This window comes from Nocardioides alcanivorans (genome assembly GCF_021555175.1).
GTDB classification, from domain to species: Bacteria; Actinomycetota; Actinomycetes; order Propionibacteriales; family Nocardioidaceae; genus Nocardioides; species Nocardioides alcanivorans.
In genome coordinates, this window is the sequence record NZ_JAKGRW010000019.1 from 57,408 (window position 1) to 478,224 (window position 420,817).

A 420,817-nucleotide genomic window follows, 5' to 3' on the forward strand; every position below is an offset into this window, starting at 1 on the left:
CCATGCCGTTGCCGGCGCCCCGCGCCCCCGGGTGCTGGTGCTGGAATGGACCGACCCGCCGTACGCACCGGGACACTGGATCCCCGAGATGGTCGAACTGGCCGGCGGCATCGCCGTCCTCGGCGCCACGGGTGAGAAGTCCGTCCGCGTCAGCTGGGATCAGGTGACCGCGTCCCGCCCCGACGTGGTGGTCTGCGCCCCGTGCGGCTATGACCTCGACAACGCGACCGAGTTGGCCAGGCAGGCCGCACCCCGGTTCCCGGGCATCCCGGTGTGGGCCGTCGACTCCAACGCTTCCTTCGCTCGCCCCGGCCCGCGCATCGTCGACGGGGTCGAGACCCTGGCAGCACTCCTGCATCCGGACCGCTTCACCCCAGCGACGGCCCTCGCCGCAACTGCGGTGCACGCATGAGCGGCATCGACTGGTCCTACGTGCTCACGTGGACCGTCGTGGCCCTCCAGATCATCCTTCGCATCGTGGCGTTGGGCGTGATCCCCGGCAACCGCAAACCTTCCTCCGGGATGGCATGGCTCCTGCTGATCCTGATCGAGCCCTTCATCGGTTTCACCATCTTCCTGTTGCTCGGACGCACCAACCTCGGACGCAAGCGGCACGCCCGCCAAGTACGGGCGAAGCAGCAGGTCGCGGAGCAGCTGGGCGAGTTCACCGATCCAGCCGCAGACACGGCAGCGCTGGCGGGCGCACCGACGTACGTGTCCAGTGTCGTCGAGCTCAACCACACCCTGGGGGCGCTCCCCCTGAAGCTCGGGAACGGCGTCGAGCTGATGGCCGACTACCGCGGCACGATCACCGCGATGGCGCAGGAGGTGGACCGGGCCGAGGCCTTCGTGCACGTGGAGTTCTACATCTCGGCCTGGGACGAGGTCACTGATCCGCTCTTCGCGGCGATGGCGCGCGCCGCCGAGCGGGGCGTGGAGGTGCGGCTGCTCTTCGACCACCTCGGCTCGCGCGGGTTGCCGGTCTACAAGGAGTTCACGCATCGGTTGGCCGAGACCGGGATCGAGTGGTACCCGATGCTTCCGATCATGCCGTTGAAGGGTCGGTGGCGACGTCCCGACCTGCGCAACCACCGCAAGCTTCTCGTCGTCGACGGACGGGTGGCCTTCACCGGTTCGCTCAATCTCACCGAGCCCGGCTACAACAAGCCGAAGAACCACAAGCTCAGCCGGGAGTGGGTGGAGCTGATGGTGCGTCTGGAGGGTCCGATCGTGGCCTCGGTCGATGCGGTCTTCGCCGCCGACTGGTACACCGAGACTGGCGAGAAGCCGAACTCCGAGCAGGCCGATGCATGGCGGCCCGTACTCACCGATCCGGTCCCACCGACTCGACGGGAGTCGAGCACGGTGGGCGACGTCGCCTGCCAGCTCGTGCCCAGCGGTCCGGGCTATGTCGCGGAGAACAACCTGCGGATGTTCACCACCTTGATCTACAACGCGTCACACCGCATCTCGCTGACCAGCCCCTACTTCGTCCCCGACGAGTCGCTCCTCTACGCGGTGACGACCGCGGCACAACGAGGGGTCGACGTGGAGTTGTTCGTGAGCGAGCTGTCCGACCAGTTCATGGTCGGGCACGCCCAGGCGTCCTACTACCGGGCGCTGCTCGAAGCGGGAGTGAAGATCCACCAGTACCCCGCGCCGTACATCCTCCACTCGAAGCACTTCACCATCGACGACGACGTGGCCGTGGTGGGTTCGAGCAACATGGACATGCGCTCGTTCGCCCTCAACTACGAGGTCTCGCTCATGATGCTCGGCCGCGACATCGTCTCCAGCATGCGACAGGTGGAGGACCGCTACCGCGAGATCAGCAAGCCACTGACCCTCGACGAGTGGGACCAACGCTCCCCGCCCTCAAGTACGTCGACAACGTGATGCGGCTGACCGCGGCGCTGCAGTGACAGCCGCATCACGTCAGGCGAGCCCCAACAGTCCCAGGCTCAACGCCATGGTGCCGGCGCCAGCCGTTGACGACATCGCCGCCGTGCGGACGGTGGCCAACCGACAGGCACTCGGGAGCAGCTCGGTGACCGCGATGTGCAGCATCACGCCGGCGACCAGGCCGAACACCAGCGCATGGGCGGCCGCGGGAAGCAGTGCGATCAGCAGCAGGTAGCCGAGCACCGCGCCCACCGGCTCGGCCAGCCCCGAGAGTGCGGCAGCCGCGACGGCCCTGCCTCGGCCGACCCCGGCGCCGTGGAGAGGTGCGGCCACCGCGATGCCCTCGGGCACGTTGTGCAGTGCGATGGCGAGGGCGACCGTCGCACCGGCTGCGGGGTCGTCGACCGTCGCGACGAAGGTCGCCAGGCCCTCCGGCAGGTTGTGGGCGCTGACCGCGAGTGCCACCACCACCCCGCTGCGCAGCAGCCGCTGCCGCTCCGCGCCAGGACCGTGGGCGTGCGTCTCTCCCCGCTGCCGACCACCGGCCCACCGTTGCAGCCCCGCCGTGATCCCGGAACCGGCCGCGACCAGGAGCAGGGTCGTCCCCCAGGCCGATCTCGATCCGAACGCAGACGCGAGTCCGTCGGCTCCCTTGGGGATGATCTCGACAGCCGACACGAGCAGCATCGCTCCAGCAGCGAATCCCAGTGCTGCCGCCAACCCGGCATCGCTGCGCAACCGGTGGTGCACGGCGGCCAACCCGCCGAGCGCCGTCGCCGCGCCAGCCAACGCCGTGAAGGCGAAGGCGATCAGCACCGCCAGCCCTCCGCCCAGGTCACCACAGCGCGGACGCCGGGGTCAGGGTCCGTGGCGAGCGTGACCAGCAGGTCATCGGGAACCGTCGGATTGGCCGCCACCCACCCCCGAACCAGCGGGTCGGGGTCGCGGGACAGCTTCCGGAGCACGGGCGCCGGGGTGTGTTCGTTGCGGGCCACGCACCTGCGCACGCCGACCTCGGCGTCATCGGCCAACACCTCCAGCACCTCGCGCGGAGCGTGGTGGGCGAGGGCCGCGCTCTCGCGGATCACCGCCTTCGGCGACGCCGCCAACGCATGCACCCGTCGTACCTTGCCCTCGCTTGCCGGGGGTGAGGCGAAGCTGGACAGCGGCGGCCCGGCGGCGGTGGAAGCCGCCAGGGCCGCGCGTTGCCCCGGGGTGAGGAAACCCATGCAGGACATGGCCTCAGCCCTGCTTCGCGTTCACCTCGTAGGAGGTGTTGATCGACTCGAAGAAGTTGACCAACTGCAAGGTGTCGTTGGCCGTCGCCATCCACTTGGCCGGGTTCGCCACCTGGTAGTGAGCCTCGAAGCCGAGTTCCTCCAGCCGGCGGTCGGCCAGGTACTTCACGTACTGGTTGATGTAGTCGGCGTTGAGCCCGAGGATCCCACCGGGCAACAGGTCCCGGTTGTAGGCCTCCTCCATCTCCACTGCGTCGAGGACCATCTGGCGGATCTCGTCAGCGAACTCGGGCGTGGCGATGTCGGGGTTCTCCTCGAGCACCGTCAGCACCAGGTTGATGCCGAACTTCAGGTGGAGTGACTCGTCGCGCACGATCCACTCGATGAGCGAGCCGAAGTTGCGCAACAGGTTTCGCTGCCGGAAGCTCAGCGCCACCATGAAACCGGAGTAGAACCAGATCCCTTCGAGGATCACGTTGTAGGCGATCAGGTTGCGGACGAAGTCCTGCTTGCCCGCGGTGGTCGTGATGTCGAGTGTCTGCTCGGTCATCCGCTTGATGAAGCGGACCTGGAACTCCTCCTTCGCCGCCATCGACGGCACCGTCACGTGCGAGGCGTACGCCGCCTCTCGATCGATCGGGAACGTCTCCAGCACGTACTCGAAGCTCATGCAGTGGTTGGCCTCCTCCCACATCTGCTTGGCGAGATACAGGTGTGCCTCCGCCGCGTTGACGTAGGGGTAGACGCCGAAGGCCAGGGCCTTGTTGACGAGCAACTCGTTGGGGTTGAAGTAGCTCATCAAGAAGGTGAGCGCGCGACGTTCGTCGTCACTCATCCGCTCGAAGTCACCCAGGTCCTCCCCCAGCTGGATCTCGTTGGGGAACCAGGTGTTGGCGACCGCCTGGTCATACAGCTCCATCGCCCACGGGTAGGTGACGGGCTTGAGGAGGAGACCCTCCTCGATTCCGGTGCCGAGAATCGGCATGTCAGTTCACGTCCTTCCTTCTGATGTCGTCATCGTTCGTAGGGCAGCCCACCCCGGAGGTCGAGCCCACCCCGGAGGTCGAGCCCACCCGAGGTCGAGCCCACCCCGGAGGTCGAGCCCACCCGGAGGTCGAGCCTGTCGAGACCACCTTCTGCAGCCGGTCTCGACAAGCTCGACCGTCGGGTCTCGCCATCGGGTCAGGAGCGGGTCACTGGCAGGAGTCGCACTGCAATCGCTCCATGGGGTCGATCGGACACTGCACGTCTTCGACGACGTCCAGCTCCTGCACGCCCGCGGGCACTACTGGTTCGGCAAGGCTGGTCTCGACAGGCTCGACCACCGCAGACAGTGGCTCGACCACCGGCGAGACAGGCTCGGCCACCGGCGAGGCGGCCGCGAAGCCGCGCTTGGCTGCGCCGAAGCCGCGACGCGTACCGCCGGTCGTGGCGTCGGCGGACCGCAACTGCTCGGCCTTGTTGACCTTCACCGTCGACTGCTCAGCAGTGTGTCGCGGCATCATGTGCAGGTAGTAGGTGGTCTTGACGCCGAGCCGCCACGCCTCGGCGTACAGGTCAACCATGTTGGCCACCGACCGGTCGGCGAGATAGATGTTGCGACTGATCGCCTGGTCGATCCACTTCTGGGCGCGGGCCGCGACCTCGAGGTAGGCACGGCCGGGCAGCTGGAAGGAGGTCTGGTAGATCTCCACGAGCTCCGCCGGCACGTCGTCGCGCTCAGCGGCCACCTTGGCGAGGTCCCCTTGGTGACGCAGCAGATCCTCGCGAACGTCATCCCAGGTCCCCGCGGCGCGCAGATCCGTCACGAGGTTGCGGTTGACCTCGAGGAACTTGCCGGAACTGGTGGAGCGGCTGAAGATCTGGCTGAACTGCGGGTCCAGGCCGGGGGTGGTGCCGGCGACCAGACCGATGGACGCGGTGGGTGCGATCGCGAGCAGGGTGGAGTTCCGGATGCCGCCCTTCACCTTCGCACGAAGGCTGTCCCAGTCCAGACGGGTACGCCGGTCGACGGTCACCTTCTCGCCGCGGTCCTTCTCCAACAGGTCAAGGGTGTCCACCGGCACCAGCCCTCGGCTCCAGCCGGAACCGTCGAAGTTGGGATAGACGCCGCGCTCGCGAGCGAGGTCGGCGGAGGCGTCGATCGCGTGCCACGACACGAACTCGACCAACCGGTCGATGAGGTCGTAGGCCTCCGGCGACGCGTAGGAGTATCCGAACCGCTCCACGATGTCGGTGAAGCCCATGACGCCCAGCCCGAGCGCGCGGTTGAGTTCGTTGGAGTGCTCCGACTCCGGCACCGAGCTGATGGTGATGTCGATCAGGTTGTCGAGTTGACGCACCGCCGACCGGGTCGACTCCGCCAGCCGGTCCCAGTCGACCTTCGCATGCTGGCGACGGCCGGTCATGTGCCGGGAGAGATTGATCGACGCGAGGTTGCACACGGCGACGTTCTCCCGGTCCTGCGGCAGCGTGATCTCGGTGCACAGGTTGGAGAGGTGGATGGTTCCGGTGTTGTCGTTGAGCGCCCGAGTGTTGATGGTGTCCTTCCAGGTCAGCCACGGGTGCGACGTCGACTGGAGCGTGGCGAGGATCGACTTGAACTGCTCGCGGGCACCGATCTTCTTGTGCCGCAGCATCCCGGCCTCCGCAGCGGCGACGTACTCCGCGTAACGCTCGGAGAAGGCGCGGCCGGTGAGTTCGACCAGGTCGGGCACCTCGGCGGGGTCGAAGAGATACCAGGCATCGTCTCGATCGACCCGCAACATGAACTCGTCCGAGATCCACACCGCGGTGTTGGCGGTGCGGGTGCGTCGGTAGGGGTCGCCGGAGTTCTGGCGCAGGTCGAGGAACGCCGGGAAGTCGAGGTGCCAGTTCTCCATGTAGAAGCAGAGCGCCCCGAACTTCTTGCCACCGCGACTGACCGCGCGCAGCGTCGAGTCGATCGTGTGCATGAACGGGATCGGTCCGGTCGAGGAGGTGTTGTTGGACTTGATCGGCGAACCCTCGGAGCGCAGCTTGGTCACGGAGAGGCCGATCCCGCCGGTGCCCTTGGTCAGCCACATGACATCGCGCACCGACTTGGCGATGTGCTCGATGTCGTCCTCCATCTGCATCACGAAGCAGTTGGAGAGCTGGGCGTACGACGTACCGGCGTTGACCAGGGTCGAACCGGCGGCGAGGTACTCCAGCCGCGACATCCGATCGTAGAAGCCGAGTGCGGCAGCGGTCGGGTCCTCCTCGTTGAGGGAAAGGCCCATCGCCACTCGCATCCAGAAGAACTGTGGCATCTCCATCGGCCGACCGTCGGGGGCCGACAGCATGTAACGCGTGCGCATCGTCTGCACGCCGATGTAACGCAGCAGATCGTCGCGGTCGGGGTCGAGCGTCGCCCCGAGCCGCTGCAGGTCGAAGAGTTCGGTGAGCCGGGAGTCGAGCAGCCCGATCTCGACGCCACGGACGACGTACGCCACGAATGCCTCGGCGTGGAAGGCATAGACCTCGTCGCGGGTGACGCCCTCGCCGAAGATCGACTTGTAGAAGCTCTTCACCAGGAGCCGCGAGGCGATGGTGTCGTAGGCCGGGTCGTCCTTCACGTTCTGCAGCGCCACCTGCACGACGGCCTCGTCGAGCTGCTCGCTGGTGATGCCGTCGAAGAGCGTGATCTCCAGCTCGGAGCGGAGCTGGGTCGCGCGGGCGACCTCGTGGTCGAGGCCCGCTGCGGCCTCCTCGATCGATCGGGCGATCTCATAGCCGTCGTACGGCGCCCTGGTGCCGTCCCGCTTGACGACGGTGATGCTGGTGCTGGCCTCGGTGCTCATTGGTCCACCCCTCGTGAATCCGCTGCTGTCCGCTGTCCGCGGACGCCGAGAGGATGCAGGGGTACGACGCAGGGTCGGCAGGGAACTCTGCCGTGCGTTTCGATCCCCTGACCTTCCCTCGAGGTCGCGGACCTCCACCGATGGCGGTGGAGCACTGGCAGGTCTTCGGACTCATGGGCGCATCTCACGAACTCGGCTTCGAATTCGTCCTCACCCGGTCACCGAACTTTCGATCGGTGATCGAGCTTGTCCACTCGGTGATCGAGCTTGTCCACTCGGTGATCGAGCTTGTCGAGATCCCTACTGTCCGCCGCTTCCCAGGACCGTGTTCGTTGGTCCCAGTGCTGATGACGGAGGTCGTTCCCATTTACCGCTGCGGGGCAGTCCCGGATTCTCACCGGGTTCCCTCTTGAGAGCTCTCGCTCCCTCGGCGACCCCTCTGGCTGAGAGGCCGAACCAGCTGCGACAACCACTATATACACGAATCACGACGTTGTAACTACCTAGATGTAGTGGTCGGCGACACGGCGCCAATAGACCGGACAGCCTGCCGAGGGGACGTAGCAGACGCCAGAACGCTGCCGGTTCGTGGTGTCGGTGCTGTTCGGGGGCTGGGGTCCGGTGCGCGGGTACGGGTTGTCGTCCCCGGCCGGGGGCGGCGGTGTCGGGGGTCCTTGCCCACCTGACTTCACCAGCCCAGCCACCCGGCCCCGGGGGTTCGACAAGACCACAGTGTCGGAGCCTCCTGAAACACTGACCACACCACGCCAACCACCCCGTCGGAACAGGTGAGGAGCAGCGAAGATGACCGGCATCTCAGCAGACACCCCAGCAGTCGACCTGCTGCAGGCTGCCGCCGAAACACTGCACCGACGCCGGCTCGAAGAAGTCGCCGAACTCGAAGTGCTCGCAGCCTGGGCTGACGTCCACTCCGCCGACGGCCCCGGATCCGGTCCGTTGATCCACCCCGGCGGGCAAGGAACACCCGGGGTGCAAGACCACGCCATGGGCGAGATCGCCCTGGCCCGCCACACCGGCGTGATGGCCACCATCAACGCCACCGCCGACGTCCTCGACCTACGCCACCGACTCCCGTCGACCTGGGCCAAAACCAAGGCTGGTGTCGTGGACGTGTGGGTGGTCCGCAAGATCGCCCGCCTCACCCGCCACCTCCCCCACACAGCAGTCGCACTGGTCGACACCGCCATCGCCCCCATCCTGGACCGAGAAGGCACCGGACGGATCCTCGACATCACCGCCGCCAAGATCATCGAAGCCGACCCCGACCTCCACAACACCCGCGTCGAAACCGAGAAGCAACGCCGCTACGTCAACCTCGGCCAAACCGACGAACACGGACTACGCACCCTCATCGCCCGACTCGAGGCCGGGGACGCCACCTATGTGGAAGCCACCGTCACCCGAGTCGCCGACATCCTCAAAACCCGCCACGACAACCACACCCCCGACGAACTACGAGCCAAAGCACTCGGCTACCTCGCCCGCCCCGCCGAACTCCTCGCACTACTGACCGCGAACACCGACCCCCACGGCAACCTCGACCCCCACCTCCCCCACGACCCCTGGAACCCCACCCCACCCACCGGACCCGAACCCACCGGGCCCAAGAACGAGGAAGCATCGGCCGGCTCCGAGGACACCGGCCAAGAACACTCGTTGAACAAGGCGATCGCGTTTCCCACCGACCTCCTCGACCGACTCACCGACGTCGACTGGGCCGTGCTCAAACCGAAGCACACCCTCTACGCCCACCTCCACGAAACAGCCCTGCACGGCACCCCCGGCGTCGCAAGGGTCGAAGGCCTCGGCGCGATGACCCTGGCCCAACTCCACGGCCTCCTCGCCGGAGCAACCGTGGTGGTCAAACCAGTGATCGACCTCCACGACAAGATCCGCGCCACCGCCTACGAACACCCCGAGTCGTTGAAGGAGCGAGTGCACCTCACCACCGGCGGCGACTACTGGCCCTGGGCCAACTCCACCAACAGACACCTCGACTACGACCACGTCCACCCCTACCAACCCGAAGGGGGTGACGGGCAGACCGGCAGCCACAACTCCGGCCCCCTCGGCAGGCGCCACCACCGCTACAAAACCCACGCCGGCTACCGGGCCACACAGACCGGACCCGGGGAATACGTATGGACCACACCCCACCACCAGGCATTCCTCGTCAACCACACCGGATCACGGCAGATCGACCCCGAGGTCGCTGAGGCACTCATCAACCGACCCCGATGGCACGAGCAGACACCCCAGCCGACACTGCATCCACCGCCACCCGACAACGCACCACCCGACCCCCTCAACCCCTTCAACCACGCCGCCTGACCGGGCCACCGGAGGCGGGTCTCGACAAGCTCGACCAACGACAGCGGGCTCGAGCAACAGCGCACGGCGGGGTCTCGACAGGCTCGACCAACGGCAGGGCGACCTGGTCTCGACAAGCTCGGCCAACGGCGAGGGCGGGCTCGACCGGCGGGGGCGGGCTGGACCTGCGGGGGTGTGGACCGCTCGGGTTCACCCGATGCGATTGCCCGTGGCGTCCCAGTGCTCGGCGACCTTCTTCGACGGCTGCACCCGTGGTGGCTCTCCCGGCATCTCCGGATAGTCGGGCGGATAGTTGAGCTCGACCGGGTGCGCATCCCAGAGTTCCAGCAACGGAGCGAGCGAATGCGCGACGTCATCGATCTCGGCCCATGCATCGGGACGTTCGGCCAGCAGCTCGGGCACCGTGAAGAGGTTGAAGCGCGCGGGGCCCTCGACCTCGGCGAGCTCTTCCCAGGTCAGGGGCATGGAGACCGGAGCCCCTTGCAGTGGCCGGAGTGAGTACGCGGAGGCGATCGTGCGGTCGCGACTGTTCTGATTGAAGGCACCTAAACAAACACCTTCACGCTTCGCAACACCTTCCACCAGAACCCCGTCAGTCGTCTGCGGCGACGATCAGGTGGAGCACGGAAGTCCCACGGTCGATGACGACGAACTCGTGGTAACCAGTGCCACCGACAATGCCGCCGTACTCATTGAACGCACTGTCGGGCGGCTGGAACTCGAACGCGTCACCGTCGGCGAACAGAGCAAGACGTTGTCCCGCAAGTTGCTGCAGGTCTCGTCGCTCGGTCCCTCGTAGCCGTTGACCCAGTCTTGGTCCTCGGACCACGCACGAACTGTCTCCACCGCGTCGTCTGCTGCGACCCTCTCGAACATGGAAGACGAGAGGCGGTCGAGCCACCAGTTGGCATGAAGGGCAGGACCGAGGTCGTCCATGTTGGCAGGGTCGAAGGGTGAGCAGTAGTTGTGCTTGTACGCAGGCGTCGCCATCAGGGCAGCCAGCAGTTCTTCGTCGGGACGGCCCTGGATGATGTCGAAAGCCTTCAGGTCCACCCACATGAAGGTGTCAGGGTCCATGTGCACGAGTGAGAAGTCTTTGAGTCTCAGCACGGCGCCCCCTCGTCTTCGAGTCCATCCACTACCTCGAGGTCGGCCTCCGCAACGTCATGGACCAGGCCGTGTCCGCCGCGTTCGGAGCCGCGTGGCTGAGTACTGCTCATCATGAACCGATCCACACGCGGGATCTCGAAGCGGACCTTGTCGGCGCGGCCCTTGGACTTCACATCGCAGCGACGTCTCGCGTCCCGAAGGTTCTTGAGAGCAAGAAGCATCCGTAGCGCTACGTGTCGATCCGGTTGCCGTCTGCATCCCAGTGCTCGGCAACCTTCTTGGAAGGCTGCACGCGCGGAGGCTCCCCGGGCATCTTCGGATGATCCGGTGGGAAGTTCAGCTCCCCTCCCGGCAGGGTCTCCCACAACTGCAGCAGAGGATCGAGTGAGTGCGCGACCTCGTCGATCTCGGACCAGGGGTCACCGTCCGAGAGAAACTCGGGGACTGAGAACAGGTTGAACTCCCGAGCATCCTTGACCTCGGCCAACTGCTCCCACGTCACCGGCGTGCTGACTGGGGCGCCCGGCTTCGGCCTCAACGACCAAGCACCCGCCACTGTCCTGTCTCGCAGGTTCTGATTGAAGTCCAGGAAGACTGACCCCGCGGGGCGTTCCTCCTTCCACCACTTCGTCGTGGCACCGATGTCCCGCCGTTCGAGCTCTCTTCCGAGCCCGATGGCTGCATGGCGGACCTCTTCGAACCCGTAGCGCCGCTCGATCCGAACGTAGATGTGGATTCCTCGGTTGCCGCTGGTCTTGGCAAAGCCGCGTAGACCGAGTTCCTCAAGCAGTTCGCGTGTCGCCTCAGCGACGCGCTGCGCGTCCTTGAAGGTCGCGCCTTCCTGAGGATCCAGATCAACGCGGAACTCGTCGGGATGCTCGACGTCAGACGCTCGAACGGCCCAGGGGTGAAAGGTCAGGGTTCCCATGTGCGCTGCCCACACTGCTGCAGCCGGTTCGCTGAGGCGCAACTCGTCGATGGGACGACCATTGGGCGTGGTGACGCGACAGGTTTCGATCCACTCGGGGGCTCCCTTGGGCAGCCGCTTTGAGTAGAAGCCATCTCCCTGCTGTTGGCCCATGGGGCCGACCGACAGGGTCATGCCTTCTCGCCACCCGCCAGGCCACCTCTCCAGCGCCACAGGACGGTTCCCGTTGGCAAGCATGAAGGCATCAGCGACCTCGGCGAAGTACTCGCAGACCTGGAGCTTCGTGACTTCCGCTGTGCGGTCCGTGGCCTCATAGACAATGCGGTCAGGGCTTGAGACGCGAACCTCCCGCTCTCCTACAACGACGTGCGCGGCGGGCATCTTGACCATGATCCCAACCTATCGTTCGCAAGCGCCGCGCAGCGCGACTCAGCCGATGTGTTCATGTCGCCAGCGCCTGCTCGCCACCGCCGGAGGTCTCTTGATGCCGGGCTTGATGGCGTGCCAGGGTCATCCCCTCGCGTACGCCGCTGGGCCACCTCTCGAGCGCCGTCGGACGATCCCGCAACGCACGCATCAGGCCGTCACCAACGGAGGCGAAGTACTCGGCGACCATCAACTTGGTCACCGTCCCCGTGGAAGCCGTCGCCTCGTAGATCACCCGGTCGGGACTGGAGACCCTGACTTCGCGTCCCGCCGCATCGACCATCGCTGCCGGTGTCGTCGCCATGGGCCCACGCTACTGGTCGCCAGGACGCCCGGGCCGCACTCGGAGGTCGCGCTAGTCTAGGGCGCATGGCCTACAACGTGGAGAAGAGCGACCAGGAGTGGCGCGACCAGCTGACCTCCGAGGAGTACGCCGTCCTTCGTCAGGCCGGCACCGAGCGCGCGTTCACCGGTGAATACACCGACACCGAGACTCCGGGCACCTACCACTGCCGGGCCTGCCAGGCGGAACTGTTCACCAGCGACACCAAGTTCCACTCCGGGTGCGGTTGGCCGTCGTTCTACCAGCCGATCAGTGACACGATCGAATACCTGGAGGACAACACGCTGGGCATGCGCCGGGTCGAGGTTCGCTGCGCCAACTGCGGCTCCCACCTGGGCCACGTGTTCCCCGACGGTCACGGCACCCCGACCGGCGACCGCTACTGCATCAACTCGATCTCACTCTCGCTCGCACCACCGTCTGGTGCCACCGGCCCGGCCGACTGATCGCCTGCCTGCCCTCGGACGCCACGTGAGGCTGTCCGGAATCTGTTCGGACTCACCCGGCACGCCCGGACGCGCCCCTTTTCAGGCACGGCGGGGCCGATACTCGAGACTGTGGGGAGCCCCGTACGGGGGTTGGGGCTCCCCACCCACCCCTCCCGGCAGGTGTCGAGCCCGCGCGGCACAATGAGGCCATGACCTCCACCTCGAACGCTGCGCGTACCCGCGAACTCAACGAGACCATCCGCTACACGATGTGGTCCGTCTTCAAGCTCCGCGATGTGCTGGGCGACGCCGACCGCGACGGTGAGGCGACCGAGATCCAAGCGCTGATCGACACCCTCGCCGGCGAGGACGTCGTGGTCCGTGGCATCTACGACGTCTCGGGCCTGCGTGCCGACGCCGACCTCATGGTCTGGTGGCACGCCCCGGCGTCCGAGCAGCTGCAGTCGGCCTACAACCGTTTCCGCCGCACCGCTTTCGGTCGCCGCCTCGACCCGGTGTGGTCGCAGTTGGCCCTGCACCGCCCGGCCGAGTTCAACAAGAGCCACATCCCGGCGTTCCTCGCCGATGAGGAGCCCCGCGCCCACATCTGTGTCTACCCGTTCGTCCGCTCCTACGAGTGGTACCTCCTGGAAGACTCCGAGCGTCGTCGCATGCTGGCCGAGCACGGCAAGATGGCCCGCGACTATGCCGACGTGCGCGCCAACACCGTGGCCAGCTTCGCGCTGGGCGACTACGAGTGGATGCTCGCCTTCGAGGCCGACGAGCTCGACCGCATCGTCGACCTCATGCGCCACCTGCGTGCCTCCGACGCCCGCAAGCACGTGCGCGAGGAGGTGCCATTCTACACCGGCTCCCGCGCCACCGCGTCCGAGCTGCTCAACCGCCTGCCCTGAGATCCGCTACGGCGCGGTGGGCCGAGGCGATGCACGCCGGCACGCCCACCCCGTCATAGCTGGCGCCACACACCGCCAGCCCCGGCACGCTCGCGATCTCTGCCCGCACCGCGGCGATCCTGTCGAGGTGGCCGACGGCGTACTGCGGCAGTCCGCCGCCCCACCGCTGCACATGGCTGGCGACCGGCGCCGCGGTGAGCCCCGTGGCCAGGCCCAGGTCGTGGCGCGACCACGCCACCAGCTCCTCGTCGCTGGCCCGGACCGCTGCCTCCTGCCGGTGCCGGCCCAGCGACAGCCGCAGGTGGACGACGTCACCCCCACCGGCGTCGCGGACCCACTCCCACTTCGCGAAGGAGAAGGTACCGGCCTTGATCCGGCGGCCTTCCGACGGCGGCACGAGGAATCCGGAGAGACTCCCGTCCAGATTGTCGTTGCCCACGAGGTCGGACGCCCGGAAGGCCAGGGTGACCACCACGACCGACGCCGTCTCGATGCCGCTGAGCAGCGCAGACGCCCGGGGCGCCAGCTCGGCGAGCAACCGCGAGGCCGGAGCCGCAGGGACCGCCAGCACGACCGCGTCGGCCCTCATCCTGCGCGCAGCGACTGTCGGCCCCACCGTCAGCACGAAGCCGGTCCGGTCACGGCGCAGCTCACGCACCATCGCATCACGTCGCACCTCGAATCCACCGGCTGCCTCGAGCAGGCCCGGCAGGGTCCCCATCCCCCGCGCACCCCAGCAAACACGGGCACGTCGGAGCTCGGGAGCGCCGTCGTCTGCTCGAGCAACGATCCGCGCCCGAGCATCGCGACGAGCTGCGGCACTGCCGCACGCACCGAGATCTCACCCGCGTGGCCGGCATAGACCCCGCCGAGGAGCGGCTCCACGAGGCGGTCGACGACCTCGGACCCGAACCGGCTCCCCACCACGTCGGCGACAGAGGCATCCCCCACCAGCGGTGCGGCGGGGAGCCCAGGCTCAGCAACGACGACCCGCATCGCCTCAGCCGAGAGCAACCCCGACTCCGCCAAGGACGCGAGGTCCATGGGGACACCCATCAGGCTGCGCGGCAGCGGGTGCAGCCTGCCACCGACCCAGATCCGCGACGTGGCAGCCGTCGGATGTGCCACCTCGGCTCCGACCTCCCGCGCCAACGTGACGCCCTCGGGACGCCTGTTGAGCATCGCCTCACACCCCACGTCGACGCCGACCCCGGCGATCTCCACGGTGCGCAGCTTGCCTCCGGTGCGGGGTGACCCCTCGAGCACCAGCACCTCCGCACCCGGCTCCGTGGCCAGGGCCCTGGCTGCCGCCAAGCCCGATATCCCGCCACCGACCACCACCACGCGTGTCATGCCCGCAAGGCTATTCGTTCACGACCAGAGGGAACCGGTCGCCCGAACGCCGCGTCCCACGGACATGAACATCCACCGTCACCCCCAGACCCGCAACCAGAAGATCCGCCGACTCGCCATCGCGCTCGCCGCCCTCGGCCTGATCGCGGGCGCCACGGCCTGCTCCAGCGACTCGAGCAGCTCCGGAGCCTCGTCCGCCGACCGGTTGCCGTCGCTCAGCTCGCAGCTCGACGAACGCGGCGAATTGCCGGCCGACGAGCCCAGCGCCAGACCCACGGAGGCCGCGCCCGACCAGGACGAGGGTCGGCCGGGTCGTCCGATGACTCCGCCGCCCCGGAACGCAACCAGTCGCCGCCCAACGAGAGGCGACGTACGGCGCCCAGCGAACGTTCGGTGATCCAGACCGGCAACGTCTCACTCGCCAGCGACGACGTCGGCGCCACCCGCTTCGACGCCAAGCAGTTGGTCGACCAGCACTCGGGGGACATCTCCGAGGAGGAGACCGGCACCTCCGACGGCGAGGTGAGCCGCGTGCGCATGGAGATCCGAGTACCTGCCGACTCGTTCGACGAGTTGATGACCGCCCTCTCCGACCTCGGCGAACTCCGCTCGGCGACCCGCAGCGCGGAGGACGTCAGCACCCAGGTGATCGATGCCCGCACGCGGCTCAAGAGCCAGGAACGCAGCATCGCACGCATCCAGAGCCTGCTGGCCTCCGCCAAGGATCTCAACCAGATCATCTCGATCGAATCCCAGCTGGCCACCCGTCAGGCCGACCTCGAGTCGCAGAAGGCCCAGCTGGCATGGCTCGAGGACCAGAGCTCGCTGTCCACCATCACCTTGTCCCTGGCTCCCACCGAAGAAGTCGCCGAGGCAGAGGAGAAGGACGACGAGAGCGGCTTCCTGGCAGGCTTCAGCCGCGGCTGGGACGGCCTGGTCGACGTGGCCACGAGCCTCGCCACCGGAATCGGCACCGCCCTCCCCTTCTCCGTCGTCCTGGCGGTGATCCTCGGCGCCTTCTGGGCACTCCTCCGCCGCCGCCCTGCACGGCAGGAGCGCCCGACCGACCAGATGCCCGCCTGACAGCCGGCCTACGTCACGTCGACAACCGAGAGCGGCACCCGCCAGCAGAGGCGGGTGCCGCCGTCGTTCCCGCTGCTGATCGTCGTCGCGCCGCCCAGCTCCTGGGCCCGCATCCGCACATTGCTCAAACCGCTCTCGATCCGACGCCGGTCGACGCCGCGACCGTCGTCCTCGACCACGAGCGTCGCTGCCTCTCCGTCGGTGTCGACGTGCACCCGGCAGGAGGAGGCGTCCGCGTGCTGGGCCACGTTGGAGAGAGCCTCCTCAGCACTGCCAGCATCTGGTTGGCGACACCGTCCGGGACCAAGGTGTCCACCGGGCCCGAGGTCCGCAGCTTCGGGGTGAAGCCCAGGATCGGGGTGTAGCCGACCACGAGATCCGCGAGTTCACCCCGCAGGCTTCCCCGGCGACGCTGGTTGAGCTCGAAGATGCTGGTGCGGATGTCGCGGATCGTGTGGTCGAGGTCGGCCACCGCGTCGGTGAGCCGACTCCGCACGTCGACGTCTGCCACCCGACCACGCAGACCCTGCAACTGCAGGCCGGTGGCGAAGATCCGCTGGATCACCACGTCATGGAGATCCCGAGCGATCCGCTCGCGCTCCGCGACGAGCAGGAACTCCTGTCGGTCGGTCACCGACTGTGCCCGGTCGAAGGCCATCGACGCCTGATCTGCGAAGACCTGGACCAGCTCCGCCGTGTCCTCGTCGACGACACCTCGACCGCCCGGCAACTGAATCACCAGCACCCCGCGCCGCGCGATCATCGTGCGGATCCACACCAGCACCACCGTCGAGGTGCCCGCACCCTGGCGCACCATCAGCGGGGTCCCGTCGCCGAGCAGTGGGATGTCGCTGGCCCACGGGGTCAGCCACTCGGTGACGTCCACGTCCTCGACGGCGTCGACAGCCAGCACCTCGGGACGGCCCTCCGGTGTGGGCACCACGAGGACCGCCATGGTCGCGTCGCACGCGACCCGGGCGCCGGACACCGCTGCCCGGACGGCGGCGCGTACGTCGCCCGCCTGCAACCACTCGGTGACCTGCGCCGAGGCGCGCACCCACTTGCGACGCATCTCGGAGAGCGCGAAGGCGCGAGCGTTGTCGATGACATAGCCGGCCGCACCCGCCAGCGCTTCCACACGCGCCTCGTCGGCGGCCGTGAACAGCTTGCCGCCCTTCTTCTCAGTCAGGTAGAGGTTGCCGAAGACCTGGCCGCGGATCCGCACCGGCGCGCCGAGAAAGGTCTGCATGTCCGGATGGTTCTGCGGAAAGCCTGCGGCGAGCGGATGCGCCGGAACCGAGTCGATCCGCACCGGCCGCTCGGCGTGGGTGATCTCCCCGAGCAGGCCCACCGCTTGGGGCAGCCCCGCGATGTGCCGGGCGATCTCCTCGGACATGCCTTGGGTGACGTGATCGGTGATCCGTCCGTCGTCCCCCAGCACGGCCAGGAAGCCGTACTTGGCCTCGGTGATCGCACACGCCGTGTCGATGATCCGCCGCAGCACGCAGTTGAGGTCAAGGTCTGAGCCGATCGCGACCACTGCGTCGAGCAGCAGCGCGGCGTCGTCAGGTGTCGGGGTCTCGGCGGTCACCCGTCGAGGGTAGTCACGCCCGACCGCACCGTCCGCAGCTTTCGACGAAGTCTGACCGATCGGGTCAAGGTGCCAACCGGACGACTCGCCATCCGTCGCCATCGGGCAGGTAGCAGAGCCGGTCGTGCAGTCGGTTGGGCCGGCCCTGCCAGAACTCCCAACGCTGTGGCCGCACGAGATAACCGCCCCACTCGTCGGGAACGGGCACCTCATCCGGGTGGGCCGTCTCCGCAGCGGTGAAGGCGTCGGCGAGAGCATCCGCCGTCGTCGGCCGCGACTGGCGCGAGGCCCACGCCCCGATCTGGGCTCCCCGCGGCCGCGACGAGAAGTACGTCGCCACATCGGCTCGCGACAACGGTTCCGCCACGCCCTCGATGCGGATCTGGCGCTCAATCGGGTGCCACGGGAAGAGGAGTGCGCAGTGCGGGTTGGCCTCCAGGTCGTTGCCCTTCCGGGAACCGTGGTTGGTGAAGAAGCGGGCTCCCTCATGGTCGAGACCCTTCAGCAGCACCGTCCGCACCGACGGATGACCCTCGGCAGAGACGGTGGCCACCACCATCGCGTTGGGCTCCGGCAGGCCGACGGCGTCGTCGTACCAGCGCCGGAACATCTGCACGGGATCCGGCTCGAGGTCGGCCTCGACCAGACCGCTCCGGGAGTAGTCGGTGCGACGGGCTGCCCACGGGTTGTCGGAATCGCTCACACCCCGACCCTATTGCCCTGGACGCCCACGGGGCAGAATGCGAGATGCCCGACCGGACGGGTCGGGACCGAAGCAAACGGAGCAGAGGAGTCACCCCGAATGACTGAGGTGCACGAGGGCCTGGAAGGCGTCATCGCGTTCAAGACCGAGATCGCTGAACCCGACAAGGAAGGGTCGGCGCTCCGGTACCGCGGTGTCGACATCGAGGACATCGTCGGCAGGGTGCCGTTCGAGAACGTCTGGGGTCTACTGATCGACGGCAGCTACGCGCCCGGCCTGCCGCCGGCCGAGCCCTTCAACCTCCCCGTGCACACCGGCGACGTCCGCGTCGACGTGCAGGCCGCCGTCGCCATGTTGGCTCCGGCCTTCGGCTTCGGTCAGACCTACGACATCAGTGACGAGCAGGCCCGCGACGACCTCGCCCGGGTCGCCGTCATGGTGCTCTCCTACGCCGCCCAGTCCGCGCGCGGCCTCCACAAGCCGGTCGTCTCCCAGAGCACCGTCGACGAGGGCAAGACCCTGGCCGAGAAGTTCCTCATCCGTTGGAAGGGCGAGGCCGACCCCAAGCACGTCAAGGCGATCGACGCCTACTGGAGCTCCGCGGCCGAGCACGGAATGAATGCCTCCACGTTCACCGCACGCGTGATCACCTCGACGGGTGCCGACGTTGCGGCCGCCTTCTCCGGTGCCATCGGGGCGATGTCGGGTCCGCTGCACGGTGGCGCACCCTCGCGGGTTCTCGGCATGATCCGCGACGTCGAGGAGCGCGGGGACGCGGGCGCCTACGTCAAGGACCTGCTCGACTCCGGTGAGCGCCTCATGGGCTTCGGCCACCGCGTCTACCGTGCCGAGGACCCGCGGGCGCGGGTGCTGCGCCGTACGGCCAAGGAACTCGACGCGCCGCGCTACGAGGTCGCCGAGGCCTTGGAGAAGGCCGCGTTGGCGGAGCTCCGCGAGCGTCGTCCCGACCGGGTGCTCGAGACCAACGTGGAGTTCTGGGCGGCGATCGTGCTCGACTTCGCCGAGGTCCCGGCCAACATGTTCACTTCGATGTTCACCTGTGCCCGCACCGGCGGGTGGTCGGCCCACATCCTGGAGCAGAAGAAGACCGGCCGCCTGATCCGTCCGTCCGCGCTCTACGCCGGTCCCGGCCCGCGTCCTGCCGAGACCGTCGAGGGCTGGAACGCCGACTGGGCCGTTTGAGCCACCCGGTCATCAACCACACTCGGTGGTCGAGCCTGTCGAGACCACGATCTCGACAGGCTCGATCAACCGCGCGGTGGTTCGAGTCCCGACTCGATCGCGAAGACGACCAGCTGCGCACGGTCGCGGGCCGCGAGCTTCACCATGGCCCGGGACACGTGTGTGCGCACGGTGTCGGGACTGACGACCAACCGTTCGGCGATCTCCTGGTTCGACAGGCCGGTCGCCACCCACGCCACCATCTCGCGCTCCCGCTCGGTCAGCCGACCGATCTCCGGATGTGGCGAGCGTCGTGGAGTCCCGGCACCGAAGTGTTCGATCACCCGTCGGGTCACGGACGGTGCGAGCAACGAGCCTCCCGCAGCGACCACCCGGACGGCCTCGAGCAGCGTGGCCGGCTCGGCGTCCTTGAGCAGGAACCCGCTGGCTCCCAGCCGCAGCGCCTCGAAGACGTATTCGTCGAGTTCGAACGTGGTCAGCATGACCAATCGGACATCGACCAGCTCAGCGTCCTGACCGACCGAACGCAACAGTTCGAGACCGTCCGTGCCGGGCATGCGGATGTCGCACAGGACCACGTCGGGGCGCTCACGACGGATCGTCATCAGGCCGCTCCTGCCGTCTTCCGCCTCCCCCACCACGTCGAGGTCGTTCTCGCTGCCGAGCAGGGTGCGCAACCCCATCCGCACCAGCGCCTGGTCGTCGACCAGGACGACCCTGATCGGGCCCGCAGTCATGAGCCGAGCGGGAGGACCGCCCGCACCCGGAAACCGCCGCCAACGGCCGTCTCGGCGGACAACGTGCCGCCCAACGCGGTGACTCGTGATCGCATGCCCGACAACCCCATGCCCTCATCGTGCACCACTGCTCCGACACCGTCATCCGTGACGACGACGACCAACGACGTCTGCTGCTCCTGCAGGTCCACCGACACGGTGCGTGCCCGCGCATGGCGCAACACGTTGGTCAGCGACTCCTGGACCACGCCGTAGGCAACCGCGTCGGCCGCACCGCTCACCTGCACCGGCGTGCCGGTGACCCGCACGTCCACCCCCGCAGCCTGCACCCGCTCCACGAGCACGTCGAGGTCGGCGAGCCCGCGGCGCGGCGCACGTGGTGCCGCGTCCCCGGTGATCTGGGAGAGCTCGCTGCGCAACGCCTCCAGTGACTCCCGACTGGTGTCACGGATCGCGGTCAGCGCAGCCCGGACCGCTTCGGTGTCTCGTTCGAGCAGGTGCAACCCGACTCCCGCCTGCATCGCGATCACGGCGAGTCCGTGGCCGACACCGTCATGCAGGTCCTGCGCCATCCGCAACTGTTCCTCGGTCGCGATCCTCGATGCCCGGTCCTGGTCCGCGCTCCGCCCGTGCCGGATCGTCGTCCCGATCGCAGTGGCAGCAGCGACCAATGCCCCGACACCGATCGACTGCCACGTCCCGATCACGACCTCGTCCCAACGCAGGCCGCGGATCAGCAGGCCCAACCAGAGCAGGGCCGACGCCCCGAGAAGCACCGGGAGCCAGACCCCGAAGGGCCGTCGCAACGCGAGCAGGAAGGAGGCGACGACCAGCACGAAGAAGATCGGGCCGTTCTCGCCGCCGGCCGCGAAGTAGCCACCGCTCAGGGCCCCCGACGCCAGGAGGACGGCGGGCTGCCGGTCGATCGCAAAGAGGGTGGTGGCGGCGGCGAGTGCAAGCGCCACCACCGCGACCCGGGCACCGAGACCGGCGTCGTACTCTCCGTCCCGCGCGAGGTTGGCACCGACGGAGCCGCCACTGATGACCACCGCCACCGGGATCAGCCACCAACGTCTCTTGAGCCACACATTCCTCTCCATGGCACCGACGCTATGCCCGAGCCGGCCCGAGGACGTACGACCGGGGAGGCAGCCCCGTACGCACTCCTGCGTAGGACGGAGCCGCTCTCCCGCTGACGCGCGGGAGGCCGATCCGCGGCAACCTCGACACATGTTCGACAACGTGGTCCAGACACATGAGTTGACCAAGCGGTACGGCGACCGGGTGGCCGTCGACCGGGTCGACCTCACCGTCCGGCGTGGTGAGGTCTATGGCTTCCTCGGTCCCAACGGCGCCGGCAAGACAACCACCCTGCGGATGGTGCTCGGCCTGATCGAGGCGACGTCGGGCAGCGCCCAGGTGCTCGGCCAGCCGACCGGCCGTCCCGAGGTCACTGCCCGCGTCGGTGCCCTCATCGAGGGCCCCGGCTTCTATCCCTACCTGTCGGGACGCGACAACCTGAAGGTGCTTGCCCGTTACCGCCGGCTGCCCGACACCGAGGTCGCGGCAGCCCTGGCTCGCGTCAGCCTCACCGAGCGGGGCGATGACCGGTTCTCGTCGTACTCGCTCGGCATGAAGCAACGTCTCGGCGTTGCCGCCGCCCTGATGGGGGCGCCGGAACTGATCGTGCTCGACGAGCCCACCAACGGGCTCGATCCCGCCGGCATGGCCGACATGCGGTCGTTGATCGTGGAGCTGGCCCGGGGCGGGCAGACGGTGCTGCTCTCCAGCCACCTGCTCGACGAGGTCGAGGAGATCTGTGACCGGGTCGGAGTCATCGACAGGGGCCGGCTGCTGCGGGAAGCACGCGTGAGCGAGCTGCGCGGCGAGTCCCGGCTCACCATCGTCGGGACGCCCCTCGACGCGGCGCTCGCCGTCGCGATGCGTGTCGCGGGTGATGACGGCGTCCACGTCGACGGGGACCGGGTCGAGGTCGACCGCCCCACCGCCGCTGCCCCCGAGCTGGTCCGCGCAATGGTCGCCGCCGGTGTCGACGTGCACGAGGTCCGGAGCAGCGAGCGCAGCCTGGAGGACGTCTTCTTCGAACTCACCGGCCCCGAGCACCGAAATGACGACCACCAGAGGGAGAAGAAGTCATGAGCACGCTGATCGCCTGCACGCGCGCCGAACTGCTCCGGCTGCGGAAGTGGCCGGCAGTCTGGGTGACCCTCGGCGCCTGGCTGGCGCTGAGTCTGATGTTCGGCTACCTGTTCAACTACCTCGCCTACACCAGCGGCGACACGAGCTTCTCCAACGAAGGCAGCACCCGGGAGTCCCTGCTGGCGGAGATGATGCCGGCCAGCGTCCCGGACGTCTTCGTGCAGGGAATGCCGATGTTCGGCGGTGCCCTGATGATGGTGCTCGGCGCGATCGTCGCCGGCAACGGCTACGGCTGGGGCACCTGGAAGACCGTCTTCACCCAGGGTCCGTCGCGTACGACGGTCGTGGGCGGGTCGATCGCGGCACTCACCCTCTTCGTGATGGGGATCCTGGTCGTCTCGTTCGGCTTCGACCTGGGCTGCTCGCTGGTGATCGCGGCCACGGAGTCGCAACCGGTGGTCTGGCCGTCACTGGGCTCGGTCGCCGCCTCGTTCGGAGCCGGATTCCTGGTGCTTCAGATGTGGACCATGGCCGGTTACCTGCTCGGCACCCTCGCTCGCGGACCGGCACTTTCGGTCGGGCTCGGTCTGGTGTGGGCGCTGGTCGTGGAGAACCTGCTGCGCGGGGTGGGCAACCTGCTGAGCCCGGTGGAGGCGATCACCTCCGTCCTCCCGGGGACGGCTGCCGGCTCGCTGGTCGGATCGCTGATCGGGGTCGGCGGCAGCGACGGCACCCCCGGCGTGCTCGACGCGATCTCCGGCACCCGGGCCGGCTGGACCCTGCTCGCCTACGTGATCCTGCTGCCGGTCGTGGCCACCTGGTTGGTACGCCGCCGCGACGTCGCCTGAACCGCACGGGCCAGGGGCATCAGAGTCGTTCAACGGTCTCCTTCGCCTCTCTCAGGCCGACCCCGGTCAGCTCGCGGTAGACCTTGATCGCGTGGATCAGCTTGCCCTGCTGCTTCAGCGCCATCACCTCGGTGAGGTCCGGTCCAGCAAGACCGGCTGCCGACGCCGCTTCGCCGCTGGGCGCCGCAGCACCCTGCTGCAGACTCAGCGCCGCCAGGGTTCGCTCCAACTGCTCGACCCGCCTGCTCAGCCGCTCGAACTCGTCGCGGGAGACCTCACCGCCACTGAAAATTCCCATGCGGCGACCCTAGACGCTCCTGCGTGCCCGTTCGGGTCTGCAACGTCGACGCGGGAGCCGGTGCTGATCCCTCACCCCTTGGCCGGCCCGGGCTGCGGCATGCGGACTCCTTCGGGGCACCTGCGTGGCGGGTGCGAGAATGGGGCCGTCAGGGGCCAGCACGTGCACCACGCCAGGTGCCGCACCACCGCTGGACCCCATCCCCCAGCGTCCTCACCGGAAAGGTTGTCGTCGTGACCGACGTCCAGATCCCTGCCAGCCTCAAGCCCGCCGACGGCCGGTTCGGCGCCGGTCCCTCGAAGATCCAGACCTCTCACCTGGACGCGCTCGCCGCGACCGGGGACCGCCTCCTCGGCACCTCCCACCGCCAGGCTCCGGTGAAGGACACCGTCGGCCGCGTGCGCGACGGCCTGGCCTCGCTCTTCAACCTGCCCGAGGGCTACGAGATCGTCCTCGGCAACGGTGGCGCCACCGCCTTCTGGGACATCGCTGCGTTCGGCCTGATCCGCAACAAGAGCCAGCACCTGACCTTCGGCGAGTTCTCGTCCAAGTTCGCCACCTCCACCAAGAAGGCGCCGTGGCTCGCCGAGCCGTCGGTGATCTCGTCCGACCCGGGTTCACGTCCCGACCCGGTCGCCGAGGACGGCGTCGACGCCTACGCGTGGGCCCACAACGAGACCTCCACCGCCGTCATGGCACCCGTGGTGCGTCCCGCCGGCATCGCCGACGACGCGCTCGTGTTGGTCGACGCCACCTCCGGCGCCGGCGGCCTGCCGGTCGACCTCAACGAGGTCGACGCCTACTACTTCGCCCCGCAGAAGTGCTTCGCCTCCGACGGTGGCCTCTGGATCGCTGCCATGTCGCCGCGGGCCCTCGCGCGCGCCGAGGAGATCGCGGCGACCGACCGCTACGTCCCGCCGTTCTTCAGCCTGCCGACCGCGATCGACAACTCGAAGAAGAACCAGACCTACAACACCCCGTCGGTCGCCACCCTCTTCCTCATGGCCGAGCAGCTCGACTGGATGAACGCCCAGGGCGGTCTCGCCGGCATGGTCGCACGCACCACCGCCTCCTCCGAGGCGCTCTACGGCTGGGCCGAGAAGACCTCCTACACGACGCCGTACGTCACCAACCCCGACCACCGCTCGCTGGTGATCGGCACGGTCGACTTCGACGACGACATCGACGCCGCACAGGTCGCCAAGGTGCTGCGCGCCAACGGCATCGTCGACACCGAGCCCTACCGCAAGCTCGGCCGCAACCAGCTGCGGATCGCGATGTACCCGGCCGTGGACCCGACCGACGTCGAGGCGCTCACCGCCTGCATCGACCACGTGGTCTCCGCGCTCTCCTGATCCGCCTCAGCGTGGGCGCAGTGACCTGATCAGCACCACGAGGGCGATCACGCCCACACCGGTGCCGACCAGCCACGGCCAGCGTTCCGGTTCATCGCCGACGGACGTCCCCTCGGGGGCGTCCGTCGTCGTTCCGGCACCCTCGTCGGATGCGGAGGCGTCATCCTCCGCATCGGCCGAGCCCGCGAGAGCGGCAGCCAGCTCGTCCGGCAGCAGGATCCTCAGCACGTCGGAGTCGACGCCTTCCGAACTCACGAAGATCTCGCCGGTCGGGTCGACGGCCAGCCCTTCACCCTGCTGCTGAGCCGGCAGGATCATCCGCCCGGCCTCCTCGAAGCCGGGCGCCGCGAGCGCCACCAACTGCCCGTAGTTGCGCACCAACAGTCGGGTCCCGTCCGGGGTCCACGCCGCGTCGGTGACCAGTCCCGGGGCCTCGGCCACGGCTTCCAGCTCATTGGGCCCCTCCGCGTCGAGGTGCTTCGGCGCTCGATAGACGGTGCCTCCGAACACCCCCTTGCTGACCAGGTGCAGCCGCCCGGTGCCGGGATCGACCGCGAGCGCCTCGGCATCACGCGGTCCGTCGGGATACACGAACTCGTAGGCCTCGCCGATGACACTCCGGTCTCCGCGGCCGAACGGCACTCGGGTCACCGTGATCGAGTCACGACTCCCCGGTTGTCGCCGATGTCGCCGACCCACACCTCGTCGGGACCGGCCGGTGCGAGTGCCTCGATGTCGCGGGCCTGGCCCGCCCACCTCGTCACCCCCACCGTCTTCCCGGTGCCGCGGTCGACGGTGAAGATCCGGGCCGAGTCACCGGAGTCGTTGACCGTCACGGCCAGGTCGTCGGTCATGACCAGGCCGCTGGACTCCACGATCTCCGGGTCACGGAAGGTGAACTCGACCTCGGAATCAGGGGCGGTCGGCCCGGCGAGGAGCGCGATCGCCAACGGCACCGTCAGCAGTGCTGCACCGACTGCCACCTCACACCTCATCGAGCAGCACGGCCAGGTGCGGCCGGATCGCCCACGCCTCCACCAGCTCGGAGTATTCCTTCCGGGCGCCGCCGCCGGTGACCTTCTTACCCGTCCGTACGGATCGGAGCATCGTGTTGCGGGGCGTGTGCTGGCTCTCGACGAACTCCACGACGTCGACACGGTAGCCGTGCAGGCGCAGCAGCGCCGCGCGCAGCGCGTCCGTCAGGGTGTCGGCGAAGCGCTCTCGCAAGATGCCGTGTCGCGTCACCATCGCGTAGGGCGACGGCGTGGGGGTACGACGCATCTGCGCGGCGATGTCGTGGTGGCAGCAGGGGGCGGCCAGCACCAGCGAAGCCTCCCAGTCGACCGCCCGGGCGAGTGCGTCGTCGGTCGCGGTGTCGCAGGCGTGGAGCGCCAACACGACCTCCGGCGTACGTTCGAGGACGACGTCGCCGATGCCACCGACGACGAAGTCGGTCTGCTCGGAGATGCCCAGTCCCGCCGCCACGTCACTGTTGTGGCGGGCCGACTGCTCCTTCACGTCGACGCCTGTGAGATGCACCGGCAGTTCCCGCACGTGGGAGAGGAAGCGGTGCGCGGCGAAGGTCAGGTAGGCATTGCCACAGCCGAGGTCGACCACCCGCAGCGGGTCGCCAGCGGTCGGCTTGCGGAGATGCCCCGACTTGATGGCGTCGGTGATGCCGGTGTCGAGCAGCCGGAGGAACTCCTCGACCTGGCGATACTTCGCTTGCCGGGTCGGTTTGATCCGGCCGTCCTTGTCGGAGATCCCCAGCGCCACCAAGACGGGGTCGTCCTCGGGGAGCAACCGCTGCTTGGCCATGTCGTGCTCGCGCGTCGGCTCGACCTGCTCCTCGCGCGCAGCGGTGTGGAGGAAGGCCTCCTGCTTGCGCGTCACCTTGACCTGGTGCTGCTCGGTGGTGGTCTCGACGTGCCAGTTGGCGAACGGCTCGTCGAGCAGGTCGTCGACGGCGTCGCGGGCCTCGTCGCCGATCGGGTGATTGCTGGTGAAGGCCTGCGTGTCGTCGTACGCCGTCACCTGCAGGCTGCGGCCACCCTTGAGGTCGACCCAACGCAACTCCACCCGTCGCCACTTCGTCTGCTGGCCGCGGATCCGCCCGGAGCCCACCGCGCGCACGAGCACGGTGTCGTCGAGGATCAGGCTGCGCATCCGGGAGAGGACCCGCAGGACCGGCTCGGCAGCCATCAGAGCACCGCGGCGATGATGACGACGATGAGCAGGGCGGCCAACGCCAACGGGATGACCAGACGGCGGTGACGGGGATTCATGCCCGTCAGACTACCGGCGCGTCAGCGCGTGCCGGACCACGTCGAGCACCGGCACCGCACCCGAGGTGATGTCGGCCACCGACACCCACTCCACCCGGTCGGTGGTGCCGCCCACCTCGACCACGTGCGGCTCGGCGTCGGCGGCGATGCTGCCCTCGAAGACGAGGTGGATGCCGTGGAAGTCCTCCTGGCGACCGCTCGGCGCGGTGCCCTCGAAGTGCACGTCGTGCACGGTGAGCAACCTGCCCACCTCGACCGGCGTCCCGCACTCCTCCGCGAACTCCCGCACGAGCGCGTCGGCAGGGGTCTCGCCGTGTTCCACTCCGCCCCCGGGCAACGTCCAGCTCCCGCTGTGGTGGCCCCGCGCGGAGATGCGGGTCAACAGCACCCGATCGTCACGACGTACGAGGGCGTAGGCGGCGAGCCGCTGCATCCGACGCCGGACGTGGTCGGCCAACGCGTCGTGGACGAGCGCGGTCGCCGGGACCGTGCCGTCGAGCACCGCCGACAAGGGGTGCCACGCCGCCTCCACGGTCGAGCCGTCGACCTCGACGACCCGCGGCTCGGGTGCGTCCTTGGGGACCCACCCTTCGTAGACGATGCGCAGCGCATGGTAGTCGGAACGGCCGCCTCGCCCCGGCTCCGCGGGACCGGCCTTGGGGTTGTGCATGGAGTAGACGCGGGCCTCGTCGCCGATCTCCGCCTCGAGACCGGTCTCCTCCTCGATCTCACGCAGTACCGCGGTCCGTGGGTCCTCGCCGTGGTCGAGGCCGCCGCCGGGCAGTGTCCACAACGGCGAGCGGGAGATGCGTGGTGCCAGTCGGGACAGCAGGATCTCGTCGTCGCGGATGATGACGGCGTACGCCGCCACCCGCTGTCGTTTCGGAACCCTGGCCACACGTCGATCCTAGTGGGCTCCGGATGCGACTTGTGGGGCTGGTGGGACCGGCAGGTCGGGGATGCGGGCCTCCACCTCGAACCCACCGCCCTGATCCTCCCGCAGCGGCCCGGCACGGAAGACGCCGCCGCACGCGTTCACCGACTCCGCCAAGCCGCGCAGACCGAACCCCGTGCCGACACCCGAACCGACGTCGACCGTCCCGTGATTGCGCACACGCACCACCAGGTCGTCGCCGTCGTGTTCCAGATCGACCCGGACCCTGGCGCCCGGGGCATGCTTGAGCACGTTGGTGAGCGCCTCGTTGACCACCCGCCAGGCGGTCTCGGCGCCGGCCGGGTCCCGTGCCTCGTCCACGAGGCGGGCCGTGACCAGAGCACCACCGCTGCGGGCGCGCTCACACAGGACCTCCAACTCCGGCCGCAGACTTCCGGCGGCCGCCTGCAGGCTCCGTTCCAGCGCGGTGACTCCGTCGAGTGCTTCCTCCCCGACGCTCACCACGGTGGCCAGAGCCCGTCGTGCCGTCTCCGGGTCACGCACGCAGGTGGCCTCGGCCGCGGTGGCCTGCATCAACATCACCCCGACCGCGTGGCTGGCGGCGTCGTGCAGGTCCCGGGCCACCGCTATCCGCTCCTCGGCGACTGCGGCCTCGACGGCGGTCCGCAGAAGGCGTTCGTACGCCTCCGCCCGTCGCCGCACCATCACCTGCTTCTCGTCGAGGGCCTGCCGCCCACGGGCACCCAGACCCGCCAGAACCACCACGGCAACGAACACCACCGCATTGCTCCCGCCCTGCGGTATCGCCGCCACCACCCCGCCGAGGACGAGCAAGCCCAGGGCGCCGGCGGCCGCACCTGCCGGCGCAAGCGCTGCGCGCCATGCCGACAACCAGACCGCGAGCGCGGCCGTCGGGCCGACCACGAGCCCGACGCCCGCAACGCCTTGCAGGACCAGTGCGACCGCCGCCACGCCACAGGCCACCACCGGCGTCCTCCGGGCCACGGCCAGGGAAGCCCCCACCAGCAACAGGCCAAGCGGCAGCGGGGCGGAACCCGCTTGGAACAACCACTCCGCGAAAGCGAGCAGCACGACCCCCGCAGCGATGAGGACGTCGTGTCGGCGGCGGGCTGCCCACGGCACCGGCCGCGCCGGGCCGGACTCTGCCGCGGACGCCGGGGAACGCAGCATGTCCAACAGGCTCCGAAGCTCCGTCACCGCCGCTGTGCCGCGGCGACGCACCCGGCCGACCGACTGCGGGTCCAGCAGCACCAGGGCCTCCTGGGCGAACTCCCGCATCTCGCGGGTCGCCGTCGCGAGCAGCGCCGCCGCCCTCCTCGCCGACCGCTGGCGCTCAGCAGCGACGATCCGGCGTGCCCGGACCGCTACCTCCTCCGCCTCAAGACGCTCCAGCTCATCCTCGGCCTCACGGACCAGTTCCGTCCGCCTGCTCAGTTCGCCTCCGAGTGCGAAGACAGCCGCGAAGAGAGCCAGCCCCGCCACCTGGCGCGGCGGTCTCAGGTCGGTGCTCACGATGATCGCCCAGGCGAGGAGCAGCGGCAGCAGCGCTTGGGGCAACCGCGCTCGCCGCCCCACCAAGAACATCGCGCCCAGGCCGGCGACCATCCCGGAGGCGTTGTCGTGCGGCGCCCCAAGGAGGAGGCCGATTCCCTGACCTGCTCCGATCAACAGCGCACCAGCGATCGGCGCCACCCGCATCAGGAGGGCACCGGCAGCGAAGAACGCCGGCACGACGAACACGACCGGCGTCTGCGGCGCCAGGAGCAGAGCCGCCCACGCAGCGCCGGCGATCGCAAGCCACGACGTACCACGGGTTCCGGCCCTGCGCATGGGGTCGATGCTAGGGCTTGTCGACGGCATCCGGGCCCGATCCGAGGCCCCTTGGGATGAGCACCCAGCGCGCTACGGTGGGCTGACATGGCTCGAGATCCCTGGTTGGACAACGCGAAATTCGCGCTCGTCACGCTCGTCGTCTTCGGGCACATCCTGGGACTGGTGCTCGTCGATGAGCGCAACGTGCAGGTCTACACGTGGATCTACTTCTTCCACATGCCGGCGTTCGTGCTGATCTCCGGCTACCTGTCGCGGAGCTTCCGATCGGACCGGGACCACCTGATCTCACTCGCCTCCACGCTGCTGCTTCCCTACCTGATCTTCGACGCGGCGATGTACCAGTGGCGTGAGCACCTGGGTCAGGCACAGACCGGCGCCGTCTGGCTCGAACCGCACTACGCGATGTGGTACCTCATCGTGCTCGCGATGTGGCGTCTGGCCACTCCGCTGCTGCGCAAACACTGGCTGGTGATCCCGCTGTCGGTGCCGTTGAGCCTGTGGGCCGGCACTCTCGACTTCACCCTGCTCGGCATCCCCAAGGCATTCGCGATGCTCCCCTTCTTCGTGATCGGCCTGCACGCGCGGAGCAGTTGGTTGGCCCACCTCACCACGTGGTGGGTGCGGATCCCGGCGGTCGGTGCGCTGGTGTGGCTGTGGCACTCCGCTGCCGACATCCAGGACTGGGCACGCGTCGCCTTCCTGTGGTGGGACCGCAGCTATGAGGTGCTGGGCTACGGGGCCGAGGAGTCCTACGAGATCCGGGCGCGTCTGCTCGCCATGAGCTTGGTGGGGGCGTTGGCCGCCCTCGCCTTGGTCCCGCGCCGGACCACCTTCTTCACCGGCCTCGGCTCCGCCTCTCTCGTGGTCTACCTCGGCCACGCCTTCGCAGTGCGGTGGGCACAGAGCGCGGAACTCTTCGACTGGGCTCCCGACCACCCCACTGCCGCCCTGTGGACTGCCGCCGGGGCAGCTGTGGCACTGGCCCTGTCCCTGGCCTGCCCGCCGGTCTCACGGCGCCTGGTCTGGGTGGTCGACCCGATCGGTTCCATCCGGCGGCACCGGAGCAGGCAAGTGGTGTCGCCGGAGGCGCCACGGGCGGAGTCGCTGAGGGATGAGCCCGAGACGGATCGCCCGGTGCCCGGACCGTCCGATCCCATCCGTTAGCGTGCTCCGGTGCGGGATCCATGGCTCGACAATGTGAAGTATGTGCTCGTGACCTTCGTGGTCATGGGCCACGCCCTCCCCCTGGCGCACCTCGACACCACCTTGGATGCCCAGCTCTACGACTTCATCTACTCCTGGCACATCCCGGCCTTCGTGCTGATCACCGGCTACTTCTCCCGTGGCTTCCGCTGGTCACGACGGCATCTGAGCGCGCTCGTCACCGGCCTGCTGATCCCCTACCTGATCTTCGAGTCGGTGATGCGCCAGGCCAACATCCACTGGAGCGACCAGCAGGTGCAGGGTCCCTACCTGCTCAATCCCGGCTGGCCGATGTGGTACCTCGTCGCCACCATGCTCTGGCGCTTGGCCAGCCCCGTGCTCCGGAAGCACTGGCTGATGCTGCCGGCGAGCATCGTCGCAAGCCTCGGTTTCGGCATGATCGATGCCGATTGGACCGACTGGTTCGACCTCTCGCGGGTCGTCGGGCTGCTGCCCTTCTTCGTCTTCGGGCTGCTGGTCAAGCCGGAGCACCTCGCCCTGCTCAAGCGGCCTTGGGCGCCAGCGGTGGGTGTCGTCGTACTGCTGCTGACCTGGACTCTCGCCGGCCGCACCGATGACTGGATCAGCACCCGCTGGCTCTGGTATGCCTTCCCCTACTCGATGCTGCGCGCCGACGGGGTCCAGGTCGACAACCTGACCGGCGCGATGCTCCGTCTCGGCGTCATGGCCGTCGGCTTCGTCGCCGCGCTTGCCGTCCTCTCGCTGGTGCCACGCAAACAGCACTGGTTCACCCCGCTCGGTGCGGCGACCCTCGTGGTCTACCTCTTCCACGGCTTCGTGATCCGCGTTGCTTGGGCGCTCGACTTCCCGCAGTGGGCCCAGTCCCAGGGCGGCTGGGTCCTCGCCTTGGTGCTCCTCGCCGCCATCGGCGTCTCCACGGTCCTCGCCGCTCCCCCCATCGCCTCCCGCCTCAGCTGGCTCATCGACCCCGTCACCGAGCTACGCCGCCGCAGGGAGCGCCGTACCCGCAACGCCGAGCCGCCCTCCGCCGCCTCCCTCCGGGGATAGTCCCGGACGAATTTGTCGTTGCCGGGCAGGTTTTCCTACAAGTTCGTCAGGGACTACCGGGATTTGGCCCGGCAAATGGGGCCGGCCCCGACCTCCGGGAGGAGGTCGGGGCCGGGATCCGACTGGGTGGCTCAGATCAGTTCTGGTAGCTGCCGAAGTCGAAGTCGTCGAGGGCAACGGCCTGACCGGTGCCTCCGAACCCGTAGTCGTAGGAGTCGTAGCCGGTGACCGAGTAGGCCGCGGCACGTGCTTCCTCGGTCGGCTCCACCCGGATGTTGCGGTACCGCTCGAGGCCGGTACCAGCCGGGATCAGCTTTCCGATGATCACGTTCTCCTTCAGACCGAGCAACGAGTCGCTACGGCCGTTGATGGCGGCGTCGGTGAGCACCCGGGTGGTCTCCTGGAAGGAGGCCGCCGACAGCCACGACTCGGTCGCGAGCGACGCCTTGGTGATGCCCATGAGCTCCGGACGACCCGAGGCCGGCTTGCCGCCCTCTGCCAGGACCCGCTTGTTCTCCTGCTCGAAGCGGGTGCGGTCGACCAGGTCGGAGGGCAGCAGGTTGGTGTCGCCCGACTCGATGACCGTGATCCGGCGCAGCATCTGCCGCACGATGATCTCGATGTGCTTGTCGTGGATGGCCACACCCTGGCTGCGGTAGACCGACTGGACCTCGTCGACGAGGTGCTGCTGCGCCCGGCGGACACCGAGGATGCGCAGGACCTCCTTGGGGTCCTCCGTTCCCTGGGTGAACCGGTCGCCGACCTCGACGTGGTCACCGTCCTGGACCAGCAGGCGCGAACGCCGGCTGACCGGGTACTCGACGACCTCGGAACCGTCGTCGGGGGTGACCAGTACGACGCGGGCCTTGTCGCCCTCCTCGATCTGCACCCGACCTGCGGCCTCGGAGATCGGGGCCAGACCCTTGGGGGTCCGGGCCTCGAAGAGCTCCACGACGCGGGGCAGACCCTGCGTGATGTCGTCGGCCGACGCCACACCACCGGTGTGGAAGGTACGCATGGTCAGCTGCGTACCGGGCTCACCGATGGACTGGGCGGCGATGATGCCGACGGCCTCACCGATGTCGACCAGCTTGCCGGTGGCCAACGAGCGGCCGTAGCACTTGGCGCAGGTTCCGGTGGTCGCCTCGCAGGTGAGCACCGAGCGCACCTTGACCTCGGCCACGCCGGCTTCGATGAGCTCGGCGATCTTGACGTCACCGAGGTCCTCGCCTGCAGCGGCCAGCAGCTCACCCGTCTCCGGGTGCGCCACGTCGACCGCGGAGGTGCGGGCGTAGGCAGCGGTCTCGGCGTTCTCGTCCTTGCGCACCACGCCGTCGGGGCCGGCGACGCCGATCACCTTGGGCAGACCGCGCTCGGTGCCACAGTCGTCCTCGCGGATGATGACGTCCTGCGAGACGTCCACCAGACGACGGGTCAGGTAACCCGAGTCGGCGGTACGCAGCGCGGTGTCGGCAAGACCCTTGCGGGCACCGTGCGTGGCGATGAAGTACTCGAGAACGGTCAGGCCCTCACGGAAGTTGGACTTGATCGGCCGGGGGATGATCTCGCCCTTGGGGTTGGCCACCAGACCACGCATGGCCGCAACCTGCCGGATCTGGTTCATGTTTCCGGAGGCACCCGAGTCGACCATCATGTAGATCGGGTTGGCCCGGTCGAAGTTGGTCTCCATGGCCTTGCCGACCTCGGCAGCCGCCTGGGTCCAGATCTCGATGAGCTCCTGACGGCGCTCGTCGTCGGTGACCAGACCGCGCTCGAACTGCTTCTGGATCTTGGCAGCCTTCTCCTCGAACCCGGAGAGGATCTCCTTCTTCGCGTCGGGCGTGGTCACGTCGTCGATCGAGACCGTGACACCCGAACGAGTCGCCCAGTGGAAGCCGGTGTCCTTCAACGCGTCCAGCGACGCAGCGACCTCGACCTTGGTGTAGCGCTCGGCCAGGTCGTTGACGATGGCACCCAGCTGCTTCTTGCCGACCTCGTAGTTCACGAACTCGTAGTCAGCGGGCAGGGTGTCGTTGAAGTAGGTCCGACCCAGCGTGGTCTCGCGGAGCTCGCCGTTGACGCGCAACTTGATCCTGCTCTGCAGCGTGATCTCGCCACGGTCGAAGGCCATGATCGCCTCGGCCTGGGTGCCGAAGGCACGACCCTCGCCCGGCTCACCCTCACGGTCAGTGGTGAGGAAGAACAGACCGATGATCATGTCCTGCGACGGCATGGTCACCGGACGACCGTCGGACGGCTTCAAGATGTTGTTGGTCGACAGCATCAGGATGCGCGCCTCGGCCTGGGCCTCCGCGGACAACGGCAGGTGCACGGCCATCTGGTCACCGTCGAAGTCGGCGTTGAACGCGCCGCACACGAGCGGGTGGAGCTGGATGGCCTTGCCCTCGATGAGCTGCGGCTCGAACGCCTGGATGCCCAGACGGTGCAGGGTGGGTGCACGGTTGAGCAGCACGGGGTGCTCGGTGATGACCTCTTCGAGGACGTCCCAGACCTCCGCACGCACCGCACGCTCCACCATCCGCTTGGCGGACTTGATGTTCTGAGCGTGGGAGAGGTCGACCAACCGCTTCATCACGAAGGGCTTGAAGAGCTCCAGCGCCATCTGCTTGGGCAGACCACACTGGTGCAGCTTCAGGGTCGGGCCCGAGACGATGACCGAACGACCCGAGTAGTCGACGCGCTTGCCGAGCAGGTTCTGACGGAAGCGACCCTGCTTGCCCTTGAGCATGTCGGAGAGGGACTTCAGCGGCCGGTTGCCCGGACCGGTGACCGGACGGCCACGGCGACCGTTGTCGAACAGCGAGTCGACGGCCTCCTGGAGCATCCGCTTCTCGTTGTTGACGATGATCTCCGGCGCGCCGAGGTCCAACAGCCGCTTGAGACGGTTGTTGCGGTTGATCACCCGGCGGTAGAGGTCATTGAGGTCGGAGGTCGCGAAGCGGCCACCGTCGAGTTGCACCATCGGGCGCAGGTCCGGCGGGATCACCGGGACGGCGTCCAGCACCATGCCCAGCGGGCTGTTGCCGGTCTTGCGGAACGCGTCGACGACCTTGAGCCGCTTGAGGGCGCGGACCTTGCGCTGCCCCTTGCCCGTGGCAATGGTCTCGCGCAGGGACTCGACCTCGGCCTCGATGTCGAAGGTCTCGAGCCGCTTCTGGATCGCCGTGGCGCCCATGTGACCCTCGAAGTACTTGCCGAACCAGGCCTGCATCTCGCGGTAGAGCATCTCGTCGCCCATCAGGTCCTGGACCTTCAGGCTCTTGAACGTGTCCCAGACCTCTTCGAGGCGGGCCAGTTCGGCGTCGGAGCGCTTGCGCAGCTGCGCCATCTCACGCTCGGCGCCGTCCTTCACCTTGCGACGGGCGTCGGCCTTGGCACCCTCGGCCTCGAGGGTGGCAAGGTCTTCCTCGAGCTTGCGGGCGCGGTCCTCGATCGCGGAGTCACGCCGGCCCTCGAGCCGCTTGCGCTCCAGGTCGATCTTGCCCTCGAGCGAGGTGAGGTCGCGGTGGCGCGCGTCGTCGTCGACCTTCGTGATCATGTAGGCCGCGAAGTAGATGACCTTCTCGAGGTCCTTCGGCGCCAGGTCGAGCAGGTAGCCGAGCCGGCTGGGCACACCCTTGAAGTACCAGATGTGGGTGACCGGGGCGGCGAGCTCGATGTGGCCCATCCGCTCACGGCGAACCTTGGACCGGGTCACCTCGACGCCGCAGCGCTCGCAGATGATGCCCTTGAAGCGCACCCGCTTGTACTTTCCGCAGTAGCACTCCCAGTCCCGGGTGGGACCGAAGATCTTCTCGCAGAAGAGGCCGTCACGCTCGGGCTTGAGCGTGCGGTAGTTGATGGTTTCCGGCTTCTTGACCTCGCCGTGGCTCCACGTGCGGATGTCGTCCGCAGTGGCCAGGCCGATCCGAAGCTGGTCGAAGAAGTTCACGTCGAGCACGTTGGCTGATGTCCTTCGTTAGTTCTGGAATGAAAGATCTGTGTGGACTGAGTCTCGACAGGCTCGACCACCGGAGCGGTAGCGACCACCGGAGCGGTGACGACCACCGGAGCCGGTGATCGAGCCTGTCGAGATCATCAGACTTCTTCGACCGAGCTGGGCTCGCGCCGCGACAGGTCGATGCCGAGTTCCTCAGCAGCACGGAAGACGTCTTCCTCCGCGTCGCGGAGTTCGATCTGCGAACCGTCCTGGCTGAGCACCTCGACGTTGAGGCAGAGGGACTGCATTTCCTTCACGAGCACCTTGAACGACTCGGGGATACCGGAGTCGGGGATGTTCTCGCCCTTGACGATGGCCTCGTAGACCTTCACACGGCCGGGAACGTCATCGGACTTGATCGTGAGCAGCTCCTGCAGGGCGTAGGCGGCGCCGTACGCCTCCATCGCCCAGACCTCCATCTCACCGAACCGCTGGCCACCGAACTGGGCCTTACCGCCCAGCGGCTGCTGCGTGATCATCGAGTAGGGACCCGTGCTGCGCGCGTGGATCTTGTCGTCCACGAGGTGGTGCAGCTTCAGGATGTACATGTAGCCGACCGCGACCGGGTCCGGGAACGGCTCGCCGGAGCGACCGTCGAACAGGCTCGCCTTGCCGTTGGTGCCGATCAGGCGCTTGCCGTCACGGTTGGGCAGGGTCGCGCCGAGCAGACCGGTGATCTCGTCCTCGCGCGCTCCGTCGAACACCGGGGTGGCGACCTTGGAGTTGGCCGGGGCCTCTTCCGCGTGGATGTCGATCAGGCGCTGCTTCCACTCGCCCTCGTCGTCGGACAGGTTGATGTCCCAGCCCTGCTTGGCGAGCCAACCGAGGTGGAGCTCGAGGATCTGGCCGATGTTCATACGACGCGGCACACCCAGCGGGTTGAGCACGACGTCGACGGGGGTGCCGTCCTCCATGAAGGGCATGTCCTCGATCGGGAGGATCTTGGCGATGACGCCCTTGTTGCCGTGACGGCCGGCGAGCTTGTCGCCGACGGAGATCTTGCGCTTCTGGGCAACGTAGACACGGACCAGCTGGTTGACGCCCGGGGAAGCTCGTCGCCCTCCTCGCGGTCGAACACCCGAACGCCGATGACCGTGCCGGACTCACCGTGAGGAACCTTCATCGAGGTGTCGCGCACCTCGCGCGCCTTCTCACCGAAGATCGCGCGGAGCAGGCGCTCCTCGGGGGTCAGCTCGGTCTCACCCTTGGGGGTCACCTTGCCGACCAGGATGTCACCGGTGGTGACCTCGGCGCCGATCCGGATGATGCCGCGCTCGTCGAGGTCGGCCAGGTTCTCGTCGGAGACGTTCGGGATGTCCCGGGTGATCTCCTCGGGGCCCAGCTTGGTGTCACGCGCGTCGACCTCGTGCTCCTCGATGTGGATCGAGGTGAGCATGTCTTCCTGGACGAGGCGCTGGCTGAGGATGATCGCGTCCTCGTAGTTGTGCCCCTGCCACGGCATGAACGCAACCAGGAGGTTGGCGCCCAACGCCATCTCGGCGTCGTCGGTGCACGGACCGTCGGCGATCGGCGAGCCGACCTCGACCCGGTCACCTTCGGCAACCAGCGGGCGCTGGTTGATGCAGGTGCCCTGGTTGGAGCGGCGGAACTTCGACAGCCGGTACGACGAGTAGGTGCCGTCGTCGTTCATCGTCTCGATCTGATCGGCCGAGACCGACTTCACGACACCGGCGGTGTCGGAGGTGACCACGTCCCCGGCGTCGACCGCTGCGCGGAGCTCCATGCCGGTGCCGACGAGCGGCGAGTCGCTGCGGATCAGCGGAACGGCCTGACGCTGCATGTTGGCGCCCATGAGCGCACGGTTGGCATCGTCGTGCTCGAGGAACGGGATCAGCGCGGTGGCGACCGACACCATCTGCCGCGGCGAGACGTCGATGTAGTCGACCTCGGCCGCGAGGATCTCGGAGACCTCACCACGACGCTGGCGGACCAGGACGCGCTCCTCGACGAAGCGGCCGTCGGCGTCGACGGCGGCGTTTGCCTGCGCGATGACGTACTTGTCCTCGTCGTCAGCGGTCAGGTAGTCGATCTGGTCGGTGACCTGACCGTCGATGACCTTGCGGTAGGGCGTCTCGACGAAGCCGAACGGGTTGATCCGTCCGTAGGAGGCCAACGAACCGATCAGACCGATGTTGGGGCCTTCCGGCGTCTCGATCGGGCACATGCGGCCGTAGTGCGACGGGTGGACGTCACGGACCTCCATGCCGGCGCGGTCGCGCGAGAGACCACCCGGGCCGAGCGCCGAGAGGCGACGCTTGTGGGTCAGACCGGCGATCGGGTTGGTCTGGTCCATGAACTGCGAGAGCTGCGAGGTACCGAAGAACTCCTTCAGCGCCGCGACGACCGGACGGATGTTGATCAGCGACTGCGGCGTGATGGCCTCGACGTCCTGCGTCGTCATCCGCTCGCGGACCACGCGCTCCATGCGGGCAAGACCCGTGCGGAGCTGGTTCTGGATCAACTCACCCACGGTGCGCATCCGGCGGTTGCCGAAGTGGTCGATGTCGTCGGCGAGCACCTCGAGCGGCTTGCCGTCGGGGTCCACCAGCTCGGTGCCCTCACCGTCGACCATCACGGCGTCACCGTTGTGGAGGCGGACGACGTAGCGGATGGTCGCGACGATGTCGGCGATGGTGAGGGTCTGGTGGTCGAACGCCTCGTGCTGGCCGAGCTTCTTGTTGATCTTGTAGCGGCCGACCTTGGCCAGGTCGTAGCGCTTGGTGTTGAAGTAGTAGTTCTTCAGCAGCGTGAGCGCGGCCTCGCGCGTCGGGGGCTCACCCGGGCGCAGCTTGCGGTAGATGTCGAGCAGCGCGTCGTCAGGACCCTGGGTGTTGTCCTTCTCCAGGGTGAGCTGGATCGACTCGTACTGGCGCAGCTCCTCCATCGTGGCCTCGTAGTCGTAGTCCTCGCCGATCTCCTCGGCGACGGCGACGAGGGCCTTGAGCAGCACGGTGACGTTCTGCTTGCGCTTGCGGTCGAGGCGGACGCCGACCAGGTCACGCTTGTCGACCTCGAACTCGAGCCAGGCACCGCGCGACGGGATCACCTTGGAGGTGAAGATGTCCTTGTCGGAGGTCTTGTCGGCGTTGCGCTCGAAGTAGACGCCCGGGGAGCGGACCAGCTGGGAGACGACGACACGCTCGGTGCCGTTGATGACGAAGGTGCCCTTCTCGGTCATCAGCGGGAACTCGCCCATGAAGACCGTCTGACCCTTGATCTCACCGGTGTCGTTGTTGGTGAACTCCGCCGACACGTAGAGGGGCGCGGAGTAGGTGAAGTCCTTCTCCTTGCACTCGTCGACCGTGTACTTCGGGTCGTAGAACAGAGGGTTCTCGAACGAGAGCGACATCGTCTCGGAGAAGTCCTCGATGGGTGAGATCTCCTCGAAGATCTCGGTCAGCCCCGACTTCTGCGAGACGTCCTCGCCGAGGTCGAGCCGACGCTGAACGTCCTGCTGCCACCGCTCATTGCCGATCAGCCAGTCGAAGCTGTCGGTCTGGAGGGCCAGGAGCTTCGGCACCTCGAGCGGCTCGTTGATCTTCGCAAAGGAAATGCGACGGGGGTTGTTGCTGGCTTGTGCGCGCGCGGCCAAGAGTTGTCCTTAGAAGAGGTTCGCTCTGGGTAAGGCGCCCACCCACCACAAACCGGCCACCGGACAGGCAGGAAGCATTTGAGGGCAGGCGCAAGGGTCGAGCCTACACGGGCACAAGGGGTCCACGCAAGGCCGAGGACCGAAGGAGTTCGGATGCCTCGCCACCCACACCCGGAATGATGAACCTCCTTCCGGGTCAGGTCAAGCAGCGGCCCGGCGCGCCCCTCACTCCGAGGGAGATCCGGAGGGGCCTTCGGAGTCGCACGGATCACCGCCGGCGGCGCCGTCGCCACCCTCCAGGCCGTCGACCTCGTCGACCAGCCAGGCGCCGTCGTCCTCGACCATCGTGACGCCCAGGAGCAGGGTGCCGACGCCCTGGTCGCCGCCCTTGTTGGCCACCTCGTTGCGGATCAGCGCTACCAGTTTGACCCGGTCCCCCTCGTCGCTCACCGCGGACACACCGCTGCGTACGACGGTGGTCGTCACCACCGGCTTCACCTGTTGCGCCTGCTGCTCGACCAGGCTCCACACCTTGTCGAACTCGCACCGGTAACGCGGCGTCAGCAGCGCGACCGCCCGTTGGTGGGCCGCCTCCAGGTCGTCCCAGCTGTAGGTGAGCAGGTTGCCGAAACTCTGTTCCAGCACGGTCTGTGCCTCGCGGACCGAAGCGGAGTCCGCGGGTGCGTCGTCCCCGTCGTCCGACAGGTGGAGGAAGCCGGCGATCCCGGCCACCACCAGCACCGCCAGTGCCAGTCCCGCCAGGAGCCAAGCCGGTACGCCGGCCCTAGGCTCGGGCTCGGGCTCGGGCGCGCCGGTCAGGGCGGTCGCGGGCTCGGGCGGCACGGACAGTTCCTCGTCGAGATCGGGGGCGGCGAGCTCTTCGTCGACGTCGGGCTGGGCGAACTCCGCGTCGTAGCCCGCCCGAGCCTCCGCATCGAGCAGCACCTTGGCAGCGCTGTTGTAGAGGTCGAAGCGACGATCGGTGGGCTCGAGGTCGGAGGTCGCTGCCTTCCAGGCAGCACGGATCTCGGCTTCCGTCGCGTCGGGGGCCACACCGAGCACGTCGTACCAGCTGGCGCTCACTGCTGTCCCTCCTTCGGCCTCTTCGATCCCTCATCACTGGGCGCGGCCGACGGGTCCCCGGGGGTCTCCACCTCGGCCGGTGCCTCCGTGACGGCGGTGCACTCCGGGTCCTGGGCCACGTTGCACGGAGCCCGGTCGACCAACCAGGTGCCGCCGCTCTTCACGAGCCAGATCTCCAGCGTGTAGCCGGTCGGCTCCTCCGTCTTGTCCGCGAGGCTGCGAGCCGTCTCGCCACCCACCAGCACCTTCGCCCGGTCGTCACTGATCTCCACGACCCCGGCCCGGTCGACGGTCGTGCTGGTGCCGAAGCCCTGCACGGCGAGTGGGGTCACGTTGGCGAGTTGCTGTTCGAACTGCTCCTTGTAGGAGGTGGAGACGAGGGGACTCACCCGGTCGCGGTAGGCAGTGAGCAGGTTCTGCTCGTCGAGGTCCTTCGGCCCGAAGTTGGAGGCGGCCTCGATGTAGCCCCGCGCCGCGATCATCGCCGCATCACGGTCGCTGACGGTGACGCCGTCAGCGGAGTCTCGGTCTCGCACCTCGTGGACGAGCCAGAAGAGCGACGCCACCAGCGCCACGGCGAGCACCCCCGCCAGGACGCTCCTCAGCAGCTGGGACCGGGGAAGGTCTCGAGCACGGATCCGAACAAGCTCACTCCGTCGTCGTCGTGGACTGGCGCAGCAGCAGCCACTCCAGGGTGGGGGTCCCACCGGGCGCGGCCACGTTACCCGCTGCGTCCCCACCGACGCGGCCGTCCACGCCAGTCGCCCAGACCAGCTCGTCGTCCGCCGGGTCGAGCGTGGCGATCACCGGAGCACGCTTGAGCACGTTCTGCGCGCCACGCGGGTTGGACTTGGTGGCCGGCTCGGTGCATCCCACGTCAGGGAGCTCGGCGTTGGCGCCGTTGGCCGGGTTGCGTTGGTCAGTCGCCTCGTAGCCGTTGTGACACAGCTGGTGGGGGTGAGAACCAGACCGAAGTGGGCGTCGTACAGACCGCTGTCGGGGTCCTTCGCGACCACGGTGAAGCCGCCCTCAACCGCGTAGGGATAGATGGCCAACAGGTGCTCCACACCGTCGAGGTTGTCGACGATCACCTCACTGGTGGTGCGCAGGTTGTTGAGCAGCGACGTGATGTCTACGTCGTTCTCCTCGATGAACCGGCGCACCGTGTTGGCGGCCGACGAGCCGTTGTCGATGACGGTGCGCAGGTCTGCGTCGGCTCCGGCGAGGGTGGTGGAGAACAGGCTCAGGTCACGGGTGAAGCTGCGGATCGAGCTCGCGAGGTCGACCTGGGAGGTCAGCACCGTGTTGCTCGACCGGATGAGGGCGGTGGTGAGGTCGAAGTTGGCATCGGCGGTCTCGATGAACGAGGTGGTCGTGTCGATGATCTGACCGAGGTCCTCACCGGTGTCCTCGAAAGCCGCACCGAACTCCTGGACCACGGTGCGCAGGGCGTCGCGGTCCACTCCCCGACCGTGGTGGCGAGATCGCCGATGAGCTTGGAGGTGGAGATGGGAATGTCGGTGTTGGCCTGGGCGATCTCCGAGGACTCCTTGAGATAGGGCCCCTCGTCGACCAGCGGCTGGAGGTCGACGAACTGCTCGCCGACGGCCGATCGGTTGGCGACGATGGCCAACGTGTCGGCCGGGATCTTGTCCCAGCCGTTCTCGATGTCGAGGATGACGTCGACGCCCTCGGCGGTCAGCTTCATCTCCCCGACCCTGCCGATCGTCGTGCCACGATAGGTGACCTCTGCCCCCTCGAACACGCCGCCGGAGTCCGGGAAGTGAGCGACGACCGTGTAGGTGTCGTCGAACAGGAGCCGGTCGAGCCGGGCGTACTTCGCGCCCACGAACGTGACACCCAAGAGGGTGATGACGACGAAGATCGCCAGCTGGATCTTGGTACGACGGGTGATCACTGGGCCACTCCCCTCAGCAGCAGACCGGCCAACGTCGGGTCGATCTCCTCCATCACCGCGGTCAGCGGCACGTCGATCTCGCCGGGAGCGGCCCGGTTGCGGCCGGTCGCGCTCCCGGTGTCGTCGGTGGCGCCCGTGGTGCGCGGATTGGGCAGCAGGCCGCCACCGCTGAGCAGGGCGCAGACGAGGTTCTGCTGGTTCGCCCCGTCGCGACAGTAGGTGAGCAGGTCCGCCGGGTTGTCCACGTTGGGCAGGATCTCGGGCAAGGACCCCTGCCCCGGCTCCCCCAGGAGCCGCAGGTCGAGCTTGATCGCGAGGTTGACGTAGTCACCCATGTTGAGGTTGCGCGCCACCTGCGGGTCGCGGCCCACCGACTCGTCGACGAACGGGTAGGTCAGGAAGACGCTGAAGGCATTGGCGAAGTCGTCACCGGTCTCGGCGAGGCTGAACAGCACCGGCTGCAGCTGTTCGAGAGCATCGATGGTGACCGTCTTGGTCGACTTGATCACCCGGGTGCCCACGTTGCCCAGCTCGTTGAGCGCCTCGAGCATCTTCACCAGGTCGTCACGTTGCTGGTCGATCGAGGTGAGGGCAGCCGGCAACTCGTCGAGTGCGCTGGTGATCGCGTCACGCTGCTCGTTGATGCTGATCGACAGGGAGTTGAGCTTCTCGATGGCAGTGACGATGTCGTCCTTGTTGTCGTCGAGCTCGCCCATGAAGGTCTGCAGCTGGCTGAGCACCGACTTCGCGGCGCCCTCGCGGCCCTTGAAGGTCTTGTTGAGTTCCTGGGTGATCGTGCGGATCTTGTCGATGCCACCACCGTTGAGCACCAGGCTCAGGGCGCTGAGCACCTCCTCGACCTCAGGATTGCGATTGGTGCGCTCCACGGCGATCTGGTCGTCGTCCGCCAAGGGCTCGGCAGACGGATCGGAGGGTGCGCTCAGCGAGACGAACTTCTCGCCGAGCAGGCTGGTCTGACGAATCGACGCCTGGGCGTTGGCCGGCAACGAGACGTCGTTGCGAAGCTCCAGGGTGACCTTGGCCTGGTTGTCGACCAGCTCGATGCCGGTCACCTTGCCGACGCTGATGTCGTTGACCTTGACCGTCGACTGCGGCACGAGGTCAAGGACGTCGGGGAACGTCACCGTGACCGTCATCGGGTCGTCCCCGGTGTCCGTGCCCCCGGGCAGCGGCATGTCGTAGATGGAGAAGCCGCACGACGAGACGAGCAGTGCGGTGCCGGCGGCAAGGGCGGCGCGAAGCGACCTCCTCATCGGTTCACCCCCAACACGGCGGCGAGCGAGGGCTGTTGCCCGGGCACCGCTCCGACGGCCGCCCGGTTCTTCCCGAGCAGGCCCTCGATCAGGGCGCAGACGACGCCCGTGGGGTCGGCGGTGCCGACGACGCCGCAGAGCAACAGCGCGGGGTTGTTGACCAGCACGTGGGCGGCGTTCTCCAGGTTGGCCGAGACGTCGAGCGTGCCGGACTGCGGGTTGTAGGTGAGAGCCAGGTTGTTCATCGCCACCGGCCCTGCCGTGAGGATCTCGTCAAGTTCGGCGCGGCGTTTGACCAGCACCTTGGCGACCTTGTCGAGGCCCTTGATGTTCTTGCCTAGCAGCTCTTCGTTGTCCTTCACGAAGTCACGCACCGAGACGAGCGCACCACCCAGGTTCTCGAGCGAGGTCGCCAGCTCCTCCCGCTCCCCGGCGAGCAGCTCCGACACCTGCGCGATCGACTTGTTGAAGTCACGCACCAACGTGTCGTTGTCGGCCAGCGTCGAGATGAAGTTCTCGAGCTCCTCCGCCGCGCCGAAGAGATCGTCCTTGTTGTTCTCCAGCGTGCCGGTGAAGCGGCCGAGGTCCTTCAGGGTCTGGTTGAGCTGTTCTCCCTGCCCCTCGAAGTTGTCGGCACCCACCTGCAGCAACTCCGACAACGCGCCTTCGCTGTTGGCCCCGTCGGGCCCCAGCGCGACCGTGAGCTGGTCGATGCTCTCGTAGATCTGGTCGAGCTCCATCGGCGTGGCGGTGTCCTCCAACGCGATCTCGGCGTTGTCGGCCAGCTGGTCTCCCCCGGTGAAGACCGGCGTCAACTGCACGAAGCGGTCGCCCACCACGGCGGGCGTGACGATGACGGCCTGTACGTCGGCCGGCAGTGTGACGTCCCCGTCGTACGACAGCCGCACCTTCACCGACGTGCCGGCCGGCTCGACCGATTCGACCTCGCCGACACGGACCCCGAGGATCCGGACCTCCGAACCCTCGTAGATCGCGACGGTGCGGTCGAAGCTCGCGGTGACGTACTTGCGGTCCTCCGGGCGGAACATCGTGTAGGCGGCAGCCGCGAGCAGGGCCACGATGAGGCCCGGGACGATGAACTTCTTCATGTCAGCGCCCACCTCCCAGCTGTGGTGGCGGCGGCAGGTTGACGATCCAGGTGTCGAACCACGGGCCGTTGCCCAAGGTGCTGGCGAAGAGTCGGTAGAAGGGGGCCATCAGCCGGAGCGACTCATCGAGGTTGTCCTGGTTCTTCAGCAACGTCTTGACCACCGTGTCGAGCTGGGTCAGCGCCGGCGCCAGGTCGGCCTTGGTGTCACGCACCAGCGCCTGCAGCTCCTGCGACATGGTCGTGGTGGAGACCAACAGGTCGTGGATCGCCTCGCGGCGACCGGTCAGGGCAGTGAAGAGGATGTCGGCCTGCTTCATCAGCTTCACGATGTCCTGGTCCCGATCGCCCAGCACGCTCGAGACCTTGCGCAGGTTGACGAGCAGCGTGTTGATCTCCTCGTCGCGTGCCGCCAGGTTGCGCGACAGCTGCGAAACCCCTTGAGCGCCGCCTGGAACTCCTCCGGCGTGTTGCGGGTGAGCTCCGTGAGGGTACGGAACGACTCGGCGAGTTGATCGGTGTCGATCTCTCCGGAGCGCTCGGCCAACCCGGTGAAGGCGTCCACCACGTCGTACGGCGAGCTGGTGCGCTCGACCGGGATCTCGGTGCCCTCCTTCATCTGCCCCGAGCCCACGGGCTCGATGGCGAGGAACATGGCGCCCAGCAACGTCTTGACCTTGATCTCGGCGCGTGACTCGGGACCGAAATCGGCTCCCGCATCGATCTTGAACGTGACCTTGACGTGGTCGCCGTCGAGCGCGACCTCCTCCACCTTGCCGACCCGGACACCGGCGATGCGGACCTCGTCGCCCGACTTGAGGCCACCGGCCTCGGCGAAGGCCGCGTGGTAGGTGTCGCCGCCACCGATCAACGGGAGGTCGTCGGCGCGGAAGGCCATCAGGATCGCTGCCGCGATCACGGCGAGGCCGATCGCTCCGATGACGACGGGGTTGCGCTCACGGAAGGGCTTGCTCATGACAGGAAACACCTCTTCGGTGTCGTGTTCTCCGTCAGCGGATAGGTCACCGAGAGGGGAGGCAACGGGCCCACCTTCACCTGGCCGGTGAACGAGCACAGGAAGAAGTTGAAGTAGGAACCGTAGGTGGCGGTGCGCCCGATCTTGTTGAGCTTGATCGGCAGCACCTGCAGTGCCCTGTCGATCTCCCCACGGTTCCTGGCGAGGTTGGTGGCCACCTTGCGCAGGCCCTTGACGTCGTTGACCAGGGGGCGCGGATGCCCTTCGCGAGGCCGGCAGTCTCGACGGCGAGCTCCGAGATGTCGTCGAGCGAGTCCAGGATCGCGTCCTTGTCCTTCACCAGGCCGGTCACGAGGGTGCGCAGGTTCTGGATGAGGGCGCTGAGCTCCTCGTCGCGGTCACCCACGGTCACCAACACCTCGTTGAGGTTGGTGATGAGGTCACCGATCACGGCATCCCGCTCAGCCAGGGTCGAGGTGATCGAGGCGGTGTGGCCGAGGAGTCCCTCCACCGTGCCACCCTCGTTCTGGAAGACTTGGATGATCTCGTAGGAGAGCTGGTCGAGGTCTTGGGGTGAGAGCGCCTGGAAGAGGGGCTTGAATCCGTTGAACAGCACCGTCAGGTCGAGGGCCGGATCGGTCCGCTCGGGTGGGATCACCTTGTTGGTCGGCTGCGCGCCCGAGCTCTCCCCGGACTCGCTGAGCGCGAGATAGCGCTGCCCGACGAGGTTGCGGTAGCGGATGGCGACGGTGGTGGCGTCGGTGACCTTCGCCTTCTCGGCCACGCTGAAGGTGACGCGGGCGCGGGTGCGGTTGACGATCTCGACGTCCTTGACGCTGCCGACCTTGACGCCCGCGACGCGGACGTCGTCGCCCTTCACCACACCAGTGGCGTCTTCGAAGTCGGCCCGGAACTCACGGCTGGCTCCGGTCGTGATGTTGCCGATGACCATCACCAGGGCGCTGGTGAAGATCGCGGTGATCACCATGAACACCACCAGCTTGACGAGATCGGCGCCGGTGCGCTTGTCGAGGAAGCTCACTGGACACTCACCTCCGTGCCGCGGAGCATCGGAGCGTAGAGGAGCACACCGAGGTCGGAGACGTCGTCGGCGTCCTGGCCGAGCTGCGCACCCACGAGCCCGCGCGCAAGATCGGTCTCCTCGGAGGAACCGGCGCTGCTGCTCATCTCGAAACCGGGAGCGGTGCGCATGGTGCCCTTGCCGGTGCCACGGTTGACACCGTCGTCGAAGTTCGGCGGGTTCTGGAAACGGTTGCCCTGGTTGTAGGACGGGTTGGGCAACTGGCCGCAGTGCGGGCCGTTCTTCGCGTTGAGCACGGGGCGGTCCGACTGGTCGTAGGCACGGGGCTGGTTGGGGATGACCTCGAGGTTGATGTGCAGCTGGAAGCCCCGGAATGCCTCGGCCTGTGCCTTCCCGGCGTTGACGACGCCGGAGACCAGGCAGGGGAAGCCGGGCGCATACTTGCCCAACACCTTGAGCTGCTGGGAGCTCAGTTGTGCCACCCGGACGAGGTTCTGCTCGTTCTTGTCGAGGAAGGCCCCGGTCACCGCGGAGAAGCGGGCGACGTCCTTGAAGAGCTTGTTGAGGTCGTCCTCGCGTTCCAGCAGCGTGTTGGCGGTGGTGACGGTGCCGCGCAGGATGTCGGCGATCTCGGGCATCACGTCTTCGTAGACACCAGCGACCTCGCTGGTCAGCTTGATGTCCTCGACCAGTTCGGGAAGCTGCGGGTTCATCTTGCGCAGGTAACGATCGAGCGTCTCCAGGCTGCGCCCCAGCCCCTCGCCGCGACCTTCGAGAGCGCTGGCGACGGCGTTGAGGGTGTGGGCGAGATCTTGGGGTTGCACCGTCCGCAGCAGCGGATAGAGGTCGTTGAGCGCAGCCTCCACCTCGGTGGCGACCACGGTCTGGGTGATCCGGTCGCCGGCCCTGATCGAGCCGTCGGGCGCGTCGGGCACCTGGAGCGCGACGTACTTCTCCCCAAAGAGCGTCTTGGGTTCGATGCGCGCGGTGACGTTGCGCGGAATGGTGCTGGTCCTGTCGGGATAGAGCCCCAGGACCAGCTCCGCTCCGTCCTTGGTGACCTTGGTGTCGAGCACCTCTCCCACCAGCACGCCACGGATCTTGACGTCGGCGCGCGAGGGCAGGGACAGCCCGACCGTGGACGATTCCAAGGTGACCTTGTCGTAGTCGGTGAACTTCTTGGTGAAGATCGCGCCGGTCAACCAGACACCCCCGGCGAGCAGCGCCAGGAAGACCAGGCCGACCAGCTTGTGGCTGGTGAAGATCTTGCGCACGCCGTCAACCTGCCAATCTGACGGTCGTCGAGGTGCCCCAGATCGCCATCGACAAGAAGAGGTCGACCACGTTGATCGCGACGATCGAGGTGCGCACCGCCCGACCGACCGCGACGCCCACGCCGGCGGGACCACCGCTGGCGTTGTAGCCGTGGTAGCAGTGGATGAGGATCACCGTGACCGCGAAGACCATCACCTTGCCGAAGGACCACAGCACGTCACCCGGTGGCAGGAACTGCTGGAAGTAGTGGTCGTAGGTGCCCGTGCTCTGACCGAAGAACATGGTGACGGTGAGGCGCGTGGCGAAGTAGGAGGAGAGCAGGCCGACCACGTAGAGCGGAATGACCGCGATCAGGCCCCCGATGATCCGGGTCGTCACCAGGAACGGCAGCGAGGGGATCGCCATGACCTCGAGCGCGTCGATCTCCTCGGAGATCCGCATCGCCCCGAGCTGGGCGGTGAAGCCGCAGCCGACCGTGGCGGCCAGGGCGATGCCGGCCACCAGCGGGGCGATCTCACGGGTGTTGAAGTAGGCGGAGACGAACCCGGAGAACGCGGCGGTTCCGATCTGGTTGAGGGCGGCATAGCCCTGCAGGCCCACCTCGGTGCCGGTGAAGAAGCACATCGCCGTGATCACGCCGACGGTGCCGCCGATGACGGCAAGCGAACCCGAGCCGAGGGTGACCTCGGCGAGGATGCGCATGACCTCCTTCTTGTAGCGGCGGATCGTGCGTGGCGTCCAGGCCAGTGCCCGGATGAAGAAGACGAGCTGCTCACCCATCGTGTCGAGCAGCTTGGCGGGGCGGTCGATGACCGCACGCAGGTTGGCCATCGCCCTCACCCTGTCTTCGGTGGCACGAGCTGGAAGTAGATCGCGCTCATGACGAAGTTGACGATGAACAGGAGCAGGAACGAGATCACGACCGACTCGTTGACGGCGTCACCGACACCCTTCGGACCACCACCGGCGTTCATCCCCTTGTAGCAGGCGACGATGGCGGCGATGAGCCCGAAGACGAGGGCCTTGAGCATGCCCTGCCACAGGTCGGCGAGCTGAGCGAGCGCCGTGAAGCTCGACAGGTAGGCCCCTGGTGTGCCGTCCTGCAGGACCACGTTGAAGACGTAGCCGCCGGAGACACCCACGACCGAGACAAGTCCGTTGAGGAAGACCGCGACGAGCATGCACGCCAGCACCCTGGGCACGACCAACCGCTGGATCGGGTCGATGCCCAGCACCATCATGGCGTCGAGCTCCTCCCTGATCTTGCGGGCGCCCAGGTCGGCTGCGATGGCCGAGCCGGCCGCTCCTGCGATCAGCAGCGACGTGGCGATGGGCCCTGCTTCGCGCACCACGGCGAGCACCGAGGCCGAGCCCGTGAACGACTCCGCGCCGAACTGCTTGATCAGGCCACCCACCTGCAGCGCGATGACTGCGCCGAAGGGGATGGCCACCAAGGCCGTGGGGATGATCGTCACCGACGCGATGAACCAGGCCTGCTGGATGAACTCTCGCAGTTGGAACGGTCGGCGGAAGAGGCCACGACCCACGTCGAGAGCGAAGGCAAAGAGGTTGCCTGCTGTCCCGACGGGGCGCAACACCCGTGCTGAGGTGATCGCCATGTGTGTCTTGCTGGCTCAGGAACCCGGCGCGAGGCCAGCGTTGGCGGACTGGAACGACCCCGGGGGCGGGACCACCCCGTTGAGGCGGCACCACTCGCCAGCAGGCCGCTGCCGCTTGCGTGCGATACCGCTCGACGGCTCGAGTTGCAGCGGGATCGGCGGCAGCGGCGGCATCTCGATGTCCTTCTCGGCAGCGAGCTCGTCGGCGTCCTTCTCCTCCGACATGCCGATGGGGCCGACGGTCTGGGCGTTGAGGAACTGGCGCACGACCGGTTCCTCGGAGCTCAGCAGCATCTCGCGGGGCCCGAACATCGCCAGGTGCTTGTGATAGAGCAGACCGATGTTGTCGGGCACCGTCCGGGTGCTGTTGATGTCGTGGGTCACGATCAGGAACGTCGCGTCGATCTGCGCGTTCAGGTCGATGAAGAGCTGGTTGATGAACGACGTACGCACCGGGTCGAGGCCGGAGTCGGGCTCATCGATGAGGAGGATCTCCGGGTCGAGGACCAGCGCGCGGGCCAAGCCGGCACGCTTGCGCATGCCTCCGGAGATCTCGCCGGGCAGCTTGTCCTCGGCGCCGATGAGACCGACGAGGTCCATCTTCTCCATGACGATGCTGCGGATCTCGGACTCGTTCTTCTTCGTGTGCTCACGCAACGGGAAGGCCACGTTGTCGAAGAGATTCATGGAGCCGAACATCGCGCCGTCCTGGAACAGCACGCCGAAGAGCTTCCGGATCTCGTAGAGCTCCTTCTCGGAGCAGGAAGCGATGTCGGTCCCCTCGATGAGGATGGAGCCCTTGTCGGGCTTGATCAGCCCGATCAGCGCCTTCAGGAACACCGACTTGCCGGTTCCGGACGGCCCCAGCATGACCGAGACCTCCCCGGCCGGGATCGTCAGTGAGACGTCACCCCAGATGAGCTGCTTGCCGAACGACTTCGTCAGTTCGTCAATCTTGATCTCAACGCCCATGGGGTCCTCTCCCTCGTGCTCACGCCAAACTTGCTCTGCCGGGGATGGCCCCGCTCGCAGGCAACTTCTCAGTAACAACGCGCCTGCCGGGCCAGAGGTTACGGGTTTTTGCGGTGTAGGTCACGCCCGTCCTGAGGAATGAGTCACCTGGCCAGCAAGGGGTCCGGCAGGGACACGAAGGGCGGCCCTCCCCTGAGGGAGGACCGCCCGTCGGCGTTGGCTCCGGTCCGCGGACCGGAGCCGGAGATCACTTGACCGAGACAGCGGCGCCGGCGCCTTCGAGGGCTTCCTTCGCCTTGTCGGCCGCAGCCTTGTCGACACCCTCGAGGATGGCCTTGGGGGCGCTCTCGACGAGCTCCTTGGCCTCCTTCAGACCGAGGGAGGTCAGGGCGCGCACCTCCTTGATGACGTTGATCTTCTTGTCACCGGCGGCGTCGAGGATGACGTCGAAGCTGTCCTTCTCCTCAGCGGCAGCGGCGTCGCCGCCACCAGCGGCCGGGGCAGCAGCAACGGCGACCGGCGCAGCGGCGGTCACGCCGAAGGTCTCCTCGAACTGCTTCACGAACTCGGAGAGCTCGATGAGGGTCATTTCCTTGAACGCGTCGAGCAGCTCGTCGGTGGTGAGCTTCGCCATGATGGCGTTTCCTTCCGTTGGTGGCCCCCGTCGGTTCGGCGAGGGCCAGGGTTACAGGTGGTACGTCGGCCTGGGTCAGGCTTCGGTGGACTCGGCAGCCTCGTCGGCAGCCGGGGTGACCTCGGCGGTGTCTTCGACCGGAGCGGGAGCACCGGCACCACCTGCGAGGATCGAGGGGTCCTGCTGGGCCTTGGCCTCCAGGGCGCCGGCGAGCCGGGCAGCCTGGGAGATCGGGGCGTTGAGCAGGTAGACGGCCTGGGAGAGCGAAGCCAGCATTGCGCCGGCCAGCTTGCCCAGGAGGACCTCGCGCGACTCGAGGTCTGCCAGCTTGGCGACCTCCGACGCGTCGAGGAAGTTGCCGTCCAGGACGCCGCCCTTGATGACGAGGGCGGGGTTGGCCTTGGCAAAGTCACGCAGGCCCTTGGCAGCCTCGACCACGTCACCGCTGATGAAGGCGATGGCGGTCGGACCGACCAGGAGCTCGTCGAAGCCGTCGATTCCCGCTTCCTTGGCGGCAATCTTGGCGAGCGTGTTCTTGACCACGGCATAGTTGGCGTTCTCGCCGAGGGAGCGCCGCAACTGCTGCAGCTCCCCAACGGTGAGACCGCGGTACTCGGTCAGCACAGCACCGGCGGAAGCGTTGAACGACTCAACGACCTCGGCCACAGCTGCTGCCTTGTCTGGCCGCGCCATGGGTCTCCTTCCGAACTACTTCGTCGTCGAGACCCCCATGGCTCTCGCATCTCGGTTGAAATGCGAAACGCCCCGGCGCAGGGCCAGGGCGATCGTCCTCGGAAGGACTTGCTCTGTCACCTGCGCTGGCCGCCCCTCAGGGAGGGGACCTTCGGCGCCCTGCTTGCGCAGCACGTCGACCGGCGGTCTCTGGTTTCAGATGTGAACTATAGGTGGCCGCAGGTCACCCGGCAAAATCGCCGGTCACCAGCCGCGCTGGACCGGCCTCCTACTGCGCTTCGGGACTCTCCGCGGCCTTCATCGCCGGCGGGCGGCGGTCGGTGACGTCCTTCTTCGCCGGCGCGACGAGGCCGAAGTCCTTGCCGTACTCGGAGTAGAAGAGCGTGCTCCGGTAGTCGTCGCCGCCGCTGGTGATCAGGCTGTTGACCTGCACCGGCCGGTTCTCTGCATCCACCCAGATGTCGAGGTACTGCATGTCCTCGGTGACGCCTTGGGCTCCCATGGCGGCCGACGGGTCGACCGTGAGCTTGTAGTGGACTGCTCGTACGACGTCGTCGTCCAGCTCCTGCACGTCCTCGATTCCGACGACCTCGTACTCGCTCGGCTCGCCGAGCTTCATGAGGTTGGAGGCCGTCGCCCCCTGGAGCATCGACTCGAACGAGGCCAGGAGCTGGTCGTCGTTGGGCAGCTGGTACCAGGCCTGGTCCCACTTCTTCGGATTGAAGCCCTTGAGATAGAAGGTCTCGTCGACGTACAGGCCCTCGACGACGCTCTCCGTGGCCAGATCGTTGGTGACGGCCATCTGGATCCGGAACGTGGCGCCGGTGTCGGTGAACTGGATCTCCTGCAGCGCCTGCGGGGTGGGAGTGCCAGCAGACTCACCGTCCAGCGTCACCGTCCAGCTCTTGGCGTTCTGCTGCGCCTCGGCGATGGTCGGGAGAAGCTCCGCCGCCGGGATCGCGGTGAAGCCCTCCTCGAGCTCCGGCAGTTCCTCGGGCTCGGTCCGGTCCCCCGGCTCGTCGCTCGTCGCCGAGTTCTCGCTGCCCTTCGCCCCGGCATCCTCATCGTCGCCACCAATGGCTCCCCAACCGAGCAGGGCAGCAAGGACGACGGCACCGGTCAGGCCGGCAACAACAGCGGTGGAGCGTGGGAATTGACGCGACATGGACCGAAGTCAAGCACGCCCACCTGAGAGGAACCTGTCAGGGCGTCCGAGATGTGGCCCTCAGTTGCTCGCAATGCAGGACACCCCGGTCACCACTGGGGTGACCGGGGTGTCGCAGGTTGCGCGAGGCTCAGGCCTCTTCGTCGCTCGCCACGTTGCGGGTGCGGTTGGGGTCAACCTGGACACCCGGGCCCATCGTGGTGGAGACGGTGACCTTCTTGATGTAGCGGCCCTTGGAGCTGGCCGGCTTCAGACGAAGGACCTCTTCGAGTGCTGCGGCGTAGTTCTCCGCGAGCTGGGCCTCGGTGAAGGAGGCCTTGCCGATGATGAAGTGCAGGTTCGAGTGGCGGTCGACGCGGAACTCGATCTTGCCGCCCTTGATGTCGGTGACGGCCTTGGCGACGTCAGGCGTGACGGTGCCGGTCTTCGGGTTCGGCATGAGCGAACGGGGGCCGAGCACGCGGCCGAGACGACCGACCTTGCCCATCATGTCGGGGGTGGCGACGACGGCGTCGAAGTCGAGCCAGCCGCCGTTCACCTTCTCGATCAGCTCGTCGCCACCGACGAAGTCGGCGCCAGCCTCACGGGCGGCCTCCGCCTTGTCGGCGTTGGCGAAGACCAGGACCCGAGCGGTCTTGCCGGTGCCGTGCGGGAGGTTGACGGTGCCGCGGACCATCTGGTCGGCCTTGCGCGGGTCGACGCCCAGGCGCATGACGACGTCGACGGTCTCGTCGAACTTCTTCTTGCTGGAGCCCTTGGCGAGGTTGATCGCGGCGACGGGCGAGTAGAGAGTGTCCTTGTCGAACTTCTCTGCCGCCGCGCGGTAGGTCTTGCTGCGCTGCATGGTGTTTCCTAACTCATCGGAACGTGTGGTGCGGGCCAGCGCGGCCCTTCCACGGTGGATCAGGCTGGGATCGACGGGTCCTGCGGCTGCAGGCTCGTCGTGGCTCAGACCGTCAGTCGGTCGTGACGCCCATCGAGCGGGCAGTGCCCTCCACGATCTTCATCGCGGCGTCGATGTCATTGGCGTTCAGGTCGGGGAGCTTGGTCTGGGCGATCTCGCGGACCTGGTCCTTGGTCAGCTTGCCGACCTTGTCCTTCTGCGGCACGCCGGAGCCCTTCTTCACGCCGGCAGCCTTCTTGATCAGCTCAGCCGCCGGAGGCGTCTTGGTGATGAAGGTGAAGGAACGGTCTTCGTAGATCGTGATCTCGACCGGGATCACGTTGCCACGCATGGACTCGGTCTGCGCGTTGTAGGCCTTGCAGAAGTCCATGATGTTGACACCGTGGGGACCGAGCGCGGTACCCACCGGCGGAGCCGGAGTGGCGGAGCCAGCCTGCAGCTGCACCTTGACCAGGGCAGCAATCTTCTTCTTGGGAGGCATTGTCTAATCGGGTCCTTTTGACTTGCGGTTTCGTGGTCCTGTCGAGGGTCGGCGTGCCACCCTCTGCCACCTGTTTGTTGCTGGTGAGCCTCAGACCCGCTGGATCTGGTTGAAGCTCAGCTCGACCGGGGTCTCCCGGCCGAAGATCTCGACGAGGGCCTTGACCCTCTGCGACTCGGCGTTGATCTCGGTGATCGTCGCGTGCAGCGTGGCGAACGGGCCGTCGACCACCATGACCGAGTCGGACACGTCGAAGTCGGCGACCTCGACGGGCTTGCGAGCAGGCTGGGCGGTGGTGGTCTCGCCACCGGCGGCGGTCTCGCTCTCCACCTCGACCTCGATGGTCGGGGCGAGCCAGTTCTCCACCTCAGCCAGGCTGAGCGGCATCGGCTGGTGGGCGTTGCCCACGAAGCCGGTCACCGACGGGGTGTGACGCACTGCGGCCCACGACTCGTCGGTGAGGTCCATGCGGACCAGGACGTATCCGGGGAAACGGGTGCGGTTGACGGTCTTGCGCTGACCGTTCTTGATCTCTGCGACGTCCTCGGTGGGGACCACGACCTCGTGGATGTAGTCCTCCATGTTGAGCGAGATCGCGCGGTTCTCGAGGTTGGCCTTGACCCGCTTCTCCATGCCGGAGTAGGTGTGAACGACGTACCAGTCACCCGGCTTGGCCCACAGCTCGTTGCGCCAGGCCTCGAGCGGGTCGACAGCTTCGACGACCTCGGCGGCCTCCTCGGTCGCCGAGTCCTCGACTGCCGACTCCTCGGCGTCGAGGTCAGCCTCGGGCGCGACAGACTCCTCGGCCTGCTCCAGCGCCTCGTCAGCTGCTGCTTCGTCGTAGTGCTCCGACACGTAACGCTCCGTCATGGTTGAAAATAGGTGTCACATGGACCCGTGGCCCAAGGGGATGGTGTGGCTATTCGACGCCGGCTTTTCCGAAGATCTGGAAGACCAACTTGCCGAAGCCCAGGTCGAGCAGGGCCACGAAGCTCATCAAGATGACCACGAAGACCATCACCACGATGAAGTAGGTGACCAGCTGCTCCTGCGTCGGCCACACGACCTTCCGCAGTTCAGCGATGGACTGCTTGGTGAAGGTCACCGGGCCGGTGCGCGGGGACTTCTCTCCGGACACCGCGTCGCTCTGGGACACGTCCTCCACCTTCCACTCACTTCATGTGTGTTGGCCGCGCCACCAGCGATCGGCCGGCGGCACGACCTGTTTCCACCTTGCAGGGCACGAGGGACTTGAACCCCCAACCTTCGGTTTTGGAGACCGATGCTCTGCCAGTTGAGCTAGTGCCCTTCGATGTCTCGATCCCGTCCGCACCCTCTGGCGAGGGCGTGGCCGATCCTGGCGGGAGACACCAAGAAGTGAGTCTATGCGCAAGCCCAAGGTTGAGTCCAAATGAGGTCTGCCCCAGCGGCGTGCGGGGAACCACATGGCAGTCCGACCCGTGCCCGTGGAAACATGACCCCCGTGAGCGCGCCCGAGAACACCACGCCCCTTGCTGATCGCTCCCCCGCGGAGCTCGCCGCCTTCCTTGACGCCCAGCGTCAGGCCTACTCCGAGCTCACCTCGCGCGGGCTGGCCCTGGACCTGACTCGGGGCAAGCCTGCGCCGACCCAGCTCGACCTCTCCAACGGTCTGCTGACGTTGCCCGACGGCTTCAAGGACGCGGCGGGGGTCGACGTACGCAACTACGGCGGTCTCGACGGCATCGCCGAACTGCGCGAGATGTTCGCCGACCTGTTGTGGGTCGAGCCCGAGCAGGTCATCGCCGGTGGCAACTCCAGCCTGGTGATGATGCGCCAGGTGCTGGTGGACCTCTGGCTCAAGGGCGCCGTCGACGGCGACCGCCCGTGGGGCGCCGAGGAGAAGGTCCGCTTCCTGTGCCCCGTGCCGGGCTACGACCGCCACTTCACCCTGCTCGAGTGGTTCGGCATCGAGATGGTGACCGTGCCGATGAACGACGACGGCCCCGACGCCGATGCCGTGGAGGCGCTCGTCGCCGAGGATGCCAGCATCAAGGGCATCTGGATCGTGCCGACCTATGCGAACCCGAGCGGATCGATCGTCTCCGACGAGGTGGCCCGTCGCCTGGCCTCGATGAGGACTGCGGCGCCGGACTTCAAGATCCTGTGGGACAACGCCTACGCCTTCCACCACCTCACCGAGGACGAGGCCAAGAGCGCCGACATCCTCACGCTGGCTGCCGAGGCGGGGCATCCCCACCGGGCGATCATGTTCGCCTCGACGTCCAAGATCACGTTCGCCGGCGCCGGGGTGGCCTTCCTGGCTGGCTCGGTCGAGACGGTGAAGTGGTACGTCGGTCACCTCGGCAAGGGTGAGATCGGCCCCGACAAGATCAACCAGCTGCGGCACTCACAGTTCTTCGGCTCGGCCCAAGGCGTGCGTGACCACATGCAGAAGCACCGCGACATCATCGCGCCGAAGTTCGCCGAGGTGGAGCGCGTGCTCAGCAGTCAGCTGGGCGGACTCGGGGTGGCCGAGTGGACGAAGCCCACCGGGGGTTACTTCGTGAGCCTCGACGTGCTCGACGGCACCGCGTCGCGGGTCGTCCAACTGGCCAAGGAGGCAGGCATCGCGCTCACCCCGGCCGGCTCGTCCTTCCCCTACGGCGACGACCCCAACGACCGCAACATCCGGCTCGCACCCACCTTCCCCACACCTGAGGCGGTGGTCGAGGCCATGGAGGCCGTGACGACATGCGTGCTGCTGGCGGCCGCGGAGAAGCTCGCCGGCTGACCACCGTGACGGGTCTGCGGCGCGACCTCGCCAGCCTGCCGAAGGCGCATCTGCACCTGCACTTCACGGGGTCGATGCGCCACACGACCCTGGTCGAGCTCGCGCTGCGTGACGGCATCCACCTCCCCGATGCACTGGTGGAGGACTGGCCGCCGCAGCTCTCGGCCGCCGACGAGAAGGGCTGGTTCCGCTTCCAACGGCTCTACGACGTGGCCCGTTCGGTGCTGCGCACCCCCGACGACGTACGCCGCCTGGTGTTCGAGGCTGCCGAGGACGACGTCCGCGAGGGCGGCCGGTGGCTGGAGATCCAGGTCGACCCGAGCGGCTACGCCAACCTCTTCGGCGGGATCACTGCCTTCACCGACCTGGTGCTCGACTGCGTGCGCGACGCCTCCGAGCGCACCGGGCTGGGGATGGCCGTGGTGATCGCGGCCAACCGCACTCGTCACCCCCTCGATGCCCGCATCCTCGCCCGACTGGCAGCCCAGTACGCCGGGCGCGGCGTGGTCGGCTTCGGGCTCTCCAACGACGAACGGCGCGGCTCCACGGCCGACTTCGCGCACGCCTTCTCGATCGCGGAACGGGCGGGCCTGATGCTGGCGCCGCACGGCGGTGAACTGCGCGGCCCCGATCACGTGCGACTCTGCCTGGACCACCTGCATGCCGACCGCCTCGGGCACGGAGTGCGCTCGGCCGAGGACCCGGCGCTGTTGGAGCGCATCGCGGCCGCAGGCGTCGCGCTGGAGGTCTGCCCGGTCTCCAACGTCGCCCTGGGCGTCTACTCGGACCTGACGTCGGTGCCGTTGCCCCAACTCCTGGAGGCAGGGGCCACCGTGGCACTCGGCGCCGACGACCCGCTGCTCTTCGGCTCCCGGCTCGAGGGCCAGTACGCCACCATGCGTGCCGCCCACGGGCTCAGCGACGCCCAGCTCGCCGAACTCGCCCGGATGTCGTTCCGCGCCTCCCGGGCTCCCTCCGACCTCGTCGCCCGGGCCCTCGCCGACATCGACACGTGGCTGGCCACTCCGGCGTCCTACTGACCCTCCGCCGCGCCCCGGTCATTTCCTTGACTTCGTCAACCATCGGGGTCGTCCCTAACAGATTTGTAGTTTTCGGGCCAGAAATCTACAAATCTGTTAGGGACGATCCCGCGTTCACAGGGAGCAGTTGACCAGGACGGGTTCGTTGACGAGGCGGATGCCGAAGGCTGACTCCACCCCGTCGCGGACGTGGCGGGCGAGGGCGAGGAGGTCGGCGGCGGTGGCGGCGCCGCGGTTGGTCAGGGCCAGCGTGTGCTTCGTGGAGAGGCTGGCTGGGGCACCGGGTGCGAGGGAGAAGCCCTTGCCAAAGCCGGCGTGGTCGATGAGCCAGGCTGCACTGGTCTTCACGGTGCCGTCGGGCTGGTCGAACCGGGGGCACCGGCAGGCAGCGCGGCGGCCTCCGTCACGGTGAGCACCGGGTTGGTGAAGAACGAGCCGGCGCTCCAGGTGTCGTGGTCAGCGGCGTCGAGCACCATGCCCTTGCCCGCGCGCAGAGCCAGGACCGAGGCTCGTACGGCGGCCAGTGGGGCCCGCTCCCCGGCTCGACTCCCAGCGTGCGCGCCAGCTCGGCGTAGCGGACCGGCTGTCCCAGTGGGTCGACGGCGAGACGGAAGGTCACGGCGAGCACCACGAACCGGTCCGGATCCGCCTTGAACCTGCTGTGCCGGTAGCCGAAGGAGCACTCATGACCGGCGAAGCGTCGTACCCCCGAAGACGGCGGTCCCAGACGGTGACCTCGGCGACGGTGGCGGAGACCTCCTGACCGTAGGCTCCGACGTTCTGGATCGGGGTGGCCCCGACCGCGCCGGGGATCCCGGAGAGCGCCTCGATGCCGCTCCAGCCCTCCGTGACGGCGCGGGCGACGAAGTCGTCCCAGCCCACGCCCGCCTGGGCCGTCACGAGCACCTCAGGGCCCTCCTGCGCCACCTCGACGCCCTCGGTGGCCACCCGGACGACCGTCCCCGCGAAACCCTCGTCCGCCACCAGCAGGTTGCTGCCGCCGGCGACGAGCAGCACCGGCTCCGCCACGGCATCGGCGGCGGCGACGGCGTCGGTCAACTCGGCCAGGGTGGTGGCATGCACCAGACGGCCTGCGGGGCCGCCGACACGCAGGGTGGTGAGTTCGGCGAGGCGCGCCTCAGGCACGCACGACCGCCTTCATCGCACCCAGCACCGACACCTCGCCGCTGGTGACGGAGACCGCGAGGGTGCGCGTGCCCTCCCCTCGGCGCTGACCTTGCCGCTGACGGTGACGGTGACGCCGGCGTCGTCGTCAGGGACCACGACAGGCTTGGTGAACTTGGCCCCGAACTCGACGATCCGGTCGGGGCCCCGGCCCATTCCTCCACCGCGCGGGTGGCCAGGGCCAGGGTCAGCATGCCGTGGGCGATCACGCCGGGCAGCCCGACAGAGGTCGCCACGCGCTCGGACCAGTGGATCGGGTTGAAGTCACCGCTGGCCCCCGCATAGCGGACCAGGTCGGCCCGGGTGACGGTGAACTCCCGGGGAGTGAGCTCGGTCATCTCAGGCCTCCGACCGGTGGATCAGCGTGGACTTGGTGCGGCACACGACGGAGCCGTCGGCGGCCTTGATGAGGCTGGTGGTGCCGATGATGTCGTTGCCGCCGATCTGGCGCAGCGTGTCGACCACGAGGGTCGCGGTGAGCACGTCGCCCACCTGCACCGGCCGCTCGTAGGCGAAGCGCTGCTCGCCGTGCACGATGCGGAAGAGGTCGGCCTCGACGTCTGCCAGGAAGTCGTTCATCGCGGCAAAGGCGACCACGATCGGGAAGGTCGGCGGCACGACGCCGTCGACCGGACTGGTCCCGATCGCCTCCGCGAACTCGCGGACCTTGACCTGGGTGACCTCGTAGGGCGTGGTCGGCGGGAACTCCCTGCCCACCAGGGCGGCGTCGATCGGCATGTCGCGAACGCTACCAACGCCCGTCCGCGGACGCTCCGCCGCGTTCCGCCGGGTACGTCGCCCCGCGAGCCGTGCGCTCGGCGTACCCCTGCTCGAGCCCCAACTGAAGGTTCGCCGCCCCCAACTGAAGGTTCGCCGTGCCTGACTGAAGGTTCGCGCTGCAAATGGCGTCGAGGGCGACACCCCAAGAGCTGGGGTGTCGCCCTCGACGGACGATTGAGCGAACCGCGTCAGCGGGTCTCGCGGTGCACGGTGTGCGTGCGGCAACGCGGGCAGAACTTCTTCAGGTCGAGCCGGTCGGGGTCGTTCCGACGGTTCTTCTTGGTGATGTAGTTCCGCTCCTTGCAGTCCACGCACGCGAGCGTGATCTTCGGACGAACGTCAGAGCTCTTGCTGGCCACGGGGATCCTTCTCCACAGTTGTTGCACCGGATGGTGCGCGTTGCGTCGTATTGAGTAGCGAGGGCCGGACTCGAACCGGCGACACCACGATTATGAGTCGTGTGCTCTAACCACCTGAGCTACCCCGCCACCGGGACGGGGCTCCCGGCCGGATCTCTCCGGCCGGGTTCCCTACCCAGAGCCCCTTTACGGAATCGAACCGTAGACCTTCTCCTTACCATGGAGACGCTCTGCCGACTGAGCTAAAGGGGCGCAGCGACGAGAACGATACACAGACATGGGCGAGCACCAAAATCGAATGCCCACCGCACCTCAGGAGCGATCGATCCTGGCGAACGGGCGCGCTTCCTCCAGCTCGAACGCGAGCTCCAGGAGCGTCGCTTCCTGCCCCCTGGCAGCGGCGAACATCTGGCCCTGCGGGAGGCCCGAAGCAGTGGTCGCCAAGGGCAGCGAGATCGCCGGCTCCCCGGTGGCGTTCTGCAGCGGCGTGAAGGCCACCCAGTCGAGCAGGCGGTCCATGATCACGTCGAACTCCTGGGTCGGATCGAGGTGTCCGACGAGCGGGGTCTCGTGTCCCAAGGTGGGCGTGAGGACCACGTCGTGGTCTCGGAAGAAGCGCTGCGAGACCTTGCCCGACGCAGCCAACCGAGCAGTCGCCAGCGGCACCTTGTGCAGGTTGCGCTTGAAGTGCGAGAAGAGCCCGAGGGTCAGGTTGTCGAGCCGGCTGCGGTCCCAGGTGCGGTTGAACGACCGCTTGCCGTTCAGCACGATGAACGAGGCCAGCAGGGCCCAGTAGAGCTGGAAGTCCTCCGGGAAGGAGCCCGGCACCGGAGGCTCGACCTCGGTGACGCAGTGCCCCAGGTCCTCCAGCAGCCGCCCGGTCTCGCGGGTGAGTTCCGCCACTTCCGGGGTGGCTGCACGACCCACGGAGGTGGTGACCAACGCCACCTTCAGGCGACGTCGTCCCGGCCGCTGGATGTCGCCGACCGGGGAAGCTTGAGGTTGCGGTGCACCTTCTCGGCCTCCCTGAGGAAGGCCGCGGTGTCCCGCACGGAGCGGGTGACCACGCCGTCCGCGACGATCCGCACCGGCATGTCGCGGTTCATCTTGTCCTGGGCGATGCGGTCGCGGGTCGGCTTGAAGCCGACGAGGCCGTTGACCGACGCGGGGATCCGGATGGAGCCGCCACCGTCGTTGGCATGGGCGATCGGGAGGGCACCGGAGGCCACCAGCGCGGCCGCCCCGGACGAGGAGGCTCCAGCCGTGCGGTCGAGGTCCCAGGGGTTGCGCACCGGACCGATCCGGGGATGCTCTGCCACCGCACTGAAACCGAACTCGGACAGCTGGGACTTGCCCAGGACGAGCATGCCCGTGGCGCGATACATCGCCGCGAAGTCACCGTCCGCGTGGGCGGGGCCGGCGACGAAGGCGTCGCATCCCTGGCGAGTCGGCATGCCGGCGACGTCGGAGTTGTCCTTCACCAGGGTCGGGATGCCGGAGAAGAAGCCCGAACGCGGCGCCCGGGCCTCGCTGCGGGCCCGTTCCCAGTCGCGGTGGGCCACGGCGCCCAGCTGCGGATCGACGGCGTCGATGCGAGCGATGGCGGCGTCGACGAGCTCTGGCGACGAGACCTCGCCACGCTCCAACAGGTCGACCAGGGCAACAGTGTCGTGGTCACCGAGGGCGTCGTCGGTGAACGCATGGATGCGGCTCATGGCCGCAGGCTACCGCCGAGTAGCCGGGGCCGACGTGACACCCGTCACGTGAGCAGGTGCACCGCCACGGGCACCACGAGACTGGTGACCAGCGCGGTCAAGCCCATCGAGAGACCGGCGAAGGCACCTTCGGTCGGGTGTTCGTGCAAGGACCGCGAGGTCCCGACGCCGTGCGAGACGGCGCCCATCGCCAGACCGCGGGCGCGCCGGTCCCGGATGCGCAGCAGGTCCATGAGTGCGGGGGCGAAGACGGCGCCGAGCACGCCCGCCGCGATCGTGAACGCCGCCACGAGCGCCCCGATGCCACCCGCGTGCTCCGTGATCTGGATGGCGATGGGGGTGGTCGCCGACTTCGGGGCCATCGTCAGCTCCAGGGCCTCACTCCCGCCGAGCAGGCGCACCAGCACCATCCCCGTCACCACCGAGACGATCGCCCCGACGGGGATCGCCACCAGCATCGGCAGCAGCACCGCCCGCACGTGGCGCACCTGGCGATACAGGGGTACGGCGAGCGCCACCGTCGCGGGTCCGAGGAAGAAGGCGACGATCGAGGCGCCGGAGAGGTATTCGTCGTAGTCGACGTCGAGCAGCCACAGCAGTGGTCCGACGACGATCACGGCGATCAGCACCGGCTGGGCAAGGGCGTGGTTGCCCGACCACCGCTTGATCTCGACTCCGATGCGGTAGCCGACCAACGTGAGCAACACGCCCGTCAGTGGGGACGTGCGGAGCATCTCGTGCACCTCGCTCATGCCGGCTCCCCCGACGCTTCCTCGTGGCCTCGCTTGCCCCGCAGCAGGAGGGTCACGAGCAGGCCGGTGGCAGCGAGGCCGAGCAGCCACGAGAGCACCAGGCCGCCCGCAATCGGGAGCCAGTCATCGCGGAGCACCGCGAAGTAGGTGATGATCCCGACCGCGGGCGGGATGAAGAAGAGCTGCAGGTGGCGCAGCATCGCATCGGAGGCTCGGAGCACACCGGCGTCCGCAGGCGGTTTGCGCAGCAGCAACGCCACCACGAGCAGCAGCATGCCGATCACCGGCCCCGGCACGGGCAGGTGCAGCACCCTGGCCAGGAACTCACCGATGAATTGGAAGACGAGCAGCCACATCACCCCGTTCAGCACGGCAGGCCCTCGGCGTTCCACAGTCCGCTGGTGCCGCGCCGGTGGCACCCGACGAGATGGGTGTCGACCAGGCCGACGGCCTCCATCAACGCATGCATGGTGGTGGGGCCGACGAAGCTGAAGCCGCGCTTCTTGAGCGCCTTGCTGAGCGCCGTGCTCTCGGGCGAGACCGTCGGCACCTCGGTGAGGAACCGCGGGGTCGGCGTACGCGCGGGGCGGAAGGAGCCGACGAATGCCTCGAGCCCCTCCTGCTCACGCAGGGCGAGGATCGCACGGGCGTTGACCAGGCAGGCCTCGATCTTGCGACGGTTGCGAACGATCGACGCGTCCTGCATCAGGTCGTCGACGCGCGGCGGGTCGAACTCGGCGACCGCATCGGCGTCGAAACCAGCGAACGCGCGGCGGAAACCTTCGCGCTTGTCGAGGATGATCCGCCAGGAGAGACCGGACTGGAAGGCCTCGAGCGTGATCCGCTCGAAGAGGGCGGACTCGCCGTGGACGGGCAGGCCCCACTCCGTGTCGTGGTAGTCGCGCATGGTGCCGGGGGTGCCGGCCCACGGACAGCGCGCAACGCCGTCGTCCCCGATCACTGCGTCACTCACGTGAACATCATGCCCCGAGCCCGGCCGGGCCCCTCTTCGCCCGGCTGCCGTCAGCGAGGTCGCGTGAGCCGGACCACGTCGGGTGGCAGGCCCCACTCGTCGCCGCCGAGTCGCGAGACCGGCGCGAGTCCGGCCATGGTCGGGCGTCCGTCACGCATCACTTCGGAGCGCACCGCGAACGCGATCACCTCACCGATCACCTGCACACATCCACCGAGTTCGACGGTCGTGTGCAGCCGACACTCCAGCGCTGCCGGTGCCCGGACCACCCGAGGCGGGCGGACGACGTACGACGGCTCGGTGGCGATCCCCACCTCGACGGCCTCGTCGACCTCGGGCGCGAGACGGGCACTGGTCGCGTTGACCGCCTGGATCTGGGACAGGCCGGCGACGTTGACCACGAACTCACCCGTGGCGCGGATGTTGGTGAGTGTGTCCTTCACCCCCACGGAGGTGAATGCGACCATCGGCGGGCGGTGACACACGACGGTGAAGAACGAGTGCGGCGCCAGATTGCCGACCCCGTCCGCGGAGACGGTGGAGACCCAGGCAATGGGTCGCGGCACCACCAGAGCGGTCAGCAGGGCGTAGGCATTGACGCCGGGATCTGCCGCATCGATGCGGATCCGCTCACTCATGCTCCTGCGCTTCCTCAGCGTCAACGCCGTTCGCGCAGCCGAGCGTTCGGCATCGGCGGCGCCGGGATCGGCGGGAGCGGTTGGTCGGGCAACGTGCCGAAGAGGCCGTCTGCCACGTCGAGACCCGAGGTGACGACCGCGCCATCCCGGACGATCTGTTCCTGCCACTGCCGGCGGGACTCGACGATCTCCTCATGGCTGCGGCCGACGAAGTTCCACCACATGATGATCGACTCGCCGAAGGGCGGGCCGCCCAACAGGATGAGCCGGGAGTCGACCTGAGCAGTGATGCCGAGTGTCGTACGCCCCGGCGCGAGATAGCCGAGGTCGGCCGCCGCGACGGGGCAGCCCTCCACCTCGATCCCGCCCTCGTCGAGGAGCACCCCGTGCTCGAAGTGCTCGGCGACGTCGAGCGTGAGCGTCGCACCGGCATCGAGGAGGATCTCCGCACCGAGCAACTCGGTGTGGGTCCGCACCGGTGAGGAGTCACCGAGCAGGTCGCCGAGGAAGACCCGGGCAGTGAAGCCATCGCCGGTCACGGCCTCGGGCGCGTAGTGCTCGAAGGCAGGTGCGACGTGCCGGGTGGCGTCGGGCAGCGCCACCCAGAGTTGGACCCCGTGCAGCGTGGCGGTGTCGGGAGTGGAGACCTCGGAGTGGCTGATGCCACGTCCGGAGGTCATCAGGTTGACCTCCCCGGGCGCACCATGGCGACGGTGCCGACGCTGTCGCGGTGCTCGATCTCACCGGTGAAGAGCCAGCTGACCGTGGCCAGACCGGTGTGCGGATGGGCGGCGACCGACATGCCACCGGACTCCGAGACGAGGTCGGGGCCGTAGTGGTCGACGAAGCACCAGGCACCGATCAGGGAGCGCTGGCGCGACGGGAGCGTCCGGCGCACCAACATCGCCCGCGGCCCGCCCAAGGGGACCTCACGCGGAGCGATGATCTCCACGCCGGGCACCGCCTCGCCCTCCGCGCAGACGAGTTCGTCGGGACGCATCTCCTGGTTGCTCATGCCTCCAGTGTGCACCGCTCGGCTCGAACGCGAGGTCAGCGCGCGCGACTCTGCTCCGAGCCCGTCGGGAAGGGGTTGAAGCGACATCCCTGCAGACCCTTGGACTGCTGCTGCATCACTGGCGCGGCTGCACCGCTGCGGGGGCAGCTGGCGTGGCCGAAGCCGAGCCAGTGACCGGTCTCGTGGTTGACCACCATGTGCCGGTAGCCGCGCAGCGATCCGCCGGCGGCGTTCCAGGCCGGCGAAGCGTGCTGCCAACGCGTCTGGTTGATCACGACGTAACGGCCCACGCGGCAGCTCCACTGGACGCTGCACACCGGCGAGAAACGCGGCAGCCAGGAGGCCTCCGCGAGCACGAGGGTGAAGTTGCCGCCACTCCCGACCCGACGGAACTTGACGCCACCACCGCGCCAGCCGCGGGCATCGTCATAGGTCTGCTGGGCCAGTTTCTTGAACTTCGGCAGCGAGGCGGAGACCTTGCCCCGGGTCTCGACGGAGTAGGTGACGACGCGGCGTACGCCGACCTTGTGCTTGCCGGTTACCTTCTTGGACGTGACCTGACGCTTCTTCCAGCCGTCGCGCCCGGCCGTCCAGCGCACCTGGATCCGGTGACCGACATCGGAGGCGGCGACCTTGAACTTCTTGCCCTTCGCACCCTTGACGGGCTTCCCGTCGCGCAGCCACTGGCGCCTCAGCTTCTGCGGCGCCTTGTCGAACTTCGGCTTCGTGGAGGTGAGCGTCCTGCCGATGCGCGCCGTGCCCTTGATCGTGGGCTTGCGCTTCACCGCGAAGACGGCCTTGCGGATGGTGAGCGGTGCGGTGAGGACCACGGTGGTGCCGTCGGCGTTGGTCGCCGAGACACGCGCCGAGAGCTGCCGGCCGAGGTCGGACCTGGTGGCGGTGCGGGAGCGTGCGGTCGCGCCGCTGATCGGGGATCCGTCACGCAGCCACTGCACGCTCAGGCTGTCGGGGACCGGCGTCCAGGCGCCCGTGTCGACGGTGAGCACCCCACGCACGACGGCCTTGCCGCTGATGCTCGGCGCGGTGGTCGCAACCGGAGCCGCGGCCGAAGCGGGCGCCGCACCGAGAGTGAGGAGCGCCGCCACGAGGCCAAGGGTGGACAGCGCTGAGAAGAATCGCACCTGATCCATGCTACCGAGCACCTGCGAGCGAACGTCTGCAGTCATGACAGCGGCGGATTGGTGCCACGGAGCGACACCTACCTGCCGCCATCTTCGTCTCCCGGCTCGCGCGACCAGCTCCACGCGTAGTCGGGGTCCTCGACGGCGAGTCCCGCCTCACCCAACTCGAGTGCGGCGAAGGTGTCGACCATGACGGCCGTCTCCTCGAAACGCTCGGCCCCCAGGGACGCCTCGACCGCGCTGGGCTGGGGTCCGTGAGGATGGCCTCCGGGGTGCAGGGAGATCGAGCCGACGCCGATACCGGAGCCCTTGCGGGCCTCGTAGTCACCGGCGACATAGAACATGACCTCGTCGGAGTCGACGTTGGAGTGGTAGTAGGGCACCGGCACGGCGAGCGGGTGGTAGTCGACCTTGCGGGGCAAGAAGTTGCACACCACGAAGTTGTGCCCCTCCAGCACTTGGTGGACCGGCGGTGGTTGGTGCACCTTGCCGGTGATCGGCATGTAGTCCTCGATGTTGAGCGTCCACGGATAGAGGCAGCCGTCCCAGCCGACCACGTCGAACGGATGCGTGGCCGCGGTCATCACCGTGCCGCCGATGCCTCCCGGCGCCGCACGCACGCGATGCTTCACCAGGACGGGTACGTCGACCTCGTGTGCGTGCGCGGCGGTGAGTGCCTCGAGGTCACGTGGTCCGTGCTGGTCCCGCTCGCAGTAGGGAGCATGCTCGAGCAGCTGACCGTAGCGGGAGAGGTAGCGCCGCGGCGGGGCGATGTGGCTGGCGGCCTCGATGCAGTAGAGCCGGCTCGGCTCGGCAGGCAACCAGCGATGGGTGGTCGCGCGTGGGATCACGACGTAGTCACCGGCGCGGTAGTCGAGGACTCCGAAGACGGTCTCGACCGTGCCGTGTCCGGTCTCGACGAAGACGCATTCGTCGCCGACCGCGTTGCGGGAGAGGGGCGACGGCGCCACCGCGAGGACATGGCTGATCCGCACGTCGGCATTGCCGAGCAGGAGGCGACGGTGCTCGACGGCGTTGGCGTCGTCCGGGTGGACGAGCTGGTGGAGCAACAGGTGCCGGGGCTTCAAGGGATGGTTGGGCGTGAGCCCCTGGGCCGGGGGTGACCAGCTCTCCGCCGCGACGATCGCCGACGGCACGCCGCGGTGGTGGAGCAGGGACGAGTCGGAGGAGAAGCCCTCTTCGCCCATCAGCTCTTCGAACAGGAGCCGACCATCGGCGTCCCGGTGCTGGGTGTGCCGCTGGCGGGGCAGGCTGCCGACGGCGCGGTAGTGGACCATGAGCACTCCTCGCGACGTTCGTTAATCGAACGTTTACGTCCTGTATTCGAATCTCTAGAGTAGGAGCGTGAGCACCACGACGCCAGCCCCCGACAGCTCCTCGGCTCCGACCTGGTCCGCCCTGGTCGATGACGCCGCCACCTTCCCTCCCGGCGATGCCGCGCTCGCCGACGCGGTCGAGGACCACCTGGCCAGGCGGTCACTCCCCTGGGCCGACCTGGTCGGCCGCTTCGTCGTGAAGGACACCGACCTGCCGAAGGTGCGCGACTTCACCGGTGCGCTGAGCGTGGTGATCACCGGCGGCGCCGGTCAGCTCGCCGGACCGTTGGAGTTCGCCTCACGCCACGACCTTCCGGTGGCTGCGGTCGAGATCGCACTGCGCGATCTCGACGACCTGGCCGGCAACGCCCGCCGGGTGACCGCGGCACTCGACGCGATCGGGATCGATGACGACCTCCAGGTGTATGTCGAGCTCCCCACCACCCGCCCCTTCGGCCAGTGGTTGGCCGCTGCGGACGAGATCGCCGCCCTCGAGCACCGGTTGAAGTTCCGCACCGGCGGGCTCGACGCCGCCGACGTCCCCACTGCCCCTGACCTCGCCGCCTGCATCGACGCCGCCCTCGACAGGGAGATGCCCTTCAAGTGCACGGCCGGCCTGCACCGGGCGGTGCGGCACGAGGACCCCGACGGCGGGGTGCAGCACGGTTTCCTCAACGTGCTCCTCGCGACAGCAGCGGCATGGGAGGGTGCTGACGTCCAGACGGTCACGGGAATGCTGGCCGAACGCGATGTCGACGCACTCCTGGGAATCTGCCACGAACTCGGCGACGACCTCTCTCGCGCCCGACGCTGGTTCACCTCGTTCGGCTGCTGCGACGTGACCGACCCCCACGACGACCTGGTGAAGCTCGGACTACTGGAGGTGTGATGGACAGTTGGGTGCCCGGAGCCGCTGGCTCGCTGTGGGACGTGGACAACCTGCCCTACGGCATCTTCAGCCGGCCCGGCGGTCGGCGCCAGGTGGGCGTGCGGGTGTCCGACCACGTGCTCGACCTGACCGGGCTCGCCAGCCGTCAGCACCTCGACCTCGCCGATGCCCTCGATGCCCCGGTGCTCAACCCGCTGATGGCCTGCAGTCGTGACCAGCACTCCGGACTGCGCAGCTGGTTGCGGCGCGCCCTGGTCGACCCGGCCTGGCAGACGGAGGTGGCGCCGTACCTCCTGCCGTTGGAGGAACTGGAGCTGCACCTGCCGTTCGACGTCGCCGACTACGTCGACTTCTATGCCTCCGAGCACCATGCAACCAACGTCGGTCGGCTCTTCCGCCCCGACCAGCCGCCCCTGCTGCCCAACTGGAAGCACCTGCCGGTGGCCTACCACGGCCGAGCCGGCACGATCGTGCCCAGCGGCACCGGGATCCGGCGCCCGTCCGGACAGCGCCGAGGTGAGGGCGCACCCGACTTCGGGCCGTCCACCCGCCTCGACATCGAGGCCGAGCTCGGCTTCGTCGTGGGGGCTCCCAGCCGAGCCGGGGCACCGGTGCCGATGCGCGACTTCCACGCCCACGCCTTCGGGGTCGTCGGGGTCAACGACTGGTCGGCGCGCGACATCCAGGCATGGGAGTACGTGCCGCTCGGGCCGTTTCTCGGCAAGTCGTTCGCCACCTCGATCTCCCACTGGGTGACGCCGCTGGCAGCGCTCGAGGCCGCATGGGTGCCGATGCCGCGTCAGGACCCCCGACCGCTCCCCTACCTGGAGCCCGACTCGGCCCTGGCGTTGGACATCGCGATCGAGGTGGAGCTCAACGGCCACGTGGTGTCGCGGCCGCCCTACCGCTCCATGTATTGGAGCCCCGCGCAGATGCTCGCCCACCTCACCGTCAACGGCGCCTCGGTGCGCACCGGTGATCTCTTCGCCTCCGGCACCGTCTCCGGTGCCGCTCCCGGCGAGGAGGGTTCGTTTCTGGAGCTCAGTCGCGGCTGGACCGAGCCCTTCGGCCCTGAGTCTCGACTCTCCCTGGAGGACGGCGACACCGTCGTGCTGCGCTACACCGCCCCCGGCGTCGAAGGCGGCCGGATCGCCCTCGGTGAGGTCGCGGGGACGGTGTTGCCGGCACTGGAGCGGCCGGTGTGATCGGGCTCCCTCACCGCGGCGAGGCCGGGCTGGTCCGGTAGCTCAGGCCAGATCGCGCAGGCTCCACCTGCCCGAAGCTATGCGGTGTGCAGCGTCGAGCAGTCCAACAGCCGCATGATGCAGGCGTTCGCCGGTCGATCGATCTGCCTTGCCCGCGAGACACCGAGCCCACGTCCCATCGAGAAGAATTCCGAGCTTGAAGCCAGCCATCGCCACATACCAGTCGATCGCACTCAGATCTCGCCCGGAAGCCTCGCCGTAGGCAGCGATCAGCTCGCTTCGCGTCGCCAGGTCCTTGCTTCCGGCGAGGCTTCCGGGAACCTGCTCGATCGGCTCTGGATCACCACCCGGCCAACAGACGAGAAGCCAGCCCAGGTCGAGCAGTGGGTCCCCGACCGTCGCCATCTCCCAGTCGATGATCGCCGCCACCTCGGGTCGGTCGTGGTGCAGCAGCACGTTCGCGAGCTGATAGTCGCCGTGGAGGATGGCCGGTGACACCTCCTCGGGGCGATGGGCTTGCAACCACCTGCCCACCTCGGCGAGATGGGGCAACTCGTCAGCCCGGTAGCCCACGACGGCCTGATACCCCTCGGCAACTGCCGTCCACTGCGGGACCTGCCGCGCCAGGAACCCCGGTCTCCCCAGCGACCCGAGTCCTGTGGCCTCGGCGTCGACTCGAGCGAGGCGGCCGAGTGCGGCGGCGACCGCGAGGCCCATCGACCGCTGCCGGGCAGGATCGCCGATGTAGGCAGCGCTGGACTCGACACTCGGGTTGAAGCCGTCGACGAGCTCCATGAGGTAGAAGACGTCGCCACCGAGGATCTCCGGATCAGGACATGCCCACAACAGCTTGGGATGAGGGACATCGCTCCCGGCCAGTGCCGCCAGCACCGTCATCTCCCGCTGGAGCGCCCGGTTGCTCGTCGGCCGCGGATGGACCGGCGGACGACGCAGCACGACTTCGCGGCCCTGGAACTGCACCGCGACGACTACGTTCTGGGAGCCTCCCGCCAGGAGTCTGGCCGGCCCCAGGCCAACGGTGACACCCTGGGCCCGGAGCCAGCTCTCGATGCGGGCTCGATCCGCCTCTGGCAATGCATCCGCGTCGAGTGCATTCATGCGGGCGCCCAGGTCAGACCACCGTCGATCTTCAGGATCGCCCCCGTGGTGTAGCTCGCCGCGTCACTCGTCAGATGCAGGGCCGCCGCGACGATCTCCTCCTGCCTGCCGATGCGCCCCAGCGGGAGACCTGAGTCGGACAGCTCGGCGAGCTGCTCCTCAGACCAACCATCGGTGATGTCACTCTCGAAGACGCCGGGCATGATGGCATTGACCCGGACCTCCGGGCCCAGAGCGTGCGCCAGTCCCACCGTCAGTGTGTTGAGGCCCGCCTTGGCGACGGCGTACGGCAGCTCCCGCGCCGATGGCTGCACCGCCGCCGCACTGGTGATGTTGAGGATCACGCCAGCTCCGCGCGCCCTCTGGTGCTCACCGGCGAGCACGCTCAGCCGCCAGGCACCCTTGAGGTTCACGTGCATCACCTTGTCGAAGAGCTCCTCGCTGACGTCGACGAAGGAGGGGTAGAGCGGCGACATGCCAGCGTTGTTGACCAACACGTCGATTCGCCCGAACTCCGCGATCACCCGCTCGACCAGTCGGTCGCACTCCCCCAATGTCCGACATGACAGGCGACCGCCAGTGCCGCGGTGCCATGGTTGGCGGCGATCTCCGCGACCACCGCATCGCAGGCCTCCTGCCTTCGGCTCGCCACGACCACGGTGGCTCCCGCCGCCGCATAGGCGAGCGCCAAGGCCCGACCCAAGCCACGACTCCCACCCGTGACGACCACGATCCGGCCCGTGAAGTCGTTCATCCGACAGCCCCTGCGGGCTCGCACTGCGCGATCACGTCGGCGTACTTCTCCCGCGCCGCGGCCCGAACCGCAGGTAGGTGGCCGCTCGGGAAGAGTTCGGGATTCGCCTCGACCGTGCGCATGAGCTGCTTCGCGACCTGCACCTTGTGCACCTCGGTGGCTCCGTCGGCCAGCCCCATGTGGAAACTCTCCATCACCCACCGACCGAACGGCATCTCGGTGGAGATGCCCAAGGAGCCGTGGACCTGGATCGCCCGCCCCGCGACGTCGGCCAGCACCTTCGGCATGGCAGCCTTCACGGCGGAGATGTCGGCGATCACGCGCTTGTAGTCGTTGTAGCGGTCGATCTTCCATGCCGTCTGCAGCACCAGGAGCCGGAACTGCTGGAGCTGGATCCACGAGTCGGCGATCATCTCCTGGACGAGCTGGAGATCACCGAGGCGACCACCCCGTGTCTGCCGGGAGACGGCGCGTTCGAGCATCATGTCCAGGCTCGCCCCGACCAGGCCCACCGTGCGCATCGCATGGTGGATCCGGCCCCGCCGAGCCGCGTCTGGGCGACGGCGAAGCCGCGTCCCCGCTCGCCGAGCAGGTGGTCCCGCGGAATGCGGACGGACCGGAAGCGCACATAGGCGTGGGACGCCTGCTCCTCGTCATGTCCCCACACGTTGACGTCGCGGACGATCTCGATCCCGGGCGCGTCCGCAGGGACGACGAACATCGAGGTCCGTTCGTGAGGCGCCGCCTGCGGGTCGGTGACCGCGAGCACGATCTGGAACGACGCGAAGCTCGCGTGCGAGGAGAACCACTTCTCACCATCGATCACCCACTCGTCGCCGTCGAGGACCGCGCGGGTCATGATCGCGGTGGGATCGCTCCCGCCCTGCGGCTCGGTCATCGAGTACGCCGACACGATCTCCCCCGACAGCAACGGGGCAAGGTAGCGCTCCTTGAGTTCCGGAGTTCCGTAGTGCGCCAGGATCTCGCTGTTTCCCGAATCCGGGGCCTGAGCTCCGAAGACCACCTGTCCGCAGTGGGTGCGGCCGAGGATCTCGTTGAGCAGCGCCAGCTTGACCTGCCCGTACCCCTGCCCGCCCAGCTCCGGCCCAAGATGGCATGCCCAGAGGCCACGGTCCCGCACCTGCTGCTGCAACGGCTTGATCAGGGCATTGCGTACCGGGTCCCGCACGTCCCAGGCATGGCGGACGAGGTGGTCCAGCGGCTCCACCTCCTCGCGCACGAACCGATCGACCCAGTCGAGTTCCGCCTGGAACTCCGATGGCGTCTCGAAGTCCCAGCTCACCGGATCACCTCGAGAGTGGGCACCGGCAGCTCGCCCGACTGGTCGTGCTGGATGTACCTGATGAGCACGATGCCCTCCAGATGACCGCAGGGATCGAGCCAATTGCCCTCCTGCTGCTCGACGCTGATGCGCACGGTGATGCTGCCGTCAGCGTTCGGCACCAGGTACGCATCGTTGAGGTGCACCTGGCGATCGCGGGCCTCGAGCGACTCGAACCAGCGGTTGTAGAGGTCGATGCCCACATACTCCGCCGGCGGTGGCTTCAGCGTGATCTCGATCGCCTTGGCCTCGTCGAGGTCATACCAAGCGGCGATGTAGTGATTGGTCGGGGTGCCGTAGAAGAAGCTGAAGGCCGGGTCGTCCGCACCCCACCGGTGGTCGAGCTGGTTCGGGGTGGCGCGCAGCTTCTCGACCAGTGCATCCAGCCACTTCCTACTCAGCCGGAGCGCCTTGGCGCTGAGCGCGACGCGGTGCGCGAGCGTGGCTTCGGTCAACTCGGGCCGGGGCCCGACCGGGGCACCGAGGCGTTCGATCTCGATCGTGGGCCGCTGCTCGTCATCACCCACCTTGCCGTAGTCGCGCAGGAGCAGCTCGCCACAGTGGTCGTCCAGGACCATCCCGGGCCGCCCGTTCAGGTCCTGCGCCAGATAGAACTCGTAGTCGCCATCGGCCGTACACATGTCGGGGGTGATGACCATCGTCTCGGCCACCCGCGCTCCACCGCGGTTGCGATGCAGCTGCGCGGAGAAGAACGGCGTCGTGCCACGTCGGCCGTACACCCGGTACTCCTCGGTTCCGGAGATCTTCGCCATGTAGTAGTTGCAGTCGACGGCGTCTCCGAAGAACTTCCGGATGGGGGTCTGCACCAGCAGCACCTCGGGTCGCATCGGGTCGTTGCGCTCGATGAGGGACTCGGTCAGGTGGCCGAGGTATCTCAGCGCATGCCGGACGCCTTCAGCACGGTCGAGCTCGCTGTCGCAGTCCAGCGCCCAGTCTCCGAAGTCCATGAGGCTCTCGCCCAGTTGCGACCATGCCTCCCGGAGGTCCGTTCGGGTGGGCGAGGTTGCCGACGCGCTGGTCGACGTACGGGGGTCCACTGTCATGTCGTGGCCTTCCTGTGGTTTCTGGCGGGTGTGGTCAACGGGAGCCGTGAGCGATCGGACGCCCGCGGCTCGCCTCTGCTCGGATCTCGGCATCGTTCTCGCCTGCCTCGGGCACCGGGCCCGGGGTTCGCCAGAGCGGCGGATCCGCGCGATAGGGAAGCGAGGGCACGACGTACTCCTCCCCCGCTGCCGTCCGCGCCGAGGTGAAGACGCCGTTGGCGATGACGTCCTCGGCACGAAGGACCTGGTCATAGCTACGTACGACGGCGGCAACGACCCCGGCTGCTGCCAACTGGTCCACCGTCTCGGCAGCAGAACGGCCTTGTAGCGCCTCACTCAGCGTGCTCATGAGCTCGGCACGGTTCGCGACCCGACTCGGGTTGTCGGCGAAGCGCGGGTCGTCGACGAGCTCGGGCCGTCCGGCCGCCTCGCACAGCCGGGCCCAGGCGTGGTCCTGGTAGCCACTCACCACGATCGGACCGTCTGCGGCGTGGATGACGTCTGCTGCCGGCGCAGCGCTCGGCTGACCGTTCCCGCAACGCGACATCATCTGCCCGGTGATCTGCTGCTCGGTCCAGTTGCACGTCTGCAGGTGGATCGCGACATCGAGCAGGGGCACCCGCACCTCCGTCCCGACACCGAAGCGAGCGCGCCGCAGCAATGCGGCGAGCACTGCCTGGGTGACGAGATATGTGGTGGTGTGGTCGATGATCGGAGCACCGACCCGCTGCGGATCGCGGTCGGCCTCGCCGGTCACCGACATCAGGCCGCTCTCGGCCTGCGCAGCGATGTCCAAGCCGGGCCTGGTCGCGGAGGGGCCTTCCGGACCGAAGCCGCTGACCGAGACCGAGATGATGTCCGGGCGGATCTCGGTGAGTTGCTGGTGTTCGAACCCGAGCCGTTCCAGGGTGCCTGGTCGCATGTTGTGCAGCACCACGTCGCACGTGGCCACCAGGTCCCGGGCGACCTGGTGGTCGTCTGGGTCCTTGAGGTCGAGTTGCACCGACCTCTTGCCACGGTTGTAGCTGCGCAGGATCGCCACGGCATAGGCGGCGTCGGTCCTGCGTGCCACCTCACCGCCGGGCGGCTCCAGCTTGATCACGTCGGCACCGAGTTCGACCAGCTGCTGGCCGGCTCCAGGGATCGCCAGGAGCTGGCCGATCTCAAGCACCCTGACGCCTTCGAGTGGAAGCATGTCCACGGTCGTCATCTCCTTGACCTCTCGATTGTCGATCGCCTCATTCGCAGGCGCTCGTGGGCGCGACGTCCTTGCCGTCGGAGTCGGTGCTGCTGTTGACCCACGCGACGTTGTCCTTCCACTCCTCGTCGCTCACCTCGGTGCGCCAGAGCTCTTGTGCCTCGTCCGTCCACAGTTGGGCAGCGTGCTCCTCCGGGACACCGGTGATCTCGGCAAGCAGCTTGGCGCCCTCCTCGGCGTTGGCCGGGTCGGCGATCCACGCCTGGATGTCCTTGAAGGCTGCGCAGACCTTGCTCATCCGGCCCGCCTGCTTGCCGTTGGTCACCCACAGTGACCCGACGCCGTACTCCGCCACCTGGCCCGCCGTCCCGTCCCTCGGGTCGGCGATGGTGACCAGGTCGATGCCTTCGCTCTCGAAGACCGCCTGGCTGGTGTAGCCGAGTACGACCGCGTCGGCATCGCCCTTTCGCAACAGCGGGATCTGGTTGGCCAGCGGACCCGCCGCGACGTACTCGACATCGGAAGGGTCGAGTCCGTTCTCGCGCAACAGTTCGTGGACGAACATCTCCCCTGCACCGCCGCGTGCGGTGATGGAGATCTTCTTCCCGAGGAGGCTCTCGAGGTCAGTGATGCCACTGCCCGGAGTCGCCGCGATCGTCATGTCGATCCCCGCGAAGAGCGGGATCGACCGCACGTCCTGCCCCTGCTGAAGTGCGGAGATCAGGACTGAACCGGCCATCACCGCGACGTCGGTGCTTCCGCCGATCAACGCGCTGAGGATCTCGGGCCCCGACTTGCCCTCGACGAAGGAGACGTCGACGCCGTGCTTGTCGAAGAGGCCCTCCCGATCGCCGATGTAGGCGGGCAGGGAGAGCACGCTGCCGGGGAAGACGCCGATCGACACGGAGTCGAGCGGCTCGGAGGATTCGTCGTCACCGGATCCACAGGCCGTCAGGGCCAGTGCGGCGGTCGTGAGGAGGGAAGCGATTCGGAGGACGCTCTTCTTCATGTCAGTTCTCTTCTTCTCGGGTGGGCGCAGCGGGGTCGTGAGTATCGGGGAGCTGGTTGAGTCGCCGCTGCAGGCGGTCGTAGAGCTCGGTGAACCGGTGATCGACGCGCAGACTCTCCAAGTCGCGCGGTCGCGGGATGTCGACCATGACGTCATCGAGGATCCGGCCGTCGCCGAGCAGGACGACTCGATCCGCCAAGCTGATTGCCTCGGTGATGTCGTGGGTCACGAAGACGACGGTGCTCGCCTGCTCCTGCCACAGGTTGAGGAACTCCAGCTGTACGGAGACGCGTGTGTGCGCATCCAGAGCGGCGAACGGCTCGTCCATCAAGATGATCTCGGGATCGAGCGCCCAGGTCCGGGCCAGGGCCACGCGTTGCCGCATCCCCTGCGACAGCTGCCATGGCCACATCCGCTCGGCGTGGGCCATGTGGACCGCATCGAGCCAGCGCGTCGCGATCTCACGGCGCTGCCGACGCGACACCCCGCGCAGCTCCAGGCCGTACTCGACGTTCTTGCGCGCGCTGCGCCAGGGCAGCAGCGCGTCGCGCGCCATCATGAACCCGATGTGCTTGCGGGCCTTGACGGGCGGGCCACTCAGGACCTGGGCCTCACCCGACGTCGGCGACACAAGGCCGGCGACCATGTTGAGGAGGGTCGTCTTGCCGCAACCGCTGCGACCGATCAGGGCGACGAACTGGCCTCGCGGAACGCTCAGATCGAGCTTCTCGATGATCGTGTTGGTGTCGCCCTGAGGCGTATCGAACTCGACGCGTACGCCGTGCAGCGCTATGGCGTGCTCACGGACAGGACTGTTCATGGTGCTGGTCATTTGTTGTCTCCTTCTCAACGCTGGGACGGCGCCTGCCACCGAAGCAGATAGCGCTCGACGAGGGACATCACCTGGTTCAGGATCACGGCGAGGACGGCCAGCAGGATCAAGATCGCGTAGACCCGCTCCATACGGAACTGCGCCGAGTAGAGCGCGATCAACTGCCCGAGCCCGTCCGTGGCGGCGATCAGTTCCGAGCCGACGACACCGAGCAGCGAATAGATCAGGCCGAGGCGGAGACCGGCAAAGATCCCCGGCACCGCTACGGGAAGCAGGATTCGCCAGAAGACCTGGATCTTGCTGGCATCCATCACCGTGGCCAACCGCAGCCACTCGTCATCGGTCGACTTCACCCCGGCTCTGGCGCTCGAGCAGACGACGAAGAAGACCAAGGTGACCGCGAGCGCGACCTTCGCGGCCGTGCTGACACCGAAGGCAACGATGAACAGCGGCGCGAGCGCGAGTCGAGGCATCGCATTGGCGGCGTCGAAGTACGGCGCCACGATCCGCTCGATCGTCGGCAACAGTCCCAGGGCGACACCCACCAGAACGCCAGCGCCTCCGGCCAGCACCCAGGCGATCAGCACCGCGGTCATGGTGGCCCTGGTGTTGCTCCAGAGCTCACCTGACTCCCAGGCGAGGCGGAGGTAGTCCCACGACTGCTCGGGCGACTTGGCAAGGACCGGTTCCACCCATTGCTTGGTCGCGGCAAGGTGCCAGATGCCGAGCAGCACCAGGCCGACCAGGAGTTGGGCACCGAGCACGACCCACCGTCGAGGACCGCGTCGCCGCGCTCGGGACCTTCTCTTCGCTCGAGACTCCAGCCCGGCACTGGTCTCCATGGGACTCACCTCCGCAGTTCGTCGATCCGTCGGCGGCACGCCGGTCGCTGTAGTGGACATCTGTTCTCGCTCCATTTGTGAACTGTCATGCGTGTGATGAAGGCAACTTTGGCATCGTTGTTGCGCGTAAGTCAAGGCATATGTCACAGTAAAAGTGAACGACGGTGCGTATCGAAGTTCCGTCGGAATCGAAGGAAGGAAGCGACGCCATGCGACGCGTCTACGTCAGCGGAGTGGGGATGGTCCCCTTCGCGACCCCCAGCCGAGCCGAGCCCTACGACGCGATGGCCGGGAGTGCCGTCAGGGCCGCGCTCAGCGATGCGGGGATTGATGTCAACCAGATTCAGCAGGCATACGCAGGATTCGTCTACGGCGACTCGACCAGCGGCCAGCGTGCCCTCTACGGGGTCGGCATGACCGGGATCCCGGTGGTGAACGTCAACAACAACTGCTCCACTGGCTCGTCGGCCCTCTGGTTGGCACGTCAGGCCGTGGCCAGCGGCGCCGCCGACTGCGTGTTGGCCTTCGGCTTCGAGCAAATGGAGCGCGGCGCGCTCACCGTGAAGTGGCCGGATCGCCCGAGCCCATTCGCCGACTTCCTCGAGTTGGCCGCCGCCCAGCAGGGACCGAGCGATGCCCCGTTCGCCGCGCAGCTCTTCGGGGGCGCCGGCGCCGAGTACGCCACGACGTACGGCATGGATCCGGAGGTCTTCGCCATGGTCTCGGTGAAGGCCCGACAGCACGCACGGCACAACCCGTTCGCGGTCTTCCGTGATCCGGTCACCCTCGAGGAGGTCCTGGCGTCTCCGAGCATCTTCGGCCCGCTGACCCGGCTGCAGTGCTGCCCCCCGACCTGCGGCGCAGCTGCCGCGATCGTCGTCAGCGAAGAGTTCGCCCGGCGACACGGAATGCGGACCGACGTGGCGATCTCTGGGCAGGCAATGACCACGGACCAGAGCGACACCTTCACCGACATGATCAGCCTGGTCGGCTACGGCATGAGCAGGCGCGCTGCCGACGCCGTCTACGAGCAAGCGGGAGTCAGCCCGGAGGAGATCGACGTCGTCGAACTGCACGACTGCTTCAGCACCAACGAGGTGCTCAGCTATGAGGCGCTCCGGCTGACGCCTGAGGGCACCGCGGAGAAGTTCGTACGGGAGGGCGACAACACCTACGGCGGCCGGGTCGTGACCAACCCCTCGGGGGGACTCCTCTCCAAGGGACACCCACTCGGGGCCACCGGACTCGCACAGTGCGCAGAGCTGACCTGGCAACTCCGCGGAGAGGCCGACAAGCGCCAGGTCGAGGGCGCGCGCCTGGCGCTGCAGCACAACATCGGCATCGGTGGCGCCGCCGTCGTCACCCTGTACGAGCGGGTGAGCTGATGGCGATCGACCTCGAACGTGCTCGCGCGCTCGACCTCCCCACCTTCGAGGTGACCGTCGAACGCGGGCGCTTGCGGGCGTTCGCGGCTGCCATCGGCGAGAGTGACCCGATCTACACGGATGTGGAACGTGCCAGGTCCGCAGGCCACCCCGATCTTCCGGTCCCTCCGACCTTCTTCTTCAGCCTGTCGTTGGAGGCGCCGGAGCCGTTCGGCTACCTGACGCGACTCGGCATCGACCTGAGCAGGATCCTGCACGGAGAACAGCGGTTCGACTACCACGCGATGGCCCACGCCGGTGACACGCTGCGGCTCACGGAGCGGATCACCGACGTGGTGAGCAAGCGAGGCGGTGCGATGGAACTCCTGACCAGGAGGTCCGAGATCACGCGCGGCAACGAGCCGATCGCGACCGTGGCCGGCACGGTCGTCATACAGAATCCGGTGGCGGCATGAGCATCCAGCTGAGTCCAGCCGACGTACGCATCGGCACCGCTCTGCCCGCGCTCGTGGTCCCGCCGATCACGCGTACGACACTGGCCCTGTTCGCCGGTGCCAGTGGAGACCACAACCCGATCCACATCGACCTCGACTTCGCGCGCGCAGCTGGCTTCGACGACGTGTTCGCGCACGGCATGCTCAACATGGCCTACCTCGGCCGACTGCTGACCCAGTGGGTCCCCCAGCAGCAGATCAGGTCGTTCGAGGTCCGATTCGCCGCCATCACCCCAGTCCTCGCGGAGCCGACGTGCACCGGCACGGTCACGGCACGGGACGACGAGTCGGCAACCCTCGAGATCACGGTCCAGCTCCCCGACGGGACCGTCACCCTGCGCGGCCAGGCCGTCGTCACCCTTCCCAGCAACGAGAAAACGGAGCAATGAAGATGCCCAACCTCAGCGGCAAGTCCGCCATCGTCAGCGGCTCGGGTCGAGGGATCGGCCGCGAGATCGCCATGAAGCTCGCGGCCAACGGGGCTTCCGTCGTCGTCAACGACCTCGACCCCGAGCCAGCGCAGCAGACCGTCGATGCCATCCGTTCGGCCGGCGGGACCGCCGTCGCCGTGCCGGGCAACGTCACCGACGCCGCCTTCGCCGACCGCTTCGTCCAAGCAGCCGTGGACAACTTCGGTGGCCTCGACATCATCGTCAACAACGCCGGCTACACCTGGGACTCGGTGATCCAGAAGATGACCGACGATCAATGGGACGCGATCCTCGACGTCCATCTGCGTGCTCCGTTCCGCATCCTTCGGGCAGCCCAGCCGGTCATCTCCACGGCGGTCAAGACAGCACGGGCGGCCGGTGATCCGATCCCCTGTCGCAAGGTCGTCAACATCTCCTCCATCGCCGGTCTCAGCGGCAACGCCGGTCAAGCCAACTATGCGGCCGCCAAGGCGGGCGTCACCGGTCTCACCAAGGCACTGGCCAAGGAGTGGGGACGGATGAACGTGACGGTCAACACCGTGGCTTTCGGGCTGATCAGGACCCGGCTCACGGAGGCACCGGCCGACGGTGACGCCACGATCGATATCGAGGGCAGGGAACTGCACGTCGGCGTCAACCCCGACCTGCTCGACGCGATGGCCCGCCAGATTCCGCTGGGTCGCGCGGGCACACCCGCCGAGGCAGCCGGTGCGGTCTATCTGCTCTGCCTCCCCGAGTCCGACTACGTCTCCGCACAGACCTTGGTCTGCAGCGGTGGGTTCACGGCGTGAGGTGGAGGATGGAACGGACCATCTTCGAGTCTGAGCACGAGGCCTATCGAGAGAGCGTCAGGGAGTTCATCGGACGCAGGGTCAGCCCGTTCTACTCCGAGTGGGAGAAGAACCGGATCGTCCCGCGGGAGCTGTTCTCCCAAGCGGGCGACCTCGGCGCCTTCGCCGCCGTGCCCGCGGAGTTCGACGGAGCCGGTGTCAGCGACTACCGCTACAACGCGATCCTCGTGGAGGAAGCGGCGTACGCCGGTGTGGCACCCGCCCTGATCGGGCTCTCGCTCCAGGCGGACGTGGCGCTGCCCTATCTGATCGATCTGACCACCGACGAGCAGCGTGCCCGCTGGCTTCCCGGAGTCGCGTCGGGGACGACGATCGCCGCCATTGCGATGACCGAGCCGGGAACCGGCTCGGACCTTGCCGGGATCAGCACCAGAGCCGCACGCGACGGTGACCATTACGTCATCAGGGGCACCAAGACGTTCATCACCAACGGTATCAACGCGGACTTGGTGATCGTGGCGGCGCGCACCGGCGACGACCCGCACCGAGGTCTGAGCCTGATCGTGGTCGAACGCGGCACCCCCGGCTTCGAACGCGGCCGCGCATTGGAGAAGGTCGGCCAGCATGCGCAGGACACTGCCGAACTGGTCTTCGACGACGCGAGGGTCCCCGTCGCGAACCGGCTCGGGGACGAGGGCTCGGGCTTCTTCAGCCTCACCCGCAACCTTCCGCAGGAACGGCTGGCTCTGGCGGTGGGCGGCGTCGCCGGCGCGGTGGCCGCGCTCGGTTGGACCATCGACTACGTCAAGACCCGGACCGTCTTCAAGAAGCCGGTCATGGACTTCCAGGCGACGCGCTTCCGGCTGGCCGAACTGTTGACCGAGGTGGAGATCACCCAGACATACGTCGACCGCTGCATCATCGAGCACAACGCCGGAAGACTGTCCGCCGTGGACGCCGCGAAGGCGAAGTACTGGGCGACGGACCTCCAAGGGCGCGCCGTCGACGCATGCGTGCAACTGCACGGTGGGTATGGCTTCATGGCCGAGTACCCGATCGCGCGAGCCTTCATCGACTCACGCGCATCGCGCATCTACGGAGGGACCAATGAAATAATGAAGGAGATCATCTCCAGAGAAATCTGATCGCGAGCCCGTTTTCCGGCGATCGCTCCTGAACGCCGAGGAACCCGATGAGAATCAGTTCCAACAGAGAAGGAAAGCAATGACATCCGTGCGTACAAGACCGCGCAACCGTCGCGAACTTATCCTGGCGGCCGCGCGCGAGCGCTTCTCCAAGCATGGTTTCGAAAACGTCATGATGGGAGATATCGCTGCGGATGTCGGCATCGGGGCCTCGGCTCTTTATCGGCACTTCGCTGGAAAGTCAGAGCTTCTCTGTGCGGTGATCGAATCCGAGCTCGCCAAGCTCGACACTGCCATCGACGCAGTGGCCGGCGCGGAGTCGGTTGATCACGGGCTCGCCGCGATCGCCGAGTTCGCGGTCAGCAACAGGGAGGCTCCGCTGCTGTGGGAGCGAGAGGCACGGCACCTCACACCGGAGGAGTTCCAGCCTTTCGCCTCCCACTTGCAGGCGACCCGACGTCGGTTCGCCGCCGCCATCCCGTCCGGTGAGTCCGACCTGATCAGCGAGCTCCGGGCGGGTGCCGCACTCAGCGCTCTGCTGAGCCCGGCGTTCCACGGTGTGAACCCACCTCCCGAGGCCTTCCGTGCCACGCTCGAAGGTCTCGCGCGACGGATCCTGGACGTGCCGCTGCCCCCGGCCGTCGAAGCTCAACCGCGGCCGGTGGGCCGGGGCCTGAAGCCGAGCTCCAAGCGGGAGCTGATCATCCAGGCAGCCCTGCAGATCTTCCGGGAACAGACGTATGCCGGCACCCGACTGGAGGACATCGCCGCGAGCGTCGGGCTCTCCACCTCAAGCCTGTACAACCACATCGACAGCAAGGCCGACATCCTCGAGACGGTCCTGCTGCGGGGCAACGGTTACCTGCACATGACGATGGATGACATCCTCGCCAGTGCCACCGACGAACGCGGAGCACTGCAGGAACTCTTGAGGGTCTTCGCCGACTTCGCCATCCGGCGATCCGATGTCGCCGACACGTTGGTCACCGAGATCCGGAACCTCGGTGAGACCACCGAGCAGCTCATGCGCGGCCAGCGTGAGTACGTGCGGGAGTGGGTGCACCTCTTCATGATCTTGCATCCGGACCGAGGACATCAAGAAGCCCAAGCAGAAGTTCAGGGTTGCATCATGATGATGATCGATGTCGCCCGCGAAAGAAAATATCAGGGCATCGCCAATATCGCGGAGATACTGGCAGCGCTCGCGATCGCCGCATTGATCTATTGAACGAATCAGCGTAATTCCGCATTCGACCGGCAACCGCTCTGGCAACCGCCAAGGAAGGAACCATGTCTACCGCACGATCAATCGATGACCGCACGACCGAGCACCTCATGTCGTCCTGGGACGAACTCTTGAGCAGCCTCGCCGGGTTCGGGAGGTGGGTCGCACGCAGCGACCACTCCGTCGACCGGGCCGAGGGGATCCGGCACGGCCTGCGATATCTCGGCCACCTGTCGGAGTACCTGATCGAGTACAACGACCCCTACCGCCCCGAGGTGACCTTGGCGAACACCCCGGTCCGCACGCTCTACGGGAACTCGGCGGACTGCCGCTACTACATGACGCGGATCGCGCCTGAGCGCGAGTACCGCGTCTGGCCTGACTTGCACAGGTCGGGGCTGATTTCGGGGTCTGCGTTGTGTTTGTGCTGGTCAGCGGCTCGGGTGCGGGTGAAGTGACACACTAAGCGGCGTGTTTGTGCGGAAGGTGAAGACGGGTTCTGGGGCGATAGCGGTCCAGATCGCTCGTCGGGAGAACCGCCGCGATGTCGTGGTTGAGCATCTTGGCTCGGCGCACACTGATGCCGAGGTGGCCGCGTTGATGGTGATCGGGCGCGCGAAGATCGAGGAGGGCCAAGGGACCCTGGACCTGGGTCTGGAGCCGACTACGCCCCGCCCAGCGGGGCCGGCGATCGTGCATTCCAAGCGCTCGCAATTGCTGGTCGACACGCTCCAGGCTGGGTGGCGCACGCTGGGTTTCGACGTCATCGCTGACGAGGCGTTCTTCCATCTTGTCGTGGCGCGACTCGTCGAGCCGACCTCGCTGAGCGACGCCGCTCGCGTCATCGGTGAGTTGGGCCTGACCCCGGCCCACCGCAACACCTACGCCGCCACGCTCAAGCGCTGCGGTGAACGCGGTTACCGTGACCAGATCGCGACCGCGTGCTTCGCTCACGCGGCGACCCACGGTGATGTGTCGCTGGTGCTCTACGACGTCACCACGCTGTATTTCGAGGCCGAGAAGGAAGACGACCTCCGCAAGGTCGGCTACTCCAAGGAACGACGTGTCGATCCCCAGATCGTGGTCGGGCTACTGGTCGACCGCAACGGGTTCCCCCTCGAGATCGGCTGCTACGAGGGGAACAAGGCCGAGACGGCCACGATCATCCCGATCGTGAAGCAGTTCCAAGACCGTCACGGGTTGGCGGACATGGTCGTCGTGGCGGATGCGGGGATGTTGTCCGCGTCGAATCTGCGCGACCTGGACGAGGCAGGCTTGAGGTTCATCGTGGGATCGCGGGTGACGAAGGCGCCGAAGGATCTGGAGTCCCACTTCCGTTGGCACGGTGACTCGTTCGCCGATGGGCAGGTCATCGACACCCTGACCCCACGCAGCGGGCATCACAAGGACGCCGCGAGCAACCCGATGATCAAGGCCGAACCCGTGTGGGACCGCACACAACACTGCGGGTCGTGGCGTGCGGTGTGGGCCTACTCGCAGAAGCGGGCCGTGCGCGACAACCGGACCCTGACGTTGCAAGAAGAACGCGCGAAGGCCGTCGTGGCCGGCGAGAAGACCGCCCGGACGCCACGGTTCGTCAAGACCCGCAACGGTGCTGCTGAACTCGACGAGACCCCCTGGCCCGGGCCCGCAGGCTGGTGGGGTTGAAGGGATACGTCACCAACATCCCCGCCGACCTCATGGCGTCGGGTGAGATGATCGGCAGCTACCACGCGCTGTGGCAGGTCGAGCAGTCGTTCCGGATGTCCAAGACCGACCTACGAGCGCGGCCGATGTTCGTGCGCACTCGCGACGCGATCGAGGCCCACTTGACAGTCGTATTCACCGCCCTGGCCATGGCCCGTCACCTGCAACAACGCAGCGGGGTCAGCATCAAGAAGATCGTCCAGACGCTACGCCCGCTGCAAGAGATCACCATCGACATCGCTGGACAGCACCTCGTCGCTCAACCCCAGATCCCCGCCGACGCCCAGCAGATCATCGACAAAGTGACACACTAAATCTGTGCAACTCAGGCGCGAGTACCGCGTCTGGGGCCGCCGCGGCGACGCTCCGCTGGTCTCTGCACAGGTGCACCGCTACACCGAGGCGAAGGTGGCCGGAACCCTGGTCGTGACCGACGAGATGTGCGACGCGGAAGGGAACTACGAGTTCTTCCTCGCTGGCGATCTCCGAGGCCGGCCCGGGCTCACCCTGGACCCGGATTGCGGCGAGGTCTACTTCCGCCACTACAGCTACCAGCCCGAGCAGGAGGTATCACCCACCTTCTTCGTGGAGCTCCTGGGCGAGTCCGTGCCTCCTCGACCGGCGGTGGACGAGAAGACCATCGCCCGACGCGTTGCCCTCGTAGCACGCGGCATCGAGCTCGTGCAGCCCCGCATCGACGCGCTGGTCGACGCACTTCGCATGCATCCCAACCAGATCACCGAAGCTTGGCTTCCGGACGATCCGTCGTTCGACTTCTTCTACGGCGCGACGACGCAGACCTACCTTGGCGGTTGGTGGGACCTTCGGGAGGCCAGCGCCCTCGAGGTCACCTTCCAGCCACCTCCCGCAGCCTATGTTTCGATCCAGCTACAGAACCGCTGGTTCGAGGCGCTGGAGTATCGCGATCACGTCACCAATCTCAACGCCGCTCAGTTGCAGCCCAACGAAGACGGCAGTTTCACCGTGCGAATCGGTGGCGAACCCCAGCCGTTCAACTGGCTCGACCCCTACGGTCACCAGGAGGGAATCGTCATGATCCGCTACATCCTTCGCGAGGACCCACCGGGCAGCCCGACCCTTCCCGCGGCGGTCCGCGTCCTCACCTGAGGAATCGGCCGCCGGGGTGTGTCGGATTCGGGCAAATCCTGCGGGCGTATCGACGACGGTCAGCGGCGATCCACTGCCGCTCGAGCAAGCATGACCGGCCCTTGTGCCGCAACGTCGCTCAGAGAGCTGTGCGGACGGCGTAGAGCTCCGGGAAGAAGGTCAGCTCAAGGGCCCGGCGCAGGAACGGGACGCCGCTCGAGCCACCGGTGCCGGGCTTCATGCCGATGATCCGTTCGACCGTCTTGAGGTGCCGGAAGCGCCACAGCTGGAAGTTGTCCTCCAGGTCGACGAGCTCCTCGCAGGTCTCGTACGCCGACCAGTGGGTCTGCGCGTCGGCATAGATCGCGGTGAACACCGGCACCAGGCTCTCGCGGAAGGTCCACGCCCGGGTGACGTCACGGGTCAGGATCTCGTCGGGCACCGCATGACCGTGCCGGGCGAGGTGGTGGAGGAACTCGTCATAGAGCGACGGCGCCTCCAGGGCCTGACGCACCAGCTGTTGCGCCTCGGGGTCTGCCTCGAACACCTTCACCATGGCGGCGTTCTTGTTGCCGAGGGTGAACTCGACGGCGCGGTACTGCCACGACTGGAACCCGCTCGAATTGCCCAGCACGCCACGGAACTCGACGTATTCACTCGGGGTCAATGTGGCCAGCACCGACCACTGCTCCGCCAGCGTCCTCTGCACGTGCTTCACGCGAGCGATGCACTTCAGCGCGTGGCCGAGTTCATCGTGACGCAACCACTGGCAGGCGGCGGTGAGCTCATGCAGCACCAGCTTGAGCCACAGCTCGGTGGTCTGGTGCTGCACGATGAAGAGGAGTTCGTCGTGGTGCTCGGGGTCGCTCAACGGCCGCTGCGCGGAGAGCAACGTGGCCAGGTCGAGATAGCCGCCATAGCTCATCCGGTCGGAGAAGTCGGTGACGACCGAGGCCTCCAGGTCACGCGTGTTGTCGTGCACACCCATGCGCCGACACTACGCGCGCACCACCCTCCAGTTGCAGTGGCACCGCAAGGATGCAAAACTGATTCTATATTCAGTTTCTTGAGAAGGAGTCCCTGTGGACCTGACTGCGGCACACCTGGACCTCGGCATCGCCGTCACCGACATGGACGCCGCGCTGGGTTTCTATCGCGACACGCTCGGCCTCGAGGAGGTCTCCGACCGGCAGATGCGCGGGATCGGACGGATGGTCAAGCTCGGTGTCGGCGTCAGCACCCTCAAGCTGATCGCCCCCGACACCCCCGCCACCGGATCTGCGGCCCCCGGCGGCATCCAGGCCGGCGTCCCCGGGCTGCGCTACCTGACCTTCACGATCAGTGACCTCGACGAGACCGTCGCCACCTGCGCCGCGGCAGGTCGCACCGTCGCCCTCGGCCCGCTCGACCTCGGACCCGACGTGCGGCTCGCCATGGTGGAGGACCCTGACGGCAACTGGGTGGAGCTGGTGCAGGTCGGCTCCTGACGACGGCTCGGTCCGGTGGATCCGGGCTCAGAGCAGGCGCGCGGAGATCAACGGCGTGCGCAGGACGACGTCGGCACCGGGCGCCGGCAACGACCCAGCCACCGCGATCGGGTCGCTTGCGCAGAAGTGCAGCGCCACCTGGAACGTGCCGGCTGCAGGCTTCTCCGGCTCTCCACCCGTGAGCATCGTGAGGTCCCGGCTGGCGAACGTCCACGTGCCCGCGACACCCTCGTGACGGCGTACGGCGGGCAGCACCTCCGTGTGCCAGTGGCGGGCCTGCTCGTCGGCAACCGCGCTTCCGGGAGTGTCGACCCGGAGCACCTCGAGCACCACACCGGCATGACGGCGGTAGGGCAGTGCCTCGGCGGTGACCGTGACCCCGTCGGCGACTACGCCGCCGAGTGGGCGGAAGAAGCCCGTCACCGGACGCTCCGTCCACGCCAACTCCGGGCGACGACCCTGCTCACCGGTGGTGCGGCCGAGCTCGTACCATTCACGCAACGACTCCCGCACCGGGTCGGCGAACCAATACATCGCCACGTGGTCGGCCTTCGTCAGGGCCGGATCGGAGTCGACGGCCGCAGCCGCCCGACACTCGGGCGTCCGCACCCACCGGTCGCCGTGGAGCACCCCGGGGAGAGCAAGGTTCTGCGGCTGGTGGTCGAGCAGGTGCCAGCGGTGGTAGTCGTCCCAGCGAGCCGGGTCGGTGACGTGCGGGAACGAGAAGAAGACCCGACGACAGTCCTGGAGGCTCGGCACGCGTTCAGGCCAACCGCTGCCAGGGCTGGGCTGCTTCGAGCTGGCCTGCCAGGGAGAGCAGCAGCGCCTCTTGACCCAGGTCGGCCGCGAACTGGACGCCGACCGGGAGCCCGAGCTCGTCGGTGCCCAGCGGCAACGAGATCGCCGGCATTCCGGTGGCGTTGAAGACCGCGGTCCAGCCGGCGTACTTGCCGGCCGTGGTGTACATGACCTCGGGGTTGGTGGTGTCCAGCAGGCCCAGCTCCGGCGGCGAGAGGGCGAGGGTCGGCGTGAGCAACACGTCGTACTTCGTGAAGAGCGCCCCCACCTCCCAGCCGACCCGCTGGGAAGCTGCCAACGCAGCGGCGAGGGTGGTCGCCGGCAGCGCGGCGTAGTGCTCGAAGAGGATCCTGCTGAACGGCTCGAGATCGTCGTCTGCGATCTCCCTGCCGAGTGCCGTCAATCGCTCCTCCACCGAGACGGCGAAGGAGACGCCCATCAAGGGCGCCGCCTCGGCGGCCAGCGCTGCTGCGTCGTAGGGAGCAGCCACGGGTACGACGGTGTGGCCGAGCGACTCGCACAGCTTGGCCGTCGCCTCGACGACGCCCAGGATGTCGGCCTGGGTTGCCACGTTCCCCTCACCCAGGCTGGTGATCAAACCGATCCGGAGCGGACGCGGCGCCGTCGCCGCGCTGGCGGCGAACGACACGCCCGGCTCGGGTACGCCGATCACGGTGCCGGGCACGCGCACCGACGAGATGTCGAGCATGAGGGCGCTGTCGCGCACCGACGTGGCCACCACGTGGTGCACCGACGCCGGACCGCTGAGCGTCGAAGGACGGGGGTAGGGCGTGACCCGACCCCGGCTGGGCTTGAGACCGACGAGCCCGTTCATCGCGGCGGGGATGCGGATCGACCCGCCACCGTCACTGGCGTGGGCCACGGGCACCATGCCGGAAGCAACGGCAGCGGCGGAGCCACCACTCGAACCTCCGGTAGAGCGGTCGACGTTTCGCGGGTTGCGTGACGGACCGTGCAGCAGCGGCTCGGTGCTGGGGCTCAACCCGAACTCGGGGCTGTTCGTCATGCCGAGCACGACCATGCCAGCCCGCTTGTAGCGCGCGACCAGCTCGGCGTCCCGCTCGGCAACGTTGTCGGCGAAGAGGCGGGAGCCGTTGGTGTTGGGCAGGCCCCCGACCTGCATGCTGAGGTCCTTGATCAGGACCGGCACTCCTGTGAGCGGGCCGTCGGGAAGCCCGGCATCGACCTCGGCCAGCGCCTCCTCGAAGCGGGTCGCGATCACGGCGTTGAGACGCGGGTTCTCCTCCTCGATCCGCGCGATCGAGGTCTCCACCAGCTCGCGCGCGCTCACCTCGCCGTTCCGGACCAGTTCGGCCATCCCGACCGCATCGGTGTCGGGCAGGGTCGTGCGTGCGTCACTCATGGTGCGGGTCCTCCTCGGCAGGGTTCGACGCCGGTCAGGCTAGGCGTGACCGGCGCCACTCCCCGATTGGATCCCGGAGACCGGAAGGGCCCGAACATGAACGGTCTCAACGACCGCCGGTCACTTCGTTGCCGTGCGGAAGGCCAGTCGGGTCATCGCAACGACGTCGGCCCGCTTCACCCGTCGGTCGTCGCCGACGGTGGTGATCACCAGCGTGCGACCGCGGCGAGCGATCGTCAGCGCAGCTTCATAGCCGTCGTCGGCAGTCATGCGCATCGCCGCGCGTTGCTGACCGATCTTCGGCAGGGCCAGACGCGAGACCTTCGCACCGTCGAGGTCCTTGCCGGCGCACAACTTGGCGAAGCGGCGGTAGCTGCCGGCCACCTTGACGGCGTCCTTCTTCGACTTCATCTCGAAGACCTCCAGGTAGACAAGCATGCTGTCGGCGCTCTCGCCGGCGAAGTCCGTCGTCGTGTAGATCGCGCTGCGGCCCGCAGCCGCCTTCGTCGAGGACTCCGCACGACAGGTCGTGCCCGGACCCTCGACCTGCTTCTCCCGGTTGACGATGCGGAACCCGTCCGCCAACTCCGGCGCGATCCTCGCGACCTTCACCAGCCCCGGCAACTGCTTCGCCGTCACCGAGGATCCTGCCTGCCGCGCAACAGCGGCGGTCTCGTCGGCTGACGCCGCTCCCGGCACCACCACGCCGAGTCCCAGCAGCACTGTCGCTGCGGCACCTGCCGACACCGTCCTCATCATCCGTCCGGTCCTCATCCAGATTCCTCTCCACGGGCCACCCCTGCGACGGCCGGTGGCTCGACACTAGGAAGATCTGGTGCTCGGTACCCGAGTGCGGATACTCAACTTCGTTCCGAGAATGGGAACCGCGTCCCGCCCGGGATCGCCAGGCGGGACGCGGAAGCTCATGCGATGGGTCAGCGGGCGCCGAGCACCACGCCCGAGGTGGGGACACCGGTACCGGCGGTGACGACCACGTTGTCGACCTGCTTGGGCTGATTGACCGACGTGCCACGGACGAGCCGGACCGCCTCGGCGATGCCGTTCATGCCGTGCAGGTAGGCCTCACCGAGCTGGCCACCGTGCGTGTTGAGTGGCACCGCACCGTCGAGCTCGAGCGCACCGGACTTGATGAAGTCGGCTGCCTCCCCGCGTCCGCAGAAGCCGAGCTCCTCGAGCTGGCTCAGCACGAACGGCGTGAAGTGGTCGTAGAGGATCGCGGCGTCCATGTCGGAGGCCGTGAGCCCGCTCTGCGCCCACAGCTGGTTGCCGACCAGGCCCATCTCCGGGATGCCGGAGATCGACTCCCGGTAGTAGGAGGTCATCATGTGCTGGTCGTCGCCGGAGCCCTGCGCCGCGCCGACGACGTACGCCGGCTTGTTGGGCAGGTCCTTGGCACGTTCAGCCGAGACCAACACCATCGCCTGACCGCCATCGGTCTCCTGGCAGCAGTCGAGCAGGTGCAGCGGTTCGGCGATCCACCGCGAGGCCTGGTGCTCCTCGAGGGTGATTGGCCGGCCGTAGAAGTGCGCCTTGGGGTTGGTCGCCGCCCGCGCCCGGTCGATCACCGAGATGCGGCCGAAGTCCTCCGACGTCGCGCCGTACTCATGCATGTAGCGCTGCGCGAACATCGCCACCCACTGCGCGGGCGTGGAGAGACCGTAGGGCGTCATCCACGAGTACGCCGCACGGTCGGCGTTGGTGTCCATCGGCCGGTTGGCCTGGCCGAGACCGTAACGCTCACCCGAGCGCTCGTTGAAGGAGCGCCAGCAAACGACCACATCGGCAAGACCGGCGTGGATGGCGGCGGCCGCGTGGGCGACGGTGCCGGCCGCCGCGCCGCCGCCGTAACCGACCCTCGAGAAGAAGGTCAGGTCCCCGATGCCGACGTTGCGGGCGATGTGGATCTCCGAGCTCGACTCGGCCGTGAAGGTGACCAGACCGTCGACGTCGGAGGGCTTGAGGCCCGCATCGGCGATGGCCGCAGTGACGGCCTCGCAGCCGAGCTGCAGCTCACTGCGGCCCGACTCCTTGGAGAACTCGGTCGCGCCGATGCCGACGATGGCGGTGGCGCCGGACAGGCTGCTCATGCGGTCTCCTCCGGGAGTTCGATCACGACGCTGCCGCTGGCGTGCGACCCGAGGCTGTTGACACCGTTGACCTTCACCGTGACGAGACGGCCGTCGACGTCGGTCACTTCACCGGTCATCGTCATCGTGTCGCCCGGGTAGTTGGGCGTGCCGAGACGGATCTTGATCTTCTTGACCACGGCAGCGGGACCGGCCCACTCCGCGACGTACTTCTCCACCAGGCCGTTGCTGGTGAGGATGTTCATGAAGATGTCCGCAGAACCACGCTCGACCGCGAGGGCCGGGTCGTGGTGGACGTCCTGGTAGTCGCGGCTGGCGAGCGCGGTGGCCACGATCAAGGTGCGGGTCAGCGGGATCGGGTGTTCGGGCAGGGCCTCCCCCACCGTCACCTGCGACGCGACCCGGGTGGGCGCGAGCGTCATGACCTGACCTCCGTCCCGGCGAGCAGGTCACCGAGGCTGGCGAGCGCAGCCGAGGCGCCACCGAGGGTGGAGGAGATCTGCTTGCCCCACAGGAAGTGACGGTGCACCGGGTAGTCGGTGTCGACGCCCATGCCGCCGTGTACGTGCTGGGTGCGGTGGACGACGTCGAGGCCGGCCTGGTCGCACCACCACTTCGCGACGAGGGCGGAGCGCTCCGCCGCGCGCTGGGCATCGGCGCCGAGCAGGTCGTCGGCATCGGCCACGAGGGCCTGCCACAGCGTCACCCGCATGCCGTCGATGTCGATCCAGCAGTCGGCCAGTTGGTGCTGCACGGCTTGGAAGGTGCCGAGCGGACGACCGAACTGCTCGCGCTCGCTGAGGTAGGACGCAGCAAGCCGCATCGCACCGTCGGTGACACCGACCTGCAGGGCGGCCAGTGCGATCGCACCAACGCGCAGTGCGACGGGGAGTGCCTGGCCACCCGGCTCGCCGACGGCGACCGCGGTGACGCCGTCGAGCGTGAGCTCACCGGCGAGGTCATACATCGTCGTGTCGGAGAGCTCCGTGGAGACCCCCTCGGCGTCGAGCGCCACCAGGAAGAGACCCGCACCCTTGTCGGTGGTCGCGGAGACCAGGGCGTGCTGGGCACCGGCCAGGGTGGGCACGACGGCCTTGACGCCGGTGAGCGCGAAGCCGTCACCCGCGGCCACCGCAGTGGTCAGCGGGGCAGCCGGCTCCGCGCCGTCGTACTCCTCGAGCGCCAGCGCGATCCGGATCGTCCCCTCGGCGATGCCGGGCAGCAGGGCGGCCTGCTGGTCGGCGGTGCCGAAGCGACCGATCGCCTCGGCGGCGGTGGCCGCCGACCACAGCGGCACCTGGGCGACGTGGCGGCCCTGCTCCTCGAGTACGACGGCAAGTGCGTCGAGCCCCAGGCCTGCGCCACCGTGCTCCTCGGCAACGTTGAGACCGAGCAGTCCGGCCTGGGCCAGCGACTGCCACAGCACGTCGTCGACCCGGGTCTCGGAGGCCTCGACCGCGCGCACCCGATCGGTGTCGGCACGGTCGTCGAAGATCTCCTTGGCCAGGCCGGCAAGCGCCTGGATGTCTTCGTCGATGTTGAAGTCCATCAGTTCTCCTCCCCAGCTGCGCTGGCGGCCCGGAAGACGGGCAGGGTCAGGTCGGGGTCGGCGTCGAGCCACTCGAGTTCGAGGGCCATGCCGATCTCCGCGTCCTCGGGGGCGATGCCCACCAGGTTGGTGATCAGGCGGGTGCCCTCCTCCAGCTCCACGACGGCGATGACCAGCGGGTAGTCGAAGGCCGGGTGCTTGGGGTGGTGGGCGACCGTGAACGAGTAGAGCGTGGCGCGGCCCGAGGCCTCGACGGTGTCCCACTCGAAGGACTGGCAGTGCGAGCACTCCGGGCCCACCGGGTGCCGCAGCTGCTGGCACGAGGCACAGCGCTGGATGACCAGGCGGTGCTCCTTGGCAGCGTCGAACCAGAACTGGTTGTCGAGGTTGATGGCAGCGCGGGGACGCAACGCCTTCGGGGCCTCGGGCTCGGCCTTCGCCTTCGGCTTGAACCGCAGCGTGCGCCAGCGCTGGGTGGCGACGGTCTCGCCGGCCTGGTCGCGGTAGGTCTTGATCGTGGTCACGAAGCGGCCGGTGCCGAGACCGGTCTCCTTCTCGGGACCGATCGAGTCGACGACCTCCTCGACGGTGATCTCGTCACCGGGCACGACCTCACGGACGAAGTCGAACTCCGAGTCGGTCGCCACGACGGAGGTGTAGCCACCCTCGGCGAGCAGGTCGACCAGCTCGGCGAAGCCGGCACCGGAACCGGCATCGGCGGACGGGCGCACCGACTTGGCGTAGCCGCGCATGGTCCACGCCTGCACCATCGAGGCAGGCGCGACGACGTCGTCGCGACCGGTCGCCCGCGCCGCCTCGGCGTCGAGGTGCACCGGGTTCGAGAGGTCCAGCGCCTCGACCCAGTGCCGGATCATCGGCACGTTGACCGGGTCCTGGCCCGGGGTCAGCGCGTTGATGACGCGACCGACGAAGGCGTTGAGGCGGTCCTCGTAGCTCGCGCTCATCGCTTGCTCCTCGGCATGCCCAGGCCCATCGTCGCGATCATGTCGCGCAGGACCTCGTTGACGCCGCCACCGAAGGTGTTGACCAGGCCTTGGCGCGAGAGCTGCTCGACCTGGCCGTTGAGCACGTCGGCGTGCGAGTTCGGGCGGATCCGGCCGGCGGCACCCAGGATCTGGAAGAGGGTGCGCTGCAGGTCGATGTGGGTCTCGGTGCCGTAGGCCTTGGCGGCGCCGGCCTGCTCACCGCGCAGGGTGTGGTCGCCGACGGCGGCCGCGAGCTTCCAGTTGACGAGCCGCATCGCCTCGAGCTTGGCGTGGGTGCGGGCGAACTCCTGGCGGACCCACGGTTTGTCGATGACACCGGTCTCCTTGGCCCACTCGAGGGTCTGCTCCCAGAGCTGGATCATCCGGCCGCCGAGAGCGGCAAGGGCGACCCGCTCGTGGTTGAGCTGCGCGGTGATCAGCGACCAACCGCCGTTGACCTCGCCGACGACCTCGTCCTTGGAGACGCGAATGTCCTGGTAGTAGGTCGCGGTCGGGTGGATGCCGCCGACCGACTTGATCGTGCTCCAGGAGTAGCCCTTGTCGTCGCACGGGACGATGAGGATCGAGATGCCCTTGTGCTTGGGCGCCTCGGGGTCGGTACGGCAGGCGAGCCACACGTAGTCGGCGGTGTTGCCGCCGGTGGTGAAGATCTTGCTGCCGTTGACCACGAAGTCGTCACCGTCAGCGGTCGCTCGGGTCTGCAACGACGCCAGGTCGGTGCCGGCCGAGGACTCGGTGTAGCCGATGGCGAAGACGATGTCGCCCGTGAGCATGCCGGGCAGGTACTTCTGCTTCTGCTCCTCGGTGCCGAACTGCATCAACGTCGGCCCGACGGTGTTGATCGTGACCAGCGGGAAGGGCACGCCGGCGCGCTGGATCTCGTCGTAGAAGATGAACTGTTCCTCGGCGCCCAGGCCACGGCCGCCGTACTCCTTGGGCCAGCCGACACCGAGCCAGCCGTCGCGGCCCATCATCTTCACGACCTCGCGGAAGCGCGGGCCACCGGCTCCGGCCTCACCGACCTCACGGCGCTCGTCGTCTGGCAGCAGCTGGGCGAAGTACTCGCGCAGCTCCTGGCGCAGCGCCTGCTGCGCGGGGGTCTCTCGCAGATCCATGACACTCCTCGTCCGGCGGCCACTGCGACCGCTGCCGGATCAGGCTGTCAGGTGAGTAGACATGTGTCAATCACATGTCTACTCACCGGCCGCGCTGTTGCTCAGGACGTCGGCAGCACGAGCGCCGATCCGAGGAACCTGTCCACCGTGATCCGGACAGCGACACGCTCCGGGTTGGGCTCCGGCGTTCGGTAGCGATCGGCATAGCGCGCGCAGGCACGGGCGATCGACTCCTCGTCCTCCCGCACCTCCCCGGTGCCGATGATCGTGGACCAGCGCCCTCCGTCAACCTGGGTGATCGCCAACCGCGGGTCCCGGGTCAGGTTGCGCACCTTCTGCGAACCCCGGCGGGTGATGATCCAGGCACACTCCTGCTCAGGGTCCAGCACTGCGCCGACCGGCACCGCGTGGGGCGCGCCGTCGATGGCCACGGTGCTGAGGGAGCACAGGTGGTACTCACCCCAGAACGTGGCCAGCTCCTCGGGCAACGCGGACCAGTTCGGACTCCATGCGGGCATGCTCATCACCTCAGTGCTTGCGGTCAGGACAGAAGTACGCCGACCCGACTCACCCGAGCAGCGGACCGGAACGAGACCGGTGGGCCGACGACGCCCACCATTATGGTGGCCGCATGCCCACCCGCCCCCGCGTCGTACAACGCGTGCTGTCCCCGGCCCGCGCGGCCACCCGTGAGAAGTTGATCGACACGGTGATCGAGCTGGCCACTGAGGGCGGTTACGACGCGGTCGGGATCCGCCAGGTGGCCGCCGCGGCCGGGGTCTCGGTGCCCACGGCCTACCAGCACGCCAGCTCCAAGGACCAACTGCTGATGGACGCGCTGATGACGTTGGGGCAGCGCTCGGCGGAGATCATCCGTTCCCGGCCGCCGCGGGGCGCGACCGCCGCTGCCCGGCTCACCGCCGTCTTCGAGCGGATCCTGCGCGGCGCGGGCGAGAAGCCGCTGCTCTACCAGGCCCTCTACCGCGGGTACGTCGCCAGCGCACCCGACCTCGCCGACGTCGAGGGGGTCCCCGGGTTCGGTCCCGAGCAGGCCGCCTGGATCGGCGAAACCATCCGGGCGGGGTCCACCGACCACGCCGAGGAGGAGATCGAGTCGGCGTCACGGATGCTGTCGATGATGTTCCTCGGCGCCATGATCGGCGTCGCCTCGGGCCGCGATCCCGAGGAGGTCTCCGAGATCCTGGCCGAGGCCACGAAGCGCCTGCTCCACTGACCCATCTTGAAGGTTCGCGCGTTCCGACTGAAGGTTCGCGCGTTCCGACTGAAGGTTCGCGGGGTCAGCGGGGCATCTGGCCGTCGTCGACCTTGATGATGGTCCCGGTGACCACCTCGGAGGCCGGGGAGACCAGATAGCGCAGCGTGCTGTCCAGCTGCGCCGGGTCGCCCAGGCGCTTGCGGGGAAGCCTTCGTGGATCTCGCCCACCCGCTCGATCAGACCGTCGACCATCTCGGAACTGAAGGTGCCCGGGGCGATGCCGTTGACGTTGATCGGGTAGCGCGCCCACTCGATCGCCAACGCCTCCGTCATGCGGTTCAGACCGGCCTTGGTGACCGAGTAGAGGGCCGCCGCGCCGCCCGCTGTGTGGTAGCCGGACATCGACGACACGTTGACGATGCGGCCCGGCGTACCCGCGGCGATCAGGCGACGGCCGACCTCGGTCGCCAGCAGCCAGGGACCACGCAGGTTGGTCTCGATCACGGCGTCGACGAGTTCCAACGGCATCTTGTGGGCCCGTCGGGCATCCGGGATGCCCGCGTTGTTGACCAGGATGGTCACGGGCCCGAGCTCGGCCTCCACGAGGTCGACGGCGGCCACGATGGCCGCCGGATCGCGGACGTCGAGGGCCACGGCAAGGGCACGTCCGCCAGCGCCCTCGATCTCCTCGACCACCGCTGCCAGCGGTTCGAGGCGACGTCCACAGACCGCCACCGCGGCGCCTGCTGCGGCGAGGGTCACGGCAAAGCGCCTGCCCAAGCCGGTGCCGGCTCCGGTCACGAGGGCGACCTGCCCCGCGAGTTCCTTGTCGTGCTCAGCCATGAATCCTCATTCCTTGGTGTGATCGGACCCCGGCGCGCTCCATGCCCCCGGGCGGGGTGCAACACCGGCGACACGCCGTACGCCGCGCCCCAGCAGGCCTCGATGTGCGCTGAGGGCCGTGATTCGTTCACGGAACAGCCCTCAGCGCACATCGAACGGTCAGCTGACGATCACGCTCGGCGTTTCAGCAGGTCAGCCCTTCCAGGCGCCGCCGAGCAGCATGATCGAGTCGATGCTCGGCACCACGCCGTGCACCTTGTCGCCCCAGGCGTTCCACTCCGGGGTGGCGCCGAGCGGCGCGAAGGGCACCGTCTCGTTCCACCGGGACTGGATCTTCTCCAGCGCTGCCGTCTGCGCCTCGACTCCGTCGGCCTGGCCGAGTTCGTCGATCAGCGCGTCGAGCTGCTCGTCCGACGAGGCACCGGGGTTGCTCGACGATCCGGTGTAGACCTTCTCGTAGAGCTCGGGATAGACGGCGCCGTCCGGCATGCCGAAGCCCCAGATCACCATGTCGAAGTTGTTGCTGACATAGATGTCGTTGACCAGGTCCGTGATGGAGGCGACGTAGTCGAGGGAGACCTCGAAGCCCACGCCCTCCAGCATGCCCTTGAGCGTGACACCGGTGTCCTCGGAGACCTTGGCGACCCCCTTGAAACTGATCTTGCCGTCGAAGCCGTCGGCCTTCGCCGCCTCGACCAGTTCCTTCGCCAACTCCTGGTCGTACGCCAGACCCTTGGCCTCCAGGTCCCACCCGGAGAGCTCCGGGAAGAGGTCCGAGGTCGAGATTCCCTTGCCCTGAGCAGTGCGCTCGTTGAGCAGGTCGAAGTCGATGGCATGCACGAGGGCCTGCCGCACACGGACGTCGGAGGTCGCGCTGCCCTCGCGATGGTTCAGCAGCAGGCCCCGCGACATCGAGCCGATCTCCATGAAACCACCGAAGCCGTCCTCGATCGCGTCGGCTGCCGTGGGCGGCTCGCGCAGGTAGGCCACGTCGGCCTCACCGTTGCGGAGCACGTCGAGGCGGCCCTGCTCGAGCGCGATGTTGAAGAAGCGCAACTCGTCGAGGTGCGGCGTACCGCCCCAATAGTCGTCACGAGCCTTGAGGAGGAGCTCCTCGCTCGGGGCGTACTTGTCGAAGGTGAACGGTCCGGCTCCGACCGGGGTGAAGTTCTCCCCTTGTCGGATGCCTTCGCCACGATCATGCCGGGACCGGTCGCGAGCAGGTAGGGGAACCCGGGCCACGGCTGGCTGAGGGTGAACTCGATGGTCGACTCGTCCACGACCTCGACCCCGGTGACGTTCTTGGACCAGACCGACACCTGTCCGCCGCGCTTCTCCACGTAACGGTCGAGACTCCACTTCACGGCCTCGGCGTCGAGCGCCGTGCCGTCGCTGAAGGTGACCCCGTCCCGCAGGGTGAGGGTCCACACCGAGTTGTCGTCGTTGGCCTCGATCCCCTCGGCCAACTGCGGGACCCACTCGCCGGTCTCCGCGTCCTGGCGAACCAGGAGGTCGTAGACCGCGGCCATCTCGGTGCCGCCGCTGCTCCCGTTGGCGATCGTTGCTGTCGGGTCGAGGCTGCGCGCCTCGGAATAGGTGGCGACCTGCAGCGTGCCCCCGCTCCTCGGGGTGCCGCTGTCGTCCTGCTCGCCGACGAATCCGTTGGCGAAGCCGGTGGGGGTTCCCGTCTCATCCGACGCCTTGTCGTCGGAGGAGTCGGCGCACCCGCTGAGCACCAGGCCCGCCGCCATCACGGCAGCCACCCAGCGTCCGGTCCTGCGTGTCATGCGATACCTCTTTCCCTGCGTACGGTCCACCCGCACGTCAACAGCCGTCACAGGTCGAGCCAGTCCGGGGTGGACCGGTCGGCGAACCCTGAGAAGGCACGTCCCAACTCCCCGCTGCCCACGCACATGATCTGGGTGCGGTTCTCCATGTCGAGGGCGTGACGCAACGACGGGGCGTCGATGGTCTGCCACATGGTCTGCTTGGTCATCCACACGCCCAGCGGCGAGTGTTCGGCGATCTGCCGCGCAGTCTCCAGCGCCCGGTCGACGACGGCCCCGTCGTCGACCACCTCGAGCGCGAGGCCGATCCGCTCGGCCTCCGCTGCGTCGAAGATCCGGCCGGTCAGCATCAACTCCGCCGCCCGCGAGGCGCCGACCAGGCGTGGCAGGAAGTAACTGGTGCCCATGTCGGCGGCGGAGATGCCGTGCCGGATGAAGATGGCGCCGAAGCGGGCACTCATCGCAGCGAAACGGACGTCGCATGCGAGCGTCAGCGAGAAGCCACCACCAACCGCAACACCGTTGACGGCCGCGATCACCGGCACCCGCATCCGGTGGATGAGCTCGTGGATCTCCACGATCGCCTCCTGCTGCGCCAGCAGATGGGAGACCGGATTCTGCCTCTCCGCCGGCCCCTGCCGGTCGTCGGCGGCCTTGACCTCCGCGCCCGAGCAGAAGCCTCGACCGGCGCCGGTCAGCACCACGGCACGTACGCCGGCACTTCGGTCGAGATCGACCAGCGCGGCCCGCATCTCCTCGACCATGCCCATCCCCAGCGAGTTGAGCGTCTCGGGTCGATTCATCGTGAGCACGAACTGACCGGGCTCGACCTCCTCGAGGAGCACCTCGGACATCGCCCCTCCCTCCCCGCCGGCGATCCCACTCACCGACAACTTTGACTAGACAAAGTGATGTGACGGAGACAACATGCAGGTCCGCAGTGACCCGTGTCAACTGCCGGTGCCGCTGCCTCGGACAACCAGGAGAAGCCATGTATCCCCGGATCCACGCCCAGACCCACCCCGACAAGCCGGCGGTGATCATGGAGACCGGCGAGACGGTGACCTATGCAGAACTGGAGCACCGCTCCAACCAACTGGCGCACCTGCTCCGTTCCCGTGGTCTGCAAACCGGCGACCAGGTCTCGATCTGGGCGGAGAACCACCCGCGCTACTACGAGGTCTACTGGGCGGCGATGCGCGCCGGCCTCTACATCACCGGCATCAACCGGCACGCCACCGCCGAGGAGGCCGCCTACATCCTCAACGACTCCGACACCCGGGCCCTGATCACGTCGGCCGCCATGGGCGAGCGCGCAGTCGACGTACGCGACCAGGCGCCCGGTTGTACGACGTGGCTCGCCTTCGACGCTCCTGTCGACGGCTACGAGTCCTACGAGGAGGCGATCGCCGACCAGTCCGTCGATCCACTCGCCGAGGAACCGCGCGGCGAGGTGATGCTCTACTCCTCCGGCACGACGGGCCGCCCCAAGGGCATCCGCCGACCGCTCACCGGGTTGGCGGTCGACGACCCGGCGGCCCCGCGAACCTCGACCTTCACCCGGGCGCTGATGGGTGCGGGCCCCGATTCGACGTACCTGATGCCGGCGCCGCTCTATCACGCGGCTGCGCTGCAGTACTCCGTCGGAACCCAGGAGCTCGGCGGCACCGTCGTGGTGATGGCGAAGTTCGACGCCGAGCGGTTCCTGCAGCTCGTGGCGGCGCATCGCATCACGCACACGCAGGTGGTGCCGACGATGATCGTGCGGATGCTCAAGCTTCCCGACGAGGTGCGGTTGCGTTACGACACCTCAAGCCTGCAGTCGTTCCTGCACGCCGCCGCGCCCTGCCCGCCGGAGGTCAAGCGTCGAACCATCGAGTGGCTCGGCCCGATCGTCGATGAGTACTACGGCGCGACCGAGAGCAACGGCATGACCTTCATCGACAGCGAGCAGTGGCTCGCACATCCCGGGTCCGTGGGGAAGCCGGTTCTCGGCTCCATCCACATCTGCGACGACGACGGCCGCGAGCTCCCCGTCGGAGAAGCCGGCGTCATCTGGTTCGAACGCGACAAGACACCGTTCGAGTACCACAACGATGACGAGAAGACCCGCGAATCGCGGCACCCCGACCACCCGACCTGGTCAGCGGTCGGCGACCTGGGCCGGCTCGACGAGGATGGCTACCTGCACCTCACCGACCGCAAGTCGTTCCTGATCATCTCCGGCGGGGTGAACATCTATCCGGCCGAGATCGAATCCTGCCTGGTCATGCACCCCGACGTCGACGACGTCGTCGTCTTCGGCCTTCCGGACGAAGAGATGGGCGAATACGTGCACGCGGTGGTGCAACCGGCCGATCCGATGACGGCCGGCCCCGACCTCGCCCAGGAGTTGCGCGACCACGTGCGCGCCCACCTGGCCGGGTTCAAGGTTCCCCGGGTCGTCGCCTTCGGCGACGTTCCGCGCCTGCCGACCGGCAAGGTGCAGATCAAGGTCCTCCGGGAGAAGTACCTGAATCCGAGCCCCGAGCGCGTCTGATGGATCAGGATGGGCACGTGGACACAGGAGAGGAAACGGCGGCCGACGCCCAACCTCGGGGCCGGCGTACCCAGCACGCACGTTTGGCCGAGGAGTTGCGCGCGGCGATCCGCGACGGGACCCATCCCGTCGGCTCCCGGCTGCCCACCGAGTCGTCCCTCTGCGAGACCCACGGACTGAGCCGCGGGACAGTCCGCGTGGCGTTGCGGACGCTGGAGGACCAAGGGCTGATCACCCGCCGCCCCGGTGCCGGCACCACGGTGGTCAACCGCGAACCAGCGGACAACTACCTGCCCTTCGTGACCAATCGCGACGAACTCATCGCGCTCTACCGCCACACCGGCGTGACCCGCCCCGACACCAGACAGGTCGTGGTGGACGCCGCCCTCGCCGAGCGCACCGGGCTACCGTTGGGCACCCGGTGGACCGTCCTGGAAGGGGTACGTCGCCTCCGCCTCGACCCGCACGGCCCACCGTTGTGCTGGACCGAGCAGTACCTGCGGCCGGACGAGCCGACGTACGACCCCGACGAAGCGGCCAGTTACACCGCAGCGATGCCGGCGCACCGGATCGAGCAGACCGCCCGTGCCGTGATGATGCCCGACCGCTTCGCGGGACCGTTGGAGACGTCCCCGGCGGCCCGGCCCTGGTGATCCGGCGCCGTCACCTGGACCAGGACGGCGAGGTCGTGTCCTCCAGCCTGCACACCCATCCCGGCGAACGGTTCGTGCTCAGCACCATGCTGGTCACCGAACAGTAGGCAGGTCGAGCGCAACCCGAGCCGTACGTGCCTGCCAGGCGCACACCGCGGCCGCCACGACGCAGATCAGGAGGCCCAGCCAGGCCGCGCCGCTGTAGCCGGTGTCATTGGGGTGGCCGTCCTCGGCGAAGTGCGCCAGGACCGCCACCGACAACGCACTGCCCATGGCGAAGCCGAGCATCCGGACGACCACGTTGAGCGCCAGCGCGCTGCCGGTCTCGGCAGCAGGCACCACCCGCACCACCAACCACGGGATCGAGTTGAAGGTGGTCCCGCTGCCGATGCCTCCGATCAACATCGCCAGAGCGATCTGCCAGAGCTGGTCGTGCCACAGTGCCAGCACGAGGTTGGACGCCCCGAACGCGAGACACCCCAACGGCAGCAGCAGATCGGGTCCGATGACCGGGCCCAGCACCAGGGCGATCCGGTTGCCGACGACACTCGCGACGGCGTACGGGACGAGCATGAAACCAGCCCAGGTGACCGAGCGGCCCAAGCCGTCTGCCTCGGGTCCGGCCTGCACGAGCACCATGATCGTGGCCATCATGAGATACATCCCGACACCGCCCAGGAGGCCGGCGACGTGAGCGCCGAGCACCCCGGGACGCATCGCGACGCGGAGGTCGACCAGAGGGTTGGTCCGACGCAGTAACCAGCACACGGTGGCCACGAGCAGCACCGCCGAGAGGCCGAGCACTGCGCGCAGGGCCGTGGAGCCATAACCCCAGACCTCGGCCCGACTGATGGCCAACAGCACGCCGAAGGTGGCCGCGCCCAGCAACAGCGCACCGATCCAGTCGACGGGTCCGTCACCGTCCGCGGCGCCGGGCGGGATCACCTTCAACGCCACCGCGACGGAGACGAGCGTGAAGCCGAAGGCGATCCAGAACGCCCCCTTGACGCCGAGCAGGTCTGCGATGACCGCAGCGATCGGGAACCCGAGGCCAGCACTCATCACGTTGGCCAGCGAGATCGTGGCCAACGCCCGGCGCGCCTGGGCCTCGGGGAGCTGGTCCCGGGCAGCGGCGAAGGCCAGCGGCGTGATGCCGAACCCCAGCCCCTGCAGGGCACGACCGGCGACGAGCGCCTCGAAGCCGAGGGGCAACGCAGCCATGAGGGTGCCGATGGAGACGAGTGCCAAGCAGATGATCGTGACGGTTCGGCGTCGCGTTCCCGCGCCCAGCCTGCCGATGAGCGGTGGGCTGAGTGCGCCCACGAAGAGCGTCACCGTGAGGCTCCACTGGGCAAGGGAGAGAGGCACCCCTCCTCCTCGGCGATGGCCGGCACCATCGGGGCACCGAGGGCACCGATGACACCCGTGACCATCGTCAGCGAGATCAACCCGGCCACGATGAGGCGGGCGTTGACCGGTTTGCCCGTGGCCACGTCGGTCATCCCACCGCCTCGAGGAGTTGGCTCCGCAAGGAGAGGCGGGAGACCTTGCCAGAACCCGTGGTCGGGAACTCGTCGAAGAAGACGAACCTGCCCGGCACCTTGAAGGCCGCCAGGTGGTCGCGCAGGTGCAGGTCGAGCGACGAGCTGGCCGGTGGCTCGCCTGCCGGGATGACGCATGCGACCAGGCGCTGGCCCTGGCGCGCGTCGGGGACGCCGACCACGACCGCGCGATGGACGCCCGGATGGTCGGTGAGCACCCGCTCGACCTCCTGCGGCACGACGTTGAAACCGCTCACGATGACGGTGTCCTTGACGCGGGAGACGATCGCGAGCCGACCCTCGTGGTCGCGTCGCGCGAGGTCACCGGTGTCGAGCCAGCCCTCGGCGTCGACCGCGGGACGGCTCCCGTCGGCATAGCGGGTCGCGACATGGCCACCGCGTACCAGCAGCCGCCCCTCCTCACCGGGGCCCACCTCGGAGAGGAGGGGGCCGACCACCTTGGTCTCGAGACCGGGCAACGGGGTCATCCAGCCGTGTCGGCCCGGATCGGCGCCGATCCGGCCGAGTGCCACGGAGCCGCAGGTCTCGGTCATGCCGTAGCCGGTGACCAACTCCGCGATGCCGAGGTCGTCGCAGATGGCGCGCATGCGGTCGGCCTGCACCTCGGTGCTTCCAGCGATCGCCTGACGCACCCCGCGCAGTGGGGTGCCGAGCAGGTGCAGGTCGTGATAGATCGTGGGCGGTCCGGCGAGCACGGTGAGCCCGGACTCGGCGACCAGCGCACGGACCTGCGCGGCGTCGTAGCGATCGACCAGGCGGACGCCGGCGCCCGCCCACATGGCGACGATCAGCACGCCGTTGAAACCGAAGGAGTGGGCCAGCGGTACGGCGCCCAGCAACACGTCCGTCTCCTGCAGGCCGAGCCAGCCGGAGATGTGGCGGTAGAGGTCGGCCAGCTGGGCGTGCCCCATCGGCACGAACTTCACGTCACCGGTGGTGCCGGAGGTGGCGAGGACGAGCGCCGGCGACCCGGTGTCGATCTGTGGCAGGTCGGTGGACGTGGGAGCGGCGGGAGCCGCGATGAGTCGCGCCATCGAGACCAGGCGCAGGCGGGGGTCGCGGCCGCGCCACGACCGATCGTCGGCAACGACGAGACTCGGTCCGAGGCGGTCGACGGCACGCTGTTTCTCGCCCCGGGTCGCGCCGTGGCCGAGTGGCACCACGGTTGCGCCGAGGGCGAGCACGGCGAACGCGGAGACCACCCACGGGACGGAGTTGCGCCCGACCACGAGCACCCGGTCCCCCGGCCTGACACCGGACTTGCGCAGCACGACAGCGGCGGCCTGCACCCGCTCCCACGTCTCGGCGTACGTGAGCCGACGCGCGCCGTCGTCGACGGCGAGGTGGTCGGGGTGCGAGACGGCCCGGGCCGCCGACAACTCGACCAGGGTCCGAGGGACCGAAAGCATGCCGACGATTGAATCAGCCGGCCGTCGGATTCGGCCATCGGGTTCCGCTGCACAAGAGTGGGGGCTCCACGACGACGTCGGCGTCAAGCAGTGGCTCCGCCGTCCACCACGAAGTCGGCGCCCGTGGTGTAGCTGCTCGCGTCGGAGGCCAGGAAGGCGACCGTGGCGGCCACCTCGCCGGAGGTCCCGCGCCGTGGGATCGGCAGGTGGCTGAGATCCATCGTGCTGCTGGCGATCATCGGGGTGTCGACCGAACCGGGGCAGACACAGTTGACCCGGATGCCCCGCGGTGCGAACTCACGAGCGGCCGAGCGGCTGGCGCCACGCAGGCCCCACTTCGACGCGCTGTAGGGCAGCGCGCCGCCGTGGCCGCGGACCCCGGAGATCGAGGCGACGTTGACGATCGAACTCCCCTCGGGCATCACCGGGGCGACGGCCTGCATGCCGAGGACCGGGCCGAGGAGGTTGATCCCGAACAGGCGCTGCAGGTCATCCTCGGGCCAGGTGGTGATGCCGCCGGTGCGGTAGATCCCGGCGTTGTTGACCAGCACGTCGATGCGGCCGTGATCGTCCACCGTCGCGCGGACGATCCGCTCCCAGTCGTCGCGGGAGGCGGTGTCGTGGCGGTGCGCCGTTGCCCCGATCGTCGCGGCCATCGTCTCGAGCTCGGCGCCGTCGATGTCGGTGAGCACGACGGTGGCGCCGAGCTCCGTGAAGAGCGCGGCCTCGGCGGCGCCCTGGCCACGGGCGGCGCCCGTGATCAGCACGACCTTGTCGGTGAGACTCACGAGTGGTGTCGTCACGAGATCCTCCTCAAGAGCTCAGCACGAAGCCGCTGTAGCCGGCTTCCCGCACTGCGCTGCAGTGGTCGATGTAGGTCTTGAAGCCGCCGATGTAGGGGATGAACCCGGACTTCTTGCCTTCGATGTTGGCACCCATGTACCAGGAAGGGGCCTGGGTGAAGAGGGTCTTGTCGGCGACCTCGTGGAGGTGTTTGGTCCAGGCCTCCGCCGCATCCGGACGGGCCTCCGCCGTCCGGAAGCCGCGTTCGTCGAGGGCGATGATCAGGTCCACCACCCAGTCGACGTGCTGCTCGGCGGTGAGCGCCATGTTGGCGAGCACCGAAGGGCTGCCGGGCCCGGAGAGGCTGTGCAGGTTGGGGAAACCCGGCACCGCCACACCGAGATAGGTCAGCGCTCCGTCGGCCCAGGTGTCGGCGATCGTCACGCCGCCGACACCGCGGACGTCGATGCGCGTCAGCGCCCCCGTGAGGGCGTCGAAGCCGGTCGCGAGCACGAGCGTGTCGAACTCGTACGACGCCGCTTCCGTCTTGGCCCCCACTTGGTGAAGGTGACGAGCGGCTCGCGACGCAGGTTGACCAGCGCGACGTTGTCCCGGTTGAAGGTCTCGAAATAGCCGGAGTCGGTGCAGATGCGCTTGGTGCCGATCGGGTGGTCGACCGGGATCAGGTCGTCCGCCGTCCGCGGATCGCGGACGATGCTGCGAATCTGCTCGGCGGCGTAGTCCCGGGCCAGCGCATTGATCTCGGGATCGACGGTCTGTCGTGGGAAGGTCTTGCCGAAGAGCACGCCTCCCTTCTCCCAGAACTCCTCGAGCACCTCACGGCGCTCCTCCTCCGAGAGCTCGAAGGCCTCGGTGGGGTGACTCGTCCAGGGAGAACCGGCAGCGCTCGCCCACGAGGCGGCACGCCGCTCCTCGAGCTGGTCGAGGAGCTCGGCGTACTCCTCGTCGGGGATCGGCCGGTTGAACGCGGGGACACTGAAGTTGGCGGACCGCTGGAACACGGTGAGCGCCTCCGCCTGCTCCGCCAGCAGCGGGACGGACTGGATGCCGCTGGATCCGGTGCCGACGACCGCGACCTTCCTGCCCGCGAGGTCGACCCCGTGGTGCGGCCAGTCGGCAGTCATCAGGATCTCGCCGTCGAAGTCGTCCAGCCCCGGGAGATCTGGGCGGTTGGGGGCAGACAGGCTCCCGGTGGCGCAGAGCAGGTGGCGGGCGGTGACGACCGAACCGGCGTCGGTGGTCACCGTCCAGCGCGCTGATTCCTCGTCGAAGTGGGCGGAGAGGACCCGTTCGCCGAATCGGAAGTGGCGACGCAGGTCGAAGCGGTCGGCGACGTGCTCGAGGTAGTTGAGGATCTCGGGCTGGGTTGCGTAGCGCTCACTTCCAGCGCCACTCCTTCTGGAGCTGGTCGTCGAAGGAGTAGGAATAGTCGAGACTCTCGACGTCGCAACGGGCACCGGGATAGCGATTCCAGTACCACGTGCCACCCGGACCGTCAGCAGCTTCGATGCCGAGCACGTCGAGGCCCGACTCATGGGCCCGGTGGACGCCGTAGAGACCAGCGAAACCGGCGCCGATCACGACGACGTCGACGTGGTGGGAAGGGGTGGTCATGATGCGCTCCTGTCGAGAGAGGCGGCGCCCAGGAGGGCGGTGATGTCGCGCCACAGCAGGGCGCGCGCCGATTGGGCCGGCCCGAAGGGGCCGATGGTGAGGAAGCCGTGGAACAGCTCGGGGTAGTGCCGGTGACGCGTGGGGACACCCGCCGCTCGGAGGGTGCGCGCGTAGCCGTCCCCTTCGGAGCTGAGCGGGTCGCGCCCGGCCGTGACGACGACGGCGGGCGCGAGGCCTGCATGGTCGACGGCACGGGACGGGACCACCTGCCAGGCAGGCTCCGGGATCGGGGAGTCGCCGAGGTACTGCTTCCAGTACCACTGCATGGCCGCGCGAGTGTTGAAGTGATCGGTGGCGTAGCGCCGGTAGCTCTCCGACTCGAAGTCGGGCTCGATGACCGGATAGAGGAGGATCTGCGCCGCCAGCGGCAGGCCGGCCTCGCGCGCCTGGAGAGCCGCCACGGCAGCAAGGTTGCCGCCGGCACTGTCTCCCCCACCGCCACCGCAGCCGGGTCGATGTCCCACGTGTCGGCGTACTCATGGACGTTGCGGAGCACCGTGAACATGTCGGCAGCGGCCGCCGGTGCGCGGTGCTCGGGCGCCAGGCGGTAGTCGACCGAGACGACCACGCTGTCGGTGTGTCGGGCCAGCATGCGGCAGAAGCCGTCGTGCGTCTCGAGATCACAGAAGACGAAGCCGCCGCCGTGGGCAAAGACGATCGCGGGTCTGCGTCGCCCGGACGAGCCGTGGGGGCGATAGACGCGCACAGGAACGCCGTCGACCTCACGGTCCTCCGCTGACTCGACGTCGTCGATGTTGGTGACGGGCTGCCTGCGTGCCGCCACCAACGCTCGCGCCTCCGGCCCGGTCATCTCCTGGACCGGGGGAACCCCTCGTTGAGAGCGGCGAGCATCTGGTCGACCTCGTTCTGCACTTCCCCTCCTCATGATCTGGGTAGCACTATTCCTATTAGAAATAGTCTGCCCACGCAAGGCGAAGTACCACTGACGACCTGGGGACCGATTGGAAATATGACTGGTCGATACAGTTGGCCCCGATACCGTCCAGTAGGATGCGGCCATGGCAACTGAGGACGCGACTGATCTGCCCTCCCTGCGGCCCACGAGCTGGGCGACGCTGGGACTGCTCTCCTTCGGCGAGGAGCTCTCGGGCTACGACCTGAAGAAGTGGGCCGACTGGAGCCTTCGCTTCTTCTACTGGGCGCCCTCCTACAGCCAGATCTACTCGGAGCTGCGCAAGTTGGAGGAGATGGGCTACGCGTCGTCACGCGTGGTCAACAAGGACGACGTCCGCGGCAAGCGGCTCTATCGGATCACCACCGAGGGCGAGGCCGTGATGAGTCGCTGGGCGAACGAGGCCCCCGTGGAGCCCGCCGTCTTGAAGCACGGCCTGATGCTGCGCATGTGGCTCGGCCACGCCGGCGACCCCGAGCACCTGCGCGGGGCACTGGAGGCCCACCGCGACCAGTCGGAGAAGATGCGCATCCGCGCGGTCGTCGACGCCGAGGGCGCCGCGAGGGAACCCGACTGGGCGTTCCCCGAGATGGTGCTCAAGTGGTCGGCGCAGTACTACGAGGACGAGCGCAACCGCGCCGACGCCATGCTCGCCGACCTCGAGAAGGTCGCCAAGAAGCAGAAGCGCAAGGGCCACCACACCACCCAGACCAAGCGCACCTCCGACGAGCTCCGCAGCCACGCCGACTGATCGCCGTTCCACCAGGCTGCGTCACTGTGTGACGAAATTGCATGCTTGGTGTGCGTGGCTACGGCCCCCAGGAGCGCAATTCCCCGCCCGGGCGGGGAATCTTGAGCGCTCCCGGGGCTGCTGGGATCAGGCGGGGAGAAGCGCCTGCCGGCCGTGCGAGGTGAACTCGGCGGCGATCCGGTCGCGGCCGGCGTCGTCGAGGAGGACGTACTCCTGGGTGCGCCCGACCCGGATCCACACGGGGTCGTCGGTGCACCAGGCCGCGGCCCGCAGCGGCGCCTTGTTGACCTTGTTGCTGCCCGTCAGCGGGATGCGATCGATGATCCGCACGTAACGCGGCCACCACTTCGCCGACATCTCCGGCTGCTCGGCGAGGTGTCGACTGAAGGCTGCGGCATCGAAGCTCGCACCGGGCGCGAGCTCGACCACGCACATCACCTGGTCGCCGGTGCTGGCGTCGGGGACGGCGAAGACCGGCGCCGCGAGCACACCGTCGACGCGCTGCAGCACCCGCTCCACCGGCGCGGCGGAGAAGTTCTCACTGTCCACGCGCAGCCAGTCGGACGAGCGGCCGGCGAAGTAGAAGAATCCGGCCGCGTCACGATAGGCGAGATCACCGGTCCAGAAGTCGTCGCCACGGATGCGATCGGCCATCGCGCCGGGGTTCTTGTAGTAGCCCTCGAAGGTGTGTGCCAGGCCGACGCCGACGATCTGGCCGACGGCCTCGGGGTTGAGCAGCCGTCCGGAGTCGTCGAAGCGGGCCCGCGGGCACTCCTCCCCCGTCGCCTCGTCGATGACGCGTACGTCGGCACCACCGACGGGCAGGCCGAGCGAGCCGGTCGGGGACTCGGGGGTGCGATTGATGCGGAGCACACCCTCGCTGAGGCCGTAGCCCTCCATGACCTCGCAGCCGAAGCGCTCGGTGAACCGCGCGACGTCGGTCTCGGATGCCTCGGTGCCGAAGGCCAGCTCCAGCGTGCTGGTGCGGTCCTCCGGCAGCTCCGGGCGGCTGAGCACGTAGGACAGCGCCCGGCCGACGTAGTTGACGAACGTGACGCCGTAGCGGTGGATGTCGGGGGCGAAGGCGCTGGCAGAGAACTTGCGCACCATCGCGACCGTCGCGCCGGCATGCATCGCGGCACCGAGGTTGAGCATCAGGGCATTGCCGTGGAAGAGCGGCATGCACAGATAGGTCACCGAGTCGCGCCGCATCCGGGCCCGACCGACCATCGCCTCGAGCAGTCGGCCGAGGCGACCCTGCCCGACGATGACGGCCTTGGGAGCGCCGGTCGAGCCCGAGCTGAACAGCAGCAACGAGATCTCCTCCGGCGCTGGAGTCGTCTGCGGGAGCTCGGCTCCCTTGAACGGGGCCAGGAAGTCGGCGTACGTCGCGGAGTCGACGTTGAAGATCAGCTCCGGCGCGATGCCGTGGTCCTGGCCCTCGACGAGGTGCGCCAACCGGTCCTCGGTGATCACCAGGTCGACGTCGGCATGCCGGATGTCATGGGCCAGTTCCGCGCCGCTGCGGCTGGAGTTGATGCCGACCACGACGGCGCCGGCAACCGCGCCGGCGCCCACCCAGAAGACGAAGTCGGGGACGTTGTCGAGCAGGACGCCGATGTGGACCTGCCGATCGGCACGCTTCGGAGCGACCGCCTCAAGCGCAGCGGCGCGCTGCGCGGACTCTCGGACGACCTCGTCCCAGCTCCAGCTGCGTCCCTCGAAGAGGAGGCCGGGCGACTGGTCGCCGGATCGGGCACGGACTACTTCAGCAAAGGTTTCCATCTCAGACTTCCGCGTGGTGGCAGGCGACAAGGTGACCGGTGACGGATTCTCTCAGCGGCGGCGCCTCGCTCGCGCACACCTCGGTCGCCAGCGGGCACCGAGTCCGGAAGCGGCAGCCGCTGGGGGGATCCAACGGCGAGGGAGCTCGGCATTGGTCACCCCGACGTCGTCGACGTCGAGTTCGGCGTCCGGGAGGTGAGCCTCCGGCACCGATTCGAGCAACAGCTTCGTGTAGGGGTGCAGGGCATGCTCAGCCAGCCGGTCGGCAGGGATGACCTCACAGACCCGACCGAGATACATCACCATGATCCGGTCGCTGATGTTCTTCACCACGGCCAGGTCGTGCGCGATGAAGATCATGCTGAGCCGGTAGCGCTCCTTGGTGTCCTCGAGCAGGTTGAGGATCTGCGCCTGCACCGACACGTCGAGACTGGAGACCGGCTCGTCGCAGATCAACACCTGCGGGTCGAGCATCAGGGCCCGGGCGATGCACACCCGCTGGCACTGGCCACCCGAGAGCTCGTGCGGCCGCCGCTCCCACACCGAGTCAGGATCGAGCCCGACTGCCAACAGCAGCTCGCGGACCCGCTCCTCGGTGACCTTGCGGCCCCAGATGCGGGCACCTTCGGCGACGAGGTCCTTCACCTTGCGCCGCGGATTGAGCGACGACACCGGGTCCTGGAAGATCATCTGCATCCGAGCGCGCTTGCTGCGCAGGGACCGGCCCGAGTGGCCGACCAGCTCGACGTCGTTGAGCCTCACCGAGCCGGAGGTCGGCGAGGGCAGCTGCATGATCGCGCGGCCGGCGCTGGACTTGCCGCAGCCCGACTCACCGAGGATGCCGAGAGTCTCGCCCTCCTCGAGGTGGAAGCTGATGCCCGACACCGCGTGCACGGTGCCGCCGCCCTTGGCAGGGAACTCGACGACGAGGTCGTCGACCTCGAGCACCCGGTCACCTGCAGCACCGTCGGGTACGCCGACCGATTGCGTTGCGAGCGTCCCTGACATCAGTTCTCTCCTCGATCGACGGGGTGGTGGCAGGCGAAGAGGTGCGGCACCCGACCCTGGGGCGCGTCACCCGTTCGCAGCTCGGGCAGGTCGACGCGGCAGTCGTCCTGCGCGTAGGCGCAGCGCGGTGCGAACCGACAGCCCTGCGGCGGGTGGAGCATGTTGGGCGGGGCGCCGTCGATCGCCGCCAGCCGCACGTGCGGCGGCTCCGTGAGACGGGGGATCGCGCGCAGCAGCGCCTCCGAGTAGGGATGGCGGGCGCCGGTGAAGAGCGACCTGGCGTCGGTGGTCTCGACCATCCGACCGGCATACATCACCGCCACCCGGTCCGCGCGGCCGGCGACGACGCCGAGGTTGTGGCTGATCAGGATGATCGCCATCCCCAGCTCGTCCTGCAGCTTGGCGAGCAGGTCGAGGATCTGGCGCTGCACGGTCACGTCGAGAGCCGTCGTCGGCTCGTCGGCGATGAGCAGCGCCGGGTCATTGGCCAGTGCCATCGCGATGACGACTCGCTGCCGCATGCCTCCCGACATCTCGTGCGGATACTGGTCGAGTCGGCGCACCGGGTCGGGGATGCCGACCAGGTCGAGCAGCTCCTTGGCGCGCTCGCGGGCCGCCTGACGACCGAGCCCCTGGTGCTTGCGCAGGGTCTCGGTGAGGTGGGTGCCGATCTTCTTGACCGGATTGAGCGCGGTCATCGGATCCTGGAAGACCATTCCGATCCGGGCACCCCACAGCTTCCGTAGCTGCTTGGGACCGAGCGCCTGGATGTCCTGGCCGTCGAACATGACCCGACCGTCGATCGTGGTCGTGGGCCCGGAGGTGTGCAGGCCCATGATTGTGCGACCGAGCACCGACTTGCCGGACCCCGATTCGCCGACGATGCCGATCGTCTCGCCACGGCTGAGGCTGAAGCTCACGCCGTCGACGGCCTTGAGGTCACCGCGGGGGTGTGGATCGTCGTACGCAGGTCTTCGACCGACAGGAGTCGTCCGCTGTCGGGCCGGTCCCCGGCGGGTGCGGACTCGAGCACGTGGTTGGTGGTCATCTCGGCCTCAGATCTTCGCCTGGCGGGGGTCGAAGCGCTGACGCGCCTTCTCCCCAGCATGTTGAATGCGAACACGGTGAGGAACACCGCGGCGCCGGGCACCAGCACGATGTGGGGGTGCTCCTCGAAGGTGTTGCCCTCGCCCTCCGCGATCATGTTGCCCCAGCTGGGCTCCGGCGCCTGGATGCCCAGACCCAGGAAGCTCAGCGACGACTCGGCCACGATCAGCACCGAGACGATGATCATCCCGTAGGAGAGCAGCGGGAGGATGACGTTGGGCAGCAGTTCGCGCACCATGAGGCGCCAGTGGGTGGCACCCATCGCCTTCCCGGCGAGGACGAACTCACGCTGCACGAAGGTCAACGTGCTGGCCCGGGCCATGCGCACCATGCTCGGCAGGGCCATCAAGGACAGTGCGAAGGCGATGTTGGGCAGCGTCGGGTCGAGCACGGTCGCCAGGGCGATGAGCAGGATCAGCGGCGGGATCGCGAGCAGCGAGTTGGTGAGGATGCCCACCGTGGCATCGGTCCACTTGCGGAAGTAGCCGGCCGCGATGCCGACGGCACCGCCGACGACGAGGGCGATGAGCACCGCACCGATCGAGACGACCAGCGAGGCGCGAGCGCCGTAGATGACGCGGGCGAGCAGGTCGAGACCGAAGTTGTTGGTGCCCAGCGGGTGATTGGTGAGCGGGTCGGGCCGCGCCATCACCGGGTCCTGCAGGGTCTGGGAGATGTCCTGCTCCTCGCCGAGGGGCAGGATCGGGGCCAGGATCGCGGCCAGCACGATCAGGGTGACCCAGATGGCGCACAACCAGGTGGTCAGGTCGAAGCCGGGACCCTTGCGACGCCGGCCCAGCGCGGAGCTGCCGTTGAAGAGGAGGATGACCGCGACGAGGTAGAGGGCCGCAGTGGTCCAACCGTTGCCCTGCATCGGCACCAGCGCGACGACGAGGGCGACCACGCCGAGACCGAGTGGGAGCAACGCTCGCAGCAACGACGGCGTACCGATGGGCGGCGCAGCCACTTCGCCGACAGCCGCGAGGGCATCGGCAGCGGGGTCCGCGGGAGTCTGGGTGAGTTCAGACATGTGCCCTCCTGATACGCGGGTCGAGGTAGCCGTAGGAAGCGTCGATCAAGGCGTTGGTGAGCACATACATCACCGCGATCACCAGCACTGCCCCCTGCACCGTGACGAAGTCGCCGGCATTGGCGGCGCCGATCACGAGCGATCCCATGCCGGGTAGGGCGAAGAGGTACTCGACGATCACGGTGCTGCCGATGAGGCGGCCCAGGCCGATGCCCATCAGGGTCATGAGCGAGAACGAGGACGGGCGCAGTGCGTCGCTCAGCATGATGTGACGCGGTCCCATGCCCTTCGCCTTGGCAGCAAGGATGAAGTCGTCCTGGAGCGTGGTGACGAGGTCGTTGCGCAGGATCCTCGTGAACATCGCCGTCTCCGCGAGCGCGATCGTCAGCGCTGGCAGGAACGCGTGGTAGAGGTTGTCCCACACCCCGTCGCCGAGGCGAGTCCACTGGGCGCGGGGGAACCAACCGAGGCCGTTGGCCAGCACCATGATGATGAGCAGGCCCGCGAGGAAGCTGGGGATCGAGAGCACACCGAGCGCACCGGCACCGACGGCCCGGTCGACGCGGCCACCGGGACGGTAGGCGGACCACATCGCCAACGGGATGCAGAAGATCAGCGCCATTCCCATGCCGAGCACGGCCAACTCGAGGCTGACCGGCAACGCCGAGGCGATGCGGTCGGAGATCCCGTTGTACGGCGGCACGACCGACTTGCCGAGGTCGCCGGTCATGGCGTTGCTCAGCCAGTCCCAGTAGCGGGTGAGGAGCGGATCGTTCAGCCCCAGGTCATCGCGCACTGCGGCGTACTCGGCCTCGGTGCGGCCTTCGCCCAGCATGGTCACGGCCGGGTCGGTGTCCATCTTGGACACCAGCCAGAACGTTCCCAGGCTGACGATGAACAACACCGCCAAGAGCTCAGCGACGCGCTTGAGCACTCTGATCAACGTCTCCTCCTTCCATCCGGACAAACAGCCGGTTTATGCCTACTCGGCATATCGGAGTGGCGAATATACCCACGCATCGAACCTGCAGCGAGCCCACTCCCATCAACTTTCCGGGAGCATCCCTTGCGTGACCCAAATATTTCTATTAGACATACTCCAATCGGATAGTAATCGACGCGGCGACGAGGAGCTGGAACGAGCGGATGGACAAGCACGAGAGCATCTATCTGGACGGCAGCTGGGAGGCACCACACGGCGATGAGTGGCTGGAGGTCATCGACCCCCGCAGCGGTGAACCGGTCGCTTCGGTTCGTCTGGCGGACGCGGTCGACGTCGACCGTGCGGTCGCCGCTGCCCGACGCGCCTTCGACGCCGACGCCTGGCCGCTCGCCGAACGACTCGCGACCTTGCGCTCCCTGCACGCACGGGTCTCGGAACGGCTGGACGAGTTCGCCGACCTCATCTCCTCGGAGATGGGCTCGCCCGACCAGTTCTCCCGCCAGGTGCAGGTCGGGATGCCGTTGGGCGTCCTCGACACGACCTTGACGGTGGCCGAGGGCTTCTCCTTCGACCAGCCGCTGGGTCCCTCGCTCCTCACCCGCGAACCGATCGGCGTCGTCGCCGCGATCACGCCGTGGAACTTCCCGCTCCACCAGGCCGTCGCCAAGATCGCACCGGCCCTCGTGGCCGGGTGCCCCGTGGTCCTGAAGCCCGCGGAGCTGACTCCCCTGTCTGCGTACCTCCTGGCCGAGGTAGCCCACGAGGTCGGCGTGCCGGCCGGGTGGCTCAACGTGCTGGCCGGGCGCGGCACGGTCGTGGGCGAGGCGCTGGCCACCCATCGCGACGTCGACATGGTGACCTTCACCGGCTCGACCGCGGTGGGGCGCCGGATCGGCGCGCTCGCTGCCGAGACCGTGAAACGGGTGACCCTCGAGCTCGGTGGCAAGTCGCCCAGCGTGCTCCTCGACGACCTCGACCCGGAGGCCTTCGCATCCGCAGTGCAGACGTCGGTCGGCTTCGGCCTGATGAACACGGGGCAGACCTGCGCGGCCTGGACCCGGTTGGTGGTGCCTGAAGAGCGGTACGACGAGGCGGTCGCCATCGCGAAGGCGACGGCCGGCGCCGTCGCACCCACCCTCGGACCGCTGGTGTCGCAGACGCAGTGGGAGCGGGTCGCGGGACACCTCCAGGACGCGGTTGCGGACGGCGCCGAGGTGCTGCTCGGGACCGCAACACCCACTCCCCCGACGCGGGCTACCGGATGGATCCGGTGCTCCTCGGTCGGGTGACGCCCGAAATGCGGGTGGGGCGGCACGAGGTCTTCGGCCCGGTGCTGTCGATCTCCACGCACAGCGGGGACGACGACGCGGTCGCGATCGCCAACTCCACCGACTACGGGCTGAGCGCCGGCGTCTTCGCAGGCGACCGGGAACGGGCCATCGCCGTCGCTCGCCGGATCCGGTCGGGCACGGTCCACGTCAACGGCCTCAACTCCAACCCGTTGGCGCCGTTCGGCGGCTACAAGCAGTCCGGCAACGGACGCGAGTACGGGCAGTTCGGCCTGGAGGAGTTCCTCGAGACCAAGTCGATCCAGCCTCCGGCGCAGGAGGCCTGATGCCCACCAGCCGCGCCGCCGTCCTCCAAACCAGCCCCGGGGAGCTGGTGCTCCACGACATCGTCGTCGACGACCCGGCACCCGACGAGGTGCTGGTGCGCACCGTCGCCGCCGGAGTCTGCCACTCCGACCTGCACTTCATGCACGGCGTCATGCCGCACCCGGTGCCGACCGTCCTGGGCCACGAGGCCGCCGGGATCGTCGAGGCAGTGGGCAGCGCCGTCCACGACCTGGCTCCCGGCGATCACGTCGTCGAGTGCCTGTCGGTCTTCTGCGGACGTTGCGAGTTCTGCCTGTCGGGCCGACCGGCGATCTGCACCAAGGCCGGACTCGGGCGCCCGGCCGGGGCACCGCCGCGGCTACGACTCGGCGACGAACCGATGACCCAGTTCCTCAACCTCTCCAGCTTCTCCGAGTTGGCACTGGTGCACCGCAACGCGTTGGTGAAGATCGACGACCGGATGCCGCTGGACGTCGCCGCGTTGTTGGGCTGCGGTGTCCTCACCGGCCTCGGCGCAGTGTTCCGCACTGCCGGAGTCCGCCCCGGTGAGACGGTGGCGGTGATCGGGTGCGGCGGCGTCGGGCTGAGCGCGCTGCACGGCGCCGAGCTGGTGTCCGCCTCGCGGATCATCGCGGTCGACACCGACCCGGCGAAGCTGGCACTCGCCAAGGAGTTCGGCGCGACCGACGTCGTGGACGCCTCGCAGGTCGATCCGGTCGCCGCGGTGCGCGAGCTGACCGGCGGCGGAGTCCACCACGCGTTCGAGGCCGTCGGCCTGGCGGCCACCACCCAGCAGGCCTTCTCCATGGCGGGGCGCGGCGGGACCGCGACCGTCGTGGGCATGATCGCGCCCGGGGAGCAGGTGAGCATCCCCGGCATCGAACTGCTGGTCGAGAAGAAGCTGCAGGGCTCCCAGATCGGTTCCAACCAGTTCATCACCGACATCCCTCGCTACGTCGACCTCTATCTGGCCGGGAAGCTGCGCCTCGACAGGCTGGTCTCCCGCAGCACCGATCTCGACGGCATCAACGAGGCCTATCAACGGCTGGCCGAGGGCGGCGTCGCTCGCCAGCTCATCACCTTCGGAGGAGCAGCATGAGTCTCGACGAGGCAACGACGGCCCTGCTCGCCCAGCTCGCTGCGGCAGGCGGCGCACCGATGCACGAGGTCTCGCCCGGCGAGGCGCGAGCACGCATGGCCGGACTCGCGCAGTTGTACCCCGCCGGGCCCGGAGCCCGCCCGCAGCGACGACGTACGCATCCCCGGGCCGGGGGCGAGCTGCCGGCGCGAGTGATCACGCCACCGAACCCGCGCGGCGTGCTGCTCTACCTGCACGGAGGCGGCTGGGTCGTCGGATCGATTGGCGAGCACGAGTCGCTGGGACGGCAGCTGGCTGCCGCGACGCGGTGCACGGTGGTGCTGGCCTCCTATCGGCTCGCGCCGGAGGCGCCGTGGCCGGCAGCGGTCGAGGATGCCTGGGCCGCGCTGCAGTGGGTGGACGCGCAGCGGTCGGCGTTGGCCGCGGAGGACGCGCCCGTCGTCGTCGCCGGTGACAGCGCCGGCGGCAACCTGGCCACCATCGTGGCGCGTCACGCACGCGACGCAGGCGGGCCCTCGGTCGACCTGCAGGTGCTGGTCTACCCGGTCACCGATCACGACTTCGACAACGGTTCCTACACCGATCCGGCCAACCAGCTGGCGCTCAACCGGCAGACCTTGCAATGGTTCTGGGAGCACTACGTGCCGGTCGACCAGCGCGACCACGCGGACGTCTCGCCGCTGCGCGCCGACGACCTGGCAGGACTGCCGCCGGCGGTCGTGGTGACCGCGGAGCACGACGTACTGCGCGACGAGGGCGCTGCCTACGCGGAGCGGTTGCGCGCCGCCGGCGTCCAGGTCGACCACCGCGACTTCGCCGGCCAGATGCACGGATTCTTCACGATGGTCGGGTTGCTGCCGGCGCAGGCAGAGGCCGTCGACCACGTCGCCCAACAGGTCGACACCCACCTCAACTCCTTGGAGACCACCCGATGAGCACCCGTCATGTCGATGCCGTTGTCGTGGGAGCCGGGTTCGCCGGCCTCTACGCGTTGCACAAGCTCCGTCAGCAGGGGCTGGACGTGCAGGTCTTCGAAGCCGGTTCCGACGTGGGCGGCACCTGGTTCTGGAACCGCTACCCGGGGGCCCGGTGCGACATCCAGAGCGTCTTCTACAACTACACCTTCGACGACGACCTGGCACGCGAGTGGGTGTGGAGCGAGAAGTACGCCAGCCAGCCGGAGATCCTCCGCTACCTGCAGCACGTGGCCGATCGCTTCGACCTGCGCCGCGACATCGCCCTCGAGACCCGGGTGACCGAGCTGCGCTTCGACGAGGACAACTCTCGGTGGTCGGTCCGCACGGATGCGGGCGAGACCCTCGAAGCGACGTACGTCGTGCTGGGGGTCGGGCTGTTGTCGTCCGCGAACATGCCGGACATCCCCGGGCGTGACGACTTCGCCGGACCGATCCTGCACACCGGGCACTGGCCGCACGAGCCGGTCGACTTCACCGGAAAACGGGTCGGGATCATCGGCACCGGGTCGTCGGGCATCCAGACGATCCCGATCGTCGCGGAGCAGGCCGAGCATCTCACCGTCTTCCAGCGCACCCCCAACTTCAGCCTGCCGGCGCACAACAGCGCACCGGATGCCGAAGAGGTGGCGGCACTGCGGGCTCGGCACCCGGAGGTGCGCGAACAGCTGCGCAACTCCTCCTACGGCATCCTTCACGACCCGCCCACCCAGGGGGCGTTGGACGTGAGCGACGAGGAGCGGGTGGCGACATACGCCTCCCGATGGGACGACGGGACCCTGACCGGGATCCTGCAGTCCTACAACGACCTGGTGCGCAACCAGGCGTCGAACGACACCGCCTCGGAGTTCGTGCGCTCGAAGATCGCGGAGATGGTCGACGACCCGGAGGTGGCCGAGGACCTGGTGCCGCGTGGTTATGCGTTCGGGACCAAGCGCCCGTGCCTCGACACCGGCTACTACGCGACCTACAACCGTGACAACGTGGAGCTGGTGAGCATTCGGCGTACGCCGATCGAGCGGATCACGCCTTCGGGCGTCCGCACGAGTGCAGGTGAGCACCCGCTGGACGTGCTGATCTTCGCGACCGGATACGACGCGATGACCGGATCGCTGCTGGCGATGGAGATCTTCGGTCGCGACGGGCTGTCGCTCCGCGAGGCGTGGGCCGACGGCCCGTCGAGCATGCTCGGGATCGCGGTGGCCGGTTTCCCCAACCTCTTCACCATCACCGGACCGGGCAGCCCCTCCGCCCTGAGCAACGCGGTGATCTCGATCGAGCAGCACGTGGAGTGGGTGAGCGATCTCCTGGCCCACCTGCGCTCGGAAGGGCTGCAGGTCGCGGAGGCCGACGAGGTGGCGCAGAAGGAATGGACCGCACACGTCCAGGCTGCCGGCAACGCGACGCTCTACCCGCAGACCGACTCCTGGTACATGGGTGCCAACATCCCCGGCAAGCCCCGGGTGTTCCTCCCCTACATCGGCGGCGTCGGTGCCTACCGCGCGCACTGCGACCGGGTTGCTGATGACGGCTACCCGGGGTTCGCCCTGTCCTGATTCATTCCAGTCGCGGCAATTCCCCGCCCGGGCGGGGAACTTGTCGCCTGTGGGCTGTTGCCACAGCCACCCAGCATGCAATTCGGATGACATGTGGGACAGCTGGGGCGGGTGAGGGGTCGTACGTCGGCCCTCACCTGCACCATCCCACTCGCTCGAGTCGGGCCGCGATGCGGGCAGCCAACTGGGCCGGTCGGTGGAACTCACTCCACACCACCCGGATGCAGTCCCACCCCAACAGGTCCCCGACCACCTGTTGACGGCCCTTCTCACGCATGACCACGTCGATCGCATCCTCCCCGGGACGGGCGAACGCGGCGTATTTCACGCGGCCGTCGAACTCGAGATAGAGGCCGAGTCGCGGCCAGGCGAGGTCGAGCCTGGCCACGAGGCGGCCGGCGGCGTCGAAGACCTCGAACTGCGGTACGGGCATGGGCAGCCCGAAGACCCAGCAGAGGTGGCGCACTCTGCTCTCTCCCGGCGACTCGACGCGCGAGTCCATCAGGGCCAGCACGAGCCGCAGGATCACCGCACCGGGCCAGTGCGTCATCCGCTCGGCTTGCTTCCGCATCTTCTCGGGCGTGGCGAGGCCCTCGTGCAGGGCTCCGTCAGCGGCAACCAGTCCGTGCTCGAGATCCGTCCGGGTGGCGTACTCCAAGATGGCGCGTTCCGGCGCGGTCGCCCGATCCTGACCGACATCGACGACGTCGCCAGCGAGCAAGGTGCCACGATGATGCCGCACACCGGACTCTCGTCGTCCTGCGGATCGCGCGCCGGTCACGTGGACCTCATCCAGATCCGGCTCCCACACCGGGATGCCGTGCGCCAGCAGTGCCGTCGTGTGGGAGAGCGCCACCTCCCCACGGGCATGTCGTTGCACTGAGCGTGCCCGAACGAGGTGCTGACCAATGGCGGTCCGCTGGCGCCAATCGCTCGTGAGTGCATAGGCGCCGTTGCGGATCCGGGTCCAGTCCCCAGCACGCAGACGTCGTTGGATGTAGGCGTCGTCGAAGCCGAGCGCCAGCACTTCAGGGCGCGAGATGTAGCCAGCCTCAGCCGCCCGGGGAGTCCACAAGGTAGTCATGGCCAGCATGCTTGCGCGGCAGGCGCGGCCTCACAGTCCATCCACAGCCGCCTGTGTGCAGTCGCGCCGCTCCACAGGTGCTCCCGCCCAAAGCGGTTCACCCGAGTCGCGGGGCGCCGTACTGTGTCACGTTCTTGTGAGCCTGTAGGCCGTAGCCACACACGCCAAGAGGGCAATTCCCCGCCCGGGCGGGGAATTGCCCTCTCTGGAATGGATCAGGAGATCCAGGCGTCCTCGACGAAGAACATCGAGGTGGACGCCGGGACGATGCCGTGGACGTTGTCGTTCCAGAACGTCATCTCGGGCATCGGGCCCCAGTTGAGGTAGGGCACCGTGTCGTTGGAGACCTGCTGGATCTTGTCCATGGCGGCGAGCTGGGCGCTCTCGTCACCGGCCTGCTGGAACTCCTCGATGGCGGCGTCCATCTCGGGGCTGGTCGGCATGCCGTAGGTCTGCGTGCCGGAGCTGTGCAGGGTGGAGAAGAGCTTGGAGAAGGGGTCGCCCTCCCGGTAGCTCAGGCCCCAGGCAGCGACGTCGTAGTCGCGGTTGACGGCGATCGAGTCGATCTGCTCGGCGACGGTCCGCTTCAGGTCGAGGGTGACCTCGAAGCCGATCGCCTCCAGGTTGGCCTTGACGGCAAGGGCGGTGTTGCGTGACCCCGGGTCGGAGGCGTCCAGGTAGCTGATCTTGCCGTCGTACCCGTCCGCCTTGGCCTCGTCGAGCAGCTTCTTGGCCTCGTCGGGGTCGTAGGCAGGACCGTCGGTGTCGGTGTTCCAACGCGAGTAGTCGAGCCACATGGTCGAGCCGGCCAGACCGTGGCCCTCGTAGGCACGCTCACGGATCAGGTCGGGGTCGATGCCCATGGCCAGCGCCTTGCGCACCCGCTCATCGGCGCCGGGGTGTCCCTCGGTCGCGTTGACCAGTGCCACGTTGCTCATGGCGATGACGTTCATGTAGCCGGGAACGTCCGCGTCGAGCAGCTCGTCGACCAGATCGGGGTCGCGCACCAGGACGCTGTCGATGTCGCCCTTCTTCATGCTGTCGATGCCGGTCTGCTGGTCCGACAGATAGAGGATCTTGAACGCCTCGACGTTGGGGGCACCGTCCCAGTAGTCCGAACGCGCCTTGAGCGTGACGGCCTCCTGCGGCGCCCACTTGTCGAGGGCGAAGGCGCCCGCGCCGACCGGCTTGAACTCGCCACCCTTGTCCGACGACTTCGCCACGATCATGCCCGGCCCGGTGCTGAGGATGCTCGGGAAGAGGAACCACGGCTTGTTGAGCTTGTAGGTGATCGTCAGCGGGTCGACGACCTCGATGTCGGTCACGTTGCCCGCCCACAGCGCGGCCTCGGGGCCCTTGTTGGTGGCGTAGCGCTCCTGGCTCCACTTGACCGCCTCTGCGTCGAGGTCGGTGCCGTCGGAGAACTTCACGCCCTCGCGCAACTTGAGGGTCCACTCGGTGCCCTCATCGTTGCCCTCGAGCGACTCGGCCAGCTTCGGCACGAAGTCCTCCGCCTCCGGGTCGTAGCGGAGCAGCGTGTCGAAGATCGCCGCCATCTCGACGCCGCCGGTGGTCGACGCGGCGATGATCACGGCCGGATCGAGGGAGCGCGGCTCGGAGAAGGCAGCCCACTCGAGGGTGCCACCCTTGGTCGGCTCGCCCGAGTCATTGGCCCCGATCATGCCTTCCGTGTAGGTCCGCTCCTTGGGGCCGGAGCTGACGCCCTCCGACTCGCCGCAGGCCGCCAGCAGGGCGGTGACTGCCACCGCTGCCACAGCGGCACGAAACACTGGGGTCCTGCGCATGACTGTTCTCCTTGTGTTCAACTCGGGGATATCTTGGGTGACCATATATCTATTCGACATACATCGACCAGACCTATTCCCATCGAATCGTCACCAACACGCAAGAGCAGCAACCCGGCAGGACCAGAGGTGCTCCTTCGGCGCGCAAGAAGGTGCTACTTCGCGGGAGGCGGGTACGCCGTCACGCAGGTCCGGGACGGCCGCCGCGGACCAGACGCCCCGGGAGGGCGCCGGTCGCCTCGCCGCTGCGATAGGTCTCGGCTCCGGAGACGACCGTGTGCAGGTAGCCGTCGGCACGCTGCAGGAGACGACGCCCACCGGCCGGGAGGTCGTGGTGCACCTCGGGCTTGTGCAGACGCAGTCCGTCGAAGTCGATGACGTTGAGGTCCGCCTTGTAGCCGGGCGCCAGCAGGCCCCGGTCGAGGAATCCGACGGCCTCGGCAGTGGCTCGGGCCTGGCGCGCGACCACGAACTCGAGCGACAACCGCTGACCGTCACGGTCACGCACCCAGTGCTGCATGAGCGTCGTCGGGAAGCTGCCGTCGCAGATGGTGCCGACGTGCGCTCCACCATCGGAGAGCCCGGGGATCGCGAACTCGTGGGCCAACTGGTCGTAGGCGCCGTCGAGCGAGCCGTTCACGTAGTTGGTGAAGGGCTGGTAGATCATCCCGCGGCCACCGTCCTTGACCAGGATGTCGTAGATCAGTTCCGTCGGGTCGACTCCCGCGGCCGCAGAGCGGCGGGCCAGGGTCTGGGAGATGTCGGGCTCGTAGTCGGGCTCGTCGCCAAGCTCGAACATGATCTCGATGCGGTCGAGGAACTGCCCGCCGATCAGGGCCGGGTTCTTCACGATGCCGATCTCGAGGATGCGTCGCCGCGTCTCGGGGTCCTGCATGCGGCGGGCCCGCTCGGCCAGCGGCAGGTGGGCGATCTCCTGATAGGCGGCGTTCGAGACGAACGGGTTCAGCGTGAGGTCGAGGCCCAGCAGGATGCCGATGCCGCGGGCGGCGACCTGGGCCCGGAGGCGGTGGCCCTCGGCGTTCGCCTCCTCGAGGAACCCCAACGCCTTGCGGAAGCGATCCGGGTTGGCGGCGGTCTGCGACAACGAGAACGACATCGGTCGTCCGGCTGCGGCGACCATCGACCGGATCAGGTCGAAGTCGGTCTCGATGGACTCGTCGTCCCAGTCGGTGACCAGCTGCAGCACCCCTTGCCGGTGGCGCCGATCGCCCGCGAGATCGTGACGAGCTCGTCGCGGCCAGCGGCGTACGACGGTGTCAGCTCGCCCGAGATCGACTTGTGGTTGAGCGTCCGCGAGGTGCTGAAGCCGACGGCGCCGGCCTCGATCGCCTCTGCGGCCAGCTTGGCCATCAGCTGCGACTCCTCCTCGGTGGCGAGGGTGTGGGCGGCCGCCCGCTCCCCCATCACCCGCACCCGCAGGGCCGCGTGCGGCACCTGGGCGGCGAAGTCGAGGTCGTGCGCGCTCGTCTCGAGCGCGTCGAGGTACTCGGGGAACGACTGCCAGGTCCACGGCAACCCTTCGGTGAGCGCCACACCTGGGATGTCCTCGACACCTTCCATCAGCTCGACGAGCCGGCTGCGGTCCTCGGGAACCACCGGCGCGAAGCCGACCCCGCAGTTGCCCATGACCACCGTGGTGATGCCGTGCCACGACGACGGCTGCAGGTAGTTGTCCCACGTGGCCTGGCCGTCGTAGTGCGTGTGCACGTCGACGAAGCCGGGGGCGACGATCGCACCGTCGGCGTCGATCTCCTGGGTGGCCGTGCCGGAGACCTTGCCGACCTCCACCACGGTGCCGTCACGCACGGCGACATCGGCGGTACGTCGGGGCTCACCGGTGCCGTCCACCACGGTGCCGCCTCGGACGATCAGGTCGAACTCACTCATGGGGGTTCCCTTCGGTAGGAGCTGGTCGATAGCGGAGCAGCGTCATGCCGGAATCCGGCTCGCGGTCGAAGACCGGCTCGACCCGCATCCCGACCCGGAGCTCGGCACGGTCCGCGTCGACCAGTTCGGTGCTGAAGCGCGGACCCTCGTCCCACTCGACAACCGCGAGCAGCTGCGGCACGGCATCGCTCCAGGGCGGCGCGGTCGGGCGGTCGGCGACGGTGAACGTGTACAACGTGCCGGCGCCCGAGATCTCTCGCCACTCGAGGTCGTCGGCGAGCGTGCGAGGCGCGAGCGTGCGCGGGTAGAAGACGTACTCACCCAAGGACGGGGAGAACTGGATCAGGACCCGGCCCTCGGCCAGCGCGTCCCAGAAGGGCTGCGAGACCGGCGTGGGTTCGGGCATCGGTCGGGTGGTCATCTGCTCAGTCCCCCTGGAAGAGCAGGGCCACCTGCTCGCTCATGATTCCGCCGTTGCCGGTGACGAAGGCGGTGTTGCAGTCGGCCACCTGCGCCTGCTCGGCCCGGCCCATCAACTGTCGGGCCGCATCGACGACGTGGTGCATACCCCCGGCCATGCCGGCCTGTCCGAAGGAGAGCTGACCGCCCGCGGTGTTGACCGGGAAGTCGCCACGGAAGGTCAGATCGTGCTCCTGCACCCAACGCATGCCGGTGCCCTTGGGGCAGAAGCCGGCATCCTCCAGGCTCATCAGCACCGTGATCGTGTAGCAGTCATAGATCGACGCCATGTCGACGTCAGAACGCTCCAGGCCGGCCATGGCAAAGGCCCGGTCGGCGGCGCGGATGATCGGCGTGTGCAGCAGGTCGTCGGCATAGGTGGGCGTCTTGAAGGCCACGTGCTCGCCGAACCCCTTGACCCACACGGGCCTGTTCCGGGAGCGCCGAGCCACGTCGGCGTTGGCGATCAGCACTGCCGTGCCGCCCTGCACCCGCATCACCACGTCGAGCATCCGGATCGGATCGGCGATCATCGGCGAGTCGAGCACGTCCTGCACCGTGATCGGCTTCCCGTGGAAGATCGCCCCGGGATGCGCACAGGCATTGGTGCGCTGGGCGACCGCGATGCTCGCCGTCGCCTTCTCGTCGTAGCCGAACTCGGCGGCGTACCGCTGGGCGATCTGCGCGTAGGGCCCGTTCTGGCCGACGTTCCCGTAGGGGATCTCGAACTCCGCCTGCGGTGAGCCGAAGTTGTTGCTGGAGGCGCCGTACCACCCCGGGTCGGCGGCAGGTCGCCGCTCGGACCGGGGGACGGCGAGCGAACCCGGCACGACCGCGAGCACCGCGTCGCAGATACCCAGCTCGACGGCCGCAGCGGCGCGCCAGACCATGCCGGCTGCCGTCGCCCCGCCGAGATCGACCCGCTCGCCGAAGTCGACCGGGATCCCCAGGTATTCGGCCAAGGTGGCGGGCGCGAACATCGCGGACTCGCCGATGCCGTGGGTGACCAGGCCGTTGACCACGGAGGCGTCGAGACCGGCGTCGTCGAGCACCAGCTTGGCCAGGCGCGCGTACTGGTCGATGGTGAAGGCGGGCACGGCCTCCTTCAGCTTGAGGGCCGGGAGCTCGGCGATGCCGACGATCGCGGCCTCTCCTCGCAGGCCCATCAGCGCTCACCGCGCAGCGGCAACGACACGCTCGCGGTGCCGGGCATCAGCACGGTGTCACCGCGGCGGCCGGCGATCTCCAGCTCCACGACCCCACGCTCACCCTCACGGCGCGCTCCGGTCACGGTGCCGCCGAAGACCAGCTCCTCACCCGGCAGCGCAGTCGCACGGTTCTGCACCGAGTAGGTCACCAGCCGACCACCACCGCCCACCCAGTCGGTGACGGCGCGGGCCAGCAGCGCGGCCTGCAGCGGACCCTGGACGAGCACGTCGTCGTAGCCCTCCTTGTCGCGTGCCCACTCCTTGTCGTAGTGGATCCGGTGACCGTTGTAGGTCGCTGCGGAGAAGAAGAACATCTGCGTCTCGTCGACCACCACGGTCAACGCAGGGAGCTCGTCGCCGACGGCGACGTCCTCGAAGAAGGTCTCGACCACCGGGTTGTCCGTCACTGCTGCTTCCTCACTCACGGTCGGGCGATCATCGAGGTGGTGGCCTCGGCCACCAGCTCGTCGCGTTGGTTGGTGTAGGTGGTGCGCCACGTGACCAGCACGAAACGGCCGGAACGCCCCTGCTTCTCGACGATCGACTCGACGGTGCGCACCATGGTCAGCTCGTCGCGGTGGTAGGCGGGCAGGTGGAAGGTCGTCGACTCACCACCGGCCATCCGCTTGGGCGCGTCGGGGAACTGCAGGTTGCCGCTGGCGGCGCCCGACGAGCCGTCGGCCCTCAGGTCGCCGAGCGGGGTGACGCCGAGGACGGCGTACTGCAGGAACAGGGGTGGGCACACCACGTCGGCGTAGCCGTGGGCCCGCGCGAACTCGGCATTGAACCACAACGGGTTGTGGTCACCGACGGACGAGGCCCAGCGTTGCCAGTCGCGTCGGTTGACCTCGCCAACTGCCCGTGCCGCCTCGGTGCCCACGCGGGCGGCGACCTCGTCGGGGATCAGGGTCTGTTCAGTCATCAGTCATCTCTCGAGAAGTCAGGCGAGTTGGCGGTCGGTCACGAGCCCGCGGGCGACGAGGTCGTCGTACTGCTCGCGGGTGCGGCCGAGGAGGGTCAGATAGACGTATTCGTTGTCGGCCCCGAAGCCCGGCACCGGCCGTCCCCAGGCGAGCTCGAAGTCGTCGCTGCGCCACGGGTGGCCGGGATAGCGATGGGTGCCGATCGCCGGGTGCTCGCGTTCCTGGAACCAGTCGCGCGCAGCGAGATGGGGGTCATCGAGCAGACGCGGTTCCGACATGACCTCGGCGGCGGGGACCCGGGCAGTGACGAGCGGGGGCACGATGTCGTCCACCGGCCGGGTCGCGCACCACGCTGCCAGGCGGTCGCGGATCGCCCGGCTGTGGGTACGACGCCCCTCGGCATCCGCACCCGACGCGGCGAGGTCGCCCATCGCCACGACCGCCGTGAGCGCCGCCCAGTCACGGTCGTCACGCACCGTGATCGCCACCCAACGCTCCTCGTCGGCGGTGGCGAAGACATCCTGCAGGGCGTGGGGATCGGTGTTGCCGAGCACCTGCGGGTCGCGGTCGTTGAACTGGCGGTCGAGGAAGAACTCACCGATCTCGACGAGCACGTTCTCGGCCTGGGCGATCTCGACGAGGCCGCCACGGCCGGTGCTCTCGCGGTCCCACAACGCAGCGGTGACGGCGAAGGCGACACCGGCCGGAGCCGCCTCGTCCATGTGGTAGTTCTCGCCGGCCGAGTCGGGCTCCTCGCCCTCGTAGCCGTCCATCGCGGCGATGCCGACCAGCGAGTTGAAGTTGGGTCCGTAGCCGAGGTAGCCGCTCATCGGCCCGGTCCTGCCCAGCGGTGGCATCCGGGCCACCACGAGGCGGGGGTTGATCTCGAGCAGACGCTCGTGACCGATGCCGAGCTTCTCCAGCACCCCGTTGGTGTTGTTCTCCACGAGCACGTCGCTGACCCGGACGAGATCGAGGAACGCCTCGTGCCCCTCGGGGGTGTCGAGGTTCATCGAGACCGCGAGCTTGTTGCGGGCGTGCCAGTTGAAGACCGCGGAGCGGTCATAGGGCCGCTCCCCGGATCCTTGTCGGGGTAGGTGCCCCCGTGGTAGCCGGTGGCGGCGATCGACTCCTTGGTCACCTTCGAGGAGACCTGGCGGCTGAGGCGGTTGTTGCCCTCGACCCGGATCACCTCCGCACCGAGGTCGCCGAGCAGCGCGGTGGCGCCGGGGCCTGACCACACGACGGTGAGGTCGATGACCCGGATGCCGCTCAGGGGAAGGTCGGTCTCGAGTCCAGTCATCACGCTGCTCCTTCCGCACGCAGCTCGGCACGCAGCTCGGCACCGTGCTGGTCCAGCAGTGGGGCGGTGCTGCGCAGCTCGAAGCCCCGCTCCATCCGCCAGGGCGCACCGGCATATTCCAGGCGCCCGGCGACCGGGTGGTCGGCAGGCACGAAGACGTCGCGCCCCCGGAAGTGCTCGTGGTCCATCACCTCGGAGACCGAGAGGAACGCGGTCACCGGGATCCGCGCTGCTTCCGCGGCCTCCATGACCTCGACCTTGGGGCGGGTCGCGAACCACGTGGCGACGTACGCCAGGAAGTCCTCGCGGTCCTGGCCGGCGACGGTCTGCCGGTCGAGGAAGCGCTCGCGGAACGCCGGGTCGTCGGCAGCGATGAGCTCGACGAAGCGGTTCCAGAAGACCTGGTTGGTCACATAGACCATGACGAAGCCGTCGTTGGTGCGGAACGGGCCGGTGAAGGTGGCCCCGTGCCGGTGCGGGCTGCGGGCGCCGCGAGGTGCGGTCATGCCGGAGTAGGCCGCCGAGAGCAGGTAGGAGGCTCGCCGGTCGGCACCGGAGAGCAACACCTCCTGACCGGAGACGTCGATCGTGGCGCCCCGGTCGAACCGACGGGCGCGCAGCACCGCGGCCATCGTGGCCTGTGCGGCGGAGCGACCGACCGTGTAGTGCTCGAGCAGGCCCGGCTTGCGCAAGGGTGCGCGGTCGGCCTGCCCCGTGGCGTTCATCGGCCCACCGGTGGCCTGGAGGACGAGACCGCTGGCCTCCCGGTCGCGGTCGGGCCCGGTCTGGCCGAACGGGCTGATCCGGGTGACCACGAGGGTCGGGTTCTCGGCGCGCAGCACGTCCGGCCCGAGGCCGAGCGACTCCAGGTGGCCGGGACGGAAGGACTCGACGACCGCGTGGGAACGGCGCACGAGAGCAAGGAAGGTCTCGCGGTCAGCAGGTTCGCGCAGGTCGAGGGCGATCGAGCGCTTGTTGGTGTTGAGGTGCAGGAAGAGGGCACTCCGCTCCGGGTCCGGCTGGTCTCCGGGGAACGGTCCCCACGCACGCGTCAGGCTGCCCTCGTGGGGCTTCTCGACCTTGACGACGTCGGCCCCGAAATCGGCGAAGGTCTTCGTGGCGAACTCGCCTGCGACCCACCGGGAGAGATCGAGCACCCGGATGTCGGAGAGCACCTGACGGGGTTCAGACCTGGACAAGGCCGGCCTCCTCAGCGAGCCATGCGGCCGCAGTGTCGGCGGTACCGTCCAGGCTGGAGAGCACCCGCGCCCGCTCCGACCACAGGTGCAGGTCGGTCTCGAGCACGTAGCCCATGCCACCGTGCAGTTGGTGCGCGTCCAAGGTCGCCCGCTTGGCGGCGGTGGTGGCGTGCATCCGCGCCACTGCCGACTCCCGCACCGCGAGTTCCCCTCGACCGCAGGCTGCGACGGCCGCGAGCGCGGAGAGTCGCGCCGCCTGCACGCCGATGTGCATGTCGGCGATCAGGTGCTGCGCAGCCTGGAACGACCCGATCGGCCTTCCGAACTGGTGACGTTCACGCGCATGGTCGACGGCACGCCGCATGGCTTCCTCGGCGACGCCGACGAGTTCGACGCAGCGCATCGAGGAGAGTGTGTGGGAGACCCGTCGGAGGTCGTCGACGGCGAGTGGGCCGGTCGCGTCCTCGGCGTCGATCCGCACGCGGTCGAGGACCACGCGGAACTGGCCCGGGCCCCCCATCACGTCGAGCGGCGCGACCTCGACACCGGTGGCGTCGGGCACCAGCAGCATGCCGTGCACGTGCCCGTCGGCCGCGGCGGTCACGAAGATCCGGTCGGCCAGGTCGACATCGCAGACGTGGTCGATCCTTCCGGAGACCCGCCAGCCGTCGCCGTCACGCTCCGCGGTCAGCCGCGGTCGTACGTCGTGGGCGTCGCCCGGGTCGGCCAGGGCGATCGTGCCGCGCAACTCCCCGGCGCAGATGCCGGGGAGCACCCGCGAGCGCAGGGCGTCGTCACCGAGTCGATCGATCGCGATGCCGAGGGACACCGTGTTGACGACGACCGACGGCGCCAACGACCGCCCTGCCTCGAGCAGGTAGGTGGCGACGTCGTCGAGACGACCGTCCATGCCGCCGTAGGCCTCGGCGAAGGGAAGGCCGAGCACCCCGGCCGCGGTCAGGGACTTCCACAGCTCCGCCGGGAAGCGGTCGGCACCGGGCTCGCGCAACGAGCGCACGAGCGTGGTGGGGCAGGCGGAGTCGAGCAGGTCGTGGAGCATGCCGCGGAGGTCGAGCTCCTCCTGGCTGGGGACGAGTTTCACTGGTCTCCTCGGGTCAGCGGCCGGAACTGGGCAGGGCGTGGCCGCGTTGGGCGATGACGTCGCGCAGCACCTCGTTGGTGCCCGCGCCGAAGCGCAGCAACGGGGCGGCGCGATAGAGCCGTTCGAAGCCCCCGGCCAACGGGGCCTCGGGGTTGCGGTGCGCGAGCAGTCCCTCGGGACCGAGCAGGTCCATCGCGGTGTCGGCGATGCGTTGGCGCAGTTCGCTGGTGAAGATCTTCTCGGTGCTCACCTCGACCGTGGGGATGGTCCCCTCGGCGAGCAGTGAGGATGCCTCGTAGCCCATCAGGGTCGCGGCCTCGACGTCGGCGACCAGACCAGCAAGGCGGCGTACGGCGACCGGGTCGTCAGCGATCACCCGGCCGTCGGCGCGGGGTTGCCGGGCCAGGTCGACGAGATCTTCGACCGAACGCCGTAGGTCGCCGGCATTGGTGAGTGCACCTCGCTCGAGGTCGAGGGCGCCGGTGATGTAGCGCCAGCCCTTGTTCACCTCACCGATCAGGTTGTCGGCAGGGACACGCACGTCATCGAAGAAGGCCTCGTTGGTGCGGTAGCCGGACCAGGCGATGAGCGGTCGGATCGTCACCCCGGGGTGGTCGATCGGCACGATGATCACCGAGATGCCCTTGTGTCGCGGGGCATCCGGGTCGGTGCGGACGCACAGCCACTCGTGGGTGGAGCGCTGGGCGCCGGAGTTCCAGATCTTCGAGCCGTTGATGACCCACTCGTTGGTGGCCTCGTCGAGCACGGCGCGGGTGCGGAGCGAGGCGAGGTCGGTGCCGGCATCGGGCTCGGAGTAGCCGACGGCGCAGATCATCTCGCCGCGTGCGATCGGCGGCAGGAACTCCGCCTTGTTCTGCTCCGTGCCGTGTCGCATGATCATCGGCGCGACCGACGTGACCGTGAGGTCGGGGCCGGGGACGCCCCAGTACTCGAACTCGCTCACGAGCAGGTGCTGGTGCACGGCCCCCAGGCCGAGACCACCGAACTCCACGGGCCAGTTGAGGCCGAACCATCCCTTGTCACCGATGGCCTTGCGGAAGGCCGCCACCTCGCCGCCCTTGAACTCGAGGTCGTGCTCGGCCAGTTCTGCGCGCAACGCGGGTGTGACGTGCGTGCGCAGGAAGTCACGGACCTCTTCGAGCCACTCCTGCTGGCCCTCGTCCAGCTCGAATTCCATGCCGTTTGCCACCGCACCCCTCACTCACTTGAACTATTTCTATCAGTCATATCAGCGCCGGGCTTGCCAAAACCTTGACCGGTCCAGCAGAGTGAGACTCGGATCACCCAAGCAAGTGTTAGGTTGCCAGTACCAACTGACCCGGAAACGGAGGACGACGCGCCATGACCATGACGCCCGTAGACCTGACTGCCGAGGTGCACGACACCCTCGCGAAGACAACTGCTCCGCGTCCGGGAGTGGTCGAGCGCCTGACGCAGATCCTGGACGTCTTCACGACCGGCAGCGAGCGCCTGCTCCTCGACGACATCACGGAGGCGACGGGCCTCCCCGTTCCACCGCCTTCCGACTTCTCAGCCAGATGGTGGAGCTCGATTGGCTCGAGCACGACGTGGCTGGCTACCAGCTCGGCTCGCGCGCCCTCCGGATCGGCATGCGCGGGACCGACCACTCCGACGTACGAGCGGCGGCGGCCGACGAGCTCAACGTGCTGCAGCTGCGCACCGGCGGTGTCGCCCACCTGTCGGTGCTGGAGGGGGCGAGCGTCCACTACCTCGACAAGGTCGGGGGCCAGGCCCTCCACAGCATCCCGTCGGCGGTCGGCTCACGGTTGCGCGCGGACACGACCACCAGCGGCCACGCCCTGCTTGCCTGGCTCGAGCCCGAGAACATCGATGCGATGTTCAGCCGGGTGACCAACCTGACCCGCGAGCTGCCGGCGCTGCACGGCCTCCTCATGCGCGTACGGCAGCAGCACGGTCTGGCCTACTCCCCTGCAGAGTTCTGCCGAATGGGCATCGGCACCGTCGCCGCGCCCGTGATCGGCCCGCAAGGAGCGGTCGCCGCCGTCTCGGTCGCCGTCAAGAACGGGCCTCGCCTCGAGCAGATCGCGCCACTCGTCGCGCACGCCGCCCGTCGTACCTCGCAGACGCTCTTCCCCAACTGGACCCCGCCAGCGGCCCGTCGAGGCCGCTGACGGTCCGAACCACTCAGGCGGTGGCGATGAGCTCCTCGCTGAGTTGCCACAGGGCGGCGGCCTGGGCGGGATCGACGGCCCACGGCTTGACCTCGGGGGAGATCGCACAGTCCGCGAGGTAGAGCCCGCCGCGGTCGTCAAGGTCCGAGCTGGTCGCCGCCCACACGGCGGTGGTGGCGCCCTGGGCCGGGGTCCGGAAGGTCATCCGTCGGGGCTTCTCCTGGCTGGCAGTCCCACCGCCCACGGCCGCGCCGCCGACCACCACGGCGCCCCCGGCATCAGCACCGGCCCTCGCGGTCTCCGCGGCTTCCGCCTTCGCTGCTGCTTCGGCGCTCAACCGCGCCATCTCACGGAAGTCGTCCTTGTCCATGTGGCGAGCGAGTTCGGTGGCGACCGAGCCCGGGTGGACAGCGAAGGAACGCACCCCGTCGGCAGCCCAGCGGCGGTCGGCCTCGACGGTGAAGAGGATGTTGGCAGTCTTGGCAGCGCCGTAGGCCTCGAACTTGTCGTAGTCGCGGCGCTCCCAGTCGACATCGGCCAGATCCACCGCGCCGAGACCGTGACCGGCCGAGGACAGGTTCACGATCCGAGAACCCGGCCCAAACAGCGGTCGCAACGCGGTAGTGAGGGCGAAGTGGCCCAGGTGGTTGGTGCCGAACTGGAGCTCGTGCCCCTGCACCGTACGACGCAGCGGGGTGAACATGACGCCGGCGTTGTTGACCAGCACGTCGATGCGTTCGACCAGCCCGCTGAGCGCCGCGGCGCCATGGGCGACCGACGTGAGGTCGGCGAGATCGAGTTCGACCGTGTGCACCGGAGCGCTCGCCAGCGCCGAGACGTCCTCGAAGGCCGCGGCCAACCGTTCCGGGTCACGGCCGACGAGCACGGTCTCGGCACCCGCGGCGGCAAGTGCCCGTGCGGTCTCCAGACCCATCCCGGTCGTGGCGCCGGTGACGACGGCGACGCGACCGGTGAGGTCGGCGCCCGCGAGCACCTCGGTCAGGGCAGGGTCGAGTTCGGTCACGGCAGTCCTCCGGTGTGTACGACGGGGGCGGCGGGCGTGGTCCGCCGGCCGCGGGAGAGTCGGAGTCCGTCGAGGACGGCGTTGCGCAACTCGCGCGGATCGATCACGTCGTCGTACGTCGCCGAGGAGGCCAGTCGCCACGGACCGGAGGCCTCGTTGTCGACCAAGGCCTTCGTGGTCTCGGCGTCGGCCTTGGCGGTGGCGCCTCCGACGGCAGCCGGGATGCCACCCAGCGTCGCGCCCGGGAAGGCCAGGCAGACGGTCTGGTTGTCATAGGGGTTCTGACCCATGATCGAGCTGCCGAAGCCGAAGGCCTTGCGCACGGTGACATGGATCTTGGGCACCTGTGCCCGGTGCTGGGCAGCGAAGAAACGAGCAGCCGCACGCAGGATCCCGGCGCGCTCCGAGGCGCTTCCGGCCAGCACGCCCGGGTTGTCGGCCAACTGCACCAAAGGCAGGTGGAACGCCGTTGCCCGCTCCACGAACCGCGCACCCTTCTCGGCCGCGGCCACGTCGATCGAGCCGGCGAGCACCGAAGGCTGGTTGGCGACGATGGCCACGGGCTGGCCCTGCATCCGGGCAAGCCCGGTCAGCAGCGAGCGACCGTGGTCGGGCGAGAGCTCGAGAAAGCTGCCCTCGTCGACCAGTTCCTCCACGACCAATCGCATGTCGTAGGGCTGCCGGTCGCCCGGCGGCACCACGTCGAGCACCCGGTCGAGCAGCCGCCGACCGGGCGCCTCCTCGACCTCGGGCGGCCACTGCCAGGCGTTGCTGGGCAGCAGCCCGAGCCATTGCCGCACCACGGCGACGGCCTGGCGTTGGTCATCGACGACCAGGTGCGCGACCCCACTGGCGCCGGCATGCACGTCGACACCGCCGAGCTCCTCCTTGGTCACGACCTCGCCCAGTGCCGCCTTCACCAGCGGCGGACCCGCGGTGAAGAGTGACGCGTCGCCACGCACCATGACGGTCAGGTCGGAGAGCGGAGCCGCGAGCGCGCCGTGACCCGCTGAGGGGCCGGTGACCACCGCAACCGTCGGCACCAGTCCGGAGAGTTCCACCAACGCCTGCAGATCGTTGGGCGCGGGCCGGTGGGCAACGAGCGCGTTCGTGGCGCGGTGTCCGGCGCCCTCGAGGAAGAGCACCAGCGGACACAGCTCTCGCCTCGCCAACTCGGCCAACCGGGTGCGCTTGCTGGCCGCGGCGACGCCGATCGACCCGCCGGCCACGGTGAAGTCCTCCGCTCCCACCAGCACCGGACGCCCGTCGATCGTGCCCGACCCCGCGACGAACGCATCAGCAGGGGCGTCGGCACTCCCGGCCAGCAGCCCGAGCTCGGTGAAGGAACCTTCGTCCAGCAGCGCCGCGATGCGCGCCCGTGCGTCGAGGCGACCGGAGCGACGTACCTTCTCGAGCTTCTCCGGGCCGCCCATCGCAGCTGCCGCGGCCCGACGTCGTTCGAGGTCGCGCAGCAGCGGCTCCCAGGCCTCGCGATGACCGGTCACGGCAGCACGACCTGGCGTCTCATGACCTTGCCGGTGGCGTTGCGCGGCAACTCCTCGGCAGTGACTCGCCACCGGGTGGGCACCTTGTAGCGGGCGAGCCGCTCGTTGAGGAAGTCGCGGAGGTCGGTCGCCGTCGTCGGGTCTCCTTCAGCGACGACCACGACAGCGCTGACCGCCTGCCCGAAGTCGGCGTCGGGCACACCGAGCACGATGCACTCCCGCACGGCCGGGTGGTTGCCGAGCTGCGCCTCCACCTCCGCGGGATAGACGTTCTCGCCGCCGCGGATGATGAGGTCGGAACGTCGTGACGCGATGCGCAGGTGCCCGTCCCTCATCGAGCCGAGGTCGCCGGTGCAGAACCAGCCATCCTTGGTCATCGACTCCATGGTGGCGGTGGGGTTGCGCCAGTAGCCGAGCATCATGTGCACGCCCCGCAGGTGGATCTCGCCCTCGACCCCGTCCGGCACCCGATTGCCCTCGGGGTCCCGGATCTGCACCTCCTGGGTCGGCACCGGGCGCCCCACCGTCTCCGGGTCGGCGGCCAGCTCGGCCGGCGACGCGAGAGTGGCACCGGTCGAGGACTCGGTGAGTCCGTAGGTCGTGCCGAACGCCTTGCCCGCCACCGGGAACTTCTCGCGCATCCGCGCCTTCAACGTCGGCGAGGACGGTGCGCTGCCCACGGTGATCGTGCGCAGGGACGACAGGTCGTAGCGCGAGACGTCTGCCTCGACGAGGCGTGACAGCATCGTCGGCACGGCACCCCAGTTCGTGACCCGTTCCTTCTCGATCAGCGCCAGCACCGCATCGATGTCGAACTTGCCCTCGTGGATCACCGCGGTGTCACCGATGGCCATCCGCACCGCAGCCAGGTTGTGCAGCGCGGCAATGTGGAAGAGCGGTGCGACCAGCAGGTAGCGCCGGTCCTTCAGCGGCATGCCCATCTCCGCGGCGACCGCGTCGTTGAGCAGGTGGAACCAGACCGCGGCCACCATGTTGCGGTGCGAGTGCGTCGCGCCTTTCGGACGCCCGGTCGTGCCGGAGGTGAAGAGGATGACCGCCGGGTCGTCCTCGGCCACGTCGACCTCGGGCAGCGGCGCACCCCGGTGGGCCTCGATCAGCCGCGGCACGTCGGCCTCGACCGAGAGCACTGGTACGTCGGCCCCCGCCAGGAGCTCTCGGCGTCGGGCGTCGGCGACGATCACCGTCGGCTCCGTGAGCTCCATCGCGTGCGCCAGCTCCGGCGCGGCGCCCATGGCGTTCACGCCCACCGTGATCGCACCGAGCGAGAGGGTCGCCCAGAACGTCATCACCCACTCCGGGGTGTTGGCGGCGCAGATGGCGACGCGATCACCCTTCGTGACGCCGTACTCGTCGCGCAGCGCGGTGGCCAGCGCCGCGACCCGGGTGTGGTGCTCGGTGAACGAGAGCCGGAGTCGTGGGCTGACGAGGTATTCCCGGTCGCCGAACTCCGGCGAGCGGCGCAGGAACTCGATCAGCGATCGCTCGCGGTGCACGAACACCTCGAGGTCGTGGCCGAGCACGTCCTCCAACCCGATCTCGAAGGGGCTCCCAGCGCCGTGAGGCGGGCGATGGCTTCGTCGCGTGTGGTCATCAGTGGCTCCGTCAGTGGATGGACAGCTGGCCGCCGTCGATGTTCCAGGCCTGCCCGGTGACCCAGGCAGCCTGATCGCTGGCAAGGAAGACCGCCGCGTGGGCGACCTCCACGGGCTTGCCGACCCGCTGCAGCGGTAGCGCTGCCTGCACGTACTCCTGCTGCGAGGCATCGTCCCAGTCGTCGAGGCGGCTGGTGCCGGTGACGCCCGGGCACAAGGCGTTGACGCGGACCCCGGACGGACCGAGTTCCTTCGAGGTCGATGCCGTCAGTGATTGCAGGGCTGCCTTCGAAGCGGCATAGGCAGCGGTGTTGGCGCCACCGAGCTTGCCACCGATGGAGGAGATGTTGATGATGCTGCCACTGCCGGCCTCCGCCATCACCTTGCCGAAGGCGCGAGTCATCAGGAAGGGCCCGCGCAGGTTGATCTTGATGACGTTGTCCCAGACGTCGACATCCAGGTCGAGCACCGGCACCCGGTCGGCGCCCCGGGAGGCCGCCGCGTTGTTGACCAGCACGTCGACGCGTCCGAACTCGTCAAGGACCCGGTCCCTCAGCGCCTCGACGGAGGCCAGGTCGGAGACGTCCGAGACCAAGGGCAGCGCACGACGCCCGAGCGCCCGGATCTCCTCGGCGACCTGTTCGATGTCGCGCCAGCCCGCCTCCTGCTCGTCGGGCGGGTACGTCGCGAGGGCGCGGCCGGTGCCGGTCAGCACCACGTCGCAACCCGCACGAGCGAGCTCGACGGCGATCGAGCGGCCCAGGGAACGCATTCGGCCGGCGCCGGTGACGACGGCGACCCGGCCGCCGAGTCCGGTGAGTTCATAGGTCATTTCTGCACCTCCACGAAGAGTCCCTTTGCCTCGACGGTGACCTCACCGTTGTGGCTGATGGTGCCGCGGGTGACGTGCCGGCGGCCGTTGGAGCTGGTGATCTCGCCGACGAGCTCGAGTGGCTTGTCGAGCGGCGTCGGACGCAGATAGCGGATGTCGAGCGTGCCGGTGCGGCAGCGATAGCCGTTGGCCTGCATCATCGTTCCGAGCAACCCGTCCATGAGATGGGCGGCCAGGCCGCCGTGGAGGCAGTCCGGAGGGCCTTCGTGGAGTGCATTGGCCGTCAGGCTGGCACGCACGGAACTGCCCTCGAAGATCATGTCGAGCGGGATGGCCAGCGGGTTGTTGGCGAACGAGTGCCACACCTCGCCGTCGGCACGAGCCTGCCCGGGGGCGTCGAAGCCGGCCCGCACGACGTGGGGGCGACGGGTAGCACCGAGCTTCTGCGCCAGCGCGTCGACCTCCCCTGCAGTGAGGCGAGGTCCTCCGCCGGCAACTCGGTGGTGCCGACCGCGAGCATGAGCTCGCGAGTCGATCTCACCAGTTCACGCAGCGCAGTGAGCTGTTGGCCCTCCACCTCAGATCCTCTCGATGATCGCGCCGGTCGCTTGGGCGCCACCGGTGCAGATCGCGACCATGCCGAACTGGGCATCGCGGCGCTCGAGCTCGTCGATCACGTTGGCAATGAGCCGGATCCCGGTGGACCCGACCGGGTGACCAATGGCAATGGCGCCGCCGTTGACGTTGAGGCGCTCGGGGTCGACGCCGTGGACCTCGGCGAACGACATCGGCACCGCCGCGAAGGCTTCGTTGACCTCGACGACCTCCATGTCGGACATGCTCATGCCGGTGCGAGCGAGCAGCCGCTCGGCGGCACGGACCGGCCCGTCGAGCAGGTAGCGGGGTTCGCCGCCGACCAGCGTCTGGGCGACCAGGCGCGCGCGGGGCCGGTAGCCCTCGGCGCGGGCGACGTCCTCGTCCATGAGCACGGCGGCCGTGGCGCCGTCGGAGATCTGGGAGGCGGTACCCGCGGTGTGCAGGCCACCCTCGCGGATCGGCTTCAGCCCGGCCAGCGCCTCGAGGCTGGTTTCGCGCAGCCCTTCGTCACGGTTGAAGACCGTGCCGTCGGGCAGCGTGACCGGGAGGATCTGCTTGTCGAGGCGACCGGTATCCCAAGCAGCGCGGGCCCGCTGCTGGGACCGCAGGCCGAAGGCATCGAGGTCCTCACGGGTGAAGCCACGCCGCTCTGCGATGCGGTCCGAGCCGACGAACTGCGCAGGCAGGTCGACGGTCCAGCTCGGCGGACGGGGCACACCGACCTCGCCGAGGTTGGAGAGCAACGGCACGCGCGACATTGCCTCGACGCCGCAGGCCAGGCCCTTGGTGACCTCCCCGGCCGCGATCTGCGCGGCAAGCAGGTGGACGGCCTGCTGAGCCGAGCCGCACTGCACGTCGATGGTGGTCACGGCGGTCTCCTCGGGGAAACCCGCGTGCAGCCAGGACCACCGGGCAATGTTGCCGGACTGCTCACCGGCCTGGGTGACGCAACCCGCGATCACGTCACTGATGTCCCCGGGAGCCACACCGACCCGCTCGAGCATCGCCTGCTGCGCGCCGGCCAACAACTCGACCGCGTGGATCCCGCTGAGCGCGCCACCACGCTTTCCGTAGGCAGTACGGGCTGCATCGACGATCACCGGCTTCGGCATCGGGGGTTCCTCCTGGGTTGGCTTGCGTGTGCATCGGCACGGTAGGTCTGACAGGACGGGCGACAGCGGCACGCTCCCGGTCAACGAACCTCGGACGTCGACGGGTTCCGTCTGACGAGACCTGGCGAACGGTGTGCGACACGAATGCGCAGCATCGGCACGGCCACGACGAGCAAGGAGCGCAACCATGACGGAACAGGTCTTCTCCCCCAGTGTTCTGACCGGGCGAACCGCGCTGGTCACGGGCGCCGGACAGGGTGTCGGCCGGGGCATCGCGGAGCGACTCGCGGAGGCCGGCGCGAGGGTGCTGGTCAACGATCTCGACGCGGAGCGCGCCGGACGCGTCGCCGACTCGTTGGTCGCGCGGGACCTGCTGGCCGAGCCACTCCCCTTCGACGTCACCGACCATGCACTGGTCACCTCGACACTGGCCGGGCGCGAGATCGACGTGTTCGTCAACAATGCTGGGGTCCCACCCGGCGGCGGCCGCCCCAACCGCTTCGCCGAGATGCCTGCCGAGGACTGGCAGCTGCAGCTCTCGCTCAACCTCGAAGCGCTGATGCACCTCACCCAGACCGTTCTCCCCGGTCAGGTCGAGCGCGGTCGGGGTCGGATCATCCAGATCTCGTCCGGCGCCTCCGCGCGTGGTCTCGCGATCGGGGTGGCGGCGTACGGCGCGGCGAAGGCGGGCGGCGAGAGCCTGATCCGTCACCTGGCGGTGGAGTACGGCCCGTTGGGCATCACTGCCAACTCCCTGGCGCTGGGCCTGATGGAAGGCGTGGCGCGGGGCAACGAGGAACGCATCGCGAAGATGGCGCGGGCGATCCCGACGGGCAGGCTCGGCAATCCACGTGAAGTGGGCACCGCAGTGGTCTGGCTCGCCTCCGACGACGGCGGCCTGATCAACGGCCAGGTGATCCACCTCAACGGCGGCACCATCTTCGGCCGATGACCACGCTGCCTCTCGGCCTCATCCCGCAGCTGCACGCGCAGGCCGCACCGGACCGCCCCGCGGTCCGGTGCGGGCCGGACTCCATGACCCGGAGGGAGTTCGCCGACGCAGTGGGGCTGGCTGCCGCCCACCTCGTGGACGTCGGCGCCCACGCAGGGAGCACCGTCGCGATCGCGTTGCCCAACGGGCCCGACTTCCTCATTGCCGCCTTCGCGGCGTGGCGCATCGACGCGACACCGCTGCCGCTCTCCTCGGTACTCCCTGCTGCGGAACGCGACGCTCTGCTCGACCTGGCAGCCCCTGCGGTGGTGATCAGCGACACCGAGACCGGGTGGCCGACGGTTCCCCCGTCGGCCCTGCGCTCCGACCGCGCTGGCCTCCCTGCGTTGCCCACTCCCGCAGGAGACCGACCGTGGAAGCTGATCGGCTCCGGCGGCAGCACCGGTCGTCCGAAGCTGATCCTGGCCGGCACCCCCGCATCTGCCGATCCGGCGGCAGAGCGCTACACGATCAGGGGTGACGACGTCGTGCTGGTGCCCGGCCCGCTCTACCACCAGGGCCCCTTCATCTTCAGCACCGCCGGGCTGATCACCGGAGCCTCCGTGGTCCTGATGCCGCGGTTCGACCCGCAGGAGGCCCTCGACCTGGTCGCCGGCCACTCGATCTCCTGGACATTCATGGTGCCGACCATGACGCACCGGATCTGGCGACAAGGCGAGGAGGCCCGAAGCCGCGCGGATCTCTCCAGTCTCCGCCTGCTGTTCAGCACCGGCGCACCATGGCCCAGCTGGCTCAAGTCGGAGTGGATGAGCTGGCTCGGTCCGGAACGGGTCCTGGAGTGGTACGGCGGTACCGAGGAGCAGGGGGCCTGCGCATCACCGGGCAGGAAGCAGTCGACCATCCCGGAGCCATCGGCCGCGCCGACGACGACGTCAGGGTCCTGTCCGCAGCGGGCGGGACTGCTGCGCCGCTCGAGATCGGCGAACTGGTCTTCCGGAGCCGAACCGCCGGTGGTCACACCTACGTGGGTCAGGAGAACAGCGACTCGCCGTGGCGCGGCTACGGCGATCTCGCCTACATCGACGAAGCCGGCTACGTGCACCTCGTCGACCGTCGCACCGATCTGATCGTCTCGGGTGGCGTCAACGTGTATCCGGCCGAGGTCGAAGCCGCTCTGGAGGCCCACCCGCACGTGCAGAGCGCGGTCGTGGTCGGCCTTCCCGACGACGACCTCGGCCAGTACGTGCACGCCGTCGTCGAGTTGGATGACCACTGGCAGCACCACGAGCCCGACTCGTCACTGCGCACACACCTGCGCGCACTGCTCAGCGGCCCCAAGATCCCCCGCAGGTTCGAGTACTCGAGTGCGCCCCTGCGCGATGACGCAGGCAAGGTGCGTCGCTCAGCGGTCCGCCAAGCCCGACTCACCTCTCATGAGGAGCACCGATGAAGCTCGCCAGCCCCGGCCTGGACGTGGGAATCGTGGTCACCGACGTCGAGCGGTCCTTGGAGTTCTACCGGGACCTGCTGTGCCTACCGGTCCGCGGCGACATGCAGGTGCCAGCAGTCGGACGCCTGGTGCTGCTGGACCTCGGTGTCAGCACCCTCAAGCTGGTGCAACGCGACTGCACCGTGGAGCACCTGCCGGTCCCCGGCGGCGTCCGAGCCCGGGCGGCGGGGATGCGCTACGTCACCTTCTCGGTCGCCGACATCGCGGACGTCGTCGAGCGCTGTCGCAGCGCAGGACACCGCGTCGGGATGGAACCCACCCGGATGGCACCGGCCCTGCTGGTCGCCGCCGTGGAGGACCCCGACCGCACCTGGATCGAGTTCACGGAGGCGACCTCATGAGCGTCCTGGCACACGTGGACGGAGCCATCGGGCTGATCACGCTCGACCGTCCGGAGAAGCGCAACGCACTCAACACCGCGATGATCGACGGCCTGGCTCGTGCGCTGTTGGGCCACGAGGCGAATCCCGCCGTACGGGCAGTGGTGCTGACGGCGACCGGCGACCGCGCCTTCTGCGCGGGCATGGACCTGAATCGTGTCGCCGACGCACCCACCGACGCATCCGCAGCCACGACACGCCGACCCGAGGCCGAGGTCTACCGGCGGCTCCTCGTCGAGGGCAGCAGCAAGCCGTTGGTCGCGGCGGTCAACGGCACGGCCGTGGCCGGAGGCTTCGAGCTGATGCTGGCCTGCGACCTGGTCGTCGCCGCCGACCGGGCACTGTTCGGCCTTCCCGAGGTCTCGCGAGGGCTGGTCGCCGGCGCTGGTGGGACCTTCCTGCCGCTCCGGGTCCCGCGCGCGCTCGCCTTCGAGATCGCGCTCACCGGTCAACTGTTCGACGCCACTCGGGCACGGGCCATGGGTCTGGTCAACGAAGTCGTCCCGGCCGATGACGTGCTGCCGCACGCATTGGGACTGGCCCGCACCGTCGCTGCCAACAGTCCCAACGCCGTACGCCTGACTCGTCGCCTGCTCCGTGAGTCCACCGAACTCCGGCCGACCGAGGCATGGAGCCAGGTCGACGCAGCCGTCGCCGAGGCCATGACGAGCGACGACGCCCGGGAGGGGGCGAGCGCGTTCCTGGAACGCCGCGCCCCCTGCTGGAGCTGATCAGGCGCCGCCGAGGGTCAGTCGGACGACGTCCTCGATGTTGGCCTCCGCGGCCGCGAAGGTGATCCGACCAGTCGTCCACAGCGCCAGCGCCGTGAAGAGCGTGCCGCCGATGGCGAGCGACGCGACCCGGGCCGTCTCCGGTGCGACCTCCGGGATCGTCTGGAACAAGGTGGTGCGGTTGCTTGCGGCCCGTCTCTCGAGCGTGTCGATCACGTAGGCGTCCCGAGACGCGTGCAACTCGATCTCGAGTCGCGCATGGTGCGGCCGGTGACGGTAGGCCCTGAGATTGGCGAGGCACAGGACCAGCGCACGCTCCACAGCAGGACCCGCCGCAGGATCGACACCGTGGATCTGGCGAAAGCGGCCGACGAGCTGCAGGTTCCAGGAGACCATCGCGGTCGCCAGGAGCTGTTCCTTCGTCGGGAAGTAGCGGTAGACCGTGGCCAGGGCCACCCCCGAGCGTGCCGAGACCTCGCGCATCTGGATGTCGGCCGAGGCTGACTCGTCGAGCAGGGCCAGCACGGCCTCGGTGACAGCAGAGTGTCGACTGCGCTGCGTTGAGGAGAGCGCCTCGATCTCCAACGGTCGTTCGGCAAGCGATCGCATGGGCCATTCCTCTCTAAGAACCGAGAACAGTGTTTCACCTTCTCCTGCCCTGCTCTGACATCGGGCTCCAGTCCAGTGAGACTCGGAGGCTGGCCAACCAGGCAGCGACCTAGCGTGACGTGCACCACTGACGAGAACCCCGTTTCAGTTTCTTGTTCATGAAGGAGGTCCCATGCCCACGGATATCGACCACGCGCAACGAGCGTTCACGCCGGTCGCGCCGCCCCGACTGATCCACGAGATGTATTCGCCCGACGAGCTGAACCGGCTCTTCGGAGTGCTGGAGAGGGAGGGCCCGTGGCGATCCATCGCGGCCCAGACCTTCTCCAGCGCTGAGGAGTTCCTCGCGGTGGCCGGAGCCGGCAGGAACCCGGCAGAGGTCCGGCTCAGCGATCTCATCACGCCCACGTTTCGCGGCTACTTCGCCCAGCAGGCGGTGGCTCTGCACGAGGAGGTCCAGGACGTCTTCTACAGCTCGCGCCTGCTCAACCAGGTGAAGCAGATGTTCGGCGCGAAGTATGCGCTTCCTGCCCAGTTCTTCTTCAACGTGCGAGCCCCGGCACGCAGCCTCGACGCGGGACACTTCGACCCACAGGTCTGGCGCGGCATGGACATGATGAAGGTTCCGGTCTGGCTCAGTGCCGTGATGGCCAAGTCCGGGTTGTTCGACCGATGGGAAGTCCGTACCGGCCAGGTGATCACCTACTTCTACAGGCTCGCTGAGGACGGCGGCTTCACCTACTGGCCCGATGGTCCGGCGCGTGCGCCTCGACGGTTCCCCGCCCCCTTCTGGAACGATGCCGTGGTCGTGCACAACCCGCGGATGTTCCATCGCGGCGAGGCGAGCGGCCCGGTCGCCGAGAGGGACAACCCGGCGCAGTTCTGCCTGGAGAGCGTCGTGGCTGCCGAGGGGCCCGACCACTGGGTGATCCGCAACGGTGACGAGGTCATCGCGCGGCACCCTTCGGAGAACATGCGCTTCCTCTTCCACTACGGGGCCCGGGTCTTCTCTGACCTCGACGAGGTCTCGCGCTACTACGACCACACCGACGACCTCGATCTCGACATGGTCTTCGAGATCCTCGTCCACGACCTGCGCAGGCGAGGCGTCAAGTTCACCGAGCCCAGTGACCCCTTGACCGACCAAGGGTTCGTCAAGGCACTTTCGGCGACCTATGCCGTGGCGCCCACGTCCTATCCGGAAGAAGCGCCCGTCGACAAGGTCCCAGCGTGAGGTCCGGCGCAGCCCGGGCCGACGAGCGCGAGCCAGCTCGGCCGCATCAGCACCAGGAAACACCACCGAGGCAGCACAGGAGAGGTCACATGTTTCGAAGCAACAAGCTCCGCGCGTGGACGGCGGCGGCGCTGGGCACGCTGTTGGTCGCCGGCTGCTCGTCCGCGACGTCAGGCAGCGGCTCCGGCCGCGAGGGAGTGGACCTGAGCACCGTCCAGGAGGGATACGTCGGCACGGACGCGCCCGGGGACGTCGTCAAGGGCGGCACCCTCTCCATGGCGTCGTTCGCCGAGCCACGTTCCCTCGATCCCGCGGTGACCATCGCGGCGTTGACCACGGGAGGATCGGAGATGCTCAACATCTACGACACCCTGCTCAGGTACGACGCCACCGACTCCTCCTTCGTGCCGGGCATGGCCGAAGGCATCAGCAGTGACGACAACATCACCTGGACCCTGACCCTTCGCGAGGGCGTGACCTTCTCCGACGGCACGCCACTGGATGCCGCTGCCGTCAAGGCCAGCCAAGAACGCTACGTGAACCTCTCCGGTCCTGAGGCGGCGCTGTGGAAGCAGAACGTCAGCGACATCTCGACACCGGACGACCTCACGGTGGTCTACACCCTCAAGAAGCCGTGGGCCCAGTTCCCCGGCATTCTCACCACCGGTCCCGGCATGGTCGTCGGACCCAAGTCCGGCGAGGGCGAGCAGTTCCAGCCCATCGGCGCCGGTCCGTTCACCTTGGGCGACTGGAAGGCACAGGAATCGCTCACCCTCAATGCCCGCGCCGGCTACTGGGACGGCGAGCAGCCACTGGAGTCGGTCAAGTTCGTCTACCTGACCAATGCCCTCACGGCGCTCGAGTCGTTCCAGAACGATGAGATCGACGTGGTGTTCATGCGCGAACCCGACCAGGTCGCAGAAGTGCTGAAGGGCGATCCCCATGCCTACGTCAACGTGACTGCCGCACAGAACAGCGCCCTGATCAACGCGAGCGAGGGGCGACCGGGGGCGGACGTCAGGATCCGGAAGGCGCTCCAGCTCGCCGTCGATCCCCAGATGCTCGCCGATCGCGCCTTCGGCGTCCCGGACAGTGGCAGCTCGACGCTCTTCGGTGACTACTCACGCTGGCACGGCGAGACGCAGGGCCTGTCGTTCGACCCGAAGGCGGCGAAGGAGCTCGTCGAAGCGGCGAAGGCCGACGGCTTCGACGGCAAGATCCACTACGTCGACGGCTCTGACCCGGCGTCGCGGGCGATCGCGCTCGGGCTCAAGGCGCTGTGGGAGTCGATCGGTCTCGACGTCCAGATCGACCTGACCCGCACGGTGGCGGAGTTGATCAACAAGGTCGCGGTGAACCAGGACTACGACGCAGCGTCGTGGGGACACACCTTCCGCGAAGCGGATCCGATCCCCAAGATGTTCGCGATCATGCACAGCACCGGAACCCAGCTCTACGGCTCACACACCAGTCCTGAGATGGACGCCCTGCTCGAGGAGTTCCAGGCCGCCCCCTCCTACGACGACCAGAAGGAGGTCATGGATCGAGTCCAGCAGCTGATGAACGACGAGGTTCCGTTCCTGGTCTTCGGTCCGTACGCCGAGACCGTCGTCTGGAACGAATCGGTCCGCGGCGTGGTGGGCACCGCCAACTCGATGGTCTTCTACGGCCACGCTTGGAAGGGCTGATGGCCCGCACCGCACCCGAGCTCGCGATGGCGTCATCCCCTGGGGGATGGCGCCATCCGGCGGTGACCGCAACAGACGATCCCCCACCGAGGCCCACCCGGCCCCGGTCGACCTGGAGGCCCATCCCATGACCGCCCTGTCCGCTGACCACGAGTTCGACGACCGGTGCGGCAGTTCCCGACCGACCCGCGCCGGTGTGGTCGAGCGCGTCACCCAGATCCTCGACGTCTTCATGCTCGGGGAGGAACACGTGCTCCTGGAGGACGTCACCGCGCTCTCCGGACTGCCCCGGTCGACGACGTTCAGGATCCTCAGCCAACTGACCCAGCTCAGCTGGCTCGAACACGGTCCGCGTGGATTTCGCCTGAGCACGCGAGCGCACGTCCTGGGGGCCCGCCGACACGACGTCCACGAGGACCTGCGCGCCGCCACGACCGTCGTCCTGAACGAGTTGCATGCAGCGACGGGAGCCGTCGCACATCTCGGCGTACTCGAGGGCGCTCGGGTGCACTACTTGGACAAGATCGGAGGAGCGGCCGTCGGCAGTGTTCCCAGCCGGGTCGGGGGCCGCATTCCTGCCGACCGCACGGTGTGTGGCAAGGCTCTCATGGCCCAGCTCCCGCCAGAGCAGGTGGACGACCTGATCTCGGTGAACAGCTACCGCCAGCGGCAGCCGGACCTGGTTGCGCTGCACCGCCAACTGAGCATGATCCGCAATCAGCAAGGCGTCGCCATCGACTCGGCCGACCAGTGCGCGATGGGGATCACTGCGATCGCGGCGCCGATCATGGGACCTGACGGTGTGGCCGGCGCCATCTCCCTGGCGGGCAGGAACCAGCTTCCACTCGATCGGATCGCACCGATGGTGACGAGAGCGGGAAGGCAGGCGGCTCGCTTGCTCTTCCCCGACTGGACGCCGCCCGATCGGCCGTCACCGTCGGCGCGTCGCCGAGGCGTGCTGGTCAGCGGATGGTGAGCTGGCCGCCGTCGATGTTCCAACACTGACCGGTCACCCACGCGGCCTGGTCGCTGGCCAGGAACACCGCCGCGTGCGCGACCTCGGTGGGATCGCCGACGCGTCCGAGAGGGATGTTCGCGTCGACGTACGTCGCCCAGCGGTCCTGGCTCCAGTCGTCGAGTCGGCTGGTGGCGGTCACGCCCGGACAGAGCGCGTTGACCCGAATCCCCTGGCGCCCGAGCTCCTTCGCACTCGACGAGGTGAGCGACTGCACGCCCGCCTTCGACGCGGAGTACGCCGCCGTTCCCGGCCCGCCGAGCTTGCCGCCCACGGAGGAGATGTTGATGATTGCGCCACCCTGCTCGTGGCCGATGAGCCGTCGCGCGAAGCTGCGAGTCATCAAGAAGGTGCCACGCAGGTTGACCCCCATCACGGTGTCGAACGTCTCGGCCGCGAGGTCGACCACGGGCACCCGGTCCTCACCGCGACTGGCGGCAGCATTGTTGACCAGGATGTCCACGGTGCCGAGCTCCCGCTCGGCGAGATCGAAGAGGTCCTCCACTGCTCGCTCGTCCGAGATGTCGGTGACGACGGTCAGTGCTCGGCGCCCGAGTCCGCGGATCTCGTCGGCGACGGACTCGATGTCGCGCCACCCAGCCGCCTTCTCGTCCTCGGGATAGCGCGTCGCGGAGCGCCCGGTGCCGGTGACGACCACGTCACAGCCAGCCTTCGCGAACTCCACGGCCGCCGCCCGCCCGATCGAACGCATCCGGCCAGCGCCGGTCACGATCGCGACCCGGCCCTCGAGTCCGGTCAACTGGTAACTCATCTGCTCTCCTTCGGTGGCCGACCACGAACGGCCGGGACGTCGCGCCCTCACGCAGCAGGCGGTCGGGCCGACGCTAGGACGGAGACGATCGGCCCCGAGGCGAGTTCTCATTGGACGAAACCCGGCCGCAGACCAGGTGTTCCGGCCAACGGGAGCCCGACGGGCATCAGGAGAGTGCCTCTCTAGGGTCGCCAGCATGAAGTACGCCGTCATCGCCCCAGTCGCCGCGAACGTCACCTCCGACCCGGTCTGGATGACCGAGTTCGCGCAGCACGTCGAGGCCTGCGGCTTCGAGTCCATCGTCGCCGTCGAGCACGCTGTCGTGGTCAGCAAGTATTCGAGCGAATACCCCTACGACGCCTCCGGCAAGATGGAGCTCGCCGACGACCAGCTCATCCCGGACCCGCTCGACCTGATGGCGTTCCTGGCCGCCAAGACGACGACCCTCGGTCTCGCCACGGGCGTGCTGGTGCTCCCCAACCACCACCCCGTCGTGCTCGCGAAGCGTCTTGCCTCCATCGACGTCCTCTCCGGCGGCCGGCTGCGCGTCTGCGCCGGCATGGGCTGGATGAAGGAGGAGATCGAGGCCTCCGGCGTCGACTTCGCCACTCGTGGCCGCCGCGCCGACGAGCAGCTCCAGGTCTTGCGTGCCCTGTGGGCCGACACCGCGCCGGAGGGCGCCGACTTCGACGGCGAGTTCTTCACGTTCAACAACGCGATGTCCTACCCCAAGCCCGTGCAGCCCGGAGGGGTGCCGCTCCACATCGGTGGCCACTCGAAGGCCGCGGCCCGCCGTGCCGGTCGCTACGGCGACGGCCTGCAGCCGCTGGGCGTCATGGGCGAGCAGCTCACCGAGATCGTCGACCTGATGCGCAGGACGGCCGACGAGGCCGGTCGCGACGGCGACGCGCTCGAGCTCTCCTTGGGCCACCTGGTCGCCAAGATCGACCAGGGGCGTGCCGAGAAGCTGGCCTCCCAAGGTGCCGACCGCATCGTGCTCGCGATGACCCCCACCGCCGACCTGCAGCAGGCCAAGGACGAGCTCTCCGCGTGCGCGGGGCGTCTCGGCCTGGGCAGCTGAGGCCGCTTTGAGCAACGACCGGGCGGCCGACCGCGCGGCGATCAGGGAGCTGGTCGACCGCTATGCGGGTGCTGTCGACGACCGACGCTTCGACGCGGTGGCCGACCTCTTCACCGAGGATGCGGTGCTGATCGCTCCGGACCCGCCGACGGCACTGGGCCCGACCGTGCTCCATGAGGGCCGCGACGCGGTGCGCGAGCTCATGGCCGGGCTCGCCTTCTTCACCGCGACCTTCCATGCGGTGCACGGGGTCGTGATCGATCCGGTCGAGGACCCCGCCCCGGAAGGTCCCGACGAGTTCACCGGTCGGGTCACCTGCACCGCGCACCACCTCAGCGCTGGCGAGGACAAGCACCGCGACCTCACCTGGCAACTCGTCTATCGCGACCGTTACCGGCGCACCGACGACGGCTGGCGTTTCGCCCGTCGCGAGCTCCGGATCGTCTCGATCCGCACCAGCAATCCACGATCGGTCGGCCCCACGGTCGACCCGCAGGAGGAAACCGCATGAGCAGGGTCAGCGTCGTCACCGGAGGTGCCCTCGGCATCGGCGGTGCGATCAGTCGCCGCTTCGCAGCCGACGGAGACCTCGTGCTGCTCGTCGACATCGATGCCGAGGCAGCAGCGGCAACCGCCGGCGAGATCCGGTCCGCCGGTGGTGAGGTCGAGGTCATCGTCGGCGACGTCTCCGCCGACGAGACGGTGGCCGCGCTCGCCGCCGCTGTCGAGCGGCACGGTCGGATCGACGTACTCGTCAACAACGTGGGCGACTTCCGGCCGGCGTCCAAGACGTTCCTGCACAGCAAGCCGGAGCAGTGGCAGCGCCTCTACGAGGTCAACCTGCTGCACGTGTTGAAGGTGACCCACGCGCTGCTGCCGACGATGGTGGAGCAGAACTCGGGTGCCATCGTGAACATCTCCACGGTCGAGGCCTTCCGCGGCATCCCCGGGCACGTGGCCTACTCGGCCTACAACGCGGGCGTCTCGGCCTTCACCAAGAGCCTCGCGGTCGAGGTCGGTCGCTACGGCATCCGGGTCAACGCGATCGCTCCCGACCTGGCCGACACCCCCAGACCTCGCGCGACGCGATGTTGCGCGGCCGCGATCCGGAGCTGGTCAAGCACTGGATCCCGTTGGGTCACTACGGCGAGGTCCCCGACTACGCGTCGGTCGTCTCCTTCCTCGCCTCCGAGGAGGCGCGCTTCGTCACCGGGCACACCGTGCCGGTCGACGGCGGCACCCTGGCTGCCTCCGGCTGGTACAGCCGGGTGGACGGCAAGGGCTGGACCAACATGCCGGACCAGCCATGAGCGACGACCGCCGCGAGATCCACGACCTGGTGCTGCGCTACTGCCGTGGCATCGACCGCATCGACCTCGACCTGGTGCGCAGCTGCTACCACCCGGGCGCCGTCGACCACCACACCGGTTTCGACGGCCCCGTGGAGGAGTACGTCGAGTGGCTGCGCCCGCTGCTCACCTCGAAGTCGGGCGGCACCCATCACATGATCGGCAACCACCTCTCCGAGGTGAACGGCGACCACGCCGTGGCCGAGACCTATGCCCATGCGACCCACTGGGGCGGCCCCGAAGACTCTCCGAAGGGCAACTTCACCACCGGCGTCCGCTATGTCGACCACCTCGAGCGGCGCGACGGGCGCTGGGGGATCGTCGAACGTTGGGCCGTGCGGGAGTGGGTACGCCGGGACGGCGACAGCCTGTCGGCGGCCAAGGGCACGCTCGCCCGTCGCGACGGCACGGACCCGATCGACAACCTGCGCGCCCAGGTGCTGTGACGCAAGCCCGAATCCCTACCGATCGCTGAGGTGGCCATGCGCATCGATCTACGTCTTGACGCCGCACCCGTGGATGCGGCGCGCCGTGCCGTCGAACTGGCTGGAACCGGTGCCGACGGACTCTTCACGTTCGAAGGGCAGCATGACGTCTTCCTACCCCTGGCCCTGGCCGCCCAGGCCACCTCGTTGCCGATCATGACCAACATCGCAGTGGCGCTGCCTCGCAGTCCCCTGCACCTTGCCCATCTCGCGCACGACCTGCACGCCCTGTCGGGCGGTCGGTTCACGTTGGGTCTGGGCTCGCAGGTGAAGACCCACATCGAACGACGCTACGGCAGTCCTTGGTCGCAGCCGGCCAAACGAATGCGGGAGATCGTGGCCGCGACCCGGGAGATCCTCGCGGCGTGGGACGAGGGCCGCACACCGAACTTCCACGGGGAGTTCACCCGGCACGACCTCATGCCGCCCACCTTCTGCCCGGATCCGCTCCCCTACGGTCCGCCCCCGGTGATGATGGGTGCCCTCGGTCCGGTCATGACCAGGACCGCGGGCGAGGTCTCCGACGGATTGTTGGTGATGCCCTTCAACACCCGCCGACACATCGAGGAGCGGACGCTTCCCGCGCTGCGCGAAGGCCTGGAGCGGGCGAGTCGTTCCGCCGACGAGGTGGCCCTGCTCCCCGAGGTGATCACGGCCGTCGGTCGCACCGACGAGGAGCTCGCGAGCGCCGTCGCCGGCGCCCGGTCGTTGGTGGCCTTCTATGCCTCGACTCCTGCCTATCGCCCGGTGCTGGAGGTGGAGGGAATCGCCGACCTGCAGCCCCACCTGCAGACGTTGATGCGCGAGGGCAAGGTCGATGAGATGACGGCCGAGATCGGTGACGACCTGCTCGACGCCATCGCGGTGCGCGGCACCCCCGAGGAGTGTGCTGCCCGGATCACGGAGCGCTTCGACGGCATCAGTGATCGGGTCTGTGCCTACTTCACCGGTGGACCACCCTCCAACGAGCTCGTCACCGAACTGGTGACCGCCGTCCACGCTGCCTGACCGCCCCTGTCCGAAGGAGTCCCATGGAGATCATCAAGCCCGCCCTCGACCTCGGCGTCACGGTCACTGACATGGACACCTCGCTGGCCTTCTATCGCGACCTGCTCGGTCTCGACGTGATCGCAGAACTGCCGTCGCCGGGCGGCCAGATGGTGCTGTTGGCCGTCGGCGAGAGCCAGCTCAAGCTGGTCTCCCCGAAGAAGCCAGCCACGGGATCCGCGCTCCCCGGCGGAATCAGTGCCGGTGTCCCCGGCATGCGCTACTTCACGTTCACCATCAGCGACCTCGACGCCACCGTGGAGTCCTGCCGCGAAGCCGGCCGCCCTGTGGTCGTCGAGCCGGTGGCGATGGGACCGAGCATGCGCCTCGGCATCGTCGAGGACCCGGACGGCAACTGGGTGGAGTTCCTGGAGCCCGTCGCGTGACGGTCCGTTCCGAGCGGGTCGGCGCGGTCGGGGTGATCACCCTGGACCGACCCGAGAAGCGCAATGCGCTGAATGCCACGATGATCGACGGCATCGTGCACGCCGTCGAGCACCACGAGGCCGACCCCGCCGTGCGAGTCATCGTGCTGACCGGCACCGGTGACCGCGCGTTCTGCGCGGGGATGGATCTCAACCGGGTGGCCGGTGACCCATCCCCGGCGGTCGAGCCTGTCGAGACCACCCCGCCCCCGGCGGTCGAGCCTGTCGAGACCACCCCGCCCCCGCCTGATCGTCCTGAGACGGCAGGCTACAAGCGCCTGATCGTCGAGGGCAGCAGCAAGCCGTTGATCGCCGCGATCAACGGCGCCGCGGTTGCCGGTGGCTTCGAGCTGATGCTGGCCTGCGACCTGGCCGTCGCCGCCGACCATGCGCGCTTCGGCCTCCCCGAAGTCTCGCGTGGTCTCGTGGCCGGGGGCGGCGGCACGCTCCTTCCGCTGCGCATTCCTCGCGCGGTCGCGTTCGAGCTGGCCCTGACCGGCGAGGCCATCACCGCCGCACGTGCCCACGAGCTCGGGCTGGTCAACCACGTGGTCCCGGGCACCGAGGTGCTGTCACGCGCGATGCAGCTGGCCGAGGTGATCGCCGGCAACAGTCCCCATGCCGTGCGCCTCACCCGGCGGATGCTGCGTGAGGCGAGCGACCTGCCGATCGAGGAAGCCTGGCACCGGGCCGACGAGGCGATTGCCGACGTACTCGCCAGCGCGGACGCGCAGGAGGGCTCCCGCGCCTTCCTCGAGCGCCGCTCCCCCGCTGGTCCTGACCTGGTCAGGGAGGTCGCTGATCCGGCCCGTCCAGTGTGCGGGGCGTTTCTCGAGGGCCGCACGCATGCCTTCGCGTACGTCGTCGTGAGCCATGAGCACCTCGTGCCAGTGCGTCTCCAACCGCTCGACCTCGTCGGCATCGCCTGCCAGCGACGCCCACAGGGTCTCCTTGCTCGCCGCGAGCGAGAGGGCCCGGCCGCAAGCATCTCCCGTGCCAGGGCCAGGGTTGCCGGCAGCACGTCGTCCGCTGGAAGTGCCTGGCTGCACAGGCCCCAGGCCTCGGCCCGGCGACCGTCGAAGAGGCGACCGGTGAACAGGATCTCCGCGGCGCGGGAGACACCCACCAGGCGGGGCAGCACCCAGTGCACGTAGGCATCCCCGAGCAGGCCCAGCTTCGCCTGCACGACGCCGTACTTCGCGTCCGCGGCCATGATGCGCACGTCGGCCTGCAGCGCGAGGGTCAGGCCGATGCCGATGGCATGACCATTGACTGCGGCCAGGACGGGTTTGCGCACCCGAAACGCCGGGAGCCGTACGCCGGCGGCGCTGAACCCTCCTCGGTGCCGACGAACGTCTCCTCGCCGCCCTCGAGATCGGCTCCGGCGCAGAAAGCAGGAGGCGCACCGGTGAGCACCACCACCCGGATGTCGTCGTCGGCGTCACAACGGGCGTAGGCCTCGGCCAACTCACGTCCCATCCCGTCGCCGAACGCGTTGCGGCGGGCGGGACGGTCGAGGGTGAGGATGGCGATCCCGTCGTCCACCGCCAACCGGAGGGTCTGCCATCCCATCAGGCACCCACGATCAGCGGGGCAGGCCGAGAACGCGCTGAGCGATGACGTTGAGCTGGATCTCGGTCGTCCCGCCACCGAAGAGGATGGCCGGCAGCCCGATGTGGTCGATCGCGTGGCCACCGTCGGTGGTCGCACCCGAAGGGCCCAGCACATGGAGCAGGTCGAAGGAGCCTTCCTTCTGCGCCAGGGTGTTGAAGACCTTCTGCACGCTGATCTCCGGCCCGAGCTCAAGGCCCGAGAGGCGCGCGAGGATGCTGCGCAGGTTGAGTGCGGAGAGGGCGATCTCGCGCGCCGTCGAGCGTCCGAAGGCACGCAGCACCTCGTCACGATCGACACCGGTGGGCGCCTCACCGAGCACGTCCAGGAAGCGCTCGGCACTGCCGTGGGTGAGCCGGGCGCCCATGCTGAGCCGCTCGTTGCCGAGCGTGGTGACGGCCAGGCGCCAGCCCTGCTCCCGCTCCCCGACGAGGCAGTCGTCGGGGACGAAGACGTTGTCGAGGAAGACCTCGTTGAACTCCGATCGACCCGTCGACTGCTTGAGCGGACGTACGTCGACGCCCTCGGAGCTCATGTCGATGAGGAAGTAGGAAATGCCCTTGTGCTTGGGCACCGAGGCATCGGAACGGGCCAGGCAGACACCCCAGTGGGACTCGTGGGCGCCGGAGTTCCAGACCTTCTGGCCGTTGAGCAGCCAGCCTCCCTCCACCTTGGTGGCCTTGGTGCTGAGTGAGGCGAGGTCGGAACCCGCACCGGGCTCGCTGAAGAGCTGGCACCACACGATCTCACCGGCGAGCGAGGGGCCGATGAAGCGCTCCTGCTGCTCCTTGCTGCCATGCACGAGAAGGGTGGGAAGCACCCACTCGCCGATGATGGTGCTGGGCTGGAGCAGGTCACGCTGGTGGAACTCGTCGGCGATGACCGCCTGCTCCTCGACGGTCGCGTCGCGGCCGTACGGCGCCGGGTAGTGCGGGGAGACCAGTCGCGCCTCGGTGAGCAGGTCAGCGATGGGCCCCGGCTGGATCCGGGTCCAGCTGCGATCGGCGATCTCGCCGGTGAGGGCGGCGACCTTGTCGAGCACCGGACCGATCTCCGCGCGCAGCTCGGGCAGCGCCGACGGGTCGAGGAAGGAGAAGTCGCGACGCACATCGATCGCGCGAGTGCCCAGGCGCTGCGACCAGCCGCCCGCGGTGCCAACGAGCGCGGCCAGTGAGATCGCACGGCGATGGTAGAGGTGGGCGTCGTGCTCCCAGGTGAAGCCGATGCCGCCCAACAGGCTGACCAGGTCGAGACAGGTCTCGATCGCTGGGTGCACCGCGTTGATCGCCGCCTGGGCGGCTGCGAGTTCCTGCTGCGGCGCCGCATCCTGGTCGGCGCGGGCGGCGTCCCACGCGGAGGCGGAAGAGACCTCGGCGCGCACCAGCATCAACGCAGCCTTGTGCTGGATCGCCTGGAAGGATCCGATCGCCTGACCGAACTGCACGCGGGTCTTGGCATAGTCGACAGCCGTCTCGAGGGCCCAGGCCGAGACGCCGGCTGCCTCGGCGCCGTACAGCGCGTTGACGACCAGGTCGGCGGCCACGTCGCCGGCGACCGGGAGAGCGACGCCGGTCAGCCCTTCGGCGTCGAGGCGCCCGATGGAGCGACTGAGGTCGACGGCGTCGGCACCCTCGACCCGACCGCTGAGTTCGTCTCCGGAGAGCACGAACCAACGAGTACCACCCGTCGCAGTGCCTGCCCCGACGACGGCATGGTCGGCGCCGACGAGACCCAGCGCGGGGGCCGACGTGCCGCTCAACCGCCAGCCGTCGCCTACGGGCTCAGCGGTCAGACCGCCACGCACCAAGGCACCGGTCGCGCCTTCCGCGAAGGACTCGAGCAGTTCGTGCTCGGGTGCGAGCCGAGCAAGTACGGCGCTCGCGGTCACCGTCGGCAGCCAGGGCCCGGGCAGCAGCCGCTTGCCGGACTGCTCCGCCACGACCGCGAGTTCCGGCAACCCCACGCCCGCGCCGCCGGCCGCCTCGGGGAGGTGCAACGCGTGGAGTCCGTTGTCGACGAGCACCTGCCACACGGCAGGAAGCGCCCCGGCCGCCAGGTCCGCGAGCCGGCCTCGGGTGTCCTCGGTGGAGGCGTGCCGCCCGGCCAGGCCGGCCACGGAGTCGGCGAGAGCGCGGAGGTCTTCGTCAAGAGCGATGGGCATGGTGTTCGGTGTCCTCGGACTCGTTCTGTTGTCAGGTGCCGGCCGACGAGGGCGACACCGAAGGCTTCAGGGCCAGCGGACGGCGCCGCTGGGCCCCTCGATGATCCAACCCACCTCGATCGGGCAGGAGGACGGTGTTGCTGAGTGGGACCGGCGCCCGGCGGGCGTCAGGCCGGGGCACCGATGCGCGGCGCGCTCTCCAGCACCGCGCCGAGCTCTGCGGCGAGCTGGTCCGACCCGCCCAGGCTGAACGCAGCCTGACGACCCCACAGGAAGTAGCGGTGGATGGGGTAGTCGATGTCGGCTCCGATGCCCCCGTGCAGGTGCTGGGTGGCGTGCACGACGCGCAGTCCGCCGCGCGATGCCCAGAACTTCGCCACCAGGATCGCCGACTCCGCCTCCTGCTCACGACCGGTGTCGAGCAACCATGCCGCGCGCTGGGTGGTGAGACGAATGGCCTCCGTGTCCAGGTGGGCGTCGGCGGCGCGCACCGCGACGGCCTGGTTGGTGGAGATCGGGCGGCCGAACTGCTCACGCTGGGAGACGTACGCCGCCGTCGTGGCGAGGCCCTCGGCACAGGTACCGAGCTGCACACCGCACAGGGTGAGTCGGGCTCGCTGCAGGATCCACGACGCGACGTCGGCCCCGCCACCGTCGAGCACGTCCTCCGCCGTGACCCGGACACCGGCGAAGTGCACGGTGGCAGTGCTCCCTTGCGCGGTGGCAGCGGTCGCGGAGAGGCTGACGCCATCGGCCCCGGTGGAGATGACGGCAACGCGGGAGGCGCCGTCCGGCAGTCGGACCGGAACCACGACGGCCTCTGATTCGGCAGCGGCTGGGACGCCGACGGCAGCGCCGTCGACGACGAGATCGCCACCTTCGAGCACTCCGGTCACGCCGATGTCTCCGGCAAGGCCGTCGAAGGCGCCGGTGACGAGGGCATCGCCGGTGAGCACCCGCTCCAGCAGCCGGTCCTTGAGCGCTGCGGAGCCGAACTGCGCAATGGGCAGCGCACCCGCTGCGACGACGGACCAGAAGGGCACCGGCGCGACCCGGCGGCCCTGCTGCTCTGCGATCGCGACGAGGCCGAGGGCACCCATGTCGCCGCCGCCCGCGGACTCGGGCAGGCAGGCAGCGAGCAGCCCGGAGTCGGCGAGCAACTTCCACAGTCGGCGGTCGAAGCCGCCTTCCGCGCGTTCGACCTCGACGACACGTTCGGTGGTCGCCTGGTCGGTGAAGATCTCCTCGGCCAACGCGGCCAGTGCCACGTGGTCCTCGGGGAGCGTGAAGCTCATCTGGGAGTCAGACATGGGAATCCTTGAGTACTGGAGAAAGTGAGGGTTCGCGCCTTCTGAGTGAAGGTTCGCGGCTTCTGAGTGAAGGTTCGCGGGTCAACGGCGGCGGGAGGAGAGCGCCATGCCGAGCGTCTTGCCCGCCACGATCTCGCGCATCACCTCGTTGGTGCCGCCTCCGAACGTGTTGTTCTGCGCGCGACGGGCCAAGGTCTCCACCCGGCCCTCGATGGCGGCGTCGGCCGAGCCCGGTCGCATGAGGCCGTAGGCCCCGAGCACGTCCTGGAGACGGCCGTAGGTCGTGACGACCGCTTCGGTGCCGAAGATCTTGGCGGCTGCGGAGTCACCACCGCCGAGGGTGTTGGCGGCGACGTCGGAGACCAGGCGCAGACTGATCAGGTCGGCCGCGCTGAGCAGCGCATAGACCTCGGCCAGCGTGCTCCTGACCCACGGCACGTCGTACAGCGTGCCGCTGCCGACGGGCTGGGTGCGTGCCCACGCGATGGTCTCGTCGAGGAGCTCGTTGGCGATGCCGTTGCGAGCCGCCAGGGCGACCCGCTCGTGGTTGAGCTGGTTGGTGATCAGGCCCCAGCCCTTGTTGATCTCCCCCACGAGGTTGGTCTGCGGGACCCGCACGTCCTCGTAGTAGGTGGCCGAGGTGCTGATGCCCCCGACGGTGTGGATCTCGGTGACCGAGAAGCCCGGCGTCTCGGTCGGCACCAGCACCACCGAGATGCCCTGGTGGCGCGGGGCGTCCGGGTCGGTGCGGACCGCGAGCCAGATCCAGTCGGCGAAGACGCCGGCGCTGGTGAAGATCTTGTTGCCGTTGATGACGAGATCCTCCCCGTCGACGACGGCCCGGGTCTGCAGCGACGCGAGGTCGGTGCCGGCGGACGGCTCGGTGTAGCCGATCGCGAAGACCAGCTCCCCGGAGAGGATCCTCGGCAGGAAGAAGTCCTTCTGCGCCTGCGTGCCGTGCGCCATCAGGCTGGGCGCCACCGTGTTGAGGGTGACCAGCGACAGCGGTGCACCGGCCCTCAGCGCCTCGTCATAGAAGACGTAGAGGGCTTCGGGGTCCTCGCCACGGCCGCCGTACTCCACGGGCCAGCCGAGCCCGAGCCAGCCGTCGGCGCCCATCTTGCGATAGATGCGGTCGAAGACCGGCCCGCCTTCGGTCTGGTCGACGAGGGCCCGGCGGTCCTCGTCATTGATGATCTCGGCGAAGTAGTCGCGCAGCTCGCGGCGCAGTTGGCGCGAGGCGGCGGAGAGTTCCGGATGCATGGGGCGTCCTTTCGCGGGCCGGCGGCGGTGCCGCTGGCTCAGACTCGTTCCAACAAGACACAGGTGGTGGCGGCAGACGCGCAGATCGCGACGAGTGCCAAGGAGGCGTCGCGGCGCTCGAGCTCCTCGATCGCCGTGGCCAGCAGCCGGATGCCGGTGGCCCCGGCCGGGTGGCCGAGGGCGATGGCACCGCCGTTGATGTTGAGGCGATCCTCATCGACGTCCAGGACCCGGGCGAACGACATCGGCACGGAGGCGAAGGCCTCGTTGACCTCGAAGACGTCGACGTCGGCAATGCTCACGCCGGCCCGGTCGAGCACCCGGCGCGCGGCGAGGATCGGGTTGTCCAGCATGAACTCGACGTCACCACCGACGACGGCCTGGCCGAGCACGCGGGCCCGAGGCGTCAGGCCGAGTTCGGCGGCACGCGCTGTCGATGTGAGCAGTGCGGCGCTGGCGCCGTCGGAGACCTGCGAGGAGGTGCCGGCGGTGTGCAGGCCACCCTCCTTGACCGGCTTGAGCCGAGCCAAGCCCTCCATCGTCGTGTCGCGCAGGCCCTGGTCCCGGCTGACGGTGGTGGGACCGTCCTCGCCGGGGACCTCGACAGGGAGCACTTGGCGGTCGAAGTTGCCAGCGTCCCAAGCGGCGCGAGCCCGTTGCTGCGAACGCATCCCGAAGGCGTCGAGGTCAACACGTGTGAAGCCGCGACGGACGGCGATCCGGTCGGCGGCGGTGTACTGGTCGGGAGTGTCGAGTGACCAGTCGGCCGGCCGTGGCGTACCCAGACCGGTGCCGACCTTGTAGGCCAGCGGCACCCGACTCATCACCTCGACGCCGCAGGCGACGCCGGCGTCGACGGCACCGACCGCGATCTGGCCGAGCATCAGCTGGACCGCCTGTGAGGAGGTCCCGCACTGTGCGTCGATGGTGGTGCAGCCTGCTTCGGCGGGCAGCCCGGCGTGCATCCAGGAGGTCCGGGTGATGTTGCCGAACTGTTCGCCGACCGGCGTGACGCAACCACCGATCACCTGGTCGACGGCGGTCGGGTCGACTTCGTTGCGCCCCAGCACCCCACGCTGGACGTGACCGAGCAGCTCAGTGGCGTGAAGACCGGAGACCCAGCCCTCGCGCTTCCCGAAGGGGTGCGCACCAGGTCGACGATCACGGGTTGGTTCATCGGGTTGCTCCTTCAGGGCTTGGCTCTCCGTCGAGGCCACGGGCGGTGATGCTCCGCTCCTCCAGCAGGTCCAGGCTGACCCGGACCCCACCGGTCAGGTCGGGTTCGCAGTCGCAGAGCACCAACACGCTCTCGACCATCTGCTCCATCGTCTCGAAGACGCTGGAGTCGTACTTGTCGCCCACCAGCTGGGCGGCTCCCTCGGTGAGGACACCGAAGCGAGGTTGGACGGTGTTGACCCGCACCCCGGTCCCGTGCAGCTCCGCGCCCAGGCCATTGGTGAGCCGGTTGAGCGCGGCCTTCGAGGCGCCGTACACGGCCATGTGGGTGCCGGGAGGCGGCAGCTCGAACGGCGGGCCGGGCCGCACCCGCGCGGTGCCACTGGAGAGGTTGACGATCCACCCTCCCCCTCTCGAGCATGGCCGGCAGTGCCTGCTGGGCAAGCTCGAACGGCGCGTGCACGTTGACCTCGAAGGTGAGGTTGCGGCGCTTGGCCGGATAGTCGACCAGTGGCTGGTACATCGCAGCGGCGGCGTTGTTGACCAGGATGTCGATCGGGCCGCCCAGCAGCTCGGCGGCACGGTCGACGAGTCCGTCCCGGGACTCCGGCGAGGCGAGGTCGACCAGGAGCGGCTCGACCGTGCCACCGTGCTTGCTGGCACTCTCCACGACCTGTTTGAGGTGGCCGTCGAGATGGTCGTGGCGGTCCCAGGTGCGGGCGACCGCCACGACGTGGGCACCCTCCGCGGCCAGCCGCTCGACGATCGCCGCGCCGATGCCGCGGCTGGCGCCGGAGACGATCGCCCGGCGCCCGGCGAACCGGGAGCCCGTCATCAGAGGTGCTTCTCGGCGATCGACGCGATCGCGTCGGCGATCCGCTGCACGTGCTCCGGCGGCAGTCCGTGGCTCATGCCCAGCGTCATGCCGCGCTCGAAGACCGCATCCGCCTCGGGCAGGCCGTCCTCGGGGACCCGGTGCTCGATCCCGGCCATCATCGGGTGGCGGACGATGTTGCCGCTCCAGACGGTGCGCGAGTCGATGCCGCACTGGTCGAGATGCTCCTGCAGGTCACTGCGGCTGAAGGGGGCGTCGGCGTTGACCATCACCGGGTAGCAGAGCCATGCCGTGTCGAGGCCTTCGGTCTCCACCGGAGTGGTGAAGAACTGCGGGAAACGACCGTAGGCCTCGGTGTAGGCCTGCCACGTCGCCTTGCGGATCTTGTAGTTGTCGCCCAGCTTGTTGAGCTGCACGACGCCGTACGCCGCGCCGAGCTCCTGCGGCTCGAAGTTCCAGGAGAGCTCGTCGAAGATGAAGTCGTTGTCGTAGTCGACTCCGTCGAGGTCCTCGCGGAAGACGCGGCCGCCACCGTTCTCGGCAGCGGAGCCGAAGAGGTTCGGCTCGGAGCGACGACCCCAGCGACGCAGCAGCAGCGCCCGGTCTCGGGTCTCGACGTCGTCCATCATCACCATGCCGCCGGTGCCGGCGCAGGTGATGATGTGGGCCATCGAGAAGCTGGTGACGGAGAGGTCGGCGCGGGCGCCCGTGGGGGTTCCGTGGAGGGTGGGCCCGAGGGCGTCGCAGGTGTCCTCGATGACCTTCAGCCCGTGGCGATCCGCGACCTCGCGGATCTTGTCCCAGTCGGGACAGTTGCCGGCCAGGTTGGGCACGAGGATCGCCTTGGTCCGCTCGGTGACCATGGCCTCGATCTTGTCCTCGTCGATCTGGAACGTGTTGGGACGCACGTCGACGAAGACCGGCACCAGACCGGCGCGCACGATCGGCGCGACGTCGGTGGAGAAGGTGAGCGGCGAGGTGATGACCTCGCTGCCCTTGGGCAGGTTGAGCAGCTCGATGGCCAGGTAGAGGCCGGACGAGCCGGAGTTGCACATCACGCCGTACTTCTTGCCCGAGAGCTCGGGAACGCGGCGCTCCAGCTCGAAGACGGAGGGGCCGATGCGCAAGCCCTGGTGGCCGCGGTTCAGCACCTCGAGCACGGCGTCGATCTCGGCCTGGCCGTGGGTGGCGCGGGCGTAGGTGATGCGCTCGGTGTGGATGTCGGGGGTGGTGGTCATGCTGGGCTCCTCAGGGGCGGGTCAGCGGTCGGTGCCGAGGACGATGGCGGAGTGCGGCACGGGTGAGCCGCCGGTGACCAGGACGTGGTCGAGGTTCTTGGTGGGCTGGTTGACCGAGGTGCCCCGGATCAGCCGGACGCCTTCGGCGATGCCGTTGACGCCGTGGATGTAGCCCTCGCCGAGCTGGCCACCGTGGGTGTTGATCGGCAGCCGTCCGTCGAGCTCGAGGTTGCCGTCGCGGATGAAGGCAGGTGCCTCACCGCGACCGCAGAAGCCGTACTCCTCCAGCTGCAGCAGCACCATCGGGGTGAAGGCGTCGTAGAGGATCGCAGCGTCGATCTCGTCGGGGCCGATGCCGGACTGGCTCCACAGCTGCTTGGCGACCAGCTCCACCTCGGGCATCTTGTCGATGTCGTCGCGGTAGTAGGAGCTCATCGAGATCTGCTGCGGGCCGACGCCCTGCGCGGCCCCCTGGATGATGGCCGGCGGGTGCGGCAGGTCGCGGGCGCGCTCGGCGCTGACGATGACGAGGGCTTGACCGCCGTCACTCTCCTGGCAGCAGTCGAGCAGCCGGAGCGGGTCGGCGATCAGCCGGGAGTTCTGGTGGTCCTCCAGGGTGATCGGGCGGCCGTGGAACCAGGCCTTGGGGTTGTTGGCCGCGTGCTTGCGCGAGAGCACGCTGATCCGGCCGAAGTCCTCGGACGTGGCGCCGTACTCGTGCATGTAGCGGCGGGCCAGGAAGGCTTCCTGCTGCGCCGGCGTCATCAGCCCGTAGGGGTTGATCCAGTTGCGGTACTCCTGGTCGGTGTTCTGCACGTAGGCGAACGGCGGCGGCCCGGCGCCGAAGCGGTGGCCGGAGCGCTCGTTGAAGGCGCGGTAGACCACGACCACGTCGGCGACACCGGTGGCCACGGCCATCGCTGCCTGCTGGACGGGGGCGCAGGCACCTCCGCCGCCGTGCGGGATCCGGCTGAAGAACTTGAGCTCCGGGATGCCGAGTGCACGCGCGACGGCGATCTCCGGGTTGGTCTCCATCGTGAAGAGCGCGAAGCCGTCGACCTCCTCGACGCCGATCTGCGCGTCCTCGAGGGCGAGCAGCACCGATTCGCAGGCGAGCTGCCACTCACTGCGACCGGAGTCCTTCGAGAACTCGGTGGCGCCGATGCCGGCGATGGCTGCCTTGCCGGCGAAACCGGAAGGTCGGGCCGAGGCGGAGCTGCTCATGCGGATACCTCTTCCTTGACGTACGGCGCCACGACGACCTGCGCGGTCACGTGCGGCCCCTTGGAGTTGCGGCCCACGACCTTGATCACGGCCGCGTCGCCCTCGATGTCGACGACCTCGCCGGTCATCGTCATGGTGTCGCCGGGGAAGTTGGGCACGCCCAGGCGCAGCGAGACCTTGCGGATCCGACCGGTCGGACCGGTCCAGTCGGTGACGTAGCGGTCGATGAAGCCGTTGGTGGAGTTGATGCTCATGAAGATGTCGGGGGTGCCGCGGCCCTGGGCCTTGCCCGGGTCGTGGTGCACGTCCTCGAAGTCCTGGGAGGCGATCGCCGTGGCCACGATGGTGGTGCGGTCGAGCGGGATGGCCAGGTCCGGCAGCTTGGTGCCGACCTCGAAGGCAGGGAAGCTCACTTGCCCACCCCTTCCGCTTCGCCCCGCGGGAAGACGCGGGGCAGGATCTCGCCGTGGGCGTGCTCGCCGAAGCCGATCTCCACCTCCATGCCGATCTCGAGCGCGTCGAGGTCGAAGCCGCTCATGTCCGCGACGAAGCGGGTGCCCTCCTCGAGGTCGACGAGCGCCACCCCGAGCGGGTAGTCGAAGGCGTCGTCCTTGGGATGGTGCAGCACGGTCCAGGAGTGGAGGGTGCCGAGTCGGGTCGACACGACCGTGTCCCACTCGAAGGAGCGGCACTCCGGGCAGGCCGGGCCGGGCGGGTGACGCAGCGCGTTGCAGTCGGTGCAGCGCTGGAACTCCAGCCGGCCCTCCGCTGCCGCGTCGAAGAAGAAGACGTTGTCGTGGGTGCGGATGAGGTGGGGTACGCCGGTCATGAGACCGCCTCCTTCTTTCGCGTCGGGTCGAAGCGCAGCAACTTGAAGCGCTCCTCGATCAGCAGGTCGTCGTGCTGGTTGCGGTAGTGCTTGAGCAGGGTGATCCAGCAGCCGTGGCCGAGGCCGGTCTGCTTGAAGTCCGAGACCGACTCGATCGTGAACTCACAGCGGATCCGGTCACCGGGCACGATCTCCTGGAGATAGGTCTGCTCCAGGTCCGTCGCCACCACCGACGTGTAACCGTGCTCGTCGAGCACCGCCAAGAGCTTCGAGTAGGCGAAGTCCTCCTGGACGCCCTCGGCCCGCAGCTGCTGCACCTCGCGGTAGCGCTTCAGCCCGGACATCACCCAGGTCGAGGCCATCGCGGGCGGGCAGATGATCGAGTCGCGTCCGGTGTCGGCCGCCACGGAGGCGTCGACGTACACGGGGTTCTCGTCCTCATGGGCCTCGACCCAGTTGCGGATCATCGCTTCGTTGACCGCATAGCGGGAGACGCGGTCGGGCTCGGCCTGTTGACCGACGAATTCGTTGAGCACGGCGTGCAGGGCGTCCGTCTCTGGACCACTCACCGGCATCTCCTCTCGAGTTGAGCAAGCGCTTGGTGCCTAAGATAGGGCCGAAGCTTGCCAGAGCAATCGCCGGCTCCCATCCGATGGGATCGGGCACGGAAGGACACCTGATGGGGCATGACCGCCGCGACGCGATCCTCGAGGTCGCAGCCGACCTCTTCGCAGAGAAGGGAATTGCCGCCACCACCGTGCGCGAGATCGGCGACCGTGCCGGGGTGCACTCGGGGAGCCTCTACCACTGGTTCAAGTCGAAGGACGCGATCGTCGCCGAGCTCATGGCCGACTACCTGGCCGACATCCACGGGCGTTTCGCCGCGGCATCGGCTGCCGCCGGTAGCCCGCGGGAGGCGGTCGAGGGCTTCATGGGGGCGACCCTCGCCGTCATCGAGGACCATCCGCGCCCCACGGCCATCTACCAGCAGGACCGCAACTACCTGCGCGCGCGCGGACTGCTCACCGCGGTCGACGAGTCGTCACGCGGCGTGCGCGAATACTGGCTGAGCGCCATCGAGGACGGGGTCGCCGACGGCACGTTCCGGGACGACGTACCGGCCGAGACCTTCTACCGCGCGGTCCGCGACGCCCTCTGGGCCAGCAGCCACTGGCCCGTCCGCGAGCAGCACACGCGCGAGGAGTTCGCGGCGCAGATGATCCGCCTCTTCCTGCACGGCTATCTCGCCGAGAGGTGACTCAGTGGATGGTGGTGGCGACCGAGCCGGCGGCCGTGGCCACGAGGCCGGCGAGGACCAGGCGGCGGAAGGTCTCGGGGTTGAGGCCACGGAAGACCCTGTCGCCGATCGCCCATCCGGCGGGGACACCGGCGAGACCGCCCAATGCGATGAAGCAGGCAGTGGCATCGATCTTGGCGACCAGGACGAAGCCGACGATGGCGAAGACGTCCTGCACCAGGAACGAGGCCTGCAGCGTGGCCCGGAAGCGCCGTGGCTCCAGCCCAGCAGCCTGGTAGGTGATCACCAGCGGCGGCCCGTTGAGCCCGGTGGAGGTCGTCAGGGTCCCACTGATGAACCCACCGGCAGCCTGGCCGAGACGACCCACCGGCGGCAGCTTCACGAGCGCCAGCGCGAGCGCGCAGACGACGACGACCCCGGCCACCAGTAACGAGAGCTGGACCTCCGGCAGCACAGTCAACAGCACCAGCCCGAGCGGCAGCCCCAGGATCGCTGCCGCGGACGTCCGCTTCACCAGGCCCAGGTCGATCTCGCCGCGCTCCTTGACGCAGGCGTGGGCGCATAGCGCCGTACTCACCAGCACACCCGCAACCACGGCCTGCACCGGGCCGACGACGGGGATGAGCAAGGGCACCGAGACGAGCGCCGAGCCGAAGCCGGTCACAGCCTGTGCCACCGAAGCGAGCAGGAAGACAAGTGCACCGAGCGCGAGCAGGCCGATGATCTCCACTCGCACCCCACCGTTCTCGCCGTTCTCCAGTCAGGCCCTATCAGACCGATAGACGTGCCCTCTCGCCAAATCGCGTCCGGTGACCGAGACAGGAAGGACGCCGCCGAGGACGTGTCTCCGCAAACGGCCGCCCTTCCGGTGGCCGGGATCACACATCCGCGCCCTCGCGACTCATCCCTAGCGTGCGCACGTCACGTCGAGGTCCGCCCACTTCACCAGGAGTCCACCACTCATGACCGCCTCAGTCCTCACCGAGGCCTTCGCCGATTACGCCCGACGGCTCACCGAGGCCTCCGAGGCGATCGGCGCCAAGGCGCCCCACCTCGACCCCATCGACGTGGCAGAGGGGCACCGGCTGTTCCTGCGCTACCTCGGCATCGGGCTCGACAGGTTCGTCGAGCACAGCGATCCCCGGTTCCCGGCCTTCTACTCCGCCAGTCGCGACGGCGTCCGCAAGTACGCAGGCGACAGCCCCGGCCAGCTGTACGACACCGCTCCCCTCAGCGCTGACCACGAGTACGTCGTGACCGGGAACCTGCACGGCGTCGAGCTGATCGAGCTCGGCATCTACTCCGGCGACCTGTCGGGACGAAACAACACCCCGCGGCGGCTGATCGCGCACCTGACGGAAGCCGAGATCGACACGGACGCGGACGGGAACTTCCGCCTCAGCCTGGGCCGCGGGCAGGGCGGCACCAACCACCTCCACCTGGCGCCGGACACGTCCAACCTGTCAGTGCGTCGCTACCTGCGCGATCCGTTGACCGACCGCCCCGCCCCGCTGCGCATCCAACGAATCGGTGCAGACATCGTCCCACCCGCCCTGACGGCGGAGGATCTGTCCTCCCGTCTCCGTCTCGCCGGTGCGTTCGCGCTGACCAACCTGGAGATGTGGGCGGACTGGACCGAGAAGGTCATGGCTGCCAAGCCCAACACCATCACCCCGATGGCGGACAGCGGAGACATCTACACCCCCGCGGGACACCGCTACCTCGACGGTTCCTACGACCTCCCCGATCCCCGCTCATGCTTGCTGATCGAGTTCCCGGCGCCCCCGGCCGACAGCTACTGGAGCCTGGTCCCGATGAACTTCTGGATGGAGTCGATGGAGTGGCGTTTCGGCCACGAGGTGTTCGCCTCCAGCTTCAGCACCGTGCCCGGGCCCGACGGCGTCATCCGGCTCGCCGTGGGCGAGGAGGATCCCGGACTTCCGCACACCACCTGGCTGCGCACGATGGGCCACCGACAGGGCCTGGTCGCCTTCCGCTTCGCTCGCCTCGAGGGCGAGCTGCCGGAGGTCGCCTGCCGAGTGGTCACTCGCTGACCCTTCGGGGTTCGCTCAGCTGCCGTAACCCGGAGCCAGGAGCGGCCACGGGCGGGCCTCCTCGAAGCAACGCGACAACGAGAGCAGCAGGCCCTCGTCGCCGATGACGCCGGCGAACTGGATCCCCAGCGGCAGCCCGTGGGAGTCGGTGGTCCACGGGATCGACACGGCCGGCTGGCCGGTGGTGTTGAAGATGCCCGTCAACGACGAGAAGGCACCGGTGCGCGTCCAGATCACCTCGAGGTTGCTTGTGTCGAGATATCCGAGCTCGGGGACCTTGACGGCCATCGTCGGCAGCAGCAACAGGTCGACACCGGCATACATGCGCCCAACGTCCCACGACACCTTCTGAAGGGTGTTGAGAGCGCGGTAGAAGTCGACCGCGGAGATCGAGCCCTTGTAGTGCTCATACATGAAGCGGGTGAATGGCTCGAGGTCGTCGTCGCGCAGCTCGCGACCGAGCTCGGCCAGTCGCTGGTCGACCTGCGAGACGAGGCCGACCCCCATGCCCGGACCGAAGCCAGACATGTGCTCGGCGGCGTCATAGGTCCAGTCGAGCTCCGTGACGACGTGTCCCAGCTCCTCGCAGAGCGCTGCCGCCTCGCGAACCGCCTGCACGCACTCCGGATCGACGGCCTCGCCGTCGGCACGCGTCGTGACCAGACCGATCCGGAGCCGTCCCGGGTCGCGCTGCATCTGCTCGGTGAAGGTGCCGGCGACGCCCGGTGCACCGATCAGGTCTCCGGGAGTCACCGCGCTGGTCTCGTCGAGGAGCAAGGCACTGTCGCGCACGGAGCGCGTGAGCACGTGGTTGATCGACATCGGCGAGGAGAGCACCGACGTCGAGGGAGCCGCAGAGATTCGGCCTCGACTCGGCTTCAGGCCGAAGAGTCCGCACATCGAGGCGGGGATCCGGATCGATCCGCCCCCGTCATTGCCGTGCGCGACCGGGACGATGCCGGCAGCCACGGCCGCGGCCGAGCCACCGCTGGAGCCGCCCGGGGAGTACGTCGGGTTCCACGGGTTGCGCGTCGGTCCGTGGAGCAGTGGCTCGGTGCTGGCGTTCTTGCCCAGCTCCGGGCTGTTGCTCATGCCGAGCACGACCATGCCGGCCCGCTTGTAGCGTGCGACCAACTCGCTGTCAGCGACCTGGACGTCGTCCCTCCACAGCGCGCTGCCACGGGTCGTCGGCAGCCCTGCGACGTTCATGCCAAGGTCCTTGACGACCGTCGGGACTCCCGGTGAGTGGTCCCACCGGGAGTCCGGCATCGACGTCCGCGAGCGCCTCCTCGTAGCGAGTGGCGGTCAGCAGGTTGAGGTCGGCATGCTTCTCGAAGCCGGCGATCGCCTGCTCCACGACCTCACGGGCGCTGACCTCGCCGCGGCGGATCGCCTGCGCAGTGCCGATGGCGTCCAGGGGCTGGGTCATACCGCTCCTCAGGGTGCGACGTTGTGACAAGCGACGAACTGACCCGGCCGCATCTCACGCAGCTCCGGCTCCTCCGCCGCGCACCGGTCGGTTGCCAACGGGCACCGGGTGCGGAAGCGGCAGCCGCTCGGCGGGTTGAGCGGAGAAGGCAGCTCGACCGCCTTGGTCGGGCCGTGGTCAAGCGCCTTCTGCGCCGCCTTCTGGGCGTCGTCCGCGCGCGGCACCGACTCCAGCAGCAGCCGGGTGTAGGGGTGCAGGGCCGTGTGCTGCATGTCGTCGGTCGGAATGACCTCGCAGGTCTTGCCCAGATACATCACCAGCACCCGGTCGCTGATGTTCTTCACCACGGCGACGTCGTGGGCGATGAAGATCATGCTCAGGCTGTAGCGCTCGCGGGTCACCTCGAGCAGGTTCAGCACCTGCGCCTGGACCGACACGTCGAGGCTGGAGACCGGCTCGTCACAGATGAGCACGTCGGGGTCGAGTGCCAGCGACCGCGCGATGCAGACACGCTGGCACTGGCCACCGGACATCTCGTGCGGGCGACGATCACGGACGACCTCGGGGTCGAGCCCCACCGAGGCGAGCAGTTCGTCGACGAACTTCGCCTTGTCGTCGCCCTCGAAGCCCCAGATCTCCAGGCCCTCGGCCACCAGATCCTTGACCTTGCGACGCGGGTTCAGCGCCGACACCGGGTCCTGCATGATCATCTGCATCTTGGCGCGGGCCCGACGCATGTCGTTCTTCTTGAGGGTCGTCAGGTCCGTGTCGCCCAGCACGACCCGGCCCGAGGTGGGCGCGGGGAGCTGCATGAGCGCACGTCCGGCGCTGGACTTGCCGCAGCCGGACTCGCCCAGGATGCCCAACGTCTCGCCCGGGATCAGGTCGATGCTCAGGTCGGAGACAGCGTGCACGGTGCCGCCGGTCACCGGGAACTCGACAACGAGGTTCTCGACGGACAGTGCTCGTTCTTGGTCTGCGCGCAGGTGCGCGGTGCCACTACCGGCCATGGACGGGCTCACTTCCTTCTCGGACTGCGCCTGCTTGGAGCGGGTGGATGCACGCGGCTGAATGATCAGTGCCGGGCATCGGCTCAAGCACGGGCAGCACGCTGGTGCAATCGGCTTCGGCGAAGCTGCAACGCGGTGCGAAGCGGCAGCCGGCAGGCGGGTTTGCCATGTCGGGCGGGTTGCCCTCGATGGTACGGAGGGTGCTGTGCGGAGCGTTCTCGATCTGCGGGATCGAGGCCAGCAACGCATCGGTGTAGGGGTGGGCAGGCGCGCCGAAGACCTCGCGGGTGAGGCCCTGCTCGGCCGTGCGTCCGGCATACATGACCTGGACCCGGTCGGTCCGACCGGCGATGGCTCCGAGGTCGTGGCTGACCAGCAACGTGGCCATGTCACGTTCGGTCGTCAGCGACCCGATGAGGTCCAGGATCTGCTTCTGCACCGTCACGTCGAGCGCGGTCGTCGGCTCGTCGGCGATCAGCACCTTGGGGTCGCAGGCGAGCGCCATGGCGATGACGACACGCTGACGCATACCGCCCGACATCTCGTGGGGATACTGCGTCATCCGGCGCTTCGGCTCCGGGATGCCCACCTGCTTCAGCAGCTCGATGGCGCGTTCCTCGGCGTCCTTGCGATTGACGTTGAGGTGGTAGCGCAGCGCCTCGGTGATGTGCGTGCCGATCCGCTTCACCGGGTTGAGCGAGGTCATCGGGTCCTGGAAGACCATGGCGACTCGCGGACCCCAGAGCTTGCGGCGCTCCTTGCCCTTCACCGAGTGGACGTCGACGCCGTCGAGCACGACCTTGCCGGAGACGGTGGTGCGGGCGTCATTGGAGATCAGCCCCATGACCGTGCGGCCCAGGACGGACTTGCCGGAGCCCGACTCGCCCACCAGGCCCAGGGTCTCCCCCGGCTTGAGGGTGAACGAGACGCCGTCGACGGCGCGTACGTCGCCACGTGCGGTGTGGAAGACCGTCCTGAGGTTGTCGACGACAACGATCGGGGTCTTGGATTCAGTGCTCACAGCTTGGCACTCCTCGGGTCCCAACGGCTCTGGACCTTCTCGCCCAGCAGGTTGAAGGAGAAGACGGTCAGGAAGAGGCAGATGCCCGGGACGATGACGATGAAGGGGTAGTCCTCCATGCGGCCGCCCTCGCCTTCCGCGATCATGTTGCCCCAGGTCGGCTCCGGCGGCTTGATGCCGAGGCCCAGGAACGAGAGGAAGCCTCGGCGACGATCAGCATCGACACCATGACCACGCCCATGGAGGCGACGGGCAGCACCACGTTCGGGAGCAGCTCACGGCGGAGCAACCGCATCCGGGTCGCTCCGATCGCCTCAGCCGCCAACACGAACTCACGCTGCGCGAAGGTGATCGTGTTGGCCCGGGCGATGCGCACCATGCTCGGGATCGTGAGCAGCGACAGCGCGATCGAGATGTTGCGCAGGTTGGGCTCGAGCACGGTGCCGATGGCCACGAGCAGCACCAGCGGCGGCACCGCGAGCAGTGCGTTGGTCAAGATGCCGGTGACCCAGTCGGTGGCACCACGCAGGTAGCCGCTGACCATGCCGATCGTGCCGCCGATGACGGTTCCGATCAGGATCGCGAAGATCGCGATGATGAGCGACGTACGCGCGCCGTAGATGGTTCGGGCCAGGATGTCGAGACCGTTGACGTTGGTGCCCAGCGGATACTCGGAGCCGAGGTCGGGGCTGGCGAACGCCGGCGAGTAGAGACCCTTCGTGGCGTCGTTGTGGTTGCCCAAAGGAAGCAGCGGCGCCAGCGCGGCGACGACCAGCAGGATCACCAGCCACGCCATGCCCAGGTAGAACACCACGTCGACGCTGCGACCACGGATGCCTTCGGCCACCTTGCCCAGGCCGTTGACCGCCATCAGGAGGCCAGCGACGAGGAGCACCACCTTGACGATGGTGACCAGCAGCGGCGTGGTCGCACCGAAGACCGCGAGGGCCAGACCGACGACGAGCATCGGGGCTCCGACGACGAGCAGCTTCTTGCGTTCGGCGGCGGAGTCGATCACCGGTTCGTCGGGGGTGTCGACCAGCGCGGCCGCGGTGTCGACCGCCGGAGTGGCGGCGTCCACGGGCACGTCAGCGGGATCGCTGTTCGGGTTCAGGTCAGGCTCGGGCACGGCGGGTCCTTGGGTCGAGATAGCCATAGGAGAGGTCGATCAGTGCGCTGCTGATCACATAGACCGTCGCGACCAACAGCACGGCTCCTTGGACCATCGGCAGGTTCTTCTGGTTGGCGGCCTGGATGATGAGGCCGCCCATGCCGGGAAGGGCGAAGAGGTATTCGACGATCACGGTCGAGCCGATCAGGCGACCGAGGCTCAGACCGAGGATGGTCACCAGCGAGAAGGACGACGGCCGCAGGGCGTCGCTGATCATGATCCGCACCGGCGGCATGCCCTTCGCCCGGGCCGCGAGGATGTAGTCCTCGTGGAGGGTGGTGACGAGGTCGTTGCGCAAGATCCTGGTGAACATCGCCAGCTCCATGAGGGCGATGGTCAAGGCCGGCAGGAACACATGGGAGAGGTTGCCTGCGAAGTCGTCGGTGATCCGCACCCAGCCGTTGCGGGGGAACCAGCCGAGCGAGTTCACCGCCACCGAGATCAGGATCAGGCCGACGAGGAAGGAGGGCAGCGACAGCAGTCCGAAGGTCACGGCTCCGATCGTGCGGTCGATACGACCGCCCTCGTTGTAGGCCGCCCACATCGCCAGCGGCACGGCGAAGACCAACGCCATCAGCAGACCCAGGCCGGCCAGCTCGAGGCTGACCGGGATCGCTGCGACGAGGCGGTCCCACACCGGCATCACCGGGGGTGTCAACGAGTTGCCGAGGTCGCCCTGGAGCACCCCGCCCAACCAGTCGAAGTAGCGCGTGAGGAACGGATCGTTGAGACCCATCTCGTCACGCAGGGCGGCGTACTCCTCGGGAGTACGACCTTCACCGAGCACCGCGACCGCAGGGTCACCGCCCGGGGTACGGGAGAGGATCCACGAGACGCCGAAGCTCACCAGCAGCAGGACTGCCAGGAGTTCCAGGACTCGCTTCATGAATTGGCGCAACACAGGAGTGAATTTCCCATCGGTTCATGGCCTCGAATGTGACCCGTCCCACTCACTGGTAGTAGGACGGGGATCACTTTTCGGCCAGGGGGTGCCGGAGAGCGACGACTGCGGTCAGATGCTGACGGCGGTGCGGATGACCTTGCCGGTGGCATTGCGGGGCAACGGCGCGTCCACGACCTTCCAGTGCGTGGGCACCTTGTAGTGGGCCAGGTTCTCCGCTGCGTGGCCACGCAGCACCTGCTCGAGGTCGGCGCGATCCGCGCCGGGAGCGGCGACGACGATCGCACCGACCTCCTGCCCCAGGTCGCTGTGCGGAACACCGAGCACGACGCACTCGGAGACCGAGGCGTGCTCGCTGAGGACACCCTCGACCTCGGCGGGGTAGACGTTCTCGCCACCGCGGATGATCAGGTCGGAACGGCGGCTCGACAGACGCAGTCGGCCGTTCTCGTCCAGCGTGCCCAGGTCACCGGTGCGCAGCCAGCGGTCTTCGGTGAACGCCGCAGCGGTCGCCTCGGAGTTGTTCCAGTAGCCGAGCATGGCGTAGACGGACCGGGTGTAGATCTCACCTTCCTCGCCGGCGGGCAAGACCTCGCCGTTGACGTCGCGGATCTCCATCGACACCCCGATGATGGGCCGGCCCAGCGAGCCCGGCGCCTCAGCGAGGTCCGGCGGCGTGGCCACGCAGATGGCCGTGCAGGTCTCGGTCATGCCATAGGAGTCGACGAGCGCCGAGCCGAAGGGCAGGCCCTCGCGAAGGCGCTGCTTGAACTCTGCGGACGAGGGCGCGGAGGCGAGCGAGAACGCGTAGAGCGAGGAGGTGTCGTAATCGGCCGCGTTCTCGAACTGCAGCAGTCGATTGCCCATCGTGGGCACGGCGCCCCAGTGGGTGACGCGCGCCTTCTCGATGAGCTCGTAGATCTTCGCGACGTCGAACGCCCCCAAGTGGAGTGCGACCCGACTGCCCGTCGCGAGCCGCGGTGCCGCGAGGTTGTGCAGGCTGCCGACGTGGAAGAGCGGCATGGCGAGCAGGTAGGACTTCTGGCGGGCGTCGACCGGGTCACCGAAAGCAGCCGCGAGCGCGTCGTTGTAGCTGTGGTACTCGATGACCGCAGCGACGTTGCGGTGCGAGTGCACAGCACCCTTCGGGCGGCCGGAAGTGCCCGAGGTGTAGAGGATGACCGCCGGGTCGTCCTCGGCCACGTCGGCGCTCGGCAGCGGCGCTTCGGGGTGGGCGACGGCCATCTTCTCGACGTCTGCCTCGATGTCGAGGACCGGCACGTCGACGGTGTCGAGCTGCGCGTAGGCGGCACGGCGCTTCGCGTCGGCGAAGATCAGCTTGGGGGCGGCGTGCTCGAAGCCGTACTCCAGCTCGCGGGGAGACCACCAGGCGTTGTAGCCGACGACGATGCCGCCGACGGACGTGATCGCCCAGAAGAGCTGGATCCACTCTGCGTTGTTCGCGGAGGCGATGGCGACCCGGTCACCCTTGACGACGCCGTGGTCCTCGCGCAGCGACTGGGCAATCGAGGAGACGCGGCGCAGGTGCTCCGAGAAGGTCATCGTCGCCTCGAGCGAGATGATGTAGGGGTCGTCGCCCCACTCCTGGGACTTGGCGACCACCTCGTGCATCGCGCGGAACCGGTTCTTGTAGACCGGGATCTCAACCCCGAGCACCTCCGCCGGTTCCAGCTCCCACTGCCCACCGGGTCCGGTGAGCCCGGCAATGATCTGCTGGGCAGCAAGCATGGGATCGGTCTGGCTCATCAGGTCCTCCACTCGAGATGCAACACAAAAGAGGGCGCTCCCCAAGCGCCGCGACCATTGAGTATGTGGGGCCGCTCACGCCGAGACGGCGGGTGTTCCCGATCACTGGGAACGGCGCGGTCCGACCGTGGTCTCCACAGCACGATGGGCGCCGTACTCCCGACCGACGGGGACTTCAGCAAGACGAGCAGGAGATGCGATGAGCGGACTCAAGGGCAAGGTCGCGTTGGTGACCGGCGCCGGCCAGGGTGTGGGTCAAGGTATTGCCCTGGCACTGGCAACCGAGGGCGTGGACGTGGCCGTTGTCGGTCGCACCGAATCCAAGCTGGTGGAGACTGCCGAACTGCTGCGGGCTCGCGGCGTACGTGCCGAGACCTTCGCCGCCGACGTGATGGACACCGAGGCCATCCCGGCACTGGTCGACCGGGTCGCCGACACCATGGGACGCCTCGACATTCTCGTCAACAATGCCTACAGCGGGACGTTGGGACCGCTGCTGAGCAACGACCAGCGCGCCTTCACCAAGGGTTTCGTCAGTGGCCCCTTCGCCTCCTTCGCCTTCATGACGGCGGCGCACCCCCACCTCAAGGCGTCGGGGAACGGCTCGATCATCAACCTGGTCACCTCGGCGATGGTGCGCTGGGACCTCAGCAACTACGGCGCCTACGCGGCCGCCAAGTCGGCCCTGCGTTCGTTGAGCCGCACCGCCGCAGTCGAGTGGGCCCCGGACGGCATCCGCGTCAACAGCATCGCCCCGCATGCGCTCTCCCCCGGCCTCAAGTGGTGGATCGAGAAGAACCCGGAGGAGGCCGAGGAGTTCGTCGCCGCCATCCCGATGAAGTACATCGGTGACCCGGAGACCGACATCGGCCGCGCCGTCGTCGCCCTCTGCGGCGACGACCTGCGCTACCTCACCGGTGCCACCATCCCCCTCGACGGCGGTCAGGCCCACTTCGGCTGACGCGACCCAGCACGCAAATCACACGAACCGGCAGAAAGTTCTGCCGGTTCGTGTGTTCTGAGTGAAGGTTCGCGGGTCAGAAGTGGGACGCGGAGCGGTTGGTGGCCTCGGCACCACCGTCCACGTAGATGACCTGGCCCGTCATGTGCGTGTTCTCAGGGGAGATCAGCCACAGCAGGGAGTGACCGATGACCTCCGGTTCGGCGTAGCCGTTGAGGGGCATCGGGACGGCCTCGTCCATGATCTTCTTCCACTCCGGATTCTCGAAGAGGTGGGCCGACATGCCCGTCAGGATGACGCCCGGAGCGATGGCGTTGATCGGGATGCCGGCGCCGGCGTAGTCGGCGGTGGGCGCAACGCTGCGCAGCCACTGCGCCAGGGCGCTCTTGGTGGAGGGATAGATGACGTTGGGGCGCTCGACCGCCGCTGCCGCTCGCAGCGCAGCGGGCTCATCGAGGGCAAGGCAGGCGGCGACGATCGCGTCGTCGACCGGCTGGGTACCGGAGATCGAGCCGACCAGGCCGACCTTGCCACGTGCTGCGGCAAGGGCCGGCCGCAGTCCTTGGACGAGTTCGACGCTGCCGAAGTAGTTGACACTCACCTGCGGAGGCCCCGCTTGGCTGACGCCCGCCACGGTGAGCAGGGCGTCGAGCTCGCCACCACAACGGTCGAGGACGCCGTCGATCGCGGCCTGGCGTCCCTCGCGGGTGGCCAGGTCGGCGACGACGTCGGCGTCCTTGATGTCCACACCGATCACCTCGTCGCCACGGGCACGCAGCAACTCGGCGGTGGCAGCACCGATCCCGGCAGCGACCCCGGTCAGTGCAACTTTGCGGCTCATCTTCACTCCTTGCAGTCCCCGGCATCACGGGGTTCGTCATAGGTGGGGCTGAGGAGCAGCTCACAGATGACGTCGATGTCCTCCACGCACTCCTCGTAGGTGATCACGTCGTTGAGCACCGAGACGAGCGCGCCGTACCAGGCCTGCTCCACCAGCCGCACCATGCGCAGGTCCTGGGGCGTGGGATCGTCGATCCCCAGCGAGCGCAGGACGAGGTGATGGAACGCGTTGCTGACGTCGGAGCCCTCGCTGCCGGACTGGTGCTGGGCAGCGTTGTTGGCCTGCAGCATCGCCGAAGCCAGGAGCGGCGCCTGGAGCAGCCCGTTGGTGGCGGAGACCAGGGTCTTGGCCACCGCCTTCGAGGGCGGCAGCCCGTCATCCGCGACCGTGGCGGGCGAGAGCACGCGGACCTGGCTGCGCATCAGGCCGAGGAAGAGGTCGTTCTTCGACGGGAAGTAACGATAGAGCGTGGCGATGGCGACGCCGGCCTCCTTGGCCACGTCGTTCATCTGCATCCGCTCGTGGCCGTGTTCTGCCCCCAACCGGGCGGCCGCCCGGAGAATGCGCCGATAGCGCAGTTGCTGGTCGGCCGAGACCGGCTCAGCCGGCTCCCTGCGCTCCGCAATTCGCGGCACGGCACTGCCCCTCGTCAATCAGTCCACAGGCCGGCGAGTGTGGCTCGGCTCACAACATTCAACAGTGTTTCGCACGCGTGTGCGGCACTTAGTTTGCCTTACCACTCAGTGGGAACCTTGCATCGCGCAAAACGCCCGTGGCGGCCACACTCGGACTCAATCAGCAGAAGCGTTCAGGAGGGTGTGGACATGACCGAGGACACTGCAGTACGCAAGATTGAGGTGGATGCAGCTCCCACGCGGTTCGCCCGCGGCTGGCACTGCATCGGCCTGGAGCGCGATCTGGCGGACGGCAAGCCGCACCAGATCAACGCCTTCGGCCAGAAGCTCGTGGTCTTCGCCGGCGAGGACGGCCAGGTCAACGTGCTCGACGCCTACTGCCGCCACATGGGCGGTGACCTGTCGCAGGGCACGGTCAAGGGCAATGAGATCGCCTGCCCGTTCCACGACTGGCGCTGGGGCGGCGACGGCCGTTGCAAGTCCATCCCCTACGCCCGCCGTGTCCCGCTGCGTGCCCGTACCGCTGCCTGGCCGACGATGATCCAGGACGGCATGGTCTTCGTCTGGAACGACCCGCAGGGCAACCCTCCCCCGCTGACGTCACCATCCCGCGGCTTCCGCAGGTCGCCGCCGACAACTGGACCGACTGGAACTGGACCCAGATCACCATCGAGGGCTCGCACTGCCGCGAGATCATCGACAACGTCGTCGACATGGCGCACTTCTTCTACATCCACTACTCGTTCCCGACGTACTTCAAGAACGTCTTCGAGGGCCAGAGCGCCTACCAGTACATGAACGGCGACGGCCGCGAGGACGTGCGCCCGGCCAAGCCCTCCAAGGAGAACCCTGCCGTCCTCGGCACGACGTCCGTCGCGGCCTACCACGGCCCTTCGTTCATGATCGACGAGGTCACGTACCACTACGAGGACATGGACGTCGACACGATCCTCATCAACTGCCACTACCCGATCGACGAGAACAACTTCGTGCTCATGTACGGCGTCATCGTGGAGCAGAAGGACGGCGTGACCAAGGAAGAAGCCGAGGAGATGGCCGTCAAGACCGGCAAGTTCATCAAGTACGGCTTCGAGCAGGACGTCGCGATCTGGAACAACAAGGCCCCAATCGACAACCCGCTCCTCTGCGAGGAGGACGGTCCGGTCTACCAGCTGCGCCGGTGGTACCAGCAGTTCTACGTCGACGTCGAAGAAGTCACCGATGAGATGACCGACCGCTTCGAGTTCGAGATCGACACCACTCGGCCCAACGAGGCGTGGCGCGCCGAGGTCGCCGAGAACCTGGCGGCCCGGGCAGCGAAGCGCTGATGCCCGCCACCCCCAGCCTCGTCCCGACGTCAGGCTCGACGACGGGCCCATGCGGCCCGTCACCTGCTTGACGTGCGCTGCGGAGGTCCTGGCGCGCAAGAGCAGCTGGGACCAGACCACCGTGCAGTGGAGTGCCGAGGCGGTGGAGAGGTGCGTCGAGCGCAAGCAGCAGCTCCCGCCCAACGAGCGCCCCAACCGCAACGCGTTCCTGGGCTGCCACGCCCTGAAGGACTCGGTCCGTGCGGCAGCGGTGCGTGGCGCCCTGGAGATCCAGGACGAAGACCCCCTGAAGACCAACCCGGAGGCACACCAGTGACCGATCTCGCCAAGTACGGCCCGTGGGCCGTCATCGCCGGCGGCTCCGAAGGGGTCGGCGCCGAGTTCGCCGACCAGCTCGCGGCCGACGGTTTCAACCTCCTCCTCGTGGCCCGCAAGCCGGGTCCCCTCGAGGAGACCGCGGAGCAGGTCCGCAGCACCCACGGCGTCGAGGTGCGCACGGTCTCGGCCGACCTCACCGACCCCGCCGCGATCAAGCAGATCACCGACACGACCGCCGATGTCGAGGTCGGGATGTTGATCTACAACGCCGGCGCCAACAGCTACGGCGGCCCTTTCCTCAAGGGCGAGTTGGACGGGTTCCAAGGGGTCATCGACCTCAACGTCACCGCGATGCTGGCGCTGACGCACCACTACGCGCGGCCGATGAAGGAACGCGGCCGGGGCGGCATCATCCTCATCGGTTCCCTGGCCGGCTACGTCGGCTGCACCTCCGAGAGCATCTACGGCGGTGTGAAGGCCTTCAGCCGGATCTTCGCCGAGGGTCTCTGGTCCGAGCTGCGGGAGTACGGCGTGGACGTGCTCGAATTCGTCCTCGGCCTCACGCGTACGCCGGCCATGGTGCGTGCCGGCCTCAACTTCGACGTCCCCGGCGTCGCAGTGACCGAGCCTGCTGACGCGGCCCGCGAGGCGCTCGCTGCCATCACCGACGGACCGGTCCAGGTCATCGCCTCCGGCGCCAAGGTGGTCGAGATGCGCTCCACCCCCGATCGGGCCAAGCTCGTCCTCGGCACCGAGAAGGTCATGAGGATGATGGTGCCGCACAAGTGAGCACCAGCCTCTGAACCTCAGCAACGACTGACGGGCGGGACCACTTCGGTGGTCCCGCCCGTCAGTCGTTTCACCGCGTTCTCCCCCACCGGGCCGATAGGCTGCTCGGCATGTCCGTCGTGAAGATCAACGCCATCAACGTGCCCCCGCAGGCCCATGCCGAGCTCGAGCGGCGCTTCGCTGCTCGCGCCGGGACCGTCGACGAGTCTCCCGGCTTCCTCGGCTTCCAGCTGCTGCGCCCGACCGCCGGCGACGACCGCTACTTCGTGGTCACCCAGTGGGAGGACGAGGAGTCCTTCGCGGCCTGGCGCGACGGGGCCGCGCGCGCCGCACATTCCGGCGAGCACGGCAAGCCCGTCGCGTCCGGGGCCGAGTTGCTGGAGTTCGACGTCGTCCTCGACGTCCGCCCCCGCGCCTGATCAGGACGCCGGAGGCGGCCCCTCCGAGTGACCGGGCTCGGCAGTCGGCAGTTCGTCCTGCCCGGTCACGGCGATGACGAAGTCGTCGCCGTACTCGGTCACACCGGTGACCACGGCACCCTCCACCGCTGCGCGGGCATAGGTGCGCCGAACCACGAGCGGGTCCTTGGAGAGATCCCGCACCAAGGCGATGCACAGACCGACCATCACGAACACGAACGGCACCGCCGCCACGATCGTGATGTTCTTCAGGCCGTCGAGCGCGGTCTCACCCCCGACCAGCAGCATCACCGCTGCGACGGCGCCGGTGGCGACGCCCCAGAAGATGACCGGTGCCCGTTTGGGCTCGAGGGCGCCGTGCTGCGACAACGAGCCCATGACGATCGAGGCAGCGTCAGCACCTGAGACGAAGAAGATGCCCACGAGGATCATCACCAAGACAGTGGCCATCGTCGAGAGCGGCAACTGCTCCAGGGTGTTGAAGAGCTGCGCCTCTGCGCCGCCCTCGAAGACACCCTTGCCGTCCATCTCGAACTTGATGGCAGCGCCGCCGAAGATCGCGAACCAGACCAGGCTGACGAGGCTCGGCACCAGCAGCACGCCGGAGACGAACTGACGGATCGTGCGCCCCCGCGAGATCCGCGCGATGAACATGCCCACGAAGGGGGTCCACGAGATCCACCAAGCCCAGTAGAAGACCGTGTAGTAGGTCAGCCAGGACTCGGTGTAGGCGCCCTGACCGTTGACCCGGCCGGTCATCTCGGGCATGAGGCCGACGTATTCGGCCATCGTGCTCGGCAAGATGTTGAGGATGAACATCGTCGGGCCGACCACGAAGACGAAGACCGCCAGCAACAGCGCCAGCACCATGTTGATGTTGGAGAGGTACTGGATGCCGCGCGAGACGCCCGAGACAGCGGAGACGATGAAGCAGATCGTCAGGAAGGCGATGATGGCGACCAACGCCGCGTTGCCGATCTCGCCGCCGGCGCCGATGATCTGCGCACCCTCCTTGATCTGGAGGGCGCCGAGACCGAGCGAGGCAGCCGACCCGAAGAGCGTGGCGAAGATCGCCAGCATGTCGATGACCTTGCCGATCGGGCCGTGCACGCGACTGCCGAGCAGGGACTCGAAGGCCGAGCTGATCAGCTGAAGGCGGCCCTTGCGGAAGACACCGTAGGCGATGGCAAGACCCACGACGGCATAGATCGCCCACGGGTGCAGCGTCCAGTGGAAGAGAGTCTGTGCCATCGCCTGGCGCGCGAGCTCGACGTCGCCGACTCCGTCCGTTCCGGGGATGCCGGCAGGAAGGTCGGGATTGGTGGCGTCACCGGCGAAGAAGGTGAGGGGCTCGCTCACGCCGTAGAACATGAGACCGATGCCCATGCCGGCGGAGAACATCATCGCGATCCATGACGAGGTCCGGAACTCCGGCTCGTCGTCATCGCGACCGAGCGGGATGTTGCCGTACTTGCCCATGGCGAGCCAGATGGCGAACACCACGAACCCGGAGGCGGTGATCACGAAGAACCAGCCGAGGTACTCCATCGACCAGCTCAGCGCGTTGCCGGAGGCGGTGCTGAGCGTCGAGGTGCTGACGAAGCCCCAGATCAGGAAGCCGACCGCAATCGTGGCGGTGACACCGAAGACGAGCTTGTCGAGCTTGCTGGTGTCCTGCGCCAGTTCGACCTCCGTGGGGAAGTCGAGGGCGGGGTGCAGGTCAGGCACGTCGAGCGTGGTGTCGCTGGCCGATTCTGACGGTTTGGTTTCGTCGGGCTCTTTTTCAGTCACGTTCGTGGGCGCAGGAGTTGCGCCTCCTCCTCACGAGAGCGGGTCACAGAACCCGAGTGACCCTACCCGCACCCGCCGCACACTGGCAGGATGCAACGAAATCGCGTGGGTCAGAGGATCTCGCCCGGCGCGTACGCCGCAGCCTCCGGGTGGCGCGCGACGAGGATCTCGACGCGATTCACCACGGCACGCACCTGGTCGACGGCGGCACCGGTGAACTCGATCGGGTCGGCCACCAAGGCGTCGATCTGGTCGCGGGTGAGGCCGAGGCGCTCGTCAGCTGCGAGCTTGGCGAACACGTCGTTCTCCACCTGCCCCTTGCGCATCGACAAGGCGGTGCCGACAGCGGCTTCCTTGATCGCCTCGTGCGCGGCTTCTCGGCCGACGCCGTTGCGCACCGCGCTCATCAGCACCTTCGTGGTGGCGAGGAACGGCAGGTAGCGGTCGAGCTCGCGCTGGATGACGGCCGGGAACGCACCGAACTCGTCGATGACGGTGAGGAAGGTCTGGAAGAGACCATCGACGGCGAAGAAGGCATCGGGCAGCGCGACCCGACGTACGACGGAGCAGGAGACGTCACCCTCGTTCCACTGGTCGCCCGCGAGCTCACCGACCATCGACAGGTAGCCACGGGTGATGACGGCGAGGCCGTTGACCCGCTCACAGGATCGGGTGTTCATCTTGTGGGGCATCGCCGACGAACCGACCTGACCCTCCTTGAAGCCCTCGGTGACCAGCTCGATGCCGGCCATGAGTCGGATGGTGGTGGCCAGGTTCGACGGCCCCGCCGTCAGCTGCACCAGGGCGGAGAGGGCGTCGAAGTCGAGCGAACGCGGATAGACCTGGCCGACGCTGGTGAACACGTGGTCGAAGCCGAGGTGCGCGGCCACCCGGGACTCGAGGTCGGACAACTTGGTGCCGTCCCCGTCAAGCAGGTCGAGCATGTCCTGCGCGGTGCCGACGGGACCCTTGATGCCCCGCAACGGGTAGCGGGCAATGAGCTCCTCGACCCGCTGCACACCGACCAGCATCTCGTCGGCGACGGTCGCGAAGCGCTTGCCCAAGGTGGTGGCCTGGGCGGCCACGTTGTGGGAGCGACCAGCCATGACCGTTGCCTCGTGCTCGGCCGCGAGCCGGGCCAGGCGGGCGAGGGTGGCGACCGCTCGGTCGCGGATCAGCGCGAGGCTGGAGAGCACCTGCAGCTGCTCGACGTTCTCGGTGAGGTCACGCGAGGTCATCCCCTTGTGGATGTGCTCGTGCCCGGCCAGCGCGCAGAACTCCTCGATGCGCGCCTTCACGTCGTGGCGGGTGACGCGCTCACGCGCCGCGATCGAGGCGAGGTCGACCTGGTCGGTGACGGTCTCGTAGGCCTCGATGACACCGTCGGGGATCTCGATGCCGAGGTCCTTCTGCGCCTTCATCACGGCGATCCAGAGCTGGCGCTCCAGCACGATCTTGTGTTCGGGCGACCAGATGGCGGCGAGGTCAGCGGCGGCGTAGCGGGTGGCGAGCACATTCGGGACGGTCACGAGTCCAGATTCTCCCACGCCCCGCGCGCCCCTCCGAATCCCCCGGGCCCGTCGAGACAGAACGTCGTTGGTCGAGCTTGTCGAGACCCCGCCCCCGCTGGTCGAGCCTGTCGAGACCCCGCCCCCGCTGGTCGAGCCTGTCGAGACCCTCCATCCAGGGGTGTCGAGACCCTGCCCCGGGCCGTGCCGTCCGGGGCAACCTCCCTCGCTGGGGCGGCGCGTCGTGCGCACGGCTCTTCGTGTGGGTTGCGTTGGGTGGGCGCCCGCCGCGGCCAAGCCCCTTGACGCTCCGTCGGCAACCCCGGACGTCCCACCCCACCCCCGCGTCCCCGTTGCTCGAGCCCGTACGTCGTTGGTCGGTCTGTACTCCGTTGGTCGAGCTTGTCGAGACCATGTACGCCTGTTGGGTCGACCTGTACGTCGTTGGTCGAGCTTGTCGAGACCTTTCCCCGCGGGTCAGAGCTGGTCTCGACAGGCTCGACCACCGGGATCCTGTTCTCGAACCCACGCCATCCCCGCCGGTCGAGCTTGTCGAGACCGCACGCCGCCGGTCGAGCCGCACGCCGCCGGTCGAGCCGTACTCCGGTGGTCGAGCCGTACTCCGGTGGTCGAGCCGTACTCCGGTGGTCGAGCCGTACTCCGGTGGTCGAGCCGTACTCCGGTGGTCGAGCTTGTCGAGACCTCTCCCATGCTGGTGGCGTGCCTGTGCCCCGGGAGAGCGTGTGTTCTCCCGGGGATCGGGCTGTGGTGCTGTTCGGCAGGCGCTGCTTGTGACCGGTGATGCTCAGCGGGTGTCGGTGGTGTCGTGGGTGCCTTGGGGTGTGACCAGCCAGGTCCTGCCGTGCTGGCTGGTCCAGATATAGGTTCCGTCCCTGGCCCGTCGGTAACGCCACCTACCGTGGGTTTTCATCAGGTGGTGACGTCGACACAACGGCGCCAGATTCTCTGGCCGGGTTTGCCCGGGTGGGCCACCCTCACCGGGTGGTTGGTAGGGGTCGATGTGGTCGAGGTCGGCGTCCCAGCTGGAGCGTTCACAGTTGGGATAGACGCAGTGTGGGTCACGGAGTCGGACGAGGGTGTCCATCCATTCGGGTGGATCGTGACGATCCACTGCATCGGTCCGGTTCAGGTCGACGACCGGGGTGATGGTCGCAAGGGAACCGTGGCGGGTGATCCAGTCGCGTAGTTGGGTGGTGAGGATCTGTCCGAGCCGGTCGGTGGAGGTGATGCCGTCGCCGTCGAGGCCCAGCTCGTGGGGGTCGAGGCCCAACGCGAACAGGTCGGCGAGGTTGACGTGGGCCATCACCCGCAACCCACGCCGGCGTCCGAACGGGCCCGGTGTCGTCGCCAACCGACCCGGCTTCACCCCGACCCCGGCTCGCCACCCGCTGCCGCAGCATCGGACGAGGCGCCGGACGAGGTGCCGGTCGGGGCGGAGCGTCGACCGGCCTACCGCCGCGCCGTCACTGCAGCCGCCGATACCGCATCGGTACCGATACCGGTGCTGTCGGTGCTGCTGCTGTCGCCGGCGCTGGTGGCGTTGCCGGTGTAGTCGAGGGTGGGTTGTTCGGTGTCGTCGGTGAGCCGTCCGATCGCTTTGGCACGGCGTTGGTCGATGGTGTCGGTGTCTCCGAGGCTCCGCATCGGCTTCGGCCTCGGCAGATAAGCAGGTCCAGGAATCGGGTCAGGTCCAAGGAGTCACCGACGGCTTGCAGCTCGGAGGTGCCAGCAATCACCGCCGGCTCCTTCTTCGTGTCCGGCTTGGGGGTGGTGCAGCCACACTCCCCAATCAGCCTTCCCCTTCGCCGCGCTGGGGTCCTTCACCAGCTCGGGGTGGAACTTCGCGATCGCCATCGCCAACCACTTCTCGATCGTCGGCCACCCGGTGAGGCCGGTCGCGGCGAGGTGGTCGTCGAACCACCGTGCAGCGGCGTACGACAGTTTCCTCGTGAGCAGGGCGACGCGGCGGGCGTTCCACCCCGGAACCTCCAGGGCTTCGACCTTCGCCCACAGCTGCGGCAGCCGGTGGACCAGGTCGAGGGCGTCGGCGACCAACGCGAACCCGGCAGCTACGTGAGATCCCGGCCGAGGCGGCGAGTTCCTCGACCGCGAACAACGCGACATCAGGGGTGCCGTCACCCGAGATCGGCTGTCTTCACAGTCGGTGGGAAACAGGGTCTCGTCACCCACCACCGCCTTCGGGTGCTCCGGCGACGGTGGGTGCATGATCGCCCACTGATAAGCCAACCGCAGCTTCCTACGGATCACCTTCAACTCGACGACCCGGTCTTCGGCCAGGAAGCCGAGCAGGGTCCCGCCATCGAGGTCAGAGACCTCGTACGGCTGGTGGCGGGCGTCGATTTCGATCATGGAACCAGTCCAACATTTGGCTCCGACACAACCCGACGATCACGAACCCAACCTGTGGACAACCACCACCGGGGCTGCCGGGACGAGGTCTCGACAAGCTCGACCAACGGGGCGGGGTCGACAAGCTCGACCAACGGGGTGGGCGAGGCGAGGGGTCTCGACAAGCTCGACCTCCGAGATGGGCGGCGAGGTGGTCTCGACAGGCTCGACTCAACGAAATGGTCTCGACAGGCTCGACCTCCGGGGGTGGGCGGCGGGGTGGTCTCGACAAGCTCGACCAACGAACCGGTCCCGACAGGCTCGACCTCCGACGGGGCTCGGCGGGGGCGACGAGGGACGGGGGTGGAGGGGCTGGGCTGCCAACCAGAGAGTTCAATTCGGAGCACGAGCATGCGGGCACGTAGAATCAGTCGGCTCGTGATCACGGGCCGGCCCCGATCGAAAGCACCCGAATGACCGACCGCATCGCCCGTTCCGATCTCCGCAATGTCGCCATCGTGGCGCACGTCGACCACGGCAAGACGACGCTGGTCGACGCCATGCTGCACCAGGGCGGGGCCTTCACCGAACACCAGTCCGAAGGTGTGGCGGAGCGTGTGATGGACTCCGGCGACCTCGAGCGCGAGAAGGGCATCACCATTCTCGCGAAGAACACGGCCATCCACTACAACGGCCAGCACGCCCCCGAGGGCGGCATGACCATCAACATCATCGACACCCCCGGCCACGCCGACTTCGGTGGCGAGGTCGAGCGCGGTCTCTCGATGGTGGACGGCATCGTGCTGCTCGTCGACGCGTCCGAGGGTCCGCTCCCGCAGACCCGGTTCGTGCTGCGCAAGGCACTCAACGCCGGCAAGCCCGTCGTGCTCGTGATCAACAAGGTCGACCGTGGCGACGCCCGGATCGACGAGGTCACCGACGAGACCTACGAGCTCTTCATGGACCTTCTCGACGACTCGCACCGCGCCGACGCCCTCGACTTCCCGATCATCTATGCCTCGGGCAAGGCCGGCATCGCCTCGACGGAGAAGCCCAACAACGGCCAGCTTCCCGAGGGCACCAACCTCGAGCCGCTCTTCCAGACGATCCTCGAGACCATCCCCGCGCCGACGTACCTCCCCGACGCACCCCTGCAGGCCCACGTCACCAACCTTGACGCCTCCCCGTTCCTCGGCCGGCTCGCACTGGTGCGTGTGCACGAGGGCGAGCTCAACAAGGGCCAGCAGGTCGCGTGGATGAAGGCCGACGGCACCGTCAAGAACGTCAAGATCACCGAGCTCCTCGTCACCGAGGGCCTCGACCGCGTCCCCGGCCAGAAGGCAGGCCCCGGAGACATCGTCGCGATCGCCGGCATCCCCGAGATCATGATCGGCGAGACCCTGGCCGACCCGGAGAACCCGGTTGCGCTGCCGCTCATCCAGATCGACGAGCCCGCCATCTCCATGACCATCGGCACCAACACCTCGCCGCTCGTCGGCCGGGTGAAGGGAGGAAAGGTCACTGCCCGTCTCGTCAAGGACCGCCTCGACGCCGAGCTCGTCGGCAACGTGAGCCTCCGGGTGCTCCCGACCGAACGTCCTGACGCCTGGGAGGTCCAGGGTCGTGGTGAGCTCGCGCTGGCCATCCTGGTCGAGCAGATGCGCCGTGAGGGCTTCGAGCTCACGGTCGGCAAGCCGCAGGTGGTCACCAAGGAGATCAACGGCAAGCTGCACGAGCCGATGGAGCGTCTGACCATCGACGCCCCCGAGGAATACCTCGGCTCGATCACCGAGCTCCTCGCACTGCGCAAGGGCCGGATGGAGTCGATGACCAACCACGGCACCGGCTGGGTCCGCATGGAGTTCGTCGTCCCCGCCCGCGGCCTCATCGGCTTCCGCACCGACTTCCTGACCGAGACCCGCGGCACCGGCATGGCCGCGCACGTCTTCGAGAGCTACGAGCCGTGGACAGGCGAGATCCGCTCGCGTGCCTCCGGCTCGCTGGTGGCCGACCGCGCCGGTGCGGCCACGGCGTACGCCATGACCTCGCTCCAGGAGCGCGGCGTGATGTTCGTGGACCCGACCACCGAGGTCTACGAGGGCATGATCGTCGGCGAGAACTCCCGCGCCGACGACATGGACGTCAACATCACCAAGGAGAAGGCGCAGACCAACATCCGGTCCGCGACGGCTGACAACTTCGAGAAGTTGATCCCGCCGAAGAAGCTGTCGCTGGAGCAGTGCCTCGAGTTCTGCCGCGACGACGAGTGCGTCGAGGTCACCCCCGACATGGTCCGCATCCGCAAGGTCATCCTCGACCAGAACGAGCGCGCCAAGATCGCCAGCCGCGCTCGCAAGGCCAACAAGGGCTGACCTGGCCCGAACGCCGAGAGCTCCAGCCACGCGTGCGTGGCTGGAGCTCTCGCATTTCAACGATTGGGTTCCAACAGGAACCGGCTCAGTCCAGGCCGAGGCACGCCCGCTCGAACCTGCGGGTCTCCGCGCGGACCTCCTGGTCCTCCGGAGTGGCACCGCTGAACGTCCCGTGCGGCATCGCCTCGAAGACGTGCAACTCAGCGGCAACCCCGGCGCGACGCAGCGCTCGATGCATCCGCACCGTGTTGGACAGCAACAGGTCCCGGGTGCCGCTCTGCAGGAAGGTCGGCGGGAAGTCAGTGAGATCGCCGAAGAGCGGGGACAGGTGGGGATGCGTGAGCTCCCTACCTGCGGCGTACACGAGGTTGATGTCCATCGCCGAGCCGAGGAAGTCGATGCCGGCATTGGTGCGGAACGTGTCGCCGGACTCGGTGAGGTCCACCTCCGGCGTCAGCAGCACCAGGCCTGCCGGCATGGCCAGACCTTCATCCTTGGCCCTCAGGAGTACCGCCGCCGCCAGGTTGCCTCCCGCGGAGGCCCCACTCACCACCACGTTCGCGGCACCGTACTGCTCGACGGCTTGGCGATAGAGGGCGAAGCAGTCATCGAGCGCGGCCGGGAACGGGTGCCGCGGGGGCATCCGGTAGTCGGGCGACCAGGTCACCCCGGACGAGCGGCGGCAGCCGCGGCCGCTGATTTCCAGGCGAGTTCCCCCGCGCCAAGGATGAGCGCACCGCCATGGATGTCGAGGAAGACAGTGTTCTCCGACTCGACGTCCTTGGGCTCCAGCACCCAGGTCGCCGTGCCTCCGATCTCCCGGAGCTCATACGAGAAGGTGCCCTCGGCGGGCATCGACAGCTCGAAGAAGTGGTGCATCGCCGCATCGGTGGCAGCGATGCGCTGCTCCCAACCCGCCAGGTCCTCCGACGCCGGCCAGCTGCTCGACATCGACGAGAACCCGCCGGCCGCCTTCAGATAGGCGCGCGCCTCTGCGCTGATGCCGTCCGGCGCGTCAGGCCGAACCCGCGCCGCGGTGCTGCTCGGAGTCTCATGGGGCAAGGTGTCGCTCAACGTGGGTCTCCGGAATCACAGGGGGCGTCGCGGATCGCCAACGTAGCGTCCGCAGTGACGCACGCCACACCACGATCCTGTTCAGTGGTGCCACTCCGGAACGACTCGGACGGCGGCGCCGGCGACAGCCGTGTGGGCCACAGTGCGTGCCGCCCGAGGAGCCGGATCAAGGTCGGCACCAACAGCGGTCGCACCACGAAGGTGTCGAGCAGGATGCCGATGGCCATCGCCAGACCGAACTGGAAGAGCTCGCGGATCGGCTGGGTCATCAGCACCCCGAACGTTCCGGCAAGGATCACCCCCGCTGACGAGATCACCCCACCGGTCCGCACGATCGAGGATCGCAGCGCGTCGACCGGTTCGGCGTGCCTCAGCTCCTGACGGAACCGAGTCATCATGAAGATCGTGTAGTCGACCCCCAGCGCGACCAGGAAGACCAGGACGTAGACGGCCACCCGGTTGCCGAAGCCGGAGTCGCCGCCCAGGCCCATCGCCAAGAAGGCGGTCAGCCCCATCGCGGCGACGTACGACAGCAGCAGGGTGAGGACCAGATAGACCGGGGCGAGCACCGAACGCAGCACCAGGCCGAGGATCAGCGCGACGGCCGCCAGCATCAGCAGGCCCACCACGACGAGGTCGCGCTCGAGTGCCGATCGGGTGTCGGCAGCCTTCGACGTCTCGCCTCCGATGAGTACGTCGGCCCGCACGCCCGCGTCCCGGGTGGCGGCCTCCACGGCCCGGCGCAGGTCCGGTACGGCGTCCAACGCCCGCGAGCCGTAGGGGTTGACGTCGAGCACTGCATCGACCGACAACGTCCGCGCGCCCGCAGCGGTGCGGACTGCCCCGGTGGACGCGACCCGCTCGTGCCCGGCCACACCGTCCACCACTGCCCTGACCTGCTCGTCGCTCAGCGGGTCGTGGGCGTGCACCAGGACCTGAGAGGGCGCGACGGTACCCGGCCCGAAGGATGCGGCGAGCGCCGTCCGGCCCGATGCCGACTCGGTGTCGATGCGAAACCCGTCGACGAGGTCGAACGACTGCTGGCTCCCGACGAGACCGGTGCCGAGCAACGCGAGTCCGGCGAGCCCCACCGCAAGCACCCGTCGCGGGCGCTCCACCACCAGGTCGGCGACGCGTGCCCAGGCTCGTCCCTCACCCGGCCTGCTCGCACCTCGCGGCCAGAGTGCGAAGCGGCCGAGCAGGACGAGCAGCGCCGGGGTCAGTGTGAAGGCCACGACGGCCATCGACACCACACCGACAGCGAGATATGGACCGAAAGCGTGCAGCGTGGGGCTGACCGCCGCAAGCAACGCCAGCACCGCGGCCACGATGGTCGAGACGCTCGCCAGGAGCGCGCCGTACACACCACGCATCGCGGCCGCGACCGCGACGGTGGGATCGGGGTGCGCAGCGAGCGCCTCGCGGTAGCGCGAGAAGATGATCAGGGCATAGTCGGTGCCCACCCCGAAGAGCAGGACCGTCATCACCGAGGCCGTCTGTCCGCTGATCTCGATCCAGCCAGCATCGGCGAGCAGGGCACCGACCCCTTCCGCCACCCGCATCGCGAAGCCGACGCCGATCAGGGAGACGGCGACCAGTCCCGGCGAACGGTAGATCGCTCCCAGGAGCACGATGACCAGGCCGATCGTGCCGAACAGCAGCACCTTGTCGCTGCCGCTGAACACCTTCACCGCATCGACGCTGATGCCGGCCGGCCCGGTCAGGTCGACCTCGACACCGGGTCCGACCGCATCGGCTTCACGGTCGGCAAGCTCGCGCAGCCGTGTCACGGCATCGCGGAAGCCGTCCTCACCGGGGCTGCCCGACATCTGCACGACCACCATCTCGGCCCGACCGTCGTCCGCCACGAAGCCCTCCGCACCCATACCGGCCTCGGCGCGTTGCACGGCGGCGACGTGCGGCAGCTCGGCCGCCTCGATGGCCGAGGTGACCCGTTCCACTGCCTCATGAGTGGTGGTCGCGGCCCCAGAACGGAAGACGAGCACCGCCGGCGGGGCCCCGTCGCCGCCGAACGCGTCGCGCGCCAGCGCCTCGGCCTGCATCGACATCGAGTCGCTCGGCGGATTGTCGTCGTCGGTCCCCTTGACGGCGTCGAGGCTCGGCGCGAGGGAGGTGAGGATCCCGACCGTCAGCACCCACAGCGCGAGCACCAGCCAAGCAGTACGGCGAGACAGTCGGGTGGGCACGGAGAAGTTCATGCTTGCGAGTCAACGGCACTGCGTCCCGCCGGACATCGCACGAAGGTTCGCAGTCGTGCCCAACTTTCGATGGAGGGTCCTCACCCGCTCGGCAGCAGACCGCGCTCCCTGGCCCGTGCCACGGCGGCGGTCCGGGAGCGCACCCCAGCTTGCTGAAGACCTGCACGAGGTGCGACTTGACCGTCGCCTCACTCAGGAAGAGCGACCGGGCGACCTCGCGGTTCGACTGACCGGTGGCCACCGCCTCGAGGACCTCCTGCTCCCGCGCGGTGAGGGTCGGCCCGGTCCGACGCATCCGGTCGAAGAGCTTGGTCGCCACTGCCGGCGAAAGCACCGTCTCACCACGGGCGGCCGAGCTCACCGCCGCCCACAACTGTTCGGGGGAGCGTCCTTGAGCAGGTAGCCACTCGCACCTGCCTCCACCGCGTGGAGGATCTCGCTGTCGTTGTCGTAGTTCGTCACGACCAGCACGTACGGCGCCGCCTGGCGTGCCCGGATGATGCGGGTCGCATCGACGCCGGTCCTGGTGTCACCGGCGAAACGCAGGTCCATGAGAACCAGGTCCGGGCTGAGCGAGTCGCTCAGCGTGATGACCTCATCGACCGAGGCCGCCTCGCCGACGACGGTCATCTGATCGGCCCGCTGCGCCAGCAGGGCACGCAGGCCAGCCCGCACGATGGCATGGTCGTCGGCGACCACGAGCCGGATCACGACACCACCGCCGCGACGACGGGGAGTGACACCGACAACGCCGTGTGGCCCGGCTCCGACTCGATGACGAAGGTGCCGCCCAGCTCCGCGACCCTGGCACGGACCGTCTCCAGCCCGAACGTCGGCACGGTGGCATCGGTCAGCACCTCGGGGTCGAACCCGACTCCGTCGTCCACCACGTCAAGACGGACCAGGGCGTCGCCGTACCCGAGCGTGACCACGGCCCGCGCACCCCGGCCGGCGTGTCGTTCGACGTTGGACAGCGCGCCCTGCGTGATCCGGACGATCGCAGCCTCAACGGCCATCGGCAACGCGTACGGCTCGCCGTCGACCTGGCAGCGCACGGAGGCGACGGAGCGCTCGCAGACCCGGTGCACCGCCTGGGTGAGGGATGCCCCGGACAGGTCTGCCGGAGCGAGTTCCGCCACCAGGCGTCGGGCCTCGAGGAGTCCCGTCGCTGCGGTGTCACGGGCGAGCGCGACCTTCTGCGCGGCCGATTCGCTCAGCCCCTCGGCCTCCGCGGCGTGGAGCAACAGCTTGATGCTGCTCAATCCCTGGGCCACGGTGTCGTGGATCTCGCGGGCCAGCCGTTGACGCTCCGCCTCCTGACCGGCGGTCCGCTCACGCTCGGCGAGTTCGGCTCGCGTCCGTTGCAGTTCGCGGATCAACTCCTGCTGCACGGCCGTGGCCTCGAAGAGCATCCGGAATCCCAGACCGATCAGCGTCGTGAGACCGGCGCCGAGCACCGGAGCCACCATGTCGGTGGCGTGCCAACCTGACCGCACTGCACCGATCACCACGTCGAGGCCGGCGACGGTCGCGACAGCCGCCAGCGCACGGGCGAAGGGAAGCTCGGTCAGGAAGACCAGGAACAGGCCCACCGACGCGTACGCCGCATCGGCGCCGACCGAGGCGAGCGCGGCCCACGAAGCGCACATCCCGAGCAGCAGCAGTCGGCGGACGAGCAAACGGTCGGCGGCGATCCGCAGCACATGCAGCGCGACGAAGACGGCGACGATCCCGGCAATGGGTCCCACATGGGGCTCTCGCTGCAGCAGCGCCCGCAGCAGGACGACCATGGCCAGAGCGCCGACGAGCACGTCGAGCCCCCAGCGGAGACGCGCGGCGTTCGGTTGCGGCACCTGGAAACTCACGCGGCCGAGTGTAGGCCCGCTCGACGCGTGGCCCCGGGCGGATCGGGTACGGACTGGTGCCGGGGCCGACGCGCCCCTGTGCTCCACCTGACAGACAATGGAAGGGAACTCCCGTGGCTCGCAAGATCCCGCTGGACAAGATCCAAGACGCCGCCGTTCGTACGCTGGAGGTCGCCCTGACCACGGCCAAGTCAGCGATCCACCTTGCCAAGGGCGCCGTCGCCTCGTTGCTCGCGGCGCGCGCCACCGCTCCGTCGGCCACCGAAGACACTGACGCCGACGACACCAAGTCGACCCCCACGGACCCGGCTGCGGGCCCGTCGACTCCGGAGCCGGTCAACGTGGTCGAGGAACTCGGCCTGGACCCGGCGCCGTTCGACAAGCCGAAGCCGAACACGACGATCGACGCCGCGGCCGATCCGAGCGCCGTTGACGCCACGCCGGCCGACGTGGCCCGGGCAGTGTCCGGGAAGGGCGACACCACGCCGACGGAATGACCGCCCCGCGGCCAGCGCGGGCCATCACTCCCCGGCAACGCCCTGCCTGAGGGTCAGCAAGTGGGTGCGAGTCAGCGCGCCCGCTCGCTCCGACGCGTGGTCGGCGATCGCCTGAAGGATCTGTTCGTGGATCGCTTGGTCCTCGTCACCACCGTGCTCACCGTTCAGGCGGAGCATGTCGGCCATGGCCGTCATGCTCCGCGGCGCGAGGCTGTCGAAGAGTTCAAGAAGGATCGTGTTGTGCGCGGCGACCACGATGCTGCGGTGGAAGGCCGTGTCGGACGCAACCAACTCGTCGACGGCCCCGCGCTGGGCCGAACGCGCGGCCGCAGCCCTGCGCATGGCCCGCAGCTCCGCCGTCGTACGCCGCCCCGCAGCCAGGACTGCCGCCTCCACCTCGATCGCGATCCGGGCCTCGAGCACTGAGGCGATGTCCGCCCGCCGCAGCACGGTGTCGAGTCGTTCCGGATCCTCGAGTGCCGCGACGAAGACGCCAGCCCCCTGACGTGTGGTGAGCACGCCACGTCCTGCCAGTTGGCGGATCGCCTCCCGGATCGTCGATCGACCCACCCCGAGCTGGGGCGCGAGCGTCGTCTCACCGGGAAGTTTGGCGCCGATCCCCCACTCACCCGCGCGGATGCGCTCCATGAGCAGCTCTGCTGCCTGATCGGCGAGCGGCGCGCGGCGGACCTGTGTCATGGGTCCATCCTGACCCATCGACCGAATTGTCTACTTGTCTGAGCAGTGAGGTACGGTGTGGCACATGCGGATCAACGACCTCCTCCTTCCCTGCCACGGCGGGTCCTGACGGACCGGCAGCCCGTCGTGGAGAGCTCCCCACCGGTCGCCGCCCCTCAGCATCCGAGTTCAAGGACCTCTCCGTGACCACCTCCCCCTTCACCACCATCTCCGCTCCCGCCGGCCCGGTTCCGGTCGATGCCCCGGCCTGGAATCGCCAACGCACCTCCCAGATGCCTTCACACCGCTATCGCGACGTCCACTCCCGCGTCGAGGTCCCCGTCACTGAGCGCATCTGGCCGACGCAGACCCTGACCAGCGCCCCGTTGTGGGTCCCGGTCGACCTCCGCGACGGAAACCAGGCCCTGGCGGAACCCATGGACCCAGCCCGCAAACGCCGATTCTTCGAGTTGCTGGTCGCGATGGGCTACAAGGAGATCGAGGTGGGCTACCCCTCGGCGTCGCAGACCGACTACGACTTCGTGCGACTGCTCGCCGAAACAGGCCTCGCCCCCGACGACGTGACGATCGCGGTCTTCACTCCCGCCAGGCGCGACCTCATCGAACGCACCGTGGAGTCCATCCGAGGCCTCCGCAACGAGGTCGTCATCCACATGTACACCGCCACTGCTCCCACCTGGCGCGACCTGGTCCTGGGACATGACCGTGACTCGCTGAAGGCGCTGATCATGGCCGGCGGGTGCGACGTCTTGGCGTTCGCCGGCGACCTCCCCAACGTGCGCTTCGAGTTCTCCCCGAAGTGTTCAACCTGACCGAGCCCGACTACGTGCTCGAGGTCTGCGATGCCATCACCACGTTGTGGGACGCCACGACGGAGCGTCCGGTGATCATCAACCTGCCGGCGACCGTCGAGGTGGCCACCCCCAACGTGTACGCCGACCAGATCGAGCACATGCACCGCAACCTGGCCAGGCGGGAGGCAGTCATCCTCTCCGTCCACCCGCACAACGATCGCGGCACTGGTGTCGCCTGCGCCGAGCTCGCCGTCCTGGCGGGCGCCCAGCGCGTCGAGGGCTGCATCTTCGGAAACGGCGAACGCACCGGCAACGTCGACATCGCCACGCTGGCACTCAACCTGCACGCCCAGGGCATCGACCCGATGATCGACTTCTCCGACATCGACGAGATCCGCCGCACCGTGGAGCACTGCAATCGCATCGACACCCACCCGCGGCACCCGTACGTCGGCGCCCTGGTGCACACCGCATTCAGCGGCACGCACCAGGACGCGATCAAGAAGGGCCTCGCCGAACACCGGACCCGAGCCACGAGCGAACGGCTCCCGGAGCACGAGCTCGCATGGCGGGTGCCCTACCTGCCGATCGACCCTGCCGACCTGGGCCGGAGCTACGAGGCGGTCATCCGGGTCAACTCCCAATCAGGAAAGGGAGGCATGGCCTATCTGCTGGAGACCGAGTTCGGGATCGAACTCCCCGCCGCCTCCAGATCGACTTCGCACAGCAGGTTCAGCGCCACACCGACACCACCGGCTCCGAGGTGACGGCCGCCGAGCTCCTGACGATCTTCGAGCGCTGCTACCTGGAGCCAGCGGGCGCAATGGCGATCATCGCGCTCGGCTCGACACAGCTGGACGGGGTCGCCCGGACCGACCTGCGGATCCGGATCGACGGGGTCGAGCACAGCGCTGAGCACCACGGCATCGGTCCGGTCGAAGCGTTGACGAGGCTGCTCGGCGAGCACGGTCGCCCCGTCGACATCATCTCGCTGCACCAGACCTCACTTCGCGCCGGCAACGACAGCGAAGCGCTCACGCTCGTCGAGCACCGCGACCGCGCCGGGAGGATCCGCTGGGCGGCGGGCCGGGATCGATCCGTGCTCACCGCCACGGTGCATGCCGTGGCGCGCTGCGCCGCCACCTGAGCTCGGGTGGATCCGGGCTGAGCGCGATCAGGTGGTGGACCACACCGCGAGCCCGTTCCCGGCAGGGTCGGCGAAGTGGAATCGTCGCCCTCCCGGGAACGCATAGGGCTCCTGGGTGATCTGCCCGCCTGCCGCTCGCACCTGGGTGAGGGTGGTGTCGAGGTCATCGGCGTAGAGGATGACCAGCGGCCCTCCCGCTCCCGGGGACGCGTGCGGGTTGAGGCCACCCACCTCGCCGTCGCCGTCGGGACCCTGGATGCCTGCGTAGTCGTCACCGTAGGCGTTGAAGGCCCAGCCGAACGCACTGGCGTAGAAGCCCTTCGCCTCAGCGAGGTCGGGAGCAGCGATCTCCACGTAGTTGATCGTGTGGTTTCTGGCCATGAGCCGATGGTAGGCCAGCGTGGCGGTCCACCGGCGGCGTGGAACGCCGAGCGGCCCCTGCCGGGCGCAGAAAAATGCTGTCGCCCCGGCCTCGGTTTCGGTAGCGTGCCAGGAGTGTTCAAAGCACTCGGCCGCATCGTGTCCCACCGTCCTTGGTACGTGATCGCTGCGTGGGTGGTGGTCGCCGTCGTGATCGCGATGACCGCTCCCGGGCTCAAGACCACGACCGACCAGTCGGAGTTCCTTCCCTCGCACTATGAGTCGATCCGCGCCATGGAGGCGCAGGCCGACCACTTCCCCGAGGTCAGTACGCCGGCAGCGATCATCGTGTTCCAACGCTCGGACGGTGAGAACCTGACCGACGACGACACGGCCGAGGTCGCCCGGATCGGCGAGGAGCTCGGTCCGAAGCTGGCCGCGCGCACCTTCATGCAGGAGGTGATCACCGTCTCGGCCGGCGGCGAACCCAACCTCTCCGAGGACGGTTCGACGATGATCGGGGTCGTGGGCCTGGCCGACGGCGCCACCGGCTACGACGTCGCTGCGTTCGACGACGCAAAGGACCTGCGCAAGGATCTGGCCGAGCTCGTCGACGGCACCGACCTGACCGCGCAGACCACCGGCAACGTGCCTCAGGGACTCGACTCCCAGGAGTCGGGAGACAAGGCCCTGGCGATCGTGGGGATCGCGACCATCGTGCTGATCGTGGTGCTCTTGGCACTCATCTTCCGCAGCGTCATCATCTGCCTGATGCCGATCCTCGTGGTGGCCGTCGTGGCCTCCGTGGCAACAGGCCTGATCGGGTTCGCCAACGAGGTCTTCGGACTCCAGGCTGATTCCTCGATCGAGGTCATCCTCCTGGTGGTGCTCTACGGCATCGGTACCGACTACATCCTCTTCTTCCTCTTCCGCTATCGCGAACGCATGCGGCAGGGCGCCGAGAGTCGCGGGGCCGTCGCCTACGCGATGGAGCGTGCCGGAGAGGCCATCGCCTCGGCCGGTGGCGCGGTGATCGTCGCGTTCCTGGCCATGCTGCTCAGCTCCCTCAGCATCTTCCGCGCGATCGGCCCGGCACTTGCCATCGCCGTCGCGGTGACCATGATCGCCGTCCTCACGCTGGTGCCGGCTGTGATCACCCTGCTCGGACGGGCCCTCTTCTGGCCGTCCAAGAACTGGCGTCGCGAGCCCGAGGGCGCTCGCTTCGCGAAGGTCGGCGACGCTCTCGGCCGGCGCCCTGCGGTCTTCGCGGGCGTCTCCGGAGTGCTCATGGCGGTCGTGGCCGGTTTCGCCCTGGGCTTCAACCCCTCGTTCGACTTCAACTCGAGCCTGCCCGACGACGCTGAGTCGACGGAGGCCCTCCACACCTTCCAGGACCACTTCGCAGCCGGTGCCGCCGAACCCGCACCCGTCGTGCTCGTCTCCGACGAAGGAGAGCTCGACGAGTCATCCTTCCCGGCCTTCCAGGAGGCCCTCGAGGCCGCCGAAGGCGTCAGTCAGGTCTATCCGGGCCAGGTCTCGGCGGACGGCGCAGCTGCCCAGTTCATGGTGGTGCTCGAGCACGACCCCGTCTCGGACGCGGCCCTCAACGACGTCAAGGGGCCCATCCGCAGCGCTGCCCACTCGGCCGCACCCGACGGCACGGAGGCCCTCGTGGGCGGCACCGCGTCGGTCTTCGCCGACATGCAGAAGGCGCTGGCCCGCGACTACTCGGTGGTGTTCCCGGCTGCTGGCCTGGTGATCCTGCTGATCCTGGCCGTGCTGCTGCGCAGCCTCGTCGCCCCGTGGTACCTGATGTTCGCCGTCGGGCTGGGGTTCGCCGCCACCCTCGGTGCGACAGTGATCTTCTTCCAGCACATCCAGGGCGAGTCCGGGCTCATCTTCTTGTTGCCGATCTACATCTATCTCTTCGTGACGGCGCTCGGCACCGACTACAACATCTTGATGATCGCGCGCCTACGAGAAGAGGCCCGCGAGGGCCGCGTGCCGCGAGATGCCGCCGCCGAGGCCGTCAAGCATGCGGGGCCGACCATCGCCGCAGCAGGCGTGATCCTGGCGGGCACGTTCGGTTCGCTGATGCTGGCCGGCAACTCCATGCTGGTGTCGATGGGCTTCGCACTGTCCGTGGGCATCGGCATCGCGGCCTTCGTGATGGCGATGTTCTTCACGCCGGCGCTGACGGCGCTGATCGGTCACGCGGCCTGGTGGCCGGGGCACGGCGACGAGAAGTCCCCCGATCCGGAGCCCGAGGCATCGGCTTCCTGAGTCAGCTTGCGGGAGCGGCCCCGCGCAAGCTGCCCAGGAAGTCATCGACGTCATCGACGGCGTACCCGGACCGGAACCGGACCAGCGTGAAGTGCGCCGTGTCGAGCAGCGCAGACACGTCGCCCCCGGTCGTGCAGGCTCTGCCCACCCGATCGAGGAAGTCATCGACCTCGCCCATGTCGTAGCCGTTGCTCAACCGCGTCGGCCTGAACCGTGCTCGGTCGATCAGCTCGGCGATCGTCGCGCCCCTCGCGTCCTCTGCGGTCATGGCCCGATGCTCTCAGGCCGGGCCGCGCGACGCCGTACGTCCGTCTCCGAACCGGCCGTCCCGTGCATCCAGGGCGGCGGTCACCTGCTCGCCCGCGGCCGCCATGAATGCCCCGAAGGCGCCGGTCGTCGAGGCCAACGCACTGGTCTCGGTGCCTGCGCGCACGGCTGCGTGCATGCCCATCGCCTGCATCGCTCGGTGCACGGTGCGCTTGTTGAGCTCGACGATCTCCGGCGGCAGATCGGCGATCCGCGCTGCGATCCGCAGCGTCTCCTCCTCGAGCCGGTCCACCGGGAAGGCACGATTCGCATAGCCTGCCGCCACGGCTTCGACGCCGCTCATGGCGTCGCCGGTCAACACCGCCTCCATCGCTCGCCGCGGTCCCATCAGCCACGGATGGAACTGCAGATCGGGTACGCCGAAGCGCACTGCCGGGTATCCGATCCTCGCGTCCTGCGCGACGTAGGCGAGGTCGCAGCAGGCAACGAGCTCGCTGCCGCCGGCGAGGCAGTTGCCGTGCACCTGCGCAATGACCGGCACCGACAACTCGGACAGTGAGAGCCAACCCTCGACCACCTCTCGTTGGAATCGGCCCGGCCCACCGCCCGCGTCGGCATACTTGTCGTCCGGCGGGGGTGCCAGGTCGTAGCCGGCACAGAAGTCCTTGCCCGCGCCGCGGAGCACCACCACGTGCACGTCCGGGTCGGCGTCGGCAGCAGCAACGGCCGCCAACAGCTGACGACGGAGCGGACCGTGCATCGCATTGCGCTTCTCGGGGCGTGACAACGTCAGTCGCCGTACTCGTGGGACGGGATTGTCGACGGTCACGAACAGGGACTCGCGCGGGTCTCCAGCGTTGTTCATGGCACTCAGCATCGCCCCGTCCGGAGCCCGCACGTCCGTTGCTCCCGCCAGCCGGTCCCGGCACCAGTCGCAGGGCGGCCGGCGGACATTGGCCCTGTTCGCGGAATCTCTGAGCACCATCGCCTTCGTCGGCCCGTGCTGGTTGAATGCATGACGTGATGCACGCGTGACAGCCCCGGCCCCGGCGATGACGACTCCCCCGAGAGCAGGACCGATCGGAGGAGCAGCCCGACGACCATCGTGGTCGTGCTCTCGCTGTGCGGCATCGTGGTCTCGCTGCAGCAGACACTCCTGCTCCCGCTACTTCCCGAGCTCCCGAACCTGCTCGACACGTCTGCTGACACCGCCTCCTGGCTGGTCACCGCCACTCTGCTCGCGGGCGCCGTCTCCACCCCGACCATCTCCCGGCTCGCCGACATGTTCGGCAAGCGCCGGATGATGGTGGTGGCCCTGGCGATCTCGCTGGCCGGCTCCCTTCTCGGTTCCTTCAGCGAGTTCGTCCCGCTGCTCATCGCTGCCCGGGCCCTGCAGGGAGTCGGGCTCTCGCTGGTGCCGGTGGCCATCGCCATCATGCGCGACGAACTGCCGCGCGAACGGGTTCCACTCGGCGTCGCGATCATGAGCGCCACGCTGGCCGTCGGGGCCGGCATCGGCCTGCCACTCTCCGGACTCATCTCCAACCACCTCGACTGGCACGCCATCTTCTGGCTCACCGCGCTGGTGGCCGCTGCGCTCCTGGTCTTGGCACTCACCACGCTTCCCGAATCCCCCGTCCGCACACGAGGCACCTTCGACATACGCGGTGCCGTCCTCCTCTCGGCGTCGCTCACCGCGTTGCTGCTCTCCGTCTCCAAGGGCGCGCAGTGGGGGTGGACCTCGACCACGACCCTCGGCCTCGCCGCAGCAGGGGTGGCGGTGCTCGCGGTGTGGATCCCGCTCGAGCTCCGCACCCCCAGCCCGTTGGTCGACATCCGGGTCGCCGGTCGCAGGCCGGTGATGCTGGTCAACCTCGTGTCGGTCTTCGCCGGCTTCGCGATGTTCACCAACATGCTGGTGACCACCCAGTTCCTCCAGGCTCCTGAGGCGACCGGCTACGGCCTCGGCCTCGACGTGCTGGAGACCGGTTGGTGGATGGTGCCCAACGCGGCCGCCTTCGGCATCATGGCCCCGGTCTCGGCGTGGATGACCAAACGCTGGACCGCACAGATCACCTTGCTCATCGGCACCTCGATGATGGCGGTGACCTATGGCGCTCGAGTGTTCTTCAGCAACGACCTTGCCCAGGTGGTGCTCGGCTCGGTGGTGGTGGGCGTCGGCACGGCATTGGCCTACGGCGCCCTCCCGACGCTCATCATGCGCGCGGTACCGGTCACGGAAACCGCCTCGGCCAACGGCCTCAACGTATTGCTGCGCTCGATCGGCACCTCCACCGCCAGCGCCGCCACGGCCGCGATCACCACCGCATCCGTGATGGCCGTGGGTGACCACCTGGTGCCGACCGAGGACGCGTTGTCGCTGTCGCTGTGGTTGGCTGCGGCAGCTTCCCTCGCAGCCGCAGCGATCTCGGTGCCGACGCTGCGGATGCGCGCCTACTCCGAGGACTGGGACCGCTCGGGCACCGAGCGGATGGGCGCCGAGGCCAGGGTCGTCAGCGGCAAGGTCGTCTCCTTCGCCGGCAACCCGATCAAGACAGCAGTCGTCACGGTCCTGACGCCCGAAGGAGAGGCCGTGGACTTCGGCCAGGCAGACTCCGAGGGACGCTTCAACGCCGCGATTCCACGCCCCGGCGACTACTTGGTCATCACGGCCGCCGAGGGCTGGCAACCGCGCTCGCGCATCATGGAGCTCGACGACAAGCGGCCGTTGCCGGCGATCGTGCTGCACGAGCGGTTCACCTTGACCGGCGTCATCACCGATGCCCACGACGCGCCAGTGGTCGACGCCCTGGTCGTGCTCACCCGCAACACGGGCGAGTTCGTGCGCAGCATCCGCACCGACCATGAGGGCCGCTATCTCATCCCTCGCCCCAGCAACGGTCGCTACGTGCTCACCGTCTCCGCTCCGGGTGGCGAGATGGGCGCCCGGCCGGTGACCGTCTGGGAGGCCGCCCGCAGCGTCGACCTGAAGTTGGGTACGCCGCTGGCTCGCCCCGACGATCCCGACCAGCGCGACCCAGCCGAGCGCTGAGCCGCCGGGACTCCCACCTGCCGTGCTCGTCCGAGCATGGGTTCATGTTGGCTGCCGGTCGTGAGTGACGGCGACGTCCCACCCACCAGACGATGGGCAGCAACGAGAACGTGGGGCCGACGCTCGGTGCGTCGACCCCACGTTGCTGCCGGAAACGTCAGTTCTTCAACTTCTTCGCAGTGACCACGACGTTCTGCGCGTAGTGGAAGCCACCACCTGCCGTCGTGACCCGGCCCGAGCAGCTGATGAGGACCAGGCGGTGTGCCCCGGTGGTGCGGAACAAACGCTGGGGCAGTCGCTGCTTCCGAGAGAACTTCTTCACCGCGCCGACCTTGTAACGGACGGTCTTGCCGCCTTCCTTGACCGTGATGATCTGGCCCCGCTTGACGGCGGAGAGTCGCCAGAGTGCGCCCGGCCGGTCCCGCCTGTCCGACACGTGGCCGGCAAGGACGGTCGTACCGATCAGGTCACCCACGCCCGCGGACCTGTCCAACTGTCCGATGGTCGCGACGTTGCCCGGAACCAGCATCTTGCCCTTCTTCATCGCGACGGTCGATGCCGAGGCGCGTACCCCGATCCCGGGGATGGCGACAGTTGTGGTCCGTGCCCGGGCAGAGACATCTCCTGCCGAGCTGAAACCGGTGTCCACGACTGGCGACTTGTAGGTCGGCTTGCGGACGAGTGTCGTCTCCGCCTTCAACCCACAGGCATGCGACGCGGCGAGGTTTCGACTGTCCGCCGTGGTCTTCGCCACCCAGGTGTAGAAACCCGTCCGGGTGACCTTCACCTTGGGCGTCTTGACGACACCGTTCCTCGGCTTGAACTTCACCGTCTTCACGGCCTTGGCCGGGGTGCAGGTCATGTCGGAGCGCTTGGCGAAGGGACCGTAGAGGGTGGCCGTACCGGTGGCACCGTGGCCGGGGACGAACCCGGAGAGCTTCACCTTGTCGAACAACCGGGTTCCGGGCTTGACCTGCTTCTTGGACGTCTGGGTGGTCAGCTTCGGCTGGGTCCGGACCACGGGCGTCACCGGCTCGTCCTCGACCGTCACCGTCTGCGCAGCATCATCGATGTCCTTGTGCTCAGCCACCGGCGTCCCCGAGGTGTCCGTACCCACGAACAACTCCTCGAACGCCACCAACACCCGACCCGCAAAACCAGCCGGCACCACGAACGACACATCAACCGAACCATCCGCCGTCGCCGGCGTGAACGTCACCGAAGCAGTGATCCCCGTCGACGACCCATCAGCCTTGTCCATCAACTCACCAACAAGGGTGTACTCCGTCCCCGGCACCAGGTTCTGGAAAGCCACCGTGTCCACCACCGTGCCACCGTTCCAACCCAACACCCGGTCACCATCAGCACTGTCGACCAACGACGTACCGATCACCGGATCGGGCGTGCCCGGCGCAGCGGCCCACTGAACGGAGGCATCGTCGGTGGTCCTCTTCGTGGACGGCGCCACCAGGATGATCGACTGCGCGTGATTGGCGGCCGTAGGAGTGCCACCCACGCTCGTCGGAACCGAGATGACCGTGCCGGTCGCACTGGAGCCTTCCGCCGAGACCGTGACCGTCGCCGAGCCAGCGACCGTGGACCCACGAAGGTCGAGGTACAACTCCTGACCGTCAACCACCGCGTCGGGATCGATCGCATCGCCAGCTGCGTCGACCAACGCAGTTGCCGGAGCGACGCTGACAGTCGCGGTCGGCTGGTTCGTGCTCACCACGAACGGACCGACCAGGGAGTCAGCGGTCTGCGGCGCCGCGGGAGCAGTCACCGAGGCCGTGACCTCGAAGTCGTCCAGGCTCAGCCCCGGGTTGGCGTTCGCACCGTTGACGAGATACCAGTACGCCGCCTCCGAATCCGCGGTCTCGAAGTTCCACGTTGCGTCCCAGGTGAGATCGGTGTAGCGCCAGATCGCGTACTGGGTTGCCTCGATCGCGTCGTTCTGGGAGATCCCCGGCACGCCGGAAGCGGCGCCGAAGTCCGCCAGGCTCAGCGCGGGGTAGCTGTGCGCCAGCACCCAGAGGACCTTGCCCTGCACAGCAGGATCGCTGAAGTGGTTGTTGCCCAGGTAGCTGGCGAAGTCTCCGGCGTGGGCATCGGTGTTGGTCTTGGCCGACACGTCGTGCTCGATGCAGTACGCCCAGTAGTCCGGCGCTCCCGGATTGCCGGGATCGGCCGGCTGGGTCTCGTGGATCGGGAACAGCCTGGTGCCGCCGTAGCCCTGTGTGTTGCCTCCGATCCAGACCGCGTCGCCCGGATCCACGTCCGCGTGGGCAACCACGACCATCGCTGGCATCAGGAGCGCCACCACGCAGGAGAACGCGGTGATCACCCACCCTCGGGCTGAGAGCAGCCCCTTGTTCATCACCTTCGCCACCAGAACCCCACCTTTCGTCGACTGAACGGCGAGGCAGACGGGAAGCCGGTTCAGGTTCCCGTCCGAACGTCCCCCACGGACGTGCGCGTCGCCCTCGACGTCGCCAGAAAGGTAACGGCGGCGCCGCCCGTCTGGGCCGGCCTTGGTCCGCCAACAGTCGAAAATGACCCCCACTCGGGGGTCACGCTCCCGGGTTCGGCGTCAGCATCGGCGGCGAGCCGCTACGCCCCGATCAGCGCAGGTCGGAGTGCAGCTCCGCGGCCTTGACGATGCGCCCCAACCGCTGCGTGGACTCAGGAGACTCGGCAAGCCATCGAATCACGACGCCGGCGGCGTCGGGAGGCGTGGTGGCGAAGCCCTTCTCCTCGATCTCCTTGGTGCCGCCACGCGCCGCCCCCGACTCGGTGACCACGAAGCCGGGGTCGACGTTGAAGGCTCGGATCCCAGCGCCGACGTACTCAGCGTTGATGGAGCCGGCCACGCGCCCGAACGCTGCCTTCGCCCCCGCGTAGGCCAGGCTCCAGCCTCCCTCACCCGGAGGCGCGGGCGGATCGTTCTGCGCGGAGCCGGAGACGATGTTGACGACGGTGCCGTGGCCGGCCGCGACCATGCTCGGCAACAGCGCCTGGATGAAGGCGACCTGGTGCACGTGGTTGGCCAGCATGCTCTGCACGAGCGTCTCCGGTGCTGTCTCCATGAAGCGCGCGTGCGCCAGATGGTGGACCGCGTTGTTCACCACCAGTTCGACACCGCCCCACGAGGCCAACACACTCTCGGCCGCGCCTTGCACACTCGCCAGGTCATTGAGGTCCATCGAGATCGCGAGTGCACGACCGCCGTGCGCCTCGATCCCGGCGACGGTGCTCGCAAGACTGCCCGGGACGGCGATCGCCCTGTCCCCCTCCGCCTGCGTCCGCGGCGGCACCCTGCCCTCGCCCTCGTTCACGGTGCGACCGGTGATGGCCACGTCCCAACCGGCTGCCGCCAGCGTCAGGGCGGTGGCACGGCCGATCCCACGACTGGCTCCGGTGACCACCGCTCGGCGGGGCTGCGTTGCGTCCATGGGCCCGACGGTAGTGACCCCAGCGCATGCCGAGCATGACGGATCCCGCAGGACGGGTCAGACGCCCTCGCGCTCGTGGAAGCCGGCATGCTCGAAGGGCTCTCCGCGGCGCATCTTCTCGAGGCCCTCGGGGTGCTTTCGTCGCAGGTGGTCGATCGCCTTGCGGCGATAGCGCAGGATCTGGAAGACGCCGAAGGCCCAGAAGATGTATTGAGTCGCCATCGCGAGCTTGAAGTCGGCCAGCTCGTACGTCGCCCCACCACCGCCGCTGGAGAGGTCGAGGACCCAGCCGATCGACCACATCGCGAGCAACGAGGCGATGAAGCCACCGATGTTGACCAGGCCGTTGGCACGCCCCATGGCCTCGGGCAGGGTGAAGGTACGGGCGAGGTCGAAACCGACCATCGACGCTGGCCCGCCCGTGGCGGTGACGACTGCGACCACGACCAGCATCCACACCGGCGCCCGCCCCGGCCAGAGCAGCACGACCGCCCAGACACTGGCGATCATGATCACGACGATCACCACGAGCCACGAGCGGTGGAGGGGAACATCGTCGTGAGCTTGGCCAGTACCAGGCCCGAGACGATCACCCAAGCAGTCATCGCCATGAGGATCGAGCTCGCCACGCCGGGCGACAGCCCCTCCCCGGAGACGAGGAACGGATAGCCCCACAGCATGGTGAAGGTGGTCATCGAGAACTGCGCCGTGAAGTGCGACCACATGCCCAGCCGGGTGCCGGGGTTGCCCCAGATCACCCGTACCGAGCGCAGCAGCACGAGCATCTTCACCTTGGCGGTGGACTCGTCGCGGTAGGGCGAGTTCTTGACGAAGACCAGCACCAGGATCAGCAGGAAGAACCCGAGCGAGGACGCACCTGCAAAGGACTTGGTCCAACCGAAGTGCTGCAACGCGAAGGTCAGCGGCGCCGCGGCCGCAATGGCACCGAGCTGGCCCACCTGGCCAGTGAGCTGCACGAGGAAGGGCGCCTGCTTCACCAGGAACCACGCGGCGACCAGGCGCAGCACGCTCGTGAAGACGACGGCGTCGCCGGCGCCCAACAGCACTCGGGCGCCCAGCGCCGCCGGATAGTTGTCGGCGAACGCGAAGGCGAACTGCCCCGCCGTCATCAAGATCGTGCCGGCGATGAGCATCGCCCGCGGACCGAAGCGATCCAGCAGGATCCCATTGGGGATCTGCATGCCGGCGTACACCAGCAGCTGGAGCACCGTGAAGCTCGCGAGCTCGGAGGCACTGATGTCGAAGCGCTCGGTGGCGATCAGTCCCGCCACGCCGAGGGAGCTGCGGTGGAAGACGCCGAGGACGTAGACGGAGATGGCGACGAGCCAGATCACCCAGGCTCGTCGCCGACCGATGTCATGCACCTGCACCACCACCAGCACATGATCTCAGGTGCGCACCCTTCCTGCCGCTTTCTCGCGGGAGGAGACGAGCAGAGCGAGCACGATGGCCGCCACGATGCCGATCAGTGGCGGAACCCCGATCTCGAAGCGGTCCGACGACCACGCCAGCGCGCTCGCCACGACATAGACGCCCAGATTGCCCACGTGCAGCGCCGGCAGTTGGGCATCCTCGGGCATGCCGTTGCGCCACCGAGCGATCCAGTCCCCGATGATCACGCCTCCCAGGGGCGGGATGAAGATGCCGAGCAGCACCAGGTAGTCGACGAGGTGTTCGTGCACACCGACCAGGGCAAGGACCGTGCCGATGACCGAACCCCCGACGACGAAGGGGATCTTGGTGGGCCGCTCGAAGAGCTCGGCCCCGGCCACACCGAAGGCGTAGGCGGTGTCGGCGTTGCTCTTCCAGAGGTTGCCGAAGAGCAGGAAGAGGCCCCACCCGACCAGGCCGAGTTCGTAGAGCACGAGGACGAAGTCGCCCTCACCGAAGGTGATCGCCCCGATGGCTCCGAAGAAGATCATGAGGCCGTTGCCGATCAGGAAGCCCAGCACGCTGGCGAGCACGGCATCGCGACCGGAGCGGGAGAACCGGGTCCAGTTGGGCGCCTGTGTGCCGGCCGAGACGAAGGTGCCCACCACGGTGGTGACGGCGACGGCGATCGACATCTGCGCGGTCGGCTCGGCGTCGAAGAGGCCCGACCATCCGCCGACCTCGTCGAGTGAGCGCTGCACCACCCAGAGCGCCAGGATCAAGATGAGCGGCGTCGAGACGAGCGAAACCCAGTACATGCCGCGGTAGCCGTAGCACGCGGTGAGGCACATCAGCACGCTCGTCGCGATCATGACGGACGCTTCCGCGCCCCACGAGTTCCAGTCCAGGGCCTGCGCGGTGAGCGCTCCGATGGTGCCGATGATGACGCCGTACCACCCGATCTGGGTGCCGCCCAGGAGGATCGAGGCCAGCTTCGATCCCTTGGTGCCCAGCGTGTAGCGGGCCATCACCACGGTGGTCAGCCCCGTACGGGCACCGATGTAGCCCAGCAGCGCGACGTACCCACCGAGGATCGTCGAGCCGAGAAGGATCACCCACAGCAGGTCGCCGAAGGCGAAGGCGGTGCCCAGTGAGGCGCCGGCCAGCATGGTCGGGGTGAAGATGGTGAAGCCGACCAGCACGACGCACATCGAGAAGAACGACTTGCGAGCGTGCCGCGGCACCGGCGTCACGGGGTAGTCGGGGTCGATGACCCCGGCGTTCACGTCCTGCGTCATGCCTCCTCCCCGATGTCCTCGGCCCACATCTCGGGCCGTTCCCGGAGCATCTGTGCCATCAACGCCTTGCACTCGTCGTCACCGACGACGTCGACCTGGACGCCACGGGAGCGGAGCCACTCCTCGGAGGCCTGGAAGGTCTCGTTCTCACCGACCACGATGCGGGGGATGTCGTAGAGAACCGCAGTGCCGGCGCACATGAAGCAGGGCGACAAGGTGGTGTAGAGCACGCTCTCCCGATAGATGCGTGCCGGCTGACGTCCCGCGTTCTCGATGCAGTCGGTCTCGCCGTGCCGGATGGCACTGCCCATCTGGAACCGGCGGTTGCGACCGACCGCGAGCACCTCGCCGTCGTGCACCAGGGCAGCGCCGATCGGCACTCCCCCTCCGCCCATCCGGTCCGCGCTTGCTCGACGGCGAGCGCGAGGAAGGAGCGATCTGCGTCCGTGACCATGAGAAACCTCCTGAAGAAAATGAGATGCAGGTCACTCGACCAGATACGCTGCCGACGCAGAAGGGACACAACGTCCACTGCCGATCGCAATCTTTGAGACACAACGTCCAGCGAGGTGCCCATGCTGATCCCGCTCGAGGAGGTCTTGCGACTCCCCTCCTTCCGCTCGGCCGGGATCGAGGTGCTGAGCGGATCTCCGGACGCCACGGCCATCCGCTGGGTGCACTCGAGTGAGGTCTACGAGATGGGACACCTGCTGGCCGGGGGCGAGCTCCTGCTCACCACCGGCCTGGGGCTGCACGGACGCACCTCGGCCGAGCTCGCCGCCTACGTGCGCAGCCTCGCCGACGCCGGCTGCGCCGCACTGGCGATGGAGCTCGGGCGTTCGTTCTTCCGGATTCCCAGCGAGATGGTCGAGGAGTCGCAGCGCACCGGCATGGTGCTGCTGGCACTCACCTCCGTGGTTCCGTTCGAGAGGTTCGGCGAGGACTTCCACGAAGCGCTGCTCCATCGCAAGCTCAGCGCCGCCCGGCAGGGGGCGCCCGTGCTCCAGGAGTTCGTGGCCGAGGTGCTGGCCGGCACTGGCCTGCGTGCACTGCTCGACGCGATCTCACGTTCGGCCGGCTGCCAGGTCGAGTTCCACGACGAAGCCGGCCACCTGGTCGAACGCAGCCAGGCCCGATCAGGCTCCACCCGACACGTCACCACCGCGCCGGTGCAGGCCGGCGTACGACCACTGGGGCGCCTGGTGCTCCACGCCAAGGAGTCACCCCGGGTGCGTGCCGTCGCCGACCGTGGTGCCATCGCCATCGCCCTCGAACTCGGTCGGCACCGCGGCCCGGGCATGCTCCGTGACCCGGCCGGTTCCCTTCTGGCCGACCTGCTCTCCGGCGCACTCCGCTCGCACGGCGAGGTGCAGCGCCGACTCGAGGAGCTCGGCTGGTCGTGCAGCGAAGCCCGGCCCTTGCTCCCGATGGCGGTCGACCTGGACCCGCGCGTTCCCCTGGCCGAGGAGACGTCCGCCCTGACTTCCTCCGCCACCGAGGAGTACGGCGGCGCCCTGGTCAGCAGCGCGGGCGGCGACGGGATGCTGCTCGTCCGCGCCTCACCGGGCCTTCCGCGCACCCGCCGTACCGTCTCGGCGTGGCACGCGGCTGCGGCCCTTCGACTCGGACGTACGCCGCTGGTCGCCGTCTCCCCGAGCGTGACGGATCCGGGGAGGCTGGGAGCAGCGCTTCAGGAGACGAGAGCACTGCTGCGGGACGCGCGCAGCTCCGGCGTCCGCGCCCGGTTGGTGTGGCCACGCGACCTCTCCCTGCAGCAACTCCTGGGGGCGCTGCCCGACACCCGGCTCGACCGCTACGTGGCCGACCAACTCGGCGCGCTCGTGGAGCACGACCGACAGCACGCCACGACGCTGGTCCGGACCCTCGACGCCCTGCTCCGCGCCAGCGGGTCGAAGCAGGCAGCGGCTGGCGAGCTCGGCATCCGTCGCCAGACCCTCTATGCGCGGGTCGAGCGCTTGGAGTCCCTGTTGGGAGCGGATCTCACTGATCCGACACATCGCACGGGGCTGGCCGTGGCACTGGCCGCCTGGCGCGTTCGCACCGGCATCGACCCCTGAGGCGCTACCCACGAAGCAGTTCGGCCCGCCTCCTGGCGGGGAGGCGGGCCGAACAATCGTGTGGCAGATGAAGGATTCGAACCTTCGAAGGCGTAAGCCGACGGATTTACAGTCCGCTCCCATTGGCCGCTCGGGCAATCTGCCGCACACCACCCCCGGGTTGACCGGGCGTAGCAGGAAGAGAGAATAGCGCAGGCGGGCCGGCAGAGAAAACCGGCGTCGCCAGCAACCCCAGAAGACCGAACACCCGGCACCTGTCCCGGGCGGACCAGAGGAGCTCACATGGCCGACTCGTCGTTCGACATCGTCAGCAAGATCGACCGCCAGGAGGTCGACAACGCGCTCGGCCAGGCCGCTCGCGAGGTCGCCACCCGCTTCGACTTCAAGGGCACCGGCGCCAAGATCGAGTGGAAGGGCGAGGAGGTCATCGAGATCGAGGCGTCCGCCGATGACCGCGCCAACGCCGTGCTCGACGTCTTCAAGGGCAAACTCATCAAGCGCAATCTGAGCTTGAAGATCCTCGATGCCGGCGAGGTGCGTCAGTCCGGTCAGGTCTCCAAGATCACGATCTCCCTCAAGGAGGGCATCACCTCCGAGGACGCCAAGAAGATCTCCAAGCTGATCCGCGACGAAGGCCCCAAGGGCGTCAAGGCGCAGATCCAGGGCGACGAGCTCCGGGTCTCGTCCAAGAAGCGTGACGACCTCCAGGCCGTGCAGCAGCTGGTCAAGGAGCAGGACTACGACTTCGCCGTGCAGTTCACCAACTACCGGTGAATCCTGTGGAGCACCATTACGAGCTGGGCATCACCTGGCAGGGCAACCGCGGCACCGGCACCAGCGGCTACCGCGACTATGCCCGCGACGTGGTGCTCCGGGCGTCCGGCAAGCCCGAGCTCGCTGGCTCCGCCGACCCCACTTTTCGCGGCGACGCCTCGCGCTGGAACCCGGAGGAGCTGCTCCTCGCCGCGCTCGCGCAGTGCCACCTGCTCTCCTACCTGCACTCGGCGGTCAACCACGGCGTGGTCGTCACGGCGTACGACGACACCCCGGTCGGCACGATGGAGCAGGTCGGTCAGGGTGGCCGCTTCACGTCTGTGGCGCTGCGTCCACGCGTGGTCGTCGCGTCACCTGACCAGGTCGAGACGGCGCTGGCGATCCACCGCGAGGCGAGCGAGAACTGCTTCATCGCCGCATCGGTCAACTTCCCCGTCACCCACGAGCCGACCGTGGTGGCGTCCCCGGTCGACCTCGGGTGACACGACGGGCTCATTCCACCCGCGGGAAGCGCTGCCAATGGCAGCCCTGGGCCAGTCCGCGATTTTCGACCATCGGGACCGGCGCGCCATGACGTCGGCGGCGACAGCACGATGCCGGGAGTCGCCCCCGATCCCGGAGCCCAGCTCCGGGCGCGCCTTCGGTGGCTTTCGCTGCCGACGCCCGTGAAGAAAGGAACCCGTCATGAGTGCCGATGGTTTGGAAGAGAGCTTCGACTCGCTGGTGGACACGCTCGGGCAGCTGGCCCGCGAGGTGCGCGCGAACGACTACTACTCCACGTCCGAGAACCGTGCGAGTGCCCACATGTTCTTGCTGCGGATGGCGATCGCCAGGCTCGAGGAGCACGTCATCTTCGATCCGGACTTCCCCTACTTCCGGGTGCTCGACACCCGGATCCGCGAGGGTGGCGACAATCCGGACCAGCGTTACCTCATCTCCCGCTTGAATCCGGGCGACACCTACCGGATCTGGGGCACCCTCGGAGACGCACAGCGACTCGAGTTCCAGATCTACGCCGGCGACCCGTATCGAGGAACCGGACGCATGGCCTCCTACCTGGGCATCGAAGACCTCCAGGTGCACGACGACGGCACCTTCGAAGTGATCGCCTCACCGACCGAGCGGCCGGGCAACTGGCTGGAGAACCCGGCCGATGCCACCCGCATCCTCGTGCGCCAGATCTACAGCGACTGGGAGGCTGCGACCGCCCCCGGCGAGGTGCACATCGACCGGGTCGGGCACGAGGGCGACCTGCGCCCGCCCTTGCAGTCGGAAGACTTGGCCGAGCGTCTGAAGGCAGCAACGGCGGACCTGACCACACAGGCTCGCGTGTGGACCGCGATGGTGCAGAAGGGCTCGCTCGCGATGGCCCCGAACCAGGTGTCCGAGCCGTTCGACCCGGGGGCGCTCGGGGGCGTTCCCGGCCGCTGGATGGCCCGCGGGAACTTCTCCCTGGCCGAGGACGAGGCGCTGGTGATCACGACCTGGCCGGGGACCGGTGACTACCAGGGGATCCAGCTCCTCGACCCGTGGTTCTCCTCGCTGGAGTACGCGAACCGCCAGACCAGCCTCACCGGCGACCAGTCCTATCTCGACTCCGACGGTGCCTACCGGTACGTGCTGTCCAGCCGGGATCCCGGAGTGCCGAACTGGTTGGACACGACGGGAGTCGAGCAGGGAGCCATCCTGATCCGCTTCGACGGGTCCACGGAGCCGGTCTTCCCCGTCGACGAGTACCCGCAGGCAGTCACGGTCGGGGTCGATGCGCTCGACGAGGTGCTGCCGGCCGACACCCCGAGATTCAACGCGGAGCAGCGTGCGCACCAGATCGCCGTACGACGGCGGCATGTCCAGCGTCGTTTCGGCAACTGAACGTCGCGACGCCTCGATGGAGCGCTTCTGCTGAGGTCGGCTCGACTCCCAGCAGAAGCACTCCATCGAGGCAGCGGCCCCAGCTCAGGAGGCGACGAGTGCCGCCTTGGGCAGGTCGAAGCCCTTGGCGCCGGGGGCGTGGTTGACCCACACGTTCGCGCCCTCGGTGAGTCCGAGTGCCTTGGCCTGCGTACGCGTCATCGTCGCGATGATCTCCTGGCCCTCCGTGGTGAGCACGTTGACGCGCACCTCGAAGCCGATGCGGAGCAACCGGGACACCTGGCCCTCCAGAGCCGTCGGGCCGTCCGGAGAGGTGAGCACCTGGACGTCGTGCGGCCGGACCAGTTGACCCGACATCGTGGTCACCTCACCGAGGAACGACATCACGAACTGGTTGGCCGGCTCGTCGTACAGCTCGTCGGGTGTGCCGATCTGCTCGACGCGTCCCTCGTTGATGACCACGATCTGGTCGGCGACCTCGAGGGCCTCCTCCTGGTCGTGCGTGACGAAGACGGTGGTCACGTGCACCTCGTCGTGCAGGCGGCGCAGCCAGTCGCGCAGCTCCTTGCGCACCTTGGCGTCGAGCGCGCCGAACGGCTCGTCGAGCAGCAGCACCGTCGGCTCGACGGCGAGGGCACGGGCAAGGGCCATCCGCTGGCGTTGGCCGCCGGAGAGCTGCGACGGCAGCCGGTGCCCGAACTGCGACAGGTGCACCAGGTCGAGCAACTCCTCGACACGCCTCTTCACCTCCGCCTTGGGACGCTTGCGGATCTCCAGGCCGAAGGCGACGTTGCGTGCCACCGACATGTGCTTGAAGGCCGCGTAGTGCTGGAAGACGAACCCCACGTTGCGCTTCTGGGGCGACAGCTTGGTGGCGTCGCGACCTTCGATCGTGATCTGGCCGGTGTCGGAGTGGTCCAGGCCAGCGATGATGCGCAGCAACGTCGACTTGCCGCCACCGCTGGGACCCAGGAGAGCGGTCAGCTGCCCGGTCTCGATGGAGACGTTGACGTCCTCCAGTGCCACGAAGTCGCCGAAGCGCTTCGAGACGTTCTTGACTTCGATGCTCATGAGGTTCCTTTCACCCGAGCAGGGATTCACCGATCGTGGCTGCGGGGCCGGATCAGCGAGACGATGACGATGCAGGCCACGGAGACCATGGCGAGCAGGAAGGCCGTGGCGTAGGCGCCCTGCTGGTCGAAGTTGAGGTACTTCTCCTCGACGACCAGCGTGGCCGTGCGGGTCTCCCCAGCACGTTGCCGGAGACGACCTTGACCGCCCCGAACTCACCGAGTGACCGAGCCAGACTGAGCACGACGCCGTAGACGACGGCCCACTTGATGGCCGGCAGGGTGATCCGCCAGAAGACCTGCCAGGAGTTGGCACCCAGGCTCTGGGCCGCCACCTCCTGGTCGGTGCCGATCTCGTCGAGCACCGGGACCACCTCGCGGATCACGAGGGGCAGCGCGACGAACGCGGTCGCCATGATGATGCCGGGCGTGGAGAAGATCACCTGCAGACCGGCGGACTCCAGGGTCGGGCCGAACCAACCGTCGCGACCGCCGTACACGAGCACCAGCGCGAGGCCCACGACGACCGGCGAGACCGAGAGCGGCAGGTCCACCAGGGCGCTGAGCACCCGCTTGCCGGGGAACTCCTGTCGCACCAGCAACATCGACATCCCGACGCCGAAGATCGTGTTGATCACGACCGCGCTGATCGCGCAGATCACGGTCAGCTGCAGGGCGTGGACGATGTCGGGATCCTCGAGGAGACCTCGGAGGCTCTCCGTCCCTCCCTCGAAGGTGTGGGTGACGACCAGCGACACCGGCCACGCCACCAGCAGGAAGAGGTAGGCCACGACGATCAGGCGCAGTGTCCACCGGATCGCGAGGCGTCCCGTCCAACCGGGCAGACGGTCCTTCGGGCGGGTACGTCGCTTGCCCGCGCGCCGCGGCTCGACCTCGGCCTCGGCGGGCGCGTCCAGAGTCAGCTCAGCCACGACGGGCCACCCTTCGCTGCAACACGTCCAGCAGGACGATGACGGTCAAGGAGATGAGGAGCAGCAGGGTCGCCACGGACCCGGCCGCCGCCAGGTTGTTGTTCTCGATGTTGCCGAGGATGCGCACCGAGGTGACCTCGGTGTGGAACGGCAGGTTGCCGGAGAGCAGCACGAGTGCGCCGTACTCACTCACCCCGCGGGCGAAGGAGAGTGCGGCGCCCGCCGCGATCGCCGGAGTGAGGCTGGGCAGGATGACGCGACGGAAGGTGGTGAGGCGGCTGGCGCCCAGGGAGGCTGCTGCTTCCTCCACGTCCCCCTCGAGCTCCTCCAGGACGGGCTGCACCGTGCGTACCACGAAGGGCAGCGTCACGAACAGATAGGCGAGGAAGACCGACGACGGCTGGTTGGCCACATCGATGCCCAGGGGACTGTCGGTGCCATAGAGGCTGAGCAGCACCAGGCCGGCGACGATGGTCGGCAGCGCGAACGGGATGTCGATCAGCACGTCGAGGACCCCACGCCCCCAGAAGCGGTCACGCACGAGAACCCACGCGATGAGGGTGCCCATGATCGCGTTGACCACCGTGACCGCCGCGGCCATGAGCACGGTGAGCCTGATGGCCGCCCAGGTCTGATCATTGGTGATGGTGTTCCAGAAGGTCTGCGGCCCACCCTCGGCCGCCGTCACCACGACGGCGCAGAGGGGGATCAGCACCAGCAGGCTGAACCACAGTACGGCGATCCCCAGTCCCAGCCCTGAGCTCCGGGTCAGGGTGTTGCGGGGCGACCGGCGACGTGACGTCGCCGATCGCTCCACAAGAGGGGTGGCAGTGGTCACGACGCCTTGCCGGACTTGGCGATCGCCTTGGTGACGATGCCGTTGGACTCATCGAAGAACTTGTCGGAGAGCGCCTCCCAGCTCTCGAAGTCGTTGTCGACCGTGAGCAGGTGGGAAACGGCCGGGAACGGCTCCGACGGGTCGGCAGCGCCCTCGACGGTGCCGCCGAAGTCCACGTCGTCGCGGATCGGGCGGAAGCCCTTGAGCGCGAACTGCTTCTGACCTTCGTCGCTGATGACGAAGTCGAGCCACTTCTGCGCCAGTTCGTCGGAGTCCTTGAGGATCGCTCCGGGGTTCTCGATGAGCATCGTGGTCTCGGGAATCACGTAGTCGAAGCCCTGACCGCTCTGGTTGGCGAGGATCGCCTCGTTCTCATAGGCCATGAGCACGTCGCCGGTGCCGTTCAAGAAGGCCGTGGTGGCGTCGCGACCGCTTCCCGGGAGGGAGACGACGTTGGCGAAGAACTTGTCGATGTAGTCGGTCGCCTCAGCGTCGGTGCCGCCGTTGGAGGTGATCTGACCGTAGGCGGCGAGGGCGTTCCAGCGAGCCGCTCCCGAGGAGGCGGGGTTGGGTGTCACGATCTCGACCCCCGGCTTGACCAGGTCCTCCCAGGACTGGATGTTCTTCGGGTTGCCCTCGCGGACGCCGAACACCACGATCGAGCGGGAGACCACGCCCTTGTTCTCACCGTCGTCCCAGTTCTCGTCGATCAGGCCCTCGTCGACCAGACGCGTCACATCGCTGGCCACCGAGAAGTGCACGTAGTCGGCGTCGAGTCCCGAGGCCACAGCGCGGCTCTGGTCGCCGGAGGCGCCGTACGAGGTCCTGAACTTGACCCCGTCGCCGTCGTCGGTCTTCTTGAACTGGTCGGCGATCGCCTTGTTGGCAGCCTCGGGCACGGCGAAGCCGACGATCGAGAGTGTCTCGCCGTCGTCGTCCGAGCCGCAGCCTGCAAGTGCAGCCGTGGCGGCCAGCACGGTGGCGAGCAACCCCGCCTTGAACCTCTTGTTCATGTCCACTCTCTTCCAGCCTTCAAACAGGCTTGTCTCGGGAATGTCCAGTAGATTACATGAATTAAGAGGCCTTGTGGATTTCCCGATCACCTGTCCGATGACTGAGATCGATCGCCACGGGGTGAGATGGACTCGGTATGGGCGATGGCGCCACTAGAGTTGGCCGAGAGGGCTGGGTCCGGACTCCGCGATGAGTTCGGCGAACATCTGGAACGCGTTCTAGTTTTGCCATACCCTCGGTACGTACACAGATCCCATGTCAGGAAGAAGGTTGCGGCGGTGGCCAAAGAGGTCCGTCAGCTCGACCGAGTGATCATTCGTTTTGCCGGTGATTCCGGTGACGGGATGCAGCTCACCGGTGATCGTTTCACTCAGGAGTCGGCTGCGTTTGGCAATGATCTGGTGACGTTGCCGAACTTCCCGGCCGAGATCCGGGCGCCTCAGGGCACGATCCCGGGGGTGTCGTCGTTCCAGGTGCATTTTGCTGACCACGACATCTTGACTGCTGGTGATGCCCCTGATGTGTTGGTGGCGATGAACCCGGCGGCGTTGAAGGCCAATCTGGGTGATCTGCCCAAGGGGTGCACGATCATCGTGGACACCCACGACTTCACCAAACGCAACCTGGACAAGGCCGGCTACGACGCCAACCCGTTGGACACGTTGGACGATGCCGGTTCACAGTTGGCGGAGTTCAACGTGCAGCCGGTGGACCTGACCGGGATGACGGTGGCCTCGGTGGCCGAGTACGGGTTGTCACGCAAGGACGCAGCCCGGGCGAAGAACATGTTCGCCCTCGGATTGTTGTCGTGGATGTACGGACGCCCCACCGACACCACGGTGGAGTTCTTGTCGAAGAAGTTCGCCAAGGCCCCCGCCATCCGCGATGCCAACATCACCGCGTTCAAGACCGGCTGGAACTACGGCGAGACCACCGAAGCGTTCGCGGTGCAGTACGAGGTGAAACCCGCCACCATGCCCGCGGGCACCTACCGCAACATCACCGGCAACCTCGCCCTGTCCTACGGCCTCATCGCTGCCGGGGTCCGCTCCGGACTGCCGGTGTTCCTCGGCTCGTATCCGATCACCCCCGCGAGCGACATCCTCCACGAGTTGTCCAAACACAAGTCGTTCGGTGTCACCACCTTGCAGGCCGAAGACGAGATCGCCGGCGTGGGCGCCGCCATCGGCGCCTCCTTCGCCGGCCACCTCGGCGTCACCACCACCTCCGGACCCGGTGTCGCGTTGAAGGGTGAGGCCATCGGGCTCGCCGTGATGACCGAACTGCCCCTGATCGTGGTCAACGTGCAACGCGGCGGCCCCTCCACCGGCCTGCCCACGAAGACCGAACAATCCGACCTGCTCCAAGCCATGTTCGGGCGCAACGGTGAAGCACCCGTACCGATCATCGCCCCCTCCTCACCCGGCGACTGCTTCACCGCCGCCGTCGAGGCAGCACGCATCGCCATCACCTACCGCACCCCCGTCATGCTCCTCTCCGACGGCTACCTCGCCAACGGCTCCGAACCCTGGGCCATCCCCACCGTCGACGACCTCCCCCTCATCAACCCCAACTTCACCACCACCGAGACCCTCAACGGCGACACGTTCGAGCCCTACTCCCGCGACCCCGACACCCTGGCCCGGCCCTGGGCGATCCCCGGCACCCCCGGACTCGAGCACCGCATCGGCGGCCTCGAGAAAGACGGCACCACCGGCTCGGGCAACATCTCCTACGACCCCGCCAACCACGACCACATGGTCCGCACCCGCCAAGCCAAGATCGACGCCATCGCCAACTCCCTGCCCCCCTTGGAGGTCGACGACCCCTCCGGACAAGCCAAAGTGCTGGCACTCGGCTGGGGCTCCACCTACGGACCCATCGGCGCCGGCGTCCGCCGCGTCCGCAAAGCCGGCCACCACGTCGCGCACCTCCACCTGCGCCACCTCAACCCCTTCCCCAACGACCTCGGCGACATCCTCACCCGCTACGACAAAGTCCTGGTCCCCGAGATGAACCTCGGCCAACTCTCCCTACTGCTCCGCGCCAAATACCTCGTCGACATCGTCGGCTACAACCAAGTCCGCGGCCTCCCCCTCAAAGCCGCCGACCTCGCCCAAGCCATCAGCGACCTCGTCGCCCAAACCAACAACACCACCGTCGACCTCACCGCCACCCCCAAGGAGGAGAACTGATGAGCACCACCGATCTGGGACTCCCCACCCTCGGCACCACCGGCGTACCCACCCTGCCCGAGGGCGAGAGCCTCACCGGCAAGGACTTCACCAGCGACCAAGAAGTCCGCTGGTGCCCCGGCTGCGGTGACTACGCAGTGTTGAAGGCCGTCCAGAGCTTCCTGCCCACCTTGAACATCCGCCGCGAAAACGTCGTGTTCATCTCCGGTATCGGCTGCTCCAGCCGCTTCCCGTACTACCTCGACACCTACGGCATGCACTCCATCCACGGACGCGCCCCCTCCATCGCCACCGGCCTCGCAGTCGCCCGCGAAGACCTCCACGTCTTCGTCGTCACCGGCGACGGCGACGCCCTGTCCATCGGCGGCAACCACCTCATCCACGCCCTGCGCCGCAACGTCAACATGACCATCTTGCTGTTCAACAACCGCATCTACGGGCTCACCAAAGGCCAATACTCCCCCACCAGCGAGATCGGCAAAATCACCAAATCCACCCCCGTCGGCTCCCTCGACCACCCCTTCAACCCCGTCTCCCTCGCCCTGGGAGCCGAAGGAACCTTCGTCGCCCGCACCATCGACAGCGACCGCAAACACCTCACCAGCGTGCTCACCGCAGCCACCGCCCACCGCGGCACCTCACTCGTCGAGATCTACCAAAACTGCCCCATCTTCAACGACGGCGCCTTCGACGCCATCAAGAACCCCGACTCAAAAGCCAACGCCATCATCCCCCTCGTCCACGACCAACCCATCACCTTCGGCACCCCCGGAGAAGACGGCATAGGCACCAAAGGCCTCATCCGCAACCCCACCACCGGCAACATCGAAATCGTCGACATCGGCACCGCACCCGGACACGTGGGCATCGAACAAATCCTCATCCACGACGCCCACAACCCCGACCCATCAGCCGCCTTCGCCATCAGCCGACTCACCGATTCGGGCTACCTCAACCAGAGCCCCATCGGCATCTTCCGCCAAGTCGAACGTCCCGCCTACGACGACCTCGCCCGCGCCCAAATCACCACCGCCAAGAACGAACACACCACCACCCCCACAACCGCCTCACCAACCTCATCAACAACGGCGACACCTGGACCATCGTCTGAGCACAGCCCCGAACATGACGACAGCCCCCGGCCAGATCGGCCGGGGGCTGTCGTCATGTTCGGCGAAGAAGCACTACTCGCGCACCGAAGTCGCGCCGACTGCGTTCAGCAGGACTTGTAGCCACGCACCGTGTAGTAGCTGTAGTTCGAGAAGGACTTCACGAACTTCTTGTCACCCTTGGCGAAGGCGCGCCAGTAGGTGCACTTGGACTTCGCGGGCAGCTTCTTGGCCCACTTGCCCTTCTTGTTCGTCTTGACGGTGGCGAACTTCTTCCACTTGCCCTTCTTCGTGGCCTTGACCTGGATCGTGACCTTCTTCTTCTTGTAGTCCGGCTTGACCTTGCCCTTGAGCGTGGTCCTCGAGATCGTGTCGCCGAGGTCACGCATCACCTTCTGGTTCGTGGTGACCGCGGATGCCGAGTAGGTGTAGGTCGGGTTGGAGCCGGAGTCCGAGCCACCGCTGTAGCTGACCTGATAGCTCGCGTTGCCGACCGCCTTGAGGTTGTAGAAACCCCAGGAGCCGTACGACTCGTAGGTCCCGATCGTCTTGAAGGCCGATTCGCTCGCGAGCTTGCGCTTCAAGGTGACGGTTCCCTTGGGATAGCCCGCGGCGCTGTTGATCTTGCCGCTGATGTAGAAGGACGATCCGTACTTGGCCTTGGCCACGCTGATCTGGCCGGAGAGCGTGGTCGGCATGACGGTGGCCGCCTCAGCCGACACCGTGGCCAGCGAGACGGGGACGAGACCGAGCAGGGCGGCGGACAGCAGGCCGCCGAAGAGACGCTTGACGCGCATGGGTTGAGTCCTCTAGGGGATCGGGCGGCTCCCCGAGGAGCCAGCGGTTCTGTGGAGACGGGGGATTCCTTCCCCCGGCATCTCACCCGAAACCACAGCCGAGCGCAAAGTGGGGTGAGCCACAACCGAGCCGCACCCTAAGGTGGGTCCGTGGAGGAGAGACGCGGACTGGCACTGGGCGCGTCGGCCTACGTCATGTGGGGCCTGTTCCCGCTCTACTGGCCACTCCTCGAACCGGCCGGCGCGATCGAGATCCTCGCCCACCGGGTGCTGTGGTCGGTCATCACCGTCGGTCTCCTGATGCTGGCGCTGCGTCGTACGTCGCAACTCCGAGCGCTGCTCGCCAACCCCCGTCAACGGATGTTCATCGTGCTCGCCAGCGTGGTGATCGCAATCAACTGGGGCACCTTCATCTGGGCGGTCAACCATGACCATGTCGTGGAGACATCCCTCGGCTACTTCATCAATCCGCTGGTGACGGTGCTGATGGGCGTCCTCATCCTGCAGGAATCGCTGCGCCCGTTGCAGTGGGCCTCACTCGGCCTCGCTGCTGCAGCGGTCGTCGTACTCACCGTCGACTACGGCCGACCGCCCTGGGTGGCGCTCGCACTCGCCGGGTCGTTCGGCGTCTACGGACTCGCCAAGAAGCAGGCAGGCGCCGGCGCCGTCGAGTCCCTCGCTCTCGAGACCGCCGTGATGGCGCCGGTGGCGCTGGCGTACGTCGTCTTCGTCGTCGTATCGGGCAACAGTCACTTCGGCACCGAGGGCGTCGGGCATGCGGCGTTGCTGGCCCTGACCGGCGTGGTCACCGCCGTGCCGCTGTTGTGCTTCGGGGCGGCCGCCACACGCCTGCCGATGGTCATGCTGGGCCTGCTGCAGTACCTCGCACCGATCCTGCAGTTCGTCATCGGTGTGTGGATCTTCCACGAGGCCATGCCGTCCGGCCGGTGGATCGGTTTCGGTCTCGTCTGGATCGCCCTGGTCGCCTTCACCTTCGAGGCTGTCAACCACCGTCGCCGGCAACTGCGGCTGGCCGTCGAGGCCAGTGCCCTGTGACCGGCGACCAGACGCCTTCGATGGAGTACACGTGCTCCTGATCTGCGGAAACAGCGCACGCGCACTCCATCGGACCTGGACCGCGGATGCTCCCCATGGCCAGGAGACCTACGATGGCCGCGGCCCACGAAGAGGAGGCACGACCGGATGCGTCTGCTGTTGGATGCGGCGTCCCAGGACAAGGACCTGACCGCCGACGACGTCGCCGAGCGCTATCCGTGGCCGGAGTCCGGCAAGTGGGTACGAGCGATGATGGTCACCACCCTCGACGGTGCGGCCGTCGGCCCGGACGGGCTGAGCAAGTCGGTCACCTCCGCGGCCGACCAAGTGGTGTTCAACGCCGTACGCCGTTTCGCCGACGTGGTGCTCGTCGGCGCCCAGACGGTCCGCGCCGAGCAGTACACGCCGATGACGGCCAAGCCCGAGGATGCCGTACGGCGTGCCGAAGCGGGTCAGACGCCCGCGCCGGTGATCGCCGTGGTCACCGGATCACTCGAGCTCCCGTGGGAGCTGCCGGTGTGGTCCGGGTCCACCCACCGCCCCATCGTGCTCACTCACGAGGGTGCGGTTCCCGAGCGGCTGGCCCGGGCCCGGGAACACGCCGATGTGCTCACCCTCCCCGTCCTCAGCCCCGACCAGATCATCGATGCCCTTGTCGCCCGTGGCCTCCGTCGGATCGTCACCGAAGGCGGTCCGACGCTCCTGCGCGAGTTGATCGCCGCCGACCTGGTCGACGAGGCCGACATCACCCTCTCGCCCGGCTTCAGTGGCACCGCCAACTCTCCCGCCACAGCCATGCTCTCCGAGGTCCGCGGCTTCCGGTTGGAGCAGGTGCTCGAGCAGGACGGATTCCTCATGACCCGTCACCTCCGAGCAGGGGCCGAGCGATGATCTCCCTCTCCGGACTCGCCCGCCTGGCCGCGGAGCACAGCGACGAGCTCGACCACCCCGTTGCGCCCCTGCGACTGGCCGGCACCACCTACGACACCGACCGCGACCCGCTCCTCATGGGCGTCGTCAACCTCTCCCGCGACTCCAACTACCGTGAGTCGATCGCCGTCGACGTCGAGTCCGCGCTACGCAAGGCACGGGTGCAGTTCGCAGAAGGTGCCCAGCTGATCGACATCGGTGCCGAATCCAGCCGCCCCGATGCCTCTCGCCTCCCCGCGTCGGAACAAGCGCGCAGTCTCTCGCCCGTCATCGAGCAGCTCGCCGACGACGGCATCCCCGTCTCCATCGAGAGCTACGAGACCTCCGTCGTACGCGCAGGACTCAAGGCCGGCGCCAGCCTCCTCAACCTGACGGGCTCGCAGAGCGACGACGAGATGTTCGCCCTGGCCGCCGAGTACGACGCCGCCGTGGTCATGTGCCACGTGCTCGGAGCCCACGCCCGTGACCTGGACGGCACCGACGTGGAGGACGATCCGGTGCCGGCGATGCTGGAGGGATTCGCGGCCCGCGTCGCTCGGGCCCGAGAGCTCGGCGTCACCGACATCGCGATCGACCCGGGCATGGGTTTCGGGTTCCGCATGGACGATCCACGATCCCGCGCCCACCACCAGGCCACCACGTTGCTCAACTCGTTCCGACTGCGCCAACTCGGCCTGCCGATCTGCCACGCGCTGCCGCACGCCTTCGACTTCTTCGAAGACCAGTTCCGCAGCGCGGAAGGCTTCTTCGCGGTGCTCGCCCATCTGGGGGCACCGGGATCTACCGCACCCACGAGGTGCCGCTGACCCGCGGCGTACTCGCGGCACTGCACGCCTTCGGCACCCGGCCGGGCGACTGATCAGCTGAGGGCCGTGCGCAGCCGGCCGGTGAGGTCGAGCATCACGGTGCGGGCAGCGCAGTCGAGCCCGACGAAGTTGGCGAACCCGTGGATCAGGCCGGGTTGGCGTTCCATCGTCAGCTCCACACCGGCATCGATGAGCCGTCGCGCATAGGTCTCCCCCTCGTCACGCAGCGGGTCGAAGCCTGCGGTGACGAGGTGGCCCGGGCAGACACCGGCCGGGATCTCGGCGTTGAGGATGTCGACGCGTGGGTCCTTGAGGTCCGCCTCCGTCGGCAGATAGCTCTGCTCCGCGAGGTCGAGGAACTGCCGGGTGAGGAAGAAGCCCTCGTCGAACATCCTGCGGCTCTCACTCAGGCCCGCGGCATCGGCCATCGGGTAGATGAGCAGCTGGTAGGTGAGCGGCAGGCCCTCCTCCGCGGCAGCGAGTGCGAGATGCGCTGCCAGGTTGCCGCCCGCGGAGTCCCCACCGACGGCGAGACGTGCGGTGTCGACCTGCCACTGCTCCGGATCCGCGACGAGTGCACGGAACACGGCCAGGCAGTCGTCGTGCGCCGCCGGGAAGGAGTGCTCGGGAGCGAGCCGGTAGTCGACGGAGAGGACCTGCACCCCGGCCTGCTCGGCCAGGAAGCGTCCCACTGCGTCATGGGTCCCGTGCCGGGCGCCGTAGATGAAGCCACCCCCGTGGAGGAAGAGCAACGTGGGCAGCGGTTCGCTGGCGCCCACGAGAGCACGCGGCGTCAGCACCCGCACCGGAACTCCCGCGATGCTCGTGTCCCAGGAGGAGCCGATCGGCTGCTCGCCCGCGACCATCCGGCTCTGGCCTTCGAGTGCGATGCGCCCCTCGGGGATCGTTCGGGTCTCCGCCCCTCGCTCGCCACTCAACTTCTGCAGGCGCAACAACAGCTGGGTGTCGAGGTCGAGCGTCTGGCCCGCCCGCACCACCGGCGTTCCCGCAATCATGCGCTTGACCCTGGTCGGCAGCCGTACGGCGCCTCGCGCGGTCGCCGCCTTCGCTGCGGTCTGGGCTCGGTTCAGGAGTCCGTTGCTCACCATGTACCCGACAGTAACCTCCCGTCAGTGAGGTCAGCCAGCTGACACCCGACGTACTTTCTCGACACCGCACGTTCATCTTCAGGTGCCACACTCGTGCGCATGAGCGCCGAAGGTCTGCCCACCCACGCTGCCGGGTCCTTGGAAGAGGGCCCGCTCGACGCATTCCGGGCTGCTGCCACGACAGGCGTCTTCGAGGTGGATCCTCCCTACATCCCGACGGCGCCCGAGATCGCGGCGCTCGCCGACTTCCCGGACCGGTTCTCCGACCGTGAGCTCTCCTGGGTCCGCTTCAACCAACGAGTCCTGGAGCTGGCGGAGGACCCGGAGCTCCCCCTGTTGGAACGGACCCGGTTCCTGGCGATCTTCACCAGCAACCTCGACGAGTTCTTCATGGTCCGCGTCGCCGGACTCAAGCGAAGGATCGCGGCCGACGTGGCGGTGCGCTCGGCGTCGGGTCACCTGCCACGGGAGGTGCTCGACCGGATCTGGGTGCACACCACCGAACTGATGCAACGGCACGCCACCCACTTCGCCGACGTGATCGTGCCGGCGTTGGAGGCCGAGGGCATCCAACTGCTGCGCTGGGAGCAGCTCGACCGAGACGAGCAGAAGTTCTGCAAGAAGCTCTTCAAGGAGCGGGTCTTTCCGGTGCTCACGCCGTTGGCGGTCGACCCGGCACACCCGTTCCCCTACATCTCGGGGCTCTCCCTCAACATCGCGGTGCTCATCCGTGATCCGAAGTCGGGCAAGGAGCACTTCGCCCGCGTGAAGGTGCCACCGATCTTCGACCGCTTCGTCGCGCTCGGCAACCAACGGTTCGTCCCGCTCGAAGACGTCATCGGCGAGCACCTCAAGCGGCTCTTCCCAGGCATGGAGGTGCTGGAGGCACACACCTTCCGGGTCACCCGCAACGAGGACCTCGAAGTCGAGGAGGACGACGCCGAGAACCTCCTGGCCGCTCTCGAGAAGGAGCTGCTGCGGCGCAAGTTCGGTCCACCGGTGAGGCTCGAGGTGGAGCAGTCGATCAACGACCGAGTGCTCGACCTGCTGGTCTCGGAGCTCGGCGTCACCCAGCAGGAGGTCGTCCGGCTGCCCGGGCCACTCGACCTGCGTGGACTCAACGACATCGCCGACCTCAGCCGCGACGATCTGAAGTACCCCACCTTCGTGCCGAAGACCCACCAGCAACTCGCGCCCGTGGAGTCGGCAAGCCCGGTCGACGTCTTCAAGGCGATGCGCCGGGGCAACGTGCTGCTGCACCACCCCTATGACTCGTTCGCGACCTCCGTGCAGCGGTTCATCGAGCAGGCGGCGGCCGACCCGCACGTGCTGGCGATCAAGCAGACGCTCTATCGCACCTCCGGCGACTCGCCGATCATCGACGCCCTGATCGACGCGGCCGAGGCGGGCAAGCAGGTGCTGGTGCTGGTGGAGATCAAGGCTCGCTTCGATGAGTCCAACAACATCCGGTGGGCCCGCAAGCTCGAGCACGCGGGCTGCCACGTCGTCTACGGCCTGGTCGGCCTCAAGACCCACTGCAAGCTGGCGATGGTGGTGCGCGAGGAGCCCGAGGGAATCCGTCGCTACACCCACATCGGCACCGGCAACTACAACCCCAAGACCGCCCGCTTCTACGAGGACTTCGGCCTGCTCACCAACGATCAGGCGATCGGGGAGGACGTCGCCCACCTCTTCAACAACCTGAGCGGCTGGTCGCGCAACGCGTCGTACGACGAGCTGCTGGTCGCGCCCGACTCGGTGCGCAACGGTCTCATCGAGCAGATCCATGTGGAGATCGGCAACCACCGCTCGGGGCTGCCCGCGGAGATTCGGCTCAAGGCCAACTCGATCGTCGACGAGGCCGTCATCGACTCGCTCTACCTCGCCTCCCGCGAGGGAGTGCCGGTGAAGCTGCTGGTGCGTGGCATCTGTGCCCTGCGTCCCGGCGTTCCCGGCCTGTCGGAGACGATCGAAGTGCGTTCGGTGCTGGGACGTTTCCTCGAGCACAGCCGGGTCTTCTGGTTCGCCAACGGCGGAGCGCCCACAGCGTGGATCGGGTCGGCCGACATGATGCACCGCAACCTCGACCGTCGCGTCGAGGTGCTGGTCAGGTTGCCCGAGCAACGGCTGATCGACGAGATCGGGTTGCTCTTCGACCTGGCCTTCGACCCCGAGACCGACGCCTGGACCGCCGGCCCCGACGACGTGTGGACCCGCCACCGTGGCAGCCAACACCTCCAGGAGCTGCTCATCGGCTCCCGCAAACGTCGCGGAGCCGCGAAGACCTGAACGTCAGCGGCACCGCCTCGCCGTCAGCAGGTCGCGAGGAGCACCGGTCCGGTGGCGAGGGACGACATCGGGAAGGCATCGGCCCGCACCTTCCCAGTGAGGATGACGAGGGAACCGTCTGCCTCCGAGTCCGCCAGGTCGAAGACCTCGGGATAGGCGACGTACTGCGCGGGGTCCTCGGCCCTGGCCAGGGCCGCGCGGGAGCGGGCATTGCGTCCCGCCCGCTCCTCGTCCTCGAAGCCGAAGACCACCCGCAGGTCGTCGCCGGGGAGGAGGGCGACGACGTACCCGGTCAGTGGTGAGACGCCACCGGCTTGCTCGACCAGGGCGCGTGCCGTCGTCTGGGCGTCCGGGGCGGCCTGCGTCAACGACAGCTCCGCACACGCCCGGTCCTGCAGCAACGCAGTCGCGGTCAACGGTTCGCCGGCAGCCTCCAGCAACTCCCCTGTGTCGACACCGCCCTCACCCTCACGGATGATCTTGATCGTCTTCTCCAGCTCTTCGCGGTTGTCGGATCCGACGATCAGGCCCTCGTCCTCGAAGAGGGCCATCGTCTGCAGCTGGTACGCCGTCAGCCCGGTGACCTTTGCGACGGCGTCGGGTCCGCCCGACCAGACGCCGCCGTCGAGCTCGTCCTTGCCGGGACCGGTGTAGCCGAGGTCGCGCACCCGGTCCCGCACCGTGCCGAGATCCTGTTCGGTGCGCACCACGACCACCTGGCCCTCCGCCGACTGCCCGAAGACCTCCCACTCCGCAGCCAACGGGCTGAAGCCGAATCCGTCGGCGAGCAACAACGCCGACGAGGCGAGGGACGAGGTGGCCAGCTCCCGATCGGTCGCCTCGGCGAGGAACTCCTCGGCGGCGGAGTCGGTGCCCGAGACGTCGCCCGCGCCCAGCTCCTCGCGGACACCCGCCCAATCCGTCCAGATCACGCGTTGGGTCTGCTTCGGCAACATCGACACTGCGCTCTCGAACTCGGTCGGGCGGGGCCAGAGACGCCAGGCCGTCACGGCGGCGCCTGCCACGAGCAGCAGGACCACGCCGGTGACCAGCAGCGCGCGAGGTGAAGGGCGAGTGAACATGGTCGCTCTGCTTTCCGGTCCGGGAGGTTGCGGTGTGAGACTAGTCGTCATGCCGCCCAGCCCCATCCTCGCTGCCGGAGCCGTCGTGATCCGCAAGGGCGAGGTGCTGCTCGTGCACCGACCTCGCTACGACGACTGGTCGTTCCCCAAGGGGAAGCTTGACCGGGGCGAGCACCTGACGAGCTGCGCGGTGCGCGAGGTCCGCGAGGAGACCGGCCTCGACATCCATCTGGCCCGCCCGTTGCCGCAGCAGGAGTACCTCGTCGGCAAGCGGGAGAAGGTCGTCAGCTACTGGGTGGGCCGCGTGGTCGGTGATGCCGACGTCAGCGGCTATGAGCCCAACGACGAGATCGACCAGGTCGCCTGGGTGTCCCTCGACCGTGCCGGGACACTCCTCACCCACCCCCACGACCGCGGCACCCTCGCCGATGCCGTCACCGTGCGGGGAGCGGGCGGCGGGCGCACCCGCACCCTCGTCGTACTCCGCCACGCCGTGGCGCGCTCCCGCAGCGGCTGGCGTACCGACGACCGTTTCCGCACCCTCGTGATGAGTGGTGAGCGGCAGGCGGCTCGGATCGCCCCGGTACTGGCGGCGTACGACGTCAGGAGACTGACCTCCTCCTCCAGCACCCGCTGCATCGCCACCCTGCTCCCCTACGCCGACCTGACCCAGCGTCACATCGCGACGGCGGACGAACTCTCCGAGGAGGGGGCGACGCCGGATCGGGTCGCGCGGATCGTGCAGCGCCTGCTCTCCGAACGGCAGCCCACTGTGCTGTGCACCCATCGTCCGGTGCTGCCCCTGGTGTTTGCGCACCTCGGACTCACCGATCCGGGTCTGGAACGCGGCGAGCTGGTCGTCGTGCACCATCGCGACGGACGGGTGCTCGACATCGAGACCCATCTGCCCTGAGCAGTCCCCGGAGATCGAAGCCGCTCGACGCTGTCAAGGATTCCCGTGCTCGTTCACGTGATGGCCGTCTCACTCTCGCTCAGCGGTGACCAAGTGGTCCGACACCGTTCACCGCTCGTTCACCGAGGCCCTCCGGACCGGTCACTTGCCCTCCCTACGTTCAGTCTTGACAAGAGACAGAACAGTTGAGGAGACACGAAGTGAATCGCACTTCCCTTCGTCGGGCCCTGGTCCCGACCGTGGCGGCCATCGCCATGCTTTCCGTGACCGCATGTGGCGCAGCCAATGAGGACGACGACGACAAGGGCGGCGACAGCAGCGGCCTCTCCGGCACCCTGAACGGTGGCGGCGCCAGCTCGCAGGAGGCGGCGCAGACCGCTTGGCGCGCCGGCTTCCAGTCCCTGCAGGGTTCGGGCGTGACGGTCAACTACGACCCGACCGGCTCCTCGGGTGGCCGTGAGGGCTTCCTCGACGGCGGCTTCGCCTTCGCTGGCACCGACTCCTACCTGTCCGACGAAGAGGTCGCCGCGGCCCAGGAGACCTGTGGCACCGGCGCCATCGAGGTGCCGGCCTACGTCAGCCCCATCGCCATCATGTACAACCTCGAGGGCGTCGACAGCCTCAAGCTCAGCCCCCAGGTCATCGCCGACATCTTCAACGGCAAGGTCACCAAGTGGAACGACTCGGCCATCACCGAGCTCAACGACGGTGTCGACCTGCCTGACGCCAACATCAACGCCGTGCACCGCTCGGACGGTTCGGGCACCACCGGCAACTTCACCAACTACCTGACCAACGTCGTGCCGGAGAACTGGCCGCACGGTGAGGTCGAGGACTGGCCGATCAAGCACGGTGAGGGCGCCAACGGCACCTCCGGCGTGGTCGCGGCCGTCACCGACAACCCCAACAGCATCGGCTACGCCGACGCCAGCCAGGCCGGCGACCTCGGCCACGTCGAGGTGCAGGTGGGCGAGGGCTTCGTCGGCCCCAGCGCCGAAGCCGCCTCGAAGATCGTCGAGGTCTCCACCCGCGTGGCCGGCCGCGCCGAGGCCGACATGGCGGTCGACCTCGACTACCAGACGACCGACGACACGGCCTACCCGATCGTGCTGGTCTCCTACCTCGTGGCCTGCCAGCAGTACGCCGACCAGCAGACTGCCGACCTCGTCAAGGGCTACCTGAGCTACGTCGTGGGCCCCGAGGGTCAGGCCGCAGCTGCCGACAACGCCGGTTCTGCGCCGCTGAGCACCACGCTGGCCGACGAAGCGCTCCAGCACATCGAGGCGATCTCCGCCAAGTAGTCCCGTCAGTTCGGTGCGGGGCCCGCACGGGTCCCGCACCGAACGTCTCGCACCAGGAGCAACCAGCGTGGCCACAGACCACACCACCGAGGTACGGACCTCGAAGCGCGCGCGCCGTCGCGGCGATGTCGTCTTCGCCGGCCTCTCCACCGGAGCCGCCTTCACGATTCTCGCGGCTCTCGCCGGTGTCGCCCTCTTCCTCACCATCGAGGGTTGGCCAGCCATCACCGCCGGCTCCGACGAACTCGGCGAAGCCAACATCATCCTGCACGTGTGGCCGCTGCTCTTCGGCACGCTGCTGGCCGCAGCGATCGCCATGCTGATCGCCACACCACTCGCCGTCGGACTCGCACTGGTGATCTCCCACTACGCGCCGCGCCGGCTGGCTGGCCCGATCGGTGCCCTCATCGATCTGCTGGCTGCCATCCCCAGCGTGGTCTACGGCCTGTGGGGCATTCAGTTCCTGGCTCCGAAGATGCTGCCGATCTATCAATGGCTGCAGGAGAACCTGGGCTTCCTCCCCTTCTTCGAGGGCCCCGCCACCACCGGCCGTACGATCCTCACGGCGTCGGTGGTGCTGGCGGTCATGGCGCTGCCGATCATCACCTCCATCAGTCGGGAGGTCTTCGCCCAGACGCCGGTCCTCCACCAGGAAGCCGCGCTCGCCCTGGGCGCCACCCGGTGGGAGATGATCCGGCTGACGGTCTTTCCCTACGGCCGGTCCGGCGTGATCTCCGCCGCGATGTTGGGCCTGGGACGAGCGCTCGGCGAGACCATGGCGATCGCCATGGTGCTCTCCGCCACGGGCGTGATCTCGTTCAACCTGATCTCGAACCAGAACCCCTCCACGATCGCGGCCAACATCGCCTTGAAGTTCCCCGAGTCCACCGGTGTGCACGTCAACGTGCTGATCTTCAGCGGTCTGTGCCTCTTCGTGGTCACCTTCCTCGTCAACTTCGCCGGACGCTGGGTTGCGTCCCGCGGTCAGGTGAAGGGCTGAGCACATGACCATCCTGGATTCCCCCACCACCGACCGACGCGACTCGCTGCCGTTGGTCGCACCGCAGCTGCCCCGCTGGGCACCCCTGCTCGCGCTGCTCATTGCCGGGTGCGCCGCCGGCATCGTGGCCATCGCCCTCTCCTGGGGACTGGCCGGCACCGTCGTCCTGACCGTCGTGCTGCTGGCAGTGGGCCTGCCACTGTGGTCCCGGGCAGTCGAAGGAAGCCGCCGGGCCAAGGACCGGCTGGCGACCATCTTGATCTGGTCGACCTTCGGCATCGCGATCTTCCCGCTGGCCACACTGATCTGGCAGGTGGTGAAGAACGGCGCCCCCGCCCTCTCCAGTGAGTTCTTCACCTACTCGATGCGCAACGTGGTCGGCGAGGGCGGTGGCATCTACCACGCGATCATCGGCACGTTGATCATCACGCTGTGGGCCACCGCGATCTCGGTCCCGGTGGGCGTCCTGGCCGCCGTCTACCTCGTCGAGTACGGCGAGAACCGGCTCCCGGCCCGGATCGTCACCTTCCTCGTCGACGTGATGACCGGCATCCCCTCCATCGTCGCCGGCCTCTTCGCCTACGCACTGTTCGTGCTCTTCTTCGGCCCCGGCGTCCGCATGGGATTCGGCGGGTCGGTTGCGCTCGCCGTACTCATGATCCCGATCGTGGTGCGCTCGACCGAGGAGATGCTGAAGCTGGTTCCCGACGAGCTGCGCGAAGCCTCCTACGCCCTCGGCGTGCCGAAGTGGCGGACGATCACCAAGGTGGTCATCCCGACCTCGCTCGCCGGCATCATCACCGGCGTCACCTTGGCGATCGCGCGGGTTGCGGGCGAGACCGCGCCACTGCTGATCATCGCCGGCAAGACGGACTCGGTGAACTTCAACGCCTTCGCCGAACGCATGCAGTCGTTGCCGGTCTTCATCTACTACTCCTTCACTCAGCCCGGCGTGCCGAAGGAGTTCGGCCAGGAACGGGCCTGGGGTGCGGCCCTGGTGCTGATCGCGCTGGTGATGGTGCTCAACCTCATCGCGCGGGTCATCGGCCGCTTCTTCGCCCCGTCCAAGCGCTGACCAACGTATTCGAGATTGGAAACACAACCCATGGCCAAGAGCATCGACGTCTCCGACCTGAACATCTACTACGGCGACTTCCTCGCCGTGGAAGGCGTCAACATGTCGATCCGAGCCCGTGCGGTGACGGCGTTCATCGGGCCCTCCGGCTGCGGCAAGTCGACCTTCCTGCGGTCACTGAACCGGATGCATGAGGTGATCCCGGGTGCCCGCGTGGAGGGCAAGGTCGTGGTCGACGGCCAGTCGCTCTACAGCCCGGAGGTCGACCCGGTGGCGGTGCGGCGGCAGGTGGGCATGGTCTTCCAGCGCCCCAATCCGTTCCCGACCATGTCGATCTACGAGAACGTGCTGGCTGGCAGCCGCCTCAACTCGAAGCGGTTGAAGAAGTCGGACGCCGACGACATCGTGGAGCGGTCGCTGAAGGGCGCCAACTTGTGGAACGAGGTGAAGGACCGTCTGGGCAAGCCCGGCATGGGCCTCTCCGGCGGCCAGCAGCAGCGCCTGTGCATCGCGCGCGCCATCGCTGTGGAACCCCAGGTCCTGCTCATGGACGAGCCCTGCTCGGCCCTCGACCCCATCTCGACCTCCGCGATCGAGGACCTCATCCACGAGTTGAAGTCCGACTACACGATCGTGATCGTCACCCACAACATGCAACAAGCCGCCCGCGTCTCCGACGAGACCGGGTTCTTCAACCTCAAGGCCGTCGGCGAGCCCGGCCACCTCGTCGAGTTCAACCCCACGAAGAAGATGTTCTCCAACCCCGACGACGACTCCACCGAGGCCTACATCTCCGGCCGCTTCGGCTGACCCCGCGGATCTTCGCTTCTTGACCGATCGTCCCTAACAGATTTGTGGTTCTCGGCTCGAAACTACAAATCTGTTAGGGACGATCTGCTTTGTTGATTGCTTCCCGCAGGCAGCAGAGCGGCCCGGACGGTCTCGTCCGGGCCGCTCTGGTGCTTGCTCAGCGGATGAGGCGGCGATGATCAAGGAGGTACTGGTACCGGGTCCCCCAGAGCTCTCGCCGCTCCTCAACCGTCTCGCGCGGCACCCACCAGTGCGGCTTCTCCAACGTCCAGGCTCGGCGGCCGGGCGCCTCGAACCTGGCACGCTTCCGCGCCGCACGCAGCCGGGTCGCGGTACTGGTCGGCGAGTGGGAGTCACCAGCCGCCATCGTCACGACCTCGAGGCCGACCATGCGGAACCTCATTTCCCGGTCCTCGTCCTGGCCACGCTGGAAGATGTGGTGCGCTCCGGCATATTCGCCGATCAGGCCCGCCTCCTCGTCGATGAGGTCCGGGATGCCGAGCAGATTGCCACGGCGGTCGAAGACCGGTTGGTTGCACAGTGGCCGGGGCAACCCCGCCACGTGCGTCCACAGCTGCCGCGCTCTCACCTCCTGGGGAGACCAGGCGTTCTCGTCGAGCCACCCCAACCAGTCTCGAGCGAGCCCGACGCCGTGGAACCGTGGATGCGTCGCGACGTACTGCTTCAGCTCCTCGAGGCTCACGAGGTCATTGAAGAACGCCATCTCAGCACTCATCGCGGCACGCAGCGGGTCCCCGGACGCGCGCATCTCGTTGAACACCGAACGCACCGGGGTGGTGCACACCAGTCCGTCATGGACCGTGAAGTCGCCGGGCGCGATGCGTTCCTCGGTGACCACGGAGTTCGCGGGTGCCCGCAGGTGCAGTGCGCTCGCCACCGGCACGTCACGTGAGGTGAGACCGCCGGATGCCCTGCCGTGGAACCACGTGCCGCCGTACCAGCGCAGGGCCGCCCAACCGGTGATCCCGCCCCGCCTCAGCGCGAGCCCCACCTCGAGGATCTGTTGCTCCGGTTCGAGCACGGGCGGTCGGTTCGGCACGAACAAGCCCGGAGCCGTACGGCGCCACCGTGGCCCGCGCGCCGCACCCGGGCTGGGTGCTCCCCGCCCAGCCCCCGCGGCTCGTGGCACATCCAGCCTTCCCCACCACCAGGGCCGACTGTCGTCGGTGATGTCGCAGACGAGCTGCTCGGCAGGCCGCCATGGCGGCCGGACTCCCGCCGCGGAGTCCCCGTCTTCTGGAAGCGGCGCAACACCCATGCGCACGATGGTGGATCAGGAGGCCGACTGCCCGCTGGGCTTGTCCACAGGCCCAATCGAAACGGCGGATCGTCCCTAACAGATTTGTAGATTTCCGAGGGGATCTACAAATCTGTTAGGGACGATCGGCAAGAGCAGGTCAGAGGACCTCGAGCAGGAAGTGGCACACGTAGTAGGCGCCGGCGGCGACGGCGGCGGCGGCGGGGAACGTGAGGACCCAGGCGGCGAGGATCGACTTGGCCACGCCCCAGCGGACGGCCGAGAAGCGCTTGGTGGCGCCCGCACCCATGACCGCGGAGGTGATGGTGTGCGTGGTGGAGATCGGGGCGTGGAAGGCGAAGGCAGTCGTGTAGAGCACACCGGCGGCGACCGCCTCGGAGGCGAAACCGCGGGCCGGGTCCAGGTGGATGATCCGACGACCGAGGGTCCGCATGATGCGCCAGCCACCCGAGTAGGTGCCGGCCGAGATCGCGGCAGCTGCCGACAGGATCACCCAGAACGGGAGACCGTCCTCGGCGGCGTAGAACCCGCCGGCGACGAGCGCCAGGAAGATGACACCCATCGTCTTCTGGGCATCCTGGAGACCGTGGCCCAGCGCCATCGCGGCGGCGGAGACGGTCTGCATGATGCGGAAGCCCCGCTGCGCCTTGTGCGGGTTCGCCTTCCGGAAGATCCACATGATGGCGACCATCACCAAGAAGGCGGCGGCGAAGCCGAAGAGCGGCGAGAGGACCATCGGGATGAGGACCTTCTCGACGATGACCTCCCACTTCACCGTCACGCCGGCGGCGATCGCAGCCCCCACGAGGCCACCGATGAGCGCGTGCGAGGACGACGACGGCAGCCCGAAGTACCAGGTGACCAGGTTCCACGCGATGGCGCCCAACAGACCAGCCATCACGATGATCAGACCGTGCGTGCCGTCTCCCGGCGTGATCACCGAGCCGACGGTGTTGGCGATCTCCTGCCCGAGGAAGGCGCCGACGAAGTTCATCACCGCCGCCATCGCCAGGGCGACGCGCGGGGTCAGCGCCCTCGTGGAGACGGACGTCGCGATCGCGTTGGCCGCGTCATGGAATCCATTCGTGTAGTCGAAGACGAGGGCGACGACGACCACCGCGATGACAATCGCGAGTTCCACGGATTCAGGACTCCTTGACCGCGATCTGCTCGACGATGTTGGCCACCGTCTCGAAGGCGTCGATGGCTTCTTCCAGAGCCTCGACGACGTCCTTCAGCTTCATCACCTCGAGCGCTTCGTACTTGCCGCTGAAGAGACTCGCCAGGATCCGACGGTAGGACCGGTCACCCGTGTTCTCGAGCCGGTTGATCTCGATCCAGAACTCGTCGAGGTCCTTCATGGCCTGCAACCGCGGCATCGCGTCGGCGGTCAGCTCAGCGCACCGCTGCAGCACCTCGACCTGCTTGGAGAGTTCAGCCGGGAGATGCTCGATCTCGTAGAGAAGGATGAGGTCGACCGCCTCGTCCATCTCGTCCATGACGTCATCGAGGCCCGACGCGAGGTCATAGATGTCCTCGCGGTCGAACGGCGTGACGAAGGTGCTGTTGACCCGGCGGACGATCGCATGCGTCGTCTCGTCGGCAGCGTGCTCGGCGTCACGCATCCGCTGCGCAACCCCTCACGGTCAGCACCGTCAGCCAACATCTCTGCAAGAAGACCAGCGCCGTTGACCAGATGCTGGGCCGACTCCGCGAAGAGGTCGTAGAAGGAAGCGTCCACAGGACGAAAGCGGAAAGCCACGTAGAACTCCTGGTGAGGAGAATCAGAACGACCTCATGCTAGGGCCAACCCCGCGCGACAGTGCAAACTGCGGGGCCACCAGCTGCGGCCCTCAGGCCCCCGACGTGACCACCGACACGCCCCTGGAGTACGTCGGAACGCCCGTTGGCGGTGCGTGCTCCCGCCCTCCTGGTGACACCAGGGGTCTTGCCCCGGTGGAGCCACTCAGCCCGCGGTCTCCGAGGACTCGTCGTCCTGACCGCTCGCACCGACCCCGAGAATGGCGTCGATCTGCTGCTGTGACAACGGACCGTCGGACTCGCTGGCGGCGACGATGAGGTTGGCGGTGAGCTCGACCTCGAGCAGCAGCTCCCCGTCTTCGAGAGTCACGTCGAACTGATCCTGCACCGAGTGTCACCTCCCTCATCCGGACACGCAGCAGCACGTGATGTCCCATCTTGCCCCCTGCGAGCGCCGCAAAACGTGACCGGGGCCAAGTTGGTCCTGAAATGACACGAAGACCCCAGTCCACCAGGGACTGGGGCCTTCGCTGAGACGTCAGGCCAGCCGGCCTTCGTCAGGGTGTCGAACGACCAGTGGGTCGATCAGACGGGGCGAACATTCTCCGCCTGCGGACCCTTGGGGCCGGCAGTGACGTCGAACTCGACCTTCTGGTTCTCGTCGAGGGACTTGTAGCCCTGCGTCTGAATCGCCGAGTAGTGCACGAAGACGTCGTCGCCGCCGTCCTCCTGCGCAATGAAGCCGAAACCCTTCTCGGCGTTGAACCACTTAACGGTGCCCTGAGCCATGTGCTCGATACTCCTTAATCGGGGCGAGAAGTCGTAAGTTGAACGACCTCACAACGGGAACGGTGACACGTCGCTCCGACTGTGGAGACACCCCACGAGAAGAAACGCCGTTGGATCACAAACTCCCCGGCGTCAGCCTTGCTGGAACTTGTTCCCGCTGCATTTCTTAGCCTACCAACTCTACGCGGTAAGGGAAGAGGGAAGCAGGTTAACTCTGGTTTAATCCGGGTCGACCGCTCGTCAGTGACTGACCAGCGCCGAGGCGAGCCGCTCCTGCTCGCTGGGTTGAACACCTCCTCCGGACGTGATGGTCACGGTGTGCACGGTGCCGTGCAGCGGATTGCCCCGCCCGTGTCGGTAGTCAACGCTGACCGGGGATCCACGATCGATGCCCACGTTGAGGGTTTCGTCGATGGAGAAGAGGAACGGCGCCGTCCGTTCGATCCGGACCGATGCCTGTTCCACGCCGTCGACCCACAGCGAGCCGACGCCTCCCTGCCCGAATCCCCCACCGTCGTACGCGAACCGGTAGTCCACCCGGTGCCTGCCGGCCACCAGCGGGGCACCCTCGACGACGCTCTCCCCCAGACCGAGGAAGTTGTAGGCATGCGTCGGCCGTCCCTCGACCAGGTGCAACGACCAGCCGCCGAACCGGCCGCCGCTCGCCACCACCACCCCGTCGGCGCCGTCGACGACCTCGATGTCGGCACTGAGCACGTACGAGGTGTTGTGCAGCAGCGGCAGGTTGCCCGGTCGCAGAAGACCGTCCCCACCGTGCAGCACCACCGACCTCGGCGCCATCCGCTCGCCGACCATCCGCTCCATCCCCCGGTCGTCGAGCGGGAGCACCTGGTGGCGGCCCGCCTCGGCGACGAAGAGCTCCTTCAGCTCCGCCAGCTTCTCGGGATGCTCGGCTGCGACGTCGTGCGCCTGCGCCCAGTCGCTGCGCGTGTCGTAGAGCTCCCAGGTGTCGTCGTCGAAGGAGAGCTCGAGCACCTGGCCGATCTCCCACGGGATCCGGTGGGAGGCGGCAGCGGTCCACCCCTCGTGCCAGATGCCGCGGTTGCCGAACATCTCGAAGTACTGCGTCGTGTGTCGGTCCGGCGCACCTGCGTCGTTGAGACTGTAGAGGAGCGAGGTGCCCTCGATCGGCCGCTGGGCCACTCCGTTGACCGTCTCCGGGTGCGGGATCCCCGCGGCCTCGAGGATCGTCGGCGTCACGTCGACGACGTGGTGCCACTGGTGCCGGACCTCCCCGCCCGCTCGATGCCGGCGGGCCAATGCACGATCATCCCGTTGCGGGTGCCCCCGTAGTGCGAGGCCACCTGCTTGGTCCACTGGTACGGCGTCGCGAGGGCCAATGCCCAGCCCACGTTGAGGTGGGGGTAGGTCGTCGGGCCACCGATCTCGTCCAGGTGCTCGAGGATCCGATCGGTGGTGTCCTTGATCCCGTTGAAGGCCAGTCCCTCGTTGAGGGTGCCGTCGATGCCACCCTCCGCGGACGGTCCGTTGTCGCCGAGGATGTAGAAGACCAGGGTGTTGTCGAGCTCCCCGGTCTCGCGCAGGAACTCGATGAGCCGGCCCACCTGCACATCGGTGTGCTCGGCGAAGGCCGCGTAGGTCTCCATCAACCGTTCTGCCACGACGCGCTGGTCGTCACTCAGCTCGTCCCAGTGCGGCACACCGCCACGCCAGGGCGCCAGCTCGGTGTCGTCCGCGACGACACCGAGCTTCTTCTGGCGGTCGAGGATCTGCTCGCGCAGCGCATCCCAGCCCTGCGCGAACTCGCCACGGTAGAGGCCCGAGTCGCGCCACTCCCGAGGCAGGTGGAAGGGAGCATGCGTGGCTCCGAACGCCAAGTAGGTGAACCACGGCTTCTCGGCGTCGAAGGTGCGCACCTGCCGCAGCCATCTGGTCGCCTCGTCGACGAGCGCCTCCGACAGGTGGAAGTCATCCTCCTCCGACGGCGTCCCCACGAAGTTGAGTCCGTCAACGAGCGTCGGGGTGAACTGGTTGCTCTCGGCCGCGAGGATGCCGAAGAACTTCTCGAACCCTCGTGGGTCGGCCACCGGTCGAACGGCCCAGCAGGTGTCTGCTCCCACACGGGCGTCTGGTGCCACTTGCCGAAGGCCCCGGTCGCATAGCCGTTGAGCTGCAGCGTCTGCGCCAACGTGGCGGCGTCCGGCCCGCGCATGCCGTCGTACCCGGGCGCAGAGGTGGCCATGTCGACGACGGTGCCCATGCCGACGCTGTGGTGGTTGCGGCCGGTCAACAGGGCGGCCCGCGTCGGCGAGCACAGCGCGGTGGTGTGGAATCGGCTGTAGCGGAGGCCGTCCTCGGCAAGTCGGTCGGCGACAGGCATCCGGCACGGGCCACCGAAGGCGGAGGAGGCTCCGAAGCCCATGTCGTCGATGAGCACCACCAAGACGTTGGGGGCATCACCTGGGGCCTGCAGTCGCTCCCGCTGCGAGAAGGGCTCCGACTGGTCGCGGATGTCGTACGCCGCCTCGACGGTTCGGCGCGGCGTGAAGCTGGGCAGGTGGTGACGGTCCATCGCTGTGGTCCTCTCAGGACGTGGTCAGGAGACCAGCCGCTTGCGGCGTGGCCGCGCGGCGGGTTTCGGCTCGGGAACTGCAGCGACGAGGTCGCGGGTGTAGTCGGCACGCGGATCGGCGAACACCCGCTCGACCGGGCCGGTCTCGACGATCTCGCCGGCGCGCAGCACCACCACGCGCTGGGCGATGCGGTGCACGACTGCCAGGTCGTGGGAGATGAAGATGCTGGCGAAGCCGAGCTCCTCCTGGAGCCGCTCGAAGAGGTCGAGCACCTCGGCCTGCACCGACACGTCGAGCGCGCTGGTCGGCTCGTCGGCGATGAGCAGCTTGGGGGCGAGCGCCAACGCCCGGGCCAGTGCCACCCGTTGCCGCTGGCCGCCTGACAACTGGTGTGGCAGCCGCTCGGCGAGGTCGGGGGTGAGCCGGACCGCCTCGAGCAGCTCCCGCACCCGTGCGTTGCGGGCGCGCCGGTCCCCGACCCCGTGGACGTCGAGCGGTTCCCGAATGCTGTCTGCGACCGTGAAGCGCGGATCCAGCGAGGCGGCCGGGTCCTGGTGCACGAAGGCGAGGTCGCGACGCAGCTCCCGGACCCGCGAGCGAGAAGCCTCGGCGAGGTCGGTGCCGGAGAGCACCACCCGGCCCTGCGCGACCGGGATCAACCCCGCTGCCACTCGCCCGAGGGTGGTCTTGCCGGACCCGGATTCGCCGACCAGGCCCAGCACTTCACCAGGACGCACCTCGAAGGAGATGTCACGCGCGGCAGTGAAGGGACCGACCCCCAGCCGAGCCGGGTAGGTGACCTCGACGCCCTCGAAGCTCAGCACCGGGTCGGTCCCGGCCTCGAGCACTGGACCGGGCACCGTGATCGTTCCCGGCTCAGGCAGTCGCGGGACTGCAGCGAGCAGCTGTCGCGTGTAGTCATGCTGGGGCGCATCGAAGAGGGTCGCGATGTCCGCCTGCTCGACGACCTCCCCAGTCGGAGCACCAGCACTCGGTCGGCGGTCTGCGCCACCACCCCCATGTTGTGGGTGATCAGCAGCATCCCCATGCCGTTGCGCTTGCGAAGCCGGTCGAGCAGGGCCAAGATCTCGGCCTGCACCGTGACGTCGAGCGCCGTCGTCGGCTCGTCCGCAATGAGGAGGTCCGGCTCACCGGCGAGCGCGAGGGCGATGGCGACGCGCTGCTTCTGGCCTCCGGAGAGTTGGTGCGGGTAGTGGTCGACTCGGCGTTCCGGCTCCGGGATCTCCACCTCCTGCAGCAGTTCCACCGCCCTGGCGCGCGCCTGCGCCCGGCTGATCCGCGAGTGCGCCCGCAGCGCCTCCCGCAGCTGCCAACCGATGGTGCGGACGGGGTTGAGTGCACTCTGTGGCTCCTGGAAGACCAGCGCCACCTTGGACCCACGCACCTCCTGGAGGTGCTTCTCCGGTGCGCCCAGCAACTCCGAGCCGTCGAGCCGCACCGAGCCCGTGGCGTTGGCGCCGTCGGGCAGCAGCCCGAGCACGGCACGTGCGGTCATCGACTTGCCGCTGCCCGATTCGCCCACGAGGGCGACGACCTCACCGCGATGCACGGTCAGGTCGACGCGGCGTACGGCGGGGCGTGGCTGGGCGAAGTCGATGGCGAGCTCGGTGATCTCGAGCAGTGGGGTGGTCATGGATCTGCCTCCTCAGGGATGCAGGGTCAGGAACGGCGGGAGGCGGCCAGGGCCTGCGAGACGAGCAGGAAACCGAGCACGAGGACGGCGACGACGGCGAGCGGACCCACCCCGAGCAGCGGATCGGAGTAGATGTTGCGCGTGGCGTCGCGGATGAGGGAGCCGAGCGACGGATCCGGCTGGCTGATGCCGAGCCCCAGGAAGCTCATGGCTCCCTCGATGAAGACCGCGACGGAGAGCGAGAGCGCCAGCTGCACGGTCAACGGCTCGAGCGAGTTGGGCAGCACGTGCCGAGCCAGCACCCAACGAGAGCGTGCCCCCATCACGTGGGCGGCCTCGACGTACGGCAATTCACGGACCCGCATGACCGAGCTGCGGGTGAGTCGCCCGAAGGCCGGGATCTCGGCGATCACGATGACCACGGCGATGGTCACCGCACCGGGCCCGAAAACGGCGGCCAGCGCGATGCCCAGGATCAGCGCCGGGAAGGCGAGGATGACGTCGAAGATCCGCTGCGCCAGCACATCGGTGACCGACCACAGACTGGCCACGAGACCCAGCAGGGTGCCCACGGCGGCGCCGATCGGCACCGCCACGGCGATCACCAGCAGATCGATCCGGACACCGAAGAGCAACCGGGAGAAGATGTCGCGGTTCAGCTCGTCGGTGCCGAGCAGGTGATCACGGCCGGGCGGCAACAGGTTGGCGCCCTCGATCTGTTCGGTCGGCGAGTACGGCGCCAACCACGGCGCCAGCACCGCCGCCAGCGTGATCAGGCCGACGAGCACCATGCCGACCAGCCCGCGGCCGTGCAACAACGGATGCCGGCCCTTCGTGGCGGGCGGGTCGAGGACGGTGCCGAGGTCGGTCACCTCGTCCAACAGGATCTGCTCGGTCATGCTGCTGCTCCCAACCGCACGCGCGGGTCGAGCCACGCATGCACGACGTCGGTGAGCACCTGCACGACGACGAAGACCGCCACCGACAGCAGGAGCAGCACCTGGACCAGGGGATAGTCACGGTTGGAGATGGCTTGCTCGACCAGCATCCCCAGCCCGGGCCACGCGAAGATCAGCTCGATGAGCACGGCGCCGCCCAACAGCGCCCCGACCTGCAGGCCCAGCACGGTCACCGTGGCGGGCAGCGCATTGGGCAGGGCCTGGGTGAGCACGATCCGACGTCGGGAGATCCCCAGCGCGCGCGCCGTCGTCACGTAGGGCTGCCGGAGTTCGCTGCGCAGCGACTCGGTGAGGAACCGGGTCAGCACCGAGGCCCCGGGCAGGGAGAGGCAGATAGCCGGCAGGATCAGGTATTGCACGGTGATGTCGGGTGAGGCCCAGAAACCCTGCGGTGGCACCCCGCCGGCAGGCAGCAGCGGCCAGGTGACGGCGAACAGCACCACCAGGACCACGCCGGTGACGAACGGCGGGAGTGCGACCGCGACGGTGTTCATCGCCGACACGATCGCGTCGAGGACCCGAGACTGACTGAGCACCGACGCGACTCCGACCACCAGCGCGATGCCCGCGGCGATCAGCAGCGCGGTTCCGGCCAGTACGACGGTGTTGAGCGCGCCCGCACCCACGAGCTCGGAGATCGAGCCGCCGATCATGTAGGAGGTTCCGAAGTCCCCGGTCGCCATCGACCCCAACCAGTGGAAGTACTGCGTGATCGGGGAGCCGTCGAGACCGAGTTGGCTCCGGATGGCGTCCCGGGTCTCCGCGCTGGCGTCGGGGCCGGCGAGGGTGGCCACCGGGTCGCCGGGCACCAGCCGGACGAGGATGAAGACCAGGATCGAAGCGAGGAACAGCGTGATCAGCGCTGATGGCAGTCGCCGTACGACGTAGCGCACCATGTGATCACTTGCTCAGCGTGGTGTTGACGAGGTCGATCTCTCCGCGCTTGCTCCACTCGATGCCGCTCACGGACTTGCTCAGAGCAGACTCGGAGGTGGTCTCGACCAACTCGATGAGGAAGAGATTGTCGAGCAGTTCCTCGGAGAGCACGTCGTACGCCGCCAGTGCTTCCTCGCTGTGGCCATCGGCGATCTTCCACGCCGCCTCTGCTGCAGCCTTGTAGTCGGCGTCGACGAAGCGTGATGCGTTGTGGTCGGCGTTGAACGGGTAGGCGCTCACGCTGAGGGTGGAAGGGGTGTACTGGGCGAAGGCGTGCTCGGTGACCCACAGGGCGTCGTAGTCGGCGCCGATCAGCTTCTTCAGGAACTGGGAGTACTCGATGGGTTCGAGCTCGGTCTCGATGCCGACCTCGGCGAGGTTGGCCTGCACGATCTGGGCGACTGCTTCGTACTGCGGGTTGCCGGCGCCGTAGGTGATGGGGAGCTTCGGCACCGAGTGTCCCTTGAGGAGCTCCTTGGCCTTGGCCACGTCGCGTGCGTAGCGGTGGTCCAACTCGGCGTCATAGGCCGGCGAGTACTCGGGCCACGGGAGGTCGTGGGCGCGGGCCCGGCCGCGATAGACCTCCTTCGCGATGCGCTCCTTGTCGACCGCGTAGGCGATGGCCTGACGCACCTCGACATCGGCCAGGGCCGGATGGGTGACGTTGGTGCCGACATAGACCTGCGTCTCGAACCCGGTCAGCTTCTGCGTGTGGAACTGGTCGGACTTCTCCAGCTCCTCCAGGTCACGGGCGCCGGCCTGGAGGATCATGTCGACCTGACCGCCGCGCAGTGCCGAGACCGCGCTGGTGGTCTCCTTGATGATGCGCAGCTGGACACCGTCGAGCTTGGCCTTCTCGCCCCAGTAGTCGTCGTTGCGCGAGAACGTGAGCGCCTGATTGGGGGTCCACGAGTCGAAGACGAACGGCCCGGTGCCGATGTACTCCTTGCCGGAGGTGAAGTCGTCGATGGTCTCCGAGTCGATGATCGGCACCTGGTCGAGCAGGTCGAAGATGTTGGAGAGGGGTGGGCGAACTCCAGCACGATCCGATCAGGGTCACTGGTGTCGAAGGAGGTGATCGCCGCGGCGGTGCGCTGCAGTTGCGCGGCACGCACCGGGTCGGCGTACGTCTCCAGGCTGAACTTCACGTCCTCGGAGGTGAGATCACGCCCGCTGTGGAAGGCGGCCTCCGTCGAGAGGTCGAGCGTCAGCGACAGCCCGTCCTCCGCCAGCTCCCACGAGGTCGCCAACGACGGCTGGGGATCGAGCGAGTCGACCGGGTAGTCGATCAGCGTCTCGTAGACGAGCCCGATGACCGTGCTGGAGGGGCCGGCCCCGGAGTAGAACTGCGCGGGTGCGAGGTCGATGCCGGTCGCGGCCACCAACGTGCCGCCCTCGGACGCTCCTCCGGCGTTGCTGTCCTTCTGCTCGGCCACGGCCGAACTGCAGCCCACGAGCGCCAGGGAAGCCACGATCGCAGTGATGGCGCGGGTAGGAACTCTCATGACAACAGCCTTCCAAGTTTGTCTAGTGATTCGATGGACAAACCTAGGGGCGCCGATCGGCCGGCGGACCAATTCCGATCACCGTGATCCGAACTGGCTCACCCCGTTGCCTCCCAGGCGGTGACCAGGCCCACCGGATCGTCGTAGACCGGCCCCACCGCCAACGCGCAGGCCGCAACGGCCTGGATGTCGTCACCGAACCGAGTCACCGACACCGACCCGGGAGGCATCGATGAACTGCGCTCGAAACTGGCGATCACGTCAGTGAGGGCCGCGGGGAACCCGGTGAAGGCCTGCCCCACGAGCACGGTCCGATCAGGGCCGGTCATGTCGCGCACCCCAGCCGCCACCCGCCCGAGCACCTCTGCTCGTTCCACGAACATGCGGGTCGCCTGCGCATCGCCGGCCGCAGCCTTGGCCTGCAGCAGGCGCATCCGGGGCGCGTCGATCAAGCCGATGTCGACCGCCCGCGCCACGAGGGCATGGTCGCTCGCCGTCACCTCGAAGCAACCCGTGCGACCGCACTTGCAGCGCACCGAGCCGCCGGTCGGATAGTGCTCGAGGGAGTTCACCGTGCCCACTTCGGTCTGCTCACCCTTGTCGATCACGAGTGCGAAACCGCCAGTGTCGCGGGTGTAGACGTAGCAGGTGACTCCCCGGTGCCATGACGGCGATGGATGAACTCGGCGGCCGCCACCGCGGCGATGTGGTCGCCCGTCTCCACCGGGAGGCCGAGCACCGCCTCCAGCCCGGATGCGACACGGTCGGGATCGAGGCCGAGGGCACGCCACGGGGCGACCACGGCGGCCGACAAGGGGGTGCGCTCGAGATGGCGATTGAGCAGTGCCCCCACCGCATGGGCCAGGTCGACCCCGCCCATGCCTCCGGCGTGTTCGTGGCTGATCACGACCGAATCGACCACCCGACCCGAGATGTCACCGAGGGCAAGGGTGGTCGCCCAACGACCGATGTGGACACCGACGCAGGCATGGCGCGTCGTGACCAGGCCCACCGGAAGACTGGGCCGACCGAGTCGACCGTCGCGGGCTCGCTCCGGTCGCTCCCGCAGGAGCCCCACCTCGGCCAGCGCCACGACCGTGCGCGCCACCGTGGCCTGGCTCAGCCCCGTGGCGGCGGCGAGTTCCTCCCGAAAGACCACGCCGCGCCCGCGCACCTGCTCCAACACTCGACTGGCCGGGGACCCGAGGGCACCTCGAGTCACTGAGATCGTCTGCTTCACTGCGCTTACCACCTTATTTCTATCAACTTGGTTGAATTAAAGCAGGATGATTGACAGCGCCTCACCACATCCCACGAACCGGGACCGGCGCGCCCTCCGCTACGCTGGCCGCCGAGCAGACCCCTGCGGTCACTCGACGGGGCCCACGGCCCCTGGGCCCTTAGCTCAATTGGCAGAGCTCCGGACTTTTAATCCGTTGGTTGTGGGTTCGAGTCCCACAGGGCCTACCAACCCCTTCCCAGAGGGCGGACACCTGTCCGAATTTGGCCGGTTCCCCCAATAACCGCACGGAAGTTGCGTAGTTTTCTGTTCATGGGCGCAAGTGATGACCGCAGGCCGGTGATCTCGGCGAAGGAACGCCTGGCCGCGGCACGGCGGGAGCAGGTGCAACGTGAGGGCACCCCTGCCTCCCCTTCGTCGGTCGCTCCCGACCGCACTGCGTCCACCCCGGCTGCTCCGCCTGCCGACCGGTTGGACAACTCCAGCCCGCCCGATCCGGTGCTGATGGCGAAACTGGCGGCCCTGCGGGAGTCTGAGCGGTTGGCGCAACCTGCACCGGTGACACCAGCTGTCTCCGACCTCGACCTTGCCACCGATCCCGATCCTGGTCCCGGCCCCGGGAGCAGCGTCAAGGACCGCTTGGCGGCCCGTCGCGCAGAGCTCGGGCAGGTACGTCGCGACGCGAGTGCCGACGTACTCGGCGCCCTGGGAGCCACGGCGCCCCCTCCTGAGGAGGACGCAACTCCACCGGAACCGCCCCAGGAGCCGGTCGACCCACCGGACCAGCCTGCCACCGGCGCAGAGATCGACCTGATCACCGCGCTGCGCGACCTGCCGGCGCAATCGGCAGCCGCTGAGCCCGAGCCGACCCAGCGCGTAAAGGGCAAGCACAAGGCCGTCCCGGTGTCCGAGGCGCCGCAGGAGGAGGTGGACGGTTCCATCGATCCGGCACTGCGAGCGACGCTGCGTGCCGTCGAAGCAGCCGAGGCCCGTGATGCGACTGGCAAGCCCGGATCCAGGATCGGCCGGTTGCGTCGGGCAGCCGCGCCCACCACGCCCACCACCACGGCCCCGACCCCAGCGGAACCGGGGGCCGTCGAGGTGCCCGAGATCGTCGAGGCGCCCGGGGTCGCTGAAGTGTCCGAGGTCGCTGAAGTGTCCGAGACCGCAGAGGTCGCTGAGGAGGCGATCCCCCTCGACTCCGCTGTCGCCGCTGCCCTGCGGGCGAGCCTCGACGCCCGCGAGGCCCGCCGGGCCGGCCTGCGTGACCACTCCACCAAGGACGCACCCGTCCAGGAGGAACCCAGCGCCGACGAACTGCTGGCCCTGGTCAGCAGGTCTGCCGACGAGGCCCGAGCGCGCCGTGAAGCCGAGCACGCCGGGTCCCAGCAGGCCACACCCGAGAAGACCGAGGAAGCGCCCGCGACCTCGATCTCGGCAGCCACCACCGCCGCCCAGGCCTCCTCGGTGGAGGCGGCAGCCGTCATCGCGCCGGCCGGCAAGCTCGCTCCAGCACCCGACGTACCGGAGCAACCTCGGGAGTCCAGCGCCGCGAGGGTCGAGGCGAACCCGAAGTCGGACCCCGGTCTTCGACTCCGTGGCCGCGAGATCGACAGCGCACCCACCTCCCCAAGGCTCCGCCGGGCGTGGTGCAGTTCTCGCCACGACGCTCGACGCGACAGCTCCTGGGTGCCCTGTGCCTCCTGGCACTCCTGGGCGCCGTCGGCACCGGGCTGCTCGCCTGGGACACCCGCGACACCGTGGACATCGCGATCGCCGGCACCTTGGCACTACTGACGTTGATCCTGTGGAGCGCGTTCTCGACGGCAGCACCGGCCAAGCTCAGCATCGACCGCGGCGTCCTCGATGTCACCGCGCGGGAGAGCCGCCACCGGTTCGACCTGTCCAGCCCCTACACCGAGATCACCACCAAGGGAGCGCCCGGCAGGCGCGGATGGCAGGTGCTGATCCATCGGCGCAGCATGAAGCCCTTCGTGATCGACTCGTCCATGGTCAACCCGGAGGAGTTCCAGGCAGTGCTCGACCACTACCGCGAGATCGCTGCCGAACAGGCCGCTGAGAACGAGCGGCGCCGTGAGCGTCGCTGAGATCACGCGCCGAGCGGTGGGACGGGCGAACCAGCGCAAACGAGACCGACTTAGAGTGCAAACATGTTCGACGCCGACATCACAGACCTGAACTCCGACGACGTGGCTCGTGAACAGCAGGTCGCGGGCGGGATGGCGCAGGCCACCCGGGGGCTGGTCGACGCCGTGATCCGCTCGACGGTCTCCGACCAGGAGATGCTGGCGATCACTGCCGAGATCGAGAAGCTCACCGCCCGGTTGCGGGTCAGCCAGATCCCCGGGTCGTTCGGGGTCAAGCACACCCCCGACGGCACCGTTCGTGGCTACGGCAACGCGGTCGTGGGGTTGCGCAACGCGGTGGCACCTCCCGTCAAGGTCCTCCAGAGCCCCGAGGGCCGCGCCTGGGCCGACATCCACCTGGGTGCCGCCTACGAGGGTCCGCCCGGCCTCGTCCACGGCGGCGTCAGCGCCCTGGTCCTCGACCAGGTCGCCGGCGAGGCAGCCGCAGCCGGGGGCACCCCGGGCATGACCGGCACCTTGACCCTGCGCTACCGCCGGGGCACGCCGCTGGGCGACCTCCGCGTCGAGGCCTGGACCACCGGTCACGAGGGCTACAAGACGTTCATCAGCGGCGCCATCTCCGACGCCGAAGGCCCCACCGTCGAGTGCGAAGGCATCTTCGTCCTCCCCGCTGGGCCCGCGAGGGCACCCAGCCCCCGCGCTTCGAATGACCCCCGAAATGCCGGATCGTCCCTAACAGATTTGTAGTTCTCCAGCTGCAACTACAAATCTGTTAGGGACGATCGCGATATTTCCGAGGTTTACTGACGAGGTGTCAAGAACGCGGGGGTCAGGCCTTGACGGCGGGCTGGTCTTCGGCGACGCCGCGGGCACCCTGGTCGGTGAGGCGGCTCTCCTCAGCGGCGACGGCCTCGAGTTCGGCACGACGTTCGGCGTCACGCTTGGCGATGAAGGCATCCATCTCACCCGGCTCACTGACCAGGTCGGAGGTGCCACGCTCCAGCCGTTCCAGCGCTTGGCGGGCGAAGATCTGCTGCTCGGTGACGGTCCGCTCGGAGCGGTCGTTGCCGATGAAGGTGATGGCCCACGACAGCAGCGCACCGACCCGGTTCTTGAAGCCCGTCAGGTAGACGAGGTGGACGGCGAGCCACATCAGCCATGCGAGGCTCCCGTTGAGCTTCAGGCTGCCGACGCTGGCCACAGCGCGGAACTTGCTGATGATCGCCATCGAGCCCTTGTCGAAGTACTTGAACGGGCCCTGCGGCTGCTTGCCACGGATCCGCCCGTCGATCTCCTTGGCGGCGTACTTGCCACCCTGGATCGCGACCTGGGCAACTCCCGGGAGGTGGTCGAGGCTGATCATGTCGCCGAGGACGAAGACCTCGGGGTGCCCCGGCAGCGTCAGGTCGGGATTGACCGAGATGCGGCCGGCACGGTCGAGCGGAGCACCGGTCTGCTCGGACAGGGTCTTGCCCAGCGGGTTGGCCTGCACGCCGGCGGCCCAGATCTTGGCGACGGAGTCGATACGGCGGACCGTGCCGTCCTTGTCCTTCACCTCGAGGCCACGCTCGTCGACGGCGGTCACCATCGCACCGAGCTGGACCTCGACACCGATCTTCTCGAGCTCGCCCTTGGCCTTGGCGCCGAGCTTGGCACCGAACGGCGGCAGCACCTGCGGCGCGGCGTCGAGCAGGATGACCTTGGCCTTGCGGGTGTCGATGGACCGGAAGTCGCGCTTCAGCGTCTTGTGCGCCAGCTCGGCGATCTGTCCGGCCATCTCCACGCCGGTCGGGCCCGCACCGACGACCACGAAGGTCAGCAGGTGGTCGTAGTCCTCACCGCGGGCGGCTGCGTTCTCAGCCATCTCGAAGGCGCCGAAGATACGGCCCCGGAGCTCGAGCGCGTCATCGATGCTCTTCATGCCCGGTGCGTACTCGGCGAAGTGATCGTTGCCGAAGTAGGACTGGCTCGCGCCAGCAGCCACGACGAGGGTGTCGTAGGAGGTCACGGTCTCGCGTCCGAGCACGTTGTGCTTGACGGTGCGCGTCTCAAGATCGACGTCGGTGACGGTGCCCAGTAGGACCTGGGCGTTCTTCTGCTTTGCCAGCACCTCACGTGTGGGCGGGGCGATCTCGCCCTGGGAGAGGATGCCGGTGGCCACCTGGTAGAGAAGGGGCTGGAAGAGGTGATGCGTGGTCTTGGCGACCATCGTCACCTCGACGTCGGATCGGCGAAGGGCCTTGGTGGTGAACAGACCACCGAAGCCGGATCCGATGATGACGACCTTGTGTTTGTCGTTGATGTCGCTTCCCATTCCCAAGCGGGCCTTTCTGGAGTTCTTGGTCCTTGACCAGTGTCCCACTCGGTGGGACGCCTGCCGAATCGGCGCTGTTCACGCCGGGCAGCGGTGTCGCCAACGTCACCCGTGAGTCCTGTCGGCCGAGCGCAGCGAGGCTGGTTTGAGTCCCAGCAGAGCGGGGTAGTCGTCCATCGTTCCCCGCTCAGGGGGAACCGACAAGGGAAGGCATGCGTCGCTGAGCCCGACGACCCTGACACTGCAGACCGGCCCGCAGTCCGCGCAGGACGCGCGACGCTGGGCCGCTGATGCCTGCCTGAAACTGGGTCGGCCCGATCTCGTTGCCTCCGCGCAGTTGGCGATCTCCGAGCTCGTCACCAACGCCCTCCTCCATGCAGCGCCGCCGATCTCGCTCAGCGTGCACGGCACTGCGGAACATCCACGCTTCGAGGTCTCCGACGGCTCTGCGGCGCCACCGGTCCCCAACCCGCGTCCGGCAGCAGACGACCTGGACGATCTCGACGAGAGCCTCTCCACGATCGGTCGGGGCCTGACGCTCGTGGCGATGAGTTCCACCGCCTGGGGCGCCTACATCCGCAGCGGTGGCAAGACCGTCTGGTTCGAGCCTGCCGTCGGCCTCATCGAGCACCCCACTTTCCTCGGCGAGATCCACGAGGGGACCTTCGCCCCGTCCCACACCCCGCCCCCTGCCGACGCCGTCACCGTGCGGCTCCTCGCCTTCCCCCTCGCCCGGTACGTCGAGTGGCGGAGTCACTTCCGCGACCTCCAGCGAGAGCTGCGCTTGCTGGCCCTCGCCCATGAGACGACCTATCCGCTGGCGCGGGAACTGTCGGACTTCCTCAACACCTTCTCCGAGCGGCTGCGACGATGGAGCAACCTGGCCGATCCGGCGAACCAGATCGACAGCGACAACACCCTGACTCTCCAGGTGGCACCCGACATCGTCGGGGTGCTGGAGCAGATGACCGGGGTGCTGGAACTCGCTGATGCCTTCTGCCGTCAGGAACGGATGCTGACTCCGCCGAGCAGTCCCGACAACGTGGCGTTCCAGTCGTGGCTCTTCACCCAGACGATCAGCCAGGTGGGGGCGCCGACCCGGTGCCCTGGCAGGACCCTCCGTCACGGTGAGCGCTCAGCCGTAGCCGAGTTCGTGCAGTCGGGCCTCCCCGATGCCGAAGTGGTGGGCCACCTCGTGCACCACCGTGATCCGAACCTGCTCGACGAGGTCATCCTCGTCCTCGCAGAAGTCGAGCAACGGCTGTCGGAAGATGAAGATCCGGTCGGGCATGTCGGCGTGGTTGGCACCACGCTCGGTCAGTGCGACGCCGTCGTAGAGGCCCAACAGGTCGTCGGGCTCACCGGGAAGCGGATGGTCCTCGACCAGCACCACGACGTTGTGCACCAGCGCGGTGATCTCGTCGGGTATCTCGTCGAGGGCGCGGTCGACCAGTGCCTCGAACTCGTCACGCCCCACCGCCAACATGCCCCCGACGCTACCGAGGCGGGGAAAGTGCCTTCTCCCCGCCCAGTCGCGCCAGGTCTGCAGCAGCGTGGCCGCGGGCTGTCGAGCGCTGGTCGCCGACGGCATTGCTGCCTCGCCAGGTGCCCCGGATGCCGTGCTGGCGCACCATGTGGTCGAAGAAGTCGTGCACCTCGACGTCCTTGGCCGTCAGCGCCAACGACTTCGACGCGCTCACCCGACCGGTCTGGTCGTCGACCCGCTCCTCCAACGCGCCCGCACTGACCTGCGCTGCCCGTTGCGCCTCCTCGAGCCGCTGGCCGATGCGGGTGGTCCACCCTGCGTAGAAGGCTGCACGAGCAGTGCGACCGTGGACGGGCCGGTGAGCTCCGGACCGGATATAGGCATCGGCGTCGGCCACCATCTGCACGACGAGGGACACGTAGAGCGCCTTGGTCACGTCGATGTCGCCCTGGAATCCGTAGAGCGTCACACCGGTGTTGTCAGTGCGGATGCTGCACCGCAGGTCGTTGGCGCGCGCGATCGCCAGCATGAGCTCCACGAAACGCACATTGGACTGTTTGCCGCGGTGGCCGAGCTTCACCGCTTCGAAGGTCGGAGCGACCTGCGCGCCCTCCACTCCCGCGTGGGCGGCGCGGGCGACTGCCAACTCGATCGAGTGGGTCGTCGCCAGTTCCTGGGCCTTGGCGAAAAAGGCATCGCGCTCCGCCTCGGTGGACGCACCCTCGGCATGGCGCAGCAACTTGCCGACCTTGGCCAGCATCCCGTCGTCAGCACCGCGCCGATCGAGGCCGACCTGGTCGTAGGCCTCGCGCAGCATCGCCGCGATCTCGCGCCACCCGATGTCTTCGAGGAGCTGGACGAAGGTCGCACGGAAGCCCTCGCCGTGTGCATCGATGATCGTGCCGTCGACACCGGTGTTGAGATGATGCGCCAGCTCGTGGAGCACCACGAGGCCGCGCAACGCCCAGGCACCGCCCCGCTCACGCTCCGGCAGGAAGATGATGTCGTCGCTGTAGCTCGCCTTCTTCCAGCCACGGCTGGGTACGACGAGCACCTCCCGCCGCTCGCGTCCCCGGTAGGGCGACCCGAACTCCCGGCCCTGCCGCTGCAGCCGCTCCATCACTTGCGCGACGAACGACGCCACCTCGACCGGCCGGGAGAAGCGGGGTTCCGTCTCCGGGGTGAAGGTCATCGGCCGGGTCTGCCCATCGCGCTGCGAGGTGACCCGGACCTCTCCCGTCTCGGGCACCACGGCATCGAGCCAGGCCGCCACCATGTCTTCGGCGGCATAGGTCGTCTTCTGGTCCGGGTCCACGCCCTGCAGGATGCCAGAGCGCACCGACACCTCCCGGACCCGGACACGATGCCGGTCCACCGCCGTGGAGAACACCCTCGAGAACGACTCGAGGCCCACACCGTGACGGTGTGGACCTCGACTCTGCTGCGACCCTGACGAGACTCGAACTCGCGACCTCCGCCGTGACAGGGCGGCGCGCTAACCAACTGCGCTACAGGGCCATCGCTTCCGTGGGGAAGCGAGTGGAACTCTAACCCATGCCCCCCGGTGATCCGCAAATCGAGGCTCACTCGCACTCCGGCGTACCCCGTTCTCGGCCGCCCCGGAAGCAGTTGAGCCTCCGACCCGGCCGGGTCGGAGGCTCAACTGAGGCGTACCCCCAACGGGATTCGAACCCGTGCTACCGCCGTGAAAGGGCGACGTCCTAGGCCACTAGACGATGGGGGCCCGCACGATCCGACTTCGATCGTGCCCACAAAGCATAGGGGTAGGGACCCGGGAGCACCAAAGGCGCCTCCCTCACGGCGCCTCGGGCAGCCGCCCAGCCCACGCCGGGCACCACGTTTTCGCATCGAGGGCACCCTGCGGTAATGTTTCGCCCGGCTTGGCCAGGTAGCTCAGTTGGTACGAGCGACCGACTGAAAATCGGTAGGTCGGCGGTTCGACCCCGCCCCTGGCCACCACCGCGAGGCCGCGGAACCCAGGTTCCGCGGCCTCGATCCATTCTGCGCCGTGCGGCCGCCGCCTGGGCACCGCTGTGCGAGCCGCGGCGCCGTCACTCCGGACAGCGGGCATCGTTGGGTGCGTGATGGACATCGACGAGCAGCTCCGGACAGCTACCCCGGCAGGCAACCCGGCGTACGCCGAGGCTCCGGAGGACGGCGAGGCCGGCCCCGCACCCCTCGACTTCCACCGCTTCGGCGCCGACTTCATCCGACTGGTGCTGCACAAGCAGCGCGTCACCGAGTCGATTGACCGGGTGCTGGGTCAGGAGTTCCGACTCGGCCCCATCGGTGCCGGGCCGGGCCGCAAGGTGGCGAAGGCGATCGCCACCGGTCACTTCCAGCCGTCCTTCGGCCACGAACTCGACGACGGACGCTCCGGCTTCAAGGTCTTCGTGCCTGTCGCGGTGACCTTCGACCTCGACCTGCGCGTCGACCAGATGCGCTTCGAGGCCGACGTGGTGATCCCCCTGACGGTCCTGACCCGGCTGGAGGAGCCGGTCACGATCGTGTGGGACATCGTGGCGCCCGACGAGTCCGAGGTGCGGCTGGAGGTGCGCAGTTCCACGGTCCGCTCGGCAGCGTTGCAACGGATGGTCGGGCTCGACGGCGAGCTGCGGCGCTTCATCCTGAGGTTCATCGCACGCGAGCTCGACAAGCCCCACGTGCAGAAGGCCCGCCGCATTCCCCTCGTGCCGTTGATCGACGCCGCGTGGCCGGTCATCGCCGCTCAGTTCCTCCCCAACTCCCCCGACGAGCGGCAGGCTCCGCAAGACTGAGCACGTGCTCCCCGGCCCCTTCCGCCTCGTCCGCCGCACCCGCCCGGTGCGCCTGGTCAGCGACGTCCCTCCCGGCCCCGACCGCCGCATCCCCTCCCGCGCAGTCGAGGTGGCTGCCTCGGGACCGCGTACGACCGTGACCCTTCGGGAGCCCGCGCTGCGCGCCGAGGGCTGGTACGACGCCACGCAGGGCCGCGCTGGCATCGACCTGGTCGGCGCCATGGGGCAACGCACCCGACACACGTCGCGGCGCCCGCCTCGAGCACCGGGAGCCGTGAGCCGGGTGGCGCTCACCCTCACCGGGCGACAGGTGACCCTGTTGACCTGCGGCCCGCAGGTCGGCGAGGAGTGGACCGTCCGGGCTCGCGTCGACCTCAGCCACACCCCCGGCCCAGGCGGGGTCACCGCGCTCGCGCCCGACGAACTGCAGGTGGAGACCGACGCACGGGTGCTGGCCGAGGGACGTTTCGGCCAGTTGGGCCTGCGCGACCTCCATCTGGTCACCCACGCGGAAGGAGAGCCGGTGCGGGTCGACGGCTGCTTGTTCTTCACCGCCACCCACGCAGGCCCGGGCTTCTTCGCCACCGCTCACTGCGGCGTCTGGCGCTTCGACCCGCAGACCTTCGACCTCACCCACACCGCCGACCTGTGGTTCGAACGCGACGGCGGAGTGTGGGGCGACCACGCCGTCCACTTGGTGCGCGACGAGGGCCAGTGGCTGGTCACCGCTTCGACGTGGGGCGACTTCGACCACGACGACGTCGGCATCACGCTGAGTCGGTCCGGAGCCGACCTGCTGACCGGCGAGCACGTGCTCAACTGCGCCGCGCTCGACCTCACGGGCACGGTCACCGAAGGCGTGGCCGCGTGGGATCCGCACCTGACCCGCATCGACGGGCACTGGCACCTGGCCTTCGTGGTGGCCAGCGAGTTCTTCGTCTTCAGGCCGGTCCTGGCCAGGGCACGCCATGGTGGCTCCCCGCCCGTGCGCAGGGCACCCGACGCATCAGGCAGCGCCTGGGAGCTCCTCGGCGACGCCCGGGACCGAGTCGCGACCGAAGGCACTCAGATCCTGCGCATCGGCGACGACTGGCGAGTGCTGGCCAGCGACGGTCGCGACAATCCGGCGTCGTTGCGCAAGCGCTTTCCGGTGTTCGACCTGCGGATGCAGGAGGTCGGAACCCTCGCGGCGCCGTACCCCTCGAACCTGCCGTGGCCCTCGCTCGTCCGCGACGGGAAGCGGTGGTTGATGGTGACCTTCGACGGGACCCGACACGGCGGACGAGTGGCCGGCTACGGCACCCACGGCGACGTCCTGGTGCTCGCGACGCCCTGAGCACGGTCCTGGGCCCGGAAACGACCGAGCCCAGCCCGCCGGTCGGCATCACGCCGATCGGTGGGCCGGGCCTCGTTCGCCTGGGGACCTACTCCCCCGATTGTTCCTGCAGCAGCGACATGATCTCCTCCTTGCGGAAGCGTCGATGGCCTCCGAGAGTCCTTATCGAGCTGATCTTGCCGGCCTTTGCCCATCGGGTGACTGTCTTGGGATCCACCCGAAAGAGCGCAGCGACCTCTGCAGGTGTCAACAGGTTGTCGACTTCTCCGCCACTCATGGATCCACTTTCATCAGGGAATACGTCCTGATTGTCGAGTCTGACACACACGACAACCTTCACCCTCTGCCCACCGCCAGTGCGCGGCAAACTGAAGTGACCCGATCGTGACACCTCCGACGCCGTTGCCCGGTGCCCGTCTCGTAGAGTCGTCAGTAGTGAGTCGCGTCACCCCTGCGGCCCACGGACACCAGTGCCGGTCACCCCCGGCCGAACGACGGAAAGGTCGACCCATGACCATCGACATCCTCGACTCCGAGCACGAACAGGTGCTCTTCTGCCACGACGAGGCCAGCGGTCTGCGTGCGATCATCGCGATCCATTCCACCGCACTCGGCCCCGCGCTGGGCGGCACCCGCTTCCATCCGTACGTCGACACCGCCGCGGCAGTCGACGACGTGCTCAACCTCTCCCGCGGCATGACCTACAAGGCTGCGCTGGCAGGTCTCGACCTGGGTGGCGGCAAGGCGGTGATCCTGGGCGATCCGCACACCGGCAAGTCCGAGGCACTGCTGCGCGCCTACGGCCGCTTCGTGGAGTCACTGGGTGGCCGCTACGTGACGGCGTGCGACGTCGGCACCACCAGCTTCGACATGGACGTCATCGCCCGCGAGTGCAGCCACGTCACGGGACGCACCGTCGCCCATGGTGGCGCCGGCGACTCGTCCGTGTTGACCGCCTACGGCGTCTTCCAGGGCATGCGGGCAGCCGCCGAGGCCACCTGGGGCACCACCAGCCTGCAGGGACGGCGCGTCGGCGTCGTCGGGGTGGGCAAGGTCGGTCGCCACCTCGTCGGACACCTCGTCAGCGACGGCGCCGACGTCGTCGTCACCGACGTGTGGCAACCGGCACTCGAGCGCGTGCGCGACGAGTTCCCCTCCGTCGCCGTGGTGGCGTCGGCCGCGGCGATGCTCGACGAATCACTCGACGTCTACGCCCCGTGCGCCCTCGGCGGTGCCCTGGACGACGAAGTGGTCGACCGTCTCACCGCCGAAGTCGTCTGCGGTGCCGCCAACAACCAGTTGGCGCATCCCGGCATCGAGAAGGCACTGGAGGGCCGCGGCATCCTCTACGCACCCGACTACTGCGTCAACGCCGGCGGCCTCATCCAGGTCGCCGACGAGTTCGAGGGGTTCTCCTTCGAACGTGCCCAGCAGCAGGCGAGCGGCATCTTCGACACCACCCGCGCGGTCTTCGAGGCTGCTCGCAGCGACAGCGTCCCGCCTGCTGTCGCCGCCGACCGGCTGGCCGAACGTCGCATCCGCGAGATCGGCCGGCTCCGGTCGGTCTGGCTGCCACACTGACCAACCCGACCTCGCGCCGGCCCCCATGGGGCTGGCGCGAGTCACGCACCCGTCACGTCACTGGGACTGACGGGCACTCGGGTGACAGAGCCGAGAATCGGTGGATTCGGGCTCAGTCGCGTGAGTCGGAGTAGTCCGCGTAGTCGTCGTAGACCTCGTCGTCGGGCGACGAGTCAGTCTGCTTCGGGCCCGGAGACCCATGCAGTTCCTGAGCCAGTGCGGAGAAGTCCGTCTCGTGAGTCCGGTACTTCAGGTCGCGAGCGACCTTCGTCTGCTTGGCTTTGGCTCGGCCGCGTCCCATAGGATCGACCCCTTCACGCGCTCGGCCGGGGACGGTTGTCCGTTAACCCACGGCTTCTTGGTCTGGATATCTCGTGGGGCCAACGCTACCCGAGGCGTGGTTGGGAAGCGAACCGGGCCGCCTCCCGGCGGTTCGCCGAGGTGGTACCACGCCGCCCCTCACCTCGCGGTAGTGGCTTCCACACGCCGGTTCACGGCAGGCTGGCGCCACGACGGTTCGTGGGAACCGCTTCACGGCACCGGGCAGCCGGAGGGTCATCGCATGGGTTCGCTGGTGGCGCTCCAGCCGCGCGGGCGTCGGGTCGTGGCCGGATGCGTCACCAACCGGGGTGCTGACCGGCGAGCGTGACCTCGCCGGGAGCGCCCTGGGTGCCGACCTCGACAGCGCCGGCGACCCATGCCTTGATGCCGTTCTCCGCCAGCAGCTCGATGGCGCGGTCCGCGTCGTCGGCTGCGGTCAGGGAGATCATGCCGACGCCACAGTTGAGGGTCATCTCGAGGTCTTCCTGGGCGACCGAGCCGACCTGGCGCACCAGGTCGAAGATCGGCTGCGGGGTCCAGGTGGAACGGTCGAGGCGGGCGTGGAGGCCCTCGGGCATGACCCGGGCGAGGTTGGCCGCGAGGCCACCGCCGGTGATGTGCGACATCGCGTGGGTCTCGGTGCCCTTGGCAATGGCCAAGCAGGCCTTGGCATAGATACGCGTCGGTTCGAGGAGCTCCTCGCCCAGGGTGCGACCGAGTTCGGCCACGTCGCGGTCGAGCTGCCAGCCTGCCGTGTTGAGCAGCACGTGCCGCACCAGCGAGTAGCCGTTGGAGTGCAGGCCACTGGCCTCCATGGCGATGACCACGTCACCGGCGCTGACCAGCTCGGCGCCGAGCAATTCGGAGGCCTCGACCACACCGGTGGTCGAGCCGGCGACGTCGTACTCGTCGGGCTCGAGGAGGCCAGGGTGCTCGGCCGTCTCGCCGCCGACGAGGGCGGTGCCAGCCAGCACACAGGCCTCGGCAATGCCCTTCACGATCGCTGCGATGCGTTCGGGCACGACCTTGCCAGTGGCGATGTAGTCGGTGAGGAAGAGCGGCTCGGCGCCGCAGACGACCAGGTCGTCGACGAGCATGCCGACGAGGTCATGGCCGATGGTGTCGTGCTTGTCCATCGCCTGGGCGATGGCGACCTTGGTGCCCACGCCGTCGGCGGAGCTGGCCAGCAGCGGACGCTCGTAGGACTTCAACGCAGAGGCGTCGAACAGGCCGGCGAACCCGCCGATGCCGCCGACCATCTCGGGGCGGCGCGCCTTCTCGATCCAGGTCTTCATCAGCTCCACGGCACGGTCGCCGGCCTCGATGGACACCCCGGCCTGGGCGTAGGCGTTCTGCTGGCTCATCTCTCTCCTGAATACGACGAAGCGCTGAAAATGGTGCAGGTCACGGACGGTCGAGCGACTCACCGGCGCCAGCGCCGGTGAGCGAGGTGGCCAGGCCCTCGGCCTCCACCTCCGTGGACTCGAGCAGGTTCTTGCCGATCAGGGTCGACTCGGGCAACGGCACCGGGTAGACGCCGTCGAAGCAGGCGCGGCAGAGGTTGTCGTTGGGGACCTTCGTCGCCTCGACGAGCTCCTCGAGGCCGATGTAGCCCAAGGAGTCGGCGTCGATGGAGCGGCAGATCTCGTCGTTGGTGAGACCGTTGGCGATCAGCTCCGCGCGCGTGGCGAAGTCGATGCCGTAGAAGCAGGGCCACTTGACCGGCGGCGACGAGATGCGCACGTGCACCTCCTTGGCCCCGGCCTCGCGGAGCATCCGCACCAGGGCCCGCTGGGTGTTGCCGCGCACGATCGAGTCGTCGACGACCACGAGCCGCTTGCCCTCGATGACGTCGCGCAGCGGGTTGAGCTTGAGGCGGATGCCCAGCTGGCGAATCGTCTGCGACGGCTGGATGAAGGTGCGACCCACGTAGGAGTTCTTGACCAGCCCCATGCCGTAGGGGATGCCGGAGGCCTCGGCGAAGCCGATGGCCGACGGAGTGCCGGACTCCGGCACCGGGATGACGAGGTCGGCGTCGGCAGGGAAGGCCTTGGCCAGGCGCCGGCCGATCTCGACGCGGACACTGTGGACCCGCTGGCCGGTGATGAGGGTGTCGGGGCGCGCCAGGTAGACGAACTCGAAGAGGCAGTGCTTGGGCGCCGGCTCGGCGAAGATGCGTGAGCGCAGCCCGTCCTCGTCGATGATCACCATCTCGCCGGGCTCGATCTCACGGATGAACGAGGCACCGACGATGTCGAGCGCCGCGGTCTCCGAGGCGACGACCCAGCCGCGCTCGAGCCGCCCGAGGACCAACGGACGGATGCCCTGGGGGTCGCGAGCGGCGTACAGGGTCTGTTCGTCCATCCAGACGAAGCTGAAGGCGCCCTTCACGTCGGGGAGCAGCTCCATGGCCTTCTCCTCGACCGTGGAGTCGGGGTGGTGGGCCAGCAGTGCGGTGACGACGGAGGTGTCGTTGGTGGACTCGATCTGGCCGGCGGTGCTCAACAGCGCGGCCCGCTCGGCCAACTCTGCGGTGTTGGTCAGGTTGCCGTTGTGAGCCAGGGCGATCGACCCCTGGGCCGTGGGGTGGAAGGTCGGCTGGGCGTTGTGCCAGGTGCTGGCACCGGTCGTCGAGTAGCGAGCGTGACCGATCGCGAGGAAGCCCTTGAGGGACTCCAGCGTCGACTCGTCGAAGACCTGCGAGACCAGGCCCATGTCCTTGTAGACGAGGATCTGGCGACCGTTGCTGACCGCGATCCCCGCCGACTCCTGGCCGCGGTGCTGCAGGGCATAGATGCCGTAGTAGGTGAGCTTGGCGACGTCTTCACCGGGCGCCCACACACCGAAGACGCCACAAGCGTCCTGGGGGCCCACGTCGTGTGGGTCGAGGGCCGTGGTGAGGCGGCCGTCGCCACCCTTGCGCGTGTTGCTGGGCTGAGGCACGTGACGATTCTACGGGCGGTTCGGCGCTGGGGCACATCCTCGTCCCGGCTGACCACATGGCAGGACGTCGGGTGTGACGTCCTGCACTGCGACCGCTCCGGCTGCCGGGGTGCAGGACCTCCGGACCACGTGGTGCCGACCCGGGCTCACTCGTGCGCCAGGCCTCCGAGGTTGGCCAGCAACAGCGTCTCGGCGAGGCAGACCTTGGCGAACTCGGCCAGGTGCAGGCCCTCGTTGGCTCCGTGCGCGCGGGTGTCGGGATCCTCCACGCCGGTGACCAGCACGCTGGCCTGCGGGAAGGCCTCGAGGAAGGCGGCGATGAACGGGATCGAGCCGCCGACACCCATGTCGACCGGGTCCGTGCCGTCCCACGCCTCGCGGAACGCGTCGCGCGCCACGTCGTACGCCGGGCCGTCGGCCTGGATCTGGGTGGCCTCGCCGGTGTCGACGACGGTCGTGGTGAGGGTGGCGCCCCAGGCGACGTGCTTCTCGAGGTGGGCCTGCAGCGCGGCGAGCGCATTGGCGGAGGTGTCGGCAGGGGCGGTGCGCAGGCTGAACCTGGCCCGCGCTGCGGCGACGAGGGTGTTGGAGGCACCGTCGACCTGCGGGGCGTCGAAACCGGTGATGCTCAGGGCCGGCTGCGTCCAGAGCCTTTCGACGACCGGGCCGGTGCCGATCCACTCGACGCCGGGCGCGGCACCCGACTCGGCACGCAGCCGCTCCTCCGGGTAGTCGACGTCGGCGGCGGGGCTGCTCTTGAGGCCCTCGATGACCAGGTTGCCCCGGTCGTCGAAACAGGACGAGATGAGGCGGCTCAGGGTCATGATGGCGTCGGGGACGAGGCCGCCCCACATGCCGGAGTGGACGGCGTGGGTGAGGGTGCGTACCTCGACGTCGAGCCGGACCAGGCCCCGGAGGCTGGTGGTCAGCGCCGGGACGCCGATGTCCCAGTTGCCCGAGTCCGCGATGACGATGACGTCGGCGCGCAAGCGGTCGGCGTACTGCTCGAGGAGCTCGGGAAGCGTGTCGGAGCCGACCTCCTCCTCGCCCTCGATGAACATCGTGACGCTGACCGGAAGGTCGTCGCCCAGCGCACGGATCGCCGCGAGGTGGGCGATGATGCCGGCCTTGTCGTCGGCGGCGCCGCGACCGTAGAGCCGCTCACCGACCTCGGTGGGCTCGAACGGCGGGGTGTCCCAGTCGGCGTGGTCGTTCTCGGGCTGCACGTCGTGGTGGGCGTAGAGGAGAACCGTCGGTGCACCCTCCGGCCCGGCCTTGTGGGCGATGACGGCCGGCGCTCGGCCGTCCTCGCAGGCGCTCACGATCTCGGTGTCGAAGCCCTCGGCGACGAAGAGGTCACGGGTCTTCTCCGCGCTCCTGCGCACCTCCCCAGCCCGCGCCGGGTCGGCGCTCACCGATTCGATCCGGACCAGCTCCTCCAGGTCCTTGCGGAGAGCCGGCATGAGGTCGTTCAAACGGTTGCGGAAGGCGTCGATCTGGGTCACCCCAGCACCTTATCCCGGTGGGGATTTCGGGGTAGTCCCTGACGATTTTGTAGCGAAATCGCGACTTCACTACAAGTTTGTCCGGGACTACCCCCGAGGCCAGGGGCCGGCTGCTCCGCTCAGGCGAGGCCCTCCGTGCCGGCGGCGGCACGGTACTCGGCAAGGAACTCCGCGATCCGACCGATGGCTTCCTCGAGCATCGCGACGTCGGGCAGGCAGACGAGGCGGAAGTGGTCGGGGGTGGGCCAGTTGAAGCCGGTGCCGTGGGTGACGAGGATGTGCTTGGCCCGCAGCAGGTCGATCACGAACTCCTCGTCGTCCTTGATCGGATAGATCTCGGGGTCGAGCTTCGCGAAGACATAGAGGGCACCGCGGGGCCGCACGGCGCTGACACCGGGGATCTCGTTGAGCAGCTTGTGAGCCAGCATCGCCTGCTCGTAGAAGCGACCGCCGGGCCCGATGAACTCCTCGATCGACTGATAACCGCCGAGCGCGGTCTGGATCGCGTGCTGCGCCGGCACGTTGGCGCACATGCGCATGTTGGCCATGAGGGTCAGGCCCTCGATGAAGTCCTTCGCGAGATGCTTCGGGCCGGAGATCATCACCCAACCGGACCGGTAGCCGCAGACCCGGTAGGCCTTCGAGAGACCGCTGAAGGTCAGGCACAGCACGTCGTCGCCGGCGTACGTCGCGGTGTGCAGGTGCGAGGCGCCGTCGTAGAGGATCTTCTCGTAGATCTCGTCGCTGAAGATGACGAGCTCGTGGCGGCGGGCGATGTCGACGATGCCCTTGAGCACCTCTTCGCTGTAGACCGCGCCGGTGGGGTTGTTGGGGTTGATCAGCACGATCGCGTGGGTGTTCTCGGTGATCTTCGACTCGATGTCGGCGAGGTCGGGCTCCCAGCCGTTCTCCTCGTCACACAGGTAGTGCACCGGGGTGCCGCCCGTGAGCGACACCGCGCCGGTCCACAGCGGGTAGTCGGGAGCCGGTACCAAGACCTCGTTGCCGTCGTCGACGAAGGTCTGCAGCACCATCGTGATCAGCTCGGAGACACCGTTGCCGATGAAGATGTCATCGACATGGGACTCGGTGAGCCCCCGCGACTGGTAGTACTGCGCGACGGCGGTGCGTGCGGAGAAGATGCCGCGGGAGTCGCTGTAGCCCTGCGCATCGGGCAGGTGGTGCACCATGTCAGCCACGATGGCTTGCGGTGCCTCGAAGCCGAACGGCGCCGGGTTGCCGATGTTGAGCTTCAGGATCTTGTGGCCCTGGGCCTCCAGGCGCTGTGCCTCGACGAGGATGGGTCCCCGCACGTCGTAGCGGACGTTGGCCAGCTTCTTGCTCTGCTTGATCTCACGCACTCCCCCATGGTCGCAGGTGGGGGCCCGGATCCGCACGTCTGTTTCGCCACACCGTCACCGGGCGTACGGCGGCACTCGCCCTGCGTCGTACGGCTGCGGACTTCCGCGCTCGTTCGTCTTCGACACGGCTCGCGCCGCGCACAGGTGCTACGTCGCTGCCCAGGACGTGCTGCTTCGCGGGTCAGTTGACGATGTTGTGCGGCTCCCCACCGGTGACGAGCGCCTCGAGATTGGCGCGGACCACCGCGGCGATGCGCGGCAGCATCGCCGTGGTGCCGCCGCCCACGTGCGGCGTGATGAGGGTGCCCGACATGGCCCACAGCGGGTGGCCGTCGGGGAGCGGCTCCGGGTCGGTGACGTCGAAGGCGAACTGCAGCCGCCCCTCCTCTGCCAGCACGGCGTCGGTGTCGACGAGGGCGCCACGGCCGACGTTGACCACGAGGGCGTGGTCGGGCAGTGCCGCGAGGAAGTCGGCGTCGACGGCGTGCCTGGTCTCCTCCGTCAGCGGCAGGACCGCGATGACGACGTGCTGGGCCGGAAGCAGTTCCGGCAACGACTCGGCACCGTGGACCCGACCGAGCAGGTCGTCGGCACGAGCCCTGCTGGCCACCGCCGTGACCCGAGCCTTGCAGGCCAGCAACCGCTCGGCGATGGCACCGCCGATCGAACCGTAGCCATAGATCAACACGTTGGAGTCGGCCAGCGAGCGACGCCCGGGCATCCGCAACCAGGCACCGTGGTTGCGCACCGCCTCGGGGATGCCCCGCAGCGCTGAGATCACCAGACCGAGCGCCAGCTCGGCGGTGGCGTCGTCGTGCACGCCGCGGGCGTTGGCCAACCTCACCCCCGCGGGGAGCAACTCCGGGATGCCGTCGTAGCCAGCGGATTGCAACTGCACCAATTTGAGGTTCGGAAAGCGAGCGACCTCGTCGGCAGCCGACGCCTTGGTGACGTACGGCGTCACCAGCACCTCGACCTCGTCGGGTCGCTCCACGATCTCTCCGGCGACGAGGAACTCGACCCCGTCGACGGGACCGACGGCGTCGATCAACTCCTGATCGGGCATCAAGACGAGCATCAGATTGTCTCCTCCAGTGGCAGGTGCACGGACAGGTCGGTGCGCTCGCCGCTCGCGCGGACGCGGCCAGCAGCCATCGCTTCGCCCCAGGTGAGCTCACCCGTCGCCAACGCCAGCCAGGTCGCGGCGTCGGTCTCGACGACGGCAGGCGGCGTGCCGCGGGTGTGCCGGACCCCCTCGATCACCTGCACCGCCGCATACGGCGGAACCCGAACCTCGACCGAGGCGCCGGGGGCACGCTCCTGCAGCAGGGCGAGGTAGTGCTTGGTGAGCGTCTTCAGCTCAGCCCTCCCGGCCGCGCCCTCCGCGCGCAGGGTGAGGGCTCGACGTACCTCGGCGGCAGGGGCGGGGTTCAGGCGACGAGGCACCGTCCCATCCCACCACAACGGCATCAGTCGACGCCGAGTTGTCCCGTCAGGCGTTCGTGCATCTGGGCGCTGGCGTGGTCGAGGCCGCGGATCGCGACGTGCTTGCCGAGTCGGGCGTACTTCGCCTCGACCGCATCGAGCGCGGCGACGGTGGAGGCGTCCCACACGTGGGAACGATCGAGGTCGATCACGACCTGTTCGGGGTCGGCGGAGTAGGAGAACTGGGCGTAGAGGTCGTTGCTCGAGGCGAAGAAGAGCTCGCCGGTGACCGTGTACGTCGCCACGTCCGTCCCGTCGACCGTCGTCACCTCTCGGTGCACCCCGACGAGGTGTGCAACGCGACGCGCGAAGAGCATCATCGCGACGAGCACACCGACGATCACGCCGATGGCGAGGTTCTCGGTCACCACGACGGTCAGGACGGTGACGAGCATGACGGCCGTCTCGGCACGCGGCATCCGGCGGAGCGTGGCGGGAGTGACGCTGTGCCAGTCGAAGGTGGTGACGGCGACGACCACCATCACCGCAGCCAACGCCGCCATGGGGATGCGGCCGACCGTCTCCCCAGACCGATGCAGAGCAGCAGCAGCCAGATCCCCGCGAGCACCGAGGAGACGCGGGTACGGCCGCCGGCCTGCTTCACGTTGACCATCGTCTGGCCGATCATGGCGCAGCCGCCCATGCCACCGAAGAGGCCGGTGACGATGTTGGCGCCGCCCTGGCCGAGTGCCTCGCGGGTCTTGCTGGAGGGGGTGTCGGTGAGGTCGTCGACGAGCTTGGCGGTCATCAAGGACTCCATCAGGCCGACGAGCGCAATGCCGAGCGCATAGGGCGCAATGATCTGGAGGGTCTCACCGGTGAACGGCACGTCGGGCAACAGCAACGACGGCAGGCTGTCGGGGAGTTCTCCCTCACCCGAGAGCTGCGGTACCCCCGCGCCGGTGACCCAGACGACCGCGGTCAGCCCGACGACGGTGACCAGTGGCGCCGGGACGACCTTCGTGAGGCGCGGGACCAGCACCATGAGGAGGATGCCGAGGGCACCGACCGCGACGACGGTCCAGCCGTGCTCGACGAGGTGCGGCACCTGCGCGGCGAAGATGAGGATGCACAGCGAGTTGACGAAGCCGACCATCACCGAACGCGGGATGAACCGCATGAGCCTGCCCAGGCCGGCCAGACCGAGCACGATCTGCATCACGCCTGCCAGCAGCACGGTGGCGATGAGGTAGTCCATGCCGTGGTCGGCGACAAGCGGCGCGATGACCAGCGCGGTGGCACCAGCCGCACCGGAGACCATCGCCGGGCGCCCACCGAGGACGCCGGCCGTGACCGCCATGGTGAAGCTGGTGAAGAGGCCCACCCGGGGGTCGACGCCGGCGAGCACGGAGAACGAGAGCGCCTCCGGGATCAGCGCCAGCGCCACCACCAGGCCGGCGATCACCTCGGTACGCAGCATCCGTGGAGAAGTCAGGACATCGCGGAGCCGCGGCTGCGCCGACAGATTCTCTTCAGCGGGGGTCGACATGGGCACGACACATTGTCGCGGACGAGCGTCGAGAGCGCTCCAATGGTCGGTCGAAAGCGCCCCAGTAATCGGACGAGAGCGCCCCGGTGATCGGACGAGAGCGCTCCAATGGTGACGCTCCAGTCACGCCGAAGCGCTCGCGCACAACATGAGCGACGTCGACGGCTATTCGGGCGACGTCGACGGATGGGCGGCGGCGCGGGTGAGTCGGGCAGCGGAGTCGGCAATGGCCTCGACCAACTCCGGCGGCGACTCGATGGTGAACTCGGCGTCGATGGTGGCCACCACCGAGAGCGGCCAGAAGAAGTCGTCGGCCTGCATCACCATCAGCGCACCATCTCCAGCAGGAGTGATCGTGGCCCAACGTCCGACCGCGGCAGCAACCGTCTCGACGGGGGCCGCGAACCGCACGCGGACGTCGTACTTCTTGGGGACGGAACGGATGCCGGCACGGACGAAGGCGAGGGCGTCGTCGGCCGGGAGTTCACGGGGCCGGAAGCGGGTGCCGGTCAGGCTGGGAGCCGTGATCCGGTCGACGCGGAAGCTGCGCCAGTCATGCCGCTCCCGGCACCAGCCCACCAGGTACCACCGACTGCCGAGGCTGGCCAGTCCGAACGGCTCGACGTGGCGTCGAGTCTCCACTCCCTCGCGGGCCGTGTAGCCGAACCGAACCGTCTCGTCGTCGCGGCAGCCCTGGGCGAGCGTGATGAGCGCGTTGGCATCGATCGGTGGGCCCCACGACGGCGCGGGCGTGGTCTGCGACTGGAGTGCGTCGATGCGACGGCGCAACCGAGGGGGCATGAGGGAGACGACCTTGGTGAGCGCCTGCAACGAGCTCTCCTGCAGGCCCTGCACCGTGCCCGCAGCCGCCGTGCGCAGGCCGATCGCAATGGCGACGGCCTCCTCATCCTCGAGGAGCAGTGGCGGGAGCTGGCCGCCGGCCTGGAGTTGATAGCCGCCGGCGACTCCGCGGACGGCGTCAACCGGGTAGCCGAGGTCGCGCAGGCGGTCGATGTCACGTCGCAGGGTGCGGCCGCTGACCTCGAGGCGATCGGCGAGTTCGCCGCCCGGCCAGTAACGGTGGGTCTGCAGGAGGGAGAGCAGCCTCAGCATCCGTGCACTGGTGTTAGCCATGCTTCGAGAATAGATCTGATTGCGGACAGAAACTGACCGCAAGCTCCGGAATCGTGAAGTCCATGACCACACACACCCGTTCCGAACCGGTGATCGTGACCCGCGGCCTCACCCGCCACTTCACGGCTCACAAGCAGACCGTCGAGGCCGTGCGCGGCCTTGACCTCGACATCGCCCAGGGCGAGCTCGTCGCCTTCCTCGGCCCCAACGGCGCTGGCAAGTCGACCACGCTTCGCATGCTGACCACTCTCCTCCCCCGACCGCGGGCTCCGCCGTCGTTGCGGGCCACGACGTCCGCGCAGACCCCCGAGCCGTACGTCGCGCGATCGGCTACGTCGGTCAGGGCAACGGTGCGGGTCATCAGCAGCGCGGCCGCGATGAACTCATCAGCCAAGGCCGAGCCCACGGGCTGCGTCGCGCCGAGGCGCATGCGCGAGCCGATGAGTTGATCGCTGACCTCGACCTGGAGGCCGTGGCCGACCGCAAGGTCAGCACGCTCTCCGGCGGGCAGCGGCGCCGGCTCGACATCGCGATGGGGCTGGTGCACCTGCCCCGAGTGCTGTTCCTCGACGAGCCGTCGACCGGGCTGGACCCGCAGAACCGGGCCAACCTGCAGGGCCTGGTGGAGCGACTGCACCAGCAGACCGGGTCGACGATCGTGTTGACCACGCACTACCTCGACGAGGCAGACGCCTTGGCGGAGCGGGTGATCGTGATCGACCACGGCACCGTGATCGCCGACGACAGCGCGACCCGCTTGAAGTCCCGGCTGGGTGATCTGGTGCTGCTGGGCTTCGGGTCCGCTGCCGATGCCGGCCGAGCAGCCGAACGAGCCACGCGGGTGCCCGGATCGTCAGTGTCGACCGACGGCCCGCTCCTGGAGGTCCGAGCCCCCGACGCCCACCTGCACGCGCCCGCGCTGATCGCCGACCTGCAGACCAGCGGGACCGCCGCCCTGAGTGTCGAGGTCTCGCGCCCCACCCTCGACGACGTCTTCCTCGACCTCACCGGCCGCAGCCTGCGCGAAGCGAACGAACAAGCCGGCACCGACTCGATCACCGAAGGAGAAGCAGCATGAGCACCCTCACCGCACCGGTTCGCGCGACGCTCGCGAGCGACGTACGGCCCACCGGCTTCTTGGCCGACACCTGGAACGTGATGACCCGCGAGCTCAAGCCGGTGTGGCGTGAGCCTGCGTCCGTGCTGTTCGCGATGGTGCAGCCGCTCGTCTTCCTCGGTCTCTTCGCGCCCCTGCTCCCGGAGACGACGAACGGGTCGGCGTTGCAGTGGTTCGTGCCCGGCATCGTCGCGATGACCTGCCTCATGGGGGCGTCGTTCACGGGCTCGGCCCTGAGCGACGAGATGATCTCCGGCTCCCACGAACGCATGCTGGTCTCACCGTTGTCGCGCTCGTCGCTGCTGGTCGGGCGGGCATGCAAGGAGGTCGTGCCGATGCTGATGCAGACCGCGATCATCCTGGTCGTGGTGACGCCCTTCAGCTTCGACCTGCACCTGAGCGGCGTGCTCGTGGCAGTGGTGATGCTGTCGCTGTTCAGCGTCGGCGTCGGGTCGCTGAGCTTCGCGCTGGCGTTGGTGGCCGAAGGACAGGAGTGGCTCTTCTGGACCGTGCAGCAGACGCTGATCTTCCCGTTCCTGCTGCTCGCCGGAATCCTGCTGCCGCTCGACGGCGCGCCGCGCTGGCTGCAGGTGTTGTCCGACCTGAACCCGCTGAAGTACGTCGTCGAGGCCTCCCGGGAGCTCTTCTCCGGGGTGTGGCACCTCGATGTGATCGCCTCGGGCTTCGCGGGCGCTGCCGTGGTCGCCGCGTTCGGGGTGTGGGTCGGGGTGAGGGCGATGCGTCGGGCGTGAGTGCGGTTTGCCACCATCTGCGCGACCTCGCCTCCCCAACTGCGCGACCTCGTCAGGACAGGGAGTCGAGCACCCCGAGCACTTGGCTCCAGGCGCTACTGCCCGGTTCGATCAGGTCGAAGTGACCGCCGGTCACCTCCACCAGATCGGCCTGGGCACCGGCGCGTGAGGCGGCCCGGACGTAGCCGACCGACTGGCTCATCGGCACCATGTCGTCGTCCGGCGCGTGCAGGCAGATGACCGGGATGTCGAGGGGCACCTGTTGCTGGGGGTCGAAGCGTGCCTCGACCAGGTCCGTTGTGGGTCCGTTCTCGGAGCTGCCTTCGCCGACAGCCCCGGATTCCGAACCGAACAGTTCGGCGACTGCGTCGCCGCTCAGCCGATCGCGATGGGCTGCCCGCAGGTCGAGCAGCCCGGCCTGGCTCACCACGTGCGTGAGACGCACGCCCTCGGGCCACCCGTGCCGTGCGCGACCCGCGGCCCAGACCGCGAGATGGCCGCCGGCCGAGTGTCCGAGCGCAACGATCGGGCCAGCATGCCGAGGAACCAGGGTGCCGAGCAGGTCGATCCCCGCCGCGATGTCGTCGAAGGTCTCCGGGGCGCCACCACCGCTCCCGATCCGCCGGTACTCGAGGTTGAGGGTGGCCCAACCCCTGCGGTGCAGGTCATGGGCGAGCGGCCGTCCCAGCGAGAGGTCATAGCGCGAGCGCCAATAGCCGCCGTGGATGACCACGATGATCCCGCGGGCCGCCTCGACCGGCGACCACTCGGCGTACTGCCCGGCCCCCGGCCCGTACTGCACTCGCTCCACGAACATCCCTCCCCGGGGGATCGTCCCTAACAGATTTGTAGATTTCAGCCGGAAACTACAAATCTGTTAGGGACGATCCCACCGTCAACGCTGACTCAACGCGAGATGAAGACCACCTCGCGCTGCATCAGCATCTGCCACGGCACGCCCGCGCGCTGGTCGACCGGCCGGATGCCGACGACGACCACCTCGCCCTCCGCGTCGACTTCGTCGAGCGTGACCAAGTCGCTGAGTGGGCGCATCGTGCGGACACTCGTGCCCTCGCTCCACACCTTCTCGAGTACGTCGACGCTCGCCTCGGCAGCGTCGGCGTCACCGAAGTGATAGGCGACGTGAACGTCTCCGTCCGCGTCCCAACCGATGCCGACGGCATCGTAGGGATCGTCGGGGATCATGCCTTCGAGCGACTTCTCCAGCTGTTCCAGTGCTTCCGGGGCGAGGGTGGATCCGACGTAGCCCTCCAACCCACCACCCACGCTCTGGCTGAGGACTGCGCTGATCACGTCCTCGTCGTCCAACGCCTTGGCGAGAGCGGCGAGCGCATCGTTGTCTGCCAGCGTCTCGGCACCGTCGGCCCACGCCTTGACCATCGGCGTCGAGGTGCCGAATCCGATGGTGTCGTCACGCTGGGCGAAGCGAATGGACCGTCCGATCTTGTCGACGGCGGTCCGGTTGGCGAGGTCCTGCTGGAGGTCCTCGCCGTCGCCGGAGGAACGGATCCCGTCCTCGGAGTCGATCAACGAGTCCGCCAGTGCGTTCTCGGGGACGCCGTGGAGGAACGTGAACTGATAGGGCGGCGCAGCGACCTCGGCATACATGGAGGCATCGATCAGGGAGAACCCGGCGACCTCGGCGAACTCCTCGGGCGCCGCGTACTGGTGGTTCGCCCCTCGGGCGGAACGAGGAAGACATTGCTGTTCCCGACCCCTGTCATCGGGTTCATCCAGTTGGCGAAGGATTCGCGCGAGCCGTCAGTGGGCCGCTCCACCCCTGCAGCTGCGGACGCAGCGTCCAGGTCGGCCATGGTGATCACCGCAGTCGTGAGGTCGACCTGCCCCGAGGCCGGCAGCTGGTCGAGCGCGCCCAGCACCGAGAACCCGTCGGCCAGGGACCGCGAACCGGCCGACGAGGTCGAGTCGTCCTGGTCGTCATCGTCGTCGCCGCACGCAGCCAGACCCGCCAGGCCCACACCGAGCACCACGACGGGCACCAGTCGTCGCCACAGCCGGGCGCGCTTCATCGAAGAATCCATCCGAGCAGACATGGCAGGAGCCTGCCACCGGAACTGCTGCTCGAAACCCGGTCACCCGCCGAGGCAGCGCAAGAACTGCCACCTCGGCACGCACGACCTTCTACATCGGCGCCGTTCAGGCGAAGGCGTTGGGCAGCGTGGCGCTCCACGCCTCGCGGACCTCGGCAAGCGGCACCGAGAACTGACCCTCGACGGAGAGGTCTGCGCCACCGGTACGGCCGATCGGGGTCACCGGAACGCCGTGCTTCTCGGCGAGGGCGATCAGCGCGTCGGCATCCGCGTCAGCGACCGTCACGACGGCGCGAGCAGCGGACTCGGCGAAGAGCCCGACGAACGCGTCGCCCGAGAGCTCGACCGAGGCGCCGATGTCGTTCTGCAGCGCGCTCTCGACGAGCGTCTGCGCAACTCCGCCGTCGGAGACGTCGTGGGCGGAGGTGAGCACGCCGACACCCTCGGCGAGCAGCTCGGCCAGCGACCGCTCGGCAGCCAGGTCGACCCTCGGCGGCAGCCCGCCGAGGTGCCCGTGCACCACGTGGGCCCACTCAGAACCCGAGAGCTCCTCGCGGGTCTCGCCCAGCAGGAAGATCCGCTCACCCGCGGCGACGAAGGCCGACGGGGTGCGGGTCGTGACGTCGTCGATCACGCCGAGCACGGCGACCACCGGGGTCGGCAGGATCGCGGTCTCGCCGGTCTGGTTGTAGAGGCTCACGTTGCCGCCGGTGACCGGGATGCCCAACTCGAGGCAGGCATCCTTGAGACCTCGGCAGGCCTCCGCGAACTGCCACATCACGCTCGGGTCCTCGGGCGAGCCGAAGTTGAGGCAGTCGGAGACCGCCAGCGGCGTCGCACCACCGGTCGCAACGTTGCGGTAGGACTCGGCGAGCGCGAGCTGCGCGCCGACGTACGGGTCGAGCTTCGCGAAGCGGCCGTTGCAGTCGGTCGACACGGCGACGCCGAGGTTGGTCTCCTCGTCGACACGGATCATGCCGCTGTCGTTGGGCTGCGCGAGCACGGTGTTGCCGCGCACGTAGCGGTCGTACTGATCGGTGATCCACGACTTGTCGCACAGGTTGGGCGAGGCCACCAGACGCAGCAGCGTGTCCTTGAGTTCGTCACCGGTCACCGGACGCGCGAGCTTCTCCGCGCCGTCGGCCTGCAGCGCGTCCTGCCAGTCGGGGCGCGCGAACGGGCGGTGGTAGGTGGGGCCGTCGTGAGCAACGGACCGCGGGGGTACGTCGACGACGCGGTCGCCGTGCCAGTCGATCTCGAGGCGGCCGGTGTCGGTGACCTCGCCGATGACCGATGCCTCGACGTCCCACTTGGCGCAGATGGCGAGGAAGGCCTCGACGTCGGCCGGCTCGACGACGGCCATCATGCGCTCCTGGGACTCGCTCATGAGGATCTCCTCGGGCGAGAGCGTCGAGTCGCGCAGCGGCACCTTGTCGAGGTGCACCCGCATGCCGCCGTCACCGGCCGATGCGAGCTCGGAGGTGGCGCACGACAGTCCGGCGCCGCCAAGGTCCTGGATGCCAGCGACCAGACCGGCGGCGAAGATCTCGAGGGTGCACTCGATGAGCAGCTTCTCCATGAAGGGGTCGCCGACCTGCACGGCAGGACGCTTGGCGGGACCGGAGTCCTCGAAGGTCTCGGAGGCGAGGATCGACACGCCACCGATGCCGTCGCCACCGGTGCGGGCGCCGTACAGGATCACCTGGTTGCCAGCGCCGGATGCCTTGGCGAGGTGCAGGTCTTCGTGCTTGAGCACGCCGACGCACAGCGCGTTGACGAGCGGATTGCCGGCATAGGTCTCGTCGAAGACGGCCTCGCCGCCGATGTTGGGCAGGCCGAGGCAGTTGCCGTAGCCGCCGACGCCGGCCACGATGCCGGGCAGCACCCGGTGGGTGTCGTCGGCGTCGAGTGGACCGAAGCGCAGCGGGTCCATGACGGCGACCGGGCGGGCACCCATCGCGAGGATGTCGCGGACGATGCCGCCGATGCCGGTCGCCGCCCCCTGATAGGGCTCGACGTAGGACGGGTGGTTGTGGCTCTCGACCTTGAAGGTGACCGCGTAGCCCTGACCGATGTCGAGCACACCGGCGTTCTCGCCGATGCCGGCGAGCATCGCGCCACGCGGGGTCGACTGCGGCAGCTCGCTGAACTGCTTCAGGTGCACCTTCGACGACTTGTAGGAGCAGTGCTCACTCCACATGACCGAGTACATCGCCAGCTCGCTGCTGGTGGGTCGGCGTCCGAGGATCTCGCGGATCTTCTCGTATTCGTCGGCCTTGAGGCCCAGGTCGGCCCAGGGCTGCGCCCGGTCCGGGTCGTCGTCGGCTACGGCAACGGTGTCCAGATGAGTGTTCGCCACAGCGCGAAATCTACCCGTCGCCTCCGACGCTCCGAGCACCGGCCGAGGGGCGGTACGACGCCACGCGAGCAGGGCGCCTCCGCCTGCAGTGGGGCGGTGCGCCGCGAAGGCATTTTCCGCCGTATTGAATTACACGCTTGTGATTAATGCGATCAAGGGGCAGCGGCATTCAATTACATGATTGTAATTCACCCATTCAGGTGTTACTCGTGTGATTAGTGAGGTTAGGGTGACGCGGACGTCCCCAATTGTTGGAGTTAATTCCATGCGCTTCCTCCGATGTCGCGCATTGCTCGGCGCCGCACTTGCCGGCGTACTCGCAATGTCTGTGACCAGCCTCGGCGCCACGAGCGCCCAAGCCGCCCAGGTGACCCCCGGAAACTTCACCGGCTACGCCTTCGACCAGTGTTTGACACCCACCCAGAAGGCCATGGACACGTGGATGGAGCACTCCCCTTCTCGGGCGTGGGCATCTACATCTCCGGTGACTCGCGGGCCTGCCGCAACCAGCCCAACCTGACCCCGACCTGGGTCAAGAAGCAGTTGGCCAACGGTTGGCGGTTGCTGCCGATCACGCTCGGCCCGCAGGCGAACTGCCTCGACCGGTTCCCGCGCTACAAGGACGACAAGGTCATCAAGAAGGCCGCCAAGAACAACTACGCCAAGGCGCGCAAGCAGGCTCGCAAGGAGGCCACCAAGACGGTGGCCGCCGCGAAGGCACTGGGCATCTCACCGGGCAGCACGCTCTGGTACGACCTCGAGGGCTTCGACCTCACGAACACCCAGTGCCGGCAGTCCGCCATGTGGTTCCTGAGCGCCTACTCAAAGCGGATCAAGAACCTCAACTACGTCTCTGGCGTCTACTCGAGCGCCGGTTCGGGCATCAAGATGCTCGACGACGCCCGCGTCAACGAGCCCGGCAAGTACGTCCTCCCCGACCGACTCTGGGTGGCCCGCTGGGACGGCATCGCCAACCTCGAAGCTCCCGGCTACCTCCGCGCCGACGGGTGGATGCCGCACTCGCGGGTGAAGCAGTACAAGGGCGGTCACAACGAGACCTGGGGTGGCGTGACGATCAACATCGACAGCAACTTCCTCAGCCTCGGCAAGGGCACCGTCGCCGCCGCCGAGAAGGCCCGGTGCAAGGAGAAGGTTGCGGTCAGCCTGCCGAAGTACGCCAAGCTCACGGCAGCGAAGAAGAAGGTGAAGGCCGTCAAGGCCGCCCAGTGCCTGCTCCGCAAGCAAAAGCTCTACAAGGGTGAGCTCACCGGCACCTTCGACGCCCGGACGTTGGCCGCGGCCAACACCTTCCAGTCCAGCAACCGCCTGGCCAGCAAGCCTGTCTTCAACCGGAAGAGCTGGGTCTCCCTCCTCTCCCAGGGCAAGATCAAGGTGGTCAAGCGAGGGAGCAAGGGTGCCCCGGTCCGCCGACTGCAGCGAGCGCTGACCGCCGCGACCAAGCAGACCGTCCCCGTGACCGGCGTCTTCGACGCCGCCACCGAAGCAGCCGCCAAGCAGTGGCAGCGCAACATCGGGGTGACTGCCTCTGGCGTCATCAACACCTCGATGTGGCAGAAGCTCCAGGCCGGCAAGTTCAAGTAGGCAACCTTCGGCACCACGGCCCCGACCGGTCTCCGGTCGGGGCCGTCGTGTTCCCTGCGATCGGTTCCGTACCCCGGGGCGACACCTCCGTACGTCGAGGTGTCGCCTCCGTGGCGCCGCCGGCCAGGAATGCAGAACGGCCCGACCCCCAGTGGGCGTCGGGCCGTCCGGCGAAACGGATCAGCTGGCGGGCGGACCGGCCAGCAGTGCCACACCGGTGAGCGCAGCGACGGCGATCACACCCGCGACGAGGCCCTGCAGCGGCTTGGTGACCAACCACGCCGTGACCTTCTCGAGGAAGCCGACCGGCTTCTCGGAGCGCAGCCGCCAAGTGCCTGCGAAGAAACCGCGCTTCTCACCTGCGAGGTCGAACCACACGGTGACGAACGGGGGCACCGCGGCAAGAAGGCCGACGAGCGTGCGCTTCGCGGGCCACTTCGCGTCGATCGCCACCACGATCGTGGTGAGTACGTAGGCGACGAAGACGACACCGTGCACCATGCCGCCGATGCGGACACCCAGCTCGGTGGTCTCGGTGACGTACTTGAGGAACATGCCCGACAGCAGCATGGCCCAGGTGATCGCCTCGGCCACCGCGACGATCCGGAAGAGACGCTTCGGGCTCATGCGAACACCTCGGCAGCGAGGCCGGTGAAGAAACCGAGGCCCTCGACCCCGGGGCCGCACAGCGCCTCGACCGCGTGCTCGGGATGCGGCATCAGACCGACCACGTTGCCGCGCTCGTTGGTGATGCCGGCGATGTCGCGCAGCGAACCGTTGGGGTTGACGTCGAGGTAGCGAGCCACGACGCGACCCTCTCCCTCCAGCCGGTCCAAGGTCTCGGTGTCGGCGACGAAGAAACCCTCGCCGTTCTTCAGCACCACCGTGATCTCTGCGTTCTCCGCGTAGGAGTTGGTCCACGGGGTGCGGTTGTTCTCGATGCGCAGGCGCTGGTCACGGCAGACGAACTTGCGGTGGTCGTTGCGGATCAACGCACCGGGCAGCAGGTGCGACTCGCAGAGCACCTGGAAGCCGTTGCAGATGCCGAGCACCGGCATCCCCTGCTCCGCTGCTGCGATGACCTCGGTCATGACGGGCGAGAAGCGCGAGATGGCGCCGCAACGCAGGTAGTCGCCGTACGAGAAGCCGCCGGGGAGGACCACTGCGTCGACGCCGCGGAGATCGTGGTCACCGTGCCACAACGCCACGGCCTCGTTGCCGCCGATACGGACGGCGCGCTGCGCGTCGACGTCGTCGAGCGAGCCCGGGAAGGTGACGACGCCGACCTTCATGCCGTGGCCTCGACGTGGACGGTGTAGTCCTCGATGACCGGGTTGGAGAGCAGCGTCTCGGCGATCTTCTCGACCTCGGCGAGCCGCTCGGGGGTCACGTCGCCCTCGAGTTCGAGCTCGAACCGCTTGCCCTGGCGTACGTCGAGCACGCCGTCGAAGCCGAGCCGGGGAAGTGCACCCTGCACCGCCTTGCCCTGGGGGTCGAGAATTTCGGACTTGAGCATGACGTCGACGACGACCCGGGCCACGGGGACTCCTCTGGCGGAACGGAAGACTGAGCGGTACCGATTCTATCGGAGGGCCGAGCGCCCCCGACCCGCGCGTCGACGTACGGACGGCCGCCATGGTTGGGCCGGTGCGGCACGATGGGAGACATGGCAGCCCCCAACGCGCATCTTCACCGTGGCCTCGCTCTGGAGTTCCCGCAGTCCTTGGCGGTCTACGCGAGCTATCCGGAGGCCCAGCGGACCGTCGACCACTTGGCCGACAAGGGATTCCCGGTGGAGAACTGCATGATCGTCGGCACCGACCTCAAACAGGTCGAGCGCATCACCGGGCGCCTCACCACGGGCCGCGTGGCGGGCCTCGGCGCAGTCACGGGTGTCTGGCTCGGCGTCTTCGTCGGACTCGCCCTGTCACTCTTCGGTGATGGTTCCGTCTTCGCCGTGATGTTGTCCACGGCGATCATCGGCGCCCTCTTCGGCATGATCTGGGCGCTGCTCGGCTACGCCGCCACCCGCGGCGAGCGCGACTTCTCGTCCGTCAGCGCCGTGGTCGCCACGAAGTACGAGGTGCTCGTCGAGCACAAGCACCGTGCCAACGCGCTCGAGATCCTCGCCGACCTCCCCGGCGCACTCCCCAGCCCCTTCGAGTAGTCCTGCCACGCCTTGTCCGCGTGGGCCGACCACCGTCTTTCGGCCCCATTGGGCCGCGGTAGTCCCTGACGTTCTTGCTCCTCAATCGGCTCCGAGGCAGCAAAAACGTCAGGGACTATCCAGAAACGGCCGCGGTCAGGAGAGCTCGCGCTTCAAGATCTTGCCGGTCGCGGTCATGGGGAGGGCGGGGACGATGTCGATGACGCGGGGGTACTTGTAGTTCGCCATCTGCTCCTTGCCCCAGGCGATGAGCTCCTCGGAGGTCGTGGTGGCACCCGGGTTGAGGATGACGTGGGCCTTCACCTCTTCGCCGTGGGTCTCGTGCGGTACGCCGATGACAGCGGCGAGGGACACGTCGGGGTGGGTGAGCAGGACCTCCTCGATCTCCCGCGGATAGATGTTGTAGCCGCCGCGGATGATCATGTCCTTGGAGCGATCGACGATGTAGTAGTAGCCGTCGGCGTCCTTGCGCGCGAGATCACCAGTGCGGAACCACTCGCCGTGGATCGCCTCGGCAGTCGCCTCGGGGCGGTCGTAGTAGCCCTTCATCACGTTGGGGCCCTTGACGGCGATCTCGCCGATCACGTCGTCGCCGTCCGCCAGGTCGTTCCAGTCCTGGTCGATCAGCTTCATCTCCACATCGGTGATCGGCACACCGATCGAGCCCACCCGCGGACGTTCACCGAAGACCGCGAAGCTGGCCACCGGGGAGGTCTCCGACAGGCCGTATCCCTCCAGGATCACCACGCCGAAACGCTCCTCGAACTGCTTGTGCACCTCGACCGGGAGCGCCGATCCGCCGGCAGCAGCAATGCGGAGGTTCTGGGCGATGGCCTCGACGTCGACGCTGTCGTCGAGGGCACCGAGCAGGCCCCAGTACATCGTCGGAACACCGGCAAAGAAGGTCACCTCGTGCCGCAGCATCAAGGACAGCGCCGCCTTGGCCTCGAAGCGCGGCAACATCACGACCGTGCCGCCGAAGGCGAAGGCACCGTTCTGGATGACGGTCTGGCCGAAGGAGTGGAAGAGGGGAAGCACCGACAGGTAGGTGTCGGGGTTGGCGGCATCGGCGCCGAAGAGATCCTTGCTCACCAAGGCGTTGGAGCTCATGTTGCGGTGGGTCAGCTCCGCACCCTTGGGCTGCCCTGTCGTGCCAGACGTGTAGAGGATGACCGCCGTGTCCTCGGCCCGGGTCGCCACGGTCGTGAAGCTCCCGGGCTGGTCGGCCACCGCCTGCGCCATCGTCTGAGTGCCCGAGTACGGCGACTCGGCCGCAGCGTCGGCGGTGATGAGGAAGAAGTGCTCACACCCGTCTGCCTGCTCGAAGCCCGCGTGCCCCTCCGCGCCGATCGGAAGCTCCGGCGTACCTTCGAAGCAGAAGTAGGCCTTCGCGTCGGAGTCACCCAGGTGGTAGGCGACCTCGCGGCCCTTGAGGAGCACGTTGAGCGGCACGACCGTGGCGCCAGCCTTGAGGATGCCGTAGTAGACGATCGAGAAGTGCGGGATGTTGGCGCAGCTGAGCGCGACCTTGTCCCCGGGCTCGATGCCGCGGGAGACCAGCAGGTTGGCGACCTGGTTGGCCGCACCGTTGACCTGCGCATAGTTGAGGCGTACGTCGCCCAGCACCACGGCGTCGCGCGTCGGGTACTTCTCGGCGGATCCCTCGAGCAGTGATGCCAGATTGAGCACTGTTCCTCCAACGTCGATCGGGTCGTTGGATGAAAACCTACTGGCGGGAAACAATCTCGTCGCGCAATTCCTGCAGGTCCGGCGGGGCTAGAGCAGGTCGCGGGCGGCACGACGCAGGTCGGCAGCAGCGACGTGGGCGCCGATCCCGTCGAGGAGCAGCCGCCCGATCCGACTGGTGGAGTCGGCGGTGGCGGTGACCAGCGTCCGCTGGGCACCCTCGTCAGCGGGCAGGGCGGCGAACTCCAGGCTCAGCGTCACCTCCACGCCCCGCCAGGTGCCGCGCTCGGTCCACCGCACCGGTCGCTCCCAGGCGGTCACCTCCATCAACGGTCGGATCCCGAGCCGGGTGACGTCGTACCAGCGGGCGCCGACCCCGTCCTGGTCAGGCGTGACCGGGACGACCGTGCGCAGGCTCGACTGCCACCGGGCGCGGAGTCCCGGGTCGGTGAGGTGGTCGAAGGCCTGCTCTGGCGAGGTCTCGAAGACGACCGAGACGGGGAAACCCACGGTGGCCCTCAGAAACGCAGGCCGGTGAGCGTCTCGTAGGCCTCGACGTACTTCGCGCGGGTCAGGGCGACCACGTCGTCAGGCAGGGCCGGGGGCTTCACACCCGAGGCCTTGTCCCAGCCCGAGGCCGGAGAGGTGAGCCAGTTGCGCACGATCTGCTTGTCGAAGGAGGGCTGCGTGCGGCCGGGCCGCCACTCCTCGGCCGGCCAGAAACGCGACGAGTCGGGCGTGAGCACCTCGTCGCCCAACACCAACGTCGCGTCGGCGCGGGCACCGAACTCGAACTTGGTGTCGGCCAGGATGATGCCGCGTTCGCGGGCGATCTCCTCCGCACGGGTGTAGAGCTCGAGCGTGGTGGCCCGCAGCGTCTCGGCGACCTCGACACCGACCGTGGCGACGACTGCCTCGAAGGAGACGTTCTCGTCGTGGTCGCCGACCGCAGCCTTGGCAGCAGGAGTGAAGATTGCCTCGGGGAGCCGCGATCCGTCTTCCAGGCCGTCAGGCAGCGCGACGCCGCAGACGGCGCCGGAATCGCGGTAGTCGAGGAGGCCCGAACCGGTGAGGTAGCCGCGCGCGACACACTCCACCGGATACATCTCCAACTGCTCGCAGATGACCGCGCGACCGGCCACGGACTCCGGCACCTCGGTGCTGATCACGTGGTGCTCGAAACCGAGCTGCTCGAACCACCACAACGACATGCGGGTGAGGATCTCGCCCTTGTCGGGGATCGGGGTGTCGAGCACGAAGTCGTAGGCGCTGATCCGGTCGCTCGCGACCATCAGCAGCTTCCCGGTGTGCTCGCCCTCGTCCATGCGGTAGAGGTCGCGGACCTTTCCGGAATGCAGGTGGGTCGTGCCGGGGATGACCGGCGCAGGAGGGATGTTCAGGTCGGCGCTCACGTCATCAACCCTACTGACCGGCAGCCCGGCCTCAATGGGTGGTGGGCGCGGGCTGACCGCGGCCTCGAGAACAGCAGGATTCCAGCAGTGATCACGCCGAGCGCAGGCGGCGCTCGAACGATGCCTGCCGACGCTCCAGCTGCTGGACGCGTTCCTCGGCAGTCACGGCGTGGCCTGCCCCGAACAGACCGGCTGCCTCGGCGAGCGGAACATGCCTCATGTCGACCACCGCATCGCTGCCCTCGGCCCGCATCGCGCCACCCTGCCAGCGCACCACCATGATCCCGGCATCGAGGCGACCGGTGTCGATCCAGTTGTGCACGCCTGGATCGGTCGGGCCGATCCAGTAGCGCAGCAGGCCGTCGTCGTCCAAGCGCAGCTGGCTGTTGTTGAGTCCCCCGGTGGCGTCCACGCTGGGCCGGGTGACGCCCCACGGATCGGTCACCTCGACACCCACGTATTCGCTGCCGACCGGGTCGATGACCAGGAAGAGGCCGTGCCCCTCGGCGAGCGCGTAGTGCGAGGAGACCGCCGCCCCGAACGGCCGGATACGCGGCTGGTCGAGCTGATTGGCGGTCTTGGTGAAGATGAACTCGTTGTCCCACGCCAGCCAGTACTCGCCGAGCCGCGCCGCGATCGCGACCGCGCGAGCGACCAGCTCCTCGTCGGTCGGGGCCGGAGCTGCCTCGGGGCCCGAGATCCGCTCGATCGACAGCGACAACGGCTCCTGCGCCTCCCAGTCGGTCAACGCGTCGCGCACCAGCAGCCAGGTGCTCTGCGGCAGGGGGTGAGGTGGTGGGTCGCCCCAGCGACCGGCTCGGGGCCGACCGTGACCTCGAACCATCCGTCGGCGTCCGCCTCGATCTGGGAGGAGAGCAGTACGTCGGCAATCGACGCGCCCTCCCGCGTCACCGGCAGCACACCCTCGTCGCCGCCGTAGCAGATGAAGGAGAACTGCGCCGCCGGTCGCTCCGGCACCCGTGCCCGGATCCGATAGGTGGAGACACCGTCGATGGCGGCGCGCCGGTGCACGTTGTCGGGGTTGTCGATGCCGTAGCCGGATCCCGGCACGTCCATGCCGTGCCAACGGTGCGGAGCACAGGCGCCCCAGTGGAAGAAGGGGCGGGCCGGGTCGGAGACGAACGCGTGACCGACTGCGGCAGCCACGAGGCTGCCAGCGGCCTCGTCGGCGGTGGCACGACCTGCCGGTGAACCGCCGTTGACCGGATCGGCCAGGTAGAGATCACGGATCTGCTCCGTGACGGCCACCAGCTCGGGCCGCCGCAACAGCTCCAGGAGCTTGGCTTCGGCGGCGAGTTGTTCCGGCGTGCCCAGTGCGCTCATGTGCTCCTCGTTCTCGCCCGTGCCCACGCGCGATGCGTGGCCACTGCTTGCAGGTTCGTCGATCAGCAGGGAATCGACCACGGGTCCGCCGGCGCTCGCGGCACGGTTCCGGTGGTCAGGACCCGCCAGGGATCAGGAAATGGTCGCCGCGTGGGCACCCGCACGGCGACCGAAGAACGTGCCGTCACCGAGCGACGTACCCGAGATGTAGCCCTCGCCGTGCATGCCCGACGATGCGCGTCCCGCGGCGTAGAGGCCCGGGACCAGGCCGCCACCGACGCGGCGTACCCGCCCGTCGACGTCCGTGCTCAGTCCACCGAGGGTGAAGCCGGAGAAGCCGGTCGTCTTCGCGCCCTCGGGGAAGAACCCGAGGCGGGGGTCGATCGCACCCCACGGGCCCTCGAGCTTGCGCAGCCACTTCGGGTCCTTGTGGAAGAGGTCCGTGCCCGCTTCGGCCCCACGGTTGTAGGCCGCAACCGTGTCCTGCAGTCCACCCGCGGGAATGCCCAGCTCGACTTCCAGCTCGGCCAACGTCTCGGCGGCGTGGCTCGGACGGACACCCCAGGCGTCGACATCCGAAACCTCCTCGAGCCCCTGCTCGTCCATGATCACCCAGCACGGACCGGGCTGGTGCAGGGCGGCGTGCGAATAGAGACCCGGGTAGACGTCCTCATTGATGAAGCGGGCGCCGAGGGCGTTGACGAGCATGCCGCGCACGGCGTGGGCCGGGGTTGCGGTGTAGGCAGCTTCGACGAAGCCCATCCGGCGGGTGCTGGCGCCGACGGCAAGGGCCATCTCGATCCCCGAGCCGTCGTCGAAGCCGTCGGAGACCTTGCCGTGGCCCTGCAGGACCGGAGCGTGCTGCTCGAGCATCTCCTCATTGTCGACAAAGCCACCCGTGGTGAGGACGACGGACCGGGCGCGATAGTTCACGGTCTCGCCGAACTTGCGTGCGACCACTCCGACGATCCGGTCACCGTCGACGACCAACGCGCGGGCCCGGGTGTCGGTGTGCGTCTGCACGCCCATCTCGTCGCAGGTGGCGGTCAGTGCGTCCATCATCGCGTGACCGGCATAGCCCTTGGCGGCCGGGCGGTGGCCGCGGGGGACGGCGCGGGCGATCTCGTTGTAGGGCCAGGCGTTCTCGCCCAGCCACATGAGCCCGTCCAGGGTGAATGGCATCCACGTGGGGCTGCTGTAGAAGGACTCGTTGAACTCGACGCCGCAGTCACGGAACCAGTCGAAGTGGGCAACCGACCCGTCGCAGTAGAGCCGCAGCTTCTCCGCGTCGACGTAGGGACCGAGCGCTGCGGAGAGGTAGGCATACATGTTGTCGGCGTCGTCCTCGAAGCCGCACGCCTTCTGCACGGCCGTGCCGCCGCCCAGGTAGAGCTCCCCACCCGACTGGGCCGAGGAGCCGCCGGGGCCGCTGCCCCGTTCGAGCACCGCTACCGAGGCGCCGGCGCGGGCGGCCTCCATTGCGGCCGCCGCACCGGCACACCCGTAGCCCACGACGAGGACATCGACCTCGTGGTGGAAGTTGTCGATGTCGGCGAGCGCGACGGGTGTGGTCACATGAACTCCTGCGATTGGGGTTTCTGGTCACGTCCAAGCGTGTCGGGGCCGCGCCACGAGTGACCCCAGAAGCTGGTCCGAGTGATCTCCTCGGACGTGTAGGTGGCTTCGTCGATGCGCATGCTGTCCGTGCCGTACTGCACGTCCCAGCCGCCGGGCACGCGTACGTAGAACGACACCATGCGGTCGTTGGTGTGGCGGCCGAGCGTCGACGAGAGCGAGAAGTCCGCAGCCTCCACGGCGTCCAGCGCCATGCCGACCGCGTCAAGGGTGTCGACCTCGACACCGAGTGCCAAGATGCCGGGGACCCGGTCCGGGGAGGCCGGGCACAGCGCCAGGCTGTGGTGGCGTGAGTTCAGGCCCAGGAAGCGGATGCGTTCCGGCTTCTCCAGGAGGGTCTCGTCAGCGAGTGCCTCGTCGGCGGCCGCCATCGGCGCCGAGCGCCCGCGCTTGGGACCGGCGACGGTGCCGAGCCGGATCGATCCGCGCGGCAGGAACCCGAGCACCTCGGTGTAGAACGAGACCGACTCCTCCACGTGGGCGGTGGGCAGCACCACGTGGCCCATGCCGAGTTCCCCGGTGGCGAAACGCTGACCGTGACCGGTGCGCACCATCGAGTGGTCGAGTCCCGGGCCGAAGAACACCTCGACCGGTGAACCGGACGGGTCGGCGAACCGGATGCCGGCCTCGACCTGGCGCTGCGCGCACTCGACGAGGTCCAACTCGCGCACCGGCGTACCCGATGCGTTGAGTGCCCGTCCGACGGCTGCGAGGGCGAACTGGTCGCGCACCTCCCAGCCGACGGCGAGCAACGCGTCGGCGCCACCGGGCACGACGACCAGGCGACTCGCCCGCTCGTCCATCCGCAGGTGCAGGGCCTCAGGGAGCGGGCCGGGCACCTCCTGCAGACCGAGCGCGCCGACAGCGAGCTCGCGAAAGCGTTGGAGGTCTCGACTCTGGACCCTGAGGTAGCCCAGACCGCGGATGTGTCCCATGGATCAGATCATCGCCAGCATCGGGCCGGGAGGCGGCGTGACGTCGAGCTCGGTGAGTGCCGTGGCCTGGAAGACCGATCCGGGCACGTGGATGGCGTGGGCCAGACCCATGTGGCCGTCGCGCCAGAAACGCTGGATCGGGTTGTCCATGCGCAAGCCGTTGCCGCCGGAGCGAGCGACGACCTCGTCCATGGCCCGGACCGCGCGCCAGGCAGCGGAGACCTGGGTACGCCGGGACGCGGCCCGCTCGGCGAGCGTCACCTCGACGCCCTTCTCGGCCAGGTCGTAGAAGCGGTTGATGTTGTCGAGCATCGCCGTGCGTGAGGCCTTGATCTCCTCAGCTGCGGCGCTGATCGCGAAGAGCACGTGCGGGTCGTTCTTGATCTTGGTGCCGGTGATCTGGACGCGCGTCCTCTGGTAGGCCATGGCGGAGGCCAGCGCACCTTCGGCGATGCCGATGACGGCAGAGGTGATGCCCATCGGGAAGGCCGTGGTGAAGGGGATGTGGTAGGTCGGGTTGGTCAAACCGGCTTCACGCGGGTGCGTGCCGTCCATGAACTTGTTGTAGTCCATGACGCGCTCGGCGGGGACGAAGGCGTCCTTGACGATGATGTCCTTGGAGCCGGTGCCGCGCAGACCGACGACGTCCCACGAGTCCTCGACGATCGTGTAGTCGGAGCGCGGGAGGATCACGTGGAAGCTCTGCGGCGGCTGGACCATGTTGCCCTCAGCGTCACCGAGCATGGCGCCCAGGAAGATCCAGTCACAGTGGTCGGTGCCCGACGAGAAGCTCCAGCGGCCGTTGAAGATGTAGCCGCCGTCGACCGGCTTGATGATGCCCAGCGGGGCGTAGGGGAAGCGATCCAGGTGTCGTTGTCCTCGCCCCAGATGGCCTCCTGGGTGGCCGCGTCACACATGGCCATCTCCCAGGGGTGGACACCGACGATGCCGGCGACCCAGCCGGTGGAACCGTCGAGGGAGGCGATCCGCATGACCGTCTCGGCGAAGTCGGCCGGGTGCGCCTCGGCACCGCCGTACTTCTTGGGCTGGAACATCCTGATCACGCCGGTCTCCCGAAGGAGCTCCGCGGCGCGGTCGGTCAACTTGCCGGCCTTCTCGTTGTCGGCCCCGAGCGAGGCAATCTCTTCGGCGCGCTCTTCGACCAGGTCGAGGACGGGGTTAGCCATCGTCGGGGTTCCTTCCGGCAGTGTGTCTGGTGCGGGCGAGGGAGCCGGCGGACACGAGTTCGTGACACGCCTGCCGCCCAACTCCCCGTGGTGCTCGGGTGCGAGCAGGCCTCACGTTTCCACCGGCGGCGTCACACCGCCACACTGCTTCCCAATCATCGGGAAGCCCGTCTCGCCTGCGTAGTCCCTGACGAACTTGTCGTTCCAAGCGGTCCCAGGCGACAAGTTCGTCAGGGACTACCCCGGGCCGCGGGCCAACACCCCCGTCGTACGACCGCCATTGGCCGGGACGCTCCCCGAGCGATTCGTAACGTGTTCTAGATTGGCCGCGTGCTGAAGCCTGAAGATCTCCTCAAGGAACTGTCCACGCCGAGCGGGGTGCTGCGCTACTACGAGGCCGGCCCGGCCGACGCGCCGCCGCTGCTCCTGCTGCACGGCTCCGGTCCTGGCGTCACCGGTTGGCGCAACTTCGCCGACAACCTCCCGGCTCTCTCGGAGCACTTCCGGTGCTTCATCCTGGAGTTCCCCGGCTTCGGCGTCAGCGACCCGGTCGACAAGCACCCGATGGCGGCAGCACTGCCGGCCGTCTCCGCCTTCCTCGACGGGGTCGGCCTCGACCAGGTCGACATCATCGGCAACTCGATGGGCGGCATCGTCGGCGCTCGCTTCGCGATCGAGCAGCCGGAGCGGGTACGTCGCCTGGTCACGGTCGGCGGGATCGGCAAGAACCTGCTGAGCCCGGGCCCCGGCGAGGGTCTGCAGTTGCTCATGGACTTCACCGACGACCCCAACCGCGAGCGCCTCGTGCAGTGGCTCAACTCGATGGTCTTCAACCGCGAGATGGTCACCGAGGAGCTCATCGAGGCACGCTGGGAGCAGGCGACCGAGCCGTCCACGCTCAAGGCCGCCCGGATGATGTACTCCCGCGCTGCGATGGAGGCCATGGACAAGTTCCAGGCCAAGTCGCCCGAACCGCCGTACTGGGCGCAGCTGCACCTGATCAAGGCGCGTACCCTGCTCACCTGGGGCCGCGACGACCGGGTCAGCCCCGTCGACATGATGCTGCTGCCGATGCGGACCATCCCCGACGCCGAGGTGCACGTCTTCCCGAACTGCGGCCACTGGGTCATGATCGAGCAGAAGGCCGCCTGGGAGGCCGCCGTCCTCGCCTTCCTCACCCGCGAGGACTGAGCACCCAGCTCCATCCCCGACGAGATGACATCTTCATCTCGACAGCCAGAAGGGCCCCGCCGCAGGAGTACTGCGGCGGGGCCCTTCTGACGAACGTGGTGGAGCAGCGTCAGCGGATGGAGGCCAGGCGACGGCTGGAGGGGACCTCACCGAAGAGGTCGCGGGCGATGCGACGCGCGGCGTTGACCACCAGCGGGGCAACCCGCTCGACCGGCATGGACGACTCGCCGACCACCGACAAGGCGGCGACGGGACCGCGAGGACCCCGGATGGCGGCAGCACAGCACGCGATGTTCTCGAAGCACTCGCCGACCTCGATCGCGAGACCGTTGCGCGCCCGGATCCGGCCCATCTCGTGATGGAAGTCGCCCACCTCGGCGATCGTCGCGGGGGTGCGTGCGCTCAGCTGGTCGCCGATGAGGAACTCGACCTCTTCGGGCTCGATCCAGGCCAGCATGGCCTTGCCGAGCGCCGTGCAGTGGGCAGGTGACCAACCACCGACGCGAGAGGGAACGACACTGGCGAAGCGGCCACCCATCTTGTCGAGGTAGTGGACCTGGCCTCCGTCGAGCACACCGAGGTGCACGACGGCACCGGTGCGCAGCAGGATGTCGTGCAGGTGCGGCGCTGCGGCGGCGCGCAGCTCACTGTGGTCGTCGCTGCCGCCACCGAGACCGAGAGCGCGACGGCCGAGGCAGTAGCCGAAGGAGGTGTGCTCCAGCCATTCGAGGCGCACCAGCTGGTCGAGGATGCGGTGGGCCGTGGAACGCGGGAGGTGCGTCATCCGCGCGATCTCCTCGAGCGTGTGACGGCTCTCGCGGCCCGGGAAGGTGTCGAGGATCAGCGTCATGCGCTCCACCATCGACGGTGGCAGCTGGGGCCGCTGGGTGGCAGTGGGGTTGCTGCCGTGGTCAGGCTGCATCGAGATGGTCATGCTGTCTCCCTCATCCGCGCTTCCCCGAGAACTGAAACGAATTCTAGGTCGAACTGTATCCCGGGTCACTCCCTTTGGGAAGTTCAGAACTGAAATTCATTCTAGTGACCGGGGTGATGACCGGATTCCGGTCATCGGGAGTCCGTTCTCACGCCCTCAGCGGATGCATCGTTTGATGGGTCGTCACGAGCACCGCAACGAGGAGACGCACATGCGCTTGGGCCTCAATAGCCCCCTGGTCACAGCCTTCCCGGGCCAGAACTCCCCGTGGGAGCAGTCCGCCGGGATCGAGGAGTTCACCGCGATCGCCGAAGCGGCGGACCGATTCGGCTATGACCACATGACCTGCTCCGAGCACGTCGCCGTCCCCGCGGAGATCGCCGAGCAGCGCGGCGGCACCTACTGGGACCCGCTGGTCACCCTCTCCTGGATCGCCGCTCGCACCACCAACATCCGGCTGGCCACGCAGATCCTCGTCATCGGCTACCACCACCCGCTGGAGATCGCCAAGCGCTACGGCACCCTCGACATGGTCAGCGGCGGGCGGGTCATCCTCGGCCTCGGCGTGGGTTCGCTGGAGGAGGAGTTCAACCTCCTCGGCGCCGACTTCCCGCAGCGCGGCAAGGTCGCCAACGACTCCCTCGAGGCCCTCCGCGGCGCCCTGGGCAAGCGCGAGGTCAGCCACGACGGACCGTTCTTCAGCTACGACAACCTCGTGGTCGAACCGCACGCGGTGCAGGAGCGGCTGCCGCTGTGGCTCGGCGGCCACACCCCCGTGAGCCTGCGCCGCGCCCTGAAGTACGGCGACGGCTGGGTCCCCTTCGGCCTCCCCCACGACAAGCTCCGCGAGATGCTCGACGGCGTCGAGGTCCCCGCGGAGTTCGACCTGGTGCTGGGCACCGGACGACCGATGCGACCGGTCAACGACCCCGACCAGGCGCGCCGCGCCCTGGCCCGCACCAAGGACGCCGGCGCCACCATTGCCAACGTGCACCTGGCTGCCGATTCCGCATCCGACTACGTCGAGCAACTCGAGGCGCTTGCCGCCATCGCGAAGGAGATCTGATGACCGACAACCGCATCGACGAGATCTTGGCGCGCCTGCAGCGCGTGGAGGACGAGCTCGAGATCACTCGCAAGGTCGCGTCGTACGGCCCCCTGGTCGACTCCGGCAGTGCGGACGAAGTCGCCGCGATCTGGGCCGAGGACGGCATCTACGACGTCGATGAGCTCTACATGGGCACCCGCGCCGAGATCCACGCCATGGTCAGGAGCGACGATCACCAGGGCCTGATCCACCGTGGCTCCGCACACTTCCTCGGCCCCGCTGCCGTGACCGTCAACGGCGACACGGCCGTGGCCGTGTGCGAGTCGATCCTCGTGGTGCGCCACAAGGAGCGCTTCATCCCCGCCCGCGCCGGCATCCACCACTGGGAGTTCGCCCGCACGGCAGAGGGCTGGCAGTGCACCCGTCGTACCTCTCGACTGCTCGACGGCAACGCCGACGGTCACGCGCTGGCCCACGCGGGTGGCCGAGGTGACCAGCGGCCGGAGTCGATCGCTGCGGTGGTGAACTGATGACGGGCAAGCTCGACGGTCGCGTCGCGGTCATCACCGGTGGCGGCGACGGCATCGGCGCCGGGATCGCACGCAAGTACGCCGCCGAGGGCGCCACGGTGCTCATCGCGGAGATCAACGCCGAGAACGGACAGGCGGTGGCCGAGGAGATCGGCGGGCGCTTCGTCCAGGTCGACGTGACGCAGCGCGACCAGGTCGAGGAGATGGTCCGGGTCGCCGTCGAGGAGCTCGGCTCCCTCGACATCCTGGTCAACAACGCCTGGGGTGGGAGCAACACCGGCCGGGTCGAGTTCAAGACCGACGCGATGCTGGACCGCGGCTTCCAGATGGGCTACTACGGACCCTTCTGGGCCATGCGCGCTGCCTTCCCGCACATGAAGCAGGCCGGCTGGGGTCGCATCATCAACATGTGCAGCCTCAACGGCGTCAACGCCCACATCGGCACCCTCGAGTACAACTCGGCCAAGGAGGCGCTGCGCGCCCTGAGCCGTACGGCGGCCCGCGAGTGGGCCCCCACCGGCGTCACCGTCAACGTCATCTGCCCGGGTGCTCGCAGTGCCGCCTTCGAGCGCACGATCAAGCTGCACCCCGAGATCGAAGCGGCCAGCAGCAACGCCAATCCGATGGGCCGGTTGGGCGATCCGTTCGACGACATCGCTCCTGTGGCAGTCTTCCTGGGTAGCGAGGACAGCCGTTATGTCACCGGCAACACCATGTTCGTCGACGGTGGCGGACACATCAACGGAGTGGCCTGGACCCCGGAGCTTCCGGACCAGCCTGTCGAGTGAGTCGCACGGAGGGAGCGGGGATGACCCCGAGGGAGCAAGTGCTGGAGACCTTGGCGGACTTCGCCCGGGCGACGGATGCGCGTGACTGGGTGACGCTGCAGGCGATGCTGCACCCCGAGAGCGTCGGCTACGGCCAGGAGGGGTGGACCCGATCATGCGGTCCTTCCACCACCACCTCGGCCGGACCGGCACCACGCAGCACCTGCTCGGCAACCATCGCGTGAGCTTCGTCGATGACGACACCGCGCGGGTCTACAGCTATGCGCGGATCATGCACATCGGCATCGATGACCAGGAGGGCAAGAGCCTCGAGCTCTTCGGTGAGTACGACGATCTCCTCGTCCGCCGCTCGGCCGACGATCCGGCAGGCACCGGCTCCGGCAGTCAGAGCGGCTGGCTGCTCAAGCGCCGGCGTCTGGAGATCCACCACTCCATCGGAGACTGGAACGTCATCCACGCCTACGAGCCCTACGAGGCCTGACGTCTCCCCGACGGAGTAGCACGTGTTGCACGACCGAAGTAGCGCCCCTTGTGCCGGGCGGGCAGGATCTGCTACTTCGTCACGCAGGATCCGCTACTTCGCTGCCCGCGGGCAGGCCCCACGGACGGCACCGGCATGATGGGCACCGAGGCACCAACTGAAGGAGTGGGCGTGGGCAACCGATGGCCGAAGTTCGTCTACCGCGACGGCGAGGAACCGGACTATCGCTTCAGCTTCGCCAACGAGCGCACCTTCCTGGCCTGGATCCGCACTGCCCTGGCCCTGCTCGCAGCGGGGGTCGCCGTCGACGTGGTCGACCTGTCGCTGAGCAACACCCAGCAGCACGTGCTGGCAGTCCTCCTCGTGGTCGCCGGCCTGATCACCGCGCTCGCCTCGTGGATCCGCTGGGCGCTGTCCGAGCGCGCGATGCGACGCCGTGAGGCCCTCCCTCCTTCGGCGCAGCGACGTTCTTCGCGATGGTCGTGGCGATCGCCGCGCTGATCGTGATGACCGGCCTGCGTTGACATGGCTGATTCCGGGATCGCCAACGAGCGTACGGCGCTCGCATGGCAACGCACGGCGCTCTCCCTCGTCGCCGGGGCCGCGATCATCGCGCGGCTGGCCGTCGACGAGACAGGGCCGGCAGTGCTCGTCCCGCTGTTCATCGCCGCCCTGCTGGGGGCTGGATCTTCTTCGAGAGCAAGGCCCGCTACAGCCATTCAGCGGGCCGTACCCAGCGCCAGGGTGGTCGTGGCGGCCGCGCCGCGCTCTCGCTCGCGATCGCGACGACGTTGATCGCGGTGGCCGAATTGATGATGCTTGCCAGATGATCCGGACGTGCCGATGAGCGGCCTCGAGCTGACCTGGTGGGGCCACGCGAGCTCGACCGTCACCTTGGGCGGTGTACGCATCGCCCTCGACCCGGTCTTCCCGAAGCAGCTCGCGCACCTGCGCCGGCGCATCGTCACTCCCCGCGCGATGCGACGACCGCCGACCTCGTGCTGATCTCCCACCTGCACTCCGACCACCTGCACCTGCCGACGCTGCGACGGTTCCCGGCCACGACGGAGATCGTCGTCCCAGCCGGCGCCGGACGGCTCCTGCGCGGCTTCCCGCACCGGGTCACCGAGCTCGGGCCGGGTATGACGACCACCCGGCTCGGCCTCACCGTGCAGGCACTCCCGGCCCACCATCCGTGGAGTCGTTTCCCCGGATCCCGCGCACAGGCACCGCCCCTCGGCTTCCGGGTCAGCGGCAACGGCTCGTCGTTGTGGTTCCCCGGTGACACCGGTCTCTTCGACGGGCTCGACGAGGTCGTCGAGGTCGACCTGGCGCTGGTGCCGATCGGCGGCTGGGGCCCGACCCTCGGCGAACACCACCTCGATCCCGTGCAGGCAGCCGAGGCCGTGCACCGCGTCGGCGCCCAGTGGGTGGTGCCGGTGCACTTCGGCACCTATTGGCCCCTGGGGCTGGAGGTCGCCCGCCGCACCCGGCAACGGCTCTTCGTCGAGCCGCCGTCCCGTTTCGCCGATGAGATGGCCCGGCGCCTGCCCGGCGTACGCCTGGATCTGCCCGACCCCGGCGCCCACCTCACCGGCGACTGATACGCGAACCCGCACTCAGATCCAGCGAACCCGCAGGAAAGTTGACTTTCGTGCGGGTTCGCTGGATCCAAGTGCGGGTTCGCGGGAGGAGGTGACCCGTGGTTGCGGTCGGACTACGGGGGTGCCGACCGCAGCCACGGGCGTCTGTCAGGCCTGGCGGCGGCGCCGCCCGACCAGAACCGTCCCGAAGGCCAGCGCGAGGAGACCGGCGACCAGGATGAGGACCGAGGGTCCACCTGCGTTGGGCAACCAGTCGTCGGACGTGTTGTCCCTCTCCTCGTCGTCCTCGGCAACGGCCTCGTCCGGGAAGGTGTTGGTCACCGTCACCGAAGCAGTCGGTGAGACCACGACCTCGCCGTCCGCCTTCGCGTCCGAGTCGGCGTAGGAGACCGTCACGCCATCGGCGACCTTGACCTCCACCACGACGCACTCCGCGCCCAGGGGCACCGTGAAGGTCTTGGTCTCGTCGGCCTTGAGGGTGAACGTCGCCTCCTTGTCGGCCAGCGCGACCTCTCCCTGGTCGGTCGTGCAGGCGAGGGTGAAGTGGAACGGCCCCTTCGTGGCGGTCTCCCCTCGACCAGCTTCGTGACGGTGAGCTCACCGGCGTCGAAGGTGTTGGTGACCAGCACCGCCGCGGCTTCGTCGCCCGGTACCACCGCGGGTGCCGCCTGGTCCGGCGCGGAGATCATCGTGTGGGTGGCCCCTCCCGCGTCGGTCTCGGCGACCCAGCACTCCGCGCCCACCGGCAGGCCGTCGATCGTCAGGGTCTCCCCTGCCGTGATGGTGTGCTCCTGCGCGGTGAACAGCTCAGTGGAGACGCCGTTCTGCGGCAGCACGCACGTCACGGCGACGGTGTATTCGCGGCCCTCGGTGAAGTGCGCGGCCTCGCCGTCGACGGCCTTGGTGATCTCGATCGAGCCCAGGTCGAAGGTGTTGGTCACCGTGAGCTCCAGCGCCTGCAGGTCCTGCGGCGTACCGGCGGTCACGACGACGGCGTTGTCGAACGAGTCGGCGTTGACGGCCACCGAGGTGGCGCCACCGGTCTCGGTCTCCTCGGCCCAGCAGTGCGTGCCCAGCGGCAGCAGCACCGGCTCCCCGGCGGCGTCGGCGAGGGTGACCTGCTCCCCGCCCTTGATCTCGACCGACGCGCTGTGCACGACCTGGTCGGCCGCGCCCACGGCGCAAGTGACGTCGACGGTGAAGACCGCGTCGGTCGCCCAGTCCTTGTCAGCGCCCTCACCGGCGAGGAGCTTCTCCAGCGACACGATGCCGGCGGAGAACTCGTTGGTGAAGGTGGCCACGACGGTGTTGTCGTCGGCGTTCTCGCTGATCAGCACGGTGACCGGGTCGGGGGTCTCGTCGGCCCCGCCGTTTCCGGTCTCGGTGACGGTGCAGGAGGCACCGATCGGGAGTACGGCGTCCACGGTGCCGGTGAGCTCGGTGGCGTCACCGTTGCGGACGATCACCGTGGGGAACGGCCCGAACGACGTGCCCTCGAAGGTGCACTCGGTGCTGAACTCGTAGGGTCCGGCGGTCAGGTCGACACCGGCGCCGTCGAGCAGCTTCTTGATCTGCAGGGTGCCGCGGTCGAAGGTGTTGGTCACCTTGATCGCCAACCCTGCCTGGGATCCAGCAACGATCAGTACGCCGTCAGCCGGGTCGACCTCGGTGCTGGTGGCGCCGCCGTCCTCGATCTCGATCGCAGTGCACAGCGAGCCGACGGGGGCGTCCACGGTCTTGCTTCCGTTGCCCGTGATCTCCACGGTCGTCGGGAACCCGGTGGCGACCACACCGTTCATGGTGCAGGTGACCTCGATCTCGTAGTCGGTGTCGGCGCCGAACTCGGCGGCATCACCGTTGACGACCTTCTGGACCTTCAGGTCGGCCAGTGGGAAGGAGTTCTTCACGGTGACGGCCTCGAGCACCGGCGTCACGAAGGACGGCTCGATCGTGACGGTCGCGGGCGACTCCTCCGGGTGGTTGCTGACGCCGCCGTGGGTCTCCGTCTCCCAGATCTTGCACTCGGCACCGGCCGGAACACCGGTGACACTCTGCGAGTTGCCGCCGGCAACCTGGAGGGTGCCCTGCGCGACGACGAACGGATCGGCGTTGCCGACCGGGTCGATCGTGCAGCGGTAGGCCATCTCATAGGTCAGGTCGTCCACCGGCAGGTCGGCCGGGTTCTCGTCGATCTGCTTGGTGACCTCGAAACCGCCGTACGCCTGGGCGACACCGACCTTGATCGGCTCGGTGGGCGGCAGGGTGCGGGAGCCCCCACCGGCGCGCTGGGTGATCTCGGCGTGACCGAAGGAGTTCCAGGCCACGGTCGGGTCATCGACGTGCGTGACGTCCACGGGCGCCTTCATCTTGAACGCGAGGGTGACGCCCTCGCCGGGAGCGAGCGGCTCGTCCCACTTCACCCGCATCTGCATGCCCACGGCGTCCGGGCCGAAGTCAGCAGTCCAGGTGTCGGGGCCACAGTTGCTGCCCATGAGGAGGTCGTCGGTGCACAGCTCCGCCTCGGTGTCGGCGTAGAGCGTCGTCAGCACGCCAGCACCATTGAGCTGCGGCTCACTGGCCAGCACCGGCCGGTTGTCCCACGCGGTCCGACGATCGGTCTGGTCGAGCACCACGCCCTTGTCGCCCTCGACCGGGAAGCGGTCGATGATCCGCATGTCCGTGGCCGGCTCGGTGCCGGCGTTGGTCATGGTCAGCAGGTAGTCGAACTCGTCGCCGGGGTTGACCAGCGCGACACACGGGTGCGCCGTGAAGGCCACGCCGTTCTCACGCCGGACCGGGCAGCTCGAGTCACCGACTGCCACTGCTGAGCCGGAGCGGCTGTTGTACCACCCGAGCGACTCGGTTCCGGCGACCCACTTGCGGGCCTGGAACGCCGCGCCTGCCTTGGTGGTCACCACGGCGTCATCGGTGCACCACAGGCCCTCGCCGAAGTCACCGTCGCGCTGGCTCGGGTCGGTGCACACGAGCTGGTCGTGGTCGGCGGTGGCACCCATGAGGTTGCGGTGCGTGTCGTTCTCCCGCACGCCGGGAGCGAGGGTGACCTCGATCTCGATGGCGAACGTGGCACCGGGCCGGAAGACCCAGTCTCCGAAGTCCCAGGTCAGGCCGACGACCCGCTCACCCTCACGCTGCAGGGTGAAGGCCGGTGTCGGCACCGGGTCGGTACCGGCAGGCACGTCGACGTCGACGATCTTGAAGGCCAGACCCCCGTCGCCGTCGAACTCCTCGTTGAAGGTCAGTCCAGCGGGGAGCAGGTCACGCACCTTGAGGTTCGGCAGGTTGGCGGTGCCGTTGTTGGTCACCTCGAGGCGGAACGGCGCGGCCTCGCCCGGGCTGATCGCCGTGTTCGGCGTCTTGTCGACGTCGAGCTTGGCGTTGCCGGAGACGAACTCGAGGGTCGCGTCGTTGGGGTCGGCTTCACGCAGGGTGCCGTCCTCGTCGAGCGGGCTCTCGATGCCACCGGTGACGGTGTTCTCCAACGTGGTCGGGATCGGCGTCCCTGCATCGGAGCGCAAGGTCTCGCGCGGGTGCACCTCGAGCTTCACGACACCCTTGCACTCGCCGCTGTGTGCCTTGGTCGCAGCGTCGCACGGCCGGAGGACATAGCCCCCGAGCTGTGGAAGAACGTGACACGTACGCCGGTGACGGCCGAAGCGTCGACCGTGCTCGGCAGCGGGTACGTCGCGTCGTTGGCCAGCTTGGCGCTCGCGGCGCCCTCGACCCACGTGCCGTCGACGAGCGCATCGATGCGCACCCGGTCGGCCCCGACGGGGAAGACCAACGAGTGGACCCGACCCAGGTAGACGGCGTCGAAGAAGTCGGCGTCGGCGTCGGTGAGCACCAGGCGGCGAGCGCTGACGTTGCCGGTGTTGACCGAGGTCAGCTCCACCTGGGCAGTCTGCTTGCCGACTCCGGGGATCTGCTCGACCAGCGACTTCGTCGGGGTGATCTGCTTGTTGAGCGACGACGTGCTGCTGGCCGGGCCGGTGGTCAGCCCGGGTGAGCAGACCGGGCTGCCGTCCGCCAGGTTGGTCGCCTCGAACGCGTAGCAGTTGCTGAAGGAGACATCGTCAGCGATGCCTTCGCGGCGCTCGGTGACGAGGTTCAGGTCCACGCTCTTGGTCGGGCTCAGGGCACCGTCCACGACTGCCCGGACGCCGGTCGCGCGCGTCAGCAAGGGCTCGTCGTTGGCATAGGCGACCCAGGCATCGGCCTGCGGGTCGAAGACCTCGATGGCGACGTTGGGGGTGTTCGTGTCCTTGCGGATGGACGCGGAGACCAGGCGCAGCACCGAGAACGGGTTGTCGGCGGTCCGCGGCTTGCCATCGGCGTCGACCGGCGGGTCGCTCAGGATCGGGTCGATCAGGGCGACGTTGCCGTTGTTGGTCAGGCGCAGCGTGAACGGGATCGGCTGGCCTTCAGGGATCTCCCCTGGCCGACCGTCTTGACCCCGGTGCCGGAGTTCCGCTCGGCCTCCACCGGCAAGGTGGCGGTGCCGACACCGACTGCGGTGCCCGTGCCGTTCACGGTGGTCTGCCCCTTGGCGCTGGTGCTCGCGGCGTTGCTGACGCCCGGCGACGACCCGTTGGGCAGGTCATCGGCCGTGACGTCGTCGGTCAGGTTCCCGTGCAGGTCGAGACCTGCAGTGGCACCGATCGCGATCGTCGCCTCGCCGTCACCGTCGACGCCGGTGTAGACGACCTCGATCTTCGTCGCCTGCTCGCCGGCGCGGGCGATGTCGACCGTCGTGTTGGCGGTGTGGTCGGTGGTCGCGACGTGACCGTCGGCGTAGGTGACGATCAGCTGGGCGTTGGTGGCTCCGTTGGGCAGCCGCAGCCGCACCTTCTTGGTGTCCAGCTTGTGGAACTCCGCGTTCGGCGAGGCAGCGTCGGGCTCGACGATCCGGATCTCCTGCAGCTCGAAGGCCGAGTTGTTCTTCACGTCGATGTTGGCGCTGACCGCGGAGTTGTGGCCGACCACGGCGTGCTCACCGTTCTCACGGCTGAAGTTGCCGTTGGCGTCGGCGTAGAACGACTTGGAGGTCGCGATGATCACCGTGTCGGGGAGGATGTCGTAGCTTGCGTTGACCGGGTCACCCTCGGTCACGTCGCCGTCCTCGACGATGGAGGGCACGGCGGTGTTGCGGACCGTCTGCTTGGCGGTGGGAGCCAGGTCGGCTCCGGTGGACCGCACGGTCTGGCGCAGCACCATGTCGGCCTCGACGGAGCCGCCGGTCGCGTCGTACGGGAGCGAGGAACCGTCGGCTGCGAAGAACCGCACCTTGAAGCCGGTCACCGCGTCGGTGTCGACGCCAGCGGGCAGGGCGAGTACGCCGAGCGAGCTCGCGGTGGTGCCGGCCGTGTAGTCGTCGTCAGCGCAGTCGGACTGAGCCTCGGTGCACACCAGGAGCTGGGCGCGGTCTGCGCCGCGCGGCCAGCCGGTGATCCGGACCTCGGTCAGGTCGAAGTTCTCGAACGTGGCAGGAGTGGCGTCGGTGACGACCAGCTCATCGACGTTCACGGTGCTGGTGGACCCGTTGCGGATCCCCAGCTTGATGGTCGACTCCTCTTCGCTGCGCGCGACCGCAGCACCGTCGACCCACGACTTGGTGGCGATCGGGACCACGCGCCGCGGGATGTTCACCTCGACGTCTGCTGAGTCCTCGGCTCGGGGAGCGTTGTCGGCCACGGTGCTGGCCGTGTTGTTGATCGTCGAGCCGTCGGGCAACTCGGTGCCGGCGGGCAGACGCATCCCGATCTCGATCGCAACCTGGCGACCGTCGTTGAGGCCGGTGGCGCCGACGGGTGCCTGGAGCGCCTCGGTGAAGGTGATGGTGAGCGTGCGGGTCGCCTCGTCGAAGTCGACGGTGCGGGCGTTGGTGTTCGACGGGAGGCTGGTGACGTCGAGCCCCTCAGGCAGGACGTCCACGACCTGCTGGTTCACACATCCGGCCTCGAGGCCGGAACAGCGGACCACGATCGAGTAGAGGAACTCCTGGCCGGGCTCGAGCGTGCCGGCACCCAGGTTCGTCTCCTTGGTGATGCCCACCTGCGAGGTCGGCACCTCATCGGCGCGGGCGGACTTCGAGCGCTCCGACCCGGTGCTGTCCTTCTCAGGTTCCTGCTTCGACGTGCCCTCGTCCTTCTTGCCGGCGCCCGTGCCGTCGTCCGACGGCGAGGTTTCCGGTGCCACCTCGGTCTGCCCGTCGCCGGGCACCTCCGTGGTCTCGGCGCCGTCCTCGCCACCCGGCGCGGACGGCGCAGCCGTCTTCACCGCAGTGGACGCCGTGCCCGGCGCAGCTTGCGCGCTGAACGGCACCAGCAGGAAGGAAAGACAGATGAGGAGGGCGACCGAGACGTGCAGTCGCCTTCCCAGAATTCCGTGATTCAACGCAAATATCCCGTGCTCGAAACGAGCCGCCCCCGAATGCGGCGGGTCCGGAGAGGACCCTCGGAACTGAGACGGGACACCCCCGGACACGTGATGCGCGAAAAGGGTGAAACGACGGGTGATCAGGCGACGTGGCCCGGGTCACTCACCAACCCAGTTGGTCGAGCTTCGCGATCGCATCGCCCTTGTTCCGCACGCCGAGCTTGCGGTAGACCGAGGCCAGTTGCGACTTGACCGTGTCCACGGAGACGTAGGACGCCTGCGCGATCTCGGCGCGGGACAGCCCCTCGCCGAGCATCCGCAGCACCTTCATCTCGGCCGGCGTCAGCGACGACTCCAGCACCGCAACCACCTCGACCAGACGCAGGTCGTGCTGGGCCACCAGCTCCGCGGCCCGGGCTCCGATCGGCGTATCGGCGATCAGGTCGAGTGCCTCCCGGGTGAGGAGTCGCAGCACGCTGAGGGTGCCCAGGCGCGCGGCCTCCTCCAATGCGGCCAGTACGACGTGACGGCCACTGTCCTGCTGCCCTCCCAGCAGCTGGCCCTGACCCCGCAGGAGCAGAAGGCCCAGCCGGGTCCTCGCGTCACGGGCTTGCGCGTTCCTCTCGGCTCCGTCGCGGACGGCAAGTTGTTCGAACTGGCCAGTGGCCAACAGGCGGAGCCGACGACCGAGCAGCGCCTCCGCAGGGGAGGTCGGCGTCCGTGCAGAGGTGATCGCTTCGCGCGGCGAACACATCAGGAGCGCGTCGTTGAGCATTGCCGCGACCCAACCGTCCGAGTCCGGCAGCGGCAGCCCGACACTCGCGGTCTCGTCGCACAGGGCCAGGGCCTGGCGCTCACGGCCCGTCAGGCACAGATGCCTGACGTGCGCCAGCAGGGCCACTCCCCAGAACTCCAGGTGCGACAGCGGAGACGGGTTCTCCCGGCGCATGCTCTCGGCACGTTCGAGGTCCAAGCTGTCGATCGCGCAGATGTAGTGGACCAACCACAGCGTGTCGTCGATCATCTTCTCGACCCAGCTGAGGGTGCGCGGGAGCTCCTCTGCACGCGCGCCCCACATCTGGGCCTCCTCCAGGTCACCGGCGATCGCATGGACGAGGGAGAGTTTCGCCGCAGCCTCGCGCGTGATGAAGGGGAAGCGGATCGGTCGGTGGCTGTTCGTCACCTCGCCGATGAAGGCACGAGCAGTCGCCAGGTCGCCGGCCAGCAACGAGGTGATGCCTGCCTGCACGAGGTGGATGCCGATGCTGCCGCCCGAGGTGTCCAGCAGTCGGCCCCGCAGCTCCCGCGCGTCCTGGGCCACGAGGGGAAACAGCTTCGCGGCTGCCAGGGGCTTACCGGCAAGGCGGAGGTCGACGATCGTCTGGGCGGCCCGGTCGAGATCGGACATGGGATCGTCACCCGCTTTCTCGTCCGTGGGCGGGTCGGCGAGCTGGATGCCGACGAGCCCGTTGACGTAGGTGGCCATCCGGAACTCGGCAAAGGCCTCTCGCGGCAGGCCGAGCAGCAGGTCCTTGAGATCCGTGGGGTCGACCGCATACCAGATCTCCGCCCAGTTCCGATCGAGCACTCGAAGCGCAGTCGCACTGTCTCCGGCACCGAGGGCGTCGAGGAAGGACGTGGTCGCGGGCGTCGGAACGGACGAGATCTGTGAGAGGTCAGCGGGCACAACGAACTCCTTGGCAGGTCACACCTCGGGCAGGCGAGCGCACCCCCAAGGTCTCTCAGCGCCCGTCCTCCACGCATGCACCTGACTCGTGACCGTTCGACGAGCCAGTTCCCCGAAACACTGCAGGACATGGGCTGTCGGCCACGCTACGTGACCGCGTCAAGGCGCGGCCGAGTACCCGTCGGTAGGCCTACCCATTTTCCGCGGCTCACAGCACCCCTCGGCTGGTTCACCCACCGATTCGCGGCTCAGGGGGCGAGGGCGTGGACGACGAGCGAGGCCAGCTCCGCGTAGGCCTCCGCGTCACTCATCTCGAGTCGGGAGAACATCTGGCCCCGCTGGATCTCGAACATCGTCGCCGCGACCATCTCAGCGGCGAATGCGGCGTGGAGGTCACGGAACTCGCCCGACGCGATGCCCTCCGCGATCAGCCCACGGATCCGATCGGCAGCCGCCGCGGTGTTGCGCCGATAGACCGCAGCAGCCGGCTCGAATCCGGCCAGGTCGTCCATGAAGTCCCGTGAGAGCGGCCGGAGGTAGTCACCGACGGCCGTCAGGTAGGCGACGACTCGTCCGCGCGGTCCGGCGGCGTCCTCCACCGCTGCCTCGACCGTCGGCACCGAGCTGCGGAAGTACTGCTTCACGACCTCCACCACCAGCTCCTGCTTCGAGCCAGCCAGGGCATAGAGCGTCGTCTTCGAGCACCGCATCCGCTCGGCGAGGTCCTCGAGCGTGAAGTCCACGAACCCCTCGGCAGCGAACAGTGCCACCAGGCGGTTGAGGAGGTCCTCCTGCCGGGCGGTACGACGGCGCCTGCGTGCCGCCGTACCGCTGCGGCCGGCGGGGGTCATGGCTGCGCGACCTCGGCTGCGCGCTCGCGCCGGAGCTCGAAGCGCTGGATCTTGCCCGAAGGCGTCTTGGGCAACGCGGCCACGAAGTGGATCTGGCGCGGGTAGAGGTGTGCGGCGAGCTTGGACTTGACTCGCTGCTTGAGCTCTTCGGCGAGCTCGGCCGAGGCCTCGGCGCCGGGGGCGAGCACCACGAATGCCTCGACGACCTCGCCACGCAACGCGTCGGGCACGCCGACGACGGCGGACTCGGCCACCCGCGGGTCACCGACGAGCACACTCTCGACCTCGAACGGCCCGATCCGGTAGCCGGCCATGATGATCACGTCGTCGTCGCGGGCGGAGAAGTAGAGGAACCCGTCCTCGTCGCGCTGGCCCGCGTCGCCGGTGTAGTACCAACGACCGTCGTCGCTGAAGCGTTCGCGGGTCTTCTCCGGGGCGTCGGCATAGCCGGTGAACCACATGAGCGGGCTTCCCTCGAGGTCGATGACCACACGGCCCAGCTCGTGGGGCGCGGCGATCTCGTCGACCTCGTCCTTGAGCACGGTGGCCGCCCAGCCGGGCATGGCACGGCCCATCGAGCCGTGCCGCACCTCCGCGGCGATGTCGGGGTGCCAGCCGTTGACGATCGACATGCCGAGCTCGGTCTGGCCGTAGGTGTCGTGGATCTCGCAGCCCAGTGCGTCGGCACCCCACTGGACGACGTCGGGGTTGAGCGGCTCACCGGCCGACGAGATCCGGCGCAGGCTGATGCCGGCGGGTGCCGGGGTCTCGGCAGCGCGCAGCGAGCGGAACACGGTGGGGGCGGCAGCGAGGTTGGTGACGCCGAGCTCCTGGATCACCTTCCAGGTGGTCTCCGGGGAGAAGCCGGCCTGCAGCAGGATGTTGCGCCGGCCGAGGGCGAGCGGACCGGCGATGCCGTAGTAGAGACCGTAGGCCCAGCCCGGATCGGCAGCGTTCCAGTAGACGTCGTCGGGGGTCACGTCGAGGCCGTACTCGAGATAGATCGAGAACGCGGCCAGCGCCTTCACCGGGATCGGCACGCCCTTCGGCGTGCCCGTGGTGCCGGAGGTGAACAAGCGGACCATCTCGTCGGAGCCGGAGCGCTTGACCACGGGGATGTCAGCCTGGTCGGCCGCGGCGAGCAGTTCGGAGAGGACGAGATCGCCCTCGGTCGCACCCTCGCCGGTGCCCGCGACGATGAGCCGGCGCTCGGGGTCGGCGGCGAGGTCCTCTGACGGCTCGAGCTTGCTGCGCTGGCCGGGCTCGACCACGACGATCCTGGCTTCGGAGCCGGCCAGGCGCAGGCCGATCGCAGGCGGGGCGAAGGCGGTGAAGAGCGGCACGTGCACCGCACCGGCACGCCAGATACCGAGGACCGTCGTCACGAAATCGGCGGACTTGCCCATGAGCGTGGCGACACGGTCCCCGGGGCGGACACCCTGTGCGACCAGCACGGCTGCCATTCGGCGAGAACTCTCGGCGAGCTCGCCGTACGTCAGGTCGAGGAACGTGAGATCCGGCTGTACGACGGTGAATCCGACGGCATCGGCAGGATGCCGGTCGCACAGTTCACGGCCGAGGTCCACCTCTGCCGCGTTGAAGGTCTCGAGCAGTTCGGCAACGCGCTGGTCGGGGGTCATGCGGTGTCACTCCTGTGATCTGGCCGGTGGCGCTTTGATACCTCAAGCAGTACCGTGGACCTGCCTACAGTATCAATCGCTCATGACGCAAGCCACACCCCGGGAGAAGAAAATGACTGCCCGCCGCGTGCTTCCGACCGAGGAAGCCACCGACCTGCTCCACCTCGTCCGCGACCTGGCCACCAAGGAGCTGCTGCCTCGCGCAGCGGAGGCAGAGGCGACCGAGACCTTCCCGCGCGACATCTTCACCATGCTCGGCGAGGTCGGAGTGCTCGGCCTGCCCTACCCCGAGGAGTACGGCGGCGGCGGCCAGCCCTACGAGGTGTACGTGCAGGTGCTCGAGGAGATCGCCTCCGTGTGGGCCAGCGTCGGCGTGGGCGTCAGCGTGCACGGACTCTCCGCCTTCGGCCTCTTCACGAAGGGCACCGAGGAGCAGAAGCAGGCGTGGCTTCCCGACATGCTCGGTGGCCAGTTGCTCGGTGCCTATGCGCTCTCCGAGGCGCACGCCGGCTCCGACCCAGCGGCGATGCGCTCGACGGCCCGCCTCGACGGCGACACCTACGTGCTCAACGGCTCCAAGGCGTGGATCACCCACGGCGGGCAGGCGGACTACTACAAGCTCATGGCCCGCACGTCGGACGACCGCAACGGCATCTCGTGCTTCCTGGTCCCCGCCGACGCACCCGGCCTCACTGCCGACAACCCCGAGCGCAAGATGGGCCTCACCGGCTCCACCACAACCGCGCTCCTGCTCGACAACGTACGGATCCCGATCGAGCGTCGTCTCGGCGCCGAGGGCGAGGGCCTCAAGATCGCACTCGCCGGCCTCGACGCCGGCCGGCTCGGCATCGCGGCGGTCGCGACCGGTCTCGCCCAGGGCGCACTCGACCAGGCCGTCGCCTACGCCAAGGAGCGCACCGCGTTCGGCAAGCGAATCATCGACCACCAGGGCCTGCAGTTCGTGCTGGCAGACATGGAGGCTGCAGTGCAGACCTCTCGTGCGATGCTGCTGCACGCCGCCCGCCTCAAGGACCAGGGGCTGCCGTACGGCAAGGAGGCGAGCATCGCGAAGATGGTGGCCACCGACAACGCCATGAAGGTGACCACCGACGCCGTCCAGGTGCTCGGCGGCTACGGCTACACCAAGGACTTCCCCGTCGAGCGCTACATGCGTGAAGCGAAGGTCATGCAGATCTTCGAGGGCACCAACCAGATCCAGCGCATGGTCATCGGCCGCGCCCTGGACACCGACAACAACGGAACGATCACGAAGGAAGTACAGAACTGATGCAGTTGGAGAACACCGCGGCCATCGTCACCGGCGGCGCATCCGGCCTGGGGGCCGCGACCGCACAGGCCCTGGCCGACCGCGGCGCGACCGTCTTCGGATTCGATCTCGCCGGATCGATCGACCAGGCACCCGAGGTCAAGGGCGTGACCTACGTGGCCGTTGACGTCACCGATCCCGAGCAGGTCCAGGAAGCGGTCGACACGGCCGCCAGCGGCATCGAGCCGCTGCGTACCGTCGTCAACTGCGCCGGCATCGGCCCGTCGGCACGGGTCTTGTCGAAGAAGGGCGTCCACGACCTCGCCCTCTACGCCAAGATCATCCAGGTCAACCTCATCGGCACCTTCAACGTGATGGCACTCGCTGCTGAGCGGATCGCCGAGACCGAGGCCCTCGAGCACGGCGCGCGTGGCATCATCATCAACACCGCGTCGATCGCCGCCTTCGAGGGACAGATCGGGCAGGCGGCGTACTCCTCCTCCAAGGGTGGTGTCGTCGGCCTCAACCTGCCGGCCGCGCGCGACCTGGCGCAGTACGGCATCCGCGTCAACACGATCGCCCCCGGCATCGTGGAGACCCCCATGCTGGCGACGGTGTCGGACGAGTTCCGCGCCGGCCTGGCCGCCGGGGTGCCCTTCCCGCAGCGCCTGGCACGGCCTGACGAATACGCTCAGCTGGCGATGTTCCTGGTCGAGCACGACTACCTCAACGGCGAGGTCGTGCGGATGGACGGCGCACTGCGGATGGCCCCCGCTGACGAACCTTCACTCAGAACACGCGAACCCTCACTCAGAAGGCGCGAACCTTCACTTCGGCTCCGCAGCGGAGCCGAAGTGAAGGTTCGACACTTCCGAGTGAGGGTTCGACACTTCTGAGTGAAGGTTCGCGTGTCACGCAGTGGAACAGGGCGCCGGAACCCACCCGGGCCACGACTAACCTCGCGCGAGTGAGCGACCCGACCTTTGCCGATCTCCTCGCCGCACGAGCAGACGACGACAACACCGCGCTGATCTTCGAGGACCGGAGCTGGACGTGGCGCGAGACCGTGGCGGAGGCCCGCCAGCGTGTGGCCCTGGTCCGCCCGCACCGCCCCACCGACCCGACGGCGCCCTGGCACATCGGGGTCTTTCTCGAGAACACCGCCGAACACGTCTTCTGGTGGCTTGCGGCCACCCTCGACGGCGCCGCATTCGTGGGCCTCAACCCGACTCGCCGTGGTCCCGACCTCCAGCGCGACATCGACTACACCGACTGCCGCGTCGTGGTCGTCGATGCGGCCCGACGCCCACTCCTCCCCGACACCGGGCTGCCGCTGGTCGAAGTCGACGCCGAGGGGTACGCCGACCGGCTGGCGAGCCTCGGGTCCGTCAGCTCACCCGCCCCCACGCCTGACACGGTCCTGTCGCTGATCTTCACCAGTGGCACGACCAGCGCCCCGAAGGCAGTGATCTGCACCCAGGGCCGGATGGGTCGCACCGCGTTGCAGCAGGTGGCCCGCCGCGAGCTCACCGCGGCCGACCGCTTCTATCTCGTGATGCCACTCTTCCACTCGAACGGTGTCATGGCCGGTCTCGCTCCGGCCGTGGCGACCGGCGCCAGCGTGGTGGTGCGACGCAAGTTCTCCGCGTCCAACTGGCTGCGCGACGTACGCAAGCACGGCGTCACGTTCTTCAACTACGTCGGCAAGCCGCTCAACTACATCCTCACGACACCCGCACAGGCCGACGACGCCGACAACACGCTGCGGATCGCCTTCGGCAACGAGGCGTCCGACCGCGACATCGCGCGCTTCGGCGAGCGCTTCGGCTGCCGGGTGATCGATTCGTTCGGTTCCAGTGAGGGCGAGATCCAGATCATGCGTACGCCGGACACCCCGCCCGGCTCGATCGGCAAGCCAGCACAACCCAACGTGGCGGTGATGGACGAGGAGACCCTGCAAGAGTGCCCGCGCGCCGTCTTCGACGAGCAGGGGCGGTTGGTGAACGGCGACGAGGCGATCGGCGAGATCGTCAACCCCGACGGCGTCGCCCTCTTCGAGGGCTACTGGAAGAACCCGGAGGCCGAGGCGGCGCGCACCCGCCACGGCTGGACGTGGTCCGGCGACCTCGCCTATCGCGACGAGGCCGGCTTCTTCTACTTCGCCGGGCGCACCGGCGACTGGCTCCGCGTCGACGGCGAGAACCTCGCCGCGGCCCCGATCGAACGTCTGTTGCTCCGACACCCGAACCTCACGGGCGTTGCCGTCGTCGCCACCCCCGATCCCGCCGTCGGCGACCAGGTGCTGGCCGTGGTGGAGGTCGACGGCGACTTCGACCCCGAGGCCTTCGGCTCGTTCCTGCGGGCCCAGCCCGACCTCGGCACCAAGTGGAGCCCCGCCTACGTGAAGGTGGTCGACGCACTGCCACGCACGCCGTCCAACAAGGTGATCAAGCGGCAGGTCGACACGGAGCTCACCGGCCGGGTGTGGCGCCGCGACGGCGACACCTACCGCCCGCTGGGGTGACACTTCTGGAGGACTGAGCTCCCACTCCCAGCCTCAGCCCATGTCGGCCGGATCCGCGCTGGCGACAGCTATTTCATCTTCTTCGCGGCGATCTTCGCCAGCCTCTTGGTCTGCTTCTTGGTCACCTTGCCCGCGCCACCGACGGAGACGACGGCGATGCGCTTGCCCTGCCGAATCATGAGCGATGCCCCACGGTCGACCCCGCCACCGGACTTGGTCTTCTCGGTGAACCCGACGCGTTGCTGGCCGACCCGGGGCAACGTACGGGACTTGTGCGTGTACGTCGCGCCGTGCACCTCGAACTTCGTGCACTTCCTCGCGAACCGCTGGTAGGCACTGAACGACTTCTTCGCAGCCGCGACGGACTTGAACTCAGCGACGTGGCTGCCTCCCCAGCGACGACTCTCTCCGGTGATCACGAAGCCCCCGAAGGAACGGGCCGACTTCACCCTCACCTTCTTGGTCCTCGCGCACTTCTTCGCGGGGACGTGGATCTTCTTGGCGGTCTCGGAGAAGAACTCCGCACCTGCCATGTCCGAGAAGATCGCCTCGAAGTCGGCCTCGTTGAGTACGTCGGAGGGCTTCACCTTGGCGGCGTCGCTGGGAGCCGAGACGAGGACCAGGCCCACGGTGAGCAGACCGGCGAGAGCGACCGAGGAAGCGGAGCGGTTCATTCGTCTGCCTTTCGCATGGGTTCGCGCGGTTCGCGACGCCACCCACGCTGTCACCGACCGATGGCTTCCACCACGGATCTGCCAACAGTTACCCCATCTTCGCCGCGAGCGCTGCGAAGGACCGGCCACCACGACCTTGGGACGCACCGAGGGGCGGGGTGCTGTCAACCGACAGCACCCCGCCCCTCGTGGAGGTCACTTCATCTTCTTGGCGACGACCTTGGCGATCTTCTTCATCTTCTTGCTGGAGACCTTCGAGTCATTGCTGGCGCCGACGGACGCGATGCGCTTGCCGTGGCGGACGATGACGGACGAGGCATAGCCCTTCACGCCACCGAAGTTGGTGACCGCGGTCATGGCGAGACGGTCCTGGCCGACCTTGGGAGCCTTGTCCTTGCTCAGGGTGACGGGCACACCGCTCAGGGTGAAGCTCTTGCACTTCTTGACGTACTTCTTGTACTTCTTGATGGCGCCCTTGGCCTGCGCGGCCGACTTGAACTCGAACACGCCAGCCGTGACCACCGTCGTCCCCGTGCTCGCCACACCGGTGTTGGTGAAGGCCGACTTCACCTTCTGCAGCTTGTTCGTTCCGCACGTCTTGGCGGGGATGCCGACCTTCTTGGTCTTGTCAGTGGCGAAGGTGCCGCCCTTGAGCTCCGGGAAGACCTTGACGATGTCGGCCTTGCTCGGAGCGTCCTTCGCCTTCACCTTGGCATTGGCGGCGGTCGGGGCGCCGAGGACGAGACCGAGAGCGAGCACGCCGGTGGCGGTGGCGGCCGAGAAGCTCTTGAGATTCATGGGGTTCCTTCCAGATGTTCGTGGGTCACGGTCCGTCGTACCCATGCCTGCCCCGACTCAACCCACCGTGATGCACGCCACAGCGGATCGGACCAACTCAGGCGAGCAGCGCCGCGAACCGCGCATTGATGTCAGCGACCGCGGCGTCGACGGCCGGGCTGAATCTTCCCATGTCGATGAACCCGTGGATCAGCGACGGGTGGTGGAGAGACTCGACGGACACCCCGCACTCCTCGAGCGCAGCGACGTAGGCGAGCCCCTCGTCGCGCAGCGGGTCGAAGCCGGCAGTCACGACGACAGCCGGCGGCAACCCGGGACGCACCCCACGCAGGGGCGAGAGCCGTGGATCGGTGGGGTCGGCGTCGCGTGCGTAGTGCTCCGTGAACCAGGCCATCGTTTCGGTCTCGAGCAGGTGACCCCGCCCGTTCTCCGCGCGCGATGCGTAGTCGCCGGCCTTGTCGACCGACGGATAGATCAGCAGCTGCGCGTCGACCTCCGGAACCTCCCGCGCGACGGTCGCGGCGAGGTTGCCCCGGCGCTGTCGCCGGCGACGCCAAACCGATCGCCTCCGCCGTACGTCGCGAGGTCGGCGGCGATCTCGCGGGCTGCGGCCAGTGCGTCCTCGACGGCAGCGGGGAAGGGATGCTCCGGAGCGAGGCGGTAGTCGAGGGCGACGACGACCGCGCCGGTGTCGCGCGCCAGGCGCCGGCAGGGTTGGTCATGGCTCTCGAGGTCACCGATCACCCACCCGCCACCGTGGAGGTGCAGCACTGTCGGCCGCGGGCCTGCGCCGTCCATCGACCCCTCGACCGGTCGGTAGACGCGTGCCGGGCGGCCGGCGACGGTGGCGTCCTCGGTGTCGCACGGGATCGGGCCTTGGTCGACCAACGAGAGCTCCGCCATGGCCCGGTAGCCCTTGCGCGCATCCTCCGGGCTGCCCTCGTGCACCTTCGGATAACCGCTCTCGGCCATGAACGACAAGATCGCGGCAATGCCCTCGTCAAGCGTCATGGAAAGAACATAGTGGGTCGTCAGCGGAGGTGACGTCGGATGCCGCGAAGCAATCCAGCGGCGTACCGCTGACGGCCTTCGGGTGAGGTCATCAGCGCGGCATCCTGCGGGTCGCGCATGTTGCCCAGCTCGACCATGACGGCCGGGCGAACGGCAAGGTTCAGGGTGCCGAGATCAGTGCGGGAGTCGAGTCCCTCGGAGCCGAGGTAGGTCGAGGTCTCCAGCCCCTCCGCGACCAGTCCGTCGCGCATCTCCTCGGCCAGCGCCTGGGAGCCCTCGACCTCAGGCGATGCGATCACGTGGAAGCCGCGCGCACCGGGTGACAGGTTGCCGTCGCCGTGGATCGACACCAGCAGGTCACCCTCGGCGGCACGTCGCCCGCGCTCGTCGACGCAGGGTCCCCACAACTCGGCCGAGTTCGAGTCGCGGGTGAGCACCACTTCGGCTCCCCACCGCTCCAACTTCCGCTGCAACACCTCGGCCACCTCCCAGACGAAGGTCGCTTCGGGGTAGCCGGCATCGGTCGCCGTACCCGTCGTGTTGCACGGCTTCATCAGCCCGCCCGCGTCGACAAGGCGGTTGATCTCCGAGGGGAAACGTCCGTTGCCGAGCTGGTGTCCCGGATCGAGCACCACGGTCTTGCCGGCCAGTGGTTCGTCGGGCCGCAGCGTCACCGCCGGCGCCCTGTCACGCGGCTGCTCGGGGCTCACACGGATCCCCGGCGGCGACGGCTCCCCCTCGTCGCCGGACCCGTTGCACCCTGCGAGCACCACCAGGGGGAGCACGAGGGCCGGCAACCAACGCATCGACACTCCCCAGGGGCGGCTCTCCCCGACCGGGGAAGGACATGGGACCACCGCGGACGCTGAACCGTGCACACCCGCGTCGACCCGAAGCCATACCATCATGACTGCCCCGGGCCGGGGCCGACGACATCGACGGAAGGAACCCCGACGTGAGCTGGTTGGTCACCGGAGGCGCTGGATACATCGGATCCCACGTGGTGCAGGCGCTGCGCCGGGCCGACATGGACACAGTCGTGCTCGACGACCTCTCCACCGGTTTCGCCGACTTCGTCCCGGCAGACGTCCCGTTCGTGCGGGGCACGCTCCTCGACGCCGAGCTCGTCGCCACCACCTTGCGCGAGCACGAGGTGCACGGGGTCATCCACATCGCCGGGTACAAGTACGCCGGTGTCTCCGTGCAGCGTCCCTTCCACACCTACGAGCAGAACGTGACGGCGATGCTCACCCTGCTCAGCGCCATGCAGCAGCAGGGCATCGACAAGTTCGTCTTCTCCTCCAGCGCCGCCACCTACGGCACCCCCGACGTCGACCAGGTCACCGAGCAGACCCCGACCAGTCCGGAGTCTCCCTACGGCGAGAGCAAGCTGATCGGTGAGTGGTTGCTGCGTGACGCCGCCACCGCCCATGGCCTGTTGCACACCAGCCTGCGTTACTTCAACGTCGTCGGCAGCGGCGAGGACCGCCTCTTCGACGCCAGCCCCCACAACCTCTTCCCGCTGGTGTTCGACATGCTCTACAAGGGCCGAACCCCGCGCATCAACGGTGACGACTACCCCACCCCCGACGGCACCTGCGTGCGCGACTACGTGCACGTCAGTGACCTCGCCGTCTCCCACGTCGCCGCGGCCCGTCGCCTCGACGCCGGCCAGGAGGTCGAGCCCGTCTACAACCTCGGCTCGGGTGACGGCAGTTCGGTGCGCGAGATCATGGACACGATCAGGTCGGTCACCGGCATCGACTTCACCCCCGAGATCCACCCACGCCGCGCCGGCGATCCGGCCCGGATCGTCGCGACCGGCGACCTCGCCGCCCGCGACCTCGACTGGCAGATGCGGCACTCGCTCGAGCAGATGGTCTCCAGCGCTTGGTCCGCGCGGCGGGCTGCGGGTGACGACTACCCTGCCTGAACGACGTACGCCGCCTTCTCGGCGAGATGGCGGAAGGTGAGTGCGGCGGGTCACACTTGGCTCTAGACTCCCCCGCGGGAGTGGGGAGTTGGGTGGATGACGCAATGGCCGACGAGTCGAACGACGATGGGCAGCTCCCTGAGGGTGGGCTGACGGAGGAGCAATCCCCGAAGCTGGCCGAGGGCATCCCGGTGCGGGTTCGCCGGCGGCGCAAGAAGCGCACCCGGTGGCGCCGGGTCAAGCGATGGATCAGGGACCACAAGGCACTCTCGGTGCTGATCGGCCTGGTCCTGGGTCTGCTGCTCGTGCTGCTCCTGTGGCTGTGGTGGCTCAACTCCCAGATCGATGCGGTGACCCGCTTCCCCCTCGACGTCGAGAACCGTCCGGCCCGGGTGCCCGGCGACCAGCTCAACATCCTGGTGCTCGGGGTCGATGACCTCGACTACCAGCGTGAGGTGGGCCCCGATGTCTACAAGATGCTCGAGAGCGGCGCGTGGCAGAAGGGCGCCTTCCGCAGCGACACGATGATGTTGGTGCACCTCGAGGCCGGACGCGAGCAGGCACAGGTCGTCTCGATCCCCCGCGACAGCTACGTCGACATCCCCGGCAACGGACGCTCCAAGATCAATGCCGCCTTCTCGTGGGGCGGGCCGCAGCTCGCCGTCGAGACGGTGGAGAAGAACTTCGACGTGTTCATCGACCACGTCGTCGTGGTCAACTTCGGCGGCTTCATCGACATCACGGACACCGTCGGTGGTGTCGACATCCACTTCGCCCAGGAGACCCCCGCCGACGGCAAGGGCCGCACCTGGTCGGCAGGCACCCACCGGCTCAACGGCGTCGACGCCCTCTTCTACTCACGCCAGCGCAAGGAACTCCCCCGCGGCGACTTCGACCGGATCAGCCGCCAGCAGAACTTCCTGCGGGCCCTCCTCGACCGAGTGGCCTCACGCGGCACGCTGCTCAACCCACTGAAGATCAGCAAGCTCGCCGATCAGCTCTCCGAACTCGTCGCCGTCGACGAGTCCCTGAGCAACTCCGAGCTCCGCAACCTAGCCCTCGACTCCCGACGCCTGCGCAACGACCGGATCCGTTTCGTCACCGTCCCCAACTCGGGCTCGGCCACGATCGACGGAGCCAGCGTCGTCCAGCTCCAGATGGGCAAGGCCAGACAGATGTTCGAGGCGATCGAGTACGACCAGTTCGAGAGCTGGTATGCCCACAACGAGGTCGACGAGCTGGGCAGTTCCAAGTCCGTGGACTGAGGAGCCGCTCAGTCGAACTGCACCGGTTCACCGTGCTGCGCCTGCCGGTCGAGCAGGGAGAGCAGGTAGGTGCCGTAGCCGCTCTTGGTGAGGTTGCGACCGAGTCGCGCCAGTTGTTCGTCGTCGATGAAACCCATCCGCCAGGCAACCTCCTCGGGTGCTCCGACCTTCAGGCCCTGGCGTCCCTCGAGGGTCCGCACGAAGTTGGCAGCGTCGTTGAGTGAGTCGAAGGTGCCGGTGTCGAGCCACGCCGTACCCCGCGGCAGCACCTGCACGCTGAGCTTGCCCTCCTCGAGGTAGGAGCGACTGAGGTCGAGGATCTCCAGCTCGCCACGCTCGGAGGGCTTGAGCCCGGCGGCGCGGTCGACGACGCTCGAGTCATAGAAGTAGAGGCCGGGCACCGAGTAGTTGCTCTTCGGCTGCTCGGGCTTCTCCTCGAGCGAGATCACCTTGCCGTGGGCGTCGAACTCGACGACGCCGTACGCCGTCGGATCGGCCACCCAGTAGCCGAAGATGGCGGCGCCGTCGATGTCGGCGTACTGCCGGAGCCGGGTGCCCATTCCGCGGCCGTGGAAGAGGTTGTCGCCGAGGACCAACGCCACGTTGTCGTCCCCGATGTGGTCGGCTCCGATGAGGAACGCCTGCGGCAGTCCATCAGGAGCGGGTTGCACGGCGTAGGTGATGGAGATGCCGAACTGCGATCCGTTGCCCAGGAGCCGACGAAAACCCTCGGCCTCGTAGGGGGTGTTGATGATCAAGATGTCACGGATCCCGGCCAGCATGAGGGTGCTGAGTGGGTAATAGATCATCGGCTTGTCGTAGACAGGCACGAGCTGCTTGCTGATCCCCTGGGTGATGGGGTGCAGGCGAGTGCCGGTGCCGCCGGCCAGGATGATCCCCTTCATCGTCATGGTGACCCAACGAGCAGCCCGCGGGTTTGGGTACGCAGACGCCGGTGTCGCAGTAGGGTGCGGCGCATGAAACGGATCGTGGTGACCGGAGGAGCCGGGTTCATCGGCGCGAACTTCGTGCACCATCTGGTGGCACACACCGACGCGAAGGTGGTCGTCCTCGACAAGCTCACCTATGCCGCCTCACGCGAGGCGTTGGCGGAGCTGCCAGCGGGACGGGTGCAGCTCGTGGTCGGCGACGTCGCAGAGGCCGCCGACGTCGAACCGGCGGTGGCTGACGCCGATGCCGTCGTGCACTTCGCTGCAGAGTCCCACAACGACAACTCCCTCGACGACCCGACGCCGTTCGTGCGCACCAACCTGGTCGGGACCTTCACCCTGCTCGAGGCCGTCCGACGGCACGGCGTTCGCTTCCACCACGTCTCGACCGACGAGGTGTACGGCGACCTCGAACTGCACGACCCGATCCGCTTCACCGAGGAGTCTCCCTATCTGCCCTCGTCGCCGTACTCGGCATCGAAGGCGGGATCGGACCACTTGGTGCGAGCTTGGGTGCGCAGCTTCGGGGTCGCGGCCACCTTGTCGAACTGCTCCAACAACTACGGTCCGTGGCAGCACGTGGAGAAGTTCATTCCCCGCCAGATCACCAATGTGCTCGACGGCGGACGCCCGAAGCTCTACGGCGCCGGGATGAACGTGCGCGACTGGATCCACGCCAGCGATCACTCCTCCGCGGTGCTGAAGGTGCTGCAGGAGGGCCGCATCGGGGAGACCTACCTGATCGGCGCCGACGGTGAGCGCAACAACCTTGAGGTGGTGCGCACGATCCTGCGCCTGCTCGGTCGCCCCGAGGACGACTTCGATCACGTCACCGACCGCGCCGGTCACGATCTCCGCTACGCCATCGACGCCACCAAGCTCCGCACCGAGCTCGGCTGGCGCCCCACCTTCGCCGACTTCGAAGCCGGCCTGGCCGAGACCATCACCTGGTATCGCGACCACGAAACCTGGTGGCGACCCGCCAAGGCTGCCACCGAGTCGGCGTACTCCCGTCGCGGTCAGTGACCCCCGGCCAGCCGGGGCCGTCCCTAACAGATTTGTAGATTCCGCCGGGATACTACAAATCTGTTAGGGACGATCGCCCGACGAAGCGAATAAAAGGGGCAGGAGGTTACCGACTGCGTAGCGTGGCCATGGCCGGGCGTACGTCGACGATGTAGACGATCGCGGCAACGGAGGCGATCAGGTGAATGATGTTGAGCGGCGACGCCTCGATGAGGATGATCTGCGCGGCGAATCCGACACCGAGGATCGCCACCCAGGCGGGCTTGGTGAGTTTGCCGGCTGCCTCGTAGTGCTGCGCCGACCACAGCAGCGCATTGACCAAGGCATAGGTCTTCACGACCAGCGCGATGATCAACACGATGAGCATCACGCCGGACTGGAAGGCGATGATTCCTGACACCCCGCAAGCCTAGTCGGTGCCCGGCTGTCCTTCCGCCTTCCGTCGGCCGCCTGTCCCGCGACCCCGGAAAGCCGACGGCCCCGACCTCCCTGTGGAGGGTCGGGGCCGTCGGCACTGAACTTGGGATCCTCAGAACAACCTCAGCTGCGGATCGCCATCTCTTCAGGCCTCGGAGGCCGTGGTCTGCTCGGCGGCCGGAGACGACGTGACAGCAGCGGTCGGAGCCGGCTTCGCGGCGGGGGCCTTCTTCGCGGGCGCCTTCTTCGCAGCAGGGGCCTTCTTCGCGGGGGCCTTCTTTGCCGGCGCCTTCTTGGCCGCAGCCTTGGTGGCGGGTGCCTTCTTCGCGGTGCTCTTGGTGGCCGGAGCCTTCTTCGCCGACGGCTTCTTCGCAGCCGACTTCTTCTTGGTCCGAGCGGCGACCTTGTAGTCACCCTTGCGAATCAGCTCGAAGGCCTTCTCGCCGCGCTCCACGAGCTCGATGTAGGTCTCGGCGGCCTCGGCAACGGCCTCGTTGAGCGCCTTCTGCGCCTTGGCGGGCAGCGCGCGGGCGTCGGCCTGGAGCTCGGCGAGCTTGGACTCGAACGCGCTCTGCGCGTCCTTGAACTTCGCCGGAGCATCCGTGGCCTCGAAGCGCAGGTCCTTCACCCGGGCCTCGAACCTCGACTGGGCCTCCTTGGCCTCCTTCGCACGGTCCGCAGCGAACGCCTGGGCCTGCTCGTTGAACTTCTTGGCCGACAGCGTCTTGGGGTCGAACTCGAAGGACGTCACACGCTTCTGCAGGTCGGCGACGGTCTGCGCCGCAACGCCGAGAGCGAGGTCGGTGGCGCCGACGGTGGCGTAGAACGGGCGGGTCGCCTCGGTCTTGATGTCGAACTTGGCCTTGGCCATGACTATCTCCTGGATCTGCGGGGAGGGGATGGAGGGAGTGGCGGTAGGACGTTGCCGTCCGGTGCGGGAGCCGGTCAGCTCTCCTCGGCCTGCTCGTCCTCGTCACCCCGGTTGAGGGCGAGGAAGGAGGAGTAGACGTCGAGCAGTGACTGCTTCTGGCGCTCCGTGAGCCCGGAGTCGTTCAGGATCGCCAGCTCGACCGAGCCGCCCACGCCGTCCTCAGGGCTGAGGATGCCGGCCTGGACATAGAGCTGCTCGGCCGAGATGCGCAGGGCCTTGGCGATCTGTTGCAGTACGTCGGCAGAGGGTTTGCGCAGACCGCGTTCGATCTGGCTGAGATAGGGGTTGGACACGCCCGCCTTCTCGGAGAGTTGCCGCAAGGTCAGCTTGGACTGCACACGCTGTTCCTTGAGGTAGTCCCCCAGTGATGTGACGGTCTTCCCGACCATTCCCTTTGCCATGCCTCCAGTGTGCTAACAAAAGTTAGCAACGAGCAAGCAGAATCGGTGTGAGTCGAGTCACCCTGCCAGGTGTGCACTCGGCCGGGTCTCCCCGACCACCTCGGAACCGCCCTTCAGCTCCGCTCGGGACAGGCCCCGGAGCACTTCCGCGTCGACCCCGCTCTCCTCCAGCACGCCGGCCCGCGCCAGCGCCGCCGCGAGCGCGATGGGCCGCGCTCGGTCACCACCGTCATCGATCTTCACCACGAACGCCCGCCCGTCGGCAAGCGCCAACACGTGGCACGCCTCGGCACCGAACTTGCCGACAGCCCCCGGCAAGGCCTGCAAGAAACGCACCTCGTCGCGCCGCGTCCCCGAGACGTACGTCGGGTGCTGGCGGATCGCTTCCGCCACCCGTCCCTCAGCACTCGCCGGATCGCTCACCACGAGCGCCCGGAAGGCACGTGCCAACCCGAGTGCCGACGTACCCAGCAGGGGCGCACCGCATCCGTCGACGGCGTCGTGCCCCACTGTGGCGCCGGTGAGTTCTGCGAAGGTCGCGCGGATCGCGACCTGCAACGGATGGGCCGGCGCCAGGTAATCCGTGACGGACCAGCCGTTGACCACGCAGGTGAGCAGCATCGCCGCGTGCTTGCCGGAGCAGTTCATCTGCAAGCGCGTCGGCTCGCCGCCGGCCCGCACGACGATCCGCTCCTCCTCACGGTCCAGCGGCCAGTCCGTCGGGTTCTGCAGTGCGCTCTCGTCCAGCTTCGCCAGCGCCAGGATCTCGCGCACGCCGTCGACGTGGAAGGCCTCACCCGAGTGCGAGGCGGCTCCGAGCGCCAGCAGGGCGGGGGCAGGTCGAGTCCGAGCCGCACCATGGCCGCAGCCTGCAGCGGCTTGTTGCAGGAACGCGGCAGCAGCACGGCGTCGGGATCCCCGACCGCCCACGCCAACTGCCCGTCTGCGTCCGTCGCCACGACGGTGCCGCGGTGGCACCCCTCGACGATGCCGGACCTGACCAACTCGACCAACACTTCATGTCTCTTGCCGTGATCCATGCCGCCATTGTGCGCGCATTGACCGAAGGGCCGGGCATCTCCCGCACGGGCGAAGTCACGACAAGGAGCCGAGCAGGTGGCCCCGTCGCTCGAGAGCACCCGCGCTGGCAAGATGGCCCCGTGGCCGACTCCTTCCCGCAGCATTGCCCCAGTCCGCGCGAGCTCGATGACCTCGAGCTGCTCACCACTGGGGCCTTCCGTCCGCTGACCGCTTTCAACGAACCCGGCTCGCCAGTGCGCCTCAACCTGCCCACCGACCTGCGCGGTGCCGATGTGGTCGAGCTGGTCGACCCCGAGGGCCTGCCGCTGGCACGCCTGCACGCAGACGGCTCGGTGGTCGCACTGACGCACGCGCAGTACGGTCCGTTCCGCCGACTCCATCTCGCCCCGGGCGAGGTTCGTGAGCGCCACAGCGGCGCGACGTTCGTGCCGGTCAGCGGCCCGCTCACGGTCGACGACCTCGAGGTGCTGCAAGCGGTCGACGGGCCCGTCGTACTCATCGCCCTGACCGGCGCCGGCACCCCCGAAGGCCTCTCCGCGGTCGGCCTGGTCCGCGCCACCCTGGCCGCAGCCGACCTTCTCGACGATGCGTCGGTGGTCGCCGTACCGCTGGCCTCGCACCGCGACCCGAAGATCGACCACCTGCTGGGTGGTCAGGTGATCTACAACTACTCAGCCGGAGACCCGGTGCTAGCGCTGCCGGAGACCGACTCCGACGAGTACCCCGAGGCCATCGCCGACATCCTCGACTTCGAGCAGCCGGAGCAACACCAGCGCGGCCTCGTGCTCTTCTTCACCGGCCTCTCCGGCTCCGGCAAGTCGACACTCGCCCGCGCCCTCCAGGACAAGGTGCTCGAGCAGGGCCACCGCACGGTGACCAGCCTCGACGGAGACGTCGTACGCCGCAACCTCTCGGCCGGGCTGACGTTCAGCAAGGCCGACCGCGAGACCAACATCCGCCGGATCGGCTGGGTCGCGGCCGAGATCGCCCGGCACGGCGGCCTGGCCATCTGCTCCCCCATCGCCCCCTTCGACGAGACCCGCCAGCAGGTGCGCGAATTCGTCGAGGAGGCTGGCGCCGAGTTCTTCCTCGTCCATGTCGCCACTCCCCTCGAGGAGTGCGAGCGCCGTGACCGCAAGGGCCTCTACGCCAAGGCACGCGCCGGTGAGATCCCTGAGTTCACCGGGATCTCGTCGCCCTATGAGGTCCCCGAGGACGCCGCCGTACGTGTCGACACCACCGGCCGCACCATCGAGGAGGCTCTCGACGACGTGCTCTCCGCCCTGCGCGAGCGGGGTCTGCTCGACCTGTAGCAACGGCAGACGGCCGGCCCGGGCTTAGGGGGAGGAGCCTCGGGCCGACCGTCTGATGACTCCTGGGGTGGCGCGCACCACCCGGTAGGAGCCATGGCGCACCGACAGGCAGTTGATGTGGTCAGACCAGCCGGTCAGTGCACGTAGGGGTAGGTGGGTTCAGCCCACCTCGGCATTCCGACGTCCGCGGGCGGTGACCAGCAGCACGCCACCAGAAAGCAGGAGCGCCAGGGCCAGCGCCGCCAACATCGCCATGAAGGGGCCACCGGTGTTGGGCAACCCGTCGTGATCGTCCTGGGGAGACTGCTCGCGGGAGTCCTTGCCTGCAACGACCATGACCTCGACATCGTCCTCGACCGAGCAGGGCCAGCCCTCCCCGCAGCGCGCCGAATCTTCCGTCTCATCGTCCATCTCGCAATCAGTCATCGGATCAGAACGTCATGCGTGCGTGCCCGAGCCGGCAACCGACGTTGTGGAGTCCCGGGCCATCGGCGATCTGATGACCGGCCCCGCTCCGGAAGTGCTCCGGATCCCCACGCGGAACGCTAGACGCGCGGTGCGCCGCGCAGACCGCGATCGGCAGGAAAACCCACGAATTGGCCCCCGATCGGGGGTCGAGAGCGCGAACTGCGCTGGACGTACGTCGCCACTCACCTCCACGACCTACGTGCAGGTTCGCCGCATCTGACTGAAGGTTGGCGGAAATGGGAACAGGCCACCCCCACGGACTGTGGAGGGCGGCCGTCCCCCGACGGAGCTCGGTCACCGTCGGTCAGGGAGGGTGCGGGGGCAGGTCGAGGACCGGCCCCCGCACAGCTCATTTGATGCGCTTGGCAGTCACCACGAGGTTGTTGGTGTAGTGGAAGCTGCCGTTGGGACGGGTCACCTTGTCGGTGCAGGTGACCAGGACCAGCCGGTTCTTGCCGGTGGTCTTGAAGAAGCGCTTCGGAATGCCCGGGCCGCGGTCCCGCGAGAACTTCGCGGTGGCCTTCACCTTGTAGCGGTAGGTCTTGCCGTCACTCTTGATGGTGACGATCTTGCCCTTCCGCAGGTTCTTGAGCTTCCAGAAGGCCATCGGGGTGTCGCGGTTGTCGGAGACGTGCGCGGCCACGACGGTGGTGCCGAGCACCTCACCCGGCGCGGCTGAGCGGTTCAGCCAGCCGGCCTGGTTCGCGCCGGTCGGGATCACCATCTGGCGCCCACGGATTCCGACGGTCACCAGTGCGGACTTCATGCCGATCGCAGTAGCACCGACGGTGCTCCCCGGAGCCAGGCGAGCAGCCGAGCCGGCCTTCTTGACACCGGTCTCGATGTCGATCGGTCCGTAGGCAGGACGCACCACCTTCGTGCTCTCCGCCTTCACCCCGCACTTGTGCTTCGCGGTCTGACCGGAGTCACCCTTGATCGAGACGACCCAGGTGTAGACGCCCGGCTTGCGCACGGTCACTCCCGGAGAGGTGGTCTTGCCGTTGCGGACCGTGAACTTGACCGTGCCGACCTGCTTGCCCGGCTTGCACATGTTCTTGCTCCGCTTGACGGCCGGGCCGTAGAGCGTGGCCGTGGCCGTGCCCTTCCCCTTCAGCTTGCGCACGGTCACGCGGTCCTTGAGGACCACCGGCGCCAGCGAACCGTTGGCGTTGACCTTGGCGACGACCTTCTTCTTGGTCGCGTTCGTCTTCAGCTTGACCTTCGGCAGCGGCTTGGCAACCGGCACGAAGGCGAAGTCGAACGGGTTCAGCGGATCCGTCGGACCGACCAGGTAGCCCTTCAGGGCATCCTTCGACGCCGCGGCGTCGATGCTGACCTGGTAGGACTGGCCGGCCGGCAGCACCGGCAGGTTGTCGAACGAGTACTCGCCGTTCGGACCGGTGGTGACCGGGCCGACCGGGTTGCCGTCGATGTCGGTCACCGGCAGGCCGTCAGGTCCGGTCAGGACCACGACGACGCCACCGAGACGGGGCTCCTTGCCGTCGACTTCGCCATCCTTGTCGAGGTCGACCCACACGGTGCCGTTCTCGGATCCGATGGGCGAGAACCCGAAGTCGAGCGTGTCGTCCCGGTCGCCGTCCTCGGTGAGGTCACCCGAGGTGGCCGAGTCCCTGGAGGAGTCGGTGCCCGGCGTGCCCTCACCCGTCTTGGTCGGGTAGAGCCCCTTCAACGCGTCCGCCGAGGCGTCCTTGTCGATGCTCACCGTGTAGGACTCACCGGCAGGCAGCGGCGGCAGGTTGTCGAACGAGTACTTGCCGTCCGCATCCGTCGTGACCGGGCCGACCGGGTTGCCGAACACGTCGGTCACCGGGTCGCCGTCCGGACCGGTCAGCACCAGCACCACACCGGGGATGCCGGATTCGCCGGCGTCCTGAACCCCGTTGTTGTCCCCGTCCATCCAGACCAGGTCACCGACCGAGACGGACTTCGCCACGAACCCGAAGTCGAGCGTCGCGTCGCGGTCGCCGTCGTTGACGAGGTCACCGGAGGTGGCCGTCCACGTCGACGAGTCGTTGGCCGGGTCGCTGCCGTCGCCCGCCACGGTGGGCAGGTACGGCGCCAGCACGGTCTGGTTGGTCGCCGAGTCCTTGTCGATGCTCACCGTGTAGGACTCACCGGCAGGCAGCGGCGGCAGGTTGTCGAACGAGTACTTGCCGTCGGCATCCGTGGTCACCGGACCCACGGGGTCGCCGTTGACGTCGAGCACCGGGTTGCCGTCGGGACCGGTGAGGGTCAGCTCGACCCCCGCGATGCCCGGCTCGCCGGAGTCCTGGGTGCCGTCACCGTTCGTGTCGACCCAGACGAAGTCGCCGACCGAGACCGACGCCGGCGGAAGCGGCGCGAAGCCGAAGTCCAGCGTGTGGTCGTTCTGGCCGCGGTTGCCCGTGGTGACCTCGATCTGGGGAAGCCGTCGACCGTTGCTCCGTCGGAGTCGAGTCGGTCGTTGTCACCCGCGTCAGTGCCGGTCAGGCTGACCACGGCGCTGTCGAGCGGACCACCCGCGGCGTAGTCGTCGGGGTTGTCGAGACGGATCACGTAGTCGGTGTTGAAGTCGATGCCGTGGTAGCGGGAGTCGAAGTAGTACTCGCCCTGCGCGTTGGTGACGGTGGAGACCTGGACGTCGTTGCCGTCCGCGTCCTTCATCATCACCGGCGTGCCGTCGGGGTGGTACAGGTTGACGGTGACGCCCTCGACGGGCTCCTCACCGGCGTCCTGCACACCGTTGCCGTCAGTGTCGATCCAGACCCGGTTGCCGATCTGGATCGGCGCGAGGTCGCAGAGGACCTCCATGTCGGCCATGCCCTGGCCCTTGCCGAAGTCGTCAGACCCCGTGAGCCGGTTCCCGGTGTTGCCACCGCTGCCGGTGTCCACCTCGTCCGGGTCGCCCGACGCTCCGTTGCCGACGGTCTGCAGCGAGCCGCCGGTGGCCCGGGAGATGCTGGAGTAGCCCTGCGTGAAGATCCCGTTCGGGTCCATGATGTTGGTCGCCACGCCACGCTCGCCACGGCTCAGCGCGAGGCCACCGAACGACGCCTCCGCGTGCACCGTGCCGTCACCCTCGAAGAACTCATCGGCGACGTCTCCCGCAGGCACGGGGTCGATGCCACAGGCGCCGTTCATGTCCAGCACGAACATGCCGTCGTCGTCCTGGCAGGCCTTGTTGATGTCACCGGTGACGTTGTAGTTGACCTGGCCGACCATCGGGCCGCCCGTGCCAGTGGTGTCGGCGAAGTACTGGGAGTTGATGCCCATCTGCTGGTCACCGGTGCGGTCGCGGAAGCCGACGATCAGGTCGCCGTTGTTCTCGACCACGATGTCGGTCATCCACGCCTGCGGGTCCGGGATCTGACCCGACTTGTTGGAGCAGGTGATGCCCTCGTCGTTCCACGGGCGGTACGTCGTCATGTCGCGCCCGGCACAGGCAGCGCCGTTGTACTCGCGACGAGTGCTGAGGCTCTGGTCCATGACCATGTCGAGGGGCTCGTAGGTGTCGGCGTCGAACGTCAGGACGATCGCCTTCATGTCGGCAGGCACCTGGGTGGACTCGGCCGAGCACACGCCGCCGACGTAGAGGACGCCGTTGCGCTCACCGAGCGCAGCGGGCCGCCAGTCGTCAGCCGTGGTGCAGCCAGGGTTCGCGGACAGGTCGACCACGTGGGTGGGGGCACCCATGGTCGCCTCGCTGGCGTCGTACACGTAGAGCTCGCGGGTGAACAGGTTGATCACCTGGAGGTCGTTGCCGTCCTCGCTGACGTCGAGGTCACCGAGGCTCTCCTTGCCGACGGCGGAAGCGAAGTTCCAGTCGGTGCGGCCGCCGGGCAGCTCGTCATAGGTGTGCGGGGTGGACCCGACGTTGGGCACCGTGCCCCACAGGGTCGTGCCGCCACCGGTCGCGTCACTCACATAGATCGCGCCGGGGCCGTCGGGGCCGTAGTCGCTGCCCCGCTTGGCGAAGGCACCGGCGAAGACCCGCTTGTCCTGCTTGCGAACGCCGATGCCGTAGAGGGCGCCGGTGTCAGCCTTCGTCGCCAAGGTGGTCTTGGCGACATCCGTGCCCTCGGCGCGGTAGGGCGCCGTCACGAGGGTGTCGTTGGCGGCATTGTCGTTGGTGCGACCCGCGGAGTTGAACATCGCCGGCTGGCAGGCCGTCACGATCAGCGGGTTGGAGTTGCAGTAGTCGCGAATGTCCCAGAAAGCGGTCGTGACCTCGACGGTCTGGTCGGCACCCACGGTGACGAACTCGTCGTTGGAGGACAGCGCGTTGCCCGGGCGAGCGGTGGCAGGCGTCGGGGTCGCCCAGGCCGGTGCCGGGCTGAGGATCGCCTGGTCGGGGTTGTCGACCTCGATCCGGTAGCTGCCGGGAGCACCGACCACGGTGATCGTGCCGTCGGCTCCTGTCGTGAGCACTTCGGTCGTGCCGGACTCACTGGTGACCCGGACGGCCGCGCCGGCGAGGCCGGGCTCGACGAACGGGTCGTCCCACGTGCCGTTGCCGTTGTAGTCCTGGACGACGCGAATGGTCACGGTGCCGTCACCGGGGGCCGCGGCTGCGGGAGTCGTCACACCAAGTGCGGTGAGACCTCCTGCGGTCACCGCGATCGCGGCGACGGAGGCTGCCCAGGGCGATGTTCGCATCGGGCCGCCCCTCCCCCGCCTTGCTGGATGCCGTTTGCGTTCCACGCCCGTCTCCTGTCTCCTCGGAACCGAGCCCGAGGTGTCGTGTTGCAGCGGAACGCGCGCGAGACCCGTCCCCATGTCACGGGGGAGACTAGGAACGGCAGAAGACCCTGTCTGCGGAATCAGTGCCCAATACACCGATTGACCCCCTTATGGGGGTCAGTGGATCGGGGACCCGACGCCCGTTGGGGGTCAGACGCCACCCTCGCCGAGGTCACGCAGCAAGCCGTCCTGCCTGGCCACTCGGTTGAGCTCCACCTTCGTCCGGGCCGGACGTCCCACGGCGGCGTACTTGGCCTTCACCCTGCTGATGTACTTCTTCGCGGTTCCGCGACGTACGCCGAGCTGGGACGCGACCGCATCGAGGGTGTGCCCCGCCGCGTAGAGGGCGAGGGCCCTGCTCTCCTGCTCGCTGAGCTCCGGTCGTTCCTGCCGCGGCGAGATCACTGCCTCGAGTTCCGGGGTCCGCCAGACACCGTTGGCCAGCACCGCCCACAACGCGCCGACGATGTCCTCCTCGGAGTCACGCTTGCCGAGCACGCCGGTCACCCCGGCGGCGAGCATCGCGCGCACCTGGGTGGGTGAACCCATCGCGGAGAGCACCAACACCCGCATGCCGCTGCGGATCAGCTCGCGCACTGCCGGTGGACTGGCACTCGGACCGCGATCGGCCTGGAGATCGAGCACGACCAGGTGCGGGTGGCCGGACGGAGGCGTGCGCTCGAGCCAGCGCAGGAACAGGGGGAACGTCTCGCACTGCAACACCACCCGGATGTTGGGTTGGCGTTCCAGGAGCGACACCAGTGCCTGTCGCTGCAGCCGATGGTCCTCGACCACGGCGATCCGCCACGCGAACGGAGCACCCGCGCGGTTCGCCCGCTCGGTTTCCACCGAACCCCTCCTGCCGCCAATGCTGTCGTCGCGACGGTAGGAAACAAGCAAGCGGGCGAGCCCACGTTTGGTGCTCGCGACACGAAATGACCCCCTATTGGGGGTCTGTTCCGACCGCTGGTGCTCAGACCAGTGCGCGGAGGAGGTCTTGACCCGCGAAGGTCTCGACGCGCACCTGCACCTGATCGGGAGACAACTGCTCCAGGGGGCGATCGCCGGCGATCAGCCGCGGATGCGGCGCCACCAGGGTGAAGGCCACCTCCTCCCCAGCAGGGTGCAGGCTCACGGTCAGTTGTTCTCCCGGGGCGACGGATTCCACCGTCTGCAGGAGGAGCCCGCCCAACGTGTCGGCGAGCTCCGCGTTGTCGGGCTCGACCGTGCCCGAGCGCACCAGCAGGCGCACCCCGCGCCGATGGGCTCGCGCGAGGCCACGCATCAGCCATGGCCCCATCCGCACCAGGCTCGGATCGATCCGGATCAGTTCGCGCAGCTGCGCCTCGGCCTCGCCGCACCATCCCTGGACCTTCGGGTCGTGCGGATCGAGGCGACCCTGCGACAGCGCGACCAACAAGCGCCGGGCTCGTTGCAGTCCGACCTCCCGGCCCTGTGCGCGGATGTGCTCCGAGGCGAGCGTGGCGGCGCGCTCCGCCTGGGCCGCCACCTCGACCTCGTGGTCGGCCGAGGCTCGCTCCCCCAGTCTCTGCAGCAAGGAGTCGAACCCCAGCCAACCCACGGTCAGGTGGATCGAGAGGGCGCAGCCCACCATCACGATCCACGCAGTATCGGCGGACTCCGTGAGGGTCAGCGCGACCACGAGCGCCACGACTGCCTGCATGACCACCACCGCGAGAGCGACCAGACGGGAGCGGGAGAGCACTGCAGCCACGATCATCAGACCCGAGTAGCTCACTGCCTTCCACTGCGTCGGGTGTTCGGATGCGAAGTCCGTAGGCGTCAGCGAGAGCACGAAGACCGCTCCACTGGCGACAACGAGCAGCAACACCGACCCTGCAGTGAGTGGCTTCCCCGGATCGTGCCGCCACCAGACGACCAACGTGGCCGCGGCCGCGACGCACACCGCCATCTGGGTGCCGTTCCACTCGCCCGGGCGGTCGACGAACTCCAGCAGGAAGCTGACCAGCAGCACCCCCAGGCCCATGCCCAGACCGCCCGCTGACGGAGGCCGATCACCAGCTCACCCACCGGCTGCGGCTCCGCCTTCGTCCCACGCCCCTTCGCGGCCCCCATCCGGAAGGTGACCGAGGTTCCGCCACCCGGGCGGGAGTCGACGTCGACGTCGACACCGACGTGCCGACACCGCTCGACCACCGAGCCGGAGAGCCCGCGCATCTGGACCTGCTCGGGGTCGAATCCCCGCCCGGCGTCGGAGACCGTGAGGTGGAGCCTGCCTCGATGCCGGCGTACGTCGCAACGCACCGCTGAGACACCCGCGTGCTTGCGGACGTTGAGCAGCACTTCGTGCACGGCCCGTCCGACGGCGATCCACTGCCCGGCCGGCAGGTCTGCACTCGCCGCCGCGACCGCGTCGGGCGTCAGACCGGTGTGCTCGACCGCGAGTCCACTCTCCTCGAGCACCGCCAGGGGACCCCGATCACCGCCCAGCGGCTCGTCGGCGCCTGCCACCATCGCGGCGACCACCTCGGCGTCGCGAGCACAGCGCTCCCGGACCAGTGCGAGATCGCGGGTGGCGGCACCACCGCGCACGATGGCCCCCAAGGTGTTGATCACGGTGTCGTGGAGCACCCACCCGCGCTCCGCCGTACCCCGCGCCGCGCTGGTGGCCCAACTCGCGGCCCGCTGCTCAGCCGCGGCGACCCGGGCCTGCTCGTCCACCTGGTGGGCGAGGCGACTCAGCAGGGCGATGCCACAGCGGGTGGCGATCACGATGAAGACCGTGGCCGTCACGGCCCCGACGAAGAGACCGGACTCCCAGTCGGGATGGACCAGCAGGGGGACACCGCAGGCGACAACGACGCCGACCAGGGGCACCACGATCCCGGCCCGGCCGGGAATGAGCGCCATCGACAGCGCGGCGGTGAGGTGCAGCATCCAGATCGCGGCGAAGGTGGATGCGGATGCCATCGTCGGTGCCGTCAGCAGGTCGAGCGTGTTGCCGAGGTAGGTGAGGAGGATGAACGCCGGGCCGAGGACCGGTCGGCGGAGCGCCAGGAGGGCCACCGTGATGCAGATCAGGTGCATGGCCCCTGCGGCGACCACACCGACGGAGGGCCGCGAACCGACGACCTGACCGATGACGACGGCCAGCACGAGCACGTGCAGCGACACCACCGCACGGAGCACGACTTCACGCAGCGAGTTGACCAAGGTGCGACTGGCCCAGCCGGCGCCGGCCCGTGCCGGAGACAACCCGTCGAGGAAGCCGCGCCAGAAGAAGGCCAGGGTCGTGGCGACGAGGGTCGGAACAGACCGCCCGCCCGGGAGCGTCACGCGAGGTAGCCGTCGCGCTTCGCGACCTGGTTGAGCTCCAACTTGGAGCGCACCTGCTCGCCTGCGGCGGCGTACTTCGCCTTCACGCGGGCGAGGTACTTCTTCGCGGTGTCCGGCTGCACCCCCAGTGCCTGGGCCACCGCCTCCAGCGTCAGGCCGGAGGCGTAGAGCACCAGCGCCCGCTCCTCCTGGTCGCTCAGCCGCGGACGCTCGGGGTCGCCGGCCATCACGTTGGCCAGCTCAGGAGTCACCCAGGAGCCGCCTCCGAGCACCGACCACGCAGCCGCGAGCAGATCGGTCTCGGGATCCCGCTTGCCGACCACGCCGCCGATGCCCGCCCGCAGCACCTGCCGGACGAGGTCCGGCGAGGCGAGGGCAGAGACGACCAGCACCCGGATGCCGGCGTCGACCAACTCGCGCACGTGGGCCGGGTCGACGTTGGGCCCGCGGTCGACCTGCAGGTCGAGCACGACCAGGTGCGGATGGTTGGCACGCGGGGCCCGGGACAACCAGTCGCGCAGTGCGAGCAACGACTCGCCGCTCCACACCGGCACCAGTCCGGGGTGATCACCGAGGATCTCCTCGGTACGCCGCCGTTGCAACAGATGGTCCTCGACGATCGCTATCCGTCGTTGGCCACGCAGCTGTTGGGTCACGATCCAGAAGACTACTCACGAACTGCACTTATCGTGCGTGAGTTCCACGCCCCGATCCGTCCTTGACATCGCAGTCCTTGGGTGGCGACACCTTGAACGTGGTCGTGGTGCTGTCCCCTCGGCCACGTCACCACGAGCGTGCCCGTGATCTCGTCGACGCACTCGGAGGGTTCAGCGCTGACCGGCAAGCAGCACCGTCGACGCTGCGGCTGCGAGACCTTCGATCTCGTCGTGGGGCGGGACGACCGTCACCGTTGCCAGCTCACCGGACCGGTCACCGAGGTAGGACTCGAACCGGAGCAGATTGCCCTCGTCGTCGATCCAGTAGCGCGTGCGGGACTCGCGCGCATCGCTCCCTGGGCGGGGCGCGGGCCTTCCATCACCGTGACCCTGGTGCCGTCGACCTCGTCGTGACGGAGGAACCTGGCGGAGTTCTGCTGCAGCAGCACCGGGTTCTCCGGGCGGTCCGCGCCGAGCGTCAGCGCAAGCATCATGAAGATGTCCTGCGGGACCTCGGTCGTGAGCCTCCGGGTGGACCACTCATCCGCAGCCGGCAGGTCGTCACCGAGCGGCGCCGTGCCCAGCGCCTTCGAGTCCCACAGGATGAACCTCTCGGCGCCATCGGACTCCATCCGCCCCCAGGCCAGGCCGGCGTGCAGGTCGAGGGTCACGTCGAGCTCGGTCGCCGGGGTCCCCGGCCACTCCATCTCGACCGGGACGGTCTCCTGCTGGTGCAGACGGAAGCGCGTGAGCGAGAGGAGCTCGGCCTCCTCCGACGTCAACGCACGTGGATCGTCGCCGGGCTCCGTCGGTTCGTCGTCGCCGCAGGCAGTGAGCAGGGTCGCGGCCAGCGCGGCAGCGATCAGGACGCGGCGATGGACAGCGGCGCCTGCAGGCCCCGTCGAGGTCATCTGAAAGCCTCTCGGAATCACCGTCGGAGCCGGCGGTGTGCACAACTTGTCAACGCCGAACGCTATCATCGGCGCGCCCGATCTCCCCGCACAGTCACCCACCCGGCCATGGCCGCGGTTCGAACGAAAGTTGTGACATGCCGTTCCGCCTGCGTCCAGTCGCCCAGGTGGCGGCCCTTCTCCTGACCGCCGGAGTCCTCGCTGGGTGCGGCAGCGACGACAAGGCGGCGGACGCGCCGGTCGAGACCCAGCCGGTCGTCCACGTCCCCGCCGATGCAGCGACGATCTCCGAGGCGATGGACAAGGTGGCCGAGGACGGACTCGTCCTCGTCAGCGCCGGCACCTATGCCGAAGAAGTGCTGGTCAACGTCCCCGGCGTCACGTTGCGGGGTGCCGATCGCAACGGCGTCGTGATCACCGGCGAAGGCACCCGCACCGCTGGCGTCATCGCGATCGCCGACGGTGTACGCGTCGAGAACCTCACCGTCACCGACACCCTGCTGTACGGCGTGCTGGTCACCGGCACGCACGACGGCGACGAGGCCCTGACCCCGGCGCAGACCGGATATGACGAGTTCGACCCGGAGCGGTTCCCGCCCCTGCAACGCTTCGCCGTCGACCATGTGACCGCGACGAACAACGGGCTCTACGGCATCTATGCCTTCAACACCCAGCACGGCACGATCACGAACTCCTGGGCGTCGGGCTCCGCCGACAGTGGTTTCTACGTGGGTCAGTGCCGCGACTGCGACATCGTCGTCTCCGACAACGTCGCCACCCGCAACGCCGTCGGCTTCGAGAACGCCAACGCCTCCGACTCACTGACGATCGTGCGCAACCGCTTCAGCGACAACCGCGTCGGCCTCACGCTCACCTCCAACTACCAGGAGGCGTTCGTGCCCCAGAAGGGGAATCTCGTTGCAGGCAACGTGATCAGCGACAACTCCGACGCCGACTCCCCGCTGCAGGCCGACGGCGGCTACGGGATCGGCGTGGGCATCGCGGGCGGCCAGGACAACACCCTGCTGCGCAACCTGATCAGCGGCAACATCAACGCCGGCGTGATCGTGCAGAACGCCGAGGACGTCGTCTCCTCCGGCAACACCCTGCAGGACAACACCTTCACCGACAACCGTGCCGACGTCGTGAACCTGTCGCTCGAGGCCTACCCGGCGAGCAACACCTGCCTCAAGGGGCCGGACGTCGCGACCCTGCTCCTGCACCCGGCCGATTTCGGTCTCTCCTGCACCGCCGACCCCGATCCCGCTGCCGCCCCGCTGAAGGCGTTGACCGTGCCCGACGGCGTCTCGTTCCTCGAGGTGACGAAGCCCGGTGACCTGCCAAGCCTGCCCGCATCGGACGACGTACCGGAGCGGCTGCCCGACACCGTCGAGCACCCCGACATCGACGCGGTGAAGACGCCGAAACCATCGCTGCTGGCGGATCTCGGCTGATGGGCGCCGCACACCCCCGGGGTACGTCGCGGCGAAGGTTCCTGGCGGCCGGCGGTGCCGGGCTGGCCACGGCCGCGCTCGGTGCCGTGGTTGCCCGGGAGCTCGAGCCCGAGCCAGCCACCCCGACCGCCGCTCAGCCCGCGGTCCCCGCAGAGCAGATCGGCCGGGTCGATCCGCACGGCGTGCACCAGGCAGGCCTGCACCTGCCGACCCGGCCGCCGACGCACCTCTACTTCCACGTCTTCGACGCAGGTGCGGGCCTGACTGTTGCCCATCTCCAACGGACACTGGCGACTCTCGGCGACGACATCACCTCGTTGACCGCGCTCGATCCCCGCGATCCCCGGCTCCTGACCGATCCGGAGCTGCTCACCGTGCAGATCGGAATCGGCGAGCGGCTGCTGGCCCTCACCGGGGTCGAGGTGCCGCTGGCCCTCCCCGAGTTCGCGCGGAGCTCAGCGATCCCCGACCGCTGCCGGGGCGGCGACCTCGTCATCGCCGTGGCGGCCGACGCCCCGGAGACGACCGCGCAGGTCAGCGACGCGATCACCGGCGTCCTGGCCCGGGCCGGTTTCACTCCACGCTGGAGCCAGCTCACCTGGCGCCCCAAGGGGGAAGGCATGGTGACGATCAACCCGCTCGGCTTCGACGACGGCATCGTGCAGCCCGAGACGACCTCCGGCACGCCGGACCACGTGTTCCTCACGGAAGGCGCTGCCGCCGGCGCGTCCGTCGGCGTCGTACGACGGTTCGAGCTCGACACCGCCGGCTTCGCGGAGCTCGACGTGCCCGAGCAGGAGGCGATCTTCGGGCGGGTCCGGGCGACCGGTGCACCGCTGAGCGGCGGCGCGAAGTTCGACGACCCCAACCTGCTCGCCAAGACACCACACGGCGTCTACCTGATCCCCACCGGATCACACGTCCGCGCCGCCCACCCCTCCTTCACCGACAGCACCGTGATGCTGCGCCGCAGCTATGGGTTCCGCGAATCGGTTGACGGCCGACCCGACCGCTCGGGACTGCTCTTCATGAGCTTCCAGGACGACGTGGAGGTCTTCAGCCGCACCCAACTGCGGATGGACCGCGAAGACCGTCTGATGGACTTCGCCACCCCCACTGCCGAGATCGCCTTCCTCGTCCTCCCCGGCTTCGACGCCGACCGCCCCCTGGGCTCGCCCCTCTTCACCGGCCGACCCTGAGCGGTCCCGGGTCCGCGGACCGAACCTCAGCGCCACGGGACGGCCGGCCAGGAATTGGGTCGCGATCGGATCTTTCGACTACCTTGATCAGTCATATCTATCACTAGTGATTCACTTGACCTAGGAGTCTGGGTGCCGGACATCTTCACCACCGCCGCGCTCGCCGTGCTCGCCGTGTCCTTCGGCGTCGGCATCGTCGTCGGCCTGACCGGTATGGGTGGCGGCGCGCTCATGACGCCCGCCCTGATCTTCCTGGGCATCAATCCGACCGCGGCGGTCGCCAACGACCTCGTCTCGGCGTCGGTGACCAAGAGCGTCGGAGCCGGGGTGCACTGGCGACACGGGTCGCCCAACCTCAAGCTCGCCGGCCTGCTGGTCGTCGGATCCGTCCCCTTCGCGTTCGCCGGGGCCTTCATCATCGACCACTTCGGGGCCACGGGCGACCAGGAGGAGTTCGTGAAGACCGCGATCGGCATCGCGCTGCTCTTCACGGCAGCGACCTACACGCTGCGGATGTATCTGCAGCTTCGCATGGTGACCTCCGGCAACGAGGCCCCGAGTGAGGCGGTCACGGTGCGGCCGGTCCCGACCCTGATCGTGGGCATGGTGGGTGGCCTCCTCGTCGGCATCACCTCGGTGGGCTCCGGATCATTGATCATGGTGGCCCTGCTGCTGCTCTACCCGACCCTGTCGGCCGTGAAGCTGGTCGGGACCGACCTGGTGCAGGCCGTCCCCCTGGTGCTGGCGGCCGCGATCGGTCACGTGATCGTGAGTGGTGTCGACTGGGAGGTGCTGATCCCGCTCATCGTGGGCGGCATCCCCGGCACCTTCCTCGGCGCCCGAATGGCCCACTGGGTCAGCCAGAGCGTCATCCGCCGCGGCATCGTCATCGTGCTGAGCCTCACCGGCCTCAAGCTGCTCGGCATCAGCCCGGAGGCAGTCGGAATCCTCGGCGCGGCGATGCTGCTGCTCGGCCCGCTCGTGTGGGGATTCGTCCGCCAGACCAGGGGTCTGCCAGCCTTTGACCCCAACTCGGGCGCCTGGCGGCATCCCGAGCGTGAACAGAGTGACGAACCGATCGAGGAGAGCACCGGCCGGTGATCTTCCGGCTGTCGATACGATGACAGCTGCTGTCCCAAGAGAGGTCATAGTTCAGACATGACTGAAACACATGCCGACTACCAGCTGAGTCAGCTCGACCAGCTGGAGGCGGAGTCGATCCACATCTTCCGTGAGGTCGCGTCAGAGTTCGAGAAGCCGGTGCTGATGTTCTCCGGCGGCAAGGACTCCATCGTGATGCTCCGACTCGCGGAGAAGGCCTTCTACCCGGCCAAGATCCCCTTCCCGCTGCTCCAGGTCGACACCGGCCTGGACTTCCCGGAGGTCCTCGAGACCCGCGACAACTGGATGAACCGTCTCGGTGCGCGGATCGTGGTCGCCTCGATCGACGATGCGATTGCCAACGGTGTCGTGGTCGATGACGGCAAGACCAGCCGCAACCGGCTCCAGATCGGCACCCTGCTGAACGCCATCGAGGAGAACGGCTTCACCGCCGCCTTCGGTGGCGGCCGCCGCGACGAGGAGAAGGCCCGCGCCAAGGAGCGCGTCTACTCCCACCGCGACGAGTTCGGCCAGTGGGACCCGAAGATGCAGCGTCCCGAGCTGTGGAGCCTCTACAACGGCCGCCTGCACGCCGGCGAGCACATGCGTATCTTCCCGATCTCCAACTGGACCGAGCTGGACGTCTGGGACTACATCCGCCGCGAGGAGATCGAGATCCCTTCGATCTACTTCTCCCACCAGCGCCGCGTCTTCGAGCGCGACGGCATGCTGATGACGGAGACCCCGCTCAACCCCATGCGCGACGGCGAGGTCGCCTCCGAGCGCACCGTGCGCTTCCGCACCTGCGGTGACATCACCCTCACCGGCTGTGTCGAGTCGACTGCGTCGACCGTCGACGAGATCATCGAGGAGATCTCGGTGGCCCGGCTGACCGAGCGTGGCGCGACCCGCGGCGACGACCGGTTCTCCGAAGCAGCCATGGAAGACCGCAAGAAGGAAGGCTACTTCTGATGAGCGAGCCCGTGATCACCGAGGCGAAGCCGCAGATGGACCTGCTGCGCTTCGCCACCGCCGGCAGCGTGGACGACGGCAAGTCGACCCTCATCGGTCGGCTCCTCTACGACTCGAAGTCGATCTTCGCCGACCAGCTCGAGGCCGTCGAGGCCACCTCGAGCGCTCGCGGCGACGACTACGTCGACCTCTCGCTGCTGACCGACGGTCTGCGCAGCGAGCGTGAGCAGGGCATCACCATCGATGTCGCCTACCGCTACTTCGCGACGCCGCAGCGCAAGTTCATCATCGCCGACACTCCCGGTCACATCCAGTACACCCGCAACATGGTCACCGGTGCCTCCACCGCCGACCTGGGGCTGGTGCTGGTCGACGCCCGCAACGGTCTGACCGAGCAGTCGCGGCGCCACGCCGTACTCCTCTCGCTGCTGCGCGTGCCCCACCTCGTGCTGGCCATCAACAAGATGGACCTGGTCGACTGGGACGAGGCCGTCTACGAGAAGATCCACGCCGAGTTCACCCAGTTCGCGACGAAGCTCAACATCCCCGACCTCGCGGTCATCCCGATCTCGGCGCTGCAGGGCGACAACGTCGTCAACCGCTCCGAGAACACCCCGTGGTACGAGGGCCCGACCCTCATGCACCACCTCGAGCACGTCCACGTGGCCTCCGACCGCGACATGATCGACGTCCGGTTCCCGGTGCAGTACGTCGTGCGCCCCAAGTCGGACGAATACCACGACTACCGCGGCTACGCCGGCCAGGTCGCCGGCGGTGTGCTCAAGAAGGGTGACGAGGTCGTCGTGCTGCCCAGCGGCATGACCAGCAGGATCGCTGCGATCGACGTCTTCGACAAGGAGGTCGACCAGGCGTTCCCGCCCATGTCGGTCACCGTTCGGCTCGAGGACGACGTCGACGTCTCGCGTGGCGACATGATCGCCCGCGTGAAGAACGCACCGACGCCGGCGCAGGACATCGACGCGATGATCAGCTGGATGACCAACGAGCCGCTGCGCCCGCGCCAGAAGCTGGCCATCAAGCACACGACTCGCACCGGTCGCGCCCTGGTGAAGGACATCCAGTACCGCTTGGACATCAACACCCTCCACCGCGACCAGGAAGCCAACGAGCTCGGCCTCAACGAGATCGGCCGCGTCCAGCTGCGCACCACCGTGCCGCTGCTGTGCGACCCCTACTCGAAGAACCGCACCACCGGCTCGTTCATCCTGATCGACGAGGCCACCGGCGTCACCGTCGGTGCCGGCATGATCAACGGCTGAGTACGCCGCTCCCCGCGACCCCGGCGTGTGCTTCGGCACCGCTGGGGTCGCTGCATTTCACACAACGGGTTCATCTGCGACGTTTCTGCACCGCAGAGCCGGCGGGCGTGCTGAAGCGGTTCATCTGCGACGCTTCTGCACCGCAGGATCGGGCGGGCGCCTCAACGGAAGTAGGGCCGCCAGTCGTCCCCCGGCCGCGCCGGCAGTCCGCGCATCCCCAGGCGATGCAGGAACCGAAGAACCCGTCGCAGGGTCTGTGCTGGATCACGGAGGTCACGCGAGACGAGCGTCATCGTGTGCCAACCCTCGTTGCCACTCTCCTCCTGACGCCGGATGTCGGACTCCCAGTTGACGCGGTTGTCGACATGGAAGCGGCCGTTGACCTCGATGATTCCCTTGACGTCGGGGTAGCCCATGTCGTGCTTGCGGATCAGCACGCCGCGCTCGTCGCGCACCTCGATGCCGATGTCAGGCTCCGGGAGTCCACCGAGCACCAACAACATCCGGAACTGCGTCTCCAGTGGGGAGTCCACCCCGTCGCGCACATGGCTCAACGCCAACGCAGCCCGGCTCGCACCGGGCAACCGCGAATGGGTGACGACCGCCTCCAACTCCTGGCGACCACTGAGTCCGTGCTTCAGCAGGTGGTCGCCAACAATGACCAGTTCCACCAGGTCGAGCAGGGTGGCCAGTTCGCAGAAGATCCGCGTGGGCGATGACACCCGCATCCCTCGGTGCTCGATCACCAGGGCGTCGTGCGGCGAGACGTGGCAGGTCAGTCCACGGGTGCGGCGCCGCTCCGCCGCGGTCGGCACCGTGATGTGCTCTCCGGACGAGCGTGGCACCGGCAGCTCGAAGAGTCTCGCGGCGCTGGTGTGGCTGAGATGAGCGCGCGGGCCGGCGAGCTTCAGGGCCGCCCGGCAGCGGTGCTCATCGCGGACGCGCACCGTCGACGCGATGTGGACTCCGCGGAAGATCCGCTGGTAGTGCCTGCTGCGCAGATCGTTGTCGGTGAGCCCGGCCGCCACCGCCTCGGATCGCGTGAAGGGCTCACGCGGATCGAAGGCAGCGAACTCAGGACAAGCGCTCATGTCACGACCTTGCCCGAACGACGCCGTCCCCCGCAGTCGTCATCCACAGGGCCAGCGCGACGATCACGCTCGCCCGGATGCCGAACCGGTGCACGTGCGACGCTTCAGCAGCAGACCGCCGCTCAGCGTGCTGGACCGGTGCACGTGCGACGCTTCAGCAGCGGACCGCCGCTTCCGACCAGCTCAGTCGGTCAGCAACTTCTCGCGCAGCGTCGCGAGCACGGACTCCTCGAGGCCGAGGCCCTCCCGCAGGAAGGCCTCGAAGTCACCGAAGTCCTCATCGATCGCCCGGAACATCGCGGTCATCGCCGACGCCTCCTGCTCGAGCAGTGGGCGAATGAGCTCGATGTCGAGGCCAGCGGCTCCGAGACGCTCGTAGGCACCCGCGTTCCACTCCGCCCGGCACTCGTTGGAGAGCACGTAGTCGGCGACGATGTCGTCCTCCGAGACTCCGAGCAGGCGCAGCACGAGAGCGGCGAAGACCCCGGTGCGGTCCTTGCCTGCCGTGCAGTTGAAGGCCAGCGGCGCGCCGTCGTCGGTGGCGAGCAGCCGGAGAACCTCAGCGAACGACTCCCGGGCGACTGGGCGACGTACCATCCGCAGCGGCCCGACAGCGCTCATCTCCTGCGATCGTCCGCCGCCGAGCAGTTCCTCGGCGAGCGTGACGTCACCCTCACGGAACACCTTGACGATCACGTCGGCAACGGAGGCGGTGCCCTCGTCGAGCAGTGGCAGCGCGAGCACCCTGACGGAGGGGTCATAGGCGTTGGCACCGTTGGCGCTCACCTCGGCCTCAGCGCGGAAATCGACCGCGTGACGGATGCCCAGGTCACGCAGGAGGGACCGGTCTGCGTCGGTCGGGGCGAGCACGGCGTCGGTGCGCACGAGCATCCCCCGGCGCACCTGGCGCCCGTCCTCGGTGATCAGCCCACCCAGGTCGCGGGTGTTGGTGGTGCACTCCAGCGCCACCCTGCGGTCCACTGCCTCTGTCCTCTGGTCCATCCTCGGACCGTACGACGGCACCTGCTGCCGCGGGCCGACGCTCCCGTTGGCGAGTAGCCCTGCCCTTGAGTCACCCGCCACCTGGGTCCACTCTGGAGGCAGACCACGCGCCACTCATCGGAGCTGCCTGCATGAAGACACGTCACCTGCTCGCTTCCTTCACTGCGGCAACGCTCATGGTGGCGGGGTGCGGCACGGGCGCCTCCGTCGACCCGGGGCTGGCCAGGCCCGGACGACCGCGCCGACCGAGGAGAACGCTGGCGTCGAGTCGCCTCAGGTCGAGCACGTCGTCACCATCTCGGTCGACGCCCTGGCGGTGAAGGCGATCCGCAAGCTCGGCCGCAAGGGCACTCCGACGCTCCACCGCATGGCCCGGGAGGGGGCCTACACCCTCAATGCCCGCACCGCCCGCGAGCAGAACATCACCCTTCCCAACCACGCGAGCATGGTGACGGGTCGTCGCATCAACAAGGCGCGTGGCGGTCACGGAGTGACGTGGAACGTCGACCGCGCCCACGACACCCTCCAGAAGGCATCAGGGGACCCCGACATCGAATCGATGTTCTCGATCGCACACCGCGCTGACCTGCGCACGGCGATCTTCGCCGGCAAGTCGAAGTTCGACCTCTTCACCGACTCGTGGCCCGCGGCGTTCGACCGGCAGGTCATCCGCAACGACCACAGCGTGGGATCAGCCAAGCTGGTGGCGAAGGCGGTCAAGCACCTCGTGAGGAGGCATCCCCACCTGAGCTTCCTCCACCTCCCCGCCCCGGACGCGGCCGGCCATGCCCACGGCGGTATGTCCAAGCGCTACCTCAAGGCAGTCCGGGCGGTCGACAAGAGCCTCGCCGCCGTCCTGGCCGCGATCGAGTCCGACCAGGTGCTGCGTGACTCGACCCTCGTCGTACTCACCGCCGACCACGGCGTCACCTCTGGCCACAAGAACCACACCGCCCACCGTCGCGGCAACTACACGGTGCCGTTCATCATCTGGGGCACCGGCGTCGACCACGGCGACCTCTACGCACTCAATCCCCACCTCGCCAACCCGCGCAGGACCAGGCCCGGGTACGCCGGTCCGCAGCCGGTCCGCAACCTGCAGCTGGCTGCCGTGGCCCTCGAGGCACTCGGCCTTCCGGAGCTCGACCCGCGCGACATCGACGGCCACGAGCTGGACTGGTAGTAGCGATCCCCGCCCGTCGTCGTTCAGACGGTGATGCGTCCGGTCCACAGGCCGACGGCGCCGATGATCCCGCTCACCACGATGAGGGCACACAGCACCATCTCGGTGGGGGTGAAGAGTTGTCGCCCCCGCTCGCTGCGGGCCTTGACGTAGAGCAGCGTCGCCGGCGCGAGGATCACGGTGGAGAGCAGCAGGAACTTCAGGCCCGCGGCCTCGAAGAGGAACATCGTGTACACCGTGGCCGCACCCGCGATGATCGTCTCCGTCCGTCGGGTGCGAGCGGTGGCGTCCTCGTAGGACTCGCCGCTCAGCCCGAGCTTCAGCGCGTACGCCGCAGCGAGGAAGTAGGGGATCAGCGCCAGACTGGTGCACAGGTCGAGCATGAAGTTGAGGGCGTCGGTGAGCACCAACGTCACCGCCAGCAATCCCTGGACGGCCAGTGAGCTGACGACGAGGGCGGTGATCGGGGTGCCGTTGGCGTTCTCCTTGCCGAGGAAGGCCGGGAAGTCGTCGTTGCGCGCCGGGGTGTACATGACCTCGGCCGCCATCAGCGTCCAGGCCAGGTAGGCGCCGAGCACGGAGACGACCACCGCCACGCTGATGAAGACCTCGCCCCAGTCGCCCACGGCGTACTCGAAGAGGCCGACCATCGACGGCTGCCGGGTGTCGGCGATGTCGGGCTGCGGCATCACCGAGTAGCTCGAGAGGGTCACCAGCGCGAAGATCGACAGCACGCAGAGGAAGCCCAGCACTGTGGCCCGGCCGACATCCGACCGCTTCTTGGCGTAGCGCGAGTAGACGCTGGCGCCTTCGATCCCCAGGAAGACGAACGTCGTGATGATCATGGTGTTGCGGACCTGCTCGTCGAGGCCGCCGAGGTCCCCGTAGCCGGTCGCCGTCCAGTTGTCGGCGAAGACCCCGGCGTCGAAGGAGATGAAGAGCACCACGATGAAGACCAGGATCGGCAGCACCTTGAAGACCGTGACGATCCGGTTGATCACCGCGGCATCCCGCACACCACGAGCGATCAGGGCGTGGAACAGCCACACGCCCACTGACGAGAGTGCGACGGCGAGCACGGTGTCGCCGTCGCCGAAACCGTCGAAGAACGCTCCCATCGTTGCCGTGATGAACACCCAGTAGAAGGTGTTGCCGGCGACCGCGCTGGCCCAGAAGCCGATCGCGGAGTTGAATCCCGCGTAGTCGCCGAAGCCGGCCTTGGCATAGATGAAGACACCGGAGTCGAGGTCCGGCTTGCGGTTCGCGAGGTTCTGGAAGACGAAGGCAAGCATCAGCATGCCCGTGCCGGCGATCGCCCAGGCGATGAGCGAGCCGAGGATGCCGGTCGCCACGCCGAAGCGGGCTGGCAACGAGAACACCCCGGCACCCACCATGCCGCCGACCACCATGGCCGTCAGCGTGGGCAGACTCATCTTCGAGACAGCACGGGGCGCCTCTTCTGTCGTGGAACTCATGCGACTTCTCCCTCCTCCTGGACTTCGATGGGTTCGACCTTCTCGATCCTGAATCCGGCGGTTCCGTGGCGCCCGCTCAGCGCGGGACTGACGTGGCTGGACGCCGCACGGGGCAGGTGGCCCAACGTCGATGCTCCGAGGGTGGCGGCATCAGGGCGCCGTAGGAGTTCCACGGCACCGGCAGCGAGGCCGCGGTGTCACTGCCGGCGGCGAGTAGCGCCGGCTTGATCGGCACCAGCGGGATCAGCGCGTCCGACAGCGTCGGCGTACGTGTTCTCGAGACATACGCCTTGCTTGGCATGAAAATGCAAGTTATCGCAACTGGACCCGACCCGGCAATGGGTGCGACCCCGAGCACTCGGTGGAAGCTGCGGCACGGGGCGCGGGCATGATGGGGCTGTGATTGTCGTCGGCGGCCATGCCATTGGGGATGCCGACCTGGCCTGGCGCTTCTCGCGCTCGTCGGGTCCGGGCGGCCAGCACGTCAACACCGCCGACACCCGCGTGCAGTTGACCTTCGACCTCGCCGGGTCGGACGCCTTTCCCGAGCACCTCAAGCAACGGATGCTCACCCGCCTCGACGACCAGATCGTGATCGTCGCGTCCGAGTACCGCTCCCAGCTCCGGAACCGCCGCGCGGCCGAGGAGCGTCTCGTGACGATGCTCGAGAAGGCGATGAAGCCACCACCACCCCGACGGGTCCCGACCAAACCGTCGCGGGGTGCCAAGCAACGGCGGATCACCCAGAAGAAGCAGCGCAGCGAGACCAAGCGGCTGCGCGGGCGACCCACGGACTGACGGTGGGCACCCGCGGCCTTCAGTGGAGCGAACGTGTTCCGATCTTGCCGAAAGGCAGCACGCTCACTCCATCGAGGAGACCAGCAGGTTCGCCTTCAATCTCTTGACGGTCTTCTTGTCCAACCCGAGGCCCTTCTTGACGAACTTGTCGAACGTGCCGTAGTCCTCCTCGATCGCGCGGAACATGTTGGCGAGGTTGGCGCCGCTCTGCTCCATCAGCGGACGCAGCAGATCGGCGTCGACACCCACACTCTCGAGGTACTGGTAGGTACGGTCGTTGTAGGCGGCGCGGTACTTGTTGGACAACTCGTAGTCCGCGAGCAACGGCTTCTCCGGAACGCCGAGCACCCGCAGGACGACAGCGGCGAAGACACCCGTCCGGTCCTTGCCTGCCGTGCAGTTGAAGATCAGCGGTGCCCCCTTCTTCTTGGCCAGGACCTTGAGGATCCGTCCGAAGGAGTCGCGCACCGCCGGGCGACGCATCATCTTGGCAGGACCGGTCGCAGCGATCTCCTCCGCCTTTCCATCACCGAGAAGCTCCTCGGCAACCGCCGGGTCACCGTCACGGATGACGGCTTGGATAGCATCCGAGAGCGCTGTGGTGCTGTCGTCGAGCAGCGGCACCGCCATCTGCTTCACCGACGCGTCGTACTGATTGGCACCGTCCTTGGCGATCTCGGTGTCGGCCCGGAAGTCGGCCGACCGCGTCAAGCGCATCCCCTTCAGCACCTTCACGTCGCGAGCCGTGGGCGCCGTTACGGCGTCGCCGCGGAACAGCACGCCCCACTTCACGGTCTTGCCGTCAACCGTGCGGAAACCGCCGAGGTCGCGGGTGTTGCTGGTGCTGTCGAGCCCGAGGTGATGTGTCGAGGCAATGACACCCTTGACGTCCTTGCGCTTCTTCTTGGCTCTCTTGACCTGCTTGACGGGGGCGACCTCGAAGTACCACCGCTTGTTGGCGGTGAGCCCCTTGACGTGCACGGCGCCCCACTTGCTCGTGCCGACGAGCCTTCCGCTCTTCGACGGGTTGCCGGGACGCTTGCTGGCATAGACCTTGTGTCGACCCGGTGCCGCCCACGTGACGGTGTAGCCGCTTCCGCGCTGCTCGACATCCACCTGGTTGACCCGTTTGCCTGCAGTGCGTGCGGTGGACCGCTCGCTCGCTGACGGTGCACCGTCAGGCGCGACGGCGGTTGCGGGTACGGCGAGAGCCGCGCTGACGAGCGCCGGCGCCAACAGGCTGCCGAGCAGTTTCCGAGTCTGCATGCCATTCCTTCATCCGGTGACTTGAGTCACAGTGAATGTAGGGATGCGAAGCTCAGCAGGACGGTCCGGTTCCGGTGGCCGGGCAGGGCGGAACGGTCGCGATCACCCAGTGATCTCGCCCGTGATTCGTCGCCGCACCCGCTGCTTCACCTCCGGCGATGCGAAGGCAGCATCGATCGCCATGAGGCTGACTCGGTCGCGGTCCGCGGGAGTCCACCCGAACGATTCGCCGAGCGCAGCGAACTCCTCCGGCATGGTGGTCACCGTCGACGTACGGCTGTCAGTGGAGACGCTGATCGAGGCGCCGGCTCGATAGAGCTGGTCGACCGGGTGCTGCGCCATCGACGGATACAACCCCAGCTGGACGTTGCACGAGGGACAGGTCTCCAGGTGGACCTGGTCGCGGATGATCCGCTCCACGAGCGCCGGATCCTCCACCGCGCGTACGCCGTGCCCGAGTCGCTTGGGAGCGAGGAGGTCAAGCACTTCGGTGACCGACTCCGGCCCCGCCCCCTCGCCGGCGTGCACCGTGTAGGGGACGCCCGCGTCGATGACCCGGCGGAAGGCAGGGAGGTGATCAGACAACGAGAACCCTCCCTCGTCGCCCGCGAGGTCGAAGGCCACTGCGTGGTCGGCGAATCGCACCGCGAGGTCTGCGGTGCGCAGGCTCTCGGCCTCCGAGAAGTGCCGCAACGAACACAGGATCAGGGTCGTGTCGATTCCGGCCCCAGCACTGGCCCGCGCGGCGGTTTCGACGACCGTCTCCACGGCGGCCTCGGGAGCCATGCCGGCGGCAGTGTGCAGGAGCGGTGCGAAACGCAGCTCGGCATAGACCACCCCTTCGGCGGCGATCCTGCGCACCAGGTCCTCGGTGTGCAAACGCAGTGCATCGGCAGATTGCAACAGCGCCACCTGCCGGCTCGTGGTCTGGAGGAACTCGGCCAGGTCACCGCACCGGGCCGGCCCCCGGAAGTCCAGCTCGTAGTCGGTCCGGGTCAGTCCCGGCTCCAACCGGGTAGCCACGTCGAACGAGATCGAGATGTCGAGGTGCAGGTGCAGTTCGACCAGGGCAGCTCTGTCCACCCAGAAACCCTATCGACCCGCCCCGCCATGGTGCTGCAACAACTTCGTCAACAGCACGGTCAGCTCTCGCCCCTCCTCGGCGGACAGCGGGGCCAACAGCCCCTCCTGACTCGCCGCGAGGCACTTGTCCCACTGCCTCAGCGCCCGCCTCCCTGCAGCGGTCAACGAGATCACGTTGCGACGGCCGTCGGAGGGGTCGGGTGCGCGCTCCACCAGCTGTCGCTCGGCCAGCTCGTTGACCGTGGCGACCATGTCGCTGGGGTGGATCTGGCTACGCCGACCGACCTCGGCCTGGCTGGCGGGGCCGAACTGCGCCAGTGTCGCGGCCACCCGGTAGTGGTAGCCACGAACACCGACCGACGCGAAACCGTCGGCCACGAGACGGTGCGAGTGCTCGGCAAGCCGACTCAGCAGCCAACTCGGCATGCCCTTCCAATCGGCACTCTCGTCAGGCTTCTCCTCCATGCCCTGAGCCTACGACATCGTTGGGCGCCCCAACGGTCGTGTGCTACGTTTTCAGAAATCGTTAGTCGCCCCAACGATCGGAGCATCCATGACCGCCACCCATGGCCCGGCAGGCATCGCCCCCTTCCGCATCGACATTCCGCAGGCCGATCTCGACGATCTACGCGACCGGCTCGCCCACACCCGCTGGCCCAACGAGGTCGCCGATGCCGGCTGGGACTACGGTTTCCCGCTGTCGCGGCTCAAGGAGCTGGCCGACCACTGGCTGCACACCTTCGACTGGCGCAAGCAGGAGGCCCTGCTCAACGACCTCCCCCACTTCATCACCGAGATCGAGGGCCAGCGCATCCACTTCGTCCACGTCCGTTCGCGGCGTCCGGACGCACGCGCGTTGATCCTGACCCACGGCTGGCCGGGATCGTTCCTGGAGTTCCTCGACGTGATCGCACCCCTCAGCCGCGACTACCACCTGGTCATCCCGTCCATCCCGGGCTACGGGTTCTCCGGCCCGACCCACGAGAGCGGGTGGGACGCGACGCGCATCGCACACGCCTGGGCCGAACTCATGCGCCGCCTCGGCTACCCGAGGTACGGCGCCCAAGGTGGCGATTTCGGCGCCGGCATCTCCACCGCCCTCGGCGCCATCGCGCCCGAGCACGTCATCGGCGTACACGTGAACTACCTGCCGACTCGTCCCGACCGCGCGGCAGGCCTGAACCTGACCGCGGAGGACGAGCGTCGCCTCGACAAGATCCGACACCTGATGGCGAACCGCCCTCCCTACCAAGCCCTTCAGGCGCTCACGCCCCAGACCATTGGCTACGCGCTGACCGACTCCCCGTCGGCCAACTGGCCTGGATCGCCGAGCGCTTCGCGCAGTGGACCGACCCACGGTCACGGATCAGCGATGAGCAACTCCTCACCAACGTCTCCCTCTACTGGCTGACCGCCACCGCAGCTTCCTCCGCACGCCTGCACCACGACACGCGTCCGGGACAGTCCGCGCCCTGCCGGGTCCCGCTCGGCGTCGCCGTCTTCGCACACGACATCACCCAGTCCGTCCGTCCCCTCGCCGAGCGCCTGTACGACGTCCGGCACTGGTCGGAGTTCGAACGCGGCGGACACTTCGCCGCCATGGAGGTGCCCGACCTGCTGGCAGAGGACGTGCACCTGTTCTTCACGCAGACGTGACCTGCACACCCGGCCCTCCGGGCCACAGGTCGGTTCCTGCTGATCCTCGACGCGGGATCAGCAGGAACCGATCACTCGTGCCGGTGGGCGTCAGCGCACCCTGACCGCGTCGGTGCGCAGCTGCTTGCCGGAGAACTTGACGCTCACCCGGTAGTCCCCAGCCTTCGGGGCGGAGGCCAGTCGGAACATGCCGTCGCCGACCGTGGCGCGCTGGACGAAACGAGTGGCCTTGCCCGACTTGGCGCGGGGACGCCAGACGACCTTGATCCGACTTCCGGCGGGAACGTGCGAGGTGAGCACCCAGTAACGAGCGTTCTTGGCAACCTTGCGCGGAATCCTCTTCACCGACGCGGCCGGCTTGGGGGATGCGGGTCACCATTCAGATCACGCACCAGCCCCGCCACGCCAGGGACCTCATCGACGTCGAGCCCGCGGTCGGCATCCATCACCGTCATCGTGATGTAGCCCGCGCGGAGGTCCGCCGAGTCCGTGCCGGCAGGAGCCCGGTCTGCTCGGCTGGGATCCATCTCGATCGCCCACTGAGTCGGGTCCGTCTCGCTCTGACCGAAGCCGAACACAGCGGGCGAGAGGTCTGCAAGATCGACGTAACGCACCCCGAGCGGCGCGACGTGCTCCTGGTCCACCCAGGGGTGGTTGATGTTGAGGAACTGCCCACGCGGCAGGACCGGCAGCCCGCCAGAGATCAGGTCGACCAGCAGGTCAGCAGTCTGCGTGTAAGCCATGGTGGCGTCCTCGCCGCGAACGACCTCCGTGCTGACGGCGATGGACGGAATGTCATACATCCCGCTCGCCACCGTTGCGGCCCCCACCGTGCCGGAGAAGTTGGTGCCGAAGCCAATGTTCTCGCCGACGTTCGTCCCGGAGATGACGAGGTCGGGCAGATCATCGGCCAGCACTTCGTTCAGTCCGAAGAGGACCGAGCCGGCCGGGGTGGTCGTGACCGACCAGATGTTGGGGTCATCCGGCACCGGGTTGGTGGCCGTCAGCGTTCCCGCGAAGTCGATCTTGGTGCTCACCCCGCTCTGGTTGCTCGCCGGCGCAACCATCGTCACGTTGTGACCGGCGGCGACCAGCGCGTCGTACACGGCATTGATGCCCGGCGCAGACCAACCGTCGTCATTCGTGAGCAGGATGTCCAGGCCCGCGGTGGGCACCGCCTGCGGTGCCGCTTGCGCGCTCAGCGAGAGCGTGCCGGCAGTCGAGGTGTGTGGTGCGGGCTGCGCGCTCGCCGTCAGGGAGAGGGTGCCGGCGAGCGCAAGTGCCGTGGCTGCACCCGTCGCCGGGGCGAGGAGTCGGAGTGGCTTCATGGTCGTCCTAGGTCAGAGAGGAACGCGTGACGGGCGTCACGACAGGCCGGATCGTAGGAGCGCCGGTTCTGGCGGACCGGCCGCCTGATCCCGGCCATCGAGATGCCTTCCGCAGCCAACTTCAAGCGAGCTCCAGCGCTTGAAGTTCAGGACCTCAACCCCTACCTTGAACTTCAAGTTCCGAAGAAACTTGGAGTTCGCTTGAGGATCCCCGCGCCGCCGCCCGATGCACGGGACCTACTCGCCCAGATCCAAGGCGCGGGCCGGCTCGCGACGGTCATCGAGCAGGCGCTCCCGGATGGTGCTCCACCCGGTCGCTATCTGCCATGGGACAGATTTCGCTTCAAGAATCCCCCTGGCGACCTGACCGTCGAGGAATGGTGGTTCGCGGTTCGTCTGGCCCGGCGCAGCGTCCACCGTCCGATCAAGCACCTGCGGAGCACCACCGGGCGGCCCTTCAGCTATGCACTCCCCGACGAGGTGCTGGTGGCCGTCGACCAGATCACCCGTGAGGCAAGCGGCCACATCACCATCTTCGATGAGGTGACCAACCCCGCCACCCGTGACCGCTACGTCGTCAACTCCTTGATCGAGGAGGCCATCACCTCGAGCCAAATCGAAGGGGCTGCCACGACCCGGCGGGTGGCCAAGGAGATGCTACGAGTTGGCCGGGCTCCGCGCGATCACAGCGAGCGCATGATCTTCAACAGCTACCTGGCAATGCAGCGCATCGGCGAACTTCGCGATGCCGACCTGACGCCGGAGCTGGTCTGCGAGATCCATCGCATCATCACCGATGGAACCCTGGAGAATCCCAGCAGCGCCGGCCGGATGCAGACTCACGACGCCGAGCGCATCGCCGTGCACAACACGTTCGGCGCGCTGCTTCATGCTCGCCCCGCAGCGGCAGAACTGCCTGAACGCATGCGCCGCCTGTGCGAATTCGCCAATGGCGGCGGCACCGACCACTACCTGCCACCCGTCCTCCGTGCCGTCACCGTCCACTTCATGGTGGGCCACGACAACTACTTCGAGGGCGGCAACGGCCGCACCGCTCGCGCCCTCTTCTACTGGACGATGCTGCGCAACGGCTACTGGCTCGTCGAGTTCCTCAGCATCTCCCGCCTGCTGCAGAAGGCTTCGAGCCAGTACGGGCGTTCGTTCCTCCTGACCGAGACGGACGAAGGCGACCTCACGCACTTCTTCATCCATCACGTCGGCGTCATCAACAGAGCCATCGCAGAACTGCACCGCTACCTTGCCAACAAGGCCGCAGAGATCCGCGAGCTCAACCAGAGCCTCACGGCCGCGCCCGGCATCTACAACCACCGTCAACTCGCACTCCTCGATCGCGCACTGAAGGAGCCGAGCACCTGGCTCACCGTCCGGGGGCACGCCACGAGCCATCAGGTCAGTGGCGAGACCGCCCGCCAGGACCTCATGGACTTGGAGCAGCGCGGTCTCCTGCATCGCGGCAAGAGTGGCCGTCAGTTCGCTTGGGCACCCGTCGAGGACTTGCACGATCGGCTCATCCCCCACCCGTTACCCGGCAGGTCCGCGAATCAGCTGGACGACCCACGCCCGCGTCGCAAGGGACGGCACACCTCGAGTTAAGTCAGCCGCATGAATGAATATAGGCTGTGGGGGTGGGAACCTCAGAGCCTGCCGCCGAGCGCGGGAACAACACCCGTGAAGGACGTGCCGATGGGGCGGCGACCCGTGCATTGATCCTGGCAGCGGCCGAGCAGTTGTTCGCCGTACACGGCATCGAAGGGGTGTCGACACGGAGGATCCTCAAGGAGAGTGGCGTGAACCCTGCCGCGATCCACTACCACTTCGGCTCCAAGCACAACCTCGTGGACGCGCTGCTGACCACCCGCATTGCGAGCCTCTCCGAGAAGCAGGACCAATGGCTGCGCAAGGTCGAGACCGAGGAGGTACCGACGCCGACCGCGGTGATCGCCTGTTTCACCCGTCCGATCGTGGAGATCACCGAGGAACCCCAAGGCGAGTTCACCGTGAAGTTCCTGGCCGAGGCCGCCAATCATCCAGACTTCATGGAGTCCTACCTGGACAAGTCGGTGACCACCGTGAAGCGCAAGGCTGCTGCCGTCGCCCGCGTCACGCCGGGTCTCACCCGCGAGCAGCAGGTCGCATGGACCCGCTTCGCGACGACCTTGGCCTTCCGCACCCTCGGTTCACGGATCTACACCAGCGGCGAGGGTCTCCCATCCGCCGACATCTCGTCCCTGGAGAAGCAGGTCTCCTGGTTCCTGCTCCTGGCCATTCCCGACCAGGAGCAGGACGCCTGACCTCGGCTCCTACTGCATCCAGGCGTCGGCCAGCGACACCATGGATCGTGCCGAGCCCTCGATGCCGTGCACGTTCGAGTTCCACGCCGTGAGCTCAGCGATCGGCGCCCAGTTGACGTAGGGGACGTTCTCGTTCCAGTACTCCTGGATCCGACCGGCCACTTCGGTCTTCTTCGCTGCGTCGGCCGCCGTCTGGAACTCAGCGAGCAGGGCATCCATCTCGTCCGAGGTGGCCATGCCGTAACTCATCGCCCCAGCAGTGTGCAGGGTGGAGAACATCTTGGAGTACGGCTCACTCTCGCGGTAGGACAACCCCCAACCGGCGAGGTCGTAGTCCAGGTGATGGACCCGGGTGATCAGTTCGCTCGCAGACCTCACGGTTTCGCGCTCCACCTCGAAGCCGACGTTCTCGAGGAGAGCCTTCAAGGCGAGAGAGGTGTCGCGGGCAGCCGGGTCCACACCATCCAGGTAGGTGATCTTGCCGTCGTAGCCATCTGCCTTGGCATCCTGCAGGAGTCGCTTGGCCTCTTCGGGGTCGTACGCCGGCCCGGCCACGTCGGTGTGCCACTGCGAGTAGGGAGGGAACATCCGGGAGTCGGCGATACCACTGCCGCCGTTGACACGCTGCCTGATGAGTTCCGGATCGATCGCGAGCTGCACCGCCTTCCGGACACGTACGTCCTCGCCGGGACGCCCTTCGTTGGCATTGATGATGGCGCCGTCGCTGGCAGCAACCATGTTCAAGTAGCCCGCGAGACCGCTGTCGAGGTTCTCCTCCACGATGCGGGGATCCCTGGCGAAGGCGACGTCGATCTCCCCTGCCTTGAGTGAGTCCTGGGTGACGTCCGGTGAGCTGAGGTAGGCAAAGCGGACCGCGTCCAGATGCGGCGGACCTGCCCAGTAGCTGTCGTTCCTGGCGAGGGTCAGGTCTTCACCGACCGATCGATCAGCCAACTTGAACGGTCCGGCCCCCACCGGCTCGAACTCTGCGCCGGCATCCGAGGACGCGGCCACGATCATGCCCAGTCCGGTGCTCAGCAGGCTCGGGAAGTTCGGCCACGATCTCTTCAACTCGTATTCGACGGTGATGTCGTCGACCTTGGTCGCCTTGACGACGTTCTCGTTCCACAGCGCGGCGTCGATGCCCTTGTTCTTCACGTAGCGCTCCTGACTCGCCAGGACCGCATCGGCGTCGAGAGGCGTGCCGTCGGTGAAGGACACGCCCTGGCGGAGTTCCAGCGTCCACACCGTGCTGTCGTCGTTGGGCTCGAGGGACTTCGCCAACTGTGGCACGAACTCCGTCGAGCTGCTGTCGTAGCGAAGCAGGCTGTCGAAGACCGCCAAGATCTCGGTGCCACCTGCCGAACCCGACACGAAGACAGCGGCCGGGTCCAGGTTGCCCGGCTCCGCGAAGGACCCCACCGTCAGGACCCCGCCGTCCTTGGGGTCACCGCCGTCCTCCGCGCCAACCATGCCTTCCCGGTAGGTCCTGTCGGCCCGGTCGTCCGGGCCGTCCGAGATGCCAGTGCTGCTGCTGCAGGCGGCGAAGGTCATCAACGCGACCGGCAACACGAGCGTCGTGCGTAGTGTTCGAGAGAACGGTACTCCGGAGAACATGACTCACTCCTTGGATTGGCGGGCTGGGGTTGGCTGGACACTGCTGCGTACTGGAGTTGGTGCGGGGTCAGGGCAGAGCTGGAATCCCGGGAGCGTCATCGACCGACCGTCGGGGCCGCCGTACTCCTCGAACCGGACCTCGACACGAGCACCGATCTGCACCCGGGCAGGATCGGCACCGTGGAGCTGCCCCACCATCCGGACTCCCTCGTCGAGGTCGACGGTCACCACGGCGTACGGCACCTGGTCGGCCCACGCGGGGTGGAACGCACGGTGGGTGACGGTGTAGGTGTACACCGTCCCGTGTCCGCCGAGCCGATGCCAGTGCCATTCCGTGCTCGCGCAGGACGGGCAGAGCGGGCGGGGGTAGTGCCGGAGCACGTCGCAGTTTGCGCAGCGCTGGGCGACGAGCTCGTGGTTTCCAGCAGCCGCCCAGAAGCCCTCGGTCAGCGGCGTGGGGTCGGGAAGTGGGCGATGGGTCATCGGTCCCTCCTCAGCACCAGCGCTGCGCCGTCGAAGAATCCACCCTCATTGACGACCAGCGCGGATTCGACGTCGACGATCTGGCGGGCCGGCTCCACCTCGCGCCGCAACTGCCGGACGGCCTCGATCACGTGGTTGACGCCCGAGGCGTGCCCCTCCGACAGCGCCCCGCCATGGGGATTCACCGGAGTCGGTCCTTCGAGTGCGATGTTGCCGTCCTGGACGTAGGGACCACCTTCGCCCGGCGGTACGACGCCGAGCGCCTCGAGTGCCGCGATCACGTACCAGCTGAACCCTTCGTGGATGTTGAACAGGTCCATTTCCGTCACCGACGCCTCCGCCATGTCGAGTGCACGCTTCGCCGCCGTACGCACTCCCTGCACCACGGCCATGTCGGGGCTCTCGGTCAAGGACAACGGTGTGCTGCTGTGCGACTGGCCGACGCCGGCGATCGTCACGACCGGCCGACGCAGCTGACGGGCCCGCTCGACGCTGGTGACCAGCAGTGCGCCAGCACCGTCGGTCTCGAGGGAGCAGTCGAGCATGCGGAAGGGCGTCGTGATCATCGGCGACGACTGGTGGTCCTCGAGCGTCATCGGGCGACCGTGCATGTAGGCGTGCGGATTGAGGTTCGCGTTTCGGCGGCTGTTCATCGCGACATGTGCGAGCTGCTCACTGGTGGTGCCGTACTGGTGCATGTGCCGTTGGGCCGCCTGTGCGAACCACTGGGGGGCGCCCACGTTGCCGAGCGGGATCTCGAACTCATGCATGGCGTGGGCGGCCGGATGGCGCACCGCATTGCCGGTCGAGATGCGCTCGCCCGAGAATCCTCGGCGGCCCGCGGGCACCAGGACGCAGGTCGCGACCCCGCTGGTGACCGCCATGCACGCGGTCTGCACGGACGCGATCAGGCTGCTGCCACCCATGTGGGTCGTGGCGCTGTAGGCGAGGTCGGTGAGGCCGAGACAGGCGATGAAGTCCTCCACCGCGAGACCTGCCAGCGAGCTGGGGAGCACTGCGTCGATGTCGGCGGGCTCGACACCCGCATCGGAGATCGCCTGCAACGACGCCTCGAGGTGCAGCTCCAACGTCGACTTGTCCGTGCCTCGGGTGAAGGGGGTGTCCCCCACCCCGACGATCGCGCAGGCGCCCCTCATCGCTGACCTCCTGGCGGCGCGGCCCGCCTGGCCATGGCGTCCAGTGCGACAGCGCGATCAGGCAGTGCGAGTAGCGGATTCACGTCGAGCTCGATGATCTCGCCGTCCTGGGCGATCCGTTGCACCGCCATGATGACGTCCACGATCGCCTCCAGATCCGTCGGGGGCGCGCCGCGATGACCAGTCAGGAGGACCGACCCGCGGAGCTCGCGCACCATCCGATGGGCCTCGTCGCGGTCGAAAGGCGGAATCCGGAAGCTGACATCGCGATAGACCTCGACGGCCGTCCCGCCCATCCCGAACATCACGACGGGCCCGAACACTTCGTCGTCGGTCAGGCCCACGACGGTCTCCACACCGCCGATCACCTGCTCGGCGACCAACACGCCGTCGAGCTCCGCGCTGGGGACGGAGGCGACCACGTCGACGAACTGCCGGAAGGTCGCAGCGACGCTGCTGGAGTCCTGGATCCCGATCCGCACCAACCCGTGGTCCGACTTGTGGGCGATCTGCGCCGATGCCGCCTTCATCACGACGGGCATGCCGATCTCGGTCGCGGCAGCCACGGCGGTGGCGACGTCCTGCGCCAACACGTCGCGGGTGACGGTGACGCCGTACGCCTCGAGGAGCTGCTTGGACTCGACCTCGTTGAGGGTGGGACCGGGCACCGGTGCCGAGTCCCGCGACGGCGGTCCCTCCACCTGGCCGCGCGCCAGGAAGCGGTGGTGGTCGAAGTAGGAACGCAGCGCGGTCACGCAGTTCGCGGAGGTGCGGAACACCGGGACGTCGGAGCCGAGGAGGTGGGTCCGGTAGGCATCCTCGGTGGCGGCTGGTGATCCCCAGATCACGCACACCGGCTTGTCGGTCGTCTCGGCCACGGCGATCAGGTCCGCGACGAGTCGGTCGCTGAGCGGTGGGAACACGCCGGCAATGGGCACCACGAGTACGCCGATGGCCGGGTCGGCGAGCAGGGCGTCGAGGATGCGCCGGCCTCGCTCGTCCCCGACGGGAGCACCGCCGCTGTCGACCGGGTTGTCGGTGCGGAGGTAGTCAGGGATCCACTGCCGCAGGGCTTCCTGGGTGGTCGGCGACAGCTCGGGGATGTTGATGCCGGCGCCGGTCAGCAGGTCAGCCATGTGCGCGCTGGTCCCACCGGAGATCGAATACACGCAGACGCCGTCAGCAGTCGGGGCCTGCGCGCGAGCGAGCAACATGGAGGTGTCGAGCAGCTCGTCGAGGCCGTCCACCCGCGCGATGCCGAACTGCCGGAACGCCGCCTCCGTGACGGCATCGGTGCCGGCCAGGTGCCCCGTGTGCGACTGCGCCCAGGACTTGCCCATCTCGGTCCGCCCCACCTTGACCGCGACGATGGGGACGGACCTCTCGGCAGCGGCAGCAGCAGCGCGAAGGAACGCCGGACCGTCACGGAAGCCCTCGAGGTACGCCGCGATGGCACCAGTCGCCGGTTGCTCGGCGAAGTAGCTCACGAAGTCCGCCGCATCGAGGTCCATCTCGTTGCCGGTCGGTGCCCAGTGGCTGAAGCGGATGCCGAGCTCCTGCCCCTGGAAGACGGGTCTGCCTTGGTGGCCGCTCTGGGTGATCAGCGCGATCGCCGGCCCACCAAGGTCCTCACGAAACGTCTCGAAGAGGTTCATGTTTGTGTTGGGACCCAGTACCCGCAGTCCGCTGTCGCGGATGAGGGACTCCAGCTCTGCCTGCCGCTCGACACCCTCGTCCCCCGTCTCAGCAAAACCGGCGGCGAAGACGATCGCGAACTTCGCATCGCTCCGGGCAACCTGTTCCAGGGCTGTGGCGACGTCGCCGATGAGGATGACGGCGACATCGATCTCGCCTGGTACGTCGCCGATCGCCGCGAAGGCATCCACCCCGTCCACCGTCGATCGCTTGGGATTGACCGGCACTGCCTCGGCGCCCATTCGCCCCGCCCAGTCACGCACCCTCCGCCAACTGCCCGTGGCCGGGTGCCCCTCGGTCTCGGACGCGCCGATGACGGCGACCCGCAAGGGATGGAACAGGCGGTCAAGGTCGACGGGGCTGTGCTTCATGGACACCTCATGGTCCTTCGGGTGCGTTGGGTTTCGGGCGCGCTGACTGCGGCCTGCGAATGGTCCGCCACGCGGGTGGTGACGCTCGGTGGCGTGGCTGTCTTCGTCTGGACCGAAACAGCCGCCGATTCGACGGAACGGCTCCTCGGGTCTCCCGGCGGGCAGTTGCAGGTCGCAGCTGGTCCCTGGTTCGGCCGTGGCCTTGCCGGAACTCTAGATTCGACCCCTAGTTGTGTCAAGCGCCTGATTTAACTAACCCGTGGGCCGACCCCACCCGTGGGTCGAGCCCACCCGTTGGTCGAGCCTGTCGAGACCCCGTAGGTCGAGCCCACCCGTTGGTCGAGCCTGTCGAGACCCCGCAGGATTGGTTGCATCCTGACAACGGAGGTGCTGCCAGGATCAGACGTAGCGGTGTTCACTCATGCGGCCGAGTGAACACCGTCGCCTCAGTTCCGCTTGCCCAGCCGCTGCCGCACCTTGACGGGGGCGAAGAGCCGATCGCCGCGGTAGTTCACGACCACCCGTGGCCGTGCCTTGGCGCCGTGGCGACCGAACCTCGCGGTGGCCCTGCCCGACTCGAGGCTGACGGTGCGAGCCTTCTTGCCCGTCTTGATCCGCACCTTGCCGGTCGGCGTCGCGCCGATGCCAGCGCCCTTCACCTTGACTACTGCGACGACGATGACCTTCCCCAGGCGCTGCTTCGTGCGCTTCAGCTTCACGACCACCTTCGGAGGCGCCTTCGCGACCTGGACGACGACCTCGGTGGAGGAAGGCAGGTTGGCGAAGTCACCGGCGTAGAGCAGCGTCAGGCGGTGGCTGCCCGGGTCGAGCGAGCGACTTGGCAGGCGGACCACCCCGCCAGTCCGGCCGAGTTCGGTCGAGGCAAGGACCCCGGTGCCATCGCTGAGCGTCACGGTGCCGGTCGGCCGGTCACCCCAGACGCTGACGGGGATGTTGACGGACTTGCCATAGACAATGGACAGGTCGTCGGACTCGACGGCGGACTCGGTCAGCCCGGGGTCCCCGAGCACCGTGGCCAGGAAGACGCGCTGCGCAGCCTCGTGAGCCTCGTCGCCGGAGTAGACCGCCAGCACCGGGTAGGCGCCCGCCGGAAGTTCGGCCCACGCCTCGTCGAGCGTGCATGCGGCGACGCCGTCCGCGCCCACGGCGACCTCGCAGATCACCTCGTCGTCGAGGTGGAACTGAACGGTGCCGGTGGCTGTGGTTGGGGCCACCTCGGCGGTGAGGGTGCGGGGGTCGTCCTGACTCCACTCGATGTTCGGTGCGACGATCCGGGTGCTGGCCAGCTCCGGCGCGACAACCGTGACGACTCGGGATCCGAGCGCTTCGTTGCCGTTGGTGTCGGCAACGCGATAGGTCAGCACATACTGCCCGGCGGAGGCCGAGTCGACGCCGCCGATCACCTCGATCCGATCGGTGACGTCACCGTCGGTGTCGTCGCTGGCGCTCACCCCGCTGCGCGGGTCGAAGGCCTCCCCACCGCGATCGTGGCGGCGGCCGGGATCGTCAGGGTGGGCGGCGTGGTGTCGGTGCCCGCCGCGCTGGCCACGAAGACCCCGCCGAACTGGTCGACGACGCCGGACTCCTCGCCGGCCAAGGTGCTGGTCGCGACCCAGGCATACGTCTCACCCTCGGTCAGGCCAGCCCATTCGACCGTGGCGGGGAAGCCCGACTTCACGGTCTGCTCTCCGATGACCTCCGCAGTGGGCGTGATCACCGCCAGACCATCGGAGACGAACGAGGTGGTGCGGGTGGTCAGGTTGACCGGCACCGTGAAGTTGTCCTCGGCGCCGTTGTAGCGCTTGATCGGCTCCGGCGTGGTCTTGGGCGAGTTGCCGTGGTCATAGCGGGTCGCCCCGAACTCGTCGAGGAACGGCGAGTAGGTGTCGACCGACATCGTGTTGGCCTCGGTGTCGAACTGAAGCATCCGCAGATAGCTCGCTCCCAGCGCCAGCTTGTCGGAGGCGCGGTGTTCCCAGGTGCCGTCGCCGTCCACGTCGATCTTCCCGGCGTCCTCGCCGGTGCCCATCACGCACTGGGTCGACGGGTCGAGGCCGGCTGCCTCGCAGCGCTCCTTGGTGAAGACGATGGCGGCGGGGGCCATGTAGCCCTGGTAGTCGGCGAGCAGCTGCACCACCTTGTTGCTCACCTTCGCGCCGGGAATCGCGTCGACGTTGGTGCCAATGCCGTGGAAGTGGCCACCGAGCACCAGGAAGACGTTGTCGTTGGTGCGCACGACCTCGTCGTACAGCTTGGAGCCGTCGGCGCCGAGCTTGGCGCCTCGACCGTCGGGCTCCGCAGACGCGCTCAGGTAGCCGTGCGTGATGAGGATGCCGTTGCGATCGGAGTAGCGCTTGAAGACCGCGTCTGCCCAGTCCGACTCCTCCTGCGTCACCCCGTAGGAGAGGCCGACCGCCACGAAGTCGAGCCCACCCGCGGAGAAGAGCACGTAGTTGTTGGAGTTGTCCGCTCCCCGGCTGACGACGGCACCGGTCTCGGCGTCGGTCACCTCGTCCATCGTGTGGTACGACGCGTCCGCCGGCCAGGCGCCCGCGGCCTGGTCGTAGTAGGTGGTGGCGTCGAAGAATGCCGCGAAGGGCGAGAGCGGACCGTTGTGGGTGCCACTGCGGTTGTCGTGGTTTCCGGCGATCATCTGGTTGGGCAGTCCCGAGTTCCACAGCGCCTCCTGGACGGAGCGGATGGCAAGGAACTCGTTCTTCACCTGCTCCTTGGCGCCGGGCACGGCGCCGTCGGAGGTCGTGTAGTCGTAGACACTCGTGCCGTCCCCGGGATCGATCGCGTCGGGGTCGAACCGGACGTCGTTGCCGGAGACGTGGCTGTTGATCACGTCACCGGTGTTGGCGACATACTTGATCTTGCGGTCGTCCTTGTTGGCGGCGATCCACTCGTTCTGCACCCGTAGGGAGTGCTCGAAGACCGACGCTTCCTCTGGCGTGTTCGTGGCACCGTCGAGGTGTTGCCACGGGAGGCTGCTGGGCCATTCCATCTGGCTGCCGGAGGCGGCCTCGGTGGTGTATTGCTGGTCGGTGTAGTGGACGAAGGAGAACTGGTAGTCGTCCGGGTCCTCGAAGCGATCCTTGACATCGGGCGCCCCGGCGGAGGAGTCGCGCGGCGACAGGTCGTCGACGAAGGGGTCCTCGGCGGTGACGAGCACGTGCACGACCGGGCGATCGGCGTCGGTGGTGTCGATCATCCGCGGGCGCAGCGCACCCTGGAGACGGGTGTCGCCGGTGGCCTCGCCACGCGCTTGGGCGAGCAGCACCCAGGTGTCGTGGTTGTTGTCCCAGACCCACAGGTTGGCGGCTCGCGCCGGGTCCACGACGCCGCTCCAGAGCACCTGCTGCCCAGCATCGGCGTTGGGCACCTCGACGTCGAAGCGCTGGAAGGGGAACCGGTCGTGGCTGGCCGGGGTGGCGACGGTCTCTCCGTCACCGGCGGTCAGCGGGCCGGAGATCTCGGCGCGGTCCTCGATCTGGTCGTCGAAGTGGAGGCCGAGGTTCGCCGGCGACTGCGCCACGGTGCCCTGTACGCCACCGGACGCCGCAGTGCGGGCGGCCTTCTTGAAGGTGGTGGTGACCTCGCTCCCAGGGCCGGTCGCGATCGCCGAGATGCTCACCGTGCCGGATCCCTGCTTGGTGTCGGTGCCACCACCACTGGGGATCCGCACGGAGGAGAAGGGGATCGTCCAATGCACGGGCCGCCCGAAGACGTCGGTGGCGGTGACGACGATCTCGTGCTGTCCGGCAGCCATGCCGGAGCCGATGACCTCGCCCGGACGGATCGCCGTGCCGTCGAGCTCGTAGCGCCAGCCGGTCGCCTGCTCCTGGTGGCCGATGACGACGTCGAACTCGACCGGAGAGGTGACCACGTCGCCGGCAGCCGGCGACGAGGACGTCAGCTCGATGGCGGTGATGCTGTCGCCGAAGGAGTCCTGGTGCAGCTGCGCGGCCTGCTCGGCGTCGAGCGCGGTGCTCCACACGCGGGCGGTGCCGACCGAGACCGGGGCCGGTGTCTCGACGGCTCCATGTCCCTTCACATCGGAGCCGATGGCGTAGTAGCGCACATAGGGCTCGATGATCGAGCCGGCGGTCGGGGCCTTGATCGGGCCGGACGTGTTGGTGGTGTTGGTGTCGACCAGCTCGCCGTCGAGATAGAGCGCGACCTTCGCGCCGTCGTACGTCGCCACGACGCTGTGCCACACGCCGGCGGCGATGGCCGGGGAGGTGACGGTCTTGTAGCCGCCATTGAGGTGGAAGGTCGCTACGATCTTGGAGCCGTCGACGTGCATGCCGAAGCCGCCGGCGCTCTTGCCGGCGCAGAAGTGCGGGCTGCCGGTGGCGGGGAGCTCGCCGTTGAACCGGACGTCGCACTGCAGGGTGATGCCGTCACCGGCCCAGGTGTCGTCGGCCCAGGTGGCGATCTCGTCGGTGCGGGGCATGCCGGTGTCGGCCCACGCGTCCTGGAGCGGATAGAAGACATGGTCCTTCTCGCCGTCGGTGGTGTAGACGTGGTGCGGCTGGGTGGCGAAGACGCTGCTGGGAGTGATGTCGGCCGAGCCAGTCACCTTGGCCTCGCGGTCGGAGGGCGACAGGTCGCGGAACGGATGGTCGACGTCGGAGAAATCGACGTCGAGGATGTCTGCACTGGGCACGTCGACGTCAGGCGCCGCGGGTCGTTCCTGTCGCCAGAGGGCGGCCACCTGCTCGGGGGTGAGCACCGCGCTCCACACTCTGGAGGCGGCGACCGCGATGTTGGCCGGCTGTGTGAACCCGTCGGCGGTCGGCGCGGCACCGATGCCCCACGCGCCCACCTCGTCGACGTTGAGGTTCGTGTAGGGGCCGGCATGGTTGCGACCGGTGCCGACCGCATTGCCTGGCTCCTGTGGGATCTCGGTGGCGGGCACGCCGTTGAGATAGAGCTTGATGTCGCCGTCGCCGACGGTCGCCACTGCGTGGACCCATTCGCCTGTCCGCGTGGGGACGGGTGCAGTTGCGGTGTTCTTGTTCGCCGTGGTCGCGGTGGCCTTGAAGCGCAAGCAGCAGCCTGTCGCGGGCAGGTAGAAGCCGTAACCCTGAGGACCGCCGACGCAGAGTTGGCTGGCCTGGCCGGCCGGGACGGGGTTGTCCCCGTCATAGCGGAAATAGCACTCGAAGGTGCCACCGTCGAGCAGGTCTGCCCCTACCTCGTCGGGGCCGTGGGACCAAGCGTCGGCGATGTCGTAGAGATAGCCACCGGTGCCGGTGCTGGGTTTGGCCTCATCGGCTGCGAACTTTGCGACGTGGCGCTGCACGGTCTCGTCGTAGTCGACATCGGGCGCCGCACCGACCACGCTGACGTCGCGACCCCTGACATGTTCCACCGGGCCGTCCGCAGCGAAGTCGACGCTGACCACGTCGGCCTCCGGGACGTCGCCCGCCGCGGCCATCGGCAGCGTCGGCGCTGCCGCGAGGAGGGGTACGTTGCCGGTGGCGGGGACGGCCGGGGCAGCGTGCCCCGAACCAGCGAGACCTGCGGTCATCAAGAGCGCGATCACCATGACACCCGCGATGGACCGTGCCCAGGCCTCTGCTCCGGAGCAACGTGTTGTGGTCTTCACCGGGGGTACCTCCAGGCGCGGCGATGAGAGCGGTCGGGCCACGACCCGAGTCGCAGACCGTCCCACCGAATCGCAACCTCGCGACCGAGAGTCCCCCGGGCGGCGAACCATCGTCGAACCGCAGTTGAACGGTTCCCAGCGTCAGGCCCGAGCCACGCGCGCAAGGACGGCGCGCGCGCTGCGGGCGACTGCGGCGTCGACGAAGACGCCGCGTTCATCGACCGCCACCCCGCTACCGTCGTGCGTCGCCCGGTCGAGAGCTTGGAGCACCTTCCTCGCACCGGCGATCTCGTCCTCTGTCGGAGCGAGGGCATCGTGGACGACGGGAACCTGGCGCGGATGGATCAAGGTGCGCGCAGCAAAGCCCTGCCGCACAAGCAGTGCGGTGGAGGAAGCCAGCGCATCCAGATCCTGCAGGCCGGTCTCGACCGGCCCCACAGGCTGCTCGATCCCAGCCAGAGCACTCGCAACGACCAGATCACTACGGACGGACCAGAGCTCCCGCCGCTGGGGGTCGGGCCGCATCCCCAGCGCTGCGGCCAGATCTGCCTCCCCGATGCCGAGTCGATGAATCCGCGGCGAGGCGGCCACCAGACGAACGTCGGCGACCCCGACAGCCGTCTCCAGCAGGCCGATCACCGCGAGGCGCGGCAATCCCCGTTCGGCTTCGATGGCGGTGAGTTGCCGATCGACCTCGGCAAGCAGCCGCGGCTCGGCTGAGGGAACGAAGACGCCGGACGTGCCGGGCCGTGCCGCCGCACACAGACCATCGACGAGGCGTGCGGGATCGACGCGCACCCACCACTGCACACCCGCGGTGCGCGCATGATCGGCCACCGCTGAATGCGCGGCGTCCTTGCCAGCGGCGCCGACACCATCCTCGAGATCGAGGACGACAGCATCGGCGCCGCTGGTGGCCGCCTTGGTGAAACGGTCTGGCCGGTCGCCCGGCACGTAAAGGTAACTCCGTGCCGATGTCAGCAAGGCGGACATGGGATCAACCCCGGGAGAGCGGACGCGCGAGGTAGCGACCGGCGGGCTCGCCGAGCACGTTGCCGTCACCGAAGACCTGACGGCCACGCACGAAGGTATCGGTCACCTTGGCGGTCATGTTGAAGCCCTCGAACGGGGTGTACTCCTGGGCGGACTCCGACTCCTCAGCCCGGACCGTCCACTCCTGCTCCGGGTCAACGAGCACGATGTCAGCATCCATGCCAGCGGCCAAGGAGCCCTTGGTGCGCAGCCCGAAGCGCTCAGCCGGGTTCGTCGAGACCAGCGCAGCGATCTGACCGTGGGAGAGACCCCGCTTGGTGCCCTCGGTGACCATCCCGGCGAGCAGGTACTCCGCACCACCGAAACCAGACTTGGCAACGAAGACGTCGTCGCGGTCGTCACCGAACTTCATCTCGTCCTTGCAGCAGGCGTGGTCGGAGACGACCCAGTCGATCTTGCCGTCGATCAGGTATTCCCACAGCGCCTCGACGTCCTCGCGGGGGCGGATCGGCGGGTTGACCTTGGCGCCGTTGCCGTTGGCGGTGGTGATGTCTGCGAGCAGATGCCCGACCGTCACCTCGCGGCGGAAGTTGATGTGCGGGAACGCTTGCGACATCCGCAGGGCGGCGTCGACCGCCTTGCGCGAGGTCAGGTGCAGCAGGTTGATGGTCGGCAGGCCGGTCTCGTGGGCGAGGTAGGAGGCGATGCTGATCGCGAGGCCCTCGGAGTGCGGCGGGCGGCTCTCGTGGTAGGCCTCGAGTCCCGACAACTCGCCGGCGTCCTCCACCATCTTGGTGTACGCCGCCATGATCTCGGCCGTCTCGCAGTGCAGCGAGAGGGAGATCTCGTCGGCAAACTCCGGGAACTGCTCGCGGGCCTTCTGCACACCACGCATGACGAACTCGAAGTGCGCATAGTCGTAGCGCTCCCCCTCGGGGATCATCAGGAACGAGTTCTGGTCAGCGGAGCGACCGTGCAGGCCGTGGCTGCCGTAGAACATGAAGACCTTGAACGACGTCACCCCGTGCTCGCTCACCAGGTCGGGGATCTCCTCGATGTGTCGCTTCATCATCGGCGCGAGGTGGAAGGCGTAGTCGACGTAGGACTTGCCCTCGGTGATGGAAAGCACCTCGGGGAAGAACTCGGCGTACTCGCCCCCTTGTTGAGGTAGTACTGCCCGGTGCGCATGTAGGTGATGCCGGTGGTGACGCCACCCTGGGCACAGGCACGGCTCTCGATCGCAGCATCCTCCGCGAGAGGGTTGTAGATGCCCCAGTGCTGATGGGCGTCGACCACGCCGGGGAAGGCCAGCCGGCCCTGCCCGTCCACCACCCGCGCGTCGTCGACGGGGTCGAGATCCGGTGCGATCTCGACGATCCGCCCGTCGGCGACGGCGATGTCCGCCGCGACCGGATCGGCGTGGCCGGGGATGACGGCGCGAACATTCTTGATCAGCAGGTCCATCGGGAGGTGCCTTCCTCTTGGGGTGGTTGGTTGAGCCGCGGTCAGCCGCGGCGGTCCGAAGTGGGAGCGAAGAGCTGCATCAGGTCGGTGACCGATGTGAGCGAGCGCAGGGTGCGCAGGTGGGCCTCGATCGTGGTGATCGCCGAGTCGGTGAGCTCGCCGGCAGCGTTCACCCGGAACTTCGCAGCCAGTTCGTCATCACTCAACGGACGCTGCGGTCCGCCCCGGTTGGTGAGGATCTCGATCCGCTCCGTCCGGCCGCCGGTGAGTTCGGCAGTGACCACCGCCGGGAACTGGTGGGGAAAGATCTCGTCGCACTGCGGATCGGCGACGACATCGATCTTGGCCATCAGCGCACGGCGCTCCGGGTCGACCGCGAGGTCGTCCGTGTAGTCAGAGAGCGCGACTCCCAGACCGCCGCCGCCGAGCAGCCCGGCCGCCAAGGCATAGGGGCCGCTGAACTGCGCCTGATAGCCAGTCGCGGGCGCCCGCTTCACCTCGATCGGCTGTCCGATGGTGCGGTGCGCAGCGCCCGGCACGCCGAGCACCAGCCGGACGACATCGTTCGGCTTCACCCCACGGTTGCGCAACTCGATGCCGGCGTCGACCGCAGCGTGCGTGAAGTGGTTGGCCGGGTAGGGCTTGAAGAAGATCCCCGGCACCGCCCAGGTCTCGCCCAGGCCAGAGCTCACGGCGTCGTAGTCGACCCGGGAACCGTGCAGCCACGACTCGAAGAATCCGAAGCGCCCCTCCAGGACGGACGGCGGCCCGGTGAAGCCCCGGCCGACGAGCTGCGCGGCGCTGACGCCGGATTCCGCGGCCCACCCGCAGTGCAGGCGCTTGACGGTGCCGCCGGTGCGGTTCGCCTCCAGGATTCCCGATGCCCGGGACGCCGCCAGCCCGAGCGCGTGGACGACACCTTCCTCATCGAGCCCGGTGACCACGGCAGCTGCAGCAGCGGCACCCATGGCTCCGCAGATCGAGGTCGCGTGCTGACCGTGTTCGAAGAAGACCGAGTTGCCGAGCTTCTCGTCGTAACCGGCCATCCCGAGTCGCACCGCGATCTCCAGACCCACTGCGACAGCACGGACGACGTCCTCTCCCGACGCGCCCACGTCCTCGGCAGCCGCGAGAGCGGCGGGGACGACATTGGCGCTGGGGTGCAGCACGGAGGGCAGGTGCGTGTCGTCGTAGTCCAACGAATGGGCCAGGACGCCGTTGACGAATGCGGCCGCTGGCGCCGGCAGGCGCCGCTCGGTTCCGACCGCCGTGGCGCGCTCGGCGCCACCCGCGTCAAGCACGTAGTCGATCGCTGCCTGACTGGTCGGCAACGATCGAGCGCCCAGGCACAGCCCCAGGATGTCGACGACCCGCTGCACGACGCTGTTGGCGACCGTCTCGGGCACTCCGTCTCGGGCGACGTCCGCGGCGAACGCACCCAACTGCTGCGCGAGGGTCTGCTCGGTGGAGACGGTGTCAGCCACGGGTCACCACCGCCAAGGGCCGGACCGGCGAGCCGGTGGCACCGTAGAGAGCCAGCGGGGAGAGAACGAAGAGGAACTCGTGATGACCAGCGGCTGCCAGCTCCTCGAGATCCATGGCCTCGATGATGTAGATGCCGTTCTCGACGAGGAGCACCCGGTGTGCCGGCAGAACGGCATGACCCGCGCCCGGCGCGAGTCGCTCGAAGGCGATCGTGTCGGCACCGGCAGCACGCACCTGGTGCTCGGCGATCCAGCGAGCACCCTCTTCACCGACGCCGGGCACCCCGGACTCGCCGCCAACATACGGTGCACCTTCGTCGAAGAGCTGCCCCCAGCCGCTCCGGATGAGGACGACGTCGCCCGCCACCGGTCGGGTGCCCTGCTTCTGCACCGTCGTCTCGAGGTCGGCGCGCGTGATCTCGTAGCCGGCTTCGCAGCCCTGCGGGGTGTCGAGCGCGGCCGGCACGTCGAGCAGCACGCCGCGGCAGACCATCGGGGCGATGGTGTGCACGCCGAGCTTGTCGTAGCGGCCGGCGATCAGTGCTTCCTCCACGGGCAGGTCGCCATAGAGCTTGCCGTCGTGGGAGACGTGCGCGAGCGCGTCGATGTGCGTGCCGACGTGGGTGCCGAGGCTGATCATGTCGTTGGCCGCCGATCCGCCATCGGTACGGACCATGTCGCCGTGGCGACGGGGCAGTGCGTGCCAGTACGCCGGGTGGTTCGGCGATTGCGGCATGCCGACTGCATATTGCCGGCCCAGGTCGAAGATCTCGACTCCGTCGCTCAGGGCCGCCAGCAGCGGCGCGGGTGCACGGGAGGGGATCACGGTCGTCACGTGGTCATTTCCTTCGTCATCTCGTTGGGTGTGATGGGGGCCGTCAGGCGACGACATTGCGACGCCGCAGGTCGGCGATGTGGTCAGCGGAGAGTCCGAGCTCATCGACCAGGACGGAATCGGTGTCGTGTCCGAGCGAGCGACCGGTGAAGCGGATCTGGCCCGGCGTCTCGGACATCCGCCACATCACGTCGTGCATGAGCACGTCACCGAGCGCCTCGTCGGGCACGGTGTGGAGCATGCGCGTGACTCGCACGTGCTCGTCCTCGGCAAGGTCGCGGGAGTCATAGACGGGAGCGACGGCAGCACCCGCGGCGGTGAACTCCGCGACCACCTCGTCTCGGGTGCGCTGGCCGATCCAGGCACCGACGTAGCCGTCGAGCAGGTCGGCATGTTGGGCACGGGAGTGCCCGGCGGCGAACCAGGGTTCGGCGATCACCTCGGGGTGCCCGACCAGCTCCAGCACCCGCTCGGCGATTCGCTGGGCGCTGGTGGAGATCGCGACCCAGGAACCGTCGGCGGTCTGATAGGTGTTGCGCGGCGCGTTGTTGGTCGAGCGGTTGCCGTGGCGCTGCCCGATCGTGCCGTTCTGCTGATAGAAGGTCGCGCCCGGCCCTACGGCCGTCATGATCGGCAGCAGCAGGTTTGCGTCGATGTCCTGGCCTCGGCCCCCGTTGCGCTCCCGGGCGAGCAGGGCCATCGAGACGGCAGAGGAGGCTGCGATCCCGCAGATGCTGTCGGCCAGCCCGAAGGCGGGCAGGGTGGGCGGCCCGTCGGGCTGACCGGTGAGGTGGGCAAAACCGCTCATCGCCTCGGCCAAGGTGCCGAACCCGGCACGCGCGGCGTAGGGGCCGGTCTGCCCGAAACCGGTGATGCGCAGCACGATCAGTCCGGGGTTCTGCTCGCGCAGGGCTTCCGGCGCCAGGCCCCAGCGCTCGAGGGTGCCGGGGCGGAAGTTCTCGACAACGACGTCGGCGGTTGCCGCGAGTGCCCGAAACGCGGCGGCTCCGTCGGGGTCGGAGAGGCTCAACCCGACCGTGCGCTTGTTGCGCGAGATCTCCTTCCACCACAGCGGCTCGCCATCCTTGGACTCGCCGTGACCGCGCATGCTGTCGCCAGCCGTGGGGTGCTCGATCTTGATGACCTCCGCTCCGAAGTCCCCCAGGATCTGGCAGCACAGCGGGCCAGCCAGGATCGTTGAAACGTCGATCACACGCATACCGGTCAGTGGGCCGTGCTGCATGGGTCATCTCCTTGTGCGGCTGGCGAGTTCTTCTCGCCCCGAGGTGAGAGGGTCTGGGCTGGGTGTTCCGCTGACGCGAACATCGTTCCGCTCTGCGAGCCTACGTGGCTGCGCCGAGCCACGTCAACGCGCTACTGCCGTGTTGCAAACAACTCCCGGAGCACCAGGCTGAAGCCGAGCGGATCCTGCTCGGCAACGAAGTCGGTCGCCTCCGCAAGCACCCGTTCGTCAGCCCACGTGATCCGGGATCGGGCACGTTCATGCATGAAGCCGATGCGGTCGCGGCCGCCGGCGATCAAGGTGGTGCGTACCCCCGCCTCCTCGATCACCCGCAGCGCCGAGTCCAGGTCGAAGCGCCACATCGCGCGATAGCCGGTCGCGAAGTCAGGACCAGCCGTCAAGTAGTCGGCGACGAAGGAAGTCACCAGCTCGGGAGGCGCCCACGGGTACTCGCCGCGGATCCGCCGCCAGATCCAGTCGAGATGACCACCGTCGTCGTCGAGCACGTAGGGCGGAGCGAAGTCGGCCAGTCGCGACGCCGCCTCCTCGGCCGTGTAGAGCGGCACACCGTGCAGCACCAGATGTCGCACCCGCTCCGGGTGGACCGCGGTCATCTGCGCAGCCAGGACCGCGCCGGTCGCCCGGCCCAGCAGATGCACGCCACCAGGCGCCAGATGATCAATCGCCGCCCACAACGCGTCGGCCAATTCCTCGACACTGGTCTCCGCCGCCAACGGCGGCGACTCCCCGTAGCCGGGAGTGTCCGGAGCGATGGCCGAGGTCCACGTCGCCACCTGCGTCAGCAACGGCTCGAAGCGACGTGAGGAGAGCGGAGACTGATGGATCAGCACCAGCGGTTCCGAAGCCGACGTCTCGGCGATCGAGTCGACCGCCCGCAGGTGCACGACACCGTCTCCTGCCCGAACGGTCTCACGGCGGACCAGCGGCACGGAGCCGCTCACTGCGTGCCCAGGCGAGTGTGGAGCTCGTCCCCCGGCTCCCGCATCAGCCGTACGTCGGGCCCCCGGTCTCGACACCGGCCAACCGTAGGCCGGCCCACAGGGTCGCGAGGTTGCTGGAGACGACGGGCAGGCCGATCTCTGCCTCCAGGGCCGGCAATCTGTCCAAGGTCCGCCAGTTCGTGCAACTGATCATCACGGCGTCAGCCGCGGAGAGATCGACCGTGCGCACGAGCTCGCTGCTGGCCTCGGCCGGCAGTCGGCCCTTCTCCAGGTTGCTGAGGAGACCGAGATCCGCACGGCCCACGACCTCGAAGCCACCTTGTTGCAGATAGTCCACCGCTCCGAGCGCGACTGGCTCGATGTAGGGCGTGACCACCACGAGGCGACGTACCCCCAACGAGATGAGGGCGGTGACCACGGCCGTGGAGGTCGTGTAGGCCGGCACCCCGCTCGACGCTCGCAAGTCGGCGCAGGTCTGGGCATCCACGTCGCGGCCGTTGAGGAAGCTGCCGGACGTGCAGGCATAGGCGAGGGCAGCCGGCCCGAGCGAGCCGAGTTCGGCTGCCGCGGCCGGGAGCCGGTCACGCATCGCCACGATGCTCGCGACCTTCTCCGCCTCCGTGGCGACCTCGGCGACCGGCACGCGGGTTGCATAGAAGGCGACGCCTTCGGGCGCGTGCCGGTTGAGTTCGGGCTCGACGACGGAGTTGGTCGAAGGGACGATCAGCCCGATGCGTGCCGTGCTCCCATACACGTCAACTCACCTGCGCCTCAACGGTCAGGGGCACGCGGAAGCCGTCAGCCATCTCTGACATCAGGCCCTCGAGCTGATAGGTGTGCACGATCTCGCGATCGAGCACCGGGTCGTACAGGCGGAAGCGCCACTCGGTGCCATAGCTCAACGCGCCGTCGAGCGCGACGATCGTGCCGGCGTACAGCACGAAGTCGCGGGCGGGTGGGTTGGCCCGCTCCGCCAGGATCCGCAGCAGGTCGGCCGGTGAGTGGAAGGTGCCGGTCGGAGTCTGCTGGTAGAGCTCGCCGTCGACCCAGGATTCGAGCACGCACTGGTCCCAGTGGTCCGCCACCTCGGAGAGCCGCCACAGTTGTGGCGCGAGCACATTGGGGCAGGTCTGCTTGCTGTAGACGATGCTGACCCGCTCCAGGTCGCGATCGGTGTGGTCGGAGCCGACCCCCACGAAGACGTCGTCCTCGGCCACGACCAACACGATCTCGACCTCGCCCGACGTGCGGGTGCCGTGCACCTCGACGTTGGTCGAGGTGGTCAGCGCCTGAGGCGTGATCGGATAGATGCGCGGGGCTGGGATGTCGAAGGCGATCGTGACACCGGCGTCCGCAACCTCCTTCTGGTGGTGCACCGCAACGTCGGCGTCACGGGTCGCCGAACCCATGTTGTACATCCGCGCGACCTGGAAGGTCCGCGTCTCGACCGCACCTGAGATCGAGCAGATCTCGGCTTCGAAGGCGTGGGGCATCAGGCGTCGGCCTCAGTTGCCTCGGAGTTCTCCACCCAGCCCTTGCCCTGCAGCATCTCGGCGAAGGCGATGGTGGCTGCCTCCACTGTCGGCATGCCACCCGGCAGGCCGGAAAGGAGGATGGCCTCCAGGACCTCCTGCTCAGTGGCGCCGTACTTCATCGCGTTGCGAGTCGCCCACTCGACGCCCTCGCGGTCGCCCTTGACCGCGGTGGTGATGCCGACCAGCACCAGGAAGCGGGTCTTGAGGTCGAGATGGCGCGGCTCGGGACCGAAGATCAGGTTGCCGGCCAAGGAGTTGTAGGCCCGCAGGATCTCGGGGTCGACCGAGGCCATGACCTCGTGCACCGGCAGGGTGAACCCACGACGCGCGCGCACCTCCTCCAGCGCCGTCTTGCCTTCCTCGTCGTACTGCCACTCATAGGTCACCTTCGACATGCTTCTTCTCCTCAGATCTCGCGGGCAGCCAGTTCGGCTTCCCAGATGGCGTTGAACACTCGGCGCGGAGAGACGCAGTCGCCGACTGCGCGCACCTCGACGCCGGCCTCCTTGAGGCCGTAGTAGAGGAGTCCTCGGCCTTGCTCCCCGTGATCAGCACGACGGAGTCGACCGGTTCACGCTCCTCGGTCTCGCCGGTGTGCACGTCACGCAGCGTGACGACGTCCTCCTCGATCCCGGCAACCTCCCGATTGGGGGTGAAGACGACGCCCGCGGTGCGCAGCCGCTTGTGCACCCAGCCGACGTCGCGGGTCGCCGAGAGCTCGGGGGCTACCGAGCTGAGCGTGGTGACCAGCTCGACCTGGTGTCGGTTGGCCTGCAGGTGCTCGGCCACCACGACCGCGTGCCGTCCCCCGAGATCGTCGAAGACCATGACGTTGGGGCCGAGCTCGGCGTGGTTGCGTAGCGCCTCCTCCGCGGTGATCACGTTGAACTGGTCGACGCCGGGCACCCCTTCGCCGGACGCCCACCGGATCGGGTGATTCATGCTCCAGCCGGTGCGCAGCGGGGTGGAGCCGGTCGCGACGACGACACTGTCGTATCCCTTGAGGGAGTCGAGGGTCGCCTCGACCCCGAGCTCGACCTTCACGGCGGTGTCGCGCAGCTGGCTGATCAGCCAGCCTGCGATGCTCCCCCACTCCGCATAGCTCTCGGACCGGGCGATCCAGTTGACTTGGCCACCGAGCTCGGCGCCCTTCTCGAAGAGCGTCACCTCGTGACCGCGCTGGGAGAGGGTGAGCGCCGCGCGCAGTCCACCGGGACCCCCGCCGACGACAGCGACCGAACGCGGGCGGCTGGTGATCTCCAGGGTGCCGGTGCCCATCTCCGCCTCTCGGCCGACGGCCGGGTTGTGGATGCAGGCCAGCGGCGCGCTGACGATCGAGGCCATGCAATGGTTGGCGCCCACGCAGGGGCGGATGTCGGCCTCGCGCTGCTCGAGCGCCTTGTTGGGCCACTCCGGGTCGGCGATCAGGGTGCGGGCCATGCCGACCATGTCGGCAGCGCCGCTCGCGACGGCGTACTCGGCCTTCTCCGGCGAGGTCATCCGGCCGGCGACCACGACGGGCAGCTCGGGCACCATCTGCTTGATCTGCCGCGTCGCCTCCATCTGATAGCCCTGCTCACGCGGAGTCGTGGGATAGATGAGCATGCGGTTCTGGTAGGTGCCCTGGGTGACCGAGACGTAGTCGATCAGGCCGGTGTCGGCAATGGTCCGGGCGATCTGCGCCCAGTGCTCGGTCCGTAGGCCACCTTCGACCTCACCGTCGTCACCATTGATGCGTACGCCCACAATCAGGTCGGGCCCGACCTCACGGCGGGTCCGCTCGATGATCTCCAGGACGATGCGGAGCCGGTTCTCGTCCGAGCCGCCGTATTGATCGGTGCGGTGGTTGGTGGCCGGGGAGAGGAACTGGCCGAGCAGGTAGCCGTGAGCCAGACCATGCACCTCGACACCGTCGAGACCGCCTTCGGCCGCATAGCGCGCCGCCAGGGTGTAGCCCTCGAGGATCTCGTTGATGTTCTCCTCGTCCATCGTGTGCGGCATCTCGCGATAGACGGTGCAGGGCACGCTGGACGGCGCCCACACGGGCAGGCGGTTGACCACACCGTTTGTCTCACGGCCACGGTGCCACGGCTGGGCCAGCAGCAGCGCTCCGTGCTCGTGCACGGCCTTGCTGAGCTTCTGATAGTTGGGGATGACCGCACGGTCGAAGGCGAAGATCTTGCCTTCGTAGGGCTGAGTGGTCGGGTGGGTCGCCATCGCCTCCATGGTGATGACCCCGACGCCACCCTTGGCGCGCTCGGCGTAATAGGCGACGTGCCGGTCGGTGAAGTTGTGGTCCTTCACCAACTGGGTGCTGTGTGCCGTCATCCAGAGACGGTTCTTGGCAACCTTCGGACCGATCTTGATCGGCTCGAAGAGGTGGGAGTAGGGATGGGCGTTCAGGACTTTCTCCTCAGCTCGCAGGGATGATGGCCGGCACGGCAGCCGGAAGCTTGTTGGTTCCTTCAGGCACGCGGACGCAGGCTGCCCCGTGCCCCGGCGAGACCTGGTGCAGCGGCGGCACCGCGGTCTCGCACTCATCGCGACGCAGTGGACAACGTGGAGCGAGCGGGCAGCCGGGCGGCAGATTGACGGGGCTGGGGGTCTCCCCGCCAACACCAGGCGGGTACGTCGCTGGTCGGGGTCGACCGGCAGCGCGGCCGAGAGCAACGCTTGGGAATAGGGGTGCTGCGGGTTGCCCAGCACCTCGGCGGCGCGGCCACGCTCGATCACGGTGCCGAGGTACATCACCGCCACCTCGTCGGACATCGCAGCGACGGTCGCCAGATCGTGGGAGATGAAGAGATAGGTGATGTCGTGCTCACGCTGCAACCGTTTGAGCAGGCGCAGCACTCCGGCGCGGACGCTGAGGTCGAGCGACGACGTCGGCTCGTCAAGCACCAGGAACTCCGGATCGGTGGCAAGCGCCCGAGCGATGCCGATGCGCTGCAACTGGCCGCCGCTGAGCTCATGCGGGTAGCGGTCGAGGTGGAACGTCTCCAACTGCACCATCCGCATCAGCTCCGCAGCGCGGCGCCGGCGACCGGCCCGGTCGAGCGGAGTGTGGAGCATCAACGGCTCCTCGATCACCGAGCGGATCCGCATGCGTGGGTTCAGTGACTCGTAGGGATCCTGGAAGACCATGGTGGCGCGGGCTCGGTGGCGGCGCAGCGGCTCGGCCTTCATGGCGAGGAGATCTTGGTCGCCATGCCGGATGGTGCCCTCGGTGGGTTCGAGCAGGCGGAGCAGGCAACGACCGACGGTGCTCTTGCCGGATCCGCTCTCCCCACCAGGCCGAGAGTCTTGCCGCGGGGGATCTCGATGTCGACGCCGTTGACCGCCTTCACCAGTTGCCGCGAGCCTCGGACGCTGAAGGTCTTCACCACGCCTCGGGCCTCGATGTGACCAGTCACGGCGCGCTCCTCTCCACGGTCTTGAGTTCGTCTGCGTCGTGGCGGCGCAGCGGCTCTGGGAAGTGGCAGAGCGTGCGGTGGCCTTGCTCGCCTTCTCGCATCGGCACGGGCTGACCACACTCGTCGGAAGCGAAGGGGCAGCGCGGCCGGTAGTGACAGCCGTCAGGCAGGTCAACGAGGTTGGGTGGCTCGGAACGCACCTCCAGCACCTCGTTGTCAGGCTCGAGGGTCTCCCGACTGGCTCCGATGAGCGCTCGGGTGTAGGGGTGGCGCGGGTTCTTGAAGATCTGGGTGACCGTCCCCTCCTCGATGATGCGGCCGGCAAACATCACCGAGACCCGGTCGCAGTAGTTGGCCACCACGCCGAGATCGTGGGTGATGAGCAGCACTGCGGAGCCCGACGCGTCGACCTTGGCCCGGAGCAGGTCAAGGATCTGCGCCTGCACGGTGAGGTCGAGACCGGTGGTCGGCTCGTCGGCGATGATCAGCTTGGGGTCATTGATCATCGCCAACGCGATCAGCACCCGCTGCGCCATGCCTCCGCTGAGTTGGTGGGCGAAGGCCTTCGCCCGGCCCTCAGGGTCGGCGATGCCGACATCACGTAGCGCACTGATGGCGTTCGCCTTCGCCTGCACCCTGCTGGTGCCGCGGTGCCGGCGGTTGACCTTGGCGATCTGGCGACCGATCGACCGCAGCGGGTCGAGCGCACCCCGCGGGTTCTGCACGATCACCGCGAGATCCTTGCCGCGCAACCGACGGCGGCGGCGCTCCGGCATGGAGACAAGGTCGACGCCGTCGAACTCAGCGGTGCCCGCCACCACCTCGGCCCGGCCTCCGAGGAGCCCGAGCACCGACCAGGCAGTCAGTGACTTGCCGGCGCCGGTCTCGCCGATGAGGCCGACGATCTCGCGCTCGGCCACCTCGAGGTTAACGCCGTTCAGCGCATGGACCGTGCCGACGGCGGTAGCGATGTGGACGCGTAGGTCCCTGATCGAGAGCAATGACACGACTCTCAGTCCTTCCTCGGGTCGAGGTGGTCCTGGATGGCGTCTGCCAAGAGGTTGAAGCCGAGCACGAGCAACATCAGGGCCAGGCCGGGGAAGACCGAGGGCCACCACTGGCCGGAGGTCACGAACGTCGAACCGTGACGGATCATTGCGCCCCACTCGGGGGTCGGCACCTGGATGCCGACGCCGACGAAGGCCAACGAAGAGACGATCATGACCGACCAGGCCAGCCGCACTGCGGTCTGGATGATCAACGGCGGAAGCGTGTTGGGCATGATGTGGCGCCACATGATGCGCCAGGGCTTGTTGCCCGTGGCGCGTGCTGCCTCGACATACATGGCCTCGCGCAGGCTCAGCACCTGACCGCGGGTCATGCGGATGAAGACCGGGGTGTCGAGCAGCGCAATCACGAAGATGACCGCCGCGATCGACTCCTGCGATGCAGCAACGACGGCCAGCGCCAGGATCAGCGCTGGGAAGGCCTGTAGCACATCCATCACCCGCAACAGCACCATCTCGAACCAGCCACCGCGGTAGCCCGCGACCAGACCGAGCGCCACACCGAGCGCGATCGAGATCGCGACAGCGGTGACGGAGATGACCAGGTCGATCTGGATGGCATGGATCGAGCGGGCGAAGACATCCATCCCGTTGCCGTCGGTGCCGAACCAGTGCTCGCCGCTGGGTGGTTTGAGCACGTCGCTGCCGAAGACCTTCATCGGGTCTGTCGGCACGAGCACGTCCGCCAGGGCACCGACGACCACGAAGCAGAAGACGATGGTGGTGCCGGTGAACGCCGCCATGCTGGAGGTCATGAACCTCCACAGGCCACGGAACCCGGCGCGCAGGGCACCGACCTCGTCGTGGTCGACATGGGCCGGAGGGCCTCCGGCCGCCGGCAACGGGCTTGTCGACGCCGCTGCGTCGTCAGGCAACGTGCTGCTCATTGGAACTTCACTCTCGGGTCGATTGCCGCGACCAGCAGGTCGGCGATGAGATAGATCGCCGCGGTCAGGACGCCCATGACCAGGATGAAGCCCTGCACTGCGGCGAAGTCGGCGTTGGTGATGGCTTCAAGGCCGAGCTGGCCGAGACCACCCCAGGAGAAGATGAGTTCGGAGATCGCCGCGCCACCCAGGGCAAGGCTGAAGGTGATCCCGAAGAAACCGATCAGGTCGGGCAAGGCATTGCGGAAGGCCAGCCAGACCACTCCACGTTCAGGCATTCCGCAAGCCCTCGCATAGCGCACCGCTGAGCTGCCGAGGGTCTCGACCATGGCGGCTCGCACCTGCTTGGCGATCGTGGCGCCGGTGATCAAGGAGATGGTGAGCGCGGGCAGGGCCAGGTGCGCCAATGCCGACATCGCCGTGGCGAAGTAGCCGGTGACCACACTGTCGAAGACGAGCATCCCGGTGATGTGGGGCGGCTCCGCCAGACCGCGGTCGACCCGCCCGAGCGGAGCAGGCGCCCAGCCGAGGACGCTGAAGAAGAAGGTGATCATCAGCAGCGCACCCCAGAAGATCGGGATGGAGACTCCAGCAAGGGTGACGATGCGCAGTGCCTGGTCCAGCAAGCGACGCTGCCGCACGGCTGAGGCCACGCCGATCACGACACCGAAGAGGATCGCGCCAGCCATCCCGAAGCCGATGAGCTCCAAGGTGATCGGGAGCTTCTCCCACAGCTCCTCGGTCACCGGCCGGTTGGACATCCAGGAGGTGCCGAGATCTCCCTGGAGAGCGTTGGTGAGCCACGTCCAGTACTGCACGGGCAGGGGGCGGTCCAGCCCCATCTCGGCTTCGATTGCCTTGATCTGGTCCAGCGTCGCCGTGGGCCCTGCCACCATCACTGCCGGGTTGGAGTCGCCGAGACGGACCAGGAGGAACGTCAGGACGGAGACACCGAACAGGAGCGGGATCAACAACAGGATTCGATAGACCAGATAGCGGCCAAGTCCCTTGCCCACGTCCTCTGCCACCTTTCAGGAGTGTGTCGTCAACGATGGGGCGCGCCCCGTCACGGGACCGACGCGAGGTCGGTCGGTCCCGTGACACCTCCGCCCGGAGCACGGTGGGCGGACGGGAGCTGTCAGCGGCTGAGGTCGGCCCAGCGCTCGTGGTTGTCCGGGTTCCAGACCCAGCCCTCGATGTCCTCGGCCATTGCCTCGTGCGCACCGATCTCGGCCGAGTAGATCCACGATGCGTCGTCGAGGTGGATCTGCTGCGCTTCCTTGATCAGCTCGCACCGCTCGCTCTCGTCGGTGATGACGTTGGCCTGCTCGATGAGCTTGGTCAGCTCCGGGTTGTCGTAGGCGTTGCGGTCCGCCGAGCCGTCGGGGGTCGACGTCAGCAGCAGGCTGTAGCCGGGGTCGAGCACGATCGACTGCTCATAGAACGTGAAGAACGGCAGGTCGCGCTCGGAGATCGCGGCGCGGGCCGTCATGTCGGCATCGGGGATTCGCTTGAGACTCACGTTGATGCCGGCCTTCGCCAGACCGTCCTTCAGCTGGATCCCGAGGGGCTCCTCCCACCAGTTGAGGCTGGAGTACTCCAAGGTGATGTCGATGCCGTCGGCATGGCCAGCTTCGGCGAGCAGCGACTTGGCCTTGTCGATGTCGGTCTCGTAGCTCCACAGGTCCGGGTCGTAGCAGGGGATGGTCGAGACCAAGGACCCGCGGCTCTGCTTGGCCCGGCCGGCGAAGACGTTGTTGAGGATCTGCTCGTGCGGCGTGGCGTAGTTGAGCGCCTGCCGGACGCGCTTGTCCTTGAACGGCTCGTAGTTGGGGTTCATCAGCGCGCGGGCCTGGAAATTGCCCGCCACCGACTGCACCTTGACACCGTCGCTCTTCTCCAGCTCGTTGAGCTGCTGGAAGGTCAGCTCCTCGATCCAGTCGACCGAGCCGGCCTGCAGGAGCTGCACGCGGGTCGAGGCGTCCGGCACCGCGCGGTAGACCACGGAGGTGAAGTGCGGCTGGTCGCCGTAGTAGTTGGGGTTGGCCTTGAAGACGGCCTCGCTGCCGGCCTTCACGTCATCGACGTAGTAGGGCCCGAAGCCCGCGCTGTTGGTCTTGATCCACTCCAGCGCCCAGGGATCGCTCTTGGTGGCGTGCTTCTTCATCTCGGTGGAGTCATAGATGGACGGGGTGTAGAGCGTCAGCGCGCGCAACAGGATCGGGCTCGGGTCGGTGAGGTTGAACTTGACCTCGTAGGTGTCGACCACCTCGACGCTCTCGACGTTGGAGACCTGACCGATGAAGGCGCCGGTGCGGTCCTGGGCTTTCGACTTGTCCCAGCTCCACTTGACGTCCTCGGCCGTGAGCTCGTTGCCCCAGTTGCTCTGCACGCCCTCGCGAAGCTTGAAGATCACGCTCAACTCGTCGTCGGCGAACTCCCAGGATTCGGCCAGCTTCGGCTCGATCACCGAGGCGTCCACCTCGCGAGCACCCCCTTCGGCATCCTTCACGCCGTAACCGACGAGCGTCTCGTAGAGCTGGGTGACGGTGTTCTGCGATCCCGGCGTGAGCACGTCGCCGTCGAAGCCGCCCGGCACATTGACCGCGGCCACGATCAGGGTGTCGTCGCCTCCATCTGCCGAGTCGTCACCGCCTGGATTCGAAACGGAGCATGCCGCAATGACGACCGACAGCGACAACGCGGTCGCTATCCGTCCGACACGACCTGTGAGCCTGCGTCCCAATGTCTTTCTCCTCTGGGTCCAACCACCGGATTGTTCCGCTTAGCGAAACAGCGTTCCTCTAACCGGTTCATACTGAACCCCGTCGGCCCACTCCCCGTCAAGACTCTCGAGCCGATTTCTCGTTAAGCCCCTGTTAACTTCGATTACCGCGTCGTCACGCCGCCGTCGACGAACAGCGTCTGGCCCGTGACCATCGCGGCAGCAGGCGAGGCGAGGAAGGCGATCGCCTGCGCCACGTCGTCGACAGTCGCCATCCGGCCCAGGGGAATCGAGGCCAGTTTGTCGGCCATGTAGGCCGGATCCTGGCGCACGGCCTCGGTCATGGCAGTCGCCACGATCGTCGGGGCGACGGTGTTGAGGCGGATGCCGTCAGCAGCCCATTCAGAGGCCAGCACCCGCGTGAGATGCACCAGCCCGGCCTTGGAGGTCGAGTACGCCGCATTGTGAGGCACCGCCACCGCTGCCGCGGTCGAGGTCAGACTCACCACCGCTGCGTGCTCCGAGACGCGCAGCGCCGGATGCGCGGCCTGCATCATCCGGTAGGTGCCGGCGAGGTTGACCTCCATGACCCGCGCCCACTCCTCGGGCGAGGTCTCTGCCGCCGCGGAGCGGGCATTGATGCCGGCACTGTTGACGAGCAGGTCCAGACGCTGGTGGCGCTCGAGCACCTCGACCAGCAGCCGAGTGGGCGCGTCGACATCGACGAGATCGAGCTGGTGCACCGAGGAGGCCGCGTCGGCCACGGCCTGCTCCAGGACCGCTGGGTCACGGTCGGCCACCGCCACCACGGCGCCGCGTTCGGCGAGGAGCCGGGCGGCGCGACCGCCGATACCACCGCCGGCACCGGTCACCAGCGCTACGAGGCCTTCCAGCCGGATCGGGTCATGGACAGGGGATTCAGGCATGGAGAGCCCTCCTGGGGCGGGTCAGCTGATGGACAGGACAGGTGTGGGGGTGGGCGCTGCGAGCACGTGGAGCACAGCGCGATGAGCCTCATAGGTCGCCTCCACCAACGTCCGCGGGGCCAGCGCGTCGCCGACCACGACGACGCGCTCCTCGACCCCTCGAGCGGCGAGCCAGGCAAGCAGCTCCGTGCGAGCCACCCGCGCTGGGAGGTCGATCACGAGATCGATCCCGGGCACCACCTCGGACGCGTCCGCGCCGCCGACGACGTCCTGGAGGAGCAGTCCGGTCTCGGCGATGGCCTTCGGCCGCCGCGCAAGATGGCTGGAGACGTCGAAGGCGCGAAGCCGATCCAGGAGCCCGGCCCGACTGTAGAGCGTCACGCGGCCGAAGAGTTGTGGTGACGGAGCGACCAGGTGCACGCGGTGGCCGCCTCGGCCCAGCGCCTCGACCAGTCCGGCGGCGATCCAGGAGCCCTCGTCGTCGACGACCGCGATCCGTCGCGGCTGCCTCCAACTGCCCGCTTCGAGCGCGACGACGGCACTCTCTGCATCAAGGACCTCGACGCCGTTCTCCTCTGCCCCGGGTAACGACCGCCGCAAGGAGCGAGCCCCGGCGGCGACCACGATGTGATCGAAGGCAGCCACGTCAACCGGGGCAGGCGCGCCGGGGCCGGGATCTCCCAATTTCAAACCCAGGCGTACGTCGACTCCCCGACGGAGCGCCTCGGCATACAGGTCGTCGACGAGCACCCCGAGGCGTTCGCGGCCCTTGAGCATGCGAGCCCGGGCGACCTGCCCCCCGAGCGACGACTCGGCCTCGACGAGGGTCACCGCCGCCCCAGCCCGTGCGGCGGTGACAGCGGCCCGCAGGCCAGCAGGCCCGCCGCCCACGACGAGCAAGCTCCTCCCGGCGGCAGCCAGGGCGTCCCGCCGCAACGCAGCATCGACACGCTCCTCCCCGCCGCCGGATTCACGACGCACGAAAGCGGAAGACTGTGCTCGATGCGCCCGATGCAGGCTTGGTTGCAGGCCAGGCAGCGACGCACCTCTCCGGCTCGGCCGGCAGCGGTCTTGCGTACCAGGTCCGGGTCCGCGATCTGGGCGCGCGCCAGCGCCACCAGGTCGGCGTCCCCCGCACCGAGCAGGTCATCGGCAACACCCAGGTCATCGATGCGGCACACCCCGACGACGGGGGTGTCGGGAAAGGCCTGCTTGAAGCGTCGCGGGAACTCCCGATAGGGCGCGGCGCCGTGACTCATGTCGGCGATCTGCGTGCTCAGGGAGGCCTGTCCCACGTAGGCGGAATGGCTCACGTGGAGCAGGTCGAAACGAAAGTCCGCCGAGAGCGCGTCGACGATCTCAATGACGTCGTCGGGCTCGAGCCCGCCGGGCAGGAACTCGTGGGCGCTCAACCTGATGCCGAGCAGCATCTCCTCGGGCAGTTCCGCGCTCACCGCAGCCAACACCTCGCGGGCGAAGCGGATCCGGCGGTCGCTGTCACCGCCATAGGCATCATCGCGCCGGTTGGTGGCCGGCGAGAGGAACTGCTGGAGGAGATGACCGTGTCCGAGGTGCACCTCGACTCCGTCGAGGCCCGCCTCCGCCATCCGCCGCGCAGCGACGCCGAAGGACTTCACCACGACGTCGATGTCGCGGACGGTCATCGTGTGGGGCACCGGGCCGCCGTGGGTCCACGGAATCGCCGAAGCCGCCCAGGCCGCCGTACGAGTGCTGTCACCCGCGGCCTGCCGACCGGCATGCATCAGTTGGGCGAGGAGCACCGCCCCTTGCTCGTGTACCGCGCCGACCAGTTCGGCGTAGGCACGCACCGCGTCAGGGTGATAGGACCCCAGGGTGCTGTCACGTCCCGCGCTGGTCGGATGCACCCGGACTGCTTCGGTGATCACCATGGCGGCGCCACCCGCGGCCCGTCGCGCCAAGTAGTCACGGTGACGAAGAGTCGGCAGGGAGTCGACGCCGAAATTCGTCGTGTGACCGGGAAAGACCACCCTGTTGCGCAACCGAACCGTGCGAAGATCGAAGGGCTCCAGAGCCGTGGAACCGAGGGTGGACATGCAGACGCCTCCCGAGAGCTCATGGCCAGCAATCCGTGATCCGGAGCCGGATGACGATCCAAATCGTTTCGTTGAGAGGATCGACATTTCGCTCTCCGAAACAATAGGATAGGGGCGTTTCACTGTCAACGACGCCAGACATTTCGCCGTCACCACCACTGTTCTTCCTGATGAGAGGTTGGCCATGCCGCCCACGCTTGAGACCTCCCTCGAGCCGCCTGGCCGCGGGAACCGCACCCTCGAGGGTCTGGAGCGTGCGCTCGACGTGCTCATGCTGTTTGCTCAGCCGGGCACCGACAATCTGGGCATCTCCGAGATCGCCAGGTCGCTGGACCTCCCCAAGGCCACCGTGCACCGTATCGTCACGACTCTCTGCGGCCGCGACTTCCTCGAGTTGGACGCAACCAACCGCCGGTACAAACTCGGCCCCTCCTGGCTGGTCATGGGCAGCACCTACATCCAGCGCGTCGACATGCGCGACCTGGCCCGCGACACCTTGCGCGAATTGAGTGCCCACACCAACGAGACATCGACGCTGTCGATTCGACACGGCTATCACCGCGTCTACTTGGACCAAGTGACTCCGAAGCGCTTGGTCATCATGTCCGTCCAAGTAGGCGATCGCTTCCCCTTGCACGCAGGCGGCACGGGCAAGGCCTTCCTGGCGCACCTGGACAAGGCCGAGCAGGATGACTACATGGACAGCGTCGCGCTGGTGCAGTTGACGGACCAGACCACGGTGGACCGTGAAGCGCTGATCGCGGAACTCGACCAGATTCGCGAGCGCGGCTACTCGATCTCCTTCGGCGAGCGGCAGGAAGGTGCTGGCGCGGTGGCCGCACCGTTGCTCGACTTCGAGGACAAGCCCGTCGGAGTGATCAGCGTGTGCGGGCCGGTCGACCGCATCCAGCCTCGCGTCGAGGAGTTGGGCGCACTGCTGCTGGAACGGACAGGCGAGCTCTCGGCGCGCCTGGGTCACCCGCGCCGCTGACTTGCAACCAGGCTCTCGACTGCTCCTGCCCACCCTGCTCCTCCTGACGACCGTCGGCGGGATCGTCAGCGGCCTGGGCGCATCACTGGTCCCCACGATCGCGCGAGATCTCGATGTCTCCCTCGGCGCAGCCCAGTGGTCCCTGACTGCGACGATGGTCACCGCCGCAGTCGCCACGCCCGTGCTCGGCCGCTACGCGGTGGCCCATCGGCGGCGCCCGATCATCCTGTCCGGCCTTGCCGTGGTTGCTGCCGGGACGGTGCTTGCTGCACTGGCCATCGAGTTGCCAGCGCTCGGGCTGCCGGCGCTGATCGCCGGTCGCTCGCTCCAGGGCATCGGCATGGCACTCGCTCCCTCGCGATGGCCATCGCCCGCGACGTGCTTCCTCCCCAACGCATCGGCTCCGTCATGGCGGTGCTCTCGGTTGGCATGGTGGCGGGCGCCGGGCTGGGCTTTCCACTGACCGCGTTCGTCGCCCAGTTGGGCGGCTTGGCAGCCGCATTCTGGTTCGGCACCGTGCTCACCGCACTGACGCTCGCCCTGGCCTGGCGGCAGTTGCCCAGGGCGCCGTACGCGACGATCGCGCGGACCCGGATCAGCGAGTCCTTGCTCCTCGGCACCAGCACGCTCTGCTTCCTGCTCGGGGTCAGCCAGACGACCACTTGGGGATGGGGTGACCCGCGGACCCTGGCGCTTCTCGTGGCCGGCACGGCAGGTGTCGCGACCTGGGTCCGTTTGACCCTCAGCGCCGCGAGCCCCTTGGTCGACCTGCGCTTGGCATTCGGCACGGCAGCACTCGGCCCGAATCTGGCAGCGGTCTCCGCAGGCACGGGAATGTACATGGGTCTGACCCTGATGATGGTGCTGGTGCAGACCGAAACCCCCAGCGGCTGGGGCATGGGCAAGTCGGTGCTGGTTGCGGGACTTCTGCTCGTGCCCTATTCGGCGATGAGCGTCCTCGGCAGTCGCATCTCGCTGTTCGTGGGCCGCTTCGTCGATCCTGCCACCGTCCTGCCGTTCGGGTGCGGGATCTATCTGATCTCGACACTGCTTCTCGCAGTGGCGCACGATCAGACCTGGCACGCCGTGGTGGCGATGGTGCTGGCTGGGCTGGGCAGCGGCGGCACCTTTGCGACACTGCCGGTCCTGCTCATTCGAGTGGTTCCGGCAACAGAGACCAGCAGTGCACTCGCCTTCAACCAGGTGCTGCGCTATTTCGGGTTCTCCGTCGGCAGCGCGCTCGGCGTCACCGTACTGACCTTGGCGAGCACGGACACGATGGATGAGCGAGGCTTCGTGGTCGCCTCGCTGGTCAATGCAGCGGTGTGGGTCCTCGCGATCATTGCCATCGTCGGCTTCGGACGGCGCAGAAGAGGACTCGATCCGACGCAGCGACCCACGTGAGCTGGCCTTGGAGCACTTGCCCATCCGTTTTGCCCCGGAAAGGGCCCGCCTTCTGCCATGATCAAGCGTTTGCACCCAACAATGCGGGCACCCACTGCTGCACCCATCACCACACCCTGAGGAGCAGGAATGAAACGTAGCGTCTCGTCCGTCGTCGCCGCAGCAGTCGGCCTCGGCCTGGCCATCCCCTTGATGACCGCAACGCCGGCCATGGCAGCAAAGTCGGTGAAGTCGAAGTCATCCCCCACGATCACTGCCATCGCACCCGCTGACACCGGCGCCGTCGTGTTCTCGGGCAAGGTCAAGGCCAGCAAGAAGAAGTCCATCTGCCGCGCGAAGCGCAAGGTGACCCTGACCCAGGTCGAGCAGAAGCTCGTCGCGGGCAAGGCAAAGACCGACAAGAAGGGTCAGTGGAAGGTCACCTTCGACGGGGAGACCATCGCCCCGGGCCCGTTCAAGGTCCAGGTGGCCAAGAAGGTCGTGAAGCAGAAGGGCAAGAAGAAGGTCGTGTGCAAGGGCGGCAAGCGCACCTACACACTCGAGCAGATCGAGAAGTTGCTCGAGCAGTCGCTCGAACAGCCCCTCATGTGATGGGCGAAACCCCTACGGCGAAAAATACTCTCCGCGTGATGTCGAACGCGCAGGATGTCGTTCGACGTAGGGGTGAGTCGACCACCGAGCAGCGGTGGCACCACAGCTGAGGAGCAGAGCAATGCCGCGGTTCATGGGTTTCGTGAGGATGGAAGAGGGCATCGGCGCGCCGCCCCAGGCGATGTTCGACGCGATGGACGCCTACATCAGCGAGCAGGCGCAACAGGGTCACTTCCTGGACGGGGGTGGCCTGTATGGCACCGAGGATGCGGTGAACTTCGTCGTCCGCAAGGGTGAGACGACGCGCGTCGACGGCCCCTACGCCGAGGCCAAGGAGATCGTCGGCGGTTGGTCGCTGCTCCAGTACGACGACCTGGAGTCCGCGATCGCCGCGCAGCAGGAGTTCGCCGAGTTGCACGCCAAGTATTGGCCCGGGTGCGAGATCGTCGCCACGTTGCGTCAGGTCTCGGAGGCGCCGCAGGAGTCGTCCGACGCCTGAGCACTCCCCACGCACGGCCATGCGGTCGGCCCTAGGCTGACCGCATGGCCAAGACCACCGGCGAGACGATCACAGCCACCTGGCGTGAGGAGTCCGCGCGGCTGGTCGGCGCCCTGGCCCGGATGACCCGGGATCTCGATCTCGCCGAAGACCTGGCGCAGGACGCGCTGGTGAGCGCGCTCGAGAGTTGGCCCGCCCACGGCATTCCCGACAACCCCGGCGCCTGGTTGATGACGACTGCCAAGCGTCGCGCCATCGACAGCTTCCGGCGGGCCGACAACCTGCGTCGCAAGACCGAGGAGATCGGTCAGGCCCTCAGCGAGGAGGAGCAGATGCCTGACCTCACCACGCAGGTCGACTTCATCGAAGACGACGCCCTCCGACTGATTTTCCTGTCCTGCCACCCACAGCTCACTCCAGAGTCGCGTGCCGCATTGACGCTTCGCCTGGTCGGCGGGCTGACGACTGCGGAGATCGCGCGCGGCTTCCTGGCCACCGAGACCGCAATGGGGCAGCGAATCTCCCGGGCCAAGAAGACGCTCAGCGAAGCACACATTGCCTTCGATCTCCCCGACGTCGCCGAGCGCGCTGACCGGCTCGATGACGTGATGGCCGTGATCTATCTGATCTTCAACGAGGGCTACACCGCGACCGCGGGCGACGACTGGATGCGGCCCGAGCTGACCAACGAGGCCATCAGGCTGTCCCGGATGCTCGCCGAACTGATGCCCGACGAGCCGGAGGTGCATGGGCTGCAAGCTCTCCTGGAACTGCAGACCTCTCGCGCCGCCGCCCGCGTCGACGTCGAAGGCCGGGCGGTGCTGCTCGATGACCAGGACCGCAGCTTGTGGGACCAGGGCCTGATCCGACGGGGGCTGGCCGCCTTGGAGCGCGCGGAACAGCTCGCCGTACGCGGCAAGCCGGTCGGTCGCTACTACCTGCAGGCAGCGATCGCGTCTCGACATGCTCGCGCATCGACACCCGAGGAGACCGACTGGCGCGCCATCGCGATCGTGTACGACGTGCTCGCCGAGACTGCCCCCGGCGCGGTCGTGGAAGTCAACCGCGCCGTGGCGCACGGTCGAGCATTCGGCCCGGAATCGGGCCTCGCGATCCTCGATGACCTCTCCGAGCGTGCGCTTGCCGGTTCGCACCTCCTGCCCAGTGTGCGCGCCGACCTTCTCGCCCGAGCTGGTCGCCATGACGACGCAGCCGCGTCGTTCCGCGAGGCGGCGTCACTGACCTCCAACATGAGCGAACGATCGTTGTTGCTTGATCGCGCCGAACGGTCCCAGAGGACCGCAGCGGGAAGCTGACCCCTCTCCGGTTGCACAGGACTCTTGGTGGCGGGTGGGGCATGACCTGGCGGCGGCCAGCCGAACTTGGGCGGCCGGCCGATCTCAGTCCCGCCGCGCGACGGCGGTGAGGGCCCCGGTCACCATGTCGACGAGATCGACGATCCGCGCCTGGTAGCTCCCCGGGTCCGCGGAGCTCTCGATCATGGCCACTTCGGTCACCACCATCGAACTCGCGAGCCGGATCCTCCGGCGGGCCACCTCGGGGTCGAGGTGGGTCAGCGCCTGGGCCAGGTGCTCGGCGACCTCGCGCGCTGCGCCGGCGTACTCCCCAACGGCTCAACCCCTTCGGGGCCGTGCGAGAGCGCCACCAGCGCCTGCTCGATGAACCGCGCATAGTGGGGAGTTGGCCGGGTGCTCATCGCGAACTCGGCGAAGGGCATGACATGGGCCTCGACCAGCGCTCGGACGTCGCGGTCCTTGCCTTCGGTTGTCAGCTCCTGCAGTCGTTCGCGTCGGACTTCGTTGATCTGATCCATCCGGCGTTTGAGGATCGCGCTGACCAGGCCGTCCCGGCCGCCGAAGTGGTAGTTCACCGCCGATGCATTGCGTTGTCCGGCCTCGACCGCGATGTCACGGGTGGGCACGGCCTCCAGGCCACGTTCGGCGTACATCCGCTCTGCGACGTCCATGAGTCGCTCCCGGGTGCTCGGGGGCGCGCTGTCATGATCCTCATCCTCCTTGCCAGCACGGGCAGAGCGCCGGTGCGCCGGACAGTCTCACATGCACCGGTCCGCGACCGACGCACGACTGGGACCGCCCGGCGTACGGAGCCTCACACCGCTTCGGGCCCTCGGAGCACGGCTTCCGCACCGCCGTCCACGAAGATCACCTGTCCGGTCAAGTGGGTGTTGTCTCGGCTCACCAGCCACACCAGCGGATGCGCGATCGCCTCCGGTGGCAACCACGTCCCGAGCTTCGAGGGTACGGCGCGCTCGGCTTGCGCGCGGCCCTCGGCCGAGGCCCGGCGGGCTGCGGACATTGGCGTCGCGACCATGCCCGGGCCGACGGCGTTGAGCGTGATCCCGGCTCCGGCCCACTCATCGCTCACTGCCGAGGACCGCACCCAGCGGGCGACCGCCAACTTCGAGCCGCTGTAGAGCGCGGGCGCGGGGCCGTCGACGGTGAGTTCCCGGGCCCGAGCGAGGGCGCGCGGCTCGTCGAGTGCTTCGCACGCCGCCAGCAGCTCATCATCGCGTCCGTGGAGCGAGGCGATCGAGGAGACCACCACGGCCCGCGGCTGACTGGACCGAGCGAGCGCTGGCCGGCAGCCCTGCAAGAACTCCACGACCCCGAAGAAGTTCACCTTCACATCGAGGTCCGACTGCGAAGCAAGGCCGGCGCAGGCCACCACGCCGTCGATGGTGCCCCCGGCCAGCTCCAGTGCCTGGGCCACAGCGCCGCTGCGTCCCTCAGGAGTGGAGAGGTCAGCAACGACATCCGTCTCGTCCTTGTCGACTCCGATCACCTTGTCACCGGCTGCACGCAACAGATCAGCAGCGCTCTGACCGATCCCGGATGCAGAGCCGGTCACCACGACGGTGCGCGGTTCGCGCCTGGCGTCCTGACCGCCACTCATCGGGCTGCTCCACGGATCCAACGATCGGCGTCTCGCCGACGCGTCGCCAGCTGTTCCCGGCGCTGACCTGCGTCGATGCGCCCGCCATGGAGTGCCCGATCACCGTCCGCCAGCTCACCGACCGCGATCAGCCGGCTGGTGGGGGCAACGGGGTTCTTCGCCCACACGCAGCGCATCATCAACAAGGCCCGCGGCGAGGTGCTGCAGTCGATCCAGTTGCGCACCCCGGGTCCTCGACCGAGACCACGACCCGCACGCGGCCGTCAGGGTCCGCGACCAGCTGGTCGTGGTTCAGGGAGGTCAGCCCGTTGCGGGCGTCCAGCGACTCCCACCAAGGAAAGGAATAGAGCTGGAAGGACCAGTAGCGCGCGTCCGGCTCGTCGAGCTCGATCGCCAAGCCCTGGGGGCCCTCGAGGTCCAGTCGAGTGAAGGCATAGCTGATCTGGGCCGAGCCCTGCGAGCTCACGAACGGCTTGGGCAGGCTGTTCACGGGCAGCGGGTGCGCCCGATTGAGCAGGGATGACGGCCAGTGGCGCACCGCACCGGCAAGCCACTCCGCAGCGTTGTCCACCTGCTCTGCGATCTTCTCGTTCGTGAGCACCGCGGGTGTGAGCGGGCCGTCATCGATCCGGGTGATGCTGAATCCGCCCACTCGGTGCTCGTCCCAGGCCGTGCCGTACTGACGCACCCAGAGTCGCTCAGCCTCCGGGTGCAGCGGGAACCAGTTGACGTCGCTCCGCTCGGGTCCACCGAGGTAGAGATCCAGGGTGCCGTCGTCATTGAGCTTGAAGTCGTCGATGCTCCAGTCGTCGAGGACTGCGAAGCCTTCAGGCAGGTGCCAGATGCCTCGGATGCTCTGCAGGAGCAGGCCCGCCGACCGCGACAGGTCCGCGTGCACGTGGTAGGCGTGCGAGGGGTCGACCGCTGCCGAGAGGTACTCGTTGTCGACGTTCGGACCACCCCAATTGTTGACCTGGTCGATGCAGCGGAACCACTGCGGGAAGAGCGGGTCGGCGTACTCCACCTCGTGGTGCAGGGCGGCGATCGCTGCCCGACCCACATAGCGAACGCCTTGCGCCCTGATCACGGGGTCAACGGAAACCTCGTGTTCCTCAATCCAGCGTGCGGATGCGCGCAGTCCGTCAGCGAACCGGTCCCAGCTGGAGGACGGTTGACGGGCAGGCTGTTCCGGAATGGACATCGGACCTCCAAGAAGTGCGGCTGAGCGCCAGGGAGGAGCCCCTGACGCACTTTAATGACTATCATTAAAGTGCGACTCGCTGTCAATCCCGGTCCCGGTCACGTCGTGACGTGACCGAGACCCCGGCCCAGAGCCGTTGGCGCCTGGTGGATCGACAGGCCCTGCGCGCACCGTTGTGCAGCACTAGCCTCCTGCCATGGTCCCCATCACGCTTGCGACGCTGCTTCCGGCGGAGTTCGATGCTTCCCGCTGCAAGGTCAACTTCGCGGTCCACAACGGCGAGGCGCACCCGATCGACGTCCTCGGCAACGACCCGGGCGAGTGGCAACGGTGGAACTCGTGGCGCAACGTCAATGACGACTTCAACCGGCAGTTCATCTTCTCGCTCGCGCAGGACCGACACGACACCACTCTCTGGTTGTTCGGGGGATCTGGGAGGTCACGGCACGCCGTCCGGAGCCGCGAACACATTCCTACGATGTCGTCCTCCGAACGGACCTCATGGGAGGTTTCATTCGCAGGCTCTATGTCCGCATGGCACTCGCAGGTCGAAACCGTCGCCGCAACATGGAAGCCTGTCTCGACTTCATGACGGTGGCCTCGGTGCTGGAAGAACCGTTCACCGGCGATCCGTTTCCCGGCCACGACCGCATCGACCACTCGCTGGCCCAGATCCAGAGCATCGTGAAGCAAGCCCGACCGGATTGGCGGATCGCCCTGGAGAACATGAAGGGCGTCTACGTCATTCACGACCAGTCGACCGGCGAGCCCTACGTCGGCTCGGCGTACGGCGACACCGGTATCTGGCAACGCTGGTCCTCCTACGCCGGCACTCTCCACGGCGACAACGTGGGGCTGCGCGACCACCTCACAGCGAAGGGCGAGGACCACTTCCGCAACAACATGCGATTCGCACTGCTGGAGTTCTGGTCGATGCGCATGGACGACCAACACGTGATCGACCGCGAGACCTACTGGAAGAAGGTCCTGCTCTCCCGGTCACTCGGTCACAACAAGAACTAGTGGCGCCGATAGGGCACCTGGCCCGCGGGTGCGGCGATCCCGATCCGCAGGCTTCACCCCCATCACAGTCAGCGAGACCGTGAGTTCCAACCGTTGGCCCAAGACATAGCCTCACGCCATGATCAAAGCCATCGCTCTCCTTGCCCGCAAGCCCGAGCTCACCCACGCCGAGTTCGTCGACTACTACGAGAACAACCACTCGAAGCTCGTCCGCAGCCTGCTCCCGCAGATCGGCGACTACCGGCGCAACTACATCGATCGCGACTCGATGGTCGGCGCCCCTACCGCGACCGATCCTGACTTCGACGTGATCACCGAGATGTACTTCGAGGATCGGGCCGGGTTCGACGCCATGCTTGCTCTGCACTCCACACCCGAGATCAGGGCGGCCATCGAGGCCGACGAAGCGAACTTCCTGGACCGGACGCGCACCCGGATGTTCGTCGTCAACACACATGAGAGCACTTCCTGATCCATCAAGGAACCTGCCAAGCTCCCGTGGCCGGGCAGTTGAGGACAGCTCGTGGCGCAACGCCCCGCTGCATGCACCCCGCACGTTCCGGAGCCTCAGCCCTGGTCATCAAGTGACTCGGTGGGCACCATGTCGCGAGCATCCTCGAGGCACAAGTTGAGCGCTACGTAGAGGCGGCCAGGGAATAGCCCGCCACGACCCACCGCAGCACGGGCGAAGACTGCAGCGGGACAACCGCTACCAACGACTGCATCAACCCGGTCTGCAACGCGGATCAGGCGATTTCGGACTCGCCCTCACGCCCGTAATCGTCCTCGATCCGGCAGATGTCGTCCTCACCGGTGTAGGCGCCGTGCTGCACCTCGATGATGATCAGGTCTTCGGAGTGCTCGTTGGTGATGCGGTGGGCCGCACCCTTCTCGACGTCGATCGACTCACCGGGGCCGGCGACGATCGTCTCACCCTCGACTACACAGGTGGCGATGCCGTAGATGATCACCCAGTGCTCGGAGCGGTGCTTGTGGGTCTGGTAGGAGAGGCGCTGACCAGGCTTCACCTGAATGCGCTTGACCTTGTAGCCCTGACCGTCGTCGATGACATGCCACGAGCCCCAGGGGCGGACTGCTGATTCGAGTGCCATAACGATCCGTTCAACGAGGGTGCTGCCCCGACGTTACCCAACAGTCATGGAAGGCGCACGGGGGTCAGTGCGGTTTCGATACGGGCTGTTAGGGCGTGGGTCTCGACAAGCTCGACCACCGAAGACGGCTCGACCACCGAAGGACGGCTCGACCACCGGGTGTGGGTCAGCCGCGGAGGTTGGGGCGGACGTGGAGGCCGATCTCGGGGTCGACCAAGACCTCCTGGCCGGCGGGGATGCCGTCGGCATCGAGGGTGGCATCGACGGCGACGTTGCGCTTGATCACGGCGAGCCCGATGGGGCCGAGCTCGTGGTGGCGCGCCGACGAGCCGACGAAACCGATCTCCTTCTCGCCCAACCGCACCGGGGCACCCTGCTTCGGCAACCTGTTCTCCGAGCCGTCGAGGTGCAGCAGCACCAGGCGACGCGGCGGACGGCCGAGAGTGTGCACCCGGGCCACCGTCTCCTGGCCGCGGTAGCAGCCCTTGTCGAGATGAACGGCGGAATTGATCCAGCCGACCTCGTTGGGGATCGTGCGGTGGTCGGTGTCGATGCCGAAGCGCGGCTCGCCGCGCTCGATGCGCAGCGCCTCGAAGGCCCACAGGCCCGCGGCAGGGCCGGCGGCCTTGGCGTATTCGTCGAGCCGTTCCCGCGGGATGAACTCGTAGCCGTCGAACGCCGTACCCACGCGCTTCGCCGGACGCCACGTGGTCGCCAGCTCAGAGGTGACGTCGTCGATCTCGACGCGCATCATGAAACGCATCTTGGTGAGGAAGTCGATGAGCGCGGCCCCGGCCCCGGGCTCCAGGTGCCCCACGAACACTTCACCGTCGTCGTGGCCGAAGACCGCGTGCTCCACGTGGCCCTGCGGACTCAGCACCAGGAAGGCGGTGGGCTGCCCGCTCGCCAAGGCGTCACGGTGCTGGGTGGTGAGGTTGTGGAGCAGTTCGAGCCGGTCGGGCCCGGAGATGCGGACGACGTCGCGGTGGGAGAGGTCGACGAATCCCTCCCCCTGGTCGAGTGCACGCTGCTCGAGGTTGAACGAACCGTAGTGAGCAGCGACGGGGGCATCGACACCGTCGCCGGCCACTGCGCCGGGGAGGGAGAGCAAGGGGCTGGCCATGCGTTCAGCCTACGTCGGCGCAGGTGGGGGTCTCGACAAGCTCGACCACCGGAAGGGGGCTCGGCCACCGGAAGGGGGCTCGACCCACCGGGGAGCGGGGGTCTCGACAAGCTCGACCACCGGAAGGGGGCTCAGCTATCGGCCTCAGCGCACGAGATGCAGTGACCGAAGACGGTGAGGTGGCCGATGTCGGGCACGAAACCGTGCTCGCCCTCCAGCGCGGTCACCACCGGTGCGATGACCTCGGGGTCGACCGAGTCCACCCGTCCGCAGCGGCGGCAGATCAGGTGGAAGTGCTCGTGGCCCGAGACGGAGTGGTACGTCGGCGCACGGTCGCTGATGTGGGCGTGCCGCACGAGCCCCAACTGCTCGAGCACCTCGAGGTTGCGATAGACCGTCGAGAGGCTGATGCCTTCGAGCTCCTTGGCGACCTCGGCATGCACTGCGTCAGGGGTGGCATGGCCCAGGCGGTTGACTGCTTGCAGCACCGACTGGCGCTGCGGGGTCATCCGTCGCCCGCTGCGGTGGATCTTGTCGGCGAAGTCGGTCACGAGTCCCCTCAGGTCACTGGCGTTGGAGGCGCGCCCACAGGTGCGGTTGGAGGGGCTGGCCCATGGCCGCCATGTCGTAGGCATAGAGAAGGTCGCCCTCGACGTACCCGTAGAGGCGGTGTCCGGCGGTGACCTCCTTGGCACTCTCGGTGCGTGCGACCGCGTCGGTCTGCACTTCCAGCTTGGCGTCGCCGGCCTCCCCGACCCAGATCTCCGCGACGCCACTCGCGTGGGTCAGCAGCATCTCGATCTTCCCCTCGGGGCGGCAGCGAATGAATCCGGTCTCGATGGCGCCGTCGCGCACCTTGTTGCCCTCGTCATCGATCAGCCAGGCACGTGCCATGTAGTGGAAGAACGGACGGCCGTCGTGGACGAAGATCAGCTCCTGCCCGAACTGGAACTTGTCGATCGTCGGGTAGTCACCGTGGCCGTTGCCGCGCCACGTGCCCAGCATCCAAGCGATGGGGGCGCAGTCAGGGTGCAGATTGTCAGGGAGCTCGAACGGCATGGGGCCAGTCTAGTGGCGTCATCACCCCGAGTAGATTCCCCCGCATGACCCGGTCTCTGGTGGTGAAGGTGACGTGCGGCGCCGAGGATGCGGAGCGCTGCAACCAGGCATTCAACGTGGCGGCGCTGGCTGCCGCCTCCGGCGTCGAGGTCAGTCTGTGGCTTGCTGGAGAGGCTGCCTGGTTCGGCGTTCCCGGCAAGGCCGAGGAGTTCTCCCTCCCCCTCGCCTCGCCCCTGGCCGACCTGCGCGACACCGTGCTCGCCGCGGGCACCGTGACGGTGTGCAGCCAGTGTGCGGAGCGTCGCGAGATCAGCGCCGACGACCTGCTCCCCGACGTACGCGTCGCCGGCGCTGCGGCCTTCGTCGAGGAGTCGCTGCGCGAAGGTGTGCAGGCGCTCGTCTACTGACTTCGAGCTCTCGATGTCCGGTGACCGCACGAGAGGTCACAACTCGCGGAGGTAGCAGAGCATCCGGTAGTCGGTACCGGGCTCGATGTTGACGAACCCGTGCCGTTCGTAGAACCGACGGGCATCGACGTCGATCTCGTCCACGTTGATGTGCATCTCGATCGCGCCCCGTCCCTCGACTTCGACAGCGGCCCTGGTCAGGAGAGCGGTGCCGATCCCCCGGCCGCGCAGGTGGGGCCGGACATAGAGCTCTTCCAACTGCGCGAGCGGCCCGTCGCCGTACGGCGTGGGGCGGAGCGTGAGGTAGGCGAAGCCGGTCGCCTCTTCCGGCCCGGCGAGCAGTACGAGGACGTCGTCACGGAGAAGCAGCGACGCGAACCGGCGAGCGAACTCCTGTGCCGGCGGCGTGGGCGTCTCGAACTCGATGTTGAAGTCGAACAGCAGTCCACCGACCACGTCGGCATCCTCGAGGGCGGCGGCGCGTACCTCACTCATGGGTCTGATCGTGCCACCTGTCGCGCTACCTCTCCCGTGGTCAGCGGTAGAAACCCTCGCGCAGGTTGATGCCGTGCTCGACCCACGCCTTGAGGGCGGCAAGCATGCCGACCCAGCCCGCGCAGTTCCCGAACGCACTGCTCGCACCGTCGGGAGTGGGTTGCCACGACGACTCGGTGATCGTCACCAGGGTCCGGGTGTCGTCGTCGATCGGCTCGAACTCGAACGTCGTCCTGGTGGTTCCGGTCCCGCCCGCGGTGTCTTCCCCCTCCCACTCGATGACGATCCGACGCGGCGGGACCGCCTCGATCACCGTGACCGGGAATGCGCCGGGGAAGTCGTGGAAGTCCCACATCACCTCCGACCCGGGCTGCAGACGCCCTCGGGCGCCACCGGTGGTGAAGTAGTGCGACAGCTGCTCGGGATCGGCGACGGCCTCGTAGACCTCGGCACACTGCCGCGCGATGCGGCCGGAGACGGTGAAGGAGAGGGCATCAAGGCGGGGCGCGTCGTTCATGTTGTAAAATTATCACATGTCTACGTCGCCAGCTCCGAGCTCCGATGACGATCGCGTGTTCAAGGCGCTGGCGTCCCCCGTACGCCGCCGCATGCTCGACGCGCTGAAGCAGTCCCCGCACACGACCGGTTCGCTCTGTGCGCTGCTGCCCGAGCTCGACCGCACGACGGTGCTGCAACACCTACGCGTGCTGGAGGGCGCCGAGTTGGTGAGTGGACGCAAGATCGGGCGCGAGCGCCACCTGACCCTCTCCCCCTTGCCGATCAAACGCATCCACGATCGTTGGATCAGTGACTACACCCGTGCTGCCGTCGAGCTGCTCGACCGACTCAGTGGCGATGCCGAGCCAGCGAGAGGCGGCGTCACTGCCGAAGCTGCTCAACCAAGTCGGCAAAGGTGAGACCCGGCCAAGAGTGCAACGGTTCGTCGCCTTGGTCCACCACGAACGACTGGGGGTGCATGCCGCCCAACAAAATGGCGTCCGTCGGCAACTGTCCGTGCCATTCTTCGCGGATCACCGACGGACTCGCCACATGCTCGGCGTCATCACGTGGACGGGCGATGACGACGACTTCCAGACCCGCTCGCAAGCTCTCGCGCACCTCGGCCAGGGAGGGTGCGGCGTCGTTCGGCAAGACCTGCCCGTCCTCGTCCAGGGCGCCGACCCCGCGCGGCAGCGAGACATGGACCAGGTCGTCGCGGACGAGAGATTCTTCGTCCTTGAACACCTGCACCACCCGGACCGACACCACCACGCTGTTGTCGCGGGTGTCGAAGGGCTCCGACGTCGAGATGAGGGCCGGCCCCTCCTGGACGCCGACCACAACGCCGCGCACCGCGATAAGAGAGACAAGAGACTATCCGGGTTCACGGATACAAGACGCGTTAGGAGACGCATGTCCAGGACGTAACCATGAGCCCTCCGGATCAACCAGGGGTCACCGTGTGATTGCAAGGATCTTCTGCTGGAAGTTGACACGGGAGTGACAACTTCCGGCACTGATCTCCGTCGTGACGGTCAGCAGCCCGGGCTCGATGCTGGAGGACTCGTTCTCCGGCTTCGTTCCGGAGTGACGTGGACGGCTGTCTCGCCGCTCTTGCCCTGGACGGCCGATCGGCCTGTTGCCGGACACCGGCAAGTCGTCAGCCGACGTGCAGGTCGCCACCGCTCAGCGTCGCACGCACCAGCTCCCGGTGGGGGTTGGCGAGCGCCTCATCGCGGCCAGCGCGCAGGAGCAGCAGATCTGCCGCACCGCCGACCGCCACCCGCCGGGGTGGGCCGCCGGGCTCTTCTGCTGCGGAGAGATAGCCGGACAGAGCCGTCGCAGTGCTGACCGACTCGGCGGCCCCGAGCACTGCGCCGTCTGCAGTCTGCCGGCTGCGAGCAGTGGCGACGATCTGCCAGGGATCGAGGTCGCCGAAGGGCGCGTCGCTGGAACAGGCCGTCGGAATCCCGGCACCGACCAGTCGTTGGTTCGGGCAGAGATCCAGCAGGTCGTGCGGCTCCACCTCGACCAGGTATTCGCGGCCCCGCGTGCGGAGCAGGTCGGGTTGGACGATGACACGCAGACCCAGGCGCTTGATCTCCGGGAGCAGGGCCTGAGGGCAGACGGAGGCATGCTCGATGCGGTCGCCGGGGACCACCCCTACCTCGTCGAGCACCGCCAGGGTGAGCACCAGTGACTCGACCGTGACGCAGTGGACGGCGACGGCGCGGCCGGTGGCCCGATGCCCCTCGACTGTGGCGGCGAGCTGGTCATAGGTGGGCAGGTCGTGGTCTCGCAGCAGCAGCTTCGCCGGCCCTCCCACCAAGGGCTGTGGTGGCGATGCTCCAGCACCGAGCACGGTGATGGCGACGGGCAGTCGACCGTCGGTCGCAGCTTCGGCCAGCAGCCGTGCCGCGGTCTCGTCGAGATCAGGGGTCGCGTCGGTGACACCGGTGATGCCCAGCGACCGGAGTCGCTGCCCGACCGCGCCGAGGTCTGGCTCCCGGAGCGGCAGTTCAGGTGCGAGCCGGGAGTCGTAGCGCCAAAGACGACCCGTCGGCTCTCCCTGTGCGTCGCGCTCGACGTCGTCGGAGTCGTCGAGAAGATGCACCACTCGTTGCAGCGCCAAGGAGTTGAGCACCCACAATGCGCCGCCCCGATGCTGGATCCGCACCGGACGATCGGGCAGCAGTCGGTCGAGCACGTGTCGGTCGAGCGGGCCTGTCTTCGCATCGTGGTGGCCGATGCCCCGGACCCAACCGTCGGGGTGTTGGTCTGCCCGCAACGCTGCCCCGAGCTCGGCCAGCCCCGGAGCGGCGACAGGCGAGCAGTCGACCGAGGTGAACGCGGCGGCCAGTGACAGCACGTGCAGGTGATGGTCATGGAGACCCGGGAGCAGCCAACCGCCCGCAGCCTCGATCACGGTGTCTCCCGCGGCAGGTCGGCCGTCACCGCCGGCGAGGATCCGACCCACGCGCCCGTCCCTCACGCAGACGTCTGCCCGGTGTCCCTCCCACTCCACGTCCAGCAACCACGTCGTCATCGGAACACCGCCCGATTGTCTGCACCGATCCCACGGGCGGTTGATGTCACAGCCCGCGCCCAGGGCTCCTCGACCCGGATGGCGCCGCCCTCGTGCTCGACCCACCAGCCGTCCACCCGCTGGTGCACAGCGTGCGGGGCAATCCCAGCCATGGCGGCCCGGGCGGCTCGCGCTGCGTGCCACATCGACACCTCGATCAGCTCTGCCTGCTCGCCTTCGAGGTTTCGCGCTGCCGCGACCGCGGCGACGACGCCGGTCAGCGGGTCGGCGAGGGCGTCCCCACAGGGGACCGGGGTACCCGCCTCGTCGCGGACGAACAGTCCCGCCGAGACGGCCACGTCGTCGCCGAACCCGACCGTCTCCGAGTCCCGGCCGCGGGCAGTGATCGAGAGCCACGACGTACCGGCGTCGACCACCGCCTCCGCATCGATCCCCAGTTGCCTCAGGGCCCTGGGCCGCGAGCTCTCGAGCACGACGTCGGCCCGGGCGACCAGGTCGGCCAGCTGCCGACGACCGGCCGCGCTGGTGAAGTCGAGCGCCACCATCTGGTGGCCGGCGTGCAGGAGATCGAAGAACGAGGCCGGTCCGCGGCGGGCACCGTCGGGCCGGGCGAGTGCCTCGACCTTCACCACCCGACACCCGGCCAACCCCAGCAGATGGGCGCAGAGCGGGCCCGCCCACAACGAGGTCAGGTCGATGACCAGAGGGGCCACGGATCGGCCGCGTGCGCCTCCCTCGTGACGCGTCCGTGCGCCGGCGCCCCATGCGGGGTCCGCTTCCAGCGCCAAGGGAACGTCCGGGACGCCTGCGGCCGGGATGCCCAGCAGCTCGGCGCAGCCAACTGCCTCCTCGGTGGCCAGCTGCGCGGCCCACGAGGCCACGGCATTCCAGGCCCACTCGGGGGCCCGGCCGTCTCCGCCCTGCAGGGCGTCGACCCGGCGCACGAGCGCATCGCTGCCGAGCAACGCGGGCAGGAGTTCGAGGTCTGACTGCCTGGCCAAGGAGAGCCCGACGTGCCCGTCGCGGGTGGGGACGGCACGGAACGCACCGCCGCAGGAGAGTGGTGCACGTCGACCAAGTGCCGCGATCGCCGCTCGCTCCCCCAGCAGTCGGGGATCGGGCAGGACAGGCCTGCGCCCCGTACGTCGCACCGTGGCGTCGGCCACCGCTGCCAGGGAGCGGGCAACCACCCCGGCCGGGTCACCGGGGGCGGCCTCGGGTGGGCCATCGGCGACTCCGGTCAGCGCCATCGCGCCGGAACGAGCCCAGGCCTCGAGCGCACCCAGGGCGTCAGACGAGCTCATCGACGAGTCCCCATGCGTGCGCCGCGGTGGCATCGAGCCGTGCTCCGCTGAGCACCATCCACGCCGTCCGCCACCGGCCGATCCGACGCGGGATGCTCACCGTGCCGCCGGCACCGGGAACCAGCCCGAGATCCAGCTCAGGCAGTTGCACCCAGGTGTCGCTGGTGGCACGCACGTGGCCGGCGAAGGCAGCCAGTTCGATCCCGGCGCCGACCGCGGCTCCGTGCAGCTGCACCATGACACGGTCGCGGAGCAGGTGCAGTTGACGACCAGGGTTGCGCGACATCCGAGCGCGGTAGGCCGCGACCGGGCTGCTCGCCGTACCGAACTCGTCGAGGTCGCCGCCGCTGCAGAAGATCCGGCCGGCGCCGCGCAGCTCCACCCGCTCGATGCTCGGATCGAGTTCAGGGAGTCGGAGTGCCTCGACGAGGGCGTCGCGCATCGCGGCGCCGAAGGCATTGCGGCGAGCAGGGTTGTCGAGCGTGATCATCAGGGTGGCATCGGGGCGCTCGAGCCGCACCGGTTCGCCCACCGTGGGCGTCGGACGTTGCGGGGTGGTGGCGCGCCAGCGCGCGAACTCGTCACCCCCGAGCAGCATCGAGTAGGCAGCGGCCTCAGCAGTGATCGCCTCGACCACGGGCAGGGACGACGTCACCCGGAGGAGTCCGTGCAACGCGATCGCCGCTCCCGGCGTCCCCAACACTCGGGCACAGAGGTCGTCGAGCGCCGCCTCGTCACCCTGGACGCACGTGCGGCCGGGTCCCGCAGGCGCGAGCGTGAGGGTGAGCTTTTCCAGCACCGGCTGTACCAGCTCGGGAAGCTCGGCGTGGGCGAAGCCGATCAGCACCGGGCCCGGGACGTCGAGTGCGCCAGCCAGTGCCGCCACCAGGTCGTCGGTCCACACCGTGTCGTCCAGGTCGACCACCACCACCGAGGTCGCCGGTGTGTCGTCGGTGTCGAGGAGGATGAACCCGGAGCTTGCGAGCGCGAGCAGCTCGTACGGCGTACGACGCACCACGCCGGATCCGGCCCTGGTCGTCACTGCCATTCACCTGCCTGTGCTCAGCCCGATCGGCCCCCGCTGCGGAGTGCCCGCAGCAGGTCCATGATCGGGTCGAAGGACCTGACGAGCTCACTGCCCTCGTTGCCGACAGCCTCGTCGCCCTCTTGATAACGCATGCCCGAGGCGTTGACCAGGATCAGGTCGGAGACGACACCACGGTAGCGATCGATGCCGGCGATGCAGTCGCCGACGGTCCCGCAGATGGTCAAGGCGTTCAGGACCTCATCGGAGACGGCACGGTGGGCGGCCAGGATGTCGTCTGCGGCGACGGCGTCGATGATCGCATCGGCGACGTTGGCATGGCCCTGTTGCCGTAGCAGGGAGTCGTAGTGGGGGTGTGGCTTCCCGGCGAAGAGATTGACCACCGCACTGCGGGCGGCATCGCGAGCGACCTCCCGGTCCTCGTGCACGGCCACGAAGGCCGACGCCATCACGCGGAAGTCGGCGTCCACGCCGACGAGTTCGTCGCGTAGGAGCTGACGGATGTGCTCCACGCCGAGCAGGCTTCCGAGGGCGACGCCGTCGGCGACCTCGCCCGCCATCCGGGTCATCCGCGGGGAGGTCGCGGCCAGCACCACGGGAAGATCAGGGCGCACGGGCTGCACCTGCGCATGCCAACCGGACGTCGAGTGCATGGTGCCGTCGTGGTCGACCCGGGTGCCACGCCCTGCGCGGGTGACCCGGTGCAGGACGGCCACGTAGTCGCGCATCTTGGCGAGCGGCTTGACGACGGGGATCCCCTGGTAGCGCTCGTTGGTGACCTTGTTGCCGCTGCCGACGCCGAGCACCAGCCGACCGTTGGAGAACTCGTCGAGGTCGACCGCAGCGATCCCGGTGAAGAGCGGACTGTGAGCGTGGGCATTGACGACGTAGGGGCCGATCTCGATCCGTTCGGTCGCAGCCGCGATGGCGGTGATCGTGACGAAGCCCGAGCGCCAGGCCTCCGGGAGGAACACTCCGTCAGCGCCGGCCGCCTCCGCCTCGACGGCGAGGTCGACCATGTCGCGCACCGTCATCCCGCCACCGCCGGCGAACATCAACGAGATCCGCATCTTGCTTCTCCTCAAGTGAAGGGGTCCCGACACGCCGGCTCCGAGCCGCACCGGGCGATTCGGAGCCGACGGGAACGGGCCGACGGGAATGATCAGTCCTGCCAGCGGAGCAGTCGACGCTCCACTGCCTGGAAGATCGCGTTGAGCACCACCGCCAGGATCACCAGTTCGATGATGATCGCGAACACCGTGTTGATCTGGTAGCCGGATGAGTAGAGGACGATGTCCTGGCCGATACCAGCGGTTGCCGCGATCATCTCCGAAGCGATGACGCCCAGGAGTGAATAGGTGAAGGTCAGCCGGAGCCCGGCGAACAAGGTCGGCACCGCCGACGGAAGGACAACCTTCCACAGCAGGCTGGCCCGCTTGAGGCCGACGACCTTGGCCATCGTCATCAGGTCGGGGTCGACCGACTTGACCGCCGAACGAGCGTTCTCGGCGAGGATGAAGAAGACGATCGTGACGGCCAGGAAGACCTTCGCGTCAGTGGTGAGACCGAACCAGGCGATGAACATCGGCGCGAGTGCGATGCGCGGGATGCTGTTCAGCGGCACCAGGAACGGGCCGAAGATGTCGTCGCACCACTTGCTGAGCCCGAGCACGAGACCAGCCACCGTGCCCACGACCGAACCGATCACGAAGGCCAGGGCCACCGCGGTCATGGTCGCCTTCATCGACTCGATGCCGGCTTCTGACGGCACGTACTCGAAGAACGCGGTCCAGACCTCGCTGGGTCGGCCAAACAGGAGCGGGTCGATCCACTCGCGTCGGGAGGCGAGCTCCCACAGACCGAGGAACCCGGCGACCAGGGCGACCTGGATCGCCGTGACGACCAGGCGTCGTACGGCGGTGGAGGGCGGGCGCACTGCCTCCTCATCGGATGGGGTGCCGACCGGAGGCGCCTCTTGCAGCGTGGTCATGGCGACTTCCTCTCTGCCGCGGGCCCCTGACCGTCGGCGATGGCGCCCTCGAGACGGTCGAAGAGTGACTGGGTGATCGACCGGAACTCCGGCGTGTACATCATTTCGCCGAGGTCCTCGGCGCGCGGCCGGGGCAAGTCGACGAGGATGTCCTCCGCCACGCGTCCCGGGTTGGGGAGCATGATGACGACCCGGTCGGCGAGCAGCACGGCCTCCTGGAGGTCGTGGGTCACGAAGAGCACCGTCTTCTTCTCTCCCTTCGCCTTCTGTCCCTCCCAGATCCGGAGGAACTCGGCCTGGAGGGTGAGCTTGGTACGCGCATCCAGGGCTGCGAACGGCTCGTCCATCAGCAGGATCGAGGGATCCGCCGCCAGCGTGCGTGCCAGCGCGACGCGCTGTCGCATGCCCTGGGACAACTGCATCCTGTATTGGGTGTGCTTGTCCTGCAGGCCGACGAGATCGAGCATCTCCATCGCCCGCGCATGCCGCCGCTTGCGATCCCAACCACGGACCTCCAACGGCACCTCGACGTTGCGACGTGCGCTGCGCCAGGGAGGAGAGCATCGCGCGCGAACATGTAGCCGATGTCCAGGTTGGCGACCTTCGGCGCCTTCTGGTTGACCCGCACCACTCCCGAGGTGGGCGAGACCAGCCCGGCCACCATGTTGAGCAGCGTGGTCTTGCCACAGCCGCTGGCACCCACCAGGGCGACGAACTGACCGGTGGGCACCTCGAGGTCGACGTTGTCCAGCGCGACCACGCTCTTGGCGACCGGAGCGTCCTTGCCACGCTGCTTCGGCATGGCGAAGACCTGGCGCACTCCTTCGAAGGAGAGCGTCGGTTCCCCTCCGCCCGTGGGCACGTCCGCGCTGTTCTTCACGCGCGTTCCCCTCCTGCTGAGATCGTGGAGCTCATGGCGTCACCGACCGACCGTGTCGACCAGTTCGGTGGCGTCGAGGGCCGGCTCCGGCTTGGTGATGCCCAGTTCCTCGTACTTGGCGAAGGAGGCTTCGAGGACGTCCACGGGCACGTCGGCCGAGTAGTCGACGTACGTCGCGAGTACGGCGTCGGCGACAGTCTCGTCGTTGACCCCGGTGTCCTTCATGAAGATCGCGCGGACCTCGTCGTGGTTGGCCTCGTCAGCGATGTAGTCCAGTGCCTTGGCGGTCGCGTCGCAGAAGGACTTGGCAGTCTCGGGATTGTCGTCCAGCCACTTCGTCGGGCCGACCCAGCCGCTGCCGTAGAGGTCTCGATAGATGCTGGTGTGCTCGGGCATGTAGATCAGCGTCTTGGAGACGCCGTTCTCCTCCAGCGTCTGGGTGCCGGGAGGGCTTGCCTGCGCAGCATCGACGTCGCCGTTCTGCAACGAGGCCTGCGTGACCGAGTTGCTACCGCCGACGTTGACCCAGGTGATGTCCTTGACGCCGGCCTCGTCGAACGCCGCCTCGAGCAGCATCTGGAACCCGGAACCGGCAGGAGTCTGGGCGCCGACCTTCTTGCCGTCGAGCGCCTTCAGGACCTCCTCGGGGGTGGCCCCGTCGTCCACGCTCGGCAGCTCGGAGTCCGCCGTGGCGATGATCGCCGACTGTGCGTAGCGGATGCCGCCGCAGAACATCTTGACGTCGCTGCCAGCCTGCACGCCCTGCGCGAAGGTCGTCGCCGACATCATGCCGGCCTGCGACTTGGTGGCCTCGATGGCCTGGATCCCCTGCAGGTTGTTCGGCTGCGCGATGATGTCGATCTTGACATCCGCGTCGTCGAAGAACCCCTTCTCCTGGGCCACCATCACGGGAAGGCGGTAGGCGACGCCGGGGAACATCATCACCTGCATCTCGCCGTCCGCCGGGCCCTCGTCGGAGCCCCCACATGCTGCTGTCGTCGCCAGGATCGAAAGCGAGACCAGCCCCGCCGCCAGCGTCTTCGTGACCTTCACCGGGGTACCTCCAAGAGCTCAAGAATCGGGCTTCGTTGTGATGCCCACCACTGAATAGTTCATCATGAGAAATAGCCTTGTCAAGCGAGTTGACACCTTTGGAGCAAATTCATCATGATCAAAACATGAACCGACCAGCCGACCTCGCCCGCACGCCGGCAGAACTGCTCGTGAGCGCGGAATCGATGTGGGCTGCGGCGCTTGCCCAGCCGGGGCACTTCAGCGATGTCACCGTGGCGCGACCCGTGACGGACGACCTCGAGGAGGGCGACGTGCTCGTCGAGGTGCGGGCGGGCGGGATCTGCGGAAGCGACGTACCGTTCTTCCGCGGCGCGCCGAACCGGACCGGACTCGACGTCGTACCCGGCCTCAGCGGTCCGGCAGGCTTCCCGATGCACGAGGTCGTCGGCACCGTGCTCGCGAGTCGGCACGACGGCCACCGGCCCGGTGACCAGGTCGTCGGCTGGGCCGAACGCTTCGACGGCCTGGCCGAGCTCGTGGTCACCGGCGGCGACAGCCTCGCGACCCACGACCCCGGATGGTCGGCGGCCGAGGCCGTCCTCCTGCAGCCGATCGCGTGTGTGCTGCACGCCGTCGACCGGCTCGGCGACGTCACCGGCAAGACCTGCGCAGTCCTCGGAGTCGGCCCGATCGGCGCCCTGTTCACCCACGTGTTGCGCACCCGCGGCGCCGGCCGGGTGATCGGAGTCGACCGGATCGACCGTTCCGCGGATGCCGGTGCTCTCGGCATCGACGAGTTCGTCTGCGCCGACACCGGGGAGTGGGCCGCCGCCTTGACTCCCGACCAGCGCCCGCAGGTCGTGGTGGAAGCGGTGGGGCACCAGGTGGCCACGCTGCAACACGCGATCGAAGCCTGCACGGAGGACGGGGTGGTCTTCTACTTCGGCGTCCCCGACTCAGACATCTATCCCCTCGACATGGAACGCCTGGTCCGCCAACACCTGACGCTCATGGCAGGCGGCACCCTGCATCGCGCCGATGCCCTCGCCCGCGCCGACCGCTACCTACTCGAGCACCCCACGCTGGCCAAGACCCTCGTCACGCACACCTTCGGTCGCACCGAGGTCCAAGCAGCCTATGAGCACGCCCAGCGGCCGGCGCAGGGCCGCTTCAAGGTCGTACTCGACCTGACCGACACCGTGAACTCCCAGGAGATGCAATGACAGAGCTCGAGAACCGCGTCGCCCTGGTGACCGGTGCAGCTGCCGGCATGGGCGAGGCGACCGCCCACGCGCTCGCCCGAGCCGGAGCGACCGTGGTTGTCTCGGACGTGCAGGAGCAGGCAGGCGAGGCCGTCGTCGCAGCCATCCGCGAAGCCGGCGGCAAGGCCAGCTTCTTCCGTGCGGACGTGTCGCGCGAGGAGGACGTCGCCGCGCTCGTGACCACCACCGTGGAGCGCCACGGCAGCCTCGACTGCGCTGTCAACAACGCCGCGGTCCGGCCCGACACCCGCCCCTTGGTCGACCTCGACATCGACGCGTTCGACCGGGTGATCGCAGTCGACCTGCGTGGCGTCGCGCTCTGCCTCAAGTACGAGCTCCGCCAGATGCAGGCCCAGGAGCGCGGGTCGATCGTGAACATCGGGTCGGTCAGCTCCCAGCGCCCACGGCCCAGCAACCCCGGGTACGTCGCCGCCAAGCACGGCGTCGTCGGCCTCACCAAGGTCGCCGCGATCGAGCACGGCAAGGACGGGATCCGGATCAACGCCGTGCTGCCGGGAGGGGTCGACACACCGATGATCCGGGAGGCTCGCGCGGCCAGCGGCATCGTCCCGAGCGACGAGTTCGCCCTCAGCCTCTTCGGGCGGCTCGGCACTCCGGACGAGATCGCGGAGGCTAGCCTGTGGCTGTGCTCCGACCGTTCGTCCTACGTGACGGGCCACAGCCTGGCCGTCGACGCCGGCTACCTCGCGCGCTGACCGGCGCGGCATGAAGAGAACGCGCGAGCTCGCCGAAGCACTTCGGCGCGCGGGCCTCGAGTTCCGCGATGACGCGGGCACCCGCGCGATGTATTCGTCGGACGCCTCGCTCTATCGAATCCCGCCCCTGGCGGTGGTGCGACCGCGCGACACCGACGACGTGGCGGCGACGTTGGACATCGCCCGGTCGACCGGCACGCCGGTCACCTCCCGCGGCGCCGGCACGTCCGTTGCCGGCAACGCGATCGGGCGCGGGATCGTGCTCGACTTCTCCCGGCACCTGGGCAAGGTCTTGTCGATCGACCCGGCGGACCGGACTGCCGTCGTACAGCCCGGCACGGTGCATGCGGTGCTGCAGGAGGCGGTGGCACCCCACGGACTGAGGTTCGGGCCGGATCCGTCGACACATTCACGCTGCACGATCGGCGGGATGATCGGAAACAACGCCTGCGGCTCACGATCGCTCGCCTACGGGCGGACCTCGGACAACGTCGCGGGACTCCGCATGTTGACCGCCGCCGGTGAGATGGTCGAGACCGGTCGCACCGACGGGCTGGCATGGGTCCGCGGCGGCGAAGACCTCGTGGACGACCTACGTCGGGTGATGGCGCGGCACCTGGCCACCGTGCGCACGGAGTTCGACCGGTTCGGACGACAGGTCTCCGGGTACGCCGCGCATCACCTCCTGCCCGAACGCTTCGACCTGACCCGGGCCCTCGTCGGCTCCGAGGGGACCCTGGGCATCGTCACCGAGGCGACCGTGCAACTGGTGACGGACGCTCCCGTACGTGTCGTGGCGGTGCTCGGATTCGACGACATCGTCGCCGCCGGTGAAGCGTCGGCCTCGGTCGTCGCGCACGGCCCCATCTCGTGCGAAGGCTTGGACTCGCGGCTGGTCGACGTCCTCCGGAGTCGACGCGGTGACGCTGCCGTCCCACCGCTCCCCCGCGGCCGAGCCTGGCTCTTCGTCGAGTTCGCGGGTGACCACCTGGGCGAGGTGCGTGACCGCGCCCGACGGCTCGTTGCCGACATCTCGTGCACCGACTCACTCGTCGTCGACGATCCGGCCCACCAGACCCGACTGTGGCGGATCCGGGAGGACGGCGCCGGGCTCGCCGGCCGCGCGCCTTCGGACCTGCCAGCCTGGCCGGGTTGGGAGGACGCCGCCGTACCGCCTGCATCGCTCGGTCGCTACCTCGCCCGGTTCGACGAGCTGGTCGCCGTGTACGGGATGACCTCAGCGCCGTTCGGTCACTTCGGTGAGGGCTGCCTGCACGTGCGGCTGGACCTCCCACTCGACCGCCCGGACGGCTCGGCCGTCCTGCGCGAGTTCCTCACCGAGGCGGCGAAGCTCGTCGGAGAGTTCGGTGGCTCGCTCTCCGGTGAGCACGGCGACGGACGCGCCCGCAGCGAGTTGCTCCCGCACATGTATTCCCCTGATGCGATCGCTCTCTTCGGGAAGCTCAAGCACGCCTTCGACCCCACCAACCTGCTCAACCCCGGCGTGCTGGTCGACCCGGACCCCGTGTCCGCAGACGTGCGGTTGGCCGGGCTCCCCGGTGCGGCGACAACTGGCCCTGGCCCATCCGCACGATGGCGGCGACTTCTCCCGGGCCGTACATCGCTGCACTGGCGTCGGCAAGTGCCGGGCAGACAACTCGGCCAGCTCCGGCGTGATGTGCCCCTCCTACCTCGCCACCCGCGAGGAGAAGGACTCGACCCGAGGCCGGGCGCGGGTGCTGCAGGAGGTGGTGAGGGGCGAGCTCGCCTGGGATGCGCCCGAGGTGCACGACTCCCTCGACCTCTGCCTGTCCTGCAAGGGCTGCGCCTCCGACTGCCCGACCGGGATCGACATGGCGACCTACAAGTCGGAGGTGCTCCACCAGACCTATCGGCGCCGGCTCAGACCGCGGCCGCACTACGCACTGGGACGGCTCCCGCTGTGGGCAGCGCTCGCCTCGCGCATTCCTCGTCTCGCCAACCTGCTCGTGCGATTGCCGCTCGTCGGCGCTCTCATCCTCCGTCTGGCAGGGGTCGACGCCCGCAGGTCGATCCCGCGGTTCGCACCACGACCGTTCCTGCGCACCTTCCGAGGCTCCGCGTCCGCAGGTCGCCCGGCGCTGCTCTTCGCCGATTCGTTCTCCAACCACTTCGACCCCGAGGTGCTGGCCTCGGTGGTGCGGGTGCTCGAGGGAGCCGGTTGGGCGCCGTACACGCTGGAGAAGCGGGAATGCTGCGGACTGACGTGGATCACCACAGGCCAACTGGATGCTGCGCGGCGGATCGTCAGCCGGACGGTGGCCGCACTGGCACCTGCCGCACGCGACGGCGTACCCATCGTGGGCATCGAGCCCTCATGCACGGCCGTGCTCCGCAGCGATGCCCTCGAACTGCTGCCCGGCGATGCCGATGCGCTCGCCGTGGCCGGGGCGACCCGCACCCTCGCCGAGCTGCTGGCCGAGACGGACGGCTACCAGCCACCGGACCTGTCCGACGTCGAGCTGGTCATCCAGCCGCACTGCCACCACCACGCAGTCCTGGGCTGGGATGCCGATGCCGCGCTGCTGGCCCGCACCGGCGCCAGGACGAACCGGCTCTCCGGCTGCTGCGGACTGGCCGGCAACTTCGGCGTGGAGATCGGCCACTACGACGTGTCCGTCGCCGTCGCCCAGCAGCAGTTGCTGCCGGCACTGGACGCAGCGACGGACGCCGTCGTCCTCGCTGACGGTTTCTCCTGCCGCACGCAGATCGCCGACCTGCGCGAGCGGCCGTCGGTGCACCTGGCCCAGTTGCTCGACCCGACCAGGTGAGCGTCGGGCGCCTTGGCCGGCAGACGCTGCTCAGGCCTGCGCGAGCAACGCCAACTGCTCGGCCGGATCGACGATCTTGATCCGTGGGCGGCGGGCGGCGCGCCCCGACGAACGCTCGTGGCTGTCGATGCGGCGCCACGTGTCCAGGCCGTGCGCCTGCGGCACCAGCTCCAGTACGTCGCCCGCTTCCGTCGGGGACGTGAGTACGCCTTCGGCCCAGTCCGCCAGGAGTGCCTCGACCGTCTGCCGGGCGCACTGCCGGTTGGTCCCGATGACTCCGGACGCACCGCGCTTTGCCCACCCGGTCACGTAGACGCCATCGAGCACCGCGCCCGTGGCGGGATCGGCGACGCGGCCATCCTGGTTCGGGATCACCGAGCGTGCCTCGTCGAACGGCAGGCCGGGCAACGGGCGGGCCCGGTAGCCCGCTGCGCTGATGACCAGTCCTGCGGGCACCTCATCCACCACGTCCGTCACGGTCACGGCACCCGTCGTCGCGTCGACCTCGGTGCGCGCCAAGCGAATCCCCTCGACCCGTTCCTCGCCCAGCAGGCCCACGGGAGCGCGGCAGTAGTCGAGCACGACCACCGGGCCGGCGCCGGCCGGCGCCTCGGTCGGCAGGCTCCTGATCAGCTGCATCTTGTAGTCGTCGAGCGCGCCCGGCTCCGCGGGCCCCGGTCCTAGCTCCTCGACCCGGATCAGCCGGTCCCCCAGCAGTTCCTTCAACCCGTGCAGCTCCGGCGTCGTGAACGCCGAGACTCCGGCGCCCCGACGCGCGACGACCCGGATCTCCCTGAGCCGACTGCCACCGAGCGCGACGAGGGCGTGGTCGGCGATGTCGGTCGCGCCGAGGTGCTCGACCCCGGCCGCGAGCACCCGGGCCACGTCGAAGGCCACGTTGCCGTTTCCGATCACCACCGCCCGATCGGTCGTCAGGTCGACGTCGAGGTCACGCTTGTCGGGGTGACCGTTGTACCAGGCCACGAAGTCGGGGGCGCCCATGCTGCCTGCCAGTTCCTCGCCCGGGATGCCGAGACGCCGGGGCCGGGAGGCTCCGACGCCGTACAGCACCGCGTGGTAACGCTCCCGCAGTTGCTCGTGGGTGACGTCGACTCCGACCTCCACGTCGAGGTGGACGCGGACTCCTCTCTGACCGAGGGACCGGTCGAAGGACTCCGACACCACCTTCGTCGACTGGTGGTCGGGGGCGACGCCGAACCGCACCAGACCACCAGGGGTCAGCAGCCTCTCGAAAACGTCGATCTGGACGTCGAGGCCGCGCTGTGCCTGGAGGTGCTGGACCGCATAGCTGGCGGCCGGCCCGGTGCCCACCACGGCCACCTTGAGCTGTTCGGTGGGTGCGCTGCCGGGCCATCCGCGACCGGCCGGCTCCTCCCACGGGTCCTGGCCGTAGTCCTTGCGCTCCGGGTCGGCGTAGTAGGTGGCGTTGAGCTCCAGGAAGGGCATCGACCCCTCCGGGAGGTCGTAGTCGGGCTCGATCGCACCGACGGGGCAGGCGTCGAGGCAGGCGCCGCACTCAATGCAACCGTCCGGATCGATGTAGAGCATCTCGGCCGTGCCGTAGCCCGGTTCGTCAGGCGTCGGGTGAATGCAGTTGGTCGGGCACACCGGCACACACGACGCGTCGTTGCAGCAGTTCTGGGTGATCACGTACGGCATCGCTGGGCTCCATCCCATCCTCATCGAGTGCAGATTCTCGATCGCTACTCATTCACCTACCGAAATTATCATGATAAATTGCGATCATGGAAGATCACCGCTCCGACATCGCCGCCCTGGAGTCCTTGCGCTGGGGAGCGCTCCTCGATGGAGACACCGCCGCGCTCGAGCAGTTGATGCACGACGATCTGGCCTACACCCACTCCAACGGCCTCGTGGACACCCGGACCGAGTTCCTCACCAGGCTCACGTCGGGTCAACTCCGCTACGCCGACATCGAGACCAGCGACCAGTCGATCCGCATCCACGCCGACACGACCGTGGTCACCGGCCACGCGGTGCTCACGACCGGTTCCACCGAGAGTCGCCTGATCACCCCGATCCGCTACACCGCCGTCTGGGCCCGGACCTCCGACGGCTGGCGGCACGTCGCCTGGCACTCGTCACCCGCAACCGTGTGAGCCGCGCGGACCGCTCCACGCGTCCGCAGATCTGGTCGCGCCAGTTCACCTGCGCAGCACTGATCAACTTCTTCAGCGCGCTCAACTTCTTCATGCTGGTGCCGATCACGGTGCTGCTCACGGTCGCGCGGTACGACGCCTCCCTCGGTCTGGGCGGCGCCGTCGCCGGCGCACTCCTGGCGGGCGCGGTGAGTGCCCGGCCCCTCGCCGGTCCCATCATGGGCAGGGTGCCGCCGCGGCTGCTGCTGATGGTCACGACGGCGATGATGATCGCATCCACGGCCCTGTGCCTGTTGCCCCTCGGCCTCGTCGCCTTCACGCTCTGCCGCTTCGTCTCCGGCTTCGCCTTCGGCCTGGGGAGTACGGCGACACTCACCGTCGCTGTCGGCGGCGTACCTTCGGCGAACCGGGGAGAGGCAACGGGCAACTTCGGCCTGAGCAACAGTCTCGCCGCCGCGGTGGGACCCGCGGCAGGGCTCGCCGTCGCCAACCGCTTCGGCTACGACGAGGTGGTGCTGATGGTCGGCGGCTGCGCCCTCCTCGGCTTCCTCGCCGCGGCCGCGCTGCCACGAGGCACCACCGACGCCGTCGACAGGACCCTTCCCCCGCTCACGGCATCCGGCGTTTCTTCGAGCCGCGGGCGCTCCCGCTCTGCCTCGTCATCGCGCTGATCGGCCTCGCCTATTCGAGTGTCTTCGGCTTCCTCGACGCGTGGAGCCTGGAACTCGACCTCACTGCCTGGTCGCCGTGGTTCTTCATCGCCTACTCGGTGATGGTGATGCTGGTACGACCGATGACCGGCCGCCTGCTGGACCGGCGCGGGCCGCTGCCGGTGCTGCTGCCCGCCATGTTCGTGCTGGCCCTGAGCATGGTGCTGGTCGCCACCATGGACGGTCCCGTCGGGATGATCCTCGCCGGCATCGCCTGCGGGTTCGGCATGGGCGTCATCCTCTGCGGCGCCACCGTGATCGCCGTGACCATCGCACCACCTGGCCGGGTGCCCGTCACGGCCTCCACCTTCTACATCTTCCTGGACGGCGCCGTCGCCGGCGGGCCGACACTGCTCGGCCTGGTCATCCCCCTGACCGGTTACGCCAACCTCTATCTGGGCCTGTCCGTGATGCTCCTGGGCACGGCCGCGCTCTTCACCGCCCTCGCTCGCGCCGGCCACTTCACAGTCGACGACGCGGAGCCCGCCGGAGCCATCACCGGTGGCGCCCCGGTCTGAGTGGGGCGCTCTCGCTTCAATGGAGCGTATGCGCCCTGAATCGGAGGAACTGGAGCACATTCACTCCACCGAAGACGGCCTCGGCACCAACACTCGCCACTGTGGCGAGGTCAGGGGACGAGCAGGCGCACGGTCTCGGCGACGAGCGCCGGTTTGTCCTGGCCCTCGATCTCGATCGAGTAGCGGACGACTCCTTGGACACCGCCGGGGACGTCGGCGACCTCGACCAGGTGGGCGACGGCCCGGATCCGCGATCCTGCGGTCACCGGCTGGGGGAAGCGGACCTTGTTGAGGCCGTAGTTGACGGCCATCCGCGGACCGTCGACACGGAAGATCTGACCGCCCAGCTTGGGGATGAGCGAGAGCGTCAGGTAGCCGTGGGCGACGGTGGCGCCGTACGGACCGGCCTTGCTGCGTTCCTCATCGACGTGGATCCACTGCCAGTCCTCCGTCACGTCGGCGAAGGTGTTGATCCGTTCCTGGCTGATCTCCGTCCAGGCGCCGACCCCGAGCAGTTCGCCGACTGCCGCACGAAACTCCTCGACACCGTCGAAGACGCGGGTCGTGGTCTGCTCGCTCATGTGCGCGGGCTTCCGTTGATCTGCGTGTTCGGCCTGGCCCGTTCCACCAGCCCAGGAAGGGTCGCGGCGATCTCGTCGACCTCCCACCGCTTCTCCTGGACGGCGCGCGGGCCCTTGACCCAGGTCTCGGCGACCGAGATCTCTCCGCCCTTGATCGTGAAGACCCGGCCGGTGATGCCTTCCGAGGCCGGACTGCCCAGGTAGACGACCAGCGGCGCGATGTTGCCCGGGTCGCCGGGGTCGAAACCGGTGCGCTCGCGCTCCGCCTCGACCGCTGCCACGTAGGCGTCGAGCCCGGCGGTCATGTCGGTGAGGGCGGTCGGGGCGATGGCGTTGACACCCACACCGAGCCGGGCCAGCTCGTCGGCGGCGAGCACCGTGAAGGCAGCGATCGCGGCCTTTGCCGAGCCGTAGTTGATCTGCCCCGGATTCCCGAAGAGGCCCGAGGGAGAGGACGTGTTGACGAGGCGGGGTGCGTCGACCGGCGTACCAGCCTTGTCCTGCGCCCGCCAGTGGTTGATCGCGTGCCGGCTGACGCAGAACGTGCCGCGCAGGTGCACCTTGATCACCGCGTCCCACTGGTCGACGTCCATGTTGACCAGCATCTTGTCGCGCAGGATCCCGGCATTGTTGACCACGGTGTGCACCGTGCCGAAGGCGTCGATCGCCGCAGCGATGACGGCGCCCGCGCCGTCCCAGTCGGAGATGTCGTCACGGCTGCCGATCGCCTCACCACCGAGCGCACGGATCTCCTCGACCACGGCATCCGGGGCTGCGACGTCGTTGACGACGACCTTCGCGCCCTGCCGTGCGAACTCGAGTGCGTGCTCGCGACCGATGCCGGCACCGGCGCCGGTGATGACGACCACCCGGTCCTTGCAGAAACTCATCGAACTCGTCCTCGTCTCACTCAGGTTGCCGGGGCCAGCTGCGCGCGGAGCTCGCGGCGCAGCAGCTTCCCGGTCTCGTTGTAGGGCAGCTCGTCGACGAAGTGGATCGCGGCCGGCACCTTGGTCGACCGGAGCGCCTCGCGCACCCATGCCTGGAGCTCCTGCGCGCCGGGAGCAGTGCCGGCGGCCGGCACCACGAACGCCTCCACCCGCTCGCCCCACTCCGTGTCGGGTACGCCGATCACCGCCGACTCGGCGACAGAGGCATGAGCACCCAGCCGATCCTCGATCTCGGACGGCGACAGGTTCTCACCACCTCGGACGATGACGTCATCGGCACGGCCGTCGAGGAAGAGGAAGCCGTCCGCGTCCAGGTGGCCCCGGTCGCGGGTCGGATACCAGCCTGAAGCGTCCGTCGCCTTGTGGGAGAGGTATTCGCCCGAGACCTGGTCGCCGCGAACGAAGATCTCGCCGGCTCGGCCGGGAGGCAGGGCGCCCCCGTCCGCATCGCGGATCTCGATCTCGATCGACGGCAGCGCCTTGCCCACCGAACCCAGGCGGGCGCGAACCGTCGGATCAGTGCTCGCGGCCGCTTCCCGGTGGTCGTCGGGGCTGAGCAGCGTGATGGTGGAGCTGGTCTCCGTCAGTCCGTAGGCATTCACGAGGTTGAGGTCGGGCAGCAGCGTCATCGCTCGTTCCACGACCTGCGCCGGCATCCGACCCCCGCCGTACGAGAGGTGCCGAAGGTGAGCCAGGCCTTGCCCGTCCGCTTCGACGACATCGAGGATCCGGTTGAGCATCGTCGGCACGACCATCGCCTGCGTGACCTTCTCGCGGCGTACCGTGTCGACCCACAGCTGCGGGTCGAAGGTGATCAACTGGACCATCCGACGTCCGGAGTAGACCGACGTGAGGACGGAGCTGACCGCAGCGATGTGGTACGGCGGCACGGAGACCAGGATCGCCTCGTCCGGTGCCGCGTTGAGGAAGTCGATCGTCTCGAGGACGTAGGGCACCAGGTGGCGGTTGCGCAGCACGGCAGCCTTCGGGGCGGACGTGGTGCCGCTGGTGAAGAGCAGCACCGCAGCCGCGTCGTCGTCGGGGAGCGCACCGTCCATCGCGGCGCCGGGCCGACGTTCGAGCACGCTCACCGAGTCGATGGCCGGCACCCGCGACGCGCACCCCTCGTCGGCCAGCACCGTCAGGGGCGCGATCCGCCCCAGCGCCTCGGTGATCTGCTCGTCGGTCCACCGATAGTTGATCGGGGCATAGGGCACCCCGCTCAGCGAGGCGGCGAACAGGAGGGCCACCGCCTCCGGCGAGTTCTCCCCGAGGTACGCCGCCAGAGGGGCGCCGCCGTCCTCTATGCCGGCCGCGTACTCATGGGCAAGGGTGAGGAGCTCGCCATAGGTGACGTCACGCTCGCCCGCCGTCACCGCGACGCGGTCGGGGTCTGCCTGGGCCACCATCTCGAGCAGCATGATCAGGTTCACGAGAGCACCTCAGTCCGAGGAGGGGAGCTGCTTGCTGGCAACGAGTTCGAGCGGCTCACCGGCGACCGAGAGCGTGCCGTCACCGGGCTTCACGCACAGCACCTGGAGCCCCGAGGCCACGTGCACGTAGCGCTTGCCGAGCAGGCTGCCCTGGTCGAGCCCGGCGACCAGGGACCGCGAGCTCTCGGCCGCGCCTGCCGCCACCATCGGGTGTCCCCCGCACTCGAGCGTGACGTCGGCGCCACGCACCACCATCACCTCGGTGGCGCACGCGATGCTCACGACTCGGGTTCCTGTCTTCATTGCTTCCTCACATCCATGGGTTTCTCAGTTCGGGGCGCGGTTCAGGCACCGATGAGGTGCAGGGCGCGAATGGCCAGGGGGCGACCATCTCGCCGCGCTGACGCATCCGGGGGTCGGTGCCCTCGCCGCGCAGGTGACGGGCATAGAGCTGTTGCAGGATCACTGCCGTCTTCCAGCAGCCGAACGCCTCGTACCAAGCGATCTGCGAGAGGTCCAGGTCGCTGATGGCGGCATAGCGCTCCACGACCTCTGCCCGGGTGGGCAGCTCGAGGTCGCGGGTCGCTGACGCCGCGATGAAACGCTCGGGGTGGTCCTGTGGCAGTGAGGCGTCCGGCCAGTAGTTGAGCAGGGTGCCGAAGTCGCAGAGCGGGTCGCCGGTGGTGGCCATGTCCCAGTCGAAGACGGAATGGACTCGGTCGGGATCACCCGGTCGGAACTGGCAGTTGTCGATCTTGAAGTCGTTGTGGACGAAGCCCGCGCGCTGGCTGCGCGGTTCGTTCGCGAGGAGCCACTCGCCGAGTCGCGCCATGTCGTGCCGGGTGGTGTCGGCGTCACGGAGTTCCGAGAGGTCGGCAACGGCATCCCAGCGTCGTTGCCAGCCCGACAGCTGCCTGCCGAGGTAGCCGTCAGGGCGACCGAGGTCGGCCAGGTCGCAGGCTGCAGGGTCGGCCTGGTGCAGGTCGGCGAGCGCGTCCACGACGGCCAGACCGACCCTTCGGCTGGCCTCGACGTCAGTGGAGATCGCGGCCGGCACGTGGTCCCAGACCACGACGCCCTCGCGGTATTCGGAGACGAAGAACTCGGCACCGATCACCTCGACGTCGGTGCAGTGGAGCAGTGCCCGCGGCGCCCGGTCATAGACCCGGTGCAGCCGCGACAGCACGCGATATTCGCGGCCCATGTCGTGGCTTCCCGCTGCCACGACCCCGAAGGGTGGGCGGCGTACCACCAAGTGGGTGTCACCGAACTGCACCCGATAGGTCAGGTTGGCCGAACCACGTGGGAACTGGAGCACGGAGAACTCCCCGACAGCTCGGGGAGCTCGGCCAGGAGATGGTCACGCAGACGCGCCCAGTCGAGCTCCTCGCCAGGGCGCACCGGGGCGACGTCGGTGGGGACCTCGGTCTTGGTCACGGTTCCTCCTGATCGAGCGGGGCAGACACCAAGAACACTAATTCCTCATGATGATTAGGTCAACCTGTTCCGCGATCCGGACACAAAAATCCGGGCAGGCACTCGGCAGCGCCCACCCGGATCACGTTCCTGCGATCAGCACCACACCTCAGTGCGGGATGGTGACCTTGTCGGGGTCGAGCTTCACATCGATCAACACCGGCCGGTCACGGTTCGGCAGCTCGGCGAGAACCTCGTCCAGCTCCTTGAGGTTGCGCACCGTGTAGCCGCGGCCACCGAGCGACTCCGCCACGTCGGCGAACTCCGGCCAGTCGAACATCGACGGCGTCGGGTCCATGCCCTTGGCCCGGAACTGGACGTGCTCGGCGCCATAGGCGCCGTCATTGAGGATCACCACGACCAGGTCGGCTCCGTGTCGCACCGCGGAGTTGAACTCACCCACGTTGCCGAGCATGAACCCGCCATCGCCAGCCACCAGGAGCGTAGGCCGATCCGCAGCCTGGGCGGCGCCGATCGCGTTGCCCAGGCCCAGCCCGATCGACCCGAAGTTGACCGTGTGCACGTAGTCGTTCGGGTGCTTGACGTGGAACAGGTGGTAGCTGTGCATCACGAAGCGGCCGCCATCGAAGACCAGGCTGCGGTCCTGCGGGAAGGCGGCGTCAATCTTCAGGATGGCGGTGCGCATGTCGACGGTCTCGTCGGTGGACTGGTCGATGAAGGTGTCCTCGACCCGGAATTCCGCCAGCCGCTTGGCGAGCGCCTCCGAGGCGTAGCCGGACGACGGCACCTCGGCCTCGTCGAGCAAGTCGGCCAGTGCGGTGGCGACCGCACCACTGTCGCCGTGAACGCCGGCAGTGACGCCCTCGAAGCGACCGATCGCCTCCAGGTCGGAGTCGATCTGCACGACCGCCTTGCCCTTGAGCAGGGTGTGGTCGGCGGTGGTCCACTTGTTCAGGCCGGCACCGAAAGCGATCACGCAGTCGGAGTCGGCGATCACCTCGCTCGCGATCTCGTGCGAGAGGGTGCCGAAGATGTGCAGGTCGTGGGGCTCCCCGCGGAAGAGGTCGCGTCCGCGCAGGGTGGTAGCGAGTGGTGCGCCGATCCGGTTGGCGAGGCGCACGAGGGCCTCACGGGCCTGGCCGCCGCCTCGGCCGGCCAGCACGATCGGCCGCTTCGCCGAGGCCACGATGCCCGCGGCGACGTCGAGGTCGTCAGGGCCGGGCGTGGCCGCGGACGGCCGGACCCACCAGACGCCCTGAGGCTCCTCGTACTCGACGTCGAGCCACTGGAAGTCCACCGGGATGTTCAGCACGACCGGCCGGCGCTCCGTGTGGGCCCGGTGGATGGCGACCGCGACGTCCTCGCCCAAGGTCTCGGGTGTGCGCAACTGCTCGAAGCCGGCGCCTGTGGGCATCACGATGTCGCGCTGCGAGATACTCTGGATGTTCTCCTTGTCCACCACGGCGGTGTCGCCGGCTAGGACCAGGATCGGGGTGCGCTCACGCACCCCTCCACCAAGGCGGTGACGGTGTTGGTCAGGGCCGGGCCGTGAGTCACCGACGCCACCCCCAACTCGCCGGAGATCCGCGCGTAGCCGTTGGCGGCGAGCACACACGTGGCCTCGTTGACCACCGGGAAGAACTGCCCGCCGGCATCGCGGACGAAACTGTCGACGGCATACAGGTTGGCATCGCCCATGAGGCCAAAGATCTTCTGGACACCGTGCGCCTTGAGCGTCCGGGCCAGCGCCTCGTGAAACTTCATCTCTTCTCTCCTTGCGTCACGTCGGAATGCGGCTGGAGCACCTCGCTAGAGCCACTCGACCGGTCCACTGACCAGGTCACCCAACTGTTCGATGTTGATCTCAATCACCTGCTGCAGGTGCTCCCGCATCAGTCGTTCTGATTCGCCGCGGTCGCCTTCGGCGATCGCCTTGGCGATGCGCACGTGGTCCTCGACCAGTGCGTCCTGGATCGGCCGCGGGTCTCCGACGGTCGCCACGTGGTGGGCGACCAGGAGTCCGTAGGACCTGAAGGTCAGCTGCATGACCTTGTTTCCCGTCAGCGCAGCGACGGCACTGTGGAACGACTCGTGGCCCTCCACGAACTGCTCGAGGTCCAGGTGCTCGTGCTCGTGCGCCTCCTCCTCCAGGAAGGCCTCCATCGTCGTACGCCGCAACTCGTCGTCCGGGTTGGCTGCCGCGAAGCCCGCCAGCGCCGACTCCGCAAAGACCCATGCCTCGAACAGCTCCGAATAGGTCGCGCCGGACAGGTTGAAGAAGAGCGCGTGCATGCGGCCGAGGTTGGCCGGGTCGACCGTGCCGACCGACGGTCCACCACCGGGACCGCGACGGATGTTGATCATCCCCTGCACCTCAAGCAGCCGAAGCCCCTCCCGCAGCGATTCGCGACTGACGCCGTACTTCTTGAGCATCTCGGCCTCGGACTCGAGGCTGTCGCCTGGCACCAGGCCCTCTGAGGCGATGTCGCTGACCAGGTCACGCGCCACCACTTCCGCCGCCTTCAGCGGTCGCAGCAGCGATCGCCCCGAGGCGATCGGGATGCCCACGTGCTCCTTCGAACCTGCGGTGCTCTTCTTCTTGGCCATGGCGCGAAGCCCCTTCTGTCGCGATACCCTTTGCCAACGCAAAGGTCTTCCCCTGCAACCTAATTCATCATGAGATTTGTCACAAGGTATGCGCAGGAATCCGCTGGACACCTCCACTGGACGACCTGACGCGGCTCACAGCCCGGCGTCCAAGCGGGTGATCGCCTCCGGGTCGACGACGGCACCTGACTCGAGCGCCGCACGAGCTCGCACCATCGACCTGGGGAACCCGACATTCAGGTGGCCGGTGAGATGCCCAGCGTGATCCACCCACGCCACTCCCCACTTCGCCGGGTCGTCGTGCTCGCGGAACACGACCCGGTCCCCCGGACGGTGCTGCCCGACGTACTGGACCTTGCGACCGAACTGGTCACTCCAGAAGTAGGGCACGCGGTCGACGCCAAGGGGCTGTCCGACGATCGTCCGGGCGACCGCAGCCGCACCGTTGAGTGCCTCGTCCCAGTGCCCGGAGTGCACCCGCTCCCCCAGCCGCGGCGAGTGTCGCGCGGCGATGTCGCCGACGGCGAACACCCGCGGATCACTGCTGCGACCGTCCGAGTCGACGGCCACGCCGCCCCCGGACAGCTCGAGACCGGAGTCGACGAGCCAACCGCTGGCCGGCCGTACGCCGACTCCCGTGACCACCAGGTCGGCAGGAATGAGGGAGGCGTCGGTCAACCGGACCCCTTCGGCCTCGACGCTCTCGACGAAGGCCCCGGTGCGCAGATCGATGCCGTCCCACCACGGCAGGAACCGTTCGGCAACCAGTGCCCCGAGGGGCCGGAGAGCGGCGCGGACCTGCCTCGAGGCAGGTCACCTTGCAGTCTGCTGCCAGTGCCGCGGTGGCCAACTCGGCACCGATCCAGCCGGCACCGATGAGTACCACCCGGGCCCCCGGGAGCAGACCGTCCCGAATCCGGGCGGCATCCTCCTTGGTGCGCAAGGTGGTCTGGGGGCCGGTCCCGGGCAGGGCCACGGGCTCCGCGCCAGTGGCCAGCACCAGTGCGTCATACGTGACGTCCCCGCGTCGGTGCGCACGATCCGGCCGGCCGGATCCAGACCGGTCGCCCGTACGCCGAGGCGCAGATCGACGCCGGACAGGTCCAGGTCGAGGTCGGATCCGGTCTCTGGGCTCGCGAGCACCGTCTTGCTCAGCGGCGGCCGGTCATAGGGCGGATGCGTCTCCGCTCCGATCAGCACGATCGGCCCCGAGTGCCCGGCCTGCCGCAGCGCGACGCAGGTGCGGCCGCCGGCCAGCCGGCGCCGACCACGACCACGGTGCCGTCGTCGGGGATCCGTGTGCCGGTCACGCCTGCTCCGCCCTGCGTGAGCGGCGAAGGCCCGCGCGGACCAGCCGGCGCTGTCTCCCCACAGCATCTGGTTGCTGCGCGCCTTGCGGAAGTAGAGGTGCGCCGGGTGCTCCCAGCTGAAGCCGATCCCGCCGTGGATCTGCACGTTGTCGGCCGTGACCGAGCAGGCGCTGCGCGAGGCCTCGACGAGTGCCGATGCCGCCGCACCGGGCAAGGAGTCCACTGCCTCGACGGCCGCCCACACCGCATGCTCCACCAGCGACCGGGCCAGATCGGCGTCGGTCGCCATGTCGGCGGCCAGGTGCTTGATCGCTTGGAAGGAGCCGATCGCACGCCCGAACTGCTCGCGTTCCTTCGCGAAGGCGACTGCGTCCGCCACTGCCTGCTCGGCGACACCAAGTTGCTCGGCCGCGGTGAGCACCGCTGCAAGATCACGCACGTTCTCGAGCAGATCGGCTGCGCTGGTGGTGACGACGGCGCGGGCCGGAGCGGCCGAGCAGGTCACCAACGAGAGCGAACGGGCGAGGTCGAGCGCCTCGCGCCGGACCACCGCCACGTTGTCGGTCGGCACCACGAACCAACGCAGCTCATCGCCAGCGCGAGCCGGGATGACCAACGGGTCGCGGCAGCCACGTCGACGACGCGGTCGACCTCACCGTCGAGCAGCCACTGCCCGTCCACCTGCGTCGCCGCGCACCGAGCTCTCCTCGAGCACCACGGCGAGCGCGAGTCCCTTGCCGAGTGCTTCGGAGACGGTGTCCGCGTGGTTGCGGTCACCGCTGCGCACCAACACCTCGAGCGCGAGCCAGGTCCCCGGTAGCGCACAGTACCGACGCGGGACCGGCTGTTCCTCGGAAGTCAGCCAGAAGGAGCAACCACAAACACCAAATTTCCGAATTGAAACCGCGGC

At 68.2% G+C, this 420,817-nt stretch carries 408 protein-coding genes, 8 tRNA genes, 36 pseudogenes and 1 riboswitch (1 of these 453 running past the window's edge); of the genes and pseudogenes, 142 read left to right on the forward strand and 310 right to left on the reverse strand.

Annotated elements, in window-relative coordinates:
* Both L1066_RS10565 and cls read left to right on the forward strand, forming a co-directional pair.
* Window positions 1–412, forward strand: the 3' portion of a protein-coding gene (locus tag L1066_RS10565; RefSeq protein ID WP_235736287.1) for a cobalamin-binding protein. Its footprint begins 473 nt before the window's first position; the window shows 412 of its 885 coding nt (coding positions 474–885); its start codon lies beyond the left edge, outside the window; it ends in the stop codon at window positions 410–412.
* Window positions 409–1,896, forward strand: coding sequence for a cardiolipin synthase (gene cls, locus L1066_RS10570; protein ID WP_235736288.1), 1,488 nt, complete (start codon window positions 409–411; stop codon window positions 1,894–1,896). Before L1066_RS10565 ends, cls begins: the two co-directional genes overlap by 4 nt.
* Window positions 1,897–1,935: 39 nt before the next feature.
* Here cls and L1066_RS10575 read toward each other — a convergent pair whose 3' ends face one another.
* The 4 genes from L1066_RS10575 to L1066_RS10590 all read right to left on the reverse strand — a co-directional run bounded on the left by L1066_RS10575 (window position 1,936) and on the right by L1066_RS10590 (window position 6,961).
* A complete protein-coding gene (locus L1066_RS10575; protein WP_235736289.1) occupies window positions 1,936–2,718 on the reverse strand; it encodes a ZIP family metal transporter in 783 nt (260 codons plus the stop codon).
* Complete coding sequence (locus L1066_RS10580; protein WP_235736290.1) at window positions 2,712–3,131, reverse strand: HEAT repeat domain-containing protein; 420 nt, start codon at window positions 3,129–3,131, stop codon at window positions 2,712–2,714. The genes L1066_RS10575 and L1066_RS10580 overlap by 7 nt, the downstream gene beginning before the upstream one ends.
* A 13-nt stretch (window positions 3,132–3,144) precedes the next feature.
* Entirely contained in the window at window positions 3,145–4,125 is a 981-nt protein-coding gene (locus L1066_RS10585; protein ID WP_235736291.1) for a ribonucleotide-diphosphate reductase subunit beta, read from the reverse strand.
* A 208-nt stretch (window positions 4,126–4,333) separates the two neighbouring features.
* Window positions 4,334–6,961: a ribonucleoside-diphosphate reductase subunit alpha gene (locus tag L1066_RS10590; protein ID WP_235736292.1), complete on the reverse strand. Its 2,628-nt coding sequence runs from the start codon at window positions 6,959–6,961 to the stop codon at window positions 4,334–4,336.
* Window positions 6,962–7,100: 139 nt separating this feature from the next.
* A riboswitch (cobalamin riboswitch) is annotated at window positions 7,101–7,438 on the reverse strand.
* A 327-nt stretch (window positions 7,439–7,765) separates the two neighbouring features.
* Here L1066_RS10590 and L1066_RS10595 point away from each other — a divergent pair.
* A complete protein-coding gene (locus tag L1066_RS10595; protein ID WP_235736293.1) occupies window positions 7,766–9,313 on the forward strand; it encodes a DUF222 domain-containing protein in 1,548 nt (515 codons plus the stop codon).
* 189 nt (window positions 9,314–9,502) lie between these two features.
* Here the strand turns inward: L1066_RS10595 and ligD (L1066_RS10600) are convergent, their stop codons facing one another.
* The 4 genes from ligD (L1066_RS10600) to ligD (L1066_RS10615) form a co-directional block, all read right to left on the reverse strand.
* Entirely contained in the window at window positions 9,503–9,895 is a 393-nt protein-coding gene (ligD, locus tag L1066_RS10600) for a non-homologous end-joining DNA ligase LigD (RefSeq protein WP_376707667.1), read from the reverse strand.
* 30 nt (window positions 9,896–9,925) lie between these two features.
* Window positions 9,926–10,423 (reverse strand): hypothetical protein, encoded by a 498-nt coding sequence (locus L1066_RS10605; protein WP_235736295.1) that lies wholly within the window; start codon window positions 10,421–10,423, stop codon window positions 9,926–9,928.
* 229 nt (window positions 10,424–10,652) lie between these two features.
* Entirely contained in the window at window positions 10,653–11,741 is a 1,089-nt protein-coding gene (locus L1066_RS10610) for a DNA polymerase domain-containing protein (RefSeq protein ID WP_235736296.1), read from the reverse strand.
* A gap of 52 nt (window positions 11,742–11,793) precedes the next feature.
* Complete coding sequence (gene ligD / locus L1066_RS10615; RefSeq protein ID WP_235736297.1) at window positions 11,794–12,081, reverse strand: non-homologous end-joining DNA ligase LigD; 288 nt, start codon at window positions 12,079–12,081, stop codon at window positions 11,794–11,796.
* Window positions 12,082–12,146: 65 nt separating this feature from the next.
* Here ligD (L1066_RS10615) and msrB point away from each other — a divergent pair, with 65 nt between their 5' ends.
* On the forward strand, window positions 12,147–12,566 hold the full coding sequence (gene msrB / locus L1066_RS10620) for a peptide-methionine (R)-S-oxide reductase MsrB (RefSeq protein ID WP_235736298.1): 420 nt from the start codon (window positions 12,147–12,149) through the stop codon (window positions 12,564–12,566).
* A gap of 191 nt (window positions 12,567–12,757) precedes the next feature.
* The gene (hemQ, locus tag L1066_RS10625) at window positions 12,758–13,462 is read left to right on the forward strand and encodes a hydrogen peroxide-dependent heme synthase (protein WP_235736299.1); all 705 of its coding nucleotides are present in this window, start codon (window positions 12,758–12,760) and stop codon (window positions 13,460–13,462) included.
* On the opposite strand, the gene L1066_RS10630 is transcribed toward hemQ, so the two are convergent.
* On the reverse strand, window positions 13,446–14,183 hold the full coding sequence (locus L1066_RS10630) for a protoporphyrinogen/coproporphyrinogen oxidase (protein WP_235736300.1): 738 nt from the start codon (window positions 14,181–14,183) through the stop codon (window positions 13,446–13,448). The two genes, hemQ and L1066_RS10630, sit on opposite strands and share 17 nt — an antisense overlap.
* The gene (hemG, locus tag L1066_RS10635; RefSeq protein WP_235736301.1) at window positions 14,081–14,815 is read right to left on the reverse strand and encodes a protoporphyrinogen oxidase; all 735 of its coding nucleotides are present in this window, start codon (window positions 14,813–14,815) and stop codon (window positions 14,081–14,083) included. Before hemG ends, L1066_RS10630 begins: the two co-directional genes overlap by 103 nt.
* A 64-nt stretch (window positions 14,816–14,879) precedes the next feature.
* Between hemG and L1066_RS10640 the strand changes: the two genes are divergently transcribed.
* Entirely contained in the window at window positions 14,880–15,212 is a 333-nt protein-coding gene (locus tag L1066_RS10640) for a hypothetical protein (RefSeq protein ID WP_235736302.1), read from the forward strand.
* On the forward strand, window positions 15,209–15,898 hold the full coding sequence (locus L1066_RS10645) for a DUF4349 domain-containing protein (protein WP_235736303.1): 690 nt from the start codon (window positions 15,209–15,211) through the stop codon (window positions 15,896–15,898). The genes L1066_RS10640 and L1066_RS10645 overlap by 4 nt, the downstream gene beginning before the upstream one ends.
* 8 nt (window positions 15,899–15,906) lie before the next feature.
* On the opposite strand, the gene L1066_RS28545 is transcribed toward L1066_RS10645, so the two are convergent.
* The 3 genes from L1066_RS28545 to pdxH all read right to left on the reverse strand — a co-directional run bounded on the left by L1066_RS28545 (window position 15,907) and on the right by pdxH (window position 18,192).
* On the reverse strand, window positions 15,907–16,113 hold the full coding sequence (locus L1066_RS28545) for a sensor histidine kinase (RefSeq protein ID WP_376707668.1): 207 nt from the start codon (window positions 16,111–16,113) through the stop codon (window positions 15,907–15,909).
* Window positions 16,023–17,489: a GAF domain-containing protein gene (locus L1066_RS10650; protein ID WP_235736304.1), complete on the reverse strand. Its 1,467-nt coding sequence runs from the start codon at window positions 17,487–17,489 to the stop codon at window positions 16,023–16,025. The genes L1066_RS28545 and L1066_RS10650 overlap by 91 nt, the downstream gene beginning before the upstream one ends.
* A 64-nt stretch (window positions 17,490–17,553) precedes the next feature.
* On the reverse strand, window positions 17,554–18,192 hold the full coding sequence (gene pdxH, locus L1066_RS10655) for a pyridoxamine 5'-phosphate oxidase (protein WP_235736305.1): 639 nt from the start codon (window positions 18,190–18,192) through the stop codon (window positions 17,554–17,556).
* A gap of 99 nt (window positions 18,193–18,291) precedes the next feature.
* On the opposite strand from pdxH, the gene L1066_RS10660 reads away from it, so the two are divergent.
* Entirely contained in the window at window positions 18,292–19,395 is a 1,104-nt protein-coding gene (locus L1066_RS10660) for a citrate synthase 2 (protein WP_235736306.1), read from the forward strand.
* A gap of 65 nt (window positions 19,396–19,460) precedes the next feature.
* On the opposite strand, the gene L1066_RS10665 is transcribed toward L1066_RS10660, so the two are convergent.
* Window positions 19,461–20,132 (reverse strand): response regulator, encoded by a 672-nt coding sequence (locus L1066_RS10665; protein ID WP_235736307.1) that lies wholly within the window; start codon window positions 20,130–20,132, stop codon window positions 19,461–19,463.
* Window positions 20,129–21,232, reverse strand: a complete 1,104-nt coding sequence (locus L1066_RS10670; protein WP_235736308.1) for a sensor histidine kinase — start codon at window positions 21,230–21,232, stop codon at window positions 20,129–20,131. Before L1066_RS10670 ends, L1066_RS10665 begins: the two co-directional genes overlap by 4 nt.
* Window positions 21,233–21,362: 130 nt before the next feature.
* Here L1066_RS10670 and L1066_RS10675 point away from each other — a divergent pair, with 130 nt between their 5' ends.
* The gene (locus L1066_RS10675; RefSeq protein WP_235736309.1) at window positions 21,363–22,292 is read left to right on the forward strand and encodes an ABC transporter ATP-binding protein; all 930 of its coding nucleotides are present in this window, start codon (window positions 21,363–21,365) and stop codon (window positions 22,290–22,292) included.
* Window positions 22,289–23,140, forward strand: coding sequence for an ABC-2 transporter permease (locus L1066_RS10680; protein WP_235736310.1), 852 nt, complete (start codon window positions 22,289–22,291; stop codon window positions 23,138–23,140). Before L1066_RS10675 ends, L1066_RS10680 begins: the two co-directional genes overlap by 4 nt.
* A gap of 19 nt (window positions 23,141–23,159) precedes the next feature.
* Here L1066_RS10680 and L1066_RS10685 read toward each other — a convergent pair whose 3' ends face one another.
* Window positions 23,160–23,438: a ribosomal protein L7/L12 gene (locus tag L1066_RS10685; RefSeq protein WP_235736311.1), complete on the reverse strand. Its 279-nt coding sequence runs from the start codon at window positions 23,436–23,438 to the stop codon at window positions 23,160–23,162.
* Window positions 23,439–23,671: 233 nt separating this feature from the next.
* On the opposite strand from L1066_RS10685, the gene serC reads away from it, so the two are divergent.
* Complete coding sequence (gene serC / locus L1066_RS10690) at window positions 23,672–24,793, forward strand: phosphoserine transaminase (protein WP_235736312.1); 1,122 nt, start codon at window positions 23,672–23,674, stop codon at window positions 24,791–24,793.
* A gap of 6 nt (window positions 24,794–24,799) precedes the next feature.
* On the opposite strand, the gene L1066_RS10695 is transcribed toward serC, so the two are convergent.
* The 5 genes from L1066_RS10695 to L1066_RS10715 form a co-directional block, all read right to left on the reverse strand.
* Entirely contained in the window at window positions 24,800–25,435 is a 636-nt protein-coding gene (locus L1066_RS10695) for a YjiK family protein (RefSeq protein ID WP_235736313.1), read from the reverse strand.
* Between the two features lie 5 nt (window positions 25,436–25,440).
* A complete protein-coding gene (locus L1066_RS10700) occupies window positions 25,441–25,776 on the reverse strand; it encodes a hypothetical protein (RefSeq protein WP_235736314.1) in 336 nt (111 codons plus the stop codon).
* Between the two features lies 1 nt (window position 25,777).
* Entirely contained in the window at window positions 25,778–26,995 is a 1,218-nt protein-coding gene (locus L1066_RS10705; RefSeq protein ID WP_235736315.1) for a class I SAM-dependent methyltransferase, read from the reverse strand.
* A 93-nt stretch (window positions 26,996–27,088) separates the two neighbouring features.
* Window positions 27,089–27,976 (reverse strand): NUDIX hydrolase, encoded by an 888-nt coding sequence (locus L1066_RS27645; RefSeq protein ID WP_235736316.1) that lies wholly within the window; start codon window positions 27,974–27,976, stop codon window positions 27,089–27,091.
* 9 nt (window positions 27,977–27,985) lie between these two features.
* On the reverse strand, window positions 27,986–29,824 hold the full coding sequence (locus L1066_RS10715) for a sensor histidine kinase (protein ID WP_235736317.1): 1,839 nt from the start codon (window positions 29,822–29,824) through the stop codon (window positions 27,986–27,988).
* A gap of 87 nt (window positions 29,825–29,911) precedes the next feature.
* On the opposite strand from L1066_RS10715, the gene L1066_RS10720 reads away from it, so the two are divergent.
* A complete protein-coding gene (locus L1066_RS10720; protein WP_235736318.1) occupies window positions 29,912–30,991 on the forward strand; it encodes an acyltransferase family protein in 1,080 nt (359 codons plus the stop codon).
* 9 nt (window positions 30,992–31,000) lie between these two features.
* Complete coding sequence (locus tag L1066_RS10725; RefSeq protein WP_235736319.1) at window positions 31,001–32,059, forward strand: acyltransferase family protein; 1,059 nt, start codon at window positions 31,001–31,003, stop codon at window positions 32,057–32,059.
* A gap of 136 nt (window positions 32,060–32,195) precedes the next feature.
* Here the strand turns inward: L1066_RS10725 and L1066_RS10730 are convergent, their stop codons facing one another.
* The 24 genes and pseudogenes from L1066_RS10730 to L1066_RS10845 all read right to left on the reverse strand — a co-directional run bounded on the left by L1066_RS10730 (window position 32,196) and on the right by L1066_RS10845 (window position 56,125).
* Window positions 32,196–36,020, reverse strand: coding sequence for a DNA-directed RNA polymerase subunit beta' (locus L1066_RS10730; protein ID WP_312007528.1), 3,825 nt, complete (start codon window positions 36,018–36,020; stop codon window positions 32,196–32,198).
* A gap of 137 nt (window positions 36,021–36,157) precedes the next feature.
* Window positions 36,158–39,672, reverse strand: a pseudogene (rpoB, locus tag L1066_RS10735) (DNA-directed RNA polymerase subunit beta).
* Window positions 39,673–39,897: 225 nt separating this feature from the next.
* The gene (locus L1066_RS10740; RefSeq protein ID WP_235736320.1) at window positions 39,898–40,755 is read right to left on the reverse strand and encodes a J domain-containing protein; all 858 of its coding nucleotides are present in this window, start codon (window positions 40,753–40,755) and stop codon (window positions 39,898–39,900) included.
* Entirely contained in the window at window positions 40,752–41,339 is a 588-nt protein-coding gene (locus L1066_RS10745) for a hypothetical protein (protein WP_235736321.1), read from the reverse strand. The genes L1066_RS10740 and L1066_RS10745 overlap by 4 nt, the downstream gene beginning before the upstream one ends.
* A gap of 64 nt (window positions 41,340–41,403) precedes the next feature.
* Window positions 41,404–41,580: a hypothetical protein gene (locus L1066_RS10750; protein ID WP_235736322.1), complete on the reverse strand. Its 177-nt coding sequence runs from the start codon at window positions 41,578–41,580 to the stop codon at window positions 41,404–41,406.
* Window positions 41,559–42,218 carry an MCE family protein gene (locus tag L1066_RS10755; RefSeq protein ID WP_235736323.1) on the reverse strand — a complete coding sequence of 220 codons (660 nt, stop codon included), beginning with the start codon at window positions 42,216–42,218 and terminating at the stop codon, window positions 41,559–41,561. The genes L1066_RS10750 and L1066_RS10755 overlap by 22 nt, the downstream gene beginning before the upstream one ends.
* Before the next feature lie 173 nt (window positions 42,219–42,391).
* Window positions 42,392–42,673: pseudogene (locus L1066_RS25940) on the reverse strand (MlaD family protein); the annotation flags it as partial.
* The gene (locus L1066_RS10765) at window positions 42,670–43,947 is read right to left on the reverse strand and encodes an MCE family protein (RefSeq protein ID WP_235736324.1); all 1,278 of its coding nucleotides are present in this window, start codon (window positions 43,945–43,947) and stop codon (window positions 42,670–42,672) included. The pseudogene L1066_RS25940 and the gene L1066_RS10765, both read right to left, overlap by 4 nt.
* Complete coding sequence (locus L1066_RS10770) at window positions 43,944–45,056, reverse strand: MCE family protein (RefSeq protein WP_235736325.1); 1,113 nt, start codon at window positions 45,054–45,056, stop codon at window positions 43,944–43,946. The genes L1066_RS10765 and L1066_RS10770 overlap by 4 nt, the downstream gene beginning before the upstream one ends.
* Window position 45,057: 1 nt before the next feature.
* Window positions 45,058–45,483: an MCE family protein gene (locus L1066_RS10775; RefSeq protein ID WP_512699720.1), complete on the reverse strand. Its 426-nt coding sequence runs from the start codon at window positions 45,481–45,483 to the stop codon at window positions 45,058–45,060.
* Window positions 45,381–46,031, reverse strand: a complete 651-nt coding sequence (locus tag L1066_RS10780; RefSeq protein WP_235736327.1) for an MlaD family protein — start codon at window positions 46,029–46,031, stop codon at window positions 45,381–45,383. The genes L1066_RS10775 and L1066_RS10780 overlap by 103 nt, the downstream gene beginning before the upstream one ends.
* Before the next feature lie 76 nt (window positions 46,032–46,107).
* On the reverse strand, window positions 46,108–47,073 hold the full coding sequence (locus tag L1066_RS10785) for an MCE family protein (RefSeq protein ID WP_235736328.1): 966 nt from the start codon (window positions 47,071–47,073) through the stop codon (window positions 46,108–46,110).
* Window positions 47,070–48,347 (reverse strand): MCE family protein, encoded by a 1,278-nt coding sequence (locus L1066_RS10790; protein ID WP_235736329.1) that lies wholly within the window; start codon window positions 48,345–48,347, stop codon window positions 47,070–47,072. Before L1066_RS10790 ends, L1066_RS10785 begins: the two co-directional genes overlap by 4 nt.
* 4 nt (window positions 48,348–48,351) lie before the next feature.
* Window positions 48,352–49,179, reverse strand: coding sequence for an MlaE family ABC transporter permease (locus L1066_RS10795; protein WP_235736330.1), 828 nt, complete (start codon window positions 49,177–49,179; stop codon window positions 48,352–48,354).
* 5 nt (window positions 49,180–49,184) lie between these two features.
* Window positions 49,185–49,967 carry an MlaE family ABC transporter permease gene (locus tag L1066_RS10800; protein WP_235736331.1) on the reverse strand — a complete coding sequence of 261 codons (783 nt, stop codon included), beginning with the start codon at window positions 49,965–49,967 and terminating at the stop codon, window positions 49,185–49,187.
* A 15-nt stretch (window positions 49,968–49,982) separates the two neighbouring features.
* Window positions 49,983–50,939: an ABC transporter ATP-binding protein gene (locus L1066_RS10805; protein ID WP_235736332.1), complete on the reverse strand. Its 957-nt coding sequence runs from the start codon at window positions 50,937–50,939 to the stop codon at window positions 49,983–49,985.
* 247 nt (window positions 50,940–51,186) lie between these two features.
* Entirely contained in the window at window positions 51,187–51,573 is a 387-nt protein-coding gene (gene rplL / locus L1066_RS10810; RefSeq protein ID WP_235736333.1) for a 50S ribosomal protein L7/L12, read from the reverse strand.
* 75 nt (window positions 51,574–51,648) lie between these two features.
* Window positions 51,649–52,266 carry a 50S ribosomal protein L10 gene (gene rplJ / locus L1066_RS10815; protein ID WP_235736334.1) on the reverse strand — a complete coding sequence of 206 codons (618 nt, stop codon included), beginning with the start codon at window positions 52,264–52,266 and terminating at the stop codon, window positions 51,649–51,651.
* 268 nt (window positions 52,267–52,534) lie between these two features.
* Window positions 52,535–53,431 carry a hypothetical protein gene (locus tag L1066_RS10820; protein WP_235736335.1) on the reverse strand — a complete coding sequence of 299 codons (897 nt, stop codon included), beginning with the start codon at window positions 53,429–53,431 and terminating at the stop codon, window positions 52,535–52,537.
* Between the two features lie 130 nt (window positions 53,432–53,561).
* Window positions 53,562–54,275, reverse strand: coding sequence for a 50S ribosomal protein L1 (gene rplA / locus L1066_RS10825; RefSeq protein ID WP_235736336.1), 714 nt, complete (start codon window positions 54,273–54,275; stop codon window positions 53,562–53,564).
* 112 nt (window positions 54,276–54,387) lie between these two features.
* The gene (gene rplK / locus L1066_RS10830) at window positions 54,388–54,816 is read right to left on the reverse strand and encodes a 50S ribosomal protein L11 (RefSeq protein ID WP_235736337.1); all 429 of its coding nucleotides are present in this window, start codon (window positions 54,814–54,816) and stop codon (window positions 54,388–54,390) included.
* Window positions 54,817–54,906: 90 nt separating this feature from the next.
* Window positions 54,907–55,686 carry a transcription termination/antitermination protein NusG gene (gene nusG, locus L1066_RS10835; RefSeq protein ID WP_235736338.1) on the reverse strand — a complete coding sequence of 260 codons (780 nt, stop codon included), beginning with the start codon at window positions 55,684–55,686 and terminating at the stop codon, window positions 54,907–54,909.
* Window positions 55,687–55,735: 49 nt separating this feature from the next.
* Window positions 55,736–55,972 (reverse strand): preprotein translocase subunit SecE, encoded by a 237-nt coding sequence (gene secE / locus L1066_RS10840; RefSeq protein ID WP_235736339.1) that lies wholly within the window; start codon window positions 55,970–55,972, stop codon window positions 55,736–55,738.
* 80 nt (window positions 55,973–56,052) lie between these two features.
* A tRNA-Trp gene (locus L1066_RS10845) sits at window positions 56,053–56,125 on the reverse strand.
* A 174-nt stretch (window positions 56,126–56,299) separates the two neighbouring features.
* Here L1066_RS10845 and L1066_RS10850 point away from each other — a divergent pair.
* Window positions 56,300–57,589, forward strand: coding sequence for an aspartate aminotransferase type Ic (locus tag L1066_RS10850; RefSeq protein WP_235736340.1), 1,290 nt, complete (start codon window positions 56,300–56,302; stop codon window positions 57,587–57,589).
* Window positions 57,550–58,629: an adenosine deaminase gene (locus L1066_RS10855; RefSeq protein ID WP_235736341.1), complete on the forward strand. Its 1,080-nt coding sequence runs from the start codon at window positions 57,550–57,552 to the stop codon at window positions 58,627–58,629. Before L1066_RS10850 ends, L1066_RS10855 begins: the two co-directional genes overlap by 40 nt.
* A gap of 114 nt (window positions 58,630–58,743) precedes the next feature.
* On the opposite strand, the pseudogene L1066_RS10860 reads toward L1066_RS10855, so the two are convergent.
* The 16 genes and pseudogenes from L1066_RS10860 to L1066_RS10930 form a co-directional block, all read right to left on the reverse strand.
* Window positions 58,744–59,775, reverse strand: a pseudogene (locus L1066_RS10860) (UDP-N-acetylmuramate dehydrogenase).
* Window positions 59,768–60,152, reverse strand: a pseudogene (locus L1066_RS10865) (MaoC/PaaZ C-terminal domain-containing protein). The pseudogenes L1066_RS10860 and L1066_RS10865 overlap by 8 nt, the downstream one beginning before the upstream one ends.
* A gap of 1 nt (window position 60,153) precedes the next feature.
* Window positions 60,154–60,552, reverse strand: a complete 399-nt coding sequence (locus L1066_RS10870; protein WP_235736342.1) for an FAS1-like dehydratase domain-containing protein — start codon at window positions 60,550–60,552, stop codon at window positions 60,154–60,156.
* 230 nt (window positions 60,553–60,782) lie between these two features.
* Complete coding sequence (gene rpmG, locus L1066_RS10875; protein ID WP_057324404.1) at window positions 60,783–60,953, reverse strand: 50S ribosomal protein L33; 171 nt, start codon at window positions 60,951–60,953, stop codon at window positions 60,783–60,785.
* 55 nt (window positions 60,954–61,008) lie between these two features.
* Window positions 61,009–61,082, reverse strand: a tRNA-Met gene (locus L1066_RS10880).
* Between the two features lie 50 nt (window positions 61,083–61,132).
* Window positions 61,133–61,205: transfer RNA gene (locus L1066_RS10885), tRNA-Thr, on the reverse strand.
* 60 nt (window positions 61,206–61,265) lie between these two features.
* Entirely contained in the window at window positions 61,266–61,895 is a 630-nt protein-coding gene (locus L1066_RS26615) for an amidase family protein (protein ID WP_283095371.1), read from the reverse strand.
* Between the two features lie 8 nt (window positions 61,896–61,903).
* Complete coding sequence (locus tag L1066_RS26620; protein ID WP_283095372.1) at window positions 61,904–62,668, reverse strand: amidase family protein; 765 nt, start codon at window positions 62,666–62,668, stop codon at window positions 61,904–61,906.
* Window positions 62,669–62,712: 44 nt separating this feature from the next.
* Window positions 62,713–63,420, reverse strand: a complete 708-nt coding sequence (locus tag L1066_RS10895; protein ID WP_235736343.1) for an LrgB family protein — start codon at window positions 63,418–63,420, stop codon at window positions 62,713–62,715.
* Entirely contained in the window at window positions 63,417–63,791 is a 375-nt protein-coding gene (locus L1066_RS10900; RefSeq protein WP_235736344.1) for a CidA/LrgA family protein, read from the reverse strand. The genes L1066_RS10895 and L1066_RS10900 overlap by 4 nt, the downstream gene beginning before the upstream one ends.
* Window positions 63,785–64,393: a DNA-3-methyladenine glycosylase I gene (locus L1066_RS10905; RefSeq protein ID WP_235736345.1), complete on the reverse strand. Its 609-nt coding sequence runs from the start codon at window positions 64,391–64,393 to the stop codon at window positions 63,785–63,787. The genes L1066_RS10900 and L1066_RS10905 overlap by 7 nt, the downstream gene beginning before the upstream one ends.
* A gap of 50 nt (window positions 64,394–64,443) precedes the next feature.
* Entirely contained in the window at window positions 64,444–65,031 is a 588-nt protein-coding gene (locus L1066_RS10910; RefSeq protein WP_235736346.1) for a flavin reductase family protein, read from the reverse strand.
* A gap of 20 nt (window positions 65,032–65,051) precedes the next feature.
* Entirely contained in the window at window positions 65,052–65,711 is a 660-nt protein-coding gene (locus tag L1066_RS10915) for a pirin family protein (protein ID WP_235736347.1), read from the reverse strand.
* Window positions 65,691–66,133, reverse strand: a pseudogene (locus L1066_RS10920) (pirin family protein); the annotation flags it as partial. The pseudogene L1066_RS10920 and the gene L1066_RS10915, both read right to left, overlap by 21 nt.
* A complete protein-coding gene (locus tag L1066_RS10925) occupies window positions 66,082–67,197 on the reverse strand; it encodes a DUF3152 domain-containing protein (protein ID WP_235736349.1) in 1,116 nt (371 codons plus the stop codon). The gene L1066_RS10925 and the pseudogene L1066_RS10920, both read right to left, overlap by 52 nt.
* 68 nt (window positions 67,198–67,265) lie before the next feature.
* The gene (locus L1066_RS10930; protein WP_235736350.1) at window positions 67,266–68,486 is read right to left on the reverse strand and encodes a homogentisate 1,2-dioxygenase; all 1,221 of its coding nucleotides are present in this window, start codon (window positions 68,484–68,486) and stop codon (window positions 67,266–67,268) included.
* Between the two features lie 67 nt (window positions 68,487–68,553).
* On the opposite strand from L1066_RS10930, the gene L1066_RS10935 reads away from it, so the two are divergent.
* On the forward strand, window positions 68,554–69,414 hold the full coding sequence (locus L1066_RS10935) for a hypothetical protein (protein ID WP_235736351.1): 861 nt from the start codon (window positions 68,554–68,556) through the stop codon (window positions 69,412–69,414).
* Window positions 69,414–70,619: a fumarylacetoacetase gene (gene fahA, locus L1066_RS10940; protein WP_235736352.1), complete on the forward strand. Its 1,206-nt coding sequence runs from the start codon at window positions 69,414–69,416 to the stop codon at window positions 70,617–70,619. The genes L1066_RS10935 and fahA overlap by 1 nt, the downstream gene beginning before the upstream one ends.
* Before the next feature lie 42 nt (window positions 70,620–70,661).
* Here the strand turns inward: fahA and L1066_RS10945 are convergent, their stop codons facing one another.
* The 9 genes and pseudogenes from L1066_RS10945 to L1066_RS10990 all read right to left on the reverse strand — a co-directional run bounded on the left by L1066_RS10945 (window position 70,662) and on the right by L1066_RS10990 (window position 78,779).
* Complete coding sequence (locus L1066_RS10945; RefSeq protein WP_235736353.1) at window positions 70,662–71,738, reverse strand: phosphotransferase family protein; 1,077 nt, start codon at window positions 71,736–71,738, stop codon at window positions 70,662–70,664.
* A pseudogene (locus L1066_RS10950) lies at window positions 71,735–72,492 on the reverse strand (SDR family NAD(P)-dependent oxidoreductase). The gene L1066_RS10945 and the pseudogene L1066_RS10950 overlap by 4 nt, the downstream one beginning before the upstream one ends.
* Window positions 72,489–72,977 carry an acyl-CoA dehydrogenase family protein gene (locus L1066_RS10960; protein WP_235736356.1) on the reverse strand — a complete coding sequence of 163 codons (489 nt, stop codon included), beginning with the start codon at window positions 72,975–72,977 and terminating at the stop codon, window positions 72,489–72,491. The pseudogene L1066_RS10950 and the gene L1066_RS10960 overlap by 4 nt, the downstream one beginning before the upstream one ends.
* The gene (locus L1066_RS10965) at window positions 72,974–73,795 is read right to left on the reverse strand and encodes an acyl-CoA dehydrogenase family protein (RefSeq protein ID WP_235736357.1); all 822 of its coding nucleotides are present in this window, start codon (window positions 73,793–73,795) and stop codon (window positions 72,974–72,976) included. The genes L1066_RS10960 and L1066_RS10965 overlap by 4 nt, the downstream gene beginning before the upstream one ends.
* On the reverse strand, window positions 73,792–74,898 hold the full coding sequence (locus tag L1066_RS10970) for a DUF1214 domain-containing protein (protein WP_235736358.1): 1,107 nt from the start codon (window positions 74,896–74,898) through the stop codon (window positions 73,792–73,794). Before L1066_RS10970 ends, L1066_RS10965 begins: the two co-directional genes overlap by 4 nt.
* A 34-nt stretch (window positions 74,899–74,932) precedes the next feature.
* Entirely contained in the window at window positions 74,933–76,108 is a 1,176-nt protein-coding gene (locus tag L1066_RS10975; RefSeq protein WP_235736359.1) for a CaiB/BaiF CoA transferase family protein, read from the reverse strand.
* A 28-nt stretch (window positions 76,109–76,136) separates the two neighbouring features.
* Window positions 76,137–77,105 (reverse strand): ABC transporter substrate-binding protein, encoded by a 969-nt coding sequence (locus L1066_RS10980; RefSeq protein ID WP_235736360.1) that lies wholly within the window; start codon window positions 77,103–77,105, stop codon window positions 76,137–76,139.
* A 1-nt stretch (window position 77,106) separates the two neighbouring features.
* Window positions 77,107–77,937, reverse strand: a complete 831-nt coding sequence (locus L1066_RS10985; protein ID WP_235736361.1) for an ABC transporter ATP-binding protein — start codon at window positions 77,935–77,937, stop codon at window positions 77,107–77,109.
* 14 nt (window positions 77,938–77,951) lie between these two features.
* A complete protein-coding gene (locus tag L1066_RS10990) occupies window positions 77,952–78,779 on the reverse strand; it encodes an ABC transporter permease (RefSeq protein WP_235736362.1) in 828 nt (275 codons plus the stop codon).
* Between the two features lie 209 nt (window positions 78,780–78,988).
* Between L1066_RS10990 and L1066_RS10995 the strand changes: the two genes are divergently transcribed.
* From L1066_RS10995 to L1066_RS11040, 10 genes and pseudogenes are all read left to right on the forward strand, one after another.
* Entirely contained in the window at window positions 78,989–80,164 is a 1,176-nt protein-coding gene (locus L1066_RS10995) for a lipid-transfer protein (protein WP_235736363.1), read from the forward strand.
* The gene (locus L1066_RS11000) at window positions 80,164–80,619 is read left to right on the forward strand and encodes a MaoC family dehydratase N-terminal domain-containing protein (RefSeq protein WP_235736364.1); all 456 of its coding nucleotides are present in this window, start codon (window positions 80,164–80,166) and stop codon (window positions 80,617–80,619) included. The genes L1066_RS10995 and L1066_RS11000 overlap by 1 nt, the downstream gene beginning before the upstream one ends.
* Window positions 80,616–81,047 carry a MaoC/PaaZ C-terminal domain-containing protein gene (locus L1066_RS11005; protein ID WP_235736365.1) on the forward strand — a complete coding sequence of 144 codons (432 nt, stop codon included), beginning with the start codon at window positions 80,616–80,618 and terminating at the stop codon, window positions 81,045–81,047. The genes L1066_RS11000 and L1066_RS11005 overlap by 4 nt, the downstream gene beginning before the upstream one ends.
* Complete coding sequence (locus tag L1066_RS11010; protein ID WP_235736366.1) at window positions 81,044–81,880, forward strand: SDR family NAD(P)-dependent oxidoreductase; 837 nt, start codon at window positions 81,044–81,046, stop codon at window positions 81,878–81,880. The genes L1066_RS11005 and L1066_RS11010 overlap by 4 nt, the downstream gene beginning before the upstream one ends.
* A gap of 8 nt (window positions 81,881–81,888) precedes the next feature.
* A complete protein-coding gene (locus L1066_RS11015; protein WP_235736367.1) occupies window positions 81,889–83,025 on the forward strand; it encodes an acyl-CoA dehydrogenase family protein in 1,137 nt (378 codons plus the stop codon).
* A 79-nt stretch (window positions 83,026–83,104) separates the two neighbouring features.
* Window positions 83,105–83,272 (forward strand): annotated as a pseudogene (locus tag L1066_RS27650) (TetR/AcrR family transcriptional regulator); the annotation flags it as partial.
* A gap of 12 nt (window positions 83,273–83,284) precedes the next feature.
* Entirely contained in the window at window positions 83,285–84,253 is a 969-nt protein-coding gene (locus L1066_RS11020; protein WP_235736368.1) for a TetR/AcrR family transcriptional regulator, read from the forward strand.
* 62 nt (window positions 84,254–84,315) lie between these two features.
* A complete protein-coding gene (locus L1066_RS11025; RefSeq protein ID WP_235736369.1) occupies window positions 84,316–84,708 on the forward strand; it encodes a hypothetical protein in 393 nt (130 codons plus the stop codon).
* A 13-nt stretch (window positions 84,709–84,721) separates the two neighbouring features.
* Window positions 84,722–86,271: pseudogene (locus tag L1066_RS11030) on the forward strand (IS1634 family transposase).
* Window positions 86,272–86,275: 4 nt separating this feature from the next.
* Window positions 86,276–87,085: a hypothetical protein gene (locus L1066_RS11040; protein ID WP_235736372.1), complete on the forward strand. Its 810-nt coding sequence runs from the start codon at window positions 86,276–86,278 to the stop codon at window positions 87,083–87,085.
* Window positions 87,086–87,203: 118 nt separating this feature from the next.
* Here the strand turns inward: L1066_RS11040 and kynA are convergent, their stop codons facing one another.
* On the reverse strand, window positions 87,204–88,052 hold the full coding sequence (kynA, locus tag L1066_RS11045) for a tryptophan 2,3-dioxygenase (RefSeq protein WP_235736373.1): 849 nt from the start codon (window positions 88,050–88,052) through the stop codon (window positions 87,204–87,206).
* Window positions 88,053–88,146: 94 nt separating this feature from the next.
* Here kynA and L1066_RS11050 point away from each other — a divergent pair, with 94 nt between their 5' ends.
* Window positions 88,147–88,551 carry a VOC family protein gene (locus L1066_RS11050; protein WP_235736374.1) on the forward strand — a complete coding sequence of 135 codons (405 nt, stop codon included), beginning with the start codon at window positions 88,147–88,149 and terminating at the stop codon, window positions 88,549–88,551.
* 27 nt (window positions 88,552–88,578) lie between these two features.
* On the opposite strand, the gene L1066_RS11055 is transcribed toward L1066_RS11050, so the two are convergent.
* The 9 genes from L1066_RS11055 to L1066_RS11095 form a co-directional block, all read right to left on the reverse strand.
* Window positions 88,579–89,310, reverse strand: coding sequence for a hypothetical protein (locus L1066_RS11055; protein ID WP_235736375.1), 732 nt, complete (start codon window positions 89,308–89,310; stop codon window positions 88,579–88,581).
* Window positions 89,311–89,314: 4 nt separating this feature from the next.
* On the reverse strand, window positions 89,315–90,733 hold the full coding sequence (locus L1066_RS11060) for an amidase (protein WP_235736376.1): 1,419 nt from the start codon (window positions 90,731–90,733) through the stop codon (window positions 89,315–89,317).
* A gap of 120 nt (window positions 90,734–90,853) precedes the next feature.
* Window positions 90,854–91,507 (reverse strand): hypothetical protein, encoded by a 654-nt coding sequence (locus L1066_RS11065; RefSeq protein ID WP_235736377.1) that lies wholly within the window; start codon window positions 91,505–91,507, stop codon window positions 90,854–90,856.
* 161 nt (window positions 91,508–91,668) lie between these two features.
* Window positions 91,669–92,841 carry a lipid-transfer protein gene (locus tag L1066_RS11070; RefSeq protein WP_235736378.1) on the reverse strand — a complete coding sequence of 391 codons (1,173 nt, stop codon included), beginning with the start codon at window positions 92,839–92,841 and terminating at the stop codon, window positions 91,669–91,671.
* Window positions 92,838–93,263 (reverse strand): MaoC family dehydratase, encoded by a 426-nt coding sequence (locus L1066_RS11075; RefSeq protein ID WP_235736379.1) that lies wholly within the window; start codon window positions 93,261–93,263, stop codon window positions 92,838–92,840. The genes L1066_RS11070 and L1066_RS11075 overlap by 4 nt, the downstream gene beginning before the upstream one ends.
* A complete protein-coding gene (locus L1066_RS11080) occupies window positions 93,260–94,390 on the reverse strand; it encodes an acyl-CoA dehydrogenase family protein (protein WP_235736380.1) in 1,131 nt (376 codons plus the stop codon). Before L1066_RS11080 ends, L1066_RS11075 begins: the two co-directional genes overlap by 4 nt.
* A complete protein-coding gene (locus L1066_RS11085) occupies window positions 94,390–95,355 on the reverse strand; it encodes a bifunctional MaoC family dehydratase N-terminal/OB-fold nucleic acid binding domain-containing protein (protein WP_235736381.1) in 966 nt (321 codons plus the stop codon). The genes L1066_RS11080 and L1066_RS11085 overlap by 1 nt, the downstream gene beginning before the upstream one ends.
* Complete coding sequence (locus tag L1066_RS11090) at window positions 95,352–96,512, reverse strand: acyl-CoA dehydrogenase family protein (protein ID WP_235736382.1); 1,161 nt, start codon at window positions 96,510–96,512, stop codon at window positions 95,352–95,354. Before L1066_RS11090 ends, L1066_RS11085 begins: the two co-directional genes overlap by 4 nt.
* A 101-nt stretch (window positions 96,513–96,613) precedes the next feature.
* Window positions 96,614–97,030 (reverse strand): pyridoxamine 5'-phosphate oxidase family protein, encoded by a 417-nt coding sequence (locus L1066_RS11095; RefSeq protein ID WP_235736383.1) that lies wholly within the window; start codon window positions 97,028–97,030, stop codon window positions 96,614–96,616.
* A 113-nt stretch (window positions 97,031–97,143) separates the two neighbouring features.
* Between L1066_RS11095 and L1066_RS11100 the strand changes: the two genes are divergently transcribed.
* Window positions 97,144–97,746: a TetR/AcrR family transcriptional regulator gene (locus tag L1066_RS11100; protein ID WP_235736384.1), complete on the forward strand. Its 603-nt coding sequence runs from the start codon at window positions 97,144–97,146 to the stop codon at window positions 97,744–97,746.
* On the opposite strand, the gene L1066_RS11105 is transcribed toward L1066_RS11100, so the two are convergent.
* From L1066_RS11105 to L1066_RS11115, 3 genes and pseudogenes are all read right to left on the reverse strand, one after another.
* Window positions 97,633–98,571: an SDR family NAD(P)-dependent oxidoreductase gene (locus L1066_RS11105; RefSeq protein ID WP_235736385.1), complete on the reverse strand. Its 939-nt coding sequence runs from the start codon at window positions 98,569–98,571 to the stop codon at window positions 97,633–97,635. The genes L1066_RS11100 and L1066_RS11105 overlap by 114 nt on opposite strands.
* A 192-nt stretch (window positions 98,572–98,763) precedes the next feature.
* A pseudogene (locus tag L1066_RS11110) lies at window positions 98,764–100,358 on the reverse strand (ABC transporter substrate-binding protein).
* A gap of 47 nt (window positions 100,359–100,405) precedes the next feature.
* Window positions 100,406–101,212 carry an enoyl-CoA hydratase/isomerase family protein gene (locus tag L1066_RS11115; RefSeq protein WP_235736386.1) on the reverse strand — a complete coding sequence of 269 codons (807 nt, stop codon included), beginning with the start codon at window positions 101,210–101,212 and terminating at the stop codon, window positions 100,406–100,408.
* A gap of 137 nt (window positions 101,213–101,349) precedes the next feature.
* Here L1066_RS11115 and L1066_RS11120 point away from each other — a divergent pair, with 137 nt between their 5' ends.
* A complete protein-coding gene (locus tag L1066_RS11120) occupies window positions 101,350–102,897 on the forward strand; it encodes an acyl-CoA synthetase (RefSeq protein WP_235736387.1) in 1,548 nt (515 codons plus the stop codon).
* 17 nt (window positions 102,898–102,914) lie between these two features.
* Window positions 102,915–103,550 (forward strand): GntR family transcriptional regulator, encoded by a 636-nt coding sequence (locus L1066_RS11125; protein WP_235736388.1) that lies wholly within the window; start codon window positions 102,915–102,917, stop codon window positions 103,548–103,550.
* Window positions 103,551–103,643: 93 nt separating this feature from the next.
* On the opposite strand, the gene L1066_RS11130 is transcribed toward L1066_RS11125, so the two are convergent.
* The 8 genes and pseudogenes from L1066_RS11130 to L1066_RS11165 all read right to left on the reverse strand — a co-directional run bounded on the left by L1066_RS11130 (window position 103,644) and on the right by L1066_RS11165 (window position 110,020).
* Window positions 103,644–104,918, reverse strand: coding sequence for an MFS transporter (locus L1066_RS11130; protein ID WP_235736389.1), 1,275 nt, complete (start codon window positions 104,916–104,918; stop codon window positions 103,644–103,646).
* The gene (locus tag L1066_RS11135; RefSeq protein ID WP_235736390.1) at window positions 104,882–105,052 is read right to left on the reverse strand and encodes a hypothetical protein; all 171 of its coding nucleotides are present in this window, start codon (window positions 105,050–105,052) and stop codon (window positions 104,882–104,884) included. Before L1066_RS11135 ends, L1066_RS11130 begins: the two co-directional genes overlap by 37 nt.
* On the reverse strand, window positions 105,049–106,521 hold the full coding sequence (locus L1066_RS11140) for a class I adenylate-forming enzyme family protein (protein WP_235736391.1): 1,473 nt from the start codon (window positions 106,519–106,521) through the stop codon (window positions 105,049–105,051). The genes L1066_RS11135 and L1066_RS11140 overlap by 4 nt, the downstream gene beginning before the upstream one ends.
* Window positions 106,522–106,604: 83 nt before the next feature.
* Window positions 106,605–107,324, reverse strand: a complete 720-nt coding sequence (locus L1066_RS11145; protein ID WP_235736392.1) for an SDR family NAD(P)-dependent oxidoreductase — start codon at window positions 107,322–107,324, stop codon at window positions 106,605–106,607.
* A gap of 10 nt (window positions 107,325–107,334) precedes the next feature.
* The gene (locus L1066_RS11150; RefSeq protein ID WP_235736393.1) at window positions 107,335–107,862 is read right to left on the reverse strand and encodes an NAD(P)/FAD-dependent oxidoreductase; all 528 of its coding nucleotides are present in this window, start codon (window positions 107,860–107,862) and stop codon (window positions 107,335–107,337) included.
* Window positions 107,778–108,782 (reverse strand): flavin-containing monooxygenase, encoded by a 1,005-nt coding sequence (locus L1066_RS11155; RefSeq protein WP_235736394.1) that lies wholly within the window; start codon window positions 108,780–108,782, stop codon window positions 107,778–107,780. The genes L1066_RS11150 and L1066_RS11155 overlap by 85 nt, the downstream gene beginning before the upstream one ends.
* Window positions 108,703–108,939, reverse strand: a complete 237-nt coding sequence (locus L1066_RS11160) for an NAD(P)-binding protein (RefSeq protein ID WP_235736395.1) — start codon at window positions 108,937–108,939, stop codon at window positions 108,703–108,705. The genes L1066_RS11155 and L1066_RS11160 overlap by 80 nt, the downstream gene beginning before the upstream one ends.
* Window positions 108,936–110,020, reverse strand: a pseudogene (locus tag L1066_RS11165) (alpha/beta hydrolase). The gene L1066_RS11160 and the pseudogene L1066_RS11165 overlap by 4 nt, the downstream one beginning before the upstream one ends.
* Here L1066_RS11165 and L1066_RS11170 point away from each other — a divergent pair.
* Window positions 110,019–110,663 carry a helix-turn-helix transcriptional regulator gene (locus L1066_RS11170; RefSeq protein ID WP_235736396.1) on the forward strand — a complete coding sequence of 215 codons (645 nt, stop codon included), beginning with the start codon at window positions 110,019–110,021 and terminating at the stop codon, window positions 110,661–110,663. The pseudogene L1066_RS11165 and the gene L1066_RS11170 sit on opposite strands and share 2 nt — an antisense overlap.
* Window positions 110,664–110,789: 126 nt before the next feature.
* Here the strand turns inward: L1066_RS11170 and L1066_RS11175 are convergent, their stop codons facing one another.
* The 6 genes and pseudogenes from L1066_RS11175 to L1066_RS11200 all read right to left on the reverse strand — a co-directional run bounded on the left by L1066_RS11175 (window position 110,790) and on the right by L1066_RS11200 (window position 116,527).
* Complete coding sequence (locus L1066_RS11175; RefSeq protein ID WP_235736397.1) at window positions 110,790–112,448, reverse strand: AMP-binding protein; 1,659 nt, start codon at window positions 112,446–112,448, stop codon at window positions 110,790–110,792.
* 1 nt (window position 112,449) lies between these two features.
* Complete coding sequence (locus L1066_RS11180) at window positions 112,450–112,581, reverse strand: oligopeptide/dipeptide ABC transporter ATP-binding protein (RefSeq protein WP_235736398.1); 132 nt, start codon at window positions 112,579–112,581, stop codon at window positions 112,450–112,452.
* Window positions 112,572–113,456 (reverse strand): annotated as a pseudogene (locus L1066_RS11185) (ATP-binding cassette domain-containing protein); the annotation flags it as partial. The pseudogene L1066_RS11185 and the gene L1066_RS11180, both read right to left, overlap by 10 nt.
* Window positions 113,456–114,376: an ABC transporter ATP-binding protein gene (locus L1066_RS27655; RefSeq protein WP_235736399.1), complete on the reverse strand. Its 921-nt coding sequence runs from the start codon at window positions 114,374–114,376 to the stop codon at window positions 113,456–113,458. The gene L1066_RS27655 and the pseudogene L1066_RS11185, both read right to left, overlap by 1 nt.
* Complete coding sequence (locus L1066_RS11195) at window positions 114,373–115,593, reverse strand: ABC transporter permease (RefSeq protein WP_235736400.1); 1,221 nt, start codon at window positions 115,591–115,593, stop codon at window positions 114,373–114,375. Before L1066_RS11195 ends, L1066_RS27655 begins: the two co-directional genes overlap by 4 nt.
* Window positions 115,586–116,527, reverse strand: a complete 942-nt coding sequence (locus L1066_RS11200; protein ID WP_235736679.1) for an ABC transporter permease — start codon at window positions 116,525–116,527, stop codon at window positions 115,586–115,588. The genes L1066_RS11195 and L1066_RS11200 overlap by 8 nt, the downstream gene beginning before the upstream one ends.
* Before the next feature lie 212 nt (window positions 116,528–116,739).
* Between L1066_RS11200 and L1066_RS11205 the strand changes: the two are divergent.
* The 4 genes and pseudogenes from L1066_RS11205 (at window position 116,740) to L1066_RS11220 (ending at window position 121,781) form a co-directional block, all read left to right on the forward strand.
* Window positions 116,740–118,151, forward strand: a pseudogene (locus L1066_RS11205) (aldehyde dehydrogenase family protein).
* Entirely contained in the window at window positions 118,151–119,251 is a 1,101-nt protein-coding gene (locus L1066_RS11210; RefSeq protein ID WP_235736401.1) for a Zn-dependent alcohol dehydrogenase, read from the forward strand. Before L1066_RS11205 ends, L1066_RS11210 begins: the two are co-directional and overlap by 1 nt.
* Window positions 119,248–120,186 carry an alpha/beta hydrolase gene (locus L1066_RS11215; protein ID WP_235736402.1) on the forward strand — a complete coding sequence of 313 codons (939 nt, stop codon included), beginning with the start codon at window positions 119,248–119,250 and terminating at the stop codon, window positions 120,184–120,186. The genes L1066_RS11210 and L1066_RS11215 overlap by 4 nt, the downstream gene beginning before the upstream one ends.
* Window positions 120,183–121,781 (forward strand): flavin-containing monooxygenase, encoded by a 1,599-nt coding sequence (locus tag L1066_RS11220; RefSeq protein WP_235736403.1) that lies wholly within the window; start codon window positions 120,183–120,185, stop codon window positions 121,779–121,781. Before L1066_RS11215 ends, L1066_RS11220 begins: the two co-directional genes overlap by 4 nt.
* Before the next feature lie 133 nt (window positions 121,782–121,914).
* On the opposite strand, the gene L1066_RS11225 is transcribed toward L1066_RS11220, so the two are convergent.
* From L1066_RS11225 to L1066_RS11275, 13 genes and pseudogenes are all read right to left on the reverse strand, one after another.
* A complete protein-coding gene (locus L1066_RS11225; RefSeq protein ID WP_235736404.1) occupies window positions 121,915–122,865 on the reverse strand; it encodes a type IV toxin-antitoxin system AbiEi family antitoxin domain-containing protein in 951 nt (316 codons plus the stop codon).
* A 215-nt stretch (window positions 122,866–123,080) separates the two neighbouring features.
* Entirely contained in the window at window positions 123,081–124,670 is a 1,590-nt protein-coding gene (locus L1066_RS11230) for an ABC transporter substrate-binding protein (protein WP_235736405.1), read from the reverse strand.
* Window positions 124,671–124,851: 181 nt separating this feature from the next.
* Window positions 124,852–125,877: an amidohydrolase family protein gene (locus L1066_RS26625; protein WP_312007567.1), complete on the reverse strand. Its 1,026-nt coding sequence runs from the start codon at window positions 125,875–125,877 to the stop codon at window positions 124,852–124,854.
* Window positions 125,820–126,578 carry an amidohydrolase family protein gene (locus L1066_RS26630; RefSeq protein ID WP_283095373.1) on the reverse strand — a complete coding sequence of 253 codons (759 nt, stop codon included), beginning with the start codon at window positions 126,576–126,578 and terminating at the stop codon, window positions 125,820–125,822. Before L1066_RS26630 ends, L1066_RS26625 begins: the two co-directional genes overlap by 58 nt.
* Complete coding sequence (locus L1066_RS11240) at window positions 126,571–126,999, reverse strand: Zn-ribbon domain-containing OB-fold protein (RefSeq protein WP_235736406.1); 429 nt, start codon at window positions 126,997–126,999, stop codon at window positions 126,571–126,573. The genes L1066_RS26630 and L1066_RS11240 overlap by 8 nt, the downstream gene beginning before the upstream one ends.
* 4 nt (window positions 127,000–127,003) lie before the next feature.
* Entirely contained in the window at window positions 127,004–128,203 is a 1,200-nt protein-coding gene (locus L1066_RS11245; protein ID WP_235736407.1) for a thiolase family protein, read from the reverse strand.
* On the reverse strand, window positions 128,203–128,670 hold the full coding sequence (locus tag L1066_RS11250) for a hotdog family protein (protein ID WP_235736408.1): 468 nt from the start codon (window positions 128,668–128,670) through the stop codon (window positions 128,203–128,205). The genes L1066_RS11245 and L1066_RS11250 overlap by 1 nt, the downstream gene beginning before the upstream one ends.
* Entirely contained in the window at window positions 128,667–129,167 is a 501-nt protein-coding gene (locus L1066_RS11255) for a MaoC family dehydratase (RefSeq protein ID WP_235736409.1), read from the reverse strand. The genes L1066_RS11250 and L1066_RS11255 overlap by 4 nt, the downstream gene beginning before the upstream one ends.
* A gap of 18 nt (window positions 129,168–129,185) precedes the next feature.
* Entirely contained in the window at window positions 129,186–130,409 is a 1,224-nt protein-coding gene (locus L1066_RS11260) for a CaiB/BaiF CoA transferase family protein (RefSeq protein ID WP_312007569.1), read from the reverse strand.
* Window positions 130,352–130,471, reverse strand: a pseudogene (locus tag L1066_RS27660) (CoA transferase); the annotation flags it as partial. The gene L1066_RS11260 and the pseudogene L1066_RS27660, both read right to left, overlap by 58 nt.
* Window positions 130,471–131,670, reverse strand: a complete 1,200-nt coding sequence (locus tag L1066_RS11265) for a CaiB/BaiF CoA transferase family protein (RefSeq protein ID WP_235736410.1) — start codon at window positions 131,668–131,670, stop codon at window positions 130,471–130,473. The gene L1066_RS11265 and the pseudogene L1066_RS27660, both read right to left, overlap by 1 nt.
* The gene (locus tag L1066_RS27665; RefSeq protein ID WP_235736411.1) at window positions 131,657–132,772 is read right to left on the reverse strand and encodes an acyl-CoA dehydrogenase family protein; all 1,116 of its coding nucleotides are present in this window, start codon (window positions 132,770–132,772) and stop codon (window positions 131,657–131,659) included. Before L1066_RS27665 ends, L1066_RS11265 begins: the two co-directional genes overlap by 14 nt.
* Window positions 132,773–132,785: 13 nt before the next feature.
* The gene (locus tag L1066_RS11275; protein ID WP_235736412.1) at window positions 132,786–133,970 is read right to left on the reverse strand and encodes an acyl-CoA dehydrogenase family protein; all 1,185 of its coding nucleotides are present in this window, start codon (window positions 133,968–133,970) and stop codon (window positions 132,786–132,788) included.
* A 361-nt stretch (window positions 133,971–134,331) separates the two neighbouring features.
* Here L1066_RS11275 and L1066_RS11280 point away from each other — a divergent pair, with 361 nt between their 5' ends.
* A complete protein-coding gene (locus L1066_RS11280; protein ID WP_235736413.1) occupies window positions 134,332–134,946 on the forward strand; it encodes an IclR family transcriptional regulator in 615 nt (204 codons plus the stop codon).
* Between the two features lie 13 nt (window positions 134,947–134,959).
* Here L1066_RS11280 and L1066_RS11285 read toward each other — a convergent pair whose 3' ends face one another.
* The 6 genes from L1066_RS11285 to L1066_RS11310 form a co-directional block, all read right to left on the reverse strand.
* The gene (locus L1066_RS11285) at window positions 134,960–135,970 is read right to left on the reverse strand and encodes an SDR family NAD(P)-dependent oxidoreductase (RefSeq protein ID WP_235736414.1); all 1,011 of its coding nucleotides are present in this window, start codon (window positions 135,968–135,970) and stop codon (window positions 134,960–134,962) included.
* Entirely contained in the window at window positions 135,967–137,475 is a 1,509-nt protein-coding gene (locus tag L1066_RS11290; protein WP_235736415.1) for an acyl-CoA carboxylase subunit beta, read from the reverse strand. The genes L1066_RS11285 and L1066_RS11290 overlap by 4 nt, the downstream gene beginning before the upstream one ends.
* On the reverse strand, window positions 137,472–139,172 hold the full coding sequence (gene casG, locus L1066_RS11295) for a steroid-24-oyl-CoA synthetase (RefSeq protein ID WP_249224685.1): 1,701 nt from the start codon (window positions 139,170–139,172) through the stop codon (window positions 137,472–137,474). Before casG (L1066_RS11295) ends, L1066_RS11290 begins: the two co-directional genes overlap by 4 nt.
* Window positions 139,099–139,920: an SDR family NAD(P)-dependent oxidoreductase gene (locus L1066_RS11300; protein ID WP_235736417.1), complete on the reverse strand. Its 822-nt coding sequence runs from the start codon at window positions 139,918–139,920 to the stop codon at window positions 139,099–139,101. The genes casG (L1066_RS11295) and L1066_RS11300 overlap by 74 nt, the downstream gene beginning before the upstream one ends.
* Entirely contained in the window at window positions 139,917–140,333 is a 417-nt protein-coding gene (locus L1066_RS26650) for a PaaI family thioesterase (RefSeq protein WP_235736418.1), read from the reverse strand. Before L1066_RS26650 ends, L1066_RS11300 begins: the two co-directional genes overlap by 4 nt.
* Before the next feature lie 165 nt (window positions 140,334–140,498).
* Window positions 140,499–141,629, reverse strand: a complete 1,131-nt coding sequence (locus L1066_RS11310) for a steroid 3-ketoacyl-CoA thiolase (RefSeq protein WP_235736419.1) — start codon at window positions 141,627–141,629, stop codon at window positions 140,499–140,501.
* A 187-nt stretch (window positions 141,630–141,816) separates the two neighbouring features.
* Here L1066_RS11310 and L1066_RS11315 point away from each other — a divergent pair, with 187 nt between their 5' ends.
* The 5 genes from L1066_RS11315 to L1066_RS11335 are packed head-to-tail and all read left to right on the forward strand — an operon-like array spanning window position 141,817 to window position 145,202.
* Window positions 141,817–142,581, forward strand: a complete 765-nt coding sequence (locus L1066_RS11315) for an SDR family NAD(P)-dependent oxidoreductase (protein WP_235736420.1) — start codon at window positions 141,817–141,819, stop codon at window positions 142,579–142,581.
* Window positions 142,578–143,708, forward strand: coding sequence for an AMP-binding protein (locus tag L1066_RS11320; protein ID WP_235736421.1), 1,131 nt, complete (start codon window positions 142,578–142,580; stop codon window positions 143,706–143,708). The genes L1066_RS11315 and L1066_RS11320 overlap by 4 nt, the downstream gene beginning before the upstream one ends.
* The gene (locus L1066_RS25960) at window positions 143,606–144,031 is read left to right on the forward strand and encodes an AMP-binding enzyme (RefSeq protein WP_235736422.1); all 426 of its coding nucleotides are present in this window, start codon (window positions 143,606–143,608) and stop codon (window positions 144,029–144,031) included. Before L1066_RS11320 ends, L1066_RS25960 begins: the two co-directional genes overlap by 103 nt.
* Window positions 144,028–144,432 (forward strand): VOC family protein, encoded by a 405-nt coding sequence (locus L1066_RS11330; protein ID WP_235736423.1) that lies wholly within the window; start codon window positions 144,028–144,030, stop codon window positions 144,430–144,432. Before L1066_RS25960 ends, L1066_RS11330 begins: the two co-directional genes overlap by 4 nt.
* On the forward strand, window positions 144,429–145,202 hold the full coding sequence (locus L1066_RS11335) for an enoyl-CoA hydratase/isomerase family protein (protein ID WP_235736424.1): 774 nt from the start codon (window positions 144,429–144,431) through the stop codon (window positions 145,200–145,202). The genes L1066_RS11330 and L1066_RS11335 overlap by 4 nt, the downstream gene beginning before the upstream one ends.
* On the opposite strand, the gene L1066_RS11340 is transcribed toward L1066_RS11335, so the two are convergent.
* The gene (locus tag L1066_RS11340; RefSeq protein WP_235736425.1) at window positions 145,203–145,811 is read right to left on the reverse strand and encodes a TetR family transcriptional regulator; all 609 of its coding nucleotides are present in this window, start codon (window positions 145,809–145,811) and stop codon (window positions 145,203–145,205) included. It lies immediately after the preceding gene.
* Window positions 145,812–145,983: 172 nt separating this feature from the next.
* Between L1066_RS11340 and L1066_RS11345 the strand changes: the two genes are divergently transcribed.
* The 3 genes from L1066_RS11345 (at window position 145,984) to L1066_RS11355 (ending at window position 149,709) form a co-directional block, all read left to right on the forward strand.
* On the forward strand, window positions 145,984–147,045 hold the full coding sequence (locus L1066_RS11345; RefSeq protein WP_235736426.1) for a hypothetical protein: 1,062 nt from the start codon (window positions 145,984–145,986) through the stop codon (window positions 147,043–147,045).
* Window positions 147,046–147,134: 89 nt separating this feature from the next.
* Entirely contained in the window at window positions 147,135–148,733 is a 1,599-nt protein-coding gene (locus L1066_RS11350; RefSeq protein WP_235736427.1) for an ABC transporter substrate-binding protein, read from the forward strand.
* A gap of 127 nt (window positions 148,734–148,860) precedes the next feature.
* Window positions 148,861–149,709, forward strand: a complete 849-nt coding sequence (locus tag L1066_RS11355; RefSeq protein ID WP_235736428.1) for an IclR family transcriptional regulator — start codon at window positions 148,861–148,863, stop codon at window positions 149,707–149,709.
* Here the strand turns inward: L1066_RS11355 and L1066_RS11360 are convergent.
* Entirely contained in the window at window positions 149,696–150,520 is an 825-nt protein-coding gene (locus L1066_RS11360; protein WP_235736429.1) for an SDR family NAD(P)-dependent oxidoreductase, read from the reverse strand. The two genes, L1066_RS11355 and L1066_RS11360, sit on opposite strands and share 14 nt — an antisense overlap.
* A gap of 196 nt (window positions 150,521–150,716) precedes the next feature.
* Between L1066_RS11360 and L1066_RS11365 the strand changes: the two genes are divergently transcribed.
* The 8 genes and pseudogenes from L1066_RS11365 to L1066_RS28555 form a co-directional block, all read left to right on the forward strand.
* Window positions 150,717–151,601, forward strand: coding sequence for an LLM class F420-dependent oxidoreductase (locus tag L1066_RS11365; protein WP_235736430.1), 885 nt, complete (start codon window positions 150,717–150,719; stop codon window positions 151,599–151,601).
* A 7-nt stretch (window positions 151,602–151,608) separates the two neighbouring features.
* Complete coding sequence (locus L1066_RS11370; protein WP_235736431.1) at window positions 151,609–152,112, forward strand: nuclear transport factor 2 family protein; 504 nt, start codon at window positions 151,609–151,611, stop codon at window positions 152,110–152,112.
* Window positions 152,109–152,624, forward strand: a pseudogene (locus tag L1066_RS28550) (SDR family NAD(P)-dependent oxidoreductase); the annotation flags it as partial. The gene L1066_RS11370 and the pseudogene L1066_RS28550, both read left to right, overlap by 4 nt.
* A 65-nt stretch (window positions 152,625–152,689) precedes the next feature.
* Window positions 152,690–152,911 (forward strand): SDR family oxidoreductase, encoded by a 222-nt coding sequence (locus L1066_RS26655; protein ID WP_283095375.1) that lies wholly within the window; start codon window positions 152,690–152,692, stop codon window positions 152,909–152,911.
* A complete protein-coding gene (locus L1066_RS11380) occupies window positions 152,908–153,396 on the forward strand; it encodes a nuclear transport factor 2 family protein (protein WP_235736432.1) in 489 nt (162 codons plus the stop codon). Before L1066_RS26655 ends, L1066_RS11380 begins: the two co-directional genes overlap by 4 nt.
* A 36-nt stretch (window positions 153,397–153,432) precedes the next feature.
* Window positions 153,433–154,443, forward strand: coding sequence for a TIGR03617 family F420-dependent LLM class oxidoreductase (locus tag L1066_RS11385; RefSeq protein ID WP_235736433.1), 1,011 nt, complete (start codon window positions 153,433–153,435; stop codon window positions 154,441–154,443).
* A gap of 23 nt (window positions 154,444–154,466) precedes the next feature.
* On the forward strand, window positions 154,467–154,868 hold the full coding sequence (locus L1066_RS11390; RefSeq protein ID WP_235736434.1) for a VOC family protein: 402 nt from the start codon (window positions 154,467–154,469) through the stop codon (window positions 154,866–154,868).
* Between the two features lie 80 nt (window positions 154,869–154,948).
* Window positions 154,949–155,617 (forward strand): annotated as a pseudogene (locus L1066_RS28555) (enoyl-CoA hydratase/isomerase family protein); the annotation flags it as partial.
* Between the two features lie 305 nt (window positions 155,618–155,922).
* Here the strand turns inward: L1066_RS28555 and L1066_RS28560 are convergent.
* The 12 genes and pseudogenes from L1066_RS28560 to L1066_RS11455 all read right to left on the reverse strand — a co-directional run.
* Window positions 155,923–156,204 (reverse strand): annotated as a pseudogene (locus L1066_RS28560) (enoyl-CoA hydratase/isomerase family protein); the annotation flags it as partial.
* Window positions 156,150–156,479, reverse strand: a complete 330-nt coding sequence (locus L1066_RS11400) for an enoyl-CoA hydratase-related protein (protein ID WP_235736436.1) — start codon at window positions 156,477–156,479, stop codon at window positions 156,150–156,152. The pseudogene L1066_RS28560 and the gene L1066_RS11400, both read right to left, overlap by 55 nt.
* 13 nt (window positions 156,480–156,492) lie before the next feature.
* Window positions 156,493–158,679, reverse strand: coding sequence for an acyl-CoA dehydrogenase family protein (locus L1066_RS11405; RefSeq protein ID WP_235736437.1), 2,187 nt, complete (start codon window positions 158,677–158,679; stop codon window positions 156,493–156,495).
* Window positions 158,680–158,846: 167 nt separating this feature from the next.
* Window positions 158,847–159,989 carry an acyl-CoA dehydrogenase family protein gene (locus tag L1066_RS11410; protein WP_235736438.1) on the reverse strand — a complete coding sequence of 381 codons (1,143 nt, stop codon included), beginning with the start codon at window positions 159,987–159,989 and terminating at the stop codon, window positions 158,847–158,849.
* An 81-nt stretch (window positions 159,990–160,070) separates the two neighbouring features.
* Complete coding sequence (locus L1066_RS11415; protein WP_235736439.1) at window positions 160,071–161,252, reverse strand: acyl-CoA dehydrogenase family protein; 1,182 nt, start codon at window positions 161,250–161,252, stop codon at window positions 160,071–160,073.
* A gap of 38 nt (window positions 161,253–161,290) precedes the next feature.
* On the reverse strand, window positions 161,291–162,469 hold the full coding sequence (locus L1066_RS11420; protein WP_235736440.1) for a steroid 3-ketoacyl-CoA thiolase: 1,179 nt from the start codon (window positions 162,467–162,469) through the stop codon (window positions 161,291–161,293).
* Window positions 162,445–163,263: pseudogene (locus L1066_RS27670) on the reverse strand (SDR family NAD(P)-dependent oxidoreductase); the annotation flags it as partial. The pseudogene L1066_RS27670 and the gene L1066_RS11420, both read right to left, overlap by 25 nt.
* A complete protein-coding gene (locus tag L1066_RS11435) occupies window positions 163,263–164,501 on the reverse strand; it encodes a DegT/DnrJ/EryC1/StrS family aminotransferase (RefSeq protein WP_235736442.1) in 1,239 nt (412 codons plus the stop codon). The gene L1066_RS11435 and the pseudogene L1066_RS27670, both read right to left, overlap by 1 nt.
* 21 nt (window positions 164,502–164,522) lie before the next feature.
* Entirely contained in the window at window positions 164,523–165,725 is a 1,203-nt protein-coding gene (locus tag L1066_RS11440; RefSeq protein ID WP_235736443.1) for a lipid-transfer protein, read from the reverse strand.
* Complete coding sequence (locus tag L1066_RS11445; protein ID WP_235736444.1) at window positions 165,722–166,138, reverse strand: hotdog family protein; 417 nt, start codon at window positions 166,136–166,138, stop codon at window positions 165,722–165,724. Before L1066_RS11445 ends, L1066_RS11440 begins: the two co-directional genes overlap by 4 nt.
* Window positions 166,135–166,554: a Zn-ribbon domain-containing OB-fold protein gene (locus L1066_RS11450; RefSeq protein WP_235736445.1), complete on the reverse strand. Its 420-nt coding sequence runs from the start codon at window positions 166,552–166,554 to the stop codon at window positions 166,135–166,137. The genes L1066_RS11445 and L1066_RS11450 overlap by 4 nt, the downstream gene beginning before the upstream one ends.
* On the reverse strand, window positions 166,551–167,123 hold the full coding sequence (locus L1066_RS11455; RefSeq protein WP_235736446.1) for an FAS1-like dehydratase domain-containing protein: 573 nt from the start codon (window positions 167,121–167,123) through the stop codon (window positions 166,551–166,553). Before L1066_RS11455 ends, L1066_RS11450 begins: the two co-directional genes overlap by 4 nt.
* A gap of 110 nt (window positions 167,124–167,233) precedes the next feature.
* Between L1066_RS11455 and L1066_RS11460 the strand changes: the two genes are divergently transcribed.
* Window positions 167,234–167,812, forward strand: coding sequence for a TetR/AcrR family transcriptional regulator (locus L1066_RS11460; RefSeq protein WP_235736447.1), 579 nt, complete (start codon window positions 167,234–167,236; stop codon window positions 167,810–167,812).
* A gap of 1 nt (window position 167,813) precedes the next feature.
* Here the strand turns inward: L1066_RS11460 and L1066_RS11465 are convergent, their stop codons facing one another.
* A complete protein-coding gene (locus L1066_RS11465; protein ID WP_235736448.1) occupies window positions 167,814–168,542 on the reverse strand; it encodes a sulfite exporter TauE/SafE family protein in 729 nt (242 codons plus the stop codon).
* 232 nt (window positions 168,543–168,774) lie between these two features.
* Here L1066_RS11465 and L1066_RS11470 point away from each other — a divergent pair, with 232 nt between their 5' ends.
* Window positions 168,775–169,866, forward strand: a complete 1,092-nt coding sequence (locus tag L1066_RS11470; RefSeq protein WP_235736449.1) for a DUF1214 domain-containing protein — start codon at window positions 168,775–168,777, stop codon at window positions 169,864–169,866.
* Window positions 169,867–169,881: 15 nt separating this feature from the next.
* On the opposite strand, the gene L1066_RS11475 is transcribed toward L1066_RS11470, so the two are convergent.
* The 8 genes from L1066_RS11475 to casG (L1066_RS11510) form a co-directional block, all read right to left on the reverse strand.
* Window positions 169,882–171,075, reverse strand: a complete 1,194-nt coding sequence (locus L1066_RS11475; protein WP_235736450.1) for an amidase — start codon at window positions 171,073–171,075, stop codon at window positions 169,882–169,884.
* Window positions 171,008–171,295: a hypothetical protein gene (locus tag L1066_RS11480; RefSeq protein WP_235736451.1), complete on the reverse strand. Its 288-nt coding sequence runs from the start codon at window positions 171,293–171,295 to the stop codon at window positions 171,008–171,010. The genes L1066_RS11475 and L1066_RS11480 overlap by 68 nt, the downstream gene beginning before the upstream one ends.
* A gap of 8 nt (window positions 171,296–171,303) precedes the next feature.
* Window positions 171,304–172,305 carry an ABC transporter ATP-binding protein gene (locus L1066_RS11485; RefSeq protein WP_235736452.1) on the reverse strand — a complete coding sequence of 334 codons (1,002 nt, stop codon included), beginning with the start codon at window positions 172,303–172,305 and terminating at the stop codon, window positions 171,304–171,306.
* Window positions 172,295–173,326, reverse strand: a complete 1,032-nt coding sequence (locus L1066_RS11490) for an ABC transporter ATP-binding protein (RefSeq protein WP_235736453.1) — start codon at window positions 173,324–173,326, stop codon at window positions 172,295–172,297. The genes L1066_RS11485 and L1066_RS11490 overlap by 11 nt, the downstream gene beginning before the upstream one ends.
* Complete coding sequence (locus L1066_RS11495; protein WP_235736454.1) at window positions 173,323–173,472, reverse strand: hypothetical protein; 150 nt, start codon at window positions 173,470–173,472, stop codon at window positions 173,323–173,325. Before L1066_RS11495 ends, L1066_RS11490 begins: the two co-directional genes overlap by 4 nt.
* Window positions 173,469–174,455, reverse strand: coding sequence for an ABC transporter permease (locus tag L1066_RS26660; RefSeq protein ID WP_235736455.1), 987 nt, complete (start codon window positions 174,453–174,455; stop codon window positions 173,469–173,471). The genes L1066_RS11495 and L1066_RS26660 overlap by 4 nt, the downstream gene beginning before the upstream one ends.
* Complete coding sequence (locus L1066_RS11505) at window positions 174,442–175,383, reverse strand: ABC transporter permease (RefSeq protein WP_235736456.1); 942 nt, start codon at window positions 175,381–175,383, stop codon at window positions 174,442–174,444. Before L1066_RS11505 ends, L1066_RS26660 begins: the two co-directional genes overlap by 14 nt.
* Window positions 175,384–175,509: 126 nt before the next feature.
* Window positions 175,510–177,165: a steroid-24-oyl-CoA synthetase gene (gene casG, locus L1066_RS11510; protein ID WP_235736457.1), complete on the reverse strand. Its 1,656-nt coding sequence runs from the start codon at window positions 177,163–177,165 to the stop codon at window positions 175,510–175,512.
* A 199-nt stretch (window positions 177,166–177,364) separates the two neighbouring features.
* Here casG (L1066_RS11510) and L1066_RS11515 point away from each other — a divergent pair, with 199 nt between their 5' ends.
* On the forward strand, window positions 177,365–178,126 hold the full coding sequence (locus L1066_RS11515; RefSeq protein WP_235736458.1) for an SDR family NAD(P)-dependent oxidoreductase: 762 nt from the start codon (window positions 177,365–177,367) through the stop codon (window positions 178,124–178,126).
* A 76-nt stretch (window positions 178,127–178,202) separates the two neighbouring features.
* Here L1066_RS11515 and L1066_RS11520 read toward each other — a convergent pair whose 3' ends face one another.
* A complete protein-coding gene (locus tag L1066_RS11520) occupies window positions 178,203–178,967 on the reverse strand; it encodes an SDR family oxidoreductase (protein WP_235736459.1) in 765 nt (254 codons plus the stop codon).
* A gap of 2 nt (window positions 178,968–178,969) precedes the next feature.
* Window positions 178,970–179,602, reverse strand: a complete 633-nt coding sequence (locus tag L1066_RS11525; protein WP_235736460.1) for a TetR/AcrR family transcriptional regulator — start codon at window positions 179,600–179,602, stop codon at window positions 178,970–178,972.
* A 189-nt stretch (window positions 179,603–179,791) separates the two neighbouring features.
* Here L1066_RS11525 and L1066_RS26665 point away from each other — a divergent pair.
* The 5 genes and pseudogenes from L1066_RS26665 to L1066_RS11545 all read left to right on the forward strand — a co-directional run.
* Window positions 179,792–180,049: pseudogene (locus L1066_RS26665) on the forward strand (Rieske 2Fe-2S domain-containing protein); the annotation flags it as partial.
* Window positions 180,050–180,075: 26 nt separating this feature from the next.
* A complete protein-coding gene (locus L1066_RS11530; RefSeq protein WP_283095378.1) occupies window positions 180,076–180,930 on the forward strand; it encodes a hypothetical protein in 855 nt (284 codons plus the stop codon).
* A gap of 49 nt (window positions 180,931–180,979) precedes the next feature.
* Window positions 180,980–181,246 (forward strand): hypothetical protein, encoded by a 267-nt coding sequence (locus L1066_RS11535; protein ID WP_235736461.1) that lies wholly within the window; start codon window positions 180,980–180,982, stop codon window positions 181,244–181,246.
* The gene (locus L1066_RS11540) at window positions 181,243–182,037 is read left to right on the forward strand and encodes an SDR family NAD(P)-dependent oxidoreductase (protein ID WP_235736462.1); all 795 of its coding nucleotides are present in this window, start codon (window positions 181,243–181,245) and stop codon (window positions 182,035–182,037) included. Before L1066_RS11535 ends, L1066_RS11540 begins: the two co-directional genes overlap by 4 nt.
* A gap of 110 nt (window positions 182,038–182,147) precedes the next feature.
* On the forward strand, window positions 182,148–182,456 hold the full coding sequence (locus L1066_RS11545; protein ID WP_235736463.1) for an antibiotic biosynthesis monooxygenase family protein: 309 nt from the start codon (window positions 182,148–182,150) through the stop codon (window positions 182,454–182,456).
* On the opposite strand, the gene L1066_RS11550 is transcribed toward L1066_RS11545, so the two are convergent.
* From L1066_RS11550 to L1066_RS11570, 5 genes are all read right to left on the reverse strand, one after another.
* Entirely contained in the window at window positions 182,457–184,247 is a 1,791-nt protein-coding gene (locus L1066_RS11550; RefSeq protein ID WP_235736464.1) for a BCCT family transporter, read from the reverse strand.
* A 110-nt stretch (window positions 184,248–184,357) separates the two neighbouring features.
* A complete protein-coding gene (gene purB, locus L1066_RS11555) occupies window positions 184,358–185,776 on the reverse strand; it encodes an adenylosuccinate lyase (protein WP_235736465.1) in 1,419 nt (472 codons plus the stop codon).
* Window positions 185,777–186,560: 784 nt separating this feature from the next.
* Complete coding sequence (locus L1066_RS11560) at window positions 186,561–187,079, reverse strand: HNH endonuclease signature motif containing protein (protein WP_235736466.1); 519 nt, start codon at window positions 187,077–187,079, stop codon at window positions 186,561–186,563.
* A gap of 146 nt (window positions 187,080–187,225) precedes the next feature.
* A complete protein-coding gene (locus tag L1066_RS11565; RefSeq protein WP_235736467.1) occupies window positions 187,226–187,420 on the reverse strand; it encodes a hypothetical protein in 195 nt (64 codons plus the stop codon).
* A 54-nt stretch (window positions 187,421–187,474) separates the two neighbouring features.
* Window positions 187,475–188,146 (reverse strand): hypothetical protein, encoded by a 672-nt coding sequence (locus L1066_RS11570; RefSeq protein ID WP_235736468.1) that lies wholly within the window; start codon window positions 188,144–188,146, stop codon window positions 187,475–187,477.
* A 452-nt stretch (window positions 188,147–188,598) separates the two neighbouring features.
* Here L1066_RS11570 and typA point away from each other — a divergent pair, with 452 nt between their 5' ends.
* Window positions 188,599–190,497 (forward strand): translational GTPase TypA, encoded by a 1,899-nt coding sequence (gene typA / locus L1066_RS11575; protein ID WP_235736469.1) that lies wholly within the window; start codon window positions 188,599–188,601, stop codon window positions 190,495–190,497.
* A gap of 85 nt (window positions 190,498–190,582) precedes the next feature.
* On the opposite strand, the gene L1066_RS11580 is transcribed toward typA, so the two are convergent.
* The 5 genes and pseudogenes from L1066_RS11580 to L1066_RS27675 all read right to left on the reverse strand — a co-directional run bounded on the left by L1066_RS11580 (window position 190,583) and on the right by L1066_RS27675 (window position 195,655).
* Window positions 190,583–191,164, reverse strand: coding sequence for an alpha/beta hydrolase (locus tag L1066_RS11580; protein WP_235736470.1), 582 nt, complete (start codon window positions 191,162–191,164; stop codon window positions 190,583–190,585).
* Window positions 191,161–191,571 (reverse strand): hypothetical protein, encoded by a 411-nt coding sequence (locus L1066_RS11585; protein WP_235736471.1) that lies wholly within the window; start codon window positions 191,569–191,571, stop codon window positions 191,161–191,163. Before L1066_RS11585 ends, L1066_RS11580 begins: the two co-directional genes overlap by 4 nt.
* Window positions 191,568–193,790: an MMPL family transporter gene (locus L1066_RS11590; protein WP_235736472.1), complete on the reverse strand. Its 2,223-nt coding sequence runs from the start codon at window positions 193,788–193,790 to the stop codon at window positions 191,568–191,570. Before L1066_RS11590 ends, L1066_RS11585 begins: the two co-directional genes overlap by 4 nt.
* An 80-nt stretch (window positions 193,791–193,870) precedes the next feature.
* Window positions 193,871–194,501: pseudogene (locus L1066_RS11595) on the reverse strand (response regulator).
* Window positions 194,498–195,655, reverse strand: coding sequence for a sensor histidine kinase (locus tag L1066_RS27675; protein ID WP_235736473.1), 1,158 nt, complete (start codon window positions 195,653–195,655; stop codon window positions 194,498–194,500). The pseudogene L1066_RS11595 and the gene L1066_RS27675 overlap by 4 nt, the downstream one beginning before the upstream one ends.
* Before the next feature lie 113 nt (window positions 195,656–195,768).
* Between L1066_RS27675 and L1066_RS11605 the strand changes: the two genes are divergently transcribed.
* On the forward strand, window positions 195,769–196,152 hold the full coding sequence (locus L1066_RS11605) for a hypothetical protein (RefSeq protein WP_235736474.1): 384 nt from the start codon (window positions 195,769–195,771) through the stop codon (window positions 196,150–196,152).
* 24 nt (window positions 196,153–196,176) lie between these two features.
* On the opposite strand, the gene L1066_RS11610 is transcribed toward L1066_RS11605, so the two are convergent.
* Window positions 196,177–196,851, reverse strand: a complete 675-nt coding sequence (locus tag L1066_RS11610) for a FadR/GntR family transcriptional regulator (RefSeq protein WP_235736475.1) — start codon at window positions 196,849–196,851, stop codon at window positions 196,177–196,179.
* Window positions 196,852–197,033: 182 nt separating this feature from the next.
* Here L1066_RS11610 and L1066_RS27680 point away from each other — a divergent pair, with 182 nt between their 5' ends.
* Genes L1066_RS27680 through L1066_RS11620 form a run of 3 tightly spaced genes read left to right on the forward strand, consistent with a single transcriptional unit; the run spans window position 197,034 to window position 198,792 of the window.
* Window positions 197,034–197,663, forward strand: coding sequence for a hydroxymethylglutaryl-CoA lyase-like TIM-barrel protein (locus L1066_RS27680; protein ID WP_312007585.1), 630 nt, complete (start codon window positions 197,034–197,036; stop codon window positions 197,661–197,663).
* The gene (locus tag L1066_RS11615) at window positions 197,651–198,412 is read left to right on the forward strand and encodes a hydroxymethylglutaryl-CoA lyase-like TIM-barrel protein (protein ID WP_312007587.1); all 762 of its coding nucleotides are present in this window, start codon (window positions 197,651–197,653) and stop codon (window positions 198,410–198,412) included. The genes L1066_RS27680 and L1066_RS11615 overlap by 13 nt, the downstream gene beginning before the upstream one ends.
* Window positions 198,409–198,792: an alpha-isopropylmalate synthase regulatory domain-containing protein gene (locus L1066_RS11620; protein WP_235736476.1), complete on the forward strand. Its 384-nt coding sequence runs from the start codon at window positions 198,409–198,411 to the stop codon at window positions 198,790–198,792. The genes L1066_RS11615 and L1066_RS11620 overlap by 4 nt, the downstream gene beginning before the upstream one ends.
* A 27-nt stretch (window positions 198,793–198,819) precedes the next feature.
* Here the strand turns inward: L1066_RS11620 and L1066_RS11625 are convergent, their stop codons facing one another.
* Entirely contained in the window at window positions 198,820–199,173 is a 354-nt protein-coding gene (locus L1066_RS11625; protein WP_235736477.1) for a VOC family protein, read from the reverse strand.
* Window positions 199,174–199,287: 114 nt separating this feature from the next.
* Between L1066_RS11625 and L1066_RS11630 the strand changes: the two genes are divergently transcribed.
* Window positions 199,288–201,435, forward strand: coding sequence for an MMPL family transporter (locus L1066_RS11630; protein ID WP_235736478.1), 2,148 nt, complete (start codon window positions 199,288–199,290; stop codon window positions 201,433–201,435).
* Between the two features lies 1 nt (window position 201,436).
* Here L1066_RS11630 and L1066_RS11635 read toward each other — a convergent pair whose 3' ends face one another.
* Both L1066_RS11635 and L1066_RS11640 read right to left on the reverse strand, forming a co-directional pair.
* Entirely contained in the window at window positions 201,437–201,703 is a 267-nt protein-coding gene (locus tag L1066_RS11635) for a DivIVA domain-containing protein (RefSeq protein WP_235736479.1), read from the reverse strand.
* Between the two features lie 12 nt (window positions 201,704–201,715).
* Window positions 201,716–202,567: an enoyl-CoA hydratase-related protein gene (locus L1066_RS11640; protein ID WP_235736480.1), complete on the reverse strand. Its 852-nt coding sequence runs from the start codon at window positions 202,565–202,567 to the stop codon at window positions 201,716–201,718.
* 246 nt (window positions 202,568–202,813) lie between these two features.
* Between L1066_RS11640 and L1066_RS11645 the strand changes: the two genes are divergently transcribed.
* Window positions 202,814–204,754, forward strand: a complete 1,941-nt coding sequence (locus tag L1066_RS11645; RefSeq protein WP_235736481.1) for an MFS transporter — start codon at window positions 202,814–202,816, stop codon at window positions 204,752–204,754.
* Between the two features lie 157 nt (window positions 204,755–204,911).
* On the opposite strand, the gene L1066_RS11650 is transcribed toward L1066_RS11645, so the two are convergent.
* From L1066_RS11650 to L1066_RS11675, 6 genes are all read right to left on the reverse strand, one after another.
* Window positions 204,912–207,143, reverse strand: coding sequence for a VaFE repeat-containing surface-anchored protein (locus tag L1066_RS11650; RefSeq protein ID WP_235736482.1), 2,232 nt, complete (start codon window positions 207,141–207,143; stop codon window positions 204,912–204,914).
* Window positions 207,144–207,375: 232 nt separating this feature from the next.
* Window positions 207,376–208,206, reverse strand: a complete 831-nt coding sequence (locus L1066_RS11655) for an SDR family NAD(P)-dependent oxidoreductase (RefSeq protein ID WP_235736483.1) — start codon at window positions 208,204–208,206, stop codon at window positions 207,376–207,378.
* A 57-nt stretch (window positions 208,207–208,263) separates the two neighbouring features.
* Window positions 208,264–208,716 (reverse strand): hypothetical protein, encoded by a 453-nt coding sequence (locus tag L1066_RS11660; RefSeq protein ID WP_235736484.1) that lies wholly within the window; start codon window positions 208,714–208,716, stop codon window positions 208,264–208,266.
* A gap of 11 nt (window positions 208,717–208,727) precedes the next feature.
* Window positions 208,728–209,603 carry an MFS transporter gene (locus L1066_RS11665; RefSeq protein ID WP_235736485.1) on the reverse strand — a complete coding sequence of 292 codons (876 nt, stop codon included), beginning with the start codon at window positions 209,601–209,603 and terminating at the stop codon, window positions 208,728–208,730.
* A 12-nt stretch (window positions 209,604–209,615) separates the two neighbouring features.
* The gene (gene codB / locus L1066_RS11670) at window positions 209,616–210,896 is read right to left on the reverse strand and encodes a cytosine permease (RefSeq protein ID WP_235736486.1); all 1,281 of its coding nucleotides are present in this window, start codon (window positions 210,894–210,896) and stop codon (window positions 209,616–209,618) included.
* Window positions 210,893–211,276, reverse strand: a complete 384-nt coding sequence (locus L1066_RS11675) for a nucleoside deaminase (RefSeq protein WP_235736487.1) — start codon at window positions 211,274–211,276, stop codon at window positions 210,893–210,895. The genes codB and L1066_RS11675 overlap by 4 nt, the downstream gene beginning before the upstream one ends.
* 195 nt (window positions 211,277–211,471) lie before the next feature.
* Between L1066_RS11675 and L1066_RS11680 the strand changes: the two genes are divergently transcribed.
* Window positions 211,472–212,974: a helix-turn-helix domain-containing protein gene (locus L1066_RS11680; RefSeq protein ID WP_235736488.1), complete on the forward strand. Its 1,503-nt coding sequence runs from the start codon at window positions 211,472–211,474 to the stop codon at window positions 212,972–212,974.
* A gap of 61 nt (window positions 212,975–213,035) precedes the next feature.
* Here L1066_RS11680 and L1066_RS11685 read toward each other — a convergent pair.
* Window positions 213,036–213,118: transfer RNA gene (locus L1066_RS11685), tRNA-Tyr, on the reverse strand.
* 138 nt (window positions 213,119–213,256) lie between these two features.
* Between L1066_RS11685 and L1066_RS11690 the strand changes: the two genes are divergently transcribed.
* From L1066_RS11690 to L1066_RS11700, 3 genes are all read left to right on the forward strand, one after another.
* Complete coding sequence (locus tag L1066_RS11690) at window positions 213,257–213,748, forward strand: YajQ family cyclic di-GMP-binding protein (RefSeq protein ID WP_235736489.1); 492 nt, start codon at window positions 213,257–213,259, stop codon at window positions 213,746–213,748.
* 5 nt (window positions 213,749–213,753) lie between these two features.
* Window positions 213,754–214,230 (forward strand): OsmC family protein, encoded by a 477-nt coding sequence (locus L1066_RS11695; protein WP_235736490.1) that lies wholly within the window; start codon window positions 213,754–213,756, stop codon window positions 214,228–214,230.
* Between the two features lie 202 nt (window positions 214,231–214,432).
* Window positions 214,433–215,620, forward strand: a complete 1,188-nt coding sequence (locus L1066_RS11700; protein ID WP_235736491.1) for a hypothetical protein — start codon at window positions 214,433–214,435, stop codon at window positions 215,618–215,620.
* Window positions 215,621–215,704: 84 nt separating this feature from the next.
* Here L1066_RS11700 and L1066_RS11705 read toward each other — a convergent pair whose 3' ends face one another.
* Genes L1066_RS11705 through L1066_RS11720 form a run of 4 tightly spaced genes read right to left on the reverse strand, consistent with a single transcriptional unit; the run spans window position 215,705 to window position 219,473 of the window.
* Window positions 215,705–216,691: a sulfate/molybdate ABC transporter ATP-binding protein gene (locus L1066_RS11705; RefSeq protein ID WP_235736492.1), complete on the reverse strand. Its 987-nt coding sequence runs from the start codon at window positions 216,689–216,691 to the stop codon at window positions 215,705–215,707.
* A 52-nt stretch (window positions 216,692–216,743) separates the two neighbouring features.
* Entirely contained in the window at window positions 216,744–217,622 is an 879-nt protein-coding gene (locus L1066_RS11710) for a sulfate ABC transporter permease subunit (protein ID WP_235736493.1), read from the reverse strand.
* Window positions 217,615–218,460, reverse strand: coding sequence for a sulfate ABC transporter permease subunit CysT (gene cysT / locus L1066_RS11715; protein ID WP_235736494.1), 846 nt, complete (start codon window positions 218,458–218,460; stop codon window positions 217,615–217,617). The genes L1066_RS11710 and cysT overlap by 8 nt, the downstream gene beginning before the upstream one ends.
* On the reverse strand, window positions 218,457–219,473 hold the full coding sequence (locus L1066_RS11720; RefSeq protein WP_235736495.1) for a sulfate ABC transporter substrate-binding protein: 1,017 nt from the start codon (window positions 219,471–219,473) through the stop codon (window positions 218,457–218,459). Before L1066_RS11720 ends, cysT begins: the two co-directional genes overlap by 4 nt.
* 279 nt (window positions 219,474–219,752) lie before the next feature.
* On the opposite strand from L1066_RS11720, the gene L1066_RS11725 reads away from it, so the two are divergent.
* Together L1066_RS11725 and L1066_RS11730 are read left to right on the forward strand one after the other, a co-directional pair.
* Window positions 219,753–221,669: a 2-oxoacid:acceptor oxidoreductase subunit alpha gene (locus tag L1066_RS11725; protein ID WP_235736496.1), complete on the forward strand. Its 1,917-nt coding sequence runs from the start codon at window positions 219,753–219,755 to the stop codon at window positions 221,667–221,669.
* Window positions 221,669–222,780, forward strand: a pseudogene (locus tag L1066_RS11730) (2-oxoacid:ferredoxin oxidoreductase subunit beta). Before L1066_RS11725 ends, L1066_RS11730 begins: the two are co-directional and overlap by 1 nt.
* Window positions 222,781–222,885: 105 nt before the next feature.
* Here the strand turns inward: L1066_RS11730 and L1066_RS11735 are convergent.
* Complete coding sequence (locus L1066_RS11735; RefSeq protein WP_235736498.1) at window positions 222,886–223,575, reverse strand: hypothetical protein; 690 nt, start codon at window positions 223,573–223,575, stop codon at window positions 222,886–222,888.
* 150 nt (window positions 223,576–223,725) lie between these two features.
* Here L1066_RS11735 and rarD point away from each other — a divergent pair, with 150 nt between their 5' ends.
* From rarD to L1066_RS11750, 3 genes are all read left to right on the forward strand, one after another.
* Window positions 223,726–224,631: an EamA family transporter RarD gene (rarD, locus tag L1066_RS11740; RefSeq protein WP_235736499.1), complete on the forward strand. Its 906-nt coding sequence runs from the start codon at window positions 223,726–223,728 to the stop codon at window positions 224,629–224,631.
* Window positions 224,632–224,778: 147 nt separating this feature from the next.
* Window positions 224,779–225,522, forward strand: coding sequence for a dihydrofolate reductase family protein (locus L1066_RS11745; RefSeq protein ID WP_235736500.1), 744 nt, complete (start codon window positions 224,779–224,781; stop codon window positions 225,520–225,522).
* Window positions 225,519–226,367 (forward strand): dihydropteroate synthase, encoded by an 849-nt coding sequence (locus L1066_RS11750; protein WP_235736501.1) that lies wholly within the window; start codon window positions 225,519–225,521, stop codon window positions 226,365–226,367. Before L1066_RS11745 ends, L1066_RS11750 begins: the two co-directional genes overlap by 4 nt.
* A 53-nt stretch (window positions 226,368–226,420) precedes the next feature.
* Here L1066_RS11750 and L1066_RS11755 read toward each other — a convergent pair whose 3' ends face one another.
* A complete protein-coding gene (locus L1066_RS11755; RefSeq protein ID WP_235736502.1) occupies window positions 226,421–227,476 on the reverse strand; it encodes an alpha/beta hydrolase in 1,056 nt (351 codons plus the stop codon).
* A gap of 99 nt (window positions 227,477–227,575) precedes the next feature.
* Here L1066_RS11755 and L1066_RS11760 point away from each other — a divergent pair, with 99 nt between their 5' ends.
* Complete coding sequence (locus L1066_RS11760; RefSeq protein ID WP_235736503.1) at window positions 227,576–229,765, forward strand: RNA degradosome polyphosphate kinase; 2,190 nt, start codon at window positions 227,576–227,578, stop codon at window positions 229,763–229,765.
* A gap of 23 nt (window positions 229,766–229,788) precedes the next feature.
* On the opposite strand, the gene L1066_RS11765 is transcribed toward L1066_RS11760, so the two are convergent.
* Window positions 229,789–230,847 carry a hypothetical protein gene (locus L1066_RS11765; RefSeq protein ID WP_235736504.1) on the reverse strand — a complete coding sequence of 353 codons (1,059 nt, stop codon included), beginning with the start codon at window positions 230,845–230,847 and terminating at the stop codon, window positions 229,789–229,791.
* Between the two features lie 49 nt (window positions 230,848–230,896).
* Between L1066_RS11765 and L1066_RS11770 the strand changes: the two genes are divergently transcribed.
* The 5 genes from L1066_RS11770 (at window position 230,897) to pstB (ending at window position 235,946) form a co-directional block, all read left to right on the forward strand.
* Window positions 230,897–231,760, forward strand: coding sequence for an NUDIX hydrolase (locus tag L1066_RS11770; protein ID WP_235736505.1), 864 nt, complete (start codon window positions 230,897–230,899; stop codon window positions 231,758–231,760).
* A gap of 200 nt (window positions 231,761–231,960) precedes the next feature.
* Window positions 231,961–233,061 carry a phosphate ABC transporter substrate-binding protein PstS gene (gene pstS, locus L1066_RS11775; RefSeq protein ID WP_235736506.1) on the forward strand — a complete coding sequence of 367 codons (1,101 nt, stop codon included), beginning with the start codon at window positions 231,961–231,963 and terminating at the stop codon, window positions 233,059–233,061.
* A 67-nt stretch (window positions 233,062–233,128) separates the two neighbouring features.
* Window positions 233,129–234,061 (forward strand): phosphate ABC transporter permease subunit PstC, encoded by a 933-nt coding sequence (gene pstC, locus L1066_RS11780; protein WP_235736507.1) that lies wholly within the window; start codon window positions 233,129–233,131, stop codon window positions 234,059–234,061.
* A gap of 4 nt (window positions 234,062–234,065) precedes the next feature.
* Window positions 234,066–235,136: a phosphate ABC transporter permease PstA gene (pstA, locus tag L1066_RS11785; RefSeq protein ID WP_235736508.1), complete on the forward strand. Its 1,071-nt coding sequence runs from the start codon at window positions 234,066–234,068 to the stop codon at window positions 235,134–235,136.
* A 30-nt stretch (window positions 235,137–235,166) separates the two neighbouring features.
* Window positions 235,167–235,946, forward strand: a complete 780-nt coding sequence (pstB, locus tag L1066_RS11790; RefSeq protein ID WP_235736509.1) for a phosphate ABC transporter ATP-binding protein PstB — start codon at window positions 235,167–235,169, stop codon at window positions 235,944–235,946.
* Between the two features lie 157 nt (window positions 235,947–236,103).
* Here pstB and L1066_RS11795 read toward each other — a convergent pair whose 3' ends face one another.
* The 8 genes and pseudogenes from L1066_RS11795 to L1066_RS28565 all read right to left on the reverse strand — a co-directional run.
* Window positions 236,104–236,988, reverse strand: a complete 885-nt coding sequence (locus L1066_RS11795; protein ID WP_235736510.1) for a ferredoxin reductase domain-containing protein — start codon at window positions 236,986–236,988, stop codon at window positions 236,104–236,106.
* Window positions 236,989–237,364: 376 nt separating this feature from the next.
* Window positions 237,365–238,366 (reverse strand): inorganic phosphate transporter, encoded by a 1,002-nt coding sequence (locus L1066_RS11800; protein ID WP_235736511.1) that lies wholly within the window; start codon window positions 238,364–238,366, stop codon window positions 237,365–237,367.
* 4 nt (window positions 238,367–238,370) lie between these two features.
* The gene (locus L1066_RS11805) at window positions 238,371–238,850 is read right to left on the reverse strand and encodes a DUF47 domain-containing protein (RefSeq protein WP_283095379.1); all 480 of its coding nucleotides are present in this window, start codon (window positions 238,848–238,850) and stop codon (window positions 238,371–238,373) included.
* Between the two features lie 341 nt (window positions 238,851–239,191).
* A complete protein-coding gene (locus tag L1066_RS11810; RefSeq protein WP_235736512.1) occupies window positions 239,192–239,356 on the reverse strand; it encodes a hypothetical protein in 165 nt (54 codons plus the stop codon).
* Window positions 239,357–239,571: 215 nt separating this feature from the next.
* Window positions 239,572–239,775 (reverse strand): cold-shock protein, encoded by a 204-nt coding sequence (locus tag L1066_RS11815; RefSeq protein WP_235736513.1) that lies wholly within the window; start codon window positions 239,773–239,775, stop codon window positions 239,572–239,574.
* 240 nt (window positions 239,776–240,015) lie between these two features.
* Window positions 240,016–240,996 (reverse strand): alkaline phosphatase family protein, encoded by a 981-nt coding sequence (locus L1066_RS11820; RefSeq protein WP_235736514.1) that lies wholly within the window; start codon window positions 240,994–240,996, stop codon window positions 240,016–240,018.
* Window positions 240,993–241,844 carry a sulfatase-like hydrolase/transferase gene (locus L1066_RS11825; RefSeq protein ID WP_235736515.1) on the reverse strand — a complete coding sequence of 284 codons (852 nt, stop codon included), beginning with the start codon at window positions 241,842–241,844 and terminating at the stop codon, window positions 240,993–240,995. The genes L1066_RS11820 and L1066_RS11825 overlap by 4 nt, the downstream gene beginning before the upstream one ends.
* A 23-nt stretch (window positions 241,845–241,867) precedes the next feature.
* Window positions 241,868–242,179, reverse strand: a pseudogene (locus L1066_RS28565) (sulfatase-like hydrolase/transferase); the annotation flags it as partial.
* A gap of 7 nt (window positions 242,180–242,186) precedes the next feature.
* Here L1066_RS28565 and L1066_RS26675 point away from each other — a divergent pair.
* A complete protein-coding gene (locus tag L1066_RS26675; protein ID WP_283095380.1) occupies window positions 242,187–242,321 on the forward strand; it encodes a hypothetical protein in 135 nt (44 codons plus the stop codon).
* A 32-nt stretch (window positions 242,322–242,353) separates the two neighbouring features.
* Here the strand turns inward: L1066_RS26675 and L1066_RS11830 are convergent, their stop codons facing one another.
* From L1066_RS11830 to L1066_RS11860, 7 genes and pseudogenes are all read right to left on the reverse strand, one after another.
* Entirely contained in the window at window positions 242,354–243,190 is an 837-nt protein-coding gene (locus L1066_RS11830) for an ABC transporter ATP-binding protein (RefSeq protein ID WP_235736516.1), read from the reverse strand.
* Window positions 243,191–243,504: 314 nt separating this feature from the next.
* A pseudogene (locus L1066_RS28570) lies at window positions 243,505–243,984 on the reverse strand (ATP-binding cassette domain-containing protein); the annotation flags it as partial.
* A gap of 26 nt (window positions 243,985–244,010) precedes the next feature.
* Window positions 244,011–244,883: an ABC transporter permease gene (locus L1066_RS11840; protein ID WP_235736518.1), complete on the reverse strand. Its 873-nt coding sequence runs from the start codon at window positions 244,881–244,883 to the stop codon at window positions 244,011–244,013.
* Window positions 244,880–245,839 carry an ABC transporter permease gene (locus L1066_RS11845; protein WP_235736519.1) on the reverse strand — a complete coding sequence of 320 codons (960 nt, stop codon included), beginning with the start codon at window positions 245,837–245,839 and terminating at the stop codon, window positions 244,880–244,882. The genes L1066_RS11840 and L1066_RS11845 overlap by 4 nt, the downstream gene beginning before the upstream one ends.
* A gap of 4 nt (window positions 245,840–245,843) precedes the next feature.
* A pseudogene (locus L1066_RS11850) lies at window positions 245,844–247,384 on the reverse strand (ABC transporter substrate-binding protein).
* Window positions 247,385–247,482: 98 nt separating this feature from the next.
* A complete protein-coding gene (locus L1066_RS11855; protein ID WP_235736520.1) occupies window positions 247,483–247,992 on the reverse strand; it encodes an ROK family protein in 510 nt (169 codons plus the stop codon).
* Complete coding sequence (locus L1066_RS11860; protein ID WP_235736521.1) at window positions 247,989–248,624, reverse strand: helix-turn-helix domain-containing protein; 636 nt, start codon at window positions 248,622–248,624, stop codon at window positions 247,989–247,991. The genes L1066_RS11855 and L1066_RS11860 overlap by 4 nt, the downstream gene beginning before the upstream one ends.
* Window positions 248,625–248,778: 154 nt before the next feature.
* Between L1066_RS11860 and L1066_RS11865 the strand changes: the two genes are divergently transcribed.
* From L1066_RS11865 to L1066_RS11880, 4 genes are all read left to right on the forward strand, one after another.
* Window positions 248,779–248,854: transfer RNA gene (locus tag L1066_RS11865), tRNA-Lys, on the forward strand.
* 82 nt (window positions 248,855–248,936) lie between these two features.
* Entirely contained in the window at window positions 248,937–250,421 is a 1,485-nt protein-coding gene (locus L1066_RS11870; RefSeq protein ID WP_235736522.1) for a hypothetical protein, read from the forward strand.
* Window positions 250,385–250,732, forward strand: coding sequence for a hypothetical protein (locus L1066_RS11875; protein ID WP_235736523.1), 348 nt, complete (start codon window positions 250,385–250,387; stop codon window positions 250,730–250,732). Before L1066_RS11870 ends, L1066_RS11875 begins: the two co-directional genes overlap by 37 nt.
* A 63-nt stretch (window positions 250,733–250,795) precedes the next feature.
* On the forward strand, window positions 250,796–251,479 hold the full coding sequence (locus L1066_RS11880; RefSeq protein ID WP_235736524.1) for a PaaI family thioesterase: 684 nt from the start codon (window positions 250,796–250,798) through the stop codon (window positions 251,477–251,479).
* An 82-nt stretch (window positions 251,480–251,561) separates the two neighbouring features.
* Here L1066_RS11880 and L1066_RS11885 read toward each other — a convergent pair whose 3' ends face one another.
* Complete coding sequence (locus tag L1066_RS11885) at window positions 251,562–253,046, reverse strand: NAD(P)/FAD-dependent oxidoreductase (protein WP_235736525.1); 1,485 nt, start codon at window positions 253,044–253,046, stop codon at window positions 251,562–251,564.
* A gap of 241 nt (window positions 253,047–253,287) precedes the next feature.
* Here L1066_RS11885 and L1066_RS28575 point away from each other — a divergent pair.
* A pseudogene (locus L1066_RS28575) lies at window positions 253,288–253,635 on the forward strand (ATP-binding protein); the annotation flags it as partial.
* A gap of 546 nt (window positions 253,636–254,181) precedes the next feature.
* Here the strand turns inward: L1066_RS28575 and L1066_RS11890 are convergent.
* The 4 genes from L1066_RS11890 to L1066_RS11905 all read right to left on the reverse strand — a co-directional run bounded on the left by L1066_RS11890 (window position 254,182) and on the right by L1066_RS11905 (window position 256,276).
* Window positions 254,182–254,532 carry a metallopeptidase family protein gene (locus L1066_RS11890; RefSeq protein WP_235736526.1) on the reverse strand — a complete coding sequence of 117 codons (351 nt, stop codon included), beginning with the start codon at window positions 254,530–254,532 and terminating at the stop codon, window positions 254,182–254,184.
* Between the two features lie 10 nt (window positions 254,533–254,542).
* The gene (locus tag L1066_RS27685) at window positions 254,543–255,871 is read right to left on the reverse strand and encodes a DUF7168 domain-containing protein (protein ID WP_235736527.1); all 1,329 of its coding nucleotides are present in this window, start codon (window positions 255,869–255,871) and stop codon (window positions 254,543–254,545) included.
* Between the two features lie 105 nt (window positions 255,872–255,976).
* Window positions 255,977–256,050: transfer RNA gene (locus L1066_RS11900), tRNA-Asp, on the reverse strand.
* A 153-nt stretch (window positions 256,051–256,203) separates the two neighbouring features.
* Window positions 256,204–256,276 (reverse strand) — tRNA-Glu (locus L1066_RS11905).
* 159 nt (window positions 256,277–256,435) lie between these two features.
* Here L1066_RS11905 and L1066_RS11910 point away from each other — a divergent pair.
* The 3 genes from L1066_RS11910 (at window position 256,436) to L1066_RS11920 (ending at window position 258,666) form a co-directional block, all read left to right on the forward strand.
* A tRNA-Phe gene (locus L1066_RS11910) sits at window positions 256,436–256,512 on the forward strand.
* A 122-nt stretch (window positions 256,513–256,634) separates the two neighbouring features.
* A complete protein-coding gene (locus tag L1066_RS11915; RefSeq protein WP_235736528.1) occupies window positions 256,635–257,330 on the forward strand; it encodes a hypothetical protein in 696 nt (231 codons plus the stop codon).
* A gap of 4 nt (window positions 257,331–257,334) precedes the next feature.
* A complete protein-coding gene (locus L1066_RS11920) occupies window positions 257,335–258,666 on the forward strand; it encodes a hypothetical protein (RefSeq protein WP_235736529.1) in 1,332 nt (443 codons plus the stop codon).
* Window positions 258,667–258,754: 88 nt separating this feature from the next.
* On the opposite strand, the gene L1066_RS11925 is transcribed toward L1066_RS11920, so the two are convergent.
* Entirely contained in the window at window positions 258,755–258,943 is a 189-nt protein-coding gene (locus L1066_RS11925; protein WP_235736530.1) for a BldC family transcriptional regulator, read from the reverse strand.
* Window positions 258,944–259,176: 233 nt separating this feature from the next.
* Between L1066_RS11925 and L1066_RS11930 the strand changes: the two genes are divergently transcribed.
* The gene (locus L1066_RS11930; RefSeq protein WP_235736531.1) at window positions 259,177–260,247 is read left to right on the forward strand and encodes a Glu/Leu/Phe/Val dehydrogenase dimerization domain-containing protein; all 1,071 of its coding nucleotides are present in this window, start codon (window positions 259,177–259,179) and stop codon (window positions 260,245–260,247) included.
* A gap of 112 nt (window positions 260,248–260,359) precedes the next feature.
* On the opposite strand, the gene L1066_RS11935 is transcribed toward L1066_RS11930, so the two are convergent.
* The 10 genes from L1066_RS11935 to L1066_RS11980 form a co-directional block, all read right to left on the reverse strand.
* Window positions 260,360–260,548, reverse strand: coding sequence for a DUF3073 domain-containing protein (locus L1066_RS11935; protein ID WP_235736532.1), 189 nt, complete (start codon window positions 260,546–260,548; stop codon window positions 260,360–260,362).
* Between the two features lie 316 nt (window positions 260,549–260,864).
* A complete protein-coding gene (gene purM, locus L1066_RS11940; protein ID WP_235736533.1) occupies window positions 260,865–261,932 on the reverse strand; it encodes a phosphoribosylformylglycinamidine cyclo-ligase in 1,068 nt (355 codons plus the stop codon).
* A gap of 40 nt (window positions 261,933–261,972) precedes the next feature.
* Window positions 261,973–263,511: an amidophosphoribosyltransferase gene (purF, locus tag L1066_RS11945; protein WP_235736534.1), complete on the reverse strand. Its 1,539-nt coding sequence runs from the start codon at window positions 263,509–263,511 to the stop codon at window positions 261,973–261,975.
* A gap of 146 nt (window positions 263,512–263,657) precedes the next feature.
* Complete coding sequence (locus L1066_RS11950; protein WP_312007612.1) at window positions 263,658–265,016, reverse strand: dipeptidase; 1,359 nt, start codon at window positions 265,014–265,016, stop codon at window positions 263,658–263,660.
* 119 nt (window positions 265,017–265,135) lie between these two features.
* Window positions 265,136–266,377 (reverse strand): pyridoxal phosphate-dependent aminotransferase, encoded by a 1,242-nt coding sequence (locus L1066_RS11955; protein WP_235736535.1) that lies wholly within the window; start codon window positions 266,375–266,377, stop codon window positions 265,136–265,138.
* A gap of 181 nt (window positions 266,378–266,558) precedes the next feature.
* A complete protein-coding gene (locus L1066_RS11960; RefSeq protein ID WP_235736536.1) occupies window positions 266,559–267,455 on the reverse strand; it encodes a 2-hydroxyacid dehydrogenase in 897 nt (298 codons plus the stop codon).
* Window positions 267,455–267,823 carry a sterol carrier family protein gene (locus tag L1066_RS11965; RefSeq protein ID WP_235736537.1) on the reverse strand — a complete coding sequence of 123 codons (369 nt, stop codon included), beginning with the start codon at window positions 267,821–267,823 and terminating at the stop codon, window positions 267,455–267,457. Before L1066_RS11965 ends, L1066_RS11960 begins: the two co-directional genes overlap by 1 nt.
* Before the next feature lie 23 nt (window positions 267,824–267,846).
* A complete protein-coding gene (locus tag L1066_RS29165; protein WP_235736538.1) occupies window positions 267,847–268,365 on the reverse strand; it encodes an STAS domain-containing protein in 519 nt (172 codons plus the stop codon).
* Entirely contained in the window at window positions 268,344–269,351 is a 1,008-nt protein-coding gene (locus tag L1066_RS29170) for a SulP family inorganic anion transporter (RefSeq protein WP_235736539.1), read from the reverse strand. The genes L1066_RS29165 and L1066_RS29170 overlap by 22 nt, the downstream gene beginning before the upstream one ends.
* Window positions 269,352–269,516: 165 nt before the next feature.
* The gene (locus tag L1066_RS11980; RefSeq protein ID WP_235736540.1) at window positions 269,517–270,485 is read right to left on the reverse strand and encodes a helix-turn-helix transcriptional regulator; all 969 of its coding nucleotides are present in this window, start codon (window positions 270,483–270,485) and stop codon (window positions 269,517–269,519) included.
* 62 nt (window positions 270,486–270,547) lie between these two features.
* On the opposite strand from L1066_RS11980, the pseudogene L1066_RS28585 reads away from it, so the two are divergent.
* From L1066_RS28585 to L1066_RS11990, 4 genes and pseudogenes are all read left to right on the forward strand, one after another.
* Window positions 270,548–270,691, forward strand: a pseudogene (locus tag L1066_RS28585) (hypothetical protein); the annotation flags it as partial.
* Window positions 270,692–270,798: 107 nt separating this feature from the next.
* Window positions 270,799–271,005 (forward strand): annotated as a pseudogene (locus L1066_RS28590) (ABC transporter); the annotation flags it as partial.
* 12 nt (window positions 271,006–271,017) lie between these two features.
* The gene (locus L1066_RS27695) at window positions 271,018–271,563 is read left to right on the forward strand and encodes an AAA family ATPase (RefSeq protein ID WP_312007688.1); all 546 of its coding nucleotides are present in this window, start codon (window positions 271,018–271,020) and stop codon (window positions 271,561–271,563) included.
* Complete coding sequence (locus L1066_RS11990) at window positions 271,560–272,354, forward strand: ABC transporter permease (protein ID WP_235736541.1); 795 nt, start codon at window positions 271,560–271,562, stop codon at window positions 272,352–272,354. Before L1066_RS27695 ends, L1066_RS11990 begins: the two co-directional genes overlap by 4 nt.
* 52 nt (window positions 272,355–272,406) lie before the next feature.
* Here L1066_RS11990 and L1066_RS11995 read toward each other — a convergent pair whose 3' ends face one another.
* The 4 genes from L1066_RS11995 to purL form a co-directional block, all read right to left on the reverse strand.
* Entirely contained in the window at window positions 272,407–273,171 is a 765-nt protein-coding gene (locus tag L1066_RS11995; RefSeq protein ID WP_235736542.1) for an alpha/beta hydrolase, read from the reverse strand.
* Between the two features lie 89 nt (window positions 273,172–273,260).
* Window positions 273,261–273,983: a hypothetical protein gene (locus L1066_RS12000; RefSeq protein WP_235736543.1), complete on the reverse strand. Its 723-nt coding sequence runs from the start codon at window positions 273,981–273,983 to the stop codon at window positions 273,261–273,263.
* An 11-nt stretch (window positions 273,984–273,994) separates the two neighbouring features.
* Window positions 273,995–274,405, reverse strand: a complete 411-nt coding sequence (locus L1066_RS12005; RefSeq protein WP_235736544.1) for a hypothetical protein — start codon at window positions 274,403–274,405, stop codon at window positions 273,995–273,997.
* A 127-nt stretch (window positions 274,406–274,532) separates the two neighbouring features.
* Entirely contained in the window at window positions 274,533–276,785 is a 2,253-nt protein-coding gene (purL, locus tag L1066_RS12010) for a phosphoribosylformylglycinamidine synthase subunit PurL (protein ID WP_235736545.1), read from the reverse strand.
* 438 nt (window positions 276,786–277,223) lie between these two features.
* Here purL and L1066_RS12015 point away from each other — a divergent pair, with 438 nt between their 5' ends.
* Window positions 277,224–278,387 (forward strand): glycoside hydrolase domain-containing protein, encoded by a 1,164-nt coding sequence (locus L1066_RS12015; protein ID WP_235736546.1) that lies wholly within the window; start codon window positions 277,224–277,226, stop codon window positions 278,385–278,387.
* A gap of 180 nt (window positions 278,388–278,567) precedes the next feature.
* Here the strand turns inward: L1066_RS12015 and L1066_RS12020 are convergent, their stop codons facing one another.
* Genes L1066_RS12020 through purS form a run of 3 tightly spaced genes read right to left on the reverse strand, consistent with a single transcriptional unit; the run spans window position 278,568 to window position 279,927 of the window.
* On the reverse strand, window positions 278,568–279,014 hold the full coding sequence (locus L1066_RS12020) for a DUF3817 domain-containing protein (protein WP_235736547.1): 447 nt from the start codon (window positions 279,012–279,014) through the stop codon (window positions 278,568–278,570).
* Window positions 279,011–279,679 carry a phosphoribosylformylglycinamidine synthase subunit PurQ gene (gene purQ, locus L1066_RS12025; RefSeq protein ID WP_235736548.1) on the reverse strand — a complete coding sequence of 223 codons (669 nt, stop codon included), beginning with the start codon at window positions 279,677–279,679 and terminating at the stop codon, window positions 279,011–279,013. The genes L1066_RS12020 and purQ overlap by 4 nt, the downstream gene beginning before the upstream one ends.
* Entirely contained in the window at window positions 279,676–279,927 is a 252-nt protein-coding gene (gene purS / locus L1066_RS12030) for a phosphoribosylformylglycinamidine synthase subunit PurS (protein ID WP_235736549.1), read from the reverse strand. The genes purQ and purS overlap by 4 nt, the downstream gene beginning before the upstream one ends.
* Window positions 279,928–280,053: 126 nt before the next feature.
* On the opposite strand from purS, the gene L1066_RS12035 reads away from it, so the two are divergent.
* Window positions 280,054–280,554, forward strand: coding sequence for a YflT domain-containing protein (locus L1066_RS12035; protein ID WP_235736550.1), 501 nt, complete (start codon window positions 280,054–280,056; stop codon window positions 280,552–280,554).
* Window positions 280,555–280,689: 135 nt separating this feature from the next.
* On the opposite strand, the gene L1066_RS12040 is transcribed toward L1066_RS12035, so the two are convergent.
* The 9 genes from L1066_RS12040 to L1066_RS12080 all read right to left on the reverse strand — a co-directional run bounded on the left by L1066_RS12040 (window position 280,690) and on the right by L1066_RS12080 (window position 288,753).
* Window positions 280,690–282,243: a long-chain-fatty-acid--CoA ligase gene (locus tag L1066_RS12040; RefSeq protein ID WP_235736551.1), complete on the reverse strand. Its 1,554-nt coding sequence runs from the start codon at window positions 282,241–282,243 to the stop codon at window positions 280,690–280,692.
* 87 nt (window positions 282,244–282,330) lie between these two features.
* A complete protein-coding gene (locus tag L1066_RS12045; RefSeq protein ID WP_235736552.1) occupies window positions 282,331–282,750 on the reverse strand; it encodes an SRPBCC family protein in 420 nt (139 codons plus the stop codon).
* An 8-nt stretch (window positions 282,751–282,758) separates the two neighbouring features.
* Window positions 282,759–283,652, reverse strand: a complete 894-nt coding sequence (locus tag L1066_RS12050) for a phosphoribosylaminoimidazolesuccinocarboxamide synthase (protein WP_235736553.1) — start codon at window positions 283,650–283,652, stop codon at window positions 282,759–282,761.
* Between the two features lie 91 nt (window positions 283,653–283,743).
* Window positions 283,744–284,412 carry a hypothetical protein gene (locus L1066_RS12055; RefSeq protein ID WP_235736554.1) on the reverse strand — a complete coding sequence of 223 codons (669 nt, stop codon included), beginning with the start codon at window positions 284,410–284,412 and terminating at the stop codon, window positions 283,744–283,746.
* Entirely contained in the window at window positions 284,397–284,996 is a 600-nt protein-coding gene (locus tag L1066_RS12060; protein ID WP_235736555.1) for a hypothetical protein, read from the reverse strand. The genes L1066_RS12055 and L1066_RS12060 overlap by 16 nt, the downstream gene beginning before the upstream one ends.
* Before the next feature lie 132 nt (window positions 284,997–285,128).
* Window positions 285,129–286,571: an FAD-dependent oxidoreductase gene (locus L1066_RS12065; protein WP_235736556.1), complete on the reverse strand. Its 1,443-nt coding sequence runs from the start codon at window positions 286,569–286,571 to the stop codon at window positions 285,129–285,131.
* Window positions 286,568–287,566: a VOC family protein gene (locus L1066_RS12070; protein ID WP_235736557.1), complete on the reverse strand. Its 999-nt coding sequence runs from the start codon at window positions 287,564–287,566 to the stop codon at window positions 286,568–286,570. Before L1066_RS12070 ends, L1066_RS12065 begins: the two co-directional genes overlap by 4 nt.
* 3 nt (window positions 287,567–287,569) lie before the next feature.
* Window positions 287,570–288,310: an acyl-CoA dehydrogenase family protein gene (locus tag L1066_RS12075; RefSeq protein ID WP_235736558.1), complete on the reverse strand. Its 741-nt coding sequence runs from the start codon at window positions 288,308–288,310 to the stop codon at window positions 287,570–287,572.
* On the reverse strand, window positions 288,256–288,753 hold the full coding sequence (locus L1066_RS12080) for an acyl-CoA dehydrogenase family protein (protein ID WP_235736559.1): 498 nt from the start codon (window positions 288,751–288,753) through the stop codon (window positions 288,256–288,258). The genes L1066_RS12075 and L1066_RS12080 overlap by 55 nt, the downstream gene beginning before the upstream one ends.
* A 330-nt stretch (window positions 288,754–289,083) precedes the next feature.
* Between L1066_RS12080 and L1066_RS12085 the strand changes: the two genes are divergently transcribed.
* Window positions 289,084–289,944, forward strand: a complete 861-nt coding sequence (locus L1066_RS12085) for an alpha/beta fold hydrolase (RefSeq protein WP_235736560.1) — start codon at window positions 289,084–289,086, stop codon at window positions 289,942–289,944.
* A gap of 109 nt (window positions 289,945–290,053) precedes the next feature.
* On the opposite strand, the gene L1066_RS12090 is transcribed toward L1066_RS12085, so the two are convergent.
* Complete coding sequence (locus L1066_RS12090) at window positions 290,054–290,878, reverse strand: IclR family transcriptional regulator (RefSeq protein WP_235736561.1); 825 nt, start codon at window positions 290,876–290,878, stop codon at window positions 290,054–290,056.
* 211 nt (window positions 290,879–291,089) lie between these two features.
* Here L1066_RS12090 and L1066_RS12095 point away from each other — a divergent pair, with 211 nt between their 5' ends.
* The 9 genes from L1066_RS12095 to L1066_RS12135 all read left to right on the forward strand — a co-directional run bounded on the left by L1066_RS12095 (window position 291,090) and on the right by L1066_RS12135 (window position 295,329).
* A complete protein-coding gene (locus L1066_RS12095; protein ID WP_235736562.1) occupies window positions 291,090–291,944 on the forward strand; it encodes an LLM class F420-dependent oxidoreductase in 855 nt (284 codons plus the stop codon).
* Complete coding sequence (locus tag L1066_RS12100; RefSeq protein ID WP_235736563.1) at window positions 291,944–292,456, forward strand: nuclear transport factor 2 family protein; 513 nt, start codon at window positions 291,944–291,946, stop codon at window positions 292,454–292,456. Before L1066_RS12095 ends, L1066_RS12100 begins: the two co-directional genes overlap by 1 nt.
* Entirely contained in the window at window positions 292,456–293,244 is a 789-nt protein-coding gene (locus L1066_RS12105; RefSeq protein WP_235736564.1) for an SDR family NAD(P)-dependent oxidoreductase, read from the forward strand. The genes L1066_RS12100 and L1066_RS12105 overlap by 1 nt, the downstream gene beginning before the upstream one ends.
* 20 nt (window positions 293,245–293,264) lie before the next feature.
* A complete protein-coding gene (locus L1066_RS12110) occupies window positions 293,265–293,468 on the forward strand; it encodes a hypothetical protein (protein ID WP_235736565.1) in 204 nt (67 codons plus the stop codon).
* Window positions 293,399–293,725 (forward strand): nuclear transport factor 2 family protein, encoded by a 327-nt coding sequence (locus L1066_RS12115; RefSeq protein ID WP_235736566.1) that lies wholly within the window; start codon window positions 293,399–293,401, stop codon window positions 293,723–293,725. Before L1066_RS12110 ends, L1066_RS12115 begins: the two co-directional genes overlap by 70 nt.
* A gap of 171 nt (window positions 293,726–293,896) precedes the next feature.
* Window positions 293,897–294,226, forward strand: coding sequence for a YidH family protein (locus L1066_RS12120; RefSeq protein ID WP_235736567.1), 330 nt, complete (start codon window positions 293,897–293,899; stop codon window positions 294,224–294,226).
* Window positions 294,227–294,250: 24 nt separating this feature from the next.
* Window positions 294,251–294,520, forward strand: coding sequence for a DUF202 domain-containing protein (locus tag L1066_RS12125; protein WP_235736568.1), 270 nt, complete (start codon window positions 294,251–294,253; stop codon window positions 294,518–294,520).
* A gap of 48 nt (window positions 294,521–294,568) precedes the next feature.
* On the forward strand, window positions 294,569–294,730 hold the full coding sequence (locus L1066_RS27700; RefSeq protein ID WP_235736569.1) for an MBL fold metallo-hydrolase: 162 nt from the start codon (window positions 294,569–294,571) through the stop codon (window positions 294,728–294,730).
* On the forward strand, window positions 294,724–295,329 hold the full coding sequence (locus L1066_RS12135; RefSeq protein ID WP_235736570.1) for an MBL fold metallo-hydrolase: 606 nt from the start codon (window positions 294,724–294,726) through the stop codon (window positions 295,327–295,329). The genes L1066_RS27700 and L1066_RS12135 overlap by 7 nt, the downstream gene beginning before the upstream one ends.
* A gap of 147 nt (window positions 295,330–295,476) precedes the next feature.
* Here L1066_RS12135 and L1066_RS27705 read toward each other — a convergent pair whose 3' ends face one another.
* From L1066_RS27705 to L1066_RS12175, 8 genes and pseudogenes are all read right to left on the reverse strand, one after another.
* On the reverse strand, window positions 295,477–295,677 hold the full coding sequence (locus tag L1066_RS27705; protein WP_312007690.1) for an LPXTG cell wall anchor domain-containing protein: 201 nt from the start codon (window positions 295,675–295,677) through the stop codon (window positions 295,477–295,479).
* Window positions 295,678–295,695: 18 nt separating this feature from the next.
* A pseudogene (locus L1066_RS12145) lies at window positions 295,696–295,842 on the reverse strand (hypothetical protein); the annotation flags it as partial.
* A gap of 104 nt (window positions 295,843–295,946) precedes the next feature.
* A pseudogene (locus tag L1066_RS12150) lies at window positions 295,947–298,895 on the reverse strand (DUF5979 domain-containing protein); the annotation flags it as partial.
* Window positions 298,892–299,641, reverse strand: coding sequence for a hypothetical protein (locus tag L1066_RS12155; RefSeq protein ID WP_235736571.1), 750 nt, complete (start codon window positions 299,639–299,641; stop codon window positions 298,892–298,894). The pseudogene L1066_RS12150 and the gene L1066_RS12155, both read right to left, overlap by 4 nt.
* A gap of 95 nt (window positions 299,642–299,736) precedes the next feature.
* Window positions 299,737–301,740: a hypothetical protein gene (locus tag L1066_RS26685; protein WP_283095381.1), complete on the reverse strand. Its 2,004-nt coding sequence runs from the start codon at window positions 301,738–301,740 to the stop codon at window positions 299,737–299,739.
* Window positions 301,741–301,885: 145 nt separating this feature from the next.
* Complete coding sequence (locus L1066_RS27710) at window positions 301,886–303,409, reverse strand: response regulator transcription factor (protein WP_235736572.1); 1,524 nt, start codon at window positions 303,407–303,409, stop codon at window positions 301,886–301,888.
* 248 nt (window positions 303,410–303,657) lie between these two features.
* On the reverse strand, window positions 303,658–304,260 hold the full coding sequence (locus L1066_RS12170; RefSeq protein ID WP_235736573.1) for a TetR/AcrR family transcriptional regulator: 603 nt from the start codon (window positions 304,258–304,260) through the stop codon (window positions 303,658–303,660).
* Complete coding sequence (locus L1066_RS12175; protein WP_235736574.1) at window positions 304,257–305,900, reverse strand: AMP-binding protein; 1,644 nt, start codon at window positions 305,898–305,900, stop codon at window positions 304,257–304,259. The genes L1066_RS12170 and L1066_RS12175 overlap by 4 nt, the downstream gene beginning before the upstream one ends.
* 112 nt (window positions 305,901–306,012) lie before the next feature.
* Here L1066_RS12175 and L1066_RS12180 point away from each other — a divergent pair, with 112 nt between their 5' ends.
* The 3 genes from L1066_RS12180 to L1066_RS12190 all read left to right on the forward strand — a co-directional run bounded on the left by L1066_RS12180 (window position 306,013) and on the right by L1066_RS12190 (window position 309,691).
* Complete coding sequence (locus L1066_RS12180; RefSeq protein WP_235736575.1) at window positions 306,013–307,188, forward strand: acyl-CoA dehydrogenase family protein; 1,176 nt, start codon at window positions 306,013–306,015, stop codon at window positions 307,186–307,188.
* Complete coding sequence (locus L1066_RS12185; RefSeq protein WP_312007632.1) at window positions 307,188–308,063, forward strand: SDR family NAD(P)-dependent oxidoreductase; 876 nt, start codon at window positions 307,188–307,190, stop codon at window positions 308,061–308,063. The genes L1066_RS12180 and L1066_RS12185 overlap by 1 nt, the downstream gene beginning before the upstream one ends.
* A gap of 71 nt (window positions 308,064–308,134) precedes the next feature.
* Complete coding sequence (locus L1066_RS12190) at window positions 308,135–309,691, forward strand: AMP-binding protein (protein ID WP_235736576.1); 1,557 nt, start codon at window positions 308,135–308,137, stop codon at window positions 309,689–309,691.
* 68 nt (window positions 309,692–309,759) lie between these two features.
* Here L1066_RS12190 and L1066_RS12195 read toward each other — a convergent pair whose 3' ends face one another.
* The 4 genes and pseudogenes from L1066_RS12195 to L1066_RS12215 form a co-directional block, all read right to left on the reverse strand.
* A complete protein-coding gene (locus L1066_RS12195) occupies window positions 309,760–310,365 on the reverse strand; it encodes a hypothetical protein (RefSeq protein WP_235736577.1) in 606 nt (201 codons plus the stop codon).
* A gap of 195 nt (window positions 310,366–310,560) precedes the next feature.
* Complete coding sequence (locus L1066_RS12200; RefSeq protein WP_235736578.1) at window positions 310,561–311,163, reverse strand: hypothetical protein; 603 nt, start codon at window positions 311,161–311,163, stop codon at window positions 310,561–310,563.
* Between the two features lie 97 nt (window positions 311,164–311,260).
* Window positions 311,261–312,174, reverse strand: a pseudogene (locus L1066_RS28595) (alpha/beta hydrolase).
* A 20-nt stretch (window positions 312,175–312,194) separates the two neighbouring features.
* Window positions 312,195–312,980, reverse strand: a complete 786-nt coding sequence (locus tag L1066_RS12215) for an N-acetylmuramoyl-L-alanine amidase family protein (RefSeq protein WP_235736580.1) — start codon at window positions 312,978–312,980, stop codon at window positions 312,195–312,197.
* 149 nt (window positions 312,981–313,129) lie between these two features.
* On the opposite strand from L1066_RS12215, the gene galE reads away from it, so the two are divergent.
* Together galE and L1066_RS12225 are read left to right on the forward strand one after the other, a co-directional pair.
* Window positions 313,130–314,107: a UDP-glucose 4-epimerase GalE gene (gene galE, locus L1066_RS12220; protein ID WP_235736581.1), complete on the forward strand. Its 978-nt coding sequence runs from the start codon at window positions 313,130–313,132 to the stop codon at window positions 314,105–314,107.
* 104 nt (window positions 314,108–314,211) lie between these two features.
* Window positions 314,212–315,372, forward strand: a complete 1,161-nt coding sequence (locus L1066_RS12225; protein ID WP_235736582.1) for an LCP family protein — start codon at window positions 314,212–314,214, stop codon at window positions 315,370–315,372.
* Between the two features lie 8 nt (window positions 315,373–315,380).
* Here L1066_RS12225 and rfbA read toward each other — a convergent pair whose 3' ends face one another.
* Entirely contained in the window at window positions 315,381–316,277 is an 897-nt protein-coding gene (gene rfbA / locus L1066_RS12230) for a glucose-1-phosphate thymidylyltransferase RfbA (protein ID WP_235736583.1), read from the reverse strand.
* Window positions 316,278–316,349: 72 nt separating this feature from the next.
* On the opposite strand from rfbA, the gene rfbB reads away from it, so the two are divergent.
* A complete protein-coding gene (gene rfbB / locus L1066_RS12235) occupies window positions 316,350–317,348 on the forward strand; it encodes a dTDP-glucose 4,6-dehydratase (protein ID WP_235736584.1) in 999 nt (332 codons plus the stop codon).
* Between the two features lie 106 nt (window positions 317,349–317,454).
* Here the strand turns inward: rfbB and L1066_RS12240 are convergent, their stop codons facing one another.
* The 4 genes and pseudogenes from L1066_RS12240 to L1066_RS12255 form a co-directional block, all read right to left on the reverse strand.
* A complete protein-coding gene (locus L1066_RS12240; RefSeq protein ID WP_235736585.1) occupies window positions 317,455–317,748 on the reverse strand; it encodes a DUF2516 family protein in 294 nt (97 codons plus the stop codon).
* Between the two features lie 162 nt (window positions 317,749–317,910).
* Window positions 317,911–318,636, reverse strand: a complete 726-nt coding sequence (locus L1066_RS12245; RefSeq protein WP_235736586.1) for a hypothetical protein — start codon at window positions 318,634–318,636, stop codon at window positions 317,911–317,913.
* A 74-nt stretch (window positions 318,637–318,710) separates the two neighbouring features.
* Complete coding sequence (locus L1066_RS12250; protein ID WP_235736587.1) at window positions 318,711–319,097, reverse strand: helix-turn-helix domain-containing protein; 387 nt, start codon at window positions 319,095–319,097, stop codon at window positions 318,711–318,713.
* Window positions 319,098–319,154: 57 nt separating this feature from the next.
* A pseudogene (locus L1066_RS12255) lies at window positions 319,155–320,281 on the reverse strand (asparaginase).
* Between L1066_RS12255 and cysC the strand changes: the two are divergent.
* Window positions 320,258–321,451: an adenylyl-sulfate kinase gene (cysC, locus tag L1066_RS12265; RefSeq protein WP_235736589.1), complete on the forward strand. Its 1,194-nt coding sequence runs from the start codon at window positions 320,258–320,260 to the stop codon at window positions 321,449–321,451. The pseudogene L1066_RS12255 and the gene cysC sit on opposite strands and share 24 nt — an antisense overlap.
* Window positions 321,452–321,610: 159 nt before the next feature.
* On the opposite strand, the gene L1066_RS12270 is transcribed toward cysC, so the two are convergent.
* The 8 genes from L1066_RS12270 to L1066_RS12310 all read right to left on the reverse strand — a co-directional run bounded on the left by L1066_RS12270 (window position 321,611) and on the right by L1066_RS12310 (window position 331,544).
* Window positions 321,611–321,862: an LPXTG cell wall anchor domain-containing protein gene (locus L1066_RS12270; RefSeq protein ID WP_235736590.1), complete on the reverse strand. Its 252-nt coding sequence runs from the start codon at window positions 321,860–321,862 to the stop codon at window positions 321,611–321,613.
* A 406-nt stretch (window positions 321,863–322,268) separates the two neighbouring features.
* Window positions 322,269–324,146, reverse strand: a complete 1,878-nt coding sequence (locus L1066_RS28600) for an SdrD B-like domain-containing protein (protein WP_376707669.1) — start codon at window positions 324,144–324,146, stop codon at window positions 322,269–322,271.
* A 26-nt stretch (window positions 324,147–324,172) separates the two neighbouring features.
* Window positions 324,173–326,575, reverse strand: coding sequence for an SdrD B-like domain-containing protein (locus L1066_RS27725; RefSeq protein WP_376707670.1), 2,403 nt, complete (start codon window positions 326,573–326,575; stop codon window positions 324,173–324,175).
* A 234-nt stretch (window positions 326,576–326,809) separates the two neighbouring features.
* Window positions 326,810–327,508: a response regulator gene (locus L1066_RS12290; RefSeq protein WP_235736591.1), complete on the reverse strand. Its 699-nt coding sequence runs from the start codon at window positions 327,506–327,508 to the stop codon at window positions 326,810–326,812.
* 124 nt (window positions 327,509–327,632) lie between these two features.
* Window positions 327,633–328,511 (reverse strand): hypothetical protein, encoded by an 879-nt coding sequence (locus L1066_RS12295; RefSeq protein ID WP_235736592.1) that lies wholly within the window; start codon window positions 328,509–328,511, stop codon window positions 327,633–327,635.
* Window positions 328,463–329,977, reverse strand: coding sequence for a sensor histidine kinase (locus L1066_RS27730; RefSeq protein ID WP_235736593.1), 1,515 nt, complete (start codon window positions 329,975–329,977; stop codon window positions 328,463–328,465). The genes L1066_RS12295 and L1066_RS27730 overlap by 49 nt, the downstream gene beginning before the upstream one ends.
* A complete protein-coding gene (locus L1066_RS12305) occupies window positions 329,974–330,633 on the reverse strand; it encodes a hypothetical protein (protein ID WP_235736594.1) in 660 nt (219 codons plus the stop codon). The genes L1066_RS27730 and L1066_RS12305 overlap by 4 nt, the downstream gene beginning before the upstream one ends.
* Before the next feature lie 248 nt (window positions 330,634–330,881).
* On the reverse strand, window positions 330,882–331,544 hold the full coding sequence (locus tag L1066_RS12310) for a hypothetical protein (protein ID WP_235736595.1): 663 nt from the start codon (window positions 331,542–331,544) through the stop codon (window positions 330,882–330,884).
* A 137-nt stretch (window positions 331,545–331,681) separates the two neighbouring features.
* Between L1066_RS12310 and L1066_RS12315 the strand changes: the two genes are divergently transcribed.
* From L1066_RS12315 to L1066_RS12335, 5 genes are all read left to right on the forward strand, one after another.
* Window positions 331,682–332,998, forward strand: a complete 1,317-nt coding sequence (locus L1066_RS12315) for a NosD domain-containing protein (protein ID WP_235736596.1) — start codon at window positions 331,682–331,684, stop codon at window positions 332,996–332,998.
* Complete coding sequence (locus tag L1066_RS12320; protein WP_235736597.1) at window positions 332,998–334,197, forward strand: Dyp-type peroxidase; 1,200 nt, start codon at window positions 332,998–333,000, stop codon at window positions 334,195–334,197. The genes L1066_RS12315 and L1066_RS12320 overlap by 1 nt, the downstream gene beginning before the upstream one ends.
* Window positions 334,198–334,329: 132 nt before the next feature.
* Window positions 334,330–335,298 (forward strand): sulfite exporter TauE/SafE family protein, encoded by a 969-nt coding sequence (locus L1066_RS12325; protein ID WP_235736598.1) that lies wholly within the window; start codon window positions 334,330–334,332, stop codon window positions 335,296–335,298.
* Between the two features lie 57 nt (window positions 335,299–335,355).
* The gene (gene cysD / locus L1066_RS12330; protein ID WP_235736599.1) at window positions 335,356–336,270 is read left to right on the forward strand and encodes a sulfate adenylyltransferase subunit CysD; all 915 of its coding nucleotides are present in this window, start codon (window positions 335,356–335,358) and stop codon (window positions 336,268–336,270) included.
* The gene (locus L1066_RS12335) at window positions 336,270–337,550 is read left to right on the forward strand and encodes a sulfate adenylyltransferase subunit 1 (RefSeq protein ID WP_235736600.1); all 1,281 of its coding nucleotides are present in this window, start codon (window positions 336,270–336,272) and stop codon (window positions 337,548–337,550) included. The genes cysD and L1066_RS12335 overlap by 1 nt, the downstream gene beginning before the upstream one ends.
* Window positions 337,551–337,711: 161 nt before the next feature.
* Here the strand turns inward: L1066_RS12335 and L1066_RS12340 are convergent, their stop codons facing one another.
* Together L1066_RS12340 and L1066_RS12345 are read right to left on the reverse strand one after the other, a co-directional pair.
* Entirely contained in the window at window positions 337,712–338,641 is a 930-nt protein-coding gene (locus tag L1066_RS12340) for a hypothetical protein (RefSeq protein ID WP_235736601.1), read from the reverse strand.
* A 183-nt stretch (window positions 338,642–338,824) separates the two neighbouring features.
* The gene (locus tag L1066_RS12345; protein WP_235736602.1) at window positions 338,825–339,643 is read right to left on the reverse strand and encodes a tyrosine-protein phosphatase; all 819 of its coding nucleotides are present in this window, start codon (window positions 339,641–339,643) and stop codon (window positions 338,825–338,827) included.
* Window positions 339,644–339,830: 187 nt separating this feature from the next.
* Between L1066_RS12345 and L1066_RS12350 the strand changes: the two genes are divergently transcribed.
* Window positions 339,831–340,826 carry an alkaline phosphatase family protein gene (locus L1066_RS12350; RefSeq protein ID WP_235736603.1) on the forward strand — a complete coding sequence of 332 codons (996 nt, stop codon included), beginning with the start codon at window positions 339,831–339,833 and terminating at the stop codon, window positions 340,824–340,826.
* Between the two features lie 23 nt (window positions 340,827–340,849).
* On the opposite strand, the gene L1066_RS12355 is transcribed toward L1066_RS12350, so the two are convergent.
* Window positions 340,850–342,301 (reverse strand): basic amino acid/polyamine antiporter, encoded by a 1,452-nt coding sequence (locus L1066_RS12355; protein ID WP_235736604.1) that lies wholly within the window; start codon window positions 342,299–342,301, stop codon window positions 340,850–340,852.
* 76 nt (window positions 342,302–342,377) lie between these two features.
* On the reverse strand, window positions 342,378–342,602 hold the full coding sequence (locus L1066_RS12360) for a hypothetical protein (protein ID WP_235736605.1): 225 nt from the start codon (window positions 342,600–342,602) through the stop codon (window positions 342,378–342,380).
* A gap of 98 nt (window positions 342,603–342,700) precedes the next feature.
* Between L1066_RS12360 and arfB the strand changes: the two genes are divergently transcribed.
* A complete protein-coding gene (arfB, locus tag L1066_RS12365; RefSeq protein ID WP_235736606.1) occupies window positions 342,701–343,099 on the forward strand; it encodes an alternative ribosome rescue aminoacyl-tRNA hydrolase ArfB in 399 nt (132 codons plus the stop codon).
* A gap of 63 nt (window positions 343,100–343,162) precedes the next feature.
* Here arfB and L1066_RS12370 read toward each other — a convergent pair whose 3' ends face one another.
* The 3 genes from L1066_RS12370 to L1066_RS12380 all read right to left on the reverse strand — a co-directional run bounded on the left by L1066_RS12370 (window position 343,163) and on the right by L1066_RS12380 (window position 345,913).
* Complete coding sequence (locus L1066_RS12370; protein ID WP_235736607.1) at window positions 343,163–344,365, reverse strand: tyrosine-protein phosphatase; 1,203 nt, start codon at window positions 344,363–344,365, stop codon at window positions 343,163–343,165.
* Window positions 344,366–344,467: 102 nt separating this feature from the next.
* Window positions 344,468–345,448 (reverse strand): adenosine deaminase, encoded by a 981-nt coding sequence (gene add / locus L1066_RS12375; protein ID WP_235736608.1) that lies wholly within the window; start codon window positions 345,446–345,448, stop codon window positions 344,468–344,470.
* Between the two features lie 9 nt (window positions 345,449–345,457).
* Window positions 345,458–345,913, reverse strand: coding sequence for a MarR family winged helix-turn-helix transcriptional regulator (locus tag L1066_RS12380; RefSeq protein ID WP_235736609.1), 456 nt, complete (start codon window positions 345,911–345,913; stop codon window positions 345,458–345,460).
* Window positions 345,914–346,001: 88 nt separating this feature from the next.
* Here L1066_RS12380 and L1066_RS12385 point away from each other — a divergent pair, with 88 nt between their 5' ends.
* Window positions 346,002–346,859, forward strand: a complete 858-nt coding sequence (locus tag L1066_RS12385) for an epoxide hydrolase family protein (protein ID WP_312007657.1) — start codon at window positions 346,002–346,004, stop codon at window positions 346,857–346,859.
* A gap of 335 nt (window positions 346,860–347,194) precedes the next feature.
* On the opposite strand, the gene L1066_RS12390 is transcribed toward L1066_RS12385, so the two are convergent.
* Together L1066_RS12390 and surE are read right to left on the reverse strand one after the other, a co-directional pair.
* Window positions 347,195–347,449 carry a hypothetical protein gene (locus L1066_RS12390; RefSeq protein ID WP_235736610.1) on the reverse strand — a complete coding sequence of 85 codons (255 nt, stop codon included), beginning with the start codon at window positions 347,447–347,449 and terminating at the stop codon, window positions 347,195–347,197.
* On the reverse strand, window positions 347,446–348,432 hold the full coding sequence (gene surE, locus L1066_RS12395) for a 5'/3'-nucleotidase SurE (protein ID WP_235736611.1): 987 nt from the start codon (window positions 348,430–348,432) through the stop codon (window positions 347,446–347,448). Before surE ends, L1066_RS12390 begins: the two co-directional genes overlap by 4 nt.
* Window positions 348,433–348,633: 201 nt before the next feature.
* Between surE and L1066_RS12400 the strand changes: the two genes are divergently transcribed.
* The gene (locus L1066_RS12400; RefSeq protein ID WP_235736612.1) at window positions 348,634–350,046 is read left to right on the forward strand and encodes a Fic family protein; all 1,413 of its coding nucleotides are present in this window, start codon (window positions 348,634–348,636) and stop codon (window positions 350,044–350,046) included.
* A 32-nt stretch (window positions 350,047–350,078) separates the two neighbouring features.
* Window positions 350,079–350,744 (forward strand): TetR/AcrR family transcriptional regulator, encoded by a 666-nt coding sequence (locus tag L1066_RS12405; RefSeq protein WP_235736613.1) that lies wholly within the window; start codon window positions 350,079–350,081, stop codon window positions 350,742–350,744.
* Between the two features lie 9 nt (window positions 350,745–350,753).
* Here L1066_RS12405 and L1066_RS12410 read toward each other — a convergent pair whose 3' ends face one another.
* The 25 genes from L1066_RS12410 to L1066_RS12530 form a co-directional block, all read right to left on the reverse strand.
* Window positions 350,754–352,361: an ABC transporter substrate-binding protein gene (locus tag L1066_RS12410; RefSeq protein WP_235736614.1), complete on the reverse strand. Its 1,608-nt coding sequence runs from the start codon at window positions 352,359–352,361 to the stop codon at window positions 350,754–350,756.
* Between the two features lie 3 nt (window positions 352,362–352,364).
* The gene (locus L1066_RS12415) at window positions 352,365–352,844 is read right to left on the reverse strand and encodes a Zn-ribbon domain-containing OB-fold protein (RefSeq protein WP_235736615.1); all 480 of its coding nucleotides are present in this window, start codon (window positions 352,842–352,844) and stop codon (window positions 352,365–352,367) included.
* Entirely contained in the window at window positions 352,841–354,001 is a 1,161-nt protein-coding gene (locus tag L1066_RS12420; protein ID WP_235736616.1) for a thiolase family protein, read from the reverse strand. Before L1066_RS12420 ends, L1066_RS12415 begins: the two co-directional genes overlap by 4 nt.
* On the reverse strand, window positions 353,998–356,067 hold the full coding sequence (locus L1066_RS12425) for an acetate--CoA ligase family protein (RefSeq protein ID WP_235736617.1): 2,070 nt from the start codon (window positions 356,065–356,067) through the stop codon (window positions 353,998–354,000). Before L1066_RS12425 ends, L1066_RS12420 begins: the two co-directional genes overlap by 4 nt.
* A 446-nt stretch (window positions 356,068–356,513) precedes the next feature.
* Window positions 356,514–357,539 carry an Ig-like domain repeat protein gene (locus L1066_RS12430; RefSeq protein WP_235736618.1) on the reverse strand — a complete coding sequence of 342 codons (1,026 nt, stop codon included), beginning with the start codon at window positions 357,537–357,539 and terminating at the stop codon, window positions 356,514–356,516.
* Window positions 357,536–361,705: a LamG-like jellyroll fold domain-containing protein gene (locus L1066_RS12435; RefSeq protein WP_235736619.1), complete on the reverse strand. Its 4,170-nt coding sequence runs from the start codon at window positions 361,703–361,705 to the stop codon at window positions 357,536–357,538. The genes L1066_RS12430 and L1066_RS12435 overlap by 4 nt, the downstream gene beginning before the upstream one ends.
* 141 nt (window positions 361,706–361,846) lie before the next feature.
* Complete coding sequence (locus L1066_RS12440) at window positions 361,847–362,698, reverse strand: HpcH/HpaI aldolase/citrate lyase family protein (RefSeq protein WP_235736620.1); 852 nt, start codon at window positions 362,696–362,698, stop codon at window positions 361,847–361,849.
* Between the two features lie 4 nt (window positions 362,699–362,702).
* Window positions 362,703–363,827, reverse strand: a complete 1,125-nt coding sequence (locus L1066_RS27735; protein ID WP_235736621.1) for a dihydroorotase — start codon at window positions 363,825–363,827, stop codon at window positions 362,703–362,705.
* Window positions 363,767–364,162, reverse strand: a complete 396-nt coding sequence (locus L1066_RS12450) for a hypothetical protein (RefSeq protein WP_235736622.1) — start codon at window positions 364,160–364,162, stop codon at window positions 363,767–363,769. The genes L1066_RS27735 and L1066_RS12450 overlap by 61 nt, the downstream gene beginning before the upstream one ends.
* 41 nt (window positions 364,163–364,203) lie before the next feature.
* Window positions 364,204–365,646 carry an MmgE/PrpD family protein gene (locus L1066_RS12455; RefSeq protein WP_235736623.1) on the reverse strand — a complete coding sequence of 481 codons (1,443 nt, stop codon included), beginning with the start codon at window positions 365,644–365,646 and terminating at the stop codon, window positions 364,204–364,206.
* Complete coding sequence (locus tag L1066_RS12460; RefSeq protein WP_235736624.1) at window positions 365,639–366,481, reverse strand: cyclase family protein; 843 nt, start codon at window positions 366,479–366,481, stop codon at window positions 365,639–365,641. Before L1066_RS12460 ends, L1066_RS12455 begins: the two co-directional genes overlap by 8 nt.
* Window positions 366,482–366,524: 43 nt before the next feature.
* A complete protein-coding gene (locus tag L1066_RS12465; protein WP_235736625.1) occupies window positions 366,525–367,724 on the reverse strand; it encodes a CaiB/BaiF CoA transferase family protein in 1,200 nt (399 codons plus the stop codon).
* A gap of 131 nt (window positions 367,725–367,855) precedes the next feature.
* On the reverse strand, window positions 367,856–368,686 hold the full coding sequence (locus tag L1066_RS12470; protein ID WP_235736626.1) for an alpha/beta fold hydrolase: 831 nt from the start codon (window positions 368,684–368,686) through the stop codon (window positions 367,856–367,858).
* Between the two features lie 43 nt (window positions 368,687–368,729).
* Window positions 368,730–369,440, reverse strand: coding sequence for a maleate cis-trans isomerase family protein (locus L1066_RS12475; protein WP_235736627.1), 711 nt, complete (start codon window positions 369,438–369,440; stop codon window positions 368,730–368,732).
* Window position 369,441: 1 nt separating this feature from the next.
* Window positions 369,442–370,179 carry a DUF2848 family protein gene (locus L1066_RS12480; protein ID WP_235736628.1) on the reverse strand — a complete coding sequence of 246 codons (738 nt, stop codon included), beginning with the start codon at window positions 370,177–370,179 and terminating at the stop codon, window positions 369,442–369,444.
* Complete coding sequence (locus tag L1066_RS12485) at window positions 370,179–370,616, reverse strand: carboxymuconolactone decarboxylase family protein (protein WP_235736629.1); 438 nt, start codon at window positions 370,614–370,616, stop codon at window positions 370,179–370,181. The genes L1066_RS12480 and L1066_RS12485 overlap by 1 nt, the downstream gene beginning before the upstream one ends.
* Window positions 370,597–373,470, reverse strand: a complete 2,874-nt coding sequence (locus L1066_RS12490) for an oxidoreductase (RefSeq protein WP_235736685.1) — start codon at window positions 373,468–373,470, stop codon at window positions 370,597–370,599. The genes L1066_RS12485 and L1066_RS12490 overlap by 20 nt, the downstream gene beginning before the upstream one ends.
* On the reverse strand, window positions 373,404–373,634 hold the full coding sequence (locus L1066_RS12495; protein ID WP_235736689.1) for a hypothetical protein: 231 nt from the start codon (window positions 373,632–373,634) through the stop codon (window positions 373,404–373,406). The genes L1066_RS12490 and L1066_RS12495 overlap by 67 nt, the downstream gene beginning before the upstream one ends.
* On the reverse strand, window positions 373,631–374,641 hold the full coding sequence (locus L1066_RS12500; protein ID WP_235736630.1) for an ABC transporter ATP-binding protein: 1,011 nt from the start codon (window positions 374,639–374,641) through the stop codon (window positions 373,631–373,633). The genes L1066_RS12495 and L1066_RS12500 overlap by 4 nt, the downstream gene beginning before the upstream one ends.
* 5 nt (window positions 374,642–374,646) lie before the next feature.
* A complete protein-coding gene (locus tag L1066_RS12505; RefSeq protein WP_235736631.1) occupies window positions 374,647–375,588 on the reverse strand; it encodes an ABC transporter permease in 942 nt (313 codons plus the stop codon).
* Complete coding sequence (locus L1066_RS12510; RefSeq protein WP_235736632.1) at window positions 375,585–376,616, reverse strand: ABC transporter permease; 1,032 nt, start codon at window positions 376,614–376,616, stop codon at window positions 375,585–375,587. Before L1066_RS12510 ends, L1066_RS12505 begins: the two co-directional genes overlap by 4 nt.
* A gap of 110 nt (window positions 376,617–376,726) precedes the next feature.
* Entirely contained in the window at window positions 376,727–378,202 is a 1,476-nt protein-coding gene (locus L1066_RS12515) for an ABC transporter substrate-binding protein (protein WP_235736633.1), read from the reverse strand.
* 275 nt (window positions 378,203–378,477) lie between these two features.
* Window positions 378,478–379,239 (reverse strand): SDR family NAD(P)-dependent oxidoreductase, encoded by a 762-nt coding sequence (locus tag L1066_RS12520; protein ID WP_235736634.1) that lies wholly within the window; start codon window positions 379,237–379,239, stop codon window positions 378,478–378,480.
* 21 nt (window positions 379,240–379,260) lie between these two features.
* Window positions 379,261–380,130 carry an FAD-dependent oxidoreductase gene (locus tag L1066_RS12525; RefSeq protein WP_235736635.1) on the reverse strand — a complete coding sequence of 290 codons (870 nt, stop codon included), beginning with the start codon at window positions 380,128–380,130 and terminating at the stop codon, window positions 379,261–379,263.
* Window positions 380,067–381,314, reverse strand: coding sequence for an oxidoreductase (locus tag L1066_RS12530; RefSeq protein WP_235736636.1), 1,248 nt, complete (start codon window positions 381,312–381,314; stop codon window positions 380,067–380,069). The genes L1066_RS12525 and L1066_RS12530 overlap by 64 nt, the downstream gene beginning before the upstream one ends.
* A 184-nt stretch (window positions 381,315–381,498) precedes the next feature.
* Here L1066_RS12530 and L1066_RS12535 point away from each other — a divergent pair, with 184 nt between their 5' ends.
* The 5 genes and pseudogenes from L1066_RS12535 (at window position 381,499) to L1066_RS12555 (ending at window position 386,115) form a co-directional block, all read left to right on the forward strand.
* A complete protein-coding gene (locus L1066_RS12535) occupies window positions 381,499–382,305 on the forward strand; it encodes an IclR family transcriptional regulator (protein WP_235736637.1) in 807 nt (268 codons plus the stop codon).
* 1 nt (window position 382,306) lies between these two features.
* Window positions 382,307–383,709: pseudogene (locus tag L1066_RS12540) on the forward strand (MFS transporter).
* 129 nt (window positions 383,710–383,838) lie between these two features.
* A complete protein-coding gene (locus L1066_RS12545) occupies window positions 383,839–384,300 on the forward strand; it encodes a hypothetical protein (RefSeq protein WP_235736638.1) in 462 nt (153 codons plus the stop codon).
* A 121-nt stretch (window positions 384,301–384,421) separates the two neighbouring features.
* On the forward strand, window positions 384,422–384,799 hold the full coding sequence (locus L1066_RS12550) for a YciI family protein (RefSeq protein WP_235736639.1): 378 nt from the start codon (window positions 384,422–384,424) through the stop codon (window positions 384,797–384,799).
* Window positions 384,800–384,843: 44 nt separating this feature from the next.
* A complete protein-coding gene (locus L1066_RS12555) occupies window positions 384,844–386,115 on the forward strand; it encodes an RNA polymerase sigma factor (RefSeq protein ID WP_235736640.1) in 1,272 nt (423 codons plus the stop codon).
* 257 nt (window positions 386,116–386,372) lie between these two features.
* Here L1066_RS12555 and L1066_RS12560 read toward each other — a convergent pair whose 3' ends face one another.
* From L1066_RS12560 to L1066_RS12575, 4 genes are all read right to left on the reverse strand, one after another.
* The gene (locus L1066_RS12560) at window positions 386,373–386,786 is read right to left on the reverse strand and encodes a TetR/AcrR family transcriptional regulator (protein WP_235736641.1); all 414 of its coding nucleotides are present in this window, start codon (window positions 386,784–386,786) and stop codon (window positions 386,373–386,375) included.
* 143 nt (window positions 386,787–386,929) lie between these two features.
* A complete protein-coding gene (locus L1066_RS12565) occupies window positions 386,930–387,733 on the reverse strand; it encodes an SDR family oxidoreductase (protein WP_235736642.1) in 804 nt (267 codons plus the stop codon).
* Entirely contained in the window at window positions 387,730–387,957 is a 228-nt protein-coding gene (locus tag L1066_RS12570) for a hypothetical protein (RefSeq protein WP_235736643.1), read from the reverse strand. The genes L1066_RS12565 and L1066_RS12570 overlap by 4 nt, the downstream gene beginning before the upstream one ends.
* On the reverse strand, window positions 387,912–388,820 hold the full coding sequence (locus L1066_RS12575; protein ID WP_235736644.1) for a DUF1214 domain-containing protein: 909 nt from the start codon (window positions 388,818–388,820) through the stop codon (window positions 387,912–387,914). Before L1066_RS12575 ends, L1066_RS12570 begins: the two co-directional genes overlap by 46 nt.
* Window positions 388,821–389,130: 310 nt before the next feature.
* On the opposite strand from L1066_RS12575, the gene L1066_RS12580 reads away from it, so the two are divergent.
* From L1066_RS12580 to L1066_RS12590, 3 genes are all read left to right on the forward strand, one after another.
* Entirely contained in the window at window positions 389,131–389,526 is a 396-nt protein-coding gene (locus L1066_RS12580) for a hypothetical protein (protein ID WP_235736645.1), read from the forward strand.
* A gap of 11 nt (window positions 389,527–389,537) precedes the next feature.
* Entirely contained in the window at window positions 389,538–389,957 is a 420-nt protein-coding gene (locus tag L1066_RS12585; RefSeq protein WP_235736646.1) for a GIY-YIG nuclease family protein, read from the forward strand.
* A gap of 118 nt (window positions 389,958–390,075) precedes the next feature.
* A complete protein-coding gene (locus L1066_RS12590) occupies window positions 390,076–390,429 on the forward strand; it encodes an EthD domain-containing protein (RefSeq protein ID WP_235736647.1) in 354 nt (117 codons plus the stop codon).
* Between the two features lie 274 nt (window positions 390,430–390,703).
* Here L1066_RS12590 and L1066_RS12595 read toward each other — a convergent pair whose 3' ends face one another.
* The 4 genes from L1066_RS12595 to L1066_RS12610 form a co-directional block, all read right to left on the reverse strand.
* Window positions 390,704–391,069 (reverse strand): phosphomannose isomerase type II C-terminal cupin domain, encoded by a 366-nt coding sequence (locus tag L1066_RS12595; protein WP_235736648.1) that lies wholly within the window; start codon window positions 391,067–391,069, stop codon window positions 390,704–390,706.
* 166 nt (window positions 391,070–391,235) lie between these two features.
* On the reverse strand, window positions 391,236–392,192 hold the full coding sequence (ygfZ, locus tag L1066_RS12600; RefSeq protein WP_235736649.1) for a CAF17-like 4Fe-4S cluster assembly/insertion protein YgfZ: 957 nt from the start codon (window positions 392,190–392,192) through the stop codon (window positions 391,236–391,238).
* A gap of 131 nt (window positions 392,193–392,323) precedes the next feature.
* Window positions 392,324–392,743: a Fur family transcriptional regulator gene (locus L1066_RS12605; RefSeq protein ID WP_235736650.1), complete on the reverse strand. Its 420-nt coding sequence runs from the start codon at window positions 392,741–392,743 to the stop codon at window positions 392,324–392,326.
* Between the two features lie 13 nt (window positions 392,744–392,756).
* Entirely contained in the window at window positions 392,757–393,251 is a 495-nt protein-coding gene (locus L1066_RS12610) for a heme-binding beta-barrel domain-containing protein (RefSeq protein WP_235736651.1), read from the reverse strand.
* Between the two features lie 44 nt (window positions 393,252–393,295).
* Between L1066_RS12610 and L1066_RS12615 the strand changes: the two genes are divergently transcribed.
* On the forward strand, window positions 393,296–393,658 hold the full coding sequence (locus L1066_RS12615; protein ID WP_235736652.1) for a DsrE family protein: 363 nt from the start codon (window positions 393,296–393,298) through the stop codon (window positions 393,656–393,658).
* A 36-nt stretch (window positions 393,659–393,694) separates the two neighbouring features.
* Here the strand turns inward: L1066_RS12615 and L1066_RS12620 are convergent, their stop codons facing one another.
* Both L1066_RS12620 and L1066_RS12625 read right to left on the reverse strand, forming a co-directional pair.
* Entirely contained in the window at window positions 393,695–394,162 is a 468-nt protein-coding gene (locus tag L1066_RS12620) for a GNAT family N-acetyltransferase (protein ID WP_235736686.1), read from the reverse strand.
* 31 nt (window positions 394,163–394,193) lie between these two features.
* Window positions 394,194–394,670, reverse strand: a complete 477-nt coding sequence (locus L1066_RS12625; RefSeq protein ID WP_235736653.1) for an SRPBCC domain-containing protein — start codon at window positions 394,668–394,670, stop codon at window positions 394,194–394,196.
* A gap of 16 nt (window positions 394,671–394,686) precedes the next feature.
* Here L1066_RS12625 and L1066_RS12630 point away from each other — a divergent pair, with 16 nt between their 5' ends.
* Window positions 394,687–395,070 (forward strand): ArsR/SmtB family transcription factor, encoded by a 384-nt coding sequence (locus L1066_RS12630; protein WP_235736654.1) that lies wholly within the window; start codon window positions 394,687–394,689, stop codon window positions 395,068–395,070.
* On the opposite strand, the gene L1066_RS12635 is transcribed toward L1066_RS12630, so the two are convergent.
* The 10 genes and pseudogenes from L1066_RS12635 to L1066_RS12675 form a co-directional block, all read right to left on the reverse strand.
* Window positions 395,033–395,494 (reverse strand): hypothetical protein, encoded by a 462-nt coding sequence (locus L1066_RS12635; protein ID WP_235736655.1) that lies wholly within the window; start codon window positions 395,492–395,494, stop codon window positions 395,033–395,035. The genes L1066_RS12630 and L1066_RS12635 overlap by 38 nt on opposite strands.
* A 319-nt stretch (window positions 395,495–395,813) precedes the next feature.
* Window positions 395,814–397,199, reverse strand: a complete 1,386-nt coding sequence (locus L1066_RS12640; RefSeq protein WP_235736656.1) for an amidohydrolase family protein — start codon at window positions 397,197–397,199, stop codon at window positions 395,814–395,816.
* Entirely contained in the window at window positions 397,196–398,503 is a 1,308-nt protein-coding gene (locus L1066_RS12645; protein WP_235736657.1) for a CoA transferase, read from the reverse strand. Before L1066_RS12645 ends, L1066_RS12640 begins: the two co-directional genes overlap by 4 nt.
* On the reverse strand, window positions 398,490–399,545 hold the full coding sequence (locus L1066_RS27740) for an enoyl-CoA hydratase/isomerase family protein (protein ID WP_235736658.1): 1,056 nt from the start codon (window positions 399,543–399,545) through the stop codon (window positions 398,490–398,492). The genes L1066_RS12645 and L1066_RS27740 overlap by 14 nt, the downstream gene beginning before the upstream one ends.
* Before the next feature lie 20 nt (window positions 399,546–399,565).
* On the reverse strand, window positions 399,566–400,618 hold the full coding sequence (locus L1066_RS12655) for an LLM class flavin-dependent oxidoreductase (protein WP_235736659.1): 1,053 nt from the start codon (window positions 400,616–400,618) through the stop codon (window positions 399,566–399,568).
* A gap of 92 nt (window positions 400,619–400,710) precedes the next feature.
* Window positions 400,711–401,538 carry an ABC transporter permease gene (locus L1066_RS12660; RefSeq protein ID WP_235736660.1) on the reverse strand — a complete coding sequence of 276 codons (828 nt, stop codon included), beginning with the start codon at window positions 401,536–401,538 and terminating at the stop codon, window positions 400,711–400,713.
* Window positions 401,535–401,885, reverse strand: a complete 351-nt coding sequence (locus L1066_RS12665) for a hypothetical protein (protein WP_235736661.1) — start codon at window positions 401,883–401,885, stop codon at window positions 401,535–401,537. Before L1066_RS12665 ends, L1066_RS12660 begins: the two co-directional genes overlap by 4 nt.
* Window positions 401,886–401,927: 42 nt before the next feature.
* Window positions 401,928–402,062 (reverse strand): annotated as a pseudogene (locus L1066_RS28615) (nitrate ABC transporter ATP-binding protein); the annotation flags it as partial.
* Window positions 402,063–402,094: 32 nt separating this feature from the next.
* Window positions 402,095–402,340: pseudogene (locus L1066_RS28620) on the reverse strand (ATP-binding cassette domain-containing protein); the annotation flags it as partial.
* A gap of 117 nt (window positions 402,341–402,457) precedes the next feature.
* Window positions 402,458–403,471, reverse strand: coding sequence for an ABC transporter substrate-binding protein (locus L1066_RS12675; protein ID WP_235736663.1), 1,014 nt, complete (start codon window positions 403,469–403,471; stop codon window positions 402,458–402,460).
* Window positions 403,472–403,596: 125 nt separating this feature from the next.
* Here L1066_RS12675 and L1066_RS12680 point away from each other — a divergent pair, with 125 nt between their 5' ends.
* From L1066_RS12680 to L1066_RS29175, 3 genes and pseudogenes are all read left to right on the forward strand, one after another.
* On the forward strand, window positions 403,597–404,655 hold the full coding sequence (locus L1066_RS12680; protein WP_235736664.1) for a zinc-dependent alcohol dehydrogenase: 1,059 nt from the start codon (window positions 403,597–403,599) through the stop codon (window positions 404,653–404,655).
* On the forward strand, window positions 404,652–405,410 hold the full coding sequence (locus tag L1066_RS12685; protein ID WP_235736665.1) for an SDR family NAD(P)-dependent oxidoreductase: 759 nt from the start codon (window positions 404,652–404,654) through the stop codon (window positions 405,408–405,410). Before L1066_RS12680 ends, L1066_RS12685 begins: the two co-directional genes overlap by 4 nt.
* A 10-nt stretch (window positions 405,411–405,420) precedes the next feature.
* Window positions 405,421–408,220, forward strand: a pseudogene (locus tag L1066_RS29175) (FAD-binding and (Fe-S)-binding domain-containing protein).
* 30 nt (window positions 408,221–408,250) lie between these two features.
* Here L1066_RS29175 and L1066_RS12700 read toward each other — a convergent pair.
* Window positions 408,251–409,900, reverse strand: a complete 1,650-nt coding sequence (locus L1066_RS12700) for an FAD-dependent oxidoreductase (RefSeq protein ID WP_235736667.1) — start codon at window positions 409,898–409,900, stop codon at window positions 408,251–408,253.
* Window positions 409,901–409,986: 86 nt separating this feature from the next.
* Here L1066_RS12700 and L1066_RS12705 point away from each other — a divergent pair, with 86 nt between their 5' ends.
* The 3 genes from L1066_RS12705 to L1066_RS28630 are packed head-to-tail and all read left to right on the forward strand — an operon-like array spanning window position 409,987 to window position 411,589.
* On the forward strand, window positions 409,987–410,361 hold the full coding sequence (locus tag L1066_RS12705) for a nuclear transport factor 2 family protein (RefSeq protein ID WP_235736668.1): 375 nt from the start codon (window positions 409,987–409,989) through the stop codon (window positions 410,359–410,361).
* The gene (locus L1066_RS28625) at window positions 410,358–411,032 is read left to right on the forward strand and encodes an MFS transporter (RefSeq protein WP_376707671.1); all 675 of its coding nucleotides are present in this window, start codon (window positions 410,358–410,360) and stop codon (window positions 411,030–411,032) included. Before L1066_RS12705 ends, L1066_RS28625 begins: the two co-directional genes overlap by 4 nt.
* On the forward strand, window positions 410,978–411,589 hold the full coding sequence (locus L1066_RS28630) for an MFS transporter (protein ID WP_376707675.1): 612 nt from the start codon (window positions 410,978–410,980) through the stop codon (window positions 411,587–411,589). The genes L1066_RS28625 and L1066_RS28630 overlap by 55 nt, the downstream gene beginning before the upstream one ends.
* Before the next feature lie 110 nt (window positions 411,590–411,699).
* Here L1066_RS28630 and L1066_RS12715 read toward each other — a convergent pair whose 3' ends face one another.
* The 13 genes and pseudogenes from L1066_RS12715 to L1066_RS26730 all read right to left on the reverse strand — a co-directional run bounded on the left by L1066_RS12715 (window position 411,700) and on the right by L1066_RS26730 (window position 420,694).
* Window positions 411,700–412,170 carry a MaoC family dehydratase gene (locus tag L1066_RS12715; protein ID WP_235736669.1) on the reverse strand — a complete coding sequence of 157 codons (471 nt, stop codon included), beginning with the start codon at window positions 412,168–412,170 and terminating at the stop codon, window positions 411,700–411,702.
* A complete protein-coding gene (locus L1066_RS12720; RefSeq protein ID WP_235736670.1) occupies window positions 412,167–413,060 on the reverse strand; it encodes an SDR family NAD(P)-dependent oxidoreductase in 894 nt (297 codons plus the stop codon). Before L1066_RS12720 ends, L1066_RS12715 begins: the two co-directional genes overlap by 4 nt.
* A gap of 20 nt (window positions 413,061–413,080) precedes the next feature.
* Window positions 413,081–414,553, reverse strand: a complete 1,473-nt coding sequence (locus L1066_RS12725; RefSeq protein ID WP_235736671.1) for a class I adenylate-forming enzyme family protein — start codon at window positions 414,551–414,553, stop codon at window positions 413,081–413,083.
* A gap of 9 nt (window positions 414,554–414,562) precedes the next feature.
* A complete protein-coding gene (locus tag L1066_RS12730; RefSeq protein WP_235736672.1) occupies window positions 414,563–414,835 on the reverse strand; it encodes a hypothetical protein in 273 nt (90 codons plus the stop codon).
* 28 nt (window positions 414,836–414,863) lie between these two features.
* Window positions 414,864–415,871, reverse strand: a complete 1,008-nt coding sequence (locus L1066_RS12735) for a phosphotransferase family protein (protein ID WP_235736673.1) — start codon at window positions 415,869–415,871, stop codon at window positions 414,864–414,866.
* Window positions 415,838–415,990: a hypothetical protein gene (locus L1066_RS12740; protein WP_235736674.1), complete on the reverse strand. Its 153-nt coding sequence runs from the start codon at window positions 415,988–415,990 to the stop codon at window positions 415,838–415,840. Before L1066_RS12740 ends, L1066_RS12735 begins: the two co-directional genes overlap by 34 nt.
* Window positions 415,991–416,138: 148 nt before the next feature.
* Window positions 416,139–417,497: a thiamine pyrophosphate-binding protein gene (locus L1066_RS26710; protein WP_312007681.1), complete on the reverse strand. Its 1,359-nt coding sequence runs from the start codon at window positions 417,495–417,497 to the stop codon at window positions 416,139–416,141.
* The gene (locus tag L1066_RS26715) at window positions 417,467–417,754 is read right to left on the reverse strand and encodes a thiamine pyrophosphate-binding protein (protein ID WP_283095384.1); all 288 of its coding nucleotides are present in this window, start codon (window positions 417,752–417,754) and stop codon (window positions 417,467–417,469) included. The genes L1066_RS26710 and L1066_RS26715 overlap by 31 nt, the downstream gene beginning before the upstream one ends.
* Window positions 417,755–417,799: 45 nt before the next feature.
* Complete coding sequence (locus L1066_RS12755; protein ID WP_235736675.1) at window positions 417,800–418,597, reverse strand: FadR/GntR family transcriptional regulator; 798 nt, start codon at window positions 418,595–418,597, stop codon at window positions 417,800–417,802.
* Between the two features lie 135 nt (window positions 418,598–418,732).
* A complete protein-coding gene (locus tag L1066_RS26720) occupies window positions 418,733–419,365 on the reverse strand; it encodes an FAD-dependent oxidoreductase (protein WP_312007697.1) in 633 nt (210 codons plus the stop codon).
* A gap of 82 nt (window positions 419,366–419,447) precedes the next feature.
* Window positions 419,448–419,597, reverse strand: a pseudogene (locus L1066_RS28635) (FAD-dependent oxidoreductase); the annotation flags it as partial.
* A gap of 371 nt (window positions 419,598–419,968) precedes the next feature.
* Window positions 419,969–420,481: pseudogene (locus L1066_RS28640) on the reverse strand (acyl-CoA dehydrogenase family protein); the annotation flags it as partial.
* A 78-nt stretch (window positions 420,482–420,559) separates the two neighbouring features.
* Window positions 420,560–420,694, reverse strand: a complete 135-nt coding sequence (locus L1066_RS26730; RefSeq protein ID WP_283095386.1) for a hypothetical protein — start codon at window positions 420,692–420,694, stop codon at window positions 420,560–420,562.
* Between the last annotated feature and the right edge of the window lie 123 nt (window positions 420,695–420,817).

Coding starts and splice junctions, on each gene's coding strand:
- L1066_RS11170 (WP_235736396.1), top strand. CDS start 110,019: ATGGCAACTGAGGACGCGACTGATCTGCCCTCCCTGCGGCCCACGAGC.
- L1066_RS11080 (WP_235736380.1), bottom strand. CDS start 94,390: ATGGACTTCAACATCGACGAAGACATCCAGGCGCTTGCCGGCCTGGCC.
- L1066_RS11095 (WP_235736383.1), bottom strand. CDS start 97,030: ATGCCCGCATGGAGTCCGAACTGGTCCGCGTTGCCCGAGGAGCTGGCC.
- L1066_RS12420 (WP_235736616.1), bottom strand. CDS start 354,001: ATGAGGGGCGCCTGCGCGATCGTCGGGGTGGGGGACACCCCCTTCACC.
- L1066_RS12595 (WP_235736648.1), bottom strand. CDS start 391,069: ATGGCACTCGAATCAGCAGTCCGCCCCTGGGGCTCGTGGCATGTCATC.
- L1066_RS11410 (WP_235736438.1), bottom strand. CDS start 159,989: ATGTCTGACTCCCAGATGAGCTTCACGCTCCCCGAGGACCACGTGGCA.
- L1066_RS12245 (WP_235736586.1), bottom strand. CDS start 318,636: ATGGCCAAGGCCAAGTTCGACATCAAGACCGAGGCGACCCGCCCGTTC.
- L1066_RS11460 (WP_235736447.1), top strand. CDS start 167,234: ATGGGGCATGACCGCCGCGACGCGATCCTCGAGGTCGCAGCCGACCTC.
- L1066_RS10685 (WP_235736311.1), bottom strand. CDS start 23,438: ATGGGAATTTTCAGTGGCGGTGAGGTCTCCCGCGACGAGTTCGAGCGG.
- L1066_RS11405 (WP_235736437.1), bottom strand. CDS start 158,679: ATGCCCATCGCTCTTGACGAAGACCTCCGCGCTCTCGCCGACTCCGTG.
- L1066_RS11660 (WP_235736484.1), bottom strand. CDS start 208,716: ATGATCGCCAGTGTCTGGGCGGTCGTGCTGCTCTGGCCGGGGCGGGCG.
- L1066_RS11610 (WP_235736475.1), bottom strand. CDS start 196,851: ATGACACAGGTCCGCCGCGCGCCGCTCGCCGATCAGGCAGCAGAGCTG.
- L1066_RS11090 (WP_235736382.1), bottom strand. CDS start 96,512: ATGGATCTGCGAGAGACCCCCGCGCAGCAGGCGCTGCGCCAGGAGCTG.
- L1066_RS11115 (WP_235736386.1), bottom strand. CDS start 101,212: ATGTCCGAGGTGCTCCTCGAGGAGGTCGAGCCCGGTCAGTTCGTGCTC.
- L1066_RS12660 (WP_235736660.1), bottom strand. CDS start 401,538: ATGACCACGCTGCAAGAGGCGCCTCCGGTCGGCACCCCATCCGATGAG.
- L1066_RS10665 (WP_235736307.1), bottom strand. CDS start 20,132: ATGACTGCGGGCCCGATCAGGGTCGTCCTGGTCGACGACCAGGCGCTG.
- L1066_RS11355 (WP_235736428.1), top strand. CDS start 148,861: ATGACCGCCCTGTCCGCTGACCACGAGTTCGACGACCGGTGCGGCAGT.
- L1066_RS11705 (WP_235736492.1), bottom strand. CDS start 216,691: ATGAGCATCGAAGTCAAGAACGTCTCGAAGCGCTTCGGCGACTTCGTG.
- L1066_RS11480 (WP_235736451.1), bottom strand. CDS start 171,295: ATGACCCAGCCCCTGGACGCCATCGGCACTGCGCAGGCGATCCGCCGC.
- nusG (WP_235736338.1), bottom strand. CDS start 55,686: ATGACGGAGCGTTACGTGTCGGAGCACTACGACGAAGCAGCAGCTGAC.
- L1066_RS11960 (WP_235736536.1), bottom strand. CDS start 267,455: ATGCTCGTCTTGATGCCCGATCAGGAGTTGATCGACGCCGTCGGTCCC.
- L1066_RS12385 (WP_312007657.1), top strand. CDS start 346,002: ATGACCGCCACCCATGGCCCGGCAGGCATCGCCCCCTTCCGCATCGAC.
- L1066_RS11625 (WP_235736477.1), bottom strand. CDS start 199,173: ATGGCCAGAAACCACACGATCAACTACGTGGAGATCGCTGCTCCCGAC.
- L1066_RS10995 (WP_235736363.1), top strand. CDS start 78,989: ATGCGACGCGTCTACGTCAGCGGAGTGGGGATGGTCCCCTTCGCGACC.
- L1066_RS11535 (WP_235736461.1), top strand. CDS start 180,980: ATGCGGCCCGTCACCTGCTTGACGTGCGCTGCGGAGGTCCTGGCGCGC.
- L1066_RS12505 (WP_235736631.1), bottom strand. CDS start 375,588: ATGAGCAGCACGTTGCCTGACGACGCAGCGGCGTCGACAAGCCCGTTG.
- L1066_RS11495 (WP_235736454.1), bottom strand. CDS start 173,472: ATGATCGCGGAAGGCGAGGGCGGCCGCATGGAGGACTACCCCTTCATC.
- L1066_RS11390 (WP_235736434.1), top strand. CDS start 154,467: ATGGAGATCATCAAGCCCGCCCTCGACCTCGGCGTCACGGTCACTGAC.
- L1066_RS12535 (WP_235736637.1), top strand. CDS start 381,499: ATGCCGCCCACGCTTGAGACCTCCCTCGAGCCGCCTGGCCGCGGGAAC.
- L1066_RS11065 (WP_235736377.1), bottom strand. CDS start 91,507: ATGAGGACCGGACGGATGATGAGGACGGTGTCGGCAGGTGCCGCAGCG.
- L1066_RS29165 (WP_235736538.1), bottom strand. CDS start 268,365: ATGGCGGCGTTGGCTGCGGTGATGGTGGTCGTCGCCGTCACCACCTTC.
- L1066_RS12555 (WP_235736640.1), top strand. CDS start 384,844: ATGGCCAAGACCACCGGCGAGACGATCACAGCCACCTGGCGTGAGGAG.
- L1066_RS12580 (WP_235736645.1), top strand. CDS start 389,131: ATGGTCCCCATCACGCTTGCGACGCTGCTTCCGGCGGAGTTCGATGCT.
- L1066_RS11435 (WP_235736442.1), bottom strand. CDS start 164,501: ATGACCACCACCCCCGACATCCACACCGAGCGCATCACCTACGCCCGC.
- L1066_RS10990 (WP_235736362.1), bottom strand. CDS start 78,779: ATGGAGACCAGTGCCGGGCTGGAGTCTCGAGCGAAGAGAAGGTCCCGA.
- fahA (WP_235736352.1), top strand. CDS start 69,414: ATGGACAGTTGGGTGCCCGGAGCCGCTGGCTCGCTGTGGGACGTGGAC.
- L1066_RS11475 (WP_235736450.1), bottom strand. CDS start 171,075: ATGAACGTCGCAGGGCTGCCGACGACCCGTGGCAGCGCGCTGTGGAGG.
- L1066_RS12090 (WP_235736561.1), bottom strand. CDS start 290,878: ATGACCATCTCGATGCAGCCTGACCACGGCAGCAACCCCACTGCCACC.
- L1066_RS11845 (WP_235736519.1), bottom strand. CDS start 245,839: ATGGTGCGCTACGTCGTACGGCGACTGCCATCAGCGCTGATCACGCTG.
- L1066_RS11990 (WP_235736541.1), top strand. CDS start 271,560: ATGAGCACCCTCACCGCACCGGTTCGCGCGACGCTCGCGAGCGACGTA.
- L1066_RS11340 (WP_235736425.1), bottom strand. CDS start 145,811: ATGCGATCGCTTGCCGAACGACCGTTGGAGATCGAGGCGCTCTCCTCA.
- L1066_RS11345 (WP_235736426.1), top strand. CDS start 145,984: ATGCCCACGGATATCGACCACGCGCAACGAGCGTTCACGCCGGTCGCG.
- L1066_RS12270 (WP_235736590.1), bottom strand. CDS start 321,862: ATGGACGATGAGACGGAAGATTCGGCGCGCTGCGGGGAGGGCTGGCCC.
- L1066_RS12480 (WP_235736628.1), bottom strand. CDS start 370,179: ATGCCCCACGCCTTCGAAGCCGAGATCTGCTCGATCTCAGGTGCGGTC.
- L1066_RS11765 (WP_235736504.1), bottom strand. CDS start 230,847: ATGTTCACTCGCCCTTCACCTCGCGCGCTGCTGGTCACCGGCGTGGTC.
- L1066_RS10660 (WP_235736306.1), top strand. CDS start 18,292: ATGACTGAGGTGCACGAGGGCCTGGAAGGCGTCATCGCGTTCAAGACC.
- L1066_RS11515 (WP_235736458.1), top strand. CDS start 177,365: ATGAGCGGACTCAAGGGCAAGGTCGCGTTGGTGACCGGCGCCGGCCAG.
- L1066_RS12720 (WP_235736670.1), bottom strand. CDS start 413,060: ATGAGTTTCTGCAAGGACCGGGTGGTCGTCATCACCGGCGCCGGTGCC.
- L1066_RS11450 (WP_235736445.1), bottom strand. CDS start 166,554: ATGACCGGCGTACCCCACCTCATCCGCACCCACGACAACGTCTTCTTC.
- L1066_RS11220 (WP_235736403.1), top strand. CDS start 120,183: ATGAGCACCCGTCATGTCGATGCCGTTGTCGTGGGAGCCGGGTTCGCC.
- L1066_RS12020 (WP_235736547.1), bottom strand. CDS start 279,014: ATGAGCCCGAAGCGTCTCTTCCGGATCGTCGCGGTGGCCGAGGCGATC.
- L1066_RS12225 (WP_235736582.1), top strand. CDS start 314,212: ATGGCCGACGAGTCGAACGACGATGGGCAGCTCCCTGAGGGTGGGCTG.
- typA (WP_235736469.1), top strand. CDS start 188,599: ATGACCGACCGCATCGCCCGTTCCGATCTCCGCAATGTCGCCATCGTG.
- L1066_RS11120 (WP_235736387.1), top strand. CDS start 101,350: ATGTATCCCCGGATCCACGCCCAGACCCACCCCGACAAGCCGGCGGTG.
- L1066_RS11010 (WP_235736366.1), top strand. CDS start 81,044: ATGAAGATGCCCAACCTCAGCGGCAAGTCCGCCATCGTCAGCGGCTCG.
- L1066_RS11315 (WP_235736420.1), top strand. CDS start 141,817: ATGACGGAACAGGTCTTCTCCCCCAGTGTTCTGACCGGGCGAACCGCG.
- L1066_RS11745 (WP_235736500.1), top strand. CDS start 224,779: ATGCGTCTGCTGTTGGATGCGGCGTCCCAGGACAAGGACCTGACCGCC.
- L1066_RS10780 (WP_235736327.1), bottom strand. CDS start 46,031: ATGAGCAAGCCCTTCCGTGAGCGCAACCCCGTCGTCATCGGAGCGATC.
- L1066_RS12530 (WP_235736636.1), bottom strand. CDS start 381,314: ATGTCCACCCTCGGTTCCACGGCTCTGGAGCCCTTCGATCTTCGCACG.
- L1066_RS12315 (WP_235736596.1), top strand. CDS start 331,682: ATGCCGTTCCGCCTGCGTCCAGTCGCCCAGGTGGCGGCCCTTCTCCTG.
- L1066_RS12545 (WP_235736638.1), top strand. CDS start 383,839: ATGAAACGTAGCGTCTCGTCCGTCGTCGCCGCAGCAGTCGGCCTCGGC.
- L1066_RS11980 (WP_235736540.1), bottom strand. CDS start 270,485: ATGGCTAACACCAGTGCACGGATGCTGAGGCTGCTCTCCCTCCTGCAG.
- cysD (WP_235736599.1), top strand. CDS start 335,356: ATGACTGAAACACATGCCGACTACCAGCTGAGTCAGCTCGACCAGCTG.
- pstA (WP_235736508.1), top strand. CDS start 234,066: ATGACCATCCTGGATTCCCCCACCACCGACCGACGCGACTCGCTGCCG.
- L1066_RS11690 (WP_235736489.1), top strand. CDS start 213,257: ATGGCCGACTCGTCGTTCGACATCGTCAGCAAGATCGACCGCCAGGAG.
- L1066_RS11760 (WP_235736503.1), top strand. CDS start 227,576: ATGAGCGCCGAAGGTCTGCCCACCCACGCTGCCGGGTCCTTGGAAGAG.
- L1066_RS11060 (WP_235736376.1), bottom strand. CDS start 90,733: ATGAGTGACGCACGCACGACCCTGCCCGACACCGATGCGGTCGGGATG.
- L1066_RS12215 (WP_235736580.1), bottom strand. CDS start 312,980: ATGCGTTGGTTGCCGGCCCTCGTGCTCCCCCTGGTGGTGCTCGCAGGG.
- rplK (WP_235736337.1), bottom strand. CDS start 54,816: ATGCCTCCCAAGAAGAAGATTGCTGCCCTGGTCAAGGTGCAGCTGCAG.
- L1066_RS11840 (WP_235736518.1), bottom strand. CDS start 244,883: ATGACCGAGCAGATCCTGTTGGACGAGGTGACCGACCTCGGCACCGTC.
- L1066_RS11815 (WP_235736513.1), bottom strand. CDS start 239,775: ATGGCTCAGGGCACCGTTAAGTGGTTCAACGCCGAGAAGGGTTTCGGC.
- L1066_RS27700 (WP_235736569.1), top strand. CDS start 294,569: ATGAGCGGCCTCGAGCTGACCTGGTGGGGCCACGCGAGCTCGACCGTC.
- L1066_RS11520 (WP_235736459.1), bottom strand. CDS start 178,967: ATGAGCCGCAAAGTTGCACTGACCGGGGTCGCTGCCGGGATCGGTGCT.
- L1066_RS12100 (WP_235736563.1), top strand. CDS start 291,944: ATGACCGACAACCGCATCGACGAGATCTTGGCGCGCCTGCAGCGCGTG.
- L1066_RS11275 (WP_235736412.1), bottom strand. CDS start 133,970: ATGGAATTCGAGCTGGACGAGGGCCAGCAGGAGTGGCTCGAAGAGGTC.
- L1066_RS10580 (WP_235736290.1), bottom strand. CDS start 3,131: ATGGGTTTCCTCACCCCGGGGCAACGCGCGGCCCTGGCGGCTTCCACC.
- ligD (WP_235736297.1), bottom strand. CDS start 12,081: ATGGCGACGACACCGGCAGCGATGGTCGATGCGGCGGGACGCGAAGTC.
- L1066_RS10970 (WP_235736358.1), bottom strand. CDS start 74,898: ATGACAGTGGACCCCCGTACGTCGACCAGCGCGTCGGCAACCTCGCCC.
- L1066_RS10630 (WP_235736300.1), bottom strand. CDS start 14,183: ATGGGGACCCTGCCGGGCCTGCTCGAGGCAGCCGGTGGATTCGAGGTG.
- L1066_RS12655 (WP_235736659.1), bottom strand. CDS start 400,618: ATGCGGATCTCGTTGATGTTCGCCGGCGGTGGCGGGATGACGGTGCGC.
- L1066_RS12685 (WP_235736665.1), top strand. CDS start 404,652: ATGACAGAGCTCGAGAACCGCGTCGCCCTGGTGACCGGTGCAGCTGCC.
- L1066_RS11025 (WP_235736369.1), top strand. CDS start 84,316: ATGTCTACCGCACGATCAATCGATGACCGCACGACCGAGCACCTCATG.
- hemQ (WP_235736299.1), top strand. CDS start 12,758: ATGACCTCCACCTCGAACGCTGCGCGTACCCGCGAACTCAACGAGACC.
- L1066_RS11415 (WP_235736439.1), bottom strand. CDS start 161,252: ATGCATCCGGAACTCTCCGCCGCCTCGCGCCAACTGCGCCGCGAGCTG.
- purM (WP_235736533.1), bottom strand. CDS start 261,932: ATGAGCCAGCAGAACGCCTACGCCCAGGCCGGGGTGTCCATCGAGGCC.
- L1066_RS11245 (WP_235736407.1), bottom strand. CDS start 128,203: ATGGGCCTGCGAGGAGAGGCCGCGATCGTCGGCATCGCCGAGCTCCCG.
- L1066_RS12630 (WP_235736654.1), top strand. CDS start 394,687: ATGTCTACGTCGCCAGCTCCGAGCTCCGATGACGATCGCGTGTTCAAG.
- rfbA (WP_235736583.1), bottom strand. CDS start 316,277: ATGAAGGGGATCATCCTGGCCGGCGGCACCGGCACTCGCCTGCACCCC.
- L1066_RS26630 (WP_283095373.1), bottom strand. CDS start 126,578: ATGAGTGAGTTCGACCTGATCGTCCGAGGCGGCACCGTGGTGGACGGC.
- L1066_RS11640 (WP_235736480.1), bottom strand. CDS start 202,567: ATGAACAACGCTGGAGACCCGCGCGAGTCCCTGTTCGTGACCGTCGAC.
- L1066_RS11195 (WP_235736400.1), bottom strand. CDS start 115,593: ATGTCTGAACTCACCCAGACTCCCGCGGACCCCGCTGCCGATGCCCTC.
- L1066_RS26655 (WP_283095375.1), top strand. CDS start 152,690: ATGTTGCGCGGCCGCGATCCGGAGCTGGTCAAGCACTGGATCCCGTTG.
- rplJ (WP_235736334.1), bottom strand. CDS start 52,266: ATGGCGCGGCCAGACAAGGCAGCAGCTGTGGCCGAGGTCGTTGAGTCG.
- L1066_RS11770 (WP_235736505.1), top strand. CDS start 230,897: ATGCCGCCCAGCCCCATCCTCGCTGCCGGAGCCGTCGTGATCCGCAAG.
- L1066_RS12000 (WP_235736543.1), bottom strand. CDS start 273,983: ATGTATGCCGAGGTCGCTGCGCCGCCCTATCAGTTCACGTTCCTCCAC.
- L1066_RS10705 (WP_235736315.1), bottom strand. CDS start 26,995: ATGGCTGCCGAGCCGGTCCTGCGGGTCCTCTCCCGGATGCGCAGCCTG.
- L1066_RS10870 (WP_235736342.1), bottom strand. CDS start 60,552: ATGCCGATCGACGCCGCCCTGGTGGGCAGGGAGTTCCCGCCGACCACG.
- L1066_RS12320 (WP_235736597.1), top strand. CDS start 332,998: ATGGGCGCCGCACACCCCCGGGGTACGTCGCGGCGAAGGTTCCTGGCG.
- L1066_RS12625 (WP_235736653.1), bottom strand. CDS start 394,670: ATGAACGACGCGCCCCGCCTTGATGCCCTCTCCTTCACCGTCTCCGGC.
- L1066_RS12465 (WP_235736625.1), bottom strand. CDS start 367,724: ATGCAGCACGGCCCACTGACCGGTATGCGTGTGATCGACGTTTCAACG.
- L1066_RS11590 (WP_235736472.1), bottom strand. CDS start 193,790: ATGAACTTCTCCGTGCCCACCCGACTGTCTCGCCGTACTGCTTGGCTG.
- L1066_RS12615 (WP_235736652.1), top strand. CDS start 393,296: ATGACCCGGTCTCTGGTGGTGAAGGTGACGTGCGGCGCCGAGGATGCG.
- L1066_RS12415 (WP_235736615.1), bottom strand. CDS start 352,844: ATGACCCATCGCCCACTTCCCGACCCCACGCCGCTGACCGAGGGCTTC.
- L1066_RS12170 (WP_235736573.1), bottom strand. CDS start 304,260: ATGACCCCCGCCGGCCGCAGCGGTACGGCGGCACGCAGGCGCCGTCGT.
- L1066_RS11005 (WP_235736365.1), top strand. CDS start 80,616: ATGAGCATCCAGCTGAGTCCAGCCGACGTACGCATCGGCACCGCTCTG.
- L1066_RS27725 (WP_376707670.1), bottom strand. CDS start 326,575: ATGCGAACATCGCCCTGGGCAGCCTCCGTCGCCGCGATCGCGGTGACC.
- L1066_RS10925 (WP_235736349.1), bottom strand. CDS start 67,197: ATGGATCAGGTGCGATTCTTCTCAGCGCTGTCCACCCTTGGCCTCGTG.
- L1066_RS10675 (WP_235736309.1), top strand. CDS start 21,363: ATGTTCGACAACGTGGTCCAGACACATGAGTTGACCAAGCGGTACGGC.
- L1066_RS12705 (WP_235736668.1), top strand. CDS start 409,987: ATGGAAGATCACCGCTCCGACATCGCCGCCCTGGAGTCCTTGCGCTGG.
- L1066_RS11400 (WP_235736436.1), bottom strand. CDS start 156,479: ATGGGATGGCAGACCCTCCGGTTGGCGGTGGACGACGGGATCGCCATC.
- L1066_RS12565 (WP_235736642.1), bottom strand. CDS start 387,733: ATGAGTGGCGGTCAGGACGCCAGGCGCGAACCGCGCACCGTCGTGGTG.
- L1066_RS11015 (WP_235736367.1), top strand. CDS start 81,889: ATGGAACGGACCATCTTCGAGTCTGAGCACGAGGCCTATCGAGAGAGC.
- rplA (WP_235736336.1), bottom strand. CDS start 54,275: ATGCAGCGCAGCAAGACCTACCGCGCGGCGGCAGAGAAGTTCGACAAG.
- L1066_RS10610 (WP_235736296.1), bottom strand. CDS start 11,741: ATGGTCAAGATGCCCGCCGCGCACGTCGTTGTAGGAGAGCGGGAGGTT.
- L1066_RS11160 (WP_235736395.1), bottom strand. CDS start 108,939: ATGACCACCCCTTCCCACCACGTCGACGTCGTCGTGATCGGCGCCGGT.
- surE (WP_235736611.1), bottom strand. CDS start 348,432: ATGAAGCCACTCCGACTCCTCGCCCCGGCGACGGGTGCAGCCACGGCA.
- L1066_RS11470 (WP_235736449.1), top strand. CDS start 168,775: ATGACCGCCTCAGTCCTCACCGAGGCCTTCGCCGATTACGCCCGACGG.
- L1066_RS11070 (WP_235736378.1), bottom strand. CDS start 92,841: ATGAGCAGCCTGTCCGGCGCCACCGCCATCGTCGGCATCGGCGCGACC.
- L1066_RS12070 (WP_235736557.1), bottom strand. CDS start 287,566: ATGGGACACATCCGCGGTCTGGGCTACCTCAGGGTCCAGAGTCGAGAC.
- L1066_RS12360 (WP_235736605.1), bottom strand. CDS start 342,602: ATGCCAAGCAAGGCGTATGTCTCGAGAACACGTACGCCGACGCTGTCG.
- L1066_RS26675 (WP_283095380.1), top strand. CDS start 242,187: ATGAGCACCACCAAGACGTTGGGGGCATCACCTGGGGCCTGCAGTCGC.
- L1066_RS11560 (WP_235736466.1), bottom strand. CDS start 187,079: ATGGCCCACGTCAACCTCGCCGACCTGTTCGCGTTGGGCCTCGACCCC.
- L1066_RS26620 (WP_283095372.1), bottom strand. CDS start 62,668: ATGAGCCGCATCCATGCGTTCACCGACGACGCCCTCGGTGACCACGAC.
- L1066_RS11365 (WP_235736430.1), top strand. CDS start 150,717: ATGAAGTACGCCGTCATCGCCCCAGTCGCCGCGAACGTCACCTCCGAC.
- L1066_RS12310 (WP_235736595.1), bottom strand. CDS start 331,544: ATGACCTCGACGGGGCCTGCAGGCGCCGCTGTCCATCGCCGCGTCCTG.
- L1066_RS11570 (WP_235736468.1), bottom strand. CDS start 188,146: ATGATCGAAATCGACGCCCGCCACCAGCCGTACGAGGTCTCTGACCTC.
- L1066_RS11505 (WP_235736456.1), bottom strand. CDS start 175,383: ATGAAGCGAGTCCTGGAACTCCTGGCAGTCCTGCTGCTGGTGAGCTTC.
- L1066_RS11255 (WP_235736409.1), bottom strand. CDS start 129,167: ATGACTGAACAGACCCTGATCCCCGACGAGGTCGCCGCCCGCGTGGGC.
- msrB (WP_235736298.1), top strand. CDS start 12,147: ATGGCCTACAACGTGGAGAAGAGCGACCAGGAGTGGCGCGACCAGCTG.
- L1066_RS11680 (WP_235736488.1), top strand. CDS start 211,472: ATGCTGATCCCGCTCGAGGAGGTCTTGCGACTCCCCTCCTTCCGCTCG.
- L1066_RS12610 (WP_235736651.1), bottom strand. CDS start 393,251: ATGCCGTTCGAGCTCCCTGACAATCTGCACCCTGACTGCGCCCCCATC.
- L1066_RS12645 (WP_235736657.1), bottom strand. CDS start 398,503: ATGAGCTCGTCTGACGCCCTGGGTGCGCTCGAGGCCTGGGCTCGTTCC.
- L1066_RS12520 (WP_235736634.1), bottom strand. CDS start 379,239: ATGCCTGAATCCCCTGTCCATGACCCGATCCGGCTGGAAGGCCTCGTA.
- L1066_RS11385 (WP_235736433.1), top strand. CDS start 153,433: ATGCGCATCGATCTACGTCTTGACGCCGCACCCGTGGATGCGGCGCGC.
- L1066_RS12080 (WP_235736559.1), bottom strand. CDS start 288,753: ATGGCTAACCCCGTCCTCGACCTGGTCGAAGAGCGCGCCGAAGAGATT.
- L1066_RS10980 (WP_235736360.1), bottom strand. CDS start 77,105: ATGAAGAAGAGCGTCCTCCGAATCGCTTCCCTCCTCACGACCGCCGCA.
- L1066_RS10960 (WP_235736356.1), bottom strand. CDS start 72,977: ATGATGCTCGAACGCGCCGTCTCCCGGCAGACACGGGGTGGTCGCCTC.
- L1066_RS12380 (WP_235736609.1), bottom strand. CDS start 345,913: ATGGAGGAGAAGCCTGACGAGAGTGCCGATTGGAAGGGCATGCCGAGT.
- L1066_RS12715 (WP_235736669.1), bottom strand. CDS start 412,170: ATGAGCGAGCAGACCACGACCCGCGTCTTCGACGGTGTCGAGGAGTTT.
- L1066_RS10910 (WP_235736346.1), bottom strand. CDS start 65,031: ATGAGTGAGCGGATCCGCATCGATGCGGCAGATCCCGGCGTCAATGCC.
- L1066_RS10975 (WP_235736359.1), bottom strand. CDS start 76,108: ATGACGACCGTGGACATGCTTCCACTCGAAGGCGTCAGGGTGCTTGAG.
- L1066_RS11805 (WP_283095379.1), bottom strand. CDS start 238,850: ATGCGTGACGCCGAGCACGCTGCCGACGAGACGACGCATGCGATCGTC.
- L1066_RS11225 (WP_235736404.1), bottom strand. CDS start 122,865: ATGACTACCTTGTGGACTCCCCGGGCGGCTGAGGCTGGCTACATCTCG.
- L1066_RS11350 (WP_235736427.1), top strand. CDS start 147,135: ATGTTTCGAAGCAACAAGCTCCGCGCGTGGACGGCGGCGGCGCTGGGC.
- L1066_RS10895 (WP_235736343.1), bottom strand. CDS start 63,420: ATGAGCGAGGTGCACGAGATGCTCCGCACGTCCCCACTGACGGGCGTG.
- rplL (WP_235736333.1), bottom strand. CDS start 51,573: ATGGCGAAGCTCACCACCGACGAGCTGCTCGACGCGTTCAAGGAAATG.
- L1066_RS12370 (WP_235736607.1), bottom strand. CDS start 344,365: ATGCAGACTCGGAAACTGCTCGGCAGCCTGTTGGCGCCGGCGCTCGTC.
- L1066_RS11335 (WP_235736424.1), top strand. CDS start 144,429: ATGAGCGTCCTGGCACACGTGGACGGAGCCATCGGGCTGATCACGCTC.
- L1066_RS11925 (WP_235736530.1), bottom strand. CDS start 258,943: ATGAGTGGCGGAGAAGTCGACAACCTGTTGACACCTGCAGAGGTCGCT.
- L1066_RS12665 (WP_235736661.1), bottom strand. CDS start 401,885: ATGGACGAGCCGTTCGCAGCCCTGGATGCGCGTACCAAGCTCACCCTC.
- L1066_RS10640 (WP_235736302.1), top strand. CDS start 14,880: ATGAACATCCACCGTCACCCCCAGACCCGCAACCAGAAGATCCGCCGA.
- L1066_RS10805 (WP_235736332.1), bottom strand. CDS start 50,939: ATGGGCGTTGAGATCAAGATTGACGAACTGACGAAGTCGTTCGGCAAG.
- L1066_RS11885 (WP_235736525.1), bottom strand. CDS start 253,046: ATGGGAAGCGACATCAACGACAAACACAAGGTCGTCATCATCGGATCC.
- L1066_RS11750 (WP_235736501.1), top strand. CDS start 225,519: ATGATCTCCCTCTCCGGACTCGCCCGCCTGGCCGCGGAGCACAGCGAC.
- L1066_RS12035 (WP_235736550.1), top strand. CDS start 280,054: ATGGCAGCCCCCAACGCGCATCTTCACCGTGGCCTCGCTCTGGAGTTC.
- L1066_RS11140 (WP_235736391.1), bottom strand. CDS start 106,521: ATGCTTTCGGTCCCTCGGACCCTGGTCGAGTTGTCGGCGGCCCGGGCC.
- L1066_RS10985 (WP_235736361.1), bottom strand. CDS start 77,937: ATGACCAGCACCATGAACAGTCCTGTCCGTGAGCACGCCATAGCGCTG.
- L1066_RS11175 (WP_235736397.1), bottom strand. CDS start 112,448: ATGGAAACCTTTGCTGAAGTAGTCCGTGCCCGATCCGGCGACCAGTCG.
- L1066_RS12550 (WP_235736639.1), top strand. CDS start 384,422: ATGCCGCGGTTCATGGGTTTCGTGAGGATGGAAGAGGGCATCGGCGCG.
- L1066_RS11135 (WP_235736390.1), bottom strand. CDS start 105,052: ATGACCGACGTGGCCACGGGCAAACCGGTCAACGCCCGCCTCATCGTG.
- L1066_RS12180 (WP_235736575.1), top strand. CDS start 306,013: ATGACTGCCCGCCGCGTGCTTCCGACCGAGGAAGCCACCGACCTGCTC.
- L1066_RS10720 (WP_235736318.1), top strand. CDS start 29,912: ATGGCTCGAGATCCCTGGTTGGACAACGCGAAATTCGCGCTCGTCACG.
- L1066_RS12485 (WP_235736629.1), bottom strand. CDS start 370,616: ATGTCGAAGGTGACCTATGAGTGGCAGTACGACGAGGAAGGCAAGACG.
- codB (WP_235736486.1), bottom strand. CDS start 210,896: ATGACGCAGGACGTGAACGCCGGGGTCATCGACCCCGACTACCCCGTG.
- pstB (WP_235736509.1), top strand. CDS start 235,167: ATGGCCAAGAGCATCGACGTCTCCGACCTGAACATCTACTACGGCGAC.
- L1066_RS11545 (WP_235736463.1), top strand. CDS start 182,148: ATGTCCGTCGTGAAGATCAACGCCATCAACGTGCCCCCGCAGGCCCAT.
- L1066_RS10765 (WP_235736324.1), bottom strand. CDS start 43,947: ATGAGGAGGTCGCTTCGCGCCGCCCTTGCCGCCGGCACCGCACTGCTC.
- L1066_RS27695 (WP_312007688.1), top strand. CDS start 271,018: ATGGGGCTGGTGCACCTGCCCCGAGTGCTGTTCCTCGACGAGCCGTCG.
- L1066_RS11085 (WP_235736381.1), bottom strand. CDS start 95,355: ATGAGCGCGAGCTACGAGGACCGCCTCAACGCCTTCGTCGGTCGCGTC.
- cls (WP_235736288.1), top strand. CDS start 409: ATGAGCGGCATCGACTGGTCCTACGTGCTCACGTGGACCGTCGTGGCC.
- L1066_RS12060 (WP_235736555.1), bottom strand. CDS start 284,996: ATGAGCGCACTGGGCACGCCGGAACAACTCGCCGCCGAAGCCAAGCTC.
- L1066_RS11075 (WP_235736379.1), bottom strand. CDS start 93,263: ATGACGCTCGCGCCCACCCGGGTCGCGTCGCAGGTGACGGTGGGGGAG.
- L1066_RS11930 (WP_235736531.1), top strand. CDS start 259,177: ATGACCATCGACATCCTCGACTCCGAGCACGAACAGGTGCTCTTCTGC.
- L1066_RS12355 (WP_235736604.1), bottom strand. CDS start 342,301: ATGAGTTCCACGACAGAAGAGGCGCCCCGTGCTGTCTCGAAGATGAGT.
- L1066_RS10715 (WP_235736317.1), bottom strand. CDS start 29,824: ATGCGCAGGGCCGGAACCCGTGGTACGTCGTGGCTTGCGATCGCCGGC.
- L1066_RS11720 (WP_235736495.1), bottom strand. CDS start 219,473: ATGAACAAGAGGTTCAAGGCGGGGTTGCTCGCCACCGTGCTGGCCGCC.
- L1066_RS12175 (WP_235736574.1), bottom strand. CDS start 305,900: ATGACCCCCGACCAGCGCGTTGCCGAACTGCTCGAGACCTTCAACGCG.
- L1066_RS11755 (WP_235736502.1), bottom strand. CDS start 227,476: ATGGTGAGCAACGGACTCCTGAACCGAGCCCAGACCGCAGCGAAGGCG.
- rfbB (WP_235736584.1), top strand. CDS start 316,350: ATGAAACGGATCGTGGTGACCGGAGGAGCCGGGTTCATCGGCGCGAAC.
- L1066_RS11210 (WP_235736401.1), top strand. CDS start 118,151: ATGCCCACCAGCCGCGCCGCCGTCCTCCAAACCAGCCCCGGGGAGCTG.
- L1066_RS12345 (WP_235736602.1), bottom strand. CDS start 339,643: ATGGACCAGAGGACAGAGGCAGTGGACCGCAGGGTGGCGCTGGAGTGC.
- L1066_RS11880 (WP_235736524.1), top strand. CDS start 250,796: ATGTTCGACGCCGACATCACAGACCTGAACTCCGACGACGTGGCTCGT.
- L1066_RS10855 (WP_235736341.1), top strand. CDS start 57,550: ATGCGTGCTGCTGGCGGCCGCGGAGAAGCTCGCCGGCTGACCACCGTG.
- L1066_RS11635 (WP_235736479.1), bottom strand. CDS start 201,703: ATGACCGCAGAGGACGCGAGGGGCGCGACGATCGCCGAGCTGATCGAC.
- L1066_RS11995 (WP_235736542.1), bottom strand. CDS start 273,171: ATGTTCGTGGAGCGAGTGCAGTACGGGCCGGGGGCCGGGCAGTACGCC.
- hemG (WP_235736301.1), bottom strand. CDS start 14,815: ATGACACGCGTGGTGGTGGTCGGTGGCGGGATATCGGGCTTGGCGGCA.
- L1066_RS11100 (WP_235736384.1), top strand. CDS start 97,144: ATGCCCACCCGCCCCCGCGTCGTACAACGCGTGCTGTCCCCGGCCCGC.
- casG (WP_235736457.1), bottom strand. CDS start 177,165: ATGAGCCAGACCGATCCCATGCTTGCTGCCCAGCAGATCATTGCCGGG.
- L1066_RS11320 (WP_235736421.1), top strand. CDS start 142,578: ATGACCACGCTGCCTCTCGGCCTCATCCCGCAGCTGCACGCGCAGGCC.
- L1066_RS10680 (WP_235736310.1), top strand. CDS start 22,289: ATGAGCACGCTGATCGCCTGCACGCGCGCCGAACTGCTCCGGCTGCGG.
- L1066_RS12195 (WP_235736577.1), bottom strand. CDS start 310,365: ATGAACCGCTCCGCTTCCTCGGTCGCTCTCGCCGGTCTGCTCACCGTG.
- L1066_RS12185 (WP_312007632.1), top strand. CDS start 307,188: ATGCAGTTGGAGAACACCGCGGCCATCGTCACCGGCGGCGCATCCGGC.
- L1066_RS11360 (WP_235736429.1), bottom strand. CDS start 150,520: ATGAGTTACCAGTTGACCGGACTCGAGGGCCGGGTCGCGATCGTGACC.
- L1066_RS11485 (WP_235736452.1), bottom strand. CDS start 172,305: ATGGCCGGTAGTGGCACCGCGCACCTGCGCGCAGACCAAGAACGAGCA.
- L1066_RS29170 (WP_235736539.1), bottom strand. CDS start 269,351: ATGTCGACCCCCGCTGAAGAGAATCTGTCGGCGCAGCCGCGGCTCCGC.
- L1066_RS11565 (WP_235736467.1), bottom strand. CDS start 187,420: ATGCGGAGCCTCGGAGACACCGACACCATCGACCAACGCCGTGCCAAA.
- L1066_RS12075 (WP_235736558.1), bottom strand. CDS start 288,310: ATGCTCGGTGACGCTGAGGGCAACATGGTCCAGCCGCCGCAGAGCTTC.
- L1066_RS10595 (WP_235736293.1), top strand. CDS start 7,766: ATGACCGGCATCTCAGCAGACACCCCAGCAGTCGACCTGCTGCAGGCT.
- L1066_RS12095 (WP_235736562.1), top strand. CDS start 291,090: ATGCGCTTGGGCCTCAATAGCCCCCTGGTCACAGCCTTCCCGGGCCAG.
- L1066_RS12250 (WP_235736587.1), bottom strand. CDS start 319,097: ATGGCAAAGGGAATGGTCGGGAAGACCGTCACATCACTGGGGGACTAC.
- L1066_RS10820 (WP_235736335.1), bottom strand. CDS start 53,431: ATGTCGCGTCAATTCCCACGCTCCACCGCTGTTGTTGCCGGCCTGACC.
- L1066_RS12560 (WP_235736641.1), bottom strand. CDS start 386,786: ATGGACGTCGCAGAGCGGATGTACGCCGAACGTGGCCTGGAGGCCGTG.
- L1066_RS11735 (WP_235736498.1), bottom strand. CDS start 223,575: ATGCGCGTCAAGCGTCTCTTCGGCGGCCTGCTGTCCGCCGCCCTGCTC.
- L1066_RS11935 (WP_235736532.1), bottom strand. CDS start 260,548: ATGGGACGCGGCCGAGCCAAAGCCAAGCAGACGAAGGTCGCTCGCGAC.
- L1066_RS10915 (WP_235736347.1), bottom strand. CDS start 65,711: ATGACCTCCGGACGTGGCATCAGCCACTCCGAGGTCTCCACTCCCGAC.
- purQ (WP_235736548.1), bottom strand. CDS start 279,679: ATGAAGGTCGGCGTCGTCACCTTCCCGGGCTCGCTCGACGACGTCGAC.
- L1066_RS11890 (WP_235736526.1), bottom strand. CDS start 254,532: ATGTTGGCGGTGGGGCGTGACGAGTTCGAGGCACTGGTCGACCGCGCC.
- L1066_RS11870 (WP_235736522.1), top strand. CDS start 248,937: ATGGGCGCAAGTGATGACCGCAGGCCGGTGATCTCGGCGAAGGAACGC.
- L1066_RS12700 (WP_235736667.1), bottom strand. CDS start 409,900: ATGCCGTACGTGATCACCCAGAACTGCTGCAACGACGCGTCGTGTGTG.
- L1066_RS12105 (WP_235736564.1), top strand. CDS start 292,456: ATGACGGGCAAGCTCGACGGTCGCGTCGCGGTCATCACCGGTGGCGGC.
- L1066_RS26715 (WP_283095384.1), bottom strand. CDS start 417,754: ATGAAGTTTCACGAGGCGCTGGCCCGGACGCTCAAGGCGCACGGTGTC.
- L1066_RS11655 (WP_235736483.1), bottom strand. CDS start 208,206: ATGGACGCAACGCAGCCCCGCCGAGCGGTGGTCACCGGAGCCAGTCGT.
- L1066_RS12440 (WP_235736620.1), bottom strand. CDS start 362,698: ATGTCCGCCTTGCTGACATCGGCACGGAGTTACCTTTACGTGCCGGGC.
- L1066_RS10800 (WP_235736331.1), bottom strand. CDS start 49,967: ATGGCGATCACCTCAGCACGGGTGTTGCGCCCCGTCGGGACAGCAGGC.
- kynA (WP_235736373.1), bottom strand. CDS start 88,052: ATGGGTGTGCACGACAACACGCGTGACCTGGAGGCCTCGGTCGTCACC.
- L1066_RS11215 (WP_235736402.1), top strand. CDS start 119,248: ATGAGTCTCGACGAGGCAACGACGGCCCTGCTCGCCCAGCTCGCTGCG.
- L1066_RS12200 (WP_235736578.1), bottom strand. CDS start 311,163: ATGAATCTCAAGAGCTTCTCGGCCGCCACCGCCACCGGCGTGCTCGCT.
- L1066_RS12340 (WP_235736601.1), bottom strand. CDS start 338,641: ATGAGCGCTTGTCCTGAGTTCGCTGCCTTCGATCCGCGTGAGCCCTTC.
- L1066_RS10670 (WP_235736308.1), bottom strand. CDS start 21,232: ATGGAGAGGAATGTGTGGCTCAAGAGACGTTGGTGGCTGATCCCGGTG.
- L1066_RS12590 (WP_235736647.1), top strand. CDS start 390,076: ATGATCAAAGCCATCGCTCTCCTTGCCCGCAAGCCCGAGCTCACCCAC.
- ygfZ (WP_235736649.1), bottom strand. CDS start 392,192: ATGGCCAGCCCCTTGCTCTCCCTCCCCGGCGCAGTGGCCGGCGACGGT.
- L1066_RS10585 (WP_235736291.1), bottom strand. CDS start 4,125: ATGCCGATTCTCGGCACCGGAATCGAGGAGGGTCTCCTCCTCAAGCCC.
- L1066_RS10930 (WP_235736350.1), bottom strand. CDS start 68,486: ATGGTCCACTACCGCGCCGTCGGCAGCCTGCCCCGCCAGCGGCACACC.
- L1066_RS12410 (WP_235736614.1), bottom strand. CDS start 352,361: ATGTTCTCCGGAGTACCGTTCTCTCGAACACTACGCACGACGCTCGTG.
- L1066_RS11700 (WP_235736491.1), top strand. CDS start 214,433: ATGAGTGCCGATGGTTTGGAAGAGAGCTTCGACTCGCTGGTGGACACG.
- L1066_RS11310 (WP_235736419.1), bottom strand. CDS start 141,629: ATGCCGAAGCCGGTGATCGTCGATGCAGCCCGTACTGCCTACGGAAAG.
- L1066_RS12005 (WP_235736544.1), bottom strand. CDS start 274,405: ATGAAGCGCGCCCGGCTGTGGCGACGACTGGTGCCCGTCGTGGTGCTC.
- L1066_RS11105 (WP_235736385.1), bottom strand. CDS start 98,571: ATGGCTGAGCACGACAAGGAACTCGCGGGGCAGGTCGCCCTCGTGACC.
- L1066_RS12450 (WP_235736622.1), bottom strand. CDS start 364,162: ATGGACCTGCTGATCAAGAATGTTCGCGCCGTCATCCCCGGCCACGCC.
- L1066_RS10590 (WP_235736292.1), bottom strand. CDS start 6,961: ATGAGCACCGAGGCCAGCACCAGCATCACCGTCGTCAAGCGGGACGGC.
- L1066_RS12115 (WP_235736566.1), top strand. CDS start 293,399: ATGCGGTCCTTCCACCACCACCTCGGCCGGACCGGCACCACGCAGCAC.
- L1066_RS12425 (WP_235736617.1), bottom strand. CDS start 356,067: ATGAAGCACAGCCCCGTCGACCTTGACCGCCTGTTCCATCCCTTGCGG.
- L1066_RS11380 (WP_235736432.1), top strand. CDS start 152,908: ATGAGCGACGACCGCCGCGAGATCCACGACCTGGTGCTGCGCTACTGC.
- L1066_RS11330 (WP_235736423.1), top strand. CDS start 144,028: ATGAAGCTCGCCAGCCCCGGCCTGGACGTGGGAATCGTGGTCACCGAC.
- L1066_RS10795 (WP_235736330.1), bottom strand. CDS start 49,179: ATGGCCAACCTGCGTGCGGTCATCGACCGCCCCGCCAAGCTGCTCGAC.
- L1066_RS11230 (WP_235736405.1), bottom strand. CDS start 124,670: ATGCGCAGGACCCCAGTGTTTCGTGCCGCTGTGGCAGCGGTGGCAGTC.
- L1066_RS12335 (WP_235736600.1), top strand. CDS start 336,270: ATGAGCGAGCCCGTGATCACCGAGGCGAAGCCGCAGATGGACCTGCTG.
- L1066_RS11280 (WP_235736413.1), top strand. CDS start 134,332: ATGGTGGAGCTCGATTGGCTCGAGCACGACGTGGCTGGCTACCAGCTC.
- L1066_RS12680 (WP_235736664.1), top strand. CDS start 403,597: ATGAACCGACCAGCCGACCTCGCCCGCACGCCGGCAGAACTGCTCGTG.
- L1066_RS10770 (WP_235736325.1), bottom strand. CDS start 45,056: ATGAAGAAGTTCATCGTCCCGGGCCTCATCGTGGCCCTGCTCGCGGCT.
- L1066_RS11240 (WP_235736406.1), bottom strand. CDS start 126,999: ATGACCACCCGACCGATGCCCGAACCCACGCCGGTCTCGCAGCCCTTC.
- L1066_RS12125 (WP_235736568.1), top strand. CDS start 294,251: ATGGCTGATTCCGGGATCGCCAACGAGCGTACGGCGCTCGCATGGCAA.
- L1066_RS12640 (WP_235736656.1), bottom strand. CDS start 397,199: ATGACGACGTGGTTGCTGGACGTGGAGTGGGAGGGACACCGGGCAGAC.
- L1066_RS11440 (WP_235736443.1), bottom strand. CDS start 165,725: ATGAGCAGCTCCGCCTCGGCCCGACCTTCCGGTTTCGCCGGCAAGGCA.
- L1066_RS12755 (WP_235736675.1), bottom strand. CDS start 418,597: ATGGCCAAGAAGAAGAGCACCGCAGGTTCGAAGGAGCACGTGGGCATC.
- L1066_RS11300 (WP_235736417.1), bottom strand. CDS start 139,920: ATGACCTATGAACTCACCGGACTCGGCGGCCGGGTCGCCGTCGTCACC.
- L1066_RS12110 (WP_235736565.1), top strand. CDS start 293,265: ATGACCCCGAGGGAGCAAGTGCTGGAGACCTTGGCGGACTTCGCCCGG.
- L1066_RS10945 (WP_235736353.1), bottom strand. CDS start 71,738: ATGAATGCACTCGACGCGGATGCATTGCCAGAGGCGGATCGAGCCCGC.
- L1066_RS11000 (WP_235736364.1), top strand. CDS start 80,164: ATGGCGATCGACCTCGAACGTGCTCGCGCGCTCGACCTCCCCACCTTC.